This is a genomic window from Streptomyces sp. NPDC016459 (genome assembly GCF_040632845.1).
GTDB lineage: Bacteria > Actinomycetota > Actinomycetes > Streptomycetales > Streptomycetaceae > Streptomyces.
The window spans coordinates 1-441,508 of record NZ_JBEYCR010000006.1 but is presented as its reverse complement, the minus strand read 5'-3'; the positions used below and the strand labels follow the sequence as shown (position 1 = coordinate 441,508).

General features: G+C 72.8%; 376 protein-coding genes, 10 pseudogenes and 2 riboswitches. Of the genes and pseudogenes, 166 read left to right on the top strand and 220 right to left on the bottom strand.

Annotated features, from left to right (window positions below; genetic code table 11):
* Nucleotides 1-530, bottom strand: a pseudogene (locus ABZ567_RS18645) (sugar kinase); the annotation flags it as partial.
* 171 nt (nucleotides 531-701) lie between these two features.
* Here ABZ567_RS18645 and ABZ567_RS18640 point away from each other — a divergent pair.
* From ABZ567_RS18640 to ABZ567_RS18625, 4 genes are read left to right on the top strand one after another with little or no spacing between them, the layout of a single operon-like run.
* Nucleotides 702-2,006, top strand: a complete 1,305-nt coding sequence (locus ABZ567_RS18640) for an extracellular solute-binding protein (RefSeq protein WP_360790886.1) — start codon at nucleotides 702-704, stop codon at nucleotides 2,004-2,006.
* An 11-nt stretch (nucleotides 2,007-2,017) separates the two neighbouring features.
* Nucleotides 2,018-3,010 (top strand): sugar ABC transporter permease, encoded by a 993-nt coding sequence (locus ABZ567_RS18635; RefSeq protein WP_360790883.1) that lies wholly within the window; start codon nucleotides 2,018-2,020, stop codon nucleotides 3,008-3,010.
* 28 nt (nucleotides 3,011-3,038) lie between these two features.
* Nucleotides 3,039-3,878 carry a carbohydrate ABC transporter permease gene (locus ABZ567_RS18630; RefSeq protein ID WP_360790941.1) on the top strand — a complete coding sequence of 280 codons (840 nt, stop codon included), beginning with the start codon at nucleotides 3,039-3,041 and terminating at the stop codon, nucleotides 3,876-3,878.
* Nucleotides 3,879-3,934: 56 nt separating this feature from the next.
* On the top strand, nucleotides 3,935-5,332 hold the full coding sequence (locus tag ABZ567_RS18625; RefSeq protein WP_360790880.1) for a GH1 family beta-glucosidase: 1,398 nt from the start codon (nucleotides 3,935-3,937) through the stop codon (nucleotides 5,330-5,332).
* A 52-nt stretch (nucleotides 5,333-5,384) separates the two neighbouring features.
* On the opposite strand, the gene ABZ567_RS18620 is transcribed toward ABZ567_RS18625, so the two are convergent.
* On the bottom strand, nucleotides 5,385-6,410 hold the full coding sequence (locus tag ABZ567_RS18620) for a LacI family DNA-binding transcriptional regulator (RefSeq protein WP_360790877.1): 1,026 nt from the start codon (nucleotides 6,408-6,410) through the stop codon (nucleotides 5,385-5,387).
* Nucleotides 6,411-6,600: 190 nt separating this feature from the next.
* Between ABZ567_RS18620 and ABZ567_RS18615 the strand changes: the two genes are divergently transcribed.
* The 5 genes from ABZ567_RS18615 to ABZ567_RS18595 all read left to right on the top strand — a co-directional run bounded on the left by ABZ567_RS18615 (nucleotide 6,601) and on the right by ABZ567_RS18595 (nucleotide 14,146).
* Complete coding sequence (locus ABZ567_RS18615) at nucleotides 6,601-8,796, top strand: discoidin domain-containing protein (protein WP_360790874.1); 2,196 nt, start codon at nucleotides 6,601-6,603, stop codon at nucleotides 8,794-8,796.
* A 126-nt stretch (nucleotides 8,797-8,922) separates the two neighbouring features.
* Entirely contained in the window at nucleotides 8,923-11,103 is a 2,181-nt protein-coding gene (locus ABZ567_RS18610) for a discoidin domain-containing protein (RefSeq protein ID WP_360790871.1), read from the top strand.
* 27 nt (nucleotides 11,104-11,130) lie between these two features.
* Nucleotides 11,131-12,219, top strand: a complete 1,089-nt coding sequence (locus ABZ567_RS18605; RefSeq protein ID WP_360790868.1) for a DUF1996 domain-containing protein — start codon at nucleotides 11,131-11,133, stop codon at nucleotides 12,217-12,219.
* Between the two features lie 148 nt (nucleotides 12,220-12,367).
* On the top strand, nucleotides 12,368-13,744 hold the full coding sequence (locus ABZ567_RS18600) for a GH1 family beta-glucosidase (RefSeq protein ID WP_360790938.1): 1,377 nt from the start codon (nucleotides 12,368-12,370) through the stop codon (nucleotides 13,742-13,744).
* A 108-nt stretch (nucleotides 13,745-13,852) separates the two neighbouring features.
* Nucleotides 13,853-14,146 carry a YkvA family protein gene (locus ABZ567_RS18595; protein ID WP_360790865.1) on the top strand — a complete coding sequence of 98 codons (294 nt, stop codon included), beginning with the start codon at nucleotides 13,853-13,855 and terminating at the stop codon, nucleotides 14,144-14,146.
* A gap of 80 nt (nucleotides 14,147-14,226) precedes the next feature.
* On the opposite strand, the gene ABZ567_RS18590 is transcribed toward ABZ567_RS18595, so the two are convergent.
* The 3 genes from ABZ567_RS18590 to ABZ567_RS18580 all read right to left on the bottom strand — a co-directional run bounded on the left by ABZ567_RS18590 (nucleotide 14,227) and on the right by ABZ567_RS18580 (nucleotide 15,457).
* Complete coding sequence (locus tag ABZ567_RS18590; RefSeq protein ID WP_360790862.1) at nucleotides 14,227-14,601, bottom strand: PRC-barrel domain containing protein; 375 nt, start codon at nucleotides 14,599-14,601, stop codon at nucleotides 14,227-14,229.
* A gap of 92 nt (nucleotides 14,602-14,693) precedes the next feature.
* Complete coding sequence (locus ABZ567_RS18585) at nucleotides 14,694-15,248, bottom strand: Clp protease N-terminal domain-containing protein (protein ID WP_360790859.1); 555 nt, start codon at nucleotides 15,246-15,248, stop codon at nucleotides 14,694-14,696.
* Nucleotides 15,248-15,457, bottom strand: coding sequence for an HTH domain-containing protein (locus ABZ567_RS18580; RefSeq protein WP_093878538.1), 210 nt, complete (start codon nucleotides 15,455-15,457; stop codon nucleotides 15,248-15,250). The genes ABZ567_RS18585 and ABZ567_RS18580 overlap by 1 nt, the downstream gene beginning before the upstream one ends.
* 130 nt (nucleotides 15,458-15,587) lie before the next feature.
* On the opposite strand from ABZ567_RS18580, the gene ABZ567_RS18575 reads away from it, so the two are divergent.
* Nucleotides 15,588-16,637, top strand: a complete 1,050-nt coding sequence (locus ABZ567_RS18575) for a mechanosensitive ion channel domain-containing protein (protein ID WP_360790855.1) — start codon at nucleotides 15,588-15,590, stop codon at nucleotides 16,635-16,637.
* A 334-nt stretch (nucleotides 16,638-16,971) separates the two neighbouring features.
* Here ABZ567_RS18575 and ABZ567_RS18570 read toward each other — a convergent pair whose 3' ends face one another.
* Nucleotides 16,972-17,982, bottom strand: coding sequence for a LacI family DNA-binding transcriptional regulator (locus tag ABZ567_RS18570; protein ID WP_360790852.1), 1,011 nt, complete (start codon nucleotides 17,980-17,982; stop codon nucleotides 16,972-16,974).
* Between the two features lie 214 nt (nucleotides 17,983-18,196).
* On the opposite strand from ABZ567_RS18570, the gene ABZ567_RS18565 reads away from it, so the two are divergent.
* Together ABZ567_RS18565 and ABZ567_RS18560 are read left to right on the top strand one after the other, a co-directional pair.
* Nucleotides 18,197-20,149, top strand: coding sequence for a lectin (locus tag ABZ567_RS18565; RefSeq protein WP_360790849.1), 1,953 nt, complete (start codon nucleotides 18,197-18,199; stop codon nucleotides 20,147-20,149).
* A gap of 64 nt (nucleotides 20,150-20,213) precedes the next feature.
* Nucleotides 20,214-23,291 carry a glycoside hydrolase family 3 N-terminal domain-containing protein gene (locus tag ABZ567_RS18560; protein ID WP_360790846.1) on the top strand — a complete coding sequence of 1,026 codons (3,078 nt, stop codon included), beginning with the start codon at nucleotides 20,214-20,216 and terminating at the stop codon, nucleotides 23,289-23,291.
* Nucleotides 23,292-23,384: 93 nt separating this feature from the next.
* Here the strand turns inward: ABZ567_RS18560 and gap are convergent, their stop codons facing one another.
* Both gap and ABZ567_RS18550 read right to left on the bottom strand, forming a co-directional pair.
* Nucleotides 23,385-24,380, bottom strand: coding sequence for a type I glyceraldehyde-3-phosphate dehydrogenase (gene gap / locus ABZ567_RS18555; RefSeq protein ID WP_360790843.1), 996 nt, complete (start codon nucleotides 24,378-24,380; stop codon nucleotides 23,385-23,387).
* 108 nt (nucleotides 24,381-24,488) lie between these two features.
* Nucleotides 24,489-25,448 carry a helix-turn-helix domain-containing protein gene (locus tag ABZ567_RS18550; protein ID WP_360790840.1) on the bottom strand — a complete coding sequence of 320 codons (960 nt, stop codon included), beginning with the start codon at nucleotides 25,446-25,448 and terminating at the stop codon, nucleotides 24,489-24,491.
* A gap of 143 nt (nucleotides 25,449-25,591) precedes the next feature.
* Between ABZ567_RS18550 and tpx the strand changes: the two genes are divergently transcribed.
* Nucleotides 25,592-26,092, top strand: a complete 501-nt coding sequence (gene tpx, locus ABZ567_RS18545) for a thiol peroxidase (protein WP_360790837.1) — start codon at nucleotides 25,592-25,594, stop codon at nucleotides 26,090-26,092.
* A 260-nt stretch (nucleotides 26,093-26,352) separates the two neighbouring features.
* The gene (locus ABZ567_RS18540) at nucleotides 26,353-27,627 is read left to right on the top strand and encodes a serine hydrolase domain-containing protein (RefSeq protein ID WP_360790834.1); all 1,275 of its coding nucleotides are present in this window, start codon (nucleotides 26,353-26,355) and stop codon (nucleotides 27,625-27,627) included.
* Nucleotides 27,628-27,657: 30 nt separating this feature from the next.
* Here ABZ567_RS18540 and ABZ567_RS18535 read toward each other — a convergent pair whose 3' ends face one another.
* From ABZ567_RS18535 to ABZ567_RS18525, 3 genes are all read right to left on the bottom strand, one after another.
* Complete coding sequence (locus ABZ567_RS18535; protein WP_360790832.1) at nucleotides 27,658-28,191, bottom strand: GNAT family N-acetyltransferase; 534 nt, start codon at nucleotides 28,189-28,191, stop codon at nucleotides 27,658-27,660.
* 73 nt (nucleotides 28,192-28,264) lie between these two features.
* Complete coding sequence (locus ABZ567_RS18530; RefSeq protein ID WP_360790829.1) at nucleotides 28,265-29,266, bottom strand: threonine/serine dehydratase; 1,002 nt, start codon at nucleotides 29,264-29,266, stop codon at nucleotides 28,265-28,267.
* A gap of 85 nt (nucleotides 29,267-29,351) precedes the next feature.
* Complete coding sequence (locus tag ABZ567_RS18525) at nucleotides 29,352-30,143, bottom strand: alpha/beta hydrolase (RefSeq protein WP_360790826.1); 792 nt, start codon at nucleotides 30,141-30,143, stop codon at nucleotides 29,352-29,354.
* A gap of 152 nt (nucleotides 30,144-30,295) precedes the next feature.
* On the opposite strand from ABZ567_RS18525, the gene ABZ567_RS18520 reads away from it, so the two are divergent.
* Nucleotides 30,296-30,733, top strand: coding sequence for a nitroreductase family deazaflavin-dependent oxidoreductase (locus ABZ567_RS18520; RefSeq protein ID WP_360790823.1), 438 nt, complete (start codon nucleotides 30,296-30,298; stop codon nucleotides 30,731-30,733).
* Here the strand turns inward: ABZ567_RS18520 and ABZ567_RS18515 are convergent.
* Nucleotides 30,730-31,650 (bottom strand): DMT family transporter, encoded by a 921-nt coding sequence (locus ABZ567_RS18515; protein ID WP_360790821.1) that lies wholly within the window; start codon nucleotides 31,648-31,650, stop codon nucleotides 30,730-30,732. The two genes, ABZ567_RS18520 and ABZ567_RS18515, sit on opposite strands and share 4 nt — an antisense overlap.
* Before the next feature lie 71 nt (nucleotides 31,651-31,721).
* On the opposite strand from ABZ567_RS18515, the gene ABZ567_RS18510 reads away from it, so the two are divergent.
* Nucleotides 31,722-32,600 (top strand): LysR substrate-binding domain-containing protein, encoded by an 879-nt coding sequence (locus tag ABZ567_RS18510; protein WP_360790818.1) that lies wholly within the window; start codon nucleotides 31,722-31,724, stop codon nucleotides 32,598-32,600.
* A gap of 58 nt (nucleotides 32,601-32,658) precedes the next feature.
* Here the strand turns inward: ABZ567_RS18510 and ABZ567_RS18505 are convergent, their stop codons facing one another.
* The gene (locus ABZ567_RS18505) at nucleotides 32,659-33,291 is read right to left on the bottom strand and encodes a hypothetical protein (protein WP_360790815.1); all 633 of its coding nucleotides are present in this window, start codon (nucleotides 33,289-33,291) and stop codon (nucleotides 32,659-32,661) included.
* Between the two features lie 340 nt (nucleotides 33,292-33,631).
* Nucleotides 33,632-33,815: riboswitch (cyclic di-AMP (ydaO/yuaA leader) on the top strand.
* A gap of 4 nt (nucleotides 33,816-33,819) precedes the next feature.
* On the opposite strand from ABZ567_RS18505, the gene ABZ567_RS18500 reads away from it, so the two are divergent.
* Entirely contained in the window at nucleotides 33,820-34,701 is an 882-nt protein-coding gene (locus tag ABZ567_RS18500; RefSeq protein WP_360790813.1) for a transglycosylase SLT domain-containing protein, read from the top strand.
* On the opposite strand, the gene ABZ567_RS18495 is transcribed toward ABZ567_RS18500, so the two are convergent.
* The gene (locus ABZ567_RS18495; protein ID WP_360790810.1) at nucleotides 34,695-35,981 is read right to left on the bottom strand and encodes an alpha/beta family hydrolase; all 1,287 of its coding nucleotides are present in this window, start codon (nucleotides 35,979-35,981) and stop codon (nucleotides 34,695-34,697) included. The genes ABZ567_RS18500 and ABZ567_RS18495 overlap by 7 nt on opposite strands.
* A gap of 120 nt (nucleotides 35,982-36,101) precedes the next feature.
* Nucleotides 36,102-36,866, bottom strand: coding sequence for an alpha/beta hydrolase (locus ABZ567_RS18490; RefSeq protein ID WP_360790807.1), 765 nt, complete (start codon nucleotides 36,864-36,866; stop codon nucleotides 36,102-36,104).
* Nucleotides 36,867-36,987: 121 nt separating this feature from the next.
* Between ABZ567_RS18490 and ABZ567_RS18485 the strand changes: the two genes are divergently transcribed.
* Together ABZ567_RS18485 and ABZ567_RS18480 are read left to right on the top strand one after the other, a co-directional pair.
* Nucleotides 36,988-39,573 carry a SpoIIE family protein phosphatase gene (locus ABZ567_RS18485; RefSeq protein ID WP_360790804.1) on the top strand — a complete coding sequence of 862 codons (2,586 nt, stop codon included), beginning with the start codon at nucleotides 36,988-36,990 and terminating at the stop codon, nucleotides 39,571-39,573.
* A gap of 112 nt (nucleotides 39,574-39,685) precedes the next feature.
* Complete coding sequence (locus tag ABZ567_RS18480; RefSeq protein WP_360790801.1) at nucleotides 39,686-39,934, top strand: type B 50S ribosomal protein L31; 249 nt, start codon at nucleotides 39,686-39,688, stop codon at nucleotides 39,932-39,934.
* A gap of 139 nt (nucleotides 39,935-40,073) precedes the next feature.
* Here the strand turns inward: ABZ567_RS18480 and ABZ567_RS18475 are convergent, their stop codons facing one another.
* From ABZ567_RS18475 to ABZ567_RS18450, 6 genes and pseudogenes are all read right to left on the bottom strand, one after another.
* The gene (locus ABZ567_RS18475) at nucleotides 40,074-40,571 is read right to left on the bottom strand and encodes a peptidylprolyl isomerase (RefSeq protein WP_360790798.1); all 498 of its coding nucleotides are present in this window, start codon (nucleotides 40,569-40,571) and stop codon (nucleotides 40,074-40,076) included.
* Between the two features lie 122 nt (nucleotides 40,572-40,693).
* Entirely contained in the window at nucleotides 40,694-40,909 is a 216-nt protein-coding gene (locus tag ABZ567_RS18470) for a hypothetical protein (protein ID WP_360790795.1), read from the bottom strand.
* Nucleotides 40,910-40,916: 7 nt separating this feature from the next.
* Nucleotides 40,917-41,331, bottom strand: a pseudogene (locus ABZ567_RS18465) (DUF6629 family protein).
* Between the two features lie 110 nt (nucleotides 41,332-41,441).
* A complete protein-coding gene (locus ABZ567_RS18460) occupies nucleotides 41,442-41,936 on the bottom strand; it encodes an NUDIX domain-containing protein (RefSeq protein WP_360790792.1) in 495 nt (164 codons plus the stop codon).
* A 112-nt stretch (nucleotides 41,937-42,048) separates the two neighbouring features.
* Entirely contained in the window at nucleotides 42,049-42,729 is a 681-nt protein-coding gene (locus tag ABZ567_RS18455; protein WP_360790789.1) for a response regulator transcription factor, read from the bottom strand.
* On the bottom strand, nucleotides 42,726-43,970 hold the full coding sequence (locus ABZ567_RS18450; RefSeq protein WP_360790786.1) for a sensor histidine kinase: 1,245 nt from the start codon (nucleotides 43,968-43,970) through the stop codon (nucleotides 42,726-42,728). The genes ABZ567_RS18455 and ABZ567_RS18450 overlap by 4 nt, the downstream gene beginning before the upstream one ends.
* A 135-nt stretch (nucleotides 43,971-44,105) precedes the next feature.
* Here ABZ567_RS18450 and ABZ567_RS18445 point away from each other — a divergent pair, with 135 nt between their 5' ends.
* A complete protein-coding gene (locus tag ABZ567_RS18445) occupies nucleotides 44,106-45,014 on the top strand; it encodes an ATP-binding cassette domain-containing protein (RefSeq protein WP_360790784.1) in 909 nt (302 codons plus the stop codon).
* Nucleotides 45,011-45,838, top strand: coding sequence for an ABC transporter permease (locus ABZ567_RS18440; RefSeq protein ID WP_360790781.1), 828 nt, complete (start codon nucleotides 45,011-45,013; stop codon nucleotides 45,836-45,838). The genes ABZ567_RS18445 and ABZ567_RS18440 overlap by 4 nt, the downstream gene beginning before the upstream one ends.
* Before the next feature lie 2 nt (nucleotides 45,839-45,840).
* Here the strand turns inward: ABZ567_RS18440 and ABZ567_RS18435 are convergent, their stop codons facing one another.
* The 6 genes from ABZ567_RS18435 to ABZ567_RS18410 form a co-directional block, all read right to left on the bottom strand.
* Nucleotides 45,841-46,710, bottom strand: coding sequence for a YhjD/YihY/BrkB family envelope integrity protein (locus tag ABZ567_RS18435; RefSeq protein ID WP_360790778.1), 870 nt, complete (start codon nucleotides 46,708-46,710; stop codon nucleotides 45,841-45,843).
* 330 nt (nucleotides 46,711-47,040) lie between these two features.
* The gene (locus tag ABZ567_RS18430) at nucleotides 47,041-47,211 is read right to left on the bottom strand and encodes a hypothetical protein (RefSeq protein WP_360790776.1); all 171 of its coding nucleotides are present in this window, start codon (nucleotides 47,209-47,211) and stop codon (nucleotides 47,041-47,043) included.
* Nucleotides 47,212-47,407: 196 nt separating this feature from the next.
* Nucleotides 47,408-47,737 carry a hypothetical protein gene (locus ABZ567_RS18425; protein ID WP_360790773.1) on the bottom strand — a complete coding sequence of 110 codons (330 nt, stop codon included), beginning with the start codon at nucleotides 47,735-47,737 and terminating at the stop codon, nucleotides 47,408-47,410.
* A gap of 37 nt (nucleotides 47,738-47,774) precedes the next feature.
* Entirely contained in the window at nucleotides 47,775-47,936 is a 162-nt protein-coding gene (locus tag ABZ567_RS18420; protein WP_360790770.1) for a hypothetical protein, read from the bottom strand.
* A 260-nt stretch (nucleotides 47,937-48,196) separates the two neighbouring features.
* Nucleotides 48,197-48,562, bottom strand: coding sequence for a luciferase family protein (locus ABZ567_RS18415; protein ID WP_360790767.1), 366 nt, complete (start codon nucleotides 48,560-48,562; stop codon nucleotides 48,197-48,199).
* A gap of 137 nt (nucleotides 48,563-48,699) precedes the next feature.
* Nucleotides 48,700-50,052, bottom strand: a complete 1,353-nt coding sequence (locus ABZ567_RS18410; protein WP_360790765.1) for a GAF domain-containing SpoIIE family protein phosphatase — start codon at nucleotides 50,050-50,052, stop codon at nucleotides 48,700-48,702.
* Nucleotides 50,053-50,234: 182 nt separating this feature from the next.
* Between ABZ567_RS18410 and ABZ567_RS18405 the strand changes: the two genes are divergently transcribed.
* From ABZ567_RS18405 to ABZ567_RS18390, 4 genes are all read left to right on the top strand, one after another.
* On the top strand, nucleotides 50,235-51,104 hold the full coding sequence (locus tag ABZ567_RS18405) for a MoxR family ATPase (protein ID WP_360790762.1): 870 nt from the start codon (nucleotides 50,235-50,237) through the stop codon (nucleotides 51,102-51,104).
* On the top strand, nucleotides 51,104-52,486 hold the full coding sequence (locus ABZ567_RS18400) for a VWA domain-containing protein (RefSeq protein ID WP_360790935.1): 1,383 nt from the start codon (nucleotides 51,104-51,106) through the stop codon (nucleotides 52,484-52,486). The genes ABZ567_RS18405 and ABZ567_RS18400 overlap by 1 nt, the downstream gene beginning before the upstream one ends.
* A 274-nt stretch (nucleotides 52,487-52,760) precedes the next feature.
* Nucleotides 52,761-52,970: a DNA-binding protein gene (locus ABZ567_RS18395; protein WP_360790759.1), complete on the top strand. Its 210-nt coding sequence runs from the start codon at nucleotides 52,761-52,763 to the stop codon at nucleotides 52,968-52,970.
* 66 nt (nucleotides 52,971-53,036) lie between these two features.
* The gene (locus ABZ567_RS18390) at nucleotides 53,037-53,621 is read left to right on the top strand and encodes a nucleosidase (RefSeq protein ID WP_360790756.1); all 585 of its coding nucleotides are present in this window, start codon (nucleotides 53,037-53,039) and stop codon (nucleotides 53,619-53,621) included.
* A gap of 23 nt (nucleotides 53,622-53,644) precedes the next feature.
* Here the strand turns inward: ABZ567_RS18390 and ABZ567_RS18385 are convergent, their stop codons facing one another.
* The 5 genes from ABZ567_RS18385 to ABZ567_RS18365 all read right to left on the bottom strand — a co-directional run bounded on the left by ABZ567_RS18385 (nucleotide 53,645) and on the right by ABZ567_RS18365 (nucleotide 60,676).
* Nucleotides 53,645-54,868 carry an alpha/beta hydrolase gene (locus tag ABZ567_RS18385; protein ID WP_360790754.1) on the bottom strand — a complete coding sequence of 408 codons (1,224 nt, stop codon included), beginning with the start codon at nucleotides 54,866-54,868 and terminating at the stop codon, nucleotides 53,645-53,647.
* A gap of 268 nt (nucleotides 54,869-55,136) precedes the next feature.
* Complete coding sequence (locus ABZ567_RS18380) at nucleotides 55,137-57,086, bottom strand: CocE/NonD family hydrolase C-terminal non-catalytic domain-containing protein (RefSeq protein WP_360790751.1); 1,950 nt, start codon at nucleotides 57,084-57,086, stop codon at nucleotides 55,137-55,139.
* Between the two features lie 172 nt (nucleotides 57,087-57,258).
* Entirely contained in the window at nucleotides 57,259-58,368 is a 1,110-nt protein-coding gene (locus tag ABZ567_RS18375; RefSeq protein WP_360790748.1) for a PP2C family protein-serine/threonine phosphatase, read from the bottom strand.
* Between the two features lies 1 nt (nucleotide 58,369).
* Nucleotides 58,370-59,908, bottom strand: coding sequence for an MFS transporter (locus ABZ567_RS18370; RefSeq protein ID WP_360790746.1), 1,539 nt, complete (start codon nucleotides 59,906-59,908; stop codon nucleotides 58,370-58,372).
* 63 nt (nucleotides 59,909-59,971) lie between these two features.
* Nucleotides 59,972-60,676 (bottom strand): TetR/AcrR family transcriptional regulator, encoded by a 705-nt coding sequence (locus ABZ567_RS18365; protein ID WP_360790743.1) that lies wholly within the window; start codon nucleotides 60,674-60,676, stop codon nucleotides 59,972-59,974.
* 298 nt (nucleotides 60,677-60,974) lie between these two features.
* On the opposite strand from ABZ567_RS18365, the gene ABZ567_RS18360 reads away from it, so the two are divergent.
* The 5 genes from ABZ567_RS18360 (at nucleotide 60,975) to ABZ567_RS18340 (ending at nucleotide 66,470) form a co-directional block, all read left to right on the top strand.
* Nucleotides 60,975-61,559: a TMEM165/GDT1 family protein gene (locus ABZ567_RS18360; RefSeq protein ID WP_360790740.1), complete on the top strand. Its 585-nt coding sequence runs from the start codon at nucleotides 60,975-60,977 to the stop codon at nucleotides 61,557-61,559.
* Between the two features lie 131 nt (nucleotides 61,560-61,690).
* Nucleotides 61,691-62,308: a TetR/AcrR family transcriptional regulator gene (locus tag ABZ567_RS18355; RefSeq protein WP_360790737.1), complete on the top strand. Its 618-nt coding sequence runs from the start codon at nucleotides 61,691-61,693 to the stop codon at nucleotides 62,306-62,308.
* Nucleotides 62,292-63,938 (top strand): acyl-CoA dehydrogenase family protein, encoded by a 1,647-nt coding sequence (locus ABZ567_RS18350; protein ID WP_360790734.1) that lies wholly within the window; start codon nucleotides 62,292-62,294, stop codon nucleotides 63,936-63,938. The genes ABZ567_RS18355 and ABZ567_RS18350 overlap by 17 nt, the downstream gene beginning before the upstream one ends.
* Nucleotides 63,939-64,277: 339 nt before the next feature.
* Entirely contained in the window at nucleotides 64,278-64,598 is a 321-nt protein-coding gene (locus ABZ567_RS18345; RefSeq protein ID WP_360790732.1) for a cupin, read from the top strand.
* Between the two features lie 234 nt (nucleotides 64,599-64,832).
* Nucleotides 64,833-66,470, top strand: coding sequence for a PHB depolymerase family esterase (locus tag ABZ567_RS18340; RefSeq protein ID WP_360790729.1), 1,638 nt, complete (start codon nucleotides 64,833-64,835; stop codon nucleotides 66,468-66,470).
* Between the two features lie 37 nt (nucleotides 66,471-66,507).
* On the opposite strand, the gene ABZ567_RS18335 is transcribed toward ABZ567_RS18340, so the two are convergent.
* Entirely contained in the window at nucleotides 66,508-66,816 is a 309-nt protein-coding gene (locus ABZ567_RS18335) for a CU044_2847 family protein (protein WP_360790726.1), read from the bottom strand.
* Between the two features lie 131 nt (nucleotides 66,817-66,947).
* The gene (locus ABZ567_RS18330) at nucleotides 66,948-67,433 is read right to left on the bottom strand and encodes an SRPBCC family protein (RefSeq protein ID WP_360790724.1); all 486 of its coding nucleotides are present in this window, start codon (nucleotides 67,431-67,433) and stop codon (nucleotides 66,948-66,950) included.
* 147 nt (nucleotides 67,434-67,580) lie between these two features.
* Between ABZ567_RS18330 and ABZ567_RS18325 the strand changes: the two genes are divergently transcribed.
* Nucleotides 67,581-68,171 (top strand): PadR family transcriptional regulator, encoded by a 591-nt coding sequence (locus ABZ567_RS18325; RefSeq protein ID WP_360790721.1) that lies wholly within the window; start codon nucleotides 67,581-67,583, stop codon nucleotides 68,169-68,171.
* Between the two features lie 132 nt (nucleotides 68,172-68,303).
* A complete protein-coding gene (locus tag ABZ567_RS18320; protein ID WP_360790718.1) occupies nucleotides 68,304-68,753 on the top strand; it encodes a peroxiredoxin in 450 nt (149 codons plus the stop codon).
* Nucleotides 68,754-68,833: 80 nt separating this feature from the next.
* Here the strand turns inward: ABZ567_RS18320 and ABZ567_RS18315 are convergent, their stop codons facing one another.
* The 12 genes from ABZ567_RS18315 to ABZ567_RS18260 all read right to left on the bottom strand — a co-directional run bounded on the left by ABZ567_RS18315 (nucleotide 68,834) and on the right by ABZ567_RS18260 (nucleotide 80,857).
* The gene (locus tag ABZ567_RS18315) at nucleotides 68,834-69,208 is read right to left on the bottom strand and encodes a peptidase inhibitor family I36 protein (protein ID WP_360790715.1); all 375 of its coding nucleotides are present in this window, start codon (nucleotides 69,206-69,208) and stop codon (nucleotides 68,834-68,836) included.
* Nucleotides 69,205-69,924 carry a hypothetical protein gene (locus tag ABZ567_RS18310; protein WP_360790711.1) on the bottom strand — a complete coding sequence of 240 codons (720 nt, stop codon included), beginning with the start codon at nucleotides 69,922-69,924 and terminating at the stop codon, nucleotides 69,205-69,207. Before ABZ567_RS18310 ends, ABZ567_RS18315 begins: the two co-directional genes overlap by 4 nt.
* Before the next feature lie 397 nt (nucleotides 69,925-70,321).
* Entirely contained in the window at nucleotides 70,322-71,107 is a 786-nt protein-coding gene (locus ABZ567_RS18305; RefSeq protein WP_360790708.1) for a polysaccharide deacetylase family protein, read from the bottom strand.
* 193 nt (nucleotides 71,108-71,300) lie between these two features.
* On the bottom strand, nucleotides 71,301-71,753 hold the full coding sequence (locus ABZ567_RS18300; RefSeq protein WP_360790705.1) for a hypothetical protein: 453 nt from the start codon (nucleotides 71,751-71,753) through the stop codon (nucleotides 71,301-71,303).
* Nucleotides 71,754-71,792: 39 nt separating this feature from the next.
* Nucleotides 71,793-73,340 carry an ATP-dependent DNA ligase gene (locus tag ABZ567_RS18295; protein ID WP_360790703.1) on the bottom strand — a complete coding sequence of 516 codons (1,548 nt, stop codon included), beginning with the start codon at nucleotides 73,338-73,340 and terminating at the stop codon, nucleotides 71,793-71,795.
* Nucleotides 73,341-73,446: 106 nt separating this feature from the next.
* Complete coding sequence (locus ABZ567_RS18290; RefSeq protein ID WP_360790699.1) at nucleotides 73,447-74,655, bottom strand: DUF6397 family protein; 1,209 nt, start codon at nucleotides 74,653-74,655, stop codon at nucleotides 73,447-73,449.
* Nucleotides 74,656-74,827: 172 nt separating this feature from the next.
* The gene (locus tag ABZ567_RS18285) at nucleotides 74,828-75,241 is read right to left on the bottom strand and encodes a roadblock/LC7 domain-containing protein (protein ID WP_360790697.1); all 414 of its coding nucleotides are present in this window, start codon (nucleotides 75,239-75,241) and stop codon (nucleotides 74,828-74,830) included.
* A gap of 166 nt (nucleotides 75,242-75,407) precedes the next feature.
* Nucleotides 75,408-76,025: an ATP/GTP-binding protein gene (locus ABZ567_RS18280; protein WP_360790695.1), complete on the bottom strand. Its 618-nt coding sequence runs from the start codon at nucleotides 76,023-76,025 to the stop codon at nucleotides 75,408-75,410.
* A complete protein-coding gene (locus ABZ567_RS18275; protein WP_360790692.1) occupies nucleotides 76,006-76,422 on the bottom strand; it encodes a DUF742 domain-containing protein in 417 nt (138 codons plus the stop codon). Before ABZ567_RS18275 ends, ABZ567_RS18280 begins: the two co-directional genes overlap by 20 nt.
* A 14-nt stretch (nucleotides 76,423-76,436) precedes the next feature.
* Complete coding sequence (locus tag ABZ567_RS18270; RefSeq protein ID WP_360790689.1) at nucleotides 76,437-76,871, bottom strand: roadblock/LC7 domain-containing protein; 435 nt, start codon at nucleotides 76,869-76,871, stop codon at nucleotides 76,437-76,439.
* Nucleotides 76,868-79,954: a nitrate- and nitrite sensing domain-containing protein gene (locus tag ABZ567_RS18265; protein WP_360790686.1), complete on the bottom strand. Its 3,087-nt coding sequence runs from the start codon at nucleotides 79,952-79,954 to the stop codon at nucleotides 76,868-76,870. Before ABZ567_RS18265 ends, ABZ567_RS18270 begins: the two co-directional genes overlap by 4 nt.
* A 72-nt stretch (nucleotides 79,955-80,026) precedes the next feature.
* A complete protein-coding gene (locus tag ABZ567_RS18260) occupies nucleotides 80,027-80,857 on the bottom strand; it encodes an MHYT domain-containing protein (protein WP_360790683.1) in 831 nt (276 codons plus the stop codon).
* A gap of 151 nt (nucleotides 80,858-81,008) precedes the next feature.
* Between ABZ567_RS18260 and ABZ567_RS18255 the strand changes: the two genes are divergently transcribed.
* The 6 genes from ABZ567_RS18255 to ABZ567_RS18230 all read left to right on the top strand — a co-directional run bounded on the left by ABZ567_RS18255 (nucleotide 81,009) and on the right by ABZ567_RS18230 (nucleotide 89,665).
* Nucleotides 81,009-81,617, top strand: coding sequence for a methyltransferase domain-containing protein (locus tag ABZ567_RS18255; protein WP_360790681.1), 609 nt, complete (start codon nucleotides 81,009-81,011; stop codon nucleotides 81,615-81,617).
* 190 nt (nucleotides 81,618-81,807) lie between these two features.
* Entirely contained in the window at nucleotides 81,808-82,155 is a 348-nt protein-coding gene (locus ABZ567_RS18250; protein WP_360790678.1) for a hypothetical protein, read from the top strand.
* Between the two features lie 299 nt (nucleotides 82,156-82,454).
* Nucleotides 82,455-83,441 (top strand): hypothetical protein, encoded by a 987-nt coding sequence (locus ABZ567_RS18245; protein WP_360790676.1) that lies wholly within the window; start codon nucleotides 82,455-82,457, stop codon nucleotides 83,439-83,441.
* 138 nt (nucleotides 83,442-83,579) lie between these two features.
* The gene (locus tag ABZ567_RS18240; RefSeq protein WP_360790673.1) at nucleotides 83,580-85,412 is read left to right on the top strand and encodes an HSP90 family protein; all 1,833 of its coding nucleotides are present in this window, start codon (nucleotides 83,580-83,582) and stop codon (nucleotides 85,410-85,412) included.
* Between the two features lie 2 nt (nucleotides 85,413-85,414).
* Nucleotides 85,415-88,498, top strand: coding sequence for a hypothetical protein (locus ABZ567_RS18235; protein ID WP_360790671.1), 3,084 nt, complete (start codon nucleotides 85,415-85,417; stop codon nucleotides 88,496-88,498).
* Between the two features lie 150 nt (nucleotides 88,499-88,648).
* Nucleotides 88,649-89,665, top strand: a complete 1,017-nt coding sequence (locus tag ABZ567_RS18230) for a hypothetical protein (protein WP_360790669.1) — start codon at nucleotides 88,649-88,651, stop codon at nucleotides 89,663-89,665.
* A gap of 115 nt (nucleotides 89,666-89,780) precedes the next feature.
* Here ABZ567_RS18230 and ABZ567_RS18225 read toward each other — a convergent pair whose 3' ends face one another.
* Entirely contained in the window at nucleotides 89,781-90,890 is a 1,110-nt protein-coding gene (locus tag ABZ567_RS18225) for an acyl-CoA desaturase (RefSeq protein WP_360790666.1), read from the bottom strand.
* Nucleotides 90,891-91,466: 576 nt separating this feature from the next.
* On the opposite strand from ABZ567_RS18225, the gene ABZ567_RS18220 reads away from it, so the two are divergent.
* Nucleotides 91,467-94,379, top strand: a complete 2,913-nt coding sequence (locus tag ABZ567_RS18220) for a DEAD/DEAH box helicase (protein ID WP_360790932.1) — start codon at nucleotides 91,467-91,469, stop codon at nucleotides 94,377-94,379.
* Nucleotides 94,376-95,689 (top strand): SWF or SNF family helicase, encoded by a 1,314-nt coding sequence (locus tag ABZ567_RS18215; RefSeq protein WP_360790664.1) that lies wholly within the window; start codon nucleotides 94,376-94,378, stop codon nucleotides 95,687-95,689. Before ABZ567_RS18220 ends, ABZ567_RS18215 begins: the two co-directional genes overlap by 4 nt.
* Here the strand turns inward: ABZ567_RS18215 and ABZ567_RS18210 are convergent.
* The 3 genes from ABZ567_RS18210 to ABZ567_RS18200 form a co-directional block, all read right to left on the bottom strand.
* A complete protein-coding gene (locus ABZ567_RS18210; RefSeq protein ID WP_360790661.1) occupies nucleotides 95,670-96,710 on the bottom strand; it encodes a hypothetical protein in 1,041 nt (346 codons plus the stop codon). The genes ABZ567_RS18215 and ABZ567_RS18210 overlap by 20 nt on opposite strands.
* Before the next feature lie 136 nt (nucleotides 96,711-96,846).
* Nucleotides 96,847-97,701: a bifunctional 5,10-methylenetetrahydrofolate dehydrogenase/5,10-methenyltetrahydrofolate cyclohydrolase gene (locus tag ABZ567_RS18205; RefSeq protein ID WP_360790658.1), complete on the bottom strand. Its 855-nt coding sequence runs from the start codon at nucleotides 97,699-97,701 to the stop codon at nucleotides 96,847-96,849.
* Nucleotides 97,702-97,729: 28 nt separating this feature from the next.
* Nucleotides 97,730-97,835: riboswitch (ZMP/ZTP riboswitch) on the bottom strand.
* A gap of 302 nt (nucleotides 97,836-98,137) precedes the next feature.
* A complete protein-coding gene (locus tag ABZ567_RS18200; RefSeq protein ID WP_360790656.1) occupies nucleotides 98,138-99,229 on the bottom strand; it encodes a DMT family transporter in 1,092 nt (363 codons plus the stop codon).
* 153 nt (nucleotides 99,230-99,382) lie between these two features.
* On the opposite strand from ABZ567_RS18200, the gene ABZ567_RS18195 reads away from it, so the two are divergent.
* Nucleotides 99,383-99,835: an Lrp/AsnC family transcriptional regulator gene (locus ABZ567_RS18195; RefSeq protein ID WP_360790654.1), complete on the top strand. Its 453-nt coding sequence runs from the start codon at nucleotides 99,383-99,385 to the stop codon at nucleotides 99,833-99,835.
* A 25-nt stretch (nucleotides 99,836-99,860) separates the two neighbouring features.
* On the opposite strand, the gene ABZ567_RS18190 is transcribed toward ABZ567_RS18195, so the two are convergent.
* The 3 genes from ABZ567_RS18190 to ABZ567_RS18180 all read right to left on the bottom strand — a co-directional run bounded on the left by ABZ567_RS18190 (nucleotide 99,861) and on the right by ABZ567_RS18180 (nucleotide 102,179).
* Nucleotides 99,861-100,505: an alpha-ketoglutarate-dependent dioxygenase AlkB gene (locus ABZ567_RS18190; RefSeq protein ID WP_360790651.1), complete on the bottom strand. Its 645-nt coding sequence runs from the start codon at nucleotides 100,503-100,505 to the stop codon at nucleotides 99,861-99,863.
* Nucleotides 100,506-100,587: 82 nt separating this feature from the next.
* The gene (locus ABZ567_RS18185; RefSeq protein WP_360790649.1) at nucleotides 100,588-101,481 is read right to left on the bottom strand and encodes an SDR family oxidoreductase; all 894 of its coding nucleotides are present in this window, start codon (nucleotides 101,479-101,481) and stop codon (nucleotides 100,588-100,590) included.
* 71 nt (nucleotides 101,482-101,552) lie between these two features.
* Complete coding sequence (locus ABZ567_RS18180; RefSeq protein ID WP_360790646.1) at nucleotides 101,553-102,179, bottom strand: NAD(P)H-dependent oxidoreductase; 627 nt, start codon at nucleotides 102,177-102,179, stop codon at nucleotides 101,553-101,555.
* Nucleotides 102,180-102,420: 241 nt separating this feature from the next.
* On the opposite strand from ABZ567_RS18180, the gene ABZ567_RS18175 reads away from it, so the two are divergent.
* Together ABZ567_RS18175 and ABZ567_RS18170 are read left to right on the top strand one after the other, a co-directional pair.
* Nucleotides 102,421-103,464 carry an iron-containing redox enzyme family protein gene (locus tag ABZ567_RS18175; protein ID WP_360790643.1) on the top strand — a complete coding sequence of 348 codons (1,044 nt, stop codon included), beginning with the start codon at nucleotides 102,421-102,423 and terminating at the stop codon, nucleotides 103,462-103,464.
* A gap of 2 nt (nucleotides 103,465-103,466) precedes the next feature.
* Nucleotides 103,467-103,952 carry a flavin reductase family protein gene (locus ABZ567_RS18170; RefSeq protein WP_360790640.1) on the top strand — a complete coding sequence of 162 codons (486 nt, stop codon included), beginning with the start codon at nucleotides 103,467-103,469 and terminating at the stop codon, nucleotides 103,950-103,952.
* Nucleotides 103,953-103,963: 11 nt separating this feature from the next.
* Here the strand turns inward: ABZ567_RS18170 and ppk2 are convergent, their stop codons facing one another.
* Entirely contained in the window at nucleotides 103,964-104,971 is a 1,008-nt protein-coding gene (ppk2, locus tag ABZ567_RS18165; protein ID WP_360790929.1) for a polyphosphate kinase 2, read from the bottom strand.
* A gap of 188 nt (nucleotides 104,972-105,159) precedes the next feature.
* Between ppk2 and ABZ567_RS18160 the strand changes: the two genes are divergently transcribed.
* Nucleotides 105,160-105,597 (top strand): VOC family protein, encoded by a 438-nt coding sequence (locus tag ABZ567_RS18160; protein ID WP_360790638.1) that lies wholly within the window; start codon nucleotides 105,160-105,162, stop codon nucleotides 105,595-105,597.
* Nucleotides 105,598-105,682: 85 nt separating this feature from the next.
* Here the strand turns inward: ABZ567_RS18160 and ABZ567_RS18155 are convergent, their stop codons facing one another.
* Complete coding sequence (locus ABZ567_RS18155; protein WP_360790636.1) at nucleotides 105,683-105,868, bottom strand: CsbD family protein; 186 nt, start codon at nucleotides 105,866-105,868, stop codon at nucleotides 105,683-105,685.
* A 189-nt stretch (nucleotides 105,869-106,057) separates the two neighbouring features.
* Between ABZ567_RS18155 and ABZ567_RS18150 the strand changes: the two genes are divergently transcribed.
* A complete protein-coding gene (locus ABZ567_RS18150; RefSeq protein WP_360790633.1) occupies nucleotides 106,058-106,321 on the top strand; it encodes a DUF6479 family protein in 264 nt (87 codons plus the stop codon).
* A gap of 42 nt (nucleotides 106,322-106,363) precedes the next feature.
* Here ABZ567_RS18150 and ABZ567_RS18145 read toward each other — a convergent pair whose 3' ends face one another.
* The gene (locus ABZ567_RS18145; protein WP_360790630.1) at nucleotides 106,364-110,044 is read right to left on the bottom strand and encodes a DUF4132 domain-containing protein; all 3,681 of its coding nucleotides are present in this window, start codon (nucleotides 110,042-110,044) and stop codon (nucleotides 106,364-106,366) included.
* A gap of 230 nt (nucleotides 110,045-110,274) precedes the next feature.
* Between ABZ567_RS18145 and ABZ567_RS18140 the strand changes: the two are divergent.
* A pseudogene (locus tag ABZ567_RS18140) lies at nucleotides 110,275-110,373 on the top strand (LLM class F420-dependent oxidoreductase); the annotation flags it as partial.
* 47 nt (nucleotides 110,374-110,420) lie between these two features.
* On the opposite strand, the gene ABZ567_RS18135 reads toward ABZ567_RS18140, so the two are convergent.
* Nucleotides 110,421-111,614 carry an MFS transporter gene (locus tag ABZ567_RS18135; RefSeq protein WP_360790628.1) on the bottom strand — a complete coding sequence of 398 codons (1,194 nt, stop codon included), beginning with the start codon at nucleotides 111,612-111,614 and terminating at the stop codon, nucleotides 110,421-110,423.
* A gap of 268 nt (nucleotides 111,615-111,882) precedes the next feature.
* Between ABZ567_RS18135 and ABZ567_RS18130 the strand changes: the two genes are divergently transcribed.
* The 6 genes from ABZ567_RS18130 to ABZ567_RS18105 are packed head-to-tail and all read left to right on the top strand — an operon-like array spanning nucleotide 111,883 to nucleotide 117,393.
* The gene (locus ABZ567_RS18130) at nucleotides 111,883-113,580 is read left to right on the top strand and encodes an ATP-binding protein (RefSeq protein WP_360790625.1); all 1,698 of its coding nucleotides are present in this window, start codon (nucleotides 111,883-111,885) and stop codon (nucleotides 113,578-113,580) included.
* Nucleotides 113,577-113,978, top strand: coding sequence for a roadblock/LC7 domain-containing protein (locus ABZ567_RS18125; RefSeq protein ID WP_360790623.1), 402 nt, complete (start codon nucleotides 113,577-113,579; stop codon nucleotides 113,976-113,978). The genes ABZ567_RS18130 and ABZ567_RS18125 overlap by 4 nt, the downstream gene beginning before the upstream one ends.
* On the top strand, nucleotides 113,975-114,328 hold the full coding sequence (locus ABZ567_RS18120; protein ID WP_360790620.1) for a DUF742 domain-containing protein: 354 nt from the start codon (nucleotides 113,975-113,977) through the stop codon (nucleotides 114,326-114,328). Before ABZ567_RS18125 ends, ABZ567_RS18120 begins: the two co-directional genes overlap by 4 nt.
* On the top strand, nucleotides 114,309-114,926 hold the full coding sequence (locus ABZ567_RS18115; protein ID WP_360790618.1) for an ATP/GTP-binding protein: 618 nt from the start codon (nucleotides 114,309-114,311) through the stop codon (nucleotides 114,924-114,926). Before ABZ567_RS18120 ends, ABZ567_RS18115 begins: the two co-directional genes overlap by 20 nt.
* A complete protein-coding gene (locus ABZ567_RS18110) occupies nucleotides 114,923-116,152 on the top strand; it encodes a cytochrome P450 (RefSeq protein WP_360790615.1) in 1,230 nt (409 codons plus the stop codon). The genes ABZ567_RS18115 and ABZ567_RS18110 overlap by 4 nt, the downstream gene beginning before the upstream one ends.
* Nucleotides 116,149-117,393, top strand: a complete 1,245-nt coding sequence (locus tag ABZ567_RS18105; RefSeq protein ID WP_360790612.1) for a cytochrome P450 — start codon at nucleotides 116,149-116,151, stop codon at nucleotides 117,391-117,393. The genes ABZ567_RS18110 and ABZ567_RS18105 overlap by 4 nt, the downstream gene beginning before the upstream one ends.
* A gap of 74 nt (nucleotides 117,394-117,467) precedes the next feature.
* Here the strand turns inward: ABZ567_RS18105 and ABZ567_RS18100 are convergent, their stop codons facing one another.
* Nucleotides 117,468-118,196, bottom strand: coding sequence for a hypothetical protein (locus ABZ567_RS18100; protein ID WP_360790609.1), 729 nt, complete (start codon nucleotides 118,194-118,196; stop codon nucleotides 117,468-117,470).
* Between the two features lie 514 nt (nucleotides 118,197-118,710).
* On the opposite strand from ABZ567_RS18100, the gene ABZ567_RS18095 reads away from it, so the two are divergent.
* Complete coding sequence (locus tag ABZ567_RS18095; protein ID WP_360790606.1) at nucleotides 118,711-119,358, top strand: hypothetical protein; 648 nt, start codon at nucleotides 118,711-118,713, stop codon at nucleotides 119,356-119,358.
* A gap of 65 nt (nucleotides 119,359-119,423) precedes the next feature.
* The gene (locus tag ABZ567_RS18090; RefSeq protein ID WP_360790603.1) at nucleotides 119,424-119,690 is read left to right on the top strand and encodes a DUF4235 domain-containing protein; all 267 of its coding nucleotides are present in this window, start codon (nucleotides 119,424-119,426) and stop codon (nucleotides 119,688-119,690) included.
* 255 nt (nucleotides 119,691-119,945) lie between these two features.
* Here ABZ567_RS18090 and ABZ567_RS18085 read toward each other — a convergent pair whose 3' ends face one another.
* A complete protein-coding gene (locus ABZ567_RS18085; RefSeq protein ID WP_360790600.1) occupies nucleotides 119,946-121,043 on the bottom strand; it encodes a glutamate--cysteine ligase in 1,098 nt (365 codons plus the stop codon).
* 255 nt (nucleotides 121,044-121,298) lie between these two features.
* Here ABZ567_RS18085 and ABZ567_RS18080 point away from each other — a divergent pair, with 255 nt between their 5' ends.
* The 3 genes from ABZ567_RS18080 (at nucleotide 121,299) to ABZ567_RS18070 (ending at nucleotide 124,764) form a co-directional block, all read left to right on the top strand.
* Nucleotides 121,299-121,916 (top strand): TOPRIM nucleotidyl transferase/hydrolase domain-containing protein, encoded by a 618-nt coding sequence (locus tag ABZ567_RS18080; protein ID WP_360790597.1) that lies wholly within the window; start codon nucleotides 121,299-121,301, stop codon nucleotides 121,914-121,916.
* Nucleotides 121,917-122,057: 141 nt separating this feature from the next.
* On the top strand, nucleotides 122,058-123,218 hold the full coding sequence (locus tag ABZ567_RS18075; RefSeq protein WP_360790927.1) for a serine hydrolase domain-containing protein: 1,161 nt from the start codon (nucleotides 122,058-122,060) through the stop codon (nucleotides 123,216-123,218).
* A gap of 631 nt (nucleotides 123,219-123,849) precedes the next feature.
* On the top strand, nucleotides 123,850-124,764 hold the full coding sequence (locus ABZ567_RS18070) for a S1 family peptidase (RefSeq protein ID WP_360790594.1): 915 nt from the start codon (nucleotides 123,850-123,852) through the stop codon (nucleotides 124,762-124,764).
* A gap of 100 nt (nucleotides 124,765-124,864) precedes the next feature.
* Here ABZ567_RS18070 and ABZ567_RS18065 read toward each other — a convergent pair whose 3' ends face one another.
* Nucleotides 124,865-126,343 carry a glutamate--cysteine ligase gene (locus tag ABZ567_RS18065; RefSeq protein WP_360790591.1) on the bottom strand — a complete coding sequence of 493 codons (1,479 nt, stop codon included), beginning with the start codon at nucleotides 126,341-126,343 and terminating at the stop codon, nucleotides 124,865-124,867.
* 293 nt (nucleotides 126,344-126,636) lie between these two features.
* Between ABZ567_RS18065 and ABZ567_RS18060 the strand changes: the two genes are divergently transcribed.
* The 3 genes from ABZ567_RS18060 (at nucleotide 126,637) to katG (ending at nucleotide 132,720) form a co-directional block, all read left to right on the top strand.
* The gene (locus tag ABZ567_RS18060; protein ID WP_360790589.1) at nucleotides 126,637-128,706 is read left to right on the top strand and encodes a DUF4139 domain-containing protein; all 2,070 of its coding nucleotides are present in this window, start codon (nucleotides 126,637-126,639) and stop codon (nucleotides 128,704-128,706) included.
* 8 nt (nucleotides 128,707-128,714) lie between these two features.
* Nucleotides 128,715-130,277: a mucoidy inhibitor MuiA family protein gene (locus tag ABZ567_RS18055; protein ID WP_360790586.1), complete on the top strand. Its 1,563-nt coding sequence runs from the start codon at nucleotides 128,715-128,717 to the stop codon at nucleotides 130,275-130,277.
* 253 nt (nucleotides 130,278-130,530) lie between these two features.
* Nucleotides 130,531-132,720 carry a catalase/peroxidase HPI gene (katG, locus tag ABZ567_RS18050; RefSeq protein ID WP_360790583.1) on the top strand — a complete coding sequence of 730 codons (2,190 nt, stop codon included), beginning with the start codon at nucleotides 130,531-130,533 and terminating at the stop codon, nucleotides 132,718-132,720.
* 86 nt (nucleotides 132,721-132,806) lie between these two features.
* On the opposite strand, the gene ABZ567_RS18045 is transcribed toward katG, so the two are convergent.
* Nucleotides 132,807-133,235: an STAS domain-containing protein gene (locus ABZ567_RS18045; protein ID WP_360790580.1), complete on the bottom strand. Its 429-nt coding sequence runs from the start codon at nucleotides 133,233-133,235 to the stop codon at nucleotides 132,807-132,809.
* A 122-nt stretch (nucleotides 133,236-133,357) separates the two neighbouring features.
* On the bottom strand, nucleotides 133,358-133,693 hold the full coding sequence (locus tag ABZ567_RS18040; protein ID WP_360790578.1) for a DUF3040 domain-containing protein: 336 nt from the start codon (nucleotides 133,691-133,693) through the stop codon (nucleotides 133,358-133,360).
* Between the two features lie 441 nt (nucleotides 133,694-134,134).
* Here ABZ567_RS18040 and ABZ567_RS18035 point away from each other — a divergent pair, with 441 nt between their 5' ends.
* Nucleotides 134,135-134,839: a nucleotidyltransferase family protein gene (locus tag ABZ567_RS18035; RefSeq protein ID WP_360790575.1), complete on the top strand. Its 705-nt coding sequence runs from the start codon at nucleotides 134,135-134,137 to the stop codon at nucleotides 134,837-134,839.
* Nucleotides 134,840-134,888: 49 nt separating this feature from the next.
* Nucleotides 134,889-135,377 (top strand): hypothetical protein, encoded by a 489-nt coding sequence (locus tag ABZ567_RS18030; protein WP_360790572.1) that lies wholly within the window; start codon nucleotides 134,889-134,891, stop codon nucleotides 135,375-135,377.
* A gap of 88 nt (nucleotides 135,378-135,465) precedes the next feature.
* Here ABZ567_RS18030 and ABZ567_RS18025 read toward each other — a convergent pair whose 3' ends face one another.
* The 8 genes from ABZ567_RS18025 to ABZ567_RS17990 form a co-directional block, all read right to left on the bottom strand.
* Complete coding sequence (locus tag ABZ567_RS18025) at nucleotides 135,466-136,608, bottom strand: S1 family peptidase (RefSeq protein ID WP_360790570.1); 1,143 nt, start codon at nucleotides 136,606-136,608, stop codon at nucleotides 135,466-135,468.
* Between the two features lie 405 nt (nucleotides 136,609-137,013).
* Nucleotides 137,014-137,898: a geranyl diphosphate 2-C-methyltransferase gene (locus ABZ567_RS18020; RefSeq protein ID WP_360790567.1), complete on the bottom strand. Its 885-nt coding sequence runs from the start codon at nucleotides 137,896-137,898 to the stop codon at nucleotides 137,014-137,016.
* Between the two features lie 15 nt (nucleotides 137,899-137,913).
* Nucleotides 137,914-139,119, bottom strand: a complete 1,206-nt coding sequence (locus ABZ567_RS18015) for a family 2 encapsulin nanocompartment cargo protein terpene cyclase (protein ID WP_360790564.1) — start codon at nucleotides 139,117-139,119, stop codon at nucleotides 137,914-137,916.
* A gap of 102 nt (nucleotides 139,120-139,221) precedes the next feature.
* Nucleotides 139,222-140,634: a family 2B encapsulin nanocompartment shell protein gene (locus ABZ567_RS18010; protein ID WP_360790561.1), complete on the bottom strand. Its 1,413-nt coding sequence runs from the start codon at nucleotides 140,632-140,634 to the stop codon at nucleotides 139,222-139,224.
* Nucleotides 140,635-141,022: 388 nt separating this feature from the next.
* Nucleotides 141,023-141,529 carry a DUF1269 domain-containing protein gene (locus ABZ567_RS18005; protein ID WP_360790558.1) on the bottom strand — a complete coding sequence of 169 codons (507 nt, stop codon included), beginning with the start codon at nucleotides 141,527-141,529 and terminating at the stop codon, nucleotides 141,023-141,025.
* Nucleotides 141,530-141,561: 32 nt separating this feature from the next.
* Complete coding sequence (locus tag ABZ567_RS18000; protein WP_360790555.1) at nucleotides 141,562-142,203, bottom strand: hypothetical protein; 642 nt, start codon at nucleotides 142,201-142,203, stop codon at nucleotides 141,562-141,564.
* Between the two features lie 76 nt (nucleotides 142,204-142,279).
* A complete protein-coding gene (locus ABZ567_RS17995; protein ID WP_360790552.1) occupies nucleotides 142,280-143,374 on the bottom strand; it encodes a chemotaxis protein in 1,095 nt (364 codons plus the stop codon).
* Between the two features lie 194 nt (nucleotides 143,375-143,568).
* Nucleotides 143,569-144,057, bottom strand: a complete 489-nt coding sequence (locus tag ABZ567_RS17990) for a DUF1269 domain-containing protein (RefSeq protein ID WP_360790550.1) — start codon at nucleotides 144,055-144,057, stop codon at nucleotides 143,569-143,571.
* Between the two features lie 286 nt (nucleotides 144,058-144,343).
* Here ABZ567_RS17990 and ABZ567_RS17985 point away from each other — a divergent pair, with 286 nt between their 5' ends.
* From ABZ567_RS17985 to ABZ567_RS17970, 4 genes are all read left to right on the top strand, one after another.
* Nucleotides 144,344-148,471, top strand: coding sequence for a bifunctional nitrate reductase/sulfite reductase flavoprotein subunit alpha (locus tag ABZ567_RS17985; RefSeq protein ID WP_360790547.1), 4,128 nt, complete (start codon nucleotides 144,344-144,346; stop codon nucleotides 148,469-148,471).
* Between the two features lie 154 nt (nucleotides 148,472-148,625).
* Complete coding sequence (locus ABZ567_RS17980; RefSeq protein ID WP_360790544.1) at nucleotides 148,626-149,711, top strand: substrate-binding domain-containing protein; 1,086 nt, start codon at nucleotides 148,626-148,628, stop codon at nucleotides 149,709-149,711.
* 69 nt (nucleotides 149,712-149,780) lie between these two features.
* Nucleotides 149,781-150,560 (top strand): ATP-binding cassette domain-containing protein, encoded by a 780-nt coding sequence (locus ABZ567_RS17975; RefSeq protein WP_360790541.1) that lies wholly within the window; start codon nucleotides 149,781-149,783, stop codon nucleotides 150,558-150,560.
* Entirely contained in the window at nucleotides 150,557-151,876 is a 1,320-nt protein-coding gene (locus ABZ567_RS17970; RefSeq protein WP_360790538.1) for a sugar ABC transporter permease, read from the top strand. Before ABZ567_RS17975 ends, ABZ567_RS17970 begins: the two co-directional genes overlap by 4 nt.
* A 52-nt stretch (nucleotides 151,877-151,928) precedes the next feature.
* Here ABZ567_RS17970 and ABZ567_RS17965 read toward each other — a convergent pair whose 3' ends face one another.
* A complete protein-coding gene (locus tag ABZ567_RS17965; protein ID WP_360790535.1) occupies nucleotides 151,929-153,587 on the bottom strand; it encodes a BCCT family transporter in 1,659 nt (552 codons plus the stop codon).
* 668 nt (nucleotides 153,588-154,255) lie between these two features.
* Nucleotides 154,256-154,630: a VOC family protein gene (locus tag ABZ567_RS17960; RefSeq protein ID WP_360790532.1), complete on the bottom strand. Its 375-nt coding sequence runs from the start codon at nucleotides 154,628-154,630 to the stop codon at nucleotides 154,256-154,258.
* 419 nt (nucleotides 154,631-155,049) lie between these two features.
* Between ABZ567_RS17960 and ABZ567_RS17955 the strand changes: the two genes are divergently transcribed.
* The 4 genes from ABZ567_RS17955 to argB all read left to right on the top strand — a co-directional run bounded on the left by ABZ567_RS17955 (nucleotide 155,050) and on the right by argB (nucleotide 159,544).
* The gene (locus ABZ567_RS17955) at nucleotides 155,050-156,630 is read left to right on the top strand and encodes a pectate lyase (protein WP_360790530.1); all 1,581 of its coding nucleotides are present in this window, start codon (nucleotides 155,050-155,052) and stop codon (nucleotides 156,628-156,630) included.
* A 264-nt stretch (nucleotides 156,631-156,894) separates the two neighbouring features.
* Nucleotides 156,895-157,533 carry a beta-glucanase gene (locus ABZ567_RS17950; RefSeq protein ID WP_360790924.1) on the top strand — a complete coding sequence of 213 codons (639 nt, stop codon included), beginning with the start codon at nucleotides 156,895-156,897 and terminating at the stop codon, nucleotides 157,531-157,533.
* Between the two features lie 178 nt (nucleotides 157,534-157,711).
* Nucleotides 157,712-158,443, top strand: coding sequence for a hypothetical protein (locus tag ABZ567_RS17945; protein WP_360790527.1), 732 nt, complete (start codon nucleotides 157,712-157,714; stop codon nucleotides 158,441-158,443).
* Nucleotides 158,444-158,602: 159 nt separating this feature from the next.
* Nucleotides 158,603-159,544 carry an acetylglutamate kinase gene (gene argB, locus ABZ567_RS17940; protein WP_360790524.1) on the top strand — a complete coding sequence of 314 codons (942 nt, stop codon included), beginning with the start codon at nucleotides 158,603-158,605 and terminating at the stop codon, nucleotides 159,542-159,544.
* 172 nt (nucleotides 159,545-159,716) lie between these two features.
* Here the strand turns inward: argB and ABZ567_RS17935 are convergent, their stop codons facing one another.
* The 3 genes from ABZ567_RS17935 to ABZ567_RS17925 are packed head-to-tail and all read right to left on the bottom strand — an operon-like array spanning nucleotide 159,717 to nucleotide 162,810.
* Nucleotides 159,717-160,604 carry an ABC transporter ATP-binding protein gene (locus tag ABZ567_RS17935; RefSeq protein ID WP_360790521.1) on the bottom strand — a complete coding sequence of 296 codons (888 nt, stop codon included), beginning with the start codon at nucleotides 160,602-160,604 and terminating at the stop codon, nucleotides 159,717-159,719.
* Complete coding sequence (locus ABZ567_RS17930) at nucleotides 160,601-161,713, bottom strand: iron chelate uptake ABC transporter family permease subunit (protein ID WP_360790518.1); 1,113 nt, start codon at nucleotides 161,711-161,713, stop codon at nucleotides 160,601-160,603. Before ABZ567_RS17930 ends, ABZ567_RS17935 begins: the two co-directional genes overlap by 4 nt.
* Nucleotides 161,710-162,810, bottom strand: a complete 1,101-nt coding sequence (locus ABZ567_RS17925) for an iron chelate uptake ABC transporter family permease subunit (protein ID WP_360790515.1) — start codon at nucleotides 162,808-162,810, stop codon at nucleotides 161,710-161,712. The genes ABZ567_RS17930 and ABZ567_RS17925 overlap by 4 nt, the downstream gene beginning before the upstream one ends.
* Before the next feature lie 229 nt (nucleotides 162,811-163,039).
* Between ABZ567_RS17925 and ABZ567_RS17920 the strand changes: the two genes are divergently transcribed.
* The gene (locus tag ABZ567_RS17920) at nucleotides 163,040-164,737 is read left to right on the top strand and encodes an ABC transporter ATP-binding protein (protein ID WP_360790512.1); all 1,698 of its coding nucleotides are present in this window, start codon (nucleotides 163,040-163,042) and stop codon (nucleotides 164,735-164,737) included.
* A gap of 74 nt (nucleotides 164,738-164,811) precedes the next feature.
* Nucleotides 164,812-166,641: an ABC transporter ATP-binding protein gene (locus ABZ567_RS17915; protein WP_360790922.1), complete on the top strand. Its 1,830-nt coding sequence runs from the start codon at nucleotides 164,812-164,814 to the stop codon at nucleotides 166,639-166,641.
* Nucleotides 166,642-166,733: 92 nt separating this feature from the next.
* On the opposite strand, the gene ABZ567_RS17910 is transcribed toward ABZ567_RS17915, so the two are convergent.
* From ABZ567_RS17910 to ABZ567_RS17895, 4 genes are all read right to left on the bottom strand, one after another.
* Nucleotides 166,734-166,943: an MbtH family protein gene (locus tag ABZ567_RS17910; protein WP_360790509.1), complete on the bottom strand. Its 210-nt coding sequence runs from the start codon at nucleotides 166,941-166,943 to the stop codon at nucleotides 166,734-166,736.
* Nucleotides 166,940-181,567, bottom strand: coding sequence for an amino acid adenylation domain-containing protein (locus tag ABZ567_RS17905; RefSeq protein ID WP_360790507.1), 14,628 nt, complete (start codon nucleotides 181,565-181,567; stop codon nucleotides 166,940-166,942). The genes ABZ567_RS17910 and ABZ567_RS17905 overlap by 4 nt, the downstream gene beginning before the upstream one ends.
* 131 nt (nucleotides 181,568-181,698) lie before the next feature.
* Complete coding sequence (locus ABZ567_RS17900) at nucleotides 181,699-182,757, bottom strand: iron-siderophore ABC transporter substrate-binding protein (protein WP_360790504.1); 1,059 nt, start codon at nucleotides 182,755-182,757, stop codon at nucleotides 181,699-181,701.
* Between the two features lie 106 nt (nucleotides 182,758-182,863).
* Nucleotides 182,864-184,225: a lysine N(6)-hydroxylase/L-ornithine N(5)-oxygenase family protein gene (locus ABZ567_RS17895; protein ID WP_360790501.1), complete on the bottom strand. Its 1,362-nt coding sequence runs from the start codon at nucleotides 184,223-184,225 to the stop codon at nucleotides 182,864-182,866.
* 236 nt (nucleotides 184,226-184,461) lie between these two features.
* Here ABZ567_RS17895 and ABZ567_RS17890 point away from each other — a divergent pair, with 236 nt between their 5' ends.
* The 7 genes from ABZ567_RS17890 to ABZ567_RS17860 all read left to right on the top strand — a co-directional run bounded on the left by ABZ567_RS17890 (nucleotide 184,462) and on the right by ABZ567_RS17860 (nucleotide 194,580).
* Entirely contained in the window at nucleotides 184,462-185,409 is a 948-nt protein-coding gene (locus tag ABZ567_RS17890) for a methionyl-tRNA formyltransferase (RefSeq protein ID WP_360790498.1), read from the top strand.
* A gap of 26 nt (nucleotides 185,410-185,435) precedes the next feature.
* A complete protein-coding gene (locus tag ABZ567_RS17885; RefSeq protein WP_360790495.1) occupies nucleotides 185,436-186,098 on the top strand; it encodes a MarR family transcriptional regulator in 663 nt (220 codons plus the stop codon).
* A gap of 172 nt (nucleotides 186,099-186,270) precedes the next feature.
* Nucleotides 186,271-187,323 (top strand): iron-siderophore ABC transporter substrate-binding protein, encoded by a 1,053-nt coding sequence (locus ABZ567_RS17880; RefSeq protein WP_360790493.1) that lies wholly within the window; start codon nucleotides 186,271-186,273, stop codon nucleotides 187,321-187,323.
* Nucleotides 187,324-187,401: 78 nt separating this feature from the next.
* Nucleotides 187,402-188,370, top strand: a complete 969-nt coding sequence (locus tag ABZ567_RS17875) for an iron ABC transporter permease (RefSeq protein ID WP_360790920.1) — start codon at nucleotides 187,402-187,404, stop codon at nucleotides 188,368-188,370.
* Entirely contained in the window at nucleotides 188,367-189,461 is a 1,095-nt protein-coding gene (locus ABZ567_RS17870) for an iron chelate uptake ABC transporter family permease subunit (protein WP_360790490.1), read from the top strand. The genes ABZ567_RS17875 and ABZ567_RS17870 overlap by 4 nt, the downstream gene beginning before the upstream one ends.
* 107 nt (nucleotides 189,462-189,568) lie before the next feature.
* Entirely contained in the window at nucleotides 189,569-193,951 is a 4,383-nt protein-coding gene (locus ABZ567_RS17865) for an SNF2-related protein (protein ID WP_360790487.1), read from the top strand.
* A complete protein-coding gene (locus tag ABZ567_RS17860) occupies nucleotides 193,948-194,580 on the top strand; it encodes a hypothetical protein (protein ID WP_360790484.1) in 633 nt (210 codons plus the stop codon). Before ABZ567_RS17865 ends, ABZ567_RS17860 begins: the two co-directional genes overlap by 4 nt.
* 68 nt (nucleotides 194,581-194,648) lie before the next feature.
* Here the strand turns inward: ABZ567_RS17860 and ABZ567_RS17855 are convergent, their stop codons facing one another.
* The gene (locus ABZ567_RS17855) at nucleotides 194,649-199,667 is read right to left on the bottom strand and encodes a hypothetical protein (protein WP_360790481.1); all 5,019 of its coding nucleotides are present in this window, start codon (nucleotides 199,665-199,667) and stop codon (nucleotides 194,649-194,651) included.
* Nucleotides 199,668-199,926: 259 nt separating this feature from the next.
* Between ABZ567_RS17855 and ABZ567_RS17850 the strand changes: the two genes are divergently transcribed.
* Nucleotides 199,927-200,952 (top strand): LacI family DNA-binding transcriptional regulator, encoded by a 1,026-nt coding sequence (locus tag ABZ567_RS17850; protein WP_360790478.1) that lies wholly within the window; start codon nucleotides 199,927-199,929, stop codon nucleotides 200,950-200,952.
* Nucleotides 200,953-201,048: 96 nt separating this feature from the next.
* On the opposite strand, the gene ABZ567_RS17845 is transcribed toward ABZ567_RS17850, so the two are convergent.
* On the bottom strand, nucleotides 201,049-203,826 hold the full coding sequence (locus ABZ567_RS17845) for a glycosyl hydrolase (RefSeq protein ID WP_360790477.1): 2,778 nt from the start codon (nucleotides 203,824-203,826) through the stop codon (nucleotides 201,049-201,051).
* Between the two features lie 236 nt (nucleotides 203,827-204,062).
* On the opposite strand from ABZ567_RS17845, the gene ABZ567_RS17840 reads away from it, so the two are divergent.
* The 12 genes from ABZ567_RS17840 (at nucleotide 204,063) to ABZ567_RS17785 (ending at nucleotide 218,301) form a co-directional block, all read left to right on the top strand.
* The gene (locus ABZ567_RS17840) at nucleotides 204,063-205,376 is read left to right on the top strand and encodes an extracellular solute-binding protein (RefSeq protein ID WP_360790474.1); all 1,314 of its coding nucleotides are present in this window, start codon (nucleotides 204,063-204,065) and stop codon (nucleotides 205,374-205,376) included.
* A gap of 285 nt (nucleotides 205,377-205,661) precedes the next feature.
* Entirely contained in the window at nucleotides 205,662-206,573 is a 912-nt protein-coding gene (locus ABZ567_RS17835; protein WP_360790917.1) for a sugar ABC transporter permease, read from the top strand.
* Nucleotides 206,570-207,508, top strand: coding sequence for a carbohydrate ABC transporter permease (locus ABZ567_RS17830; RefSeq protein ID WP_360790471.1), 939 nt, complete (start codon nucleotides 206,570-206,572; stop codon nucleotides 207,506-207,508). The genes ABZ567_RS17835 and ABZ567_RS17830 overlap by 4 nt, the downstream gene beginning before the upstream one ends.
* 78 nt (nucleotides 207,509-207,586) lie before the next feature.
* Complete coding sequence (locus ABZ567_RS17825) at nucleotides 207,587-208,990, top strand: GH1 family beta-glucosidase (RefSeq protein ID WP_360790468.1); 1,404 nt, start codon at nucleotides 207,587-207,589, stop codon at nucleotides 208,988-208,990.
* Between the two features lie 178 nt (nucleotides 208,991-209,168).
* Nucleotides 209,169-209,834, top strand: a complete 666-nt coding sequence (locus ABZ567_RS17820) for a GPP34 family phosphoprotein (RefSeq protein ID WP_360790466.1) — start codon at nucleotides 209,169-209,171, stop codon at nucleotides 209,832-209,834.
* Nucleotides 209,835-210,288: 454 nt separating this feature from the next.
* On the top strand, nucleotides 210,289-211,056 hold the full coding sequence (locus ABZ567_RS17815) for a GntR family transcriptional regulator (RefSeq protein ID WP_360790463.1): 768 nt from the start codon (nucleotides 210,289-210,291) through the stop codon (nucleotides 211,054-211,056).
* 41 nt (nucleotides 211,057-211,097) lie between these two features.
* A complete protein-coding gene (locus tag ABZ567_RS17810; protein ID WP_073813985.1) occupies nucleotides 211,098-211,325 on the top strand; it encodes a 4Fe-4S dicluster domain-containing protein in 228 nt (75 codons plus the stop codon).
* A 14-nt stretch (nucleotides 211,326-211,339) separates the two neighbouring features.
* Entirely contained in the window at nucleotides 211,340-212,686 is a 1,347-nt protein-coding gene (locus ABZ567_RS17805; protein WP_360790460.1) for an ABC transporter substrate-binding protein, read from the top strand.
* On the top strand, nucleotides 212,683-213,555 hold the full coding sequence (locus ABZ567_RS17800; protein WP_360790458.1) for an ABC transporter permease: 873 nt from the start codon (nucleotides 212,683-212,685) through the stop codon (nucleotides 213,553-213,555). Before ABZ567_RS17805 ends, ABZ567_RS17800 begins: the two co-directional genes overlap by 4 nt.
* Nucleotides 213,556-213,851: 296 nt before the next feature.
* Nucleotides 213,852-214,544: an ABC transporter ATP-binding protein gene (locus ABZ567_RS17795; protein WP_360790914.1), complete on the top strand. Its 693-nt coding sequence runs from the start codon at nucleotides 213,852-213,854 to the stop codon at nucleotides 214,542-214,544.
* Nucleotides 214,545-214,604: 60 nt separating this feature from the next.
* Nucleotides 214,605-217,379 carry a fumarate reductase/succinate dehydrogenase flavoprotein subunit gene (locus tag ABZ567_RS17790; RefSeq protein ID WP_360790455.1) on the top strand — a complete coding sequence of 925 codons (2,775 nt, stop codon included), beginning with the start codon at nucleotides 214,605-214,607 and terminating at the stop codon, nucleotides 217,377-217,379.
* A 100-nt stretch (nucleotides 217,380-217,479) separates the two neighbouring features.
* Nucleotides 217,480-218,301 carry a VOC family protein gene (locus tag ABZ567_RS17785; RefSeq protein WP_360790453.1) on the top strand — a complete coding sequence of 274 codons (822 nt, stop codon included), beginning with the start codon at nucleotides 217,480-217,482 and terminating at the stop codon, nucleotides 218,299-218,301.
* A gap of 80 nt (nucleotides 218,302-218,381) precedes the next feature.
* On the opposite strand, the pseudogene ABZ567_RS17780 reads toward ABZ567_RS17785, so the two are convergent.
* Nucleotides 218,382-218,600 (bottom strand): annotated as a pseudogene (locus tag ABZ567_RS17780) (MFS transporter); the annotation flags it as partial.
* On the opposite strand from ABZ567_RS17780, the pseudogene ABZ567_RS17775 reads away from it, so the two are divergent.
* The 5 genes and pseudogenes from ABZ567_RS17775 to ABZ567_RS17755 form a co-directional block, all read left to right on the top strand.
* Nucleotides 218,589-218,759: pseudogene (locus ABZ567_RS17775) on the top strand (MarR family transcriptional regulator); the annotation flags it as partial. The pseudogenes ABZ567_RS17780 and ABZ567_RS17775 overlap by 12 nt on opposite strands.
* A gap of 180 nt (nucleotides 218,760-218,939) precedes the next feature.
* Nucleotides 218,940-221,960: a carbohydrate binding domain-containing protein gene (locus tag ABZ567_RS17770; RefSeq protein WP_360790451.1), complete on the top strand. Its 3,021-nt coding sequence runs from the start codon at nucleotides 218,940-218,942 to the stop codon at nucleotides 221,958-221,960.
* A 191-nt stretch (nucleotides 221,961-222,151) separates the two neighbouring features.
* Nucleotides 222,152-223,969: a S8 family serine peptidase gene (locus ABZ567_RS17765; protein ID WP_360790448.1), complete on the top strand. Its 1,818-nt coding sequence runs from the start codon at nucleotides 222,152-222,154 to the stop codon at nucleotides 223,967-223,969.
* A gap of 204 nt (nucleotides 223,970-224,173) precedes the next feature.
* Nucleotides 224,174-225,076 carry a diiron oxygenase gene (locus tag ABZ567_RS17760; RefSeq protein ID WP_360790445.1) on the top strand — a complete coding sequence of 301 codons (903 nt, stop codon included), beginning with the start codon at nucleotides 224,174-224,176 and terminating at the stop codon, nucleotides 225,074-225,076.
* Between the two features lie 33 nt (nucleotides 225,077-225,109).
* Complete coding sequence (locus ABZ567_RS17755) at nucleotides 225,110-226,768, top strand: FAD-dependent oxidoreductase (RefSeq protein WP_360790442.1); 1,659 nt, start codon at nucleotides 225,110-225,112, stop codon at nucleotides 226,766-226,768.
* A 59-nt stretch (nucleotides 226,769-226,827) separates the two neighbouring features.
* On the opposite strand, the gene ABZ567_RS17750 is transcribed toward ABZ567_RS17755, so the two are convergent.
* Together ABZ567_RS17750 and ABZ567_RS17745 are read right to left on the bottom strand one after the other, a co-directional pair.
* On the bottom strand, nucleotides 226,828-227,406 hold the full coding sequence (locus ABZ567_RS17750) for a Type-2Aa cytolytic delta-endotoxin (RefSeq protein WP_360790439.1): 579 nt from the start codon (nucleotides 227,404-227,406) through the stop codon (nucleotides 226,828-226,830).
* Nucleotides 227,407-227,606: 200 nt separating this feature from the next.
* Complete coding sequence (locus tag ABZ567_RS17745; RefSeq protein ID WP_360790436.1) at nucleotides 227,607-228,176, bottom strand: phosphatase PAP2 family protein; 570 nt, start codon at nucleotides 228,174-228,176, stop codon at nucleotides 227,607-227,609.
* 215 nt (nucleotides 228,177-228,391) lie between these two features.
* On the opposite strand from ABZ567_RS17745, the gene ABZ567_RS17740 reads away from it, so the two are divergent.
* Together ABZ567_RS17740 and ABZ567_RS17735 are read left to right on the top strand one after the other, a co-directional pair.
* Nucleotides 228,392-229,021, top strand: coding sequence for a hypothetical protein (locus tag ABZ567_RS17740; protein WP_360790434.1), 630 nt, complete (start codon nucleotides 228,392-228,394; stop codon nucleotides 229,019-229,021).
* A 149-nt stretch (nucleotides 229,022-229,170) separates the two neighbouring features.
* Nucleotides 229,171-229,455 (top strand): hypothetical protein, encoded by a 285-nt coding sequence (locus tag ABZ567_RS17735; protein ID WP_360790431.1) that lies wholly within the window; start codon nucleotides 229,171-229,173, stop codon nucleotides 229,453-229,455.
* A gap of 21 nt (nucleotides 229,456-229,476) precedes the next feature.
* Here ABZ567_RS17735 and ABZ567_RS17730 read toward each other — a convergent pair.
* Both ABZ567_RS17730 and ABZ567_RS17725 read right to left on the bottom strand, forming a co-directional pair.
* Nucleotides 229,477-229,662 (bottom strand): annotated as a pseudogene (locus ABZ567_RS17730) (hypothetical protein); the annotation flags it as partial.
* Nucleotides 229,663-229,734: 72 nt separating this feature from the next.
* Complete coding sequence (locus ABZ567_RS17725) at nucleotides 229,735-230,502, bottom strand: LysR family substrate-binding domain-containing protein (protein ID WP_360790912.1); 768 nt, start codon at nucleotides 230,500-230,502, stop codon at nucleotides 229,735-229,737.
* A 166-nt stretch (nucleotides 230,503-230,668) separates the two neighbouring features.
* Between ABZ567_RS17725 and ABZ567_RS17720 the strand changes: the two genes are divergently transcribed.
* From ABZ567_RS17720 to ABZ567_RS17705, 4 genes are all read left to right on the top strand, one after another.
* Nucleotides 230,669-231,067, top strand: coding sequence for a DUF5997 family protein (locus ABZ567_RS17720; protein WP_360790428.1), 399 nt, complete (start codon nucleotides 230,669-230,671; stop codon nucleotides 231,065-231,067).
* A 68-nt stretch (nucleotides 231,068-231,135) separates the two neighbouring features.
* A complete protein-coding gene (locus tag ABZ567_RS17715) occupies nucleotides 231,136-232,107 on the top strand; it encodes a universal stress protein (RefSeq protein WP_360790425.1) in 972 nt (323 codons plus the stop codon).
* Nucleotides 232,108-232,148: 41 nt separating this feature from the next.
* On the top strand, nucleotides 232,149-232,673 hold the full coding sequence (locus tag ABZ567_RS17710; RefSeq protein WP_360790422.1) for an NUDIX domain-containing protein: 525 nt from the start codon (nucleotides 232,149-232,151) through the stop codon (nucleotides 232,671-232,673).
* Nucleotides 232,674-232,725: 52 nt separating this feature from the next.
* Nucleotides 232,726-233,520: a VOC family protein gene (locus tag ABZ567_RS17705; protein WP_360790419.1), complete on the top strand. Its 795-nt coding sequence runs from the start codon at nucleotides 232,726-232,728 to the stop codon at nucleotides 233,518-233,520.
* Nucleotides 233,521-233,591: 71 nt separating this feature from the next.
* Here the strand turns inward: ABZ567_RS17705 and ABZ567_RS17700 are convergent, their stop codons facing one another.
* The 10 genes from ABZ567_RS17700 to ABZ567_RS17655 all read right to left on the bottom strand — a co-directional run bounded on the left by ABZ567_RS17700 (nucleotide 233,592) and on the right by ABZ567_RS17655 (nucleotide 243,003).
* Nucleotides 233,592-233,786: a hypothetical protein gene (locus ABZ567_RS17700; RefSeq protein ID WP_360790416.1), complete on the bottom strand. Its 195-nt coding sequence runs from the start codon at nucleotides 233,784-233,786 to the stop codon at nucleotides 233,592-233,594.
* A 119-nt stretch (nucleotides 233,787-233,905) separates the two neighbouring features.
* Entirely contained in the window at nucleotides 233,906-234,577 is a 672-nt protein-coding gene (locus tag ABZ567_RS17695) for an ATP-binding cassette domain-containing protein (RefSeq protein WP_360790413.1), read from the bottom strand.
* The gene (locus tag ABZ567_RS17690) at nucleotides 234,570-235,547 is read right to left on the bottom strand and encodes an ABC transporter ATP-binding protein (protein WP_360790909.1); all 978 of its coding nucleotides are present in this window, start codon (nucleotides 235,545-235,547) and stop codon (nucleotides 234,570-234,572) included. Before ABZ567_RS17690 ends, ABZ567_RS17695 begins: the two co-directional genes overlap by 8 nt.
* A 29-nt stretch (nucleotides 235,548-235,576) precedes the next feature.
* Nucleotides 235,577-236,413 (bottom strand): ABC transporter permease, encoded by an 837-nt coding sequence (locus ABZ567_RS17685; protein WP_360790410.1) that lies wholly within the window; start codon nucleotides 236,411-236,413, stop codon nucleotides 235,577-235,579.
* On the bottom strand, nucleotides 236,406-237,398 hold the full coding sequence (locus ABZ567_RS17680) for an ABC transporter permease (RefSeq protein ID WP_360790407.1): 993 nt from the start codon (nucleotides 237,396-237,398) through the stop codon (nucleotides 236,406-236,408). The genes ABZ567_RS17685 and ABZ567_RS17680 overlap by 8 nt, the downstream gene beginning before the upstream one ends.
* The gene (locus tag ABZ567_RS17675) at nucleotides 237,395-239,011 is read right to left on the bottom strand and encodes an ABC transporter substrate-binding protein (protein ID WP_360790404.1); all 1,617 of its coding nucleotides are present in this window, start codon (nucleotides 239,009-239,011) and stop codon (nucleotides 237,395-237,397) included. Before ABZ567_RS17675 ends, ABZ567_RS17680 begins: the two co-directional genes overlap by 4 nt.
* A gap of 87 nt (nucleotides 239,012-239,098) precedes the next feature.
* Nucleotides 239,099-240,205 (bottom strand): acyl-CoA dehydrogenase family protein, encoded by a 1,107-nt coding sequence (locus tag ABZ567_RS17670; RefSeq protein WP_360790401.1) that lies wholly within the window; start codon nucleotides 240,203-240,205, stop codon nucleotides 239,099-239,101.
* Nucleotides 240,202-241,383, bottom strand: coding sequence for an acyl-CoA dehydrogenase family protein (locus ABZ567_RS17665; RefSeq protein ID WP_360790398.1), 1,182 nt, complete (start codon nucleotides 241,381-241,383; stop codon nucleotides 240,202-240,204). Before ABZ567_RS17665 ends, ABZ567_RS17670 begins: the two co-directional genes overlap by 4 nt.
* Complete coding sequence (locus tag ABZ567_RS17660; protein ID WP_360790395.1) at nucleotides 241,380-242,348, bottom strand: NADPH:quinone oxidoreductase family protein; 969 nt, start codon at nucleotides 242,346-242,348, stop codon at nucleotides 241,380-241,382. Before ABZ567_RS17660 ends, ABZ567_RS17665 begins: the two co-directional genes overlap by 4 nt.
* A gap of 67 nt (nucleotides 242,349-242,415) precedes the next feature.
* The gene (locus tag ABZ567_RS17655; RefSeq protein ID WP_360790392.1) at nucleotides 242,416-243,003 is read right to left on the bottom strand and encodes an XRE family transcriptional regulator; all 588 of its coding nucleotides are present in this window, start codon (nucleotides 243,001-243,003) and stop codon (nucleotides 242,416-242,418) included.
* A gap of 67 nt (nucleotides 243,004-243,070) precedes the next feature.
* Between ABZ567_RS17655 and ABZ567_RS17650 the strand changes: the two genes are divergently transcribed.
* Nucleotides 243,071-244,036 (top strand): NAD(P)/FAD-dependent oxidoreductase, encoded by a 966-nt coding sequence (locus ABZ567_RS17650; protein ID WP_360790389.1) that lies wholly within the window; start codon nucleotides 243,071-243,073, stop codon nucleotides 244,034-244,036.
* A 184-nt stretch (nucleotides 244,037-244,220) separates the two neighbouring features.
* Complete coding sequence (locus tag ABZ567_RS17645; protein ID WP_360790386.1) at nucleotides 244,221-245,000, top strand: VOC family protein; 780 nt, start codon at nucleotides 244,221-244,223, stop codon at nucleotides 244,998-245,000.
* Nucleotides 245,001-245,015: 15 nt separating this feature from the next.
* Here ABZ567_RS17645 and ABZ567_RS17640 read toward each other — a convergent pair whose 3' ends face one another.
* From ABZ567_RS17640 to ABZ567_RS17570, 15 genes are all read right to left on the bottom strand, one after another.
* Nucleotides 245,016-245,768 carry a PIG-L deacetylase family protein gene (locus ABZ567_RS17640; protein WP_360790383.1) on the bottom strand — a complete coding sequence of 251 codons (753 nt, stop codon included), beginning with the start codon at nucleotides 245,766-245,768 and terminating at the stop codon, nucleotides 245,016-245,018.
* Nucleotides 245,765-246,280: a winged helix-turn-helix domain-containing protein gene (locus tag ABZ567_RS17635; protein ID WP_360790381.1), complete on the bottom strand. Its 516-nt coding sequence runs from the start codon at nucleotides 246,278-246,280 to the stop codon at nucleotides 245,765-245,767. The genes ABZ567_RS17640 and ABZ567_RS17635 overlap by 4 nt, the downstream gene beginning before the upstream one ends.
* A gap of 67 nt (nucleotides 246,281-246,347) precedes the next feature.
* A complete protein-coding gene (locus ABZ567_RS17630) occupies nucleotides 246,348-247,655 on the bottom strand; it encodes an alpha/beta fold hydrolase (protein ID WP_360790378.1) in 1,308 nt (435 codons plus the stop codon).
* Nucleotides 247,656-247,764: 109 nt separating this feature from the next.
* Complete coding sequence (locus ABZ567_RS17625) at nucleotides 247,765-249,225, bottom strand: cellulase family glycosylhydrolase (protein ID WP_360790375.1); 1,461 nt, start codon at nucleotides 249,223-249,225, stop codon at nucleotides 247,765-247,767.
* A gap of 135 nt (nucleotides 249,226-249,360) precedes the next feature.
* On the bottom strand, nucleotides 249,361-250,311 hold the full coding sequence (locus ABZ567_RS17620) for an ABC transporter substrate-binding protein (protein ID WP_360790372.1): 951 nt from the start codon (nucleotides 250,309-250,311) through the stop codon (nucleotides 249,361-249,363).
* Nucleotides 250,308-250,982, bottom strand: a complete 675-nt coding sequence (locus tag ABZ567_RS17615; RefSeq protein ID WP_360790371.1) for an ABC transporter permease — start codon at nucleotides 250,980-250,982, stop codon at nucleotides 250,308-250,310. Before ABZ567_RS17615 ends, ABZ567_RS17620 begins: the two co-directional genes overlap by 4 nt.
* Entirely contained in the window at nucleotides 250,979-251,659 is a 681-nt protein-coding gene (locus ABZ567_RS17610; RefSeq protein ID WP_360790368.1) for an ABC transporter permease, read from the bottom strand. The genes ABZ567_RS17615 and ABZ567_RS17610 overlap by 4 nt, the downstream gene beginning before the upstream one ends.
* A gap of 161 nt (nucleotides 251,660-251,820) precedes the next feature.
* On the bottom strand, nucleotides 251,821-252,210 hold the full coding sequence (locus ABZ567_RS17605) for a VOC family protein (RefSeq protein WP_360790365.1): 390 nt from the start codon (nucleotides 252,208-252,210) through the stop codon (nucleotides 251,821-251,823).
* Between the two features lie 109 nt (nucleotides 252,211-252,319).
* Nucleotides 252,320-253,150 (bottom strand): ammonia-dependent NAD(+) synthetase, encoded by an 831-nt coding sequence (gene nadE, locus ABZ567_RS17600; RefSeq protein ID WP_360790362.1) that lies wholly within the window; start codon nucleotides 253,148-253,150, stop codon nucleotides 252,320-252,322.
* A 280-nt stretch (nucleotides 253,151-253,430) separates the two neighbouring features.
* Nucleotides 253,431-255,665: an NB-ARC domain-containing protein gene (locus tag ABZ567_RS17595; protein WP_360790359.1), complete on the bottom strand. Its 2,235-nt coding sequence runs from the start codon at nucleotides 255,663-255,665 to the stop codon at nucleotides 253,431-253,433.
* A 51-nt stretch (nucleotides 255,666-255,716) separates the two neighbouring features.
* Nucleotides 255,717-257,321: a molybdopterin-dependent oxidoreductase gene (locus tag ABZ567_RS17590; protein WP_360790356.1), complete on the bottom strand. Its 1,605-nt coding sequence runs from the start codon at nucleotides 257,319-257,321 to the stop codon at nucleotides 255,717-255,719.
* A gap of 201 nt (nucleotides 257,322-257,522) precedes the next feature.
* On the bottom strand, nucleotides 257,523-258,446 hold the full coding sequence (locus ABZ567_RS17585; RefSeq protein WP_360790354.1) for an amino acid ABC transporter permease: 924 nt from the start codon (nucleotides 258,444-258,446) through the stop codon (nucleotides 257,523-257,525).
* Entirely contained in the window at nucleotides 258,443-259,108 is a 666-nt protein-coding gene (locus ABZ567_RS17580) for an amino acid ABC transporter permease (RefSeq protein ID WP_360790351.1), read from the bottom strand. Before ABZ567_RS17580 ends, ABZ567_RS17585 begins: the two co-directional genes overlap by 4 nt.
* A 10-nt stretch (nucleotides 259,109-259,118) precedes the next feature.
* Nucleotides 259,119-259,967: a glutamate ABC transporter substrate-binding protein gene (locus ABZ567_RS17575; RefSeq protein ID WP_360790348.1), complete on the bottom strand. Its 849-nt coding sequence runs from the start codon at nucleotides 259,965-259,967 to the stop codon at nucleotides 259,119-259,121.
* Between the two features lie 65 nt (nucleotides 259,968-260,032).
* Complete coding sequence (locus tag ABZ567_RS17570) at nucleotides 260,033-260,788, bottom strand: amino acid ABC transporter ATP-binding protein (RefSeq protein ID WP_360790346.1); 756 nt, start codon at nucleotides 260,786-260,788, stop codon at nucleotides 260,033-260,035.
* A gap of 150 nt (nucleotides 260,789-260,938) precedes the next feature.
* Here ABZ567_RS17570 and ABZ567_RS17565 point away from each other — a divergent pair, with 150 nt between their 5' ends.
* From ABZ567_RS17565 to ABZ567_RS17555, 3 genes are all read left to right on the top strand, one after another.
* On the top strand, nucleotides 260,939-261,397 hold the full coding sequence (locus ABZ567_RS17565) for a cyclic nucleotide-binding domain-containing protein (protein ID WP_360790343.1): 459 nt from the start codon (nucleotides 260,939-260,941) through the stop codon (nucleotides 261,395-261,397).
* Nucleotides 261,398-261,523: 126 nt separating this feature from the next.
* Nucleotides 261,524-262,864 carry a carboxyl transferase domain-containing protein gene (locus tag ABZ567_RS17560; protein WP_360790340.1) on the top strand — a complete coding sequence of 447 codons (1,341 nt, stop codon included), beginning with the start codon at nucleotides 261,524-261,526 and terminating at the stop codon, nucleotides 262,862-262,864.
* A gap of 109 nt (nucleotides 262,865-262,973) precedes the next feature.
* Nucleotides 262,974-264,629 (top strand): FAD-dependent monooxygenase, encoded by a 1,656-nt coding sequence (locus tag ABZ567_RS17555; RefSeq protein ID WP_360790337.1) that lies wholly within the window; start codon nucleotides 262,974-262,976, stop codon nucleotides 264,627-264,629.
* 74 nt (nucleotides 264,630-264,703) lie between these two features.
* Here the strand turns inward: ABZ567_RS17555 and ABZ567_RS17550 are convergent, their stop codons facing one another.
* The 4 genes from ABZ567_RS17550 to ABZ567_RS17535 all read right to left on the bottom strand — a co-directional run bounded on the left by ABZ567_RS17550 (nucleotide 264,704) and on the right by ABZ567_RS17535 (nucleotide 267,789).
* Entirely contained in the window at nucleotides 264,704-265,786 is a 1,083-nt protein-coding gene (locus ABZ567_RS17550; RefSeq protein WP_360790334.1) for an AI-2E family transporter, read from the bottom strand.
* Nucleotides 265,787-265,934: 148 nt separating this feature from the next.
* Nucleotides 265,935-266,651, bottom strand: coding sequence for a 4'-phosphopantetheinyl transferase superfamily protein (locus ABZ567_RS17545; protein WP_360790331.1), 717 nt, complete (start codon nucleotides 266,649-266,651; stop codon nucleotides 265,935-265,937).
* Nucleotides 266,648-266,881 carry an acyl carrier protein gene (locus ABZ567_RS17540; RefSeq protein WP_360790328.1) on the bottom strand — a complete coding sequence of 78 codons (234 nt, stop codon included), beginning with the start codon at nucleotides 266,879-266,881 and terminating at the stop codon, nucleotides 266,648-266,650. Before ABZ567_RS17540 ends, ABZ567_RS17545 begins: the two co-directional genes overlap by 4 nt.
* Nucleotides 266,882-266,931: 50 nt before the next feature.
* Nucleotides 266,932-267,789, bottom strand: a complete 858-nt coding sequence (locus tag ABZ567_RS17535; protein ID WP_360790325.1) for a hypothetical protein — start codon at nucleotides 267,787-267,789, stop codon at nucleotides 266,932-266,934.
* Between the two features lie 435 nt (nucleotides 267,790-268,224).
* Between ABZ567_RS17535 and ABZ567_RS17530 the strand changes: the two genes are divergently transcribed.
* The 4 genes from ABZ567_RS17530 (at nucleotide 268,225) to ABZ567_RS17515 (ending at nucleotide 274,386) form a co-directional block, all read left to right on the top strand.
* The gene (locus tag ABZ567_RS17530) at nucleotides 268,225-269,388 is read left to right on the top strand and encodes a phytanoyl-CoA dioxygenase family protein (RefSeq protein ID WP_360790322.1); all 1,164 of its coding nucleotides are present in this window, start codon (nucleotides 268,225-268,227) and stop codon (nucleotides 269,386-269,388) included.
* The gene (locus tag ABZ567_RS17525) at nucleotides 269,370-272,543 is read left to right on the top strand and encodes a DUF6271 family protein (protein ID WP_360790319.1); all 3,174 of its coding nucleotides are present in this window, start codon (nucleotides 269,370-269,372) and stop codon (nucleotides 272,541-272,543) included. Before ABZ567_RS17530 ends, ABZ567_RS17525 begins: the two co-directional genes overlap by 19 nt.
* Before the next feature lies 1 nt (nucleotide 272,544).
* Nucleotides 272,545-273,810 (top strand): MFS transporter, encoded by a 1,266-nt coding sequence (locus tag ABZ567_RS17520; protein WP_360790316.1) that lies wholly within the window; start codon nucleotides 272,545-272,547, stop codon nucleotides 273,808-273,810.
* Nucleotides 273,811-273,903: 93 nt separating this feature from the next.
* Nucleotides 273,904-274,386 (top strand): hypothetical protein, encoded by a 483-nt coding sequence (locus ABZ567_RS17515; protein WP_360790313.1) that lies wholly within the window; start codon nucleotides 273,904-273,906, stop codon nucleotides 274,384-274,386.
* A gap of 156 nt (nucleotides 274,387-274,542) precedes the next feature.
* Here the strand turns inward: ABZ567_RS17515 and ABZ567_RS17510 are convergent, their stop codons facing one another.
* Nucleotides 274,543-275,334, bottom strand: a complete 792-nt coding sequence (locus ABZ567_RS17510) for a VOC family protein (RefSeq protein ID WP_360790310.1) — start codon at nucleotides 275,332-275,334, stop codon at nucleotides 274,543-274,545.
* A gap of 65 nt (nucleotides 275,335-275,399) precedes the next feature.
* On the bottom strand, nucleotides 275,400-275,915 hold the full coding sequence (locus ABZ567_RS17505; protein ID WP_360790307.1) for a DUF5133 domain-containing protein: 516 nt from the start codon (nucleotides 275,913-275,915) through the stop codon (nucleotides 275,400-275,402).
* A gap of 373 nt (nucleotides 275,916-276,288) precedes the next feature.
* Between ABZ567_RS17505 and ABZ567_RS17500 the strand changes: the two genes are divergently transcribed.
* A complete protein-coding gene (locus ABZ567_RS17500; protein WP_360790304.1) occupies nucleotides 276,289-276,663 on the top strand; it encodes a hypothetical protein in 375 nt (124 codons plus the stop codon).
* Nucleotides 276,664-276,772: 109 nt separating this feature from the next.
* Here the strand turns inward: ABZ567_RS17500 and ABZ567_RS17495 are convergent, their stop codons facing one another.
* The 3 genes from ABZ567_RS17495 to sigJ form a co-directional block, all read right to left on the bottom strand.
* Nucleotides 276,773-276,934 carry a hypothetical protein gene (locus ABZ567_RS17495; protein WP_360790301.1) on the bottom strand — a complete coding sequence of 54 codons (162 nt, stop codon included), beginning with the start codon at nucleotides 276,932-276,934 and terminating at the stop codon, nucleotides 276,773-276,775.
* Between the two features lie 132 nt (nucleotides 276,935-277,066).
* Complete coding sequence (locus tag ABZ567_RS17490; protein WP_360790298.1) at nucleotides 277,067-277,297, bottom strand: hypothetical protein; 231 nt, start codon at nucleotides 277,295-277,297, stop codon at nucleotides 277,067-277,069.
* A gap of 229 nt (nucleotides 277,298-277,526) precedes the next feature.
* A complete protein-coding gene (gene sigJ, locus ABZ567_RS17485) occupies nucleotides 277,527-278,498 on the bottom strand; it encodes an RNA polymerase sigma factor SigJ (RefSeq protein WP_360790296.1) in 972 nt (323 codons plus the stop codon).
* Between the two features lie 189 nt (nucleotides 278,499-278,687).
* On the opposite strand from sigJ, the gene ABZ567_RS17480 reads away from it, so the two are divergent.
* The 4 genes from ABZ567_RS17480 to ABZ567_RS17465 all read left to right on the top strand — a co-directional run bounded on the left by ABZ567_RS17480 (nucleotide 278,688) and on the right by ABZ567_RS17465 (nucleotide 283,138).
* Complete coding sequence (locus ABZ567_RS17480; RefSeq protein ID WP_360790293.1) at nucleotides 278,688-279,113, top strand: hypothetical protein; 426 nt, start codon at nucleotides 278,688-278,690, stop codon at nucleotides 279,111-279,113.
* Between the two features lie 87 nt (nucleotides 279,114-279,200).
* Nucleotides 279,201-280,796 carry a hypothetical protein gene (locus ABZ567_RS17475; RefSeq protein ID WP_360790290.1) on the top strand — a complete coding sequence of 532 codons (1,596 nt, stop codon included), beginning with the start codon at nucleotides 279,201-279,203 and terminating at the stop codon, nucleotides 280,794-280,796.
* Between the two features lie 124 nt (nucleotides 280,797-280,920).
* On the top strand, nucleotides 280,921-281,340 hold the full coding sequence (locus ABZ567_RS17470; protein WP_360790287.1) for a VOC family protein: 420 nt from the start codon (nucleotides 280,921-280,923) through the stop codon (nucleotides 281,338-281,340).
* A 223-nt stretch (nucleotides 281,341-281,563) separates the two neighbouring features.
* Nucleotides 281,564-283,138, top strand: coding sequence for a CBM35 domain-containing protein (locus tag ABZ567_RS17465; RefSeq protein WP_360790284.1), 1,575 nt, complete (start codon nucleotides 281,564-281,566; stop codon nucleotides 283,136-283,138).
* A 60-nt stretch (nucleotides 283,139-283,198) separates the two neighbouring features.
* Here ABZ567_RS17465 and ABZ567_RS17460 read toward each other — a convergent pair whose 3' ends face one another.
* Nucleotides 283,199-283,681, bottom strand: coding sequence for an MSMEG_6728 family protein (locus tag ABZ567_RS17460; RefSeq protein ID WP_360790281.1), 483 nt, complete (start codon nucleotides 283,679-283,681; stop codon nucleotides 283,199-283,201).
* Between the two features lie 237 nt (nucleotides 283,682-283,918).
* Between ABZ567_RS17460 and ABZ567_RS17455 the strand changes: the two genes are divergently transcribed.
* The 3 genes from ABZ567_RS17455 to ABZ567_RS17445 all read left to right on the top strand — a co-directional run bounded on the left by ABZ567_RS17455 (nucleotide 283,919) and on the right by ABZ567_RS17445 (nucleotide 286,466).
* On the top strand, nucleotides 283,919-284,302 hold the full coding sequence (locus ABZ567_RS17455) for a hypothetical protein (protein ID WP_360790278.1): 384 nt from the start codon (nucleotides 283,919-283,921) through the stop codon (nucleotides 284,300-284,302).
* An 86-nt stretch (nucleotides 284,303-284,388) separates the two neighbouring features.
* On the top strand, nucleotides 284,389-284,970 hold the full coding sequence (locus ABZ567_RS17450) for a carbonic anhydrase (protein ID WP_360790276.1): 582 nt from the start codon (nucleotides 284,389-284,391) through the stop codon (nucleotides 284,968-284,970).
* Between the two features lie 11 nt (nucleotides 284,971-284,981).
* Nucleotides 284,982-286,466, top strand: a complete 1,485-nt coding sequence (locus ABZ567_RS17445; protein WP_360790273.1) for a SulP family inorganic anion transporter — start codon at nucleotides 284,982-284,984, stop codon at nucleotides 286,464-286,466.
* Nucleotides 286,467-286,572: 106 nt separating this feature from the next.
* Here ABZ567_RS17445 and ABZ567_RS17440 read toward each other — a convergent pair.
* Nucleotides 286,573-286,763, bottom strand: a pseudogene (locus tag ABZ567_RS17440) (hypothetical protein); the annotation flags it as partial.
* 61 nt (nucleotides 286,764-286,824) lie between these two features.
* Between ABZ567_RS17440 and ABZ567_RS17435 the strand changes: the two are divergent.
* Nucleotides 286,825-287,184, top strand: coding sequence for a phage holin family protein (locus ABZ567_RS17435; protein ID WP_360790270.1), 360 nt, complete (start codon nucleotides 286,825-286,827; stop codon nucleotides 287,182-287,184).
* A gap of 55 nt (nucleotides 287,185-287,239) precedes the next feature.
* Here ABZ567_RS17435 and ABZ567_RS17430 read toward each other — a convergent pair whose 3' ends face one another.
* Both ABZ567_RS17430 and ABZ567_RS17425 read right to left on the bottom strand, forming a co-directional pair.
* Nucleotides 287,240-287,866: a hypothetical protein gene (locus ABZ567_RS17430; protein ID WP_360790267.1), complete on the bottom strand. Its 627-nt coding sequence runs from the start codon at nucleotides 287,864-287,866 to the stop codon at nucleotides 287,240-287,242.
* Between the two features lie 140 nt (nucleotides 287,867-288,006).
* Nucleotides 288,007-288,378: an SsgA family sporulation/cell division regulator gene (locus ABZ567_RS17425; protein ID WP_360790264.1), complete on the bottom strand. Its 372-nt coding sequence runs from the start codon at nucleotides 288,376-288,378 to the stop codon at nucleotides 288,007-288,009.
* A 358-nt stretch (nucleotides 288,379-288,736) separates the two neighbouring features.
* On the opposite strand from ABZ567_RS17425, the gene ABZ567_RS17420 reads away from it, so the two are divergent.
* Entirely contained in the window at nucleotides 288,737-289,159 is a 423-nt protein-coding gene (locus ABZ567_RS17420) for an ATP-binding protein (protein WP_360790261.1), read from the top strand.
* Nucleotides 289,160-289,262: 103 nt separating this feature from the next.
* Here ABZ567_RS17420 and ABZ567_RS17415 read toward each other — a convergent pair whose 3' ends face one another.
* The 4 genes and pseudogenes from ABZ567_RS17415 to ABZ567_RS17400 all read right to left on the bottom strand — a co-directional run bounded on the left by ABZ567_RS17415 (nucleotide 289,263) and on the right by ABZ567_RS17400 (nucleotide 292,840).
* Nucleotides 289,263-289,409, bottom strand: a complete 147-nt coding sequence (locus ABZ567_RS17415) for a hypothetical protein (RefSeq protein WP_360790258.1) — start codon at nucleotides 289,407-289,409, stop codon at nucleotides 289,263-289,265.
* A gap of 38 nt (nucleotides 289,410-289,447) precedes the next feature.
* A complete protein-coding gene (locus ABZ567_RS17410; protein WP_360790255.1) occupies nucleotides 289,448-289,798 on the bottom strand; it encodes a PRC-barrel domain containing protein in 351 nt (116 codons plus the stop codon).
* Nucleotides 289,799-289,953: 155 nt separating this feature from the next.
* Nucleotides 289,954-290,451: pseudogene (locus ABZ567_RS17405) on the bottom strand (saccharopine dehydrogenase C-terminal domain-containing protein); the annotation flags it as partial.
* Nucleotides 290,452-290,599: 148 nt separating this feature from the next.
* Nucleotides 290,600-292,840, bottom strand: coding sequence for a glycoside hydrolase family 9 protein (locus tag ABZ567_RS17400; protein WP_360790252.1), 2,241 nt, complete (start codon nucleotides 292,838-292,840; stop codon nucleotides 290,600-290,602).
* 311 nt (nucleotides 292,841-293,151) lie between these two features.
* On the opposite strand from ABZ567_RS17400, the gene ABZ567_RS17395 reads away from it, so the two are divergent.
* Nucleotides 293,152-294,288: a cellulose binding domain-containing protein gene (locus ABZ567_RS17395; RefSeq protein WP_360790249.1), complete on the top strand. Its 1,137-nt coding sequence runs from the start codon at nucleotides 293,152-293,154 to the stop codon at nucleotides 294,286-294,288.
* A gap of 366 nt (nucleotides 294,289-294,654) precedes the next feature.
* On the opposite strand, the gene ABZ567_RS17390 is transcribed toward ABZ567_RS17395, so the two are convergent.
* From ABZ567_RS17390 to ABZ567_RS17360, 7 genes are all read right to left on the bottom strand, one after another.
* Nucleotides 294,655-295,200: a hypothetical protein gene (locus ABZ567_RS17390; RefSeq protein WP_360790246.1), complete on the bottom strand. Its 546-nt coding sequence runs from the start codon at nucleotides 295,198-295,200 to the stop codon at nucleotides 294,655-294,657.
* A 365-nt stretch (nucleotides 295,201-295,565) separates the two neighbouring features.
* The gene (locus tag ABZ567_RS17385) at nucleotides 295,566-296,174 is read right to left on the bottom strand and encodes a hypothetical protein (protein WP_360790243.1); all 609 of its coding nucleotides are present in this window, start codon (nucleotides 296,172-296,174) and stop codon (nucleotides 295,566-295,568) included.
* 213 nt (nucleotides 296,175-296,387) lie between these two features.
* Nucleotides 296,388-298,202 (bottom strand): ATP-binding SpoIIE family protein phosphatase, encoded by a 1,815-nt coding sequence (locus tag ABZ567_RS17380; protein WP_360790240.1) that lies wholly within the window; start codon nucleotides 298,200-298,202, stop codon nucleotides 296,388-296,390.
* Nucleotides 298,203-298,603: 401 nt separating this feature from the next.
* Nucleotides 298,604-301,078, bottom strand: coding sequence for a bifunctional serine/threonine-protein kinase/ABC transporter substrate-binding protein (locus ABZ567_RS17375; RefSeq protein WP_360790237.1), 2,475 nt, complete (start codon nucleotides 301,076-301,078; stop codon nucleotides 298,604-298,606).
* 184 nt (nucleotides 301,079-301,262) lie between these two features.
* Complete coding sequence (locus ABZ567_RS17370) at nucleotides 301,263-301,535, bottom strand: DUF3253 domain-containing protein (RefSeq protein ID WP_360790234.1); 273 nt, start codon at nucleotides 301,533-301,535, stop codon at nucleotides 301,263-301,265.
* Nucleotides 301,536-301,917: 382 nt separating this feature from the next.
* On the bottom strand, nucleotides 301,918-302,799 hold the full coding sequence (locus tag ABZ567_RS17365) for an SGNH/GDSL hydrolase family protein (protein WP_360790231.1): 882 nt from the start codon (nucleotides 302,797-302,799) through the stop codon (nucleotides 301,918-301,920).
* 603 nt (nucleotides 302,800-303,402) lie between these two features.
* Complete coding sequence (locus ABZ567_RS17360) at nucleotides 303,403-304,305, bottom strand: YihY/virulence factor BrkB family protein (RefSeq protein ID WP_360790228.1); 903 nt, start codon at nucleotides 304,303-304,305, stop codon at nucleotides 303,403-303,405.
* Between the two features lie 215 nt (nucleotides 304,306-304,520).
* Here ABZ567_RS17360 and ABZ567_RS17355 point away from each other — a divergent pair, with 215 nt between their 5' ends.
* Nucleotides 304,521-305,402 (top strand): MurR/RpiR family transcriptional regulator, encoded by an 882-nt coding sequence (locus tag ABZ567_RS17355; protein ID WP_360790225.1) that lies wholly within the window; start codon nucleotides 304,521-304,523, stop codon nucleotides 305,400-305,402.
* A gap of 68 nt (nucleotides 305,403-305,470) precedes the next feature.
* Here the strand turns inward: ABZ567_RS17355 and ABZ567_RS17350 are convergent, their stop codons facing one another.
* The 6 genes from ABZ567_RS17350 to ABZ567_RS17325 all read right to left on the bottom strand — a co-directional run bounded on the left by ABZ567_RS17350 (nucleotide 305,471) and on the right by ABZ567_RS17325 (nucleotide 311,840).
* The gene (locus ABZ567_RS17350; protein WP_360790222.1) at nucleotides 305,471-306,334 is read right to left on the bottom strand and encodes a MurR/RpiR family transcriptional regulator; all 864 of its coding nucleotides are present in this window, start codon (nucleotides 306,332-306,334) and stop codon (nucleotides 305,471-305,473) included.
* 89 nt (nucleotides 306,335-306,423) lie between these two features.
* The gene (locus tag ABZ567_RS17345) at nucleotides 306,424-307,713 is read right to left on the bottom strand and encodes a cyanophycinase (protein WP_360790219.1); all 1,290 of its coding nucleotides are present in this window, start codon (nucleotides 307,711-307,713) and stop codon (nucleotides 306,424-306,426) included.
* Between the two features lie 236 nt (nucleotides 307,714-307,949).
* Nucleotides 307,950-309,167, bottom strand: a complete 1,218-nt coding sequence (locus tag ABZ567_RS17340; RefSeq protein ID WP_360790216.1) for a M20 family metallopeptidase — start codon at nucleotides 309,165-309,167, stop codon at nucleotides 307,950-307,952.
* Nucleotides 309,164-309,916 (bottom strand): amino acid ABC transporter ATP-binding protein, encoded by a 753-nt coding sequence (locus ABZ567_RS17335; protein ID WP_360790906.1) that lies wholly within the window; start codon nucleotides 309,914-309,916, stop codon nucleotides 309,164-309,166. The genes ABZ567_RS17340 and ABZ567_RS17335 overlap by 4 nt, the downstream gene beginning before the upstream one ends.
* An 8-nt stretch (nucleotides 309,917-309,924) precedes the next feature.
* Nucleotides 309,925-310,893, bottom strand: a complete 969-nt coding sequence (locus ABZ567_RS17330; RefSeq protein ID WP_360790213.1) for an amino acid ABC transporter permease — start codon at nucleotides 310,891-310,893, stop codon at nucleotides 309,925-309,927.
* Between the two features lie 2 nt (nucleotides 310,894-310,895).
* Entirely contained in the window at nucleotides 310,896-311,840 is a 945-nt protein-coding gene (locus ABZ567_RS17325; RefSeq protein ID WP_360790211.1) for an ABC transporter substrate-binding protein, read from the bottom strand.
* 332 nt (nucleotides 311,841-312,172) lie between these two features.
* Between ABZ567_RS17325 and ABZ567_RS17320 the strand changes: the two genes are divergently transcribed.
* Nucleotides 312,173-313,603, top strand: a complete 1,431-nt coding sequence (locus tag ABZ567_RS17320; RefSeq protein WP_360790208.1) for a pre-peptidase C-terminal domain-containing protein — start codon at nucleotides 312,173-312,175, stop codon at nucleotides 313,601-313,603.
* A gap of 94 nt (nucleotides 313,604-313,697) precedes the next feature.
* Here the strand turns inward: ABZ567_RS17320 and ABZ567_RS17315 are convergent, their stop codons facing one another.
* Nucleotides 313,698-315,092 (bottom strand): aspartate ammonia-lyase, encoded by a 1,395-nt coding sequence (locus ABZ567_RS17315; RefSeq protein ID WP_360790205.1) that lies wholly within the window; start codon nucleotides 315,090-315,092, stop codon nucleotides 313,698-313,700.
* 405 nt (nucleotides 315,093-315,497) lie between these two features.
* Here ABZ567_RS17315 and ABZ567_RS17310 point away from each other — a divergent pair.
* Nucleotides 315,498-315,731: pseudogene (locus tag ABZ567_RS17310) on the top strand (GH36 C-terminal domain-containing protein); the annotation flags it as partial.
* Between the two features lie 5 nt (nucleotides 315,732-315,736).
* Here ABZ567_RS17310 and ABZ567_RS17305 read toward each other — a convergent pair.
* Nucleotides 315,737-316,702: a pirin family protein gene (locus tag ABZ567_RS17305; protein ID WP_360790202.1), complete on the bottom strand. Its 966-nt coding sequence runs from the start codon at nucleotides 316,700-316,702 to the stop codon at nucleotides 315,737-315,739.
* A gap of 156 nt (nucleotides 316,703-316,858) precedes the next feature.
* Between ABZ567_RS17305 and ABZ567_RS17300 the strand changes: the two genes are divergently transcribed.
* The 3 genes from ABZ567_RS17300 (at nucleotide 316,859) to ABZ567_RS17290 (ending at nucleotide 318,467) form a co-directional block, all read left to right on the top strand.
* Nucleotides 316,859-317,206, top strand: coding sequence for a tetratricopeptide repeat protein (locus ABZ567_RS17300; protein ID WP_360790199.1), 348 nt, complete (start codon nucleotides 316,859-316,861; stop codon nucleotides 317,204-317,206).
* A 51-nt stretch (nucleotides 317,207-317,257) separates the two neighbouring features.
* Complete coding sequence (locus ABZ567_RS17295; protein ID WP_360790196.1) at nucleotides 317,258-317,668, top strand: DUF6153 family protein; 411 nt, start codon at nucleotides 317,258-317,260, stop codon at nucleotides 317,666-317,668.
* A gap of 88 nt (nucleotides 317,669-317,756) precedes the next feature.
* The gene (locus ABZ567_RS17290) at nucleotides 317,757-318,467 is read left to right on the top strand and encodes a DUF305 domain-containing protein (protein WP_360790193.1); all 711 of its coding nucleotides are present in this window, start codon (nucleotides 317,757-317,759) and stop codon (nucleotides 318,465-318,467) included.
* A 150-nt stretch (nucleotides 318,468-318,617) separates the two neighbouring features.
* Here ABZ567_RS17290 and ABZ567_RS17285 read toward each other — a convergent pair whose 3' ends face one another.
* A complete protein-coding gene (locus ABZ567_RS17285) occupies nucleotides 318,618-320,369 on the bottom strand; it encodes an amidohydrolase (protein ID WP_360790190.1) in 1,752 nt (583 codons plus the stop codon).
* A gap of 107 nt (nucleotides 320,370-320,476) precedes the next feature.
* Nucleotides 320,477-321,874, bottom strand: a complete 1,398-nt coding sequence (locus ABZ567_RS17280) for a cytosine permease (RefSeq protein WP_360790187.1) — start codon at nucleotides 321,872-321,874, stop codon at nucleotides 320,477-320,479.
* A gap of 158 nt (nucleotides 321,875-322,032) precedes the next feature.
* Here ABZ567_RS17280 and ABZ567_RS17275 point away from each other — a divergent pair.
* Nucleotides 322,033-322,626: pseudogene (locus ABZ567_RS17275) on the top strand (TetR/AcrR family transcriptional regulator); the annotation flags it as partial.
* 220 nt (nucleotides 322,627-322,846) lie between these two features.
* Here ABZ567_RS17275 and ABZ567_RS17270 read toward each other — a convergent pair.
* Entirely contained in the window at nucleotides 322,847-324,289 is a 1,443-nt protein-coding gene (locus ABZ567_RS17270) for an NAD(P)/FAD-dependent oxidoreductase (protein ID WP_360790184.1), read from the bottom strand.
* Between the two features lie 453 nt (nucleotides 324,290-324,742).
* Between ABZ567_RS17270 and trxA the strand changes: the two genes are divergently transcribed.
* Nucleotides 324,743-325,108: a thioredoxin gene (gene trxA, locus ABZ567_RS17265; protein ID WP_360790181.1), complete on the top strand. Its 366-nt coding sequence runs from the start codon at nucleotides 324,743-324,745 to the stop codon at nucleotides 325,106-325,108.
* A gap of 205 nt (nucleotides 325,109-325,313) precedes the next feature.
* Here trxA and ABZ567_RS17260 read toward each other — a convergent pair whose 3' ends face one another.
* Entirely contained in the window at nucleotides 325,314-325,583 is a 270-nt protein-coding gene (locus ABZ567_RS17260) for a hypothetical protein (protein WP_360790178.1), read from the bottom strand.
* Between the two features lie 17 nt (nucleotides 325,584-325,600).
* Nucleotides 325,601-326,635, bottom strand: coding sequence for a LacI family DNA-binding transcriptional regulator (locus ABZ567_RS17255; protein WP_360790175.1), 1,035 nt, complete (start codon nucleotides 326,633-326,635; stop codon nucleotides 325,601-325,603).
* Nucleotides 326,636-326,789: 154 nt separating this feature from the next.
* On the opposite strand from ABZ567_RS17255, the gene ABZ567_RS17250 reads away from it, so the two are divergent.
* Complete coding sequence (locus ABZ567_RS17250) at nucleotides 326,790-328,133, top strand: MFS transporter (protein ID WP_360790172.1); 1,344 nt, start codon at nucleotides 326,790-326,792, stop codon at nucleotides 328,131-328,133.
* Nucleotides 328,134-328,400: 267 nt separating this feature from the next.
* Here ABZ567_RS17250 and ABZ567_RS17245 read toward each other — a convergent pair whose 3' ends face one another.
* Both ABZ567_RS17245 and ABZ567_RS17240 read right to left on the bottom strand, forming a co-directional pair.
* Nucleotides 328,401-328,571, bottom strand: a complete 171-nt coding sequence (locus ABZ567_RS17245; RefSeq protein WP_360790169.1) for a hypothetical protein — start codon at nucleotides 328,569-328,571, stop codon at nucleotides 328,401-328,403.
* Between the two features lie 77 nt (nucleotides 328,572-328,648).
* Nucleotides 328,649-329,479 (bottom strand): TIGR02452 family protein, encoded by an 831-nt coding sequence (locus ABZ567_RS17240; protein ID WP_360790166.1) that lies wholly within the window; start codon nucleotides 329,477-329,479, stop codon nucleotides 328,649-328,651.
* Between the two features lie 238 nt (nucleotides 329,480-329,717).
* On the opposite strand from ABZ567_RS17240, the gene egtA reads away from it, so the two are divergent.
* From egtA to egtD, 4 genes are read left to right on the top strand one after another with little or no spacing between them, the layout of a single operon-like run.
* Nucleotides 329,718-330,977 carry an ergothioneine biosynthesis glutamate--cysteine ligase EgtA gene (egtA, locus tag ABZ567_RS17235; protein ID WP_360790163.1) on the top strand — a complete coding sequence of 420 codons (1,260 nt, stop codon included), beginning with the start codon at nucleotides 329,718-329,720 and terminating at the stop codon, nucleotides 330,975-330,977.
* Nucleotides 330,974-332,299 carry an ergothioneine biosynthesis protein EgtB gene (egtB, locus tag ABZ567_RS17230; RefSeq protein WP_360790160.1) on the top strand — a complete coding sequence of 442 codons (1,326 nt, stop codon included), beginning with the start codon at nucleotides 330,974-330,976 and terminating at the stop codon, nucleotides 332,297-332,299. Before egtA ends, egtB begins: the two co-directional genes overlap by 4 nt.
* Nucleotides 332,299-333,051, top strand: a complete 753-nt coding sequence (gene egtC / locus ABZ567_RS17225) for an ergothioneine biosynthesis protein EgtC (protein ID WP_360790157.1) — start codon at nucleotides 332,299-332,301, stop codon at nucleotides 333,049-333,051. Before egtB ends, egtC begins: the two co-directional genes overlap by 1 nt.
* On the top strand, nucleotides 333,048-334,013 hold the full coding sequence (gene egtD, locus ABZ567_RS17220; RefSeq protein WP_360790154.1) for an L-histidine N(alpha)-methyltransferase: 966 nt from the start codon (nucleotides 333,048-333,050) through the stop codon (nucleotides 334,011-334,013). The genes egtC and egtD overlap by 4 nt, the downstream gene beginning before the upstream one ends.
* Here egtD and ABZ567_RS17215 read toward each other — a convergent pair.
* The 3 genes from ABZ567_RS17215 to ABZ567_RS17205 form a co-directional block, all read right to left on the bottom strand.
* Nucleotides 333,908-334,834, bottom strand: a complete 927-nt coding sequence (locus ABZ567_RS17215) for a lysophospholipid acyltransferase family protein (protein ID WP_360790152.1) — start codon at nucleotides 334,832-334,834, stop codon at nucleotides 333,908-333,910. The two genes, egtD and ABZ567_RS17215, sit on opposite strands and share 106 nt — an antisense overlap.
* On the bottom strand, nucleotides 334,831-335,679 hold the full coding sequence (locus tag ABZ567_RS17210) for a GNAT family N-acyltransferase (RefSeq protein WP_360790149.1): 849 nt from the start codon (nucleotides 335,677-335,679) through the stop codon (nucleotides 334,831-334,833). Before ABZ567_RS17210 ends, ABZ567_RS17215 begins: the two co-directional genes overlap by 4 nt.
* Before the next feature lie 137 nt (nucleotides 335,680-335,816).
* Nucleotides 335,817-337,067 (bottom strand): extracellular solute-binding protein, encoded by a 1,251-nt coding sequence (locus ABZ567_RS17205; protein ID WP_360790146.1) that lies wholly within the window; start codon nucleotides 337,065-337,067, stop codon nucleotides 335,817-335,819.
* Nucleotides 337,068-337,370: 303 nt separating this feature from the next.
* Here ABZ567_RS17205 and ABZ567_RS17200 point away from each other — a divergent pair, with 303 nt between their 5' ends.
* Nucleotides 337,371-337,586: a dodecin gene (locus ABZ567_RS17200; protein ID WP_360790143.1), complete on the top strand. Its 216-nt coding sequence runs from the start codon at nucleotides 337,371-337,373 to the stop codon at nucleotides 337,584-337,586.
* A 34-nt stretch (nucleotides 337,587-337,620) separates the two neighbouring features.
* On the opposite strand, the gene ABZ567_RS17195 is transcribed toward ABZ567_RS17200, so the two are convergent.
* The 4 genes from ABZ567_RS17195 to ABZ567_RS17180 form a co-directional block, all read right to left on the bottom strand.
* Nucleotides 337,621-338,109, bottom strand: a complete 489-nt coding sequence (locus ABZ567_RS17195) for a hypothetical protein (protein ID WP_360790140.1) — start codon at nucleotides 338,107-338,109, stop codon at nucleotides 337,621-337,623.
* A gap of 136 nt (nucleotides 338,110-338,245) precedes the next feature.
* Complete coding sequence (locus tag ABZ567_RS17190) at nucleotides 338,246-339,109, bottom strand: hypothetical protein (protein WP_360790137.1); 864 nt, start codon at nucleotides 339,107-339,109, stop codon at nucleotides 338,246-338,248.
* A 116-nt stretch (nucleotides 339,110-339,225) separates the two neighbouring features.
* Complete coding sequence (locus ABZ567_RS17185) at nucleotides 339,226-339,774, bottom strand: hypothetical protein (protein WP_360790134.1); 549 nt, start codon at nucleotides 339,772-339,774, stop codon at nucleotides 339,226-339,228.
* A gap of 126 nt (nucleotides 339,775-339,900) precedes the next feature.
* Nucleotides 339,901-340,701: an AraC family transcriptional regulator gene (locus tag ABZ567_RS17180; protein WP_360790904.1), complete on the bottom strand. Its 801-nt coding sequence runs from the start codon at nucleotides 340,699-340,701 to the stop codon at nucleotides 339,901-339,903.
* Between the two features lie 432 nt (nucleotides 340,702-341,133).
* Here ABZ567_RS17180 and ABZ567_RS17175 point away from each other — a divergent pair, with 432 nt between their 5' ends.
* Entirely contained in the window at nucleotides 341,134-343,494 is a 2,361-nt protein-coding gene (locus ABZ567_RS17175) for an excinuclease ABC subunit UvrA (RefSeq protein ID WP_360790131.1), read from the top strand.
* Nucleotides 343,495-343,575: 81 nt separating this feature from the next.
* Here ABZ567_RS17175 and ABZ567_RS17170 read toward each other — a convergent pair whose 3' ends face one another.
* The 5 genes from ABZ567_RS17170 to ABZ567_RS17150 form a co-directional block, all read right to left on the bottom strand.
* A complete protein-coding gene (locus ABZ567_RS17170; RefSeq protein ID WP_360790128.1) occupies nucleotides 343,576-344,403 on the bottom strand; it encodes a tyrosinase family protein in 828 nt (275 codons plus the stop codon).
* 24 nt (nucleotides 344,404-344,427) lie between these two features.
* Nucleotides 344,428-344,820 carry a tyrosinase cofactor gene (locus ABZ567_RS17165; protein ID WP_360790125.1) on the bottom strand — a complete coding sequence of 131 codons (393 nt, stop codon included), beginning with the start codon at nucleotides 344,818-344,820 and terminating at the stop codon, nucleotides 344,428-344,430.
* Between the two features lie 292 nt (nucleotides 344,821-345,112).
* Nucleotides 345,113-345,862, bottom strand: a complete 750-nt coding sequence (locus ABZ567_RS17160; RefSeq protein WP_360790122.1) for a succinate dehydrogenase/fumarate reductase iron-sulfur subunit — start codon at nucleotides 345,860-345,862, stop codon at nucleotides 345,113-345,115.
* A complete protein-coding gene (locus ABZ567_RS17155) occupies nucleotides 345,859-347,805 on the bottom strand; it encodes a fumarate reductase/succinate dehydrogenase flavoprotein subunit (protein ID WP_360790119.1) in 1,947 nt (648 codons plus the stop codon). Before ABZ567_RS17155 ends, ABZ567_RS17160 begins: the two co-directional genes overlap by 4 nt.
* A 2-nt stretch (nucleotides 347,806-347,807) precedes the next feature.
* The gene (locus ABZ567_RS17150; protein ID WP_360790116.1) at nucleotides 347,808-348,533 is read right to left on the bottom strand and encodes a succinate dehydrogenase; all 726 of its coding nucleotides are present in this window, start codon (nucleotides 348,531-348,533) and stop codon (nucleotides 347,808-347,810) included.
* A 96-nt stretch (nucleotides 348,534-348,629) separates the two neighbouring features.
* Here ABZ567_RS17150 and ABZ567_RS17145 point away from each other — a divergent pair, with 96 nt between their 5' ends.
* Nucleotides 348,630-349,532 carry a LysR substrate-binding domain-containing protein gene (locus tag ABZ567_RS17145; protein ID WP_360790113.1) on the top strand — a complete coding sequence of 301 codons (903 nt, stop codon included), beginning with the start codon at nucleotides 348,630-348,632 and terminating at the stop codon, nucleotides 349,530-349,532.
* 76 nt (nucleotides 349,533-349,608) lie between these two features.
* On the opposite strand, the gene ABZ567_RS17140 is transcribed toward ABZ567_RS17145, so the two are convergent.
* The 3 genes from ABZ567_RS17140 to ABZ567_RS17130 form a co-directional block, all read right to left on the bottom strand.
* A complete protein-coding gene (locus tag ABZ567_RS17140; RefSeq protein WP_360790110.1) occupies nucleotides 349,609-351,774 on the bottom strand; it encodes an EAL domain-containing protein in 2,166 nt (721 codons plus the stop codon).
* A complete protein-coding gene (locus ABZ567_RS17135; protein ID WP_360790107.1) occupies nucleotides 351,771-352,583 on the bottom strand; it encodes an SAM-dependent methyltransferase in 813 nt (270 codons plus the stop codon). Before ABZ567_RS17135 ends, ABZ567_RS17140 begins: the two co-directional genes overlap by 4 nt.
* Before the next feature lie 636 nt (nucleotides 352,584-353,219).
* Nucleotides 353,220-353,564 carry a hypothetical protein gene (locus tag ABZ567_RS17130; protein ID WP_360790104.1) on the bottom strand — a complete coding sequence of 115 codons (345 nt, stop codon included), beginning with the start codon at nucleotides 353,562-353,564 and terminating at the stop codon, nucleotides 353,220-353,222.
* Between the two features lie 181 nt (nucleotides 353,565-353,745).
* Between ABZ567_RS17130 and ABZ567_RS17125 the strand changes: the two genes are divergently transcribed.
* Together ABZ567_RS17125 and ABZ567_RS17120 are read left to right on the top strand one after the other, a co-directional pair.
* A complete protein-coding gene (locus tag ABZ567_RS17125; protein ID WP_360790102.1) occupies nucleotides 353,746-354,510 on the top strand; it encodes a hypothetical protein in 765 nt (254 codons plus the stop codon).
* A gap of 167 nt (nucleotides 354,511-354,677) precedes the next feature.
* Nucleotides 354,678-355,232: a hypothetical protein gene (locus ABZ567_RS17120; RefSeq protein ID WP_360790099.1), complete on the top strand. Its 555-nt coding sequence runs from the start codon at nucleotides 354,678-354,680 to the stop codon at nucleotides 355,230-355,232.
* Nucleotides 355,233-355,351: 119 nt separating this feature from the next.
* Here the strand turns inward: ABZ567_RS17120 and ABZ567_RS17115 are convergent, their stop codons facing one another.
* The gene (locus tag ABZ567_RS17115) at nucleotides 355,352-355,837 is read right to left on the bottom strand and encodes a hypothetical protein (RefSeq protein WP_360790096.1); all 486 of its coding nucleotides are present in this window, start codon (nucleotides 355,835-355,837) and stop codon (nucleotides 355,352-355,354) included.
* Between the two features lie 426 nt (nucleotides 355,838-356,263).
* Here ABZ567_RS17115 and ABZ567_RS17110 point away from each other — a divergent pair, with 426 nt between their 5' ends.
* Nucleotides 356,264-356,926 (top strand): class F sortase, encoded by a 663-nt coding sequence (locus tag ABZ567_RS17110; RefSeq protein ID WP_360790093.1) that lies wholly within the window; start codon nucleotides 356,264-356,266, stop codon nucleotides 356,924-356,926.
* Between the two features lie 63 nt (nucleotides 356,927-356,989).
* Here ABZ567_RS17110 and ABZ567_RS17105 read toward each other — a convergent pair whose 3' ends face one another.
* On the bottom strand, nucleotides 356,990-357,862 hold the full coding sequence (locus tag ABZ567_RS17105; RefSeq protein ID WP_360790092.1) for a polysaccharide deacetylase family protein: 873 nt from the start codon (nucleotides 357,860-357,862) through the stop codon (nucleotides 356,990-356,992).
* Between the two features lie 130 nt (nucleotides 357,863-357,992).
* Nucleotides 357,993-359,207, bottom strand: a complete 1,215-nt coding sequence (locus ABZ567_RS17100; RefSeq protein ID WP_360790089.1) for a CapA family protein — start codon at nucleotides 359,205-359,207, stop codon at nucleotides 357,993-357,995.
* 270 nt (nucleotides 359,208-359,477) lie between these two features.
* Between ABZ567_RS17100 and ABZ567_RS17095 the strand changes: the two genes are divergently transcribed.
* The 3 genes from ABZ567_RS17095 to ABZ567_RS17085 all read left to right on the top strand — a co-directional run bounded on the left by ABZ567_RS17095 (nucleotide 359,478) and on the right by ABZ567_RS17085 (nucleotide 361,197).
* Nucleotides 359,478-360,035 carry a sigma-70 family RNA polymerase sigma factor gene (locus ABZ567_RS17095; RefSeq protein ID WP_360790087.1) on the top strand — a complete coding sequence of 186 codons (558 nt, stop codon included), beginning with the start codon at nucleotides 359,478-359,480 and terminating at the stop codon, nucleotides 360,033-360,035.
* Nucleotides 360,036-360,039: 4 nt separating this feature from the next.
* The gene (locus ABZ567_RS17090; RefSeq protein ID WP_360790084.1) at nucleotides 360,040-360,453 is read left to right on the top strand and encodes a PaaI family thioesterase; all 414 of its coding nucleotides are present in this window, start codon (nucleotides 360,040-360,042) and stop codon (nucleotides 360,451-360,453) included.
* 240 nt (nucleotides 360,454-360,693) lie between these two features.
* The gene (locus ABZ567_RS17085; RefSeq protein WP_360790081.1) at nucleotides 360,694-361,197 is read left to right on the top strand and encodes a hypothetical protein; all 504 of its coding nucleotides are present in this window, start codon (nucleotides 360,694-360,696) and stop codon (nucleotides 361,195-361,197) included.
* Between the two features lie 32 nt (nucleotides 361,198-361,229).
* Here the strand turns inward: ABZ567_RS17085 and ABZ567_RS17080 are convergent, their stop codons facing one another.
* The 10 genes from ABZ567_RS17080 to ABZ567_RS17035 all read right to left on the bottom strand — a co-directional run bounded on the left by ABZ567_RS17080 (nucleotide 361,230) and on the right by ABZ567_RS17035 (nucleotide 372,843).
* Nucleotides 361,230-362,438, bottom strand: a complete 1,209-nt coding sequence (locus ABZ567_RS17080) for a histidine kinase (protein WP_360790079.1) — start codon at nucleotides 362,436-362,438, stop codon at nucleotides 361,230-361,232.
* A 67-nt stretch (nucleotides 362,439-362,505) separates the two neighbouring features.
* Nucleotides 362,506-364,260, bottom strand: coding sequence for a cation acetate symporter (locus tag ABZ567_RS17075; protein ID WP_360790076.1), 1,755 nt, complete (start codon nucleotides 364,258-364,260; stop codon nucleotides 362,506-362,508).
* A 36-nt stretch (nucleotides 364,261-364,296) separates the two neighbouring features.
* The gene (locus ABZ567_RS17070; protein ID WP_360790073.1) at nucleotides 364,297-364,710 is read right to left on the bottom strand and encodes a hypothetical protein; all 414 of its coding nucleotides are present in this window, start codon (nucleotides 364,708-364,710) and stop codon (nucleotides 364,297-364,299) included.
* A 109-nt stretch (nucleotides 364,711-364,819) separates the two neighbouring features.
* Nucleotides 364,820-365,581 (bottom strand): LytTR family DNA-binding domain-containing protein, encoded by a 762-nt coding sequence (locus ABZ567_RS17065; RefSeq protein ID WP_360790070.1) that lies wholly within the window; start codon nucleotides 365,579-365,581, stop codon nucleotides 364,820-364,822.
* A 76-nt stretch (nucleotides 365,582-365,657) separates the two neighbouring features.
* The gene (locus ABZ567_RS17060; protein ID WP_360790067.1) at nucleotides 365,658-366,530 is read right to left on the bottom strand and encodes a DNA-formamidopyrimidine glycosylase family protein; all 873 of its coding nucleotides are present in this window, start codon (nucleotides 366,528-366,530) and stop codon (nucleotides 365,658-365,660) included.
* A 75-nt stretch (nucleotides 366,531-366,605) separates the two neighbouring features.
* A complete protein-coding gene (locus tag ABZ567_RS17055) occupies nucleotides 366,606-367,997 on the bottom strand; it encodes a wax ester/triacylglycerol synthase family O-acyltransferase (protein ID WP_360790065.1) in 1,392 nt (463 codons plus the stop codon).
* Between the two features lie 99 nt (nucleotides 367,998-368,096).
* A complete protein-coding gene (locus ABZ567_RS17050) occupies nucleotides 368,097-370,076 on the bottom strand; it encodes a SpoIIE family protein phosphatase (protein ID WP_360790901.1) in 1,980 nt (659 codons plus the stop codon).
* A gap of 157 nt (nucleotides 370,077-370,233) precedes the next feature.
* A complete protein-coding gene (locus tag ABZ567_RS17045; protein ID WP_360790063.1) occupies nucleotides 370,234-371,550 on the bottom strand; it encodes a DUF6777 domain-containing protein in 1,317 nt (438 codons plus the stop codon).
* Nucleotides 371,551-371,714: 164 nt separating this feature from the next.
* Nucleotides 371,715-372,320, bottom strand: coding sequence for a hypothetical protein (locus ABZ567_RS17040; protein ID WP_360790061.1), 606 nt, complete (start codon nucleotides 372,318-372,320; stop codon nucleotides 371,715-371,717).
* A 184-nt stretch (nucleotides 372,321-372,504) separates the two neighbouring features.
* A complete protein-coding gene (locus tag ABZ567_RS17035) occupies nucleotides 372,505-372,843 on the bottom strand; it encodes a thioredoxin domain-containing protein (protein WP_360790058.1) in 339 nt (112 codons plus the stop codon).
* A 152-nt stretch (nucleotides 372,844-372,995) separates the two neighbouring features.
* On the opposite strand from ABZ567_RS17035, the gene ABZ567_RS17030 reads away from it, so the two are divergent.
* The gene (locus tag ABZ567_RS17030) at nucleotides 372,996-374,423 is read left to right on the top strand and encodes a lipase maturation factor family protein (protein ID WP_360790055.1); all 1,428 of its coding nucleotides are present in this window, start codon (nucleotides 372,996-372,998) and stop codon (nucleotides 374,421-374,423) included.
* Between the two features lie 56 nt (nucleotides 374,424-374,479).
* On the opposite strand, the gene ABZ567_RS17025 is transcribed toward ABZ567_RS17030, so the two are convergent.
* The 3 genes from ABZ567_RS17025 to ABZ567_RS17015 all read right to left on the bottom strand — a co-directional run bounded on the left by ABZ567_RS17025 (nucleotide 374,480) and on the right by ABZ567_RS17015 (nucleotide 377,207).
* Nucleotides 374,480-374,650, bottom strand: a complete 171-nt coding sequence (locus tag ABZ567_RS17025; protein WP_360790053.1) for a hypothetical protein — start codon at nucleotides 374,648-374,650, stop codon at nucleotides 374,480-374,482.
* Between the two features lie 280 nt (nucleotides 374,651-374,930).
* Nucleotides 374,931-376,415 carry an SDR family NAD(P)-dependent oxidoreductase gene (locus tag ABZ567_RS17020; RefSeq protein WP_360790050.1) on the bottom strand — a complete coding sequence of 495 codons (1,485 nt, stop codon included), beginning with the start codon at nucleotides 376,413-376,415 and terminating at the stop codon, nucleotides 374,931-374,933.
* A 78-nt stretch (nucleotides 376,416-376,493) separates the two neighbouring features.
* Complete coding sequence (locus ABZ567_RS17015; protein ID WP_360790047.1) at nucleotides 376,494-377,207, bottom strand: IucA/IucC family C-terminal-domain containing protein; 714 nt, start codon at nucleotides 377,205-377,207, stop codon at nucleotides 376,494-376,496.
* A gap of 298 nt (nucleotides 377,208-377,505) precedes the next feature.
* Here ABZ567_RS17015 and ABZ567_RS17010 point away from each other — a divergent pair, with 298 nt between their 5' ends.
* Nucleotides 377,506-378,468: a DMT family transporter gene (locus ABZ567_RS17010; protein ID WP_360790044.1), complete on the top strand. Its 963-nt coding sequence runs from the start codon at nucleotides 377,506-377,508 to the stop codon at nucleotides 378,466-378,468.
* Here the strand turns inward: ABZ567_RS17010 and ABZ567_RS17005 are convergent.
* Both ABZ567_RS17005 and panD read right to left on the bottom strand, forming a co-directional pair.
* A complete protein-coding gene (locus ABZ567_RS17005) occupies nucleotides 378,349-379,860 on the bottom strand; it encodes a transglycosylase family protein (protein WP_360790041.1) in 1,512 nt (503 codons plus the stop codon). The two genes, ABZ567_RS17010 and ABZ567_RS17005, sit on opposite strands and share 120 nt — an antisense overlap.
* A gap of 572 nt (nucleotides 379,861-380,432) precedes the next feature.
* The gene (gene panD, locus ABZ567_RS17000) at nucleotides 380,433-380,858 is read right to left on the bottom strand and encodes an aspartate 1-decarboxylase (protein WP_360790038.1); all 426 of its coding nucleotides are present in this window, start codon (nucleotides 380,856-380,858) and stop codon (nucleotides 380,433-380,435) included.
* Nucleotides 380,859-381,399: 541 nt separating this feature from the next.
* Between panD and ABZ567_RS16995 the strand changes: the two genes are divergently transcribed.
* Entirely contained in the window at nucleotides 381,400-381,852 is a 453-nt protein-coding gene (locus ABZ567_RS16995; protein WP_360790035.1) for a phospholipase, read from the top strand.
* Nucleotides 381,853-381,907: 55 nt separating this feature from the next.
* Here the strand turns inward: ABZ567_RS16995 and ABZ567_RS16990 are convergent, their stop codons facing one another.
* From ABZ567_RS16990 to ABZ567_RS16980, 3 genes are read right to left on the bottom strand one after another with little or no spacing between them, the layout of a single operon-like run.
* Nucleotides 381,908-382,165 (bottom strand): acyl carrier protein, encoded by a 258-nt coding sequence (locus ABZ567_RS16990; protein WP_360790898.1) that lies wholly within the window; start codon nucleotides 382,163-382,165, stop codon nucleotides 381,908-381,910.
* Nucleotides 382,166-382,210: 45 nt separating this feature from the next.
* Complete coding sequence (locus tag ABZ567_RS16985) at nucleotides 382,211-383,428, bottom strand: ketosynthase chain-length factor (protein WP_360790032.1); 1,218 nt, start codon at nucleotides 383,426-383,428, stop codon at nucleotides 382,211-382,213.
* A complete protein-coding gene (locus ABZ567_RS16980; protein WP_360790029.1) occupies nucleotides 383,425-384,717 on the bottom strand; it encodes a beta-ketoacyl-[acyl-carrier-protein] synthase family protein in 1,293 nt (430 codons plus the stop codon). The genes ABZ567_RS16985 and ABZ567_RS16980 overlap by 4 nt, the downstream gene beginning before the upstream one ends.
* 782 nt (nucleotides 384,718-385,499) lie before the next feature.
* On the opposite strand from ABZ567_RS16980, the gene ABZ567_RS16975 reads away from it, so the two are divergent.
* Together ABZ567_RS16975 and ABZ567_RS16970 are read left to right on the top strand one after the other, a co-directional pair.
* The gene (locus tag ABZ567_RS16975) at nucleotides 385,500-387,524 is read left to right on the top strand and encodes a BTAD domain-containing putative transcriptional regulator (RefSeq protein WP_360790026.1); all 2,025 of its coding nucleotides are present in this window, start codon (nucleotides 385,500-385,502) and stop codon (nucleotides 387,522-387,524) included.
* A 121-nt stretch (nucleotides 387,525-387,645) separates the two neighbouring features.
* Nucleotides 387,646-388,029: an antibiotic biosynthesis monooxygenase family protein gene (locus ABZ567_RS16970; protein ID WP_360790895.1), complete on the top strand. Its 384-nt coding sequence runs from the start codon at nucleotides 387,646-387,648 to the stop codon at nucleotides 388,027-388,029.
* Nucleotides 388,030-388,068: 39 nt separating this feature from the next.
* Here the strand turns inward: ABZ567_RS16970 and ABZ567_RS16965 are convergent, their stop codons facing one another.
* Complete coding sequence (locus ABZ567_RS16965; protein WP_360790023.1) at nucleotides 388,069-389,178, bottom strand: DegT/DnrJ/EryC1/StrS family aminotransferase; 1,110 nt, start codon at nucleotides 389,176-389,178, stop codon at nucleotides 388,069-388,071.
* Between the two features lie 129 nt (nucleotides 389,179-389,307).
* Here ABZ567_RS16965 and rfbA point away from each other — a divergent pair, with 129 nt between their 5' ends.
* On the top strand, nucleotides 389,308-390,189 hold the full coding sequence (gene rfbA, locus ABZ567_RS16960; protein WP_360790020.1) for a glucose-1-phosphate thymidylyltransferase RfbA: 882 nt from the start codon (nucleotides 389,308-389,310) through the stop codon (nucleotides 390,187-390,189).
* 15 nt (nucleotides 390,190-390,204) lie between these two features.
* Here the strand turns inward: rfbA and ABZ567_RS16955 are convergent, their stop codons facing one another.
* Together ABZ567_RS16955 and ABZ567_RS16950 are read right to left on the bottom strand one after the other, a co-directional pair.
* A complete protein-coding gene (locus ABZ567_RS16955; protein WP_360790018.1) occupies nucleotides 390,205-390,915 on the bottom strand; it encodes a class I SAM-dependent methyltransferase in 711 nt (236 codons plus the stop codon).
* A 47-nt stretch (nucleotides 390,916-390,962) separates the two neighbouring features.
* On the bottom strand, nucleotides 390,963-391,742 hold the full coding sequence (locus ABZ567_RS16950; RefSeq protein WP_360790016.1) for a cyclase family protein: 780 nt from the start codon (nucleotides 391,740-391,742) through the stop codon (nucleotides 390,963-390,965).
* 174 nt (nucleotides 391,743-391,916) lie between these two features.
* On the opposite strand from ABZ567_RS16950, the gene ABZ567_RS16945 reads away from it, so the two are divergent.
* Nucleotides 391,917-392,354: a nuclear transport factor 2 family protein gene (locus tag ABZ567_RS16945; protein ID WP_360790014.1), complete on the top strand. Its 438-nt coding sequence runs from the start codon at nucleotides 391,917-391,919 to the stop codon at nucleotides 392,352-392,354.
* 87 nt (nucleotides 392,355-392,441) lie between these two features.
* On the opposite strand, the gene ABZ567_RS16940 is transcribed toward ABZ567_RS16945, so the two are convergent.
* From ABZ567_RS16940 to ABZ567_RS16915, 6 genes are read right to left on the bottom strand one after another with little or no spacing between them, the layout of a single operon-like run.
* Nucleotides 392,442-393,707, bottom strand: a complete 1,266-nt coding sequence (locus ABZ567_RS16940; protein WP_360790011.1) for a class I SAM-dependent methyltransferase — start codon at nucleotides 393,705-393,707, stop codon at nucleotides 392,442-392,444.
* Nucleotides 393,704-395,191, bottom strand: a complete 1,488-nt coding sequence (locus tag ABZ567_RS16935) for an NDP-hexose 2,3-dehydratase family protein (RefSeq protein ID WP_360790008.1) — start codon at nucleotides 395,189-395,191, stop codon at nucleotides 393,704-393,706. Before ABZ567_RS16935 ends, ABZ567_RS16940 begins: the two co-directional genes overlap by 4 nt.
* Entirely contained in the window at nucleotides 395,188-396,102 is a 915-nt protein-coding gene (locus tag ABZ567_RS16930; RefSeq protein WP_360790892.1) for an NAD(P)-dependent oxidoreductase, read from the bottom strand. Before ABZ567_RS16930 ends, ABZ567_RS16935 begins: the two co-directional genes overlap by 4 nt.
* Before the next feature lie 26 nt (nucleotides 396,103-396,128).
* Entirely contained in the window at nucleotides 396,129-396,743 is a 615-nt protein-coding gene (locus ABZ567_RS16925; RefSeq protein ID WP_360790006.1) for a dTDP-4-dehydrorhamnose 3,5-epimerase family protein, read from the bottom strand.
* Between the two features lie 55 nt (nucleotides 396,744-396,798).
* Nucleotides 396,799-398,010, bottom strand: coding sequence for a class I SAM-dependent methyltransferase (locus tag ABZ567_RS16920; RefSeq protein ID WP_360790003.1), 1,212 nt, complete (start codon nucleotides 398,008-398,010; stop codon nucleotides 396,799-396,801).
* 34 nt (nucleotides 398,011-398,044) lie between these two features.
* The gene (locus ABZ567_RS16915; RefSeq protein ID WP_360790000.1) at nucleotides 398,045-399,391 is read right to left on the bottom strand and encodes a P450-derived glycosyltransferase activator; all 1,347 of its coding nucleotides are present in this window, start codon (nucleotides 399,389-399,391) and stop codon (nucleotides 398,045-398,047) included.
* A gap of 133 nt (nucleotides 399,392-399,524) precedes the next feature.
* On the opposite strand from ABZ567_RS16915, the gene ABZ567_RS16910 reads away from it, so the two are divergent.
* Both ABZ567_RS16910 and ABZ567_RS16905 read left to right on the top strand, forming a co-directional pair.
* Nucleotides 399,525-400,367 carry an NAD-dependent epimerase/dehydratase family protein gene (locus tag ABZ567_RS16910; protein ID WP_360789997.1) on the top strand — a complete coding sequence of 281 codons (843 nt, stop codon included), beginning with the start codon at nucleotides 399,525-399,527 and terminating at the stop codon, nucleotides 400,365-400,367.
* 17 nt (nucleotides 400,368-400,384) lie between these two features.
* Nucleotides 400,385-401,608, top strand: coding sequence for an acyl-CoA dehydrogenase family protein (locus ABZ567_RS16905; protein ID WP_360789995.1), 1,224 nt, complete (start codon nucleotides 400,385-400,387; stop codon nucleotides 401,606-401,608).
* Between the two features lie 125 nt (nucleotides 401,609-401,733).
* On the opposite strand, the gene ABZ567_RS16900 is transcribed toward ABZ567_RS16905, so the two are convergent.
* Together ABZ567_RS16900 and ABZ567_RS16895 are read right to left on the bottom strand one after the other, a co-directional pair.
* On the bottom strand, nucleotides 401,734-402,708 hold the full coding sequence (locus ABZ567_RS16900) for an aromatase/cyclase (protein ID WP_360789992.1): 975 nt from the start codon (nucleotides 402,706-402,708) through the stop codon (nucleotides 401,734-401,736).
* Between the two features lie 56 nt (nucleotides 402,709-402,764).
* Complete coding sequence (locus tag ABZ567_RS16895; protein WP_360789989.1) at nucleotides 402,765-404,384, bottom strand: FAD-binding protein; 1,620 nt, start codon at nucleotides 404,382-404,384, stop codon at nucleotides 402,765-402,767.
* 311 nt (nucleotides 404,385-404,695) lie between these two features.
* Between ABZ567_RS16895 and ABZ567_RS16890 the strand changes: the two genes are divergently transcribed.
* The 3 genes from ABZ567_RS16890 to ABZ567_RS16880 all read left to right on the top strand — a co-directional run bounded on the left by ABZ567_RS16890 (nucleotide 404,696) and on the right by ABZ567_RS16880 (nucleotide 407,218).
* Nucleotides 404,696-405,685: an ATP-binding cassette domain-containing protein gene (locus ABZ567_RS16890; protein WP_360789986.1), complete on the top strand. Its 990-nt coding sequence runs from the start codon at nucleotides 404,696-404,698 to the stop codon at nucleotides 405,683-405,685.
* 2 nt (nucleotides 405,686-405,687) lie between these two features.
* Nucleotides 405,688-406,455: an ABC transporter permease gene (locus ABZ567_RS16885; protein ID WP_360789983.1), complete on the top strand. Its 768-nt coding sequence runs from the start codon at nucleotides 405,688-405,690 to the stop codon at nucleotides 406,453-406,455.
* 76 nt (nucleotides 406,456-406,531) lie between these two features.
* The gene (locus tag ABZ567_RS16880) at nucleotides 406,532-407,218 is read left to right on the top strand and encodes a disulfide bond formation protein DsbA (RefSeq protein WP_360789979.1); all 687 of its coding nucleotides are present in this window, start codon (nucleotides 406,532-406,534) and stop codon (nucleotides 407,216-407,218) included.
* A 59-nt stretch (nucleotides 407,219-407,277) separates the two neighbouring features.
* Here ABZ567_RS16880 and ABZ567_RS16875 read toward each other — a convergent pair whose 3' ends face one another.
* The gene (locus tag ABZ567_RS16875; RefSeq protein ID WP_360789977.1) at nucleotides 407,278-408,063 is read right to left on the bottom strand and encodes an SDR family NAD(P)-dependent oxidoreductase; all 786 of its coding nucleotides are present in this window, start codon (nucleotides 408,061-408,063) and stop codon (nucleotides 407,278-407,280) included.
* A 185-nt stretch (nucleotides 408,064-408,248) separates the two neighbouring features.
* Between ABZ567_RS16875 and ABZ567_RS16870 the strand changes: the two genes are divergently transcribed.
* The 7 genes from ABZ567_RS16870 to ABZ567_RS16840 all read left to right on the top strand — a co-directional run bounded on the left by ABZ567_RS16870 (nucleotide 408,249) and on the right by ABZ567_RS16840 (nucleotide 415,737).
* On the top strand, nucleotides 408,249-409,067 hold the full coding sequence (locus ABZ567_RS16870; RefSeq protein ID WP_360789974.1) for an NAD(P)H-binding protein: 819 nt from the start codon (nucleotides 408,249-408,251) through the stop codon (nucleotides 409,065-409,067).
* Between the two features lie 102 nt (nucleotides 409,068-409,169).
* Nucleotides 409,170-410,354, top strand: coding sequence for a class I SAM-dependent methyltransferase (locus tag ABZ567_RS16865; protein WP_360789971.1), 1,185 nt, complete (start codon nucleotides 409,170-409,172; stop codon nucleotides 410,352-410,354).
* A gap of 38 nt (nucleotides 410,355-410,392) precedes the next feature.
* On the top strand, nucleotides 410,393-411,616 hold the full coding sequence (locus tag ABZ567_RS16860; protein ID WP_360789968.1) for a nucleotide disphospho-sugar-binding domain-containing protein: 1,224 nt from the start codon (nucleotides 410,393-410,395) through the stop codon (nucleotides 411,614-411,616).
* A gap of 149 nt (nucleotides 411,617-411,765) precedes the next feature.
* Nucleotides 411,766-412,497 carry an SDR family oxidoreductase gene (locus ABZ567_RS16855; protein ID WP_360790889.1) on the top strand — a complete coding sequence of 244 codons (732 nt, stop codon included), beginning with the start codon at nucleotides 411,766-411,768 and terminating at the stop codon, nucleotides 412,495-412,497.
* A 78-nt stretch (nucleotides 412,498-412,575) separates the two neighbouring features.
* Nucleotides 412,576-413,877: an activator-dependent family glycosyltransferase gene (locus tag ABZ567_RS16850; protein WP_360789964.1), complete on the top strand. Its 1,302-nt coding sequence runs from the start codon at nucleotides 412,576-412,578 to the stop codon at nucleotides 413,875-413,877.
* Between the two features lie 83 nt (nucleotides 413,878-413,960).
* Nucleotides 413,961-414,368 (top strand): MarR family transcriptional regulator, encoded by a 408-nt coding sequence (locus ABZ567_RS16845; protein ID WP_360789962.1) that lies wholly within the window; start codon nucleotides 413,961-413,963, stop codon nucleotides 414,366-414,368.
* A gap of 67 nt (nucleotides 414,369-414,435) precedes the next feature.
* Nucleotides 414,436-415,737 (top strand): activator-dependent family glycosyltransferase, encoded by a 1,302-nt coding sequence (locus ABZ567_RS16840; protein WP_360789959.1) that lies wholly within the window; start codon nucleotides 414,436-414,438, stop codon nucleotides 415,735-415,737.
* Here the strand turns inward: ABZ567_RS16840 and rfbD are convergent.
* Both rfbD and rfbB read right to left on the bottom strand, forming a co-directional pair.
* On the bottom strand, nucleotides 415,730-416,581 hold the full coding sequence (rfbD, locus tag ABZ567_RS16835) for a dTDP-4-dehydrorhamnose reductase (protein WP_360789957.1): 852 nt from the start codon (nucleotides 416,579-416,581) through the stop codon (nucleotides 415,730-415,732). The genes ABZ567_RS16840 and rfbD overlap by 8 nt on opposite strands.
* Nucleotides 416,578-417,573: a dTDP-glucose 4,6-dehydratase gene (gene rfbB / locus ABZ567_RS16830; protein ID WP_360789954.1), complete on the bottom strand. Its 996-nt coding sequence runs from the start codon at nucleotides 417,571-417,573 to the stop codon at nucleotides 416,578-416,580. The genes rfbD and rfbB overlap by 4 nt, the downstream gene beginning before the upstream one ends.
* Before the next feature lie 142 nt (nucleotides 417,574-417,715).
* Here rfbB and ABZ567_RS16825 point away from each other — a divergent pair, with 142 nt between their 5' ends.
* A complete protein-coding gene (locus tag ABZ567_RS16825) occupies nucleotides 417,716-418,045 on the top strand; it encodes a muconolactone Delta-isomerase family protein (RefSeq protein ID WP_360789951.1) in 330 nt (109 codons plus the stop codon).
* Here ABZ567_RS16825 and ABZ567_RS16820 read toward each other — a convergent pair.
* The 6 genes from ABZ567_RS16820 to ABZ567_RS16795 form a co-directional block, all read right to left on the bottom strand.
* On the bottom strand, nucleotides 418,035-419,003 hold the full coding sequence (locus tag ABZ567_RS16820) for an SRPBCC family protein (protein WP_360789948.1): 969 nt from the start codon (nucleotides 419,001-419,003) through the stop codon (nucleotides 418,035-418,037). The genes ABZ567_RS16825 and ABZ567_RS16820 overlap by 11 nt on opposite strands.
* Nucleotides 419,000-420,289 carry an activator-dependent family glycosyltransferase gene (locus ABZ567_RS16815; protein WP_360789946.1) on the bottom strand — a complete coding sequence of 430 codons (1,290 nt, stop codon included), beginning with the start codon at nucleotides 420,287-420,289 and terminating at the stop codon, nucleotides 419,000-419,002. The genes ABZ567_RS16820 and ABZ567_RS16815 overlap by 4 nt, the downstream gene beginning before the upstream one ends.
* Nucleotides 420,286-421,413 carry a hypothetical protein gene (locus ABZ567_RS16810; protein ID WP_360789943.1) on the bottom strand — a complete coding sequence of 376 codons (1,128 nt, stop codon included), beginning with the start codon at nucleotides 421,411-421,413 and terminating at the stop codon, nucleotides 420,286-420,288. Before ABZ567_RS16810 ends, ABZ567_RS16815 begins: the two co-directional genes overlap by 4 nt.
* Nucleotides 421,410-422,219 (bottom strand): phytanoyl-CoA dioxygenase family protein, encoded by an 810-nt coding sequence (locus tag ABZ567_RS16805; RefSeq protein ID WP_360789940.1) that lies wholly within the window; start codon nucleotides 422,217-422,219, stop codon nucleotides 421,410-421,412. The genes ABZ567_RS16810 and ABZ567_RS16805 overlap by 4 nt, the downstream gene beginning before the upstream one ends.
* Before the next feature lie 101 nt (nucleotides 422,220-422,320).
* The gene (locus tag ABZ567_RS16800) at nucleotides 422,321-423,475 is read right to left on the bottom strand and encodes a nucleotide disphospho-sugar-binding domain-containing protein (protein ID WP_360789937.1); all 1,155 of its coding nucleotides are present in this window, start codon (nucleotides 423,473-423,475) and stop codon (nucleotides 422,321-422,323) included.
* Between the two features lie 58 nt (nucleotides 423,476-423,533).
* Entirely contained in the window at nucleotides 423,534-424,247 is a 714-nt protein-coding gene (locus ABZ567_RS16795; RefSeq protein WP_360789934.1) for a class I SAM-dependent methyltransferase, read from the bottom strand.
* A gap of 175 nt (nucleotides 424,248-424,422) precedes the next feature.
* Between ABZ567_RS16795 and ABZ567_RS16790 the strand changes: the two genes are divergently transcribed.
* The gene (locus ABZ567_RS16790; RefSeq protein ID WP_360789931.1) at nucleotides 424,423-425,562 is read left to right on the top strand and encodes an aromatic ring-hydroxylating dioxygenase subunit alpha; all 1,140 of its coding nucleotides are present in this window, start codon (nucleotides 424,423-424,425) and stop codon (nucleotides 425,560-425,562) included.
* A 114-nt stretch (nucleotides 425,563-425,676) separates the two neighbouring features.
* On the opposite strand, the gene ABZ567_RS16785 is transcribed toward ABZ567_RS16790, so the two are convergent.
* The 14 genes from ABZ567_RS16785 to ABZ567_RS16720 all read right to left on the bottom strand — a co-directional run.
* Nucleotides 425,677-427,104, bottom strand: a complete 1,428-nt coding sequence (locus ABZ567_RS16785; protein WP_360789929.1) for a nucleotide pyrophosphatase/phosphodiesterase family protein — start codon at nucleotides 427,102-427,104, stop codon at nucleotides 425,677-425,679.
* Nucleotides 427,101-428,273, bottom strand: coding sequence for a metabolite traffic protein EboE (gene eboE, locus ABZ567_RS16780; RefSeq protein WP_360789926.1), 1,173 nt, complete (start codon nucleotides 428,271-428,273; stop codon nucleotides 427,101-427,103). Before eboE ends, ABZ567_RS16785 begins: the two co-directional genes overlap by 4 nt.
* Before the next feature lie 14 nt (nucleotides 428,274-428,287).
* Nucleotides 428,288-429,136: a TatD family hydrolase gene (locus ABZ567_RS16775; RefSeq protein WP_360789923.1), complete on the bottom strand. Its 849-nt coding sequence runs from the start codon at nucleotides 429,134-429,136 to the stop codon at nucleotides 428,288-428,290.
* Nucleotides 429,136-429,795 (bottom strand): EboA domain-containing protein, encoded by a 660-nt coding sequence (locus ABZ567_RS16770; RefSeq protein WP_360789919.1) that lies wholly within the window; start codon nucleotides 429,793-429,795, stop codon nucleotides 429,136-429,138. The genes ABZ567_RS16775 and ABZ567_RS16770 overlap by 1 nt, the downstream gene beginning before the upstream one ends.
* Nucleotides 429,792-430,679 carry a sugar phosphate isomerase/epimerase family protein gene (locus ABZ567_RS16765; RefSeq protein WP_360789916.1) on the bottom strand — a complete coding sequence of 296 codons (888 nt, stop codon included), beginning with the start codon at nucleotides 430,677-430,679 and terminating at the stop codon, nucleotides 429,792-429,794. The genes ABZ567_RS16770 and ABZ567_RS16765 overlap by 4 nt, the downstream gene beginning before the upstream one ends.
* On the bottom strand, nucleotides 430,676-432,142 hold the full coding sequence (locus ABZ567_RS16760) for a UbiA family prenyltransferase (RefSeq protein WP_360789913.1): 1,467 nt from the start codon (nucleotides 432,140-432,142) through the stop codon (nucleotides 430,676-430,678). Before ABZ567_RS16760 ends, ABZ567_RS16765 begins: the two co-directional genes overlap by 4 nt.
* Nucleotides 432,139-433,290: an inositol-3-phosphate synthase gene (locus ABZ567_RS16755; RefSeq protein ID WP_360789910.1), complete on the bottom strand. Its 1,152-nt coding sequence runs from the start codon at nucleotides 433,288-433,290 to the stop codon at nucleotides 432,139-432,141. The genes ABZ567_RS16760 and ABZ567_RS16755 overlap by 4 nt, the downstream gene beginning before the upstream one ends.
* A 136-nt stretch (nucleotides 433,291-433,426) precedes the next feature.
* Nucleotides 433,427-434,434, bottom strand: a complete 1,008-nt coding sequence (locus tag ABZ567_RS16750) for a sugar phosphate isomerase/epimerase family protein (RefSeq protein WP_360789907.1) — start codon at nucleotides 434,432-434,434, stop codon at nucleotides 433,427-433,429.
* Between the two features lie 12 nt (nucleotides 434,435-434,446).
* Nucleotides 434,447-435,703 (bottom strand): Gfo/Idh/MocA family oxidoreductase, encoded by a 1,257-nt coding sequence (locus tag ABZ567_RS16745; protein ID WP_360789905.1) that lies wholly within the window; start codon nucleotides 435,701-435,703, stop codon nucleotides 434,447-434,449.
* A 130-nt stretch (nucleotides 435,704-435,833) separates the two neighbouring features.
* On the bottom strand, nucleotides 435,834-436,886 hold the full coding sequence (locus ABZ567_RS16740) for a substrate-binding domain-containing protein (protein ID WP_360789902.1): 1,053 nt from the start codon (nucleotides 436,884-436,886) through the stop codon (nucleotides 435,834-435,836).
* A 142-nt stretch (nucleotides 436,887-437,028) separates the two neighbouring features.
* Entirely contained in the window at nucleotides 437,029-438,060 is a 1,032-nt protein-coding gene (locus ABZ567_RS16735) for an ABC transporter permease (RefSeq protein WP_360789900.1), read from the bottom strand.
* Nucleotides 438,057-439,583, bottom strand: a complete 1,527-nt coding sequence (locus tag ABZ567_RS16730; protein WP_360789897.1) for a sugar ABC transporter ATP-binding protein — start codon at nucleotides 439,581-439,583, stop codon at nucleotides 438,057-438,059. The genes ABZ567_RS16735 and ABZ567_RS16730 overlap by 4 nt, the downstream gene beginning before the upstream one ends.
* Before the next feature lie 303 nt (nucleotides 439,584-439,886).
* Nucleotides 439,887-441,068: an ROK family transcriptional regulator gene (locus ABZ567_RS16725; RefSeq protein ID WP_360789894.1), complete on the bottom strand. Its 1,182-nt coding sequence runs from the start codon at nucleotides 441,066-441,068 to the stop codon at nucleotides 439,887-439,889.
* Nucleotides 441,069-441,409: 341 nt separating this feature from the next.
* Nucleotides 441,410-441,508: RICIN domain-containing protein (locus ABZ567_RS16720; RefSeq protein ID WP_360787665.1), on the bottom strand; the 99-nt coding region annotated here is incomplete at its 5' end.

Here is a 441,508-nt window from a genome sequence, read left to right as displayed (position 1 = left end):
ATCGTCTGCCCGTGCACCACCGCACCCTCACCGGCATCACGGGCCACAATGCCCGGAACCCCCACCCCCACACCCAGCAGCCGGCCGGCCGGCACATCCGCGATACGCAGCACCTCCGCGATCCCCTCACGGACATGGTCGACGACGAGGTCCACGTCGTAGCGGGCCGTGCGGGGTCCCGAGCTGGCCAACGGGCGTTCGGCGCGTGCCAGTTCGGTGAGGGTGAGGTCGAAGAGCTCGATCCTCACCCGGGTCTCGCCGATGTCGACGCCGATCATGAAGCCACTGGTGGGGGTGATCCGTACGAGAGTGCGGGGGCGGCCGCCGGCGGAGTCGACGCTGCCGGCCTCCTCGACCAGACCGTCCGCGACGAGCTCGGCGACCACGTTGCTGACAGAACCCGAGCTGAGACCGGTCGCCGGGCCGAGCATGAGGCGGCTCATCGGCCCGTCGAAGTACAGCCTGCGCAGAACGGCGGTGCGGTTCTCGCGCCGCAGGTCACGCACCGTACGACCACTTCTCGCGTGCACTTGGGTCCCCGTCTCTGAAGTCGTTCGTTGCAACATACCGCCACGACAAGCCTTGACGCGACCTTCTCATGGGGTTTAACTCACATCCTAAATTAAGCCGATGTGACGGCGAGGCTTCCAGACGCTCACCGCACCGGCCCCCGTCGTCGTCCCCGAAAGGGCCCACGAGCCATGCGCAGAGTCAGAGCCGCAGTCACCGGTGCCGTCACCCTCTCCCTCGTCCTCACCGCCACCGCCTGCGGCGGCGGTGACGGGAGCGAGTCGTCGCCGAAGACCCTCACCTACTGGGCCACCAACCAGGGCTCCAGCCTCGAGGTCGACAAGAAGGTCCTGCAGCCCGAGCTCGACCGGTTCGAGAAGCAGACGGGGATCAAGGTCAAGCTGGAGGTGATCCCGTGGTCCGACCTGCTCAACCGGATCCTCGCGGCCACCACGTCAGGCCAGGGCCCCGACATCCTCAACATCGGCAACACCTGGAGCGCCTCCCTGCAGTCCACCGGCGCGCTGCTGCCGTGGGACGCGAAGAACTTCGAGGCGATCGGCGGCAAGGGCCGCTTCGTCGACTCCGCGCTCGGCTCCACCGGCGCACCGGGCAAGGACCCGGCCGCCGTGCCGCTCTACTCCATGTCGTACGCGCTCTACTACAACAAGAAGATGTTCAAGGACGCCGGCATAGCGAAGCCGCCGACCACCTGGGACGAGCTGATCGCCGCCGGCAAGAAGATCAGCAAGGACGGGAAGTGGGGCATCGGCGTCGAGGGCTCCAACCTCTCGAACAACATCCACCAGGTCTTCGTGCTCGGCAAGCAGCACGGCGCCGACTTCTTCACCGCCGACGGCAAGCCGGACTTCACCTCCGACGGAGCGGTCGCCGCCGTCAAGCAGTACGTCGACCTCATGGCCGCCCAGAAGATCGTCGCGCCCGGCAACGCCGAGTACGCCCAGAACCAGTCCCTCAGTGACTTCGCCAAGAACAAGACCGGCATGGTCCTGTGGCAGACCCCGTCGCAGACCTTCGAATCCCAGGGCATGACCCCCGAGGAGTGGGGCGTCGCCCCCGCCCCGGTCCCGTCCGGCAAGCCCGGCCCGGGCAAGCAGACCAACTCCATGGTCGCCGGCATCAACATGGCCGTCTTCAAGAACACCAAGAACCTCGACGGCGCGCTGAAGTTCGTGAAGTTCATGACCAGCGACGACGAGCAGATCCTCCTCAACAAGGCCTACGGCTCGGTCACGCCGGTCAAGTCCGCGCAGGACGACCCGGTGTTCGCCGACCCGTGGCTCGCCGTCATCCGGGACACCCTCGCCTCCAGCGCCGCGGCCCTGCCTCAGGTCCCCGAGGAGTCGCAGTTCGAGACGGTCGTCGGGACCGCCGTCAAGGAGCTGTTCGCCGACGCCGCAGCGGGCCGGGCGGTCACCACGGAGTCCGTGAAGGCCAAGCTCGAAAAGGCCCAGCAGCAGATGCCCAAGAAGTAGGCCGCCTCACCATGACCGAGACCGTCGTCACTCCCCCGAGTGAGCGGACGGTGCGCAAAGCCACACCCGGAGAGGCGCGTACCCCACGCCGCTCCGGGCGTCGCCGCATCGCACTGCCGTACCTCCTGCTCCTGCCCGCCCTGCTCCTCGAACTCCTCGTCCATCTCGTCCCGATGCTCATGGGCATCACCATGAGCTTCCGCGAGCTCACCCAGTTCTACATCCGCAACTGGTCCGAGGCGCCCTGGTCGGGGCTCGACAACTACACCGTCGCGATCGATTTCGACGCCCCCGTCGGCCAGGCACTGCTCAAGTCCTTCCTGACCACGTGCATGTTCACCGTGCTGTCCGTGGGGCTGTGCTGGCTCCTCGGTACGGCCGCCGCGATCTTCCTCCAGGAGAACTTCCGGGGCCGCGGCATCCTGCGGACCCTGTTCCTCGTCCCGTACGCGCTGCCCGTCTACGCTGCCGTCATCACGTGGGCGTTCATGTTCCAGCGGGACAACGGCCTGGTCAACCACGTCCTGCACGACCAGCTCGGCATCGGCGACAGCCCCGCCTTCTGGCTCATCGGGGACAACAGCTTCTGGGCCCTGCTCGTCGTCTCGGTGTGGAAGGGCTGGCCGTTCGCCTTCCTCACCGTCATGGCGGGGCTGCAGAACATCCCCCGGGACATGTACGAGGCGGCCGCCCTCGACGGGGCCGGCGTGTGGAAGCAGATCCGCCACGTCACCCTGCCCTCACTGCGATCGGTCAACCAGGTCCTCGTGCTCGTCCTCTTCCTGTGGACGTTCAACGACTTCAACACGCCGTTCGTGCTCTTCGGCAAGGCCGCCCCCGAAGCCGCCGACCTGATCTCTCTGCACATCTACCAGTCGTCCTTCCAGACGTGGAACTTCGGCACCGGCTCGGCCATGTCCGTGCTGCTCCTGCTCTTCCTCCTCGTCGTCACGGGCGTCTACCTCCTGCTCACCACCCGCGGAAGGAAGACATCCGATGTCTAGACACGCCCAGCCGGTCCCGCGCTCCCCGATGGCCGCGCCCCGGTCGTTCCTGTGGACCCGGCGGATCTTCCTCACCGTGCTCACCGCCTTCGTGGTGCTGCCGGTGTACGTGATGGTCTCCAGCTCGCTCAAACCGCTGGAGGACGTCTCGGGGAAGTTCGAGTGGATCCCGTCCGGGTTCACGCTGCGGCCGTACTTCGACATCTGGGAGACCGTGCCGCTGGCCGACTACTTCCTGAACTCGATCGTCGTCTCGGGCGCGGCCACGGTGCTGTCGGTGGTGGTCGCGATCTTCGCCGCGTACGCGGTCAGCCGCTACACCTTCCGCGGCAAGAAGGTCTTCACCGTCACCGTCCTGTCCACGCAGATGTTCCCGGGGATCCTGTTCCTGCTGCCGCTGTTCCTCATCTACGTCAACATCGGCAACGCCACCGGCATCGCCCTGTTCGGCTCCCGCGAAGGTCTGATCCTCACCTATCTGACCTTCTCGCTGCCGTTCTCCATCTGGATGCTGACCGGCTACTTCGACTCGATCCCGCGCGAACTCGACGAAGCGGCCAAGGTCGACGGCTGCGGACCGATCAAAGCACTGTTCCGCGTGATCATCCCGGCCGCGACGCCCGGCATCATCGCCGTCGCGATCTACGCCTTCATGACCGCCTGGGGCGAGGTGCTCTTCGCCTCCGTCATGACCAACGACGCCACCCGCACCCTCGCCGTCGGTCTCCAGGGGTACGCCACCCAGAACGACGTCTACTGGAACCAGGTGATGGCCGCCTCCCTCGTGGTGAGCGTTCCCGTCGTCGTCGGTTTCCTGCTCCTCCAGCGCTACCTCGTCGCCGGCCTCACCGCGGGTGCGGTCAAGTGACGTCCTTCCCCGCACCGACGACGCCCCTCTCCACACCGAACACGAAGAGGTTCCCCGTGCCCGAATCCCCCGACGCCGACGCCCTCACCTCGCTCGACCTGGAGGCCTTCCCTCCGGACTTCGCCTGGGGCACGGCGACCTCCGCCTATCAGATCGAGGGCGCCGTCACGGAAGACGGCAGGGCCCCCTCCATCTGGGACACCTTCTCCCGAGTGCCCGGCGCGATCGACAACGGCGACCACGGTGACGTCGCCTGCGACCACTACCACCGCTGGCCCGAGGACATCGCCCTGATGAAGGGCCTCGGCACGGACGCCTACCGGCTGTCCGTCGCCTGGCCCCGCGTGGTTCCCGGCGGCGACGGGCCCGTCAACGAAGCGGGGCTCGACTTCTACGACCGGCTCGTCGACGGCCTCCTCGACGCCGGCATCACCCCGTCCGTCACCCTCTACCACTGGGACCTGCCGCAGGCCCTCCAGGACCGGGTCCGCGACAGTCACGGAGGCTGGACCGAGCGGGCCACCGCCGAGCACCTCGCCGCGTACGCCTCCGTCGTCGCCGAGCGGCTCGGCGACCGGGTCACCCAGTGGGCCACCCTCAACGAGCCGCTCTGCTCGGGCTGGATCGGCCACCTGGAGGGCCGCATGGCCCCCGGCCTGACCGACATCACGGCCGCCGTCCGCGCCTCGTACCACCTGCTCCTCGGACACGGCCTCGCCACCCAGGCCATCCGCGCCGCCGCCCCCGGCGCCAAGGTCGGCCTGGTCACCAACCACTCCACCGTCGCGCCCGCCTCCACCCGGCCGGAGGACATCGCCGCCGCCGTCCGCATGGACGGTCACACCAACCGCTGGTGGCTCGACCCCGTGTACGGACGCGGCTTCCCCACCGACATGCGCGAGCTGTACGGAGTCGAACTCCCCGAACAACAGGGGGACATGGACCTCATCGCCGCCCCCCTCGACTGGCACGGCCTCAACTACTACTTCCCCGTCACCGTCGCCGACGATCCCGCGGGCCCCATCCCGTACGCCCGCGAGGTGCGCCTGCCCGAGGTGCCCCGCACCGGCATGGACTGGCAGATCGACGCGGGCGGCCTCGAAGCCCTGCTGCTGCGGCTCACCGAGGACTACGGCATACGGAAGCTGTACGTCACCGAGAACGGCTCGGCCTTCCCCGACACCGCCGGCCCCGACGGCGAGGTCCACGACCCGGAGCGCACCCGCTACCTGGAACAGCACCTCGCGGCCTGCGCCCGCGCCGTCCGCAAGGGCGCCCCGCTCGCCGGCTACTACGCCTGGTCCCTGCTCGACAACTTCGAGTGGGCCTACGGCTACGACAAGCGCTTCGGCCTCGTCCACGTCGACTACGCCACCCAGCGCAGGACCGTGAAGACGAGCGGTCGGCGGTACGCGGACATCGTCCGCGCCCACCGGGAGGCGACCGCCCGCTGACGCCCCTGACCCGTCGTGACCACCTGCCCCGTCGTGAGCGCCGTCCGGCGGGTCAGGTGGAGTCGCGTACGACGAGGAGCGGCTCGAAGACCTTCGAAGCACGGTGGGGGTCGGCAGGGCCGCCGTCGAGCTGCTCGATCAGGAGTTCCGCCATGGCCGCCGCCATGCGCTCCACCGGCTGGCGCACGGTGGTCAGTCGCGGCCGGGCCTTCCGTGCGGCCACGGAGTCGTCGAAGCCCACGACGGCCACGGCGGCGGGGACGGCGATCCCCTGTTCGCGCAGGTACTGGCAGGCTCCCCGGGCCATGAGGTCGTTCGCGGCGAACACCGCGTCGATGTCCGGGTGGTCCTGGAGCAGCCGGGCCATGGCGACCCTGCCGCTGTCGACCGTGAAGGTGCCCCGTTCGACGGGGACCGAGGTCACCCCGTGAGTGGCGAGGGTCTCCAGGAAGGCGGCCAGGCGTTCACCCGCCGTGGGGGCGGTGACCGGGGCGGCGATGGTGGCGGGGCGCCGTCGGCCGGTTGCCCACAGGTGCTCGGCCGCCAGGCGGGCGCCCGCGGCGTTGTCGAGGTCGACGAAGGCACACCGTTCGCCGTCGCCGGGGCGGCCGAACAGCACGGTGGGGAGACCCGCTGCCACCAGCATGGACGGCAGCGGGTCTTCGTCGTCGAGGGGCACCACCAGGGCGCCGTCGGCGCCTCCCCGTTGGAGGTAGTCGACGAGCTGGGTCCTTGCCTGCTCCGACTCGGCGACGAGCAGAACCGGTTGGATGGCCCGCTCGCGCAGGACCGGGAGGACGCCGTCCACCACCCGGCCGAAGAACGGGTCGGAGAACACCCGGGCGGCGAAGGCACTGCCGGTCGCCGAGAGCACCAGGGCGACGGTTCCGGTGCGCCGTGTGACCAGGGAACGGGCGGCCTGGTTCGGCGTGTAGCCGGTGCGGGCGATGGCGTCGCGGACGGTTCGCTGGATGTCGGGGGCCACGTTGCGCACGCCGTTGACGACGCGGGACACCGTCGCGCGCGATACCCCCGCCTCGCGTGCGACGTCTTCCAGTGTCGGTCCTCGATTCCCCACCTGCGCACCTTAACGGGGCCGTGTGTCCGGTGGGAGGACAGTCCACGGGCGGCCCGAAGTCGTTGACGTCGACACTTAATGAAAGTCAAAAGAAAAGTCGTGTCATACGCCTTGACCGTCAACTGGCCCCGCGTGCAAGGTTTCGGGAGAGCGCTCTCCCACATTTCCCCCATGTATCCAGAGGAGACCCATGTCTTCCGTCGGGTCCCCGCCGGTCTTCCGGCGACCCGCTTCAGCCGTCCGACGGGCCACCGTCGGCGCACTCGTCGCCTCGCTGGCCGGCAGCCTTCTCGCCCTTGCCCCCGCCACGACGGCACACGCCGCTCCCACCCTGCTCTCGCAGGGGAAGACGGCCACCGCCTCCTCCACCGAGGGCCCCGCCTTCGCCGCGAGCGCCGCGGTCGACGGCAACCTCACCGGCACCCGCTGGGCCAGCTCCTGGCAGGACGCCCAGTGGCTCCAGGTCGACCTCGGCAAGAGCGCCACGCTCAGCCACGCGGTCCTGACCTGGGAGGGCGCCTACGGCAAGAGCTACCAGATCCAGTCGTCCGAGAACGGCACCGACTGGCGTACCGTCACGTCCGTCTCGGCCGGCGACGGAGGCACCGACGACGTCACCCTCTCGGGGACCGGCCGCTACATCCGGATGAACGGCCTCACCCGGGCCACCGGATACGGCTTCTCCCTCTGGGAGTTCCAGGTCTACGGCAGCACCGACGGCGGCGGCCCGACCCTGCCCGGCGGTGGAGACCTCGGCCCCAACGTGCACGTCATCGACCCTGCCACCCCCGGCATCCAGGCCAAGCTGGACCAGGTCTTCCAGCAGCAGGAGTCGGCCCAGTTCGGTTCCGGCCGGCACGCCTTCCTCTTCAAGCCCGGTACGTACAACAACCTGAACGCGCAGATCGGCTTCTACACCCAGATCGCCGGCCTCGGCCTGCGCCCGGGTGACACCACCATCAACGGTGACGTGACGGTCGACGCGGGCTGGTTCAACGGCAACGCCACGCAGAACTTCTGGCGGGGTGCGGAGGGTCTGACCCTCAACCCGGTCAACGGCACCAACCGGTGGGCCGTCTCCCAGGCGTCCTCCTTCCGCCGCATGCACGTCAAGGGCGGCCTCAACCTGGCGCCCAACGGCTACGGCTGGGCCAGCGGCGGTTACATCGCCGACTCGAAGATCGACGGCCAGGTCGGCAACTACTCGCAGCAGCAGTGGTACACCCGGGACAGCTCCATCGGCGGCTGGTCCAACAGCGTGTGGAACCAGACCTTCTCGGGCGTCCAGGGCGCGCCGGCCAACGCGTTCCCCGAGCCCCGATACACGACGCTGGAGACCACGCCGATCTCCCGCGAGAAGCCGTACCTCTACCTCGACGGCTCTGAGTACAAGGTGTTCGCGCCCGCCAAGCGCGTCAACGCCCGTGGCACCAGCTGGGCGAACGGCACCCCGCAGGGCGAGTCCATCCCGCTGAGCCAGTTCTACGTGGTCAAGCCCGGCGCCACCGCCGCCACCATCAACCAGGCGCTGGCCCAGGGTCTGCACCTGCTGTTCACGCCCGGCGTCTACCACGTCGACCAGACCATCAACGTGAACCGCGCCAACACCGTCGTGCTGGGCCTCGGCCTCGCGACGATCATCCCCGACAACGGCGTCACCGCGATGAGGGTGGCCGACGTCGACGGGGTCCGGCTCGCCGGCTTCCTGATCGACGCCGGTCCGGTCAACTCCCCGACGCTGCTGGAGATCGGGCCGCAGGGCGCCGGCGCGGACCACGCCGCCAACCCCACCACCGTGCAGGACGTCTACATCCGCATCGGCGGCGCCCACGTCGGCAAGGCCACCACCAGCATGGTCGTGAACAGTGACGACGCGATCATCGACCACACCTGGGTGTGGCGCGCCGACCACGGCGAGGGCTGGGGCTGGGAGACCAACCGCGCCGACTACGGCGTCCGGGTCAACGGCGACGACGTGCTCGCCACCGGCCTGTTCGTCGAGCACTTCAACAAGTACGACGTCGAGTGGTACGGCGAGCGCGGCCGGACGATCTTCTACCAGAACGAGAAGGCGTACGACGCGCCCAACCAGGCCGCCATCCAGAACGGCACGACCAAGGGGTACGCCGCCTACCGGGTGGACGACTCGGTGAACACCCACGAGGCGTGGGGCCTGGGCAGCTACTGCAACTACAACGTGGACCCGACCATCGTCCAGGACCACGGCTTCAAGGCCCCCGTCAAGCCGGGGGTGAAGTTCCACAGCCTGCTGGTGGTGTCCCTCGGCGGCATGGGCCACTACAACCACGTCATCAACGACACCGGGGCCTCCACCATCCCCGCCGGCACCTCGACCGTGCCCTCCACCGTCGTCTCCTTCCCCTGACACCCCTCCCGGGACGCGCCGCCGGTCGGCGCGTCCCGGCCCTCCCACCCCTTCCGGGCGGCGCTCATGTCCCCGCCGCGCCGCCCGGAAGGCGATCCCCTCCCCCTTGTCCGTCCAGGAGCCGCCATGTCCGCGATCACCGACCCGACGACACGAGGGCGCGTCCGCAAGCGCGCCCGCACCACGGGTTCCCTCATCTCCCTGGGTGCCCTGCTCGCCACCTCCGCCACCCTGCTGACCTCGGCGCCCGCCACCGCGGCGGAGACCCTCCTCTCCCAGGGGAAGCCCGCCACCGCCTCGTCGAGCGAGGGCGCCGCCTGGACCGCGGCCGCCGCCGTCGACGGCGACCTCACCGGAACCCGCTGGTCGAGCCAGTGGAGCGACGCCCAGTGGCTCCAGGTCGACCTGGGGAGCAGCACGAACATCAGCCGCGTCGTACTGAACTGGGAGGGCGCGTACGGCAAGGCGTACGACATCCAGCTCTCCGACAACGGGACCGACTGGCGCACCGTCAAGTCCGTGACGGCCGGTGACGGAGGCACCGACGAACTCGCGGTCACCGGAACCGGTCGGTACGTGCGCCTCCAGGGCGTCACCCGGGGAACGGGCTACGGCTACTCGCTGTGGGAGTTCCGGGTGTACGGCGGCGGCACCAATCCTCCGCCGGGCGGCGCGGTCAGGGTGACCGGCTCGCAGGGCAACTGGCAGCTGACCGTCGGCGGGCAGCCGTACACGGTGAAGGGCCTCACCTGGGGCCCGGCGATGGCCGACGCCCCCCGCTACATGCCGGACCTGAGGTCCATGGGCGTCAACACGGTCCGGACCTGGGGGACGGACGCCTCCAGCGAGCCCCTGCTCGATGCGGCGGCCGCCAACGGCCTCAAGGTGATGAACGGTTTCTGGCTCCAGCCGGGCGGCGGACCGGGCTCGGGCGGCTGCGTCAACTACGTGACGGACACCGCGTACAAGAACACCATGCTCACCGAGTTCGCGAAGTGGGTCGAGACCTACAAGTCCCACCCGGCGACGCTGATGTGGAACGTGGGCAACGAGTCCGTCCTCGGTCTGCAGAACTGTTACGGCGGCACCGAGCTGGAGGCCCAGCGCAACGCGTACGCGACGTTCGTCAACGACGTCGCCAAGAAGATCCACTCGATCGACCCCGACCACCCCGTCACCTCGACGGACGCGTGGACCGGCGCCTGGCCCTACTACAAGCGCAACGCCCCGGACCTCGACCTGTACTCGATGAACTCCTACGGCGACATCTGCGGGGTGCGCCAGGACTGGGTCGAGGGCGGCTACAACAAGCCGTACCTCATCACCGAGGGCGGCCCCGCCGGCGAGTGGGAGGTGCCCGACGACGCCAACGGCATCCCCGACGAGCCCACCGACGTCCAGAAGGCCGACGGCTACACCAAGGCGTGGGACTGCGTCACCGGTCACCAGGGCGTCGCCCTCGGCGCCACCCTCTTCCACTACGGCCTCGAACACGACTTCGGCGGCATCTGGTTCAACCTCGTGCCCGACGGCCTGAAGCGCCTGTCGTACTACGCCGTCAAGAGGGCGTACAACGGCACCACCACCGGCGACAACACCCCGCCGGTCATCACCAACATGACCGTCACTCCGGCCTCCGCGGCCCCGGCCGGGCGGGAGTTCACCGTCCGCGCCGACATCCGCGACCCCGACGGAGACCAGGTCACGCCCAAGATCTACCTCAGCGGGAACTACGCCAACGGCGACAAGCGTCTCGTCGACGCGCAGTACCGCTCCCTGGGCAACAACACTTTCGCCGTCACCGCACCCGAGAAGCTCGGCGTGTGGAAGGTCTACATCCAGGCCGAGGACGGCCGCGGCAACGCGGGCATCGAGACGAAGTCCGTCAAGGTCGTCGCCCCGCCCGTCACCGGCACCAACCTCGCCCTGAACAGGCCCACCACCGCCTCCTCCGCCCAGGCCTCCTACGGCGACTGCCCCTGCCCCGCCTCCAACGCCACCGACGGCAACACCGGAACCCGCTGGGCCAGCGACTGGAGCGATCCGCAGTGGATCCAGGTCGACCTCGGCTCGGCCAAGCCCATCCGCACCCTCCAGCTCGTCTGGGACCCCGCCTACGCCAAGTCCTACGAGGTCCAGGTGTCCGACAACGGCACCACCTGGCGGACCGTCCACACCACCACCACCGGCAACGGCGACATCGACACCGTCGAGACCGCCACCACCGCCCGGTACGTCAAGCTCCAGCTCACCGCCCGCGGCACCGGCTGGGGCTACTCGCTCCACGAGCTCGGCGTCTACAGCTGACCCCCTGAGGAGAACGAGGAGATCACGATGACCACGAGGAGAATCCGCGGCCGGACCCTGTCCGCCTTACTGCTCGCCACCGCCATGGGCGTCTCCGCCCTGGCCGTCGACACCTACACCGCGGCCAGCGCCCGCGGCGAGAGCCGGACGTCGGCCTCCGCCCACGCCGGACACGTCATGGCCGCCTCCACCCAGGCCTCGGGCGACGACGCCGACGGGGACGGTTACATCCCGGCCGTACCCCAGGTCACCGGTGTGACACCGTCCACCGCCACCCCCCCGCCGGCCTACCACCACGAGTTCCAGGCCGGCTGCTCCGTCACCCACACCGCGCCGGACGACCCGATCGTCTACCCGGGCCAGTTCGGCAAGTCCCACGACCACACGTTCATGGGCAACACCTCCACCAACGCCGCCAGCACCACCGGTTCGCTCTACGGAGGCAACACCACCTGCAAGGCACCCGCGGACGCCTCCGCCTACTGGATGCCCACGCTGTACAAGGGCGACCAGAAGATCCTGCCCGTGGGCCCGCAGGTCATCTACTACAAGGCGGGCGTCACCGACTACCGGAGCGTGCGGCCCTTCCCCAAGGGACTGCGGTTCGTCGTCGGCAACCCCATGCAGAGCGCCCAGGAGTTCCGCAGCCACAAGGGCTTCGTCGAGGGCTGGGAATGCGGTGACAGCTTCTTCAACACCGACATCCCGGCGAGCTGTCCGAACCGGCCCGACGTCCAGCTCAACCTGCGCATGCAGGCCCCCAGCTGCTGGAACGGCCTGTACCTCGACACCCCCGACCACAAGAGCCACATGGCCTACCCGGTGGTCAAGCCCGGCACCAACGACAACATGTGCCCGGCCTCCCACCCGGTCGCCCTGCCGATGATCGAGTTCAAGATGGCGTGGCCGGTCAACGGCGACATGAGCCAGGTCCGCCTGGCCAGCGGCCGCGGCTACTCCTTCCACTACGACTTCTTCAACGCGTGGGAGGAGCGCACCCTCAAGGCCCTGGTCGACCACTGCATCGTCGGCGGCCTCCAGTGCGACACCCGCGGCTTCGACCTCTACCGGCCCGAACGCGGGACGGTCCTGAACGCCGACCACCGTCTGCCCTGACCCCTGGCCCCCGCACGGCCCGGACGCCCGCGACGGCGTCCGGGCCGTCCTCACGCCCGCGCGTCCCCGTCCGTTCGACCTCTCCCGGCCTCAGGAGTACCCCGTGACCTCCACCGTCCCGTCCGTCACAGCCGACCATGACGCGCTCATCGATCTGCTGCCCCCGCACTTCCGTTTCGGTGCCGCCACCTCCGCCTTCCAGATCGAGGGAGCCGCCGACGAGGACGGGCGCACCCCGTCCATCTGGGACACCTTCTGCCGCGTCCCGGGCGCCGTCGACAACGGTGACACCGGTGACATGGCGTGCGACCACTACCACCGCATGCCCGAGGACGTCGCCCTGCTCTCGTCCCTCGGCCTGGACACGTACCGCTTCTCCGTCTCCTGGCCCCGGGTCCAACCCCACGGACGCGGCCCGGCCAACCCGGCCGGCATCGGCTTCTACGACCGCCTCGTCGACGAGCTCCTCGCGCGCGGCGTCGACCCCTGGCTCACCCTCTACCACTGGGACCTGCCCCAGGAACTCCAGGACGCCGGCGGCTGGCCCGCCCGCGACACCGCCTACCGCTTCGCCGACTACGCGGACCTCGTCCACGAGCGGCTCGGTGACCGCGTCACCCACTGGACCACCCTCAACGAGCCGTTCTGCTCGGCCGTCCTCGGCCATGTCGAAGGCGTCCACGCCCCTGGGGGCCGCTCCCTCGCCGACGGGGTGAAGGCCGTGCACCATCTGCACCTGGCCCATGGCCTCGCGGTCCAGCGGCTGCGCTCCGCCGCCCGCCGCCCGCTCGACCTGGCCGTCACGCATCTCCTCGGCACCAGCCGGCCCGCCACCGACAGCGCGGCCGACCACGAGGCGGCCCGCCGGGCCGACGCCCTGGGCTTCCGCTTCTACCTCGACCCGATCCTGCGCGGACGGTACCCGGAGGACCTCGTCGCCGACCTCGCCGTGCACGGCATCGAGATCCCGGTCCAGGACGGCGACCTCGACGTCATCGGCAGCCCCATCGACACCCTGGGCGTCAACTACTACCGCTCCATGCGCACCTCGGGGGTCGACGAGCACGGCGCCGGCACCGATGCCCGAGGCGTCCCCGTCACCCGCAACCTGCCGCACGGCGGCCTCCCGGTCACCGGTCTCGGCTGGGAGGTGATGCCCCACGACCTCACCGCTCTGCTGCTGCGCGTCTCCCGTGACTACCCCGGCACCCCGATGGTGGTGACCGAGAACGGCGCCGCGTACGAGGACGTTCCCGACGCCCACGGCTTCGTCGAGGACACCGACCGGACCGCCTACCTCGCGGCCCATCTCGCCGCCGTGGCGCGCGCCAGGGCGGGGGGAGCCGACGTCCGCGGCTACTTCGCCTGGTCGCTCCTGGACAACTTCGAGTGGGCGTACGGCTATGACAAGCGCTTCGGTCTCGTGCGCGTCGACTACGCCACCCAGACCCGCACGCCCAAGCGCAGCGCCCTGTGGCTGCGCGACACCGCCCACCGCGTCCGCGGCACCGCGATCGGCGTCTGATCGCGGGTGCGCGTCGGCCCCACGGACGCCGCGTTCCGTAGGGTCGGCCTCGTCGAGGCCGGCCGCTCGGCGCGAGATGGCATACGGCAGGTGGGGTAGGAGAGGAACATGGACAGCACACTCTGGCTCGTGGTGGCCGCGGTCGTCGCCCTCGTGGCGGCGGGATACGCGGCGGTTCTGCTCGTACGTGTCTTCCGGGCGCGGAGGCTGCTGCTGGACGCCGGGGTGCCGTTGCGGTCCAAGGCCCTGTTCTGGGCGGCCGTGGTGTACACGGTGTCGCCGATCGACCTGATTCCGGACCCGGTGTACCTGGACGACATCGGCGTCCTGCTCGTGGCGCTGCGGGCCCTGCATTCGGCGGCGGCCAGGGGCGGCGCGGACCGCGACGAGCTGCCCGGCTGACGGCGGGAGTCGGGGGGCGACGGCACAGAGGCGGCTCCCGCACCTGGGTGCGGGAGCCGCCTCTGTGTGTCCGGCAGGGGTCAGACGGCGGCCGGGCCGCCCCCGAACGGGCCGCCCGTCCGGTAGTGCACGGCGATCTCCTCGCGGTACTGCTGGTCCGCGAGGTGCTTGTCGGAGTGGAACTCCGGCGCGTTCTTGATCTGCTCCTTGGTCAGGCCGATGTGCACCGCGTGGCCCTCCAGGTCGATGCGGGTCACCGTACTCGCGGGAAGCAGTACCTCCTTGCCGAAGATCCACACCCCCGTGTCGACGACCAGGTAGGCGTCACCGACCTCGTCGGAGTGCTTGTCGACCTTCCCGATGTGCCCGTCGGTGGCCTCCACGCTCCAGCCGGACAGGTCCGTGCCCACCAGGTGGCCGAACGCCTGCCCGTAACTCCACACGTTCTCCGCCATGTCGATCCCTCCTCCGTTATCGGACGTTCTCCCGAGCCGCGTCGCACGGGCTCAGGAGGACCGCCTGCCCCGGCAACCGGAACCCACACTTCTCAACGGGCCGTCGCGCCGGAGAGCGCCGTCTCGACGGAGGCGTAGGTCACACCGTGGTCGGCAAGGGCCTCCGCGACGACACCGCCGGTCGTGGTGAGCGCCAGGAGGAGGTGTTCGTCGCCGATCTCCCGGTCCTTGCGGGCCAGCGCCACGCGCAGCGACTTCTCCAGGACGGTCTTGGCCTCCGAGGAGAAGGAGCGGCGACCCGACCACCACCCGGCGTTCTTGCGGTCGCCCGCCAGGGCGCCCGCGCCGTGGGTCTCCTCCATCCGCGCCACGATCGCCCCGACATCGATGCCGAGTTCCGCAAGAGCGGTCGCGTCGGCCCGGGAGAGTCCCGCGCGGCGTCGGGCCTCGGCGAGTGCGGCCAGCAGGGACGGGCGGCGGTCCGGCGGGCAGAGCTGTCGCAGTGCGGCCGCGGCCGGGGTGTCCTCGCGGTCGAACAGGGCCAGGAGCAGGTGTTCCTCGGTGACGGCGGTCGCGCCGCCGCGCTCCGCGTGCTCGGCCGCGCCCTTCACCACGGCACGTGCGGCCTTCGTGAACCGTTCGAACATCACTGCCTCCCGTACTTCTTGTGGACGGCCTGTCGGCTGACGCCCAGTTCGGTCGCGATCTCCTGCCACGACCAGCCCTGGTTGCGCGCACCGCGCACCTGGACGGCTTCCAGTTGTTCCAGCAGTCGCCGCAGAGCTGAGACGGCCCGCAGTCCGACCCTGGGGTCGCGGTCGCCCGCTCGCGCGGCGAGATCGGTCGCATCGGTCATGCAGTCAACCTACGTTGACAGTCCGCCTCGCGTCAACCTTCGTTGACAAGCGACGTCGCCGGCCCACTTGTTTGCCAGGTGGCGCGGCGGTGAGGCGAACAGGAACTGTTCGCTCATCGACTGGGGAGCCATGGAAAGCGTTGTTCGACTGGCGATCGTCCTCGGCGGCTCGGCCCTGCTGGCCCTCGCCGCCGGCCGCGCGGCGGACCTCTTCGCGAGGTACGCGGACGCGCGCCGCCCTGACACCCCGCTCTGGGGGCTGCTGCGGCGCTGCCGTACGCCGCTCCACCTCGTACTCCTGACCACCGCGTTCCGGTGGTCCTACCGCGCGACGGAGTGGCGGCCGCTCCTGGAACACACCGCGATGGTGGACCAGATCCTGCTGCTGTGCCTGATCGGCGGCGGCGCCTGGCTGACCGTACGGTTCGCCTCCGCCGTCGTCGAGTCCACGTACGCCCGGTACGCCATGCGCGCGCGTGACGCCGCACGCCTGCGCCGCGTTCGTACCCAAGTGACGCTCATCACGCGGGTGGTGTCGGTCGCCATCGGGGTGGTCGCCGCCGCCTTCGCCCTCGTCACGTTCCCGACGTTCCGGGGGCTCGGCACCTCGCTGCTCGCCTCCGCCGGCATCATCGGCATCGTGGCCGGTGTGGCGGCGCAGTCCACGCTCGGCAATCTCTTCGCCGGTTTCCAGATCGCCTTCGGCGACATGGTCCGCATCGGTGACACGGTGGTCGTCGACGGGGAATGGGGCACCGTGGAGGAGGTCACGCTCACCTTCCTCACCGTCCGGACCTGGGACGAACGCCGGGTCACCCTGCCCGTCTCGTACTTCACCTCCCGCCCGTTCGAGAACTGGACGCGCGGCGGCAACGAGCTGACCGGCTCGGTCTTCGTCCATTGCGACCACTCCGCGCCCGTCGGGCTGATGCGCACCCACCTCCGGGAGTTCCTCGACACCTGCCCCACCTGGGACGGCCGGGGGTGGGACCTCGCCGTCACCGACACCTCCCCTACCGCCATCACCGTGCGCGCCATCGTGACGGCCAAGGACGCCGACGACCTGTGGACGACCCGCTGCGCCGTCCGGGAGGAACTCGTCGACTGGCTCACGCGGGAACACCCGGGGGCGCTCCCCCGCATCATCACCGCGCCTGCGGCGGACGTCTCGGGGCACTGACCGGTTCCCCGCCCACCACCCGCCCCGGACCGCATCCGTACGGTCGGACCGCCGCCCCCGCCGCACGTGACAGGCACCACCCGGTGAACCGGCCGCCGCGCGGGGGTGACGGGGGTCGGGCGGGGCCAAGGCGACGCCAGTGGGGCGTAAGCAGGGAAGCTGGACGTGACCGAGTGCGGCCGGTGCGTCGGCTGTGGATCAGTAGGACGAGAACGGGGTATGGCCAGGAAAACAGCGGAGGGCTGCTGACTAATACCGGCTGCGCATGGAGTTGTTGAGCGCGCCCGTCGATCCTTTGCACGGCCGGGTCCGCGTGCGCTCCGTCGGCGGCCGGTCAGGCGGCCGGCGGCGGCGCCGTCGAGCCGCGCACCACGAGTTCGGGTTCGAAGAGGAGCTCACCGGGGTCCGTCTGCGTGCCCTGGATCTGGGCGCAGAGCAGTTCGACGGCGGCCCGCCCCATCGCCTCGATGGGCTGGCGCACGGTGGAGAGCGGCGGCTCGGTGCAGTTCATGAAGGCGGAGTCGTCGAAGCCGACGACGGACACCTGCGACGGGACGGAGAGTCCGCGGCGTCGCGCGGCCCTTATCGCGCCGAGGGCGAGCGGGTCGCTGGCGCAGACGATCCCCGTGACGCCGCGCTCCAGAAGGCGGGTGGCCGCGGCCTGGCCGCCTTCGAGCGAGAAGATCGACCGTACGACGTACTCGTCCGGCAGCTTCCCGCCCGCCGCCTCGACCACGGCACGGGCCGATTCGAGCTTGCGGCGCGAGGGGACGTGGTCGCTGGGGCCGAGGACGAGCCCGATCCGCTCGTGCCCGAGGGAGGCGAGGTGGCGCCACGCCTGCTCGACGGCGACGGCGTCGTCGCAGGAGACGCAGGGGAAGTTGAGGCCCTTGATGGACGCGTTGATCAGGACCACCGGGATGTTGCGCTCGGCCAGCTGGTGGTAGTGCTCGTGCGGGGCGTCGGCCTGCGCGAACAGTCCACCGGCGAAGACGACGCCGGACACCTGCTGCTGGAGCAGGAGTTCCACGTAGTCCGCCTCGGAGACGCCACCCTTGGTCTGTGTGCACAGCACCGGGGTGAGGCCCTGCTGTGCGAGGGCGCCGCCGATCACCTCCGCGAACGCGGGGAAGATGGGGTTCTGCAGCTCGGGCAGGACCAGACCGACCAGGCGGGCGCGCTCTCCGCGCAGTTGCGTGGGCCGCTCGTAGCCGAGGACGTCAAGGGCGGTGAGCACGGACTGCCGTGTCGCGTCGGAGACACCGGGTTTGCCGTTGAGCACACGGCTGACCGTGGCCTCGCTGACTCCCACCTTCTTGGCCACCTGAGCAAGTCGTCGCGTCATGAGCGCAAGAGTATCGCAAACTCCGCAAGCGAGTTGCGTGCTCCTTCACTCTTTTCATGCCACGTACGCATCCCCTTCGAGGCAGGGGGCCCGCCTTCCGGTCCCGAAGGGTTGACGACCCCGGAGGCGCCCCATAACTTCAGGACTTGATAAAAGGCTTGCTGCTGCGATTCGTTCTGGCGCGAAACGGCGAAAGGCTTGTCAGGTGCATAACATGCTCAGGCGTGGGTTCCCGTTCCCCGGCCGAAGGGGATGCGAGCGCCGAGGAGAAACCACCCGTCACACCCGGCCCCGCCGTCCCCGGCCCCTCACCGCGCTCACGGTCGGCGCCCTCGTCGCCGGCAGCCTGGTCCTGACGGGGCCCGGCACCGCGCAGGCAGCCGGAGAGCGGGTCGACGTCTGGCTCACCACCACCTCGGACTCCGGCGGCCGTACCGTCACCCGCGGTCTCGCCCCGCAGACACCCCTCGCGTTCGGCCCGGCCGGCGGCAGCGCGAACCACACGATCACCGTCGACGAGAACACCACCTACCAGCAGTTCGAGGGCGGTGGCGCGTCGATCACCGACACGACCGCCCATCTGCTGCGCGGAGGGGCAGTCAGCGCCGCCACCCGCGACGAGGTGATGCGCAGGCTCTTCTCCCCCACCGAGGGCATCGGCCTGTCCTTCGTCCGCAACCCCATCGGCGCCTCGGACCTCTCCCGGCCCGGGAACGTCTCCCTCGACGACACCTGCTGCGACCTGAACGACTTCGGGGCCAACGGCTACGACACGAACGTCCGTCTGCTGACCGCCCAGGCCAAGCAGCTCAACCCGGCGCTCAGGGTCAAAGGCGTGCCGTGGAGCGCCCCCGGATGGATGAAGGACAACGGCCGGATGGACCAGATGGGCTGGCTCAAGGCGGAGTACTACCCGCTCTACGCCCAGTACCTGGTCAGGTACGTGCAGAGCTACCAGGCCGCCGGGGTGAAGGTCGACTACGTCTCCGTGCAGAACGAGCCGAACTGCTGCCAGGCCGGCAACCCCACCGCCATGAACTACCCGGGCATGAGCTGGAACCCGGCCGGGCTCGTCGAGTTCACCAAGAACCACGTCTACCCGGCCTTCCGGGCCGCCGGCCTCACCACCAAGGTCGTCGTCCACGACTGGAACTACGGCGACTACGCCGGCTTCGGCGCCGGGATCCTCGGCGACGCGGGAGTACGCGACGACCCCCTGTTCGGCGGCATCGCCTGGCACGGCTACTTCGGCGACCCGGCCGTGGGCACCCAGGTCCACCAGCAGTACCCGGCCGTCAAGCAGTTCAGCACCGAGCACTCGGGCGGCACCTGGATCGGGAACCAGCACAACGAGGACCTGACCGACATCGTCGGCTACGCCCGGAACTGGAGCGGCAGCCTGGTCAAGTGGAGCCTCGCGCTGAACCAGGACATGGGGCCGCACAACGGCGGCTGCGGCACCTGCACCGGGCTCATCACCGTCCAGGAGGGCGGCGCCCGCGCCGGACAGGTCGACTACACGGTCGAGTACTACACGACGGGTCACCTGACCAAGTTCGTCAGGCCCGGGGCGTACCGCATCGCCTCCACCGCCGACAGCACGGTCCAGAACGTGGCCTGGCGCAACCCCGACGGCTCCAAGGCCCTGATCGCCCACAACGGCGGCACCTCCGCCCGGTCCGTCCGGGTCGACTGGGGTGCCCAGTCCTTCACGTACACCCTGCCCGCCCGCACCACCGCGACCTTCACCTGGGCGGGAACGCCCGGCGGCGGGACCGGAGCGGGGCCGCTGACCGGACTGGCCGGGAAGTGCCTCGATGTCGCCGGCGGCGCCACCGCCGACGGCACCCCCGTCCAGCTGTACGGCTGCAACGGCACCGCGGCACAGCGCTGGACGCTCGCCGCCGACGGCAGCGTACGGGCGCTCGGCAAGTGCCTCGACGTCACCGGCGGTTCGACGGCCGACGGCGCCCAGGTCCAGTTGTACAACTGCAACGGCACCGCCGCGCAACGCTGGACCTACAACGCCTCCACGCACGACGTGGTCAACACGGGTGCGAACAAGTGCCTGGACATCACCGGCAACTCCTCCGCCGACGGGACCCGGGCGCAGATCTGGACCTGCACCGGCGGGGCCAACCAGAAGTGGACGCACAACCCGGCCTGATCGCCCGCCCTCGACGCCCCTCTCCGCCCCCACCCCCAGGCCTCCGCCTGTCCAAGGAGCCCGCATGCCATCCGCACGTCCCCGGAGGACGGTGAGCGCGGCCGTGGTCGCCGCGACCGCCGTACTCACCGGTCTGCTCTCCGGCGCCCTGCCGAGTGCCGCCGCCCAGGAGCCCGCGCCGCGAGCCGTCGACCGGTTCGAGGGTGAGGTCCCGTTCGCTCCGCCACCCGCGGAAGGCCTCTTCACCTGGGGCAACGCCGCCGAGTCGCACCCCAAGCTCGAACTGAGGGAGCGCGCCGACGCGCCCGAGGGCGACAAGGTCCTCGAAGGCCGCTACGACATCAGCGGCTGGGGCGGCTTCACCCATGACTTCGCCTTCGACAGGCCGGCCCACGACTGGACCGCGTACAAGGGCATCCGGTTGTGGTGGTACGGCCAGAACACCGCGCCGCTCCCCCCGGGTTCGGGCAGGCGGATCGCCCTGGAGATCAAGGACGGCGGAGCGAACGGCGAGGCCTCGGAGCTGTGGACGACATCGTTCACCGACGACTGGGAGGGCTGGCACCTCGTCGAGATCCCGTTCTCCGAGTTCACCTACCGGACCGACTACCAGCCCGTCGGCGGTATCGACCAGGTCCTCGGGCTCGACCGGATGTGGGGGTACGCCGTCACGCTGCCGACCGGCGGGCCGGGGGCGTTCGCCCTCGACGGCGTCGAGCTGTACGGCACGGCGGAGCCGGCCCTCACCACCAAGGTGGTCACGAAGTCCGTCGTGCACCCCGTCGACGAGGGCGGCAGCGCCCGGGTCGACGTCTCGGTGGCCACCACCGGCTCCGGGCCGGTCGGTGAGCCCGTCACCGTCACGTACGAGACCGAGGGCGGCGGCAGCGCCGAGCCGGGGAAGGACTACCGGCCCGTCACGGGCAGCGTCGTGTTCCCGGCCGGGACGCCCTCCGGTACGACCCGGTCGATCACCGTGCCCACGCTCGAGGACGGCGCCGCCGAGTCCGCCGAGACCGTTCCGCTGCGGCTGACCGTCGAGGGCGCGAAGGCGCCCGCGGAGACCCCGCTGGTCGTGGTCAACGCCCATGGTCTGCCGTACCTGGACACGAGGCTGCCGGTACGGAAGCGGGTCGCGGACCTGCTGTCCCGGATGTCCCTCGCGGAGAAGGCCGGTCAGATGACCCAGGCCGAGCGCAACGCGCTGCGCGCACCGGGCGACATCGCGGGGTACGCGCTGGGGTCCCTGCTCTCCGGCGGCGGCTCGGTCCCGACCCCCAACACGCCCAAGGCCTGGGCCGCGATGGTCGACGCGTACCAGCTGCGCGCGCGGGCCACCCGGTTCCAGATCCCCCTGATCTACGGCGTGGACGCGGTGCACGGGCACAACAACGTCATCGGGGCGACGATCATGCCGCACAACATCGGCATCGGCGCGGGCCGCGATCCTCAGTCCGCTGCGAGGACCGGCGCCGTCACCGCGAAGGAGGTGCGGGCCACCGGAGTGCCCTGGGACTTCGCCCCCTGTGTGTGCGTGACCCGCGACGAGCGCTGGGGCCGCTCCTACGAGGCCTTCGGCGAGGACCCGGCGCTGGTGACCGCCATGGAGACGGTCATCAACGGCATGCAGGGCGCCCGTAACGGCAAGGACCTCGACCGGAACGACAAGGTCCTCACCAGCGCCAAGCACTTCGTCGGCGACGGCGGCACCACCTTCGGCTCCTCGACCACCGGCTCGTACACGATCGACCAGGGCGTCACCGAGGTCACGCGGGCGGAGCTCGAAGCGGTGCATCTCGCCCCGTTCGCCGAGGCGGTGAAGCGCGGCACCGGCACGGTCATGCCCTCGTACTCCTCCCTGGACGTCCTCGGTGACGACCAGGGGCCCGTGAAGATGCACGCGAACGCCGAGATGATCAACGGGGTGCTCAAGGACCGCATGGGCTTCGAGGGCTTCGTCATCAGTGACTGGCAGGCCATCGACCAGATCCCCGGCGACTACCCCAGCGACGTGCGGACCTCGGTCAACGCCGGGCTCGACATGATCATGGTGCCGACGAACTACCAGGAGTTCACGAGGACCCTCACCGCCGAGGTCGAGGCCGACCGGATCTCCCCCGCGCGGATCGACGACGCCGTGGCGCGCATCCTCACCCAGAAGTTCCGACTCGGCCTGTTCGAGAAGCCGTACGCGGACACGACGCATCTGCCTTCGATCGGATCGCCCGAGCACCGCGCGGTGGCGCGGGAGGCCGTGGCGAAGTCGCAGGTGCTCCTGAAGAACGAGGGCGCCGTCCTGCCGCTGAAGCGGTCCCAGAAGGTGTACGTGGCCGGATCGAACGCCGACGACCTCGGCAACCAGGCCGGCGGCTGGACCATCAGCTGGCAGGGGTCCTCCGGTCGCACGACCACCGGCACCACCATCCTCGAAGGGATGCGCGAGGCCGCGCCGGACGCCGACATCGCCTGGTCGAAGGACGCCTCCGCGCCGACCGGGGGATACGACGTCGGTGTGGTGGTGGTCGGCGAGACCCCGTACGCGGAGGGGTTCGGCGACGTCGGCAACGGCAACGACCTCGAACTCACCCCCGCCGACAAGGCAGCCGTCGACAAGGTCTGCGCGGCGATGCCGTGCGCGGTCCTCGTCGTGTCCGGACGGCCGCAGCTGATCGGCGACCGGCTGCCGGCCGTCGACGCCCTCGTCGCCTCCTGGCTGCCCGGCACGGAGGGCGACGGTGTCGCCGACGTCCTCTACGGCAGGCGGCCGTTCACCGGACAGCTTCCGGTGACCTGGCCGAGGTCGGAGGCGCAGCTGCCGCTCAACGTGGGTGACGGCCGATACGACCCGCAGTACCCGTACGGCTGGGGGCTGACGACGCTCACCCCGACTCCGTCCGGAGGGGAACCCGCCCTGCGCGCGGTCGGGGTCGCCGCCAAGGCGCTGCAGAAGGCGGGACGGGGCACCTCGCCCGAGGGCCGCAAGCTCGTCGCGGTGGCGCGGCTGATCGTGCAGAAGAAGATCGGCCAGGACCTCTCCGAGGCCGTGGCGAAGCCGTTCGCCGAGGCGGACCACCTCCTGCTCACGGGCGACCTGACGGGCGCGGTCGGCAAGCTGACGGAGGCATACCGGGCAGCCGGCTGACGGACGCCGGACCAGGCCCCGGGGCGGCCGCGCATGCGACCGCCCCCACCGAATCCGTGGTTCGGTGGGGGCGGTCGGGGAGGCTGTGCCGGTTCAGCCGGCCAGCAGCTGGAGCGAGTCGATCACGCGGTTCGAGAAGCCCCACTCGTTGTCGTACCAGGCGACGACCTTGATGTGGCGGCCCTCGACGCGGGTGAGTTCCGAGTCGAAGATCGACGAGGCCGGGTTGCCCGTGATGTCGGAGGAGACGAGCGCGTCCTCCGAGTACTCCAGGACCCCGGCGAGCGGGCCCTCGGCCGCCGTGCGGTACGCCGCGAGGACGTCCTCGCGGGTCACGTCGCGGGCGACGGTGGTGTTGAGCTCGACGATCGAGCCGACCGGGACCGGTACGCGGATCGAGTCGCCCGACAGCTTGCCGTCGAGGTTCGGCAGCACGTGGCCGATCGCCTTGGCGGCACCCGTCGAGGTCGGCACGATGTTGACGCCGGCGGCGCGGGCGCGACGCGGGTCGCGGTGCGGGCCGTCCTGCAGGTTCTGCTCCTGCGTGTAGGCGTGGACCGTCGTCATGAAGCCGTGCTCGATGCCGGCCAGGTCGTCGAGGACCTTGGCGAGGGGCGCGAGCGCGTTCGTCGTGCACGAGGCGTTCGAGACGATCGTGTGCAGGTCCGGGTCGTACGCGTCGGTGTTGACGCCGTACGCGAGGGTGACGTCGGCACCGTCGGCGGGCGCGCTGACGAGCACGCGCTTGGCACCGGCGTCGATGTGGGCACGGGCGGCCTTGGCCGACGTGAAGCGGCCGGTCGCCTCCAGGACGATCTCGACGCCGAGCTCGGCCCACGGAAGCTGCGCCGGCTCGCGCTCGGCGAGGACCTTGATGCGGCGGCCGTCGACGACGAGGGTGTCGCCCTCGACGCTCACCGGGCGGCCGAGGCGACCGGAGGTCGAGTCGAAGGCGAGCAGCCGGGCGAGGGCCTTCGGCTCCGTCAGGTCGTTGACGGCCACGACCTCGAGGTCGGTGTCGCGCTCCAGGAGAGCGCGCAGCACGTTGCGTCCGATGCGGCCGAAGCCATTGATGGCGATGCGAGTCATGAGGTGTGTCCCTTCTGCGTCGCCCTCAGGTTCGCTCGTGGGATCCCGTCTCGACAGAGGCGGGATCGCCACGGTCCGCAAGGATCGCGCCACCGGGTGGGCGGAGCGCTATTCGCCCTTGGTGAAGGTCCGCCGGTACTCGCTGGGTGTGGTGCCGAGAATGCGCTGGAAGTGCAGGCGCAGGTTCGCGCCGGTGCCGAGCCCGGCATCGGCGGCGATCTGCTCGACGCTCCGCTCCGAACGTTCGAGAAGTTCGCGGGCGAGGTCGACGCGGGCCCGCATCACCCACTGCATGGGGGTGTATCCGGTGTCCTCGACGAAGCGCCGGGAGAACGTGCGCGGCGACACGGCCGCGTGCTGGGCCAGCGTGTCGAGGGTGAGGGGCTCACCGAGCCGGTGCAGCGCCCACTCGCGGGTGGCGGCGAACCGCTCGCCGAGCGGCTCGGGCAGGCTGCGCGGCACGTACTGGGCCTGGCCGCCGCTGCGGTACGGGGCGGCGACGAGGCGGCGGGCGGCGTGGTTCGCGGCGGCCACGCCGAGGTCACCGCGCAGGATGTGCAGGCACAGGTCGATGCCCGAGGCGGCGCCGGCCGAGGTGAGCACGCTGCCCTCGTCGACGAAGAGGACGTTCTCGTCGACCCGGACGAGGGGGCGTTTCGCCGCGAGGGCCTGGGTGTAGTGCCAGTGGGTGGTGGCGCGCTTGCCGTCGAGCAGACCTGTCGCGGCCAGCGCGAAGGCGCCGGTGGAGATCGCCGCGAGGCGCGCGCCCCGGTCGTGGGCCGCGATCAGGGCGTCCACGACGGCCCGCGGCGGGTCCTCGCGGTCGGGGAAGCGGTAGCCGGGGACGAAGACGATGTCGGCCCAGGCGAGGGCGTCGAGGCCGTGCGCGACGGCGTACGAGAGTCCGTCGCCGCCGGTGACCGGTCCGGGCTCCGCGCCGCACACCCGTACCTCGTACGGCATGCTCGCGCGGGTCGTGAAGACCTGCGCGGGGATGCCGACGTCGAGCGGCTTCGCCCCTTCGAGCACGAGGACGGCGACGCGGTGGAGGCGGGGGGCGGGTGGCACGGGGTCGAGCGTACGCGGCGGGGCCGATCACCTCGTCGCGGTCGACTCGTCATCTCCGTTACGAAGGGCTCGCGTCGGGTGGGCGGTCCGCACGCCGTACGATTCCCCCCGTTGTCATCTACACCGCCCGAAGGAGATTTCCCATGGCTCAGGTCACGCTGAAGGGCAACCCGGTACAGGTCAACGGCAGCCTGCCCGCCCCGGGCAGCCAGGCTCCTGACTTCGCACTCGTCGCCGAGGGCCTCGCGGACAAGTCGCTGAAGGACTACGCGGGTCTGCGCAAGGTCCTCAACATCTTCCCGAGCGTCGACACCCCGACGTGCGCGTCCTCCGTCCGGGCGTTCAACGAGAAGGCCGCCGAGGTGGAGAACACGGTGGTGCTCTGCATCTCCGCCGACCTGCCCTTCGCCCAGGCACGCTTCTGCGGTGCGGAGGGTCTGGAGAACGTGAAGAACCTCTCGACGCTCCGCGGCCGTGAGTTCCACACCAACTACGGCGTGGAGATCGCGGACGGCCCTCTGGCCGGGCTCACCGCCCGCGCCGTCGTCGTCCTCGACGAGAACGACAAGGTGCTGCACGCCGAGCTCGTGAACGAGATCTCCCACGAGCCCACCTACGACGCCGCTCTCGCCGTCCTGAAGTAGGCGACGGGCCCCCGCCGGGCTCCGTCGCGACCCCACGAGGAGCCCCTCCGCCGCCCGGTGGAGGGGCTCCTCGCGCGCGGGCCGCAGGAGTCGGAAGCGCGGGCTCCGTAACCCGCGCCCCGTGTCAGGAACCGATTCCGGACGTTGGCACTCATGATCCATGGGTACCGGGGGCCAGGCCCGGCCGGTTCTCCCCTGCCCCGCGGCGCACCACAGCCGTGTGCCGTGCCGAACGATCCGGAAGAAGCCGAGGAATCACCGTGCCCCTGTCGTCACACCGACGCCTGGCCGTGAGCGCCACCCTGATCGCCGCGCTCGCCGCGAGCGTCGCCCCCGCCACCAGCGCGTTCGCCGCCCCCAGCGCCCCCGTCTCCCCCACCGCCGCCGAGACTCCCGCCGTTCCCGGGCCCGACATGGCCGGCGTCGTCGCCGCCCTCGACGCGGCGATGGACAACGGTGCCCCGGGGGCGATGGCCCGGTTCACCGGGCCCGACGGGGTCCGCAGCCGGACCGTCGGCGTCCAGGACCGCGTCTCGGGCGCGCCGATGGACATCCAGGCGCGCTTCCGCATCGGCAGCGTCAGCAAGACGTTCTCCACGGTCGTGCTGCTGCAGCTGGTGGAGGAGGGGAGGCTGGAGCTCGACGCGCCGGTCAACAGCTATCTGCCGGGTCTGCTGCCCGACGACCGCATCACGGTCCGTCATCTGCTGACGCACCGCAGCGGGCTGGCCGACTACACGAACGCGATGTTCGCCCGGACCGTGCCGGGCTTCGAAGCCGTGCGGAACCGGGTGTTCAGCTACCAGGAACTCGTCGACCTCTCCCTGAGCGAGCCGCGGACCACCGAGCCGGGCGTGTCCTACAAGTACTCGAACGCCAACTTCGTGGTGGTCGGCATGCTCATCGAGAAGGCCACGGGACGGCCCGTGGCCGACGCGTACGAGCGCCGCATCTTCAAGCCGCTGAAACTGCGCAAGACGTCGTACGTCCACCCCGACACCAGGATCAAGGGCACGCACGTACGCGGTTATCTGCACCCCGACGAGGTCGGCGGCGCGCTCGTGGACTCCACGGAGCAGACCGTCTCCTGGGCGCAGTCCGCCGGGGCCGTGATCTCCAGCCCCGCCGATCTGAACACGTTCACCAGCGCCCTGATGCGGGGCCGGCTGCTGTCCCCGGCGATGATGGAGGCGATGACGACGGTCACGCCGACCGACGCCACCCACACCCGTTTCTACGGGCTCGGTCTGCGGCGCTACGACCTGTCGTGCGGTGCGCAGGTGTACGGGCACACGGGCACGGTTCAGGGCTTCTACACGTACGCGTTCTCGACCCGCGACGGGCGCCGCAGCCTGTCCGCCGTGGCGAACACCTCGAACCACGGTGCCGCGAACACGGCTCTCGGTGGCACGCTGGAGGCCGCGTTCTGCGGCAAGAAGCCCGCGGCCGCGGCGTCCTCGCGCGTCGCCGCCTCTCCCTCGGCCGGTGACCTGACGGCGCTGCCCGCGGAGCGGGACCTGCCCGAGCGGCACTGAGCGCACCCCTGACGGGGGCGCGCAGGGGGCTCAGGCCTCGTATTCGGTGAGGTCGATCGCGTAGACGCGCAGGGGGACGTCGAAGGCCGGGTGGTTCGTCTCGCGCTCGGCCGTCATGCCGAGCTTGCCGATGACGTTCTCGGAGGCCTGGTTGCTGATGTGCGTGATGGCGACGACCCGGTCGAGCCCGCGGTCCTGGAGGGCGAACTCCAGGACCGCGTGGGCGGCCTCGGAGGCGTACCCCTGACCCCAGAACGGCCTGCCGAGGCGCCAGCCGATCTCCACGTCCGGCATGACCTCCGGCAGGAACTCGGGCAGGGATAGGCCGGCGAAGCCGATGAGTTCGCCCGACGCGATGAGCTCGACGGCGAAGAGTCCGAATCCCTCCTCGTCCCACTCCTCCTCGTACCGCTCGATGTCCTCGGCGGTCTGCTCCAGGTCGCGGACCGAACCGTCGCCGATCCAGCGCATGACCTCGGGGTCGGCGTTGATCTCGGCCAGCGGGACGAGGTCGTCGTCGCTCCAGCGTCGGAGGATGAGACGGGGGGTACGAATTTCGGTCATGACCCCATCCTGACGCACGGCGCGAGCCCACCGCGCCACCGGCCCCCACAGGGCACCGGACTGCTCCCGACGCCTATGCGGTGGGGTGCGTGAGGTCCGTGGGGTCGGTGTTCGCCCCGCAGAGGACGACGCAGATCTTCTCCCCCGGTGCGGGACGGTAGCCGTGGTCCGTGGGGCCCGGGCGGTCCGGGGCCGTGAGGGCGGCCAGGGCGGTGGCGGCGGCGTGCTCCACGGCGAGACGGCGGTCGTCCCACAGCTTCCGGCGGACGCGGACGATCTCCGTGTCGGGCACGAGGACGGTGCGGACACCGTCGTGTCGGGCGGTCTCCAGGGCGGTGGCGGAGACACGGCGGGCGCCGAGCGAGTCGGCCGCCACGGAGTCGACCGTCACGTCGACGGGGCGCCCGGCCCGGAGCGCGGCGTCGAGCGCACGGCACTGCTCGGGTTCGACGGCGATGGTCCGGATGCCGTGGTGCCGGGCGGCGGTGGCGACGCCGGCGAAGAGGCCGCCGCCGCCGACCGAGACGACGACGGTGTCGAGATCGGGGATCCGCTCGTGGATCTCGTCGAGCAGGGTGCCGGCCCCGGCGGCGATCAGGGGATGGTCGTAGGCGTGCGAGGCGAGGGCGCCGGTCTCGGCCGCGAACGCCTCGCAGGCGGTGAGCGCTTCGGCGTACTCCGTGCCGACGAGCCGCACGTCGGCGCCCAGGCCGATGAGCTTGTCGGCCTTCACCCGGGGGGCGGTGGTCGGCAGGAAGACCGTGGCGGGGACGCCCTGGCGGAGGGCGGCCCAGGCGCAGGCGAGGCCCGCGTTGCCGCCGGAGGCGATGGTGACGCCGGCGGCGGGGAGCGTGCCCTCCTCCCGGTGCGAGAGGAGGAAGTTCTGCGCGCCACGGGCCTTGAAGGAGCCGGTGTGCTGCATGAGTTCCAGGGCGAGGTGGAGCGTGTACGGCTCTGCACCGGAGGCGGGGCCGGGGCCTTGTCCGGGCTCGGGCCGGGTGATCGTGACGGGGCGGACGTGGCCCGCGATCCGGTCGGCGGCGGTCGTGATGTCGGCGTACGTGAGGCTGGGCACCTGAAGCTCCTGGAGGGGGTGGCGGGGCGCGGGGAAGGGCGGCCGGCACCCGTGGTCCCACGGGCACGGTCGGCCTCCGGCCCCGTCAGCCGCCGTCCTGGCCGGGTGACGGCGCCGGGGTGTCCGACAGCGCGCGGGCGAGCGCCGTGGCGAATCCCTCCGCGTTGTCCAGCATCAGGTTGTGACCGGCGCCGGGGACCTCGATCACCGGGACACCGAATCCCGCCGCCTTCTCCGCGTCGGGGTCGGGCCGGCTGAACTCGCCCACCAGGAAGGTCCGGGGCAACGGGAGAGCGGCGAGGAGGTCACCCGGCGCGGGCACGCTGCCCTCGACGAGGGCGGTCGCGCTGCGGTGGACGGCGCGCGGGTCGGCGAGGCGCAGCCGGGCGGCGTAGTCGGCGCGGCGGGCCACGGCCAGCATCCGGGCGAACCCCGACGCCACGAACGTGTCCTCGTCCAGGGCGGCCACCGGGGAGCTGAACGCGCCGCCGCCCGCGTACAGGTTGGGCTCGGCCACCACGAGCCGGGCCACGAGGTCCGGGCGCGCGGCTGCCAGATGGATCGTCACGGCGCCGCCCATGGAGTGCCCGACCAGGTCCACGCCCGTGAGTCCGAGGTGGTCCAGGACGGCGGCCAGCGCCGCGGCCTGGGACTCCATGCGGTAGTCGAAGTCGGTGGGCCGGTCGCTCAGCCCGTGGCCGAGGAGATCCACGAGCAGCGCCCGGCCGCCGCCGAGGGCGGGGTGCGTGGCGATGTGGGCGAAGTCCGACGCTCCCGTGCACCCGAGGCCGTGGACGAACACGCGCACGGGCCCGTCTCCGGGGAGGTCGATCCACCGGATGTACGCCTCGTGATCCGTGAGGAACAACTCCCGCATGCCGATTGCTCTCCCTGTGTCGCCACTCGTTTCTGTCAGGGGCCACCCTAGGAGTCGGCACTGACAACCGGGGTCCCGCCCCCTGGCGACACGTCCGATAACGTCTCAGGGGACGCGGCAGTCGGCCGGTGCCCCCGCCCGGAAGGATCTCCATGCCCCTAGAAGGCGACTACGAGCCCAGCCCCTCGACGTGGGTGCGTGAACAGGTCGAGCTGTACGAATCGTCCGGCGGCACCCAGGGCACGACCATGCGTGGCCTGCCCGTCGTCCTGGTCACGACCGTCGGAGCGAAGAGCGGCAAGCTGCGCAAGACCCCGCTCATGCGGGTCGAGCACGAGGGCGCGTACGCGCTCGTGGCCTCGAACGGCGGGGCGGTGAAGCACCCTGTCTGGTACCACAACCTCGTCGCCTCGCCGCTCGTGGAACTCCGCGACGGCACGCGCGCGTGGGATATGAAGGCCCGTCTGGTCACGGGCGAGGAACACCGGGCCTGGTGGGAGCGGGCCGTCGCCGCGTTCCCCGACTACGCGGACTACCAGCGCAAGACCGAGCGGGAGATCCCCGTCTTCGTCGTCGAGCGGACCGACTAGGAGCGAGCGGGCAAGGGCGGCCCGGAGGCGTCCGCCGCTCGGGGCTTCCGGGCCGGTCCTGTCCCCGCCCTCGTCAGGGCCACCCCCACCAGGACGACCGCCATGCCCGCCACCACCCGTGCCGTCAGCGGCTCGCCGAGGACCAGCGCGCCGAGGGTCACGGAGACCACCGGCAGCAGGTAGCCGACCGTGGCGGCGGCGGTCGGGCCCTCGTCGGCGATCATCCGGTAGTTCAGGTGGAACGTGAGGCCGGTGGCGAAGATCCCGAGGACGACGACGGCGAGGATCCCCGCCCAGGTCACCGTCGCCGACCCGCCGACCGCGAGGGCGGGCGTGCTCAGGCCGGTCGCCGTGAGGAGTTGCGCGGCGGACAGCGCCAGAGGCGCGGTGCGCCGACCGGTGAGGTGGCGGGCCATGTACGCGAAGGCCACGGCGTAGCTGGCGGAGGCGCCGAGGAGCGCGAGGGCGCCCCAGCTCATCAAGCCGGAGCCGTGGCTCCAGGGCGCGAAGATCAGCAGGACGCCGGCGAAGCCGAGCACGAGGCCGGCCGACCGGGCGGCGCGCAGGGGGCCCTCGGTGCGCAGGGCAAGGCCGATGACGAGTGACCAGAGTGGAGTGGTGGCGTTGAGGACGCCCGCGACCCCGCTGTCCACGGTCTGCTCGCCGATCGAGAAGAGCAGGAACGGCAGCGCGTTGCAGAAGAAGGCGGCGACGACGAGCCGCCCCCAGGTGGCCCGGTCCCGGGGCAGCCGCTGTCCCGCCCCGTAGGCGAGCGCGAGGAGCACCGCCGCGCCGAGCAGGCAGCGGACGAAGGTGATCCATCCCGGGGTGAGGCCCTCGTTGAGGGAGATCTTGATCCAGAGGAAGCCCGAGCCCCAGAGCAGGGCCAGCACGCCCATGCGTATCGCCGATGTCATGTCCTCACGGTCCTTCACCCCATCCAACAGGACAAGCGATGGTTCGTGTATCCAGCGTTAAGCTGTGCTACATGCTGGATGTGAGACGTCTGCAGGTGCTCCGGGCCGTGGTGAGCAGTGGTTCCGTCACCGCCGCCGCCGCGCACCTGGGTTACACGCCCTCCGCCGTGAGTCAGCAGATCGGTGTCCTGGAGAAGGAGGCCGGTATCGCGCTGCTCGAACGGTTCGGCCGGGGCGTGCGGCCGACCGCCGCCGGGCGGCTGCTCACCGAGCACGCCGCCGTCATCGCCCGTCAGGTCGCGGAGGCCGAGACCGCGCTCGCCGATCTGCGGGCGGGCCGTACCGGCCACATCTCGGTCCGCTACTTCGCGACGGCCGGCGCGGATCTCGTCGCGCCCGCCCTGGCCCGTTTCCGCGTCGAACACCCGCGCGTACGCGTCGAGTTGAGGATCGCCGACGGCGCTCCCGACGAGGACGCGGACCTCACCCTGGTCGTACGTCCCCGGAGCGGTGGCCCCGGCACGCCGGGCGACGGGCTCCGGCTCGTCCATCTGCTCGACGACCCCTACCGGGCCGTGCTGCCCAAGGGCCACCCGCTCGCCGTCCGCCGCACCGCCGTGGACCTGGCCGAGCTGGCCGCCGAACCCTGGGTCGGCAGCGAGCGCCCCGGCCCGTGCCTCGACGCGGTCATGGACGCATGCGCGGCGGCCGGGTTCACCCCGGCCATCGCGGTGGAGTGCGAGGAGTACGCCACCGCGCAGGGCTTCGTCGCGGCCGGTCTCGGTGTCAGCCTGATCCCCCTGATGGGCCTGGGCAGCCGCCACCCGAACGTGGTCGTCCGCAAGGTCCGGGGTCCGGAGCCGGTCCGCGCGATCCACGCGGCGGTGCGGGAGTCCTCGCTCAGCCTGCCCGCCGTACAGGGGCTCCTCACGGCGCTCCGGCAGGTGTGAGCGGACGGGACGGGGCGGCGATCCCGCGGTCGCCCCTCGGCCGTACGGCGGGTAGCGGTCAGCGGCCGGCGTGCGCGGCGCGGTGGATCGCGGCGTCGAGGAGGGCGAGGGCGTCGGCGGCGGTACGGCCGGGTGCCCGGTTCCAGGGCCCGATCAGCTCCCGCCATCCCCGTGACCGCAGTTCGGCCATGATCCAGGCGGCTGCCTCGTTCATCGTGGTCTCACCGCCGTAGCCGAGGCGGTGCGCTGCGAGCAGGGCGCCGCAGACGCATCGGGCTCCTCGCGCGTCCCGCAGTCTGTACGGGGCGTTCTGCCAGCCCCATTCCGTCAGGACGAGGCGCGCGTAGCCGAGGTGGACCGAGGGGCGCAGTTCGGGCTGGCCGATTCGGCGCCAGGCGTGCAGCCGGTCGGGCAGCAGGGCGCCGATCCGGCCGGGGAGCCGGCGTTCGACGGGGAGGGGCGGCGGCAGTGCGTCGAGCGCGTCGGCGACGAGGCGGTCCACCGGCAGGGTGAGCAGAGCCCGCCATCTCTCGGGGTCCGGCGCGGTGCCGGGCGTGGGCACGGATGGGTCCGCGGGCGACGGGGAGGCGGTCCAGTCCGTGACGATCCGCTGCCAGGTGGCGCTCTCGTAGAGGGCGGCGGCCTCGCGGTCGAGGGTGTCGGGGTCGATCAGGGCGGCGGAGGGGGACATCCGTGCGGCTCCTCGGTCGGGGGCACCATCCTTCACGACGAATGTCGGCTTTGCGTGTTATGCCCTTGAGCGCCCCTTCGATCGACACCCCCTTTCCGGAGAATTTCCCCATAAGCAGAATTAAGGAGCATATTCGGACAATAGATCCCTGGTGACGCGACTCACTTCCCCGGGCACTCCCCCGCCTCGCGAGCCGACGCGAGGCGGGCCCCGCAAGGGAGTTCGGCGGTCCGGAAGAACGGGTGATCTTGAATTCGGTGAATTCCGTGATCCTTTCACCGGGAACGCACCACCACTCCCCTTGTCCTTTTCAGCATTACTGGCCTACGGTCACCTCCATTCGAGCGGATCGCCGAATCCTGCCACCGCTCGAAATACCTCACTTTCACCCGACGGCAGGAGCGGGGGACCCACGAATACGCCGACCCGGATTCCGGATCGGCTCGGGGTGAAGCCGCGTGCGCGCGGCCGGACATCTCCAGTCCGAACCCGACAGCTCACCCCGCAGGCGCCGGAGAGGAAACCCCCATGCCTGCACACGGTAAGCACCGCCGCCCCCGACGCCACGCTGTTTCGCGTGGACTCGCCCTGGTCGGAACGGGTGGGGCCGCCCTGGCTCTCCCGCTGATCACCCCCGCCACATCCGGCGCCGCGCCCGTCTCCGGAGCCCCGGACCTGGCCGCCCGCCCCGCCGCCGCCCTCGTCGCTCACGCCGCCGCACCGGCCGCGGCCAAGGCTCCCGGCGCCCCCGCCGCAGCCCGCACCTATACGGTCGTCAGCGGTGACTCGCTTTCCCTGATCGCCCAGAAGAAGGGAATTCAGGGCGGCTGGAAGACTCTTTATAAGATCAACCGGAGCGCGGTGGGTGACAATCCGTCACTTATCCGTCCGGGCCTTGAACTGACGCTCGGTCGGGATTCCGCGAAGACCACCGCCGCGCAGAAGAAGACCGGTTCGACCGATCGGGCGAGCCGCTCCGAGCGCCGCGCGGCCGCCCCGGCCGTCGCGAAGGCCACGGGCGCCTCCGCGGCGCAGGCCGCTCCCGCCGCCGCTCCCGTCAAGGCCGCCCCGGCCGCCGCCGTCCAGTACACGAACAACCTCGACGGCTGGATCCGGGAGTCGCTGGACATCATGGCCCAGCGCGGCATCCCCGGTTCCTACGACGGAATCCTGCGCAACATCATGCGCGAGTCGTCCGGCAACCCCCGGGCGATCAACAACTGGGACTCCAACGCCGTGGCCGGAACCCCCTCGAAGGGCCTCCTCCAGGTGATCCAGCCGACCTTCGACGCCTACCACGTACCGGGCACGTCGACGGACCTCTACGACCCGGTCGCCAACATCACCGCCGCCTGCAACTACGCGGCCGACCGTTACGGCTCCATCGACAACGTCAACGGACCCTACTGATCCCGGAAGTGCCGGGTGAACCAGGCGGCGGCGAGCTCCGCCACCTCCTCCAGGGCACCCGGCTCCTCGAACAGATGAGTGGCCCCGGCCACGACGGCCAGCCGGTTCTCGCACCGCAGCCGGGCCCCGGCCCGTCGGTTGAGGTCGAGGACGAGCGCGTCCCCGCCTCCCACGATGAGCAGCGTCGGAGCCCTGACCTGGGCCAGGTGATCGGCCGCGAGGTCGGGGCGGCCACCGCGTGAGACGACGGCGGCCACGGAGGACGCGGGAGCGGCCGCCGCCCACAGGGCGGCGGCCGCTCCCGTGCTCGCCCCGAAGTAGCCGAGCGGGAGGCCGCCGCTGCCGGGCCGAGCGGTGAGCCACTCCGTGGCGTCGGCAAGCCGGCCCGCGAGCAGCGGGGTGTCGAAGACACGGGCCCGGTCGCCCGCCTCCGCCTCGGTGAGGAGGTCGAAGAGGAGCGTTCCGAGACCCGCCCGGTTGAGCGCCGCCGCGACCGCGCGGTTACGGGGGCTGCGCCGGCCGCTGCCGCTCCCGTGGGCGAACAGGACGATGCCGGCGGCCTCCTCGGGCACCGCGAGCCGTCCGGTGAGCGTGGCTCCGGTGACCGGGACGCGTACGTCCGTCTCGTGGACCACCGGGCCGCGCGTGGCCCGGTTCCGGTCCAGGCAGGCGATGACCTCGGCGTCGGGGGTCTGCGTGAAGTCCCGGTAGAACTGTCCGATCGCGTAGAACAGCTCCGGAGTGTGGACGCTGAGGGTCTCGTCGGCCTCACCGCCGAGCCGGGCCGTCCAGCCCGGCGGGGCGACCGGGACCGCGAGGACGATCCGGGCGGCGCCCCTGGCGCGTACCACCCGGCAGGCCGCCAGGGCCGTGGCGCCGGTCGCGAGACCGTCGTCGACGACGAGGACCGTCCGCCCTTCGAGCGGCACGGAGGGCCTGCTGCCCCGGTAGCGCGTGGCCCGCCGGTCGAGCTCGGCGAGCTCGCGCCGCTCCACGGCCGCGAGATCGCGCGCGTCCGCGCCGGTCTCGCGCATCACCCGCTCGTTGACCACCCGGACACCACCCTCGCCGAGCGCGCCCATCGCGAGTTCCGGCTGGCGGGGCAGTCCCAGCTTCCGTACGAGACAGATGTCGAGCGGCGCGTCGAGGGCGTCGGCGACCTCGGCGGCCACCGGCACACCACCGCGCGGGAGACCGAGCACCACGACGTCCAGGCCCTTGAGATGGCCGAGTCGGGTGGCGAGCTGCCGGCCCGCGTCGATCCGGTCGCTGAAGTACATGGCCGCCGCCTTTCCGCCTGCGCGGCTCCGGCCCGGGACGAGCGGAATGCCCGTCCCCCTGCCCGTGTCTCCAGGGTAGACGCGTCGGCGACGGCGGCCGGGTCGGCGGCGAGGGGCCCGTCAGGCGGCGAGGAAGGCCTCGATGGCCTCGGCGAGGGCCTGCGGGGTCTCCTCGGGCGCGTAGTGGCCGGCGTCCTTGAGGACTTCGAGGCGCGCGTTCGGGTACCAGCGCAGCCAGGTGGCCTCCATCGCCTCGCTGCCGAGCGCGGGGTCGTGGGCGCCGACGACGAGCAGGACGGGGGTGGGGTTGTCGCGGACGCGCTCGTGGAAGTCGGTGCGGGACCAGGAGTCCAGGTAGGCGCGGAAGGCGGTCGCGGAGGACCGTCCGACGGAGCGTTCGACGAGGGTGCTCAGCCAGGCGTCGTCGTAGCGGCCGCCGGTGGTGGTGTCGATGATCGCACGCCGGTTCGCCGGGTCCTCGGCGGCTCCGGCGAACAGCTCCCAGGTCTCGCCGTCCAGGGGGAACCCGGCAGCCGACACCGGCGAGATGCCCACGATCGAGCGGACGCGGTCGGGGGCGTCGAGCAGCATCAGCTGTGCCGCCTTGCCACCCATCGAGTGACCGATGACGGAGAAGGAGTCCCAGCCGAGGTCGTCGGCGACCGCGAGGGCGTCGGCGGCGACCTCCTCCATCGTGTAGGCGCCGGCGCGGTCGAGCGCCTCGCCGTAGCCGCGGCAGTCGACGAACGCGTAGGAGTGGGCGGCGTCCTGGAGGTGGGCGCGGAGCGGGGCGAAGCTGGTGCGGTCGCCGAACCAGTTGTGCAGCACGAGGGCGCGCCGAGGGCCGTCGCCCTGTACGTCGTACGGAAGAACGCGGTCCGTCATCGTGCCCCCTGAGCGCGAGATGGTGGGTGGCGCGCCGCGCGACTGCGGGCACGGTCGACTACTGAGTGTGACGGGACGGGCGCGCGCGGTCAAGGGTGCAGGGAGGAAGGCCTGGCTCGGGATGCAGGGCGTTTCCGGTCGGGGGCATGCTGACTGTGTGACTTCGCACGGCACGTCCGGCCCCGGCCCGGTCGGCGCAACCGGGCGTCCGTCCGGGACAGCAGCCCCGGACGGGCCTGCTTCGGGCGCGCTGACCTGGGCGCTCGCGGAGGCCGCGCTCCGGACCGTCGAGGAGGTCGGCGGCTACGCGGGCGGGGTGTACCTGCGTTCCGGAACGACGGGGCTGCTGAAGCTCGCGGTCCTGGTGGGACTGCCGGGGCCCTTGTTCCGTCCGTGGTGGCGGATGCACGAGAACCGCCCGTTTCCGGTGGCCGAGGTGCATCGCTCGGGCCAGTCCGTCCACCTCGCCGACGTCGAGGAGGCGATGCGGAGGTTCCCCCAGCTGGTGGCGAGCCTTCCGTTCCCCTTCGCCTCGCTGTACGCCCCGGTCGTCGCGGGCCGTGAGCGGTTCGGGGTCCTCATGGCACTGCGGGCGCCGACCCCCGGGGTCGCGGTGGACGCCCGGGACCGGGGCCGGATGACGCGGGGCGCGCTCGGCCTCGGTGAGGCGCTGGCCGATCTGGTCCGCGGGGGGACGGTGGTCGAGTGGCCCGGCGACCCGGTGTGCGTGCAGCTGTCCACGACGGGCGCGCCGCCGGTCCGCTTCGGTTCCTTCGACTGGGACGTGCGCTCGGGCACGGTCACGATGGACGCCGGGCTGCTGGAGATCCTGGGCACGGAGGTGACCTCGCCGTGCTCGATCGAGGCGTTGACGTCCCTCCTGGATCCGGAGGACGGGTACGCGCTGTGGGCGGCGGCGCGGCAGGCGACGGGGCCGGACGGGCGGCCGGTGGTGCGCAGGATCCGGCTGAAGGGCCCGGACGGCGGGTTGCACCTGTTGGAGGTCTCCACGCGGGCGCGTGCCGGCCCGCCGGGGGCGGTGGGCGCGGAGGAGGACCCGTACGGCGAGACCACGCGGCTGGTGTGCACCCTCGTCGACCTCGGCACCGGGCTGGTCGGCTCGGACGCCACGGACCGGCTGCCCGGGGCCATCCTGGCGATCGACCGGCTGGGACGCGTCACCTACGTCAACGAGCGCACCGAGCGGCTGCTCGGGCGCTCCCGCGGGGCTCTGGCGGGACGGCCGCTGTGGGAGGCGCTGCCCTGGTTCGGCCTGCCGTTCCACGAGGAGCAGTTGCGCGCCGCGTTCGTCTCCGGGCAGGCGGCGCGCTTCGTGGCCCGGCCCGAGCCGGGCCGATGGCTGTCGGTCTCGCTGCATCCGGGGCGGGACGGGGTGACGATGGTCCTGGTCCCGGAGGAGGACCCGACGAGGCTCACGCCGGGCACCGGCGGCGGGAGCGGGAAGGACGACACGTTCTCCCTGTCCCCCGAACGGGTGACGGCCCCCTATCGGCCGGTCGCGCTGGCGATCGCGCTCTCCGAGGCCGTGACGGCACGCCAGGTGTCGGCGGTGGTGACGGAGGAGCTGCTTCCGGCGTTCGGCGGGCGCCAGTTGGCCATCTATCTGCTGAGCGACCGGCGGTTGTACCTGGCGTGGGAGACGGGTTTCCCGCCGGGGTTCCTGGAATCCTTCGACGGCGTGGCCCTGGACGCCCGGTTGCCGGGCGTGGAGACGCTGACCACGGGCAGGCCGTTGTTCTTCGAGTCGATGGAGCAGCTGGGCCGCAGGTACCCGGGACTTCCGCTGGACGCGCAGTCGGGTGCGCGGGCGTTCCTGCCGTTGATCGCCTCGGGCCGCCCGGTGGGCTCCTGCATCCTGGGGTTCGACCGGCCTCGCGGCTTCAGTCCGGAGGAGCGGACCGTGCTCACGGCGCTCGCGGGCCTCATCGCCCAGGCCCTGGAGCGGGCGCAGCGGTACGACTCGGAGTCGGCGGTCGCGCGGGGGCTCCAGGACGCACTGCTCCCGCACCGGCTGCCGGTGCGGGAGGGGGTGGACACGGTGGGCCGGTACCTTCCGGGCACCCAGGGCATGGACGTCGGCGGCGACTGGTACGACGTGATCGAGGCGGGGCAGGGGTGCCTGGCCCTGGTCATCGGAGACGTCCAGGGGCACGGTGTGGCGGCGGCGGCCACGATGGGTCAGCTGCGCAGCGCGGTGCGGGCGTTCGCACTGGGCGGTCATCGGCCCGAGGACGTGATGCGCGGGACGAACCGGCTGCTGATCGATCTGGACCCGGGGCAGTTCGCGAGCTGCTGCTACATGCTCCTCGACCCGGACACGGGTGAGGTGCGGGCGGTCCGGGCCGGGCATCCGCAGCCGTTGCTGCTGCGTCCGGACGGGACGACGGAGCTGCTGGAGCTCGCGGGCGGGGTGGTGCTGGGGGTCGACGACCGCGCGTCGTATCCGGTGACGCGGCTGCGGCTGGCTCCTGGTGAGGTGCTCGCGCTCTTCACGGACGGTCTGGTGGAGCTGCCGGGCCGGGACATCGACGAGGGGATCGAGCGGGTGCGCCGGGCTCTCGCCGCGGCCGCTTCGCTACCGCTCGCGGAGACGGCCGATCGGGTGATCCGGGAGGCCCGCCAGGCCACGGCCCGCCTCGACGACATCGCGGTGCTGCTCGCGGCGCGGTGGCCCGAGCACGGCTGAGGATCACCCGGTCGGGCCCGTGGCGTTGGTCGGCGGCCGGGCGCGCGGGGAGGCTGGGGGTGCCCCGGCCGACCAGGCCGGGCGATGCGGGGCGTCAGCCCGAGGAGGACACGTGCAGCAGGACAAGCAGCCCGAGTACGGCCCGGTGGTCTTCCGCGACCGCTCGGCCGGGTACGCCTTTCTGACCCGGTCCACCGCGACCAGCGACCGGACCATCGAATGGGACGACGGCGCCACGTACCCGGTGATCGACGTGGAGATCTCCTCCGAGAGCCACCCGTTCTTCACGGGCACGGCGCGGACGGTGGACTCCGAGGGACGGATCGCGAAGTTCGAGCGGCGCTTCGGCGAGACGGGCTGAGGCCACGGCTCGGGCCGCTGTCCGCACCGCGGCCCACGAGCAGGGGCGGGGTGCGCGTCCCTACGGACGACGCTCCCCGCCCCGGCCGGGGTGGTCGAGCGAGAGCGCCCGGCGCCCTCGACTCGGCTCGGAAAGGCGATCAGGCCTTCACGATGCCGGACTCGGCGACCTTGATGGTGGCGCTGGTGGCGCCGGAGCGGGAGCCGAGGCCCTCGATCTTCTTGACGAGGTCCTGGCCCTCGACGACCTCGCCGAAGACGACGTGCTTGCCGTCGAGCCAGTCGGTGACGATCGTGGTGATGAAGAACTGCGAGCCGTTGCTGTTCGGGCCGGCGTTGGCCATCGAGAGCAGGAACGGGCGGTCGTGCTTCAGCTTGAAGTTCTCGTCGGCGAACTTCTCGCCGTAGATGCTCTTGCCACCGGTGCCGTTGCCGCGGGTGAAGTCGCCGCCCTGCAGCATGAACTGCGGGATCACGCGGTGGAACGGGGAACCGGCGTAGCCGAAGCCGTGGACGCCGGTGCAGAGCTCGCGGAAGTTCTGGGCCGTCTTCGGGACGACGTCGTCGAACAGCTGGAAGGTGATCCGACCGGCGGGCTCGTCGTTGATGGTGATGTCGAAGTAAACGTTGTCGCTCATGGGGACATCCTGTCATTACTCGCGCACGGCGCGCGCACGGGCTGCCGCCTCCCGGGTCATGGCGTGCCGGTGCCCCGCGGCCCGTGGGGCGCGGGGCACCGGTCGCCGCGTGACGCGGAAGGTCAGAGCAGCCCGCCGGCGCGGGGAACGGGGAGGGCGCCTTCGGCACTCTGGACGGTGTCCTGGAGGACGGTCTCGACGGCCTGGTCCTCCTGGAGGAGGCCGCTGGCACCGCCGAGGGGGCTCTCGGCCGCGCTGGCCTGCGGCGGCGGGGTGACGAGAGCGGTGACGACGCCTGCGGCGAGGGAGGCGATGGCGAGCATGCTGCGCTTCTTCATGACCTGGTCAACTACTGAGCGGCCCAGGGGTTACGGCCGGCCGGCGCCGGATCCAGACCAGGAGCAGCAGGGAGGCCACGGCGGCGAGGGCGCACCAGGTGGAGAGGAACTCGGTGCTCCACAGCAGGGCGCAGACGGCCGCGCCGACGCCGGTGACAAGCCCGAGAAGGCGGAGCACTCGGTCGCGGGCGAGAAGCAGGGCGCCGCGGGGGGAGGGCGATCACGGCCCGGGCGAGAGTGGCGGTTCCCGCCCCGCCGTCGGCGCGCCAGACGGCGGCCTCCACGATCTGGTGGGCCCCGAGGAGCAGGGGCAGGGCGGCGAGCGGCAGGTCCCCCGGGCGGCGTACGGCGGCGAGGCAGGCCACGCCGACGGCGCCGATCCCGAGGCCCGCCCAGAGGTCGGCCGTCGCACTCCAGCACATACCGCCCTTCTATCCCAGATCGGGGACATGTGTGCGGTTGTCATTGATGTCCGGTATGTCCGGGGCGGGACCGACCCGGGGACGGTCCCGCCCCTCGTACCCCGGGTCCGTCAGGGGCCGGTGTCCAGGTACACCGGTACGCCGGTCCTGCGGGCCCTGTCGATCCCGGCGAGGCGCCTGAACTCCCCCGGGTCCATCTCGCGCTCCCACTCGTCCAGGGTGCGCAGGCTGTACTCGCTGTGCTCCTCGGGGTCGAGGACGACGGCGGCGATCTGCTCGTCCGTCAGCTCCCCGCCGTCGAAGATGAAGCCGATGTGGTTGGCGGGCCACTCCTCGCCCCGGTCGGTGACGAAGTGCGTGCCGAGGAGCCGCGGCCCGCCGGTGAAGGTGATGCCGGTCTCCTCGTGGCACTCGCGGACCGCCGTCTCCCAGGGGGTCTCCCCCGGGTCCATGTTGCCGCCGGGCCACTGCCACATCTCGGTGCGGTAGGTGGCGCGGAGCTGGAAGGGGCGGCCTGCCGTGTCGGTGAAGTAGAGGCAGGCGTACGCCGTCGCTCTCGGCAGGGTCGCCACGTACTCGACGGGCGGCAGCCAGATGTTCGCCATGGGCGGCTCTCTCTCGACGGACCGATGGTTCGCCTTCATCCAAGCGGGCTCCGCGCGGCCACCCGGCCGCTCACGAGTCGATCACCGGATCGTGTGACCGCGACGGCCCCGGTCAGGCCGTGGAGACCAGCCCCGCCTCGTACGCGATGATCACCAGCTGCACCCGGTCGCGGGCGTCCAGCTTGGCGAGCAGCCGGGTGACGTAGGTCTTGGCGGTGGCGACGCTGATGTGGAGTGCGGCGGCTATCTCCGTGTTGGAGAGGCCCCGGCCGACCAGGGTGAGGACCTCGCGCTCGCGGTCCGTGATCCCCTCGGCCCGGCGCCTGGGCGCGGCGGGGGCCGGCTTCGGGCGGTCGGTGAACTCCTTGATGAGGCGCCGGGTGACGCTGGGGGCGATGAGGGCGTCGCCGGAGGCGACGACCCGGACGGCGGCCAGGATGTCGTCCAGGGCCATGTCCTTCACCAGGAATCCGGACGCGCCCGCGTGCAGCGCCCCGTACACGTGGTCGTCGTCGTCGAAGGTGGTGAGCACGACGACCCGCGCGCCGGTGGACCCGGCGGTGATGAGGCGGGTCGCCTCGATGCCGTCCGTCCCCGGCATGCGCAGGTCCATGACGACGACGTCGGCGCCGGTCTCCTGGACGAGGCGGACGGCCTCGGCTCCGTTCGCCGCCTCGCCCGCGACGACGAGGTCCGGGGTGTCGGTGATGACCATGCGGAGCGCGGCGCGCACCAGGGGCTGGTCGTCGGCGAGGACGACCCGGACGGGCCGCTCGGCGGTGGTCTCGCTCATCGGGCGGTGGCTCCTGTGGGAAGGGGGAGGGGGAGGCGGGCGGTGACGCGGAAGCCGCCGCCGGGGCGGGCTTCCGCGGCGAAGTCCCCGTGCAGGAGGGCGACACGCTCCCGCATGCCGGCGAGGCCGTACCCCGACCCGTCTCCGGCTCGTGCCGGGTCCCGGCCGGGCGCGGGGCCGCGGTCCTCGACGGTGACGACGAGGGCCTCGGGGTCGCGCTGGTCGACGGTGACCGTGCAGGAGTCGGCGCCGGAGTGGCGTACGACGTTGGTGACGGACTCCTGGACGACGCGGAACGCGGACAGGTCGATGTCCGGCGGCAGGGTGCGGGACGCTCCGACGCGCTGGACGGCGACGCGGACGCCCGCGGCCTCGGTGCTCTCCGCGAGCCGGTCGAGTGCGGCGAGGCCGGGCAGCTCGGGGAGGCCGGTACCGGTGGGACGCGGTCCGGGGTCGTCGGGGTCGTCGGTGCGCAGCGCGCCGAGCATCCGGCGGAGCCCGGCGAGGGTCTCCCGGCTCGCCGTCTCGATCTCGGTGAGCGCCTGGCGGACCTGTTCCGGCTGTGTCTCCATGACGCGCCGGGCCGCTCCGGCCTGGAGGGCGACGATGCCGATGCTGTGGGCCACCGTGTCGTGCATCTCGCGGGCGATGCGCAGCCGTTCGGCGGTGACGGCCTGCTCGGCGGCCTGGGCGCGGGACCGCTCCGCGTACATCCGGGTCTGTCGCTCGGAGCGGCCGAGGAGCCAGGCGACGGCGGCGATGAGGCCGACGGCCAGGGCGCTGGTGGTGCCGACGCTCCAGCCCGCGAGCAGCCGGACCGTCAGATAGCCGCCGAGGACGCCGAGGGCGGACAGCAGTGCCCGGGAGGCCTCGCGGGGTGGCCTCGCGGCGGCGATGACGTAGAGGGCGACGTCGACGGCGAGGTACTGCGCGAAGGGGATGGCGGTGATGCCGAGTGGTGTGCACGCGACGACCGCCGCCGCCAGGAGGAACCACAGGGCGGCGGTCGGACGGCGGGTCAGGAGCACGCTGCCGCGCAGGGCGAGGGCGGTGGCGAAGGCCAGCATGGTGAGGCCGTCCCAGCGGAGGAAGACCACGCCGGCCATGACGTCCGCCTCCTCCTGGCCGGGCAGCCGGACGCGCAGGAGGGCGGTGAAGAGGAGGCCCGCGAGCCAGGCGAGCGCGGCCCAGCCGCCCGGGGTGACCCTCTTGAGGAACGGCGCTGACGGGGTGGCGGACATGGGCGCGATCGTAGGCGCCGACACTCGCCCGGCGCATCGGACCAGGGGTGTACGACCCAGGGTGACCGTGGGCGCCGCCGATTGTCCGCGCTGGTCCGATGCCCGGGACGGGAGCCGGGCGGCACGGTGGTGCACATGATCGAAGTCAGTGAACTCACCAAGCGCTACGGCGCCACGACGGCCGTCGACTCGCTCTGTTTCACGGTCCGGTCGGGGCTCGTGACCGGTTTCCTCGGGCCGAACGGGGCGGGCAAGAGCACCACGCTGCGGATGATCCTGGGGTTGCACAGTCCGACGAGCGGGTCGGTCACGGTCGGCGGGCGGCCGTTCCGGGACCGGCCGCGCGGCCTGCGGCACGTGGGCGCGCTCCTCGACGCCGGCGATGTACAGGGCGGACGGACCGCTCGGGCGCATCTCGCGGTCCTGGCCCGCGGCAACCGCATCCCGCTCGCGCGGGTGGACGAGGTCCTCGATGAGGTCGGCCTCGCGGGGGTGGCCCGGCGCCGGGTCGGCGGGTTCTCGCTGGGGATGCGGCAGCGGCTCGGGATCGCGGGCGCGCTGCTCGGTGACCCGCCCGTGCTGCTGTTCGACGAGCCGCTCAACGGTCTCGACCCGGAGGGCGTGAAGTGGGTGCGGGGTCTGTTCCGGCGCCTCGCGTCCGAGGGCCGCACGGTGTTCGTCTCCAGCCATCTGATGAGCGAGATGGAGCACACGGCCGACGAACTCGTCGTCGTCGGCCGGGGCTCGCTCATCGCGGCGGAGAGCCTGACGGCCTTCGCGGCGCGTGGGGGCCGGCTGAGCGTGACCGTCGGCACGCCCGACCCTGCGGCCATCACGGCGGTGCTGCTCACGGAGGGCGCGGAGGTCACGGAGGAGTCCGGTCTGCTGACGGTGACCGGACTCCCGGCCGCCCGGATCGGTGCGCTCGCCCTGGAGCACCGGGTGCCGCTGGAGCAACTGACCCCTCGTACCGCCTCGCTGGAAGAGGCGTTCATGGAACTGACCGCGGACAGTGTCGAATACCTGGCAGGAGACGCCCGATGACCACACTCACCCCGGTGGAGCCCCGCGCCCGGTTCCTGGACCTGATCGCGTCGGAGTGGCTGAAGCTGTGGTCGCTGCGGTCGACCGGCTGGTCGCTGCTGCTCGGCACCCTGGCAGTGGTCTGCCTCAACCTCGGCACCGCATGGGACCACTACCGCTACTGGTTCCAGTACGACGCGGAGGGCCGGGCCGGGTTCGTACGGAACGGGATGGCGCTGGGGGACGCGTTCACGGGGAACGCGTCGATGGTCCTGATCCTCTGCACCGCCGCGACGGGGGCGGTGGCGGTGGTCGGCGAATACGGCAGCGGCCTCGTCCGCACCACGTTCGCGGCGGTGCCGGCGCGGGGCTCGCTGATGGCGGCGAAGCTGCTGGTCGTGGCGGGCGTGCAGAGCGGGTTCGGGGCGCTCGCCGCCGGGCTTTCGTTCTGGTCGACGCAGGCGGTGCTCGCGGAGCGCGGCGTCGGGCTGCCGATCACGCACCCCGGGGCGCTGCGGCTCGTCGTGGCGTCCGCGCTGCTCGCGCCGGTCTGCGCGCTCGCCGGCGCGGCGCTCGGCACGCTGCTGCGACGCAGCGCGGTGTCGGTCGTCGGCTCGGTGGTACTGCTTCTGCTGCTGCCGTCGGTCCTCGGTGACCGGCGCCACCTCACCGCGGTCCTGGCCCACGCGACGCCGCTCCACGCGTGGGAGCGCCTGGTGGCCGCGGGGCCGGCCGCGGTGGAGCCGTACCCCTGGACGGCCGGCGGCGCCTGGCTGGTGTACGCGCTGTGGGTGCTGGGCGCGATGGTGGTCGCGGTGGTGGCGGTGCGGCATCGCGACCAGTGACGTCAGGTGCCGTCGGGCCGCTTCCCGGCGAGGCGGCGCCCCAGGAGGTGCTCGTGGACGAGGCGTCCGGTGAGGGCGCCTCCGTACACCACGAAGCCGACACCGACGAGCCAGGACTGGAGGACGAGGACGGTGCCGAACTGGCCGTACGTCACGGCGTTGGAGGCGATGAGCGGGGAGAAGACGAGCTGGGAGAAGATCCGCAGCCCGAGGAGACCGAGCGCCGTGAGGGCGGCACCGGGGGCGAGGGCGCGCCAGCGGATGCGGCCGCAGAGCAGGAAGCGCTGCGACCACCAGAAGAAGACGAAGGTGCCGAGGAGGTCGGCGACGGCGGTGAGCACGGTGGTCACGGCCGAGGAGTCGGCGGGGGCCGCGCCGGCGACGAAGAGAAGGAGGGCGGCGACGAGGACGGCGAGCCAGACGACGTGCCGCCACATCGTGTGCCAGCGGGCGGTGGGGAGGTCCCAGACCCTCTCGTACCCGGTCTGTACGGCGGATCCGAAGGTGACGCCGAAGGCGGCCAGGGCGGCGAGGCCGAAGGCGGTGGTGCGTTGCAGGGCCTGTCCCGGCTGGCCGAAGAGCTGCTCGACCTCCTCCTGGGAGACCTCGGAGACGCCGAGGCCCTGGACGAGCCAGCGGGCGAAACCCTGGCCGCTCGCGAGGTCCGCGGCGGCGACGACGATGAGGAGGGGGACGAGGGTGAGCAGACTGAGCGCCGCGAAGCCCATGGCGCGGTGCATGAGTTCCATGGCGCGGCCGCGGTTCCACGCGAGCCCGAGGGACGAGCCGACGAGGCGGGCGTGGAGCCGCCGGAACCAGTGGCCGTGTTCGGTCGGGGCCCCGTCGTGCGGCGGACCGGGTGTGGAGGGCATGCCTCGTGAGGTACCCGGCCGGAGGGTGGGACCTCTCAGGGGTACGGCCGAACGGGTGCGGGGCGCCCTGGGGGCGATGGGGACGCGAGGGTCTCAGGGGCGGAGCGGCGCACGGGCCGGGTGCGGGCCCCGGCGGGCGGAGAGTGGTGATGGGCGGTCGCGCACGGTGTACGGGTGGATGTCTCCACGGGGGTGCGATGGCGGGACCGGTACGGACGCCGGGCCCGGGACTGGTACGGTCCCGGGCCCGGGTGTTCCCTCCCCGTCAGGAACGAGGCGAACGAAGGCGTGGAGCCTTGTGGGCAGCCACGCGCCTGGCGAGAAGTGACTTCACGCCTCGCGGGCGGAGCCGTCCCGCAGGTGGTCGACTTCTGCCTGCGGCTGTCGTACGTGGTGGTGCAGGGCCTGGATGGCCACCAGCAGGACGCCGGTGGCGTCGACGCCGGGGATGCTGCGGCCGTCGGCGCTGAAGCCGAAGGCCGCCTGCCAGTCCTGGGCCATCGGACCGAGGTGTGAGACTGATCTTGCTGGTCCGGCAGTAGGTGGTCTGCCCGTGGTCGCCTTCTGGCAGACGCTGGTCGGTGGCATCCAGCCGTCCGGTCTCGACGTACTTGTTGGCCGCCTGACCGCCGCGGCAGTAGGCGAGAGCCCGGCTGTTGGCCGGCCATGTCGTTGACGCCCTTCTGCTCGGCGAGGTTCACCCCCAGGCTCGCCGCCCCCCGATCTCGCGGGCGAACCGGTACAGGGCTACTGCGCTGTCCGACGTCGGATCGGCGACGACGCAGATGAGGCCGAACTCGATGCCCTCCCGGCGCAGCATGCCCACCCCGCGCAGTGCCTTGTCCGTGCTGGCCCGCCCGCCGCGGTCGATACGCGCCGCGTTGGCCTGGTCGGGACCGTCGATGCTCACGCCCACCTGCATGCGGGCCTCGGTGAACAACGCGCACCAATCGGCGTCGATCAGTGTCGCGTTGGTCTGCACCGCCTGGGTGACCGGATGCCCACCGCCCGGGTCGAACCGCTCCATCAACGCCCGCAGGTGCGCCTGCCCGGCTGCCAGCGGCTCACCGCCGTGCCACACCCACCGTCACAGGATGCCGCCGGCTCCACTCGCGTACGGCGACGGCGACCGCGTCGGCGACCTCCACCGGCATCAGCTTCGCCACCGCGCGATCGGGCAGGTAGCAGTAGGTGCAGTCCACGTTGCACCAGGTGATGGGCTGCATCAGGGGCACCGGAGCCGTCCGCGCCCACCGGACCGGATCCACGGCACCGGCAGTCCGCGGGATGCTCCCCGCCTCGCCCACGAAGGCATGGCCGACGCTGTGGCCCAGTGCTGCGCGACCCGCACGCGTAGGACACCCGTTCACCGCACTCACTCACTCCATCGAGTGGCAAGCCGAATCAGGGTCGGCAGAGGCGTGGGGGTGGAGCGGTGTACCGGTGGCCGTCGCCGTGATTCGCAGTCGAACCTCCGCACCACGCTTCAGCGGTCCCCCGGGACTGGGAGGGTGCGGGTGCAGCCGTCCGGGGTGACGTCGGGGATGCCGTTGGCCTGGAGGGCGGCGCTCACCAGGGTGGCGAGCAGGTCGATGTCCGAGCCCATGTCCAGACGGACGGTCACCCATCCCGAGCCGGCACGAAGACGGACCGCGCTCGACCCGAGGAGGGCCGGGCGCAGCTTCGCGATCATGGCGCGGGTCAGATGGACGTCCGCCTCGTGTTCACCGTGGAAGTGCACGATCTCCTGTGTCGCGGTGCCCAGTCCGACCTCGGCGCCGCAGTGGGCGCTGCCGGGGGTCAGCGAGGGCCAGCTCATCAGACGTTCACTGGCATGCCTGGCCGTGTTCATACGGAGGAGCGTGCCGGGCCCGGGGGCCGCGCACAAGCGTCCTGCCGGAAGAATCCCGTCCAGGTGGGAAACATGCCACGGGCAGGAGCCGGATGACCGTGCGTCACCGCGCTCCGTGGGAAGGATGTGACTCCGGGTCACTGTGGTGCACGCGCGCGGACGCGCGCCGCGAGGACGGCCACGTCGTCCTCCGCGCCGTGCGCGTCGAGGCGGCGGAGCACCTCGTCGACGACCTGGCGGGGGCCGGAGTCCGCGGGGAGCCGCAGGGCCGCGAGACGGGCCAGCGACACGTCGATGTCCTCGCCGCGCCGTTCGACGAGTCCGTCGGTGAAGACCAGCAGGGTCTCGGCGGGGGTGAGCGGGCGGGTGGTGGGTTCGTAGCCGCCGACGCCGGTGCCCAGGGGCGGGCCGACCGGAAGCTCGACGAACTCCGCCGAGCCGTCCGCGGCGAAGACGACGGGCGGCAGGTGCCCGGCGCTGGCGAAGGTGGCGGTGCCGCGGGCCGGATCGACCCGGACGAGGAGGCAGGTGGCGGGGCGGCGGGCGTCGTCCTCGGCGACCACGGAGTCGAGGTGGCGGAGCACCCGGTGCGGGGGCAGGTCCGTCGCGGCGACCTCGCGGAGCGCGGTGCGGTAGGCGTTCATGTCGACGGCAGCGTCCAGGCCGTGGCCCATGACGTCGCCGACGACGAGGAGGCTGCGGCCGAAGTGGAGCCTCACGGTCTCGAACCAGTCCCCGCCCACGAGGGCGCGGGGCCCCGCGGGCAGGTAGCCCCCGGCGACCTCCAGGTTGGGGTGCGGCCGTCCCGGTTCGGCGACCAGGGCGCGCTGGAGGTGGAGCGCGGTGTCCTCGGTGGCCGCGAGGAGCCGGGCATGACGGAGGTGCCGGGCCGTCAGCCGGGCGATGTGGCGGAGCAGGGCGACCTCGTCGCCGGAGAAGGACCCGCCACCGGTCCGGGTGAGGGTGACCGCTCCGAAGGGCTCCTCGTCGTGAACGGCGAGGGGGACGGAGAGCCGGTGGGAGGGGGCGGCGTGGCCGATCGGGTCGGCGCCGGACCAGACGTCGGTGGCGTGGCCGACGCGGGCGTCGGGGGCGGGGTGGGTCAGGGCGGTGGCGGCTTGGTCGGTAGGGGTGGCGCCGGGCAGGGCGTCGGTGGCGTGGCCGGTCGGGGCGGGGGCGGCGGTGGGGGCGGGGGCGGCGGCGTCGATGCTGTTGGCGCCGGACCGGGTGGCGTCTGCAGCGCCGTCGGCGGGGGCCGGGGGTGCCGACGCCACCCCACCGCCGGGGGGCGGGGCCGCGTGGGCCGCGCGTCTGGGTGGGGCGCCCCGTCCCCCCGTCAGGTCGACCGTCGTCGTCGCGTGCAGATGGCGGGCGGCGAAGGCCGCGAGTTCGCGACAGGTGATCGTCTCGTCGAGCGTCCTGCCGATCTCACCGGTCGCCCGCTCCATGGCCCACACCCTGGCCACGAGGCCCTCGTCACGCTCCGCCACGACACCTCCACCGCCGCGGGTCCCGGGCGGCGTACCCGGTCACTCCTCCATTGCACCAGCGGGTGGCATCCCGCGCGCGGTACGGACCTCGTGCGGGACGGTTGTGCGGCCGAGCCCGATCTGATCAAGTACTGCAGCAGAGGCTACTGGTCAGTAGACATCACGTTCCCGGGGGGACTGCCATGACGACCGGATTCTTCAGCTCCGTCGACGACGTCGCGGAACGGCTCGCCGCGACCGGCTACCTGGCGTCGCCCGCCGTCGCCACCACCGTCTTCCTCGCCGACCGGCTCGGCAAGCCGCTCCTCGTCGAGGGCCCGGCCGGCGTCGGCAAGACGGAGCTCGCCAAGGCCGTGACCGAGGTGACGGGCGCCCGGCTGGTCCGGTTGCAGTGCTACGAGGGCGTCGACGAGTCCCGCGCGCTGTACGAGTGGAACCACGCCAAGCAGCTGCTGCGGATCACGGCCGGCCGGGGCGAGTCGTGGGACGAGACACGGACGGACATCTTCGGCGAGGAGTTCCTGCTCTCCCGGCCGCTGCTCACCGCGATCCGTTCCGAGGAGCCCACCGTGCTCCTGATCGACGAGACCGACAAGGCGGACGTGGAGGTGGAGGGCCTCCTCCTGGAGGTGCTCAGCGACTTCCAGATCACCGTGCCCGAACTCGGCACGATCACGGCGAGCCGCCGGCCGTTCACCGTCCTCACCTCGAACGCGAGCCGCGAACTGTCCGAGGCGCTGCGCCGGCGGTGCCTCTTCCTGCACGTCGGCTTCCCCGAGGAGGAGCTGGAGCGCCGGATCGTCAGGCTCAAGGTCCCCGGCCTCGACTCCGCGCTCGCCGCGTCCGTGGTGCGGGTCGTGGGGGCGCTACGGGCGATGGACCTGCGCAAGGCGCCGTCCGTCTCGGAGACGATCGACTGGGCCCGCACCCTGCTCGCGCTGGGCGCGGACCGGTTGGACGAGCGGATCGTACGGGAGACCCTGGGCGTCCTCCTCAAGCACCAGGAGGACATCGTGAAGGCCGCGGCCAAGCTCGATCTGGACACGGTGTGATCCCGGAGCCGGAGGCGGCGGGGGCGGTCGCACGGCTCACCAGCCTGGTGGGGGCATTGCGCGACCACGGGTTCGGCATCGGGACGGGCGAGACCGTGGACGCGGGACGGGCCCTGGAGGTGGTGGGGTTCACGGACCGCGAGCGGGTACGGGAGGCGCTGGCGGCGACCCTGCTGCACGGGGAGGGGCAGCGCCCGGTGTTCGACCGGGTCTTCGACCTGCACTTCCCGCTCGGCCACACCGGGGCGGCGGAGGAGTACGACGGCACCCCGGCAGGTCTCGCCGCGCTGCGCGAGCGGCTCACGGAGGCCCTCAGCGCCGGTGACGACGCCGCTCTCGACCGGCTCGCCGCCGAGGCGGTGGGCGGTTTCGGCGGCTACGGCTCCGCCCCGGGGTCGGACGGCTGGTCCTCGTACCAGACGCTCTCCCGGCTCCGCCCGGAGACGTTGCTCGCCCGGGTGCGGGAGCGGCTCAGGACGGCCCCCGGCGGGGCGGATCCCGACTTCACCGACCGGCTGCTCGACGACGAGATCCGGCGGCGGATCGAGGCCTTCCGTGAGGGGGTGCGGACCGAGGCCCGGCGCCGGGTCGCCGAGCGGCAGGGCCGGGACCCGGTGGCACGCCGTGCGGTCGTGGGGACGGCCGACACCGTGGACTTCCTCCTCGCCGGACGGGCACAGCTGGACGAGCTGCGGCGTACGGTACGGCCGCTGGCGCGGAAGCTGGCCACCCGGCTCGCGGCCCGGCGGCGGCGGGCGGCGCGTGGGGAGATCGATCTGCGGCGGACGCTGCGCCGGTCGCTGTCGACCGGGGGCGTGCCGGTGCGCCCGGTGTACCGACGGCGCAGGCCCCGGCGGCCCGAGCTGGTCCTGCTGTGCGACGTCTCGGGATCGGTGGCAGGTTTCGCGCAGTTCACGATGCTCCTGGTGCAGGCCCTGCACGACCAGTTCAGCAAAGTCCGGGTCTTCGCCTTCGTCAACCGGGTGGACGAGGTCACGGGGCTCATCGCCCGGGGCCCGTCGGACCCGGCGGGCCTCGGCGAGCGGATCCTCGCGGAGGCGGAGCTGACCGGCTGGCACGGGCAGAGCGACTACGGGACGGCGCTCGGCGAGTTCGCCGAGCGGTACGCGGACGTCGTCGGCCCGCGCACGGTGGTCTTCGTCCTCGGGGACGCCCGCACCAACGGCTCCGACCCGAACCTGGCGGCGCTGAAGCGGATCGCGGAGCGGGCGCGGCGGGTCCACTGGCTCAACCCCGAGCAGCCCGCGCTGTGGGGCACGGGCGACTCGGCGGCCCCGGCCTACGCCGACCTCGTCGAGATGCGCCCGTGCCGGAACGCCCGCCAGCTGGGAGCGCTGATCGGACGTCTGCTGCCGGTCTGAGGACGGGGCGGCGGGGGGCGGACCGCGCGCGCGTACGGCCCGGGTACGTACACGGCCCGGGTACGTACACGGTGCGGGCCCGTACGGCGCGGGCGCAGGCGGCGAACAAGCGTGGCGCTTGGGGGCGGCGGACGTACGCGACGCTGGCGTACGCGACACAGGCGCACGCGACACAGGCGCACGACGCGGGTGTGCGCGGCGTGGGCCTCCCGGACTCCGTCCAGCCTTCGCTCCCCGACAGGGAACGCACCGCCTGGCGTGGCACGATCGGTCCATGGCCATCGCATCCGACCGTCCCGAGACGGACTTCCCCCGCGCCGTCGGCGCCCCCGCGACCCGCGCGCTCGCCGGGGCCGGATACACCCGCCTCGACCAGCTCGCGGGGGTGCCCGCCGCCGAGCTCGCCGCACTGCACGGCGTCGGGCCGAAGGCGTTGCGCGTGCTCGGGGAGGCGCTCGCGGAGCGCGGTCTGTCGCTGGGGTGAGCGCCCGTCGCACCTGACATGGGCATCGGTTGTACGGCAGGCCGGTGCTCGAACTAGCGTGGCCCCATGGAACTCCTGGGAGTGATCACCGCCGACCGTCCGCTGCTCGTCCTCGCCGTCAAGGAGGAGGCGCAGTTCCTGGACACGGAACTGCCCGTGCTCCTGACCGGCATGGGCAAGGTGAACGCGGCGACCGCACTCGCGACCGTCCTCGGCCGAGGCCCGCGTCCGTCCGGGATCGTGAACCTGGGCACGGCCGGGGCGCTGCGTTCCGGCTGGTCCGGGACGCATGTCGTCGGGACCGTGGTGCAGCACGACCTCGACGGCGAGCTGCTCGCCACGCTGACCGGCGAGACGTACGGGGCGCCGCTGTCGCTGCCCGACGGCGGCGAGGTGGTCCTGGCCACCGGCGACGCGTTCATCTCGGACGACGCCGCTCGCGCCCGGCTCGCGGAGCGGGCGCCGCTGGTCGACATGGAGGGGTACGCGCTCGCGGCCGCGGCGGAGCTCACCGGGGTGCCGCTGCGCATCGTCAAGCACGTCAGCGACGAGGCCGGTGCCGGTGCCGCGCGCACCTGGCGGGAATCGGTCGCCGAGTGCGCGCGGGCGCTTGCGGACTGGGCGGAGGCGAACACCCCGTACCGCTCCTGAGGGCGTTCGGCCCGTGGGGCGGGTCAGCGGTGCTGGAAGTGGACCTCCGGGTTCGCCGGCGACGGGCCGTCGAGGAGGGGGCGCGGGAGCCCGCGCAGGTGGCGGTCGAAGAAGGCGGCCACGTACGTCCGGGTGACGGTGACGGCGCGGTCGGTGGGCAGTTCGGGCTGCGGCAGGCCGAAGTGACGCGAGATCACGGGGCCGTCCGAGAAGGTGAAGTGGTCGGAGCCGGCCACCGTGATCCACCGCTTCCAGCCGTCGAGCGCGGACCACGTCCGGTCCCAGGTGGCGTCGGTGCCTCCGGGCCGATGCGTGTCGTCGTGCGTACCGAGCATCAGGAACGGGCGGCCCCGCAGGCCCTCCGCGGGCAGGTCCTCCCAGAAGGCCCCGTCCATGTTGACACCGGCGTCGACACGCGGATCGGCCACCATCGCCGTTGCCGCGCTCGCTCCGCCGATGGAGTGACCTGCCATGCCGATCCTGCGGGCGTCGATCACGTCGTCGGCGTACCTCCAGACGGGCCGGGGCCCGGTCAGCCGGTCCAGGACGTACCGCATGTCGGCGGCGCGGGTCGAGGTGACCACGCTGCCGTGGACGCCGCCCTCGTCCAGGGCGGTGCAGGCGACGCAGGTGAGGGTGCGGCCGTCGGGGAGGCTGATCCCGTAGGACTCGTGGGCGTGGTCGACGGAGGCGACGACGAAGCCACGGGAGGCGAGGTCCTCGGCGAGATGCGTGAGCGTCCAGCGGGAGACGCCGAATCCCGGCGAGAGGAGCACCAGGGGACGACGGCCCGGCGCGGGGCGCGCGTCGGTCCTGCTGTGGGTGCGGGTCCGGGCGAGCACGTCGCCGGAGACGCCCGAACCCAGCTGTGCGGCGAGCAGCCGCGCCTCCTCCCGGGTGGCGTAGGCGGCGGGACGGCCGCCGCCCCCGGCGCGGGCGGCCGGATAGTGGAGCGTGACCATGAGCGCGCGTCCGTCGGCAGTGGGGACCCACGGGTCGGTACGGGACCGGTCGACGAGCGACACGACGGTGCTGCCGATGGAGTACGGCCCGGTGGGCGCGGGGAGCACGGCCCGGGTGACGGCCGGCGTCGCGAAGGACGCGGCGGACGGGGCCGGGCCCCGGGTCGACGGGGCGTCGGGGGCCGACGCGACGGCCGTGGCGGGGGCCGCCGTGGCGAGGGCGCCGGGTAACGCGAGGGAACAGGCGAGGAGAGCGGCCGCTGCCGCCCTGGTGAATCGGGTCATGGGGGCACGCTAGGCACTGCGAACCCCACGGCGCGTCCTGCTGGGGGCTCATGTCCCGTCAGACCTGGGGCGGACACGGGGCGGTGGAGGGCCTGGTTCAAGGGGGCGGCGCGGGGTGGTGGGCGGAGGCCGGGTGCCGGCCCCCGGACAGTGGGGCGCACCCGGAGCGGCGCGCCATCAGGGGGTCTGCCCGGGAAACGTCACGGTCGAGGGAGGGTGCGCGCGCTCGGCCCGCGTGCGCACCCGTCCGCCGGACGGCTGCCGGAGGTCAGCCGAGCGGCAGTTCGAGGAAGGACGGCTCGCCGTCCGGGGAGCTGATCACGGTCTGCGTCCAGGTGACGGAGGCGTCGCCGTACAGCGGGTCCTTGCTGTCGACGACCAGCATCAGCCGGTGTCCGGACGGGATGTCGTACGCGGCCGCCTGGAGCTTCCACGTGACGGTGGTGTCCTGGTCGGGTGTCAGGCCGTACACGTTGAGCGGCTCGTGGGTGATGATCCGGGCCGTGTCGTCCTCGGCGACGTCCAGGAGGTGGGCGTAGAGGCTCGCGGAGGTGGCGGTGGAGCGGACCGTGAGGCGCAGCCGGGGAATGCCCCGGACGCGGCGGCCGGCCGTCCCCTCCCCGTCGGGCGAGGCGAGCGGGTCGGTCGTCCACGCGACCGCGTGCCGACGGTCGATCTTGCGGGTGTCGTAGATCTTGGGGTTGCCCGCCCACTCGGCCTGGCCGGTCTTCATGAGGGCGTCCATGGCGGTGGCCTCGGTGTCGACACCCGCGAGGAACGCGCGTCGCCAGCCGGTCTCCTCCGCCTCGGGCACTCCTTCGGCGACGGGGAGGAGGCGGCCGTCGGAGCCGCCCGCGCCGTCGCCGGTGAGGCCGAACACCTCGGTGGCGCGGGTGACCTCGCTCCAGTCGGGGCTGGTCTCCCGGCGGGCGGGCGTGACGATCCGGTTCTCGCCGGTCGGTTCGCCGGTCCCGGGGTCCGTGACCGGTTCCGTCTCGTAGGTGAACATCACCTGGTTGCAGATCCGCGGCCAGTCCTCGACCCCGTTGCGTTCGCCCTTGAGGTGGTGGTCGAGCCAGGCGTACGCCTCCTCCATGGGGAGGTTGACCTCGCCGGGTGTCGCGGGCGGGCCGATCAGCGCGGGGCCCTCGGGTGCGGCGTGGTCACCGATCCAGAGGTTGAGCCGCTTGGGCACGTCGAGGCCGTTGAAGGTCGTCAGGGTCTGGTTGACCGCGAAGAGGCTCTCGTGCCAGGTGTTGGAGAAGAAGGTGGGCGTGCCGTTGTCGTTGGTCAGGTCGAGATACGACTCGGGGGCGCGCAGCCGGCCCCATTCGACGACGGTGTCCAGGTTCCGGTCGGCCTGGAAGTCGGCGAGGATCCGCTGGTTCTCCTCGTCGAACTTGGACTCCACCGAGCCGCCCGTGAGGGCGAGGAGGGCCTTCACGGCCGCGAGGTGGCGGGTGTCGTGATCGTAGAGGCTGGTGGCGAGGTTGCCCCAGGTGCTGAGGGCGACGACGGCGGCGACCCGGTCGTCGTGGGCGGCGACGAGCTGGCTGATGCCGGAGCCGTAGGACTCGCCCATGAACCCGATGGCGTTCGGGGCGAAGTGGTCGACGGCGAAGTCGATAACGGCGGAGCCGTCGGCCCAGTCGTGGGGGCCTGCGATGTCGATGCAGCCGGTGGAGGTGGACGGCAGGCCGGGGATGCCGAGGCCGCGGGGGGTGTAGGCGAGGACGTGGTAGCCCTTGTGGGCGAGGACGAGGTACGACCAGAGGAACAGCGGCCAGCCGAAGGGGGTCCAGCCGGCCGGGACGACGACGAGCGGGTGCGGGCCGGGGCCGAGTTGCCGGAGGCTGAAGGCGGACAGCCGCACGCCCTCCGTGGACCCCTCGATGCGGTGGTAAGCGGGCAGGGCCCGGCCGCGCACCTCCCGGACGAACGCGGCGATTTCGGCGGGGAGCAGTGCCTCGGCGGGGCCGGTGGCGCTGGAGGCGCCGGTGATGTCGGTGCTGTCGGTGCTCTCGGTCGCTTCGCTCAGGAGGGCGTTGGCGAGGGTCTGGCCGAGCCGGACGGCGCCGGGGTCCACCGTCGCTTCGGCGGCCCAGAGGCCGCGAGCCGCGATCCGGCCGGCCTCGGCGGTGGTCAGGCCCGCCGTCACGTCGGGGAAGCCGGGAAAGCGTTCGGGCGAGCCGGGGGTGGTGGAGTTCTCCTGGGGCACGTGCACCCGTTCCTCTCGACTGGACTGGTGACTGTCCGCGATGCGGACGGTCACCAGCCTCACGCATGCGAGGTGGAGGGAACAGAGCGTGCGAAGAGCGCCCGAGGCACGCAACCCGTCAGGAACGACACAATCCGCCCCGAAGTCGATGTTTGGTGACGACGGGGACGGGTCAGCGAGCCTCGGGCGGACAGACCACGAGCAGGGCGGCGACATCGTCGTCGAGGCCCCCGGCCCCGTAGTCGATGAGGTCCTTGTGCAGGAGTTCCGGCAGTGCCCCGGCAGGTTCCGTCGCCCACCGGCGCATTCGCGGTTCGACCGGGTAGAAGGTGCCGGCCCGGTCGCGGGTCTCGCTGACGCCGTCGGTGTAGAGGAGCAGCCGGTCCCCCGGGCCGAAGGGGACCTCCTCGATCCGGTGCCGGGAGTCGGCGAGACCCGCGAGGTTGACGGGCAGTGAGGGATCGGGGAAGTCCACGGGCCGCACGTCGGTCCCGTGCTGGAGCAGCGGGGCGGGGTGGCCGCAGCTGAGGAGCCGCGCGGTGTCCTCGCCGTCGGGGAGTTCGACGAGGACGACGGTGGCGAAGCGTTCGGCGGCGTCGGAGTCGGGGTCCCAGGCTCCGTAGCGGGCGAGGCCCTCGTCGAGCCGGTCGGCGAGGACGGCCAGGTCGGGGGCGTCGTTGACGGCGGCGCGGAAGGCGCCGAGCAGGACGGAAGCGGTCTCGACGGCTCCGAGGCCCTTGCCCTGGACGTCACCGAGCATGATCCGCACCGCGCCGGGGACCCGTACGGCCTCGTAGAAGTCGCCGCCGATCCGGGCCTTCGCGGCGGCCGCCACGTACAGCAGGTACAGGTCGAAGCGGCCGAGGCGGGCAGGGAGCGGACGCAGCACGACCCGCTGTACCAACTCCGCGACGGCGGTGACTTCCCGCAGGTCCTGTTCGTAGCGGGCCCGGACCCGGCTGACCCAGGCCGCGGCGGCGGTGACGGCCGCCAGCACGATCTCGCTCGCGACGAGTTCCGGGACGAGCGGTTCCCCCCGGGTGAGACCGAGCAGCATGCGGGCGCCCATGGCGAGCAGCCCGATCCCGATCGTCCCGCGCACGCTCCAGGTGACGGCGGCGAGCGCGGGCGCGGCGACGAGGAGGCGGTCGAACCGCTCCCGGTCGGGGGTGATCAGGTCGGCGAGGAGAGTCAGGGCCAGGACCAGTAACGGCAGCGCGCGACCGAGGTTGAACTGGGTGCGGGCCGCTGTGCCGGGACCGCCCCGGTGGCCGTCGGGCATCTCATGATCGTACGCAGGATCGGCACCCGCGCCGGGGGGACGTGGGCCCCCGGCGTGTCCTCCCCCGGCCCGCGTCGGCGCCGGGCAGGGCGAGTGCGGCGGGGACGGCGAGAGCGGCGATCACGACGAGGGCGGGGACGGCGGCGCCTGCGGCCGGGACGAATCCGCCGAGCGGGACCCGGGCGATCAGAAGGGTCGCGACGGCGACGCCGAGAGCGGGTCCGACGTTCATCGCGGTCTGCTGGAGGCCGCCGGCGACTCCGGCATGGTCCTCGGGTGCTCGGTGCACGACGACCGATGTCGCCGTGACGAGCACGGTGACGAACCCGGCGCCGAGCAGGGCGGCCGACGTGCCCGTGGACACCGCACCCGCCGTCGCGTCGAGCCGGGAGAGGGACAGCACCCCGAGGGTGAGCAGGACGGCACCCGCCGTCGCCGTACGCCGGGGGCCGAACCGGCGCTGGAGCGGCGAACAGAGCGGCGCGCCGAGCACCATGAGCACGGCGAGCGGCAGGACGCGCAGTGCGCAGTCGAGGGGGTCGAGGCCCTGGACGTCCTGGAGGAAGTACGTCGCCACGAAGAGCGAGCCGAAGAGGGCGGCCGAGGCCGCGAGGAGGACGGCGAGGCCGGCGACGACGGGCGCGCTCCGGAGCAGCTCCGGCGGCAGGAGGGGGCGCGCGGCTCGGCGCTCGTGCCGGGCGAGAGCGACCGCGGCGGCGACGGCCCCGGCACAGGCGAGCGCACCGGCTGTCGCACCTCCGGGGCGGGCCGCTTCGACGAGGCCGTGGACGACCAGCCCGAGCGCGGCGGCGAGCAGCAGCGCCCCGAGCGGGTCGAGCGCGGAAAGCCGGCCGGGGGCGGGCCGGGGGGTGGGAGCCCTTTCCTCCGCATCACGCTCACCCGGACCGTCACCCGGACGTTCAACCTGACGCTCGACCTGACGTTCATGGTCCCGTTCGCCCGTGCCGAGGGCGAGCAGTCCGATCGCGAGGGTCGGGGGTACGCCGAGGAGGAAGACCGAGCGCCAGCCGTACGCGGAGACCAGCGCACCACCGACGAGCGGTCCGGCCGCGGCGGCGAGCCCGATGGCGGCCGTGCGCAGGGCGATCGGGGTCCCGAGCCGCTCCGGAGGAAACGCCGTCCGGAGCATGCCGAGGGTGGCGGGCTGGAGGAGCGCCCCCCACACCCCCTGGAGCACGCGGAGCACGATCACCGCTCCGATGCCGGGGGCCAGTGCGATGCCGGTGGAGACGGCGGCGAAGCCGATCGCGCCGACCGCGAAGACCCGACGGTGGCCGTAGCGGTCACCGAGCCGGCCCGCGACGACCAGGAGGCTCGCCACCGCGATCAGGTAGCCGGTGCTCGTCCACTGCACCTGGTCCAGGCCGGCGCCCAGATCGCGCTGGAGGGCGGGCTGGGCGACGGTGAGGACGGTGCCGTCGAGGGCGACCACGGCCGCGCCGACGACGCTGCACGCGAGGACGGGCCCTCGGCGGGCGGTCGACGGGGAGGCCTTCGCGGGACCACGGCGGGCGATCACGCCGGGCTTCACAAGATCGCGGCGGGGGGGGTCGCGCCGGGCTCACGAGCTCACGGCGGGCGGTCATCGGCCGGGCTCCTCGGGGCCGAGGTGGGCGTCGAGGGCGGCGGTGAGAAGCGGGGCCGGGTCGCCGCCGCCGGTCGCGAGCCGGAGGCTGCCCCAGTGCCAGAGCTGGGCGATGCCGTGGAGGTTGGCCCAGAGCGCGGCCGCGACGACGACGGGGTCTGCGTCAGGGTGGACACGGGCGACGAGCCCGGTGAGATGGGCGAAGAGCGGCAGGCTCGTCTCCCGCAGACCCAGTCGGCCGCTCTCCAGGAGGTCATGCCGGAACATCAGCTCGTACATGCCGCGCCGGGTCTCGGCGTAGTCGAGGTACACGCGGGCGAGGAGCACGATCCGTTCGCGCGGTGCGGCGGACGCCCGGTCCTCGGCGGCGATGCGGGCGGCCAGTTCGGCGAAGCCCCGGCGGGCGATGGCCGAGAGGAGGTCGAGATGGGTGGGGAAGTGGCGTCGGGGCGCTCCGTGGGAGACACCGGCGCGGCGGGCGATCTCGCGTAGCGAGAGAGCCTGTGCGCCTTCGGCGTTGACGAGCTCTACGCCGACCGTGACGAGCCGGGCTCGCAGCCCTCCGCCGTGACGGTCACCTTCACAGTCACGGTCGGCGTCCCGCTCGCCGCAGTCGGCGTCCTGACCGCCATCACGATCGGCGTCACGGCGGGCGTCCTGGCTGCCGTCACGGCAGTCGCGGTCCTCTGTCCCCTTGCTCATAGACACTGTCTACCAGGATCGAGTAGACACTGTCTACTCACTCGCACACCCCTGTCGGTTACACTGAGGGACAGCGAAGGGGAGTAGCCCTGCGAACCGGTCGTCGACACACTGGAACCCCCGGGTTCCCGGTGACCGGGTCCACGTTCGACGTGGACGGGCGAGACCTTCGGCCAGGCATCAACCGCGTCCGCGCTTCCGTGGGCGCGGTCCGTCATGCCGGGCCGAGTGGTCCTCCCGTCGCCCACCAGGCGCCGTGTGCGGGTCCACGGGCCCGGACCGAGCAGAGAGCCCCGGTATGCACCTCGACCCCTTGGCGATCCTCACTGCCTTCGGGCTGATCTTCCTCGCCGAGCTTCCCGACAAGACGATGTTCGCGTCCCTCGCCATGGGCACGCGCATGCGTCCGCTGTACGTGTGGATCGGCACCTCCACGGCCTTCCTCGCCCATGTCGCCATCGCCGTGGGAGCGGGCAGCCTGCTCGGGCTGCTTCCCGGCTGGTCCGTGAAGCTGGTCTCGGCCCTGCTGTTCGGTTTCGGCGCGTTCATGCTGCTGCGCGGCGGGGGCGACGACGAGGAGGACGACACGGGCGGGCGGACGGTGACCGGCTTCTGGCCCGTTTTCTCGACCGCCTTCATGGCCGTCTTCATCAGCGAGTGGGGTGACCTCACCCAGATCACGACCGCCAATCTGGCCGCCACCAACGGCACCTGGTCGACGGCGATCGGATCCCTCGCGGCCCTGATGAGCGTCTCCGCGCTCGCCCTGGTCGCGGGCCGGTTCATCGCCAAGCGCGTACCGCTCAAGACCGTGCAGCGCATCGGTGGTGTCTGCATGGCAGGCCTCGCCATCTGGTCACTGACCGAGGTCTTCACCGGCTGACGCCGACCGACCGACCCCGCTCCCCGTGCCCGCCCCCGCCCACCCCGGCGGGGGCGTGCGCCGTTCCGGGGTTGTCAGCGATGTCGAAGGGTCCCCTTGATGAAGCAATGAATCATTGCTTCACTTCTTCCATGCCCTACCGCCGTACCCCCGCCATTCAGGCCCGGCTCGACGCCCAGCGTGCCGCCGTCGTCGACGCGGCCCGCGAACTGCTCGCCGAGCAGGGTTACGCGGGCTGCACGGTGGCCGCCGTCGCCGCCCGCGCCGGAATCGCCACGGGCAGCGTGTACCGCCACTTCCCCAGCAAGGCCGAGCTCTCCGTGGAGCTGTTCCGGACCGTGGTGAGCCGGGAGGTCGCTGCCGTCTCCGAGGCGGCCGGACACCCCGGCCACCGTTCGGCCGCCGAGCGCGTGGTCGCCGTCATCGAGACCTTCGCCCTGCGCGCCCTGAAGTCGCCGCGCCTGGCGTACGCGCTGCTCGCCGAGCCGGTGGACCCGGCCGTGGACGCCGAGCGGCTCGTCTTCCGGCGCGCGTTCCGGGACGTGTTCGCCGCGCGCGTAGAGGAAGGCGTGCGCTCCGGCGAGCTGCCGCCGCAGGACCCCGCCCTGACCGCGTCGGCGCTCGTCGGGGCCGGTGCGGAAGCGCTCGTCGGCCCGCTGGCGGAGGGGTCCGTCGGACCCGGCACCGTACCCGCACTCGTCACCTTCACCCTCCGAGCACTGGGAGTTCCCGATGCCGACCACACATGAGGTCACCAACCAGGTACCGCCCCTGACCGGCTACGACGTATCCGCCCACCCCGCGCTCCTGGAGTCGCTGCGCCGGGAGGGCGCGGGATGGGCCGAGGCCGAGGTCCGCGAGCTGGGGGTGCTGGCGGGCGGCGAACAGGCCCAGGAGTGGGGGCGGCTCGCCGAGCGCCACTCCCCCGTCCTGCACACCCACGACCGGTACGGGCACCGGATCGACGAGGTCGAGTTCCACCCGTACTGGCACGAGCTGATGGGCGTGGCCGTACGGCACGGGCTGCACGGCGCTCCCTGGCGCGACGAGCGGCCCGGCGCGCACGTGGCCCGCGCGGCGAAGGTGTTCGTGTGGGGGCAGGCCGACGCGGGCCACCTGTGCCCGGTCTCCATGACGTACGCGGCGGTGCCGGCGCTGCGGGTCCAGCCGGAGCTGGCCGAGGTGTACGAGCCGTTGCTGACGTCCCCGTCGTACGACTTCGGGCTGCGGGTGCCGACGGAGAAGCGCGGGATCATCGCCGGGATGTCGATGACGGAGAAGCAGGGCGGGTCGGACGTCCGGGCCAACACGACCCGGGCCGTCCCGACGGGCGAGCCCGGCCTGTACGCGCTGACCGGCCACAAGTGGTTCACGTCGGCGCCGATGTCGGACGTCTTCCTCACTCTGGCGCAGGCGCCCGGTGGACTGTCCTGCTTCCTGGTGCCCCGGGTGCTGCCGGACGGCAACCGCAACGCGATCCGCCTCCAGCGCCTCAAGGACAAGCTGGGCAACCGGTCCAACGCCTCGTCCGAGATCGAGTACGAGGGTGCCATCGGCCGGCTCGTGGGCGAGGAGGGGCGCGGGGTGCCCACCATCATCCGGATGGTCAACATGACGCGGCTCGACTGCGCCGTCAGCTCGGCGTCCGGGATGCGTCTGGGGCTCGTGCAGGCCGTGCACCACGCCACGCGCCGGGAGGCGTTCGGGGCGCGGCTCGTCGACCAGCCGCTGATGCGGAACGTCCTGGCCGACCTGGCGGTGGAGGCGGAGGCGGCCACGGTCGCGGCGCTGCGCCTCGCCGGGGCGGTGGACCGGGCGGCGCGCGGCGACGCGGAGGAGGAGCAGATGCGGCGGCTCGGCCTCGCGGTCACCAAGTACTGGGTGTGCAAGCGGGCGCCCGCACACGCGGCGGAGGCCCTCGAATGCCTGGGCGGCAACGGCTACGTGGAGGACTCGGGCCTTCCGAGGCTCTACCGCGAGGCGCCACTGCCGTCGATCTGGGAGGGTTCGGGGAACGTCGCCGCCCTTGACGTGCTACGGGCGATGGCCCGTCAGCCCCGGGCGGTGGAGGCGTACTTCGCCGAGGTCGACCGGGGCGCGGGCGCCGACCGACGCCTGGACGCGGCGGTCGCGGCCCTGCGCAAGGACCTGACGGGGCTCGGCGACCCGGACGCGGTGGCGTACGGGGCCCGGCGGCTCGTCGAGCGGCTGGCCCTGGTGCTCCAGGGCTCGCTGCTCGTACGCCACGGGCATCCGGCGGTGGCGGACGCGTTCTGTGCCTCCCGGCTCGACGGCGACAGGGGCCTCGCCTTCGGCACACTGCCGGCGGGCGTGGACACGGCGGCGATCATCGCGCGAAGCGGTCCGGACGCGGACTAGGGTCTCTCGTTCGGACCGGAGACCGGGTCACGCCAGGCGCCTCGGGGCGCCCGGTCGCACCTCGTACGCGCAGTTCCTCGGCGGGCCGCCGGGTCTCCTCGCGGCCCACCGCGCGCTGCGGGTCACGGCGCTGCCAGAGGTCTGCGTCTGGTCCTCGCGGGGTCCTGGCTCTACGCGGCACACCGTTGGTCGGCCGCCCCGCTCGCCGCCGGGGCGTTCATCGCCGTCGGGGCTCGCGGGGTGGTGCGCTCGGCCCGGTCGGCGGACCCGGGTTGCGTACCGGACGTCACAGGAGAGGGTGGGGGGTATCCGCCCGCGACGCACCCCGCAGGGAGAGTCATGAAGCTGGACCTCACCGCCCTCGCCGACGAACATCTCTCCGCGGCCCGCACCGCGCCGCACGGGCGCAGCGCGCATCTGCTCATGCATGACGGGGTGCTTCGGCAGACCGTCATCGCCCTGACCTCGGGCACGTCCCTCGACGAGCACAACGCGCCGCCGGCCGCGAGCCTCCAGGTGCTGCGGGGCCGGGTCAACCTGACGGCGGCCGGGTGGGCGGAGGAGCTGACGGCGGGCGAGCTGCGGATGATCCCCAAGGAGCGGCACGGACTCACCGCCCTGGAGGACGCGGTGGTCCTCCTGACGGCGGTGAACGACTGACGGGGTGATCGATCCACGGGGCGACGGAGCAACGCCGGCGAACGGCTGACGGTCCACGGCTGACGGTCCACCTCGGCGAACGGCAGTCCCGTGCGCCCGGCCTCGGCTGCCAGGTGATGGGCCGCCATACCCCGTGGGCCGGATTGTGGCGTCCTCGCCCATGGAGTACGGCTCCGGACCAGCCGTAGCCTCCCGGCCGACCCTCCATCAGGAACGAGCCAGCCGGGAGATCACATGCGCTCATCCCGTCCCAACGGACCCAACCATCCCATCCGTCCCGACCGCCTCCGTCGGCCACGCCGGCTCGCGGCCCTGCTGCTGTGTGCCGCCGCCGTCGTGATCCCCACCGCGGTCCCCGCCGGGGCCGCCGCTCCCCCGCCCGTGTCCGGCACGCTCACGGCGTACGACATCGGTTCCGTCTTCAGTGCCGGCGTGTCGTCCGGCGGCTACATGGCCACTCAGCTGCACGTGGCGTACTCGGGTACGTTCGAGGGCTCGGCGGTGTTCGCATCGGGGCCGTACGACTGCGCCCGCGGGCAGCTCGCCACGGCGCTCAACGCCTGTATGGACACGACACAGAACCTTCAGCTCGCTGCCCTGGAGCAGGCCACCCGTGACCGCTCGGCCCAGGGCCAGGTCGACCCGGTGGGGAATCTGGCCGGTGACCCGGTGTACGTCTTCAGCGGCTCGGGCGACTCCACGGTCAAACGGCCCGTGGTGGACGCGCTCGCCGACTACTACGGTCGTTTCGGCGCCCGGGTGCGCTACGACCGCTCGACGGCGGCGGGGCACGCCTGGATCACTCCGATCGGGCCCAACTCCTGCACGGTGACGCAGAGTCCGTATCTCAACAACTGCGGGATCGATGCGGAGGGGACGCTCCTGGGGCACCTCCTCGGCTCGGTCGCCGCGCCCGGGTCGGGCACGGGCGGCTCACTGATCCGCTTCGACCAGAACACGTATGCGCCGGGCGGTTCGGCGGCCGGGATCTCCATGGGCGGGGAGGGTTTCGCGTACGTGCCGACGTCCTGCGCCGAGGGGGCGCGCTGCCGGCTGCTCGTGGCGCTGCACGGCTGCAAGCAGGGGTACGCGTACCAGGGGTTCGGCACCCGGTTCGTCGAGGGCGCGTACCTCAACGAGTACGCCGACACCAACGACATGATCGTGCTGTATCCGCAGGCGGCGCCCACCGCGACCCTGGAGAACCCGAACGGCTGCTGGAACTGGTGGGGCTACCTCGGTGACACGGCCTACGCGCGGCACGGCGGGAAGCAGATCGAGGCGGTCATGGGCATGGTGCGGGCCCTGCGCGGCACGGGGACGCCGCCGCCCGCGTCAGGTCGGGCCGTCCTGTCCAGCACGGACGCCGAGGACGGATACGTCAAGGCGGCGGCGGACGGCTCGGGGGCGGCGGTCGGCACCCTGGAGGACGTGTCCGGTCTCGCGCTCGGCCGGGGCACGGACGGCAGGGTGAACCGGTCGCTCGTCTCCTTCGACACCTCGCGGATCCCGGCCGGCAAGGAAGTTACCCGGGCGTGGCTGACCGTCACACGGTCCGGAGGCTCCGGTGATCCCTGGGCCTCTCCCGCGGGCAACCGGCTCCAGGTCGACCTGCGCACGGGCTGCTTCGGGGGATGCGCGGTGGAACCGGCGGACTGGTCCGCGGCGGCCTCGGTGGCGGATGCGGCCCGCATCGGGGCGTTCACCTCCGGGAGCGCGGTGTCGACGGATCTGTCGGCGGTGGCGCTCGCGGCGCTGAACCGGGGCGGGGTCACACAGTTCCGGCTCGGGTTCGCGTCGGCGCCGGCCGGGACGGCGTACCTGTTCGTGAACCGGGACACGCCGGTGACCCTGACGGTCGAGTACCGGTAGACCGGGCGCGAGGAGAGGCTGCGGCCGGCGGACTCGCTCAGCGGGACGGCCGCTCCCATTCGAGGGTGACGCGCAGACTCGCGTTCGCGCTTCCCTGCACGACCAGTGCGGTGAGTCTGCCGGCGTCGAGACCGAGCTGGCAGCCGAACTCGACGGTCGCGCGGTCCGGCGCCGCCCGGTGGAGGGCGTCCCCGATCTGCCCGGCGAAGGAGGAGAGGGCCTCGGTGACCGCGGAGAGGTCGGGCAGGCGGCCGCCGAGCCCTTCGAGTTCCGAGTCGGGGCCGAGGCGCCGTGCCTCCACGAAGAGGGTCGCGTCGCCGACGTCGACCTGCGTGATGTCCGTCATCGAAGCTCCCGGCGGTCGGTGGGGGTGGTCGGTCCGTCAGAGACGACCGGGGCGGAGGACGGTCGGCGGCGGCGCGGCTTCCGCCGACGGGACGACGGCTCCCGTACGAGGGTTCCAGATGTCCCTCGCCGTCAGCGGGGCGGTTCCGGAAGCTCCTCGCCCGTTTCCAGGAGGGACTTGAGACTGGAGATGAGCGCGGGCCAGCCCTCGCCGATCAGGTCCTTCATCAGGCCGTCGGCCTCCAGTTCACCGTGGGTGACCGTGAGCTTGACGGTGTCGCCTGAGGGTTCGATCGCGAACGTCACCTGGGACCGGCGCTCCCGGGCGAGACGCTCGTACACGTCCTGTCCGAGGCGCACCGCCTCCGCCCAGGCCGGGGTGAAGGTGTGCCAGGTGTACGAGAGGAGGCGGCCGGGCTCGGCCGCGAGGACGACCTGCTGGGGGTCGGCCGTGCTGCGGCCGCCCTCGTGCCAGACCATGGGCGCGCCGGGGGTCCATTCCGTCTCGAAGGCCACGCCCCAGTACCGACGGGTGAGGTCCGGGTCCGTGAGCGCCTTCCAGAGCTCTTCGGGAGTGGTCCGCATGTAGCTGGTGTAGACGAACGTGCCGCTGTCCATCGCGCTGCCCCTCGGGTCTGCCGTCCCCTCCGTCCAGCCTAGGCAGGGGCCCGGTGGACGTGCCAGCGAAGAGCCCCCGTACGGCAGGGGCCCAGTGCGTTGAATAGGTGCGGAAGAAACTATTCGCCCTGCTGCTAGCGTGGCCGGATGTCGCTCAAGCACGCCGTCCTCGCGGCCCTCCTGGAGGGCGAGGCATCCGGGTACGACCTGGCCAAGATCTTCGACGTGTCCGTGGCCAACTTCTGGGCCGCCACCCCGCAGCAGCTCTATCGCGAGCTGGACCGGCTCGCGGAGGCGGGACTGATCACGGCCCGTGTGGTGGAGCAGGAGCGGCGCCCCAACAAGCGGATGTTCAGCCTGACGGAACCGGGGCTGCGGGATCTGACCGCGTACACGGCGACGCCGCCGCGCCCCAGTGCCGTCCGTGACGAGCTGATGGTCCAGGTGCAGGCCTGCGACGAGGGGGACACGACGGCTGTCCGGGGGTTCGTGGCCCAGCGGATGGAGGCCTCGCGGGCGAAGCTGGCGCGCTACGACCGGCTGCGGGAGTGGATGCTCGCCGGCCGGGACGAGGAGCGGTACCTGGGAGAGGCCGAGCGGATCGGCCCGTACCTCACCCTGATGCGCGGCAGGTTCTTCGAGGAGGAGAACCTGCGCTGGGGCGAGCAGGTCCTGGCCGTGCTCGACCGGCGCGCGGCCGCGCGGAACGGCCGGCCGGAGGGGGCGCGCCAGGGGTGACGCGCCATCGGTCAGGGGCCCGGGCCGCGGGTGGTCCCGGGGTGACGGCGGAGCTACTCTGCGGTAACGTCACCGGCCGCGAGCACCGGAGGCGCCGGCGGCTCACTGGGACGGATCGGGGACGGGCCTGATATGAACGTCGGTGACCTCGTCGAGGACTTCAGCCTTCCGGACGAGACGGGCGCCCCGCGCTCCCTGACCGGACTCCTGGCCGAAGGGCCGGTCGTCCTCTTCTTCTACCCGGCGGCGATGACCCCGGGCTGCACCGCCGAGGCCTGTCACTTCCGTGACCTGGCGGCCGAGTTCCGGGCCGTCGGGGCGCTGCCCGTGGGGATAAGTTCCGACGGGGTGGAGCGGCAGCAGGAGTTCGCCGAGCGGCACTCCCTCGGATACCCCCTGCTGTCCGATTCGGACGGCGCCGTGCGGGAACGGTTCGGTGTGAAGCGCGGGTTCTCGCTCGCGCCGACGAAGCGGGTCACGTTCGTGATCGGCCAGGACCGCAGGGTGCGTGAGGTCGTGCGCAGCGAGCTACGGATGAGCGCACACGCGGACCGCGCCCTCGCCGCCCTGCGCGACTCCTGACGGCGAGGGACCGGCCTGGCCGTGCGTGCGCGACGCCCGGCCGAGCCGTCCCCGTGGCCGGTGGGGCGGGGTGGGGTGGGTCAGCAGCCCGTCGACCAGATGTGGGAGTCACCGCGGTCATTGGCCGCGCCGCTGTAGCCGACCTCCTGTCCCGGGGCGAGACAGATGGTCACGCTTCCGCCCTGCCAGGCGCTCTCGTAGACCTTGACGTGGTCCTTGATGCCGGGTCCTGAGATGCCGTGGTTGGCCCAGGAGGAGTCGGTGTCGGAGATCCAGCTCTCCCACCATCCGTCGTCTCCGCTCCAGTTGGCGCGCTGGCCGCCGAAGTTGGCGTCCTGCCAGACGCAGAACTCGCCGCTGGGGCATTCGGCGGCGCCCGCGGAGGTGGCAAGGGCGAGGCCGGCGGCAGCGGCGAACAGCGCCGCGGCGGCGGTGGTGACGAGAAGTCGCTTCACGAGAGGGTGGGGCCTTTCTGCGGGTGGGTCGGCGCGGGCAGATCGGCTGCCCGTCGCAGCGCGCGGTCGCGCAACTGCTTGTACGTGGTGAGCTCGTCGCGGCGCAGGCTGCGCACCGTGGCCAGCTCGGCGGGCTCCAGCCGCGCACGGACCTCGTCGAGTCCGCTTTGGCGGGCACAGCGGGTGGCGACGGCCGGATCGGGGCGCTCGGGGCGGGGCCGGTCGGGCGGGGTCACGCACCGGGTCCAGCGGGCGAGCGCCGCACGGTGGTCGGGGTCGGCGCTCATCCTGGCCTGGGCTTCGACGCGGAGGTTGTCGACGATGACCTGGGCCCGGAACCAGCGGCGCTGGTCGCCGTAGAGCCGGTGGCGGGCGGTGGCGAGGCAGCCGTCCTGGTGGGCGGTGACCGTGGCGCCCGTGGCGAGGGTGACAGAGAGTTCCGGGGGGCCGGCGCCGAAGAGCGCCGCCCGGAAGGTCCGGTCCGCGTCGGGGGCTCGGGGCCGGGAGGAGGTGAGGGACAGCCCCTGGTCCTGCAGGCAGTCGGCGACGAGTCGCTGCTCGGCGGCCTTGAGGAGCGCGTTCTGGGCTGCCGTACCGGAAGGGATTCCGGGGGGATCCGCGGGCGCTTCGGCGCCGACGGTCGCGCAGGCGGAGAGCAGAAGCGCGGCCGACGCTGTCAGCAGCACACGGCGGGCGCGCGAGGTGGTCCCGAGCACGGTGGTTCCCCCTTGGATCGTCCCTGGTCGGAGGGGCCGGCGAGGGGTCGTCTCGGCGGCTCGGGACGATCACTTCCCGGCGGTGGGGCCACCATGCCGGGCCTCACTCGAACGGGTCGAACGCGCCGGGGTGCGCGCCCCTCGGGCGCCGTCGACGTGCCGTGCGGGAGAGGCGGGAACGGCAAAGCCGGGCGGGAAACGGCAAAGCCCCGGTTGGACGGGGGATTCCAACCGGGGCCTCTGGCCGTGACACGAAGGGCGGTCACCTCCAGGGGGGGGACCTTGGGGACCGGGCCCCTTCGCCGTCACATACGTATGAACGATAAACCTTTCCCCCACGTTCCGAGCATTCCCAAGTGGGACATGTGAGGCATCTCACCCACTATCGGGTGTCTTGTCAGTCCTTCTCGGGACGGTAGACGGCGCCCGGCTCGGCCCTGCCGGGGGCGAGGAGCTCCGGCACCGTCACGAAGGTGAAGCCTCGCCGCTTCAGCTCGTCGATGATCGACGGGACGGCCGGGACCGTGCCGTCGTATATGTCGTGGAGCAGGATGATTCCGTCGCCGTGCGCCTGTTCGAGGACGCGTCGGCGTATGAGCGCCGAGTCGGTGGTGGAGTAGTCCTTGGCGGTGATGCTCCAGAGGACCTGGGCCAGCCCGAGTTCCTTGCTGACGTCGGACACCGTGCCGTCGGTACGGCCCTGCGGCGGGCGCATGAGGGTGGGCTTGCGGCCGGTGATCTTCTCGACGGCGTCCTGGGTGCGGGACAGCTCGTCGCGCACCCCCGCCTCGTCGAGGTCGGTCAGGATGCGATGGGTCCAGGTGTGGTTGGCGACCTCATGGCCCTCGTCGGCGATGCGCTTGACCACCTCGGGGTAGCGGTCGACGTGCTTGCGGCCGAGGAGGAAGAAGGTCGCGGGGACCTGCTTCTCCTTGAGGATGTCGAGGAGCCGGGGGGTGTCCTTGCCCGGTCCGGCGTCGAAGGTCAGCGCGATGCACTTGACCGCGGCGCAGTCGACGCGGCGGGTCGTGGAACCGGCCTTGCCGTCGCCTCCACCGCCCTCCCGAGCGTCCTGCGGGGTGACGGTGTCGACTCCGCAGCCCGCGAGCGTCAGCATCAGCGACGCGGCGGCGAGCAGGACGGTGGCCGTCCCCCGACGTCGGCCCGGCCTGGATCGGAACATGGTGGAACCCGCTTTCCCCTCGGTGTCTTCGATACGGCCGGATACCGCCTGGTCAGGGCGTGACTCACGGCCGACCGAAGCACTCTACACACGGTGTATACCGGGGAAGTCGGCGGGGCCCTTCGAGGCAGCGGGCACAGACGAACCCCGGACGGCGCCCGTCCGCTCCGTCCGGGGAGTTCGCGCCTGCCGCTCAGCGGGAGGCGAGCAGCAGTCGGGCCTCGGTCTCCTGGTCACCGGACACGGACTGCAGGGACTGGATGTCGAAACCGGCGGCGAGCACCTTCTCGACCTCGTCGACGGCGTGGTAGCCACCGGTGAGCGTGACCCCGACCAGGGAGGTCAGCGGGGTGGGACGCACCTCCTGATGCCGTCCCTTGGCCGTGTCGAACGTGGCCGTCCAGACAGTGGGGCTGGGTCCCGTGGCCGCCTGCGGACCGGGCGCCGTCATGTCCTCGAGCTCGAAGACGCCGTCGAGGACGCCGAAGACGGTCTGGGCGTCCTCCCGGCCGCAGTCGTTCAGCTGCACGGTGACGTCGGTGTCGATGTGCAAGTCGTACACGTCGCTCATCTCCTCGCCGCCCGCCGGGCGCTCGCGGCACCCGCGCTCGTCGTACCGGCGCTCGTCGTGCCACGACTCCAGCATCCCTCTCGGGACGGAGTCGCGCGAGGTCCGACCGGCCTCTCAGTGCCGGCCGACGACCTCCTCGACCGTGTCGGCCTCCGAGGCCGGCTTGTCGGGCCGGTGGCGCACGACGCGGGCGAAGCGGAGGGTGACCCCGGCCGGGTAGCGGGTCGAGGTCTGGAGTCCGTCGTAGGCGATCTCCACCACGAGTTCGGGCCGCACCCGCACGGTGAACCCGTCGTCCTCCACGGTGAGCGCACCGAGCCGTTCGGTCTGCCAGCGAAGCATCTCGTCGGTGAGCCCCTTGAAGGTCTTGCCGAGCATGACGAAGCCACCGTCGGCCGCGCGGGCGCCGAGATGGAGGTTGGAGAGGAGCCCGGTCCTGCGTCCGTGGCCGCGCTCGGCGGCGAGGACGACGAGGTCGAGAGTGTGGACGGGCTTCACCTTGAGCCAGGTGCGGCCCCTGCGGCCGGCCACGTACTGCGCGTCCAACGCCTTGACCAGAGCGCCCTCGTGCCCTCGCGCCAGTGTGTCGGCGAAGAACCGCTCGGCCTCCGCCACCTGCGCGGGGTCGGCCGGGTCGGTGACGAGCACACGGCGGACCCGCTGCGACTCGGGGAGCAGCCCGGCGAGGACCTGGTGCCGCTCGCGGCCCGAGCGGTCGATCAGCCCCGTGCCGTCGACCGCGAGAACGTCGAAGAAGACCGGTGTGAGGGGCAGGAGGGCCTGTGCACCGGCCACGTCGGTGCGGGACCCGACCCGGGCCGCGATGGACTGGAAGGACACGGGGCGTCCGGTGCCGGGGTCGAGGGCGATCACCTCGCCGTCGAGGATGAACCCGTCCGCGGGCACGGCGCGGGCGGCCGCGACCACTTCGGGGAGGCGGTCGGTGATGTCGTCGAGCGAACGGGTGTGGACCCGGACCTCGTCCCCGCGCCGATGGACCTGGATCCGGATGCCGTCGAGCTTCTCCTCCACGACACAGGCCCCGAGGGCGGCGATCGCCTCCGTCACGGATGCGGCGGTGTGCGCCAGCATGGGCTGCACGGGGTTGCCGACCCGCAGGGTGAACCGGTCGAGGGCGGCGGCCCCCTCTGCCAGCACCGCCTGGGCGACCGGGGGCAGTGCGCCTTCGAGCATCACGGCGCGCCGCAGTTCGACGGCGGGCACCGCGGCCGCCAGGGCGACGCCCTCCAGGGCGATGGCGTCGAGGGCCCCCTGGCGCACCTCCCCCGTCAGCAGCCTCAGCAGGAGCTGTTGTTCGTCGTGGGTGGCGGCAGCGAACAGGGCGTGCACGAGCCGGGTCCGCTCCGCTCGTGCGCCGGCTCCGGAGACCGCCGCCAGCTCCGTCATCACCTCGTCGACCTGTCCGAGCGTGAGGCCCGGCCTCTCGACGGGCGGAACGGCGGGAGGCACCACGCCCTTGAGGACGCTCCACCCGACGCCGATCCGCCCCTGGGGGAGCCGGCCGGACAGATACGCGATGACGAGAGGACTCTCCTCCGGGGCCGCCTCCGCGAACAGCTCGGCCAGCAGGCCGATCTTGCGCGAACGTGCGGAGGCGGCGGTGACCTCCCGGGACACCTCGGCGACACGGGCGAGCAGCATGGCCCCATCCTCCCCCACGACTTCCGGCCCGCGCACGCCGACACCACCGCGCCACCGCGCCACTGGTCGCAGCCGATCGGGACGACCGTCCTCATATCCGTAGGCGTCAAGGCCAGGACACCGGGCGCCTCCTTCGCCCGGCCCGCCCGGCGTCCGGCCTCCTGCGGCGGAGGCGGTCGAGAAGCCTGGTCCGGGCCGGACGGCCCGGCGGCCGGTCCGCCGTCACCGCACGCGGGAGCGGAACCGAGGACGGGATCGGGGGCGGGAGCTGCGTCGGTGCCGGTGTCGCCGACGGTGCCGGAGGTGCCGATACTCGCGTCGGTGTGGGTGCCGGAGGAGACGCCGGTGGCGATGTCGGAGGAGGTGTCGAAGCCCGCGTCGATGCCGGTGCCGGAGGAGGTGCCGAGACCCGCGTCGGTGCCGTTGCCGGAGGAGGTGTCGGTGTCCGCGTCGATGCCGGTGGCGGGACCGGTTCCTGCGGTACGAGGGCCCAGCGGGCGGCTCCCACCCCTGACACCCCGCCCCGCACGAAGGCGCCGGCCTCGCCGGGATACGGGGCCGATCGTTCGCCCCGCGCCTCGTCCAACGCCATCGCCAGGCTCATCCGCTGCCAGAGGATCTCGTCCGGGTCGTCGGCACGGACGAGCCGCTCGGCGATCTCACGTGCCGCCGTCGCCGCCGGCATCCCCGGCGGCGGGGGCGGGCGCAGCCGGTCGAGGTGGGCACGCTCGTAGGGGTCGTCGACGACCTCGGCCACCTGGACCGGGTCCAGCATCGAGGCGATGGCCGCTGCCCTCGCCCAGGGATCGTCCGTCGTGCGGAGCAGCACGGAGAGCCGCCGCGCCCGCCAGTTCCTGGGCCGCAGGTCCTCGTGCGCGGCGAGGCGTTCACGAAGGTCGGGGGGAAGCCGTCCCGTGAGCAGCGCCGGGCAGGCGAGGCCGAACTCGGCGACCTCCTCCGCGACGTACGTCCACACCACGGCCCGGTACCGGTTCAGCGAGAACCGCACCGGACTGACGTGCCCCGTCCTGGCCAGTCTGCCGAACCGGTCCGGGGTGATCTCCAGGAGTGCGGCGGCCTCCCGCGTACCGACCGCGCGCACCCGATCCCGCAGGCCGGTCGGAAAGTCCGGCGCTGCCCTGAGCCGGTCGAGTTCGGCCCGCTCGATCCGCGGCCGGCCTCCGCCGCTCTCTGCGGTCGGCACGGTCCTCACGAGACCCAGCTGGACCGCGAGCCGGAACTCGTCGCGCCCCAGCCCCAGTTCCTGTGCGGCCCGCGCCGGTGTCACCGTGCGCGCCCTTTCGTCCACCGTCATCCCGTCGCCCTCCCCCGTACGTCCGTCCCTGTCTTCTCGGGCCGCGGATCCTTCCGCGCCCCACAGGAAAGTAACGCAGAGTGACGCCCCTCGCACGGCCTGTGGATAACCCCTTGTGGAAAACAGGCCGGGAGAAACGCGGCGACCCAGGGCTCAGGGGTCGCTCAGGGTGTCAGAGCACGCCGCCGCCCGGTAGGCCCGGCTGCCGGGCCGCCACGCCGAGGTGTTCGCCGACGCGGTTGACCAGGAGGGTCATCTCGTACGCCACCTGGCCGACATCCGCTTCCGCCGCGCTCAGGACGCACAAGCAGCTGCCCTCCCCCGCCGCCGTCACGAAGAGCAGCGCCTCGTCGAACTCCACCATCGTCTGCCGCGCCCGGCCCGCCCGGAAGTGCCGGCCCGACCCCCGGGCCAGGCTGTGCAGGCCGGACGAGACGGCTGCCAGGTGCTCGGCGTCCTCACGGGCGAGTCCGCTGCTCACGCCCGTGACCAGTCCGTCGTTCGACAGCACCAGCGCGTGCCGTATGGATCCGACCCGCTGGGTCAGGTCGTCGAGCAGCCAGTCAAGTTCCTTGTCCAGCGCCATCAGTGGTCCTCCCCCTAGGTGGTGCGTCCCCGTCGGCCGGTCTTCCGTGGTCCTGCGGTCCCGTGCCGGCGGGGTCCGCCGTGTCGCCGTATCCCCGCAAGCCTTACGCACTGTCGTGAACAGGGCAAGCACTCCACCATGCCCGCACGTGCCGCCCGACCTCGCCTCAGCCGACGGTGTCGAGCAGCCGGGCGGTGTGCATCCGCCCGGCGTACTCGACGAGACGGATGAGCACCTCCTTCCCGGAGTCGCGGTCGCGCGCGTCGCACAGCACGACGGGCGTGCCGCGGTCCAGGTCGAGGGCGCGGCAGACGTCCGCCGCGCCGTACGTACGCGCGCCCGTGAAGCAGTTGACGGCGACCACGAAGGGGATCTTGCGATGCTCGAAGTAGTCGACCGCGGGGAAGCAGTCCTCCAGGCGTCGCGTGTCGGCGAGGACGACCGCTCCCAGGGCCCCCTGGGAGAGCTCGTCCCACAGGAACCAGAACCGGTCCTGGCCCGGCGTCCCGAAGAGGTAGAGGGAGAGCCCGGAGCGGATCGTGATACGGCCGAAGTCCATGGCGACGGTCGTGGTGGTCTTCTGGTCGATTCCGCCGGTGTCGTCGACGGACTCCCCGGCGCGGCTGAGCCGTTCCTCGGTGCGCAGGGGCCGGATCTCGCTGACCGCGCCGACGAGGGTGGTCTTGCCGACGCCGAAGCCGCCGGCGATCAGGATCTTCAGGGCGAGGGCGGTGGTGTCCGCCCCATCGTCCGTGTCGGTGCTCTCAGAGCGCTCGTAGGCCATCGATTACTTCCCTCAGGATTCTTTCGTCGGGGAGCTGCGCGGGCGGTACGGGGCGGCTGACGCGTACGAAGCCCGATTCGAGGAGGTCACCGAGGAGGACCCGGACGACGCCGACGGGCAGGTCGGCATCGGCGGAGAGTTCGGCCACCGACTGGGTCTCGGCCCGGCACAGGGCGAGCAGGGACCGGTGCTCGGGGCCGAGGAGCGACTCCTCGGCCGGTCCGGGCGGTTCGTCGTCGACGACGACGAGGGCGATGAGGTCGAACCGCACGTTGCTCGGTCCCGGCTTGGTGCGTCCGCCGGTCATCGCGTAGGGGCGTACGAGCGGTCCGGCGTCGGCGTCGTACCACTGACTGCCCGGCGCGGGCGGGCCGCCGCCGGTGCTGTCCTCGTTCATGGTCGTACTCCGGGTCAGCCGACGACGGGCGGGGTCACCGCGAGCCGCGGCGGGGTGTGGAGATGCTCCCCGACGCGTTTGACGAGGCGGGCCATCTCGTAGGCGATGAGGCCGATGTCGGCGCTCGCGGAGCTGAGGACGGTGAGGCAGGAGCCGTCGCCGGCGGCCGCGACGAAGAGGAAGCCGTCGTCCATCTCGACCATGGTCTGCCGGACGCCACCGGTGTGGAACTGGCGTCCGGCGCCCTTCGCGAGGCTGTGGAAGCCGGAGGCGATGGCCGCCAGGTGCTCGGCGTCCTCACGGCTGAGTCCGCTGGAGGCGCCCACGGCGAGTCCGTCGTTGGAGAGCACCACGGTGTGGCGGACCTCCCGGACCCGCATGACGAGGTCGTCGAGGAGCCAGTCGAGCTCGCCGGACCGGTGGGGGGAGATCCTCTCGTGGTCGATCATGCGTGGTCTCCTTCGGTACGGGGGTCGTCGGGGGGTGTCGTGCCATGGCGGAGGTCGTGGCCGGTTGCATTGCCGAACTCCGCGTGGGGGTCCGTACGCGGCCGGGTGGCGGGGCCCGCGATGGGGTCGCCGTCGACGCCGGTGCCGAGCGGGCGCCTGCCGGGGGCGGCGCCGCCGCCGCGCTGCCAGCCGTCCCGGTAGGCCGTCATCCGGTCCCGTACCCGCTCCGGGGTGCGGGTGTCCGCGTCGGGCGCGGACGGTACGAAGGCCGGTGCGGGGGCGGGTGCCTCGCGCAGCTGCGGGACGAGGCTCGCCTGCCGTACGCGACGGGGAAGTTCGGCCTCGGGTTCGCCCTGCCCGGGAGGCGGGCCGGACGGCTGTTCCCGTGTCGGCCGCGGTCCGGAGCCGCGGCGGCGCAGCTCCGTGACCCCGGCGGGCGGATGCCCGGACTCCGGCGGCGCGGCGAGTGCGGGGACGGCGGTCGGGCGTGGGAACGGCTGCGGTCCCGGTCGTGCGGACGGCGGGGCCTGGGGCGCGTCCGGAGGACGGGGGCCGCCCGTCTCCGGGGGCGGGTTCACGGGCCGGGGGCCGGCGGGCGGTCGCGGGGCGGTCCGGCCGGGTCCCGGGACGGGCTCTCGGTCGGCGGCGCTCGCGGTCGGAGAGTGGGCGGGCATGGGCGGGTCGGCCTGTCCCGGGGTGCGGGTGGCCTGGGCGCGGGCCATCGGGGGGCGGCCGAAGCGGCGCGCCTCGGCGCGGTGCTCCTCCTCGCGCTCGCGTGCGGCACGCGACTCGTCCGTACGCCGGTCGGCGCCGGGCAGGTCGGCGCCGCCGTGTTCGGGGGCGCCGCGCGTCCCCGCGACGGTGGTCCCGCCGTCGTCGGTGTGCGGGGCTGCCCCGTCGGCGGGCGTACGGGCGTCGCGCGCGTGCGGGTGTCCGAGAGGGGCCGGGCCGGGCGCCGGGGTGCCCCGGCCGGGTGGCAGCGCGCCCTGGAGCAGGTCCGTCGGGAGGAGCACGACGGCGGTCGTGCCACCGTACGGGGAGGTCCGTAGCTGGACCTTGATGTCATGGCGGGAGGAGAGCCGGCTGACCACGAAGAGGCCGAGCCGGTCGCTGTCGAAGAGGTCGAGGGCCTCGGACTGGGCGATGCGGGCGTTGGCCCCGGCGAGGGTCTCCTTTCCCATGCCGAGTCCCCGGTCCTCGATCTCCAGGGCGTATCCGTTGCCGACGGGTTCACCGCTGACGCGCACCTTGGTGTGGGGCGGGGAGAACTGGGCCGCGTTCTCTATGAGTTCGGCCAGGAGATGGGTGAGGTCGGCGACGGCGCCGCCGACGACGGCCGTCTCGGGGAGCCGGCGCACCTCCACGCGCGCGTAGTCCTCGATTTCGGAGACGGCGGCGCGGACGACGTTGGTGAGGGGGACGGGCATGCGCCAGGCACGGCCCGGTGCGGCGCCCGAGAGGATGATGAGGCTCTCGGCGTGGCGCCGCATCCGGGTGGTGAGGTGGTCGAGCCGGAAGAGGTCGCCGAGTTCGTTGGGGTCGTCGGCCCGTCGCTCCATGCTGTCCAGGAGGTTGAGCTGGCGGTGGACGAGGACCTGGCTGCGCCGGGCGAGGTTGACGAAGACCCCGGAGATGCCGCTGGCGAGTTCGGCGCGTTCGACCGCGGCGGAGAGGGCCGCGCGGTGGACGGTCGTGAGGGCTTCGCCGACCTGGCCGATCTCGTCCTGGGAGACGGGTCCCGGTGGTGTCTCCGCCCGGATGTCGAGCTCCTCTCCGGCGCGCAGTCGGCGCATGGCGGCGGGGAGTTTGCCGCGTGCGATGCCGAGGGCGGTGTTGCGGAGGCTGACGAGTTCGACGACGAGCCCGCGACCGATCCGCACCGAGATGACCAGCGAGGCGGCGACGGCCGCGAGGCCGAGGACGACCGCCGCGCCGCCCGCGCTGAGGGCACCGCCCGCGAAGGGGTCGGCCCGGTCGGCCGCCACGGCCCGCGCGTCGGTCTCGATCGCCGTGAGTGCGCTCCGTACGGCGGCGAGGGTGTCGTCCCAGTCGGCGGATGTGACCGTCTGGGCGGCCTCACGGCCGGGGGTCGCGGTCCGGATCCGGTCCTCCGCCCGGGTGAGCCGGGTGTGGTCCTCGCTCGCGGTGAGCCGGGTCCACGCGGCGCGTGCGGAGGCGAACAGGTCGGCGGTGGCCGAGGCGGTGAGGGTGCGTCGGGTCTCGACGGCGCCGGAGAAGGCGCGGAGCCGGTCCTCCGTGAAGCGGCCGCCGAGGTGGGCGGAGGCGAGGAGGGCGTCCTCGCGGGACAGCATCTCCCCGGCCCGGCCGAATTCCAGGAGTACGCGCGCGTCGGACCCCTGCTGGGTGTCCTGGATGCCGGTGAGGGCGCCGCCGACCGCGAAGGCGGCGGAGACGGCTGCCGTGTACTCCTCGTACACCTGGTCCCAGTCGGCCCGCCCGTCGGTGGCGGCGGTACGGAGCCGGGCGAGGCCCTCGACCTTGCCGACGAACGTGCCCACCCGCTCGCCGACGTCGCCGGGCAGGTCCCCGGTGTCGCCGACGGTGTGCGTGTCGTCCAGGCGGAGCCGGTCGACGACCTCGTCCGTGCGGCGTATCCGGTCCTTGAGTTCGGCGGCCCTGCCGGCGCCGGGGGCGGCGACCTGCCGTACGGCGGCGCGCCGTTCGGCCTGGAGGGCGGTGAGGGCGGCCGTCACGGGTTCACGGATCTCCGCGTCGACGCGTTGGAGCTGGCGGAGCCGGGCGACGTCCTGGGCGGTGGTGACGGTGGCGAATCCCCACAGCGCGAGGAGCGAGACGACCGGGACCATGAGCAGCGAGACGATCTTGGCGCGGACGGTGCGGGGCCGTAGGCCGCGACGCTCGGGGCGGAGCCGGCGCGGGGCGGGGGCGGGAGAGGTCGGGGGTACCTCGGCGGCGATCGCGTGTCCGGCGGCGGCGAAGGTCTGGGGAGCGGACTCCCGCGGCTCGTCGGCGGGCGGCCCGGCGTGCGCGCGCCGCCCGCGCGCGGCCCCCGTCGGCGGCGCCGTCGCCTCGGCGTCCTTGGTCTTGCGGGGAGTTCGCATGGCCTCCTCGTTCCGGCTGGGCTGTCTGGTGCGGTGGGTCCCTGGGGAGGGATGGGGCAGGAGGGGCGGCGGTCAGTGGGGCGTGCGGGCAGGCTGTGCCGTGCGGAAGCCGGGCGGGGCGACGTCGACGGCATGCTCGTCGGGCTCGGTGAAGCGCCCCGCGGAGGCGTACGCGGCCCGCTCCTCGGCCGTCGGGGAGAGGGCGACGAAGGCGGAGGTGATGAAGAGGTACGAACCGAGGCCGACCGCGAGCGGGAAGATGAACTGCATGACCGTGGCGCCCGGCAGGGTCGCGGCGGAGGGGACCACGTCCACCCGGACGGCGAGCATGCCTGTGTAGTGCATGCTGCTGACGGCCGCGCCCATCACGAGCGACGCGATGGCCACGGCGGCGGGCGAGTGGATGTGGAGGGCCGCCCACAGGGCCGCTGTCGCGGCGACGACGGCGATGAGGACCGAGAGCCCGACGAGTACGGGGTCGTACCGGACTTCGCCGTGGAGCCGGAGGGCGGCCATGCCCATGTAGTGCATGCTCGCCACGCCGACGCCTGTGGTCAGCCCGCCGATCAGGAGCGATCGGACCCTGTCACGGCCGTATCCGACGACGAACACGCCGACGCCGACGACGGCCATGGCGATGACGAGGCTGAGGATGGTGAGCGGAACGTCGTAGCGGATGTCGGTGCCGGTCACGCCGAAGCCGAGCATCGCCACGAAGTGCATCGTCCAGATGCCGGTGCCGAGGGCGGAGGCGGCGGTGAGCAGCCAGTTCCGTCGCGAGCGACCGGTCGCGTCGAGCGCTCGTACCGTGCAGCGCAGCCCGAGGGCGGCGCCGACGCAGGCCATCGCGTACGACAGTGCAGGTGTCAGCCAGCCGAAGGTGGCGTGGTCCAGGTGTCCCATGGCTCAGGGACGCTAGTGCGCATGGGGGGGCGCACCAGGGGCGCATTTCGAAAGCTGATGGAATATGACAGAGAGATGGTCCCGAACGATCGCGCCGGGCTCGAACGTGCACACAGAACGTCCACCCCGTCGGGTACGGAATCATGAGCGCATGAGCGATGACCCCACACACGTCCGAGAGTTCTTCGGCGCCCGTGCCGCCGACTGGGACCGCCGGTTCCCCGACGACGGCCCCGCGTACGCGGCGGCGGTGGCCGAGATCGGCCTGCGTCCGGGCGACGCCGTCCTCGACGCGGGCTGCGGCACCGGGCGGGCCCTCCCGCCGCTCCGCGCCGCCGTCGGCCCCTCCGGCACCGTACTCGGCGCCGACCTCACTCCCGAGATGCTCGAAGAGGCCGTCCGGTCAGGGCGGGACGGAAAGGGGGGTACCGCGACGCTGCTACTCGCGGACGTCGGCCGCCTGCCGGTACGCGACGGCGCGCTCGACGCCGTCTTCGGGGCCGGGCTCATCTCCCATCTCGCGGAACCGGCCGCCGACCTGCGGGAACTCGCCCGTGTCGTACGGCCAGGCGGCCGGCTCGCACTCTTCCACCCGATCGGCCGGGCCGCCCTCGCCGCCCGCCACGGCCGCCGGATCACGCCGGACGACCTGCGCGCCGAACCCCGGCTGCGCGCCGTGCTCGCGGAAGCCGGCTGGCGACTCGTCAGCTACGTCGACGAGGACACGCGCTATCTGGCCATGGCCGTGCGCGAGAGCTGAGACCTGGGGGCCGCACGAGGCCGTGCGGAGGACGAGCGGACCGAGTGCAGGTGGGCGCCCGGTCCGCGGTCCGGGGCCGATCACACCCGTGCGGCTTGGTGACTTCCACCGTCAACGCACCCTTCTGTCGCGGCACTTCACTCTCTACGGTGGATGTACCGGGCAGTGTGCCCGGGAAAGGCGGTGCGGCGTGGCACGGATACAGGAAAGACTGCGCAGGCTCCTCCCCTCCGCCCGGAGGGCGTCCGAGACGACCGCACCGTCGCCCCCACGCCCCCAGCACGGGCACAACCTCTTCGAGGCGGCGGCGGACTACGTGGCCGCGTGCGCCGAGGACGACGCGGCCAGGGCGGAGGAGGCCGCGGGACGGGTCTCCCCCGGGATGCTGACGTTCGGCGTCAACGAACTGGCATGCCGGGCCCTCCTCACCCTGGCCCGGGAGCGGAACGAGTCGCCGAACTCCGTGGCGCGGTCGCTGCTCGGTCTCCGGAGCGAGCGGGCGAGTCGGCCGGGGGCATCGGGGGGTGACGCCCCTTGAGAGCCGGCGTCACCGGCTTGGGTTCCGGCTCTGGCTCCCGCTTCGGCTTGGGCTCTGGCTCCCACTTGGGGTCTGGCTCCCGCTTCGGCTTGGGTTCTGGCTTCCTCTGGGGCCCTGGCTTCGGCTTCGGCTTCGGCTTCGCTCCAGCCAGTCGCCATCGGCCTTTCACCGGCCGCTGAGAGACATCCCGTCACAGGTCACGTCGTGTGAAGCCGCCGTGAAAACCCGGTGGAAGCGGTGTCAGTGCCCCCGCTTATGCTGCACCGGACTCATACACGGGGCCTGGGGAGGGCGCGGCGATGTTCGGCAAGTTGTTCGGCAGGGGTGCGGACGCATCGGCGGCGGATCCGCACGCCCTTCGCGTCACCCGCAGGCACAGGAACGGTACGTACACCCTGCGCGCACTCGGGGACACGCGGGTGCTCGCGCTGGTGGAGGCGGCCGACGCGGGTGACTGGGAAGCGGTGAAGGCGGCGCTCACCCCCTTCGACCTCGGCCGTGACCACCAGGTCCTGGGCGAGCTCGCCGATCTGGACGGCGTGCAGGACTGGATCGGCCGGGCCGTCGCCGAGGACAAGGAGCACCGTGCGACCGCCCTGCTGATATCCGGCGCGCGCCACATCACGTGGGGCTGGGAGGCACGCACCGCGGCGCGTGCCGTGGACGTCACGCAGGAGCAGTGGCGGATCTTCCACGAGCGGCTCGACCTCGCCGAGGAACAGTTGCTGGAGGCCGCCGAGTTGCGGCCGGAGTGGATCACTCCGTGGCGTCGCCTGCTCACCTCCGGCCGCGGCATGTCCCTGGGCGCCGCGGTCAACGAGACCCGGCGCGACGCCGCCCTGCGCCGCGACCCGCTGGACCTGGAGACCCACCTCGAGTGGCTGTCGCAGTTGCAACCCCGTTGGGGCGGCGAACCCGGTCAGGCCATGGCGTTCGCCCGTGACGCGCTCGCCCGCGCCCCGCGGGGGCACCGGCTCGGCTGTGTGATCGCCATGGCACACATCGAGGACTGGGTCGAGTCGGATCAGGCGGACTGTCTCGTGGACCCGGCGATCCAGGCCGAGCTGCGGGACGCGGCCGATCACAGCATCCTCCACCCCGGGCACCTGCGACTCCCGGGCTGGCAGCACGACTTCAACATGTTCGCCATGGCCCTGTCACTGGCGGGTGAGCGGCATACGGTCCGTCGGGTCTTCCAGGCGCTCGACGGCGCCTACACCACGTGGCCGTGGACCTACTTCGCGGAGCCCGAGAAGGAGTTCGCCCGCCGCCAGCGCCGCTCCTGAGCGCGACGCCGACCGCGCACCCGCCCGCCCCCCGGACCGACCCGGACGCGCGGACCCGACTCCGCACCCGCCGGACCCGTCCGCGCCCACCCCCGTACCCGCCCGCGCCCCGCCGCCCCTCCCACCCCGGACTGCCCGATGACTCTGCCCGACTCCTCCGCCGACCGCACCTTCCAGGTGGATCTGCGCGGCCTCGTCGACCTCCTCTCCCACCACCTCTACTCCAGCCCCCGCGTCTACCTGCGCGAACTCCTGCAGAACGCGGTGGACGCGCTGACCGCCCGGCACGGCCTCGAACCGGGCGCCCCCGCCGACGCCTTCGGCATCCGTCTGTACGCGGACGGCTCGGTGGTACGCGTAGAGGACGACGGCGTCGGTCTCACCGAGGCCGATGTGCACACCTTCCTCGCCACCATCGGCCGCAGCAGCAAGCGCGCTGATCGGATCGCCGAGCAACGCGGCGACTTCATCGGTCAGTTCGGCATCGGTCTGCTCTCCTGCTTCCTGGTCGCGGACGAGATCCACGTCCTGAGCCGCTCCGCCCGCACCCCCGACGCGCCCGCAGTGGAGTGGCGGGGGCGAGGCGACGGCAGCTACACCGTCCGTACCCTGCCCGCTTCCACCCGCCCCCGGCCCGGCACCACCGTCACGCTGACGCCGCGCGCCGACGCGGGCGAGTGGACCCGGCCGGCGCGGGTGCGCGCGCTGGCCAAGCACTTCGGTTCGCTGCTGCGGCACCCGGTCACCTTCGACGACGGCACGGGCGGCCCGGGCGCGCCCGTCAACCCCGAGCAGGCGCCCTGGACCCGTACGTACCCCACGCCGGGGTCCCGCGCGCGGGCGCTCGCCGCGTACGGCGAGGAGGTCTTCGGGTTCACACCGCTGGACACCATCGAGCTGGACCTGCCGGCCGTAGGCCTGAAGGGCATCGCGTGCGTGCTGCCGGAGGCGGTGCCGGCCGGGCGCCGCCACGGTCACCGCGTGCACGTCAAGGGCATGCTGCTGTCCGAGCAGGCCGAGGAGATCCTGCCCGAGTGGGCGTTCTTCGTCCGCTGCGTCGTCGACGCCGAGAGCCTGCGTCCGACGGCGTCCCGCGAGTCCCTGTACGAGGACGACACCCTCGCCGCCGTCCGCGACGCCCTCGCCGAGAGGCTGCGCGCATGGATCGCCAGGGCCGCCGCGAGCGACCCCGACCTGCTCGCCCGCTTCCTCCAGACCCACCACCTGGCCGTGAAGTCGCTCGCGGTGCACGACGACGAGATCCTGCGGATGCTGCTGCCCTGGCTGCCGTTCGAGACCACCGACGGGCACACCACCCTGGACGAGTTCGCGCGCACCCACCGCACGGTGCTCGTGACGTCGAGCGTGGAAGAGTTCCGGCAGGTCGCGGCGATCGCCTCGGCCGCCGGGCTCGGCGTCGTCAACGGCGGCTACACCTACGACCGCGAGCTGGTCCACCGGCTGCCCGAGATCCGCCACGAGGTCAGCGTCGCCGACCTCGACCCGGCGACCCTCACCGCCCATCTGGACCCCGTCGACCGGGAGACGGAACTGGCCGCGGCGGCCTACCTCGCCCGTGCGCGCGACGCCCTCGCCGTCTTCGACTGCGACGTCGCGCTGCGGACCTTCCAGCCCGCCTCCGCCCCCGCCCTCCTCATCGACAGCCGCGAGGCCCGGCACGAGCGCACCCGCTCCCAGCTCGCCCGCGAGCAGGAGGGCGGCCTGTGGGGCGACATCCTCGGCGCCCTGCGCCAGGAGGCCCCGCGGGCCCAGCTGATCCTCAATCAGCTCAACCCGCTGGTCCGTACCGCTGTCGCCATCGACGAGCCCGAGCTGGCCCGTACCAGCGCCGAAGCCCTCTACGGGCAGGCCGCGCTGCTGTCCCGGCGCCCGCTCAGGCCCTCCGAGTCGAGCCTCATCAACCGTTCCTTCCTCGACCTTCTCGCCCACGCCCTCCGCAAGGACAGCTGACGATGCCGACCGCACCCCAGACCACCGACGAGCTGTACCAGGCGCTCCAGGAGAACCACCAGCGGCCCTACGGTCGTACCCGCACCGTCACCGCCGAGGAACTGGTCGAGGCCGCCGAGCAGTTCGGAGAGCCCGTACCGCTCGCGCGGGCGCTGTTCGAGCTCCAGGAGGCGTACACCTACGGCTCCGAGCCCCGGAAGTCCCCCGTCGTCTTCGCCCGGCTGCTCACCCTCTTCGACGAGCAGCCCGACGTCTTCGACGAGCGGCTGCGCCACCAGCTGTTCTGGCGGTTCAAGTGGGTGGCCAACGCTCTGCGCGCGCTGCCCGAGATTCCGCTGACCAGCCTGCGCCAGTGGCTCACCGAGATGCGCGAGCGGTACGAGAAGGCCGGCCTCGGCCTCCAGCCCTACTACGGACAGGAGTACCAGCTCGCCGCCCACCGGGGTGAGGACTCGACCGCCGCCTACGAACTGTGGGCGGGCCGCGCCCGCACCCGGCTGAGCGACTGCGAGGCCTGCGAGACCTGCGAGCGCGCCCTCCACCACCTCGCGGCGGGCGACGACGAGCGGGCGCTGCGCGCCTGGGAGCCCGTGCTGGCCGGCAAGGAGTCCTGCCAGGAGGAGCCGGCCCGCTCCGTCTCGTACGCGCTGCTGCCCCTGCTGCGTGCGGGAAGCACCGACCAGGCGCGCGAGCTGCACCTCGCCGGCTACCGTGCCTGCCGCCGCAACCCCTCGATGTCCGGAGAGGTGGGCCGGCACCTGGAGTTCTGCGCGCTCACCGGTAACGAGGCCCGTGGCCTGGAGCTGCTGGCGGAGAACCGGAACCTGTTCGACGAGGTGGACTCCCCGCTGGACCAGCTCGACTTCCTCACCGGCGTCGAAGTGCTCCTGCGGCGGGTCGAGCTCCTCGGCCACGGCGAACTGCCCGCCGCCGGCTACGCGGGCCGCACCTGGACGGTGGCCGGCCTGCGCGCCGAGGTGGGGAACCGCGCCGACGACCTCGCCGCCCGCTTCGACGCGCGGAACGGAACCACGGCCCACGCCGACCGTCGCCACGTCCGCCTCGACCGTGCCCCGCTCCTGGACGCCCTGGAACTGACGCTGCGCAGCCGCGGTCTCGACGACGTGGCCCCGGCCGTCCCGGTCGCCGCGCCCGCAGCGCGCACGGCCGCCGCCGAGCCCGAGACGCTGTCCGAACTCATCCTCCGGGCCAGGGCCCTGGACGCGCAGGGGCATCCGGACGCGCAGGCCTGCTGGGCGCGCCTGCGCGTCCTCGCCGGCGCCCGCGACTACGTCCACCCCGACGACCCGGCCGTCGGCCCGCTCGTACGGCTGCGCGCCGATCTGCTGGCCGACGAGGCGATGCGGTTGGGCGACGACGAGCGCGATGTCGCCGTCGGCCTGTACGAGGAGGCCGCGGGCCTGTACGAGGACGCCGAGGAGCCTGGGGACGCGGTGGTCGAGCGCGCCGCCGCCCTGCTGACCGCCGCCGAGATCGCGGCGGAGGACGCCGGCGGACCCGAGGCGAAGGCCGGCGCGGAAGGCGCCGCCGGCGCCGGGGCGGAGACGGGTGGCGACGGACCCGAGGCGAAGGCCGGTGCGGAAGGCGGCCACGGACGCGAGGAGGAGGGCGGCGCCGAAGACGCGCACGATCCCGCGGCGGAGACCCACGGACCCGCGGTGAAGGCCGGCGCGTTCACCAGCGCCTACGAGGCCATCGTCCGTCTGCACGAGGAGACGGCCGGGCTCGCCCCGCACCAGGAGGCTCGACTGCTGCGCATCCGGGCCTCCGCGCTCGGCCTGCGCCTCCAGACGTCGGGGAGCGAGGAGCACGTCGCTCCGGTCTTCGCCGAGGCGGACCTGCTCCACGCTTTCGCCACCCGGTACGACCTCGTCGGGCAGGTGTCGAACGCCCTGCTGGTGCGGGCCAGCGCCCACGCCATGTCCGGCGACCTGACCGGCGCGGTCACCGAGATCGACGCCCTGCTCGACCGGCTCAGGACGCACGGCCCCGCCTGGCACCTGCCCCGCACGCTCGGGCTGCGCGGTCGGCTCCAGCTCGGCCTGCGGGACGCCGAGGCCGCGTACGCGGACCTGTCCGAGGGGGTACGCCTGGCCGCCGACTGGCCGGTCGACGCGGTCGACACCCCCCGCCTCCACGGCGACCTTGCCGAGGCCTGCATGCACCTGGGCCGCCCGGACGAAGCGCTGCGTCATCTGACGCGCTCCGCCGAGCTGGGGCTGCGGCGCGGCAACCGGGTGGACGCGTTCTGCGCCTACAGCAACGCGGCCCAGCTCAGCCTGGACCTGGGCCGGGTCGAGGACTGCATCGCGCTGCTCGACTCCCTCCTGGCCGAACCGGACGTGGTCGCGGGTGAGCTGGACGACCGGCTCGTCGCCCAGCTGCGTCTGACCCGCGCCCGCGCGCTGCACGCCGGGGAGGACCTCAAGGCCGCCACGGCGGAGTTCGTCGCCCTCGCGGCCGAGTCGGCCGGGTGGGACGACGACCCGGGTAGCCACGCCATGATCGCCGCCGAGACGGCCACGCTCCTCGGCGAGTCCGGTGACTTCGGCCGGGCCCGCGGGGCCGTGGACCAGGCACTCGCCGCCCACGCCCGGGCTCCGCGCTACGAGCAGCTCAGCAACTGCCTGCGCGAACTGGCCCGCCTCCAGTGCCAGCAGCAGGGCGCCGACGGTCTGACGGGCGCCCTCGTCTTCCTCGCCGACGCCGGCAAGGTCGCCGACGAGGCCCGCGCCGCCGCGTACGAGGCCCGTGGCCGCTCCCTGGACACCGCCCTCGCCTACGAACACGGGCGGGTGAACGCCCTCGCGGGCGAACACGAGGACTCCCTCGCCGCCCTGGAGAAGGGCCTCGCCCTGCTCGGCGAGCCGGGCCCCGAGGACGACCGCGCCGGTGAGTGGGCCGAGTGCGTCCGGCTCGCGGGTGTCGTGGAGGGCATCTATCTGGAACGTCTCGCCCCCGCCCTGTCCCGCATCGACGCGGCGATCTCCCACCTGACGGCCCTGGGCCACACCGAGGTGACCGAGCCGCTGACCGCGCTGGCGGCCAGGCTGCGCGACGAGTGACGACGCCCCCTCGGCGCCTGCGTCGCCGTGCACGCTCCCCCGCCGGCGGCAGGGCAGGGTGCACGGCGACGCAGGTCACGGCGCCGGACTATGGACATGTCTCCCTCCTCACTGGTTAAGGTGCGCCGACAACCGGATGGGGAGGCAAGCGTGGCTGGGACGGACCCGAGCGCGGACGCCGAGGCCGTCGGCGACGCCGACGCGCTGTTCGTGCTCACAGCGGCACTGCTCACACCGGCGCGGTTCCCGAGCGTGCTCGGTGACGACTATCCGGCGGCCTGCGCGGCGCTCGGCCTCGAACCGTACGCCGAGGGGTACGGGCTCGTGTTCGGCCAGGACGGGCTCGGGGCGCGCTGGACGGTCGTCGTCGACGACGTGTCGCTCGTCGCGGTGGCCATCTCCTCCTGGGACTGCGGCATGGCCTACGACCTGTCGCCCGCCGAGCACACGGTGGTGGCGGGGCTGCCGGGTTGGCCGCTCGCCGTGGTGACCCGGGCGCCGGGAGTGGCGGCGCCGCACGATCCCGAGCCGGAGGAGGGCGATCCCGCTCCGCTCGTGCCGCCGTCCGGCGACGAGTGGGGTCCGGCCCAGCGCCGCCTCGGTGCCGACGAGGTGGCCCTCCAGTGGGCGACGTGGCGGGCCCAGGTGAGCGACGTTCCAGCGCCCGGGGAACAACCGACGGGCCCGGTCGGCGCCGCGGAGCCCGTCACCGGCACCGGCACCAGCACCAGCACGGATCCCGCCCTCGACACCTACGCGCGCGTGGCTCCCGACACCGGCGAGAGCGTGGCTCCCGGCGTGAGTGCGGGCACGGCTCCCGGCACCGGCGGGAGCGTGGATCGCGGCCAGGCCGAGGGTGCGTCCTTGGCGCCGGGGAGCGGGGCGGTCCGTGACCCGTACGACGGCGTCCGGAGGGCGCTCGACGACCTCCGGCGCTACCTCGTGGAGCCGCCGCCGGTCGGTCGGGTGCGGTCCGTGGCCGGTGCGGAAGGAGGCGTGCGTACGCTGCGCGCGGACGGCCCAGGATGGTCGCTCGTGGCCCGGGCGGACGACATGGCCTTCGTCCTGCTCGACGAGCTGCCGGGCGAGGTGCTGCCGGTGGCGCGGGGCGCGCGGCTGCCCGCGCTCCTCGAAGGGCTCGACGCGATGGCCGTACGCCCGTCCTGACCGCCTGAACCGTCTGTCCGACCTCCCGGGCCCCCGACCCCAGGCCCTTCCGAGCGGGCGGTGCGGACCCCCGGGCCGGGTCAGGTCCTGGGCGACCGGCACCCCGGGCATCACTTCACGCGTGGTCGTTCCGGCCCTGCTCGGCCCACTCGGAGCGCAGCGGCGTGCCCACCTCGTGCAGGTGGCCGAGGGCCTGTCGGTACGAGTCGACGAAGCCGGTCTCGGTGTACGGCACGCCCAGGGCGGCGCAGTGGGACCGGACGGCGGCCTGGGCGAGGCGCAGATGGGGTCGCGGCATGCTGGGGAAGAGGTGGTGCTCGACCTGGTAGTTGAGCCCGCCGAGGAACCAGTCGGTCAGCGCGCCGCCCCGGATGTTGCGCGAGGTGAGCACCTGGCGCCGCAGATGGCCCCAGCTGTCGCCGTCGACGTGCTCGTCCGGCCGCTCCATGCCCTTGTGGTTCGGGGCGAACGCCATGCCCAGGTGTACGCCGAACACCATCTGATGGACGAGGGCGAACACCAGGGCCTGCGCGGGGGTGAGGAAGGCGAGCAGCAGGGCCGTGTAGCCGGCGAAGTGGGCGAGGAGCAGCGCGCCTTCGACCAGCCGTTCGCGCCGGGTGCGGCAGGGACCGTCCTTGGCCAGCAGGGCCTGGACCCCGTACACCTTGAGCGCGATGCCTTCCAGGGTGGTCAGCGGGAAGAACAGCCAGGCCTGGTGACGGGTGAGGAATCCGCGCAGACCCGTGCGGCCCGCCGTCTGGTGCTCGGCGAAGACGAGGATGTCGGCCGCGACGTCGGGGTCCTTGTCGAGGTGGTTGGGGTGGGCGTGGTGGCGGTTGTGCTTGTCGTTCCACCACTCCCGGCTCATGCCGAGGAGGAGGTTGGCGTGGACGAGCTGGATGATCCGGCTGATCCTCCGGTTCGCGGTGATCTGGGCGTGGCCGGCGTCGTGGCCGACGAAGGCGGCCCGTGCGGAGAGCAGTGCGAGCGGTACGGCGAGCGGAAGCGCCCACCAGGAGGGGCCCGTCAGGGCGAGACCGGCCACCACGGCGGCGATGCCGAGGAGGTTGACGGCTATGCCGCGGGCGTACCAGCCGGGGCGGTGTTCGAGGAGGCCCTGCTCCCTCACCATCCGCAGGAGCGGGGTGAACTCACTGCCGCCCCTGGCTCGGGCGGGCGCCGCGGCGGGGGCGGCGGCCGGGGGCAGGACGGTGGCCTGGGCCATGGAGGGCTCCGGTTTCTGTCGGTCGGGCTCCGGTGACGGTTCGGTCGGTGAGCGCCTACCCCGAACGTACGGGTACGTGATCGTCCGGAGCGATGGCGTCACCACCCGGTCCGGGTGGGGGGTCGTCCGGGGGCCGGGGGTGGGGAGAACCCCACTCCCCCAGCTTGTGGTGTGGATCACTCGACGAGGGTGCGCGTCGGATCCGTCGAGCGAGGTATCCTCGGCCGCTCAGTCTTCAGGTAGTCAAATTTGAGGAATGCGTTGTCGCTGTCGCCCGGACCCGATGATTCCGCCCGCGAAACCCCCCGTGAAACCACACGGGACCCCCTCCTCGGACTCGCCCACCACTCCGCCGTCTTCCTCCCCGCCGATCCGCCGCGCGCGGGCCGGATCGCCTTCTGGTCCCCGGACGGTGAGAGACTCCCGGACGTACGGGACGGCGTGGGCGGCTCGGACACGGCGGTCACGCCGGGCGGCTCCGGTGCGGCCGGCGGGTCGAGTACGGCGGGCACCCCAGGCGCCTCGGGGCCGGCGGACGCACCAGGCTCGGCGGGGCTCGTCACGGACCTCGCCCCGGTGGAGCTCACGGTCGTGGACGGCGCCACCCTCCGCCCCCTGACCGTCCCCGCCCTCACCCTCCCCGTACGGGACGCCCTGCCGCTGCTCGCCCGCGCGCGGTTCTCCGCCACCGCGTCCCCCGCGACCGCCTTCTGGGGTGCCGCCTCGCTGCTCGCCCTCGGCTTCGTCGCTCGCGGGCTGCTCCTGCCCGGTCTCACCTCCGACGACATCGACGCCTGGCGCGCCGGTCCGCTCGGCCCCGAGGACTTGGCGGAACTGCGGACGCTCGCGGCGTCGATGCCACCCGCGGCCCACGCCGTACCGCTCTCCGCGGACGAGCCGCCGCAGCTGCCGGAACCCGAGGCGCTGCTCCGGGCCTTCGCCGACGCCGTCGCGGACACCCTGCCCCGTACCCCCGCCGCTCGACTCGCCGCCGACGGACCCGCGTTCGCGGCCGACGAACCGCAGCGGATTCCCGGACAGCGGACGTGGGTGGCCGACGTGGCGGCGGTGCACGACGCGGGCGTCCGGCTGTCGCTCCGGCTCGAACTCCCCGGCTTCACCGCCCAGGCCGAGGAGGCGCCGGCGTTCCGCGCGGTCCTGCAACTGCACGCCGTCGCCGACCCGACGCTGGTCGCGGACGCGGCGGAGGTCTGGGCGGGTTCCGGCCGGGACGGGGCCGCCTTCGGCCCACGGGTCCGGATGGACGTCCTGCTCGCGCTCCGGCGCGCCGCTCGTGCGTGGGCCCCGCTGGCGCCCCTTCTGACGGCGGCGGTTCCCGACACCGTCGAACTCGCCGACGAGGAGGTCGCGGAGCTGCTCGGCGCGGCGGGCCGGGACCTCGCCGCGGCCGGTGTCCAGGTCCACTGGCCGCGCGAACTCACCGACCGGCTGACCGCCGGCGCGGTGATCGGCCCGGTCGGCGCGGACACCCACGGGGAGCCCGGCTCGGTCGGCGTGTCCCGGTCCGCCGGACAGCCCGACGGCACCGGGTCCGCCGAGGAGCCCCGGGCCGTCGGGTCCACCGGGGTCCCCGGCGACCCCCGGTCCACCGCGGGCGCTCAGGGCACTCGGTCCGCCGGAGCGCCCGCCGGTGCCCCGTCCCCCGGAGGCGCCCTGGCCGGCGAGGAGTTCACCGGGTCCCCGTCCTCGTCAGGGCTGCCCTCCTTCCTCTCCGCGGACGCCCTGCTCGGTTTCCACTGGCGCTTCGCCGTCGGTGATCAGGAGTTGACCAGGGCCGAGCTCGACCGGCTCGCCGAGGCCGGGCGGCCCCTCGTGCGCCTGAGGGACCGCTGGGTGCTCGTCGACCCGGCCGAAGTGCGCCGGGCGCGTGCCCAGCAGGACCGCAAGGTCACGCCGGTGGACGCCCTTTCGGCCGTCCTCACCGGCACCACCGAGATCGAGGGACAGCTCGTCGAGGTGGCGGCGACCGGCTGGCTCGAACGCCTGCGGCAGCGGCTCGCCGAACCCGAGGGCAGCCGCCCCGAGGTGTCCCAGCCGCCCGCGCTCGCCGCGAACCTCCGCGACTACCAGCTGCGCGGCCTCGACTGGCTGCACCGGATGACCTCCCTCGGTCTCGGTGGCTGTCTCGCCGACGACATGGGACTCGGCAAGACGATCACGGTGATCGCGCTGCATCTGCACCGTCAGTCCGACCCGGCAGCCGCAGGGCCCACCCTCGTCGTCTGCCCGACCTCCCTCATGGGCAACTGGCAACGGGAGATCGAGAAGTTCGCGCCCGGCACGCCGGTGCGCCGCTTCCACGGCGCGACCCGCGACCTGGAGGACCTCACCGACGGCGGCTTCGTCCTCACCACCTACGGCACCATGCGGCTCGACGCGGCCCGGCTCGCCGCGCGGAGCTGGGGGCTCGTCGTCGCGGACGAGGCGCAGCACGTCAAGAACCCGTACTCGGCGACGGCCAGGCAGCTGCGGACCATCGGCGCACGCGCGCGCGTGGCGCTGTCCGGCACCCCCGTGGAGAACAACCTCTCCGAGCTGTGGGCGATCCTCGACTGGACGACGCCGGGGCTCCTCGGCAGCCTGGGCGCGTTCAGGACCAGGTTCGCCGCCGCCGTGGAGGGCGGCAGGGACCCGGCCGCCGCCGCGCGACTCGCCGCGCTCGTCCGGCCGTTCCTGCTGCGCCGCCGCAAGTCGGACCCAGGTATCGCGCCCGAGCTGCCACCGAAGACGGAGACGGACCGGGCCGTGTCCCTGACACCGGAACAGGCCGGCCTCTACGAGGCGGTGGTGCGGGAGACCCTGGCGGCGATCTCCGAGGCCGACGGCATGGCGCGGCGCGGCCTGGTCGTGAAACTGCTGACGGGACTCAAGCAGATCTGCAACCACCCGGCGCAGTACCTCAAGGAGGAACGGCCGAGGATCGAGGGCCGCTCGGGCAAGCTGGAGCTGCTCGACGAGCTGCTCGACACGATCCTCGCCGAGGGCGCGTGCACCCTCGTCTTCACCCAGTACGTGGGGATGGCCAGGCTCCTGGAGACGCACCTCGCCGCGCGGGGCGTGCGGACGCAGTTCCTGCACGGCGGGACACCGGTCGCCGAACGCGAGGCGATGGTCGCCCGTTTCCAGGACGGGGAGGTCCCGGTCTTCCTCCTCTCCCTGAAGGCCGCCGGTACGGGGCTCAACCTCACCCGCGCGGAACACGTCGTGCACTACGACCGCTGGTGGAACCCCGCCGTGGAGGCCCAGGCCACCGACCGCGCGTACCGGATCGGGCAGGACCGGCCGGTGCAGGTCCACCGGCTGATCGCCGAGGGGACGATCGAGGACCGGATCGCGACCATGCTCGACCGCAAGCGGGAACTGGCGGACAGCGTCCTGGGAACGGGCGGGGACACGCCGCCGGAGCTGACCGAACTGACCGACGCCGAACTGGCGGAGCTGGTGCGACTGCGAGGGGACGGACGATGAGCGGGTACGGACACGGGGACGAGGAGCGTACGTTCGCGGCGCTGCCGCCCGCTCCGGGCGGGGCTTTCACCCGGACCTGGTGGGGCCGTGCGTGGCTCAAGGCCCTGGAGGACACCGCGCTCGACGGCGCGCAGCTCAAGGCGGGACGCCGGCACGCGCGCGCGGGAGCGGTGGGCGCCGTGTCGGTACGGCCGGGCCGGATCACGGCGGTGGTCAAGGACCGCGACGGGACGCCGTACCGCGGTGACGTCCTGGTGCGGGAGTTCTCGGAGGAGGAGTGGGAACGGCTCCTCGACCTCGCCGTGGACAGCGCGGGTCACATCGCGGCACTCCTCGAACGGGAGATGCCGCCGCACCTGGTGGAGGACGCGGCGGCGGCCGGGCTCGACCTGCTGCCGGGGATCGGCGACCTGGATGCGGAGTGCGGCTGCGACGCCTGGGACCACTGTCCGCACACATCGGCGCTCTGTTACCAGGTGGCACGTCTCATCGACGAGGATCCCTTCGTCCTGCTGCTCATGCGAGGGCGCGGGGAGCGCACGCTCATCGACCAGTTGCAGACGCGCAGTGCTTCGCGCGCCGCGCGTGGCGGCCCGGACACGGACGACACGCCGGATGAAGGGACCCCCTCGGGCGCTGGTGGGATGCCCGGCGTGTCGGCAGAGGAGGCGTACGCGGCGGAGTTCCTGCTGCCGCCACTGCCCGCTCCTCCCGTCGCGTCCGACGCACCCGGCCGGCCGGCGTCCCTGGACACGGAGACGGAGCCGGAACCCGGGATCGACCCGGCGGCACTGGAGTTCCTCGCTTCGGACGCGGCGGCCCGCGCGCACCGGATGCTCGTCGACGCCCTCGGGCCGACGCCGCTCGAACCCCGCCTGACGGTCGGTCAGGATGCCGTGCGGCTGGCGACGGCCTCCCCCGCGCCGTGGATCGCGGCGCGGCTCGCCGCGGGTTCGGGCCGGACGCGGGCGGAGCTGGACCTGGCCACGCGCGCGTGGCGGTTCGGAGGCGCGGCCGCCCTCGCCGTACTGGAGGAGGAGTGGACGCCGGACGCCGAGGCGCTCACCCGGGCCGGGGCCCGGCTCCAGGAGGCCTGGGAGGACGACGAACGGCCGGTGCTGCGGCGGTCGGGCGGCGCGCGGTGGACGGCGGTGGGCGCGGAGGCACAGCTACGACTCGGCGAGGACGGGCGCTGGTGGCCGTACCTCAAGTCCGGTGCCCGCTGGGCACCCGCGGGTCCGCCGGACCGTGATCCGGCGACGGCTCTCGCCACGGCCTTCGCCGCCGGTGCTACCGGAGCGGTCGGCTGAGCTTGCCGCCGGTGGCGGAGGGAGCGACCAGGCTGCAGGCGACGGTGGTCGAGCCGAGAAGGTAGCTGGTCCGGTACGGGTACTGGACGAAGGTGGTCCAACGCGTGCCGAGCGGCTGCAACGCGGCCTTGCGGCGCAGGGGTTCGCGGCACAGCACGGCGGCCGCCTCGCGGACCGCCGTGTCGGTGGCAAGGACTCCGGTCAGTCGGAGCCGGGAGACGAGTTCGGCGTGGTGCGGCGTGTCGCAGGAACGCCGGAGGGCGGTGCCCGGCGCGTCGCGGTCGATGTCGAAGCAGTCGCCGACCCGCAGCGCCTCGAAGGAGACGGGCCGGGCCGGTGTGCCGTCGTGCGTGACGGTGGCGGTCGGCCGAGATGGGGGTGCGATGCTTCCGGCACGGGAGGGGGTCGGGGACACGCCCGTCACGCTGCCGTCGGCGCGGGAGGAGGGGTCGGCGGGCGCGCTACGGGTCGGTGCGCCGTCGCCGGTCGCGTCGGCCGTCACGGTGGCGTCCGGCGGTGTGATGTCCGCGCGGGCGTCGGGTGCGCCGCCTTCAGGGGTACCGCTGTCTCCGCCGCGCGTGTCGCTCGCCTCGCCGTCGGTCGCGAAGGTGGCGTCCCCGGCGTCGGAGGCCCGGGGCGAGGGCACGCCGACCTGCTCACCGCCCGGTCGGCCGTCGTTGGCGAGGTCCTGCTCGGTCCCGCCCCGAACGACCACGAACGCGCCCGCCACCAGCGCGGCCACGAGCAGCGGGACGACCGGCACGCCGAACCACTGCGCGCGCCCCGCGGGCGGCACCGGCTTGGCCGCGCCCAGCCGGCCGAGGCGTGGCGACCACCCGGTCTCGGAACCGGAGCGCGCGGCGAGGACGTCGGAGCCGACCGGCGCGGCGGAGGCCGCGCGTTCGGCAGACGCCGCGGAGACCATGGGCTCGGCTGACGCCTCGGACGCCGTCGGTTCGGTCGAGCCGGGTGCGTCCGGTCGGCGGTGCGGCGGCGGGGTGGCGGGGGACGGGTGGGGCACGGGGTCCAGGTTCGCCCGTCGGCGGGCCCGCGGCCACCCTTTTTCGGGGGATGACCGCCGACCGTACAGAACCGTGACAATCCCCGGCCGCGCTCCGGCCCGCCACCGCCCCTGCCGTCGCCCCGCCATGACTCCCCTACAGGCCGAGCTGACGCTCCGCGCCCTCGACCGTCTGGGCGAGGAGCACGGCGATGGTCATGGGGCCGACGCCGCCGGGGACCGGGGTGATGAGGGAGGCGCGTTCGGCGGCCGACGCGAAGTCGACGTCACCGACGTTGCCCGGGTTGTAGCCGGCGTCGACGACGACGGCACCGGGCTTGATGTCGGCGCCCTTGATGAAGTTCGGCTTGCCGACGGCGGCCACGAGGACGTCGGCCTCGCGGACGACGGAGGCGAGGTCCTCGGTGCGGGAGTGGCAGTAGGTGACGGTGGCGTCGCGGCCGAGGAGAAGCAGACCGGCCGGCTTGCCGAGGATGGCGCTGCGGCCGACGACGACGGCGCGCTTGCCGCGGAGTTCGACGTCGTACGCGTCGAGGAGACGCATGATTCCGCCGGGCGTGCAGGAGACGAAGCCGGGCAGTCCGAAGCCCATGGCGGCGAAGGAGGCCATGGTGACGCCGTCGACGTCCTTGGCGGGCGCGATGGCCTCGAAGGCGGCGCGCTCGTCGATGTGGGGGCCGACCGGGTGCTGGAGCAGGATGCCGTGGACCTCGGGGTCCTCGGAGAGGGCGGTGATCGCGGCGACGAGTTCCCCGGTCGTCGTGGCGGCGGGCAGCTCGACGTGCCGGGAGCGGATGCCGGCCTTGGCGCAACGGTTCTGCTTCATCTTCACGTACGTCACGGAGGCCGGGTCCGCGCCGACCAGGACGGTCGCGAGACACGGCGTGACACCGGTGCGGCGGGTGATCTCGGCGGCGCGGGCGGCGGTCTCCTCGACCGTACGGCGGGCGAGGGCCGTGCCGTCCATGAGGGCGGCGGTGCTGGTGGACATGGCGACTCCTGGGCTTCGTCTCCGACGGGTTGTTCGCCCAGGCGCACGGCATCCGGACGGGCCCGCCGAGGGGCGCTCCCGCCGGGCCGCTCCCCGGTGGTGGTCCACCTCAAGCGCCAGTCACGGCCCGGGACCACTGTACGTGAGGGGGCGGGGATCCCTTCCTGACGGGTGCGGATCGACAAGCCGTGGGGGCTCGTTCGGCTGCCGCGGGGCTCGGACCCCGGCCGTGCCGCCACCTCGCCCTCTTCCCGTACGACGACCACAAGCCCGTCGAACACCGCACCGCCGTCGCCGACCACCTCACCGAACGCGGACAGGCCCTCGACGCCCCCGTCGCGCGGCAGCGGCGCCGCCGTCTGGACCGTATGGCCCCTGGAAGCCCTGACCGCACCCGGCGTGGCTCGAGCGGCCCGCACCCGGCGCGGCTGAGCGACTACCGACTCCCGTCGTTCCCTCCCCGTGACGTCGTTACGGCCGCCCCGGGCGCGTCCGGCTCGGGCCCCGCCTCCGCCACGGCCCGGGGCGTCACCGTCCCGCCCGCGCTCGCGGTCCCGCCCGGCGGCGCACTCGCGATCGCGTCGGGTTTCGTCGGGACTCCCCCGCGCCGCCATACGCGCCCCCTGCCGACACGCACGCGCGTGGCTCCTCCGCGCTCGATCATCCCGAGGGCCACCCCGGCGACGATGATCACACCGCCCGTCATCTGGGCGAGCCGGATCGACTCGCCGTTGATCACGACGGCGCCGACGACACCGAAGACCGGTACGAGGTTGAGGATGTTGACCGCGACGCTCGACGCCATCCTGCGCAGGCCGTAGTTGTAGAGCAGGAAGCCTCCGACCGAACACCCCACGGCCAGGTACACCAGCAGGGCCGAGGCGGTCGCGTCCGGCACGCGCCACTCGTCGGCCTCCAACAGGGAGGCCAGGAGGAAACCGGCCGCGCCGGCCACGGTCTGGTGGTAGGTGACGGTAACGGCGTCCTGACCGGCGCTCGCACGCTTGCCGAGCACGTTGTATCCGGCCCAGGCCAGCCCGCCGACCAGCAGCAGGACATCGCCCACCCAGCGCGAACTCCCCCCGACGTCGGCGCCGTTGCGCACGACGAGGAAGGCGCCGAGGGTGGCGAGGAGCACGCCCGCCACCCTCGGCAGCGGCATCCGGGTGCGGAGGACGACCCCTTCGAGCAGCATCGTCATCAGCGGGTACGTGGCCACGATCAGCGAAGCGTCGGACGCCGTGGACAGGTCGACGCCGACGTTCTCCAGAACGAAGTAGACGGTGATGCCGAGGAACCCGCTCAGGTAGAGCTGCCGCCGCCTCGGGTCCGGCCGGGCCGTGCGGCGGCGGCCCAGCCGCACCATCACGCCCAGGAGCAGCGCCGCGAGGGTGAACCTGATGGCGCCGATGCCGAGCGGGCCGACGTCGTCGAGGACCCGTTTGGTCACCGCGTACGAACTGCTCCAGAACAGCGCGGCCGCGATGACCGCGCACACCGCCCCCACCGTGGGTCCTCGTTCACGCATCAGGCCACCTCTCTCCCCTGCACGACGAGCAGCACCGTTCGACCACACGGTGACCGAACGAACAGCCGCTGCTTAGGCTGGAAGCTAGCAACATCATCGAGGTTGCTGCGCAGAGTCCGAATTACCTTCGAAATCCCATGGAGCGAGGCAAGCGTGGACGAACTTGATTCGGCGTTGGTGCGGATGCTTCAGGAGGACGGTCGGCGCACCAATCGGGACATGGCCCAGGAACTGGGGATCGCACCGTCGACCTGTCTGGAGCGGATCCGCTCGCTGCGCAGGAGCGGTGTGCTGACGGGGTTCCACGCGGAGGCGGACCTCGCGGCGATCGGCCGCGGGCTGCAGGCCGTGATCGCCGTGCGGGTCCGGCCGCCCACGCGTGCGGCGATCGAGGCGTTCCAGGCCTTCCTGGAGGGGATGCCCGAGGTCGTCTCGATCTTCGTCCTCACGGGCAACGACGACTTCCTCGTGCACGTCGCCGTCCGGGACACCGACCATCTGCACGCGGTCGTCCTGGACAAGATGACGAAACGCCCTGAACTCGCCGACGTACGCACGTCGGTGGTCTACGGGCACATGCGGAAGAAGGTCATCGGTCCGATGTGACACCGGGTCGAGGGGCCTCGCCCGTTCAGGCGACGCCCTGCGGTCGGAACTGCACGCTGATCCGCGGCCCGACCGCGCGGCTCGTCTTCGGGATCGCGTGGTCCCAGGTGCGCTGGCAGGAACCGCCCATCACCACGAGGTCACCGTGGCCGAGGGGGAGCCGGAGCGCGGCGGGCCCACCGCCGCGCGGGCGGAGAGCGAGGTCGCGCGGATCACCGAGGGAGAGGATGGCGACCATCGTGTTCCGCGTGGAGGAGCGACCGGTCCGGTCACCGTGCCAGGCGACGCTGTCGCGCCCGTCGCGGTAGAGGCAGAGGCCGGCGGTGACGAAGGGTTCGCCGAGCTCGGACGCGTAATGGGCGTCGAGGGCGGATCGGCCATCGTGGAGGGCGGGGTGCGGCAGGGGCTCACCCTCTCGGTAGTACGCGAGCAGACGCGGTACGGCGACCACGTCGTCGTACATCTTCCGCTCCTCGGCCCGCCACGGCACCCGTTCGACGAGCTCGTCGAACAGGGCGTCGGCGCCGTGGAACCACCCGGGCAGATGGTCGATCCAGGCCCCGTGCGCGAGGGTGGTCCGCCAGATCCCGTCGAACGGGCCGGGGCGGGGGTCGTCGCCCTGATCGAACAGGGAGCCCTGGAGGCCGGGGATCGGCCGTGGTGCGGTCATGGTCCCAGGATAGCCGCATAACCGAACATCTGATCGAATCATTGCGGGCGCCCGAGGCCCCTTCACAGCGGCCTGCCCGGCCTCACGGCAGAGGCGTGCCGCCGGTCGCGTTGACGATCTCCCCGGTGATGTAGCTCGCCCCGGGCGAGGCGAGGAAGACGTACGCGGGAGCCATCTCCGCCGGCTGGGCGGCCCGGCCCAGGGGCGACTGGCGGCCGAAGTCCTTCGTGTCCGGCATCGTCGCCGGAATCAGCGGGGTCCACACCGGGCCGGGCGCGACCGCGTTCACACGGATGCCGCGCTCGGCCAGCATCTGCGCCAGACCGTGCGTGAAGGAGATGATCGCCGACTTCGTCATCGCGTAGTCGAGGAGGTGCGGGCTGGGCTGGTAGCCCTGCACGGAGGTGGTGTTGATGATGGAGCCCCCACGCGGGATGTGCGGCAGGGCCCTGCGGGAGAGCCAGAACATCCCGTAGAGGTTGGTCTTCATCACCCGGTCGAACTGCTCCGTGGTGATGGCCTCGATCCCGTCCGGTTGCGCCATCTGGTAGGCGGCGTTGTTGACGAGGACGTCGATGCGCCCGTGCTCGTCCACCGCACGGTCGATCAGAGCCGCGCACTGGCTCTCGTCCCGGATGTCGCACACGACGGGGAGAGCCTTGCGCCCCGCCTCCTGGACCAGACGCGCGGTCTCCGCGGCCTCCTGCTCCTCCTCCGGCAGGTAGGTGAAGACGATGTCCGCGCCTTCCCGTGCGAAGGCCAGGCAGACGGCCCTGCCGATCCCGGAGTCGCCGCCGGTGACCACCGCCACCCGGTCGACGAGCACCTCGTGACCGCGGTACGAGTCCTCACCGTGGTCCGGACGGGGTCGCATCGCCTCGGTCGAGCCGGGGTGGTCCTGCTCCTGGTCCGGGAAGGGGGGCCGGGGGTGGCCCGTCCCGGGGTCGGGGACGGGTGCTTGTTCCTCAGGGGACATCGGGATCTCCGTGCTGTGGGGGCGCTGGGCGTGCGGTCTGGTGGCGCTGTGCTCTCGGGGCGTTCAGCGCCTCAGGACGATGCCGGGTACGGCACCGACTTGAGGCGGCGGGCGAGGTGGGCGGTGTTGGCGGCCAGGGTCGCGGTCGTGGCCGCGGTCTTCTCCGGCGTCTTCTCGAGGTCCTGGTAGTCCGTCCCCTGCATGGCTTCACCGACCCAGTAGGTGACGGCGTTCGGCGCGAGGGAGAACCCGACGTCGTTGAGCCCCTGGAAGAGGTCGGCGCTCACCTTGTGCGCCCCGTCCTCGTTGCCCACGACACAGACCGCGGCCACCTTCCCGTAGGTCAGCATCCGGCCTTCCTCGTCGGTCTCGGAGATCTCGGCGTCCAGCCGTTCCATGACCCGCTGGGCGATGCTCGACGGGTGCCCGAGCCAGATCGGGGTCGACAGGACGAGAATGTCGCAGCCGAGGATCGTGTCGCGGATCTCGGGCCACGCGTCCCCGTCGCCCATGTCGGTCTTCACCCCGGGGCGCACGTCGTGGTCGGCGAGCCGGATGATCTTGCCGCTCACGCCGTGCTCGCTCAGGGCGGCCATGGTCTGCTCGGCCAGCAGCTGCGAGCTGGAGGCGGCCGGGGACGGGGAAAGAGTGCAGACCAGGGCGACGGCGCGCAGGGGTGTGGTGTCGTTGGCGTCCATGGCCACCCCCTACCCCCGACCCGAGGTCGTATCTCACCTTTCCGCGCAGTGCGGCCCGGATGGCGAGGGAGGAGTGGGCCAGGCGGCGGTCTCCTGGTCGCGCCCGGGGCGCGGTGGCCGAATAGTGCCCTGCAGAGCGGGTAGGCGGCCTGGTGCCCGTCGCCGAGACACGCGGGTGCACGGTTACCGCTCGCCCACGGACGGGCCGCCCGCCACCGCCACCCGAGGACAGGAGCCTTCGATGACCTCGCTCAGCACGAGCACCCCGGACGCAGCCACCGCAGGCCCCCGCCTGGTCGCGGGGCGCGGTGACCTCTCGGGCGCCGTGGAGAGGGCCCTGCGGACGGGTCGGCCGCCGGCGTACACCGAGGGAAGCATCCGGCGGGCGGACCCCTGGGGCGAGGACCTGCAGCTCGCGCTGTACCTGCTGTACGAGCTCCACTACCGTGGCTTCGAGGCTGTCGACGACTCCCGCGAGTGGGATCCGGACCTGCTGCGCCTGCGACGGGAGCTGGAGGACCTCTTCCTCCAGGCGCTGCGCACCGCGCTCCCCGACGTGCCCCGGTCCGTCGACGAGGCCTTCGCACCGCTGCTCGTCGAACCGGTCGATCCGGCCGACAGCGTCAGCCGCCACCTGGAGACCGAGGGAGAGCTCTGGCAGCTGCGCGAGTACGCGGCACTGCGCTCCCTCTACCACCTCAAGGAGGCGGACCCGCACGTCTGGGTCATCCCCCGGCTGACCGGGCGGGCCAAGGCGGCGATGGTGGCCATCGAGTACGACGAGTTCGGCGCCGGACACGCGGACCGCATCCACGCCCGGCTCTTCGCGGACCTCATGACCGACCTCGGCCTGGACACGTCCTACGGCCACTACCTGGACCATGCCGACGCGACGCTCCTCGCGACCGTCAACCTGATGTCACTCTTCGGTCTGCACCGTGCCCTGCGCGGAGCGCTGGTCGGCCACTTCGCCTGTGTCGAGGTCACCTCGTCGCCAGGCTCCCGCAGGCTCGCCAAGGCGATGCGCCGGTGTGGCGCCGGGCAGGCCGCGGAGCGGTTCTACACCGAACACATCGAAGCCGACGCCGTCCACGAGCAGATCGTGCGGCGCGAGGTGATCGGCGGACTCCTCGTCGACGAACCCGCGCTCGAACCGGACATCGCCTTCGGCTGCGCCGCGACCGTGCTGCTCGACGACAGGCTCGACGCCCACATCCGCGAAGCCTGGGCTGCGGGCCGCTCCGCGCTCCGCAGCCCTCTGCCGGACGCGGACCCGAGGGCCTGACCATGGCCGGACTCGACGCCTTCGCCGAGGTGCTCGACTACCCGATGTACGTCGTGACGACGAGGGCCGGGGACGAACGGGCGGGCTGCCTGGTGGGATTCGCCTCGCAGTGCTCGATCGACCCGCCCCTCTTCATGGTGTGGCTCTCCCGGGCCAACCGCACCTACCGCGTCGCACACCGAGCCTCCCACCTGGCGGTTCACACCCTGCGGCCCGAGCAGCGGACGACGGCGGAGCTGTTCGGGGGACGGACCGGCGACGACATCGACAAGTTCGACCGGGTGGAGTGGGGGCCGGGGGAGGGTGGCGTGCCCGTCCTCTCCGACTGCTGCTCCTGGTTCGTGGGCCGGGTGCTGGAACGCGTCGACGGCGGGGACCACATCGGTTTCCTGCTCGCTCCCGTCGCGGAGAGCCCGTCCGGCCCCGTGCGGCCCCCGCTGCTCCGGTTCGGTGACGTCGTGGACCTCTCCCCCGGGCACCCGGCCTGAGAACACCGTGGTCAGCGCCCCGGATGGTCTCCCGGGTGCTCTCCCGGGTGCTCCCCGGGGCCGTCCCGCAGGGGGGCCAGCGGGGTGGGCGACAGGTCGGTCGTCTCCTCACCCGGTTCGAGCAGGGTGTCCGCCGCTCCGACGATGAGGGGATCGGGCGTGCCGACCGCCTCCGGGTCCTTGCACGCGTAGTCGATACGGGCCAGGAGGCTGCGCATGGCCTCGAGGCGCCCGCGCCGCTTGTCGTTGCTCTTGACCACGGTCCACGGCGCGTGCTCGGTGTCCGTCTCCCGGAACATGGCGACCTTGGCCGTGGTGTAGTCGTCCCAGCGGTCCAGCGAGGCGAGGTCGGTGGGAGAGAGCTTCCACTGCCGTACGGGGTCGACCTGACGGATGGCGAAACGGGTGCGCTGCTCCGAGCGGGAGACGGAGAACCAGAACTTCACCAGATGGATGCCGTCCTCGACCAGCATGCGTTCGAAGAGCGGGCACTGGTGGAGGAACAGCTCGTACTCCTCGTCGGTGCAGAAGCCCATCACCCGCTCGACGCCCGCGCGGTTGTACCAGGAGCGGTCGAAGAACACGATCTCGCCGGGGCCCGGCAGAGGGGCCACATAGCGCTGGAAGAACCACTGCCCGGCTTCTCGCTCGGTCGGCTTGTCGAGGGCGACGATCCGGGCGCCGCGCGGATTGAGCCGCTCGGTGAACCGCTGGATGGTTCCGCCCTTGCCGGCGGCGTCCCGCCCCTCGCACAGCACCACGATCCGGGCACCGGTGTCCTTCGCCCAACGCTGCAGCTTGAGCATCTCGATCTGCAGGATCCGCTTCTGCCGCTCGTACTCGGCACGGCGGACCTTGCGGACGTACGGATAGTTCTCCTGCCAGGTGCGGATGGGGTCGCCGGTGGCGCTGAGCAGGACGGGCTGCTCGGGCCGGCTGACGTCCACGCTGAGCCCTTCGAGCAGGTCCTGCTCACGGGCCTCGTCCCGGTCCTCGTCCTTGCCGTCAGCACTGTTCATGTCGGCCATGCGTCGCCCCGCTCCACTCGCCCGTTCGGTCCGACATCCTCGTACCCACAGACAGCCCGGTACCCACGGACATCCTCACACTCACTGACATCCTCATCCCCGTGGGCATCCTCATGCCCGCCGGTCCCGGCGTCAGCGGCGGCGGGCTTGGCCCCGGGGGCTCGGGGCAGACGGGACACATGACTGTGCCCAAGGCTCTCGTCCTCGTCCTCGACTCCACCGACCCGGAACCCCTGGCGGAGTTCTACGCGGCGCTCCTCGGCGCCACCGTGGAGCCCCACCCGGGGGATCCCGACCTGCTGCTCGTCTCCGGTGATTCCGGGGCGGTGCTCGGCATCCGGCGTGACCACGGGCAGGCGCCGCCCAGCTGGCCCCGCCCCGAGGACGCCCAACAGGCCCACCTGGAGATCCTCGTGGCCCCCGACGCCCTCGACGAGGCGGAACGCGAGGCGGTCTCGCTCGGCGCGCGGCCCGTCGCGGCGGTGCGCGACGGCACCCGGACCGACCGGCGAACGGACCTGCGCCGCTACACGGACCCGGCCGGTCACTCCTTCGTCCTGGCCACGACGCCTCCGGTGGACGCCGACCAGGGTCTTCCCCGCGCCCGGCAGGCCTGAGCGCGGGCGACAGAGCGGCGCCCCCGCCTCCCCGTGGGGAGACCGGGGCGGCCGGCTCGGTCGTCGTGACACGCGGCGGACCTGCCTACTTGTCGCGGTCCAGGGAGTCGCGGACGCCTTCGGCGCGCTCGCGGGCCGTGTCGGCGGCGTCGCGGGCCTTGCCCTTCATCTGGTCCGTCTTGCCCTCCGACTCCATGCGCTTGTTGCCCATGGCCTTCCCCGCGGCCTCCTTGATCTTGCCCTTCGCCTTCTCCGTGCCCTTGCCTGCCATGACGTTTTGCCCCTTTCCTGTGGATGGGTTCCAGGTGCCACGCTAGGCAGACTCCGTGGAATGCGCCCGTCGACCCGTCACTCCTCAGGGGGCGTTTGAGGTGGCCGGTAGGGGACAGACGCCGACCGCGTCACCGCATCCGTCGGCCGAGTCGCCGGGTGCGCGTTCCGATCCGCGAGAAAGGCGATCATGATCACATCCACCTTGGCAGCCGCGCCCGTCCTCATGCCCGGACCCGCTCTCGCGTCGGCAGGATCCAACGGCTTGTGGTTCGCCGTGGCCATCGGCGCGGTGGTCGTCATTCTGCTTCTCGCCGCGTTCTGGTGGGGCAGTCGCCGGGCCGCGCGTCGGCGCCGCCCTGTGGGTGACCCGACCGCAGCGAGCGGCCGGTCGGGCCGCGACTCGTGGACCACGCCCGACGACGACCCGAACCTCGGCGACTCCAGCCGCTGACGCCGGTCGGGTGCGGAGCCGGCAGGGCAGGGAGGCGGCGGATCACACCGTGAGCGCCCGGGCTCGGAGGCGAGCGCACTCCACGGTCGACCAGAGGACTCCGGTGAGGCCGTCCACGAGCCGGTCGTCGGTGACCTCGGGGAGGAACTTCCTTACGACCTCGCTGAGTTCGTCCCGCACCCGGACCGTGGTGTCGTGCACTCCCCTGGCGCCGTTCCGGCTCCCCGCCAGGAAGTCGAGGGCCGAGTACGTCTCCTGGTCCACGGCCGTGAGCATGTGCTGGGCCGTGGCGGTGTCCATGGTCCGCAGCCGTGCGGAGCCCGCCGCGTCACGCGGGCGCAGCGCATGCCACCAGCCCGGAGCAGGGATGAACGGCGAACCGGCGGCCCACCTCGCCCTGCGGAAGCCGGACACGCCGTGCCCCGTCAGCGGCCAGGCCGCCACGACGGAGCCGTCAGGGCCACGCAGTTCACCGTATTCCCGAGGGGCGCCGGTGTTGCCGGTGACACCGATGACCCGATGGACCGTACGGGGTACGTCGTCGCCCGGGAGGAGCACCGGCTCGCGCTCGGCCGGCTCCGCCGGGGAGCGCAAGCGCCGCCTGCCGTCGTAGGGCACCGTCTCGAAGGCGCCGTCCCGCCACAACAGGCCCGTCGGCCAGGGCTTGCGGTAGTCGTACGCCGCGTCCTCCCACTGGGTGATGAGTCCTTCCGGCCCCATGGCGACGGCCCGGCCGCCTCCCGCCAGCAGGAGGGCGTCACCGCCGTCGCGGATCTCCGCCCACTCGCCCCGCTGCCAGGCGGCCCCTTCCCCGGGCAGCCCCAGTTCGTCGGGCAGGCCGGCGCGCAGGGTGCGTGCCAGGGACACGGCCGGGTCGACGGCGAGGATGCGCTCGGCCTCGTCCTCGAAGTGGCGTCGGACGGCCGGCGCCGCGAACGGCTCCAGGTCCCGTAGTGCCGTGTGCAGCGGCAGCACTCCGCCCTCCGCGACCCGTCCGCCGTGCTCGCCGAGGAGCCCGGCCACGAACTCGCGCAGGGCCGGCCGGGTGGCGAGCGTCTTGAGCCGTCCCGTGTCCCCCGTCAGCCGGATGGACGGCGAGGGCCCTGTCTCCAGGGTGGCCGTCGGGTCGGACAGCTCCGCGAGCAGCCGGGGCGCGAAACGGTCGTCCCTCGTGACGTACGGCAGATCGTCGCCCTTGGCCCGACCGAGCCAGGCGAGGAAACCGAGCGGTTCGGTCCCGTCGGTGTCGACCGGAACGCCCGCCGCGAGCAAGGTGTCGAGCAGCCCCAGGTCGACGCACCGGTCCCGCGCCGACGCCTGGGAGTCCGGCATCCGCAGCGACGGGAGCGCGCGATGGGTGACACTTTCGGCCCGCAGCCGTGCGGCCGCCCCGGCGAGCAGCTCGTGGAGCCCTTCGACCGGCGCCCGCAGCCCTCGATAGCGCTGTGCGAAGCGGTCCAGCCAGGCTCGGACGCCTTCCACGTCGAGGGTGGGTTCGGAGTCGACGACGGGCACGGCGGGAGAAGCGAGTTCGGCCTCGACGACGGCCTCCGCGGCGTCCGGTGCGGCGCCGGTGCCGACGGGCTCCCCGCCCACCGCCACGAGGCCCGCACGCACAGCCTCGTCGGCCGACCCGGGCGTCCCGGCCTCGCCCGCCGCACCGGTGAGCAGCGCGTCGGTTCCCGTCGCCCGCAGCAGACTCACCCAGCCGGCCGCGGCGTCGGTGAGCGCGGCACGGCCGCTGCCGGTGGGTGCGGCCGTCAGTTCGAGCAGGGTCTTGCGCGTGACCCTGCCCTCGGCGAGGAGTGCCAGCAGGACGGGGGTCCATCCGTCCCAGAGGTCCGTCGTGGCGTCGTTCATGCCGCCGTGGGCGAGGAGACCGGCGAGCAGCTGCCGGTGCTCCTCGTCCACGGGGGCGGAGCCCTGCGTGAAGCCGAGGAGGGCGCCCGCGAATTCGGGCCGGGAGGGCAGTGCGGCCCGGTGCCAGGCCAGCACGAGCCGTCGGTAGTGGGCGGCGGCGGCCGACGGGGCGGACGAGCGGGCGACCAGGGCGTCGTGGTGGGCGGCGAGGGCACGCCTGGAGACGGCTCCCACCGCCGCGCCGGCGACGAACGATTCGATCACTCCGTCCTCGTCGACGGCGAGGCCACTGTTGTTCTCGACCTCGCGGGCCCGCGCGAACAGCGGTTGTGCCATGCCGGGGCTGCCCGCGTCGGCGACGATCCGGGCGCCCTCATCCAGGACGGCCGTCATCAGTCGCGGCGCCTGCTGCTCCAGCGGGGCGACGGCCGTCTCGAGCGCCTTGGCCGCGCGCCCCGGCTTGGTGGCCGCGGTGGTGGCGCAGGTGCGGAGCAGTCCCAGCAGCCCGATCGCCCGGTTGACGGCGGAGGGTTCGGCGCGGGAGACGCGGGCGAGGAAGCCCAGCGGGGTGGGTCGGACCCGACCGACGACCTCGCGTCCCGGCCCGCCGTCGGGGACGGGTGTGAGGCCGAGGGCGCGGGCCACGGTGTCCTCGGCGTCGGCGGCGCCGCCGGGCACCAGCCGTACGAGGCAGGCCCCTTCGTCCAGCGCGGCCCAGTCGTACCGGCAGACGGTGAGGACGTCCTCGTCGTGGGCGCCCGGAGTCGCGCCGGGGGCGACGGCGCCCGCGTCGAGCAGTGCCTTCTCCTCCCAGACCTCCGGCGCTCCCCCGGTGGCGCCCGGTTCGTCGCCCCCACCGGTGCTCCCGGCGCAGCGGGTCAGGAACCGCTGGTAGGCGGCGGACGCGTCGGGGCGGTCTTCCTGGCGGTAGCCGCCGTCCCGCGCGTCGTAGAGGTGGGCGGCGGCCCGCATCCCCTCGGACCAGGCGACGAGCGGGATGTCGTCGTACGCCCCGGGCCCTTCGCGGCGCCGGTCTCGGTGGCCCCAGTGGACGTCGTTCATGAGCGTGCCCGACAGGGGGCCCTGCCAGCGCAGGTCGATGCGCATGGGGTGCCGCGCGGGGCCGGCGTGCAGGTCGAAGTAGGCGGTCTCCCCGCGGATGCGGCCACCGAGGCGGGACACGGCCCGCTCGAAGCGTGCCCCGCTGTCGAACTCGGCGCCGTCGAACGCGTCGACGCCGTGCCACGAGTGCCGCCTCGCGGGCGCCGCCCGGGGCCGCCACCACACGGTCCTGTGCAGCTGCTCCACTCCCTGCTCGCCGCCGTACGCGTCGAGGAGGCGACGCCAGAGCTCCAGGCGTCCACGTCCGTCCGGGTCGAGCAGTACGGGGTGGGGGACGGTCACCAGGGGTGCGGTGATGGTCAGTTCGCCTTCGGGTCGGACGACCCGCAGCCCGTCGGGCGTCCCGCGTCCGGCGTCGACGAGCAGTCCGGCGCGGGTCACGTCGGCCGAGCCGTCGGCCTCGTAGGGCGCGATGACCAGGTGGCGCAGTGCGCGCCGCCAGTAGGGGTCGGGCCATACGGCGCGCAGCAGGCGGGCCGGGACGGGCAGGGAGCGTGTCATCCAGCGCTCGGCCTCGGCGGCCGCCCGCGCGGTGTGGTCGGCCAGCCAGTCGGCGAGGGCAAGCAGCAGCTCCGCCCGCTCGTGCTTGCGCGCCTGCGGGGGAACCTTCTTGAGGACCTTGCCCGAGGCGTTGCGGCAGAGGAGCGTCGGGCGTGGCTCCGCGTACGCGTCGAGTGCCAGCTCGTAGGACGGCCGTCCCGAGCCGTCCTGCTCGGTGCCGTCGACCGCGACCCAGTCCATCCTGTCCCCCGTTGCCCTGCGCGTCGTTCTGTCGAGCGTCGTTCTGTGCGCATCGTTCTTCTGAGCTTCCGACGGCACGTCATACCGTCGTGATCACTCTAGGCGGGGCCACTGACAGGGCTCCTCGTCCTCGTGCCACGGCGGGATCGTCGCGGTGAAGCCGCCACCTGCTCGTCACCTACGGATCGGAGTGCCGTCCGCGTCCACGCCGGTCGTCGCCGGCGTGGGCCTCCATACAGGCGCAGACGGTCCAAGCCGCGACCGGGGACCGCCACCACCTGGGGGTCGCCTTCGGTACGCGGCGTCTGACCGAGTACGGCTTCGGCATTCTGGCGGCGCACACGCTGACGCCCGGTCGCCGTCCGGCCACCGGCCGTCAGCGTGTGCGCACGTCGTCCGGGCGGCGGAGCAGGTAGACGGCGGCGGAGGCGACCAGCGTCAGCATGCAGGCGATGAAGACGAGCCCCGCGCCTTCCAGGCCGAGCGGATCGGCGAGGAGTCCGACGCCGATGACCGGGATCGAGATGCCGGTGTACGCGACCACGAACAGGGTCGAGATCACCGCCGCGCGCCGGTCACCGGGCGCGGCCGCCGCGACGGAGGAGAGTGCCGCGCGGAAGGCGAGGCCCTGTCCGGCGCCGCCGACGACGGCGGCGAGGACGATGAGGACCAGGAGGTCGGTGTACAGCGCCGAGGCGAGGAGGACGAGGCCGGCGAAGAGCACGGCGCAGCCGAGGGAGAGGGAACGTGTCACTCCGACGCGGTCGACGGCCAGTTGTCCGGCGGTGGAGGCGAAGAAGGCCAGGGCGACGACCAGACCGCTCACGGCGTGGTTGTCCACGTGCAGGTAGCGGGCGAGGAACGCGGGGCTGACCGAGGTGAACACCCCGAACAGCGCGAACCCCACGAAGCAGGCGATGGCGGCCGGCACGAACGCCGCTCTCACCCGGGGCGGCAGGGCGGGCCGCTGCGGCCGCACGGCCGTCAGGGGCCGTCGCCGCCCCACGGTCTCGGGGAGGCGCAGCAGGACGACGGCGGACACGGCGACCAGGGCGAGGTGCACGGCGAAGGGGAGCAGCAGGGGTTCGGGGGCGTACTCCGCGAGCAGGCCGGCGAGCAGGGGGCCGCACCCCAGGCCGCCCATGTTGGCGGCCGTGGCCACGAACGTCGCCCGGGTCCTGCCGCCGGCCGGGGCCAGCTCCATCACGTAGGCGGTGGCGGCCCCGGTGAACAGGCCGGCCGACAGACCCGAGAGGAGGCGGCCGGCGTACAGCCAGGCCAGTCCGTCGGCGCACAGGAAGCAGACGGCGCTCGCCGCCGCGAAGCCGAGGCCGCACAGCAGTGCGGGCCGCCTGCCGACGGTGTCCGAGGCGTTGCCCGCGAGCAGCAGGACTCCGATGACCCCGAAGGCGTAGACGGCGTACACGACGGTCACGGTCAGTTCGGAGAACCCGAACTTCTCCTGGTAGAGGGGGTAGAGCGGTGTCGGCAGCGTGGTGCCGGCCATGCACACGACGAACACCGCGCCCGCGAGCAGACACCGGAGCCAGCCCGGACGGTCATCTTCCATGCCGCCGACCGTAATCCCGCCGGTCGCCGATCCGGCGTCACGAACTGCGGCAACGGGACGGTGTCACCCCGCCTGCAGGGACGGGTGGGTCCGGAACTGAGCACGGGTCAGAGAACACATGATTTGCGACTTTTCTTGCATGAGACTGGAAGATTCCTTCATCGTGTGCATACCAATCCGCTCAAGAGCGTTCCGAACTGATCAAGAACGCCTCTATAGTTCCGACGTTCATCCTTCCTCCCCGTGCCTGCTCCCGAGAGTCTGGTCGATGTCGGCATCACCCACCCCGTTCCGCCCCGCCCTGATCGCCGCGCTCCTGACAGCCGCCGCCAGTGGCGCACTCGCCGCGGCGGCGACGACCGCGGCGCCGGCCGGGGTACGCCCCGCGCTCGGCTGGTTCACCGTCTGCGGCGTCCTGCTGCTGTCCGCGGCGGCCTTTGCCGTCACCTGGTACACGCGCACCGCGCGGGCACTCGCCCGGCGGGCCGAGGTCCTCTCCGCCGAACTCGCTTCCCGCGACGCCTACGTCAGCCGGTTCAGGGCCACCGCCGAGCGGGAGGCAGCCGAGCTGAAGGAGCGTCACGAGGCGGAGATCGCCGGCCACGCGGCACGGGCCGAGGAGCTCGTCCGGGCCCACCGGGCCGAGACGGCCAGGCTGTCCGAGGCGCGGACCGCCGACCTCGAACGACTGGAAGGACGCCTGCGCCGGGCCGAGTCCGCCCGGTCCGCCGCCATGGCCGCCGCGGCCAACGCGGCCGGCCGCATGCAGGCCCTCGCCACGAGCATGATGGCCGACCTGCGGGAGATGGAGCACCGGCACGCCGACGAGGACGTCCTCACCGACCTCCTCCACCTCGACCACCGCACCGCCCAGGCCGGACGCCTCGCCGACTCCGTCGCGGTGCTCACCGGGGCCCGCTCCGGTCGACGCTGGGCGCGCCCGATCGTCATGGAATCGATCCTGCGCGGCGCCATGGGCCGGATCGGCGGCTACCAGCGGTTGCGATTGCACTCCGGCAGTGACGCGGCGGTCGCCGGGCACGCCGCCGAGGGCGTCATGCACGCGCTGGCCGAACTCCTCGACAACGCGGCGAACTTCTCCCCGCCGAGCGCCGAGGTGCACGTCTACGTGGAGGAGGTGCCGGCGGGCATCGTCATCACCGTCGAGGACAGCGGTCTGGCCATGAGCGACGTGCAGCTCAGGCGCGCCGAGGCCGCCGTCGGTTCGGCGGCCCAGGATCTCGCCGGGCTCTCCGGAACCCGCCTCGGCCTCCACGTGGTGGGCCGGCTGGCGCGCAAGCACGGTCTGACCGTGTCCTTCCGCCCGTCCGCGCGCGGAGGGACCGGCGCCGTCCTGATGCTGCCTCAGGGGCTGATCAGCCACGCCGCCACGGAACCGGCCGGTACGGCCGGCGAACAGCGGCTGCCCGTGGCGGGGCGCGGCGTCACCTCACCCGCCCCCGACAGGACGTCCGCCGCCCGGCCCGACGGCACCTCGGCCGCTCGGACCGTCGCACCGCCCGCGCTCGCCGCGGCCGCTCGGACCGTCCCCTGGCCGCCCGAGCCGGAGACCGTGCACGAGACGGCCGACGGCGACGCGTCGGAGCCGGAGGCCGACGGGATAGTCCTGCCGCGCCGGCGCCGCGGCGAGACCCTGGCCTCACAGCTCAAGAACGCGGAGGCGCCCGCGACCGGCCGCCCGGCGGCACGCCGCACCGGCGCCGCGTCCGGCACCCCGCCCCGCTTCGGCAGCTTCCAGCGGGCCGTACGCGCGGCCGCCACCCAGCCGGAGGACGGACCCGGGACGCCCGGGACCCGCACCGACGCAGCCGCATCCGACCCCGCCGGCTCCCCCGTGGGCCGGGCGGCCGACATCCCCGTACCGTCCGACCCTCAGGAGCCGACGGGCGCACCGCACCCGTCGCCGTCCTCGAACCCCCCGTATTCGGAAGGCAGTCCCCGATGACCGGCACCACCACCGACGAGAAGCTCAGCTGGCTCCTGGAAGGCCTGCTGGAACGCACCCCGGCCACCCGGCACGCGCTGGTGCTCTCCCGTGACGGCCTCAAGCTCTGCCGTACCGCCGGGCTCTCCGTGGACCAGGCCGACCAGCTCGCCGCCATCGCCGCGGGCATCCAGAGCCTGTCGCACGGCGCCTCCGTCGAGTTCGGCGACGGCAGCGGCGGGGTCCGCTCCGCGATGGCCGAGTTCTACGGCGGCATCCTGTTCATCGTGGAGGCCGGGGACGGCGCCCACCTCGCGCTGGTCGCCGACGAGGACGCCGACGCCGGTCTCGTCGGGCACAACATGTCGGAACTGGTCGAGCAGCTGGGCGAGCACCTCGTCGCCAGGCCGCGGGGATGAGCCGGGTCAGGCCGGGTCGGGACGACTCCCCCGACCGCCTCTACACCGTGACCGGCGGTCGCAGCCGTGCCGGATCCGACGCCTTCGACCTGGTGACGCTCGTGGTCGCCGAGAGCGACCCCGTGTCCGGCATGCAGTCGGAGCACGCCGCGATCCTGCGCATGTGCCGCTTCCCCACGGCCGTGGTGGAAGTGGCGTCCGGACTCGGCCTGCCCGTGTCGATCACGCGGATCCTCCTGGCCGACCTGCACGCGACCGGCCGGATCAGCGCACGCCATCCCCGCCCCACGTACCGCCTTCCCGATCACGACATCCTGGAGCAGGTGCTCGTTGGACTCCGTAGCCTCTGAACAGCGCCAGACCCTGCACAGCACCGCCGACAACGGTCTGAAGATCGTCGTCGTCGGCGGATTCGGAGTCGGCAAGACCACCCTGGTCCGTTCGGTCAGCGAGATCCGTCCGCTGAACACCGAGGAGACGATGACTCAGGCGGGCGAGCACATCGACGACACCGTCGGCGTCGCCGCGAAGACGGCCACCACCGTCGCCTTCGACTTCGGCCGGATCTCGCTCGACGCCCGCAACGTCCTCTACCTGTTCGGCGCCCCCGGTCAGGAGCGGTTCTGGTTCCTGTGGGACCGGCTCTTCTCGGGGACGCTCGGTGCCGTCGTACTCGTCGACACCCGGCGGCTCGCCGACTCCTGGTACGCCGTCGACCGACTCGAACACCACGGCACCCCGTTCGTCGTCGCCTGCAACGACTTCGGCGGACCCGCCCACACCCCCGCCCAGATCCGCGAGGCCCTCGACCTCGCCGACGAGGTCCCCCTGGTCTTCTGCGACGCCCGGTCGCGCGAGTCCAGCAAGCAGGTCCTCATCTCGCTCGTCGAGCACCTGCAGACCCTCGTCCCCTTGGACCCGCAGCCGATACCGGAGCCCACCCCGTGACCCACCCCGAGCCCCAGCCCGTCCCGCTGAGCGGCCCCCGGTTCCAGACCGACCCCGTGGAGCTGTACCGGCGGATACGGCGCGAGCACGGCGCCGTCGCCCCGGTCGTCCTCGACGGAGACGTGCCCGCCTGGCTGGTCCTCGGCTACCGCGAACTGCACCAGGTCACCGGCGACCCGGTGCTCTTCTCGCGCGACTCCGAGCTGTGGAACCAGTGGGACGCCATCCCGGCCGACTGGCCGCTGCTGCCGATGATCGGGCGGAAGCAGCCGTCCATCCTCTACACCGTCGGCGAACGGCACCGCGAGCGGGCCGGAGTCATCTCCGACGCGCTGGAGGCCGTCGACCCGTTCGTCCTCAGGGAACGGGCCGAGCGCTTCGCGGACGAACTCATCGACGCACTCTGCGGCAAGGGCGCCTGCGACATCATCGCCGAGTACGCGATGCTGCTGCCGGTACGGGTCCTCGCCAGCGTCTACGGCTTCCCCGACGAACAGGGGCCGGGCCTGGTCACCGCCCTGAACGACATGATCAACGGCCAGGAGGGCGCGCTCGAGGGCCAGCGCCACCTGGCCGAGTCGATGTCCGCGCTGCTCGCGGCCAAGGCGGCGACCCCCGGCGACGACGTCGCCTCGCGGATGATCGCCAACACCGCGGGCTTCACGGTCGAGGAGGTCGCCCAGGACCTCATGGTGATGCTGGCCGCCGGCCACCAGCCCACAGCCGACTGGATCGGCAACTCACTGCGCCTGATGCTCACCGACGACCGGTTCGCGGCCTCCCTCTCCGGTGGCCGGCACAGCGTCGGCGAGGCGATGAACGAGGTCCTGTGGGAGGACACCCCCACCCAGAACGTCGCCGGGCGGTGGGCCTCGCGCGACACCCGGCTCGGCGGCCGCCGGATCAGCCGCGGCGACCTGCTCCTGCTCGGCCTCGCCGCCGCCAACTCCGACCCGCACGTTCGGGCCGACTCCGGTGCCTTCACCGGGGGCAACAACGCCCACCTCTCGTTCGGACACGGTGAGCACCGCTGCCCCTTCCCGGCCCAGGAGGTCGCCGAGACCATCGCCCGGACGGGGATCGAGGTGCTGCTCGACCGGCTGCCGGACGTGGACCTCGCGGTGGCGGAGGACGCCCTCACCCGCCGCCCGTCGCCCTGGCTGCGGGGCCTCACCGCGCTCCCCGTGACCTACACCCCGACCCCCGCCCTTGGAGCCTCCGTATGAGCTGCCCGTACGACCACACCGCCGCCCCCGGCACCGACGTGATCACCCTCGACCCCTTCGTGGGCGACCTCGACGGCGAGAGCGCCCGGTTGCGGGAGGCCGGTCCGCTGGCCCGTGTCGTCCTGCCAGGCGGCGTGCCCTGCTGGGCCGTCACCCGGCACGCCGAGGCGCGAAAGCTCCTCACCGACGCCCGCCTGGTCAAGGACATCGACGTGTGGGGGGCCTGGCAGCGGGGCGAGATACCTCTCGACTGGCCGCTGATCGGCCTCGCCAACCCCGGGAAGTCCATGCTGACCGTGGACGGCGACGAGCACCGGCGGCTGCGCACCCTGGTCGCGCAGGCACTCACCGCGCGCCGCGTGGAGCGGCTCCGCGCGGGCATCGAGGCCCTCACCGCGGGCATGCTGGACCGGCTCGCCGAGCGCCCGGCCGGTGAGGTCGTGGACCTGAAGGCGGAGTTCGCGTACCCCCTGCCGATGAACGTGGTCAGCGAGCTGATGGGGGTCGACGCGGCCGCCCACCCCCGGATGAAGACGCTGTTCGACAAGTTCTTCTCGACGCAGACTCCGCCCGAGGAGGTGCCGCAGATGATGGCGGACCTGGGCGCCCTCTTCGCCGGGATCGTGGCGGGCAAGAAGGAGAACCCGGGCGACGACCTCACCAGCGCGCTGATCGAGGCGTCGGAGGACGGCGACCGGCTCAGCACGGAGGAGATCACTAACACCCTCCAGCTGATGGTGGCGGCCGGGCACGAGACGACCATCAGCCTGATCGTGAACGCCGTCGTCGCCCTGGAGACCCACCCCGAGCAGCGCGCCCTCGTACTCAAGGGCGAGGTGCCGTGGGAGAACGTCATCGAGGAGACGCTGCGCTGGTCCACGCCCACCTCGCACGTGCTGATCCGCTTCGCGGCCGAGGACATCGAGGTCGGTGACCGGGTGCTGCCGAAGGGCGAGGCCCTGATCGTGTCGTTCGGCGCGATCGGCCGGGACGAGGAGCAGTACGGTCCGACGGCGGGCGACTTCGACGTGACCCGGACCCCCAACCGCCACATCTCCTTCGGCCACGGACCGCACGTGTGCCCGGGCGCGGCCCTCTCCCGCCTGGAGGCCTCGGTGGCCCTCCCGGCCCTGTACGCGCGTTTCCCCGAACTCCGCCTCGCCGTACCGCGCGAGGAGCTCCGGAACAAGCCGGTCGTCACGCAGAACGACCTGTTCGACCTCCCGGTCTTCCTGGCCTGACCGGCCTCACGCCCCGGTCTCCCCCGACGGGAGGCCGTGGCGTACCTCTGCGCAGCACGGCGCCGACCGCCCGGTCAGCCGACCGGGTCGGTCGCTGTGACCCGGTGGGCCTCGAGACCGGGCACGGCGAGCAGGTCGGCGATGAGCTCCTCGGAGCCGCCGACGTACGTGCTCACCAGGTCGACGTCGCCGCCGACACACCAGGCGCGGTCCTGCGGCCACCACAGGTCGGGGAGTTCGGCGAACTCGTCCAGGCCCTTGGAGGACACGGCGTCGGCCAGCGGTCCCGACAGCAGGATCTCGTCCCGTTCCGGAGTCGGGAAGGTGGGAACGCCCTGCCACTCCCAGCGGCCGTACCCGTGCCACAGTCCGTACCAGCACCGCTCCGCCGTCCCCGTGTGCCGTTCCAGGACGGGGATCAGGGCCTCGGCGACCCCGGCGGGAGTGGGGCCTTCGTCCGGCTGGTCGTCCCAGACGCCGGGCAGTCCGTACTCGGCGTCGTTCCGGTGGAACCGCTCGACGCCGATCACCTCGTGCCAGTCCGTCAGCGCCTTCACCCGCCGCCCGTAGGCGGCGGCGACGGCGTCCCAGCGGACCGGGCGTTCGTCGAGAGCCGCTGGATGCAGCACCCGCGCGTACGCGGGGAACCCGGGTGCCGCGACTCCGGCCACGGTGCCGAAGTCCCCGAAGCCGGGGCGGCGTTCGCTCAGCCAGCGGGCCGGTCCGAGGTCCGTCCTCTCGACGCGCAGACGTCCGTACAGGTCAGGGCCGGGTTCTCGGTCCGACCGGATCCATGTGTCCATCCGGCCAGTCTCCCTCCTCCGGCCGCGGTGGTCGTCTCCGGTTTCCGTCCCACCGCACGTGCCGCGCGACACCCGGGCGATGCACCTGCTGCCGGAGGAGGAGTTCCGGCACCGGCTCGGCGTGCTGGGCAGGCTCCCGGCTGGTCGCCCTGGGCGGCACCGACGACCCCGCCGCCCCGCCGGCCGAGGTCGAACGATGACGCGATCTCGGTACCGATGTCACGGTCCGGATCCTCCCCGGCGGCCACTTCTTCCCCTTCGAGTCGACCGACCAGGTCCCCCCTCGTGCCGGCTGTCTGCGGGTCCCGCTGATCCTTGCCCCATCCGTACGGTCGCGGACCTGGCGGCGACGGTCGACGGGCTCGGGAGCGGGGGGACGACGAAGCCTGATGACCGGCGGGCGGGGGTGGCGGACGTGTTACGCCCCCGCCCCCGTGGCGGGTCCCGGGCGTCGTAGGGTTGCCGCGATCACCGTCGGGACGAGGTCCCGGCACGAGGACACACGGGGGACGCCATGACCATGCACCGGCCCGGACTGCCGGAGGACCTCCCGCCGGGCGAGACGCTGTGGGCCCGCTGGGCACTGCTCGCCGCCGTCGCCGCGACCACCGAGGAGGAGCAGCGCACGAGCGGTTACCGCACCGGCCGTTGGATCGACGCCGAGGGACTGCACTACGACGACTCCGGCTGCACCTGGTGGACCATGTCCCGGATGGGCGAGGGCCGGTACGTGCTGTACGGGGAGGACGAGTCGAGCGGCGTCAAGTGGCACGAACCGCCGATCGACATGCTGGCGGGCGGCCCGGACTGGCTCCCGTACGACGAGCTGCGCGACCGGCTCAAGGGGTACGAGCTGGGGTGCGTCTACTGGTACGAGAACGGGGTGTGGGCCCGCGCGCCGTACCCGGACGGTCTGCGGGACGACGGCCTGGACTGCGGCATGGGCGGCTTCGTGGAGCGGGACCGGGTCCTGGGCGAGCTGTCGGACCACCTCGACGACACGGTCGGCGGGCCGGACGCGGACCGTCTCCTCGCCGACGCGGAGGCGCTGCGGCTGGAGCCGGGACCGTTCCTGGAACGGTTGCGCCCGACCGGCCCCGACGGGGACCCGACGGATCCACCGGCGGTCGCCAGGGCCCTCGTGCTCGCGCGCCTCGGCTGAGGGAAGGCATGCGGGTCCCTCGCCGGGGTAGCCGGGGCATGAGTCCGAGGGAAGGTGGAAGTGTCATGCGACGATCACGTCTCGTGTTCAAGCCGGTCTCGTTCGCCCTGAGTACCGGGGGCGGCTTGCTCGCGGCCGCCGCGTTCAAGAAGACCTGGCAGATCCTGGGGCACGAGGACGACGCGCCGAACGCCACCGACGAGGGGCGGCGCTGGCGCGAGATCCTGGTCGCCGCGGCGATCCAGGGCGCGATCTTCGCCGTGGTGAAGGCGGCCGTGGACCGCGGCGGGGCCACGGCGGTGCGCCGCGTCACGGGCGTCTGGCCGGCCTGACCGGCCCGTGGGACGCCGGGGTCGCGGCCGCCGCGTGCGGGACCCCGGCGCCACGCCCGTTTCCGCCGCCCGGTGAAGGGCCTGCCCCGCCGGCCCATGAAGAGCACGTGCCCAACCGGCCCGTACGGAGCCTGTGCCCCACCAGCCCGTGCGGAACTCCTGCCGCACCGACCCACGGAGTTCCGGCTCCGCCCATGCGAAGGCCCCCGCCTCTCCGGCGGGGGCCTTCGCGCGGGACCTCGGCCCCGAGCGACCTCACGTGCCGGCGGTGGTGATGTCGGCGCAGGCCCGTACGACACCCGCGAGGTCCAGGCCCTCGTCGCGCAGGGCGCGCTGGCGGTCCGCGCCGCTGCCGCCGCTCAGGTGCGCGGCGATCCCCTCGCGCGCCGCGTCGAGGTCCCCGGTATCCCGCAGGGCCTCCTCGGTGTACTGGAGGAGGGCCTCGAAGACCTCTTCGGGGCCGGCCTCCCGCATGGTCAGCGGGTGGAGGAGGGGGCCCCGGAGTCCGGACCGGGCGGCGCGCCATGAGGCCAGCCGCAGCAGACCGGCGGAGATACGGGGAGCGGGCTCGCCGTTGCGCCAGGCGCGGGCGGCGGTCTCCACGAGGGCGCGGGCGAGGGTGGCGACGAGAACGGTCGTGCCGGGTTCCAGACAGACGTCGGCGACCCTGATCTCCACGGTCGGGAAGTTCTTGGAGAGCCGGGCGTCGAAGTAGATCATGCCGGCGTCACGCAGGACGCCGGTCGCCAGCATGTCCGACACCTGCTCGTGGTACCGCTCCGCACTGCCGAACAGTTCGTACGGACCGGCGGACGGCCACCGGTTCCACACCCTGCTGCGGTAGCTGCTGTATCCGCTGTCCTCTCCCTGCCAGAACGGGGAGTTGGCGCTGAGCGCGTTCAGGAGGTAGAGCCAGGGACGGATCCGGTCGAGGACGGCGACTCCCTCCTCGTCGGAGTCCACGGCGACGTGGACATGGCAGCCACACGTCAGCTGCTCCTTGGTGGTGAGAGCGAACTGCTCGGCCATCCACCGGTATCGGACACCGAGATGGCGGGAGGGCTCCACGGGGAGGGGGGAGGTCGCGAGGGCGGCGACGACCGCACCGGACTGCCTGGCGTACCGCAGCGCCTCCCCGCGCAGGCGGACGATCTCGTCCCGAAGTTCGTCCATGTCCTTCATGGGCCGGGTGGAGAACTCCAGCTGCTCCTGGTGCAGCTCCTTCTCGAAACTCTCCCCCGCCTCGTCCCCGGTCCGGGCCACTGACGCGAGTACCGCCGACGAGACGGCGAAGGGCTCGCCCGTCTTCGCGTTGACGAGCATCAGCTCCTCCTCGACACCTACTGTGCGCATGAACGCTCCTGTACGAAAAAACGGGGACGTCCCGCCCCGCCGGCCACCCCGGGTGGGGCCGTCAGCGGTTGCGAGACCGGGATGTCACGCGTATGCCCACTTCGGCGAGGGCGAAGCGTCCTGAGAGAAGAGGGCTCGGACCGGCCTCCCCGGACCGGGCCGAGTGGGTGCCGCGGCCCGCTCGCGCTTCCCGTGCTGTGGGGTGCCGACGGATATTCCCTGGTCCGGCGGGCGACGGCCGGGCAGACTCGCCCCATGGCGGACATGGGGGCGTTTCGGGACGCGGTGGATCAGTGGGCGGCGGACGGGTCCGGCGAGCCCGCGCGTGATCTGGCGGTGCGGCTGGGGTTGCGGACGGCGGTGCTGGTCGAGGGGCCGAGTGATCTGGCGGCCGTCGAGGCGCTGGCCGCGCGGCGGAGCCGGGACCTCGCGGCCGAGGGGGCGACAGTGGTGTCGATGGGCGGGGCGATGAGCGTGGGGCGCTATGCCGACCTGCTCGGGGCGTCCGGACTCGGCCTGCGCCTGACCGGACTGTGCGACGAGCGCGAGCAGCGCTACTACGACCGTGCCCTGCGGCGGGCCGGGGCGCTGTCCGGGGGATTCCTCGTGTGCGCGGCGGACCTGGAGGACGAGCTGATCCGCTCGCTGGGGACGACGAGGGTCGAGGAGATCATCGAGGCGGAGGGCGACCTGCGCGCCTGGCAGACCTTCCTGCACCAGCCCGCGCAGCACGGCCGGCCCCGGCACCGGCAGCTGCGTCGTTTCCTCGGCACGAAGAAGGGCCGCAAGATCCGTTACGGCCGGCTCCTGGTGGAGTCCCTCACCCCTTCGCAGGTGCCGGCGCCGCTCGACGCGCTCTTCGCGCGTCTGTGACGGATGCCCGAGGGGTCGGCCCCGTACTCCCTTCCCTCCGATCCGACCAGTCGGTATGTTGCTCGCGACCGACGAGCAACCCCGGAGGACGACATGCCCGAATCCGAGCCGGCCCGCATCCCCGCCCCCGTATCCCCGCCCGTGGCCGAGAACGCGGTCGAGGGGCACTGTGACCCTCGCTTCAGCTCCGTACGGGAGGCCTTCGAGGCCAACTTCCGCACCCGGGAGGAGCTCGGCGCCGCCGTGACCGTCCAGATCCACGGCGAGACCGTGGTCGACCTGTGGGGAGGCTGGGCGGACTCCGCCCGTACGCGCCGCTGGGAACGCGACACCGTGGTCAACGTCTGGTCCACGACCAAGGGCGTGACCGCCCTCTGCGCCCACATCCTCGCCGATCGCGGGCTGCTCGACCTGGACGCGCCGGTCGCCTCGTACTGGCCGGAGTTCGCGGCCGCGGGCAAGGAGAAGCTGCCCGTACGCCATCTCCTCTCCCACCGCGCGGGCCTCGCGGGCCTGCGTGAGCCGCTCTCGCTCGCCGAGTTCTACGACTGGGAGGTGACGACCGCCCGGCTCGCGGCGACGGAACCGTGGTGGGAGCCCGGCACCCGCTCCGGCTATCACGCCATGACGTACGGGTTCCTTGTGGGCGAGGTGGTCAGGCGTGTCACGGGACGGCTGCCCAGTACCTTCCTCCGGGACGAGATCACCGGGCCCCTCGGCATCGACTTCACCATCGGCCTCCCGGAGCGGGAAGCGGCCCGGGCGGCCGAGCTCGTACACCCCCGCGCCTCGTCCGCGGGGGAGCAGGCCGCGGTCTTCCTGCAGCTGGAGCCCGCCGCGCGGGCCGCACTGGCCAACCCGCTCGTGGGCGCCACCCAGGCCAACAGCCCCGAGTGGCGCGCCGCCGAGGTCCCGGCGGCCAACGGGCACGGAACGGCCCGCGCGGTCGCCCAGCTGTACGGAATCTTCGCCGGGCGCGGCCGGTACGGCGAGCACCGGATCCTGTCCGAGGCGGCGGTCGAACGGGCCCGCCAGGGGCAGGGGGCGGGCCGGGACCTGGTCCTGGGCGCGGGTTTCGCCCACGACACGGAGTGCGCCCTCGGCCTCTGGCTCAGCGGCCCCAACGCTTCCTACGGTCCCAATCCGCGAGCTTTCGGCCATGACGGCTTCGGGGGCTCCTGCGGCCTCGCGGACCCGGAGGCGGGTGTCTCCCTGGGCTACGTGATGAACCGCATGGGACCCCGGATCGCGGACGACCCCCGCAAGATGGCCCTCGTCGAGGCCGTCTACGCGGCCCTCTGAGCCCGGCCGCGACGGGATCCGGACACTCCTTCGCCCGGACGGAGGGAACGATCGCGACATTCGCGGGCGTCCTCACATGCCCCACGGGCCCCGGTGGACAGCCCTTCGTCCGCCCGGCCGGACCCCCCGTCCACCCTCCGGCCCGAGCGGAGGCGACGGCCGGAACTGTGCACCCGCTACGTCCGCCACTCCCCGACGGACGAGCGGGTGACCCGGTCCGCCGGGTCCGGCCACATCCACCGCGCCGGACCCGACGGGGACCCCGACCGGGGCCTGATCTGGCCAAACGGTACGACTTCCTCCGTTTCACCGATGCCGATGTGACGTCAACCCTGTGACAGAAAACGCTTACTGACATGTCGTCAGCAAATTTCGGCAAGCGTTTGCGCCGCGCCACTCCCCCGCCACGCCCCTGACCGCCGAACCCGACGCCTCTGCCCGCACCGGGAGCGCCGGTCGTTCGAACGCGCGTAGATCGGCCGAAAGGCGTTCTTGCCGCCAGGGCCGTCTGCTTCGAGGATTCCCCGTGTCGAGATTGACAGGTTCATGGCGGACAACGCCGCGGGCCGCCCTCTCGGCACCAAGGGGTCGCCCACCCAGCGATTCCCCCCATCCCCCACCGGAGGATCCAGTGAACCTCAAGCGTCTGTCCCCCCTCGGCGCCGCCAAGGGCGCACGGCTGATCGCCGTGGCCTCCGCGCTGCTCGCCGCCTCGGCGCTTGCCGTCCCCAGCTCGTCCGCGGCCACGGCCGGGGACGGCCGGGCCACCGCCACCCAGCTCGCCGCCGCCGACCAGGCCGTACGGGGAGCCGACGTCCCCGGCACCGCGTGGTACACCGACCAGGCGTCCGGGAAGATCGTCGTCACCGCCGACTCGACCGTCTCCGCCGCCGAGATCGCCAAGATCAAGCAGGCGGCGGGCGACCGCGCCTCCTCCCTGGAGATCAAGCGGACGCCCGGCACGTTCACCAAGCTCATCGCGGGCGGCCAGGCCATCTACGCGGGCGGCGGGCGCTGCTCGCTGGGCTTCAACGTCCGCAGCGGCTCGACCTACTACGCCCTGACGGCAGGTCACTGCACCAACATCGGCAGCACCTGGTACACCAACTCCTCCAACACCACCGTGCTGGGCACCCGCGCCGGTTCCAGCTTCCCGAACAACGACTACGGCCTCATCCGCCACTCCAACGCCTCGGCGGCGGACGGCCGGGTCTACCTGTACAACGGGAGCTACCGCGACATCACCGGCGCGGCCAACGCCTCGGTGGGCCAGTCGGTGCAGCGCAGCGGCAGCACCACCGGTCTGCGCGGCGGGACCGTCACCGGTCTCAACGCGACCGTCAACTACGGCGGCGGCGACGTCGTCTACGGCATGATCCAGACCAACGTCTGCGCCGAGCCGGGCGACAGCGGCGGCGCGCTCTTCTCCGGCACCACCGCCCTCGGCCTCACCTCCGGCGGCAGCGGCAACTGCTCCAGCGGCGGCACCACGTTCTTCCAGCCGGTGACGGAGGCGCTCAGCGCGTACGGCGTGAGCGTCTTCTAGCCCGGACAGCAACTGCGGAAGCACGAAGCTCCATCGACAGGCCGGCGGTCCCCTCGGGGTCCGCCGGCCCTGTCGTTCGCCCGGACAGGGGCGCGCGGAGTCACTCGACCGGCCAGGTGTGCGCCGGCACGTTCAGATGCATGTACTCGATGTACTGCCGGGTCATCCGCCGCAAGGCCTGGTGCCGGTCCACATGGACGATGTCGTGCAGATGGTGGAACATCTCGGACTGCCACACCGCGCCGTTGCGCCCGCTCACACACCGCTGCTCGATGATCCCCAGCAGCGGCTCGCGCCGGGCCGCGTCCATGCCCAGCCGTTCGAGGCCGCGGTCCGCCAGCGGCAGCAGGCGCCGCAGCACCAGCTCGGTGACCGGCACCTCGCCCATACCGGGCCAGTACAGCTGCGCGTCGATGCCGTACCGCGCCGCGGTGTGCAGGTTCTCCTCCGCCGCCGCGAACGACATCCGAGACCACACGGGCCGGTCCTCGTCGACCAGGGCGCGGACGAGGCCGTAGTAGAAGGCCCCGTTCGCCATCACGTCGGCCACGGTGGGGCCCGCGGGCAGCACCCTGTTCTCCACGCGCAGATGCGGTACGCCGTCGACGACGGCGTAGACGGGGCGGTTCCAGCGGTAGACCGTCCCGTTGTGGAGGGTGAGCTCGGCGAGGCCGGGGGTTCCGCCTCGGTCGAGAGTCTCTTCAGGGTCCTCGTCGTCGCACAGGGGAAGGAGCGCCGGGAAGTACCGTGCGTTCTCCTCGAAGAGGTCGAAGACGGAGGTGATCCACCGCTCCCCGAACCAGACGCGCGGCCGCACGCCCTGCACCTTGATCTCGTCCGGCCGGGTGTCGGTGGCCTGTTCGAACAGCGGAATGCGCGTCTCCCGCCACAGCTCCTTGGCGAACAGGAAGGGCGAATTCGCGGCCAGGGCCACCTGCACCCCCGCGACGGCCTGTGCCGCGTTCCAGTGGTCGGCGAACTCGTCGGGCGCGACCTGCAGATGGAACTGGGTGCTGGTGCAGGCCGCCTCCGGCGTGATGGTCTCCGCATAGGTCCGCAGTCGCTCCACCCCGTCCACCGCGATCAGCAGGTCCTCGCCCCGCGCGGCGAAGACCTGCTCGTTCAGCAGGCGGTAGCGCGGGTTCTCGGAGAGGGACTCCGGCCCCACGTCCGCCAGTTCGAGCGTCGGCAGAATCCCGATCATGACGAGGTGCGCGCCGATCGCCGCGGCCTTCGCCTCGGCGTGGTTGAGGGCCTCGCGGATCTCCCGCTCCCAGGAGTCGGGGCCGCCGGCCGTGAGCCGCCGCGGCGCGATGTTGATCTCCAGATTGAACCGTCCCAGCTCGGTCGCCCAGGACGGATCCGCGATCGCCGCCAACACGTCCGTGCTGCGCATGGCGGGCTCGGCGTCGGCGTCCACGAGGTTCAGTTCGATCTCCAGACCGACCTGGGGGCGCTCGAAGTCGAACCGCGACTCCCGCAGCATCCGCGCGAACACGTCGAGGCAGGAGTGCACCTTGTTCCGGAAGCGGCGGCGGTCGTCGCGAGTGCACTCCGCCGCCGGGACGTCACGTCCCATCGGTCCCTCCCGAGTCTCGTCGGCACGGACCCCCGGCTCTCAGCGTCCCACTCCGAGGACGCCCCAACCACCGAAGCCGGTGGCGCCGGGCCCGTACCTCCCCCCGTACACGGCGATGACCTGCGGGTTCACCCGCTCGGTGGGTCGGCCCCCGTTCCCGCCCCGGCCCGTCCTCCGGCTCCCGCCGACACGGGGGCCGCTCCGGCGTAGGCTTCGCCCAGCACGAACACGACGGGGGTGGGCGTATGACGGCCGAGACGGCACCGAGGTGGGGATCGACCCTCGATTCGGTCATGGTGTACGCGCAGGGCGCGCTCTGCCACCGGCTGGCCCGGGGCAGCGTGCCACCGGACGGCCGGGTACGGGTCACGGGGCTGCCCCGCTCGCTGGATCCCGGCTCGCTGCGCGCCCGGGTCCTGGGCTCGCCCGGGGTGCGGGTCACCGAGGCCCGGGTGGAGGTCCAGGCACTCACCCACGACGAAGCCGCGCCCGACGGGCTGCGGCGCGAGGTCGAGCGGCTTCGTGAGGCGTACGCGGCGGCAGCGGGGCGCCGGGACCGGCAGCTCGGTCTGATCGCGGAGGTCCGAGGGCTGCGTCCGGTCCCGCCGGGCCGCAAGCGCGAGGATCCGCACCGCCGCACCCCGGTCGACGCGTGGCTGGAGCTCGCCGACTTCGTCGACGAGCGGCTGACCGGACTGCACGCGCGTCTCGCCGAGCTCGAACAGGCGCTGCTCGACGCGGAGCACGAGCTCGACATCGCCGCCGACAGATATGAGCGCGCCTCCACGGACGCCTCGTCGGCGCACGTGGACACCACGGTCTCCGCGCTGCTGACCCTCGCGGGCCCCGCCGACGCGGAGGTGGAACTCGACCTCGAGTACGGGGTGCCGGGCGCCGTCTGGGTCCCGGCCTACCGTCTCACCCACCGTCAGGGCGACGACACCGGGCGACTGGTGCTGCGTGCCTCGGTCGCCCAGCGCACCGGCGAGGACTGGACCGGAGTGCGGGTCGCCCTGGCCACCGCCGACCTGCGCCGCCGCACCGACCTGCCGAGGCTCCGCTCGGTCCGGATCGGACGACGTCAGTCCGCCCCCGCGCCCTCCGGCTGGCGCGAGCCCCCTGCGGGGCTCTCCGACCTCTTCTCCGGGTACGCCGCCGCCGGCCCCCGCCCCGAGTCGGGCGCCGCGGCCAGGGCTGTCGGGGGCGCCGCCGGCGCGCCCGTCGCCGGGGGCGTACCGGAGAGCGCCCGGTACGACGAGGTGTCGCCCCCGCCGTCGGTGGGATACGGCGGGCCCGTTCCACCGCCCCCGCCGTCGGTGGGCTACGGCGGGCCGCCCCCGCCGGCACCTCAGGCCTTCGGCGCCCCGCCGCCCGCGCCGGGCGGAGCGTACGGCTCCGGTCCCACGCGACCGGCCGGCCGTCCCCGTGCCGGTGCCCCGGCCTTCGGAGGGGCGCCTGCCCCCGCCCTGGCCCCCGCGGCTCCGGGGGCTCCCGGCGCTGCCGCACCGCCACCGCCGCCGGCGGCCGGACCGCCCCGGCCGAGCGGCGCCGAACTGGACTACGCCGCCCTGGTCCTCAGCGGCCCCGACGAGCCGGGCGGTCGCCGTGGCCGGCTGTTCCCCGCGTCGCCCTTCGACGCCGTGACGGCCGAGTACCGTCGCCGCGCCGAGGCGGTGGCCGCGCTGCCGCTGCCCGGACACGCCGTGCGGCCCCGGGAGTCGGCGGGCTCGTTCGACCACCGCTTCGACGCCGCCGCCCGTGCCGACGTCCCCTCGGACGGGACCTGGCACACCGTCACCGTCGCCGAGATCCCGGTCGGGCTGCGCACCGAGTACCTGTGCGTGCCGTCCGTGGAGCCGACGGTGTACGCGACGCTCGTGCTCTCCAACGCCACCGACCAGGCGCTGCTCGCCGGGCCGGTGGAGGTCACCGTCGACGACGACTTCCTGCTGACCGCCGCGCTGCCCACGCTCGCCCCCGGCGGCGTCCGCCGGGTGGGGCTCGGGCCCGCCGAGGGTGTGCGGGTCACCCGCCGCACGAACCTGCGCGAGTCGACCTCGGGGCTGCGGAACAACATCACCGTGCTCGACCACCACGTCCATGTCGAGCTGGCCAACCGGCTCGCGCGACCCGTCACCGTCGAGGTACGGGAGCGTGTGCCCGTCGCCTCCGAACCGGACGTCCGCATCGAGGAGCGGGCGGGCTGGACGGCGCCCGCGGAGGGCGGGCCCGAGCATCACGCCCCCGGCACCCGCCTCTGGCGCGTGGACCTTCCCGCAGGTGGCACCACCGCCCTCGACGGCGGTTACGAGATCCGCATCCCGGCCGGCAAAGCCCTGGTCGGCGGCAACCGCAGGAGCTGAGACGCCCCATGTCCACGGTCTCGAAGACGATCGCCGTCCCCGTCACCGCCGTCACCCTCCTGGAGGACCGGGCCCACGTCGAGCGCGCCCTCGCACTCGACCTGGAGGCCGGGGTGCAGCGGCTGCGCCTCGGCCCGGTCAGCGCGCTGGCCGTCGACCGTACCCTCCACGCGGAGCTGCTCTCCGCCGACCCGGCCACCGTGCTCGACGTCCGCGTCGTCCGGGACTGGACGCCCCGTGGCCCCCGGCCGCCGGCCGACGACGAGTCCGCGCTGCGCCACCGAGCCCACGCCGTGGAGGAGGAGCGGCTCGACCTCGAGCGGCGGCGCGAGCGGCTGCAGGCGCGCCTGGACCTCCTCGGCCGCCTCGCCTCCGATGTGCTGCGGGAGATCGGCGAGGGCGCCGGCTCCGGGGAGAGCGAGAGCCCTCGCTGGGCCCGCGAACTGGACCGGGTGGACGCCGAGCGCGACACCTGCGGCGAGCGGCTGCGTGCCGTGGACGCCCGGCTGTCCGCGCTCGCCGCCGAACTCCGTGAGGTCCGGCAGGCCGTGGACATGACGGAGGAGGAGCCCGCCGAGCTGGTCGCCCACATCGAGCTGACCGTGGACGCCCCGGTCGCCGGGCCGGTCGAACTGCGTCTGAGCCATCTCACGCCGTGCGCGCTGTGGCGGCCCGCCTACCGGGCCGTGCTAGACGGAGACGCGCTGACGCTGGAGACCGAGGCGGTGGTCTGGCAGCACACCGGCGAGGACTGGTCCGACGCCCGGCTGACGCTGTCGACGGCCCGTTCGGCGCTCGCGACCGATCCACCCCGTCTGACGGAGGACCGGCTGACGCTCAAGGACCGCACGGCCGCGGAGCGCCGCACGGTCGACGTCGAGCTGCGCGAGGAGGAGATCGGGGACCTGGGGCCGGCTCCGGTGGTCGGCCTGCCGGGGGTCGACGACGGAGGCGAGGCGCGAGTGCTGCACTCCCCCGCGCCGGTGTCGGTGCCCTCGGACGGCCGCGCACACCGGGTGCCGCTGTCCGCCTTCACCACGGCCGCGCGCCGCGAGTACGCCTGCTCGCCCGAGCTGTCGCCGCTGGTCACCGAGGTGGTGCGGTTCGACAACCTGTCCGGGCACGTGCTGCTCGCGGGGCCCGTGGACCTCGTCCGCGGCAGTGGCTTCAGCGGTCGCGGCGCGCTGGAGTTCACCACCCCGGGGGCCCCGGTCGAGCTGGCGTTCGGCAGCCGCGACGATCACCGGGTGGTGCGCGAGACCGAGGAGTCGCGCGACACCGCCGGAATCACCCAGCGGACGGTGGTGACCCGCACGGTCCGGCTGCACCTGTCGCGGTTCTCCGCGCCCGGGGAGCGCGGTGAGCGGGTGGTCGTCCTCCGGGAGCGCGTCCCGGTGTCCGAGGTCTCGGCCGTGGAGGTGCGCCTGCGCAAAGAGGCGTGCTCGCCCGCGCCCGACACGGTCGATGCCGAGGGCGTCGCCCGCTGGGACGTCGCCCTTCCGCCGGGCGGCCGCCGGACGGTAACCCTGGTCTACGAGCTGTCGGCGAGCGCCAAGGTCGCCGGGCTCTGAGCCCGCGGTCCCCGCTCCGGGTGAGGGGCGGGGACCGGCCAAGCGGTCGAGCGCTCGCGGAGTGTGCCGGTTCTTCCCCGGCCTCCGGAATTCGGCCGTCTGTTACGGGGTGGTGCCCTGCGTGTTCTCTCCGCGGGGCGGTGTGCGGTGCGCGACCATACGAACGCCACGTCGCAGTCTTGACCCGACGAAGCGGACGACGTCAAGCAGGCGGCCGGCAGACGGAAACACCGCGACAGGAAGAAGGACGGACGTGTCCGGCAGCGAAAGCGAGAACCCGGCAATCCCCTCCCCGGCCCCCGCGCCGACCCGCCCCAGGACGAACCGTGACTGGTGGCCGAACCAGCTGGACCTCCAGGTACTCCATCAGAATTCGTCCCAGTCCGATCCCATGGACGAGGACTTCGACTACGCGAGGGAATTCGCGACTCTGGACGTCGACGCGCTGAAGCGGGACGTGTTCGAGGTGATGACGGCCTCGCAGGACTGGTGGCCCGCCGACTACGGTCACTACGGGCCGCTCTTCATCCGGATGAGCTGGCACGCGGCGGGGACGTACCGCATCGAGGACGGCCGGGGCGGTGGCGGTGACGGCGCCCAGCGTTTCGCTCCGCTGAACAGCTGGCCGGACAACGCGAGCCTCGACAAGGCCCGCCGACTGCTCTGGCCGGTCAAGCAGAAATACGGCCGGAAGATCTCCTGGGCCGATCTGCTGGTCTTCGCCGGTAACTGCGCCATGGAATCCATGGGGTTCAAGACGTTCGGTTTCGGATTCGGCCGGGAGGACATCTGGGAGCCCGAGGAGGTCTTCTGGGGGCCGGAGGACTCCTGGCTGGGAGATGAGCGGTACAGCGGTGACCGGGAACTCACCGGTCCTTTCGGCTCCGTGCAGATGGGGCTGATCTACGTCAATCCGGAAGGTCCCAACGGCAATCCGGATCCGATCGCGGCCGCCCGGGACATTCGCGAGACGTTCGGGCGCATGGCGATGAACGACGAGGAGACGGCCGCTCTGATCATCGGCGGCCACACGTTCGGCAAGTGCCACGGAGCGGTCGATCCGGATTGCATCGGTCCGGAGCCGGAGGCGGCCCCCATCGAGCAGCAGGGCATCGGCTGGCGGAACACGTGCGGCAGCGGTGTCGGCGGCGACTCGCTCACCAGCGGCCTCGAGGGCGCGTGGACCTCCGAGCCGACGAAGTGGGACAACGGCTACCTGGACAACCTGTTCCGCTACGACTGGGAGCTGACGAGGAGCCCGGCGGGCGCGAAGCAGTGGACGCCCACCGATCCCTCGGCCCGGAACACGGTGCCCGACGCCCATGATCCGGCGAAGCGGCACGCGCCCATGATGCTGACGACGGACCTCGCGCTGAAGCTGGATCCGGTCTACGGTCCGATCGCCAAGGGTTTCCACGAGAACCCCGACCGGCTGGCGGAGGCCTTCGCCAAGGCCTGGTACAAGCTGCTGCACCGCGACATGGGGCCCGTCTCGCGGTATCTCGGTCCGTGGGTCCCCGAGCCGCAGCTGTGGCAGGATCCGGTGCCCGCGGTCGATCACACGCTCGTCACGGACGCGGACGTCGCCGACCTCAAGGGCAGGATCCTCACGTCGGTACCGACGCTCTCCCACCTGGTCACCACGGCGTGGGCGTCGGCGGCGAGCTTCCGCGGCACCGACAAGCGCGGCGGTGCCAACGGGGCACGGATCCGGCTCGCGCCGCAGCGGGACTGGGAGGTGAACGACCTCCCCGAGGTGGCCGGAACGGTACAGGCACTCGATCAGATCCGGCAGGAGTTCGACGCCTCCCGGTCCGACGGCGTGCGGGTGTCGCTCGCCGACCTGATCGTGCTCGGCGGCTGCGCGGCCGTCGAGCAGGCCGCGCGGAACGCCGGGTACGGCATCACCGTCCCCTTCTCCCCGGGGCGTATGGACGCCTCGCAGGAGCAGACCGACACGGAGACGTTCGCCGTGCTCGAACCGAAGGCGGACGGGTTCCGCAACTACCTCCCGGCGGGAGAGAAGCTGTCACCGGAGACCCTGCTGCTCGACCGGGCCAACCTGCTCACCCTGACCGCTCCCGAGATGACGGTGCTGATCGGCGGCATGCGGGCCATGGACGCCGGGTTCCGGGGAGTCCGGCACGGGGTGTTCACCGACCGGCCCGGCGCGTTGACCACCGACTTCTTCGTGAACCTGCTGGACATGGGCACGGAGTGGAAGGCGTCGACCGAGACCGAGAACGTCTTCGAGGGCCGGGACCGTTCGACGGGTGAGATCCGGTGGACCGCCACCGCCGTCGACCTCGTCTTCGGCTCGCACTCTCAGCTCCGGGCGATCGCGGAGGTCTACGCGTCCCAGGACGCGGGCGAGAAGTTCGTACGGGACTTCGTGGCGGCGTGGAACAAGGTGATGAACCTCGACCGGTTCGACCTGTCCTGATCCCGGCGCCCGCCTGGGCCGAGGAGCGGGTCCGGGACTACGGGGGTGCCTGCGGGCGCTCCCGTACCGGCGCCCCGCCCTCCCCCTCAGGACGGCATGTCCGCCAGTGCCTCGTCCGTGTCCCCGTACACGCGGAAGACGGTCCGCGCTCCCGTGATCTCTAGCATGCGGGCCACGGGAGCGCGCAGGGCCGCGAGGTCCAGACGCCCGCCGCCGCGCTGCATCCTCAGCCGGGCCTTGAGCAGCAGGTTGAGCCCGGTCGAATCGCAGAACCGCAGTCCTGAGCAGTCGACGACGATGCGGCCGGGACCGGTGCACTCCTCCAGGGCGTCGCGCAGGGGCGCGGCCGTCTCGTAGTCGAGTTCCCCGCGGACGGCGAGTACCACCGTCCCGGAGGGGCCGCGGGGCCGGACGAGGACGGCGACGGGTTCCACCCGCTCGTCGTGGGCGGCGCTGTGGGGCTTTCCGACGCGTTCCGGTCCGACCTCTGTCTCCGCACGGTTGTCACCCTGCATGGGATCTCCGGCCTCCTTCCCGTCGCTGGTGTCACCTCGGTGCCGCGGGTCTCTCCGCCGGAGGCGGCGGCTGCGCGGCTACCCGGTCCGGGTGCCTCGTACTCACCGAAGCGGAGTACGCCTCACCTCTCCGGTGCTCGGGGGGTCGACGTCCTCCGCTTGGACCAACGGACCACCAGACGCATCAGGGTGACGAGGGTCAGGACCCAGGCGGCGGCGAAGGCCCAGATCAGGAGGGGGGCCTCGGTGGCGACGGCCAGGACCAGCAGGGTCAGCGGCAGGGCGCCGAGGGCCCCCAGGGCGAGGACCGTCGGTCGTCCGCGCTCGGTGCCGGCCGCTTGCGGGGGCCCGCGGCGCTTGGTGTGCAGTCTGCGGGCGAGCGGCCGGTCCTGTTCCAGTTGCTGCTCGATCTCCGCAAAGATGCGTCGCTCCCGTTCAGAGAGCCGGGCCTCGTCCATCACGGGCACCTCCCGCCGTACGACCGGCGTCCTGATCTGCCGCTGCCCAGACGGGCGCGGCTCAATCGCGTGTCCTGGGATCCGCCGCAGCACGTCCGTCTCCGCCTGCCGGGGCCGCGCGGCAGGCTGGGAGACCCGGTTCAGGTCGCCGCTGTTCCGGACGGCCACCGCGAGGCGACGCCCCGGGGCTCTTCGCGCATGGGTGGGGAGGGGCGCGCGTGAGAGCGGTTCGCCGAGGGGTCACGGTCGCCACCGTGCTCGAACGTCCGGGTGAGCGAGGAGTGTTCGGCCATCCGGCGACGCGGGGCGCCGTCGAGCGGGCTGCGCTCGACCTCCCGGAGGAGCAGGACCGTGCCCGGACGCGTTCTCCCCGGCGTTCGGGGTAGCCGCATGTTCTGGCCCCGCGACGAGCAGCGGCGGCACCTGTGAGGAGGAAGCTCCATGAACCTTGCCGAAGGCCGCACCGCGGACTCCCGCGTGTCCCCGGGTGATCCGATTCCCGCGCGGATCGCGGGCGTCGCGGCACGCGCCACGGGCGCGCCGCCGGAACAGGACCTTCCGCTGGACCACACGCAGGCCATCCTTGAGGTCACCAAGGAGATCGCCGGCGTCCTCAAGGCGTCGGACTGCCCGTTCGCCCTGGTCGGGAGCGTCGCGGCCTACGCCTACGGGATCCCGGTGCGGTTGCAGCACGACACGGACTTCGCCGTGCGGCGCGAGGACGCCGACACCGTCACGGGCCTGCTGCGCGAGCACGGCATCGAGATCGTCGACCCGCCGGAGGACTGGCTGGTCAAGGCCCGCAGGGGCGGCGAGCACATCGACCTGATCTTCTCCCTCGCGGGCCGCCCCGTGACGACCGAGCTGCTCGAACGGGCGTGGACGCTTCCCGTGGACTCGGTGCACATGCCGGTCATCGACCCGACCGACCTCATGGTGGGGCGGCTGGCCGCCCTGTCCGAGCACCACTGCGACTACGGCAAGCTCCTACCGGTCGCGCGGGGCGTGCGCGAGCGGGTCGACTGGGACCGCGTACGCGAGGAGACCGGGGACAGGCCGATGGCGGCCGCCTTCCTGTACCTCCTTGAGCTCCTCGACGTGATCCGGCCGAGCGACGCCGCAGAGGGGAGCGGGCCGGGCGAGTGAGCCCGCGGTCTGCGGGCAGTCGCCCACCGCGTGGAAAGGAGGAGCCGTCATGCTTCTCATCGGCCTTCTGCTGCTCGTCGCCGCCGGCGTCTTCACCGGGCTGCTCATCGCGGACTACACCTCCGGGGGTCCGGAGTACGAGGCCACGGTCCTCGACCGGACCGTCGGTACGGTCGACACCCTGGGCGCCTTCCTCGCCGGCATCGGTGTCACCCTCGTCTTCTGCCTCGCCCTGGCCATGATCTTCGCCGGCATGGCGCGGCGCCGGCGTGCGCGCGCCCGCGAGTCGCGTGCGGAGTACCGCCGGTCGGAGGCGCCGCCGCGCGAGGACCGGGGTGCGGACGACCAGGACACGGACTACCGCCGGTCGGATGCGTCGCCGCGCGACGACCGTGGTACGTATGACCCCGACACCGACTACCGCAGGACGGAGGCACCGCCGCGCGAGGACCGCGGGGAGCCGTCGACCCAGGCCCATGGCACCCGTCCGGGGCTGTGGGAGCGGATGACCGGCAAGGAGGACGAGGGGCCTCGGTGACGTCCACGCGGCCCTCGGGCCCGCGCCCCGGCCGGCGGTCGCAGGTTCTCGACCACCGACCGGGGCAAGCGGGGGTACCGCGTGAGGGTCAGGCCGTGTGGAGCGTCAGGCCGTAGCGGCCGAGGATCTCGTTGACGGGCTGGAACCAGGTCTCGCCGCCGGTGGAGCAGTTGCCCCAGCCTCCGGAGGTGACGCCCTGGGCCTGGTCCCCGCTGATGAACGCACCGCCGGAGTCACCGCCCTCGGCGCACACGCTGGTCTTCGTCATCTGGTGCACCGCCCCCTGGCTGTAGTTGACCGTCTGGTTCTTGGCCAGGACGGTGCCGCAGTGCCAGCGGGTCGTGGAGCCGGAACGGCACACGGACGCCCCCACGGGCGCCTCGGCCGAGCCGCGGACGAGCCGGTCCGGGACCGTCCCCCAGCCGAGCACCACCGGGACCGTCCACCAGCCGCTGTGGATGCTCACGTACGCGTAGTCGTCGCCGGGGAACGAGGAGCCCTGGAACGTACCCATCGCGGAGCCGTCCCAGCCGCGGACCGCGGCCCCGGCCCGGCCGCAGTGCCCGGCGGTGACGAAGCCGCCGTGCACGGAGAACCCGATGGAGCAGCGGACGTTGCCGGTGTAGTAGGGGTCGCCGCCGACGGTTCCGGCGGCGTACGTACGGGGTGCGGCCGCCGTCTCGGCGACGGTGACGGGGCCGGTGGCGCGGGCCCCCTCGACGAAGGCGCGCACGGCGGGCAGGTCCCGGTCGGCGCGGACGACGGTGACGACGACGCTGTTGGACCGCGGGTCGACGTGCCAGCCGGCGACCCCGGCCGGGGCGGCGCGGGTGTCGAGCCGGGCTTTGACGCGGTCGAGTGCGCCGGCGCTGTGCCGGACGAGCCGGGTGTCGGCGCCGAGCGCCCGGACCTCCGCCTCCTCGCCACGGTCGGTGAGGCCGACGACGAGCCGTCCGCTGCGTACGTCGAACCAGGCGCCGCCGAACGATTCACCCGCCGCCCGTCGCGCTTCGGCCTCCACGCGCGCGGCGTCCCGTTCGGCCTGCAGCCGTTCGGCGGCCTGGTGGTCCGTGAGCCCGAGGTCCCGGCGCATCGCGTCGAGGAGACCGGCCGAGGCGGTGGGCGTGGCGCCGGGGGATTCCGCGCTCGCGGGGACGGTGTGGGCGGCGCCGAGTCCGACGGCGAGCATGAGGGCGGCGACGGTGGCGCGCAGGGTGGATGTACGTCTCACAGGAGCCTCCTGGTGGGGGAAAGAGGACGTTGAGAGCGCTCTCAGGCGGGTACGGCGAGTACGTTAGCGGCCCACACTTGTCAGGTCCATACCATGGACAGATCCCGGGACGGGCGATCCCCTATCGGCACCGACGCGGCGGGCGACCTCGTCCGCGCCTTCCACCGCGGGCGACGCGGGCCTGACGTCTCCACGGACCTGCACGACCGGGACGCCGAGAACCCCCCGTCACGAGCCCTGCGCCTACGGCGCGGACATCGTCTGCCACCGCCACCATCGACCGCGCCGAACTCCTCAGTCAGGTCGTCGAGCTGACGGATCGTCCGGTGACGGGCGGTGCCGGGGCAATCGCGAGGGCCGGGTCCGTCGACTGACGGACCCGGCCCGTGACGCGGTCAGACGCGGTCAGACGCGGTCGGCCGCGATCAGGACGTACTGGAAGGAGCCGTCCTTGTAGGAGTTGATGAACGCCTCCTCGATGCCGGTGACGAGGGACGAGGTGGCCCGCAGCTCCCAGTACGGCAGGGTGTCGGGCGTCAGGTCGATGACGGCCTGCGGTACGAGACGGTTGTCGGCCATCGCGCGCAGGTACTCGCGGCGGGAGTGGATGTTGCACTCGAAGTGCGCGTTGATCTGGGAGACCCACTTCGAGGGCTGGCCGTACCGCGGGTTCCAGCAGCCGGTGATGGTCACGTAACGGCCGCCGACCGCGAGGACGCGGGAGTGCTCGGCGAAGAGGTCGTGCAGGTCGACGTACATGCTCGACTCGTTGTTCCACGAGCCGGCGGCCTGCCCCGTCCCGAGGGGCATGTCGAGCATGTTGCAGACCCGGGCGCGCACGTGGTCCGCGATGCCGAGTTCCTTGGCGCGCCGGTTGCCGAAGTCGGCCTGCTTGGCGGAGAGGGTGACGCCCTCGACCTTGCAGCCGAAGCGCTGGTGGGCCATGACCATCGAACCGCCGCGGCCGCAGCCGGCGTCCACGAGCGTGTCGTCACGCCCGATGGAGCCGAGGTGGTCGAGGAGCACCTCCGCCTGCGCGGACTCGAGCCGGTGCAGCTCGGCGATCAGCTTCTTCTCGTACTCACTGTCCTCGACGTCCCCGAGGGCCGCGTGGTCGACGTCGCCGATGCCGTAGTGGTGGTGGTAGAGGCCGTCGACATCACCCAGGCGCAGGTTCACGGGCCTGGCCTCGGCGTTCCAGTAGCGGGCGATGTCACCCTGGTACGGCGTCGCCGGCGAGGGGACGAACGCGGAGGTGCCGCTGACGGTGGTGCACTCGGTGCTGGTCATGGAGAAATCCCTTCCTTACCAGAAATCGGGCAGGCTGTAGCGATAGGTGTTCGTCTGGTGCCAGTAGTGGTTGCCGTCGACCCATACGGCCACTCCGCGAAGGAAGCGCAGCACGCTCGGGACGGGGCAGGCGGCGGCGAGATCGGCGGCCGCGGCTTCGAAGCCGCGCATGAGGTCGTTGTGGACCTCGACGGCCTTCAGATACCCCTCCTTGTCGGAGAGGCCCTCCCGTTCGGCGATCACCACGGGCAGGTTCAGGTGTCTGCCGGGACTGGCGAGCTCCTTCGTGTACGAGTACAGGTCGTTCACGATGGTGGTGGCGTTCCCGGCGAGCGCCAGGACGCGCTGCATGGCGGGCTGGGCGTGCAGGTCCGCGGGCAGTTCGTAGCCGCCGACGGTGTCCGTGATGGTGGGGCAGGGGCGGAAGTTGTTGAACTGGCGCATCGCCAGGTACTCCCACACCTCCGGCACGTGGTCCGTCTCCGCCCAGGCCGCCTCCGCGAGGTACCCCAGGTGGAGCCGGGCCATGTCGTGCCGGAACCGGTCGGCCTGGGAGGCGGTGGCCTGGCCGACGAAGTACTCCATGGCGGAGCGGTAGGCGCGCCGCGGGGCGTCCGCGTGGAGCGAGTCCGCCCACCCCTGTCGGTACTCCGTCGTCGTGTGCAGCGGGTCGAGGGCGGTGTGGGCGAGGAGGAGGCGACCGCCGAGGCCGACGGGTGAGCCGCCGTGGTCCTCGCAGTAGCAGTCGTCGAGGGCGTTCTCGGCGACCATGAGGCGGGTGGCGAGCATCAGGTGCTCGACGGTCGGGGCGTCCGGGTGGCAGGCGACCATGTAGCGCCCGACGGAGAACCCGTCGAACTCGCCCTCCCAGTCCTCGGGGAAGAGCTGGACCTCGTCCTGGGCCCAGGCCTTGATCCGCCGGCTGACCTCGTCCACGCGCACCGGGTCCGGTTCCGCTACGGGGTGGAAGTAGAGGCCCGGGAGGGGACGGCCCTCCGCCGGTGCCGCGGGGGCCGCGGGCTCCGGCGCCGCCGCGCGCGGGGCGAGCGACAGACCCGTCGTGCCGAGCCCGGTGGGGCCGTGCGGGATCCATGCCGGGCCGGGCCTGGGCGGGGCGGCGGTCCCGGTGGGCGCGGCCGCCCGGCCGAGGACGTGCGCCCCGAAGTGGGCGGCGGCGGTGGGCAGGCTCGACTGCAGAGGGGAAGACCCGGGTTCGGGCATCCGCGACTCCTTGGTGAGGGGGTGAACTGTCCGGTCCCCGGGCACGGTCCGCCGCGGCCGGGGGGCCGGGCCGTGGCGAAGCGTGGGTGGGGTGAGCGCGTCCTAGTCGCGCCTCCGGGCGATCTGGACGTTCTCCAGGACGCCGAGCGCGTTGGGCACGAGGATGGCGGCGGAGTAGTACGTGGTGACGAGGTACGACATGATCGCCTGCTCGCTGATGCCCATGAAGCGCACCGAGAGGCCCGGCTCGTACTCCTCCGGCAGTCCGGTCTGACGCAGGCCGACGACACCCTGGTTGTCCTCGCCGAGCCGCATGGCGAGGATCGAGCTGGTGTTCTCCTTGCTGATGGGGATCTTGTCGCAGGGCAGGATGGGGACCCCGCGCCAGCCCAGGACCCGGTGCCCGTCGAGTTCGACGGTGTCCGGGTAGAGCCCCTGGGCGTTCCACTCGCGGCCGATCGCGGCGATGGTCCTCGGATGGGCGAGGAAGAGCCTGGTGCCGCGACGGCGGCAGAGGAGCTCGTCGAGGTCGTCCGGGGTGGGCGGGCCGGAGTGGGTCTGGATCCGCTGCTTGAAGTCGGCGTTGTGGAGCAGGCCGAACTCCCGGTTGTTGATCAGCTCGTGCTCCTGGCGCTCGCGCAGCGCCTCGATGGTGAGCCTGAGCTGTTCCTCGGTCTGGTTCATCGGCCCGTTGTAGAGGTCGGCGACCCTCGTGTGGACCCGCAGCACGGTCTGCGCGACGGAGAGTTCGTACTCGCGCGGGTTGAGCTCGTAGTCGACGAAGGCGCCCGGCAGTTCGACCTCGCCGGTGTGACCGGCCGACATGGCGATCTCGGCCTCGCCGTGACGGTTCTGCCGCTGGAGGGGCAGCGAGCTGAACTCCGCGATGTGGGCCCGGAGGGCCGGTGCGGAGGACAGGACGGAGGCGAACTCGGCGCGGGAGAGGGTGAGGAGCGTGCCGGAGGTCTCGGCGGTGGCGGTGCAGTCCCAGCGGGCGTCGGCGTCCAGCAGGGCGTTCTCACCGAAGTGGTCGCCGTCGGCGAGGACGGCCACGGCCACCTCGTCACCGTACCTGCCGACGGAGGTCTGGTTGATCCGGCCGTGGGCGATCAGGTGGATCCGCTCGGCGGGGGCGCCGCGCACGACCAGTACCTCGCCGGCGTCGAAGTCGCGCTGCTCGCACCGGCGGGCGAGCACGCTCAGCACCTCCTCGTCCTCGAAGCCGCGCAGCAGGGCGAGTTCGCCGAGTTCGCGGGGGATCACCCGGACGTGGGCACCGTCCTGGACGAACTCGATGCGACCGTCGCCGACCGTGTAGCTCAGCCGACGGTTGACCCGGTAGGCGCCGCCCTTGGTCTCCACCCAGGGGAGCATCCGCAGCAGCCAACGGGAGCTGATCTCCTGCATCTGCGGGGCGGACTTGGTCGTGGTGGCGAGGTTCCGGGCGGCTGCGGTGCTGAGGCTGGACCGCTGGGACGGGTCGCGCTGTGCGTCCGGGCTGATGTCGACGGTCATGGGGGCGGGCTCTCCTTCGGAGGGGGGCGACGGCCAGCGCAGGCGCACGTCGACCGGGAAGAGGAGAAGGGGGAGGAAGAGGAAGGGCGGGGGTGAGCCTCCGGGAACCCGTCCAGATCCGGGGGAACAGTAACGGCCGGTGATCCCGGCACGCCCGGTCGGCCGGAGGGCATTACCTCGAAACGGCGATCTTGCTCCGCGCGAGGTTTAACCGGGCGAACGACCGTTTTCGGACGGGTCGGCCGAGAGCCCGTGGTGTGCGCGGCGGAAGCGTCGAACGTCCGCGACGCGGTCACGTTCTGACGACGCCGTCCCGTGCGACGACACGGAGGACCGGCCGCCCCCTGGGGTGGCCGGTCCTCCGTGTCTGCTCCGCCGGTGGGCCGGGTCAGTCGTCGCTCGCGTCCGGTCCGCCGAGCTGTGCGGCGAGTTCCCGTTCGCTCTGCTCCGGCAGCGAGGTCTTGAGGACGGTTCCGCCGAACTCCTCCATGGCGGCTGCGAAGGCGTCCTCGGTGATCCTCGACGCCATGATCACGACGGCGGCCGAGCCCGGTTCGAGCAGCGACCGGACCTTCTCGCGGAACGCGTTGTCGACGCCCATCTGGTTCAGCTTGCCGATGATCCCTCCGACGGCGGCGCCCACGACGCCGATCCCCGGGGTGAGGATCAGCATGCCGAGGACCATGCCCCACAGGGCGCCGGCGGTGGCCGAGAGGGCTGTCCTGCCCTCTCTCCTGGCCGGGGTGTCCACATGGGTCTCGCCGTCCGCGTCCACGGAGACGACCGCGAGGCCCTTCAGCTCGACGACATCGCTGTCCTCGAGCTCCTGGACCGCTGCGAAGGCCCGGTTCGCGACGGCGCGATCGTCGTAACCGAGGACGATCAGTTCGGACATGGGGCTCTCCTCCTGTGTCGGTACCGCTTCTGTCAGTACCGCTGTGCCTTGACGAGCTTCGGGGTCAGGACCGGCTCGGCGGGCTGCCGACTGATGACCACCGGCTGCTCGCGACCGCCGGGTTCGAGGTCCTCGACGCCGACGAACTGCGTCTCGACGACCTTGCCCGAGGGGTCGAGGAAGTCGACCTGGACTGCGTAGGAGGCTTCCGCGTCCGTCTTGTTGGTGATGTTCAGGACGACGGCGAGACGACCACCGGTCTCGGACCGCGGCTTGCCCGTCATGCCGACGTCGCCCAGGGCGTTGCCCCGGCCCTGCACGTCTTCCAGGGCGTCCTGGGCCTCCTGGCGCGAACGCTCGATCTCGGTCCCGATGGACGCCTTGCGCGACGCCTCACGCTCGGACGCCGAGGCCGCCGCGGAGGAGGCGGACGCGCGCGCCGACTCGACCGCCTCCGCCGCCTCGGAGGCTCCGGCGGACGGCGCCTCGCCCGAGAACCCGGCCGTGTCGGGGGCCGAGGGGCGTTCGCTGAACGTGGGACTGCCGGTGTCGTCGTTCCCGGTGTCGCAGGCGACCAGGCCGGTCGCGCCGAGGCCGGCGACGACGACGGCGACGGCCGCGCTCGCCGCGCGGGCGCGCACCGACCGGTCCGCCCGCGCCGTTGAGGGGTTCACAGGATGCGTCCTCTTCTCTGGTGTGATCGTGGTCTGGTCGTGGGTCGGGGGTCGCGGGTCGCGGTCGTGCCGGTGGTCAGTAGCGGAGGACGCCGGCGATGCGGTCCATGTCGAGCAGGGTGTCGTCGCGGACGAACTGGACCTCGGCCCCGGTGTCGAGGGCCCGCTCGACGATCTCGTCGACCATGTCGTCCCGGGCCCCCGCCTCGGAGGGCTCGGCGGGCTCCAGATGGCCGCCGTCGTCCCGTACGACGGTCCGGTAATGGTCCTCGACGGCGAGCAGCCGGACCCGGCCCTCCTTCACGGCCTGCCACACCTCGTCGATCCCGCCGGCGAACTCCCGCCGTCCCCGGGCGGCGTCGAGTTCGGCGACGACCGTGGCCGACGCGGCGGCCTCGCGGGCCGCGCGGGCGGGCTCGACGGCCTCCCGCACCGCCGTCGCGGGCCCCCGCGCCAGACCGCCGTGCTGGACGGGCGCGGTGCCCGGCTGGAGCGGCCCGGTCTCCTCGAAGAGCGCGAGGGCGGCGGGGTCACCGAGCACGTACAGCGGGCGCGGGCGGGAGGCGAGGACCGCGCGCAACGCCTGGTGCGCCTCGCGGAGGAACTGCCGGGTGGCCTCGTCGCGGAAGGTGCTGGGCACGTCACCGACCCGCTGCTCACGTTCCACGTCCTGGACGTCGAGATCGCGGGAGAACGGGAAGCCGTCTCCGGTGTGCTGGGTGACCCGCGCGGGGTCGCCGCTCCACAGCGAGACCCGGTCGGCCGCCACCGCGACCGTCCAGGAGGGCTGTTCGGCGGCCCGGGCCGCGACGAGGTTCCGGGTGAGGAAGGTGTCGGCGAGGACGACGCGCTCCGGGACCGTCCGGGCCACCGTCCACACATGGTGCTCCCCCGGCGCGACGAAGATCACCAGTCCGTCCTCGGCGTGCGCGAGGTCGATCTCGGCCACCGCCCGCCGCAGCTGGTCCAGGACGTCGGCACGCCGCTCCCGGGTCACCGCCGGATCGTCGTGGATGGCCTTCTCCGCCGCGGCCACGAGGTTGCGGAGGCGCACGGGGTCCTGGGCGTTCTCCGGTTCGCGGCGGTGGGTCGGCATCGCGAGGGACACGGCGGGGTACGGGCGGGGCTGTCGCAGCTTCGCGAGCAGGTCGCTGCTGAGCGCGGGGTCCATGGGGAAGCCTTCCTGGCGAATCCGGCGGTTCTGCGGGGCCGGCCGGGCGGATACGGCGGGGCGGATGCGGTCATGGGGGCGCGGGGGTGAGGGCGTGAGTTCTGTACGGGGCGCGGGGGTGAGGCGCGGGCTCTCCGGACGGGGCGTGCGGGTGAGGCGCGGGCCCTCCGGACGGAGCGTGCGGGCGGGGGCGGCTACTGCGGGCCGGCGAGCTGGTCGGTCAGTTCCTTCTCGTCCTGGTCGCTGAGCGAGGTCTTGAGGACGGTGCCGCCGTGCGGCTGCATGGCCACCGTGAACTTGTCGTCGGTGACCTTCGACGCCATGATCACGAGGGCGGCCGCACCGGGTGTGAGGAGGTCCCCGACCTGCCGGCGGAACCGGTCGTCGACTCCGGACTTGCTGAGCTTTCCGACGAGGCCGCCGAGGGCCGCTCCGGTGAGGAGTCCGACCCCGGGCAGCAGGAAGAGAATGCCGAAGATCGCTCCCCACAGGGCACCGGACGCGGCGGAGACCCCGACGAGTCGGCTGGTGGTGTCGACGTGGGTCCTGCCGTCGGCGTCCACGGAGACCACCGCGAGACCGTTCAGGTGGACCACGTAGTCCCGTTGCAGTTCCTGCACCGTGGCGAACGCCCGCTCGGCCACCTCCGGGTCGTCGTATCCGATGACGATGAGCTCGGACATTCCCGCCTCCTGTCGCGGCGCCAGTGCGCCGGACGTCCGCGTCGCCCTGCTGTGGAGAGGCCGGAGCGACCTCTCCAGGGGCCACAAGACGTCATTTTGTCCCGACATGTACCACATCGCGACTCGTGTCCCACCGGGGTGGGTGACACCCGCGCTTCCGGGGCTCACACGGCGCCCCGGCGCACTGTGTGACCGGTGTTACGGACCATGATCGACCCGGTTGACACGGGTGTAACGGGCATTGCGTACGGTCGGGGCTCGAACGGTTCCAGAGAGAGGCGCCCCGGTGACCCCACAGGACTCGGCGGACCCCCGGGGCGGTACGGCCGAACAGGTGCGGACCGTCTGCTCGTACTGCGGTGTCGGGTGCGGCCTGCTCCTCGACATCGGCCGGGGTCCCGACGGGCGCCGTACCGTCCTCAGGGCGACGGGCGACAAGGACCACCCGGCCAACCGGGGGCGGCTCTGCACCAAGGGCGCCACCACCGCCGACCTGCTGGCCGCCCCGGGCCGTCTGACCACCGCGCTCGTACGCGAGGAGCGGGGCGCCGCCCCCGTGCCCGCGGACACCGACCGCACCGTGATCGAGACGGCACGCCGGCTGCGCGCGATCGTCGACGAGCACGGTCCCGACGCGGTCGCGCTCTACGTCTCGGGTCAGATGAGCCTGGAGGCCCAGTACCTCGCCAACAAGCTGGCCAAGGGCTTCATCGGCACCAACCAGATCGAGTCCAACTCACGGCTCTGCATGGCGAGCGCCGGTACCGGCTACAAGCTGTCCCTCGGCGCCGACGGCCCGCCCGGTTCCTACGACGACCTCGACAAGGCCGATGTCTTCCTCGTCATCGGCTCCAACATGGCCGACTGCCACCCCATCCTGTTCCTCCGCATGATGGAGCGGGTCAAGGCGGGGGCGAAGCTGATCGTCGTCGATCCCCGGCGCACCGCCACCGCCGACAAGGCCGACCTCTTCCTGCGGATCAGGCCGGGCACGGACCTCGCGCTCCTCAACGGCCTGCTCCACCTGCTGCACGAGAACGGGCACACCGACCCCGCGTTCGTCGCCGCGCACACCGAGGGCTGGGAGGCGATGCCGGCGTTCCTCGCCGACTACCCGCCGGCCGTGGTCGCCCGTATCACCGGCATACCCGAGGACGACATCCGTACCGCCGCCGAGTGGATCGGCACGGCGGGCGAATGGACCAGCTGCTGGACCATGGGCCTCAACCAGTCCACCCACGGCACCTGGAACACCAACGCCCTGGTCAACCTGCACCTGGCGACCGGCGCGATCTGCCGCCCCGGGTCGGGTCCCTTCTCCCTGACCGGCCAGCCCAACGCCATGGGCGGGCGCGAGATGGGCTACATGGGCCCCGGCCTGCCGGGACAGCGCTCGGTCCTGGTCGACGAGGACCGGGCGTTCACCGAAGAACTCTGGGACCTGCCGCCCGACACGATCCGTGCGGACGGCTCGGGGCGGGGCACCGTCGACCTCTTCCGGCGCATGGCCGACGGGGAGATCAAGGCGTGCTGGATCATCTGCACCAACCCGGTCGCCTCCGTCGGCAACCGCACCACCGTCGTCGAAGGCCTGCGGACGGCCGAGCTGGTCATCACCCAGGACGCGTTCGCGGAGACCGAGACCAACGCGTACGCGGACGTCGTCCTGCCCGCCGCCCTCTGGACCGAGACCGAGGGCGTCCTCATCAACAGCGAGCGCGGTCTCACCCTCACCCGGCCGGCCGTCGACCCGCCGGGCGAGGCCCTCGCCGACTGGCGGATCATCGCCCGCGTCGCCTGCGAGATGGGGTACGAGAAGGCGTTCTCGTACGACAGCGCCGAGGAGATCTTCGAGGAGATCGGACGGGCCGGGAACCCGAAGACCGGGTACGACCTGAGCGGGGTCTCGTACGAGCGGCTGCGCGCCACCCCCGTCCAGTGGCCGGCCGCACCCGGGGGGCCCGCGCGGAACCCGATCCGTTACGTGACCGGGGACGGCGCAGGACCGGTCTTCCCGACGCCGAGCGGCCGGGCTGTCTTCCACGCCCGGCCGCACATCGACCCGGCCGAGATGCCCGACGACGCGTATCCGTTCGTCCTGAACACCGGCCGTCTCCAGCACCAGTGGCACACCCTCACCAAGACCGGGAAGGTCGCCAGGCTCAACCGGCTCAACCCGGCGCCGTTCGTCGAGCTGCATCCCGAGGACGCCCTGCGGCTCGGCATCGCGGAGGGCGACCCCGTGGAGATCGCCTCGCGGCGCGGCAGGGCCGTACTCCCGGCGGCGGTCACCGACCGGGTCGGTCCGGGCACCTGCTTCGCCCCCTTCCACTGGAACGACCTCTTCGGCGAGGACCTGTGCGTCAACGCCGTCACCCAGGACGCCGTCGACCCCCTCTCCTTCCAGCCCGAGCTGAAGGTGTGCGCGGTGTCGCTGACGAAGGCGGCGGCTCCGGCGGCCCTGGTCCCGGCGGTCGCTTCGGACCCCGCGGTGTCGGCTCCGGTCGGGGTCCCGGTCGGGGCCGGGCAGACCCTGATCCCGAGCGGTGGCCTGCCGGCCGGGCCGGCGGGCGCCTTCGGCCTCGAGCCGAGCCCGCCGCCCGCCCTGACCGCAGAGGAGCGGCAGTACCTCGTCGGCTTCCTGGCCGGGCTGGAGACGGGCGCGCCCGGGGTGCCCGTGCTGCCGGCCGGTGCTCCCTTCCGTGAGGATCACGCCCGCTGGGTGAACGGGGTCCTGGCGGGGCTCTACTCCCGTACTCCGCAGGCACCGGCCGCAGGCGGTGAGGACACGGCGGGCCGTGAGGTGGTCGTGCTGTGGGCCTCCCAGACCGGGAACGCCGAGGGCTTCGCCGCCGCCACCACCGAGCGGCTGGTGTCGGCGGGCCATCGGGCGGCGCTCGCGGGCATGGACGAGACCGACCTCGGCGCCCTGCCGCCGACCGCCGATCTCCTCCTGATCACCAGCACGTTCGGGGACGGGGACGCTCCGGACAACGGCGCCGGATTCTGGGACGCGCTCGCGGCGCCCGACACCCCGCGCCTGGACGGGCGCCGCTATGCCGTGCTCGCGTTCGGGGACTCCTCGTACGGCGACTTCTGCGGGCACGGGCGGCGCCTCGACCGGCGGCTCGACGAGCTCGGGGGCGTACGCCTCGCGCCCCGTACCGACTGCGAACCCGACTACGAGCCGTCCGCCCTCGCGTGGCTCGACCAGGTCCTCGCGGGACTGTCCGAGGCGACGCCGGATCCTCAGGCCGTGGCGGCCGCCCCCGCTCCCGCCCCGGCACGTCGGTCCGGGCCGGCGACCACGAACGCCCGGCTCGTCGGGAACCGGCTGCTCAGCCTGCCGGGGGCCGGCAAGGAGGTCCGCAGGTTCACCTTCGACACGAGCGAGGCCGGAACGCCGCTCGGCTACGAGAGCGGCGACGCCCTCGGCGTGCAGCCCGTGAACTGCCCGGCCCTCGTGGCCGAATGGCTCGCCGCCACCGGTCTCGACGCCGACGTCCCCGTGGAGCTTCCCGGCGCGGGCCGCGTGGCCTTCGGCGAGGCACTGCACCGCCATCTCGACATCACCGGCGTCTCCCCCGACCTCCTCGGCTTCGTCACCGAACGGACCGGCGACCGGGACCTGAAGAGGCTGCTGCGGCCCGACAACAAGGACGGGCTGGCCCAGTGGACCTGGGGCCGGCAGGCCGTGGACGTCCTGGCCGAGCACGCGGTCCGCGCCACCGCGCAGGAGTGGGCCGACGTCCTCGGCCGCCTCAGGCCCCGGCTGTACTCGATCTCCTCCAGTCCGCTCACCGACCCCCACCGGGTGTCGCTGACCGTCTCCGTCGTCCGTTACGAGAGCCGTCACGGCCGTCCCCGCAAGGGTGTCTGCTCGCCGTTCCTCGCCGACGCCGAACCCGGCGCGGAGGTCCCGGTCTTCGTCCAGCGCACTCCGCGTTTCCGGCCCCCGGCCGACCCCGCGACCCCGATGGTGATGGTGGGTCCCGGTACAGGCGTGGCGCCCTTCCTCGGCTTCCTCGACGAGCGCCGGGCGCTCGGCCACGGGGCTCCGAACTGGCTCTTCTTCGGCGAGCAGCACCGCGCCACCGACTTCTACTACGAGGAGGAACTCACGGCCCTCCTCGCCGACGGCACCCTGGACCGGCTCGACACCGCCTTCTCCCGCGACCAGCGCGCCAAGGTCTACGTGCAGGACCGGATGCGGGAGCACGGACCGCAGCTGTGGTCCTGGCTCCAGTCCGGCGCGCACTTCTACGTGTGCGGTGACGCCGCCCGGATGGCGAAGGACGTCGACCGCGCCCTTCGTGACATCGCCGTCACTCATGGCGGTCTCGACGAGGAGTCGGCGGGCGTGTACGTCAAGCAGCTGGCCGCCGACAAGCGGTACGTCCGGGACGTGTACTGACTCGGGCGCCCCGGGCGCCCCGGGCGCCCGCACGGAGCGGGTCACCCGCTTGCCGGTCACCGGGTTGACGCTAATGTCGATATATGGCCACATGCACACCTTCGTCCCCCCGCTCCCGCGGCGGCGGTACGGGGGCGTACGGAAGGAGCCTGCCATGACCCGTACATTGCGTGGCGCGATAGCCCTGGCCGGAGCGACTGCCCTCTGCGCGGGGGCGGTCGCGACCAGCGGGGCGTCCCAGCCGGAGTCCGCGGCCCAGGGCGAGGTGAAGATCGGCCTGCTGCTGCCGGAGAGCAAGACCACGCGGTACGAGAAGTTCGACCGGCCATACATCGAGGCCAAGATCAAGGAACTGGCCCCTGACGCCCAGATCGACTACTACAACGCCGCCGAGAACGCCACCACCCAGCAGCAGCAGGTGAACACGGCACTCGCCAAGGGCGACAAGGTCCTCATCCTGGACGCGGTGGACGCGAAGTCGATCCAGTCCTCCGTGCAGAAGGCCCGTGACGCGGGCGTCAAGGTCATCGCCTACGACCGCCTCGCCCAGGGCCCGGTCGACGCCTACGTCTCGTACGACAACCGCAAGGTGGGCGAACTCCAGGGCAAGGCGCTCCTCGACGCGCTCGGCGACAAGGCCGGGAGCGGCGAGATCGTGATGCACAACGGCTCGCCGACCGACCCGAACGCGGCGGAGTTCAAGGCCGGGGCGCACTCGGTCCTGGACGGCAAGGTGAAGATCGGCAAGGAGTACGACACGCCGAACTGGGACCCGAACAACGCCAACCAGCAGATGTCCGGTGCGATCAGCGCCCTGGGCAAGGACAAGATCGTCGGTGTCTACTCGGCCAACGACGGACTGGCCGCCGGCATCGCCACCGCCCTGAAGGCGGCGGGCATGAACGTGCCGCTGACCGGCCAGGACGCGCAGCTCGACGCGATCCAGCGGATCCTGCTCGGCACCCAGACGATCACGGTCGAGAAGCCGTACAAGCCGGAGGCCGACATCGCGGCCACCATGGCGGTCAACCTCGCCGAGGGCAAGCCGCTCCCGGCCGATCTGACGCCCACCACCGTCACCAGCGGCAGCGGTCAGAAGGTCCCGGCCAACCTGCTGACACCGGTGGTGGTCGACAAGACCAACATCAAGGACACCGTCGTGAAGGACGGCCTGTACACGGTCCAGGAGATCTGCACCCCGACGTACGCCGCGGCCTGCAAGGAGGCCGGTCTCCAGTAGCCGCGTGGCTTTCCATCCCGGTGGGGCGGAGCGACCCGTGCGAGCGGGCGAGCGGAGGAGGCGGTTCCGTTGCCGGAGTCACCCGTGCTCACACTGCGAGGGGTCTCGAAACGGTTCGGCGCGGTGCAGGCGCTGAAGGACTTCGACCTGGACGTGCACCCCGGTGAGGTGGTCGCGCTCGTCGGCGACAACGGCGCCGGCAAGTCCACCGCCGTCAAGGCGATCGCCGGGGTGAACCCGCCCGACGAGGGCGTCATCACCTGGGAGGGCCGCCCGGTCTCCATCGGCCGGCCGCACGACGCCCAGAACCTGGGGATCGCCACGGTCTACCAGGACCTGGCCCTGTGCGACAACCTGGACGTGGTCGCCAATCTGTTCCTGGGCCGGGAGCTGCGCCGCTTCGGCGTCCTCGACGAGGTCCGCATGGACCAGCGTGCGCGCGAGCTGCTCGACACCCTGTCGATCCGCATCCCGAGCGTACGCATCCCCGTCGCGTCCCTGTCCGGTGGTCAGCGTCAGACGGTGGCGATCGCGCGCTCGCTGATCGGCGCGCCGAAGGTCGTCATCCTGGACGAGCCCACCGCCGCCCTGGGTGTGGAGCAGACCGCCGAGGTCCTCGACCTGGTGGAGCGGCTGCGTGAGCAGGGCCTCGGGACCATCCTGATCAGCCACAACATGGTGGACGTGATGGCGGTCGCCGACCGGATCGCCGTGATGCGCCTCGGCCGGAACAACGGCTTCTTCGACAAGCGCTCCACGTCCACCGAGGAGATCATCTCCGCGATCACGGGGGCCACCGACAGCGCCGTCACCCGCCGCCGGGCCCGTAAGCAGGAGGAGGAGCGATGAGCCGCGACCGAGGCCGCGCGGACCCTACGGGCGGAAGTCCCGGCGCGGGCGGAAGTCCCGGCGCGGGCGACACCCAGGAACCGGCGCCCGGCTCCGTGCCGGCCGTCGACACGCGCCTCCTCGTCCGCGAAGAGGGCCTCAAGGGGTACGTGGGCGAGTTCCGGCGCAAGGTGCGCAGTGGTGAGCTGGGCTCCCTTCCGGTCGTGCTCGCCGTGATCATCATCTGGACGGTCTTCGGCAGCCTGAACAGCACGTTCCTCTCGGCCCAGAACCTCTCGGACCTCAGTCAGCAGATCGTCGGCACCGGCATGATCGCCGTCGGCATCGTCTTCGTCCTGCTGCTCGGCGAGATCGACCTCTCGGTCGGCTCGGTCAGCGGTCTGTGTGCCGCGATCTTCGCCGTGCTCAACGTCCTGAACGGCATGAACCAGTGGCTGGCGCTTCTGATCGCCGTGGCGGGCGGAGCGGTCGTCGGTCTCCTCCAGGGGTTCTTCTTCGCGAAGGTCGGCGTACCGGCCTTCGTGGTCACACTCGCGGGCAACCTCGCCTGGAACGGGCTGATGCTCCAGGTGCTCGGCACCAGCGGCACGGTCAACATCCCGAGCGAGAGCATCGTCTCCCGGCTGTACTCGACGGTCTACCACAGCCCGGCCGCCGCGTACGTGACGGCCGCCGTCGGGGTCGGGCTGTTCCTGGCGGCCTCGCTCCTCGACGCCAGGCGCCGCCGGGCGGCCCGGGTGCCGTTCCGTCCGGTCGCCGAGATCGCGCTGCGCACGGCCGTCATCGCCGCGCTCGCCTTCACCACCGCGTACATCCTCAACCGCTACCAGGGCCTGCCCCTGGCCCTGCTGATCTTCCTGATCGTGCTGGTGCTCCTGGACTTCGTGCTGCGGCGCACCACCTACGGCCGGCGGATCTTCGCGGTGGGCGGCAACATCGAGGGGGCGCGCCGGGCCGGTATCAGTGTGCCGTTCGTGCGGATGTCCGTCTTCTCGATCGCCGGGACCATGGCCGCGATCGGCGGGATCTTCCTCGCCGGCCAGATCCAGTCCGCGAGCCAGACCTCCGGCGGCGGCAACCTCCTGATGAACGTGATCGCCGCCGCCGTCATCGGCGGCACGAGCCTCTTCGGCGGCCGCGGCTCGGTCTGGTCCGCCCTGCTCGGCGCGCTGGTGATCGGCTCCATCCAGTCCGGTATGAACATCATGGGCGTCAGCAACGCCGTCCAGTTCATGATCACGGGCTCGGTCCTGCTGGCGGCCGTGGTCGTCGACTCCCTGTCCCGCCGAAGCCAGAAGGCGGCGGGCCGGGCGTGATCGGGGCGGGGTCCCCGGGTCAGGCCTGATCCAAACGAAAGGCCCTAACTAGCTAGTCGGACGTGTCCGTGGTGCCGGGGCCGATGCGTAGTTCGAAGTCGCCGTCGTACTGCTCGTGTCCCGCGATCACGGCGAGTTCGACGACTTCGAGGCCCACCTCCCCCCGGACGATGAGCGGGTCCTCGCGCAGGTCCCGCATCAGGGCCACGCACATGCCGATCATGACGAGGACGAACGGCGCCGCCACGAGGATCGTCAGGTTCTGCAAGCCTGCCAGTGCGTCGCCCTGGCCGTCGCCGATGAGGAGCATGATGGCCGCGACCGCTCCGGTCACCACGCCCCAGAACACGACGACGAGGCGGGTCGGCTCGAAGGCGCCGCGCTGGGAGAGCGTGCCCATGACGATCGAGGCGGCGTCCGCACCCGAGACGAAGAAGATCCCCACGAGGATCATGACGAGGAGACTCATCGCGCCGGCGATCGGGAACTCCTGAAGCACGCCGAAGAGTTGCCCCTCCGGGGTGGTCTCCCCCGCGAGTTCGCCCTGCTCGCTGAGCTTCATCGCCGTGCCGCCGAAGACCGCGAACCACACCAGGCTGACGGTGCTGGGCACCAGGATGACCCCGCCGACGAACTGGCGGATGGTCCGGCCCCGGCTGATCCGCGCGATGAACATGCCGACGAACGGCGTCCAGGAGATCCACCAGGCCCAGTAGAAGACCGTCCAGCTGCCGAGCCAGTCGTGGATGTTCGCGCCGCTGGTCGCCTCGGTGCGGCCGGCCAGCTGCGGGAGGTCGCCCACGTAGGCGGCGAGCGAGGTGGGCAGCAGGTCGAGCACGATGATGGTGGGGCCGGCCACGAACACGAACAGGGCGAGCACGGCGGCCAGCACCATGTTGGTGTTGGAGAGCCACTGGATGCCCTTCTCCACACCGGACACGGCGGACAGGACGAAGGCCGCGGTGAGCACCGCGATGATGGCGACGAGCAGCCCGGTGCCGGTCTTCTCCATCCAGCCCAGTTCCTGGAAGCCGCTGCCGATCTGGAGCGCGCCCAGGCCCAGCGAGGCCGCGGAGCCGAACAGGGTGGCGAAGATGGCCAGGATGTCGATGAACCGGCCGGGCCCACCGTACGCCCGCCGCTCGCCCATCAGGGGGACGAAGACGGCGCTGATCGTCTGACGGCGGCGCCGCCGGAACGTGGAGTACGCGATGGCGAGTCCCACGACCGCGTAGATCGCCCACGGGTGGAGCGTCCAGTGGAAGAGCGTGGTGGCCATCGCGGTCTGCATCCGCTCGGCCGAGTCGGCGGGCTGGGTGCCGGGCGGCGGGGTGCCGTAGTGGGCGAGCGGCTCGCTCACGCCGTAGAACATGAGGCCGATACCCATACCCGCGCTGAACATCATGGCGATCCACGACACCGTGCGGAACTCCGGGCCCTCCCCCTCCTGGCCCAGCGTGATCCGCCCGTAGCGGCTGATGGCCAGCCAGAGCGCGAAGACGACGAAACCGGACGCGGCCAGCATGAACGCCCAGCCGCCGTTGGTGATCAGCCCTTCCAGGAGGGAGCTCGACGTGCTCTGCAGACTGTCCGTGGCCGTGGCGCCCCAGACGACGAAGGCCACCGTGAGGACGGCGCTGACCCCGAACACGATCCAGTCGGTACGGGCGCGATGGTGGTGGTCGGGGCGGTGGGGCAGATTGGCCCTCACCGAAAGGCGGCTTCTTCCGCCCCGCTCACCGTCGGCTCTGCGGCCGTCGGGCCTCTTCTCCTCCTGCAAGGGATGACACCTTTCACGGCTCTACGACGGTTCGGAACTACGCGATCCAGACATGACATGGCAGATATGCAGATGTCCTGCTAAGGCAGTACCACAGACGAGGCCCGACTCCGGGGACCAACAGGCCCTCACGGCCTCCCCGGTGACCGTTCGGGGGCCGACGCACCCTCGGCCGCGGGGCACCTCGAACGCGGGGCGGAAGAGGACGGAAGAAGTCGGCACAGGTGGCGGACAGACACGGGACCGGCTCGACGACCGGGGCCGACGATCCCCGGAAGCCCGGCGTGGGCGGGTCGGACACGGGGGCGGCGGGCTCGACGGCGGTTTCGGATACGACTTCGGGCTCGGGCTCGGGTTCACTTCCGGGCTCGGGTTCGCTTTCGGGCTCGGGTTCGCTTTCGGGCTCGGGTTCATTTTTGGGCGCGGCTCCACTCTCGGGCACGGCCTCGACTTCGCCCCCGGACCCGATCGACCGGGGCATGGCGGTGCGCGGCGGCGTCGTGGCCCGTGACGGGGAGTCTGTCGGCCGAGTGCCTGCCGAGCCGGCGGCCGGTCGGGCACCCGTGAGGGGCGCCCGACCGGGTCTCCGCGTACGGGGCCTACAGATACGGCCGCGTGATCAGCTCGAAGGCGTGACCGGCGGGGTCCTTGAAGTAGACGCCCCGGCCGCCGTGTTCGGTGTTGGTCTCCCCGGGACGCTGCATCTGCGGGTCGGCCCAGTGCTCGATCCCCTGGTCGCGGAGCCGCCCGTACGCGCGGTCGAACAGCTCGTCGTCGACGAGGAACGCGTAGTGCTGCATCTGGATCTCGAACGGGGGCTCGGCGAACTGGATGAGCACGCCGTCGGCGAGCTGGACGTTGAGGAAGGGGCCCCAGGACGGCGCTTCGGGGAGTTCCAGCAACTCCCGGAAGAACGTCGCCGATTCGTGGCGGTCCTTGGCGGCGATGATGGTGTGGTTGAACGTGACTGCCATGTGGATGACCTCGCTGGTGATTCGACACGGAAACGGACTCGTCGTGCTTGCGCACCGAGGAGGCCCACGCGCCGAACCGAGGGGGTGCTTGTGGCGCACCCTCCGAGCGGTCAGTCGTCCACCGGATGGCCCGTCTGTGTGTGGCGTCGAGTCGCCGGTCCGGTGTTCACGTCGAGCGACGCTACTTGATCAAGACCGGGGTTGGCAAGGAGTCGGGGACTCCCCGCTCCCGCCTTCCGAGGCTTGGGCTCCGACGCTGCGCGAAGCCTTGCCACGCCTCAGGGGGCACCCTATTGTCCCGGGCAGAAAGCGCTTTCCATGTGTTCACGGACGGCTCCCCCAAGGCTGCCGTGAACGGTTCGCCCCGGGCCGAACGGCGTCCCACCCCCAAACGTTCACAGACCAGAAGGACGGCGAGCATGAGACGACCAGTCGCATTTCGACTTCACGCGGCAGCGGCAGCGATGGCCTTGGCGGCCGCCACCGGCGTGGTGCTGTCGATGCCTCAGGCTGCGGCCGCGACCGGCGGCGCCACCGGTTACGCGACGCAGAACGGCGGAACCACCGGCGGCGCCGGCGGGCAGACGGTGCGGGCCACCACCGGCACCCAGATCCACGCGGCCCTGTGCGGCCGGGCCAGCAGCGACACCCCGATCACCATCCAGGTCGAGGGAACCGTCAACCACGCCAACACCGCCAAGGTGTCGGGCACCAGCTGCAGCACGGCGGCCGGTGTCATCGAGCTCAAGCAGATCAGCAACGTCACCATCGTCGGGGTCGGTGCGGGTGCCGTCTTCGACCAACTCGGCATCCACATACGCGAGTCCCGCAACATCATTATCCAGAACGTGACCGTCAGGAACGTGAAGAAGTCCGGCTCACCCATCTCCAACGGTGGTGACGCCATCGGCATGGAGAGCAACGTCCGCAACGTCTGGGTCGATCACGTCACCCTGGAGGCGTCGGGCGGTGAGTCCGAGGGCTACGACGGCCTCTTCGACATGAAGGACAACACCCAGTACGTGACCCTGTCGTACAGCGTCCTGCGCAACTCCGGTCGCGGCGGCCTCGTCGGATCCAGCGAGACGGAACTCTCCAACGGTTTCATCACGTACCACCACAACCTGTACGAGAACATCGACTCGCGCGCGCCCCTGCTCCGCGGCGGCATCGGCCACATGTACAACAACCACTACCTGCGGATCAACGAGTCCGGCATCAACTCCCGGGCCGGCGCCCGCGCCAAGGTGGACAACAACTACTTCGAGGACTCCAAGGACGTCCTCGGCACCTTCTACACGGACGCGGCCGGATACTGGCAGGTCGGCGGCAACGTCTTCGACAACGTGACCTGGTCCGCCCGCGGCACCGACAACAACCCGGCCGGGCCGAACCCGCAGTCGAACACCACCGTCGCCATCCCGTACGCCTTCACCCTCGACCCCGCCACCTGCGTGCCGGACGTCGTCGGCAGGACGGCGGGCGCCGGCAAGGGGCTTCAGGTGTCGAACGGCACCTGCTCGCCGCAGACACCCACGCCCACCCCGACGGCGACGTCCACGACCCCCACGCCCACGCCGACCGCCACCACTCCGGTTCCCACCACGCCCACCCCCGGGCCGACCCAGCCGGGCGGAACCAACCTCAGCATCGGGGCCGGCTCCGACGGTTCGAGCAAGGCGGACGGTACGAGCTACGGCAACGTGCGGGACGCCAACCTGAGTACGTACTGGTCGCCGGCCGGCGCGACCGGCTCCGTGTCGATCAAGTGGGGCTCCGCCACCAGCGTCTCCTCCCTCGCCATCCGTGAGGCGGCGGGCGCGACGGGCGCCATCGGGTCCTGGCGGGTCCTGAACGGCGACACCGGCGCCGTTCTCAAGTCCGGCAGTGGCGCGGGCGTCATCACCATCCCCCGGACCGCCCTGACGAAGCTCACCTTCGAGATCGTCAGCTCGACCGGGACCCCCCGGATCGCCGAGTTCGAGACGTACGCCGGCTAGCCGCCGCGCGTCCTCGGTCCGGGTCCGGAGTTGTCCGGGCCCGGACCGGTCACTCCTGGGCCATGGGGGGGCGACACCTACGTGACGACTTGTCGCCAACGGCACGGCGCGCCGCGTACGGGCCGTTCCCGATGGGCAGCATCCTCCGCATGCCGGGCCATACCCCCGCGAAAGGAGCGTGCCGTGCTGTCCGACTTCTTCGACCGGCTGTTGAGGCGTGGTGGCGCCGGTCCGGGCGGGCCCGCCCGAGCACCGGGGACCCTCGTGCTCGACGCGGACTTCTCCTCCGCCGAGCAGTGGGTCGCGGGCCGGTCCTGGGCCTATCCCGGCGGCGGGCCGACCAACCCGGGCGACAACAAGCTCGACCACCTCGTGGAGGACCCCTCGTACAGCAGGACGGGGGTCTTCCGGGCGACCCGGCGGTCCGACGGCAACTGGGACGCGGGACTGCTCACGACCGAGGGCAGCTCCGAGGGCTTCCTGGTGCGGGCCGGTGACATCCTGGAGGCGCGGGTGCGACTGCCGGTGGAGACCGGTGCCTGGCCGGCGATCTGGACCTGGCTCGACGGCGGGCAGGAGATCGACGTCTTCGAGTACCACCCCGACAACCCGGACCTGCTGGAGCTGTCGAACCGGATCCGGGGCCGCCACCACTACTACCGGGACCCGGCCGTCCAGCCGGGGGCCTGGGTGGACCTCCGGGTCGAGCTGGGTGCGCGCAACGTGGTGTGGTGGGTCAACGGCGCGCGGGTGTTCGACGACCGGCGCGGGGTGGGGCGCTCCTGGCGGGCCCATCTGATCGTGAACCTGTCGGTGTGCGCGGGGCGGTACCACCCGGCGCCGGACGCCGGCACGTCGGAGATGTCGTACGAGGTGGCGGAGCTGCGCGTGTACCGGGGCTGATCCCTCCCCGACGCGGGTCGGCGGCACTCGTCCTCCTTCGGGAACGCGTCGGCGGCCTTGCCTTCGATCAGGAACACGAGGGGGAGGCGGACTCTCGGGGAACAGGCGTTGCGTAGGCTCCGACGGAGCGTTCCGCGCGCCCGCACCGGGCCGTCCGTACGACGAGGAGGACTCCCCCATGAACACCGCCGACGAGGGACGGCAGCAGCTCGACGTGGCCAGTGTGCTCAACGCGAAGAGCACACTGCTCCAGCTTCTCGCCCGCGCGGGGGTCTACACAGGCGATGCCGAGGAGCTGATCGGGCTCGTCGAGGCCGGTGCTCTCGCCCTCGCGCACTCCGAGCTCGGCGGCGACCGGTGGAGCGCGCCGGAGGAGAAGGGCGAGCTGTACGCGTCCGGCTGGGCCGACGGAGTCCGGGCGGTGACCGACGAGCTCGGGGCCGTCGCCGAGCAGGCCCTCGTCCGTGCCGTCACCTCCGGCCCCACGGCCTCGTCCGCCGACGAGCGCTCCCCCGTCGAGCGGGCGGAGATGGAGCGGGCGAAGGTGGCGGTCACACCGCTGTACCTGTCGTTCGCCGAGGTCTCCGACCTCGATCCCGAGGTGACGGAGCAGGTGCTCGGCGCCGTCCTCCGCACGATGAGCCCCCGGCAGCGGGCGGGGTATCCGGGGCGGCTGACGGAGTTCGCCTCGGCGCATCACGGACACCTGGAGCGGCTGTACGCGGAGTTCGGGCCCGGCAGCCCGATCGCGATCCACGGCCGCTACTCCCTCGTGCACTCCCCCACCAGCGTCGCCGTGCTGGAGCGTCTCGCCGCGACGCCGTCGGCCCTGCACGAGGAGTGGGACGCGGCCGAGCTTCCGCCCGCGTGGCTCGACGGTCTGACGACGGCGTGGGGCTCTCCGGGCTGATCGCTCCTGAGCGCAACTCGCGTGCAGCCATGGGAAATCGCGCGTTGTTCACCCCAAGGAGGCGCGTCGGCAGTGCAGTTCCACCCCCAAGATGCTTAGGTTAGGCTAAGTTAACTTCGTGTGCGCCCACTTGGGGTGCGCTGCGGAGGGGGAACGGTGATGAGGACGCTCGACGGACAGCGCGCTGCCGGTGCCGTGGAAGCGGGGAACGTCGCGACGGTCGCGGAACAGTCCTCGCGGGACGTCCCGTGGTCGGAGGAGGCGCGGGGCCGTACCGTCGTCGTCAAGTGCGGCGGCAGCACCCTGGTGGACGCCGCGCTCCGGCGCTCGTTCGCGCAGGACGTCGTCGAACTGTGGCAGGCGGGACTGCACCCGGTCGTGGTGCACGGGGGCGGCCCCCAGATCAGCGCGATGCTCGGTCGGCTCGCCCTCGAGGTCCGGTTCGAGGCGGGGCTGCGGGTGACCACGCCGGAGGCCATGGACGTGGTCCGCATGGTGTTGACCGGGCAGGTACAGCGGGAACTCGTCGGCGCCATCAACGCCCATGGGCCGTTCGCCGTCGGCATGTCCGGCGAGGACGCGCACACGCTGACCGCCGTGCGCCGCCCGGCCTGGGTGGACGGCCGGCCCGTCGACATCGGTCTCGTCGGCGACATCGTGACCGTGGCCCCGGACACGGTGCGGAACCTCGTCGCGGGGGGCCGTATCCCGGTCGTCTCCCCCGTCGCGCGAGGCACGGACGGGCAGGTCTACAACGTGAACGCCGACCTCGCGGCCTCGGCCATCGCCGTCGCCCTCGGCGCCGACCGGCTCGTGATGCTCACGGACGTTCCCGGGCTCTACGCGGACTGGCCGCGAAGCACCGAGGTGATACCCCGTCTGCACGCCGGCGAACTGGCCGCCCTGCTCCCCGGCCTCGCGGGCGGGATGCTGCCCAAGATGGAGGGCTGTCTGCGGGCCGTCCGGTCGGGAGTCGGCCGGGTCCACGTCCTCGACGGGCGTACGCCCCACGCCGTCCTCCGAGGCGTCCTCACCGAGGAGAACCCCGGCACCACGGTGCTGCCCGACGAGGCGCCGGAGGACGAGGAGTCCCGCGCGTGACCCCCTCCCGGGTGGCCGGCCCGCGCTCCCTCCCCGCCCGATCCGCAAGGTCGTGGGCGACGGGTGGAGCGGGTCCCCGCAGGGCGTCCCGCCGCAGCGGCCCCCATGGCGAGAAGGCGCGCGTTCGTCGGCCTCGTACGGAGCGCGGGCCGTCCGTTCCCGGGCGCCGTCGTCAGGGCGTCCTGGCCATCACCGTGCGGGCGGGGTCCTCCGCGTGGGGGTCCATCGCCGGGTCGAGGTCGGTCGGCGCGTAGCGCCTGGGAGCCGCCGGGACCATCAGCGGGGTCCCCGTCTCCGGGTCGTCGATGATGCGGCAGGGCAGGCCGAACACGTCCTCGACCAGTTCGGCGGTCATGACGGTCGACGGGTCGCCCTCGGCCGCGATCACTCCGCCGGGGCGCATCACGATCAGGTGCGTGGCGTAGCGGCAGGCCTGGTTGAGGTCGTGCAGGACCGCCACGATCGTGTGGCCCCGGCGGGCGTGGAGTTCGGCGCACAGGTCGAGGACCTCGACCTGGTGCGCGATGTCGAGGAACGTGGTCGGCTCGTCGAGCAGCAGGATCGAGGTCTGCTGGGCGAGGACCATGGACAGCCAGACGCGCTGACGCTGGCCTCCGGACAGGTCGTCGACGGGCCGGTCGGCGAGTTCGAGGACGCCGGTCTGCCGCATCGCCTCGACCACGGCCGTCTCGTCGTCGGCCGACCACTGCTTCAGCAGGCCCTGGTGCGGATAGCGGCCGCGGGCGACGAGGTCGCCGACGGTGATGCCGCCGGGGGCGGTCGAGGACTGCGGGAGCAGACCGAGCCGACGGGCGACCTCGCGTGAGCGGTACGAGGCGATGGCCGCGCCGTCCAGGTAGACCTGCCCTGCCTTCGGCTTGAGCATCCGGGCGAGGGCGGTCAGCAGGGTGGACTTGCCGCAGGCGTTCGGTCCGATGATGACCGTGAAGGAGCGGTCGGGGATCTCGACGGCGAGGTCGGTCGCCACGGTCCGCTGGTCGTAGCAGAGGGTCAGGTTCTCGGCACGCAGGCGGGAGGCGGGACCGTTCGTTGCTGTCATGCGCGGCTCTTTCGCGACTCGGAGACCAGTAGCCAGATGAGGTAGAGCCCGCCGACGCAGCCGGTGGCCGTGCCGACCGGGAGGAGCGCGGGGGCGAAGAGGCGCTGCACGGCGAGGTCGCTCACGGCGAGCATGACCGCGCCCATGAGGGCGGAGGGCAGCAGGGCGGCCCCGGACGAACGGACGAGTCCGCGGGCCACCTGGGGTGCGGCCAGGGCGATGAACCAGATGGGGCCGGTGACGGCGGTCGCGAACGCGGCCAGGGCGACGCTGATCACGAGCAGGACGGTTCGGGTGCGCGTGACGTCGACACCGAGGGCCATGGCGGTGGTGTCGCCCATCTCGACCATGGAGAGGCGGCGGGAGAGGAGGAAGGCGAGGGGCAGCAGTACCGCGACGGCCAGGCCGATGGCGTGGGCGTGCGTCCAGAGCCGGTTGCCCAGGCTGCCGATCATCCAGGCCTGTGCCTCCAGGGCCTCCTGGAAGGTGGCGCGGGTGATCAGGTACGAGTTGACGGCGAGGAGCAGGGCGCTGACGCCGATGCCGATGACGACGAGCCGGAAGCCCTGGATGCCCCGGCCGAGCATGAGGAGGTGGACGGCGAGGGCCGTGGCGAGGCCGCCGATCAGCGCGCCGAGCGCGATCTGCGCCATGCTGCCGTGCACCACGACGATGACGAACAGGGCGCCGACCGCGGAGCCGTTGGTGAAACCGATGATGTCGGGGCTGCCCAGCGGGTTGCCCGTGATGCTCTGCAGGATGGCGCCGCTCACGGCGAGGGCGGCGCCGACGCAGAGGGCGGTGACGAGGCGCGGCATGCGCAGGGTGTTGACGACGAAGTCGGCGGCCCCCGATCCGTCTCCGGTCAGTGCCCGCACGACCTCCCCGGCGGTCAGGTCGAAGTCGCCGGTGGTCAGGGTGACACCCGCGACGGCGACGAGCACGACGAGGAGGGCCGCGGTGACGGCGACGGTACGGCCCCGGACGAGCACGGAGACCCCGCCGGCCCGGCTGCGGACGACCCGGCCGCTGACGACACGGGGCCGGCCGACGGCGGGCGCGGGCGCCGCTTCGGGCGTGGAGGCCTTCGCCTTCCGTACGGCAGTCACAGCATGACCAGCTTTCGGCGACGGCACAGGGCGATGAACAGGGGGGCGCCGATGAACGCGGTGACGATGCCGACCTGCACCTCGCCGGGCGCGCCGAGGACCCGGCCGATGATGTCGGAGCCGATGAGGAGGACGGGGGCGATCAGCATCGAGTACGCGAAGACCCAACGCTGGTCGGGGCCGACGACGAACCGGGCGATGTGCGGTACGGCGAGGCCCACGAAGCCGATCGGTCCTGCGGCGGCGGTCGCGGCCCCGCACAGGAGCATCACGGCGACCGCGCCGAGGACGCGGGTCCGGCCGACGTTGACGCCGAGGGCCCGGCCCAACTGGTCGCCCATGGCCAGGGCGTTGAGCGACGGGGCGAGGACGAGGGCGATGACGAGGCCCACGCCGATGAACGGCAGGGACATCAGGACGATGTCCTGGTAGCGGCCCGCGAGGGAGCCGACGGTCCAGAAGCGGAACTGGTCGAAGGCCCTCGGATCGAGCAGCAGGACCGCCCAGTTGAAGGCGTACAGCACGGCGGTCACGGCGGCGCCCGCGACGACGAGCCGTTCGGGGGAGGCGAGCTTCCGGCCGGAGGAGCCGAGGAGGAAGACGCCGACGGACGCGGCGGCGGCGCCCGCCAGGGCGAACCAGACGTATCCGAGCGGGGCCGCGACACCGAAGAAGGCGATGGCCACCACCACGCCGGCGGAGGCGCCCAGGTTGACGCCGAGCATGCCGGGGTCGGCGAGCGGGTTGCGCGTCAGGGCCTGCATCAGGGCACCGGCGAGGCCGAGGGCCATGCCGACGAGGAGGCCGAGGATTGTCCGGGGGATGCGGTAGTCGTGGATGATCACCGAGGTCTCCGAGCCGTCCGGGTTCCACAGGACGTGCCAGGTGGCGGTGAAGGGGATGCCCCGACTGCCCACCCAGACGCTGAGGAGTCCCACCAGGACGAGGGCGGCGACGCCGATGACCAGTCCTAAGCCCCGGAGCGCCGCACCGGCGCGGCCCGTGCGCGACGGCGCGGCCGGATCGGGGGCCTTGGCCGCGGGGTGTTCCTCGGCCGGTTGCCCCGACACCACCCGGGATTCGACGGACAACGACAACTCCCCCTGGCGGCGGTTCAGATGTACGACGAGAATCCCGCGGCGCGCGGGCCGACGACTCCCGACTTAGGTGAGCCTAACCGAACCGTATTCCGTGGTCAACGTGCCGGACGGGACCCGGTCGACACCCCCGGGAAGACGCCGGCCGGTCCCCGACGGACCGCACCCCCCGGCCCGCCGGTCAGAGTAGGCTTACCTAACCATTCGCTCACCTCCGTGAAGGAGTCACATGCCAACGGGCGGACCGACGGGGGGACTTGTCCTCCGCCAAGTGATCAGAGGACAACGCCGCCGGGTGATCGCGGCATCTCTGCTCGGCATGACCCACCAGGGCTGTGAGGCCCTGGTGCCGGTGGTCATCGGCGCCACCATCGACACGGCGGTGGCGACCGGGTCCTCCGACGCGCTCCTGCGGCTGCTGCTGGTCCTCGCCGTGCTCTTCCTGGTCCTGTCGACCTGCTACCGCACCAGCGCCCGGATCACCGAGGGCAGCGGTGAACTCGCCGCGCACCGGCTCCGGCTCGACCTCGCCGCACGGGTGCTCCACCCCCGGGGCGGCGCCGACGCGAACCGGCTCCCCGGCGCGCTGACCAGCATCGCCACCAACGACGCCCGGCGCGTGGGCTCGGTGGCCACCGTCATCTCGTACGGCGTGTCCGCCGTCGCCGCCCTCGTGATCAGCGCCGTCGCCCTCCTCAGGATCTCCGTCCCGCTCGGCCTGCTCGTCCTGCTCGGCATCCCGCCGCTCCTCTGGCTCGGGCACCGCATCAGCCGGCCGCTCGAACGGCGCAGCGAGACCGAGCAGGAGCGCGCCGCCCACGCCTCGGGCGTCGCCGCCGACCTCGTCGCGGGGCTGCGGGTCCTCAAGGGCATGGGCGCGGAGTCGGCGGCCGTCGCCCGCTACCGCACCACGAGCCAGGACTCACTGTCCGCCGCGCTGCGGGCGGCCCGCAGCCGGGCCGGCCACGAGGGCGCGATCCTCGCGCTGACCGGCGTCTTCATCGCCGTGATCGCCGTGGTCGGCGCGTACCTCGCGATGGACGGCACCATCAGCGTCGGCGACCTGGTGGCCGCCGTGGGCCTCGCGCAGTTCCTCCTCGGCCCGTTCCAGCTGCTCACCTACGTCAACGCCGAGCTCGCCCAGGGCCGGGCGTCGGCCCGGCGGATCGCCGAGGTGCTCGCCTCGCCCGTGGGCGTCGAGGACGGCCACGACGTGCCCGACGGCCCCACCGCCGGACACCTCGCCCTGCGCGGGGTGACCCTCGGCGCGCTCAAGGGCGTGGACCTCGAACTCCCGGCCGGCAGTCTGACCGGGGTCGTCGCCCGTGACCCGGCCGCCGCCCACGACCTCCTCGTCCTTCTGGCCCGGGAGGCGGACCCCGCCGAGGGAGCGGTGGAACTCGACGGCACTCCCCTGACCTCGCTCGACCCCGACGCCCTGCGCCGGGTGGTCCTGGTCGCCCACCACGACGCGGACCTGTTCGAGAGCACCCTCCTCGACAACGTCCGGGCCGGGGCCGACGACGGCTCTCCGGCGGTCGAGCGTGCCCTCAGGGCCTCGGCCGCCGACGATGTCGCCCGGCTCCTCCCCGACGGCGGGGACACCCTCCTCGCCGAACGCGGACGGTCCCTCTCGGGCGGCCAGCGCCAGCGTGTGGCGCTCGCGCGGGCGCTCGCCGCCGACCGGCCCGTACTCGTCCTGCACGATCCGACGACCGCCGTGGACACCGTGACCGAGTCACGGATCGCCGCCCGGCTGCGCGAGGTCCGCCGGGACCGCACCACGGTCCTGGTCACCACGAGCCCCGCGCTCCTAGCCGTCACCGACCGGGTGATCGTCCTGGAGGACGGCGCCGTACGGGCCGCCGGCCACCACACCGAACTCCTCGCCGCCGACGCGACGTACCGAGCGGCGGTGCTGGCATGACACCCGCCGAAGAGACGAAGGCCGCAAGCCCCGCCCAGGCCGCCGAAGAACGTACGAGAGGGACAGAAGAGACCATGGGCGGAAGCCACCCGGACCGTGTGCTCCTGCCGACCGCCACCGGCGCCGAATCCCTCGCGGCGCTCCGCGCCATGCTGCGCGGCCACCGGCTCCTCGCCGCGGGCGCGATCACCGTCCTGGTCGTCGGAACGGCCGTCGGGCTCCTGACCGCTCCCCTGCTCGGCCACATCGTCGACCTCGTGGTGGACCGGAAGGGCGCCCCCGCCCTGACGCTTCCGCTGGTGCTTCTCGTCGTCGTCGCGCTCGCGCGGGGCGCGGCCGCCGCCGTCGGCAGCACCCTCGTGGCCCGGCTCGGCGAGACCGTTCTCGCGTCCCTGCGCGAGCAGTTCATCGAGCGGGCGCTCAGGCTGCCGCTCGACCGCGTCGAGGCGGCCGGCTCGGGCGACCTGGTCTCCCGGGTCACCAGCGACGTGTCGATGATCGGGAAGTCGGTGCGGCAGGCCCTGCCCGAGTTCAGCCGCTCCGCCCTGACAATCCTGCTGACGTTCGTCGGACTCGCCGTCCTCGACTGGCGGTTCCTGCTCGCGGCGCTGCTCGCGGCGCCGGTCCAGGCGCTGTCGGTGCGCTGGTACCTGCGCCGCGCCGCCCCCGTGTACGGGGAGCACCGGATCGCGACCGGCGCGTTGCAGCACCAGCTGCTCGACAGCGTCGGCGGGGTCCGTACCGTACGCGCGTTCCGGCTGAACGGCACCCACGCGGAGCTGCTGGAACGGCGGTCCGAAGCGGCGCGCGACCTGGGACTGCGGGGCATCCACATCGTCACCGGGTTCTTCTCGCGGCTCAACCTCGCCGAGTTCATCGGGCTCGCCGCGATGCTCGCCACCGGGTTCGTCCTGGTCGACCGCGGCTCGGTCAGCATCGGTACGGCGACGGCCGCCGCGCTGTACTTCCACAGCCTCTTCAACCCGATCAACGCGACCCTGTTCCTCCTGGACGACGCCCAGTCGGCGGGGGCGAGCTTCGCCCGGCTGGTCGGGGTGTCGGACCTCCCCGCGGAGCGGACGCCCAGCGGGCACCACACCCTCGCGGACGGCTCGGTCGAGGTGTCCGCGCTCAGCCACGCGTACGGCTCGGGGGCGCCCGTGCTGCACGAGGTCGACCTGCGGGTGCGCAGCGGGGAGCGGGTGGCCCTGGTGGGGGCGAGCGGGGCCGGCAAGACCACCCTGGCCAAGCTCGTGGCGGGTGTCCACACGCCCACCGGGGGCTCCATCAGGCTCGGTGGGGTCGACGCCGGGGAGCTGGGACCGGCCGGGGTCCGCCGCGCGGTGGCGCTCATCAGCCAGGAGGTACACGTCTTCGCCGGCTCCCTCGCGGACGACCTGCGCCTCGCCCGGCCGGACGCCGACGACGAGGCGCTGCACGCGGCGCTCGACCGGGTCGGAGCCCTGGAGTGGGCACGGGCGCTGCCCGAGGGACTCGACACGGTCGTCGGCGAGGGCGGCCACCGGCTGACGGTGACCCAGGCACAGCACCTCGCGCTCGCGCGGCTCGTCCTCGCGGACCCGCCCATCGCGATCCTGGACGAGGCCACCGCCGACGCGGGGAGCGCCGGCGCGCGGATCCTGGAGGAGGCGGCCGCGCGCGCCCTCGAAGGCCGTACGGGACTGCTCGTCGCGCACCGGCTGCCGCAGGCGGCGGCCGCCGACCGGGTGGTCGTCCTCGACCGGGGCCGTGTGGTGGAGACCGGCACCCACGAGGAGCTGGTGGCGGCGGGCGGCCGGTACGCCGACCTGTGGGCCGCCTGGTCCGACAGCCGCCGGGACCCCGGGGAGAAGGTGCCCCGCCCCGCCCCGGACGCGGACGTCCCGGTCTCGCCGGCCCGCTGAGGGAACTCCCCCGCGTGCGGGAAGGGGGCGGCACGACGTCGGTCGTGCCGCCCCCTTCCGTCGTCTCGTGGACGGTGGGTGGGCCGGGCAGGTCAGTCCTGCAGGGCGATGAGGCTCGCCGGACGCAGGTCGGTCCAGTGGGCCTCCACGTACGCGAGGCAGCCCTCGCGGGTGTCCTCGCCGAACACGGTCCGCCACCCGGCGGGGATCTCGGCGAAGGAGGGCCACAGCGAGTGCTGGTTCTCGTCGTTGACCAGAACCACGAAGCGGCCCTGCGGGTCCTCGAACGGGTTGGTGCTCATGCGTTCTCACTCCTCTTGTGTGTCGTGCCGAACAGCTGGGACAGGGGCCGTCCGGAGTCGGTCGTCACGGTACGCAGCAGGGTCTGCAGTTCCTCGGCGAGCTCATGGGCCTTCGCCGGGCCGAGCCGGTCCGTCGCGTGGACCAGCGCGCAGTGCACGGGTCCCTCACCACGGGGTTCGTGGAAGCCGAGGGTCAGTTCGGCCCGTGTCGAACCGGTGGGTACGGCGTGGAGCGCGCCCATGCCGCCCTCCAGTCGGTCCAGGTCCGCCTGCTCGTGGTGGATCACCATGACCTGCGGGCCCTCGGGTGGCAACCCGGCCGCCAGGAGCACCTCGTCGAAGGGCACGTCCTGCCGGTCGAGGGCGCTGAGGGTGGTCTCCCGTACCCGGGTCAGAAGCTCCGCGAAGGTCGGATCGCCGGCGGTGTCGGTACGCAGCAGGACCGTGTTGAGGAAGCAGCCGACGAGCTCGGTGAGCTGGTCGTCGTCGCGGCCGGCGACCATCGTCCCGATGGGCAGGTCGGTGCCCGCACCGTGGGCGGTGAGCAGCGCCGCGAGGGCGGCGTGCAGCACCATGAACATGCTGGTGCCGGTGGTCCGCGCCAGCCGGTCGACATCCGCGTGCAGCCGCTCGTCGAGGACGAACTCGACGACCCCGGCGGCGCGGCGGCCGCCCTGGGCGGCGGCGGTGGACCCTGACTCGGTCGGCAGGGCCAGCTCGCGCGGCGCGTCCTTCAGGGCGCTTCGCCAGTAGGCGAGTTGACGGCCGCCCCGGCTCACGGGATCGGTGAGGTCGCCGAGGACCTCCCGCGCCCAGCGGGCGTAGTCGGTGTACGTGACGGGGAGCGGTCGCCAGTCGGGCGCCCGGCCGTCCGCGCGAGCGCCGTACGCCGTGGTGAGGTCGCGGAACAGCGGGACCACCGACCACTCGTCCACCGCCAGGTAGTGCAGGGTGAGCAGGACCGCCTGGGCGCCGTCGGGGCCGGTGAGCAGCCGGGCCCTGAGCGGGGCCTCCGCCTCCACGTCCGGTGCGTGGGCGGCGAGTTCGGTGAGGCGGACGTCCAGGTCCGCGCAGTCCTCCACGGCCAGGGCCGGGGCCTCGACGGGCCTGCGGACCAGGTTTCCGTCATGTACGGCGAAGGCGGTGCGGAGCGGTTCGTGACGGGTGGTCACGTCGTCGAGGGCGGCGGCGAGCGCGTCCGCGTCGAGGCCGCCGGGCGAGCGCAGGACCAGGGCGTGGTCGAAGCCGGGGCCGCGCCGGTAGGCCTGCCACTGTCGGCGCTGGACGGGGGCCGTGGGCAGGTCGGCGCCGTCGGCGGCCGGGCCGTCGGCGGGACGCAGCGCCGGGCGTGCGGCGGTGGCTGTATCCAGCTTGCCGGCGATGCCGGCGACGGTCAGGGCGTCGAAGACGTCGCGGATGCTCAGTTCGACGCCGAACTCGGCGCGGATGCGACCGAGGAGCCGCATGGAGGCCATGGAGTGGCCGCCGAGGGCGAAGAAGCTGTCGTGCGCGCCGACGCCGTCCAGCTTCAGGATCTCGCAGAACAGGGCGGCGATCCGCGCCTGCGTCTCCGTCGCGGGACGGGCGTCGCCGGTCATGGCGGACCAGTCGGGCGCGGGAAGCGCCTTGTGGTCGAGCTTGCCGTTCGGGGTGAGCGGCAGGGGGCCGTCGAGCGGGACGACGAGGGCGGGGACCATGTACTCGGGGAGCAGCGCGGCGACGTGGGCGCGCAGTTCCTGCGGGTCGAGCCCAGGATGCGCACCGACACCGGCACCGGCACCGGCACCGGCACCGGCACCCGGGCCCGTGCCCGGCTCGGGGACCGCGTAGCCGACGAGGCGGACGATGTCGCCGTCCCGGTCCGGCAGGACGGCGGCCTGGGCGACCGAAGGATGCCCCGCGAGGGCCGCCTCGATCTCGCCCAGTTCGATGCGGAAGCCGCGGATCTTCACCTGGGTGTCGACCCGCCCGAGGAAGTCGAGGTTCCCGTCGGCGCGCCATCGGGCGCGGTCTCCGGTGCGGTACATGCGGCTGCCGGGGGTGCCGTACGGGTCGGCGACGAACCGTTCCGCGCTGAGCCCGGCCTGCCCGAGGTAGCCGCGGGCGAGACCGCGCCCGGCCACGTACAGCTCGCCGACGACGCCGGGCGGGACGGGACGCAGGTGTTCGTCGAGGACGTAGCAGCGGGTGTTGGGGTCGGGGCGGCCGATCGGCACCCGGCCGGTGGCGCGGCCGCCGTGTTCGCGGGCCGGCCAGAGGGTGGAGTTGACGGTCGCCTCGGTGAGTCCGTACGCGCAGATCAGGTTCGCCGTGGCGCCGAAGCGTTCGAAGAGGTCCGGCGGCACGGTCTCGGTGCCGACGAGGACGGTCGACCCCTCGGGCAGCCGGCAGTCGGCGGGCAGCGCCGACACCAGGGACGGTGGCAGGATCATGTGGGTGATCCGCTGGTCGGCCAGGAAGTCGGTGAGGGCGGGTCCCGCGACGCGGGCCTCGTCGGTGATGAGGACGAGCCGTCCACCGTGGCAGAGGGCCATGGCGAGTTCGAAGACGAAGACGTCGAAGCCGATGGACGCGAACTGGAGGACATGGCTGTCGTGTTCCAGGCCCATCCGGTCGACGGCCGTGGCGACGAGGCTGGCGATGCCCTCGTGCGGGACGACGACGCCCTTGGGGCGGCCGGTCGAGCCGGAGGTGTAGATGACGTACGCGGCCTGGTCGAGCCCCGCGGGGCCGCCGGGCGGGGGCGTCCCCCGCAGGGTGTCGAGTGCGGCGGCGGTGTCGGGGGCGTCGAGGAGCAGCACCGGGACACCGGGCACGTCCGGGATCTTGCCGGCGACGGGCTCGGTCCCGACGACGACGGCCGCGCCGGAGTTCTCGATCATGTAGCTGAGGCGGTCGCCCGGGTGGACGAGGTCGAGCGGCAGGAACGCGGCGCCCAGCTTCAGGGCGGCGAGGACCGTGGCGACCATGTCCACCGAGCGCGGCACGGCCACGCCCACGACGCTCTCGGCGCCGACGCCGTGGGCGGCGAGCAGCCGGGCGAGGCGGTCGGCGCGGTCGTCGAGCTGCGCGTACGTCACCGAGCGGGAGCGTTCGACGACGGCGACGGCGTCGGGGCGCTCGGCGGCCCGGCGGGCGAAGAGCGCCGGCAGGGTCTGCTCGTCGACGTCACGGGGCGGCCCGTTGAAGCCTTCGAGGACGAGACGGTGCTCGTCGTCGGTGAGGATGCCCGCCCGGGACAGCGGCTGGTCGGGGGCGGCGACGAGGGCTTCGACGAGCCTGCGGAGGCGGTCGCCGACGCGCTCGGCGGTCTCCTGGTCGAAGAGTTCGGTGGAGAACTCGAGGCGGCAGCCGAGCGAGTCGCCGGATCCGTCGGCCGTGGTGTGCTCGGTGAAGCTGAACACGAGGTCGAACTTGGCGGTGCCGATCCGGTGCGGCAGGAAGTCGGCCCGGAGTCCGGGCAGTCGCAGGGTGTCGTCCGTACGGGCGTGGTGGCCGACCATCACCTGGAACAGCGGGTTCCGGGAGAGGGAGCGGGTCGGGTTGAGCTTCTCCACGACCGCCTCGAACGGCACGTCGGCGTGGGAGAAGGCGGCGAGGTCGGTCTCGCGGACCCGGGCCAGGAGTTCGGTGAAGCTCGGGTCGCCGCCGAGGTCGGTGCGGAGCACCAGGGTGTTGACGAAGAAGCCGACGAGGTCGTCGAGTGCCTCGTCGCCGCGTCCGGCGATGGGCGCGCCGAGGGGGATGTCGGTGCCCGCGCCGAGCCGGTGGAGGAGCGCCGCCACGGCCGCGTGCACCACCATGAACATGCTGGCGCCGGTGTCCCGCGCGAGCCGCCTGAGGCCCTCGTGGACCGGAGGGTCGAAGGCGATGTCGATCTCGGCGCCGGTGAACGCCGGGCGGGCGGGCCGCGGCCGGTCGGTGGGCAGGTCGAGTTCCTCGGGGGCGCCGGCCAGGGCCGTCCGCCAGTGCTCCAGCTGCCGGGCGGCGAGGCTGTCCGGGTCGGCGGGGTCGCCGAGGAGGCGCTGCTGCCAGAGGGCGTAGTCGGCGTACTGGACGGGCAGCGGCTCCCATGCGGGTGCGGCGCCGCCGAGGCGGGCCGTGTAGGCGGTGGTGAGGTCGCGCAGGAAGGGGCGGTCGGACCACTCGTCGGTGGTGATGTGGTGCAGCAGCAGCACGACGACGTGCTCGTCGGGCGCCGTCTCCACGACCGTGGCGCGGATCGGCAGTTCGGCGGCGAGGTCGAAGGGCCGCCGGACGGCGGCGTCCACGATGCCGGGCGCCTCGTCCTCGGTGGCGCGCAGGTGCTCCACGACGGGGGCGGCCGAGCCGGCGGGCAGGATCCGCTGGTAGGCCTGCCCGTCGCGCTCGGTGAACAGCGTGCGCAGTGCCTCGTGGCGGGCGGTCACGTCGGCGAGGGCGGCCCGCCAGGCCTCCCGGTCGAAGGGGCCGCGCAGTCGCACGACCAGGGGGAAGTTGTACGCGGCCGAGGTGCACTCGATCTGCTGGATGACCCAGAGGCGCTGCTGGGCGTGGGAGAGCGGCAGTTCGTCGGGGCGCTCGACCCGGACGAGCGCCGGGCGGGCCGCGCCGCGCGAGGCGGTCGCGCGCTCCATGAGTTCGGCGACGGTGGGCGCCTCGAACAGGTCGCGGATCGCCAGCTCGGCCTGGAGCGCGGTCCGGGCGCGGCTGACGAGCCGGGTGGCGAGGAGCGAGTGTCCGCCGAGGTCGAAGAAGTCGCTGTCGATGCCGACACTGCCCTCGGCCAGGCCCAGTACCTCGGCGAAGAGCCCGCAGAGGGTCTCCTCCTCCGGGGTGCGGGGGGCGCGCCCGGTGCCCGTGCCGGTGGGGTCGGGGGCGGGCAGGGCCTTGACGTCCAGCTTGCCGTTGACGGTCAGCGGCAGGGTCGGGACGGTGACCAGGGCGGACGGGACCATGTAGTCGGGGAGTCCGGCCTTGAGGTGCTCGCGCAGGCGCTGGACGAGGTCGGCGTCCGGCTCTCCGCCGGAGGTGCCGGCCTCCGGTACGACGTAGCCGATCAGACGCTTGGTACCCGAGGTCTCGTGGACGACGACGGCGGCGTGGGCGACCTCGGGGTGCGCGGACAGGGCGGTGGAGATCTCGCCGAGTTCGATGCGGTACCCGCGGATCTTGACCTGGTCGTCGGTGCGGCCGAGGAAGTCGAGCAGGCCGTCGGGGCGCTGTCGTACGAGGTCGCCGGTGCGGTACATGCGTTCGCCGGGCTCGCCGTACGGGTCGGCCACGAAGCGTTCGGCGGTGAGCGCCGCCCGGTCGTGGTAGCCGCGGGCGAGACCGGTTCCGGCGATGTACAGCTCGCCGGGGCAGCCCGGGGGGACGGGCCTCAGCATGGCGTCGAGGACGTGGGCGCGGGTGTTGCGGATGGGCCTGCCGACGGTGGGCGTGGCGCTCTCGGTGGTGGAGCCGCCGAGGGTGTTGATCGTGTACTCGGTCGGGCCGTACAGGTTGTAGCCGTACGTGCCCTCGGTGTCGCGCAGTCGGGTCCAGAGCGTGTCGGACACGGCCTCGCCGCCGAGCAGGACCAGGGCGGGGCGGTGCTTCCCCGCGGACTCGTCCCGGTCGAGGAGGCCCTGCTCGATGAGCAGTTGGGCGTAGGTCGGCGTCACGTTGACCACGTCGACGCGGTGGGCGTCGCAGTAGGCGACGAGGGCCTCGGCGTCGCGGCGGAGTTCCTCGTCGCAGACGTGGACCTCGTGGCCCTCGACGAGCCAGAGCAGTTCCTCCCACGACATGTCGAAGGCGAAGGAGACGGTGTGCGCGATGCGGAGGCGTCGTCCGCCGGCGGAGGCGATGGCCGGGTCGAAGATCTCCTTCTGGTGGTTGAGCTGCATGTTCGTCAGTCCCCGGTAGGGGGTGACGACACCCTTGGGGCGGCCGGTGGAGCCGGAGGTGTAGATGACGTACGCCGGGAACTCCAGACGGTCCGGCACTCCGTGGGCGAACGCGGGCCGTTCGGCGTCGGTGATCCCGTCGCCGGACAGCGCGGCCAGTTCCCGGGTCACGGCCGGGTCGTCCAGGAGGAGTTCGGGGGCGACGGGGCCGTCCTCGCGGCGCAGTGCGGGGGCGACGGCGGTGGTGGACACGAGGCAGAGCGGTCCCGTGTCCTCGGCCATGAGCCGCAGCCGGTCGGCGGGGTGGTCGAGGTCGAGCGGCAGGTACGCGGCGCCGGTGCGCAGGACGGCGAACAGCGCGGCGACCATGTCGATGGACCGGGGCAGCGCGAGCGCCACGACCTTCTCGGGGCCGGCGCCCCGGGCGAGAAGCAGCCGGGCGAGCCGGTTGACGTGCGCGTCGAGTTGGGCGTACGTGAGGGCGCGGTCGCCGAAGACGAGGGCGACGGCGTCGGGGGTACGGGCGACCTGGGCGGTGAGCATGTCGGCGACGGTCTCGTCCGGCACCGGCTCGCGGGTGGCCTCCCGGCCGGTGGTGAGGGCGGCGCGCTCACCGGGGAGGAGCAGGTCGACGCCGACGGTCCGTACCGTCCCGGCGGCCGGTCCGGCGAGGGCCTCACCGAGGCGGTCCAGGATCGTGGTGAACCGGGTGAGGAGGGTGGTGGCGGCCTCGGCGTCGAAGAGGTCGGGCCTGGCCGCCAGGGTGATCCGGAGCCGGGTGCCGGGCGTGACGATGAGGGTGAGCGGGAAGTGGGTGCCGTCCACGTTGGACACGCCGGTGATGCCGTGCCGCTCGCGCAGGGCTGCGGCCCGGTCCTCGCCGTCGGCCGAGCGGAGCACGAACAGGGTGTCGAAGAGCCTGCGGTGTCCGGACTCCTGCTGGAGGGTGCCGAGGCCCACGTACTCGTACGGCATGACGGCGGCGCGCTCGGACTGCATCCGGCGCAGCAGGTCGAGCAGGGGCTCGTCGGGAGCGAGGGCGACCCGGGCGGGAATCGTGTTCAGGAACATGCCGATGATGCCGGCGACTTTCGGGACGTCCGCGGGGCGGCCCGCCACCGCCGTGCCGAAGGCGACGTCGCCGCGGCCGGTCGTCGCGGAGAGCACCAGGGCCCAGGCCGCGTTGAGGACGGTGTTCACCGTGAGGCCGTGCCGGCGGGCGGCGGCCCGCAGCCGGTCGCCGGCCTCCCGGGTGAGGTGGGCGTCGAAGTCCACCGGGATGACCGGGCCGGTGTCGCGCCCGGTCGGGGCGAGCAGCGTCGGCTCGTCGAAGCCCGCGAGCGCCCGGCGCCAGGCGTCGAGGGCGGCGGTGGTGTCCTGCGCGTCCAGCCAGGCGAGGTGGTCGCGGTACGAGCCGGGCAGCGGCAGGCCCGTGGGGTCGCCGGTCCGCTCGTACAGGGTGAAGAGTTCCTCCAGGAACAGCCAGGCGGACCAGCCGTCCCAGAGGATGAGGTGGTGGGTGACGACGAGCCGGTCCCGGCCGTCACCGAGCCGGATGAGGAGCAGGCGGCAGAGCGGCGCCGCGGTCAGGTCGAAGCGCTGCCTGCGGTCGGCGGCGAGCAGCTCCTCGGTGCGGGTCCGCTGTTCGTCGGCCGGGAGCGCGGAGAGGTCGGCCTCCACGAGCGGGATCTCGGCGCCGTCCACGATGAACTGGACGGGGCGGGGCAGGCCGTCGCTGGTGAAGCCGGCGCGCAGGCCGGTGTTGCGGTCGAGGAGGGTCCGGCAGGCGGCCCGCAGCCGGTCGGTGTCGATCCGGTGGTCGAGGTCCAGGGTCTCCTGGGACTGGTAGACGTCGAGTGCGTCACCGGCGTCGTAGGTGGCGTGGAAGTACATGCCCTCCTGGAGCGGGGAGAGCGGCCAGATGTCCGCGACGGGGAGGCCGGCGGCGGCGTGGACCCGCGTGGTCTCCTCGAGGGTGAGTTCCGGCGAGAGTTCCGGGGAGAGTTCCGGCCCGACCGGAAGAGCAGGTTCCGGGGTCGGGGGCGCGGCGGCGGTCAGCTGGTCGAGCAGGGCCTGCAGGGCGGGATCGACGGCGGCGCCGGACTGCTGCTGGAGCGCCAGGACGGCCTGCAGGGCGGCGGCGGCCTGCCCGGCGTCGGAGGCGGAGACGGTCACGCCGTCTGCGTGCACGGGTACCTCGGGTGTCTCGGACGAGTCGGGGGTCGGGGGTGCGTCGGCGTCCCCGTGGGCGGTCGCCGCGGCGGCGAGGGCGGCGGGGGTACGGCACTCGAAGACGTCACGGGGGCTGAGCGTCAGCCCCTTCTCACGCGCGCGCGTGGCGACGGTGATCGAGCTGAGGCTGTCGCCGCCAAGCACGAAGAAGTCGTCGTCGACGCCCGTCCCCGGCACACCGAGGACGTCGTCGAAGATCGCGCACAGGGCACGCTCGCGCGCGTCGCGGGGTGCGCGTCCGCCCGTCCGGGGCGCGGCCTCGGGGGCGGGCAGGGCCTTCTGGTCGAGCTTGCCGCTGGGGGTCAGCGGCAGTTCGGCGAGGACGACGACGGCACTCGGCACCATCGCGGCGGGCAGCGCTTCGGTGAGCGCGCCGTGCAAGGCCTCGGTGGTGGGGGCGGCGCCGGGAGCGGGGACGGCGTAGCCGACGAGGGCACCTTCGCGGACGACGACGACGGCGCGGCTCACACCGGGCAACGCGGCGAGGACTGTCTCGATCTCGCCCGGTTCGACGCGGTTGCCGCGGATCTTGACCTGCCGGTCGGTGCGGCCGAGGTACTCGACGGCGCCGTCCGCGCGGCGGCGCACCAGGTCGCCGGTGCGGTACATCCTCTCCCCCGGCGCGCCGAACGGATCGGCCACGAACCGCTCGGCGGTCAGTCCCGGCCGGTCGTGGTAGGCGCGGGCCAGCTGGACCCCGGCGAGGTACAGCTCGCCCGGCACCCCGTCCGGTACGGGACGCAGGAACGGGTCCAGGACGTGCAGCCGGGTGTTCCACACGGGCCGGCCGATCGGAACGGCCGGCTCGCCACCGCCCTCGTACGGGAAGGACGTGACGTCGACGGCGGCCTCGGTGGGTCCGTACAGGTTGTGCAGCGGTACGGGGGCGCTGCGGGAGCGGGAGGTCAGCTCCCACCAGCGCCGGGCGTCGGCCCCGGTGAGCGCCTCGCCGCTGCAGAAGACCCTGCGGAGGCTCGCCGCCCAGTCGGGCCGGGGGCCGGGGGCGGTCTCCATGACCTGGACGAAGGCGGCCAGCATCGACGGGACGAAGTGGGTCGTGGTGATGCGCCGGTCGGCCATCAGACGGGCCAGGTAGGCCGGGTCGCGGTGGCCGTCGGGGCGGGCGAGGACGACGGTCGCGCCCTCGGTCAGCGCCCAGAAGAACTCCCACACCGACACGTCGAAGCTGGACGGGGTCTTCTGGAGCACCCGGTCGTCGGCGGTCAGCCCGTACGCGCTCTGCATCCAGGCGAGCCGGTTGACGACGGCCCGGTGGGTGACGGCGACGCCCTTGGGACGACCGGTGGAGCCCGAGGTGTAGATCAGGTACGCGGGGTGGTCGGGGCCCGCGGCCCGTACGGGGGTGCCGGCAACAGAGGTGTCGTACTTGTGCGCGTGCTCCTGCGCGTACTCCTCCGAGTGCTCCTGGGCTTGCTCCCGCGCGTGCGCTTCCGCGTGCTCCTCCGCGCTGACGACGAGAGGCTCCAGGTCGGGTGCGTCGGGGAGGCGGCCGGCGGCCTCGGTGGTCGTGACGACGAGCCGCGCGCCGGAGTCGGCGAGCATGAACGCCACCCGGTCGGCGGGGTAGTCGAGGTCGACGGGCAGGTAGGCGGCGCCCGCCTTGAGGACGCCGAGCAGCGCGACCATCAGCTCGGCCGAGCGCGGGACGGCGACGGCGACGTACTGTTCCGGGCCGGCGCCGCGTGCCCTGAGGCGTCGGGCCAGGGCCTCGGCGCGGCGGTCGAGTTCGGCGTAGCTGAGGGTGGTGTCCTCGAAGACGACGGCGGGGGCGTGCGGGGTGCGGGCCGCCCACGCGGCGAAGAGCGAGGCGAGGGTCGCCTCCGGCACGGGGTGCGCGGTGGCGTTGAGCGCGGTGAGGTGCTCGTGTTCGCGGGCGGACAGCAGGTCGGTGCGGGCGACGGTGCGGTCGGGCTCGGCGACCAGGGTCCGCAGCAGGGCCGTGAACCGGTTGGCGAGGACGGCCACCGTCACCTGGTCCAGGCGGGCCGCGTCGTGCTTGAACCGGAGCAGGAGACCCGTGTCGGCGGGCTCGACGACGAGCGCGAGCGGGTAGTGCACGGCGTCGAGGACCTCGGCGCCGGTGACGAGGGGCTCGCCGGCGCCCTGACCGGCCGCGCGCTCCCCGGTGGGGTAGTTCTCGAAGACCACGAGGGTGTCGAAGAGGTCGCCGCCGCCCGCGAGCCGCTGGATCTCGGCGAGTCCGATGTGCTGGTGGTCGAGAAGGGCGGCGTGCTCGTCCTGTACGCGGTGGAGGAGTGCGGTGAGCGTCTCCTCGGGGCGGAGGGTCACCCGGGCGGGGACGGTGTTGATGAACAGGCCCACGGCGGAGTCGAGTCCCGGGACCTCGGTCGTCCGCCCGGACACGGTGGTGCCGAAGACGACGTCCTGACCGCCGGTGAGACCGCCGAGCAGCAGACCCCACAGACCGTGGAAGACGCTGCTGAGGGTCAGACCGTGGGTCCTGGCGTACGCGGTCAGTGCGTCGGTGAGGTCGTGGGGCAGTCGTGTGTCGACATGCTCGGGTCGGACGGAGGCCTGCGGTTCGCCGGCCGGGGTGGGGGGTGCGGCGAGCCGGGTGGAGAGCGCGGGGAGGCGGGTGGGCGCCGCGAGACCGTCGAGCGCCCGGCGCCAGGCCTCCCTGGCGGTGTCCCGGTCCCGGCCCGCGAGCCAGGAGAGGTACGGCTCCGGGGCCGTCGGCACGGGCAGTTCGACGCCCCGGTAGGCGGCGGTCAGTTCCCGCAGCAGGACGGAGACGGACCAGCCGTCGGCGACGATGTGGTGCAGGGTGAGCAGGAGCCGGTGACGCTGTCCGTCCTCGATGAGGGTGGCGCGCAGGAGGGGCGGCCGGTCGAGGTCGAACGTTTCGGCACGGTCGGCGCGGAGGATGTCGTCCAGGCCTGTCGCGGCGGTGTCGGCCTCCCGCCACGGAAGGTCGACGCGGTCGGCGAGGCGCTGGACGACGGCGCCGCCGGGCAGCTGGCGGAACGACGAGCGCAGCAGCGGGTGCCGGTCCAGCAGCAGTTGGAGGGCGGCGCGGAGCCGGTCCGGTGCGACGGGGTCGGCCAGGTCGAGGAGTTCCTGCACGAGGTAGAGGTCCGCGGACCGGTCGTCGTACTCCGCGTGGAAGAAGAAACCCTCCTGGAGCGGGGAGACCGGCAGCGCGTCCTCGTCGAGGTGCACCTCCCGCGGTGCCGGGGTGGCGACGGACTCACCTGCGCTCCTGGCGAGGGCCGCCACGGTCCGGCCCCGGAACACGTCACGCGGGGTGATCACGAGCCCGGCCTCGCGGGCCCGGTTGACGAGCTGGATGGCGACGATGCTGTCACCGCCCAGCTCGAAGAAGCTGTCGTGGACGCCCACCGACGGCAGGCCGAGGACGTCGACGAACAGTGCGGCGAGAGCGGTCTCGGCGGGTGTGCTCGGGGTGCCGGTGCCGGTGCCGGTCATCGACGTCCAGCCGGGCTCGGGCAGCGCCTTGGCGTCGAGCTTGCCGTTGGGGGTCAGCGGCAGGGGGCCGTCGAGGACGACGACCGCCGAGGGCACCATGTGGTCGGGCAGCGCGTCCGTCACGCGCGAGCGTGCGGCGGCCACCACCGCGTCGGGGGAGGCTTTCGCCTCGGTTCCGGTCTGGGCCTCCGCCTCGGTCTCCGTCCCGCTCCGGGCCTCCGCCTCAGCCGCCGTCCCGGTCTCCGGGACCAGGTAGGCGACGAGTCGCTTGACGCCCCGGTGGTCCTCGCGGGCGAGGACGGCGGCCTGGGCGATGCCCGGGCAGGCCATGAAGGCGCTCTCGATCTCGCCCGGCTCGACCCGGTGCCCACGGATCTTGATCTGGCCGTCGGCGCGCCCGAGGAACTCCAGGTTGCCGTCGGCGGCCCAGCGGACCCGGTCGCCGGTGCGGTACATCCGGGTGCCGGGGGCGCCGTACGGGTCGGCGACGAACCGTTCCGAGGTCAGCGCCTCGCGGCCCAGGTAACCGCGCGCGAGGCCGCGCCCGGCGACGTACAGCTCGCCCTCCGTCCCCACGGGGACGGGCCGGAGCGCCGTGTCGAGCACGTAGACGCGGGTGTTGGGGTCGGGTCGGCCGATGGGCGCGGGGCCGGGCCGGTCGGGGTCGGCGATCCAGAGCGTGGAATTCACGGTGGCCTCCGTGAGGCCGTAGGCGACGACGACCCGGAGCCGTCCGTCCCAGCGGGCGATCAGTTCGCTCGGGACGGCCTCGGTGCCGACGACGAGTACCGCGCCGTAAGGGAGTTCGCACTCCTGGGGCAGCGCCGAGACGAGCGACGGCGGCAGGATCATGTGGGTGGCGCGGTGGCGGGCGATGTACTCGGTGAGCGCGGGACCCGCGACGCGGCGTTCGGCGGGGACGACGATGATCCGTCCGCCGACGCAGAGCGACATGACCAGGTCCCACACCGTCACGTCGAAGCCGACGGAGGCGAACTGCACGACCCGGCTCTCGGCGGTGATGCCGATCCGGTCGGTGGCGGTGGCGATGAGGCTGCCGACGCCGTCGTGCGGGACGACGACGCCCTTGGGGCGGCCGGTCGAGCCGGAGGTGTAGATGACGTACGCGGTCTGGTCGAGGGCGACCGGCGGCAGCGGCTCGGGGTCGGCCGGGGCGGCGAGGGCGTCCACGGTGGCCGGGGCGTCGAGCGGCAGCAGGGTGACGCCGGCGGTCTCCGGGAGCCCGTCGGCGAGTTCGCGCACGGTGACGACGGTGCGCGCCCCGGCGTCGGCAAGCATGTAGGCGATGCGGTCCTGGGGGTGGTCCGCGTCCAGGGGCAGGTAGGCGGCGCCGGCCTTCATCACGGCGAGCAGGGCGACGACGAGTTCCGGTGAGCGGGGCAGGGCCACGCCCACCACGTCCTCGGCTCCGACACCCCGGGCGCGGAGCAGGCGGGCGAGCCGGTCGGCGGCGTCGTCGAGCGCGGCGTACGTGAGTTCCCGGTCCTCGCAGACGAGCGCGACGGCGTCGGGGGTGCGGCGGACCTGCCGTTCGAAGGCGGCGGGCCAGGACAGCTCCGGTGCCTCGCGCGGATCGGTGCCGAACTGGTCGAGCAGCAGGGACCGTTCTGCCTCTGAGGTGAGCTCGATGCGGCCCACGGGGCGGTCGAGGTCCTCGGTGAAGGTGTGCAGCAGGGTGAGGAAGCGGCGCTCGTGGTCCGCGAGCGCGGTCGCGTCGCAGACGTCGGCGTCCACGTCGAGGTGGAGGGTGACGCCCTGGCCACCGGGGCCCTCGGCGAAGCTGAACGCCAGGTCGCTGACGGGTCCGAGCCACTCGGGGCGCAGTTCGGCCTCGTGGTCGTCGAAGCGCAGGTCGCCGGTGCGGGGCAGGATGTTGACGGTGGGGCCGACGAGTTCCGGTACGCCGTCGGGCAGGCCGAGATCCCTGGCGAGTTCCTCGGCGCGGTAGCGGCCGTGCGCGACGGCGTCCGCGACGGCGTCGCGGACCTGCGCGACGAGGGCGGCGCCGGTGGTACCGGGGCGGACGGTGAGGCGCAGCGGGACGATGTTGGACACCATGCCGGGGATGTGCGCGGAGGCCTCGTCGTCGCGGGCGGCGACCGGCAGTCCGAGGACGAGGTCCTGTTCGCCGCGGGCGCGGTGCAGATGGGCGGCGACGGCGGCGACCAGGACGCGGGAGGGGCGTACGCCCGCGCGTCCGGCGGCGGCGTCCAGCCGCTGGACGGTTTCCGGGGTCAGCTCGGTGGTGCGCCTGAGTCGGCGGGTCATGGGGGACGCGGCGCGCTCGACGAGCCGTACGGGCTCGGTGCGGCCGGCCATGCGCTCCAGCCACCAGGCGCGGTCGGCGACGTGCCGCTCGGAGGCGCGGTACGCGCGGTCGGCGGCGACGAGGCGGCCGAGGGAGGCGTGGGCCCGGACCGGGGAACCCGTGGCCGCATACAGCTCACCGGCCGTGCCGGACCCTTGCGCCACGGGCGGCGCACCGCCCGTACCGGACCCCTGCCCCACGGGCGGCGCACCGGCCGTACGGGGTCCTCCCGCCGTGTAGAGCTCGCCCGCGCGCCGGGTGATCAGGGCGGCGCCCCTGCCGTCCATCACGATGTGGTGGTAGCGCTGGCACCACAGGACCCGGTCGTCGGCGAGCCGCAGCAGGGCGTAGGCGAAGAGCGGGTCGTGGGCCAGGTCGACGGGCCGGTCTCGGTCGGCGGCGATCCACGCTGCGGCGGCCTCGTCGGGGTCCGCGGTGGCGCGCAGGTCGACGACGGGGAGGTCGATCGGGACGGTACGCGGGGTCTGGCGCGGCCCGTCGTCTCCGGGGGTGACACGTACATGGAGGCACTCGGCCTCCTCCAGGGCGCGGCGGACGCCGGTGGTGAGACGGTCGAGGTCGACGGCGCCGCGGAGGTGGAGCGCGAACACGATGTTGTAGGCGGAGCTGTCCGGTTCGATCTGCTGGGCCAGCCAGATGCCGGATTGCCCGCCGGTGACGGGGAGGCCGGAGGTGGGCTTCCGGTCCGACTCGACGTCAAGCATCGTACGAAGTGGCCTTTCCCTGGGGATGCGTGGCGGAGGCGACCCAGGAGACGGCGACGGCGTGGCGAGGTTCCGCCACGCCGTCGGTCGGGTCAGCTCCTGGCTGGTGGCGCGTCAGCTGGTGGGCGGCGTCACTTGACGGCTGCCAGCAGCGGCTCGATCTCCTCGATGGCGTACGGGATCGACAGAACGGTGTTGAAGGAGAACGCGGCGCCGATGTCCGGGTCCTGGTACGGCACGAACAGGTCGCGCTTGTCCTGGTTGACCTTCAGCTTCTTGTAGAGCGGCTCGGCCTTGATGCGGTCGTTGGCCTCGGTGCTGGAGGTCACCCAGACGAGCCGGTCGACGTCGAGGACGTCGAGCTTCTCGGCGCTGAGTTCGGCGACGTTCCAGCCCGGCTTGGCCAGGGTGTCGATCTCCGGCTTGAGCTTGAAGCCGAGCTCGGAGAAGAAGATCGCCTTGGGGTCCGTCTTTGTGAACGCCGAGTACTTGCCGGCCTCGAAGCTGTCGGCGACGGCGAGGGTCTTGGTGGCGAACTCGGGGTGCTTGTCGCGGACGGCCTTGAAGCGGGCGTCGATGTCGGTGATCAGCTTGCCGGCCTCGGCGTCCTTGCCGAGCGCCTTGCCGATCTGGCGGGTCATCAGTTGCCACGGAGCGCCATAGTCGGGGTGCTCCTTGGGCTGGGCGACGACCTTGGTGAACGTGGAGAGGGTGTCGTACTGCTCCTTCTTCATCCCCGAGTACTGGGCGATGACGAGGTCGGGCTTGAGGGCCGCGATCTTCTCGATGTTGTACTCGTCGCGCTCGCCGACGATCTGGGGCCGGGTGGAGCCCCACTTGTCCTTGGTCCAGGGCCACTTGCCGTACGGCGTCTCCTTGAACCAGTCGACCGCGCCGGCGGGCTTGACGCCGAGCGCCAGCACCGCGTCCTGGTCGGAGAGGCCGAGGGTGACGATCGTCTTCGGTTCCTTGTCGATCGTCGTGGAGCCGTACTTGTGCTCGACCGTGACGGGGAACGCGGCGGGCTTGCCGCCCCCGTCGGCCGGTGCCGAGGTGGTTGCGGACGGCGACGCGGACTTCTCGGTCCCGCCGCCGCAGGCGGCGAGGGCGAGTGCCGCCACGGCGAGGACGGCCACACGGGGGGCGGATCTGACGAACCGCGACAGAGCGGGACGTGCACCAGCGGACACGGACGTTCCTTTCGGGGATTCACAGTGCGTGCCACGCCCGCCGGGCGCGAAAGTGCCGCCCGGCGGACAGTGGCGTTGTTGCGCGGGGAGTGAAGCGCGGGTGGGGTTAGCGCGCCGTGCCGACGCCGTCGGCCATCGGGCGCACCTCTTCGGCGGCGACGGCGGGGACGGCCGGGCCCCGGTCGAGGACCGAGGCGAGGATCTCGCCGACCCTGATCGCGGTGTTGGAGAGCAGGGACGACGTGATGCCGTGGGTGTGCTCCGTGCCGCCCTGGAGGTAGATGCCGCACCGCAGTTCGGGGTCGGTGGCGAGCCGGTAGTCCCGTTCGACGCGGACCCGGCCGTGCTCGTCGCGGTGGCAGCGGTCGGCGACCGGACCGAGCAGGCCGAGGGGTTCGGCGGGGTCGTAACCGGTGGCGTAGACGACGACGTCGGCGTCGAGCACGGTCTCCTCGCCGGTGACGAGCGAGGTGACGAAGGCGCGGACCTTGTCCGGGCCGTCCTCGACGCCGGTGAGCCGGGAGATGTTGAGGAAGCGCAGCCGCTCGGTGCCGAGGACCTTCTCCTGGTACGCCTGGCGGTACAGGTCGTCGATGAGGTCGATGTCCACCACGGAGTAGTTGGTGTTGCCGTGATAGTCCATCAGCTTGCGCTTGACGGCGTCGGGAGCGGTGAAGTACTCGTCGACGGCGTCCGGGTCGAAGATCCGGTTGGCGAATGCACTGTCGTCGGCGGGGCTGTAGCCGTAGCGGGAGAAGACGGCGCAGATCTCGGCCTCGGGGAAACGCCGGTGCAGATAGGCCACGTTCTCGGCGGCGCTCTGTCCGGCGCCGACGACGACGAGCCGCTCGGGAGCCGTTCCCTCCAGGCCCTCCACCTTGGCGAGGAGGTCGGAGTTGTGCCAGACGCGGTCGCTGCGCTCGACGCCCTCCGGCATGCGCGGGCGAAGTCCCGTACCGAGGACGAGGTTACGGGCGCGGTGGACGACCACGTCGGAGCCGGAGCGGGCGGTCACGTCGAGGTACTCGACGACGCCGTCGCGCTCGACCGGTTCGACGGAGACGATCTCGTGGCCGTAGGAGACCATGTCGTCGACCTTGGACGCGGCCCATTCGAAGTAGTCGTGGAACTCCACGCGCAGCGGGAACAGGTTCTTGTGGTTGACGAAGTCGATCAGCCGGTTCTTGCTCTGGAGGTAGCAGAGGAAGCTGTACTCGCTGGTCGGGTTGCGCAGTGTCACCAGGTCCTTGAGGAAGGACACCTGCATGGTCGCGTCGTCGATCAGCATGCCGCGGTGCCAGCCGAATCGGGGCTGGCGCTCGAAGAAGTGGGCGGTGACCGCCTCCTCCCTTCCGACGCGTGCGTTGTGCTCGCTGAGCGCTATCGCCATCGCCACATTGGACGGCCCGAAGCCGATGCCTATGAGGTCGTGGACCAGAGGTGCGTCACCAGGCGGAACCTGCGACATGTCACTCCCATCGTGCGGGAAAGAGGCTGAGGGGGACGGGCGTCGGGCGTGCCGGGCCGGCGGCACGCCGAGCGAACTTAGGTAAAGCTAACCTGATCTGACGATGCTGTCGATGGGTCAAAGCGGACATCGCGAAGTTGGATCTTTTCAATGACCGTATAAATCAAGCCAGTTGCGCCCTTAGGTAAGCCTTGCTTTACTTCTGACGGTCAATCGCCTTTCCGAGGAGGAACCCGATGCGGGTCGTCATGTTCGGCTATCAGACCTGGGGCCATCGCACCCTCCAAGCGCTCCTGGACTCCGAACACGACGTGGTGCTCGTCGTGACGCACCCCAAGAGCGAGCACGCCTACGAGAAGATCTGGAGCGACTCCGTCGCGGACCTCGCCACGGAGCACGGCGTCCCGGTCGTCATCCGCAACAGGCCCGACGACGAGGAGCTGTTCGCGCGGCTCAAGGAGGCCGACCCGGACATCATCGTCGCGAACAACTGGCGTACCTGGATCCCGCCGCACATCTACGCCCTGCCGCGCCACGGGACCCTGAACATCCACGACTCGCTGCTGCCCAAGTACGCCGGGTTCTCCCCGCTGATCTGGGCCCTCGTCAACGGCGAGCCGGAAGTCGGCGTCACGGCCCACATGATGGACGAGGTGCTCGACGCCGGCGACATCGTCCAGCAGCGCGCGGTTCCCGTCGGACCGAAGGACACGGCGACCGACCTCTTCCACAAGACCGTCGACCTCATCGCCCCGGTCACGATCGCCGCGCTGGACCAGATCGCCGCGGGTCAGGCGGAGTTCACCCCGCAGGACCGGTCACAGGCCAGCTTCTTCCACAAGCGGGCCGAGGAGGACATCCGTATCGACTGGAACTGGCCGGCCGAGGTCCTGGAGCGGCTGGTCCGCGCCCAGTCCGCGCCCTACCCCAGCGCCTTCACCTTCCACCGGGGCAAGCGCCTCGAAGTCCTCTCCGCCGTGGTCTCCGAGGGCCGTTACGGCGGCACCCCCGGTCGGATCTTCTACCGCGAGGGCGACGGGGTCGTGATCGTCGCCGGGGCCGACGCGCGCACGGGCCGCAACCACGGCCTGGCCGTCACCCGCGTCCGGACGGAGGACGGCCGCGAACTGCCCGCGACCGAGTACTTCACCTCCATGGGCGGCTACCTGACCGACCGTCCCTGACGACCGGGGTGAGCGAGGAGCAGCCGATGGACCGGCCGGTCGTCTCCGGTGTCGCGCACGACCTCTCGGGGGCGACGTTCGCCGTCGTCGGCATCTCCGGCGTGCCGACGGACCGGGCGAAGGTCTTCCGGTCCCTCGCCAACACCGAGCCGACGCTCGGCCCGCCCCCGGGGGCGGGCCCGGCCGCCCCCGCCCTCCCACCGCCCCCACGGACCACGACGTCACCCAGCGTCCTGGAACTGAACGCGTACCTGATGTACGCGGTCGGGCGGGCCGCTCGCCGGAGACTGGCGGAGCGCCTGGAAGCGCGGGGGTTACGCCTGTGGCACCTCACCGTGATGACGCTGCTCGCCGATATCGGTCCGCAGATGAAGACGGTCCTCGCCACCCGGCTCGCCATGAACGCCAGCGACCTGGGGAAGGTCGTCGACGATCTGGCCCGGGTCGGACAGGTGGACTGCGACCGGGACCCCCAGGACCGGCGCCGGGTGGTCGTACGACTCACTCCGGAGGGCGAGGCGTCCCTCCGGAGCCTCACCGCGGACATCGCGTCCACGGACGACGAGATCCTGGCGCCCCTCGACACCGGGGAGCGCGAGCAACTGGCCGGTCTGCTGCGCCGCGTCCACGCGCATCTGGAACCGGCGCCGGCCGACCCGGCCCGCGCGCGCCCCGGATCGGCGACCTGATCAGGGCGGACGGCCCGCGGTCGCCCGCCCTGCGGTCCCCCCGGGACCCCCTGGCACGCATCCTCGAACCGGAATAGGTTAGGCTCACCTAACAAGAGCCGCGATGGCCGATCCCCCCAGGGGCCGGCCCTTCGGGGCTCCGCACATCCCTGCCCGGAGACAAGGATCCACCATGCCTTCTGTGTTCACCCCCCTTCACCGTCGCGTCCTCGCGGCGGGCGCCGCCGCGGTCTCGCTCGGCCTCATGGTGACCGGGTGCGGCTCGGACGAGAAGAAAGACGCCGCGGCAGGGTCGGCGGACAAGGCCGCGGCGGGCGCCTTCCCCGTCACCATCAAGAGCGCCCTCGGCGAGGCCGTCATCAAGGACAAGCCGAAGCGCGTGGTGACCCTCGGTCAGGGCTCCGCGGAGACCGCCATCGCCCTCGGCAACGTCCCGGTCGGCATCGAGAGCTACCCCTGGGGCAGCGACAAGACCGGTTACCTCCCCTGGATCCACGACGCCGTGAAGAAGTCCGGCGCCACGCTGCCCAAGCAGTTCAACGGTGGTGAGGAGCTCGACATCGAGGCCATCACCGAGCTGGAGCCCGACGTCATCCTGGCGCCGTGGTCCGGCATCACGCAGAAGCAGTACGACATCCTGAAGGACATCGCGCCGACCGTCGCCTACCCCGACAAGGCGTGGAGCACGAACTGGGACCAGCAGATCGAGATCGTCGCCAAGGCACTCGGTCAGCCGGAGAAGGCCGCGGAGCTGACGTCGAAGATCGACAAGCAGCTGGCCGACGCCGCCGCCACCCGCCCGAACTACAAGAACGTCACGTTCTCGTACATCTACAACACCGGCCCCGGCACCCTCGGCATCTTCAAGCCCGAGGAGCAGCGCGTGTCCATGGTGTCCAAGCTGGGCCTCAAGGTCGACCCGGTCGTGAACACCTTCAAGGAGACCGACGGCACCGACTCCGCCCTCATCGGCCTGGAGAACGCCAACAAGCTGTCCAAGAGCGACATCGCCTTCACCTTCTACATGGACGACAAGTCCCGCAAGGAGGTCGAGGCCCAGCCGCTGTACGCGGCGATCCCCGCCGTGAAGAAGGGCGCCCTCGTCTACAGCCACGACACGCCGTTCGTCACCGCCTCGTCGATGATCAACCCGCTGACGGTGCCGTACAGCATCGAGCGCTACCTCCCCATGATCGACAAGGCCGTCGCCAAGGCCGGGAAGTAACGACGGATCCACGTGACCACTCTCTCCCGGATCGGCCAGGGCCCCGCCGTCGTACGGCGGGGCCTTGCCCGGCATGTCATGGCCGTCGCCCTGTGCCTGGTCCTGCTCGCCCTGGCGCTCCTCGCCAGCGTGATGTTCGGCAGCATGCCGACGTCCGCGGGTGACGTCCTGCGGGTGATCACCGGTGACATCGACGGCTACACCCGTACCGTCGTCGAGAGCCGCTACCCGCGTACCGCTCTCGGCGTCCTCGCGGGACTCTGCCTCGGTGTCGCCGGCACCCTGATGCAGGGCATCACCCGCAATCCGCTCGCCGAGCCGGGACTTCTCGGCATCAACGCGGGCGCGTCCGCGAGCATCGTCGCCGCGACCGCGTTCCTCGGCGCCGCAGGACAACGGGAGACCATCTGGTGGGCGCTCCTCGGCGCCCTCGTGACCGGCGTCGTCGTCCATGTCGTCGGCACGGCGGGCGGTGGCGGCGGACCCGTCCGCCTGGTCCTCGCCGGCGCGGTGCTCTCCGCCGTCCTCGCCGCCTTCATCCAGGCCGTCGCCCTGTCCAACCCGCGGGTCTTCGACACCTACCGCTACTGGGTGGTGGGCGCGCTCGGGGGGCGCGGGTTCGACGCCTTCTGGGCGGTCCTGCCGTTCGCCACGGCGGGCCTGCTCCTCGCCCTGCTGCTCGCGCCGGGCCTCAACGCCATGGCGATGGGCGACGACAAGGCCGCTTCCCTCGGCATCAGTCCGGCCCGCGTCAAGGGGGCCGGACTCCTCGCCGCGACCCTGCTCGCCGCCGCCGCGACCGCCGCCGTCGGGCCCATCGCCTTCGTCGGCCTGGCCGTCCCGCACGTGGTGCGGGTCCTCGTCGGCGCCGACTTCCGGGCCCAGATCCTGCTCACCTGCCTCGCGGGACCCACGCTGCTGCTCTTCGCCGACGTCATCGGCCGGATCCTGCTGCGCCCGCAGGAGCTGATGGTCGGGGTGGTCACCGCCTTCGTCGGTGCCCCCGTCCTGCTCTTCGCCGTCCGACGTATGAGGGGAGCGGCATGACGACCGCCGACCGGACCGCCGTCCAGGACCGCCTCGGGACGCCGAAGCGGGGGGTACGGCCCCCCGGCCGCGGTGTACTGCGGATCGGTCCCTGGGTCGCCGTCCCCGTGCGCCGCTCCTCCGTGATCGCGGCCGTCGTGACGCTGCTGCTGCTCTGCGGGGCGGCCGTCGCCACCCTGTCGATGGGCAGGCTCGGCATCGACCTGCCCAACCTGCCGTCGGCTCTCGCCGGCGAGGCCACCGGCAAGAACGCCTTCGTCCTCAACAGGCTGCGCGGCCCCCGGCTCACGGTGGCCATCGCCACCGGCGCGGCCTTCGGCCTGTCCGGGGCCCTGTTCCAGTCCGTCACCCGCAATCCGCTGGGCAGTCCCGACGTCATCGGGCTCGGCGCCGGCGCCGGGGCGGGAGCCGCGGCCGCGGCCCTGTTCCTGCCCGACGTCATGCCGGTGGCCCTCGGGGCACTGCTCGGCGCGGTCGTCGCGATGGCGGTCGTGTTCGTCGCCACCGGCACCGGTTTCCGCAGCCCGGGACGGCTCGTGGTGGCCGGAATCGGCGTGGCCGCGATGGCGACGGCGCTGACCCAGTACGTGGTGTACGCCGTGGAGCGCGACAAGGCCAGCGCGCTCACCGCCTACATCAACGGCAGCCTCTCCGCCCGCTCCTGGGACGACGCGGCGACCATCTGGACGGTCCTGCTCGTCAGCCTGCCGTTCGCGGCGCTCCTGGCGCGGCCCCTGAGCGTCGGCGAGATGGGCGACGACCTCTCCACCGGCTTGGGCGCCCGCCCCGGCCGGACCGCGACCCTGGCGGTCGTGCTGTCGATCGTCCTCTCGGCGGGGGCGGTCAGCGTGGCAGGGCCCATCGCGTTCGTCTCCCTGACCGCGCCGCAGATCGCCAAGCGCGTCACCCGCAGCGGCGGCCCGCACCTGGTCATGTCCACCCTGCTCGGAGCACTGCTCCTCGTCCTCGCCGACCTCACGTCGCAGCAGCTGCCGCTCTTCGACGACCTGCCGGTCGGTCTCTACACCATGGCCGTCGGAGGGGCGTACCTCGGGTATCTGCTGCTCCGCGAGTGGAAGCGCCCCGTCTGACCGGGCAACCGGGGCCCGTCGAAAGCCCGTTGGACCGTCGAGGACCACCCGGCTCCGTATACTGAACGCGCACGTTCCATCACGTTCCGCGTACGGAGGGTCCCCTGGTGGGTGGTCGTCCCCAGCTCGCCGACGACGTCCGGCAGTCCGGCGCTCCCACGGGGGCCGGTGTGCGGCCCCCCTGGCACGAACGGGCCAGGAGCGCCGTCCTCAAGAGCCGCTTCGACGCGGAGGTCGTGGCCGAGGCCGAGAGCCTGGCACGGGCGGGGAGGCTGACGCGACCGGATCTGCGGATGCTCCTCCTCGTCACGGACGACCACCCGGCGTGGCTGCCGGCCCGTCGCCTCGCGGTCGCGGGCCTCGACGGCACGCCGGAGGTCCCGCAGCAGGTGCTCACGGCGCACGCGCAGATCGAGTCCTGGCCACCCCTGGCGTACGACGAGTCGGCGGAGCACCTGGAGAACGGGCGCGTGCTGCATACGGCGGCGGTACGGATCGGGCCGGCCGGCGCGCAGGTGACCGGCCCCCCGCGGAGCGCCCCGACGGCGGCGCTGGCCCGCCGGTCCGCCGCCCACGCGCTGCTGCGCCGGCTCGCCGGGGTCGAGGGGCCGACGGAGGAGACCGGGGGCGGCCGGCTCCCCGTGCCGGGCATGGGCGCGGAGGCCTTCGAGTCGCTGCTGCACGCTCGGGTCGCCGCGGGGGAACCCGGCGAGGAGCTGGCGGCCGAGGTCGTCCGCCGCGCGGCAGCGGCCCGGCTGCGGCACCGGGACGTGCAGCTCCTGCTGTTCGGCGCGCGAGGACCCGCCTGGCGGGAACTGCGCCTGTGCGCCCTGCGGGTCGCGGCCCGCATGCAGTCCGCGGCGGCCACGCTGCTGCGCCGGCACGCGGAGGAACGGGGGGCGGAGGCCCGGCACACGGTCGTCCCGTCCGACGGAGGCTTCTCCTGCCGCTGGAGCTGGGACGGCGGCGACGGCACACGCCCGCCGGCCGACGGTTGTACGGTCGACGGCACACGCCCGCCGGCCGACGGCCCTACGGTCGAGGGTGGCGAGCGCACGGCACGTGACCGTCGCCAGGCCGTGCACCTCGGCGCGGTCGCCCTTCTGGCCGCACTCACGGGTCTGCCCGAGCCCGAGGAGGAGCGGGTCCCGGACGACGACGGGGAGCGTCCGACGGCGCGGATCCAGCCCGTGCCGACAGGTCAGGACCCGGTGAAGTACCTGAACAAGTACACCCAGTTGGAGCTGATCTCCAAGCCGGAGTCCACGTTCGCGGCCGCCCCCAGGACCGTCGCGTGCACCTACTCCTGCACGTTGGTGCGGACGGGCTCGGAGGTACGGGTCACCGCCCGCGCGAAGTCGAAGGCGGACGCCCGCCGCGCGGCGGCCTCGGCGCTGATGGCGGAGCTGGTCGCCGTCGACACCGCGCGCACTCCCCCGGCGACCCCGTCGCAGGTGCCGCGGCCGCGGCCCGTGGCCGTGCCTCCGCCCCAGTCCCCGGACCCGGCGCGCGAACCGGCGTCCGTACCCCCGCCGCGATCCGCCTACTCCGGGGAGCCCGCTGCCGCCGAACCGGTGGTCGGCGACGGCGGTGAAGGCGACCGCCGCCCCGCTCCCGTCTCGCGGGTCCCGGTCGCCGATGTCGTCCGGGAGGCCCTCGCGGCCGGATGCGCCGTCACGTTCCTCCCCGACGCGGGCGACGGCGAGGCGGCCGGGCTGCTGCTCCACCGGGCCGACGGGGCGCCGATGCCGGGCGCCGACCTGCCGGCGCCGCTGTCCGTGACGCGCCGCCCGCTGCTCCTCGCCCCGGTGTCCGCGCCCGTGCCGGTCGTGGGGTGGCGGGTCCCGCTGGACCGGGCCGTTCCCGTACTGCTGCGGCGCGACCGGGCCGCCCGGTGGCATCCGACGGCGACGGGGTGGCAAGAGGCGGCCCGCCTCGGGCTGCGGGCCGTCGCCGCGGGGCACGTCCGTCCGGCGCTCTCCCCGGCCGGGGTGGACAAGTGGCGGATGGGGCCGCTGCCGGTCGCCACCGTCGGAGCCCTGGAGGAACTGCCCCTGCGTGCGGCTCCCCACCCCGTCGTGGCGACGGCGCCGGATGCCCGGGACACCGTACCGGCGTTCCTCGACGCCCTCGCCGACACCATGCTCCGGCCCCCGGCCGCGGTCCTCTTCGGTAGCGGCCCGTTCCTCGCCCCGGCCGGCCGCCCGCTCCCCGAGGACGAGGCGGAGCGGGTCCGGCCGTGGCTGGACATGGTCGAGGACCGGCTCGACCCCGGTCCGCCACCCGGGCTCGTCGTCGAGTTCGCCGCACCGTCCGAGGACGACGCCGTCGCCGGTCGCCTGACCGGCCGTCTCCTCGTGGCCGTCGACCCGTCGCGACCGGACCAGGAGGTGCCGGCGGCTTCCCTCGGAGCCGGCCGGAGCGCCGTGGCGGGTGCGGAGCCGTACCACCTGCGTGAGCGGGTACGGAGGCGTCTGGAGCGTTCCGTCCGCCGCTGCGCGGTCCTGTCCGGACTGCTCGCCACGCCCGAACGCCTGGTGGCGGACGCGGCGGGGATCGGGCGGCTCCTGGAGGCCGAGACGGACCTGGCCGCCGAGGGTCTGGTGCTGCGCTGGCCACCCGGACTGCGCGACCTGCTGTCCACCCACACGGTCGTCGGCGCGGAGAGCGGCACCGGGACGGCGGGCGCCGCCCCGACCGGCACCCGCGAAGCCGCCGGCGGAGCCCCCCGGTTCAGTCTTCGGGCGCTGCTCGACTTCCGTTGGCAGCTGGCGCTCGGCGGGGACGCGCTGAGCGAGGCCGAGATGGACGAGCTCGCCGAGGCGGCCCGCCCCCTGGTCCGGGTGCGGGGCCGGTGGGTGCTGCTCGATCCCCTCACGGTCGCGCGCGTCCGCCGCCGGGAGATCGGCCGGCTCGCCGGAATCGACGCGCTCACCGCCGCCCTCACCGGCACCGTGGACGTCGACGGCCGCACGGTGCCGTGCCGGGCGGGCGGGGACCTCGCCGGTGTCGTCGACGTGCTGCGCCGGGGGGAGCACGCGCCCCCGGTCCCCCCGCCCGCCGGCCTCGAAGCCGTACTCCGTGGCTACCAGGAACGGGCGCTGTCCTGGCTCTCGCACACCGGTGGGACCGGATTCGGCGCGGTCCTCGCCGACGACATGGGCCTCGGCAAGACCCTCACCGCCATCGCGTACACCCTGCACCGGTACGAGAGCGGGCATCGCGGCGCGGTCCTCGTGGTGTGCCCGTCGTCGCTGGTCACCAACTGGGAGCGGGAGTACCGCCGGTTCGCGCCGCGACTCGACGTCACCGTCTACCACGGCAGTCGCCGCAGCCTCGAAGCCGCGGGGGCCCGGACCGTCGTCCTCACCACGTACGGTGTCCTGCGCCGTGACACCGAACTGGCCTCCCGCGACTGGGACCTGGTGATCGCCGACGAGGCCCAGCACGCCAAGAACCACACCTCCTCCACCGCCCGCCGTCTGCACGCGCTGACCTCGACCACGCGTCTCGCGCTGACCGGGACCCCCGTGGAGAACAATCTCTCCGAACTGTGGACCCTGCTCGACTGGGTCAACCCGGGCCTCTTCGGCCCCCTCAAAGCCTTCCGGTCCCGGTACGCGGCCGCCGCCGAGCGCGACCCGGACGGTCCGGCGGCGCGCGCCCTCGCGCGGTTGATCGCCCCGTTCCTGCTGCGCCGCAGGAAGACCGACCCCGGGGTCGCCCCCGAACTCCCCGCCAAGGTCGAGACCCGGCGGATCGTCGAACTCACCGCCGAGCAGGTCGCCCTGTACGAGGCCGTCGTCCGCGAGACGATGGAACAGCTCGCCCATTCCCCGTCCCTCGCACGGTCCGGCCTCGTGTTCAAGCTGATCACCGCGCTGAAACAGATCACCAACCACCCCGCCCACTACTGGGGCGAGGACCACCCCGGCCGGTCGCGCGCGGCGGAGTTCACGGCCCGGTCGGCCAAGCTGGAGGCGCTCGACGAACTCGTGGGGACGATCACCGGGCGCGGCGAGGCGGCGCTCGTCTTCACGAGTTACGTCACCATGGGACGGCTGCTCGCCGAGCACCTCACCCACCTGGGCCATCGCCCGCTGTTCCTCCACGGTGGCCTGGACACCCGGCAGCGGCAGGAGCTCGTCGACGCCTTCCAGGCGGGCCGCTCACCGCTGTTCGTGCTCTCGGTCAAGGCGGGTGGCACCGGCCTCACCCTGACCAGGGCCAGCCATGTCGTCCACTTCGACCGCAGCTGGAACGCGGCGGTCGAGGACCAGGCCTCCGACCGTGCGCACCGGATCGGGCAGCGGCGGACCGTCACCGTGCACCGGCTCATCACCCGCGGCACGATCGAGGACCGGATCGATCAACTGCTCACGCACAAGCGGGCCTTGCAGGACACGGTCCTCGGCGCCGGGGACACCGGCCTCGCTCGGCTCAGCGACCGCGAACTCGCCGACCTCGTCAGCCTGGGAGGCCCGGAATGACCCCCCCGACGGCCGAGCCGCTCCCCCACGGTGACACCCCCGGCATCGGTTCCGTACTGGACGGCCTCACCGATCCGCCCCCGTCACCGCTGCCCGACCTGGACGCCCTGCGGGCGCTCGTGGCCGACGCCGCCCACCGCGCGGCCGCGCTGCTGGACACCCGTGGAGGCGCCGACGTCCTCGCGGAGGCGTTCGAGGACGTCGACGACGTCACCGCCGACCTCGCCCGGTTCGTCGCCCGTAGCGGAGACACCCATCTGGAGTCCGCCGCCGAGCGACTCGGCGTATCACCGGGGCGGATGAAGCTCCTGGCCCTGGCGCACCGGTACGGAGGGCGGCCCGCCGTCGCCACGTTCCTCATGCCCCAGCCGGCGGAGCCCGACGTTCTCGGCGCGGCGGAGCACGCCGTCCAACCGCTCCGCCCCTCCCCCACAGCCCCGGTGGAACGGCACCACAACCACCTCACCGACGCGCCCGCCCGGGTCCAGCTGCGGTACGGCCCCGACGGCCTCTGGCACCCGTACGTCGAGCGCTACGACACCTGGCAGCCGGCCGCGGCGCCGCACCCCGACCCCGCCGTGGCGTACCGCGCGGCCCGTACGGCTCTGCGGGCGCCGACCCTGAGGTAGGGCCGGGTGACACCGCCCCCCGCCCCTCGGGGCCCGGTGTCACCGACCGCGCTTCTCGGGGCCCGGTGTCACCGGCCGCGCTCCCACGCCTCGGCGAACATCTCGTGGAGGGGCGCCGGCGGCAGCACCCGTTCGAACGGCGCCTCGATGTGCTGCGCCCACAACGGGCGCACCAGGTGGCTCGCCAGCTTCACGGTCTCCAGCGGCAGGTGCGGGGCCTTCAGCTCGGTCCACGCGCCGGGCAGGAACAGGGACCGGCCGGCCCGCGCGCGCTTGGCCTCGATCACCGCGCCGGTGGTGAGGAGTTCCGACCGGACCTCCGCGTGCCGCTTGGTCGTCCAGCCGTTCCACCGGCGCACGTTCCGGTCGGTGGGCGCCGCGAGCGTCGCCAGCTGGAGGTACAGCGCGGCCGCGTCCGTGCCCACGCCCAGCTCCCGCGCCGCACGCGCGACGAGCTCCGGGCAGGAGTGACGCGGATCCGCCTCGTACGCGCCGTCCGGCACGGCTCCCGAGGCGGCCCGGTGCCTCATCCGGTCGAGGCCGCCGCCGGGAAGGAGCGGCGCGATCCTGTCGAGCTCCTCCGCGAGGTCGGTGACCTCACGGACCCGCCGCCACGCCTCGGGATCGGCGACCTCGGCGGGCCGTAGGAACGCGGCGCCGCCGGGGGCGCACACCACCAGCGGTCCGGAGTCGTACGCGGTGACGGACAGCGGCTCGTCCTCGTCCTTGCGGCGGTCCGTCGCCACGGGCACCGTCGCGGGCCCGAACCGCTCCGCGATCGGCACGGTGGTGTCCTGGATGTGTCCGTCCAGGTCCAGGATCAGTTCCGGACGGGCCAGTTCGGCCCGCAGCCGGTCGTACAGGTCGCTCGCCCCGGCCATCGCGGGATCGCCGACGGGCCGGTCGGTCCACGCCCACACCAGCGCGCTCGCGATCCGTCCCAGCGGGAGGCCCACGGGGGCGCGACGACGCGCGTCGGTGCCGGCCGGCGGCACGGCCCTGACGTCCACCGCCGTGCCGTACGTCCGCGCCGCGAGCTCCCAGCCGGCGGCCGGCACCCTGGTGTCCTCGGCGGCCCCGTAGCCGCCTGCCAGGCGCCGGGCCCAGACCTCGGAGAGTCCCAGGCCGGCCTCCAGCGCGTCGGCCGCCTCGTCGTCCACGGCGGCCCGCACCCCGATCAGCTCCCGCCACACCCCGGCCATCCGCTCCACGGCGGCCTCGACCCCGCCGGGCCGCCACAGCCCGGTCGGGTCGTCGGGCAGGGCCGCGGCCAGGACGGCCCTGCGGCCCGCGGCCCCGAGGCGGGCGCGCACCTCCTCGTAGGACTCGACCGTCGACGCGGTCGCCTTGTACGGCGCCTTGCGGGCGAGGGCACGGTCCTCCTCCCTGCCGGGCCTGCCGACCAGACCGGCGACCACGAGTCGGGCCACCGCCCGGCGTACACCCGTCAGTTCGGCGAAGCGCACGGCCGCCGACTCCGGGAGGGGAACCGGTCCATGGGCGTCGACCGCCGCGAGCAGGGCGCGCAGCCGGGCGGCGTCGTCCCGCTCCACGCGCACGAGCCGGGCCTCGGGGGCCGCAGCCGGGACGGGATCGGCCTCCGTCTCCCGCGCGGCGGGCGCGACGAACCAGCAGGCCGGCCCGCCGTCCCACACCCCTGCGGAGGCGACGGCCGTCCCGCCCTCCCGCAGGGCGTCCAGGGCTTCGGCGTCGGACGTGCCGCCCACCCACCAGCGGCTGCCCTCGCGGGCGAACGGCTGGTCGGCCCAGGTGTCAAGGAGCGCGAGCAGGGCGGCCCGCTCAGGGTCGGGGGTCGGTGCCACCGCCGCCCGCCAGGCGACGGCGTCGATCGCGCCGAGCAGCTGCGACCAGTCGTGCGGCGGCGCGGGCGGTGAGAGGCGGCGCACCTCCTCCGCGATCGTCCCGGTGAGACAGGCGCCGTCGGCGGCCAAGGCGCTCAGCGTCGCCGGCAGGGCCACGTCCCGGGTCCGCCGCCAGGTGTCGCGCCCGCCCGCGGCGACCAGCCCGAACAGGGCGGGCATCAGCTCGGTGTCCGGGGCGGTCCGGCGCGGCGGGGCGGGCGGTGCCTCGGCGAGCAGGGTGACCCGTCGGTGCAGGGCGCGCCGCCGCTCCTCCACCCGGGCCGCTCGGTCGGCCACCGCCACGACGGCCTCGCGGAGGAACGGGTCGGTGATCCCGGGCAGCTCCCGCGCGACGGCCGCGCGCAACGCCTCCTGATCGCGGCCGAGGGCGGCGGCCAGGAGCACCTCGGCGGTCGGAAGTCCCACGGACCGCAGCGCCCGGGAACCGGCCTCGTCACGGGTCCGCAGCAGGTACCAGAAGGCCGGGGGCAGTGCCACGCCGTGGGACACGGTCACCCGCCGGTTCGGCCGGCCCGGGCGGTGCCGGGGCGACCGGTGCCCGTCCAGCTCCCACAGCAGGCTCCCGTCGGCGGTGTACGCGCGGACGCCCGTGCGGGTCTCCGCCTCGGCGAGGACCACGTCCTCCGCGGCGCCCTCCGGCGGCGCCCACAGCCCCCAGGGCTCCTGGCCCTGCCGGTCGATGTCGAAGCGGGCCGTACGCCCGTCGATGCTCTCGACCAGGAAGTGGTCGGGCGCGTTGTCCCGGTACCGGGTGCGGTACAGGATCCGCGTCCCGACCAGGCCGTCCCGGCAGCCCAGCGGGGAGTCGTCAAGGCTCTCGGGCAGCGGCGCCAGTTGCAGGGCCTCGCGGGCGAGGGACATGCCGGTCTCCGACGGCTCCGCCGCCGGATCGGGGTCGGGGGCGCGGCCGGGGAAGTCCGGCAGCGGCGTGGCTCCCCGGCGCTCGCCGGTGACGGGGTCCACGACCTCCCACGGCCTCCGTCCGTAGACGGCGTTGGTCCAGATCCGGGAGCCGTCACCGAGCTGCAGCTCGTCCCCGTCGATCCCCTCCGTGTCGCCGGGGCGCGTCACCCGGCGGCCTCCGTGCCGTCCGCCGCCGTCTGCGGTCTCGAACTGGAAGCCGTAGGCCCCGTCCAGACTGCCGCCGAAGGGCACGAGGCCGCCCAGCTCGGTCGGGGTGAACGGCTCTTCGGGGCGGTCGGCCCAGGCGGCCCTGTCGCAGTAGTACGGGCTCTGCGTAGTGCTCCAGCTCACCAGGAAGGAGCCGCCCACGTAGTGGACGGCGAACATGGTCGCGTCCTCGGGCACCGTGAACCGGCAGGAACCGCGCACCCCGTCGGGGTCGACCGCGACGGCCCGGTCGCGCCCGAACACCGTCAGCACCGGCCAGGTACAGGTCACGCCCTCCACACCGGGCAGTCCGGCCCCACCGGGCAGTCCGGCCCCACCGGGCACCCCGGCGCCCCCAGGCCCCCCGGCCCCGGGCACACCGTCCACACCCGCCACACTGGGCACCTCGGCCCCGGGTACCCCGTCCACACCTGCCGCACCGGCGGCACCGTCCACCCCGGCCGCACCGGCGCCTGCCGGCGCTTCCGGCGCGGCGGAAGGCGTCGGCCCCGCTGACTCCGAGCCGTCCGCTCGTGCACCGTCACCGCCCGCGTCGGCGGCCCCCGCACCACCCGCGTCCGCCCCTCCCCGACCCGCGTCCGGCGTGTCCCCCGCGTCCGCCGCGAACTCCGCGTACACCGACTCCAGGGCCGGCCACTCCAGTTCCTCCGGCAGTCCGGCCGTGAGCGAGCGACGCAGCGCGCCGGCGGCGGAGGCGTCCGCGAGTGCGTCCACGACTCCGTCGAGCGCCGTCACCGTCGGCCGGTCAAGGAGGGTCTCCAGCTCGGCCACGGCCTCCTCGGCCCCCGCCATGCCGCCGCCCCCGACGGTGTCGACGAGCTTGCCGACCCGGTTGGCCACCTCGTGCGCGATGCCCTCGTTGCCCGGGAGCAGCGTCACCGCGCTGCCGGGCTTGCGCCCGCGCGCCCTGAACCCGTCGGGCATCAGACGGGCGTGCACCGTTCCTTCGAGGCGGGCGCCGAAGACCGGGTCGGCCGCGAGTGCGGCGAGGTCCCGCCGGGAGCGCTCGCCCCAGAAACGCATCCGCGTCTCCGGACCGGGGTCGGCGACCGTGACCCCGGCCGCGAGACAGGCGTCGAGGACGTCCGCGTCGAACCCCTGGTAGTAGTGGCGGGTGGTGTGCACGGTCACGGGCTGACCCGCCGCCCGCAGGCGCGGCCCGAGCCGGCCCACCAGGTCGAGGAACTCCGGGGGCAGCGGCTGCCGGCCGACTCCTCCGCCGGACTGCTTCGCGTACTGGTACATGTGGACGAAGTGCCCGACCCAGTGGTGCAGTCCGCCCTCCGGTACCACCCGCCCGGTCTCCATCGCCTCCGTCGCCCCGCAGCCGATCAGCATGCGCAGCCACGCCCCGCCGTCGGTGACACCCTCCGGGAAGACCTCGACGAGCCCGGCCGTGACCTCGTCCGTCGGCGGATGGGCCGTCAGGACCGGCTCGGCGGCGATGAGGAGCGCGTCCGGCACGGACTTCTTCCGGGCCACCGAGACGATCGCGCCGACGACCCGCGCGACCTCGTCCTCGCCGTGCCCCGCGGCCGTGGCGGAGGCCCGCACGCGGCGCACGAGGTCCGCCGGCAGGTCCGCCTTCGAGCCCGCCCACGCGGTCAGGAACGCCCCCAGGGCCGCGTGCGCCTCCGCGGGCTCCAGGGTCTCGGCGAGGAACTTCTGGTGGGCACCGAACTCCTTGGCCGGCATGGCCCCGCCCTTGGCGAACAGCAGCCCGTTGGCCCGGCGGTAGGCGGGGTCGACCGGGAGCCCGTGCTCGGCCTCCGCCGTCCGCGCCGCCACGTACGCCCGGCCGCCCGGCCTGCTCCCGTAACCGATCAACCGGTGGCCCACGGTGTCCCAGAACCACGGCAGGTGCGCCGAGGGCAGCCGCCGTGCCCGCCGCGCCATGGCGTCGACGAACGCGCCGGGCTTGGACCAGGAGCGGTTGAGCTCGGACGTCATGTCCTGGATCAGGTCCCGCGCCGTCGCGGCCGCGTCCGGGTCGTGGGCGGCGACCCAGTCGGCGTACGTCGTCGAGGTGTGCGTACCGTCGGCGGGCAACAGGGATTCGAGCGAGACGATCATGCTCCGGATCGTCGCACGCGCCACTGACACCGTGTCCCGGGAGGTCGCGCTCGACCCCTCGGCCCCGGACTGTTGGGAGCGCTCTCAGAAGGGCGGGGGCTGCGGATATCCTGATCCACACGGACCGCCACGGAACCGACCGGATCCGACAGCCCGACAGCCCGACTCGACGGCCCGACGACCACAGACCGCAGACCGCAGACCGCAGACCGCAGACCGCAGACCGCAGACCGTGCCACACAGCCGAGGAGCGCCCGCCTTGCCCGAGCAGACCACGGGGCCCCGCCCCACGCTGGAAGCCGTCGCCGCTCGCGCCGGCGTGTCCCGCGCCACGGCCTCCCGGGTCGTGAACGGGGGTGCGGGCGTGCGGCCTCCGCTGGTCGAGAAGGTGCGCAGGGCCGTCGACGAGCTCGGCTACGTGCCCAACCACGCCGCTCGCACGCTGGTGACCAGGCGCAACGGCGCCGTGGCGGTGATCATCGCCGAGCCCGAGTTCCGGATCTTCTCCGATCCGTTCTTCGAGCAGCAGGTGCGGGGCATCAGCCGGGAGCTGGCGGCCCATGACACCCAGCTGGTGCTGCTGTGGCTGGAGGGGCCGGGGGACCATGAGCGGATCGCCCGCTACCTCGGCGGCGGGCACGTCGACGGCGCACTGGCCTTCTCGGTGCACAACGACGACGCGTTGCCCGCCGTGATCGACCGGACCCGTATCCCGGTGGTCTTCGGCGGGCGGCCGGATCCCGGCACCCATCCGTCGGTACCCTTCGTCGACTGTGACAACCGCGGCGGTGCGCGCGAGGCGGTACGGCACCTGGTGGGGCTCGGACGGCGGAACATCGCCCACATCTCCGGGCCGCACGACCAGACGTCCGCGCTCGACCGGCTGCACGGCTATCGGGACGTCCTGATCGACGCCGATCCCGCCCTGCTCTGCCGGGGCGACTTCACCGAGGAGAGCGGCGCCCGCGCCATGGCGGAACTGCTCGACCGGAGGCCGGACGTCGACGGGGTGTTCGTCGCCAACGACCTGATGGCCTCGGGTGCGTTGCTGACGCTGCGGGAGCGTGGGGTGCGGGTGCCGGAGGACGTGGCGGTCGTCGGCTTCGACGACATGGACTCGGTGGTCCGCAGGACCGCCCCCGCCCTGACCACCGTGCACCAGGACATCGAGGGCATGGGCCGGCTCATGGTGAAGCTCCTGATGCGGCTGCTCGACGGGACCGGGTCCGCGATCCCGGAGTCCGTGATCACACCGACGTCCCTGGTCCGCCGCGACTCGGCCTGACACCGTCGCGGAGAGCCCGCCCGGAGCGCGTGGGACGGCGGGCCCGGGTGTGACACCCGGGCCCGCCGCCGATTCCGCCGGTTCCTCGCAGCAGGGTCAGTCGTACGGGATGACGACCACGGACCGGTCCGTGCCCGTCTGGAGCCGCGCGTCCCCGTTCCCGATGGCGCTCCAGACCTCGAGGCGGACCGTCCCACCGTTCAGGTTGCCGAGCGTCCCGGTGGCGGACTTGAGACCGCGCCCCTGGGCGTACTCCTCCCAGCCCGTGACCGGGTCGGTGGCGAAGTAGTGGTACGTCTCCGTCCGTTCGAAGGTGCCGTCACCGGTGAGGTCGTAGCTGATCCGGGCCTGCTGCCCGAGTCCGACGGACGTCCCGGCGTCGACCTGGAGGCGGAAGGCGGTGGAACCGCCCGCCTTGAGCGTGCCGTTGACGCCCTTGGCCACGTAGACGAGCGGCCGGTTCGGCGTCCCGTCGTGGTTGCCGCCCTGCGCCGAGGCGACGGTGTCGCTGCCCGCGGTGGCGCCGGTGGCCGTGGTGAGCGTCCCGCCGGTGCGGAGCTGGAAGGTGTTGCCGGTGCCCGGCCCCGGATCGGGGTCGGGTCCGGGGCCACCCGTCCCGGTGCCGGTGGCGGTGGAACGCGCGGGCACGGAGAGGGACTTGCCGTCGGAGAAGGTGACGGTGCGGGCGGTGGAGCCGTGGTTGTGGGCCACGTACGTGCGGGTGGTGCCCTTGGCGAAGACGGCCGAGGTGGGAATGGATCCGGTGACCGTCGCGTCGGGCGCGCCGAGGGTGTCGAGCCCGGTGAGCCAGTGGTAGGTGTGGGCCTTCGACTCGCCCGCCTCCGGGGTGTAACCGGCGTGGCCGGCGTCCCATTTGGCCTTGGCGGCGGCGGGGTCGGCGAAGGACTGGAACTCCCAGAGGATGTCGCGCCATTCGACGGCGGGCCCGCCGTTCTCGCGTTCCATCTCGGCGATGTTGCGCCGGATCGCGTCCTTGTGGCCGCCGAGGTGGAGTGAACCGCCGGTCACAGGAAGGACGTTGATGCCGTGGATCTCCTCGGGGTTGGCGGTCCACCAGGTGGAGTAGGCGGCGCCGCTTCCCCACACCATGCCGGCGGTGTCGTGCGTGAAGGAGCCGGGGAAGACCTGCTGGTCGGCGTCGAACCAGTACTGGGCGATGGCCTCGCCCTCGGTGGTCAGCAGGTAGGTACCGAGGTCGCGGAGCTGGGTGTTGCCGGTGGCCGAGCCCCAGAGGACGAGGGCGGCACTGAGGTTGGTCGACTCGGAGGACGACTCCTGGTTGTTTCCGGCGGCGAAGCCCTGGTGGCCGCTGGCCCAGCTGTGTCCGGCGTAGACGTCGAAGCCCCGGAGGAAGGGGTAGGCGCTGTCGGTGCGGCTGGGGTTGGCGGTGTCGCGGATCAGGATCTTGACCATGGAGCCCCAGGCGGAGTCGGCCGCCCAGGCCGCGTCGTACTGGGCGACGATCGCGGCGGCGTACACGTAGTAGCCGTAGTGGAAGTGGTGGTCGTTGAGCTCGGTGTCGCTGCCGTAGGAGGCGGGATAGCCGGTGAGGGTCTTCCAGGCCGCGTCGTAGGAGAACTCGTTCGCCCCTCCGGCTGTGAACCAGTCCTGGAGGCGGCCCTTGATCTGGCCGAGGAGCTTGTCGCGGAGCGCCGTCTCACCGATCTGGTCGGCGAGCGGCACCAGCTGGGCGAGCTTGCCGAGCGCCTTGCCGGTCCAGTAGGTGTCGGCGGCCCCGGAGAAGGGGTCGGCGGAGTTCGCGACCTCGTTCAGGTAGCCGCGCAGGCGGGCGGTGTCGACGCCGGTGCCGCCCGGCAGTCCGGGCAGGGTCGCGGCGGCCTTCTGGGTGGTGGTGAAGGTGGCCGACTCCCGTACCTTCATGGTGCCGCGGGGCGAGACGTACGTGTACGGGGTGAGCGGGTCGGTGGTGTGCAGCCACTGGTGCCGGTAGAGCGCCTGGAGGGCGCCGCGCTCGGTTCCCTCCTTCGCCTCGGTGGTCAGCGTGTAGGCGGCCCGTACGGTGCCCGCGTCGTAGCTCCAGCTCACGGTGGAGCCGGTGACGAAGCTGTAGGCGTACTTGCGGTAGGTGGCGAGGGCGTCGGTGGAGGGCAGGACGGCGACGGAGAAGTAGTCCTTGCCGCCGAGGCCGGCGGTGATCGTGGAGCCGGAGACGTTCCAGTCGGTGCCGCCGGGCGCGAAGAGGGCGTAGTGGTGGCCCGCGACGGTGATGCCGAGGACGTTGCCCTGGTCGGCGAAGACGGCGGGTGCGGCGGCGGTGGTGATCCTGGCGTCGCCACCGGTGCCCTTGGCGTACACGAAGGGCATGCCGTGGCCGATGGTGGTCCGCAGCGTGCGGGCACCGTCGGACCAGTAGGGGGTCACGGTCCAGTCGGACCAGGCGTCGGCCTTGGTGTCGGGCGAGTTGAGGCCGGTGAGGCCGAGGGTGAGGTCGCGCTTGTGGGCGAACTCGTACTGACGGCCCTCGCCGACGACGGCGGGGGTGGTCGGGTAGCCGATCTCGAGGCCGCCGGCGACGGCCTGGTAGGTGAGCGGATGCCCGTACATCGGGGTGGAGTACGGGTTGTCCCCGTACCGCTGGTAGGCCAGGGACGACCACCAGTCGTTGGTGGGGACCGGTTTGCCCTGGGCGGCGGGGGTGACCTTGGGGGTGACCGGCGCGCCGGTGTTGGTGGTGGGGCCGGAGGTTCCGGCGGGGCGGGTGTCGGAGTAGCTTCCTGCGCCCGTGGGGACGGGGGCGGCGGCCGCGGGGGCGGCGGCGGGGCCGAGTCCCAGGGCGGCGAGGGCGGAGACCAGGACCAGCGCTGCGGCCGGCTTTCTGCGGGGGGCTGGCATGAACGGCACCTCATGTCGTCAGGATGTCGTCAGAGAGCGCTCTCAGATCGCCGGAAACGTAGAACCGTCGAAACACGTGTGTCAAGAGGTTGAACACAGAGAGGAGTTGGCGTCTCTTCTCGTCCGTTACGCCTTCGAGCCTTGACGGATGGACCCCTCCCCAGGCACGCTCCCCCCGCACGCTTGAGAGCGCTCTCAGCGCCTCTCGCTCGTTCCGGAGCCAAGGGAGGCTTCCCATGCCCATCGCCCGAGCCGCCAGCACCACGAGGAGAGCCGTCGTACGCCTGGGGGCCGTCGCGCTCACCGGCGCCCTGCTCGCCGCCTGCGGAGGGACGTCGGACGGCACGTCGGCCGACGGCGCGGGGGGCGAGGTGACCCTCACCGTCGACCTCTTCGGCTCCTTCGGGTACGAGGAGGCCGGTCTGTACGCCGAGTACGAGAAGCTCCACCCGGGTGTCACCATCAAGCAGACGGACACCGAAGACGAGGCCGACTACTGGAAGTCCCTCCAGACCCGGCTCGCCGGCGGGGGCGGCCTCGCGGACGTCCAGGCCATCGAGGTCGGTCGGATCGCCTCCGTCACCCAGCAGCAGGCGGACCGCTTCGAGGACCTGCGGAAGTACGGCGCGGAGGCGCTCAAGGAGCAGTTCGCCCCGGCCAAGTGGGCCGCCGCGACCGGCAAGGGCGGCGAGATCCTCGGGCTCGGCACGGACATCGGCCCCGAGGCCATGTGCTACCGCACCGACCTCTTCGCCAAGGCCGGACTCCCCACCGACCGCGAGGAACTCGCCGGGAAGTGGGCCACCTGGGACGGGTACCTGGCGCTCGGCAAGCAGTACAAGGCGAAGGCACCCGGCAAGAGCGCCTGGCTCGACAGCGTCGGCAGCCTCTACTCGATCATGATCGGGCAGGAGAAGGAGCGGTACTACGACGCGTCCGGGAAGCTGATCTGGGAGGACAACCCCGCCCTGCGCTCCGCCTGGGACCACTCCGTCAAGGCGGCCCAGGACGGGCTGAGCGCCAAGCTCGACCAGTGGTCCCCGCAGTGGAACCAGGCGTTCTCGGCCGGCTCCTTCGCCACCATCCCGTGCCCCGCCTGGATGCTCGGCTACATCAAGGGCCAGACCGGTGAGGCCGGCAGGGGCAAGTGGGACGTCGCCAAGCTTCCCGGCGGCGCCGGCAACTGGGGCGGCTCCTACCTGTCGGTGCCGAAGGCCGCGAAGCACAAGAAGGAGGCGTACGAGCTGGTGAAGTGGCTGACCGCGCCCGAACAGCAGACCAGGCTCTTCGAGAAGCAGGGCAACTTCCCCTCCGCGACCGGCTCGATCGCGAAGGTCGCCGGTGCGAAGGACCCGTTCTTCTCGAACGCCCCGATCGGGCAGATCTTCGGCGAGGCGGCGAAGGCGGCCCCGGTGCAGGTGCTCGGCGTGCACGACCAGAACATCGCGCAGCAGATCACGAACGCGCTCAGCGAGGTCGAGCGGAAGGGGCTCTCGCCGGACAAGGCCTGGTCGAACGCGAAGAAGGGCGTCGAGAACACGATCGGCTGACCGCCGGGGCCGCGCGCCCTTCCGGGGCCGCGCGCCCTTCCGGGGAACGCGGCCTTCCGGGGAGCGCGGACCTGAGGGCCGACGGGCGAGGCGGGGCCTCCCCGGGGCCCCACCACGCCCCGCACGTCCGGCTCCCCCCTCCCCCGCACCGCGCGCCCGGCTCCCCCGCACCGCGCGCCCGGCTCCCCCGCGCCGCGCCACCTCCCCCGTACCCCTCCGAAGGGCCGCACCGTGACCCTCACCGCATCCGAGACCCCGGCGCCGCCGAGGCCGGTCCCGCCGCCCGTGCGGCGGGGATCGGTCCGGCGGGCCTGGCGGACGTTCTCGCCGTACGCCTACCTCGCCCCGTTCTTCACCCTGTTCGCCGCCTTCGGCCTCTTCCCGCTGATCTACACGGCCTTCGTCTCGCTCTACCGGGTGGAGCTCCAGACGCCCGGCACGATGGAGTGGCGCGGCCTCGGCAACTACACCGCGCTCCTCGGCGACGAGTACTTCTGGACCGCGCTGCGCAACACCTTCACCATCGGTGTGCTCTCCACCGTGCCGCAGCTGGTGATGGCCCTCGGACTCGCGCACCTGCTGAACTACCGGATGCGCGGCCGCACCTTCCTGCGGACCGCGGTCCTCCTGCCGTACGCGACCTCGGTGGCCGCCGCCACCCTGGTCTTCGCCCAGCTCTTCGGGCGGGACTTCGGCCTGATCAATTACGCGCTCGGCCTGGTCGGCGTCGACCCCGTCGACTGGCAGAACGGCACGGTCGCCTCGCAGATCGCCGTGTCCACGGTCGTGATCTGGCGCTGGACGGGCTACAACGCGCTGATCTACCTGGCAGGCATGCAGTCCATCCCGAACGAGCTGTACGAGGCCGCCGCGATGGACGGGGCCTCGCGGTGGCGGCAGTTCTTCCACGTCACCCTGCCGGGGCTGCGGCCCACGATCCTGTTCACCGTCATCGTCTCGACGATCGGCGCGACCCAGCTGTTCGGGGAGCCGCTGCTGCTCGAAGGCTCGATCTCGGGCGGCATCTCGCACCAGTACCAGACGCTCGGCCTGTACATGTACGAGCAGGGCTGGGGCTTCTTCCATCTGGGCCGGGCCGCCGCCATCGCCTGGGTGATGTTCCTGCTCATCGTGGTGCTCGTCGGGGTCAACGCCCTGATCGCGCGCCGCCGTTCCCGCAAGGAGGCCGGCCGATGACCGCGCCGATCGCCCCGGCACCGGCCCCCGCGCCGCAGGGCCCCTCCGACCCGCCGACCCGTCCCCCGGCCCCCGTACGCGCGCGCGTGCCCCGACGTGGGGCCTCCCGGGCGGGCCGCACCCTGCACGCCGGTCCGCTCGCGTACGCGATCCTGATCGTCGCCGTGCTCTTCTCGGCCTTCCCGTTCTACTGGACGATCGTCGCCGCGAGCCGTTCCAACGCCGACCTGGCGAAGGTCCCGCCGTCCCTGCTTCCCGGGCCGAACCTGATCCGCAACTTCGAGGCGGTCCTGGAGGAGGCCGACATCGGCAAGGCCCTCCTCAACTCCTTCATCGTCTCCGGCTCGATCACCCTCGGCACCGTCCTGTGCTGCACGCTCGCCGGGTTCGCCTTCGCCAAACTCCGCTTCCGGGGCCGTGGGGCACTCCTCGCGATCACCGTGGGCACCATGATGATCCCGCCGCAGCTGGGCGTGATCCCGCTGTTCATGCTGATCGCCGAGCTCGGCTGGGTGAACCAGCTGCAGGCGGTGATCCTGCCCGGCCTGGTGTCCGCCTTCGGCGTGTTCTTCATGCGCCAGTACCTGATGCAGGCACTGCCGGACGAACTGATCGAGGCCGCCCGGGTCGACGGCGCCTCCACGGCCCGGATCTTCTGGTCGATCGTGGTGCCGATCGCGCGGCCGGGCATGGCCGTGCTCGGTCTGCTCACCTTCATGGCCGCGTGGAACGACTTCTTCTGGCCGGTCGTCGCCCTCACCTCCTCCGAGCCCACCGTCCAGGTCGCCCTGCGTCAGCTCGGCGGCGGATACGTCCACGACCAGTCCGTGATCATGGCGGGCACGCTGCTCGGCACCCTGCCGGTGCTACTGGTCTTCGGCCTGCTCGGCCGGCAGATCGTCGGCGGGATCATGCAGGGCGCCGTGAAGGGCTGACCGGCGCGCCGCCCACCGCGTCCCCGACGAGCCGCCCACCGTATGTCCAAAGACGTCTCACCCCAGGGAGCCCACCCCATGACCGCGCTCGACGCCCGCACCGACACCACGACCGCCCTCCGCTTCCCCGAGACCTTCCGCTGGGGCACCGCCACGGCCGCCTACCAGATCGAGGGGGCCGCGGCGGAGGACGGCCGCACCCCATCCATCTGGGACACCTTCAGCCGTACGCCCGGCAAGGTGCGCAACGGCGACACCGGTGACATCGCCGCCGACCACTACCACCGGGTCGACGAGGACGTCGCGCTGATGCGGCGGCTCGGCGTGACCGACTACCGCTTCTCGGTCGCCTGGCCCCGGGTCCAGCCCACCGGGCGCGGCCCCGCCGTGCGCAAGGGCCTGGACTTCTACCGGCGCCTCACCGACCGGCTCCTGGAGGCCGGCATCCGGCCCGTGGCCACGCTCTACCACTGGGACCTGCCGCAGGAGCTGGAGGACGCGGGCGGCTGGCCGCACCGGGAGACCGCGTACCGGTTCGCGGAGTACGCGGGCGTCATGGCGGACGCGTTGGGCGACCGGGTGGCGACCTGGACCACGCTCAACGAACCCTGGTGCGCGGCCTTCCTCGGCTATGGCAACGGGGTGCACGCGCCGGGCCGCACCAGCGACCTCGCCGCGCTGCGCGCGGCCCACCACCTCAACCTGGCGCACGGACTCGCGGCCCGTGCGCTGCGCGGGGCGCTGCCGGGCTCTTCGGAGGTGTCCCTGACCCTCAACCTCCATGCCGTACGGGCCCTTTCGGACGCTCCCGGGGACGTGGACGCGGCCCGTCGCATCGACGCCGTCGCCAACCGCGTCTTCCTCGACCCCGTCTTCCACGGACGGCTGCCGGAGGACCTGGTCCGCGACACGGCGTCGGTCACGGACTGGTCCTTCGTACGGGACGGCGACCTGGCGACGGCGGCGGCGCCGCTCGACTCCCTCGGCATCAACTACTACTCCCCGGCCGTCGTCGCGGCGGGCACCTCCGAGTCGCCGTCGCCGTGGGCGGGCGCGGAACGGCACGTCCGGTTCGAGCCGGCACCCGGTCCGCGCACCGCCATGGACTGGCCGGTGGACCCCACCGGGCTGCACGAGCTGCTGATCCGGCTGCGGGACGAGCTGCCGGGCGTACCGCTGGTGATCACGGAGAACGGCGCCGCGTACGACGACTACGCCGACCCCTCGGGCCGGGTCAAGGACCCGGAGCGGGTGGCGTACCTCCACGCCCATCTGGCGGCGGTGCACCGTGCCCTCGCGGACGGCGCGGACGTGCGGGGGTACTTCCTGTGGTCGCTCCTGGACAACTTCGAGTGGGCGTACGGCTACAGCAAGCGGTTCGGCATCGTCCACGTGGACTTCGCGACGCAGCGCCGGACGCTGAAGGACAGCGCCCGCTGGTACGCGGAGGTCATCGCGCGGGGAGGCCTCGCGGAGGCCTGAACAGGTCCGCACGACCTGCCGGGTTCGCGGGCGACGGCGCAGGTCGCGAAGGGGGGCGGCCCTGTGACGGGAACCACCGGCGGGTTGCGGTCGTCCTCACGTGCGAAGGGTGCCGGGGCGGGATGGATGACCGTCCGGGTGCCGGGGACGAGCAGGTGTGGAAGGCAAGGGGTATCGGGTGGCGGTCACGCTCGCGGAGGAGATCATGCTGCTGTCCCTGGACGACGAGTCCGGGGCGGCGAAGGAACGGCAGTCCGCCGCGTGGGCCGTGGCCGGCGGCATCCTGCTCGATCTCGTACTGGCCGGGCGCGTCTCGGTGGACGACGGGCGCCTGCGCGTGACGGACGCGGCGCCCACCGGCGTCCCCCTCCTCGACGAGCGGCTGCGCCAGCTCACCGTCTACTGCGGGAAGAAGAGCAGGGCCCCGAAGGTCACGGAGTGGCTGACGAAGGACCACGGCAAGGCGGTGAGGGCCACGGTCGAGAGCCTGCGCGAGCGAGGCCTGGTGCGGGAGGAGCAGCACCGGGTGCTGGGCCTGTTCCCCGTCACCCGCTACCCGGAGGCGGACGGATCCGTCGAGCGCGAACTCAGGGCCAGACTGGGAGCGGTGGTCCTCGAAGGCCCCACGCATCACGCCCGGACCACGGGTCTCCTCGCTCTGATCCACGGTGCCAAGCTGCACCGCCTCGCCTTCCCCGACGTGCCTCGTAAGGAGATCGCGCCACGACTGGAGGAGCTGACCGCCGGAGAGTGGGCGGCGGAGGGGGTGCGCCGGGCGATCCGTGACATGCAGGCCGCCATGGTCGCGGTCACGGCCGCCACGATGGTCACGGTCACCGGCTGACCGCCACACGGGCCGCGACCCGGAGGCCGACGACGGTCGGAGCTTCTCTCCCGAGCAGCGGGTCGACCTCCCCAGGGCTCTCGCCGCCTACACGGCCGGTCCCGCCCCTGTAACGGCCGCGACGACACCGGCAGCCTGCGTGCCGGCAACCTGGTAGCCCTGGCCGGCCTGGCCGTCCGGGCCGACTTGGCGTCCGGGTCGTCCGGGCCGTCCCGGACCGCGACATCCTGACGGCGCCGCCGGAGGAGATCGCGGAGGCCGGGCTCGACGGCGGCGCCATGCTGCTGACACTTCCGCATGGTGGGCGGCGGGTGTCCACCTGCTGGGCGGCGCGGTGGCGCATCTCGCCTCTGCCGCCACATCGCTGCAGGCCAGAGCGGTGAGTGCGGGTCTGCCAGGTGGCGCAATACTGCCGCAACACCATCGGGGGCGGGCCGCCGCTACGTTCCTTGCCATGCCCGCCGAACCCGCCCCCGCCGCCCGTCCCGCCGCCGCCGCCCGCCGTCGGCGGCTGCGTGCGGACCGGGCGCGGCAGCTCGCCGACCTGCTGCGCCACCAGATCCTGGCGGGTGCCTTCCCGGGCGGGGTGCTGCCGCTGGAGGACGTGATCGCGGCCGACCACAGGGCGAGCCGGAACACCGTCCGGCAGGCTCTGGACCTGTTGCGGGGCGAGCGGTTCGTCGAGCGGCAGCCGGGGGTCGGCACGGTGGTGGTGTGCGAGAAGTATCCGCACGCCCTCGACCGCCTCCAGGGGCTCGCCGAGACCCTGCGCGAGCACGGGCGGGTCACCAACGAGGTCAGGACCGTGGGTCCGGTCTCCGCCCCCGGCCCGGTGGCCCACCGGCTCGGACTCCCGGCGCACACGGACGTGCTGTGCGTGGAACGGCTGCGGCGGCTCGACGGGCTGCCGCTCTCCCTCGACCTGTCGTACCTCCCGATGGACATCGGGGGTGAACTCCTCGGCTGCGACCTGGAGAACACCGATGTGTTCCGCCTCCTCGAAGAGCTGACCGGTGGCCCGCTCGGACACGCGGAGATCACCCTGGAGGCCGTCAACGCCGATGCGCACTCCGCCGCCGTCCTCCAGGCGCCCCGCGGGGCCGCCGTCCTGATGCTGGAGCGGTTGACCTGTCTGCCCGACGGGCGCCCGGTGGACCTGGAGTTCATCCGGTTCCGCGGCGACCGCATCACCATGAGCGGCGTCCTGCGCCGCTCCCCCTGAAGCCTCGATCCACCCTCTTCCCCACCTTCCTGGAGACAGCCGTGCCCCTGGTCCCCCAGCGCACCGACGTGCCCGTGACCATCGACGAGTCGAAGTGCATCGACGGATGCACGCTCTGCGTCGACATGTGCCCGCTGGACTCCCTCGCGATCCGGCAGGAGGACGGCAAGGCGTACATGCACGTGGACGAGTGCTGGTACTGCGGTCCGTGCGCCGCCCGCTGCCCCACCGGCGCGGTCACCGTCAACATGCCCTACCTGCTCCGGTGAAAGGCCGAACTCCCATGTCCCGAGCGCGACTTCCGCTGCTCCTCCCGCTGGCCCTGATACTGCCGCTCGCCACCGCGTGCGGTGACGGGTCCGGCGCCGGGGGGCCGTCGGACGGGAAGACGGTCACGGTGACCGTCGGCTACCAGTCGAAGACCATCAACACCGTCACCGCCGGAACCCTGCTGCGTTCCCTCGGCTACTTCGAGGAGGAGCTCGCGGCCCGGGGCCGGAAGGACGGCGTCACGTACCGGGTCGCCTGGCAGGACTACGCGACCGGGGCACCGATCACGGCGCAGATGACGGCGGGGAAGATCGACATCGGATCGATGGGCGACTTCCCGCTGCTGATCAACGCGGCGCGGGGCAAGCAGCTCAAGGAGCCCACCCGGCTCGTCGCGGTGACCGGTTACAACCTGCGCGGCGGTCTCAACACCGTGGTCACCGCGCCCGGTTCGCCACTGCGGTCACTGGCTGACCTCAAGGGCCGCAAGGTGTCGACCAGTGTCGGCTCGGCCGCCGACGGCACGCTCGTACGGGCGCTGCGGCGCGCCGGAATCGACCCCGCCAAGGAGGTCCGCAAGCTCAACCAGCAGCCCAGCGTCGGGGCCTCGGCCCTGGCGGCGGGCAGTGTCGACGCCCTGTCCCAGTTCGTCGCCTGGCCCGGTCTCCTCGCCTACCAGGGCAGGGCCACAGCCCTGTACGACGGGGCCGAGCTGAATCTGGCCACCTTCCACGGGGTCACGGTCCGGGAGGAGTTCGCCGAGCGGCGGCCCGCCGTCCTCGACGCCTTCCTGCGCGCCCAGCGCCGGGCCACGGACCATCTGCGGACCCGGCCGGTCGCCGCGGCGGAGACGGTGGCCGAGGAGACCGGACTGCCCGCCGAGGTGGTCCACCTCTACAACGGCGCGCAGGGCATCGCGACCTTCGATCCGGCGCTCCGCCCGGAGCTGATCGCCGCGCTCAAGGAGGACGTACCGGTCCTGAAGGAGGCCGGTCTGGTGAAGGACGTGGACGTGGACGCCTTCGTCGACGCGGCGCCGCTGCGGCGGGCGGTGCCGGACCTGGCGTACCCGAAGGCGACCGCCGCGAAGCCCGAACTGTGGCTGAGGGGGCACACCTCGACCCGTACCTTCGACAGCCCCGCGCAGCTGCTCAAGGCCGTCAGGGGCGCCTCGGTGCGGGCCGCCTACGTGCCGGACGCGGTGACCGGGACGCCGTGGTTCGCGGACCGGGCCGTGTGGGTCGCGGACGGCTCGCGGTGGCTCGCCTTCATGACCCGGTCCGGGGCGGAACGGTACGTCGCCGGGCACGTCGGCTCCCGGACCGTGGCGTACGCGGACGCCGTGCGGCTCGCCTCATGAGTGCCGCCCGCCGCCTGGTCCGGGGGGCGTCCCCGCTCGCGGCCCTCGGCCTCTGGCAGCTGCTGACCTCGTTCGACGTGAACCTGTGGCTGCGGTTCGAGCAGTTCCCGACGGTCGTCGAGGTCGCCTCCGCCCTCGCCGACCGGGTCGGCACCGAGGCGTACTGGCAGGACCTCGGTCACAGCCTGCGGCGGATCGCGGTCGGCTTCCTCCTCGCCGCCGTCCTCGGTGTGGCGGCCGGGACGGCCGTCGCCCGGTCCCGGTGGGCCTCCGACCTCCTGGACCCGCTGGTGGAGGTGGCGCGCCCGATCCCCGCCATCGCCCTGGTGCCGGTCGCGATCCTGCTGCTGCCCACCAACGAGCAGGGCATCGTCTTCATCACCTGCGCGGCGGCCCTCTTCCCGGTGCTCGTGTCGACCCGGCACGCCGTGCGCGCCCTGGACCCGGTGTGGGAGGAGGCCGTCCTCACCCTCGGCGGGGGCCGGGTGCGCGTCCTGTTCTCAGTGGTGCTGCCGGGCGCCCTGCCGGGCATCTTCGGCGGCCTCTCCGTGGGCATCGGCGTCGCGTGGATCTGTGTGATCTCGGCGGAGATGATCTCCGGCGAGTACGGGGTGGGCTACCGCACCTGGCAGGACTACACGGTCGTCGACTACCCGGGGGTCTTCGTCGGCATGGCCACCATCGGCGTCCTGGGCCGGCTCACCTCCACCGCCGTCGAGTCGCTCGGCCGCCGGGTCACCGCGTGGCTGCCGAGCCCGGTCGAGCGGGGCGCGCCCGGACCCACACGCGCGGTGAGCCGCCCCACGACTCCCCCTCCGGCCCCCTCCCCCGCCCCCGTACCCCTGCCAGAGAAGGAGCCGGTGCCATGAGGACCGTGAACCGATCCACCGTGGCCGGAGGCGCGGCAGGAGACCCAGCCGCCGTGGCCGCGGACCCGTCCGGCGGGGTCTCGGGCCCGTCCACCGTCATCGCGGACCCATCCACCGTGGCCGCGGACCCGTCCGGCGGGGTCGCGGGCCCGTCCACCGTCATCGCGGACCCGTCCACCGTGGCCGCGGACCCGTCCGGCGGCGCCGCAGGACCGTCCGCCCTGTCCGGGGATCCGGCAGTCGACGGGGCCGCCGGGCCCGCCGTTCCCGTCGGCGCGGATCTGGCCCTGCACGGTGTGCGGCTGGGCCACCGTGACGGGGTCGCCGTGCCAGGACCCGTCGGGCTGCGGATCGCGCCCGGCGAGCTGCTGACCGTCGTCGGGCCCTCCGGCTGCGGCAAGACCACCCTGCTGCGCACCCTCGCCGGGCTGCTGCCCCCGCTGCAGGGGCAGGTCACCCAGGACGGGGTGCCGGTGAGGGGTCCCGGCGCAGACCGGGCCGTGGTCTTCCAGCACGACGCCCTGCTCCCCTGGCGGTCGGTCCTTGCCAACGTGGAACTGCCGCTGGCGATCCGCCGGGTCCCCCGGGCGGAGCGGCGCCGCTCCGCCCGGGAGTGGCTGGACCGGGTCGGTCTCGGCGGACACGCTCACAAGCTGCCGCACCAGCTGTCCGGCGGGCAGCGGCAGCGGGTGCAGCTGGCCCGGGCCCTCGCCGGGCGGCCGCGCGCGGTCCTGATGGACGAGCCGTTCGGCGCGCTCGACGCCCACACCCGGGCCGGGATGCAGGACCTCCTCGTGGAGATCCTGCGCGGCACCGGCGCGACCGTCGTCTTCGTCACGCACGACGTGGACGAGGCGCTCCATCTCGGCGACAGGATCGTCCTGTTCGCGTCCGGTGAGGTCCTGGACGTACCGCACCCGCGCGTACGGGAGGCCCGGGACGCGCCGGCCACGACCGCGCTGCGCCGCCGCGTCCTCGACTCCCTCTGACTCCCTCCGGGGAGTCCGCCGCCGGACACCCCGAAGCCGAACGCTCCGAAAGGTTCCCCCGTGGACACCCTCCTGACCGTGCCCGATCCCGCCGACGCGACCGAACTCTCCTGCGACGTGCTCGTCATCGGCGGCGGCACCGCCGGCACCATGGCCGCGCTGACCGCCGCCGAACGCGGGGCGAGCGTCCTGCTCCTGGAGAAGGCGCACGTCAGGCACTCCGGCGCGCTGGCCATGGGCATGGACGGCGTCAACAACGCGGTCGTGCCGGGCCGCGCCGAACCCGACGACTACGTCGCCGAGATCACCCGCGCCAACGACGGCCTGGTGGACCAGTCGACGGTCCGGCAGACGGCGACCCGCGGCTTCGGCATGGTCCAGCGCCTGGAGTCGTACGGAGTGAAGTTCGAGAAGGACGAGCACGGGGAGTACGCGGTCCGCCAGGTCCACCGGTCCGGTTCGTACGTGCTCCCCATGCCCGAGGGCAAGGACGTGAAGAAGGTCCTGTACCGGCAGTTGCGCCGGCGGGAGATGCGGGAGCGGATCCGGATCGAGAACCGGGTCATGCCGGTCCGGATCCTCACCCGTCCGGAGGACGGCCGGGCGGTCGGCGCGGCCGGCTTCCACACCCGTACCGGCGCCTTCGTCGTCGTCAGGGCGGGCGCGGTGATCCTGGCCACCGGTCCCTGCGGGCGCCTGGGCCTGCCCGCCTCCGGCTACCTGTACGGGACGTACGAGAACCCGACGAACGCGGGCGACGGCTACGCGATGGCCTACCACGCGGGGGCGGCGCTCACCGGCATCGAGTGCTTCCAGATCAACCCGCTGATCAAGGACTACAACGGCCCGGCCTGCGCGTACGTCGCCAATCCGTTCGGCGGCTACCAGGTGAACCGGCACGGCGAGCGGTTCGTGGAGTCGGACTACTGGTCGGGGCAGATGATGGCCGAGTTCGCGGCCGAGCTCGCTTCGGACCGGGCCCCGGTCTATCTCAAGCTGAGCCACCTCCCCGAGGAGACCGTCGGCGCCGTCGAGTCGATCCTGCACACGACGGAGCGGCCGACCAGGGGCACCTTCCACGAGGGCCGGGGGCACGACTACCGGACCCATGACATCGAGATGCACATCTCCGAGATCGGCCTGTGCGGCGGGCATTCCGCCTCGGGGGTACGCGTGGACTCCCACGCGCGGACGACGGTGCCCCGGCTGTACGCGGCCGGCGACCTGGCCTCCGTACCGCACAACTACATGATCGGCGCGTTCGTCTTCGGTGACCTCGCGGGTGAGGACGCGTCCCAGTACCGCGCGTACGAAGGGGAGTTGGACGCCGAGCAGATCCGGTCGGCCCATGAACTCGTCTACCGGCCGCTGCGGCACCCCGAGGGCCCGCCGCAGCAGCAGGTCGAGTACAAGCTGCGGCGGTTCGTTAACGACTACGTCGCACCGCCGAAGACGGGCGCGAAGCTCTCCCTGGCCGTCGAGGCCTTCACCCGGATGTCGGAGGAGATCGCCGGGATGGGGGCGCGCACGGCGCACGAGCTGATGCGGTGCGCGGAGGTGTCGTTCATCCGGGACTGCGCCGAGATGGCGGCGCGGGCCTCGCTCGCCCGGACGGAGTCGCGCTGGGGCCTCTACCACGAGCGGCTCGACCACCCGGAGCGGGACGACACGGGCTGGCTGCACCACCTCGATCTGCGCAAGTCGCCCTCCGGGGCGATGGAGTTCACGGCGCGGCCGGTCGAGCCGTACGTGGTGCCGGTGCCGGAGTTCGCACCGCGGGACGGGCCGGAGCGGCACCTCGGGGAGGTGACGCTGGTGCCGGTCGCCACGGCCGGTCCCCGGGAGTGGGCACCCGCGGCGCGTCCGGGTACGGATCGGGCGGGTCCGGTCGACTCCCCGGCGGTCGCGGCGCCGCACCCCCGGCTGCTGCGGCTGCTCTCGCTCGTCGAGGAGTCCCCCGGCCTGGACGCGCTCGCCCCCTATCTGGACGACGCCGATCCGTCGGTACGGGCCGCCGCCGCCACGGCCGTCGGCGAGATCGCGCCCGCCGGCGCGGGCCCGGTGCTCGCCGAGCGGCTGCGGGACGAGGCGCCCCGGGTCAGGGCCGCCGCCTCGGCCGCGCTGCGCGAGCTGGTGGAGGTGCTGCCCGCCGAGCCGGTGCTCGGGAAGGGGCTGCGGGAGGCGCTCGCCGTGCCGGACGCGACCGTACGGTCCGCCGCCCTCGACGTCCTGCGGGCGCTGCGGCTCGGGGACGCCTCCGTGTACGCGGGGGCGCTCGGGGACGAGGTCGTGGAGGTACGGGTCCAGGCGGTGCGGGCCCTGGTCTCGGTGGACGCGGTCGCGGAGCTGTCGGCGGCCGCGTCCGATCCGGCCCGGGAGGTACGGGTCGCGGTGGCGCGCGGTCTGGCGGCCGTGCGGAACCGGGCACCGGGACCGCTCGGTCCGCTGCTCGACGACCCCGACCCGCTGGTGCGCGGCGCGGCCCTCGGGGCCCTGGCCGGCACGGGCTGCCCGCCCGGGTACGCGGCGAGGGCCGGGGCGGCGCTGCGCGATCCCGCCTGGCAGGTCAGGTCGGGCGCCGCGACCGCGCTCCGGGCCGCCTCCGCGGCGGTGGCGGTCCCCGCCCTCGCCGGGGCGCTCGCCGACCCGAACCCGGACGTGCGCAAGGCGGCCGTCCTCTCGCTCCTCGACCATCGCGCCGACCCCTCGGCGCGCACCGCGCTCGCGGGGGCGGCCGACGACGCCGACGCGGACGTCCGCGCCTACGCGGCGCGCGCCGCGCGGGGGCTCGTGGGTGTGTCCTCGCAGGTCCGTACGGTGCCCCCGGGCGGGTGATCTTCGGCGGCACCTGGGTGAACGCACGCATGCGCGGCGGTGGAACGGGGAAGGGGCGCACGGCGCACGCAGCGCGCAGGACGACGAGGAGGTGGTGCCGGTGTCGGGGCCGACGACCGGAGAGGAGGTGGGAGCACCGTGCTGGCTGAGTCTCAACGCACACGATCTGGACGCGGCGGAGCGCTTCTACGGGGCCGTGCTGGGCTGGACGTTCCGGCGGGGGCACGGGGAGCGGGAGTACGCGGTCGGTGAGCTGGGCGAGGTGCCTGTGGCCGGGATCGCGGCCGTCGCCGCCGAGCTCTCCGTACCGGTGTCCTGGACGGCGTTCTTCGCCGTGGACGACGCCGACACGGCCGTGGCGCGGATCCGGGAGCGCGGCGGCACCGTCGGCGTGGGTCCGGTCGCCTACCCGCCCGAGGGGCGTGCGGCGCTGGCGACCGACCGGGAGGGAGCGGCGTTCGGCGTGTGGCAGGGGCGGACGGAGTCCCACTGGCACATCGGCGAGCACTCGGCGCCCGCCTGGCTGGAGCTGCACACGCGGGACGCCTTCGACGCGGCCGTCTTCTACGGCGAGGTGCTCCGCTGGGCGGACGAGGGGCCGGGGCGCTTCGAGGTGTCGTACGAGCAGGACAAGGTGGTGCTGCGGCGCGACGGCGAGGCCCTCGCCCGGCTGAACAGCGGTCCGGTCGAGTCGGGATCGCCCCGGCCGCAGCTGCGGCCGCGCTGGCTGGTGCGGTTCCGGGTGCCGGACCCCGAGGCGGCGACGGCCGCGGTCCTCGCCCACGGCGGGACCGTGGTGCCGGGTGACGACTGGGGCGGGGTGCTCGGTCCCGAGGAGGCCGAGGCGCGCCGTGTGGTGGTGGTGCGGGACCCGGACGGGGCGCTCTTCACGCTGGAGGCGGCCGAGGACGTCAAGGTCTGAGCGTGGGCCGGTGCGGGCCCGGGTGCGTCTCCCCGGGCCCGCACCGGCCGACGCTCGGACGGTGTCCGACCGGTCTCCGGTCAGGCCGCCGCCCCGGAGGGGGTGCGCGGCACGGCGTCCGGTTCCCCGTCCGCCCGGTCGTCCGAGGGCGTGGCCGGGGCCCTGGTGGGGATGAGGACGGCGGCGAGCAGGCCGACCCCGCAGCCGATGAGCATGGCGACGCGGAAGCCGTTCTCGGACGGCAGGGCGCGGCCGCCCGGGGTCGTGGTCATCCGGGCGAGGACGACACCGAGGAGGGCGAGCGGCGCCTCGACGCCGACCGCGACGCGAACGTCGCGGGTCTCGACCGGGTCATGGAGCACTGGTCACCGCAGGACGTGGCCCGCTTCGCGGCCTACCTCGAACGCGTCAACCGGGACATCGAGCGCCTGGAGGGGCGCCCCTGGCCGCGCCCCTGAGGTGCCCCGCCCCCTCCGCATTCGCATCGTCAGAACTCTTTACGCGCCGGGCGGGCGGCGATACGTTCCCGCCCACGCAAGAGGTTTCAGCAAGTTTCCGACAGCGTTTCCAGAGGGCTTCGACTCCCGTCCGGGGCAGAGCTCTGCCCCGGGGACGCGCGGTCCTGCCTGGAGATGCCGATGACCACCGCCCACGGGCCGATACGTCCGCGAGGACTGACATCCACTCAGAGACGGCTGGCCCTGCGGCCGTTGTCCGCCCTGGCGGTCGCCGCCGGGCTCCTCGGCCTGGTGGCCGCGCCGCCCGGCGAGACCTCCCCCCGCACCGCCCCGGCCGCGGCCGCCGCCGAGAACACCGCCACGGTCTTCTACTGGACCAAGACGAAGAACTGGGTCTCCTACCGACTGCATTACGCCCCTGACGGCGGTTCCTGGACCACGGTCCCGGGCGTCGCCATGGAGGCCGCCTGTACGGACTGGGTCAAGAAGACCGTCGCCCTGGGCGCGGCCACCGGCCTCCAGGCCACCTTCACCGACGGCAGCGGCACCTGGGACAACAACGGCGGCAGGAACTACGCCCTGGGCACCGGCTCCCTCACCGTCAGGGACGGGGTCGTCGCCCACTCCGACCCCTGCGCGGGCACCACCCCCACGCCCGCCCCCTCCGCCAGGGCGACGGTGTACTACTCCACCGAGGCGCTCGGCTGGTCGACCGTCAACGTCCACTACCAGCCCGCGGGCGGCGCCTGGACGGCCGTGCCCGGCGCGGGCATGCGGGCCGCCTGCGCCGGCTGGTGGAAGCGCGAGATCGACCTCGGGACGGCCGCCTCCCTCAAGGCCGCCTTCAACAACGGCAACGGCGTCTGGGACAACAACGGGGGCGCCGACTACACCCTCGGGGCGGGCACGAGCACCGTACGGAACAACGTGGTGACGGCGAACGCGACCGATCCGTGCGCCGCCGCGACCCCCGACACCCAGGCGCCGACCGCGCCCGGCCGGCCGACCGCCGCCGCCGACGGCGTCTCGGTGCTGCTCACCTGGGCTCCCGCCACCGACGACAGGGGCGTGACGAAGTACCAGATCACCCGGGTCGGCGGCACTGGCGGCACGGTCGTGACCGACGTCGGTTCGACCGTGTTCTCCGACACGGGCCTCGCCGAACGGACCGCGTACACCTACACGGTGAAGGCCGTGGACGCCGCGGGCAACGTCTCCGCCGCCTCGGCGCCCGCGACCGCCACCACCGGGGACAGGCCGGCGAACCCGGGCACCGGCAGGCCCCTCGGCACCGACCCGCGCAAGGACCCGATCTACTTCGTCCTCACCGCACGCTTCAACGACGGGGAGCCGTCGAACAACCGGGGCGGCAGCCAGCACGTCACGTCGGGCAACGCGGCCCACGACGACCCCATGTTCCGGGGCGACTTCAAGGGCCTCATCCAGAAGCTCGACTACGTCAAGGGCCTCGGGTTCTCGGCGATCTGGGTCACACCCGTGGTCCTCAACCGGTCCGACTACGACCACCACGGCTACCACGGCTGGGACTTCTACAAGGTCGACCCCCGTCTGGAGTCGGCCGGCGCCTCCTACCAGGACCTGATCGACGCGGCCCACGCCAAGGGCATGAAGATCTACCAGGACGTCGTCTACAACCACTCCTCCCGCTGGGGCGCCAAAGGCCTGTTCACGCCCACCGTGTACGGCGTCCGGGACAGCCAGTGGAGCTGGTACTACGACGAGAGGCAGCCCGGCTTCGAGTACGACGGCCTGACGGTCGACGCGAAGTCCGGGAAGTCGTACTACAACGGTGACCTGTGGTCGACGGCCGAACCCACCGGCAACACCTGCCTCAACTGGGGCAAGCCGACGGGAGGCAGGAGCGCCGAGGGTTACACCGTCTACAACTGCCAGTGGCCGAGCCCGACGTCCGGGATGTTCCCCAGGTCGCTCTTCCACCAGTGCTGGATCGGCAACTGGGAGGGTGAGGACTCCCGTTCCTGCTGGCTGCACGAGGACCTGGCCGACTTCGACACCGAGAAGCCGGCCGTGCAGAACTACCTGATCGGCGCCTACAACAAGTACATCGACATGGGCGTCGACGGCTTCCGCGTCGACACGGCCGTACACATCCCGCGGACCACCTGGAACCGCCGCTTCCTCCCCGCGATCCAGGAACGGGTGACGCAGCGGCACGGCGCCGAGGCCGCGAGGAACTTCTTCGTCTTCGGCGAGGTCGCCGCCTTCGTCAACGACAAGTGGAACCGCGGCTCGGTGAACCACTCGGCGCAGTTCTTCACCTGGAAGGAGCGCAGGGAGTACGACGCCGACGACACCAAGGCCGCCCTGGAGATGTACGACTACGAGCAGCAGCAGGGGACTGGCAGCCAGCCCACCTCCACCAACGCCTTCCTGGACGGCAACAGCTACCACACGCCCGACCGCAGCCGCTTCTCCGGCATGAACGTCATCGACATGCGCATGCACATGAACTTCGGCGGCGCGTCCAACGCCTTCCACAACGGCAAGGACTCGGACGACAGTTACCACGACGCCACGTACAACGTCGTCTACGTCGACAGCCACGACTACGGCCCCAACAAGTCGAGCGAGCGGTACACGGGCGGCACCGAAGCCTGGGCCGAGAACATGTCCCTGATGTGGACCTTCCGCGGCATCCCGACGCTGTACTACGGCTCCGAGATCGAGTTCCAGAAGGGGAGGAGGATCGACTGCGGGCCGTCCTGCCCGCTCGCCACGACCGGTCGCGCGTACTTCGGCGAGCACGTCGCCGGCTCGGTCACGGCCTCCGACTTCTCCCAGGTCTCCTCGGCGTCCGGAACCGTCGCCGTCACTCTCCAGCAGCCCCTGGTGAAGCACGTCCAGCGGCTCAACCAGATCCGCCGCGCGATCCCCGCGCTCCAGACGGGCCAGTACTCCACCGAGGGCGTCTCGGGCGGCATGGCGTTCAAGCGCCGCTACACCAGCGGCTCGACGGACAGCTTCGCCCTCGTCACGATCTCGGGCGGCGCCACCTACACGGGCATCCCGAACGGCACGTACACCGACGCCGTCACCGGCGACGTGCGGACCGTGACCACCGGCACCCTCTCGGTCGCCGCCCCCGGCAAGGGCAACCTGCGGGCGTACGTCCTGAACGGCCCCGGCAAGATCGGCGCCGCTGGTCCGTACCTGAAGTAGCCGGATGAAAAGGGGCGGGGAGGACGAAACCCTGCCCCTTCCGGCACCCTTCGGTCAACAGTGCGTAACGCGAACAGGCTTCTCGGGCAGAAGTCTTCCCTCCGCCGCACGAGTCTGGGATCTTGCGTCCACCCCACACATCACAGGGCCCGGCCGGCGCCACCCGCGCCACCGGGTCATCGGAGGACGCATTGTTTTCCCTCATATCCAGCCGGTTGAGAGCGTCGGCCATCGCCGTCGCCGCCCTCGGTACGACCGTGGCGCTCGCCGCCCCCGCCGGATTCGCCCAGGCAGCACCGTCGGACACCGCGCCCGTCGCGGCCCGTTCGGCGGGGGCGACGACGGCCACCACCTCCGCGGCGGCACCGGCGGCCTGGGCCGCGGGCACCCGCGCGTACCTGGTGATCACGGCGCCCGGAGGCACGTCGGCCGTCAGCGGCGCCGTCGCGAGCAGCGGCGGTTCGGTCTTCGCGACCTATGACGCGATCGGCGTGATCGTGGCGCACTCGGCGTCCGCGTCGTTCGCCTCGGCGATGCGCGCGGTCGGCGGCGTCCAGCAGGTCGGGGCGACCCGTACGTCCGACGTCCCCGCCGACGCGTACAACCCGGCGCTCCCCGCGAACCCGTCGCAGTCGACGACCACGCTGACGGAGTCGAACCGCTGGGACATGACCCAGATCAAGGCCGACCAGGCCTGGGCGGTCACCACCGGTTCGGCGTCGGTGAAGGTCGGCGTCCTCGACACCGGCGTGGACGACCGGCACCAGGACATCGCGCCCAACTTCAACGCCGCCGACTCGGCCTCCTGCGCCTACGGCAAGGCGGACACGCGCGCGGGTGCCTGGCGGGACGTCGGCACCCACGGCACGCACGTCGCGGGCACGATCGCCGCCGCCAAGAACGGCAAGGGCGTCATCGGCGTCGCGCCGGCCGTGAAGATCTCCTCCGTCCGCATCGCGGAGCCGACCAGCAGCCTGTTCTTCGCGGAGAACACGATCTGCGGCTTCATGTGGGCCGGTGACCACGGTTTCAAGGTCACCAACAACAGCTACTACACGGACCCGTGGCAGTTCAACTGCCCGGACAACGTGGACCAGGCCGCCATCATCGAGGGTGTCCGCCGGGCCCAGGAGTACGCCGAGGGCAGGGGTTCGCTCCAGGTGGCCGCCGCGGGCAACTCCAACTACGACCTGGCGAACAAGACGACCGACTCCGAGAGCCCCAACGACTCGACCCCGGTCACCCGCACGATCACCAACGCCTGCATCGACATCCCGACGGAGCTTCCCGGCGTCGTGACGGTGGCCGCACAGGGCAACGGCGGCGCCAAGGCCTCGTACTCGAACTTCGGCAACGGCGTGATCGACATCGCCGCCCCCGGCGGCGACGGCGCCTCCGGTGTCTACTCGACGCTCCCCGGCGGCAAGTACGGCAACATGAACGGCACGTCGATGGCCTCCCCGCACGTGGCCGGCGTCGCGGCGCTGATCGCGAGCGTCAACCCGGCGTTCACCCCGGCGCAGATCCGCGACCAACTGGGCGTCCAGGCCACGGACCGCGCGTGCCCCTCGGACACCCGCTGCAAGGGCACCACCACCAAGAACGGCTTCTTCGGTGAGGGCGCGGTCGACGCCCTGAAGGCCGTCGGCGGCACGACCCCGCCGCCCGGCGCGTACTTCGAGAACCTGACCGACGTGGCCATCGCCGACAACGCCACGGCCGAGAGCCCCATCACGGTCAGCGGCGTGACGGGCAACGCCCCCGCCACGCTCAAGGTGGGCGTGGACATCAAGCACACCTACATCGGTGACCTGAAGGTCGATCTGGTGGCACCGGACGGCTCCGTGTACACGGTGCACAACCGGACCGGCAGCGGCACGGACAACATCGTCCAGACGTTCACGGTCAACGCCTCCGCGGAGGTGGCGAACGGTGTCTGGAAGCTCCGCGTGAACGACAACGCGAGCCAGGACACGGGCACGATCGCCGCCTGGAACCTGACTTTCTGACACGCAAGTCCCGCCTTCACGCGACCCTTTGACGGGGCCGGAGCCGACTGGGCTCGGGCCCCGTTCGCGTACGCCGGGAGAAAAAAGTCCGTACTGGGGGGTAGGCCTGCCCGCACCCCTTGCTATACGTTCCGTCTAACAAGCTTGCTAGACACGACGTCTAACAAGCTGCCGAGCCGATCGCGCGACCCGAGGAGCCGCACCATGGCAAGCAGCACCGTTCGCCCGGACCATCACGACGAGGACGTCGCGGGGCGGTTGCTCCGGTCGGCCGCCAAACTGTCCTACGACCCCGCCGTCGAGGTCGACTGGGACACCCCCCTCGACAAGGACTTCCACGGCCAGAGCCCCGAGTGGAACTCCCTCTACGGCACCGCGTACTGGAACGAGATGACCGAGGAGCAGCGCAAGGAGCTGACCCGGCAGGAGTCCGCCTCGGTCGCCAGCACCGGCATCTGGTTCGAGATGATCCTCCAGCAGATGGTGCTCCGCGACATCTACCGCATGGACCACACCGACCCCCGGTTCCAGTGGGCCCTGACCGAGATCGCCGACGAGTGCCGGCACTCCATCATGTTCGCCCGGGGCTCGCAGAAGCTCGGCGCGCCCCCGTACCGGCCCAGGCGGGCCGTCATGGAGCTCGGGCGCTTCATGAAGACCGTCGGCTTCGGCGAGGCCGCGTACGCCGGCATCCTCGTCGCCGAGGAGGTCCTCGACGTCATGCAGCGCGACTGGATGCGCGACGAGCGGGTCGTCCCCTTCGTCCGCACCATCAACAACATCCATGTCGTCGAGGAATCCCGGCACATGAAGTTCGCCCGGGACGAGACGCGCCGCCACCTCGCACGCGCGAGCAGGCCTCGCCGTCACTTCCAGGCCCTCGTGGTCGCCGTCGCCGCGTACTACATCATCACCAGCCTGGTGAACCCCGAGGTGTACGTGCGGGCCGGCCTCGACCCCGAGCGCGCCCGCCGTGAGGCCGCCGCCAACGAGCACTACAAGGCGCAGCTGCGCGCCAGTTGCTCCGGACTCATGGAGTTCCTCTCCGACGTCGGGATGCTGACCAGGCCCGCGCTCTTCTTCTACCAGCGCGCCCACCTCGTCTGACCCCTCCGAGCCGAGCAGAGCAGAGCCGACGACATGACCTACGCGATCACCCAGACCTGCTGCAACGACGCCACCTGCGTCGCCGTCTGCCCGGTCAACTGCATCCATCCGGCGCCCGGGGAGGCTGACTTCGGGACGACGGAGATGCTGTACATCGACCCCGAGACCTGCATCGACTGCGGCGCCTGCGCCGACGCCTGCCCCGTCGACGCGATCTTCCCGGCGGACCGTCTCAGCGCACGGCTGCGGGAGTACGAGGCGATCAACGCGGAGTACTACGCGGACCGTACGCCCGCGCCCGCCACGGCCTCGCCCACCTTCCACGCCTGGGGCGCCCCCTCGTTCCACCGCTCGTTGCCCTCCGACTTCGCGCCGCTGCGGATCGCGGTCGTAGGCACGGGACCCGCGGGCATGTACGCCGCCGAGGACCTGCTCCTGCACACCGACGCCGAGGTGACGCTGATCGACCGGCTGCCGGTGGCGGGCGGGCTCGTCCGGTACGGGGTGGCGCCGGACCATCCGGCGACCAAGGGCGCGGGCGAGACGCTCGCCCGCTTCCACGCCCACCCCCGGGTCCGGATGCGGCTCGGCGTGGAGATCGGCAAGGACGTCACCGCCGAGGAGGTCGCCGCGCACCACGACGCGGTGATCTACGCGGTGGGCGCGCCCTCCGACCGGCGGCTCGGCATCCCGGGCGAGGACCTGCCCGGCAGCGTCTCGGCGACCTCCGTCGTCTCCTGGTACAACGCGCATCCCGAGACGGGCGCGGACGCCGTCCGGCTCGCCGCCGAGCGGGTCGTCGTCGTCGGCAACGGCAACGTGGCCCTCGACGTCGCCCGCGTGCTCGTCACGGACCCGGCCGACCTCGCCGGTACGGACATCGCCGACCACGCCCTCGCGGCCCTGCGCGCCCACCGGGTCCGCGAGGTGGTGCTGCTCGGCCGCCGGGGCCCCGAGCACGCGGCGTACATCACGTCCGAACTGCTCGCCCTGAAGCACCTGCCAGGGGTGGACCTGGTCGTCGATGACCACGACCCGCGCGTCGGCGCGGCCGTCGACGCGGCCGGCTCGAGGGAGAAGGCCGCGCTGCTGCGGGGCGTGGCCCGGGAGACGGTGGACTGGACGCGGGCGCCCGCGCCCGACCGGCGCCGGATCGTGCTCCGCTTCCACTCCGCCCCGGTCGAGGCGCTCGGCACCGACGGCGTCCGGGCGGTGCGGGTGACCGAGGACGGATCGCCGTCGGGTACGGAGATCGGGGCGGGGCTCCTCGTCCGGGCGATCGGCTACCGCGGTGTCCCGCTGGCGGGGCTGCCCTTCGACGAGGCGACCGGCACGGTGCCGCACGAGGCCGGGCGGGTGACGGGGCTGCCCGGCGGGTACGTCGTCGGCTGGATCAAGCGCGGGCCTTCCGGGGGCATCGGCGCCAACCGGGCCTGTGCGGAGGAGACGGTGGGGACCCTGCTCGCGGACGCGGTCGCCGGGGCGCTGCCGACGCCGAAGGGCACGGAGCGGGAGTTCCGCAGGCTGGCGCGGAGCCGCAGTCGTCACCTGGTCGACGCGCGCGGTCTCGCGGCCATCGACCGGACCGAACGGGCCAGGGGCCAGGCCTCGGGTCGTCCCCGGGTCAAGCTGGCCACGGTGCCTGAGCTCGTCGCGGCGGCGCGGGGCGGACGTCGGCGGCGGAAGGTCTAGGGTTCCCGGCCCGGGACGGCGGGCCGGCGGGGTGGGGCGGGGTACGGCGCCGTGGGACGTCAGACAGCGAGACCCAGGGCCTGGCGGACCACGATCGCGTTCAGCCTGACCGCGAACGGCACGGTGTCCGTCAGCTCCAGGGCGAGTGCCTGCGCCTTCGGCAGTTCGATCGTCACGTCGACGCAGAAGGCCAAGGCGTACATGTGCTCCCCGGTCTCCTCGTCCTGGAGGGCGAAGAACAGGTCCCGGTAGAAGCGGGTCCGCTCCCCCGACTCCTCGTAGAAGGAGAGACCGGGCAGGCCCTCCTGCGCGGCGAGACCGGTGAAGGCCCGGACGAGCTCCCGCTCGACGGTGGCCCAGAACCCGGCCTCCGCGCACTCCGCCGGGAGCGCCTGCCGGACGGCCTCCTTGAGGGAGAGCACCATGACGAGGACGGGGGCGTACTCCTGGAGCCCCCAGCCCCGCACCATCCGCACCACGGTGCTGTCCGGGACGGCCGCCGCGGCCTCCCGTATCGCCTCGAAGTCGAAGTTGACGGTCGCGGGCGCGATCGCCTCCTGGAACACCCGGTCGATGGACCGGGCCTGCGCGAGATGGTCCGGTCCCACCTCGACGACGGTCCTGAAACTGGCGGCCAAAGCTCCTCCTGTGTGATCTCGATGATCAGGAGGGGTCAGTATGCCGAGCGCCCGCCGACCGCGGCGGTCGGCGTCCGCCGTACGGACGGGAGCCGCTCTCGGCGAGCTCAGATCGCGAGCGAGCAGGCAGCCGTGTGCCAACGATGCAGAATCCGAGGTCACAAGATCGCGTTACGAGCTCCTCCCCCGCAAGGAACCGGTCACCCTCCTGCGCTTCGTGGCCATCCCCCATGGCGGACCAGGAGGCGGGGCGTCGCCCGTACGAGGGCCGCCGCGGCCAGGCCGATGGCGGCGCCGACTGCGACGTCGGAGGGGTAGTGCGCACCGCTGTGGACCCGCTCGATCGCCACCAGCGTCATCGGTACGGCGCACGCGGCACCGGCGCACGGCCAGGAGGGCGCGACGGCCGCCGTGAACGCGACGCCGGCGGCTGTGTGCCCGGAGGGGAAGGAGGAGCTGTCGGGCCGGTCCTCGACATCGTCGTGCGGAATCCACTCCTTCGGCGGCCGACGCCGCTCCACGAGCTGTTTCGCGACTCCGTTGGAGAGGAGTTCCGCCACCGCCATGGCGGTGATCCCGGCGGCCGCGGCTTTGCGGCCCCTCCATCCGCCGCCGGCCGCCATGGTCACGGCGGCGGCCCACCACAGCTTCGTGTGCTGGGCCGCCTCCTCCACCGGTGGCAGCAGCCGGCGGGCCCAGTCGGAGTCCCAGGAGGCCATCCGCCGGGTCAGCCGATGATCGCCATCGCGTAGCGCCGTCAGGATTCCCATGCCACGACTCCTGCCCGACCGCAGCCGTTCCACGCCCTGCTCACTCCATGTGGCGGCGGTCTTTCATCGCTCCACTTTGTTGTGTAGTCGGACCGGGCCTGCGGAGGGTGGGATTCGTCCAAGTGCGCGCCTCGTGTGGCAGAGGCCGCCGATCACCCTGAGCCTGAGTTCGGTGCCCTGCGCCCGCAGGGACGCGTGTGTCTGGAAGGACTCAGATGTCTGAACGCAACACGGTCATGCGCAGTCTGCATGACATCGGCTTGGCAGCTTGGTTCGGTGGCTCACTCATGGGGGCCGTCGGGTTGAACGGAGGGGCGCGCAACGCCGTGCAGGAGCCGGTTCTCGCCTCGCGGGTCGTCAGCGCCGGCTGGGCCGCCTGGACGCCGGTCAACGCGGCCGCGATCGGCGCCCACCTGGTGGGCGGCGCGGGCCTGCTGGGCGCAAACAGCGCCCGTGTGGCCTACCAGAGCGGCGTCGGCGCCTCCACCATCGCCAAGACGGTTCTCACCGGCGCCGCGCTCGCGGCCACTGCCTACAGCCGCGTCCTGGGCAAGAAGATCGAGCTCGCCTCCTCCCCGGACTCGGAGGACCAGGAGGCGGCCGCCGGCCACCCCGTGGAACTGGAGCAGGCGCAGCGCCACCTCGCGATCCTGCAGTGGGCCCTGCCGGCGCTGACCGCCGGAGTGCTGGTGCTCAACGCCTTGCACGGAGAGCAGCAGCGCCCTGAGCAGCAGAAGGCGGGGATGCTGCGCCGGGCCGCCTCGCCCCTGGCCGCGTTCGGCGGAACCGGTATGGCCGCCGTACGCCGGGCCTGCCACCACGGCCCGATGACGGGCCGCTGCTGAGTTCTCCGGCCAGGCCCGGGGAACCGTCGGCCTGACCCTCCGGCCCGTCCTGCGCCGCTGCCCGCCGGCTGCGGGCTGCGGGCTGCGAGCCGGCCAGTGACGCCCGGTCGCTGTCCGCACCTCCCAACATTCACGCAAGGAGAGACACCATGGCCAGAGCAACCACGACCAAGGTGACGCAGCCCGTCACGGACGACAGCATCAAGGTGCGCCAACTCAGCCACTACCAGTTCAGCTGGGTTGCGGGAGAACCCGCTGCCCGGGGCACCCTCACCCTGCAACTCGTACTCGACGAAGGCGCCTGGGAAGAGGTGCTGACCGTCGACACCGACGACGCCGACGTCCTGCAGGACCTCCTGCGCAGCACACCGACCGTGCACTACGACGTCGGCCGGCGCACTCTGATGTTCGGGGTCACCACCGTCGGCACCTGAACAGGCAACACCCGAACCCGGCCGCAGTTCCTCCCACTGCGTGGACTCGGCGACGCCGGGCAGCCCGTTGGCGGCGCGGTCCTCGAGGACCGCGGCTAACTGGTCGGCGCTCTCGCGGATCCAGGCCGCGGACGCGCGTACGGCGTCGGCGGCCGCCGGGTCCAGGTGCTGCCGGGCGGTGTCGCCGGTGGCCGGCCGCTCGCTCATCTCCGGGGGCCGGTCAGCCGCAACCGGCCCGCCATGCCTCAGCGGCCGGGACCATGATCGGCCGGCCAGGCGCTAGGAGCGCTTGCGGGGCTTTCCGCCGGTGCGGCCCCGGCCGGAGCCTCCGGCGCCTCCGGATTTGCGGGCCGCGGGCTTGCCCGTCGTACGGGAGCCGGAGCCCGGCTTCCCCGCCCTGACCGGCTTGGCGGGCTTGGCGGGCTTCCGCTCCTTCTGGTCCCTCGGCTGCTTCTGGCCCTTCTCGGCCTCGGCGCGGCGGCCCCGGGTGCTGTTCACCGTGCGGCCGCGCACGATGCCGATGAACTCCTCCACCAGGTCGGGGGCCTCGTCGGCGGCCGGCCAGGACAGCGCCACCCGCGACTGGGCGACCCCGGTCAGGGTCCGGTAGGTGAGGTCCTTGCGGTGGTGCAGCCGGGCGAGCGACTGGGGTACGGCGAGCACGCCGACGCCCGCCGCGACCAGCTCGACCGCGTCGGCCGTCGTCGCGGGGCGCTCCTCCGCCCGGCGACCCGGCGGCTGCTCCCAGCCGAGGGTGTCGTCGAGCGGGTGCAGGACCAGCTCGTCGGCGAGGTCGTCGGCCGAGACCTCCTCCGCCGCCGCGAACAGATGGTCCTTGGGGACGACGACGACCGTCGTCTCCGTGTAGAGCGGGATCGCGCTGAGGTCGTCGCCGTCGACGGGCAGCCGGACCAGGCCCGCGTCCGCCGCGCCCTCCCGGAGCGCGCCGAAGGCCTCGGCGGGCGTCACGGCGAGAAGGGTCAGGGGCACGTCGGTCAGACGCTCGTTCCAGACCCGCACCCACTTCGAGGGCGTCACTCCGGGCACGTACGCGAGCCGGAACGCGGGAGCGCCGGAGGGGGTGTCGGTGGGGGGGACCGCGGGGGAAACCGCCGAGGAGTCCGAGGGGGAAGCGTCCGAGCCTGTCACTCCGCCAGGTTACCGGTAGCTGCCGTGGTCGGAACTCGCCCGCACGCTCGATACCCTTGGCACCATGACGTCGCACCAGAACACCCAGACGATGAAGCCCGCCACCGCGGCGAAGAAGCTGGGTGTGTACCTCGAGGCCACCCCCGCAGAGTTCCAGGAGGGTGTCGTCTCGCGCACCGAGCTGAACGAGCTCCAGGCGAACCCGCCCGCCTGGCTCCAGGAGCTCCGGAAGAACGGCCCGCACCCCCGCCCGGTGGTCGCGCAGCGGCTCGGCATCTCCATCGCCGGTCTCGCGCGCGGCGGCATCACCGACCCGCTCACGACCGAGCAGATCGACGCGCTGCGGCAGGAGTCGCCCGAGTGGCTGCAGAAGGAGCGGGCCACCCAGGCGGAGGTCCGCAAGGAGACCGTCCGCATCAAGGAGCGCGACGCGGAGCGGGCCCGCCGCGACCAGGACGCCTGATCGCCCACCCGCCCCGCGCCACGCCCTGACGGGTGTGGCGCGGCGCCGGGCGCGGGAGTCATTCCCGCATGAGTCCTTCCCCTACGAGTGCTTCCCACGCGGGTGACCTGAGCACCGCGTCCGAGCCACCGGTCGTCGTCGGCGTGGACGGTTCCGAGCACAGTCTCCGGGCCCTGGAGTGGGCCCTGAGCGCCGCGGCCGAGCTGGGGGCGCCGCTGGTCGTGGCGCATGTGCGTTCCGACGCCCTCCAGCTCGGGGCGGCCCGCATCGCCTCCCTCGGGCCGTCGCCCGAGCTGCCCGACACCGTCGTGACCGCCGTGCGGACCGCGGTCGAGGAGCGCGGGCATGTCCTTCCCGTGCGGTACGCGTCGCTCGACGGTTCCGTGACCGACGCCCTGACGACGGCGGCGCGGGACGCGCGGCTCCTGGTGACCGGTTCCCGGGGGCGCGGCGGCTTCGCGAGTCTGCTGCTCGGTTCGACCAGCAGGACGCTGGCGGCGACGGCGCCCTGTCCGCTCGTCGTCGTCCCGCACGAGGCCCGTGTGGCCGGCCTTGAGGACGGGGCGGAGGCGGGGCGGGTGCTGCTGGGCCTGCACACGGAGGAGACTCCGGACGGGGTGGTGGCCTTCGCCTTCGAAGCCGCCCATCACCGGGGCGTACCGCTTGAGGCGGTGACGGTCTTCCGGCTGCCTCCCCAGCCGGGCTCCCTGGTCGTCGCGCCGTCCCCCGCGCTCCAGGTCCCTCCGCCGCTGCCGTTCACGAACGACATGGAGGAGCAGCTCGTACGGGAGGCGAGGCGGGAGCAGGAGGAGCGGCTGCGGCCCTTCGCCGAGCGCCGGCCCGAGGTCGCTCTCGTCCCGGTGGCGGTGCCGGGGGACGCGGCGGGCCTGCTGGTGGAGGGTTCGCGGGACGCCGGTCTGCTGGTCGTGGGCCGGCACCACCGGCACCACTTCGGGTCGCTGCTCGTCGGTTCCGTCGCCCACGCGGTCCTGCACCACGCGCACTGTCCGGTGGCGGTGGTCCCCCCGGCGGCCCCGTGACGCTGTGGCGGTGCGGGGAACGCTGCTGGTAGAAGAGGATCATGAACTCCGCAGACCGGGCCGCCGCCGCCCCGCGCAATGTCGAGCCGCCTCGCGCCCAGGCCTCTCTCGGGGCAGGGGTGGTGGTGACCGACGAGGCCGGCCGGGTGCTCCTGGGGCTGCACCGCTCCGGGGTGTGGGAGCTGCCGGGCGGCATGGTCGAGCCCGGTGAGTCCGTCGAGGACGCGGCGGTCCGCGAGCTGACCGAGGAGACGACGCTCGTCGCGGCCGCCGCCGACGTGCGGGTGATCGGGCTGATCCTGGACTCGCTCACCTCCACACGGCTGACCCGGATGACCGCCGCCACCGTGCTGCGCGCCTTCCGTGGCGTCCCCGCCGTGGCCGAGCCGGACAAGATCGAGCGCTGGGAGTGGACGGACCCGGCGCGTCTGCCGGAGGCGCTGTTCCTGCCGTCCGCCCAGGTGCTGCGGATGTGGCGCCCCGACCTTCCGCTGCCCGACGGGCCGTACCACCGCTACGCCATGAGCCGGCTGCCCGTGTCACCGAGCGGGCCGGGACGAGCGTGACTAGCGTGGCTCGGAGGAACACGTCATCGACTGGGAAGTGAGAGTCACCGTCATGGCCGCACGACCTGAAGGCACGCCGGTCTGGACCGACGCGATGTTCACCGACGTCGAGGGTGCGAAGACGTTCTACGGCGACGTGCTCGGCTGGACCTTCGGCGAGTCCTCATCGGAATTCGGCAACTACACGCAGGCCTACAAGAACGGCAAGGCGGTCGCGGCCGTGGTCCCGCCGATGCCGGGGCAGGACGGGGAGCCGCAGTCGGCCTGGTGTCTGTACTTCGCCTCGCCCGACGTCTCCGCGACGGCGGAGAGGATCCGGGGCGCGGGTGGCACCGTCCTGATGGAGCCGATGCAGGTCGACGACTTCGGCTCGATGTGCCTCGCGCGGGAGCCGTCGGGTGCCGTGTTCGGCATCTGGCAGGGGGGTACGCACGAGGGCTTCGAGCTGGAGGGCGAGAGCGGCTCGTACGTGTGGTCCGAGGTCTTCACCCGGGAGCCGGGGAAGGCGGACGACTTCTTCTCCACCGTGTTCGGCTACCGCTCCAGGACGATGCAGGACGGCGACGCGGACTACCGGGTCTTCGACCTCGGCGCCGATCCGCTGCTCGGGCGGATGGTGATGACGGAGGAGTTCCCGCCGGAGGTCCCCTCGTACATCCAGGTCTACTTCGCCGTGGACAACTGCGACAAGGCCGTCGAGGCGGCCGGACGCCTCGGCGGGCGGAAGGTGTTCGGGCCGATGGACAGCCCCTTCGGCCGTTACGCGGCGATCCTGGACCCGCAGGGTGCCACGTTCGCCGTGATCGACGTCAGGACCACCGTCGGTGAGATGCCCGAGATGGTCTGACCGGTACGGGAAGCCGCCCCGGGACGCGGTCCCGGGGCGGCTTTTCTCGTGCCTGCGCGGGCGCCGGACGCTCAGGGTCTGAGGCCGGAGACGACGTCGGCGGTCGCGGCGACTCCGTTGTGGATGGTGGGCGCCATGCTGGTGCCGGCGAGGAAGAAGCCGAGCAGTACGCAGACGACGGCGTGCGAGAGCTTGAGCCCGCCGCTCCGCAGGAAGATCACGGCCAGGATCAGCAGCAGCACCAGGACAGAAATGGAAACGGCCATCGCTCTCACGTCCTTCTTGCGCCGCACCGGAATTGCGGCGTTCGGCGGACAGTGTGGCGGAATGTACGGTCCGTCCGGGCGTATGGCGGGGCGCCCATACGGGTGAGGTTGGGCCGGACTCAGTCGCGGGCGGTCCCGGGCAGGCAGTCCTTCCACTCCACCGTACGGTCGCACCAGCGGGTCAGGAGGACGCGGTCGTGGCCGACGGCGAGGAGACCGGCGCCGGTGTCGGCGCGGTACGTCTCGACGGCGGCGACCAGGGCGGCCGTGGTGGAGGCGTCGAGCATCGCGGTCATCTCGTCGCAGATCAGCCAGCGCGGGCGCAGGGTCAACGCGCGGGCGAGGCAAGCGCGTTGGAGCTGGCCGTCACTGACCTCGTGGGGGCGGCGGGTGAGCAGGTCGCCGGTGAGTCCGACGGCCGGGGCGAGTTCGGCGACCCGGTCGGCGGCCTCGGCGCGGCGGCCGGTGGCGCGCAGCGGTTCGGCGATCAGGTCGGCGAGGGTGAGGCGCGGGTCGGCGGCGGTGCGGGGCTGCTGGAAGACGACGCCGACGGCGGTGCGCAGTGCGCGCGGGGCCCGGTGGCGCCAGGCCCGGACCTCAATCCCGTCGAGGACGAGGCGGCCCGTCTCGGGGCGGTGGAGGAGGGCGGCGACACGGGCGAGGGTGGACTTGCCGCAGCCGCTGGGGCCGAGCAGGCCGACGGACTCGCCGGGGGCGACGGTGAGCGAGGCGCCCCGGAAGACGGGGGTGCGGCGGTCGTATCCGGCGGTGACGTCGTCGAGTTCAAGCACGGGGGTGCTCCGGGTGGTGGCAGGCCACGCCGGCGGTGACGGCGGGCGGGGTGGCGCAGAGTTCGGTGGCGCGGGGACAGCGCGGGGCGAAGGCGCAGCCCTCGGGCAGCGCGGAGAGTTCCGGGGGCATGCCGGGGATCGGGGTGAACGCCCGGTCGGGGAGGGCGTCGAGGAGCCCGCGGGCGTAGGGGTGGCGGGGTCCTGTGGGGCCGAAGAAGCGGGGGGCCGGGGTGATCTCCACGATGCGGCCCGCGTACATGACGGCGACGCGGTCGGCGATGCGTTCGGCGGCGGCGAGGTCGTGGGTGATGAGGAGCAGGCCGCGGCCGTCGTCGGCGTGGCGCCGCAGTTCGTCCACGGTGCGGTCGACGAGGTCGCGGTCGAGGCCGGTGGTGGGTTCGTCGGCGAGCAGCAGGGGGGCGTCGCCGATGAGGGCGAGGGCGGTGGCGGCGCGCTGGGCGAGGCCGCCGGAGAGTTCGTGGGGGTAGCGGTCGAGGTGCCCGGCGGGGAAGGCGGCCCGTTCGGCGGCGTCCTCCGCGGCCTTCCGCCGGGCACGGCGGGAGGTGCCGGTGAGGGCACGCACGGTCTCCTCCAGCTGGGACCGTACGGTACGGACGGGGGTGAGGTGGGCGGCGGGGCTCTGCGGTACGAGGCCGACGCGGCGGCCCCGTACGGTCCGGGCGAGGGTCTTCTCGTCGGCGGCGAGCAGGTCGGTGCCGTCCAGCCACGCCGTACCGGAGGTCTCGGCGTTGCCGGGAAGGAGCCCGAGGAGGGCGGAGGCGAGGACGGACTTGCCGCAGCCGCTCTCGCCGACGAGGGCGAGGCACTCCCCGGCGGCGAGGTCGAAGTCGGCGCCGGTCACGGCGGCGACGGACCGGCCGCCGCTCAGCCGGAAGCGGACGGTGAGGTCGCGGACGCTGAGGACGGCGTCCCCGGCCCGTTCGGCGGTGACGGCGTCGAGGGCGCGCAGGACCCTGCCCTGCGGCGCGAGGGGGGCGTTCACAGCATCAGCTCCGATCGGCGGCGCGGATTCAGCCGGTCCCGCCACACGCCCGCGAGGCCCGCGATGGCGAGGGTCGGGACGATGAGGAGGAGGCCGGGGAAGAGGGTGGGCCACCAGTCCCCCGCGAGCAGCGAGGAGCGCGCGTTCTGCACGAGGTTGCCGAGGCTGGCCTGGTGGCTGGGCAGGCCGAGGCCGAGGAAGGACAGCGCGGACTCGTGCCACATGGCGTGCGGGACCATCAGGACGGCGGCGAGCCCGGCCTGCGGCAGGACGGCGGGCAGCAGATGACGGACGGTGACGCGCCGGCGCGAGGCGCCTCCGGAGACGGCGGCGTCGACGTAGGGGCGGGTACGCAGGGAGAGGACCTCGGAGCGCACGATGCGGGCGGTGGACAGCCAGTGGGTGACGGCGACGGAGGCGATGACGGGCCAGACGCCGGGCCGGAAGAGCGCCACGACGAAGATGCCGAGCAGCAGGTGCGGTACGGAGGAGAAGGCGTCGACGAGCCGCATGAGGCAGCGGTCGGCCCAGCCGCCGAGCGCTCCGGCGGCCGCTCCGACGGCGGTGCCGACGACGGTGGCGACGAGCGCGGCGACGAGTCCGACGAGGAGGGAGATCCGCAGGCCGTAGACGCAGCGCAGGAGGAGGTCACGGCCGAGGTCGTCGGTGCCGAAGGGGTGGTCGGGGGACGGCGGGAGGAGCTTGCGCGAGAGGTCGACGGCCTGTTCGTCGAGCTGGACGAGCGGCGGCACGAGCAGCACGGCGAGGAGGACGACGCCGACGATCAGGGCGGAGCTCCAGAGTCGCAGGCGGTGGGTGCGCGGGTCAGCCATCGAAGCCCACCCTCGGGTCGGCGAGTCCGTACAGCAGGTCGGAGAGCAGGTTGCCGAGGAGGACGGCCGCGGTCGCGAGCACGGTGAGCGCGGCGAGCAGCGGGAAGTCCACGGAGGTGGCGGCCGTGACGGTGGCGGCGGCGATGCCGGGCCAGCTGAAGACGGTCTCCACGAGCAGGGCGCCGGTGATGAGCTCGGGGACGCGGGATCCGACGAGGGTGAGCATGGGCAGCATTCCGGAGCGGAGGGCGTGGCCGGTGAGCACGGTGCGTTCGCTCAGGCCGCGGGCGCGGGCGCCGCGCACGGGGTCCTCGTCGAGGGCGTCGCCGACGCCCTGGCGGACGTACAGGAAGAACCAGGGCAGCTGGGAGACGCCGAGGACGAGCGCGGGCAGGACGAGGTGGTGGGCGACCTGGTCGAGGGTGACGGTGTCGCTCGCGGTGTCGGTGAGGCCGCCGGCCGGCAGGACGCCCAGCTCCAGGGCGAAGAACCAGATGGCGAGAAGGCCGAGCCAGAAGGCGGGGGCGGCTTCCAGGGTGTACGCGACGGAGCTGACGGCCCGGTCGAGGAGGCCGCCGCGGCGGCGGCCCGCGAGGACGCCGAGGAGGGTGCCGAGGGCGATGGCGACGAGGAAGGCGGTGACGGCGAGGAGGACGGACCAGCCGAGGCGTTCCCCGATGACCTCGGCGACGGGCCGGCGCATGACGGAGGAGTCGCCGAGGTCTCCTCCGAGGGCGGAGGTGAGCCATTCCCACCAGCGGGTGAGGAGGGGGCGGTCGGCGCCGAGGTTGGCGCGGAGCTGGTCGAGGTTCTCCTGCGAGGCGGTGAGGCCCGCGGTGCCCGCGTAGGCCTTGACGGGGTCGAAGGGGGAGGCTTCGGCGACGGCGAACACCGCGAAGGTGACGCCGAGGAGGACGGGGACGGCGGCGAGGAGCCGCCGTCCCGTCATCCGGGCCATGGCCCCCCAGGGGAGGCGGCGCTTCACTTCCGCACCGCTCCGGCCTGCTTGGGCTTCCAGCTCTGGACGTTCCACCAGGGGCCGGAGGCGAGGCCGTGGTCGTGCGGCTCGACCTGGGTGCTCGGCCCGTCCCAGGCGTCGGCGACGACGTAGAGGTGGTCGATGTGGGTGAGGAAGGTGTAGCCGGGGTTCTTCACCAGTTCCCGCTGGACGGTGTCGTACGCGGCGCGGCGCTGGGCGGGGTCGTTCGTGCGGCGGCCGGCCTCCAGGGCGCGGTCGACGGTCTTGTTGTCGTACCAGGCCATGTTGTTGAAGCCGTCGCCGCCGAGGGAGGACTTGAGGAGCAGGTACTGGTCGAAGTCGGGGTCGCCGGGCGAACCGCCGCCCGCGAGGACGGCGTCGGTCTTCATCCGGGGCTCGATGACCTCCCAGGTGCCGGCCTGGGCCGTGATGTCGATGCCGGCCTTCTTGGCGTCGGAGACATAGGCGAGGGCGTGGTCCTGGCGGAGCTTGTCGCCGGAGAGGTACCAGAGCGGGAAGGCGGCGCGGACGCCGTTCCTGACGCGGATGCCGTCGGGGCCGGGCTTCCAGCCGGCCTCGTCGAGGATCTTCCGCGCGCCGGCGAGGTCGTGGCGGCGTTCGGTGCCCTTGGTGAACCAGGGGCTGTCGGTGGGCACCGGTCCGTAGGCGGGCTTTCCGGCCCCTTCGAGGATCTTGTCGACCATGGCCCGGCGGTCGACGGCGATGTCGAGGGCGCGGCGGACGGCGGTGTCGCCGGTCACCCGGTGGTGGGTGGGGAGGGTGACCGTGCGGTAGTCGTAGGTCGTGGCCGCCCAGGTCTTCTTCGCCTTGTCGCTCTTGAAGCCGGCGGCGAGGTTGGGCGGCAGGACCGCGCCGTCGAGGTCGCCGGCGCGCAGCCGGGTGGCGCGGACGTCGTCGTCCTTGATGATCGCCATGGTGAACTTCTTCACCTGCGGCGCGCCGTTCCAGTAGGTCGGGTTGGCCGCGAAGCTGAGCTTCTCGCCCTTGGACCAGCCGGTGAGGACGTACGGGCCGGTGCCTATCGGCCTGGTGGTGAAGGCGCCGGTGTTGACGTCCTGCTTCGCGGCGACGTGCTCGGGGGCGATGGCGTGGACGGTGCGCTCGGCGAAGGGGGCGTACGGGTACTTGAGCCGGAAGACGACGGTGTCGTCGCCGACCGCCTCGACGCTCTTGAGGGCGTCGAGCTCGGTGCGGGAGGCGTTGTTCGTCTTCGGGTCGAGGATCGTCCGGTAGGTGAAGACGACGTCCTTCGCGGTGAAGGGGGCACCGTCGCTGAAGGTGACTCCTTCGCGGAGGGTGTACGTGTAGGTGAGGCCGCCGTCGCCGATGCGGGGCAGCGCGGCGGCGAGCGCCGGCTTCAGCCTCATGTCGGCGTCGAAGGCGAGGAGCCCGTCGAAGATCTTGGAGTTGCCGTCCTTGCCGTATCCGAGGAGGGGGCTGAGGGTCTCGGGCTCGTAGGCGATGCCGACGACCGCGGAATCCTTGGGTCCGCCGGAGCCCCCGGCAGGGGAGCCGGGGTTCGTGCAGGCCGCCGCGGTGAGGGCCAGGGCCCCCGCGAGTGTCGCGGCGGCCGTGCCGCGGAGGGATCGGGCGGTCATCGTGTCCACACCTCTTTGAAGATCAACTGTTATTGCGAACGGCTTGCAATTAAACAGCATGTAAAGGGGTGTGGACACGGGGGCCCCTTACAAAGGCGGCGCCAGGCCGACCAGAGCGGCGATCGCGTCCTGATGCCGGCCGGCCGACCCCAGGGCGATCTGGTCGGACTTCGCCCGCTTGAGCACCAGATGCGCGGGGTGCTCCCAGGTCATCCCGATTCCGCCGTGCAGTTGGACGCACTCCTCGGCGGCCCGGACGGCCACCTTCGAGCAGTACGCCTGGGCGACGGCCACGATCAGCGGGGCGTCCTCACTGCCGGTGGCGAGGGCGTCCGCGGCAGCTCTCGCCGCCGCCCTGGCGCCGACCAGGTCCAGCCAAAGCTGGGCCATGCGGTGCTTCAGGGCCTGGAAGGAGCCGACCGGCCGGTTGAACTGGTGGCGCTCACGGGTGTGGCGGACGGTCTCCTCCAGGCACCACTCGGCAAGGCCGAGTTGCTCGGAGGCGAGGAGGCCCGCCCCGGCGAGGAGCCCGCGCCGGGCCGCGGCGCGGCCCGCTTCGGGACCCGCGAGCCGGGTGCCGCTCCCGGCCGGGGTGGTCACCCGGGCCAACGGCCGGGTGAGGTCCAGCGGGGTCTGCGGCTCGACCGAGGCCTGCGCGGCGGGGACGGCGTACAGCCCGTCGGCGCGGGGAACGAGGAACACGTCGGCCGCGGCGGCGTCGGCGACCCCGGCCGTGGCGGCTGCGACCGGCGGCTCGGTGTCCGGTGCGGTGGAGAGCGGTACGGCGAGGACCGCGACCGTGCGGCCGCTCGCCAGGTCCGCGAGCAGTTCGGCCGCCGCCTCGCTCTCCCCGGCGAGGGCGAGCAGGGTCTCGGTGGCCACCACCGCGCTCGTGAGGTACGGCAGTGGGGTCACCGCGCGGCCGAGCTCCTCCAGGACCACGGCGGCCTCGCGGTGACTGGCGCCCTGGCCGCCGAGCTTCTCGGGGACGAGCAGGCCGGCGGCGCCGATGTCGGCGGCGAGGGACTTCCACAGGCCGGGGACGTACGGGCTGTCCGTCTCGATCCGGCCGAGGAGGGTCTGGTGGCCGGCCCGGTCGGCGAGCAGGGCGCGCACGGCGGCCCGCAGGTCGTCCTCGGTCTCGGAGTAGAGGAGGTCGAGCGGCTGTTCCGTCGGTTCCGTCACGTCGGTCATCGGGCGAGGTCCTTCCAGGCGACGTCCTTGTCGTTACGGGGCTCGGGCGGCAGGCCCAGGACCCGCTCGGCGACGATGTTGAGCAGCACCTCGCTGGTGCCGCCCTCGATCGAGTTGCCCTTGGACCGCAGATAGCGGTAGCCGGCGTCGCGGCCGGTGAAGTCCACGAGTTCGGGGCGGCGCATCTCCCACTCGCCGTACAACAGACCCTCGTCGCCGAGGAGTTCGACCTCCAGACCGCTGATGGCCTGGTTGAGGCGGGCGAAGGCCAGCTTCATCGCACTGCCCTCGGGGCCGGGCCGGCCCGCGACGAGCTGCTGCCGGAGCCGCTCCCCCGCGAGCCTGGCCACCTCGGCGTCGACCCAGTGGTCGAGGAGGCGCCGGTGCAGGTCGTGGGTGCGCAGCTCCGGCCGCTCGCGCCAGGTCGTGGCGATCTTCCCGATCATTCCGCCCTCGCGGGGGATACGGGCTCCGCCGATGGAGACCCGCTCGTTCATGAGGGTGGTCTGGGCGACCCGCCAGCCGTCGCCGACCTCGCCGAGGCGGTGGGCGTCGGGGATGCGGACCCCGGTGAGGAAGACCTCGTTGAACTCGGCCTCGCCGGTGATCTGGCGCAGCGGCCTGACCTCCACGCCGGGATCCGTCATGTCGCAGACGAAGTAGGTGATGCCCCGGTGCTTGGGCGCGTCCGGGTCCGTGCGGGCGATGAGGATGGCCCAGCGGGCGGTGTGGGCGCTGGACGTCCACACCTTCTGCCCGTCGACCACCCAGTCGTCGCCGTCCCGGACGGCCCGGGTGGCGAGGGCGGCGAGGTCGGAGCCAGCGCCGGGCTCGCTGAAGAGCTGGCACCACACCTCCTCCCCGACCCAGAGCGGGCGCAGGAAGCGCTGCCTGACCTCGTCGGAGCCGTGGGCGAGGACGGTGGGGGCGGCCATGCCGAGGCCGATGCCGATCTTGCGCGGGTCGTTGTCGGGGGCGCCCGCGGCGGCGAGTTCGGCGTCGACGACGGCCTGGAGCGGGCGGGGCGCGTCGAGTCCGCCGAGGCCGACCGGGTAGTGCACCCAGGCGAGTCCGGCGTCGAAGCGGGCGCGCAGGAACTCGGTGCGGTCGGTGGTGGCGGGCGGGTGCTCCTGGAGGAGCTTCCGTGTGAGGGCGCGGAGTTCATCGGCTCGGGTCATGCGCGGGCTCCTTCCGGGAGGACCACGAGGCGGCCCGTGGTGGTGCCGTCGGCGACGCGCTGGACGGCGTCGGCCGCGCCGGCGAAGGGGACGCGTTCGCCGATGAGCGGCTTGATCAGGCCCTTGGCCGCGTAGGACGTGAGGGTCTCGTGACAGCGCCCGATCGCGGCGGGGTCCTTCACCGCGTACAGACCCCAGTGGAGACCGAGGACCGAGTAGTTCTTCACCAGGGCGTGGTTGAGGGCGGGGGCGGGGACGGTGCCGCTCGCGAAGCCGACGACGACGATGCGCCCCTCGAAGGCGACGCACTTCGCGGACTGCTGGTAGGCGTCGCCGCCCACCGGGTCGTAGATCACGTCGGCGCCACGGCCGCCGGTGGCGGCCTTGACGGCGGCGACGACGTCCTCGGAACGCCGGTCGACGACCACGTCGCAGCCGAGCGCGCGGGCGACGGCGGCCTTCTCGGGTCCGCCGGCGACCCCGATGACGGTGGCGCCGGCCGCCTTGCCGAGCTGGACGGCCGCGCTGCCGACGCCTCCGGCGGCGGCGTGGACCAGGAGGGTCTCGCCCTCCCTGAGACCGGCCCGGCGGTGGAGGCCGAACCAGCCGGTCTGGTAGCCGATGTGGAGCGCGGCGGCCTCGGCGTCGTCGAGCGACTCGGGGGCCGGGAGCAGTCCGGCGGCGTCGGCGAGCACGTAGTCGGCGAAGCCGCCGTGCGGGAGGGCGGCGGTGGTGAGGACCCTGCGGCCGTCCTCGGTCTCGGCGCAGACCTCCACGCCGGGGGTGAAGGGCAGCGGGGGCCGCACCTGGTAGTGGCCGCGGCAGAGCAGCGCGTCGGGGAAGTTGACGTTCGCGGCGCGGACCTTGAGCAGGACCTGGCCGTCGCCGGGCGTGGGCGGTGTCACCTCCTCGCGGCGCATCACCGCGCCCGGTTCCCCGTTCTCGTACACACGCCATGCCTGCATCCGGAAGCCTCCTCCGTACCGAGCGGTCGGTGCATACTAAGCGGTCGCTTGCACTCGGGGGAACGGGTCAGCCGGACTTCTTCGGACGGGCCCGTACGTGCATCCGCTCCCCCTGCGGGCCGAAGAGGCTGAGGAACTCCACCGGCCCGTCCTCCGTCGGCCCGAACCAGTGCGGGACGCGGGTGTCGAACTCGGCCGCCTCGCCGGCCGTGAGGACGACGTCGTGCTCGCCGAGGACCAGCCGGAGCCTGCCCGAGAGCACGTACAGCCACTCGTAGCCCTCGTGGACGCGCGGCTCCGGCGACTCCGTCGGCTTCTCCTGGATCACCTTGTAGGCCTGGAGGCCGCCGGGCTGCCGGGTCAGCGGGAACATCGTGCGGCCGTGGCGCACGATCGGCTTGGAGCGGACCCGGGGGTCGCCTGTCGCGGGGGCGCCGACCAGTTCGTCGAGGGGGACCTGATGGGCGCGGGCGAGCGGCAGGAGGAGTTCGAGGCTGGGCCTGCGCTGCCCGGACTCCAGACGGGACAGGGTGCTCACGGAGATGCCGGTGGCGGCGGAGAGCTCGGCCAAGGTCACCCCGCGGTCACGGCGGACGCGGCGGAGGCGGGGGCCGACGTCGTTCAGGACTTCGTCGATGCGGTCGTCTTCGGTCATGCGTCCAGTGTTGCAGAAACGGCAAGTCTGTTTGCCGTAACCCTCAGGTCCGAGCGACTCTCGTCCCATGAACGCACACCTGGACAACAGCACCGACGGGTACGAGGCCGTGGTGGTCGGCGGGGGCGCGGCCGGGCTCAGCGCCGCCCTGATCCTCGGCCGCTCCCTGCGGCGGACCCTGGTCGTCGACGCGGGCGAACCGCGCAACGCCCCCGCCGCGCACATGCAGGGCGTCCTGTCCCGGGACGGCATGAGCCCGACGGACTACCTGGCGGCCGGGTGGGCCGAGATCGCCCGGTACGGGGTCGAGTGGCGGGCCGGTGAGGTGACGGGCGCGGCGCCGGACGGACGGGGCGGCTTCACCCTCACCCTGGCGGACGGGGACGCCGTCGGCGCCCGGCGGCTCGTCGTCACCACCGGCCTCGTCGACGAACTGCCCGCGATCGACGGGCTCGCCGAGCGGTGGGGGCGGGACGTGCTGCACTGCCCGTTCTGCCACGGCTGGGAGGTCCGCGACGAGCCCTTCGGGGTGATGGCCCACCCGGCGATGCCCGCGCACCAGGCGCTCATGGTCGCCCACTGGTCGAAGGACGTGACGCTCTTCCTCCACACCGCGGGTGAGCTGTCGGAGCACGACGCGGCCCTCCTCGACGCGGCCGGCGTCCGCGTAGAGCGGGGTGAGGTGGCGGGGCTCGTGGTGGAGGACGACCGGCTGACGGGGGTGCGGCTCGCCGACGGGCGGACGGTGGCCCGCTCGGTCCTCTTCGCCGGGGCTGCGCGGCTCGCGGCCCGCGACGGGGTGCTGCGGCGGCTCGGCGCGGAGCTGCGCGCCACGCCGTTCGGGGAGTTCGCGGTGGTGGACGAGACGGGCCGCACGAGCGTGCCCGGCGTGTGGGCGGCGGGGAACGTGACGGGGCCGACGGAGCAGGTGGTCAACGCGGTGAGCCGCGGCTACCGGGCCGGCGCCGCCCTCCACGGCGAGCTGGTCTTCGCGGACCTGGAGGCGAAGGTGGCCGGTCGGCCGGTCGGATGAACCCCGACGGCTGGGGCTGCGCCGTACGGGCCGAGGGGCGAGGATCGGTCAGGGTGGCCGAAAGCCGGAGGGGTCGTCAGGCACGGCTCCGACGGCTCGTACGGCTCCCCCGGGACGACCGGCCCCGGTCGGCGGGTGCGGCGCGCGGCCCCGGCCGCGGACGACGGAAGGACAGGACACCTCCATGCTCGGTACGCGGTTCACCAAGGGCTCCCCCAACTGGCTCGACCTCGGCAGCCCCGACACGGAGGTGGCGGCGGCGTTCTACGGCGCCGTCCTCGGCTGGGAGTTCCGCTCGGCGGGACCCGACGCCGGGGGCTACGGCTTCTTCCAGCAGGAGGGCCGCACGGTCGCCGCGCTGGGCCCGCTCACCGAGGAGGGCGCGCACAGCGCCTGGACGGTGTACTTCCAGACCCCGGACGCGGACGCCACCCAGCGGGCCGCGGAGGCGGCGGGCGGCACCGTGCGCCTCGCGGCCTTCGACGTCATGGACGCGGGGCGGATGGCCGCCCTCACCGACCCCGCCGGCGCCCAGTTCGCGATCTGGCAGCCCGGCGGTGTGCAGGGCCTCGAGCGGACCTCGTCGACCAACACCCTGGTCTGGGCGGAACTGCACGTCCCCGACCCGGAGACCGTCCTCGGCTTCTACCGCACCCTGTTCGGCTGGCGGTGGACGGAGATGGAGGCGCCCGGCATGACGTACCGGGTCGTCTCCACCGCCGACGGAGACCAGCAGGACGCCTCCTTCGGCGGCGCCGCCGAACTCCAGGACGCCAGCGGGAACCCGCGCTGGATCCCGTACTTCGCGGTCGAGGACCCCGACGCGACCACCACCTCCACCCAGGCCGACGGCGGATCGGTCCTCATGCCCCCGGCCGACATCCCGGACGTCGGCCGCATCGCCTGGCTGGCCGACCCCTTCGGAGCCAACTTCGCGGTACTCAAGCCGGCACCGGTGGGCTGACGGGGCCGTACCGCGTCAGCGGGCGAAGAGTTCGAACGTCACCGCCGGGCGGGCGCCGAAGCGGGCCGAGGCCCGGGCGGTCGTCGTGGTGAGGAAGTCGCGGACGTACGTCTCCGGGGTCTCGTCCGTCAGGGCCTCGATGTAGGCGCGGTGGCAGAGGAGGGAGCGGATCGCGCGGTCGAGGCCGGGGGTCGCGTCGACCGCGTGGGTGGGGGTGCTGGAGGCCGCGACCGCGACCCAGCGGACGCCGGTCCAGGGCTCCAGGTCCTGGTCGGCGAGTTCGGGGAAGATCCAGCGGTTGCCGGCGTCGGCCGCCGCGTCGAGGGTGGCGCGGCCGACGGCCAGGTGGTCGGGGGTGTTCCAGGGCGCGCCGGGGCCGCCGCCCCAGGTGTCGCGGTGGTTGAGGGTGACGACGAGTTCCGGGCGGTGGCGGCGGATCGCGGCGGTGATGTCGCGGCGCAGTCCGAGCCCGTACTCGATCACTCCGTCGCGGTGGTCGAGGAACTCGACCGTGTCCACGCCGACGACCGCCGCGCTCTCCCGCTGCTCCCGCTCGCGCAGCGGCCCGCAGACGTCGGGCGCGAGGGTGTCGATTCCGGCCTCGCCCCGGGTGGCGAGGACGTACACGACCTCCTTGCCGGCGTCCGTCCAGGCGGCGACGGCGGCCGCGCAGCCGTACTCCAGGTCGTCGGGGTGGGCGACGACGGCGAGGGCGCGCTGCCAGTCGTCGGGCATCTCCGCGAGGTCCACGGCATCGGTTTCGATCATGGACGCAGGATACGGGTCGCCTCCACGACCGTCGGGCGGGCGCGGTCCGTACCGCGTACGCCGCCGCAGGAGGCCCTGACCAGAGCCGGGGGCGCGGTTGGACCTGGTGCAGCGGGGCCGGCCTCGCCCTCGGCCGGGCGCCGGGTGACTCCGGCGTCCCGCAGCCCGGCGAGGGCCAGATCGGCGCGGTCGGGGTCCCAGCGAGCCATCACGTCCCGCTCGTACGCCGGTGCCCCGGACAGCCCGAGGTCGGTGACGGCACGGGCGAAACCGGACTCGACGGGCGCGGCGGTGGGCGCGTCGGTGCGCGCGACGAGGCCGGGGGCGACGAGGTCCTCGTAGGCGCGGCGGACGGTCGTCACCGACAGGCCGGTCTCGGTGGCGAGGGCGCGCTCGGTGGGCAGTCTGCTGCCGGGCGGCCAGGTGCCGTCGAGGATGCCGCGCCGCGGTTCGGCCATGAGGGCCCGGAACTTCAGCTCCCGGCCGGACGCCGGTGCCTCACGTCCCGTCACCCGTTCCCCTCGCGCCGGCAGCGCGCCTCGGTGCGTCGAGGGCGCGCCGCATCCTACGCGGGAGGGGTCAGATCTCGCCCCGGCTGAGGGCGAGCAGCCGGTCGAGGACGCGCGGCCCGCCCGCCCGCACCCCGTCGTGCTCGAACTCGTCGGTGACCCAGGTCCGCAGGCCTCGTACCGTGCGCGCGGTTTCGAGGGAGTGGGCGGTGTCCACGTACATGTCGTCGTGGTAGACGGCGGCGGCGACGGGGACCCGGTTGGCGGCCAGGCGCTCGGGGTCGTAGAGCGGGGTCCAGTCGGTGCGGGCGGCGAGCAGTTCGGCGGTCTCGCGGAGCGGGCGCAGGGCGGGGTCGGTGGTGAAGTGCCAGGGGTGGACGGTCTCGCCGGTGAAGAGGAACGGTTCGCCCTCGGCGAGCGCGGCACGGGCGTCGAACTCGGGGTGCTCGGCGCGGACGCGTTCGGCGGCCCAGTCGGTGGGGTCCTGCCCCTGGGCGTAGATGGCCTCGTGGAGCACGGCGTACAGCGGGTGGCCGGCGTACGACAGGTGGCCCTGGACCTGTTCCAGGAAGGCGTCGGCGAGGGCGGGTCCGCCGGGGGTGGGGACGAACGCTCCTTCCAGGAGCAGGTGGAGCTGGTGGGTTCCGTCGCCCGAGCCGAGGAGGATGCCGAGGGACTGGAAGGCCTCGGGGGTGAGGACGCCTCCGCCGGGGAGGGTGACCTCGTGGTCGAGGAGGTGGGCGGCGACGGCGCGGGCCCGTTCGGCGTCCTGCGGGTAGCGGGCGAAGTGGGCTTCGTTCTTGCGCCGGATACGGGGGAAGGCGGCGCGGTAGACCTCGTCGGCGGTGGCGTACAGGGAGGGCAGGCCGCCGGTGACGAGAACCCGTTCCAGGCCCTCGGGGGCGGTGGACAGGTAGTGGGTGGCGCAGAACCCGCCGAAGCTCTGGCCGAGGACGGTCCAGGGGGCGCCGCCGGTGAGCCGTCGTCGGATGATCTCGCAGTCCCTGACGATGGAGTCGGCGCGGAAGTGGGTGAGGTACTCGGCCTGCTCGGCGGGGGTGCCCCGCAGCGGCAGGGTCTGGCGGTTGGCCGGGGTGGAGCGGCCGGTGCCCCGCTGGTCGAGGAGGAGGACGCGGAACTCCTCGACGGCCCGGCCGAGCCAGGCCTGCGGGCCGATGAAGCGGCGGGCGCCGAAGCCGGGCCCGCCCTCCAGGTAGACCAGCCAGGGGAGCCGCTCCCGGCTCGTGCCGGCGTTCCCGCTCGCGACGACCTCTCGGCCGAAGACCTCGATGCGCTCGCCGTCGGGACGGGAGTGGTCGAGGGGGACGGGGAAGCGGTGGTCGGTGAGGACGAGTCCCGGCTGCCGGTAGGTGGTCACGCTGTTCCTGCTCCTGTTCGGTACGCCCCCGCGAGGACAGTGGATCACACGGCGGGGGCGTACCGGGGGCGGGGAGCCTCGGCGGCTCCGGAGTGTCAGCGGGCCGGGGTCAGGAGGTGGGGAAGTCGTCCGCCGTCCTGACGCGGTCGCGGATCCAGACGCCGGCGGGCTTCAGGGAGCCGGTGCCCGCCCAGGGTCCGCCGGCGGCGCAGGTGCCCTCCTTGAAGACGGCGCCGCTGCGGTGGTCGTCGGAGTAGTTCCAGTTGACCCAGCTGATCTTCTTGGCGGCCATGAGGTCGAGGTACCTCTGGGTCATGGCGAAGTCGTTCGTGCCCTCGCCGGCGTAGTTCTGGGTGCCGAACTCGGTGACGAAGACGGGCAGCTTGTCGGCGGCGCGGGAGAGGGTGGCCAGGTACTCGTCCCGGTGCGAGGAGGCGTAGAAGTGGAAGGTGTACATGATGTTCGTGGCGTTCACCGGGTTGGACACGACCTCGGACTCGTTCGCCCCCTCGGAGACGCCGAACGAGGACCAGGCGCGCGTGCCGACGAGGACGGGGGTCTCGGCGTCCTTGGCGCGGATGACCGGGATGAGCTCCTCGGCGTAGCTCTTGATCCGGGACCAGGCGACGCCGCTGGGCTCGTTGGCGATCTCGTAGAGCAGGTTGGTCTTGGCGTTGTGGCGCTGGGCGATCTCGGTGAAGAAGGTCTTGGCGCGGGCGAGGTTGTGGTGGGGGTCGCCCGGGTCGAGCATGTGCCAGTCGACGATCACGTACATCCCGCGTGCGGTGGCCTGCTCGATGAGGGAGTGGGCGAGGTCGGTGTACTTGCGGGGGTCGGTCTCGTAGCCGTCCTCCTGGACGTAGGTGGAGACGCGCAGGACGTCGGCGTTCCAGTCCTTCGCGAGGGCGTCGAGCGACCCGCTGGTCAGGCACTGGCCGTACCACTGGGTGCCGTGGCTGGACATGCCGCGCAGCTGGATCGGCTTGCCGTGGCGGTTGCAGAGCTTGGTGCCGCAGACCTTGAGCCGGCCGTTGACCGCGGCCGGGGTAGTGGCGGTGGGCGGCGGGGTGGTGGCCTGGTCGACGGTGAGGTGGTCGACGTTGGGGCCGCCGTTGGCGGTGGTGGCGGTGGCGCGGACGGTGTTGGCGCCTGCCTTGAGGGTAGTGCTGACGGTGGTGGTGGCCCAGCTGGACCAGGCGCCGGTGCCGGCGAAGGACGTGCCGGATGCGGCGACGGTGCCGTTGACGGCGATGTCCATGGGGCGGTCGGTGGTGGTGCCGTTGGCGTAGCGCAGGGTGAGGGTCGCGGGGCCCGCCTGGGCCGCGTCGACGTTCCACTGGACGTGACTGCCGATGGCGTTGTCGTAGTTGACGAATCCGCCGCCGGTGTACCCGGCGTGGTTGGACTCGACGAGGCCCCGGGAGACGGTGGCCGTCTCGGCCTCGTGGGTGACGGGGGCGGCGCTCGCGGTGGGCGGGGCCGTGGCGAGGCCGAGGAGCAGAGCGGCGAGGGCGGTTCCGGCGACGCCGAGGCGTCGGAGGCGGGGTCGTACGGATCGTGCCGAAGTCATGGGGGTCTCCACGGAACGATGAACGCGAACTGGAAGGAAACTTTCCTAACGGATGAATAGCAGGGCCGCCGACCGCCCTGCAAGGGCCATGACAAGAGACGCTGTTCAGCGGGCTGACGAGACGTCCGGGTGCGCTCAGCGCGCGACCAGGCCCCGGTCCACGAGGTAGTTCCGTGCGACGTCCTCCGGGAGGCGACGCCAGCTGTCCACCTGTTCGTTGAGGTGGGCCAGGTCGGCCGTGGTCAGGACCGTGTTGAGGCGGGCAAGGGCCCGCGTGACGCTCTCGTTCCCGGCCCGGGCGCGGTTCACGACGGGGACGATGTGATCGGCGTTCTGCAGGTGCTTGTCGTCGGCGAGCAGGACGAGCCCGAAGTCGTCGAGCGTGGCATCGGTGGTCGTGGTGAGCACCAACTGGTCCTGGCCGTTCTGGACGGCCTGCTTGGCCGGGGTGGTGCCGACGCCCTTGGGGTCCACGGCGGTCACGTCGATGCCGTAGACCTCCTCAAGACCGGGTGCGCAGTACGGCCGTCTGACGCATTCGTCCCCGGCCGCGAGCCGGACGGGGAGACCGGTGGCACCGAGGTCGCTGAGGGTCTTCAGCCGGTGCTCGGCGGCGAACGCGGCGGTCACCGCGAAGGCGTTCTGGTCGACGGCACGGCCCGCGTCCAGGACGGTGAGCCCGCGCGGCCCCGCCAGCGCGCGGAGCGCGGTCATGGTCGCGCCCAGGTCGGGCGAGCCGACGGTCGGCGCGTCCGCCCCGTTGACCTTGGCGTTCAGCCAGTCCGCGAAGGTAGCCGCGTACTCCGGTACGACATCGATCTGACCCTGCTCCAGGGCGGGTTCGTACAGCTCGCGGTTGGTGACGGAGAGGATCTTCGTCCGGTATCCGGCCTCCTGGAGCAGCAGGGCGTACATCTGGGCGAGCAGGTCGCTCTCGGTGAACCCGGCCGAGCCGACGGTCAGCCGCCGGCTGTCGCCCGGCGGGACCGTCACCGCGTCCCGGTCCTCCAGGGACGGACCCGCGGCACAGCCGGTGGCGCCCACGAGGAGGCAGACGGCCGCCAGGAGGCCCCGCGGCCGTCTCACGCGCCCCTCCCCCGCGCCCCGTCGGGCACCAGACGCCGGACGGCCTCGAAGACGCCCTCCACGAGGAGCGCGAGCCCCGCGACGAGGCAGGCGCCGGCGACGACCTGCGGGGTGGAGGCGAGGTTGAACCCGGCGGTGATGATCCGGCCGAGCCCGCCCCCGCCGGCGAGGGCGGCCACGGTGGCGGTGGCGACGAGCTGGACGGAGGCGATCCGTACGCCGGTGAGGACCAGGGGCAGCGCGAGCGGCAGTTCGACCCGGGCCAGGGTCTGACCACCCGTCATGCCCATGCCCCGGGCGGCCCGTACGACATCGGCGTCGACGCCCCGGATCCCCACGTACGCGTTGGTCAGCAGCGGGGGCACGGCGAACAGGACGAGGGCGATGATCGTCGGCCAGTCGCCGTACGAGCCGATCGGGCTGAGGAGCAGCAGCACGAGGACCGCGAAGGTGGGGACGGCCCGGCCGGCGTTGGAGACGTTCACCGCGAGCGCGCCGCCCTTGCCGAGATGCCCGAGGACGAGGGCCACCGGCAGGGCGATCGCGCAGCTGATGACCAGCGAGACGACGGTGAGGAGGAGGTGCTCGCCGAGACGGTGCCAGACGCCGTTCTCGCCGGACCAGTGCGCGGCAGTGGTCAACCAGGACCAGGTGGCGGAGAGGGTGGTCATGCCGCCCGCCCCCGGGTCCAGGGGGTGAGCAGGCGCTGGGCGCCGATGAGGAGCAGGTCGGCGGCGACGGCGATGAGGACGCAGAGCACGGAGGCGGTGAGGACCTGGGCCTTGAAGTAGGTGTTCATCCCCGCGTAGATCAGGTTGCCGAGGCCGCCGTGGCCGACGATCGCGCCGATGGTGACGAGGGAGACGGCGGAGACGGCGGCGATCCTCAGGCCGGCCATGGCGGCGGGCAGGGCGAGCGGCAGCTCGACGGCGAGGAGGAGCCGGACCGGCCCGTACCCGAGGCCGCGCGCCGCCTGCCGGGTCTCCTCGGGGACCGCGCGGAGCCCGGCGAGGATGTTCCGGACGAGGAGGGTGAGGGAGTACAGGACGAGGCCGGCCACGACCAGGGCGGCGGACAGGCCGTACACGGGCAGGAGCAACGAGAACATCGCGAGCGCCGGAATCGTGTACAGGAGCGTGGTGACCCCGAGGACCGGGCCCGCAGCCCAGCGCCAGCGGCGGGCGCCGGCCGCGAGGGGCAGGGCGATGAGCAGGCCGAGGGCGACGGAGACGCCGGTCAGCTGGACGTGCTGGACGACGGCGTCGGTGAGGATCTCGCTCCGGGTGGACAGGTAGGCGCCGCAGATCCACTCGTTGCGGGCGAGGCAGTCGTCGGGCGGCGCGATCACCCTCCCATTCGAGGCGGTACGGGGCTGCCGCGCACCTGGGCCGGTCCGTTCGGGTCGGCGGGCCGTGACGCGGTCGGCTGTGACGCGGTCAGCTGTGACCAGCCGGCCGTGACGTGGTCAGCAGTATGAGGTCTGCCGTGGTCCGGTCAGCCGTGATGCGGTCAGTTGTGGTCCTGGAGCACCGAGAGGACGTTGCCCGCCGGGTCCGTGAACCAGGCGATGGCCGGTCCGCCCTCGACCCTCATGACGCCCTTGTCGTCGGTCTCGAAGTCCGGATAGCGCTCCAGGGTCACTCCGCGACCGGTCAGCTCGTCGACGGCCCCGTCGATGTCGTCGACCTCGAAGTTGAGGATCGTGAAGGTGGCGGGGGTGTGGTCGTCCTTGGGGTAGACGAAGATCCGGGTCCCCCCGGCCAGGGTGAGGAAGAGCATCCGCATGTCCCCCTCCCCCTCCTCCTCCACCGTCAGGCCGAGGGTCTTGCCGTAGAAGCGCCGGGCGGCGTCGAGGTCGTCGACCGAGAAGCCGCTGAATGCGGAGGTTTCGCCGAACATGACGTGCTCCCTTCCGGGGGCCTGATCCGAGGCACCCCTTCCAGGATCCGCCGACCGGCCGGACTCCGCCGCCCGTCGGGCGGCGGAGTCCGTGCCCGTCGCGGTGCGCTCAGGGCGCGATCGGCAGCTGACGCTTGTGCTCGGTGAGCTCGTAGCGGCGCACGATCGAGGCGAAGGCGGCGGCCGCGACCGGCTTGCCCTCCAGGAAGTCGTCGATGTCGTCGTACGTGACGCCGAGCGCGTCCTCGTCGGGCTTGCCCGGGTCCAGGGTCTCCAGGTCGGCCGTGGGGACCTTCCACACCAGCTCGCCCGGGGCGCCGAGCTCGGCGGCGACCGCGCGGACGCGGCGCTTGGTGAGGCCGGTGAGCGGGACGACGTCGGCGGCGCCGTCGCCGAACTTGGTGAAGAAGCCGGAGACGGCCTCCGCGGCGTGGTCGGTGCCGACGACGAGACCGTCCTGGGCTCCGGCGACCGCGTACTGGGCGATCATCCGCTGGCGTGCCTTGATGTTGCCCTGCACGAAGTCCTGGTGGCGGGCGTCGCGGAAGGCCACCCCGCCGGCGACGCAGGCCTCGAGGGCCGCGTCGCTCGCCGCCTTGACGTCCACGGTGAGGACCTGGTCGGCCCGGATGAAGCCCAGGGCGGTCTGCGCGTCCTTCTCGTCGGCCTGGACGCCGTACGGCAGGCGCATCGCGTAGAAGGTGGCGTCGTGACCGGCGGCGCGGGCCCGCTCCACGGCGAGCTGGCAGAGCCGGCCGGCGGTCGTGGAGTCGACGCCTCCGCTGATGCCGAGCACGAGGCACCGCAGACCGGTGGAGGTGAGTCGCTCGGCGAGGAACGCCACCCGGCGCTCGATCTCCGCCTTCGGGTCGAAGGTCTCGGAGACCTGGAGGTCCCGGGCGATCTGCTGCTGGAGGGCGGTGGACGCCGGGTCGGTCACGGGGGTCTCCTCGTCAGGTTCGGTCGGCGGCGGCTCGGCGGTGTGCGGTGCTCCGCCCGTGGGTGCCGGGGCCGCGCGCCGTCGGGTCTACGGGGTCGACTCTACGCACCGGGGCCCGGCGCCGTCGTCCTGGCCTGCTGGTCCCGGCGGGGGGCCTCCGTTCCCGGACACGCCGCCTCGTGGCGGGGCGGTTCCACGCGCGCGCGAGCGGGACCTCGCCGGCGCCCGGTGCCGCACCCCGGCCCCCGGCCGTCGGTCCCCGCGCCGCCCTGGACGGCCCTCAGGCCTGCCGGGGCCCGCGGAGCGCCCGGTCGAGGCCGTCCTGCGGAGGACCGGTGAGGGCGCGCACGAAGATCTCCTCGTACGCGGGCTCGCCGATGGTGGCGCGGACGGTGTCCGTGTACTTCTCCCGCAGCGCCCGCAGGCCCGGCAGTCCGCGCCGGGGCTGGCCCGTGGCACGCCAGTAGGCCTCCCCGGTGCCGGACACGTCGGCGGCCCGCTCGCCGTCGCCGGCCGCCGCGAGGGCGGTGGCGAGCACGTCGAGACCGAGGGCCACGCCGAGGCTCGCCCCGAGGCGGCGGGTGCCTTCCAGCATGGCGCGGGCGTGGCCCGCCGCGGTGGCCGGGGCGCCCTCCAGGAGGCCGGTGAGGGCCAGCTGGTACTCCAGGGCGGTCCGGGTCCAGTGCTCGTCGAGTCCCTCGCACAGGGCGCGCAGGGCGAGGGCCCGCTCCCGGGCCTCGGCGAGCCGGCCGAGGCCGGTGAGGGCGAAGACCCGCACCAGGTGGCAGCGGAGCCGGGCGGCGGAGTCGCCGGGGCCGCCCCGGGCGGCGGCGAGGACGTGGCCCACGATGACGTACGCGGCCATCGGCCGGCCGGTGGTCAGGGCGAGGAGCCCGGCGAGGGCGGCGGCGTCGAGCGTCAGTTCACCGGGTCGCCCCGGGCCGCCGGTCCCCGAGCGGTCACCGTCCCCGTCCACCCACCGCGCGGGGCCGCCGCTCCCCGACCGGTCACCGTCCTCGTACCCCCACCGCCCCGTACCGCCGCTCCCCGGCCGCTCGCCGTCCTCGTCGTCCGACCGCACGGCGTCCCGTGCGCGCCCGGGCTCCCGTTCCGTGCTCTCGGTGTGTTCCGCGTACCGGGCCTCGCGGGCGCAGCGTTCGCTGACGTCCTGGGCGGGGCCGAACTCGCCCTGGAGGACGAGGGTGACGCCGAGTGCCCACAGGGCGCGGGCCCGGACGCGGCCGCGGGCCTCGCTGAGGAGGAGGGCCTGTTCGAGGCCGTCGCGGGCTTCGCGCAGGCGGCCCCGGCAGGACCATGCGAAGGCGACGGAGCCGACGAGGTCGAGGGCGGCGTCGGGGTCGGTGCGCAGCAGCCGGTCCAGGGCGGTGCGCAGGTCGGTGTGGTGGGCGTCGACGGTCCGGTACCAGCGCAGCTGGCGGGCGCCGTGCCAATCGCTCTCCGCCCGGCGGGCCAGACCGCGGAAGTGGGCGGCGTGCCGGGCGGCGACGGCCCCGGTCTCCCCGGTGCGGTCCAGCCAGGTCGCCCCGTACGCGCGGATCGTGTCCAGCATCCGGTGTCGCCCGCCTGCGTCCGGGGGGCGTACGACGCAGGCGCGGACGAGCCCGGCGAGCGCGTCCGGCAGGGTCGCCCGGTTCAGCGGGCCGCCGGCGCACACGGCGGTCGCCGACGCGAGGTCGAAGGGGCCCCGGAAGACGGAGAGGCGGGCCCAGAGGAGCCGTTCGAGCGGTGCGCTCAGTTCGTGGCTCCAGCCGATGGCGGAGCGCAGGGTCTGGTGGCGGCTCGGCCACACCCGCTCGGGGTGCACGAGCAGGTCGAAGCGGGCGCCGGGCGGGGCGTCGAAGCGGGTGCCGAGCTGGTCGCGTACGGCTTCGGCGCCCTGGAGGCGGATCTGCGCGGCGGCCAGTTCCAGGGCGAGCGGGATGCCTTCGAGGCGTACGCAGATCTCACCGGCGGGGCCGGCCGCGGGGAAGTCCTCCCCGGTGGCGCGCCGGAGCAGTTCAAGGGCGTCCCGTCCGGAGGGGGGCAGCGGGTCGAGGTCGACGACCCGCTCCCCCGCGACGCCGAGGGGGAGCCGGCTCGTGGCCATGACGGTGAGCCCGGGGGCGGCGGCGAGGAGTTCGGTGACGAGCCGGGCGCACGGTTCGGCCAGGTGCTCGCAGGAGTCGAGGACGAGCAGCAGCCGGTCGTCGGCGAGGCGGCGGCAGAGGCCGGTGGTCGCCATGCCGGGGGTGTGGTCCGACAGGTCGACGGAGTCGGCGACGAGTGCCACGAGCAGCCGGTCGCCGTCGAGCGGCGTGAGGTCGGTCCACCAGACCCCGTCGGGGTAGTGGTCGGCAGCGCGGTGCGCGGCGCGCAGCGCGAGCCGGGTCTTCCCGACTCCCCCGACGCCGGTCACGGTGACGAGGCGGTGATCCGCCAACGCGGCGGAGATCCGCTCCAGTTCCGTGCGGCGTCCCACGAAACCGGGGTTCTCGTCCGGAAGATGTCCACGCACGGGAGCAGTCTCTCTCATGACGGCCGCGAACGGGCCTCCAGGACGGCTTCGTTACGCACCTTCGACCGTCACGACCACCGAGTGCCACCCCTGCGCGCCGTCGGGCATCGTGGTGGTGCGCCGTTCGGGCTGGGTGGCGCCGGTGCCGTCGGTGGCGCGGACGGTGAGGGTGTGGCGGCCGGGGGTGGCCGTCCAGGGGTACGTCCACTGGCGCCAGGTGTCGCGGCTGTCCTCGGCGGCGAGCCGGGCGTCCTGCCAGGGGCCTTCGTCGATCCGTACCTCGACGCGCCGGATGCCCCGGTGCTGGGCCCAGGCGACGCCCGCGACCATGACGGTACCGGTGGCGGGGCGGCCGAAGGGGCGGGGGGTGTCGATGCGGGACTGGGTCTTCACGGGGGCCTGGGCGGCCCAGCCGCGCGGGACCCAGTAGGCGTCGTAGGCGTCGAAGGTGGTGAGCTCGATGGACTCGATCCACTTGCAGGCGGAGACGTATCCGTAGAGGCCGGGGACGATCATGCGGACGGGGAAGCCGTGGGTGAAAGGCAGGGGCTCGCCGTTCATGCCGAAGGCGAGGAGGGCGTCACGGCCGTCCATGATCTCCTCGACGGGGGTGCCGATGGTCATGCCGTCGACGGAGCGGGCGACGAGCTGGTCTGCGGCGCCGCCCTCGGAGGGCGGGCGGACGCCGGCCTCGCGGAGCAGTTCGGCGAGGGGGATGCCGAGCCAGCGGGCGTTGCCGACGTAGGGGCCGCCGACCTCGTTGGAGACGCAGGCGAGGGTGATGTCCCGCTCGACGGTCCTGCGGGCCATGAGCTCCCGCAGGGTGAGGGTGAGTTCCCCGCGTACGCCGGTGCCGTGGAGGCGCAGCCGCCAGCGGTCGGCGTCGACCTTGGGGACGACGAGCGCGGTGTCGACGCGGTAGAAGTCGCGGTTCGGGGTGACGAAGGGGCTGATGCCGGGGACGCGGAGCTGCGCTCCGGCGGGGACGGGCGGGGCCGGGGAGGCGGGGCGGGGCAGTCGCACGGCCGCGCGGGAGGCGACGGCGTTCTCCTCCACCGGGGAGGTGACCGTCCTGCCGAGGGCGGCGGCGCCGGTCGCGGCGAGTCCGGTGGAGGCGGCGACGATCAGGAAGCGCCGCCGGTCGGGGCGGGTCGCTCCGGCCTTCGGGGGTGTCGTGGTGAGCAGGCCGGTCAGGGCGTACAGCAGGACCGCGCCGACGGCGGCGCCGATGAGGGAGGGCACGGCGTCGAGGGCGGAGTCGGAGTCGGGGCGGGTGACGGCGGCGAGGGCCCCGAGGACGCCGAAGGCGGCGACGGCGAGGGCGCCGAGCCGTCGGTGGCGGAGCGCGAGCAGCCCGATGCCGAGGGCGAGGAGGGCCAGGAGGAGCAGGATGCCGAGCTGGAGGACGGTCTTGTCGCTTTCGCCGAAGGTGCGGATCGCCCAGTCCTTGAGGGCTGCCGGGGTCCGGTCGACGACGGCGTCGCCGATGGCGAGGACGGGGCCCGCTTCGGGTCGTACCCGGGAGGCGACGAGGTCCGCGACGGCGAGCGAGACGTACGCGGCGAGGAGGCCGCCCAGCGCGGCGAGGAGCCGGTCGGTACGGGTGGGCTCGCGGTCCGTGTCCCGTGGGGCCCCGGTGGTCCTGGTGGCTTTCATGGTGGGTACTTCGGCACCCGGTGGTCGCCGGATGGGTGTCTTCACCCGGGTGGCGTAGCTTCGGCGGGTGCGGGTGCGGCGCGGTCGCAGGACGCCAGGGCGGCGCGGCGTCAGCGGGTGCGGGGCGGTCGGATGACGCCCAAGGCAGCGCGGCGTCAGCGGGTGCGGCAACGGTCGCAGGACGCCCAGGGCAGCGCGGCGTCAGCGGGTGCGGGGCGGGGTGTCGTGGCCGTCCAGGTGCTCGCCCGGGGTGGCGAGTTCCTCGACGGCGCCGGCTCCGACGACCGCGCCGGTGGACTTCTTGCCGCGCCGCAGCCGTCCTTCGAGCCAGGAGGCGAAGGTGGTGAGGGCGAAGTTGAGGATGATGAAGATGACGGCGACGACCGTGAAGCAGGCGATGGTGTTGGCGCCGTAGTTGGCGCTCAGCGGGCGGACGGAGGCGAGGAGTTCGGAGAAGCCGAGCATCGCGCCGCCGAGCGCGGTGTCCTTGACGATGACGACGAGCTGGCTGACGAGCGCCGGCAGCATGGCGGTGACGGACTGCGGGAGGAGCACGTACGCCATGGTCTGGCCCTTGCGCATGCCGATGGCCTTCGCCGCGTCGGTCTGGCCGGTGGGGAGCGCGAGGATGCCGGCCCGGACGACCTCGGCGAGGACGGACGCGTTGTAGAGGACGAGGCCGGTGACGACGGCGTACAGCGGGCGGGTCTCGGGGCTGATGGCGGCGAACTCGGAGTAGGCCGCGTTGGCGAACAGCATGAGGATCAGGACGGGGATGGCCCGGAAGAACTCGACGACGGTGCCGGCGGCGCCCCGGAGGGCACGGTGGTCGGAGAGGCGTGAGATGCCGAGGAACGCGCCCAGGGGCAGGGCGATCACCATGGCGAGGGCGGCGGCGATCACGGTGTTCTTGAGGGCGGGCAGGACGTAGGTCTCCCAGACGCGCGCGTCCGTGAAGAAGGGGGCCCACTTGGCCCATTCGAGCTGGTTCTTGTCGGCGAGGCTCACCGTGACCCACCACACGACTGCGGCGAGGGCGGTGAGGAACAGCAGGGTGTAGAGGAGGTTGCGCCGCCGGGCGCGGGGGCCGGGGACGTCGTAGAGGACGGTCGGTCTGGTCTTCACCGTCTCACCGCCGCCTTCTTGGCGACCCAGCCGAGGAAGAGCCCGGTGGGCAGGGTGAGGCAGATGAAGCCGACGGCGAAGATCGCGGAGATGAGGATGAGTTGGGCTTCGTTCTCGATCATCTCGCGCATCAGCAGGGCGGCTTCGGCGACGCCGATGGCGGCCGCGACGGTGGTGTTCTTGGTGAGGGCGATGAGGACGTTGGCCAGCGGGCCGACGACGGAGCGGAAGGCCTGCGGGAGCACGATGATCCGCAGGACCTGGGGGAAGCTCAGCCCGATGGCGCGGGCGGCCTCGACCTGCCCGAGGGGGACGGTGTTGATGCCGGAGCGGATGGCCTCGCAGACGAAGGCGCTGGTGTAGGCGATGAAGCCGAGGACGGCGAGCCGGAAGTTGATGGTGGTGAAGCGGTCGGCGCCCATGCTGACCCCGAGGGTCTGGAAGAGGCCGAGTGAGGTGAAGACGATGATGACGGTGAGGGGGATGTTGCGGACGATGTTGACGTAGACGGTGCCGAAGCCCCGCATCAGGGGGACGGGGCTGACCCGCATGGCGGCCAGCAGCGTCCCCCAGATCAGGGAGCCGATCGCGGAGTACACGGTGAGCTGCACCGTCACCCAGAAGGCTCCGAGCAGGTCGTACCCGTGCAGGAAGTCGAACACGGCGACCCACTCACTTCACGACGACGCCGATCTTCGGTGCGGGTTCGCTCTGGTAGCCGGCGGGGCCGAAGTTCTTCTTCACCGCCGCGTCCCAGGAGCCGTCGGCGACCATCTTCTCCAGGGCCGTGTTGATCTTGCCCTTGAGCTCGCTGCCCTTCTGGACGCCGATGCCGTAGTTCTCGTTGCTCATCTTGAAGCCGCCGAGCTTGAACTTGTCCTTGAACTGGCTCTGCGAGGCGTATCCGGCAAGGATCGAGTCGTCCGTGGTGACGGCGTCGATGACACCGTTCTCGAGTCCGGTCAGGCACTCGGAGTATCCGCCGTACTCCTGGAGCTGGGCGTCGGGGGCGATCTCGTCCTTCACGTTCTGCGCGGAGGTCGAGCCGGTGACCGAGCAGAGCTTCTTGTTGTTGAGGTCGGACGGCTGCTTGATGGAGTCGTCGTCGGCGCGGACCAGGACGTCCTGGTGGGCCAGGAGGTAGGGACCGGCGAAGTCGACCTTCTCGGCGCGCTCGTCGTTGATCGAGTACGAGGCGGCGATGAAGTCCACGTCACCGCGCTGGAGCAGCGTCTCCCGGTCCGCGCTCTTGGCCTCCTTCCACACGATGTCGGACGGGTCGTGGCCGAGTTCCTTGGCGATGTACGTGGCCACGTCGACGTCGAAGCCGGTGTAGGTGCCGTCGGGGGTCTTGAGGCCGACGCCGGGCTGGTCGAACTTGATGCCGACGGTGATCTCGTCGCCGCCGTGGTCGCGCGGCACGGCGCCGGCCGCTCCGCTCGCGAGTCCTGCGGAGGTGACGGAGAGGACGACGGCGGCGGCGACGGCCACGGCGGCCCTGCCGGTCCTGAGCGGGTTCATGATCATGAGGATCACCCCTGGGGGCTGCTGGTCGGGCGACGGCCGTGGTCCACGGCCGGCTGCGGCTAGTGGTGGAGGATCTTGGACAGGAAGTCCTTGGCGCGGTCGCTGCGCGGGTTGCCGAAGAACTCGTCCGGGGTCGCCTCCTCGACGATCCGGCCTTCGGCCATGAAGACGACCCGGTTGGCGGCGGAGCGGGCGAAGCCCATCTCGTGGGTGACGACCACCATCGTCATGCCGTCCCTGGCGAGTTGCTGCATGACCTCCAGGACCTCGTTGATCATCTCGGGGTCCAGCGCGGACGTCGGCTCGTCGAAGAGCATCACCTTCGGATCCATGGCGAGGGCGCGGGCGATCGCCACGCGCTGCTGCTGGCCTCCGGAGAGCTGCGCCGGGTACTTGTCCGCCTGCGAGGCGACGCCGACCCGGTCGAGCAGGGCGCGGGCGCGCTGCTCGGCCGCCTTGCGGTCCTTCTTGCGGACCTTGATCTGGCCCAGGGTGACGTTGTCGAGGACCGTCTTGTGCGCGAACAGGTTGAAGGACTGGAAGACCATGCCGACGTCGGCGCGCAGGGCCGCCAGTTCACGGCCCTCGGCGGGCAGGGGGCGTCCGTCGACGACGATCTCGCCCCTGTCGATGGTCTCCAGGCGGTTGATCGCCCGGCACAGCGTCGACTTCCCCCCGCCCGACGGCCCGATGACGACGACGACCTCACCGCGGTGGACCGTCAGGTCGATGGACTGGAGGACGTGCAGCGTGCCGAAGTGCTTGTCGACGGCGCGCAGCACGATGAGCGCGTCGCCGCTGTCCGGGACGGGCATGGCACCCTCCTGGCTCGCGCCCCCGCTTGCCGCTGGCTTCTCACGTTCATGCTCCGCCCTCCGTCCGCACCCCGCACGCCGGAGGGGGCGCGCACCGGGGCGGCCGGGCGGACACTGGGGAGAGGAGCCAGTGCGCGAGGAGGGTCCGCCATGAGAAGTGCCGCACCCAAGGTCAGCACGTTGCCGACGGAGCACCGGGAGCGCCTGATGGCCTTCGCCGAGGACGTGTACTTCGACTCCGGTCACCGACTGTTCGAGGAGCAGCAGCACGCCGACCGGTTCTGGATCGTGAAGACGGGCGCGGTGACGCTCGACGCGAAGGTGCCCGGCCGTGGATCGCCGGTGATCGAGACCCTGCGTCACGGGGAGCTGGTCGGCCTGTCGTGGCTGTTCCCGCCGTATCTGTGCCAGTCGGGGGCCGAGGCTATGACGCCGGTACGGGCGTACGAGTTCAACGCCCCGGCCGTCCGTTCGATGTGCCGCTCGGACACGGAGTTCGGCGCCTCGGTCATGTTCTGGGTGGGCGCCATCCTGGCCCACCGCCTCCAGGTGACCCGGGTCCGCCTCCTCGACCTGTACGCCCCGCACGGGAGCGGCATCCTGGCCTGAGGCTCACGGGGCCGGCCGACTGCCTTCTCTCCGGGAGCGGGACGGTACGGTGGGAGCGGTCGGCGGGGCGGGCCCGCCCGTCGCCGGCCTCCTCCCCCGCTCCGGCGACGAGCTGCGAGGCCAGGCATGAGCGAACCGACTTCGGCACGCGAGGCGATCGCCCTCGTCTGTGGCGACGACTTCTCCGAACTTCCTTTCACCGAGGGCCCTCTGGCGGCTGACGGGCCGCTCGGCTGGCCCGGCTACTCGGCCGCCCACGCCCGCGCCTCCGCCCGTACCGGCGAGACCGAGTCGGTGGTCTGCGGTACGGGTGTGGTGGGCGGGGTGCCGGTGGTCCTCATCTCGTTCGAGTTCGGGTTCCTCGGCGGTTCCCTCGGCGAGCGGACGGGGGCGCGTGCCGCCGCCGCCCACGCGCTGGCCCGTGCTCGACGGCTGCCCGTGGTCGTCCTGCCGGCCACCGGCGGCAGCCGGATGCACGAGGGCATGCGCGCCCTGCTCCAGCTCCAGTTCCTGGCGGGCGAGTCCGCTCTCACCCGGGCCGCGGGGCTGCCGCAGCTCGCCGTCCTGCGGGATCCGACGACGGGCGGCGGCTGGGCCACGCTCGGCGCCGGGTCGGACGTCGTCCTCGCCCTGCCGGGGGCGCAGGTCGCCTTCGCGGGTTCCCGTGTCCGCCCGCCTGACGCGGACCCCGCCGCGTACACCGCGGAGGCGCAGCTCGCGCACGGCCACATCGACGCGATCGTGCCTCCCTCCGCGCTGCGCGACACCCTCGGCCGCTGGCTCTCCCTGCTCACCCGCCCCGCCGAGGGCCCGGTCCCGCCGCCGCCCGCACTCGGCGATCCGGGTGCGCCGCCCTCCGCGAGCGGCCGGGAGGCGGTGGCGCGCGCACGGCACCCCGGGCGGCCACGGGCCGGGGCGTACCTCGACGCGGGGTTCACCGTGCGTGAGGAGATCTCGGGCGACCGCTGCGGCGGGGTCGACCCGGGTGTGCGGTGCGGATTCGGACGGCTCCCCGACGGCCGTACCGTCGCCTACGCCGCCCAGTGCGGTACGGCCACCAGGCCGGCCGGCTTCCGTACGGCCGCCCGGCTGGTACGGCTCGCGGACCGGCTCGGCATCCCCGTCCTCACGCTGATCGACACGCCGGGGGCGGCCAACGACCCGGCGGCGGAGCGCGCGGGTGCGGGTCCCGCCATCGCCGACCTGTTCGCCGCCGTCGCCTCCGCGCGCGTCCCCCTCACGTCCCTCCTCATCGGCGAGGGCGGTTCGGGTGGCGCGCTCGCCCTCGCCGCGCCCGGCAACCTCTGGGCCACACCCGACAGTTACTTCTCCGTGATCGCCCCGGAGGCGGCCGCGTCCATCCTGAAGCGCCCACCGGAGGACTCGGGCCCGACGGCCGACCATCTGCGCCTGCGCCCGCAGGACCTCGTCGCCCTCGGGGTCATCCGGGGCGTCGTCCCGGCGTAGACCCGGCGCGCGGGCGCGGTGACGGGGGCACGGCTGGCCGAACGGGTGGGCGCGGGTGACCATGGAGGGCGGGACCCGACCGGGAGGCCGGCAACGCTGGGAGGCACCCGTGGCGCACACCGGCACCACCACCGACGTACTGATCGTGGGCGCGGGACCGGTCGGTCTGAGCGCCGCCGGGGAACTCCGTCGCCACGGGGTGCGCTGCCGGCTCGTCGAGCGACTGCCGGCCCGGTTGCCGTACGCCAAGGCGGTCGGGATCCAGCCGCGCACCCTGGAGCTGTGGGACCGGATGGGCCTGGTCCGCGCGGTGCTCGAGGCCGCGGTCCCGATGCGGGGTCAACTGACCTATGTCAACGGCCGGGAGGCGGCACGGATCGACCTCGAGCTGCCTCCCGAGGTGCCGTACGGATTCGCCGCGCTGCCGCAGTACGAGACCGAGCGCCTCCTGGAGGAGTACCTCGCCGGTCTGGGGGCGGTCATCGAACGCGGCACGGAACTGATCTCGTTCGAGCAGGACGCGGACGGTGTCACCGCGCGCCTCCGCACCGCGACGGGGGCCGACGAGGAGCTGCGGGTCCGCTACCTGATCGGCTGCGACGGCGCGCACAGCGTCGTACGCAAGACGCTGGGCCTGTCGTACGGGGGCGGTGCGCTCCCGGCGGCGTACATGCTGGGCGATGTCGTGGCCGAGAGCGACTGGGACCTGCCCGCCGGGTACGCCCTCCGCTCCGAGCACCGCGCCGCCGACGGTTCGACCGATGACGTGCTGGTCTGCATCCCGCTGCCGGGGGCGGGGCGCTACCGCATGTCGATGAGGGTGCCGCCCGGCCTGGCGGATCCTGCCGATGCGCAGCCGGAGTCCGGTCGCGTCGCCCACGGCCTCCAGGGCGGGGACGGCCCGAACCTGGCCCATCTCCAGGCCGTCGTCGACCGGCTCGCTCCGCGTCCCACCCGGCTCTCCGGCCTGCGCTGGTCCTCGGTCTTCCGCATCAGCCACCGCATCGTCGACCGCTACGGCGTGGGGCGGGTCTTCGTCGCGGGCGACGCCGCCCACATCCATCCGCCCACCGGCGCGCAGGGCATGAACACGGGCGTCCAGGACGCCGTCAACCTGGGCTGGAAACTCGCCCTCGTGGTGCGCGGCGAGGCCGGTCCCGCTCTGCTCGCCAGTTACGACGCCGAGCGCCGTCCGGTGGGCGAAGAGGTCGTCGGCCGTACCGTCCGGCATTCCACCCGGGGCTTCGAGAACGACCCCGACGACCGGCGGACCGTGATCCTCCGGGAGGCGCAACTCCTCGTCGGCTACCGGGACGGTCCGCTCTCGGGCACGCCGTACGGCCCGGTCGACGCGCCGCAACCGGGTGACCGCGCCCCGGACTGCGCCGGGCTCACCACGTCCATCGCCGCCTTTCCCCTGCGTCTGCTCGACGTCCTGCGCGGGCGCCTCGGGCACGTCGTCCTGCTGTACGGGGCGGAGGTCGCCGCCCTGGCGGGGGCTGCGGCGGAGGCGAGGGAGGCCGGCGGCGACGCCCTCACCGTCCTCGCCGTGCTGCCCCGGGAGGTCTCGGGGCCCGCGCAGGCGCCTCTCGACTCCCTCGGGGTGCCGGCGTATCCGGATGCCGCCGGGGAGTTCGCACAGCTCTACCGCCCCGAGGGCGACACCGGCTTCCTCGTACGCCCTGACGGGCAGCTCGCCGCCCGGTTCCCGCTCGGCGGCACCACGGCCGCCCTGTCCGCCTACCTCAGGACGCTGACCGCCTGAGCCGCTCCGTGACCCGTGAGCCCATGCCCCATCGCCGGTCGCCGGTCGCCGGTCGCCGGAGGCGCCTGGCCGTCTCACCCCTCCGGTGGCAGGGCCTCCGCCGTCGTCTCGCGGGCCTTCCGTAGCGCGGTGTGGACCGACCAGACCACCGAGACCAGCGGCACCGCGACCACCGCGCCCACGACGCCCGCGGCGATCGAGCCGGCGATGACCGAGATCGCCACCACCAGGGGATGCAGCCGGACGGCCCAGCTCATCACGAGCGGGTGCAGGAGGTGCCCTTCGATCTGGCCGATCACGACGATCAGGGCGACCACGATCCCCGCCACCAGTGGGCCCTGCGACGCCAGGGCCACGACGGCGGCGACGGCGAGGGCGATCGGTGAACCGATCAGGGGAATGAACGCGGCCAGGAATTCGAGCAGGGCCAGGGGCACCGCGAGCGGGACGCCGAGGAGCCACAGCGCGACGCCGACGAGCACCGCGTTCACCGCCGCGACCAGCACGATCCCGTGGGTGTAACCGGTGAAGGTGCGCCAGGCCGCCCGCCCGCCGACCGCCACCCGGTCACGGGCCGAGGGGGGCAGCTGTGCCTGGAACCACACCCACTGCCGGTCCCCCGAGTGGATGAAGAACACCGCGCAGAACAGCGCGAGGGCCAGGGTCGTCAGGACCGCCACCAGATGGCCCGCTCCGCTCAGCGCCTCACTGACCAGGGTCGAACGGTGGCTGGAGACGAACGCGCCGACCTTGTCCTGGAGGCCGGTCAGTGCGCCCGGGTCCACCCGGAACGGCGGGCGTTCCAGCCAGTCCTCGATCCTGACGATGCCGTCCCGGAACTCCCGTACCAGGGTCGTCCGCTCGCCCGCGACCGCCTCGCCGACCAGCGCGAGCGCGCCGAGGACCAGCGCGATGCTCCCGAGCAGGGTGAGGGCGACCGCCGGCGGGCGTGGCAGGCCCCGGGCCACCACGTCGGCGACGGGGCGCAGCAGCGCGGTGATCACCAGGCCGAGGAACACGGCCACCCCGACCTCGTGGAAGCGGCCGAGGACCGCGAACAGGCTGTAGACGAGCGCGCCGACGACGAGCAGCCGCCACGCGTAGGCGGCGGCCGTACGAAGGAAGGGGGTCACCGTCGGTGGTGTGCCTGGCTGCATGGCGGACGACGTACCACCGCAGGACCCCTCCCCCACGCCCGCGGCCCCACATTCGCCCGACACGCCCGCGGGATTCGCCCGACCGGGGCTGACGGGCGGCCGCCCCCGGGTCCGGGCCACGGCCGGGTTCCCCGGCGAACGCCCGCCGTCAGGACCTCGTACGGGGTGCCGACGACGGCGGTATCGACGACGCGGGTGCCGACGAGGCCGGTGCCGACAGCGCCGGTGCCGACAAGGCCGGGAGAGGCGAGATCGCGGTGGGCTCCGTGGCGGCCACCGCTGCCACGGCCGCCCGCTCGTGGTCCGTCCATTCGAGGAGCGTCAGGTCGTTCCGGCCGGCCTTCAGGCGGGCCTCGGCCCGGACCCACAGCCGGAGCAGCTCCGGGCCGGGGTCCGGCCGGGCCGTGGCCTCGCGGAGGTCGGCTGCGGGCAGCAGGCGGCGGAGGACCCGCAGGGGGCCGGGTCGGCGGGTGGAGGGCTCCACGTCGATGCCGATCGCACCCGGACCGACGGCCGCCGCGACCACGCCGTCGGCGTGGCTCAGGCTGATGCCCACGCCGGGGTGACCGCGCAGGTACGGGCGTCCGTGCCCGTGCCGCCCGCAGGTGGGGCACAGCTGGTCCGGGGCCGACTCGTCCCACGCCAGGCCGGTGAAGCGGGCCACGCACAGCCGGGCCAGGAGCCGGGCCGCCGTCACGTCGTCGCGGCGGGCGGGCAGTCGTACGCCCGCGAGCCGGCGCCGTTCCCAGGGTGCGAGCAGGCCCTCGTGCAGCTCCGGGTGGTCGAGGACCTCCCGGGTGGTCGCCACCACGGCCAGGCCCCTGCGGTCGTCGCCGTCCCGGCCGGCCGCCGGGCGGAGGCTCACCCGACGGCGTCGCTCAGGAAGCGCCGACGGACGCGCGAGAGCGTACGGAAGTCGTCGATGGTGACGTCCTGGAGGTCGATGGTGGCGCCGGACATGTCCTCCAGGAGGTCGATGAACTCGAGGAAGTCCATGGAGTCGATGAGACGGGCCTCGATGAGGTCCTCGTCGGCGTCGATCGGGCCGTCGAGGCCGGGGTTCTTCTCGTGCAGCCACGCGGCGATGCGTTCCATGGGGCGGGGTCGCTCCTTACTGGTGTTGCGGGATACGGGTGGGCCGCGTCTCAGAGGCGGGCGTCGCGGAGGCGGACCAGGGCCTGGTCGGGGGTGCCGTGGGCGAGGATCATCGCGTGGATCCATCGCTCCAGGCCGAAGGCGACGCAGGCGCTGTACGCCGGTCCTTCCGAGCCGGCGCGGATGTCCAACCGCTCGCCGAAGAAGTTGCGGTGGCGGTTCACGGAGGCGATGGCGGTTCCGTCGGGGGCGCAGAACTCGTGCTTGACGGGGTCGAGAGCCATCAGCCGGGCCCGGGAACCGCCCTTGTCGTAGAACGGGTCGTCGGCCACGGCCCTGTTCAGTTCGAGGCCGAGACGTGCGGCCGCCTCCAGGACGAACTCCGCTCCCCGGTCGAGGTGTTCGAGGGCGCCCTGCCGGGTGCCGAGGTACAGGACCTCGCGCATGTGGAAGCCCCAGAGCCGGCGCAGCCCGTCGTAGTGGGTCTCGTTGCGGAAGCAGCGGCCGGCGGCGGAGAGGCGGAGGCCGTCCTCGCCGACGTCCCGGCCCTCCAGGGAGAGCAGGAGTCCGTAGCAGGTGGCGGACGGCAGGAGGTGGCCGGTCGGCCGGAGCGGCAGCTCTCCCGGTGTCCCGCCGGCCGCGAGCCCGTCGAGTACGTCGGGGGTGAAGCGCCCGGCGGAGACGCCGAGATGGGGGAAGTTGCGGAAGAAGTCGAGTCGCGCCAGGCCCTCCACGGACAGCAGCGGGGGGCCGACGACCTCGGGCGCGGACAGCCGTGCGGCCAGTCCGGTGAGCAGCTCGTCCAGGCCGCGCAGGAGCGCGGTGTGGACCGGGTCGAGGGTGATCAGGCCCGCACCGGGACTCCGCAGACCGCCGTCAGGCAGAGCTGTGGTGCTGGATGTGCTCATGGATACCGCTCCCTGTGTGCTGGGCGTGGCGAACAGTCGAGGGTGTCGGGTCGGATGGGGGCGGCACGCATGCCGACCGATACGCCATCAGGGACCGGACTGCGCAGGGGGACACTAGGCCAGCCCCGCGGATATTGTCTAGACCAAAGCTACCCGCCCGGCAGGCCCTGTCCAGCGGCGACCAGAGGGATCCGGCCAATCAACTCCGCATATTGAGATGGCACTTGACAGCCACTATGGTCTAAACCAATTCTGCTGAACGGCGTGGCCCCCGCACACTCCGCGCCATGTCGCAGCCGTCCGTCCACACCGTCCGTCGATGCCGTCGGCCACCGGCCCCACGCCGGGGGTCGCCCCGTGCTGTCCACCGGTCGGGCCGCCTCCCCGACTCCCGCTTCGGAAGGACCCCATGGACTCCCGCCCTGGAGGGACCACATGACGACCCCCGCTCCCGACCGTTCCCGGCCCCGTCCCCGGCTCCACCGCGCCGTCTCGGACCGGCCGTACTTCAGCGCGGACGGCGAGTCCTACCTCGCACAGACCACCCTGCGGGAACTGACGAAGACACGGCCGCTGCGGGTGCTCTCCGAGGAGGACTTCGCCCACTGGCAGACGTACGGCTACGTGATCGTCCGCGAGGCGGTCCCGGCGGAGGCCGCGCGACGCCTGCTCGACTTCACCTGGGACTTCCAGGGCCTGGACCCCGACCGGCCGGACAGCTGGTACGAGGACCGGCCGTTCCGTTCCGAGCTGGACCGGCAGCTGCACGTGTACGGCTTCGTGGAGGCGTACCACCACCAGCTCCTCTGGGACAACCGGCAGGCCCAGCGGGTCTACGACGCCTTCGTGGACGTGTGGGACTGCGAGGAGCTGTGGGTCACCCAGGACCGGCTCAACCTCAACCCGCCCAACATCAGGAACCGGGACCGCGCCCTGATCGAGCCCACGGACCGGGGCTTCGACATCGAGCTGCACTGGGACATCGACACGACGCTCGGCGTCCCGCCGCAGCGGGTGCAGGGCATCATCGCGCTCAACGACACCCGGCCCGAGTCGGGCGGCTTCCAGTGCTGCCCCGAGCTGTTCCGGCGCTTCGAGGAGTGGAAGGTCGGCGCACCGGCGGACCGGGACCCCCTGCGTCCCGCCGTGGACCGGACGGAGTACCCCGTCCTGCGGCCCGACCTGCACCCCGGCGACCTGCTGATCTGGAACGGCCTCCTCGCGCACGGCGTGGCGCGCAACACGTCCCGGGACCAGGTGCGGGCCGTCCAGTACCTGTCGATGATGCCCGCCCTGGAGGAGCACGAGCGGCTGAGGCGGTCCCGCGTCGACGCGTGGCGGCACCTGCGGACCCCGCGCTGGAACCGGACCCTGGTCGGCGACCCCGTACGCCACGAGTCCGAGCGGTACCCCACCGCCACCCTGAACGCACTCGGGAGCCGCCTGCTCGGACTCACCTCGTGGAGCGACACGAGCGGGACCGACGGCACGGACAGCGCGGGCGGCGCGGGCGGGTCCCGGGCTCGTACCGCCACGGGCACCGCTGCCCCCACCGTCCCCGGTCAGAGCGGGGAGCCGGCGTGCGCCGTGTCTGTCTGACCCTGCCCACGGACCGGGCCTGCGCCGCGACCCTGAGCGCCGTGGCCGAGGAAGCGGCCTACGGCGCCCGTCACTTCGGCGTCGAGGTGCGTCTGCTCGTCCTGGACTCCTCGGACGCCCCCGTGCTCGCCGAGCACCGGAAGGTGGTGGCGTCGCTGCCCCCGATGCCCGGTGTGGTCGTGCACCACCTCGACGAGGACGAGCAGCGGACCTTCCTGCTGGAGGTGATCGCCAGGTCCGGCGTCCCCGGGCCGGACCGGATGCTGGACCTGATGCTGCCGACCCGGGTCTCCTACGGGGCCTGCACCAACCGCGCCTTCCTCATCGCGGAGGCGCTCGGCTGCACGTCGGTGCACCGCAGGGATTCGGACAGCCGGTACCAGTACCTGGACGGCGAGCCGGTCTTCCCCCTCCACCACGAACTCACGGCGCTCGGGCGGCGCGCCGCCGACGTGGCCGGTCTGGTGTCCCGGAGCAGGCTCGATCCGGCGTACGCGGACCGCCAAGTGGCCATGGTCGGCGGCTCCTTCGTCGGCGAGATGTCGGTGGACGTGGCCGAGATCCGGGGGCTCGACCCGGCCGTCTACGAGGACGTCGTGGGCCTGTCGATCCCCGCCGGCTATCCGGAGGTCTGGCGCAGGAACCTGATCGACGAGTCCTTCCGGGGCGCCGGAACCGCCGCGTTCACCGTCGACCGCACCACACTCACGAGCGTCAGCCCGACCCGCGTGGACATGTGCAACGTCGCCTTCGACCGCGAGGTCTACGGCCGCGTCCCGCTGCCGCCCGCCACCGACACCATCGGCAGCGACTACTTCCTCATCCACCTGGTCCACGACGCGGGCCTGCCGGGGGTCCTCCACAACAGACACATCGTCAATTTCCATACCTCTGAACGCCGCTCGGACGACGGCTTCCTCTCCTACCAAGTGCGGTTCGCCAAGTTCCTGCTCTCCTCCCCACACCTCGGCGACGTGTACGCCCGGACGAAGGAGGCGGGCGACGGCCTGCTCGACGCCGACGGCCGTGTCCGGCCCGCCGCCGTCGCCGGGTTCGCGAGGGACAGCACCCGGGTGGACCGGTCGGAGAACGTCGAACGGCTCGACGTCCTCGACCGCTCGTACCGCACCCTGGGCGGCCGCTACGCCACGGCGGCGGACCTGCTCGCCGCCCGCCGCGACCGCCTGCTCGACGAGGCCCGGCAGGACATGGAGGACTTCGCGTTCCTGACCGAGGCCTGGGAGTCGCTGGCCCGGGCGAGCCGCACGTCCTCGTATCCGAGGCACCCGAACCACCCGAAGAACTCGAAGAACCCGAACCACCCCAAGCACGAGGGACGCCCGATGCGTTCGGAAACCGCCCACGCCCGCACCCTCACGGTCCGGTACGCGGGCGGTACGGAGCGCCGGGGCCCCGTCGCGATGGGGCAGGCGAACATGATCCGCTGCATGCTGCGGGACGAGCCCGCCCACATCAACATCCACGATGTGTGGCCGGTTCCCGTAGGGACACCGACGGAGTCGGCGATCGACGCCCTGCGCGAGCTCGTCGTACGGCACGAGGCCCTGCGGACGACGTTCCCGGGCGCGGCAGGCAACGCACCCCGCGAGCAAGTGGTCCATGGGGAGGGCGAGTTCACCGTGGCCGTCCTCGATCACGAGGAACTTCCCCGTGAAGCGGCAGCATACGCCGAGTCGTTGGCCCGCGACGCCCGGGGCGAGCGGTTCCGGCTCGACCGGGACTTCCCCCTCCGGATCTCCCTCGTCGCCCGGTCCGGCGCGCCCGTGTTCGTGGCCCTCGCGGCGAGCCACGCCGTGACCGACGTCAGCGCCCTCGCCGTACTGAAGGAGGAATGGCTGACCCTGCTCGCCGGGGACGCGCTCCCTCCCCTGACCTCCCTGACCCCGCTCGAACTGGCCACGGAGGAGGCGTCCCCCGCCGGGCTCCGGAAGTCGGAGGCGTCGCTGAGGCATTGGGAGCGGATCATCCGCACCGGGCCGCAGGCCATGTTCGCGGAGCCGGGCGCCGAAGGCACCGAGGTGCGCGTGCCGCAGCTCACCCTCCGGTCCCGGCGGGGCGCGCGCGCCCTGGCGCTCGTGGCGGAACGCACCGGCGGGCTGCCGTCCACCGTGCTGCTGACCGCCTGGTGCGCGCTCGTCGCCCACCGTACGGATCAGGCCACCTGCGTCGCCGCGGTCCCCACCTCCAACCGCTACCACCCCCGGCTCGCCCGCTCGGTGAACACCGTGTCCCAGGACGCCCTGCTCTCGCTCGACGTCCGGGTACCGACCTTCGACGCACTGCTGCGCAAGGCCTGGGGAGCGGCGCTCAACGCCTACCGGCACAGCCAGTTCGACGCGGTCGCCCTGTGGGAGATGATCGGGCGGGTCACCCACGAGCGGGGCAGCGGGTTCGCACGGGACGTGGTCTTCAACGACGTCAGCACGCTCCCCGCCACGGTCGCCTCGGTGACCTCCGCGGCCGTCGGCGGGACGGCGGACGGACCGGGCGCGGCGGCGCCGGAGCTGGAGCTGGAATGGGGCCAGGAGCAGGTCCTGCCGACCCGGGTCCTGACCTTCGTCCATGCGATCGAACCGGTCGTCCACCTCGGGATGTGGGCCGATCCCGCCCTGTTCGGGCCGGAGGAGGCGGAGGGCTTCCTGAAGGGCCTCATACGACTCCTGGAGGCGGCCGCCACGGGGGACGTACCGCTCGCTTCCCTGACCGAGGTGACGGGAGTGCGGCCGGTCGAGCGCGGCCCCGGGTGGTGCCTGGTGGACGGCTCCTGGACGTCGCCGCACCTCGTGGCGGAGACGCTCGCCAAGGCTCTGGGCGGGCTTCCCGTCCACGTCACCGTGGAGGACGACCCGGGCACGGACCCGGAGGGGGCGGCCCCCGGGCAGAGCGCGGACCCTGCGGAGCCGTCCCCCGGACCGACGCCGGCACTGACCGCGTACATCGCCGTCGGCGGCACCCCGCTGACTCCGGCGGACGCGCACACCGCGCTGATGGACGTCCTTCCTGGCCGTCCCGGCGTACTGGCTCCGCGCCGGTACGTGATCGTGCAGGACCCGCCGGTGGAGGCGGACCGGAGCAGCGACTGGCTCCGGCAGCGGATTCTCGTGGAAGGGACCGGCCGGGAACGGCGGATGTGACATGACGACGAACGAGGTGACCGCGCGACGGGAGAAGGGCACTCCTCCCAGCCCCTGGCGGTCGAGTCGCTTCCGGCTGTTCTTCACCGCCCGCAGCACGTCGCTCCTTGCCGACGGCATGCTGATGGTGTCGCTGACGACCGCCGTGCTCGGGGCGGGCTACGGCGCGGCCGGCGTCGGGTACGCGCTGGCCGCGTGGATGACGCCGATCGTGCTGCTCGTCCTGTTCGGCGGGGTCCTCGCCGATCGCTTCACACCGCAGGTGATGATGGTCGGCGCCGACGTGGTGCGGATGGCGGCGATGCTCGCGCTCGCGGTGCTGCTCGTCGCCACGGACGTCCGGCTGTGGCAGATCATGGCGTTGCTGGCGCTCAGCGGCGCGGCCACCGCGATGTTCCAGCCGGGCCTTGCGAGCCTGGTCCCCCAGGTCGCCGAGGACATCCAGCGGGCGAACGCGCTCCTGCGCGTCTCCGAGGCGATCTGCACCCTCCTCGGCCCCGGCCTGGCCGGCCTCCTCGTGGCCTACTGGGACGTGGCGGGCTCCTTCGTGGTCATCGCGGCGGCGTACGCGCTCAGCGCGCTCGGCCTGGCGCCGCTGCGCAGACTGGGCACCGCGAGGGACGAGAGCGACGAACCGATGTGGCACCGGCTGGCCACGGGGTGGCACGAGTTCCGGTCCCGTGGCTGGCTGTGGGGGGTCATCGCCGTATGGGCGGTGTACGGCCTCTTCGTCTTCGGCCCGGCCCTCCCGCTGGGCGCGGCGCTGCTCACCGAACAGCACGGGGCCAGCGGATACGGCTGGATCGCGTCGGCCGACGGCGCCGGCACGGTCGTCGGCGGCCTGCTCGGCATGCGGGTCCGGCCTCGACGCCCGCTGGTCGCCGGCGCCTGCGCGATGTTCTTCTTCACGCTCAACCCCCTCGCCCCTGCGCTGGGTTGGTCCTTCACCGCCACCGTGCTCACCGGGGTCGTGGCGGGCTGCGGGTTCGCCTTCTGGGGGGTCATGTGGGCGACGAGCGTGCAGTCCCACATCCCGCTGGCCGTCCTCAGCCGTGTCTCGGCGTACGACGTGGCCGGTTCCATCATGGTCATCCCGCTGGGCCGGGCCTTGGCCGGCCCGGCGGCCGACTCCTTCGGCGCGGACCGCGTGCTGCTGTTCTCGTCGGTCGTGGGCGTCGTGTGCATGGGCGTGATGCTCTGCGTTCCCGCCATCCGCGCCCTGGGCCGGAGTCCCGAGGAGCCGACGGGCCGGCCGGTGGCGACGTAGCGGCGCGGTGGTGCGCCGGGCATGTTTCGCGACCACCTGGGCAGTGGCACGGCGGAGAGGTGCGGGGGAAGACCTGCAAGGCGGTGACCGGTCGTGATCGACACGGACTTCGAGTTGTTGGACATCTCCTTGTACACGGAGGAGCCGGATCGTCGTGTGGTGCCCCTGCGGGGTCTGGACGCGCCGGACACACCCGAGATCCCGGAGGGGGCGGTGGTCAGCGTAGGACTCACCTTCCGCCTCGGCCGCGAGATCGTGGGGCTGGCGTTCGAGGACAGCCGTGTCCACGAGGGGCTCGTGCTGGCGACGGTGCGCACGGTGCTGGGCGGCTTCCGGGCGGGTGGTCCGTACGAGGTCAGGCTGCAGCCGGAGCGGCTCTCGGTGGGACGGGTGCATCGCGGGGTCTACGAGCTGACCGGCCGCTTCACGGACGGCGACGGACGTGAACTGGCGGTGGCCCACCACCGGATCCGCGTGGTCCCCCAGCCGGCGGCGTACAAGCGACGTGCAGTGACGGCGGCCCCCGGCCCCGCCCAGCGGCTCTCCGGAGCACCCGGCGGGAGCCTGGCGTGGTGAGGCGGGCGCGGGCCTGGGCCGGGCGGGCGGAACGGGCTGTGCGCCCTTGCACGGAGTGACGTGCGACCTCTTCGGACCGGCCTCGTACACCGTCCCTACACCGTCCGTAGCCTTCCGTCCGTCCGTCACTCCGCTGTCGGCGCGTCGCCGACGGTGTCATCCCGTGGTGGGCGCGTGGTCGAGGGTGAAGAGTCCGCCGTCGGGGTCGCGGAGCGTGATCTGGCGCTTGTCCCCCCACTCCTGGCCGGTGACCGTGCTGCCACCGTTCTCCAGGGCCAGGGAGACCGCCGCGTCCAGGTCGGACACTTTGAAATGGACGAGCCAGCGCGGTCGGAGCTGCGGTTTCGGCGCGGCTCGCTCGATCGGGCCGCTGTTGAGCCGGGCCACGGGGCGCCCCCGCCGCCGCAGCACGACCTGGTCCTCCTCGTACGAGGTGTCGCAGGAGCCGTCGCCGTCGTTGTCGCCCCAGCCCAGCACCTCGCCGTAGAAGAGCGCGGCGTCGAACGCGTCGGCCGTGTGGAGTTCGAGCCAGGCCGGTGAGCGCTCGGCACCGACGCTCCACTCGGCCAGTACCTCGCCGTCCCAGACCCCGAACACGGCGCCCTCCCGGTCGGCCACCAGCGCCGCTCTGCCGCCGGCCGGGAACGACACGGGACCCACCCCGACCGTGCCCCCTCGCTCGCGTACCCGCCCGACCGCCTCGTCGGCCTGGTCGACGGCGAAATACGGAGTCCAGGCCACCGGCACGGCGAACTCCCCGGCGACCGCCCCGATCCCGGCCACCGGTACACCGTCGATCTCCGCCACCGAATAGGCCCTGCCGAAGCGGCCCTCCCGGAAGGACCAGCCGAGCACCGCACCGTAGAAGCGCTCCGCCGCCTCCCGGCCGCGGGCCGCGAGACTGAGCCAGCAGGGGGCGCCGATCACATCCGCCGCTACCAGAACCACCGGACTCCTCCGATCTCGATTCTCCGAGTTCTCATCTCGTCTCCGCCGCTGTCCCGTCCGCCGTGCTACAGCGCCCGGGGGCCGAGGTGGCGTTCCGCGGCGAGGACGGCGTCGTGGGTGGTCGGCCTGCCCATCAGGACGCACAGCGTGTAGGCGGCGTCGTCCATGGCCCGGGCGGCCGCCGGGTCGCCCGGTTCCGCCGCGAGCCGGGCCCGGCAGCCGCGCAGACGGGTCAGGACCTCCTCGGTCCGCTGCCGGTTCGGCGCGAGCCCCACCGACGCGGGTGCCGACGCCTTGGAGGTGCGGGCCGCCTCGACCGCACGGCGCAGGGCCCGCTCGATCCGTGCGGGCAGGGGCGTGCCCTCGGTCCCCGCGACCACGGCGACCGCCAGATCGTGGACGTTGATCCGGGCGAGGTCGGCCGCGGCCGCCAGGATCCGCTTCGCGTCGCGTGTCGTGCACGGGGTGGCGGCCATCAGCACGCCCACCGCTCGCGCGGCGGCGGTCGGCGTGGTCGACGGCTGCAGGACGGGCTCGACGGTCATCGGGGGGTCCTGAGGCAGGTTCGCGGGCATCGCCATGGGGATTCCCTTCCTTCCAAGGCCGCCGGGCGGCAATGGTTGCGCGTAGGGAAGGTGTTCCCACCCTACTGGCGCCGGTACGCGGCACTCAGGGACCGTGCCTGCGTTCTCGGGCGCCGGACCGGGTCCGTATCGACGGCCGACGGGCTCCCCGCCGTCACCTGCGCGGCGAGCCGCCCTGCCACTGCCCCGATCCGGCCACCCGCACACTCCCGTCCGGCACCGGCCTGCGCGGGACGCGGTGGAAGCGGTCGGCCTCCGGCAGTAGCGTGACGAGCAGGAACGGCTGCTCGTCGGCGGCAGGGCCGGACCGGCGGGACCCACCGCCCCGTCCGGTCGTCGGCGGGACGCGGCGTGAGGAGGTGCATCGGCCATGGCGCGTCTGGCGGTCACGGCGGAGGAGCTGATCGTCCGGCTGTCGTGGTGGGAGAAGCTGGTCGCGCGCCGGGGCGACGTCCACCTGCCGCTCCGGGCTGTGGAGAAGGTGGAGGCCGACTCCTCCTGGTGGCGTGCGCTGCGCGGGTCGCCGGGTCGGGGCGCGTGGATCCCCGATGTGCTCTCCCTCGGCGTGAGGGACGTGTCCGACGTGAAGGACTTCGTCGCCCTCCGCCCCCGGCAGGGAGGAGTGGTCAGCGTCGACCTTCGGCCGGATGCCGCTCCGTTCGCCCGGGTCGCCGTGTCCGACCGGATCCCCGACGGAACGGCGGCCACCGTACGCACCGCCCTCATCCACCTGCGGGACGGCTGACAGGCGGCACCTGTCGGCACCTGCCGGTACGACGGGACAGCCAGGACGGCAGGAGGCGCACCCGCCAGCAGTCGTCGGGTGCGCCTCCACAAGCGAACTGTGGACGTGATCAGCCTTCGCTGTAGGTCGTCCGCGTCTCGCGCTCTGCCGCCTGGTGCTCGGGGGCGCGGGCCGGGCGCGCCGCGTCGGCACCGCCGACGCGCTTGTTGCTCTTCGGTGCCGTCTTGGCCTGACGGCCGGCCCGGTCCTTCGGCGAAGTCTTCTTGGCCACAGCTGCTCACTCCTCGTGAGTCGGGGGGTTGGACATCACCACCGTGGCACCTCCGACTACGACGCGCATGTCGATCAGTCACAGAGAGTGATGCCGGGGTGGGTGTTCCGAACCACCCCCCGGCGGCTCCGATCAGGGACTCGTGTGCCCGAGTCCTTGGTGGAGGGAGGAGACCCAGTACCCGAGGAACCCTTTCTGGAACGGGCCGCGCAGGATCGAGCTGATGGTGACCTGTCCGATCACGGTCTCCCCGGCGACCACCACGCCGGGCCACACGAGTCCTCGGCCGTGGGAGGCACGGAGGGAGGCGATGACCGAGGCCTGCCCGTCGGGCGTGTAGAACTCCTCGGGCCTCGCGGGCAACCAGCGCGCATACGCCTGCCGGTCCCGGGACAGCAGATCGGCGAGCGCGGGGCCGTCGGAGGGTTCGATCAGGCGAATCGGCGTGGGACTCCCAGGTGTTCTGCCGTCTTGTCGGCCGCGGTGGTCGGTCGGTGCGGAGGAGTCTCGGAGGGGCGGTCGATGGTACGCCGCCGTCGGCCCGGCCACTTCGCCGAGGTCAGCCTCCGGCCATGGCGCGGGTGACGTCACGTCAGTTCGGTCCGTACTCGGTCCACGGACGCAGCTTCTCCGGGTTGCGGACCGCCCAGATGCGAGCGACGCGGCCGTCGGTGAGACCGAACGCCGCGACGGTCACGGTGACACCCGCGTGCTGGGCGACGAGGCCGGGGCGGCCGTTGACCGTCCGCTCCAGGAGCGTCAGGCCGGGGGCCTTGTCGGCGATGTGGATCAGGTACCGGGCGATGCGCTCACCGCCGTCGACCGGACGGAGGACGGTGCCGACGAGGCCGCCGCCGTCGGCGGTCATCGTGGCCTCCGGATCGAGGAGCCCGACCAGGGCCTCGATGTCCTTCGCCTCCCAGGCCTCCTTGAAGCGCCGCACCAGAGCGGCCTGTCCGGCAGCGGGAACCGCGGGAACGGGCGTGCCCACCGAGCGGCCCACCGGCGTCACCGGAGCCTGCGCGGTGCTGATGCGCCGACGGGCCGAGGTCGCCAGCTGCCGGCAGGCCGCCGGCGTCCGGCCGACCATCTCCGCGACCTCCGCGAACGGGTACCGGAAGACGTCGTGCAGGACGAACGCCACGCGCTCGGCCGGCGTCATCGACTCCAGTACGACGAGGAAGGCCATGTTCACCGACTCGTCCAAGGTGATCCGGTCGGCGGGATCGGCCGACTCGGCCCCACCCCCGCCCGACGGCCCGCCGACCCACTCCCTCCGGTCGGGCAGCGGCTCGGGTATCCACGCGCCGACGTACCGCTCGCGCCGGACCCGTGCCGAGCCGAGCAGGTCCAGACAGACCCGGGTGGCCACCGTCGTCAGCCAGGCGCCGGGCGCTTCGACGGCGTCCTGCCGTGGGCGCGACATCGCGTACCAGCGGGCGTACGTCTCCTGCACGGCGTCCTCGGCCTCGACCAGCGAACCGAGCATCCGGTAGGCGAGGTTGGTCAGATGGCGCCGCTCGCCGACGACCTCGGTCAGGCCCGGCTCGGACGGGGTACTCATGGTCGCGACGCTCCCTGCGCTCATCCTGTCCACCGGCGTTCATCCCGCCCGCCACCTGCGTTCTCTCGTCCGCAGGCGCGACGCACGCCCCGCCCGGTCGGCGCCCGCCTCACATTTCGCGGGCCCACGTCGTCGGACTACCGAGACACTACCGATCCACCGCCGCGAGGCAGAAGAGGGGACCGCGTCATGGCCACAGAGACGACGGCGACACCGGGCAGACTCACGTTCCTTCGGGTCACGGTCGCCCTGCAGACCGTGGCGCTGGCCTTCCAGGCGGTCACCGCCGGAATGCTGCTGTCCTCAACGCTCGGTGCGGCGCTGCACGACGTCGGATCGCGCGTGATGTACGGCGCGTCGATGCTGTACGCGCTCGCGGCGGTCCTGGCCTGGCGGCCGGGCGGCGGGTCGCCCCGGCCCGCCCTGTACGCGTCGGGCTTCCTCGTACTCGCTTCGATACAGGTGGTGTTGGGCATCGCGCACATGCCGTCGCTCCATGTCCCCCTGGGAGTAATGATGTTCACCCTGAGCGTCCTGGCGCTGGTCGTCACCGGGCGGCCGACGGACGAAAAGGGGCCGAAGCGGACCGGCCGCTCCCGGCTGGGCACGCATTAGGCGTCCGACCAGGTTTGCGTTTCGTACTGACGTTCTGGAACCCTCCGTTCGACTTGTCTGACACATGAGCAACGGAGACCACCTCACATGCCCCCAAGGCGCACACACCGCGCTTGGCTCACGGCAGCCGCCGCGGCCTCGCTCGCGTTCACCGGCATCGCGGCGCCGGCCCACGCGGAAGACGTCCCACCGGGCGCGCCCGAGGCCTGGGTCCAGGAGCCCCGTACGGCCGAGAGCTCCACCTCGCCGCTCACGGCCAGCGGCTGGACGGCGCCCGGCGGGCCCGCCTCGCCGGGCGACTTCACCATGACGCCCGGCGCGTTGAACGCCGAGACCACCCAGCGGGTCGCCCGCCTGGACGCGGTGCTTCCGCCGTCCGGGGTCCAGGATCTGCTGGCCGAGGCGAACCGTACCGTCGAGCCGTGGTGCGCCCGCGACTCGTTCGGCACCGCCCCGAACCCCGACATCAAGTACTGCCTGCAGAGCGACGACTCCGTGTCGCGCGAGTGGATCCCCCAGGGCATCACGGGCGTATCCGACGCGAAGGACAACGAGACCTGGGGCGAGGCCAAGGACATCCAACTGTTCGCCTCGTACGACGGTTGGGACCCGGGCCGGGAGACCGACCCGAACCCCGCGACCGGCGACTGCACCACCGCCGAGCTGGAGGCGAACGACGCCTGCAACCAGAAGGGCGTCCGCGTCACCTTCGTGCAGAAGCGGACCAATCCGGTCACCGGCGGCATCGAGTACAAGTACCGGCACGTGCTGCTGGCCTGGACGTACGTGAACTCGGCCGACCACGTCTCCTTCGACGGACTGCACGCCGCCGAGTACCCGATCCAGAAGGGCGTCCACGCCGGCGGGATCGTCTGGTACGGCAACTACCTCTACGTCGCGGACACCCGCAACGGCCTGCGCGTGTTCGACATGCGCTACATCATGGACCTGGACCCGGACGGCGACGCCGGCACGCACGACGTGATGGGGACCGACACCGACGGCGTGAAGACCACCTCCAACGTCGAGGTCAAGACGAAGGTCGGCCGGCACAACAACGTCTGGTACAGCTTCGGCTACCGCTATGTGATGCCGCAGGTCGCCGCGTGGAAGTTCAAGGCGACGCAGAGCAACCCCAAGGGTTCGTACGCCTGCGTCTCCACCGGCGCCCCCAAGGCGTCCCACATCTCGCTGGACCGCAGCACCACCCCCGACCGCCTGCTCATGGGCGAGTACTGCCGGCCGGAGAGCGGCTATCCGTCGACCGGCCGCATCGCGTCGTTCCCGATCGCGGCCCTCGAGGGGCGCTCCGCCGACGTGACCGCCGAGGGCTGGGCCAACTACCTGCCCCTGGCCAACGGTGGCGCCCAGGGCGCGGCGGCGCACGGCGGCACGCTGTACGTGAACGAGTCGAAGGGCACGGACGAGCCGGGCAACCTCTGGCGTTACACGTGGAGCAACGGCCAGCTGGTCCAGTCCGGGCAGGCCGTCAAGACCGCGCGGGGCCCCGAGGACCTCTACATCGAGCGCGGTACGGGCCGGCTGTGGTCCCTCTCCGAGCACCGGCCCGGAGTGGCCGCGGACTGCACGGCGAACCGGGACACCGCCGATCCCGTGGGCACGGACTACTGCCAGCGCGTGCTCTACGGGCACAAGCTGAGCTGGCTCGACGGCCAGCCGTAGCCGAGGAGGGGCGCCCGCCCCCGGCCGGTCGACGCGTGACGGCCGGCCGGGGAGTCGCCCCGATCGCGGGCGGCGTCTCGCCTAATCTACCCAGAACCGACATTTCGTCACGATGGGAAGCCTCATGCCCTCTCGCCTCAACCCGTACATCAGCTTCGACGGAGACGCCCGGCAGGCCATGGAGTTCTACAAGGACGTCTTCGGCGGCACCCTGGCGCTGAACACCTACGGCGAGGCCGGCGGCATGGAGGCCGGACACCCCTCCGCCGACAAGATCATGCACGCCATGCTCGAGACCGACAGCGGCTTCACGCTCATGGCCGGGGACGTCCCGCCCGGGATGGAACACCGCCCCGGGACCGACATCTCCGTGAGCCTGAGCGGGGACGACGCCACCGAGCTGCGCGGCTACTGGGACAGGCTCTCCGCCGGGGGCACGGTCTCCGTGCCGCTGGAGAAGCAGATGTGGGGCGATGTCTTCGGCATGTGCACGGACCGCTTCGGCATCGCCTGGATGGTCAACATCAGCGAGCAGGGGTCCTGATCCGACGACCCCTCCACGAAGTCGCCCCTCGGCCCCGGACCGTGCGCCACGGTCCGGGGCCGAGTGCCGCCCACCCGCCCCAACCCACTGCGGTGTTCAGGAATCTGAACAACAGCCAGCTACCTAACCATTGACGTGTCCACGAGGACAGCTCTAGCGTCCCGGGAAAGCGCTTTCTCGTCCAGTCCCCGGAACGCCCCTCCCCCCTCCTGGAGACCCTCAGATGCATCTGCGATCCGTCACAGCCTGCGTCAGCCTGCTGGCGGGCACGCTCGCCGCCCTGTCCCTCAACCCGGCCCACGCCGCCTCCTCCCTGTACGAGGCCGAGGCCTCCCCCGCCGTCTGCAACGGCACCGTCGACTCCGACTGGCCCGGCTACTCCGGCAGCGGCTTCTGCAACGGCACCAACGCCACCGGCGCCTACTCGCAGTTCACGGTGAACGCCCCCGCCGCCGGAACCGCGACGCTCGCCGTCCGGTTCGCCAACGGCACCACCACCCCACGGCCTACCGGCCTGGTCGTCAACGGAACCACCGTGCAGACGCCGACCTTCGAGGGCACGGGCACCTGGTCCGCCTGGACCACGAAGACCCTGACCGTGACGCTCAACGCGGGCAGCAACACCATCCGGCTCAACCCCACCACCTCCACCGGACTGCCCAACGTCGACTCGCTGAACGTCACGACTGCCGACGGGCCGCCGCCGCCGACAGGCAGCGCCCTGTACGTCGCCCCGAACGGCACGGACGGCGCGGCCGGAACGCAGGCCGATCCCACGACGCTCACCTCGGCGATCAGCCGCGTCGGCGCCGGCGGGACCATCTACCTCCGCGGCGGCACCTACCGCCACTCCACGACGGTCACCGTCCCGCCCGGCAACAACGGCACGTCGAGCGCGCGCAAGAAGCTCGCCGCCTACCCCGGCGAGACCCCGGTGCTGAACTTCTCGGCCATGACCGAGGACCCGGCCAACCGCGGTCTGGCCCTCAACGGCTCGTACTGGCACATCAACGGCATCGTCGTGGAGCGGGCCGGCGACAACGGGATCTTCGTCGGCGGCAGCAACAACGTCATCGAGCGCACCGTGACGCGCTTCAACCGCGACACCGGGCTCCAGCTCTCCCGCATCGCCTCCACCACGCCCCGCGAGCAGTGGCCGTCGAACAACCTCGTCCTGAGCGCGGAGTCGCACGACAACGCCGACTCCGACGGAGAGGACGCCGACGGCTTCGCCGCGAAGCTCACCGTCGGCGGCGGGAACGTCTTCCGCTACGCCGTGGCCCACCACAACATCGACGACGGCTGGGACCTGTACACCAAGACCGACACCGGCCCCATCGGGACCGTGACGATCGAGGACTCCCTCGCGTACGACAACGGCACCCTCAGCGACGGGTCCCAGGCCGGGGCCGGCGACCGCAACGGCTTCAAGCTCGGCGGCGAGGACATCGGCGTCGACCACGTGGTCCGGCGCACGATCGCCTTCCACAACGGCAAGCACGGGTTCACGTACAACAGCAACCCGGGCCGGATGACGATCTCCCAGAACATCAGCATCGACAACGCCCAGCGCAACTTCTCGTTCGACGCGGGTACTTCGGTGTTCCGGAGCAACACCTCCTGCCGGTCCGGCAGCGGGACGAACGACCGGACCATCGGTGACGTCGACACCTCGAACCAGTTCTGGTCCGGCTCCAACGGCTCCCGCTGCGCCGCCTACGCCGGGGCCCTGAGCTGGTCCTTCGCATCGGACGGCCGTCTCGTCACGGCCTTCGGTGGCCGTACGGTCACCTGGTGAGCCTCCGACACTGAACCACGGCGTCGGCCTCGGTGTCCCCACCGAGGCCGACGCCGCGCTTCACCCCCGGCCCGCTTCCGGGTCGCGGTCGGACGCGGGCCAGACATAGGGCAGGTCGTCCGGCACCTCGGGAAACCGGTCCCGGTAGAACTCCGGATCCTTCCGCACCAGGGCCGACTGGTGGCTGCGGTGGAAGGCCGGGTCGCCGATCCAGGGCGGGAGGTCACCGCCCGCGACGAGCTGCCGCTGGGACCGCACGACCACATCCGGCCGCAGCGCCCGGAAATCGGCGACCAGGGTCACCGCGCACGTGTCGGAGCGCCCCTCGCTGGTCCAGACCCGGCACATGTCCAACCCGTACCGTACGAGCGCCTCCTCGTAGCCGGTCCACATCCGGACCGCCGGGTGCCTGCGCCACCCGTATCCGGGGACGGTCAGCCCGCGGAACACCTGCAACGCCTCGACCCGCTGCTTGCCGAGCCGCCGGGGGTCCAGGACCAGGGCCGATTCCGCGAAGTCCGGATAGGGAAGAAAGGTCTGCATACGTCCTCCTTACCCAGGGGGACGCCTTGCCGCGCCCATACACGGTCGACGCCCGTCGCTCAAGAGCCGGTCCGCGTCAACAGAACGAGGATTTTCGGGCTCACTTTCGCCCGTAACGCTTGGTTAACCCTGCAAACAGCTTTGCCGAGTTATGGTCGTTCTTGACTGGCCGTTGACCAGCCGTTGGTTTTTCTTAGACTTTGCAAACTGCCTGGAGGGAGGCATATGCAGCGAGCAATGACGGTCTCGACCGCCTTCGTGATCCTCGCCCCGGTCCTGGTCGCCCTTCAGCTCCTCACCTCCCTCCCGTCCTTCACATCTGCACATACACCCCGTCACGCCGTGGCCAAGGCTGCCTTCGACGCGCCGCCTTCCGGGACCGCCTCGTACGACGAGACGGCCACATGCCACGACCCCGGACCGCCCGGGGACCCGACCGGTCCCCTGCGCACCCGCGACCGGCAGCGGACCGCCGACAACCCGCCGGCGCCCGACCGCCCGATACCGCCCCACCGCGCCTCGGCCGCGCCCCGACCGGGCGCGCCCGCCTCCGCGGACCCCCCACCGGCCGGATCGTCGGTGGCCCGCTCCCTCACCGCACTCCAGGTGTTCCGCTGCTGATCGGCAGAGCAGCCCCCCACCGCTCCACACACCTGCCCCGCACAGCCGACGCGTCCCCACGACGCGCCAGGAGGAGTCACCACGCCATGCAACCCCTCATCGACAACGCCCGGACGTTCGGACAGCGCCCGGAGGAGTTCGCCCGGCTGGCCGAAGGCCAGTCCCCCGAGGTCCTGTTCATCACCTGCGCCGACTCCCGGGTCGTCCCCGCGCTGATCACCGGCGCCCAGCCCGGCCAGCTGTTCGAGCTGCGTACGGCGGGCAACATCGTCCCGCCGTACGGCTCCGGCACCCCCACCGGGGAGGCCGCCACCATCGAGTACGCCGTCGAGGTCCTCGGCGTCCAGCACATCGTCGTCTGCGGCCACTCGCACTGCGGGGCCGTGGGTGCGGTGGTGCGCGGTGACGACCTGGACGCCGTCCCCGCGGTGCGCGACTGGCTCGCGCACGCGGCGGAGGAGCCCGCATGCGCGGACCCCGCCGACCCGACGGTCGCCGAGGCCGTGCAGCACCACGTCCTGACCCAGCTGCTGCGGTTGCGCTCGTACCCCTGCGTCGACAAGCGGCTCGCGTCGGGGGGGCTCACCCTGCACGGCTGGTACTACGAGGTGCACACCGGAGCCGTACGCGAACACCGCGCGGACACCGACGCCTTCGAAGCGCTGTGAGGGCGGCCGCAATGACCACCAGGTTTCCCTACTTACGGCACGACTTCACCGCCTCGCTCGTCGTGTTCCTCGTCGCGCTCCCCCTGTGCGTGGGCGTCGCCGTCGCCTCCGGGGTCCCCGCCGAGCTCGGGCTCGTCACCGGCATCGTGGGCGGCATCGTCACCGGTCTCATACGGGGCAGCAGCCTGCAGGTGTCCGGACCGGCGGCCGGTCTGACCGTGCTGGTCTTCGAGGCCGTCAGCGAGTTCGGGCTCCGCGTGCTCGGTGTGATCGTGCTGGCGGCGGGACTGCTCCAGCTCGTCATGGGCGCCCTGAAGCTGGGGCGTTGGTTCCGGGCGATCTCCGTGGCCGTCGTCGAGGGCATGCTGGCCGGTATCGGACTGGTGATCATCGCCGGTCAGTTGTACGCGGCGGCCGGTTTGAAGGCTCCCGCCTCCGGCATCGACAAGGTCCTGGGGCTGCCCGGTGCCGCCGCCGACGCGCTGGGCAGCACCGTCGCGCTGACCTCGCTCGCGATCGGCGCGGGCACCATAGCCGTGATGGTGGGGTGGAAGACGCTGCCGAAGAAGGCCCGGACCGTGCCCGGGGCACTGGCCGCGGTCGTCCTCGCGACGGTGGTCACCCAGATGTTCGGCCTGCCGGTGGCCAGCGTCGAGGTGAACGGGCTGCTCGGCTCCGTCCAGCTGCCGGGCGCCGACGCCCTCGGCGCGCTGGGCGACCCCGCCGTCCTCGGCACGATCATCGCCTTCACCCTGATCGCCTCCGCCGAGAGCCTGTTCAGCGCTGCCGCGGTGGACCGGCTGCACGACGGTCCGCGCACCCAGTACGACAAGGAACTCATGGCGCAGGGCGCGGGCAACGCGGTCTGCGGTGTGCTCGGCGCCCTTCCGATGACCGCCGTCATCGTCCGCAGCTCGGCCAACGTGGCGGCGGGCGCCAGGACCAAGGCGTCCCGGGTCCTGCACGGCGTGTGGCTGCTGCTGTTCGCGGCGCTGCTGCCCTGGGCGCTTGCGCTGATCCCGCTGCCCGCGCTCGCCGGCATCCTGGTCCACGCGGGCTGGAAGCTGATCCCCTTCCGCGGGGTCGTGTCGCTGTGGCGGAAGCACCGGGGCGAGGCACTGATCCTGGTGGTCACCGCCGTGGCGATCGTCACGGTGAACATGTTCGAGGGCGTGCTGATCGGACTTGCCCTGTCCGTGGTGAAGACCGCCTGGGAGACGTCGCACGTCAGGCTGGAGGTCATAGACAAGGGCGCGGGACCGATCCAGGCGTACCTGTCGGGCAACGCGACCTTCCTGCGGCTGCCGAAGATACTCGACAGTCTGGAGGCGCTGCCTCAGGACCGGCCGGTCGTGGTCGACCTGTCCGGCCTGCACCACCTCGACCACGCCTGCCGCATCGCCCTGGAGACCTGGGCCGAACGGCACAGCGTCGCCGGCACGGAACCCGTGAAGGTCATGGAGCCGGTGAAGGCCACGGCCGGCGAGCCTGCCTGACAGCCGGCGCCGACCACCGCAGGAACGTCACACCCCGTCCGCCGGAGGCACGGCCGGAGGCCCGACCCGGGCGCCTCCGGCCGATGGGGCCGGAGCCCGTGTCGCCTCAGGTCAGGGAGACGACACGGGCCCAGGCGGGCGGAGTGCCGGGGACGTGGTCGGGGTTCTCCTCGTCCACCGCACGGGCCGGACGAGGGAAGAGACCGACGACGACGTTCTCCTTCGCGGCACCGCGACACCGGCCGCCGCGTCGCAGGCGATCACCAGGTCGCGCCACCCGCCCACCGCCCGTGAGAGCCCGCGCCGCGCCCGGAAAGGCGACTCGCGTACACGGCCGCGTCAGGGGTACCGGGAACTCATGCAGGCATTGTCACGCGAAGTGATCCAGATCGTCCGCGAGGACATCGACCAGGTGAGGGTGGAGTTGGCGGCGGCCGCGTCCGAGGGGCGCAGGGGCACGGCGGCTCTGGGAGCGGGCGGGGTGCTAGGAGTGCTCGCCGTCCTGGCCGCGCACGAAGCGGCGGTGCGGGCGATGGAGCGGGTGTGGCCGACGGAGCGGGCGGCCGGTGCGCTGGCGGCCGCGTACGGCCTCGGGGCCGTGACGTTCGCCGGATACGGGTACGAGAGACTGCGCCGCGCCCGGGCCGCATCGAGGGAGGCGCTCGCGGGTTCGCTGGACGCGGTGAAGGAGGTGGCCGACGAGCTGGCGAACGACTGAGGCCGTCGCAGGCGGGAGAACGGCCGTCCGCCTGCGCCCCACATCTGTCACGCGGTCACGCGGACGCCTGTCGCTCGGGCCGGGCGTGTGCGAGGAGGAACTCGGTCGCGCCCGCGATGGCCTCGGCATAGGTGGTGTGGACGGCTTCGGACTCACCGGTCCGCTCGTCCGCGCCGGTGGCGCTGTACCACCAGGCGTCGGCGTCCGGGTCGTGGTGGACCACGGCGGCGCCACCCGCGTAACGGAGCGGGATGGGCTCGCCGGCGGTCTTCCTGACCACCGCGTGGGGCCACTTGAGGCGGGCGGACTGCCGCTTGATGCCGCCCCATGCCGCGCCCAGCTGCGCATAGTTCGCACCGCTGCGACCAGCGACGGTGGCGGCGCTCTCCGCCAGCCGGTCGACGGACTGCTTGGCCTCGTACAGCGCCCGCAGGAGCGCCAGTTGCACGTCGGGCGAGGCCATCAGCGCCGGATCGAAGGGCTTGTCGGCCGCGCGGTAGGCCTGCGCGCGGGTCGAGATGCGCTCGGCGAGTGCGCGGACCGCGTCGAGGACCCTGTCGTCCATGGTGAACGTGTCGTCCGTGGTGGGCTCGTTCCAGGCGGGCTCCGTCAGGGTCATGACGGTGGCCCAGAAGTCCACGTCGTTCTTGTCGGGAGTCGGGATCCCTACCGAATCATTCATGCGACAAGCCTACCTGTCGAGTGAGACTCTCGACAGGCATAACTGTCAGCAAAGAGTTCGCCGGTGGCTTCACCGAGGGCAGGGGCACGCGCATGACGTCGGCACCGGGCGGCCCCGAGCGCGCCCGGTGCGGGGGTCGGTCAGCTGCTGAGCGTGTCGAACAGCGGCTGCCAGTCGATGTGCCGGGCCTCGGTTCCCGGCGGGACGACCAGGAAGGTCCGGCGTACGAAGGCGGCGAGCTGATCGCGGTCGCCCCGCAGGGTGGCGCACTGCCCGGGAGACCCCAGCCGGATAAGGAGCCCGTCCCCCACGGCGGGCCACAGATGGAGTTCGCCCACCCCGACGGGCGCGTACGAACCGGCGAGGACCATCTCCCTGTCGAGGTGCCAGATGACGGGTTCCGCCTCCAGGAGGTGCAGGGCGAGGCACATCGTGTGGGGAGCCCGGGAGGTGTAGGTGAGGGTGGCTTCGATCTCCACGGGACGGTCGGCGGTGAGCAGCTCCATCGTCATGCTGTGCGTGAGGGACTGCGCAGGAGGCAGCGGCGCTGAGCGGGGCTGGGGCACTGGTCACTCCGGCTTCGGGCGTCGAGAGAGGTCGTCGTTGCGCTCCTCACCCCGTTATCGCCTCTCATGCGTCACGGACGTGTGGTTCCTGGAACGGCGGTGTCGAGATTTCGCGATGATCGTCAACACCCCGTTGACCCTCAGGGCTTTCATCGCACTATCGGGGCCGGTCGCCCCGGCACCGGCGCTACGTTCCTCTCGTCGGCCCTCCTGACCGTACGACCGCATAGCCGCGCCCGGAGGTTCCGTCCCGCGTTCGCCGGGCAGACGAGACGCACATGGTGGTCGGCTGAAGGAGAGGCACATGACGCAGGACCCGTCCATGAAAGCTGTCGGGTGGGCGCGTTCGCTGCCGATCAGCAGCGGCGTGAAAACGGCCAGGGACTGGACGCGTGAGCACCTGGTGTCACTCGGCTGGTCACGAACGGCGCCGGACCTATTGGACTCGGTCGTGCTGGCCGTGTCCGAGTTGGTCACCAACGCCCATCTCCACGCGCACAGCGCTGCCCAGCTCATCCTCACCTGGGACGAGAAGTGCCTGCACGTCACCGTGCACGACAACTCGACGCAGCTCCCCAAGCAGCGCCAAGCGGACGACGGAGCACTCGGGGGACGCGGACTGCTCCTGCTGGACGCCCTCGCCGACGACTGGCAGACGCGCCGCTGCCCCAGGGGCAAGGACGTCACCGCGTGCTTCCAGCCGCCGGCGCCCCACCGGTCCGCGTAGGCCGCAGACACCCCACCGGTCCGCGAACCGGTGGGGTTCGGTACGCGCACACGCCTGTGGGCCCGGCGTCGGCCGGGCCCACAGGGGTGTCGGGGTCCGCCGGTCAGCGGCGGCCGCGCAGTCTGCCGAGCAGGCCACGTGCCTGGGACCGCTTCCGGGGGTCGGCGGCGGCGCGGCGCACCGACGCGATGGCCCTCCGTCCCTGAGGGCTACGGCTGAAGCGCTTGATACGGGTCAAGAGTGCGGACATGAAACCCTCCTGTGAGCGAACGACGCCTGCTGCGGCGTCTAATGGAAGAACGCCAGGTAGTAGTCCACGAACCTCAGCTTCTGAGGACCGGACGTGTCGGCCTCCTCGGGCACGAATTCCGGCGCGTTCTGGATCTGCTCCTTGGTGCAGCCGACGAAGACGGTCTCCGCCGACCTGTCCACGGTGGTGACGACACCCGCCGGGATCACGACGTGCCTGCCGAGGATCCACGGCCCGGTGTCCACGACCAGGTGACAGCGGCCGACGTCGGCGGAGTGCTTGTCCACCTTGCCGATGCCTCCGTCCGTCGCCTCGACCTTGTAACCCGTCAGATCCATTTCGGCCGCTTGGATCGCGGCCTCCGAGAAGGTCCAGATGTCAGAGTGCATGTCTCCTCCTTCTCCCTTGGAGCGCGTCCGGGGCCCATGGTCCGAGCTGTCCTTCGTGTTGCCCGACACGACCGGTTCACACCGCTGAACTCCACTTTTCCCAGGACTGCTCGGCGAGGGGAGGCCGACGCCGGTCCATGGCCGTCCGCGTGGCCTCAGCCCTCCTCGCGCAGGCCCCACGGCGAGCCGTACTCGGTGAGCAGGTCGAGGAAGGGACGGGGCGGCAGGGCTTCCGGGCCGAGGACGCCGCTCGCGGACCAGGCCCCGCCCGCGACGAGTTCGAGAGCGATCACGGGGTTGACGGCGGTCTGCCACACCACCGCCTGCGATCCGTATGCGCGCATCGACCACTCGTTGTCGACGACGTGGTACAGGTACACCTCGCGCGGCGAACCGTCCTTGGTGCCCTTGACCCAGGTGCCCGCACAGGTCTTGCCGGTCATGCGGTCACCCAGCGTGGCCGGGTCGGGCAGGCAGGCGGCGACGACGTCGCGCGGGGAGACCGCCACGGGCCCGTGCTCCGAGGGGACGGTCACCTTCGTGGTGGCGTCCAGACCGAGCTCGTGGAGGGTCTTCAGCCTGGCGATGAAATCGTCGCCGAGGCCGTACTTGAACGTCACCCGGCGGGCGTCGACCCAGCGCGGGATGAGCAAGGCTCCTGGCCGGTCGGATGACGCACAGCGCCTACCCGGTCGTCCTCGACACGCTCCTGAACAGCGCCGCGGAACAGCTCACCTGGGCGCGCGCCCGACGGAATCCGTAGGGCGCGCGCTTATGCCAACGCCGAGCGCGGCTCGGAGGTCAGTCCTGGTCGGCCACGAAGGAGGCCATCCAGGTCAGGGCGGAGTTCCAGTTGATCGTGAGCTCGTTCGTCGACCAGGACTGGATGTCGTCGATGTAGCAGAACTGGCCGGTGCATCCCTGGAGCCTGCTCTGCGCGAACGGATCCTGGATGCTCGAGTTGGGGCCGCCGGACAGTGAGCCCGCGGGCGGTGGAGGCAGCTCGGGGTCGAGCTGGCGGGCGTACCAGCGGCTGTGCTGGTTCTGCGCGCTGACCTCCCCGTAGCCGGTGACGTACGAGATGTTCAGGGCGTTGCGGCCCAGGACGTAGTCCATGCTCTCGACGGCCCCGTCGCGGTACTTCGAGCCGCCGGTGATGTCGTAGGCGGTGGCCAGGACGACGGCGTTGTTCAGGATCTGGTGGGTGGAGCCCCAGTCGTACCTGTGGCCTTCCGGGGCGTACGGCATGCCGTAGGCGTGGCCCTTCAGCGTGGCGAGGTAGCGGTCTGCCCCCTCACGTACGGACTGGCGTACCTTGTCGCGGCCTGGCAGCCGGTTCGGCACGGTGGCCAGGTCGAGGCGGGCGGGGACGGCCGTGCGCGCCCAGTCGAAGCTGATCGGCCCGAAGAGGTCGGCGCCGTGGACCGGGGAGTTCAGGATGTGGTCCTGGAACTCCTTCCCGCCCGTGGTCAGGTACAGCTCGGTGGCCGCCCAGTAGAACTCGTCGGTGACGTCACGGTCGGCGTAGGTGCCGCCGCCGATGCCGTCGCTCTCGGAGGCGAGGACGTCGGGGTGGGCGAGGGCCGCTGCCCAGGCCTTGCGGGCCGCCGCGAGCGCGGTGGCGGCGAACCGGGGGTCGTATGGCTTGTACAGCCGGGCCGCCTGGGCGGCGGTCGCCGCCAGGTTCAGGGTGGCCGCCGTGGTCGGTGGGTGCAGTTCCCGCTTCTGCGGGTCGTCGGAGGGCATCAGGGGCAGGCCGGTCCACCGCTCGTCGTGGATCTTGTGGTGGGCCATGCCGGCGAGCGGCTCGCCGTCCGGCACCTGCATCTTGAGCAGGAAGTCCAGTTCCCACCGGGTCTCGTCGAGGATGTCCGGGACGTTGTTGCCGCTCTCGGGGATGTTCAGCGTGCCGTCGTCCAGCTTCTCGGCCTGCCCCGTGCGGGCGTGCCGCGCGCGCTCGTAGGTGCTGAGCAGCTGCCAGACGGAGATGCCGCCGTTGACGACGTACTTGCCGTGGTCGCCGGCGTCGTACCAGCCGCCGGTGACGTCGAGCGTGTAGTCGCAGACGCCGGGCTGGCAGGGCACGTTCCCGTCCCCCTGGTTGGGGGCGATGTCGACGTGACCGGCCTCGCGGCCGTAGCCGGGTCGCAGGTCGTCGCGGATCGCGATCCCGCTGCGCTGGGTGTAGTAGAACTTCGCGGCGTCCAGGCGCAGCTTCTCGTAGGCGGCGGTGCCGATGTCGAAGGGCCGGCTGGTCTCACCGTCGGCGACCAGGGTGAGGCCCTCCCCCGCGCCGCGGTGGTCGCTGAAGCGGATGGTGTGCACGTTCTGCCCGGAGGAGGGATCCACGCCGCGCGGCACGGTCCAGCCACGCGCGACGACGGCACCGGAGGCGTCCTTCAGCTGCCACGGCAGCCGCACGGTCGCGTCCGTGACGAGGGTGGCGTTCTTCGGGCCGCGGGGCAGGTAGGCGACCTGGTTGACCCTGACCCGGGGGCCGGTGTCGGGCTCGTACCGCTCCGGTGGCACGCCGCCCAGCAGGGACACGTCGTCGAGGCAGAACCGCCAGGGGTCCTCGCCCCCGCCGAGCTGGAAGGCGACCTGGCCCTGGGCGGTGTCGACGGGCGAGGCGAACGTGTAGGTGTACGTGTTGCCGGAGACGCTCAGCTGGGGAGTGACCTCGTGGTACGTGTCGTACGGGGGCACCTGCAGGCCCACGACAGCGCGGACGGAGTTGCCTTCGGGGGCGCCCGTCGCGGTGAAGCGGAACCGGTACGACTCGCCCTTCACGAGCGTGACGTCGTTCTGGCCGACGGCGGCGTCCCAGCGGTTCGCCGTGCCGCCCGGCACGTCGGCGCAGAGTCTGCCGTCGGCCGGCACGGTCGTGACGTTGTTCGTCCACCACGGGTCGGCGCCGGAGTCGAAGGTGCCGTTCCTGATCTGTTCGACCTCGTCCGCGCCCGCCGGACCGGCGGGCACCGCGGTGAGGCCCGCCGTCAACAGGGCCGTCAGGGACAGCAGGGCGGTTCTGCGAATGTTCACGTGTGGGCTCCTCGAAGAGGGCGGAGCGATGAAGAGTGGGAGCGCTCCCAAAAGGCAGGGGCCATATTCCCGGTCGAACCGAAGGGACGTCAACGACCCGGACGGAACCTCGTCGGCGGCGTGGACGCGAGTCCGGACGCGCGGGCCCGAGCGGCGGCCCATGACGCGGGAACGCACCGGTCCCGACGGGTTGTCAGGGCCGCCGCGGACTCCTACAGTGCCCTGCAATACGCGTGGGAGCGCTCCCAGTATGCGTCGGGGCCGCTCCGTCACCCCCTGCCCCTCGATCGCCCCCTGCCAGAGAGGTCCCCATGCGAGCGTCCCCGCACCGCCCCAGAACCGCGCGCGGCCTGTTCGGCGCCCTGCTCATCGCCCTCGCCACCGTCGCGGCTCTCCTGACCGCCGCATCGACGGCCCGGGCCGACACGCTGATCTGCGAACAGTACGGTTCCACCACGATCCAGGGCCGCTACGTGGTGCAGAACAACCGCTGGGGCACGGGTGCCACCCAGTGCGTCACCGCCACCGACACCGGGTTCCGGGTGACCAGGGCCGACGGCGCCGTGCCCACCAACGGCGCACCGAAGTCGTACCCCTCGGTCTTCAACGGCTGCCACTACACCAACTGTTCGCCGGGGACCAACCTCCCCGCGCAGCTCAGCGGCATCGCCGGCGCCCCCAGCAGCATCTCGTACGGCTATGTCGGCGACGCCGTGTACAACGCGTCGTACGACATCTGGCTCGACCCCACGCCCAGGACCGACGGGGTCAGCAGGACCGAGATCATGATCTGGTTCAACAAGGTCGGTCCGATCCAGCCGATCGGTTCGCCGGTCGGCAGCGCCACCGTGGGCGGGCGCGGCTGGCAGGTGTGGACGGGCAGCAACGGCTCCAACGACGTCATCTCCTTCGTCGCTCCGTCGGCCATCGCCGGCTGGAGCTTCGACGTCATGGACTTCGTCCGGGAGACCGTCTCCCGCGGCATGGCTCAGAACTCCTGGTACCTGACCAGTGTCCAGGCCGGTTTCGAGCCGTGGCAGAACGGCACCGGGCTCACGGTGAACTCGTTCTCCTCGGCCGTGAACCTCGGTGACCCCGGCCCCGGCGAACCGGGACCCGGCGAACCCGGCCCGTCAACGGCCTGCAAGGTGACGTACGCGACCAATGTCTGGACCGGCGGCTTCACCGCCGATGTCACCGTCACCAACACCGGGACCGCCCCGGTGGGGCCATGGGCTCTGTCCTTCGTGCTGCCCTCCGGGCAGCGCGTCACCCAGGCGTGGAACGCGGCCCTCTCCGCGACATCCGGGAGCGTGACGGCGACCGGCCTCGCGCACAACGCCCGGATCGCGGCCGGAGCAAGCCAGTCGTTCGGCTTCCAGGGCACCTACAGCGGCGCGTTCGCCGCGCCGTCCGGGTTCAGCCTCAACGGGGCCGCCTGTACGTGAACCGTTCGCTCTTGATCCACGCTCCGTACCGGGGCGTCACCGCAAGAGGAGCACACCGACCGCAGAACTCCGGCAGGAGAAGACCACTCGCACACACAGGAGACACCATGACCGGACGGAAGAAACGACTCACCAGCCTGGTCGCGGTACCTTCGGATTCACCGTCACATCGACCGGCAACGATCTTCCGATCGGCTCGATCGCCTGCGTCAACCCCCAGCGGCTGACCCGGTACGGGGGCCGGACTCGGGGCCAGCTGTCCGGGTCCCGACGGCGGGCCCGGGGTCCGTTGTCCGGGGCCCGGCACGGCAGAAGCCCCCCGGGGGTCCAGGGGGCTTTCCGTCTCGCGGGGAGGGTGGGGCCGGGTCACGCCCGGAGCAGCCGTTCCGTCACTTCGCGGTAGGTCCGCAGGGTGAGCCGGAGCTGCTCGGTGTCGGGGTCCGGGTCGCCCTTGCGCCCCTTCCCCTGCCAGCCCGCCAGCAACTCGGCGCGGCGGTCCCTCAGCGAGGCGATGAGCTGGTGCTCCGCCTCGGCGAGGACCTCGGCCGCCTCGGCGACCGAGTCGTGGGGCGAGTCGACGAATCCCGCGAGCGCGTGGTGCAGGCGCTGTCCGAGGCGGTCGCGCTCACCGTCGCCGAGCAGATGCCCGACCTGGCCGTCGGCCTCGGCGGGTCCCTGTCCCGTGACGGAGGCGGAGTGGCCGCCGACCCCGCTGACCCCGCTGACGTCGTGCTCGCCACGCTCACCGCGCCCCGGGCCGTGGCCGTCGCCCGCCTGGTCCGTCGTGATCTGACCGCCCGGCACCGGCGGCCGGCCCGTCGTGTCCCGTCCGCTCGGCGCGACCGACTCGTCCGTGGTACTCCGTCCGCTCGGCGGGGCCGACTCGTCCGTCGTGCTCCGTCCGCGCGGCACGGCGGGGGTCGCGACGGGAGCGTTCGTACGGCTCCCAGCGCTCCGGCCCGTGGCACCGGGGTCCTCGGACGGAACGGCGGACTGCGGCGCCTGCGACAGCATCACCGGAGGCGCGGGGGGCGGTCCGCCGGGGGACACGGCGGGCGCCGGTCCACCGAGGGGCGGAACGGGCGCCGATCCGCCGTGCGGCGGGGTGGGCGGGACAGGGGCCGCTCCGCCGTGCGGCGGGGTGGGCGGCGGTCCTGCGGGACCGCCTGCCACGGCCGGGGCGCCGGGGACGCCCGGGGGGCTCTGCGGCGCGGATGCGTGCCGCGCGTCTCCCTCGGTCACGCCCGCTGCCGGCCGGGCCCGGTTCTCGTGTGCCATCACGCGCCACTTCCCTTCGGCTTGAGGAGATGCCCGGACACCGGGCGGGTTCGTGCGGCATGGGTACCGGCCGAAGGGGTCAGGTCCTCGAACAGGGCGCGTGCGTGCACCAGCGCCTCCCGCAGCTCCTCGGTGGAGGCGGTCGTGGAGTGCAGCGCACGTCGTATCGTGCGCAGCCCCTCCACATGGTGCGGGTGGTGCACCGACAGGGCGGCGAGCTGTTCCCCGCTCTGATCGGATTCCGGGAAGCCCCGGGTCGCGGCGATCCGCGTGAGGAGTTCGTCGGCATCGGCGACCGCCTGCCGCGGCGCGTCGACGAAGCGCTCCTGGAGCATGGTCCACTGGGCGACGTAGTGCTCCCGGACCGCCGGTTCCAGCGGCAGCAGGTGGATGTGGCCGTGCCGCTCGACCCGCTCCCGCAGGTCGTGGTGGGCGGCCTCGCTGTCGCCGCCGTGCCGTTCGAGGGTGCGGTCGTACTCGGGGCCGAAACGCCGCTTCAGGGCCCGCGCACCGCTGCCCGTGCCCGCGCGGGCCCGGAACAGGAGACCGGCCACCAGTAGCGCGGCGACCAGCACCGCGACGATGAGAACTACGGTCAGGGTCGACATGGTTGCCTTCCTGGAGGGAACTTCCTGGCTGGCTGTTCGTCACTGTTTACTGGGCACCCGTTCATTCGCCTTGCCGCTTGTCGGGCCGCCAAACCGAACCGGGCAGGACTCAGCGGAGCGGCGGGGCCGAAGGACCGTCGCCCTGCAGGGCAGCGGAGTCCGGGCAGCGGGCAGGTCGTCGCAGTCCACGGGCCCGTTCCGGGCCGAGCGTCCTCAGGAGGGGAGGTTCTGTTCCGCCCAGACCACCTTGCCGGTGACGGTGCGGCAGGAGCCCCACCGGCGGCACAGCATGTTGATGAGCTGGAGGCCCCGGCCGCCCTCGTCGCTGAGGTCCGCGTGCTGGATCTGCGGCAGGTCGGGGCCCGTGTCCGAGACCTCCACGACGAGGCGCTCGCCGCGCAGCAGCCGGAGCCGGCCGGGGCCGTTGCCGTACCGCAGGGCATTGCCGACGAGTTCCGATACGACGAGCTCGCACACATCGGCGAGTTCCGTCAGCTCCCACACGGCGAGCTGGTCCGTGACGAGTCTCCGCGCGACGGACGCGGCACGCCCCTCCTGCGGCAACTGCCACTCCCGCAGATCGGCGGGCTCGTTCGCGGCGCCAGGGGTGCCCGACGCGTTCGACGCGTTCGACGCGTCCGAGGCGTTCGACGCGCTGGTCGCGCTGGTCGCCACGAGGAGCACGGCCTCGTCGAAGCGGGCGTCGGCGGCAGGGGCGCAGGCGATCAGGCCGCCGCCTTCGAGAGCCTCGCGTGGCAGGTCGCGCGCAGCCGTCCGAAGGCGGTCCAGCTGGTGGTCCAGGTCCGCGTGCCGGGACTTGACGAGGCCGTCCGTGAACATGACCAGGTTTCCGCCCGCCGGGACCTTGAGACGGATCGGGTCGTACGGAATCACCCCCGCCCCGAGCGGGGCACCGACGGGTACGTCCGCGAACTCCGCGGCGCCCTGTCCGTCGAGGAGCAGTGGTGGCAGGTGCCCGGCGCTGGCCAGGGTGTACGTGGAGTCGGCCGGGTCGAACACGGCGCAGAGGAAGGTGGCGACCTGCTCGTCCTCCAGGTCACGTGTGGCGAGGTCGAGCCGGGCCAGGACGCGCTCCGGAGCCATGTCCAGGGTCATCAGGGTGCGGGCCACCGTCCGCAGGCGGCCCATGGTGGCGGCGGCGGGCAGCCCGTGCCCCATGACGTCGCCCACCATGAGGGCCGTACGTCCGCCGGGCAGGGCCATGACGTCGTACCAGTCGCCGCCCACTCCGTGGTGGGCCGAGGAGGGCGCGTACTCGGCCTGCACACGCAGTCCGGGCGTCACCGGGGTCACGCGCGGCAGCAGGGTGCGCTGGAGGGAGACGACGTGCTCGCGCTCGCGCCCGTAGAGCCGGGCGTTGTCGATGTAGACGGCGGCCTGCGAGGCCAGCTGCGCCGCCAGTGCGAGGTCAGTGGAGGAGAACGGGGGTGTCCCGGGGCCGCGGACGAAGTCCGCGCTGCCGAGCAGGAGCCCGCGGGCGATCAGTGGCACCGCGAGATAGCTGTGCACTCCGGCGGCCCGCATCTTCGCGGCGGCGCTCGCGGTGGGCGCGACCTTGATGAAGTCGTCGTCCCTCATCCGGCTCACCAGCACCGGTTTGCCCTGCCGCAGACAGTATCGGTGGAGCAGCGTCTCGTGTGCCTCTTCGGGGCGCGAGAAGGTCTCGCCCACCGGAGTGGGCTCCAGGGAGGACAGCTCGTCGACGGCGCACAACGCGGTGGCCCGCATGAGCGGGACGCCCGTACCCGTCCAGCGTGAGCCCTCGTCGCCGCGCAGGACACTGTCCAGGATGTCGACGGCGGCGCCGTCGGCGAAGCTGGGCACGGTGAACTCGGCCAGTTCCTGGGCCGTACGCTCCAGGTCGAGGGTGGTGCCGATCCTGGAGCCGGCGGAGTTCAGCCAGGCGAGCCGGCCACGGGTGGTGACCCGGTCGAAGCGGGCCTCGTCGCCGATCGGTCCGAGCCGTCCGCGAGCACCGGCCGCGCGGCGCACCGCGGCACCGTTCACGGCCGAGACGCGGCCGGCCCGCCGCCGTCTCCCCTTGCCGCCGTTCACTCTTCCGACCTCCCGACAGGAACTCGACCGATGGTGTGCCCAGCATGCACCTCTTCTCGGCCGATTGGGCCGCTGCCGACGAGCCGGGAGGTCAGGAAATCAACCAGTGCGGCACACGGGGCGCCCGGACCGGGGCCCTCGGCCTGGCCCGCAGACCTCGGAACGGGAACGTCCGGCCGTCGCCCCGGGGCGCCTGAGGCCTTGGCCCGGCGCCGTGGGAGTGCCGTTCTCCTGGTCGAGCGGCGTGCGGCTCACCTACCTCCAGGATACGGTCGGGGCCGAAGCGCCGGCCCCTCCCAGGCGTGTGGCCGTGTCGCTCGACCGCTGGAGAGCGAGGTCGCTCCGGGCGGGTGTCAGGGGGTGGTGGGGCCCTTCGTCACGGGCGTCCAGGAGCCGGCTTTCACCGCGTACACCGTGAGCCTTCGGTTGACGGTGTCGCCGTGCTTGTCGAAGGCGACGCGGCCGGTGACACCGTCGAAGGCCGACGCGGCGACGGCCTGTGGCAGCTTCGCCCGGGCGTCGGCGGGGAGGGTGCCGCCGTTGGCCGTCACGACGGCCTTCACGGCCTCGATGAGGCTCCAGGTCGCGTCGTAGGCGTACGGGCCGTACCAGCCGGCCGGCTCCGGGTAGCCCGCGTCCTCGTACCGGGTGAGGAAGTCCTGGCCCGCCTTCGATTCCTCGGCGGGCAGGCCGATGTGGGTCGCGAGGTCGCCCTCGGCCTGCGGGTTCGCCGTGAGGTACTGCTGGTCGAAGATGCCGTCGCCGCCCATCAGGGGGACGTTCACCCCCGCCTGCTTGAGCTGCTGTGAGAGCGGCGCGGCGGTGTCGTAGTAGCCGCCGAAGTAGACGGCGTCGGCGCCCGAGGACCGCACCCTGGCGGCGAGACCGGCGAAGGCGCGTTCGGCGGGATCGACCTGCTCGGTGCCGACGACGGTCCCGCCGAGGCCGGTGAACTCGGTCGTGAGACCGGAGGCGAGAGCGGTGCCGTGGGCACCGGCGTCGTCGATCACGTAGAGCTTGGTCTTCTTCGCCTCGTACAGGTGTCGAGCGGCGAACGGCCCCTGGTCGACGTCCGTGCCGATCGTGCGGAAGTACGTGGAGTGGGGGCGTGACGTGGTGCCCCCGGTCCAGTCGGGGCCCAGGGTCAGGGCCGGGTCGGTGTTGCCCGGTGACACGTTGACGACGCCCGCCCGCGCGAGGGGTGGCACCAGGGTGCCGGCGACTACGGAGTTGAGCGGGCCGACGACGCCGAGCACCTTCTTGTCGGACACGAACCGGGCGGCGTTGGTCGCGCCCTTGGCGGGGTCGGCGCCGTCGTCCAGGGCCTTGATCTCGAACGTCACGCCGGGGACGTGCCGGGCCTCGTTGGCGGTCCTGGCCGCCAGGTCGGCGGAGTTCTTGACCCCGACGCCCATCGAGGACAGCCCGCCGCTCAGCGGTGCGTCCACCCCGATCACGACGGTGACGGAGGCGGCGCCCGCGCCGCTGCCGGCCGTCCCTCCGCGGGGCGCGTCATCGTCACGGGTGAGGGTCCAGGTCAGTACGGAGCCCGTGGTGAGCACGGCCAGGGCCGTGCCCAGGACGGCGGAGCGCCGGGTGAGGCCTGGCCGCCGGGCGGACGCCCGCTCGCCGGACTCCGAGCGCTGCGAAAGCTGCCAATCGGCCGTCACACCGAGCGTGGCCGGGTCCCCGGGTGGTGGTACGGGCACGGGCGGGGCGGTCGGCCGGTCCGGCACGGGGAGGCGGGGGGTGCGGGCGGCCGATTCGGAGTCCAGGACGGTGGGGGTCGGCGGTGAGGGCGTCGATGAGGGCGCCTGCGGCGGCAGGGTGGGAGCGGAGGCATGCTCGGCGGCCGCGTCCGGGACTGGAGTCGGAGCGGATTCCGCAGCGGGTGCGGGTGCGGGGGTCACCCTCGGATCGGGCGTGGGGGTGGGAGGGGGCGCGGGCACAGGCTCGGGCTCGGGCGTCGACTCATGCCCGGCGGAGGCCTCGGACCGGGGTGGGGAGGACCGCAGCACCGCCGCGAGCATCTCCGCCGCTTCCGTGGCACCCACGCGCTGCACCGGGTCCTTGGTGAGGAGCGCGTCGAGGGCGGGGATCAGCGGGCCGGCGTGGACCGGTGGCCGGTGCGGGCTGGTGAACACGGCCACGGCGAGGGCGTGGAGCCCGGTCGCGTCGAACGGCGGGTGCCCCTCGACGGCGTGATACAGGGTGGCGCCGAGCGCCCACAGGTCGTTGGCCGGGGTCGGGCGCTTGCCCTCCAGTTGCTCCGGCGGCATGTACTGGGGGGTGCCGATGACGATCCCGCTGTGACTCAGCTTGGTCGTGGTGTCCGCGAGATGGGCGATGCCGAAGTCGGTGAGGACGACACGGTCCTTGGTCAGCAGGACGTTGTCCGGCTTGATGTCACGGTGGACGATCCCCGCCCCGTGTGCCTCGGCCAGCGCGTCGAGCATGGCGGCGCCGATCTCGGCGACCCGTCGTACGGGGAGCCGGCCCTGTTCACGGATGGCGGCGGCCAGGGACTGGCCGCGGATCAACTCCATGACGATCACAGGGGCGCCACGGTGCTCCACCACGTCATGAACGGTGATGACTCCGGGGTGGCTGAGAGTGACCGCCGCGCGGGCCTCCCTGGTGAAGCGCGTGAGCAGCGCGGCGCGGTCGGCGTCGTCAAGGCCCGGCGGGAAGAGGATCTCCTTGACGGCGACCTCGCGTCCGAAGAGCTGCTGGTCCAGGCCACGCCAGACCCGGCCCATACCGCCCTGGCCGATGCGTTCGACGAGCTGGTACCGGCCGGCGATGAGTTCGGGATTCTGCTCGGTCACGCGCACACTCTAAGTCCTGCTGCGCCGATCAGGTGACGGAAAGACGGCTTGATCACGCCTACGGTGACGGGAAGGCGAAGCGATCCGACGGGAGGGGACGCGGCGCCGGCATTCCGCAGGGCGATCCGGTCACACGTCATGGCGGACGGACCTCCCACCACGGCGCCCCACCGTGCTGTCCGTGTCAGCCCGCGCGGCGGATACGGATGGGACCTTTGAAGTCCGTCGGTTCGACGGGGCGGCCGCCCTGGGTGATCTCCACCTCGCCGGACGTGACCAGGCGCCGGGCCGCGCTTCGGGCGGGCTCCATGAGCGCCCGCCAGCCGTCGTCGTCCCCCTTGTACACGGCTCGCGCGGCGTCGGAGGGACAGATCGACGCGGTCGGACCCCGCTTCTCCAGCAGCTCGAGGATGGCACGCTCCAAGCGCCGCTCCGTCTGCCGTCCGGTTCCCGTCACTGCTCCAGTGTCGCACCGGCGCCGAGACGAGCCTGTTCAGGCCGTCGCGGCGAGCGCCGCGCCCGCCAGGACGTCGTGCGGATGCTGCACCCCGACCGGCACCCACGACAGCGCGGCCGCCCCGGCCACCGCCAAGACCAAGGCCGCGAGCCGAGTCCGTAGCACAACCACCTGGTCGACGAGGAGTTCGTTGGCAGGGCGGTCGCCGCCTGCTTCTCCTGGGGTTACGAGGACCGCATCCTCCGGGCGGCCGGGCATCCGCGTACATGCGTGTACTGGCCGTGCTGCCGAAGGCCGGGTCTGCCTGGTCGGACCGGAGAGCGCCCTGTGCGGCGTCGGCCCGCGGCCGGGGGGCGGCGGGCCGACGGAGGTCGTTCGCGGGTCAGCCGGTGGCGGCGAGTACGGCGTCGGCCATGGCCCGTTCACCCGCCGCGTTGGGGTGGAAGGGCGCCGCGGCGTTGGTGATGAGCGGCTCCATCCAGCGGGTTCCGGCGGGCTTGCAGATGTCGTGGCCGATGGACTTGGTGTAGGTGTCCACGTAGACGGCCCCGTGCGCGGCGGCCTGGGTGGCGATCATGGTGTTGAGACGCTTGTGGGTGTCCCGCAGCCAGGGAGCGTCGCCCTTGGCGATGGTCGCGACCCAGGGACAGTTGGTGCCGTTGTCGGGAAGGATCGCCGGGTAGCCGGTGACCAGGATCCTGGCCTGCGGGGCACGCTGACGAATGCCGTCGAGGGTGGCGGCGATCTTGGGAGCGGTGGCGTTGATGGTGGTGGCGAGCTGGTCGGTGCCGGTCCAGGTGTAGCTGGTCTTGCAGGGCGATCCGCCGAGGTTGAACGCCCCGAGCGTCACGCAGCGGACGATGATGTTGGCGAAGCCGACGTCGTTGCCGCCGATGGTGAGGGTGACGAGGTCCGTGTCGACGCTCAGCGCGTCGAGCTGGGGCGGCGCGGACGCGTTCTGCGCGGAGGTCATGTGGACCGTGGTGGCCCCTCCGCAGGTGACGTCCTTGTGAGCGGAGGGGGAGAGCGCGGCGTTCACCAGGGCGGGGTAATTGCGGTCGGAGCGCATGCAGTCGGCATCGACCTGGTTCGGTACCCCGGCGCCCGACGCGAAGGAATCGCCCAGGGCGACGTAACGGTCGGACGCGGTGCCGGCGGCAGCGGCGGGACCGGCGCCGAGACCGGCGGCGGTGGCCAGGGCAGCGGTGACAGCGGTGAGGGCGGCAGCGGTGCGGGCGCGACGGCTCGATGGAACTGATCGCATGGCGGTGTGCCTCTCGTGACAGGGTGAGGGGGCGGGCGCCGACTGGCCGCCGGGGAGGGCCAGTCGGCGCACCGGACCGACGCAGGGCGGACCCGTTCGCCTGCTGCCGGAGGTGCGAGGGCTGCGCGCAGTGTTACCGGTCGGTTGTACTCGCTCGTAATATGTGGCCGATGTGACGAGGCGTCAAGATGTTGCGCATGAAAATGTGCCTCGCGTCGAGTGGGGAGCAAGGGACCACGGCGGAGCCCCCGTTGTGCCATGTTTCGCCGTCGCGCGAAGTCACAGCCTCGATCGGCGAACCGTACGCGGTCTACGTGTCGTGCCGGTCCATGGACGCGGCCCGGGCATTCCTGTGGGACGTCCTTCCCGGTGTCGGTGTCGCCGGTATGGCACCTGTACGAAGTCGGGCGGGCGGCCTCCGGCGCGGCCTCGCCGCAGACGGGGGCCTATTTCGGCAGCCTGAAGAACTGACGCATGGCTCTCCGGCGGGCTTGCCTGTCGGGGGCGATGCCCGGTACGCCACTCTCCGGCGGACGCCCGTTCTCAGTCCCCGGGCCGCGGCCCCCGGCCGCCCCGCCCGGGGCGCCGGAATCGAACACCTCCTCAGGCGCCCACCGGCGCCGCGACGGGTGACTTCCCGGCCTGTGCGAGCACCGCGTTGAACTGCGCGCCGGCGAGCAGGGCCAGGTTGCTGAACCACAGCCACACGAGGAAGACGACGACCCCCGCCAGCGAGCCGTAGAGGCGGCTGTAGGTCCCGAACTGCGTGTAGAGGGTGAAGAGCGCCGAAGCACCGAGCCACAGGAACGCCGCGAGGGCGCCGCCCGGGAAGCCCCGGCGAGCACCGCGGGCCTCGGTGGGTCCGGTCCGGTAGAGGATGAGGATCAGTGCCGTGACGACCACCAGGAGCACCGGCCACCGCAGGACGGTCATGGCGTCCGTGCCCGAGTAGCCGGCGGCCGTCGCGAGTCGGCGGGCCACGGGGCCGGTCGCGACGAGGCTCGCGGCGCCCGCTACGAGCAGGGCCAGCAGCACGCCGGCCGTGAGGACGAGGACGTGCACCGCGCGGAGGGGCGGCCGCGTGTCGGGCAGCCGGTGCATCGTGTGCAGGGCGCGGCGGAAGACCGCCAGATAGCTGGAGGCCGACCACAGTGCGCTCACGATGCCGCTGACGAGCAGGACCCACAGGGAGGACGGCTCCGAGGTGAGGCCGTCCAGAGCCTCACGGAGCACTTGGGCCGACTGGGGAGGGGCGTAGGACGTGAGGTCGAGGATGAGGCGCTCACGGGTGCTGGCCCCCGCCAGTCCCACCAGGGAGACCGAGACGAGGAGGGCGGGCACGAGCGCCAGCACCGCGTAGTAGGTGAGAGCTGCCGCGTAGTCGGCGATGTTGTCGCCCCAGAGGCGCACGGCGGTGCCGCGCAGGGAGGAACGCGCCCGTACCAGCAGGTCGACGACGCGGTTCCCCGGAGTGCTCCGGGGGGCGCGGAGAGTGTTCGATGTCACGGGGCTCTCCTGCCCGGCGTCACCGCTCTCATCCTCGGTCCGTGGCGCAGGGCGTTCCGGGCTCTGCGACACGCACGTAACAGGCGATACATTTGGCGGACGGAGAAGCGTCGTCTGTACGCCCGGATTTTTTGACACAGCCGGGATGTGCGCCACGTCATCGCGGAGGACAGGGGCGGACGGCGGCGATATGTCCACCGCAGGGGAGGAACGTCATGAGTCTCACGCTGGCCGATGAGATCCGCAGCCGGCTGGGAGATCTCAGCCCGGCCGAACGCAAGGTCGCGCGGGTGTTGCTGGCCGGGTATCCGGCGGCGGTCTTCGAGACCGTGGCCACGATCGCGGAGCGTGCCTCGGTCTCCGCTCCCACGGTGCTGCGCTGCGCCTCCCGCCTGGGGTACAAGGGTTTCCCCGATCTGCAGGCCGCCCTGCGGTCCGAACTCGACGCGCGTACCGCCTCCCCCATCACCTTGTACGAGAGCTCCGGGTCGTCCCAGCGACGCGCCGTGCCGGAGCATCCGGACGAGGCGGCCGACCCCCGGCTCGGAGAGCGCCTGGCGCTCCTGCAGCAGGCCGTGTCCCAGACCTTCAAGGAGGTCGCCCCGCAGGAGTTCAGCGACGCGGTGCGTCTTCTGAGCGATCCGCGGCGCCGGGTCCATGTGGCAGGGGGCAGGTTCACGCATCTGCTGGCCCAGTACCTGGGCCTGCACCTCACGCAGTTTCGCGACCACGTGGATGTTCTGCCCGACAGGGACGTGGAACGGACTTCCTTCCTCACTCAGCTCACCCGTCGCGACGTCACCGTGCTCTTCGACTACCGGCGTTACGAGGCCGACAAGACGGTCATCGCCGAGTTGGCGCGCGAACGCGGCGGGAAGGTCATCGTGTTCACCGACCCGTGGCTCTCCCCGGCCGCGGCTCATGCCGACGTCGTTCTCATCACCCAGGTGACGTCCGATTCTCCGTACGACAGTCTCACGCCGGCGCTCGCTCTCATCGAGTCGTTGGTCGCCGCCGTGCTCGACCAGGTCGGAACCGAGGGGCACGAGAGGATGAAGCGGGCTGAGAGCGTGGCCCGCCGCACCGGCCTCCTCTGACCGGCGAGGCGCCGCTCGGGTACGCCTTGGCTGCCGGTGCCGGGCGGGTGAGGGCCCGTGGCCGGAGGTCACACGAGGCCCACGCGGCGGGCGGTCTCCTCGCTCTGTTTCATGTGCCGGTGGGCGTCGTCGCCGAGAGTCGCGACGACACACGCGACCACGGTCTCGACGACGGCGAGGGTGGGGACGAGGCTGTCGTACGGCGAGGGCGTGTCGACGCGGCTGGGGAGCACGACCTCCGCGTGAGCGCTGGTCGGTGACAGCCACGCGTCGGTGAAGACGATCACCTTGCCGCCGCGTTCCTGGGCGAGTCGCGCCATGGCCTGCTTGTCGTTCTCGTAGCGCCGGTAGTCGAAGACGACCAGGACGTCCCGTCGGCCGAAGGCGTCGAGTACCGCTGTGCGCTCGACGTCCCGGTCCGGCAGGAAGCGAACGCCGTCCCGGAGCTGCATCAGGTGCAGCCCGAGGTACTGGGCCAGGACGTGAGTGAACCGACCGCCTGTGAGGACGATGCGGCGCTTGCGGTCGGCCAGGAGCGAGATGGCGGTCTGAAGGTCGTGGGGCGCCAGCTCGGTGAGCGTCTGCGCCACGGCGTCGCCGAAGAGTTTCGCGCTGTGGGCCAGCAGGCCGCCCGGGGACTGCGGGAAGGCCGCTTCGTCCGCTGCTTCGTAGAGGTGGATCGGGGAGGCGTTGCGTACGTCGAGTTCGTCGCGCAGCGCGGCCTGGAAGTCCGGGTACCCGTTGTAGCCCAGGCGGCCCACGAAGCGCAGGACGGTGGGGGCGCTCACTCCCGCGCGTTCGGCGATGGTGGCGACGGTCTCGAAGCCCGCAGCGGGATAGGCGGCGAGCAGGACACGGGCGACTTTGCGTTCCGCCGGGGTGAGCGTGCCGAGTCTGTGCCGGATGTCGTCGGCGAGGAGCCCGGTCGTCATGGGGGTCCCTCCGTGTGGGTTCAGTCCTCGAGACCGGGCGGCGAGGCCGGGGCAGGGCCGGTACGTGGAGGCCGGCCCTGCCGGTGTGGTCATCGTGGCGCGATGCCGATCTGCAGGTCCACGAGCGTCCGCGGGGTGGCACCGTCGTCGGTCCAGGCGCTGAAGCCGCTGGTCTTGGTGAAGGTGACGGTGAAGCGGGGGTCGGTTTCGAAGGTGGTGGCGGTCGCGGTGTTCTGGGTCCGGGTCGATGCGAGGGCGCGCGCGGTGGTGCGGAACGAGTAGGGCGTGCCCTCGGGGTTGGACGCGGAGGAGAAGACGTCGTTGTTGACGGGGACGGGGGTCGTGCCGACGGGGCGCAGGCGCCGCTTGTCCGAGGCGGGGTAGGTCGTCCAGGTGTGCGGGACGTACCGGTCCGACTGGGTGAGGTAGGTGTAGCGGGCCTTGCGCATGCTCCAGCCGGCGGCTCCCGTGCGGGTGCGGGCGTCGCGCAGGTCCAGCACGGCGACGCCGTTGGGGCCGACGACCGTCATCCGCTCGCGTCGGCCGCCGGGGTCGTCGACGACCAGGGCGGTGTTCTCTTCGAGCGTGTAGACGCGGTCGTGTCCGGTGTCGGCGGCCAGGCGGTACGCGCGGCCCTCCCGTCCGTACGCTCCGGTGTGGGTGTCGATGAGGCCGGAGGTCAGGAAACCGAAGCCGCCCTGCGGGATGTACCCGAGCCGGGTGGGGTCCTCGAAGTAGCCGGGGGCGCTGCCGTCCCGCAGGCCCTCGTAGGATTCGCCGCCGCTGACCATGTCGGGGCCGGAGACGATCTGGGCGCCGGCGGAGGAACCGGAGATCACCGCTCCTTGCGCGAGCTTGGCTCGGATGGCGGCGAGGACCTTGGAGTCGGTGCGCGCGTCGCCGCGGAGGAGAGTCGTGAGGTAACGGTACTGGTCTCCCCCGCCGAAGAAGAAGCCGGTCATGGAATCGACCTGGGCGACGACGGCGTCCGAGTCGGCGTCGGCCACGTGGTCGATGTCGAGCGGGATCCACTCGGCGTCGGCCGCGCCGTGCCTCGTGAAGAGGTCGGCGTAGTAGGCCCCGTTGCACGCGGAGTTGCTGCACCGCTCCGGGTCGCCCGCGTTCGGGTCCTGGCTCTCGGGAACGGAGGCCGCGGTGATGACCCCGATACGGGCCGAGGGGCCGCCGGCACGCCTGATGATCTCGCCGTAGACCGCTGTGTTGTTCTCCTTCAGCGCTCCGCCGATCAGGACGAGCGAGCCCGCCTGGCGGCCGGGGCGTTCGGGTCCGGCCTGGGCGACGGGGGCCGAGGTGAGGAGAGTGAGGACGACGCCGCACGTGAGAACGGTACGGCGGGCGGGACCTGAGGATGCGCGCAAGAGTGCCTCCGTGGATCGGATGACGGACGGACCGGGCCCCCGCCCCGTGCCGGTGCCGGGGCAGGTTCTGCGTCGCGGGCAGGTCCTGCGTCGCGGGCAGGTCCTGCGTCGCGGGCAGGTTCCGCGCAAGGCAGGGGGGCAGCGGGCTGGCGGGGCGCGGGTTCCGTGGGGGGTGGGTGACGAGGCACGGGCGAGGCGTTCGGGAAGCCCTCGGGGTTCGCCCGGCCGGACGTGGTTCAGGGGTTTCGGGCGTCGCCGAGCGAGGCGACGAGCGCGGCGAGTACGGCGACGCGTTGGGGGACGCTGGAGATGTCGAGCCACTCCTGGGGGGTGTGGTCGGCGCCGCCGATGGGTCCCAGGCCGTCCAGGATCGGGACGCCTGCTCCGGCGATGAGGTTGGCGTCGCCGACTCCGCCCGTGGCGGTGGCTCCGAGTTCCACACCGACGGCGTGTGCCACCTGCCGGGCCTTGTCGAACATACGGCGTGAGGCGGGGGTGTCCTCCATCGGCGGGCAGAGATCGAGTTGCTCGACGAGGACGCTGGTGCCGGGTACCACGGGGTGGTCTGCGGCTTCCTGGATGGCACGCTTCGCACGCTGCACATCGGCCGTGGTCGCTGCCCGCACTTCGATGCGGAGTTCTGCTTCCGGGCAGACGATGTTGGCGCGGGTGCCGGCGCGGACCACCCCCACGTTGACGGTGACGTCGTCCCAGTGGCCGTTGAGGGCCTGGAGGGTGACGATCAGGTGCGCGGCGGCGAGGGCGGCGTTGGCACCGCGCTCGGGTTCGATGCCGGCGTGGGCCGCCTTGCCGGTGATGGTGAGACGGAAGTCGGCGACGCCCTTGCGGGCGATGACGAGGTCGCCGTTCTCCCGAGCGCATTCGAGGCCCAGGCCGTAGTGCATGCCCTGGGCGGTGGCCTCGATGAGGTCGCGGCTGGCCGGTGAGCCGATCTCCTCGTCGGGGGTGGCGAGGAACACGAGCTCGTCGTAGGCGTCGGTGCCGTGCTCGCCGAAAATCTCCAGCGCGGTGAGCCCCGCGAGCAGGCCTCCCTTGTCGTCGCTCACCCCAGGGCCGGAGGCGAGGGAGCCGTTCACCCCGAAGGGGCGCGCGGCGGCGGTGCCGTCCTCGAAGACGGTGTCCATGTGCCCGGCGAGGATGATCCTGCGGCCGCCTTCGCACTCCCGGAGCGCACCTCGCTTGCGGCCGATCAGGGCGTCGCCGGCCCGGGCCCCGTCGGGTGCGGGCGGGAAGCCGACGCGTTCGACATCGAAGCCGAGGCGGTGCAGTCGGCGTTCGACCCAGTCGGCGACCTTGTTGACGCCGGCGGCGTTGTAGGACCCGGAGTCGATGGAGACGAGTTCCTCGAGGTCGTGCAGGTACTGGGCCCGGTGGGCGCGGGCCGGGCCGAGGAGGTCCGGGGCCGACATCCGCCGGCGGACGGGGGCGCTCACAGGACCTTGGACAGGAAGGCGCGGGTGCGGTCCTGTTCGGGGTCGACGAGTACCCGGCGGGGGTCGCCGGATTCGACGACGACTCCTTCGTCCATGAAGACGGCGGTGTCGCCGACCTCGCGGGCGAAGCCGATCTCGTGGGTGACGACGACCATGGTCATGCCGTCGGCGGCGAGCTGCCGCATGACGTCCAGGACATCGCCGACGAGTTCGGGGTCCAGCGCGGAGGTCGGTTCGTCGAAGAGCATCAGTTTGGGCTTCATGGCGAGCGCGCGGGCGATGGCGACGCGCTGCTGCTGCCCGCCGGAGAGCTGAGCGGGGTAGTGGCGGGCCCTGTCGCCGAGGCCGACCTGTTCGAGCAGGCTGTGGGCCTCCTCCCGGGCCGTGTTCCTGGCGACGGCTCCGACCTTGACGGGGGCTTCCATGACGTTCTCGACGGCCGTCATGTGCGGGAACAGGTTGAACCGCTGGAAGACCATGCCGATGTCCCTTCGGCGTTCCGCGACTTCACGTTCGCGCAGCTCGTGGAGCTTGTTGCCGTGCTGACGGTAACCGACGAGTTCGCCGTCGACGGTGAGCTTGCCGCCGTCGATCTTCTCCAGGTGGTTGATGCAGCGCAGGAAGGTCGACTTGCCGGAACCGGACGGTCCCAGGAGGCAGCAGACCTGGCCACGTTCCACGGTGAGGTCGATGCCCTTGAGCACCTCGAGCCTGCCGAAGTGCTTGCGCACGCCTTCGGCGCGCACCATGGGAGTGCTCATCGGCTCTCCTCCCTGTTCTTGCCGTTCTTGCCGTTCCGCCCCATGGCTCCGCCGAGCATGCGCCGGAGTGGGGAGGCGTAACCCGCCATGGTGGTGCCGCGGCCGTAGCGCCGCTCCAGCCATGCCTGGGGAACACCGAGCAGGGTCACGAGGGCGAGGTACCAGAGGCTGGCTACCACCAGCATCGGGATGACCTGGTAGTTCTGGGCGTAGACGTCCTGGATGTTGGACATCAGGTCATGGGCGGAGATGACCGAGACCAGGGCGGTCATCTTGAGCATGTTGATGGTCTCGTTGCCCATCGGGGGGATGATCACGCGCATGGCCTGGGGAAGGACGATCCTCCGCATGGTGAGCGCGGGACGCATGCCGAGCGAGTGCGCGGCTTCGGCCTGGCCGGGATCGACGGACTGGATGCCGGCGCGCACGATCTCCGAGGCGTACGCGGCCTCGTTGAGGCCCAGGGCGAGCAGGGCCGCGATGGCGGGGGTCAGCAGCGCGTTCGTCTCGGCCTGGAGGAACGTGATGTCGGTGAACGGGACGCCGATCTTCACGTACTTGTAGAGGGCGGCCGCGTATCCCCAGAAGATGATCTGCACGAGCAGCGGGGTGCCGCGGAAGACCCAGACGAACGCGGTGGCCAGGCCGTACAGGACGGGGCTCGAGGACAACCGCATGACGGCTATCAGGGTGCCCAGGCCCAGGCCCAGGAGCATGGCGGCGGCGGTCAGCCAGAGTGTGGTGGCCAGCCCGTCGAAGATGAGGTCCGCGAAGAGGTAGGTGCCGACGACGTCCCAGTGGAGGTTGTCGTTCTTGGCGAGGGAGCCGATCAGCCCGACGAGGGCCAGCAGCGAGGCGACCGCGGCGATCCAGCGTCCGTAGTCACGGACGGGGACGACTTCGAGGTCCTGGACGTGCGGCTCGCCCGTGAAGGTGGTTTCGGCGGGTGTCTTGGTGTCGAACATCTCTAGTCCACCGCCGCGTTCTTGGTGGCCTTGGGGACGGCGATCGACGCGACGCCGTACTGGTTGTAGATCGCCGCGACGGTGCCGTCGTCGATGAGGGCCTGCAGGGCCTTGAGGATCGCGTCCGTCAGCTCGGGCAGCTCCTTGCTGACCGCGATGCCGTTGGGCGATGCGTTGTAGCCGCCGGGCGCCGCCGGATCGTCGACCAGGTCGAAGGCCTTGCCGTCGCCCGCGGTCTTGGCGACCCAGCCGGCGGCGGGCTTGGTGAGGACCTGGGCGACGACCTTCCCCGAGCGCAGGGCGAGTTGGGCGTCGGAGTCCTTGGGGAAGGTCTGGATGTAGATCTTCCCCTTGCCCGCCTTGGCGCAGGCCGCCTGGTGGGACTTGAGCAGCTCGAGCTGGTTGGTCGCGGTCTGCACCGCGACCTTCTGCCCGCAAAGGGTGTCCAGGGTGGTGATCGTGGACGGGTTGCCCTCGGCGACGAGGATGCCGGAGCCGGACTGCGAGTAGTCGACGAAGTCCACGACCTTCTGACGGTCCTTGTTGTCGGTGATGGCCGACATGGCGACGTCGAACTTGCCTGCCTGGATGGCCGGGACGATGCCGTCGAACTTCTGCGGGGTGAAGGCGAAGGCCACGCCGAGCTTGCCGCCGAGCGCCTGGCCCAGGTCGTAGTCCAGACCGGTCAGCTCGCTCCCGCCCTCCTTCGCGAACATCTCGAAGGGCGGGTAGGGAACGTCGGTGGCCACCCTGACCTTGCCCGCCTTCCTGATCTCCTCGGGCAGTGCGTCGTACAGGGCCTGGTCCTTCTTGACCTCCACACCGGCGACGGAGACCGGGCCCGCCGCTGCGGGCGCAGTCTCGGCACCCCCGCAGGCGGAGAGGGAGAGAAGCGCTGTGGCCGTTACGGCGGCGGCCGCTGCGCGGTGGGCTGGACGCGTGGTCATCGGGGTGATCCTCTCGAGGATTCTTCGCCGGCGGGTTCTGGCCGCCGGCCACAGCAGGGAAATTACAGATCATTCATTCGACTGGCTAGATGTATCTCACGTTACGTTCACGTAACGTGGCGCTTCGGGTGAGCAGTGCGGCGGTTAATACCGTTTTGACCCGACATTCTGGCGTCCCATCAGGACGAGTAGGGGCTCCGTGGACTTACATCTTCCCGTTCCGACGATTGGCTTGTATGTTCCGCTACCAACCCGATGAGCCCGCGCGGACAACCGTCGTCCCGGCGGCGTCCGTCCGCGGTGCTCTCCGCATCCCTCTTCCTGGAGCACAGATGACGTCACGTCTCTCACGCAGGTCCGCACCGCTCGCTGTCGCCCTGCTCGCGGTGACCGCGGCCATGACGATCCAGCAGCCCGCTCACGCGGCTGCGGACAGGATCCGGCTGGGCAGCGCGGCCGATGCGAGTCGCACCTCGTGGAACGGTCCCGCGTTCACGATGAACGGCGCCGGCGCCGTCGTGCCGGCCTCGATGACCCGGGCCATCGACGCCATCCGCGGGGGCACCGGCAGCATCGACGTCGTCGTTCTCTCCGGGTCGGCCCCCACGTCGGGCAGCAAGACCCCCGAGTGCGACGCCGTCATGGGCCTGACCGGCGTGAACTCGTGTACGACGTGGACGCTCACCACGGCAGGCGACGGGAACAACGCCCAGATGAACACCGATGTCCGCAACGCCGAATTCGTCTACTTCGCCGGCGGCGACCAGTGCAGGTACGCGGCGTGGAAGGGAAGCGCGCTCGAGGCGTCGGTCGAGTCCGTGGTGGCCAAGGGCGGCGGCTCCGGCGGGGGGAGCGCGGGCCACCACATCAACAGCCCGGTCGTCTACGACGCCTGCAACGGCAGCGTCACCAGCGCAGAGGCACTCGCCAACCCCTACGACCGCTACATCAGCTTCACCACCGGCATGTTCCAGTGGGCGAACTACGGCGGAGTCGTCAACGACTCCCACTTCGTGACCCGCGACCGCATGGGCCGCACCATGGCCTTCCTCGCCCGCGCGGTGAAGGACGGCCTCACGCCCGGAGGCGCCGCCTGGGGCGTCGGCGTCGAGGAGGGCGGCGGGTCACTGTTCATCGACCGCGACGGCATGGCCACCCAGTACGGCAAGGACGCCTACGTGATCCTCGCCGACCACCAGCCCGAGCAGGCCGTCGACAGGAAGCCGCTGACCTACTCGGGCTTCAAGATCTGGCGCCTGACGCCGGGCTCGACGTTCGACTTCAAGAACCGGCCCACCTGCGGGTACTACCTGCGCAGCGTCACCAACGGGGTGCCCGACGCCAACCTCTACAACGGCACTCCGGTGACCGACTGCGGAGGCCAGAGCGGCGGCACCGCGCTCGCCGAGAGCGAGCCGAACGACACCCGCGACACGGCCGACGACGCCACCGCCCTGCCCTCCCCCGGCACCCTGACCGGGAACATGAGATCCACGAGCGACCGCGACTACTTCAAGGTCGCCCTGCCCGCCGGCCGGACCCTCACCGTGAACTGCGCCGTCCCCGCCGCGTACGACGCCGACGTCTACCTTCTGGACTCGGCAGGCAGCACCCTTGAACGCTCCGTCAACGACGGCGCCGGCACCGACGAGAACCTCACCTTCACCAGAACCGCCTCCGGGACCGGCACGTACTACGTCGACGTGGAGGCCTACAGCGGCAGCGGAACCGCCTCGTACAACTGCACTCTGACCAGGAGCTGACGACGTCGCCGGGTCTGCGACCGACGCCGGTGCGGAGACCCGGCCGCCCGCTCGCGAGCCCGGCCCGGCGGTGCCAGGCCGGGCCCTCGGTGACCTACTGCGGATGGGTGAGCCTCCAGGGGTCGAGTCGATCGTCCAGCTCCTCCTCGGTGAGCAGTCCGCTCCGGGCGGCCAGTGCGCGCACGGACAGTCCCGTGTCCATGCACTGGCGCGCCAGTTCGGTCGCCCGCTGATAGCCGATGACCGGATTGAGCGCCGTGGCGAGACCGGCCGACCCCTCCACCGACTCGCGAAGCCGGTCCTCGTTCGCCTCGATCCCGCGCACGCACCGCTCGGCCAGGACGCGGCAGGCCGCCTCCAGACGGTTCATCGAGTTCAGGAGGTGATGAACCATCAGGGGCTCGAAGGCGTTCAGCTGGAGCTGCCCCGCCTGGGCCGCCGCGGACACCGAGGCGTCGGCTCCGACGACGTCGAAGCACACCTGGTTGACCGCCTCGGGGACGACGGGATTCACCTTGCCCGGCATGATGCTCGACCCTGCCTGCAGCGCGGGCAGGCGGAGTTCCCCCAGGCCTGCCCTCGGTCCGGAGCACAACAGTCGGAGGTCGTTGCAGATCTTCGACAGGCGCAGGGCGAACTGCTTCAGGGAACTGGAGAGCTGGAGGAATCCCCCCACTCCCTGGGTGCTCTCGACGGGCTGGCGGGCCGAGCGGACAGGGGCTGACGTGATCGTCGCCAGATGCGCCACGGCGAGTCGCGCGAATCCGGCGTCGGCGTTCAGACCGGTACCGACGGCGGTTCCCCCGAGGTTGACTTCGAGCAACGCGGATGAGGCGCGCGTGACGAGCGACGCGTCATCGCGCACCGTCAGGGCGAACGCGTCGAACTCCTGCCCGAGAGTGATCGGTACGGCGTCCTGGAGTTGCGTCCTGCCGAGCTTCACGACCTTGGCGAACGCGCCTCCGCGTTCGGTGAAGGCGTTCGCAAGGACGCTCATCGCGTCCAACAGGCGCCCTGCGGCGGCGTACATCGCGAGCTTGGCCGCTGTCGGGTACACGTCGTTGGTGCTCTGCGAGCGGTTGACGTCGTCATGGGGATGCAGATGGACGTAGGCGCCGCGCGCGTGGCCGAGCAGCTCCAGCGCCCGGTTCGCGATCACCTCGTTGACGTTCATGTTCGATGAGGTGCCCGCACCGCCCTGGAACACATCCACCACGAACTGGTCGTGCAGACGTCCTTCTCGGACCTCTCTGCACGCCGCGACGATCGCCTCGACCCGCTCTCGCGGCAGGGTGCCGAGGTCGCCGTGGGCGAGAGCGGCGGCCTCCTTCACCTCGGCGAGGGCGATCACGAGTTCCGGGTGGGCGGACAGCGCTGTGCCGGTGAGCGGGAAGTTCTCGACCGCCCTAAGCGTATGGATGCCGTAGTAGACGTGCGCCGGGACGCTCCTGTCGCCCATCAGATCGTGTTCCTCGCGTACGGAATCCACACTCGCCCCTTTGCACAGGCCCTCACGGGAGGACGCCACAGCAGCACCCGTGCCAGTATCAGACATTACACATATCCTGAGCAATACCCATACTGGACGTCACGTTACAGACTTTCGTCGGCGGTGACCTGTCAGACTCCGGCGCCACCGGGTCCCGCGGTCGGCTGCCCGCCGAGTGCCTCTACCCGCTCGGGCAGACCGACGGGACCGAACCCCGAGGACACCGCCCGGGGGCCGCGGACACCAGTGGCGGGTTGGTGACCTCGATGAGCGTGGCGGGCGGTCCGTAGGCGACGCGGACGCGGACGGGATGGTCCAGCACGGCCGGCTCCACCGCCTGCTGTCCCCCGGCGACGGTCCCATGACAGCGGTGCAGTTCGTGGACGACGGGCCGACCGGTCGGTCGTCCTGGTCTGGCGCCCGAGCACCCGATTCGGGCCGACCGGGACGGCTCTCCGTCTGCGCGGGCTGGACACCGAAGCCCGGTACCGGGACGAGGACACCGGTGCGGAGTGGCCCGGAGCGGCCCTGCGGGGCCTTCGGGCTTCCGCTCCCCGACCTGCCGCAGGGCGACCACGCCAGCGCCGTGGTCCGGTTGCGCCGTGCCGGACGGGCGGGGCACCGCGAACGGGGCAGTGAGCCGGTCAGCGCACCCGTCCCCGCGCTTTCAGGTGCGCCGCCGGAACCTCAGGGGCGTCCAGGCGGTCGCCGTCGTAGCCCTTGACCTCGCCGAAGCGGTCGCTGGTCATCCACTCCTCGCGGGCCTTGCGGATCTCCTCGTCCGTGCGGCCCACGAAGTTCCACCACATGACGATCTCCTCCTCGAACGGTTCTCCGCCGAGGAGCATCAGACCGGCGTCCGAGGTCGCGCGCAGGGGGAGTTCGGTGCGGCCGCAGCCGAGGTAGAGCATCGAGCCGGGAAGGACCGGGACGCCGTCGACGTGCGCCTCGCCGGACATCGCCAGAACCGCGTACTCGAAGTCGGGGTTCAGGGGAAGGCTCGTCTCCGCGCCGGCCGTGAGGGCGAGGTCGGCGCCGACGAGCGGGGTGTACGTGGTGCCGGGTGAGGCGGCGCCGTCGAGTTCGCCGAGAATCACCGTGGCCGTGAGGCCCGGGGCGGTGACCTGCGGAAGGTCGGCGTGGTGCTGGAAGTGCGGCTCCACATGACGGTGGGCGTCGGGGAGGGCGACCCACAACTGGGCGCCGTGCAGGAGGCGGGCGTGCTGCTTGGGGCTCTCCTCCGAGTGGGAGATGGCCCGCCCCGAGGTCATCAGGCCCAGTTCCCGCGGCCGGATGGTCTGGAGGCTTCCCGTGGAGTCGCGGTGCAGGACCTCGCCGTCGTGGAGCCAGCTGACGGTCTGGAGGCCCATGTGCGGGTGCGGCGGGACCTGCATTCCCGGTTCGTCGGCGATGTCGTCGGGGCCGTAGTGGTCGACGAAGGCCCAGGCCCCGACCATCCGCCGGCCCAGGTTGGGGAGCAGCCGGCGGACCTCGGTCGACTCGCCGAGCCGCACGTGCCGGGGGCTGAGGAGTTCCCGTACCGGCTCGGCGGCGACGAAGCCGCGGCCGCCGCACACGGTCAGCGTGGCCTGACGATCAAGATTGCTCATGTCGCTCAACCTATGTCCTGTCCGGGTTTTCGGGGGGCCTGGCAGCTCCCGGGGAGACGGCGCCGATCATAGTGGAATGTTCAACCATCCCGCCGTGTTGACCGGATCGACCACCTCACAGGGTGGCAGATCCAGAGCGCCGGAAGGTGAGCGCAAGTGAGCGACACGTACGACGAGTTCGGAACGGCCGGCGAGCGGTGGGACCGTGCGCGGTTCTTCTTCGATGCGAAGCAGTACGGAACCGCCGTCCGCATCCTGCGCGGCCTCGTCGCCGAGCACCCGGAGCAGACGGCCCAGCGGCTCCTCCTCGCCCGTGCCTACTACCACTCCGCCCAGCTCTCCCGGGCCGAGACCGAGCTGCGGGCCGTCCTGGACCGCGACCCCGTCGAGCACTATGCCCGGCTGATGCTCGGCCGCACCCTCGAACGCCTGGGACGCGCGGACGAGGCCGCTCCGCATTTGCGGATGGCCGCTGCCATGGCCGGCGAGACGCCGCCGTCCTGACGCGGTCCTGATACCCCCGCGCGGTATATTCCCGGCCAGGAGGTCCTGGCTGTGCGTACCCATCGAGCAGCATCCGGCAGACGAGCGGAAGGCGCCCTCGCGCACCTTCTGCTCGTCGTCGTGCTCGCGCTCGGCGTGTTCCTCATGCACTCCCTCGGCCACCCCGAGGGTTCCGGCGGGCACGGTGAGACGACCGTCGCCACCGCTGCCGCCGCCCACCACGGTTCCCACGGCGGCGACAGTTCCGACGCCGGGCACGAACCGGGCAGTGGCACGGACATGACCACCCTGTGCGTGGCCGTCCTGGCCGGCTGGCTGCTCGCGGGGCTCGTCCGGGCCGCCCTCGGGCGCCGTCCCCACTGGCTCGCCGTCCACCTGCCCCGGCTCACGCCCGCCCTGGGGCCGCACGGCCCACCGCCCCGCCCGCCCGACCTCGCCCAGCTGTCCGTACTGCGGATCTAGGCCGTACCACCGGCGCCTCGCACTGCGCGAGGGCCTCCTTCGGCCTGCCCTTTCTCCGTCCGTACGAACACCACGAGGTTTCACGCACATGCATGCCTTCACCCGTCGCACCGCCCGTGTGCACGCGCTCGTCGTCGCCGCCGCCGCCGGACTTCTGCTCTCCGCCTGCGGCACGGACGGCGGTACGAGCGGTTCCGGCGGTACGAGCGGTTCCGGCGCTACGAGCGGTTCCGGCGGTACGAGCGGTTCCGGGGCTTCGGGCGGTTCGGACCACAGCGGTCCGTCCGCATCCGCCTCCCCCACCGCCACCGTCACCGCCGTCGGCCCCGCTCCCGGCGCCTTCAACGCCGCGGACGTCATGTTCGCGCAGATGATGATCCCCCACCACGAGCAGGCCCTGGAGATGGCGAAGCTCGCCGACGGCCGGGCCGAGGACCCGCAGGTCAAGGAGTTGGTCACCGCGATCGAACAGGCCCAGGACCCGGAGATCCAGAAGATGAAGGCCTGGCTGAAGGGCTGGGGCCGGCCCGAGTCCACCGGTCACGTAACCGACGGCGGCCACGGCATGGCCGGGATGGTGTCCGACCAGGACATGAAGGATCTGGCCGCCGCCAGGGGCAGGGACTTCGACCGCGCCTTCGCCCGGCTGATGACCGCCCATCACGACGGCGCCGTCGCCATGGCGAAGGACGAACTGAGGAACGGCCGCAACGCCACGGCCAAGTCACTCGCCGACGACGTCGTCCGGACCCAGTCCGCCGAGGTCACCGCCCTGCGGACGATCCTCGAACGGCTCTAGTCCCCCGCGATTCCTCCGCGTAGGCGGGCACGCCCTCGACGCGGCCCGCCCGCGCGTGCACCGGCCGTCGGCGGCCCGGCCCCTCGCGGCCGGGCCGCCCCACGACCGCGCCGCACCCGCGACCGGGCCGCCTCGCCCCCCGCTCCCCTCTCAGCGCTCCACAACGACCTCCCCGCCCACCAGAACCGTTTCCGCCACCGTGCCCGGGATCTCGTCCGGATCGATGCGGAGGATGTCCCGGGACAGGACGACGAAGTCCGCCAGTTTGCCGACCGTCAGCGAACCCCGTTCCTCTTCGAGGAAGTTGGCGTACGCCGAGCCCATCGTGTAGCCCTCGACGGCCGCGGCGACGTCGATCGTCTCGCCCGCCGTCCACGCCTCCCCGCCGCCGGGCGGGCGGCGCGTCACTGCGGCGTGGATCCCGACCATGGGGTCCATCTCGGCGACGTTCCAGTCGCTGGACAGGGCGAGGACGGCGCCGGCCGCGCGCAGGCTGCGCAGGGGCCAGGCCTTGTGCCAGCGGTCCGGGCCGACGTTCTCGGCCCAGTCCTGGCCGGGGCCCGCGATGTCCGGGGCGGCGTGCCGGGGCTGCATGCACGCGACGACCCCGAGGCCGGAGAAGCGCGGGGTGTCGGCCGGGTCCAGGCACTCGACGTGCACGATCTGGTGGCGCGCGTCGCGCGGCCCGTTGACGGCGCGGGCCCGCTCGACGGCGTCCAGGACGGTACGGATGCCCCGGTCGCCGGTCGCGTGGACGAAGCACTGGAAGCCCCGCGCGTCGAGGCGGGTGAGCAGGTCGGCGAACTCCTCGGGCGGGTAGAAGGTGTCGCCGCGGTGGTGGGAGCAGCCCGCGTACGGTTCCAGGAGAGCGGCGGTACGCGGTTCCACGACGTCGTCGATGTACAGCTTCAGCGGACCGACCCGCAGCCGGTCGTCGGCGTACGCGTCGGCCGCCGCCTCGAACGCCTCCAGGTCCGCGTCGGTCGTGCCGCGCGGGTGGAAGAGCGCGGCGACGATCCGGGAGCGCAGCCGGCCTTCGGCGCGGGCGCGGTCGAAGAGGGCCAGGTCGTCGAGGGAGTTCTGGGGTTCGACGACGGTGGTGATGCCGAAGCCGATGGCGTCGTCGAGGCTCTTGGCCAGCCGGCCGTACTGCCGGTCCGGCGACGCCCAGGGGACGCCCAGTTCACGCAGGGCGCGGTGGCCCTCCCGGGAGAGCCCCTTGACGGCGAAGTCCTTGACGAATCCCGTCGGTTCGCCGGTGGCCGGGTCGGTGACCGCCCGCCCGAAGGCGAGGTCGGTGTGGTCGCGGTCGACACCGAGGCGCTTGAGGGCGGCGGTGTTGAGCCAGGCGGTGTGGACGTCGTAGCTGAGGACGACGGCGGGGGTGTCGCCGGTGGCGGGGTCGAGGTCGGCGGCGGTCGGCATGCGCCCACCGGGGACGGCGGAGTAGTCGAAGGCCTCGGCCTCGATCCACTCGGCGTCCGGGTGCGCGGTGTGCCAGGCACGGATCCGGGCGTGGATCTCGTCGAGGCTTCGGGCGCCCGCGAGCTGGACGCAGGCGTCGTCGGAACCGAGCCGGACGTGGTTGTGGGCGTCGACGAAGCCGGGAAGGACGAGCCGTCCGCCGGCGTCGAGGACCCGGGTGCCGGGACCGGTCCAGGCCCCGGCACCTGCGTCGGAGCCGATCCAGACGATTCGCCCGGCGCGGACGGCGAGCGCCTGCGCCTCGGGGAGCGCGGGATCGACGGTGTGGATGCGACCTCCGACGAGGACGAGCTCGGCGGGGCCGGGAGCGGGGGCTTGGGCGGGGGCGGGATTCGGGGTGGAGGCGGGGATCGGCGCGGGGGCGGGGATCGGCGCGGGGGCGGGGGTCGTGGCGGGCGCGGGGGTCGTGCTGTTCATGCGGGGTGACTCCGTGACTGACGTATACGAGGGTGTCGGCGAGGGCGGGCGGGTGGCGGTGACCCCGGCGGGGGTGTCGGTGGACGGTGGTGGTGCCGGCAGGAGGCTCAGGGCCCCGCCCGACCGACCCGTCCCCGCGCGAGGAGCACGTACACCAGGGCCGAGACCACCGCGCCGAGCAGGGTCAGGTCCGCGCCGCCCAGCGGGGCGACGAGGGGGCCCGTCCACAGTTCGGAGTCGCAGGTGAGTGCCGAGAAGAGGAGGCCGGAGAGGAGTGCCGTCACGCCCGCGGGGTGCCAGCCGGAGCGGTACCAGTAGGCCCCGCCTGCGGTGGCGTGCAGCGCGGCGGAGTCGTACGTACAGCGGCGGAGCACCATGTCGGCGAGGAAGACCCCGCCCCAGGGGGCGAAGACGATGATCAGGAGGGAGAGGAAGGAGAGGAGCGAGGTGGTGAAGTCGGTGAGGAAGAGGGCGCCGAGGGAGCCGGCGGCGGTCACGGCGGCGCTGATGACGATGGCGCGGGCCCGGCTCCAGGGTATTCCGAGCACCTGGAGGTTCAGGCTCGACGAGTAGAGCGTGATGATCGAGTTGGTGACGGAGCCGCCGAGGACCAGGGCGAGGAAGAGCGGCTGGAACCAGCCCGGGAGCAGACTCTCGGTGCCAGCGACGGCGTCGGTCATGTCGGTCTGCGTCGCGGCTGCCACCCCCGCGATGCCGAGGGCGACGGAGGAGAGGAACCCGCCGAGGGCTCCGCTCCAGGTCACGGCCTTGAGGGAGGTGGTACGCGGGAGATAGCGGGTGTAGTCGGCGGGCATCGGGAGGTAGGAGAAGGGGCCCGCGAGCATGACGACGAAGGCGAGGCTCCAGCCGGAGGCGCCGGGTGCGGCGGCGGGGGCGGAGGTGTCGGCGCCGGGCAGCACGAGGACGAGCAGGGCGGCGAAGCCGGCGGCGAGGACGTAGGCCATCCAGCGTTCGGCGAACTGGACGGTCGCGTGGCCCCAGAGGGCGACGGCGAAGGTCAGCGCGAGGGTGACGGCGAGAGCGAGTGCGCGGGAGGCGTGGCCGCCGTTCCAGCCGAGGTCGTCGAAGAACGCTTCGAGGGCCAGGGTGCCCACCACGGTGTTGACGATGGTGTAGCCGATGCTGACGATCCAGTTCAGCAGTCCGGCGGGCCAGTTGCCGCGGGGGCCGAAGGCGGCGCGGGAGATGACGAGGGTGGCGGTGCCGGTGCGCACACCGCTGAGTCCGGCCGCGCCGATGGCGAGGAAGGAGAGGCCGCTGAGGACGACGACGGCGGTGGCCTGCCAGAAGGAGAGCCCGAAGGCGACGGCGAGGGCACCGTTGATGACGTAGGTGAAGGTGAGGTTCGAGCCGAACCAGAGCCAGAAGACGTCCTTGGCGCCTCCGTGCCGTTCGGCGTCGGGTATGGGGTCGATCCCGTGCTCCTCGACCTGGAACACCTCGTCCCGGCCCGTGATCACTGGCGCCGTCTCATGTCCGAGCACACCGCACTCCTGTCTTGAATGCCGTTCTAAATTCTTGAATGACATTCAAGATGTGCGAGGGGTTCAGGCCACGTCAAGACCCTCGGAGGTTGCGGTTAGGGTCGATCCCGTACGACGGGGCAAGGCGGCGGCCAGACGGCAGGACGGGGACAGCGACGGTGGCAGGGGCGGCACGACGGCGGGACGGGCACGTCACCCAGGAACGGATGCTGGAGGAGGCCATGGCGGCGATCGCCGAGGACGGCCTCGCCTCCCTCACCATGTCGGCGCTCGCGGAGCGGCTCGGCACGAGCGGCGGCCACATCCTGTACTACTTCGGCAGCAAGGACCTGCTGCTGCTCGCCGCGCTGCGGTGGAGCGAGGCGGCGCTCGCCGAGGAGCGCCGGGCGTTGCTCGCCCGGCGGACCACGGCGGAGCGCAAGCTCGACCACTTCCTCCGGCTCTACCTGCCGCGCGGCCCGCGAGATCCGCGCTGGACGCTCTGGATCGAGCTCTGGGCCCGCACCCCCGGCAACAGCGCGCTGCGCGAGGCCCAGGAGGAGCTCGACCGGGGGTGGCAGGAGGATCTGGAGGCGCTGCTCGCGACGGGCGTCGCGCGGCGGCGGTTCGCCCCGCTCGACCCGGGCGCCCGCGCCTCCGAACTCCTGGCCCTGCTCGACGGGTTGAGCACCCGGGCGGTCCTGGGCCAGGAGTCGGGCCGTGACCCGAGGCCGGCCCTCGACGTGGCGCGCTCGGCCGCCCGGGCACTCGTCCCTGCGTACACGTCCGGCGGCGACGGCGCCTCCGGTGCCGCCACCACGTCCGGCGCCGGCAGCGCGTCCGGCGCAGACATCAAGGCGGGCGCCGACAGCGCGTCGGGCACCGACACCACGCCCGGTGCCGACACCGCGCCCAGTGCCGGCAGCGCGTCCGGTGCCGACACCACATCCGATGTCGGCACCACCCCAGACGGGAAGCCCAACTGACCGATCCTCAGCCTCGGTACGCCTCAAGGAGCCGCAGCCACGCCTCGCTCAGCGTCGGGTACGACGGGACGGCGTGCCACAGGCGGGCGATCGGGACCTCGCCGACGACCGCGACCGTGGCCGAGTGGACCAGCTCGCCGATGCCGGGGCCGACGAAGGAGGCGCCGAGGACGACCTCCCGGTCGAGGTCGACGACCATCCGGGCGTGCCCGCGGTAGCCCTCTGCGTAGAGCCCGGCTCCGGCGACCTGCCCCATGTCCAGGTCCACGGCCCGGACCCGGTGGCCCGCCTGCTCGGCCTCGGCGAGGCTGAGGCCGACGGCAGCCGCCTCGGGGTCGCTGAACACCACCTGCGGTACGGCGGCGTGGTCGGCCGTGGCGGCGTGCGCGCCCCACTTCCCTCCGTCCAGCTGCTCGTCGCCGCGCGCACGGGCGGCGATCGCGGCCCCGGCGATCCGGGCCTGGTACTTGCCCTGATGGGTAAGGAGCGCCCGGTGGTTGACGTCCCCGACGGCGTAGAGCCAGTCGCTGCCGGTGACCTTGAGGCTGTCGTCGACGTCGAGCCAGGAACCCGGCTCCAGGCCGACCGACTCCAGGCCGATGTCCTCGGTGCGCGGGGCGCGGCCGGTGGCGAACAGGACCTCGTCGGCCTCCACGTGGTCGCCGCCCTCCAGGACCACGGTGACCGGCCCCGTGCTCCCGTCGCGTACCACCGCGCTGACCTCGACGCCGGTACGGATGTCCGCGCCGCGCGTGGTGAGGGCCTCCGCCACGTGCTCGCCGACGAAGGGTTCCATTCGGGGCAGCAGGCCCCCGCCCCGTACGAGCATGGTGACCTCGGCGCCGAGGGCCTGCCAGGCGGTGGCCATCTCCACGCCCACCACTCCCCCGCCGACGACGACCAGCCGCTCGGGCACCCGGTCGGCGCTGGTCGCCTCCCGGCTGGTCCAGGGCCTGGCCCCGGGCAGGCCGGGCAGCTCGGGGAGGACGGCGCGGCTGCCGGTGCAGACGGCGACGGCGTGCCGGGCGGCGAGGACATGACGCTCCCCCTCGGGCCCCGTGACCTCCACCCGGCGGGGGCCGAGGAGGCGGCCGTGGCCCCGGAAGGCCCGTACGCCGATGGAATCCAGCCAGTCCACCTGGCCGTCGTCCTTCCAGTGGCCGACGACCTCGTCCCGGTGGGCCAGGACTTCGAGCACGTCCAGCGGACCGTGGACCGACTCCCGCAGTCCGGCGACCTGACGGGCGTCGGATCGGGCGATGGCGGGGCGGAGCAGCGCCTTGCTGGGCATGCAGGCCCAGTACGAGCACTCGCCGCCGATCAGCTCGCTCTCGACGATCGCGGCGCTGAGGCCCGCGGCCCGTACCCGGTCGACGACGTTCTCCCCCACCGGACCCGCGCCGAGGACCACTACGTCGTACTCGTGCTCTTCTTCCACCGTTCGCGTCATGGGTCCCAGTCTGGCGCAGCGGGCCGGAACAGCGCCGCGTGACGGGCCCGGCGTTCACGCTGTCCGGGTACCGCGCCAGGCGGTGCCGCGATGGCCGCCGTCGCGATCCCCGCGCCGCCGCACACGCTCTGGGCCGTGGCAGCGGGAGTGGCGGTGGCGTCGGCGATCCTCGCCGTCCGCTCAGCCGGGCTGAGCGTGACCCGTGACGGCGCCGGCCCTTGCGCCAGATGGAGGCGCCGGGCCGGAGAAGCGGTGCCGTCGGTGGCAGTGGCGGCGGGAAGTGCCGCGGGGACCGTCGCGACACGCGCCCCTGCGCCGTTTCCCCTGGTGGCTGGTAACGACGCCGTCTTTGTCCGTTCGGGGGATTAGGCTCGCCACGGGGGTTCCGCGCTCCCGCGCCGTCTCGGAACCGGCCAAGATGGCATCGTCTATGCGGGTCGGAGGCAGGAAAGCATGAGCACCGTAGAGCTCACCAAGGACAACTTCGACGAGATCGTGAGCGGCAACGAGTTCGTCCTGATCGACTTCTGGGCTTCCTGGTGCGGTCCCTGCCGTCAGTTCGGCCCCGTCTTCGAAGCGGCGTCGGAACGCCACCAGGACCTGGTCTTCGCCAAGGTCGACACCGAGGCGCAGCAGGAGCTGGCCGCCGCCTTCGAGATCCGCTCGATCCCGACGCTGATGATCGTGCGCGACAACGTGGCCGTGTTCGCGCAGCCGGGCGCGCTGCCGGAGGCGGCCCTCGAGGACGTCATCGGTCAGGCGCGCCAGTTGGACATGAACGAGGTCCGCAAGTCCATCGAGGACGCCAAGGGGAAGTGACCCCGCGGCGAGGCAGGCACCGGGCCGGGTACGGGAGAGCTTCCCGCACTCGCCCCGGTGCTCAGTGCCAGGTCGACGACCCGGGTCCGGCCCCGGCCCCGGACCCGGTCCGGTAGACCAGGGGCACCACAAGCCAGTCGCGCCCCACGGGCCGGCCACGCCCTGCGGGTCACTCGCGCCCGCGGGCCCTTCGCACCCCCGCAGGTCAGCCGCGCGCCGGAGGGCGGACGAGCGCCGTCAGGCCGTAGTCGAGTTCGCGTCCGTCGACGAGCAGCGCCTCGACCGTGCGCGTCTCGGGGTCGATGTCGGCCATGACCCCGTGTCCTTCATAGATCGGATAACCCGACTCACCACGCTGTCCGGTCGCCTCGACCACGGCCGAGCGGACGGCGCTGTCGGTCACGGAGGCGTCGCCCCGGTCCTCGACGTGCGAGGGCACCAGCAGGATCTCGAAACGCTTCGGAACTGTGCTCATGATCCGACGCTAGACGTTCAGCTGGACTCCCGCCGTACGACCCGCGAGGCCAGCAGGTCACGGCTGAGCGGCGGGGCCTCCGGTTCGCGTACGGCCCGGTCGACCAGTTCGGCGAGTTCGCGGCCGAGCACCATGTCGATGCGTACGGTGCTGAGCCGCGGCCGGAGGAGGCGGCCGAGGAGCAGGTCGTCGGCGCCGATGACGGCGGTCTCCCCGGGCACGTCGACGCCCTCGTCCTGGAGCGCCCGCATCAGGAGCATCGCGTACTCGTCGTTGTAGGCGAAGACGGCGTCGAGGCCCAGTTCGCGCCAGCGCCCGGCGAGCGCCCGCGCCGACTCCTCCTCGTACCGCAGCGGCAGGGGCAGGACGGAGGCGTCCGTGCCCGCGACGGCGCGCCGGGCGCCTTCGAGGCGGGGGCCGGAGAACATCGCGAGTCCCGGCTCCTCGGGCATGACGACGCCGATCGCTCGACGACCGGTCTCCATCAGGTGGGCGGCGGCCACCGCGCCCACGCGTCCCTGGTCCATGACGACGGCGTGAGTGCCCTCGACGCCCCCGGTGCCGAGGGTGAACACAGCGCGCGCCCCGGACCGCTTGAGGATCTCGACGCCCTGTCCGGTGAGCTGGATCTCGCCGAGCGAGACCACGGCCACCGGCCGGAGTTCGGCCCAGGCGCGGGCGGCCTCCTCGGCCTCGAGACCGACGCTGCCGTACTGGACGACCGTGTAGTCGAGGCGCCGCAGCGCCCACTGGAACTCGTCGAAGAACCGGCTGTACAGCGGCCCGACCGGGACGTGGGAGGTCGGCAGCAGCACCATGCGGCTGTGGCCGGCGCGCAGGCTGCGGGCGGCCGCGTGCGGTACGTAACCCAGCTCCTCCGCCGCCTCGCGCACCCGGCGGCGGGTGGGCTCGCTGATGCGGACGGCCGAGGTGTTGTTCAGGACGTACGAGACGGTGGCCCGGGAGACGCCCGCGAGACGGGCGACATCGGCGCTGGTCGGGGCCGCGCGCCCGGTGGGGCTTCCGGAGGAGTGTTCGGTTGGCTGGCTCATCGCTCCGGCATCTTCGCAGAACGCTCCGGCACGGGGTCTGGCGGATGGCCGGAATCTGGTGCTACACAGTGCTCACACGCGTCATTGACACGTGTAACTCTCTCGTACGATCCGCTTCTCGCCCCTCGTCGGGCGATCTCCCCAGGAGGGCACCGTGGCCCTTTCCTCCCCCGGCACCGGCTCGTCCGGCACCGACTCCCCCGGCAGCGACGCGACCCCCGCCGACGCCCCTGGCCCCGCCCCTACCGGTTCCGGCACCGTCGCGGTCGGTTCGCCCGCGACGGACTCCGGCTCCGCCTCGGCGGCCCGGCCCACGCGCGGCCTGCTCCCTCTGCTCCTCGCCGGGAACACCGCCATGTACGCCCTGTACGTCGGCGTCCCCGGCATGCTCCTCGCGCTCCAGATCGAGGACATCGACCCCGCCGACAAGGTCGCCAACTTCGGCCTCGTCTCCGGTGTGTCCGCGATCTTCGCCACCGTCTTCAACCCCGTCGCGGGCGCGCTGTCCGACCGCTCGGGCCGCCGCAACCCGTGGATCCTCGCCGGCGGGCTCCTCGCTCTCCCGGTGATGCTGCTCCTGGGCAGCGTGGACACGATCCTGCTGGTCACCATCGCCTGGTGTCTGGGGCAGGCCGTCATGAACGTCTACCAGGCCGCCCTGACCTCGGTGGTGCCCGACCGGGTGCCCCTGGCCGCCCGGGGCAAGGCCTCGGCGGCCGTCGGCCTCGGGCTCCCCGTCGGCTCGACGATCGGCGCCCTCGTCGGCGCCGCCTTCTCCGAGGACTACCGCACCGGCTACCTCGCCCTCGGCGCGGTCGTCGCGGCCACCGCCGTGCTCTTCACGACCTGCGCGCGCGAGCAGCGCATACCGGCCAGGGCCCCGCTGCCGGTGAAGGCGCAGATCGCTGCCTTCGGCAGCGCCCTCAAGGACCACGACTTCCGCTGGGCCTTCATCGGCCGTGCCCTCCTCGTCCTCGGATACTTCGCGGTGGCCGGATTCCAGCTGTACGTCCTCAAGGACCACATCGACCTGCCCGCCGGGCTCAGCGCCGAGGAGGCCGTGGCGGTCCTCATGCCGCTCAACGCGGTCGCCATGGTGGTCTCCACCGTGCTCGGCGGCTGGCTCTCGGACCGGTACGACCGCCGCAAGCTCTTCGTGGGCGCCTCCGCCGCGCTCGCCGCGGTGGCCCTGCTCGTCCCGGCCGTCTCGACGAGCTGGACGGCGATGCTCGTCTTCTCCGTCGTCAACGGACTCGGCTTCGGCTGTTACATGGCCGTCGACACCGCCCTGGTGACCATGGTGCTGCCGAAGGCCGAGGACGCGGCCCGTGACATGGGCGTCCTCAACATCGCCAACGCGGGCCCGCAGATCGTCGCCCCCTTCGCGGCCTCGCTCGTCGTCTCGCTCAGCGGCGGTTACGGGGCGCTGTTCCTGACAGCGGCCGTCCTGTCGGTACTCGGCGCGCTCGCCGTACGCCCCATCCGCAGCGTGCGATGACCCTTCCTCGTCCGTCCGGCAATGCGTCGCGGCCGCGGAGGACAGCGCGATCCAGGCGCGTGCGGGGCGTTCGCGGAGAAGCCAGGAGGCCGTCGGGGTCGGCGACGAGGGGTGACCGGACGAGGCCCGGTACGAAGGGAGGGGCCCGCACGCCGTCGGCGGCGCGCGGGCCCCCGCGGATATCCGTCGGGTGGCCTTCCGCGCCGGGACCTCTCGTTCGGCGCGTGCCGGGCCGGCGGGGTCCCGCGTGATCGGAAACGAACGTCCCTAGTTGTGGCCGAACTTGGGTTCCTTGCGGTGGGACGCGTGCTCGACGAGGGGCATCGACGTCCCTCGCGTGGGGGTCTCCGCCGACTTCTCCTTCGCGGCCGCGTCGGTACGGTGCTCATGGCCGCCGGTACGGGCTCCCCGGTTCGTCCGGGTCTGTTTCTTGCCCACGATCCTGCCTCCCGTGACGGGTCTCGGACTGAGGTTCGTATCCCCTCAGCGTGGCACGCGGGCAGGGGGGCCGCATGTCAGAGCGGGCGGCCCAGGACGCGGGCGAAGGCGGCGAGCGTCGGCGCGCCCGACGCCCGGTCCAGGACGGCGAAGACGACCTCCTCGAAGTGCCCGGCGAATCGGCCGTCCCCGGTGAGCAGCGCCCGGAAGGCGCCCGCGACCTGCTCCGGGTCGTTCTGGAAGACGCCGCAGCCCCAGGCGCCGAGCACGAGCCGCCGGTATCCCCCCGCGGCCGCCGTCTCCAGGACGCGCTCGGCCCGGGACGCGAGGGCGGCGGTCAGCCGGTGCGCGAGCTCGGGGGTGCGGCGGCGGACGACACCCGCGTTGGGGGCGGGGGAGGTGAGGAAGCCGACGGTGAAGGGTTCGGCGAGGAGGGCGCCCCGGTCGTCCCGGAAGACCGGCACGCGGGGCGAGTGGATGACCCGGTCGGTGTAGAAGGCGTCCCGTTCCTCGCGGTGGTGGGCGTAGTAGTCGGGGGCGCGCAGCAGTGTGGTGTGGAGGGCGGAGGCGCGGCAGAGCGCCTCCTCCTGGGCCTGGGCGCCGTTGAGGTAGCCGCCGCCGGGGTTGCGGGCGGAGGCGAAGTTCAGGACGGCGACGGGGCGGGTGGGGTCGGTTCCGGTCAGCCTGCGGGCGGCCGCCAGGCTGCTCTCGCCGGTGACGTCGACGGTGGGGGTGCGGTCGGTGTCGGGGATGACGGCGACGGGTTCGGGGCCGTGGAGGCGGGTTCCGGCCAGGGCGGCGGTCAGGTCGTCGGTGAGAGAGACGGTTCGGCCGTCGGGGGCCCGGTAGCGACCCGCGGCGACGATCCCCTCGGTCTCCCGCGCCATCGCGCGCAGTCGTGCACTCATGCCCCTGAGCCTGATCGTTTCGCCCCGTTCGGCACAACGGGTTTTCCCGGAACCGACAAGTGCTTCCGGTGGCCCGGGTCATTCCCGGCGTGCCGGGGGTGGCGGCTGGTTTCGGACGGGCGGGGGCGCGGGGGGCGCGCCCGGCCGGTCCGGGGCGCTCTTGCACGCCGCTCGGTGGTGGTTTTAGGTGGAGTCAGCGACTCTCCGGGATCAGTCCCGACGACCAGGAGGTGTACGGATGTCGTCCAGCGGCATACCGCGTGGCGGGCCCCCTCTCACCGAGCGGGAGGCGGAGGACCTGCTGCGATGTATCTGCTTCAAGACGGGCCCGCCCCGCACCGTGGGTGTGGAGCTGGAATGGCTCGTGCACGAGCTGCGTGACCCGCGGCTTCCCGTACGGCCGCCGAGGCTCGCGGCGGCGCTCGACACCGTGCGTTCCCTGCCGCTGGTGTCGTCGCTCACCTTCGAACCCGGCGGGCAGCTGGAGCTCAGCTCGCGCCCGGCGGGATCGCTCATGGAATGTCTCGACTCCCTCGCCGCGGATCTGCGGGCGGTGCGGTCGGCGCTCGGACCGCTCGGTCTGACCCTCAACGGGTACGGGGTGGACCCGTGGCACGCGCCGCGCGAGCGGGTGCTCCACGACCCGCGGTACGACGCCATGGAGACGGTGCTCGACCGGACGGGTCCGGCCGGGCGGGCCATGATGCGCGAGTCGGCCTCGGTGCAGATCTGTCTGGACGCCGGTGTCGAGGAGCCGGGTCCGCTCGGCTACCACCGCAGATGGCAGCTCGCGCACCTCGTGGGCGCGGTCCTGGTGGCCGCCTTCGCCAACTCCCCCCTGCACGGCGGCCGTCGCACCGGTTGGCGCTCGACGCGACAGGCGCTGTGGACGGACCTCGATCCCCTGCGGGCACTGGCGCCCTCGCCGGACGGGGAGCCGCGCGCGGAGTGGGCCGCGCACGTCCTGGACACCCCGGTGATGTGCGTACGGGCCGACGAGGCGCCGTGGGCGGTGCCGGAGGGACTGACCTTCCGTGACTGGCTGCGCACCGGGCTGCCGCGGCCGGCCGACGAGGACGACCTGCGCTACCACATGACGACCCTGTTCCCGCCGGTGCGGCCACGCGGTCATCTGGAGCTGCGGATGATCGACGCGCAGCCGGGCCGGGACGGCTGGATGGTGCCGGTGGCCGTGACGACGGCGGTCTTCGACGACCCCGAGGCGGCGGAGAGCGTGTACCGGGCGGTGAAGCCGCTCGCGGAGCGGGCCGGTGCCGACCCCGCTCCGCGCAATCCGCTCTGGCTTGCGGCGGCCCGCGACGGGCTCGCCGATCCCGAGCTGCACGCCGCCGCCCGCGCGGTGTTCTCCGCCGCTCTGGAGGCGCTGCCCCGGATCGGTGCGAGCGAGGAGCTGCGGGGGGCGGTCGCGGCCTTCAACGAGCGGTACGTGATCCCCGGGAGCTGCCCGGCCGACGACTTCGAGGTGGTGGCGTCATGACGGTCACAGGGACGGGGCTCGATCCGGAGGCCCTGCGGCGGCGGGCGCTGGACGCCCTGACGGTGGCACGGGCCCGTACGGCACTGCTGACCTCCTGCGTCGAGGAGGATGAACTCACCGCGCAGCACTCCCCGTTGATGTCTCCGCTGGTCTGGGACCTGGCGCACATCGGGAACCAGGAGGAGCAGTGGTTGTGGCGGGCGGTGGCGGGGCGGGAGGCGCTGCGACCGGAGATCGACTCGCTGTACGACGCCTTCGAGCATCCGCGGGCCACCCGTCCGTCGCTGCCGCTGCTCTCACCGGGCGAGGCCCGCGCCTACGCGGCGGACGTCCGGCTCCGTGTCCTCGACGTCCTTGAGCACTCCCCGTTCGAGGGGCGGCCGCTGCTCGACGCGGCGTTCGCCTTCGGCATGGTGGCTCAGCACGAACAGCAGCACGACGAGACGATGCTGATCACCCATCAGCTGCGCAGGGGGCCGGTCGCGCTGACCGCTCCCCCGCCGCCGCCCCGGACGTCCGGCCCGCTTCCCTCCGAAGTCCTCGTCCCCGGCGGCCCGTTCACCATGGGTACGTCGGACGAGCCGTGGGCCCTGGACAACGAGCGTCCGGCGCATCCCCGGACCGTGGCCCCCTTCCACATCGACACCACACCGGTCACCGTCGGCGCCTATCTGGCGTTCATGGCCGACGGGGGGTACACGGACCGGCGCTGGTGGCGGGACGCGGGCTGGGCGCAGATCAGGGAGCACGGCATCGTGGCGCCGCTGTTCTGGCGGCGGGACGGCGGACAGTGGCTGCGCCGCCGGTTCGGGGTGACGGAGCCGGTGCCCGAGGACGAGCCCGTCCTGCACGTGAGCTGGTACGAGGCGGACGCCTACGCGCGCTGGGCGGGGCGGCGGCTGCCGACCGAGGCCGAATGGGAGAAGGCCGCCCGGTGGGATCCGGCCTCCGGCCGTTCGCGACGCCACCCGTGGGGGGACGCCGACCCGGGCCCCGAGCACGCCAACCTCGGGCAGCGGCACCTGCGCCCCGCGGCGGCGGGCAGCTACCCGGAGGGCGCCTCGCCGCTCGGCGTGCGGCAGCTGATCGGTGACGTGTGGGAGTGGACGGCGAGCGACTTCCTGCCGTACCCGGGCTTCACGGCCTTCCCGTACAAGGAGTACTCGGAGGTGTTCTTCGGGCCTGAGCACAAGGTGCTGCGCGGCGGGTCGTTCGCCGTGGACGCGGTCGCGTGCCGGGGCACCTTCCGCAACTGGGACCTGCCGGTGCGGCGCCAGATCTTCGCCGGCTTCCGTACGGCGCGCAGCGCGGAGCTCGACTGATGTGCCGTCATGTCGCCTATCTGGGCGAGCCGGTGGCGCTCGGGGAGCTGCTCGTCCGGCCGGAGCACGCCCTGCTGCGCCAGTCCTGGGAGCCGCGTACCCAGAGCAGCGGCGTGGTGAACGCCGACGGCTTCGGGGTGGGCTGGTACGCCGAGGGGGATCCGGTGCCTGCCCGGTACCGGCGGGTGGGTCCCATCTGGGGCGACCTGTCCTTCGCGGACCTCGCCCGGGTGGTGCGCTCCGGGGCGCTGCTCGGGGCGGTCAGGGGGGCCACTCTCCCGGGCGCCGACGGAGAGGCGGCGGCGGCGCCGTTCGCCGCCGGGCCCTGGCTGTTCAGCCACAACGGGGCCGTGGAGAACTGGCCGGACTCCCTCGCGGCCCTCGCCGGGGCGCTGCCGACCGGGGACCTGCTGCGGGTCGAGGCGCGCACCGACTCGGCGCTGCTCTGGGCGCTCGTGCTGCACCGGCTGCGCGCCGGTGACGCGCCGGGCCCGGCCCTGGCGGACACCGTGCGGGAAGCCGCCGCGGCCGCCCCGGGATCCCGGCTGAACCTTCTGGTCACCGATGGTGTCCGGATCGCCGCGACCACCTGGGGGAACGGCCTCTGGTACCTGAAGGGCCCCGACCGGGTGGTCGTGGCCTCCGAACCCTACGACGACGATCCGCGGTGGCGGGAGGTCCCCGAGCACACGCTCGTGACCGCCACCCGCGCCGACGTCACCCTCACCCCGCTCAAGGAGCCGTCCGCGTGAGCCCGTTCCAGCTGACCCGTACCCTCGCCCCCGACGCCACCGGCGCCGATCTGCGCGCCGATGTCCTCCAGGGCCTGACCCGCTCCGCCAAGGAGCTGCCGCCGAAGTGGTTCTACGACGCCAGGGGCAGCGAGCTCTTCGAGGAGATCACCCGGCTGCCGGAGTACTACCCGACCCGGGCGGAGCGGGAGATCCTCGAGGCGAGGGCGCCGGAGATCGCCGCCGCGACCGGGGCCAGGACCCTGGTGGAGCTGGGATCCGGTTCCTCCGAGAAGACACGGTTCCTGATCGACGCGCTGCTGCCCGGCCTCGAGGGATATGTGCCCGTGGACGTGAGCGAGTCGGCGCTGACCGGGGCCGCCGAGTCGCTGCTCGCCGAGCGGCCGGGGCTGCTGGTGCACGCGCTGGTCGCGGACTTCACCCGCGGGCTCGCGCTGCCCGGGTCGCCGGGGCCGCGTCTCGTGGCCTTCCTCGGCGGCACCCTCGGCAATCTGCTGCCCGACGAGCGGCGGACCTTCCTGGGGTCGGTGCGGGCGATGCTCACACCGGGCGACGCGCTGCTGCTCGGCACGGACCTGGTGAAGGACGAGGCGACGCTCGTGGCCGCCTATGACGACTCGGCCGGGGTGACGGCCGCCTTCAACAAGAACGTGCTGACGGTGATCGACCGTGAGCTGGGGGCGGACTTCGACCCGGACGCGTTCGACCACGTGGCGGTGTGGGACGGCGAGCGGGAGTGGATCGAGATGCGGCTGCGGGCCCGCCGCGCACTCACCGTGAAGATCCCCGAACTGGACCTCGTGGTGCCCTTCGCGGCGGGCGAGGAGATGCGGACGGAGGTGTCGGCGAAGTTCCGTCAGGCGGGTGTACGGGCCGAACTGGCGGAGGCGGGCCTGGACCTGGAGCGCTGGTGGACCGACAGCGAGGGCAGGTTCGCCCTGTCGTTGGCGACGGCCCGCTGAGGGACGGCGCGCTGAGCGACGGCGCGCTCGGCCGCTGCCGCGAGCGTGCGGCGGTCCGGGTGCCCGAGCCCCGGGAGGGGCTCGGGCACCCGGACGACGGCGGTGAGACGGCGGGTGGTCACGACCCGCCACAGGGAGGCGGCCAGCGGGTCGTCCCCGACGTACGCGGCGGCGTCGGTGGGCCCGTAGTCGATCCGTACCGGCTGCACGGCGCAGCCGGCGTCCAGGGCGGCCTGGAACGCGGCCGGCCGGAAACGCCCGACGGCCCGCCCGCACCAGGTGGAGCCCTCGGGGAAGACGATCACCCGGCCGCCCCCGGTGAGCGCCACGGTCATGTCGCGGACGGTGCCGGGCAGGGCCCTGAGGCCGTCCCGGTCGATGAAGAGGGTGCCGCCGAGCGCGGCGAGCGTGCCGAGGACGGGCCAGCGGCGCACCTCCGTCTTGGCGACCATCCGGCCGGGGAGGACGGCCGCGATCAGTGGGATGTCGAGCCAGGAGACGTGGTTGGCGACGACGAGGAGCGGACCGGTCTCGGCGGGCGCTCCCTCGTACCGGACCCGTACCCCGAAGGCGCGGACCACCGCACGCAGCCAGATCCGGACCAGGGCGAGCCGCGTGGCGGTCGGGAGCACGGCGGTGGCGGGGGCGACCAGGACGCCGAGGAGGACGGTCAGAAGGCCGGCGGTCAGCCGGACCGAGGCCCGGACGGCCCCGGCGGTGCCCGCCCCGGCCCGGTGGAAGGTCTCCGGGTGGGCGGCGCAGCGGCCCGGGGTGCAGGGCGCCGTGGGGAGCCACGGCGAGAGGGCCGTGGTCCCGTTCACCGTGCCGGGGCGAGCGAGAGGAAGTGCTTGAGGTAGCGCGGGTGGGTCCGGCGCAGGGAGAGCAGGACGTAGAGGTCGGCGACGCCGAAGGCGGGGTCGTGCGCGGGGGCGCCGCACACCCACGCGCCGAGCCGGAGGTAGCCGCGCAGCAGCGGGGGGAGCTCGGTGCGGCCCTCGGGGCGGGTGATGCCGTCGGGGCTCCAGAGCTTGTGCGGGGTGACCCAGTACTCCTCGGGCGCGAGGTGCTTGGCCTTGACGGTGTCCCAGGTGGCGGCGGCGAGGGTGCCGCCGTCGGCGAGCGGGAGGGAGCAGCAGCCGGCGAGCCAGTTGTGGCCGGTGCGGGTCATGTAGCGGGCGAGCCCGGCCCAGATGAGGGCGATGACGGCGCCGTTGCGGTGGGCGGGGTGGACGCAGGAGCGGCCGACCTCCACCAGGTCGTGCCGGACGGGAGCGAGCCGCGTGAGGTCGAACTCGCTCTCGGAGTAGAGGCGTCCGGCGACGGCGGCCCGGTCGGGCGGCAGGATGCGGTACGTGCCGACGACCTCGCCGGTGCTCTCCTCCCGTACGAGGAGATGGTCGCAGTACGCGTCGAAGGCGTCGCTGTCGAGGCCGGGTTCGGGTCCGTCGAGCCGGGCGCCGAGTTCCCCGGCGAAGACCAGGTGGCGCAGCCGCTGGGCGGCGCGCACGTCCTCCTGGCGGGTGGCGATCTCGACGACGTACCGGGGGGTGGGTTCCTCGGCGACCGCCGGGGCCTGGGGCGCGGGCTGCACGCCGGGCGGCTGCGGCTGCGCGGGGACCGCGCGGAGCTGGGTGGGGACGGCGAGCGTGGGGGTCGGTGCGGACATGTCGGGCTCCTCCGGCGTACGGAAGGGGAAGGGGCGGGCCGGGCCGCCTGAGCGGTGACCCGGCTCCTTACTTCTTCCGTGACCGGCTGGATTCGACGTGACCGTCCGGGGGATCGTGGGTGTGGACCCGCTGAATGCTATTCGGCGAGGGTGTCCGTGATCGCGGCCGAGGCCCGCGTCGCCGCCCGCAACGGGTCCTCGCCCTGGAGGACCGCCGTCATGTACGGCTTGATGGGGTTGTCGGCCTCGACGTTCGCCCACTGCGGGGAGTTGGGGGTGGCCCGGCCGCGTGCGGCGCCCTCGGCCATGGCGGCCGTGGCCTCCTGGCCCGCGACGACGGAGGCGAGCCCCTTCTTGTTGGGCACGTAGCCCATCGCCCGGGCGAGTTCCGTCTGCCACTTCTCGCCGGCCAGTGCCTTGACGACATCGATGGCGTCGGTCCGGTCGGGCGCGTTCTCCGGGATGATGAGGTCGGAGCCGCCGGTGAAGACGGCGCAGGGCTGACCGGCCTTCTTGCCCGGTATCGGGAAGTAGCCGAGCTTGCCGTCGAGCGCGGGGTTGGCCTTGAGGATCGCGGCGACGGCGCTGGGCGTGGCGATGAGCTGGGCCACGTCGCCCCGGGCGAAGACCTCGGCCTGCGGCGGGTTCTGCTCGTCGGCGTTCTTGGGGCCGTCACCGAGGGACTGGAGCTCCTTGTAGAAGGTCATGCCGCGCTGGGCCGCGGGGCTGCCGAGGGCCCCGGCCCACTCGCCGCCCTTGTCGACGGCGAGTTCGCCGCCCTCCTCCCAGATGAATCCGGACAGGGTGTACCAGTCCTGGCCGGCGAGGTAGATGCCCTGGGCGCGGCCGCGGTCGAGCTTCTCGGTGTCGGCGAGCCAGGCGGCGCGGTCGGTCGGCGGCGCGCCGATCCCGGCTTCCCGGAAGAGGCTCTTGTTGTAGATGACGATGCGGTTCGCCGCGTACCAGGGGATCCCGTACTGCGATCCGCCGATCCTGCCGGGCTCGGCGAGGCCGGGCAGCCAGTCCTCGCTGCCGAGGTCGCGGACGGACTCCAGGGTGAGGTCGAACAGCTTGTCGGTGTCGGCGTACTGGGCGACCTGGGTGTTGCCCACCTCGATGACGTCGGGGCCGCCCCCGCCCTGGATGGCCTCGGTGACCTTCTTCCCGATGCCGGTCCACTCCTGGATGGTGACCTGGAGTTCGACGCCGTCGTGCTCCTTCTCGTACGCCTCGGTGAAGCGGGTGAGGAAGTCCTCGCTGACGCTGTCCCGCATGAGCCAGATGTCGACGGTCCTCGTCCGGCCGCCGCCGCCCGGCAGCATCCCGCAGCCGGCGAGAGCGAGTGCGGTGGCGACTGCCAGTGGGCAGGCGAGAGAGCGGTTCTTCACGGGGGTCACCTTCTGCGTTCAGCACAGGGTCGTGCGGCATGGGGGGCTGACCCGACATGGGGGGACCGAACGGGGTGTTCGCGCGGGTATGTGGCCTGGATTCTGGTCTGGACCAACGGGATGGTCAAGTCCTTGACGATCCCGTTCCGCCCCCGTCGCCCCCTTCTGTTCCCGTACCGCCGGTAAACACCGCTCGGTCACCACGCGCCGACGGACCTGCCGACCACCCGGCCCCCGCCGTGTCGCGCGGTGACGCGGCCTGGGGCACGGTGGAGGGAACGCACCGAGAGGAGCCCGGCCCCCATGTCGAACCACACGTACCGCGTCACCGAGATCGTCGGCACGTCCACCGAGGGCGTGGACGAAGCCATCCGCAACGGCATCAACCGCGCCTCCCAGACGCTGAGGGGCCTAGACTGGTTCGAGGTGACACAGGTCCGCGGCCACATCGTCGACGGCTCGATCGAGCACTACCAGGTCGGACTGAAGGTGGGATTCCGCCTGGATGACGAGGCGTGAGGGGCCGCGAGGCCTGAGGGCGGGCCCCCGGCGCTCAGGTGCGGCCCTCCTTCTCCTGGGCGTCCCTCAGCTCCTGCGAGGGGGTCGCCCACAGGGCGCGTACGACACGGAACCCGGCCGCCTCGGCCGCGTCGCAGACCAGCTGGTCGTCGTCGACGAGCATCCTGATCGGGCGATCGGCCCCGAGCCGGCGCAGGATCTCCACCTTGGTCACCCGGGCCGGCCGGAAGTCGCGGTGACGGCGCATGTGCAGCGGCCCTTCCGGCAGTCCGTGCGCGGCCAGCCAGTCCAGCGTGTCCCGACGACAGCGCTCCGGACGCCCGGTCAGGTAGACGATGTCGCACTCCTCCGCAGCCTCGTGGCACAACGTGATGCCCTCGTCGAGGGGCGGATCGCCGGGAGCCGCCGCGAAGAACGCGTCCCAGTCCTTGGGGCGCCGCTCCAGGAAGTGCTGACGGTGGGCTGTCGCGGCGAGCGTGTTGTCGAGATCGAAGACGGCCAGGGGCCGGTTGTCGGCTGTCACGGGCTCAGCCTAGAAGCCCGCGGACGCGGTGGGCCGCACCCGCCCGGGAGCCCTCCGCCGGCTCGAACCCCCGCCCAGGGGTCCGGATGTCCGCGGGCTGTCGCAGGTTCTGGGGTGCGGTGGGGTCGCCGGCGGGTCACTCGCCCGCGACACGCACCTCCTTGCGGAGGGCCGCAGTGATCTCGGCGGCTTCGTCCATGGAGTATGCCGCGGTGGGATTGCTGAGAGTCACCACACCGATGGTGCTGTAGTCGGCCCAGACACACCTGACGCCTACCTGGGTGTGTCCGGGCAGGGTGGGGGTCTTCGGCTCGGCCTTCTGGCACTTCATCACGGCGCCGTTCAGCCCGCCGGGTGACATTTCCCGGGCATCGCCGATGAGCGTGGTGTCCGGCCGCTTCCTCATCGCGGCGAACACGGCGTCAAGAGTTCTTTGGGGATCCTTGACTTCGCCGTGGACACCGAGGAACACGAGGCCGTCCGCCTTCGGCACCTCATGCAGTTCGGCAGAGGTCGAGTACACGTTGACGACCGATGTGGAGTCCGCTGATATGCCGGTCCCGGCCAGGTACTTCGCCTTGGACTCGTTGAGGGGCCGCGGCTCGTCGGCCTTCTTGACCACGCTCTTGTACGTGCCGCCCAGTACCTCGACCGGGGCTGTCAGCCGATGGGGCCCGTCATCCTTCAGCGTCGCGCCCCCGCCACCGCCTGCTGTGAAATACCAGGCTCCGCCCCCTACGACGGCGAGTGCCATCACAGCGCCCACGATGAGCCCGACCCTCTTGCCGCTACCTTCACCCTCCGGAGGCGTCGGCACCTGGCCGTGAAGGACCCACCCGTCATGGTGCGCGGACTGCTGCGGGTCGGAGCCGCCCGGCCGGCCTTGTCGCGGACCGCCGTACCCATGCCGGGGCACGCTCTGCGGAGCCTGTGGCTGCTGACCGTAGGGGCCCGGCTGCTGCGGCTGGGCGCCGTACGGACCGGGCTGGTCGTAGCTCATCGGGTCTTCCCCTTCAGGTGCTCATGTGGTCGAACATGCTGGTGGCGCAGGACTACGGAGAGTCGGGCAGCGGTCGGCGGGCCCCGTCACCCGTGCCCCGTGCCCCGTGCCCCGTGTCAGGACGCCACCCGCTCTCCCGTCGGCTCGGACACCACTACCTGGACGCGGGACGGGGCGTACTTGCGTGCCTTGGTGAGCATCTTGGCGAGGTCGAACTTGTGCCGCTGCACGGCCACGTGCAGCGGCGCCGGCATCGCCGGATGTGTCGGCCGGACCCCCGTACCGGCCGGCACCGTCGCCCCCTGGCGCAGCCGCACACCGATCAGCACGTGCTCACCGCCCTCGGGCGTCGCCACGACGAACTGAGTGACGTCGTTCCAGGGCAGCAGCACGTCGGCGACCCGTACGCCGGCCGCGTCGAACTGGAACAGGATGCGACGTGAGTCGAACCAGGACGAGATGAACGGGATCGCCGCGACGATCACCACACCGCCCTTCATGTCGAGTGCCCACCCGAGCAGGAGAGCGAGGGCCACCACGCCCAGGATCGAGCCCCACAGACCGGCAAGGTCCTGGGGCGAGAACGGGCGTGTCACCTTGAACCGCTCCCACCGGCCGCCACGGCGTGTGGCCTGGTTGCCCGACCTCGGATTCGGTACCGACATGCGTGACCCCTTGATGTGTGTGCGGAACGACTGCGTGCTCTCCAGGGACCTTAGAGACGGCACGGACGGCATGACTTGGACAAATTTGACCTCGCTGCTCGGGGCCGGCCGCGCGGACCTCGCCGCTCACAGTTCGTGGGCGCCCTCCACCCGGCGTGCGGTCGCCATTTCAGCGGGCGTGACGTCGGCCAGGGCGCGGAACTCGCGGTTGAGGTGGGCCTGGTCGTAGAAGCCACAGGCGGCGGCCAGTTCGCTGAGGTCCGTCCACCTGTGGGACAGCAGCTCCACCGACCGGTGGAAGCGCAGCACCCTGGCGGACGTCTTCGGCGTCAAACCGACCTGCTGAGTGAAGCGCCGGATCAAGTGGCCGTGGCTCCAGCCGACTTCGGTGGCGATTCGGGCGACAGGGATCGTTCCCGCCGACCGCGTGAGCAGCCGCCAGGCATGCGCCACCTCGGGCGAGGGATCGGGGCCGCGGTCCAGCCGGGTCAGCAGCGCGGCGTCCAGCAGGTCGAACCGCCGAGCCCAGTCACGGGTGGCCGACATCCGCTCCACCAGCTCATCCGCCCCGGGACCGAGGACGTCCCGCAGCTCGATCACCGTGTTCGTCAACTCCCGCATGGGCACCGCGAAGAGTCGGTACGCACCGAGCGGAGTCAGTTCGAGTCGGATCGCCTCCTGGCCACCCGGGTGATCGCACACCCGCGGCCCGTCTTCGAGCCCCGCGACCAGCGACCCGACCACGCGCACGGCGGGACCCGCCTCCCTCAGCCGGAACACCTGGGCGAACGGCTCCCCGAGATTGATCACTACGACGGCTCGTCCCCTGGGGACGAGCCGAACCCGGTACGAAGTCGCCGCCGCCACCCGGTAACCGTCGTAACTGTGCACGTACGGCCGCAGCCCCGGCGGCCAGGGCCGGGTCACCCGCAACCGATCGCTGAACCGAGTCGTCACGGCTCCCGGACCGGCCGCGCCTTCGTAACCAGCTCCCGTCACACCGTGCCCCTTTCCTCCGCGGGACCACCCCTCGTCGCAGGCGTCCCCTCACTGCCGGGGCGGGTATGATGACACGCTTGCCCGAGCGACGAGTCCCGGGGACATCGCGGCTCCCGCACGGGATCGATCTGCGGCCGGGCCCGAGGAGCCGGTTCTGCATCAGGTCTCGCCGGTGACCGCCGCGTAGGTGACCGCCGCGTAGGTGACCGCCGCCGGGATCCCGGGGTGTCGGCCCCATGCCGTGGGCCTGACGTCAGGCCGCCCGGCGTCAGGCCCCCCCACGCCATGGACCTCCGGTTCCTCAGGCGCCACCCCGGCCCCCGATCAGGGCAAACGGGTCCCAGTGGCTAAAATCGCCCCATGCAGGAGACCCTCCACGATCCGTACGTCCGTGTCCGCGGCGCCCGTGAGCACAACCTCGCCGGGGTGGACGTCGACATCCCCCGTGACGCGCTCGTCGTCTTCACCGGGGTCTCCGGCTCCGGCAAGTCCTCCCTCGCCTTCGGCACGATCTACGCGGAGGCCCAGCGGCGCTACTTCGAGTCGGTGGCCCCGTACGCGCGGCGGCTGATCCACCAGGTCGGGGCGCCCTCGGTGGGCGAGATCACCGGGCTTCCTCCCGCGGTCTCCCTCGAACAGCGCAGGTCCTCGCCGAACGCCCGCTCCTCCGTCGGCACCGTGACCACGCTCTCCAACTCGCTGCGCATGCTGTTCTCGCGGGCGGGCCGCTACCCGGAGGGCGCCGAGCGGCTCGACTCCGACTCCTTCTCCCCCAACACGGCGGCGGGCGCCTGCCCTTCGTGCCAGGGCCTCGGCCGGGTCCACGACACCAGCGAGGAACTCCTCGTACCCGATCCGGAACTGTCGATCCGTCAGGGCGCCATCGCCGCCTGGCCCGGCGCCTGGCAGGGCAAGAACCTGCGGGACGTCCTCGACACCCTCGGGTACGACGTCGACCGGCCGTGGCGCGCACTCGACGCGAAGGACCGGGAGTGGATCCTCTTCACGGACGAGCAGCCGGTCGTCACCGTCCACCCGGTACGGGACGCCGACCGCATCCAGCGGCCGTACCAGGGAACGTACATGAGCGCACGGCGTTACGTCCTGCGGACCTTCTCCGACTCGAAGAGCCCGACCCTGCGGACCAAGGCGGAGCGTTTCCTCACCAGCTCCCCCTGCCCGGTCTGCGGCGGCGGCCGGCTGCGGCCCGAGGCGCTGGCGGTGACCTTCGCCGGCCGGACCATCGCCGACCTCGCCTCCCTGCCGCTGACGGCCCTGTCCGGGCTCCTCTCGAAGACGGCCGCGGAGGATACGGCGACGGCGCGCGTCCTCACGGAGGACCTCGTCGCCCGGATCGCGACGGTCACCGAACTCGGCCTGGGATATCTCAGTCTGGACCGCGCCACCCCCACCCTGTCCAACGGCGAGCTCCAGCGTCTGCGTCTCGCCACCCAGCTGCGCTCGGGGCTCTTCGGCGTCGTGTACGTCCTCGACGAGCCGTCCGCCGGGCTGCACCCGGCCGACACCGAAGCCCTGCTCGTCGTCCTCGACCGGCTCAAGGCCGCCGGGAACTCCGTCTTCGTCGTCGAGCACCACCTCGATGTCATCCGGCACGCCGACTGGCTGGTGGACGTCGGCCCGCACGCCGGGGTCCACGGCGGGCAGGTGCTCCACAGCGGCCCACCGGAAGGTCTCGCGGACGTCGAGTCGTCCGCGACCCGGCGCTTCCTCTTCGACCGAGCGCCCGCGCCCGCCCGTCAGGTGCGGGAGCCGGCCGGATGGCTGCGGACGGGACCGGTCACCCGGCACAACCTGCGGGCGGTCGACGCGGCCTTCCCCGTCGGCGTCCTGACCGCCGTCACGGGCGTCTCCGGCTCGGGAAAGTCGACGCTCGTCGGCGCGCTGACCGAAGAACTCCACGGGGTGGAACGGCTGGTGACGGTCGATCAGCGGCCGATCGGCCGGACCCCGCGCTCCAACCTCGCCACCTACACAGGTCTGTTCGACGTCGTGCGGAAGCTGTTCACGGAGACCGAGGAGGCACGGGCGCGCGGCTACAAGGCGGGCCGCTTCTCCTTCAACGTGGCCGGCGGCCGCTGCGAGACCTGCCAGGGCGAGGGGTTCGTCTCGGTCGAGCTGCTCTTCCTGCCGAGTACGTACGCTCCGTGCCCCGACTGCCACGGCGCCCGCTACAACCCCGAGACCCTTCAGGTGCGGCTGCGGGGGCTCACCATCGCCGAGGTCCTCGATCTGACCGTCGAGTCCGCCGCGGCCTTCTTCGACGACGTCCCCGCCGCCGCGCGGAGTCTGCGCACCCTGCTCGAGGTGGGCCTCGGATATCTGCGGCTCGGGCAGCCGGCGACCGAGCTGTCCGGCGGTGAGGCGCAGCGCATCAAGCTCGCCGCGGAGCTCCAGCGGCCGCACCGCTCCGCCACGCTGTACGTGCTGGACGAGCCGACGACCGGTCTGCACCCGGCGGACGTCGAGGTCCTGATGCGCCAGCTCCACGGCCTCGTCGACGCCGGCCACTCGGTGGTCGTCGTCGAGCACGACATGGACGTCGTCGCCACCGCCGACTGGGTCGTGGACCTGGGGCCGGACGGCGGCGACGAGGGCGGCCGCATCGTGGCGGCGGGGCCCCCGGACCGGGTGGCACGGGCGGCGGACAGCCGCACCGCGCCGTATCTGGCCCGATCCCTGGGAATCGCCGGGCGGCCCTGAGGCCGCCCGGCCGATCGGCCCGGAGTGTCGCTCAGGCCGCCGTGTCGGCCAGGCCGGGGTGACGGGCGGCCGGAGTGTCGGTCAGGCCGCCGTGTCGAACGTGTAGTGCGGCGTGTGGTCCAGCATGTCCGCCGGGGTCACGTCGTTCCACGGGCGCATGGTGTCGCCGAGGTCGACGACGTTCGCGGTGCCCGCGGCCGGGAGGTACGTCGACCGGGGGTGGCGGGCCTGCCAGTCGGCCCACAGTTTGTCGATGAAGGCGTGGTGCAGCCAGAACACGGGGTCGTTGGGGGAGACTCCGGTGCCCATCTGGCCGCCGACCCAGACGTGGACGCGGTTGTGGAGGTTGACCCCGCGCCATCCCTCCAGGTGGTTGCGGAAGCCGTCAGAGGAGCTGTTCCAGGGGGCGGTGTCGTAGGTCTCCATGGCGAGGACGGAGTCGACCTCCGCGCGGGTGGGGAGCTGGCGGCCGCCCGCACCGAGGTCGCGCCGGAGGTAGTCGCGCCCGTCGACGCGGACGGTGATCGTCCATCGGTTGCCGCCGCGGGCGAACGGGCCGTCCGTGACCTGGCCGTCGCGGAGGCGCCCGGTGCCGCCGAGGAAGTCGGGCGCCCAGAGCGAGGAGCGGGAGGTGCGGTCGGCCGTCCAGTCCCAGTAGGGGAGGTTGACCGTCGGGTCGACGGACTGGAGCGCCTGTTCGAACTCTATGAGGAAGCGCCGGTGCCACGGCAGGAAGGACGGCGAGCGGTGGCCGACGCGGTCGCCGCTGTCGGTGTCACTCATGATGAAGGCGTTGTGGGTGGTGACGAAGGTGTCGTACCGGCCGGAGCGCTTGAGCTCCAGGAGGGCGTTGACGAAGCGTCGCTTCTCGTCGGCGGTGAGCGTGGCCTGGTTCTTGCGTACGGTCATGACGGTGTGCCGTTCCTGGATCGGTCAGCTGAGGGTGAGGGGTACGAGCGGGGCGCCCTGGAGCTCGCGGACGGCCGCGCGGGCCAGCGCTCGGGGCGTGGCGACGGGCTCGTAGTGGTTGATGACGCTGATCCAGGTGCCGTCGGCGTTCCGCATGACGTGCAGTTCCTGACCGTCGATCGTGACGGAGTAGCCGTCTCCGTGGTGTCCCCCGTGGTGACCGCCCCCGTGCGAGGGCCCGCCCTTGATGCGGCGCCCCTGGTAGACCTCGTCGAAGGTGGCGGGAGCCGGGCCGGCCGCCGGTGCGGCGGCCCGGGGAGCGGCGGCGACGGCGGAGCCGGCCAGGGCGAGGCCGGCGGCGGCGCCCGCGGCGCCTGCCGCGACGCCCAGGGCTCGGCGGCGGGTGATGCTGGACATGAAACCCCCATGTGGTCGGTACGACCGGGGGTTTGGTCATATGCCCCCGGCTTGCCCCATCAGTACCGGGGGGTGTCGGCGCGGCGGAAGTCTTCTGGGGGCGGTTGGCTGTGAAGTGGACAACCTGCCAGGGAATGTACAGAGTCGAACCAAGTTGATCTTCCTGTCGTTCGCGTCAGGGGCACCCCGGGGCGAAGATCTTGCGGAGAATGTGATCTTCTCGTGAACGATCTTTCGCTCCGGGGTGCGAGGTGTGGCGGAGCCCACGCCGCCAAAGTGTCCGGATCCGGTCTCAGCCCCGACCGGCCTTGCGCTGTGCCCGCAGCCACTCCCTGTTCATGGACGCGATCGACGGCAGCGGGATCCCCTTCGGGCAGGCCGTCGCGCACTCCCCCGTCAGGGTGCAGCCGCCGAAGCCCTCCGCGTCCATCTGAGCCACCATGTCCAGGACCCGGGTCTCGCGCTCGGGGGAACCCTGCGGCAGCACGTTCAGGTGGTTGATCTTGGCCGAGGTGAAGAGCATCGCCGAGCCGTTGGGGCAGGCCGCCACGCACGCGCCGCAGCCGATGCACTCCGCGTGCTCGAAGGCGGAGTCCGCGTCCGCCTTGGGGACGGCGGTGGCATGGGCCTCGGGGGCCGCACCGGTGGGCGCCGTGATGTAGCCGCCGGCCTGGATGACACGGTCGAAGGCGGAGCGGTCGACGACGAGGTCCTTGACGACGGGGAAGGCGGAGGCCCGCCAGGGCTCGATGTCGATGGTGTCGCCGTCCCGGAAGGACCGCATGTGGAGCTGGCAGGTGGTCGTGCGCTCGGGCCCGTGCGCGTCGCCGTTGATGACGAGGCTGCACGCGCCGCAGATGCCCTCGCGGCAGTCGTGGTCGAAGGCCACGGGGTCCTCGCCGCGCAGGATGAGTTCCTCGTTGAGGGTGTCGAGCATCTCCAGGAACGACATGTCGGCGGAGATGCCGTCCACGTCGTACGTGGACATGGCGCCGGGTGCGTCGGCGTCGCGCTGGCGCCAGACGCGCAGGGTGAGCTTCATGCGTAGCTCCGCTGGGTGGGGTGGACGTACTCGAAGGTGAGGTCCTCCTTGTGGAGGACGGGCGCGTCGCCGGTCCCGCGGAACTCCCAGGCCGCGGCGTACGCGAACTCGTCGTCTCGGCGGGCGGCTTCGCCGTCCGGGGTCTGGGACTCCTCGCGGAAGTGGCCGCCGCAGGACTCGGCCCGGTGGAGCGCGTCGAGGCACATGAGCTCGGCGAGTTCCAGATAGTCGACGACGCGGTTGGCCTTCTCCAGGGACTGGTTGAACTCCGCGCCCGATCCGGGGACCTTGATGCGGCGCCAGAACTCCTCGCGGATCTCGGGGATCCGGGCGAGGGCGGTGCGCAGCCCCGCCTCCGTACGGGCCATCCCGCAGTGCTCCCACATGAGTTCACCCAGTTCGCGGTGGAAGGAGTCGGGGGTGCGGTCGCCGTCCACGGAGAGGAGGAGACGGAGCCGGTCCTCCGTCTCGGCGAGCACCTTCCGCACCGCCGGGTGGTCGTCGGTGACGGGTTCCGTGTGGGGATGGCGGGCGAGGTAGTCGTTGATGGTGGCGGGCAGGACGAAGTACCCGTCGGCCAGGCCCTGCATGAGGGCGGAGGCGCCGAGCCGGTTGGCCCCGTGGTCGGAGAAGTTGGCCTCGCCGATGGCGAAGAGGCCGGGGACGGTGGTCTGGAGGTCGTAGTCGACCCAGAGTCCGCCCATCGTGTAGTGCACGGCGGGGTAGATCCGCATCGGTACCTCGTACGGGTTCTCCGCGGTGATCCGCTCGTACATGTCGAAGAGGTTGCCGTACTTCTCCTCGACCGCCGCCCGGCCCATCCGCCGGATCGCGTCGGCGAAGTCGAGGTAGACGCCCTGGCCGCCGGGGCCGACGCCGCGGCCCTCGTCGCAGACGTTCTTCGCGGCGCGGGAGGCGATGTCGCGGGGGACGAGGTTGCCGAAGGAGGGGTAGATCCGCTCCAGGTAGTAGTCGCGCTCGTCCTCGGGGATGTCGGCGGCCGGGCGGGTGTCACCCTTGGCCTTGGGGACCCAGATGCGCCCGTCGTTGCGGAGGGACTCGCTCATCAGGGTCAGCTTCGACTGGTGGTCGCCGGTGCGCGGGATGCAGGTGGGGTGGATCTGGGTGAAGCAGGGGTTGGCGAAGTACGCGCCGCGCCGGTGGGCCCGCCAGACGGCGGTGGCGTTGGAGTTCATCGCGTTCGTCGACAGGTAGAAGACGTTGCCGTAGCCGCCGCTGGCGAGGACCACCGCGTCCGCGTAGTGGGTGGAGATCTCGCCCGTGATCAGGTCGCGGGCGACGATGCCGCGGGCCCGCCCGTCGACGACGACCAGGTCGAGCATCTCCGTACGGGCGTGCATCTCGACGTTTCCGGCGGCGATCTGCCGGGACAGCGCCTGGTAGGCACCGAGCAGGAGCTGCTGGCCGGTCTGGCCCCGGGCGTAGAAGGTGCGGGACACCTGGACGCCGCCGAAGGACCGGGTGTCGAGGAGGCCGCCGTACTCGCGGGCGAAGGGGACGCCCTGGGCGACGCACTGGTCGATGATCTCGACGGAGATCTGCGCCAGGCGGTGGACGTTGGACTCGCGGGCGCGGAAGTCGCCGCCCTTGACGGTGTCGTAGAAGAGACGGTGGACGGAGTCGCCGTCGTTGCGGTAGTTCTTGGCCGCGTTGATGCCGCCCTGGGCCGCGATGGAGTGCGCGCGACGCGGGGAGTCCTGGAAGCAGAACTGGACGACGTGGTAGCCCTGTTCGGCCAGGGTGGCGCCGGCGGAGCCGCCGGCGAGGCCGGTGCCGACGACGATGATCCGGTGCTTGCGGCGGTTGGCGGGGTTGACCAGCCGGGCCTGGAAGCGGCGGGTGTCCCAGCGCTCGGCGACGGGTCCGGCGGGGGCCTTGGTGTCGGCGAGCGGCTCACCGACGGTGTGGTCGAGATAGCTCATGGTCAGCTCACCACTCCGGTCATGACGGCGACGGGGACGGAGACGAAGCCCGCGGTCAGGGCGAGCGCGAGGCAGTCGGCGAGGCCCCTGAGGAGGCGTTCGCGGCGGGCGCTGCCGACGCCGAGCGTCTGGGCGGCGCTCCAGAAGCCGTGGCGGACGTGGAGCCCGACGGCGAGCATGGCGACGATGTAGATGACGTTGCCGTACCAGGTGGAGAAGGTGTCGACGACGTTCTGGTAGGGCCTGCCCTCCTCGAAGCCCCCGGGGTGGACGGTGCCGGTGGTCAGGTCGAGGACGTGCCAGACGATGAAGAGGGCGAGGATGATCCCGCCCCAGCGCATGGTGCGGGTGGCGTAGGAGGCACGCCTGCGGCGGTGGACGTACGCGGTCGGGCGGGCCTTCAGGTCGCGGCGGCTGAGCTGGTACGCGCAGACGGCATGGGCCACGACGGCGGTGAGGAGCACGATCCGGACGAGCCAGAGGGCCCACTCGTGGTGCAGCACGGGAGCGCCCATGACCCGCAGCCAGTGGCCGTAGGCGTTGAACTCCTCGGGGCCGAAGAAGACCTTCAGGTTGCCGGCGACGTGCGCGACGAGGTAGCCGAGCATGAGCAGCCCGCTGACTGCCATGACCGTCTTCTTGCCGAGGGTCGATGACAGGAATCCGCGTGACGGTGTGGGGGACGGCGGGCGGCGCGTCGTCCGGTCCCTCGTGGGTGCCAGAGCCATACCCCCGACGGTAGGGCCGAAGGACCCGAGAGGTCCAAGACATGGTCCGGCTGATCTCGATAGGTGGAGCCTATTCATCTGCCCTACCCTGGGGTCATGCAGTTCCAGCAGCTCCTCTACTTCGTCGCCGTGGCCGAGACCCGTCACTTCACCCGGGCGGCGGAGCGCGTCCACGTCTCGCAGCCCTCCCTCTCCCAGCAGATCAAGGCCCTGGAACAGGAGTTGGGCGCCGAACTCTTCAGCCGCGCCCGGGGCAACATCACGCTCACCGACGCGGGCGAGTCGCTGCTGCCCCTCGCACGGCGGATCCTGGCCGACACCGAGACGGCGCGGATCGAGGTGCAGGAGCTGGCCCGGCTCAAGCGGGGACGGGTCCGGCTCGGCGCGACCCCGAGCCTGTGCACCGGGCTCCTTCCGGACGTGCTGCGGGCCTTCCACGACCTCCATCCGGGCATCCAGCTCCTGATCCAGGAGGGCGGCTCGCACGATCTCGTACGGGAGCTGGCGCGCGGGGCCCTCGACCTGGCGCTCGTGGTGCTGCCGCTGCCGACCCCGTCACCGGCCCTGACCACGGTCGAGCTGCTCCGGGAGGACCTGGTGGTGGTCTCGTCGGCCTCGGCCCCGGCGCCGCGCCGTCCGGTGCGGATCGCCGATCTCAGGGACCAGCCGCTCGTCATGTTCCGACACGGCTACGACCTGCGGGAACTGACCGTCGGGGCCTGCCGGGCGGAGGGGTTCGAGCCGACGTTCACGGTCGAGGGCGGCGAGCTGGACGCGGTCCTCGGTTTCGTACGGGCCGGCCTCGGGCTCGCGGTCGTCCCCGCGATGGTGGCGGCGCGCGCCGGCCGCGACCTGCGGGTGACGGCCCTCGCCCGGCCGGGCCTGCGCCGGACGATCGCCCTGGCCCACCGCAGCGACGTCGCTCCCCCGAGGGCGGCGCGGGAACTCCAGCGGATGCTGCTCGCCTCGCGCCGTGGCCGGGGCGGGATGCCGGACTAGGGCCGGGCAGGGGCCGGGTGCCCCCGGCTTCCCCGCCGCGGCGGGGAGGCCGGTGTCGTTCCTCCGGGGTACGGCCTCAGACCGCGTCCGCCAGGAGCAGCGAGTGGATGCGGTCCGGGGCGCCGGGGCGGGCGTAGTACCAGCCCTGGGCCGTGTCGCAGCCGAGGTCGCGGAGCTGTCGGGCCTGCGCCCCGGTCTCCACGCCCTCCACGGTCACGGCGAGTTCCAGGCTGTGCGCCAGGGAGACGATCCCCTCGACGATCTTGATGTCGACCGGGTCCACCGGGTGCTGCTGCATGCCCCGGGTGAAGGAGCGGTCCAGCTTGAGGACGCTCACCGGCAGTCGGCGCAGGTTGGCCAGGTTCGAGTAGCCGGTGCCGAAGTCGTCGAGGGCGATGTCCACGCCCATCTCCGCGAGCTGCCGCAGCGGCTTGAGCAGGTCCTCGTCGGCGCCGATGAGCGCCGATTCGGTCACTTCGAGGCAGAGGGCGCCCGGATCGAGCCCCGACCGTTCCAGGACGTCGACGGTGTCGGCGACCAGGCGCGGGTGGTGCAGCTGGGTCGGGGAGAGGTTGACGTTGATCCGCAGCGGGCCGCCGTCGGCGTGCCGGGTCTGCCAGAAGCGGGCCTGCCGGACGGCCTCCTGGAGCACCCAGCGGCCGAGCGGCACGATGAGGCCGGTGTCCTCGGCGAGCGGGATGAAGCGGTCGGGACCGAGCACCCCGTGCTGCGGGTGGCACCACCGTACGAGCGCTTCGGCACCGTGCACGCTGCCGTCGCCGAGGTGGACGAGCGGCTGGTACTCGATGAAGAACTCGCCGCGCTCCAGGGCGGTCGGCAGGGCGGTGGTGAGGCCGTGCCGGGTGATGGCGCGGGCGTCCGCTTCCGGGTCGGCGCGTTCGAAGCGGTTGCCGCCGGCCGACTTGGCCCGGTACATGGTGATGTCAGCGCTCCGCAGCACCTCGGCGGGGGTGCGCTCGCCGGCCGGGCCCTCGACGACGCCGAGGCTGCCGCGGACGGTCAGCTCCCGGCCGTCGATGCGGAGGGGGGTGGAGAGGGCCGTGAGGATGCGGTCGGCGAGTTCGGTGGTGTCCCGTTCGCCGACGGCGCCGGTGGTGAGGGCGACGAACTCGTCCCCGCCGAGCCGGGCCACCATCTCGCCGGCGCCGGTGACGCAGCTCTGGAGCCGGTCGGCGACCTCGACGAGGAGCCGGTCGCCGGTGGAGTGGCCGAGGCTGTCGTTGATGACCTTGAAGCCGTCGAGGTCCAGGTAGCAGAGGCCGAACCGGCCGTTCTCGCCGGGCGCCAGGGCCTTCTCCAGGCGCTCGAAGAACAGGGTCCTGTTGGGCAACCCCGTGAGCGCGTCGTGGGTGGCCTCGTACCGCAGGCGCAGGTGGAGCAGGCGCCGTTCGGTGGTGTCCTCCATGAGGGCCAGCTGGTACTGGGGGTTGCCCTCGGCGTCCCGGAGGAGGGAGACGGTGAGGTTGGTCCACAGAACCGTTCCGTCACCTCGGTAGTACGGCTTCTCGACCCGGTAGTGCTCCCGGTCGCCGCGGACCAGCTCCTCGTACAGCTTCCAGACGTGCGGGCCGTCCTCGGGGTGGACCCACTCGCTGACGTTCCGGCTGCGGACCTGGCCCTCCATCCCGCCGAACATGCGGGTGAGGGTCTCGTTGACCTCCAGGACGTTGCCGTCGAGGTCGGCGATGCCGATCCCTATGGCCGCTCCGTCGAAGACCGCGCGGAAGCGGCTCTCGGTGGCGTGGAGGGCGATCTCGGCGGCGCTGCGGGCGGTGAGCGCGGAGCGGGCGATGGCCTCCTGCTCGGCGCGGGTCCGCTCGCGCAGGGCTCCCGCGTAGCCGGTGGCCATGGCGTGCTGGAGGCGGGAGCAGCGGGCCCGCAGTTCCTCGGCCGGGAGGTCGGAGTCGGCACCGCAGTAGAGCACCAGGTACGAGTCGACGACGCCGAGGCTGCGGCCGAGGGCATCCGGGTCGGTGCAGTGAGCCGCGACGAGGGCGGCGCCGGCGCCCTGGGCCGGGACCGTGTCGAAGGGCCGGGCGTGCAGCGCGTCGCACAGGGTGCGGGCCAGCGGCAGCAGGTGCCCCTCGAACTCGGCGCGGGTCAGGGAGGTGGCGGTCACCGGGAAGATCGCGCGGCTCCAGATGGTGACGAACCGCCTGAGTCTGTCCTCCGGGCCGTCGGCTTCGGCGACGGCGCCTGACGGCTGCGACGGGACCTTCACGCCTTGCGCCCCACCCCTGCGAATCCGGAGAAGGCGTAGGGGTCCTCCTCCTCGACCGGGCTGTTCGGTCGCCAGTGGGGCATCGGGACGAGGCCGGGCTCGATCAGGTCGGTGCCCTCGAAGAAGCGTGTGATCTCGTCGCGCGACCGCATCACCAGGGGGTTGCGGATGTTCCGGTAGACCCCGACGGTGCCGCCGGCCTGTTCCTCGGAGAGCGGGATGCCCTCGAACGAGGCGTGGGTGAGGACGACGAGGCTGCCGGGCGCGAGGGCGCCGAGCAGTTCGGTGACGGCCTCGTACGGCCGGTCCTCGTCCTCGAGGAAGTGGAGGACGGCGACGAGGAGCAGCGCCACCGGCCGGTCCAGGTCGAGGAGTCGGGTCACCTCGGGGCTGTACAGGATGTCGGCCGGCTTGCGCAGGTCGGCGGCGACGACCGCGGCGCTCTCGTCGTCCCCCAGGACGGCGCGGCTGTGGGCCACGGCGACCGGGTCGTGGTCGACGTAGACGACGCGGGCGGTGGGGTCGGCCGCCCGTGCGACCTCGTGGACGTTGCCGAAGGTGGGTATGCCGGATCCGATGTCGAGGAACTGGGTGACGTCGTTGTCAACGGCGTGGCGGACGGCACGCCGCATGAAGGCGCGGTTCGCCTGCATGATCTTGGGCAGGCCAGGCATGAACTCCATGGCCTTGCGCGCCGCTTCCCGGTCCACTTCGAAATTGTGCGAGCCGCCCAGATAGAAGTCGTACATACGGGACACGCTCGGCACCGAAATGTCGATACCCGGCGGAGCCCAGGCGGGACGCTCCATCAATGTCTCCAACAAGTCGCCATGGGGGATGCGGCCATGTGTTCGCGGCCGGTGTTCGAGGTGAGGCTACTGATCGACCGCCAGGAGAGCGAGTGGAAACGGAAATTCGCGATCCGTTCTTGGTCACACGCCATTGACACGTGCTCGCGGAGCGAAGAGTTCGCGCCTTCATACCGTGCATATTCACGTGCATCCGCGTGTGCGTCAGCCCTCCGAGCGGCGGTGATCCCTTCGGCCGGGCGCCCAGGCCCCGCCCGTACCTCGGCCGTTGTCACCGCCGGGGCCGACCGCCGGTGCAGGATGCCCCGTTCATCATCCCCCGCGGCAGGGCGACAACCGGACAGATATCACTCCGGGGTCCGGAACACGCGAAGTCGGCCGACTTTCCGAATCCCGCCGCGCACCTGAACGCGGGCGTCGCGTCACGTCCGACTGCGGATCGGCGAAACGTCACGGGTGTCTCCGAAGATCCCCACCATCCGGCGAATCCCGGCGCGTTCCTCCCCCGCGCGCCATGTCTGTGATCAAGCTCGACGGCGTGCCTCTGTACGGATCACTCCTCGCGCGGCCGCTGGCGGCCCTGGCACTCGTGTGGTTGCTCGCCACACCCGTGCCCGCCGCCGCCGATTCCTGCGCCTACGCCACCACCGGCCCCGGTGGGTCGAACACCTCGGTGGCCGTCGTCGGGCCGGGTGCCTGTTCGCCCCGGCCCACCCCGCCGGCACCGCCGCCACCGGCGCCCTCACCGCGGCCCACCACGCCCGCGCCCCGGCCGACGCCCGAGCCCCCGCCCCCGCCGGCCCCGGTGCCACCCCCTCCTCCCGTACGGACGACGACGCCGGCACCGTCTCCCCCGGCCACCGCCCCGGCGCCGCGCCCCGAGCCGGCGTCCCCCGTCCCGCCCGCGACACGGGAGCCGGAGCGCGTACCGGTGTCCGCCTCACCGCCCGCGCCCGCGCCCGCGCCCTCGTCCCCGCCCACCGCGCGGCCCCGGCCACCGGCCGCGGGACCGGTCGCGCTCCCCCACTACCGCCGCACGTCACGGCCCCAGCCGAAGGGCAGCACGTCCGTCGTCACCATGACGCTGGTGATCATCGCCCCCGCGGTCCTCGCGACCGCCATCCTGCGCCCCCGCTCCCGCTGATCCCCGCCGGAGGAATCCATGTCTGAATGGCTTGTTCTCACCCTTGCGATGGCCGCCGCGTGCACCGTCGTGCTCACGATCGTCGTCATCAACCACCGTCGGCTCCCCGAGGACGACGATCCCAGCGAGACCCCCGACGTCATCGAGTACATGACGATGATGATCGGCGTGATCTACGCGATCGTCCTCGGCCTGGCCATCGCGGGCGTCTGGGAGGCACGGGGGGCCGCCCAGGAGACGGTGCGGCAGGAGGCGCAGGCGATGCACGAGATCTCCGCCCGCGTACAGGTGTATCCGGAGGACGTCCGGGCCCGCATCCGGGCCGATGTCGACGCGTACGTCAGCTACGTGGTCAACGACGAGTGGGCGTACATGGCGGAGGAGGGCGCGCTGAGCGAGGAGGGCACCGCGCTCCTGGAGCGGGTCCGGCGGAGCGTCACCGACTACCAGCCGGCCACCGACTTCGAGGGGCAGGCCTACCAGCCCCTGGTCGACCAGGTGGCGGTGGCCGACGACGCCCGGGGGGCCCGGGGGCAGAGCGCCGGGGCGACCATGCCGGGGGTGGTGTGGTTCGGCCTGATCATCGGAGCCCTGGTCACGGTCGGCCTGATCTTCACGCTGCAGATCCGCAGGACCGGCCGGGAGGTGCTGCTCGCCGGGCTCTTCAGTGTGCTGATCGCCTTCCTGCTGTTCCTCATCTGGGACTTCGACGCGCCGTTCGGCCGGGGCATCTCGGCCACGGCCTCGCCGTTCACCGATCTGTTCCCGCAGGTCACACGCTGAGGCCCGGGGTCCCAGTGGGCCGCACGGGGGACATACGTGCCCCATTCGCACGTCTGGGATCGCGCTTGTGATAGTGCGCTCCTAGCGTTTCGGACATCGAGGTGCACGCAAGGTCTTCGGCGGAAACCCCCTTCCGCGGCTGCCCCTCGGGACCCGGAGGATTCACCATGCGCGCGATACGTGCTGCGTCCACTGCCTTGCTGGGGGCGGCCGCCCTCGCCCTGGCCGTCCCCACCGCCGTCGCCGCCGACGGCGCCCCCGCGAGCGACCCACGGGCCGTGCGGGCCAAGGCGCCGGGCGACTTCGTCGTGTCGCCCTCGCTCGTCGCCCCGGGCGGCCGGGTGACGCTGAGCGCGCCCGGCTGCGCCAGCACGGCGACGGCCTCGGCCGGCATCTTCGACACCGTGACCATCGCGCCGAACGCGGCCGCGACCGCGGTGGTGGACTGGGACGCCCGACGCGGCGCCGTCTACACGGTGGCGTTCAACTGCACCGGCGGACTGCGGGACACCGTCGATCTGACGATCAGCGGTATCCCCACCGCCACTCCGACGATCGCCTCCACCGTGCTCACTCCCCCTCGCGGGGTGCAGGGCGGCGTGGGCGGCTCGGTGGGCGGGCTCGACCCCGTCGAGGTGGCCGCGGGTGCGGCGCTCGTCCTGGCCGCGACCGCCGGTGGCGTCTACGTGTTCCGCCGCCGCGCCGCCGCCCGTCGCCACTGAGCGGGTGCCGTGGGCCGGACCGGAGCGGCGACCGGCGTCCCCGGACGCCCGTCGCCCCCGGGTCCCAGCCGGGACTCGGGGGCGACGGGCGTGGCGGGCCGACCGGGAGGTTCGGCCGGTCAGACCCCCGCCCCGGTCATACGGCGGCGGCGGGCGATGAACAGTCCGCCACCGAGCGCGGCGGCGGCGACCAGGCTGCCGCCGACGGCCATCTCGGTGGAGCTTGGCGCCAGCGAACCGCCGATGCCGCCCGCGGCACCGCGGCCCGCGAGGACGCGGAACGGGTGCGTGACCACGCGGGAGTTGTCGCTGCACTTGACAGCGAGGTTGTAGCTGCCGGGAGTGGCGTTGTTGTGGACGCGGGCGATGGCGCTGGACAGCCCGTTGGAGTTCACCGACAGGTTGGTCGTGGGGAAGGCGTTGGACGTGACGGTGCCACCGTGGCCGCAGCCCTTGGCGGTGATCGTGATCGTCGACCCCGCGTGGACGTCGTAGGGGTTGACCTGGACATTGCTCGGCCCGTTGGTGGCGACGGCGAGGGGGGCCCCGAGCCCGACCGCAGCGATTGCGGTGGCGGTCACCGCCAGAGTGCGTGCAGCACGCATGGTTGAACCTCCAGTGGAAGACGCCCCAAAGCGGTGCTCCGGGAGTTTCGACGAGTACGCCTTCCATGACGAACCATCACAAGTCATGGCGAACCGTGCACTTCGGCACTGGTCCACCCCGGTGAGGCGACACGCCCGGAATCGGGCCCCTGAAGGCGATAGAACCGCAGGTCAGAGCCGACCAGGATGCTTATCTGACGAGTACTCGGATGGGTCAGCCCCGTGTCACCCGACTGTCGTCCGCCGCCGCACCGACGACCACCTGCGGCACGGTCCGCGACGCCCGCTTCCGGCGGCGCCGCGCGCAACCGGGTTCCGGCCGCTCCGGCAACCCGTCCGGCGGCGCCGCCCACCCGTTCGCACCGTCCGGGGCGACGGCCCGGCCGACCGCCCTTACCGTTTCGACGACGCCACGAAGGGAGAACCATGCCCCCGAAGGACTTCCGCGTCCCCCAACGCAGGAGACGCCAACCCTGGGGCGTCCTGGCCCTCGCCATGCTGTCCGGGATCGCGATGATGCGCAACGGAGTGGACGTCGCGCTCGGGCCCCCGCAGCCCGCCGCCGCGGCGCGTCCGGTGGCGCGCCCCGTCGTCCCGCCGCCGCCCGGGGCGAGCCAGGGTGTGGAGCCGCTGACCTTCGCGCCGGCCTCCCGGATCAGGATCCCCGCGATCCGGGTGGCGGCTCCGATCATGGACGTGGGCCTGGAGCCGAACGGCTGGGTCGCGGCCCCCCCGCCCGAGGACGCGAACCTCGCCGGCTGGTACCAGAACGGCATCTCCCCCGGCCAGCGGGGCACCGCGGTGGTCGTCGGCCACGTGGACAACGCGCAGGGGCCCGCGGTCTTCTACGGCCTGGGCTCGCTGGAGAAGGGGCAGCACATCGAGGTCGAGCGGTACGACGGCCGGGTGGCGGTCTTCGAGATCTACGGCGTCGAGGTGTACTCGAAGGACGACTTCCCGGGCGTGCAGGTCTACTCCGACACCGGCGAGCCCGAACTGCGGGTCATCACCTGCGGCGGCGGGTACACACGCGCGCGTGGCTACGACGGGAACGTCGTGGTGTACGCCCGCATGGTCGGCTCCCGCTAGCCGGAACACACGGGAAGGGCCCCGGCACCCTGTGGTGCCGGGGCCCTTCCCGTGTCGTGCGGGTCAGCGCCGGGGCACGGTGATGTGGTAGCCGGCGTCGAGCAGTTCGGGCAGATAGCGGCGGAGCGCGGCCACGCTCTGGGCCCGGTCGCCGCCGGCGTCGTGGGAGAGCACGACCGCGCCGGGGGCGGCGCCGTCGAGGACCCGGCGGACGATGGTGTCGGTGCCGGGTTCCTTCCAGTCCAGGGTGTCGACGGTCCAGGCGAGCGGCTCCATGCCGAGTTCGGCGCCGATCTCGAAGGAGTGCCGGTTCCATGCCCCGTAGGGCGCTCGGTACCAGAGCGGGGCCGTGCCGAGGGTCCGCTCGACGACCTCGCTCGTGGAGCCGAGCTCGTCACGGATGCGGGAGGGCCGCAGCTTGGGGATGAGGGGGTGGGACCAGGAGTGGTTGCCGATGACGTGTCCGTCGTCGGCCATCTCCCGCAGCAGGTCCTGGTTCTCGACGGCCATCTCGCCGCAGACGAAGAACATCGCCCGGCAGTCGTACCGGCGCAGGGTCTTGAGGATGCCGGGGGTGTAACGGGGGTCGGGTCCGTCGTCGAAGCTCAGCACCATCGAGCGGCCGGCGCCGGACATGCTGAGGAAGGGACGCTGCCGCACCGGCGGCACCGCGCGCCGGAGGGACGGGGGCGCGTACGCGGTCATCGGCTGGAGCCGGTACGCGCTGGGGCGCAGCCGGGCGGCCTGGAGCTGCGGGCCCGCGGCGGGGCCCGCTCCGGTGCCTCCTCGGCCCGCCCGCCCCCCGGGCGGGGCCGGGGGCGCGCCACGGGTGGTGCTCGCGGGCGCGGCGAGCCGGTCCACCGCGAGGACCCCGACGGTGGCGGTGGCCCCGAGGGCGGCGGCGAGCCGCAGCACCGCACGACGCCCGTTGGTCATCTGATCCTTTTTCATGACCAATGGTTCATACGGATGAGGGTTCGCGTGGCTGATCGACACCGGCCGCCCGTCCGAAAACACCCGATGAGCCGATAGCCCCGACGGGTGGCCGAACGAGGGCCGGGGGGGGCTACTCGCCCATCACCAGGCCGTCCTGCGCGGCGCCGCGGCTCAGCACCACCTGCCGGATCGTGTCGCGGATGCCGGTGCGGTGCGGGTCGGAGGCGTCGGCGGCGCCGAGGTTGACCACCCGGCCGCGCCCGGTGTCGAACCACTGCGGGACGAACTCGGCCCTGCTCACCTCCCAGCGCCCGCCGGTGGCCCGGGGCGGGGTGAAGGTGAAGCGGCCGATGCTGCCCTGGTTGCCCCGGGGGTCGTAGGCACCCTGGTGGTTGATCATGTCCCCGGCGATCTGGTCGCCCATCCCGTAGACGACCCAGGTGCCGTTGACCTTCTCGTACGCCTGCGGGACGTGGGCGTGGGTGCCGATGATCAGGTCGATGTCGGGGCGGCCGCCGGACTGCGAGGCGGTGAGGGCGCGGCCGAGCGAGAGCTGCCGCTCGTCGGGTTCGGTCTGCCACTCGGTGCCCCAGTGGACGCTCACCACGACGACGTCGGCGCCGGCCGCACGGGCGGCGCGGGCGTCCGCGATCACCTTCCGCTCGTCCAGCAGGTTGACGGCCCAGGGCTGTCCCTCGGGCAGGGGGTAACCGTTGGTGTCGTAGGTGTAGGCGAGCTGGGCGACGGTGGCGCCGCCCGCCTTCAGCAGGGTGGGCCGGGCCGCCTCCTCGGCGGTACGGGCCGATCCGGCGTGCCGGACGCCCGCTTTGTCGAGGGCGTCGAGGGTGCGGCCGAGGCCCGCCGCGCCGTCGTCGAGGGTGTGGTTGGAGGCGGTGGAGCAGGAGTCGTACCCGGTGGCCCTGAGCGCGGCGGCGACCTCGGGCGGCGACTTGAAGGCGGGGTAGCCGGTGTAGGGCCCGCCCTCCTTCCCGTACACGGTCTCCATGTGGCAGAGGGCCAGATCCGCCGTGGAGACGACGGACTTCGCCCCGGAGAGCATGGGTGCGAAGTCGTAGCCGTCGCCGCCGGCGTCCTGGGCGGCGCGGCGGATGATCGAGGCGTGCGGGAGGACGTCACCGGAGGCGACGAGGGTGAATCCGGCGGGTGCGGAGGCGCCGCCGGGTGCGGCGGACGGGAGGGCGGGCCGCACGTTCCCCGGCCGTCCCGCCGTCGTGTCGGGAGTGGGGGCGCCGCCGGTCGGGCCGCTCCCCCCGGTGCAGCCGGTCGCCGCCGCGAGGAGGGCGGCGGCGAGCGCCACCCCCGCGGGCCTGGTGCGTGAGGTCATGACGGCACTCCACCCAATTCGTGTGATGAACATCTGTTCTGACGAATTGATCTCGCAGGAAAGCCTCAGTCAAGGGTCAAGGCCGCATCAGGGCAGGAACCCCGCTGAAACGGACGCAACAGCTCCGGTCGACCGCCGTCCGACCGTTCGCCGTACCATTCGCCGCTCGGTGCGACCGTTCGTCGCACACCGGTGTCCGTTCCCTGTCCCTCGCTGCCCGGATGCGTTCGTATACGCCCCTGACGACGAGCCGCGGGAGAGGCGGGCAGCATGACGACGGCGACCACCGACGAACGGACCCTTGAGGAGTTGCAGCGAGACCACGGGCCCGCGCTGCTCTCCTTCCTGCTCGGCCTCACCTACGGGGACCGCCAGCGCGCCGAGGACCTCGCCCAGGAGACCCTGGTACGTGCCTGGCTCCACCCGGAGGCCTTCGACGGCCCCTACGAGTCGATGCGCCCCTGGCTCTTCACCGTGGCCCGCCGCCTCGCCATCGACGCCCGGCGCTCACGCCTCGCCCGGCCCGCCGAGATCGGCGACGGCGTCCTCGCGGTGACGCCCGACCCCGCCGACGCCACCGCGTCGGCCGAGGCCGCGCTGGACGTACGGGCGGCCGTCCGCGGCCTCAGCCCCGAGCACCGCGCCGTGCTCGTCCGGATCTACTTCCACGGACTCAGCGTCAACGAGGCGGCCGTCGACCTCGGCATCCCCGCCGGGACCGTCAAGTCCCGCTCGCACTACGCGCTGCGGCAGCTCGGCCGTTCCCTGCCCGACTACGAGCCGCGCCGCAGGGCCGTTGCCCGCTCCCGCGCCGGGGCCCCACAATGACGCCGTGACGCTGACACTCGCCGCCGCCGAACAGGTCCTCGCCGACAACTTCGCCCCCTGGGTGCTCGATCTGGGGCTCTCGGTGGTCTCCGTCGACGCCGACGGGGCCGTCCTCCGGCTTCCGTGGTCCGACCGGCTCGCCCGGGAAGGCGGCGGCCTCTGCGGCCAGGCCATGATGGCCGCGGCCGACACGGCGACGGTGATCGCGGTCACCGCCGTCCGGGGCGGCTTCGTGCCGATGACCACCGTCCAGCAGTCCATCAGCTTCCAGCGGGCGGTCGTCGGCTCCGACGTCCTGGTGCACGCCCGGCTCACCAAGGCGGGCAAGCGGATGGCCTTCGCCGACATCACCGTGACCGCCGAGGGCACGGAGGAGATCGCGGCCCACGCGACCGCGGTGTACGCGCTCCTCGGCTGAACCGCCCGGCACCCGGACACCGGCCGCCACCCACGACTCCCCCGCCCCCGCGGCACCTCTTCCGCCCCGTACGCCTCCGGTGACACCAGGAATCCCACCGCCACCGATCCGGCCGGAAAACGTATCCGAAAGCTCGGGGGCGAGTTGAGCAAAGCGGGACCCGCGGGCGCCCTTCACGGAGGAAGCTCTCCCCGGGCCCCGCACATCCGGGTCCCCCATGTCCGGGAGAAGGTGGGAGCGTTGCTGCCCGAGAGCACGAACGGCGCCGGTGGCACGAGTGGCGGCGGCCTCGCCGTCCCGATGGCCTGGCTGTGTGCCGAGTACCTGGCCGACGAGGTGCTGCGGGCCGCCGCCCTCGTGGCACCCGGCTCACTGGAGTACCGCGCGGGCCTCCAGGCGCTCGCCCTCACCGTCCACCTCTCGGAGGAGCCGGACGGGCCGGAGGGCGCGTGGGGTGCCGGCCGGACCGACGCATGGCTGCGCCACACCGCGTACGACCGGCCCTGGCCGCCCTGGGTCGAGGAACAGCTCGCCGCGCGCCGCACCGGCGGCGGCGACGGCCCCGACCTGGCGCTCGCGGAGTCCGCCTGGCGTCGCCTCCGGGACACCTGGGTGCGCGCCGCCGACCTCGACGGCGGAACGGCCGACGCCCTGGAGTGCCCGGTCGACGAGGACGAGCAGATCTGGCTGCCGGCCTGGAAGCTGGGCCTGCCACTGGCCCACCTCTCGCTGCACCTGCGCTGACAGGAGTGGTCGGGGCGGCCGCCGGGGCGCCGTCAGGATGCCGAACGATGCACTCCCGGGCGGTACTTGGGGATGCGCACCGTCACCTTCATCCCCGCCCCGACGCCGGTCTCGATGACGAGCCCGTACTCCGCCCCGTACACCTGGCGCAGCCGCTCGTCCACGTTCGAGAGGCCGATGCCGGAGCCTGCCGGGTGCTCGCCGCGCAGGACCGCGCGCAGCAGCTCCGGGTCCATGCCGACGCCGTCGTCCTCGACGGTCACCACCGCCTCCGCGCCCGCGTCCCGGGCGGCGATGGTGACCCGGCAGCCCCGCTCCCGCTCCTGGAGGCCGTGCTTCACGGCGTTCTCCACGAGCGGCTGGAGACAGAGGAACGGCAGGGTCACCGGCAGTACCTCGGGGGCGATCTGCAGGGTCACCTTGAGCCGGTTCCCGAAGCGCGCCCCGGCGAGGGCCAAGTACTGCTCGATGGAACGCAGTTCGTCGGCCAGCTGGGCGAACTCGCCGTGCCTGCGGAAGGAGTAGCGGGTGAAGTCGGCGAACTCCAGGAGGAGTTCCCTGGCCTGCTCCGGGTCCGTGCGGACGAACGAGGCGATGGCAGCGAGCGAGTTGAAGATGAAGTGCGGGGAGATCTGGGCGCGCAGCGCGCGGATCTCGGCCTCCACGATCCTGGTCCGTGAGCGGTCCAGCTCGGCCAGCTCCAGCTGGACGGAGGCCCAGCGGGCCACCTCGGTCGCGGCCCGCACCAGGACGGCCGACTCCCGCGAGCCGTAGGCCACGAGCGCCCCGAGCACCCCGTCCTCGCCGGTGAGCGGGGCGATCACCGCCCAGCGCAGCGGGCAGGCCGGGTCGGCGCAGCCGGTGTGCGCGGACCTGCTGCGGCCCGTCTCCAGGGTGTCGGCGGCCTGTGCCGGGACGTGCGCGCGGTGGTGGTCCTCGCCCGGCCCGTCCCAGGCGAGGACGGCCCCCCGGTCGGTGAGGCAGAGGGCCTCCGTGCCGAGCAGCGAGCGGAGTGTGCCGGCCGCCCTGCGGGCGGTCTCCTCGGTGAGTCCCGCGCGCAGCGGCGGAGCGGCGAGCGAGGCGGTGTGCAGGGTGTGGAAGGTGGCCCGCTCGACGGGCGTGCCGAGATCGGGGTCGGCGGCGGGGCCGCCGCGCCGGGCGGTGACGCGCCCCAGGACGAAACCCACGGCGAGCAGCACGGCCCCGGCGGCGGCCACGGCGAGGAGGACGAAACCGCTCACCGGCGGGCCTCCTCGGCGGGAACGGGACAGCTCGTCGGCGGGACTCCCGAGCGAGGAGGGGACGGCGTCATCGGCGGGCCTCCTGGGCGGGGACGGTGGTGAACTCCTCTGGCAGGTGGAGCCGCGCGAGGAGCGCCGGGGTGCCGGGCGGGACCCGGCCGGGGGTCGCGAGCGAGACCAGGACCATGGTCAGGAAGCCGAGGGGCACCGACCAGACGGCCGGCCAGGCCATCAGGGTGTGCGGCCAGCCCTCGGGGGCGAGTCCGGCGCGGGTCGCCATCACGGCCGCGAGGGCACAGCCGCCGCCGAGCAGCAGTCCGGCCATGGCGCCGGGCGGGGTGAGCCGCCGCCACCAGATGCCGAGGACGAGCAGGGGGCAGAAGGAGGAGGCGGAGACGGCGAAGGCGAGGCCGACGGCGTCGGCGACCGGCACCTTCGACGCGACCACCCCGACGGCCAGCGGGACGGCGGTGGCGAGCAGGGTGCCGAGGCGGAAGTGCCGGACGCCCCGGGACGGCAGCACGTCCTGGGTGAGGACCCCGGCCACGGACATGGTGAGTCCGGAGGCGGTGGAGAGGAAGGCCGCGAACGCGCCGCCCGCCAGGAGCGCCCCGAGGAGGTCGCCGAGGGGACCGCCGAGGATCCGGTCGGGCAGGACGAGCACGGCGGCGTCGGCGGAGCCGGTGAGGGCGAGCTCGGGAGCGTAGATCCGGCCGAGGGCGCCGTACAGCGGCGGCAGCAGGTAGAAGGCGCCCACGAGACCGAGGACGACCAGGGTGGTGCGGCGCGCGGCCCGGCCGTGCGGGCTGGTGTAGAAGCGGACAGCGACGTGCGGAAGCCCCATGGTGCCCAGAAAGGTCGCGAGGATCAGTCCGTACGTGGCGTACAGCTGGTGCCCGTCGCGTCCGCCGGCCAGCGGCTGGGACCAGCCGAGCGGGTCGGTTCCGCCGCCTTCGGCCGGGGAGGCCCCCGTGTCGCTTCGCTCCGGCAGCGGCACGCCGGGCTCGAAGGCGAGCGTGGTGCCGGCGAGGACGTGGTGGGTGCCGGGGGCGAGGGTCACGGTCCGCTGCTCGTACGGGACGGAGTCGACGCGACCGGTGACGGTGAGGGTGAGCGGGGCGTCGAGGTCGATGCGTACCGTGTCGGCGACCTCGACGACGGTGTGGTCCCGGAGGACGGCGGGGGCGTCGAAGCGGGCCCTGGGTGCCCCGTCGCCGTACCAGGCGGCGAGCAGGAAGAGGACGGGCACGAGCAGCGCGGTGAGTTTCAGCCAGTACTGGAAGGCCTGGACGAAGGTGATGCTGCGCATCCCGCCCGCGGCGACCGTCCCCGTGACGACGAGCGCGACGAGCAGTCCGCCGACCCAGTCGGGGGCGCCGGTGAGGATCTCCAGGGTGAGTCCGGCGCCCTGGAGCTGCGGCAGCAGGTAGAGCCAGCCGACGCCGACGACGAAGAGGCTGGCGAGCCTGCGGACCTGCGGTGATTCGAGGCGGGCCTCGGCGAAGTCGGAAAGGGTGTACGCCCCGGAGCGGCGGAGGGGGGCGGCGACGAGGACCAGCAGCACGAGGTATCCGGCGGTGTAGCCGACGGGGTACCAGAGCATGGCGGGGCCCTGGACGAGCACGAGGCCCGCGATGCCGAGGAAGGAGGCGGCGGAGAGGTACTCGCCGCTGATCGCGGCGGCGTTGAGGCCGGGCCCTACCGTCCGCGAGGCGACGTAGAAGTCGGAGGTGGTGCGGGAGATCCGCAGGCCGAGCGCCCCGATGAGGACGGTGGCGAGGACGACGGCGGCGACGGCCGCCACGGCGTAGGTCTGGTTCACGCGGGCACCGCGCGGGACGTGCTCATCCGGGGTGCTTCACCGTTCGACGAGGCGGGTGAAGTCGCGCTCGTTGCGTTCGGCGCGGCGCACGTACCAGTGGGCGATCCCCCAGACGACGGGGTACACCCCGACGCCGAGTGCGACCCAGACGAAGGCCTCGGGCGCGGGCAGCGCGAGCAGCAGCGGCAGCGGGCCGACGAGCAGGGCGAGGGCCCCGAGCGCGGTGAGGGCCGCGCGTAGCTGGCTGCGCATCAGGGAGCGGACGTAGGTGTGGCCGAGGGTGGTCTGCTCGTCGATCTCGGAGCGGGCCGGGGGGTGGACGGGCCGCCGCCGGGCCGGGCCGGGCGGGGCCCCGGCGCCGTGGGCGGAGGCGTAGGTGACGGTCTCGCGGCGCGGCCTGCGTCGGGGGTCGCCGGGCTGGTGCTCGGACGTCGGGGTCCCTTCCGGCATCGGGTCCCCTCCGGCCTCTCTCGACGACGTGCGGCTGCTGGTCCGGGCGGTGGGCCCGGGACGTGGAGTGTACGCAGCACTCCCCCGCCCGCGACAGACGTACGGAGGTTCAGCCTCCGGCCCGCCTCATCAGCAGGTCCCGCAGGTCGCGGGCGTGCCGGCGGCTGACCGCGAGGTGGGTGTCGCCGACCCGCACGGAGGTGGCGCCGCCGTCGAGCCGGAGCTCGTCGATCCGGGCGAGGGCCACGAGATGGCTGCGGTGGATGCGGACGAAGCCCCGGGCCGCCCACCGTTCCTCGAGGGTGGAGAGGGGGATACGGACGAGGTGGCTGCCGTGGTCGGTGTGGAGGCGGGCGTAGTCGCCGTGCGCCTCCACATAGGCGATGTCGTCGACGGAGACGAAACGGGTGACCCCGCCCAGCTCCACGGGGACCTGCTCGGGTGCGGCGGGCACGACCGGCGGGGCGGACGGGACGGTGGCGTGCACCAGGTCGTGGACCCTGCGGACGGCCTCGGCGAGCCGCTCGCGGCGGACGGGCTTGAGGACGTAGTCGACGGCCTTCAGGTCGAACGCCTGGAGCGCGAAGCCCTCGTGGGCGGTGACGAAGACGACGAGGGGCGGCCTGGCGAAGCCGGCGAGCAGCCGGGCCACGTCGAGCCCGGTGAGGCCTGGCATGTGGATGTCGAGGAAGACGACGTCGACGGCCTCGTCGCCGTCGGGTCCCGTCTCCAGGGCGCGCCCGATCCTGCGGAGTGCCGCGGTGGCGTCGCCCGCTCCTTCGGCGCTCCGGACGCGGGGGTCGGCGCGCAGCAGGTAGAGCAGCTCCCCGAGGGCGGGTTCCTCGTCGTCGACGGCCAGTACGCGCAGCATGCGGCGGAGTGTAACGGCCGACCGGCACACCTCCTCACGGCCGAGCCCCACGCCTGCCCGCGGCCGGCCGGCGCGTCTACTTCAGGAGCTTCGACAGGCGGCGGTCCGCCAGTGGCTTGCCGCCGGTCTGGCAGGTGGGGCAGTACTGGAGGGAGGAATCGCTGAAGGAGACCTCGCGGATGGTGTCCCCGCACACCGGGCAGGGCTCGCCCGTACGGCCGTGGACGCGCAGCCCGCTCTTCTTCTCGGCCTTGAGCCTGCCCGCGGCGAGGCCGTGGGAGCGCTCGACGGCCTCGTGGAGCGTCGTGCGCAGCGCCGTGTACAGGGCGGCCGTCTCCTCCGGGCCGAGGTTCTGGACGGGTTTGAAGGGGGACATCCTCGCGGCGTGGAGGATCTCGTCGCTGTAGGCGTTGCCGATGCCCGCGATGAGGCTCTGGTCGCGCAGGGCGCCCTTGATCTGGCGCCGCTCGCCGGCGAGCAGCGCGGCGAACTCCTCCGGGCCGAAGTCGTCGGCGAGCGGGTCGGGGCCGAGCCGTGCGACGCCCGGTACCTCCTGCGGGTCGTGGACCAGGTGGACGGCGAGGCGTTTGGTCGTGCCGGCTTCGGTGAGGTCGAAGCCGTCGCCGCCGGTGAGTGCGGTCCGCAGGGCAAGGGGGCCCTTGCCGGGCTTGGGCGGCCCGGAGGGCAGCGGGTCCTGCCAGCGGAGCCAGCCGGCGCGGGCCAGGTGGAACAGGAGGTGGAGCTCGCCGGCGGGGCCCGTGGTGGTGAGGTCGAGGAACTTCCCGTGCCGTCCGACCGCGGTGACCCCGGCGCCGTCGAGGGCTCCGAGGGGCGGGTCGTAGGTCTTGAGGACGCTGATCGCGACGGGCAGCACGCGGGCGATCTCCTTGCCCACCAGGTGCGTGTCGAGGAACGCGCGCAGCGCTTCCACCTCGGGGAGTTCGGGCATGGTTCCACCCTGCCGCACGGGCGCCGGGGCCGCGCGCCGGCTGCCTCGGCCGGTGTGTCGGCCGGTGTGTCGGCGTCAGACGGCGTCCGGCGGGTCCAGGAGGTCGAGTTCGGCGGTGAGCGCGGCGGCCAGCGCGTGGAGGTCGGGGACGGCCTCGCCGTCGGCCACGAGGCCGATGTGGACCTGTCCGCCGTACGGGGACATGGCGACGGCGAGGGACTGGCCGCGGGCGAGCGGGGCCATGGGGAAGAGGGCGCGCAGCGGGGCGCCGCCGAGCGAGAGTGCCGAGCGGGGCAGCGGCACCTGGGTGACCAGGAGGTCGAAGAGGAGCCCGGCGGCGCCGGAGGCGAGAGGGGCGCCGAAGCGGTGGGCGAGCGGGTGCAGCTGGTCGGCGAGGAGGGCGACGGCGCCGGCGCCCCTGAAGGGTCCGGCGGCCTTGTTGCGGTTCATGGCGTGCCGGACGGCGGCCAGTCGGGCGCCGGGGTCGGCCTCGGTGACGGGCAGGTCGAGGAGGTAGCCGGAGAGGCTGTTGCCGGGTCCGGGCGGGGCTCCGGGGCGGCGGCGGGAGACGGGGACGAGGGCCCGGGGGTCGGTTGCGGGGAGGGGCAGGCCGCGCCCGTCGAACCAGCGGCGCAGGGCGCCGGCGACGACGGCGAGGAGGACGTCGTTGGCGGTGCCGCCCGTGTCGCGGCGGATCCGGTGGACGCGGTCGAGGGGGAGGGTCACGGTGGCGACGCGGCGGGTTCCGCTGGACTCTGCGGTGAACGCGGTCGCGGGCCGACCGTCGAGCCGTCCGGCGCGTGCGAAGGAGGACCCGACGACGGAGGCGCCTACCTCGACGGCCCTGCCGAGGTCGCCGAGCCGGTCCCTGGCCATGCCGAGGAGCTGCCCGGGGCCGGGCAGCCAGGAGCGCGGCGGCACGGGGCGGGGGCGGCGCGCCGGTCGGCGGGCGGCGGCGATCTCGTCGAAGATCCCGGCTCCGATGGCGACGGCCCGCATGCCGTCGGCGAGGGCGTGGTGCAGTTTGACGAGGACGGCGAAGGAGCCGTCGGGGGCGCCGCTGAGCAGGTACATCTCCCAGGGCGGCAGACCGCGGGCGACGGGCCGCTCCATGAGTTCGGCGGCGAGCCGGGCGGTCTCGGCGGGGAAGTCGGCGCCGGGCAGGGTGATCTCGTGGACGTGGCGGTGAACGTCGAAGTCCGGGTCGGCGCTCCAGGCGGCGCCGCCGACGGGAAGGAGGACGTCGCGGACGCGCATGCGGAGCCGTGGGACGGCGGCGGCCCGGCTGGCGAGCAGGTCCAGGACGTCCAGGGGGTCCCGTCCGGGGCCGGCGTCCGACGGCAGGGGGCGGCCCGGTTCCGAGGGCACGGGGCCGAAGTGGGCGAGGGCCCCGAGGTGCAGGGGGTGGGCGGTGGATTCCAGATGCCAGAAGGCCAGGTCTAGCGGTGCCAGTAGCTCGCTGCTCACGGGTGTCCTCATGTCCTGCGCGGAGAGGCGGGAGAGCGAAGTCAATCGCGTACCGACAGTTACGGTCAAGTACGATCAGTTCACGCTCGGTTAACAGGGTCAGTCCTCCAGGATGAACTCGCACCACACGCACTTGCCGCCGCCCCGCGACTCCACGCCCCAGACGTCGGAGAGCTGGTCGACCAGGAAGAGACCGCGCCCTGACACGCCCGCCTCCCCCGCCTCACGGCGCCGGGGCAGCGCGCTCGACCGGTCCTCCACCTCCACCCGCAGCCTCCTCCCGGGTCCGCCGAGGGTCCGCACGGTCACGATCGCCCCGCCGTCGGTGTGCATCAGCGCGTTGGTCATCAGCTCGTCGGCGACCAGCTCGATCTCGTCCGCCCGCTCCCCCGCCCCCCAGGCCCGTACCGCTGCCCTGACCATGTGCCGGGCCGAGCTCAGCGCCTCCGGGTCGTTCTGGGCCACGTGCTGCCGGAACCGGCCGGCCCCCTGCGCGGCTGCCGCGCCGTGGCGGCGCAGCAGCAGGATCGCGACGTCGTCCTCGCCGCCGCGGTCGGCGACCACGTCGCACAGGTGGTCGGCGAGCTCCTGGAGGTCGGCGGGGCCGCGCCGGACGAGGGAGGAGAGCCACTGGAGGCCCTCGTCGAGGTCGGAGCCGGGCTTCTCGACCAGGCCGTCGGTGTAGAGCATCAGGGTCTGTCCGGGGTCCAGATCCACGGTGGTCACCGGATAGTCGAGCCGCCCGAACTCCGCCGAGAGGCCCAGCGGCAGCCCGCCCTCCACCGGCAGCCTGCGGCTGCTGCCGTCGATCTCCCTGAGCAGCGGGTCGACATGGCCCGCGCGGACCACCTGGACGACCCCGGTGCCGAGGTCGACCTCCGCGTAGGTGCAGGTCGCGAAGCGCTCGGTGTCGAGTTCGTGCAGGAAGACGGAGGCGCGGGCCATCACCGTCGCCGGGGTGTGCCCCTCGGCGGCGTACGCGCGCAGCACGATCCGCAGCTGGCCCATCACGGCCGCCGCGTGGGTGTCGTGCCCCTGGACGTCTCCGATGACGGCGCCGACCCGCCCGCCGGGCAGCGGGATGATGTCGTACCAGTCGCCGCCGATGTCCCGGCCGAGGCGGGCCGAGCGGTAGCGGACCGCCGTCTGGGCCCCGGGCACCTCGGGGATCCGGCGCGGCAGCATCGCCTGCTGGAGGCCCTCGGCGAGGTCGTGCTCCTGCTCGTAGAGCATGGCCCGCTGGAGGCTCTGGGCGATGCTGCTGCCGAGGGCGACGAGCAGGGTCCGCTCGTCCTCGCTGAAGCCCGTCTTGTCGCTGTAGAGCAGCCCGAGCGCGCCGATGGGCCGGGCCTGGGCGATGAGCGGCAGGTAGGCGGCGGCGGTGATCCCGAGCCCGCTGATGTGCGGCCAGAGGACGGGGAAGGAGCGGGCGAAGTCGCCGGCCGAGTCGATGAACCGGGGGCGCAGGGTGCGGATCACCTCGCTCATCGGGTAGGGCTCGTCCACCCGGGTGAAGCGGGTGCCCGGCACGAAGGCGCCTTCGGGTCCTTCCGCGACGAGGTGGATGCGCCCGGCGTCGAGGAGGCCCATGACGAGACTCGCGGCGCCGAAGTGTTCGAGCGCGTGCGAGTCGTTGAGCAGGTCGATGACGTCTTGCACGGTCCGCGCGTAGGCGAGGGCGGCGGTGGTGCCCTCGACGACCCCGGCACGCCGGCGCCGCCCCTCGTCGAGGCCGAGCCGGGCGGCGGACTCGGTGAGTTCGTGGGTGGCGTCGCGGACGACGCCGACGATGCGTACGGGGCGGCCGGTGTCGTCGCGGTGGACGAGCCCCTGGGTGTGGGTCCACTGGTGGACGCCGTCGCGGCGGCGGATGCGGAAGTACGCGCCGTACTGCTCGCTGCCGTCCTTGAGCGCTTGGGCGACCAGGGTGTCGAGCCGTCGGCCCTCGTCGGGCAGGACCCGTGAGCCGAGGGTCTCGGGGCGGCCGTCGTAGTCGGCGCGGTCCATGTCGAAGACGTCGAGGGCGGCCTCGTCCATGATCATCGTACCGGCGACGAGGTCCCAGTCGAAGGCGCCCATCCGGAAGGCGGAACCGTACGCGGCGAGGAGCCGCGCCCCGACGGTCCGTCCCTCCTCCGCACGGCGGAGCCGCTCGACCGCCTCCCCGCCCCCGCTGACCGGGTTCATGGGGCCACGCTAGGGGGTGTCCTGTCCGCGCGCACGGCGAAGATCCGATTCACCCTTCGAAGGTCTCCGGCTGGTCGGGGACCGGTCCGGCCGGGAAGAGTTCCTCGGACGGCAGCTCGCCGTCCGGCACGGCGGACGGCTCGCCCGGCGGCTCGACGTCCGGATCGGGGGACGGTTCCGCGTCGGGGTCGGGGTAGGGCTGCGTGTCGGGGTCGGTGTACGGATCCGGATACGGCTGCGTGTCGGGATCGGTGTACGGATCCGGGTACGGCTGCGTGTCGGGATCGGTGTACGGATCGGGATAGGGCTCCGCGTCGGGGTCGGGGTCCGCGGGGCTCGGGGCGGTGTCCGTACCGCCGCTTCCCGAGGCGTCAGGGCTCGCGGGGCTCTCGGGGGCCGGGGGGACGGGCGCCTGGGAAGGGGTCTCCGGGGAGGCCGTGTCCGGGGAGGGCCGACGCTCGGGGGCGCTGGGGTCCGGCGTGGGCGGCTCGGGCGTGGGCGGCTCGGGCGTGCCGGAGCCGGTCAGTCGGCACTCGTCGGGGTCGCAGGCCGGTGCCACGGCGGGCTTGCGGTCCTCGTCCCCGTCGCTGCCGGTGCGCCGTTCGATCCAGGTGCGGTCGACCGCGTTGACGATGACCAGGCTGGTGACGACGGTGGTCGTCGGCCGCACGACGATCACATGGTCGGGGTCGAAGCCGTCCCAGGGATCGCCCCGGTGGACGCCCTCCGGGGTCGCGGTCGGGGTGCGGAGCGGGTTGCCGCAGGCGCAGCGGACGCGCGGTGCTCCGTACTGGTCGACGAGCACCGCGGTGCCGGTCTGCAGGACGGCCTGGAAGGCGTCGACCCGCCCCTTGCGGTAGCCGTGGTTGGTGACCCGGGTGTCCGCGCGGAGGACGACCGGGGTGAGGCCGCGCAGCCATTCGCCGACGTTGGTCTCGGGGATGCCGGCGGCCTCGGCGAAGGCACGGGTCCTGTCCTGGTCGGCGGCGAGGTAGGAGACCTGCCGTTCGACGTCGCAACTGCCCTCCGCGCGCGTGCCGCCGTAGAGGCCGGGGGTGGAGCCGGTGACCTCGCGGGCCCGCTCGGCCTCGGGGTCCGGCTGCTTCGGCGGGGAGGACGGCCGCGCGGTGGTCCGGGCGGTGGAGGCGGTGAAGGGGTCGGGGCCCGGCGCGGCGAGCGGCTGCAGGAAGACGTCGTGGGCGCCGGCCGCGGCGGGTGCGGCGCCCCCGCGCGCCCCTTCCCAGGCGGAGGAACAGCCGGCGAGCAGCACGGAGGCGACGAGCGCCGCGAGGGCGGGGGGCGCGGCGCGGGGGGTCGTGCGGGGAGCTGTGGGGGTCCGCCGCGTCCGGCAGGGGGCTGAGCGCACCTGTTTCTCCCGCTTTCTCTCCCCCGGGCCACGGCGCCCGGTTCCGGCCAGTCCTCCATGTCTTTCGCAGTGCGCGGGCCGCCGCAAGCGGAGGGCGGCCGACCGGGTCTGTGCGGAGTCCGACGCCCCATCGAGAACGGAGTCCGACACGACACCTCAAGACCTCAGGGACGGAGTCCGACGTGTGCGAGGGCGATGGCGCTGAGGTCGCTGATGGCTTGCCGGTCGCCCTGGCGCCAGGCGTCGGCCCATCCGCCCGGCGGGGCCGGCCGTGCGGCGAGTGCGCCGGGAGGACCGGTGAGGGCGCGCAGGGCGAGCAGGTCGGCGCCTCCTGGAGCCTCGGCGAGGCGGCGCAGGGTGCTGCTGCGCCGCATCCAGAGCAGGCGCGGCGGAAGCCAGAGCAGCAGGACGAGGAGTACCGGAACGACGATGAGGGCCGCCGTGACCACGTCGGCGACCTGGCTGACGGTCTCCTGGAGCGACACTCCGGCGTCGGCGATGCCGGAGCCGGCGTCGGCCGCGGACTGGAGGGGTTTCTTCAGGACGCCGCCGATGATCGGCACGTCCGATGCCGCGTCTCCCGCGTTGCCGAGTTCCTCGGCGAGGCTGTCGCCGGAACGTTCCACCTTGCGCCCCGGTTCGGCGAGCAACATGATCGTCTCGTGGACGAGGAGGGCCGCCCACACCGCGGTGGCGATCAGGGCCAGGGCGATCAGGTCCACGAGCACCTGACGGTTCCGACGTGCGGGGGTCTGGGCGTAGAGGCGCAACGAAGGGCTCCCGTTCGAGTCATGGCGTCGAGGAGGTCCGGCCACCCCGGCCGCGACTCGGCCGACCGGTCGTCGGATTCAACCCTTCCACCGCGCCTCGCGGGCAAACGTCGACGGCGGGCCAGGATCCGACCCGACCGGAGGCCAGAGGGCGAAGGCCGCCGTGGAGAAGGGGAGCGGAGTCTCAGAGGTGCCCGTCCAGGAACTCCCGTACCTCGCCGGTGGTCATCAGCCCCGTGCCGTGCGCCACCGCCTCTCCCCCCTTCAGCAGGACGTAGGACGGGGCTCCGGTGACGCCGTACCGCTCGGTCGCCGCCGGACAGCGCGTGATGTCGGTGCGTACGGCCGTCAGCCGGCCCGTGTACTCGTCGGCGATGCCTCCCACGACGAGGTCCATCGTCCGGCAGGGCTCGATCGCCTTGGGCCATGTCCCGGTGAAGTACGCGAGGACCGGGACTCCGCTCATCCCGAGGATGAAATCGAACTCCGCGTCCTCACGGGGCTGGTGCACCCGCTTCGCCATGGAAGCTCCTGACCTCGTGTTCCGTCGTTTCCTCCCCATCATCCCCCGGGCGGTGCGCAGGACCGGTCGGCGGCCCCCGGTCCTTCGCCCCGGGGCGCGTACACCCGTCCGGCGCCTCGTCGGGACGGCGTCCCGGGCCGATACTGGAAGCGATGGAGTGGTTCACCGCACCCGACCACTGGCTGAGTCGGATCGTCTTCCAGCGGGGCCTGGCCGGGCTGTACTGCGTCGCGTTCCTCTCGGCTGCCCTGCAGTTCCGGGCGTTGATCGGGGAGCGCGGCATGCTCCCCGTACCGGAGTACGTCCGCGGGACCCGGGCCCGGCACACCCCTTCGCTCTTCCACTGGCGCTACTCCGACCGCCTCTTCGCCGCCGCCGCCTGGACCGGCGCCGCGGTCGCCCTGGCACTCGTCGCGGGCGCCGGGGACGCGGTGCCGCTGCCGGTGTCGATGCTGCTGTGGCTGCTGCTCTGGGGGCTGTACCTGTCCATCGTGAACGTAGGGCAGACCTGGTATTCCTTCGGCTGGGAGTCGCTGCTCCTGGAGACCGGGTTCCTCGCGGTCTTCCTCGGCAACGCCGACACGGGGCCGCCCGTCCTGGTCCTGTTCCTGCTGCGCTGGCTGCTCTTCCGGGTGGAGTTCGGCGCCGGCCTCATCAAGATCCGCGGCGACCGCTGCTGGCGCGACCTGACGTGCCTCTACCACCACCACGAGACCCAGCCCATGCCCGGCCCGCTGAGCTGGTTCTTCCACCACCTCCCGCGCCCCCTGCACCGGGTCGAGGCGGCGGCCAACCACGTCGTCCAGCTGCTCGTGCCGTTCCTGCTGTTCACCCCGCAACCGGTCGCCACCGTCGCGGCCGGTCTGATGATCGCGACACAGCTGTGGCTGGTGCTGTCCGGCAACTTCGCCTGGCTGAACTGGATCACCATCGTGATCGCCCTCTCCGCCGTGGACGCCTCCCCGCTCACCGGCGACCGCCCGCGGCCGGATCCGCCGCTCTGGTACGTGGTGCTGGTCGTGGCGGTGACCGTCCTCGTCCTGGTACGGAGCTACCGCCCGGTGCGCAACCTGCTCTCCAGGCACCAGGCGATGAACCGCTCGTACGACCCGTTCCACCTGGTCAACACGTACGGAGCCTTCGGCACCGTCGGCCGGGTCCGGGACGAGATCGTCGTCGAGGGCACCGCCGAACCCGTACCGCACGCGGGCACCGTGTGGCGGGAGTACGGCTTCAAGGGCAAGCCCGGAGACCCGCGCAGGCTGCCCCGGCAGTTCGCCCCGTACCACCTGCGGCTCGACTGGCTGATGTGGTTCGCGGCACTCAGCCCCGGGTACGCGCGCGCGTGGTTCGGTCCGTTCGTGGAGCGGCTGCTCGACGGCGACCGGGACACCCTGCGCCTGCTCGCCCACAACCCCTTCCCCGGGGCGCCACCGACGTACGTCCGCGCCCGCCTGTACCGCTACCGCTACACGACCTGGCGGGAGCTCCGCGAGACGGGGGCGTGGTGGCACCGGACGCTTGTACGGGAGTACCTGCCGCCGACCCGGCTGCGGGGCCGGACGGGCGGACCACTCTGAACGCGCCGGTGCCCCCGGCCTCGAGAAGGCCGGGGCACCGGGAGTGAAGCAGGGAATCAGTCGATACCGGGCAGGATGTGGGGCTCGGCGAGGTCGTCCTCGTAGCCCGCGAGCCGGATCGGGGCCGCGTGGGCCCACACTTCGAGGCTCCCCAGCTCGCCGTTCTTGCGCGGCCGGTCATAACGTTCGGCCGGTCGCGGTTCCTGCTTCGTCAGTTCGGGTGTCACCGCGCACTCCTCTGTGTCGCGTACCTGTGGGACAAGTGCCGGTCGGTCGCGGTGGCGCCGTTCGTCGGGCGGGACCGCGGCCTTGGTGGCAGGCCAGTCCCTGGTCGAATCGTGAGGAGGGTGTGTCTCCTCGGTGGCCGACCGTGAACATCAGAGTAACCAAATGAGCGCGCCCGCGCTCTACCGGGCTCAGAAGTGTGACGCAATCGGGTGAACCGAAGCAGAAAGAGCGCCCCACCGGCCGGTGGGGCGCTCTTGTCAGGACGGCGGCGGCCGCTGCCTACCAGTTGCCGCGGTCGTAGTCCTTGAGGAAGCAGCCGTAGAGGTCCTCGCCCTCCTCGCCGCGCACGATCGGGTCGTACACCCGGGCCGCGCCGTCGACGAGGTCGAGCGGGGCGTGGAAGCCGGCCTCGGCGAGCCGCAGCTTGTCGAAGTGCGGGCGCTCGTCGGTGATCCAACCGGTGTCCACAGAGGTCATGAGGATGCCGTCGGTCTCGAACATCTCCTGACCGCTGGTCCGCGTCACCATGTTCATCGCGGCCTTCGCCGCGTTGGTGTTCGGGTGACCCGCGCCCTTGTAGCCGCGGCCGAAGACGCCTTCCATCGCGGAGACGTTCACGACGTAGGAACGGCCGCTGGCCGCCTTCTTCGCGGCCTCGGCCATCACCGGACGCAACTTGCTGATCAGGATGAACGGCGCCGTGTAGTTGCACAGCTGGGTCTCGAGCAGCTCCACCGGGGAAATCTGCTCGATGCTCTGCACCCAGGTGTTGGTGTCCACGACGTCCGGCACGAGGCCGCCCGCGTCGATGGCGGTGCCGTCGAGGTGCCGGGCGATGCTGGCGTTGCCCGCGACGAGGGCGAGGTCCGCGACCTGCTGTGCCTCCAGACCGCTCACGCCGACGGGCAGCGCGGCGGCGGCACCGAGCTCACCGACCGCGCCGGAGTTGAACGCGCCGATCACGTGGTGGGCGGGCAGTTCACCGGCCGGCAGCGGGGCGCTCTCGCCTTCGACCAGGGCGGCGTACGCGGACGGCAGCCGGCGCACGGTCTGCGTCGCGTTGTTGATCAGGATGTCCAGCGGCCCCGCCTCGGCCATCTGGTCGGCGAGGGCCACGGCCTGGGCGGGGTCGCGCAGGTCGATGCCGACGACCTCCAGGCGGTGCATCCAGTCCGCGGAGTCCTCCATCGCCTTGAAGCGACGGATGGCGTCCTTGGGAAAGCGGGTGGTGACGGTGGTGTGGGCGCCGTCGCGCAGCAGCCGCAGCGCGATGTACATGCCGATCTTGGCCCGGCCGCCGGTGAGCAGGGCGCGCTTGCCGGTGAGGTCGGCGCGGGCCTCGCGCTTGGCCCGGTTCAAGGCCGCGCACTTCTGGCAGAGCTGGTGGTAGAAGTAGTCGACCTCGACGAACCGCGTCTTGCACACGTAGCAGGAGCGGGGGCGCTGGAGTATCCCCGCGATCCTGCCCTCCTCGGTGACGGAGGACGGCAGGATGCCCTCGGTCTCGTCGTCGATGCGCTGCGCGGAGCCCGTCGCGGTCGCCTCGGTGACCGCCTTGTCGTTGGCGGTCTTGGCGGCCCGGCGCTCCTGGCGGCGGCGCTGCTTCACGGTCCGGTAGATCCCGGCGGTGGCGCGCCGGACGCGGATCGCGTCCGGGTGGTCGACGTCGATCTTGTCGAGCTCGTCGAGGACGCTGAGGCAGACGGCCAGGCGCTCGGGGTCGACGCCCGGCCCGTAGTCCTGGTTTTCTTCGGTCACCGTCATGGCCTTCGGGTTCCTCGTTCGCTCGTACGTCGCCGTTCGTGGGCGGGTCGCCGTTCGTGGGCTTTCGAAAGGGCAACTTTACGGAGCGGATGGCCGCGCATCCAAACCCGTTCGGGGGGCGTGGTCGAAGACACAGTCGCCGCACAGTCCGGCGCCGGGGCAGCGGTAGTAGAGGCAGCAGCTGGCACGGCGCAGCCGGGGGCCGCGGACCGTGCCGGCGAGGTCGGGGTGGTCGAGGAGCCCGGAGGCCAGCGCCGCGGCCCGTTCGGCGACGTCCGGGCGGCCGCGGGCGTGCGCCCAGCGGGTCAGCTCGCGCAGCGCCCCGGCGAGGGCGGAGCCCGCGTTGCCCCAGAGCAGCCGCGGGGAGATGCGGCCGTCGCGGCGCAGTGCCGCGTGCAGCGGTGTCAGGTGGGTCTCCAGGACGGCCGCCCGGAGCTCGTCCGCGGTGGCGGGACGGGTCGCGGAGCCGTCCCACCACAGGTCGTCGGGGGAGGTCAGCGCCCCGTCCCAGTACAACTCGGCGGGGGCGAGGTCGGGGAAGCAGCCGTGGAGCGCGGCCGGCCCGAGGGTGATCGACCACAGCCTGGCCGCCAGCCCAAGATGGGCGACGGAGGCCCCGACGCGCCGCTCGGGGGCCCCGAGCCGGGCGGCGACCCGGTCCACGCGCGCGTGGAGGGGGCCGTCCTCCCCCGCGTACAGCAGGGCGAGCGGGCGGTGCGCGCCGCCGCTCTCCGGCGCGGAGGTCCGCAGGGCGAAGAAACCGCCCACCGACCCGCTCTCGACGAGATCCATCCGTGGTCCCCCCTGGTGCTTGGTTCAGGTCCCTGGTGCGGGTCCCTGGTTCTGATCCGAGAGTCGGTCCCGTCGGTCCCGTCGGTCCCGTCGGTTCCGCCGGAACGGTTTCCGCTCACCGTAGCCGCCGCCCGCAGCGGCCCGGCAGGGCTCGAAAAGGACGCATTGCACCCGTTCCGACCTGCGGTGGTGTACGTCTCCGGGCGTACGCGGCGGCCGCGTACTGCGTCGGCGGTATCCCCGAAGACGTCCCCTGGTACGACGACGCGATCGGCCGGGGAGGAGGATCGTGGAAGGTATGAGTCCCCTCCTGCTGTCCGTCCTCCTGGCCCTGGTCTCGGCGCTCGCCTACGCGGCCGCAGCGATCGTGCAGGAGCGGGTCGCGGCCGCCGCCGGGCCGCGTTACGCGCCGCTGCGCAGCCCGGCCTGGTGGGGGTCCGTCCTGCTCAACGGCGTCGGCGCGGCCCTGCACGTCGCGGCCCTCGCGTACGGCCCGCTCAGCGTCGTGCAGCCGCTTGGCGCCCTCACGATCGTGTTCGCGCTGCCCATGGCCGCCCTCTTCGTCGGCCGCAGGGTGGGCCGGCGGGCCTGGCGCGGCGCCCTGATGGCGACGGTGGGCCTTGCGGGGCTGCTGAGCCTGACGAGCGGTGCCGAGGCGCGGTCCCTGGGCGACGGGGACCGCTGGCTGCTCACCGCCTGCACCTTCGGGATGGTGGGCGTCCTGTTCACGGCCGCGCACCTGGTCGGCGGGGCCGTGCTGCGCAGTGTGGTCCTCGCCGCGGCGGCGGGTGTCTCCTTCGGTATCGCCTCGGTCTTCACGAAGGCGGTGGCCGAGGTGTGGTCGCCCGGCGAGCCGCTCGCCGAGTGGACCGGTCTGCTCGTGCTGTCGGCCCTCGCGGTGACCGGCCTGCTCCTCTCCCAGGCCTCGTACCGGGGCGCGGGGCTCGCCGCTCCGCTGGCGACCGTCACGGTGGTCAACCCGGTGGTCGCCGCCGCCGTGGGCCTGACCCTGTTCGGCGAGGGCTTCCGCTACGGCACGGCGGGCACCGTCGCCGCGCTGATCTGCGGCGCGGTCGCCGCGGGCGGCCTGGTCCAGCTCACGCTGGACCGGATGACGGTGCCCGCCGGGTCGTCGACGGGGTCAGAGGGTGACGCCGCGGGCCCTGAGGTAGGCCAGGGGGTCGATGTCGGACCCGTACCCGGGACCCGTGCGCACCTCGAAGTGGAGGTGCGGTCCCGAGCTGTTGCCGGTCGATCCTGAGCGCCCGATGCGCTGACCGGCGTGGACCCGCTGGCCTTCGCGGACGGTGAGCGCGGAGAGGTGGGCGTACTGGCTGTAGCGGCCGTCGTCGTGACGGAGCACGATCTGGTAGCCGTACGCGCCGCCCCACCCGGAGGAGACGATCCGTCCGGCGGCCACGGCCTTCACTGAGGTTCCGGTGGGCACGGGGAAGTCGACGCCGGTGTGGTAGCCGCTGGACCAGGAGGAGCCGCGGGTGCCGTAGCGGGTGCCGACGCCGGCGGCGATGGGGGCGGAGTAGCGGTCCTCCTCCACCACGGGCGGCCGTGGCTTGGAGGGCCGGGGGGCGGGCTTGGTGGGCTTCGCCTGGGGCCTGGGGGTGGGCTTCGACTCGGGCCTGGTGGTCGGCTTCGCCTGGGGCCTGATGGTCGGCTTCGACTCGGGTCTTGTGGTGGGTCTCGCGACGGGCTTGGTGCCCGGCCTCGTCGTCGGTCCCGACTCGGGTCTGGTGGTGGGTCTCGTCCCGGGGTTCGCCGCGGGCTTCGTCGCCGGGTGCGCGGCGGGCCGGGTACGGGGCAGCGGGGCCTGCGTCGCGGGCTTGGCCGGTGACGGGGTGGCCGAAGGGGGCTGCGGGGCGGTGGACTTCCTCGGGGGCATGGCCTTCGGCGGAGTCGTCGCCGGTCCGGCCGCCTTCGCCCCTGCCGTCCCCTCCGCCTTCCTCGGCGCGGCGATGCGGAGCGTCAGACGCTGGCCGGGGTGGATGAGGTCGGGATCGTCGCCTACGACAGGCCGGTTCGCCGCGTACAGACGCTGCCAGCCGCCCTGGACCCGCTCCTCGCCGGCGATCTTCGACAGGGAGTCGCCGGGTGTGACGGTGTACATCTCGCGCACGGTCGGCACGGCCGTCGGGCCGACGTTCCTGGTGGGCTGCTCGGGTAAGGCGCGTTGCCCCGGCAGGGAGGCGGTCCTCGGCGCGTTCCCGCCGCTGGACGCCTTCGCCGCCGTGGCGCCGGGGGTGATGTCCGGCGCGTCCCCGCCACGGGCGAGGCCCGCGCGGGGCGCGCAGGACGGCCAGGCGCCGGGCCCCTGGCCCTTCAGGACGCGCTCGGCGATGGCGATCTGCTGGTCCTTGGAGGCGAGGTCGGCGCGCGGCGCGTAGTGCGTGCCGCCGTACCGCTCCCAGGTGGACTGGCTGAACTGGAGGCCGCCGAAGTAGCCGTTCCCCGTGTTGATACGCCAATTGGAGCTGGACTCGCAGGCCGCGACCTTCTCCCAGACATCGAGCGAGGCGGCCTGGACCGCGCCCGCGCCGATGAGCGGCAGCGCCATTCCGGCGCCTCCCGCGGTGACGGTGAGCGAGGCACGGTTGATCCGGCTCGGCTGGTGGCGGCGGTGACGTCCGCGTACGGCCATGGGCCCCCCTAGAACACAGCAGCAGCCGCCCAAGTTAGGGGTGGCGCACACTCCGTGACAAGGGATACGCGAAAGCTCGGGCTTCTTCCGTCACCTTCCTGTTGACGGCGGCCACCCGCCGGCGGGTCCCGGCTGGGGCTGGGGCTCCGGTACGGGTCCGCCGGGCTGGGGTGCCGGATTCGGCGGCACCGGGAACGGGTTCGGCGGGGGCACGGGTGGCGGAACCGGCGGGGGCACGGGCGGCGGGACGGGAGAAGGGGGCGGGCCGGGATAGGGGGGATGGGTCATGACGGGCCTCTCTGTCGACGGGTTCGTCCGTCTCCAGGGTGGCCCGGCGGACCCCGAGGCGCCCGCCGGATCCCGTCCTTCGGGTCAGTTCCCGGTCGTGTTCACCGCAGGTCCTGGGCCTCGTCGGGGTGACGCTCGGCCCACCTGCGGCGGCGTAGCCGCAGAGCGGCATGACGGGCACGCCTCCGCCGGCGGCGATCGCGTGGAACCCGCGTACGAACGCTCCCGCGACCCCAAGGCTCCCGCTCACCGGCACGGGCGCCCCGAGCCCGGCGCGGGGGCGCCTACGCCGGCGCGGGGACCGCGTGCGGGGCGCGTGCCGTGTCGCTCCCGGGGACGGGGGCGGACGTGTCGGATCCGAGCTCGACGATGCGGTTGTCGGCGTCGACGTGCACGACGCGCGGGACGAACGTCCGGGCCTCCGCGTCGTCGACCTGCGCGTAACTGATGAGGATCACGAGGTCGCCGGGATGCACCAGGTGCGCGGCGGCGCCGTTGATCCCGATGACACCGGAACCGCGCTCGCCCTCGATGACATAGGTCTCCAGGCGGGCCCCGTTGTCGATGTCGACGATGTGGACCAGCTCGCCGGGGAGGAGGTCGGCCGCCTCCATCAGGTCCGCGTCGACGGTGACGGAACCGACGTAGTGCAGGTCCGCCTGGGTCACGGTCGCCCGGTGGATCTTGGACTTGAACATGGTACGTATCATCGAGGCACTCCTGGACTTAGGCTCCCTGCCTGCGTTTTCGCAGGTCAAGGGCTGTTTCCTCACCCTATAACGAGTCGCATGTCCGGGCGGCGCTCCCTGGGTCCTCCAGGACTCACGCCGGCCACTTGTCGACTTCACTGACGCGTCATCAGAAAAAGCCGGGGGGCTTCTCCCGCCCCCTGGCCCCATTCCGACGACCCCACCAGCGTACGCAGCACGCCCTCAAGAACCCTCGTGATCAGCGTCACCCCGACCGGCCGGCAGCGGTCCCGGGGCCCGCGAGCCCGGCATGATCCACGCGGGAGGTCCTGGCCCGCCGGTCACCTGGGGCCAGGCTCAAGGAGCCCTCCCACCCAGGGGACCGCAGCCGCACCGCCGACGGCCGATCGCCGCTCGATCCGTCCCCACCGCCGGCCGGCCCCGCCGAGGACTTCACGGAAAGGCCGAGCGCCGAGGTCTATGCAAACGCTGTTGCCCCGTCAATCATATTGGCATGTACCTGCAGCCCGGTAGGCGGGCGTCAGTCTCCTGGAGGCGTGGGATGCACCAACGACTTTCCGTCGGCCTGGCCGCCTCGGCCCTCGCCCTGCTCACCACCGTCGCCACCGTCGATGTCGCCACGGCCGCCCCGGCCGACAAGCCTCAGGTGCTGTCCAGTTGGACGCAGACCAGCGCGTCGAGCTACAACCTCTGGGCCGCCGCCCGAGCCAACCAGGGCGCCTGGTCCGCCTACGCCTTCGACTGGTCCACCGACTACTGCTCCACCTCGCCGGACAACCCCCTCGGCTTCCCGTTCTCGATGTCGTGCGCCCGACACGACTTCGGCTACCGGAACCACAAGGCCGCCGGAACCTTCAGCGCCAACAAGGCCCGCCTGGACAGCGCCCTGTACGAGGACCTCAAGCGCGTGTGCCTCAACTACAGCGGTGCCACTAAGACGACGTGCAACAGCACGGCGTGGACCTACTACCAGGCGGTCAAGGCCTTCGGCTGATCGACCCGCGAGGCCCCGGAGCGGGCGGGCGTGCGGGCCGGCGGGGGCGCCCGGCTCAGGCGTCGCCGGCCACGACGCGGTTGACCAGGGTGGTGAGTTCGGCCGGGGTCGCGGCACCGGCGAACTCCTCCTCGTCGATGGTCACCCCGAACTCCCGCTCCAGCCTGCTCAGCGTCTCCAGCATGGCCAGGGAGTCGTAGCCGAGCGCGGCGAACTCCACCTCCTCGGGGCGCCGGTCGGTCTCGACCGCGCCGCCCTCCCCGGCGCACTCGCGCATGATCTCCATCAGCCTGTCGGTCGTCAGCCGGTCCATGATCGTCACGTCTCCTGTCGGGAGTGGGGTACGGGTGGGGTCAGGTCAGCGCGGGGCCGTGACGACGAGGGCCGAGTTGAACCCTCCCTGTCCCCGGGCGAGGATCAACGCCGTCGTGAGCGGGGCTCGACGCGGACTCGTCACGAGGTCGAGGGTGTGGTCCGGCAGCGGTAGCGGGACGTGGACGGTCGGGGGGATGACGCCCTCGCGCAGTGCCAGGAGCGCCGTGGCCACGTCGACGGCGGGGCCTCCGGCGCCCAGTCGGCCGGTCATGGTCTTGGGCGCGGTGACCGGGACCCCGTGGGGGCCGAAGAGGGTGCGCAGAGCGGCGGCCTCGACGGCGTCCTCTTCGGGGGTGCCCGCCGCGTCCGCGAAGACCACGTCGATCTCCTCGGGCCCGAGCTCCGCGTCGTCGAGGGCGGCCCGGACGGCCCGTGCGAGGTTCGGGGAGCGTCCCGAGCGGGGCGGGGGGTCGAAGGCGGTCGCGTAGCCCGCCATGCGCCCGTACCGGTGGCGTGCGCCGCGTGCCCGCGCGGACTCCTCTCCCTCCAGGACGAACAGGGCGCCGCCCTCCCCGGGCACGTAGCCGGCGGCCTCGGCCGCGAACGGCCGGTAGGCGAGGGCGGGATCGGTCTCCCGGCTCATCCTGCGGGTGGTGAGCTGGGACACCCAGCCCCACGGACAGGGAGATCCGTCCACGGCTCCGGCGAGCACCATCGGCTGTCCCCGGCGGAGTTGCCTGCGGGCCTGCCCGAGGGCGTCGAGGCCGCCCGCCTGCTCGGTGACCAAGGCTCCGGCGGGGCCGCGCAGCCCGTGCCGGATGGAGACCTGGCCGGTGTTGACGGCGTAGAACCAGGCGAAGGACTGGTAGGCGCTGACGTATTCGGGTCCCCGGTCCCACAGGTTCTGCAACTCCCTGTGGCCGAACTCGAAGCCACCCGCCGAGGCGGCCGTGACGACGCCCACCCCGTACTCCGGGAGGAGCGCGGGGTCGAACCCGGCGTCCGCGAGGGCCCAGTCGGAGGCCACCAGGGCCATCCGGGTCATGTGGTCGGTCTGGGGCAGGAGCCGGCTGGGCAGGTGCTCCTCCGGGACGAAGTCCGCGACCTCGCCGGCGAGCCGGCTGGGGTAGCCCTCGGCGTCGAACCGGGTGACGGGGCCGATCGCCGAGGCGCCCTCCAGGGAGTTCTTCCAGTGCGCGTCGTGGCCCAGGCCGGTGGGGGCCAGCAGCCCCATCCCGGTGATCACCGTGTCCGTGTTCACGCCGCCGCCCGGCCCTGCGCACCGGGTCCGGACAGGACCATGGCGCTCTGGAAGCCCCCGAATCCGCTGCCGACCGTGAGGACGTTGTCGACGGGGAGGGAACGCGCCTCCAGGGGCACGTAGTCCAGGTCGCACTCGGGATCCGGCTCGCGCAGATTGGCGGTGGGCGGGACCGTGTCGTGGCGGATGGCGAGGACGCAGGCGGCGATCTCCAGGGAGCCGATGGCGCCCAGGGAGTGCCCGATCATCGACTTGATGCTGCTGACGGGGGTGCGGTACGCGTGCTCCCCGAGGCTCGCCTTGAAGGCGGCGGTCTCGTGGCGGTCGTTCTGCCTGGTGCCCGAGCCGTGCGCGTTGACGTAGTCGATCGCGGACGGCTCCGTGCGGGCGGCCGCCAGCGCCACCCTGATCGCCTCCGCCATCTCCCGCCCGTCGGGCCGCAGACCGGTCATGTGGAAGGCGTTGCAGCGGGAGGCGAATCCGGTGATCTCGGCGTACACCTCGGCGCCCCGGCGGCGGGCGTGCTCCCGCTCCTCCAGGACGAAGACGGCGGCCCCCTCGCCGAGCACGAAGCCACGGCGGGTGCGGTCGAAGGGACGGGATGCCTCGGACGGCCGGTCGTTGTCCGGGCTCGTGGCCCTGATCGCGTCGAAACAGGCCACGGTGATGGGCGAGATGGGCGCCTCGGTGGCCCCTGCCACCATCACGTCGGCCGCGCCCTCCGCGATCAGGTCGGCGGCCCGGCCCACCGCGTCGAGGCCCGAGGTGCACCCTGTCGACACCAGGGAGACCGGCCCTTCCGCTTCGATGCGGTCGTGGGCGACCTCGGCGGCTATGGAGCTGGGCACGAAGTAGTCGAAGAGGTGCGGGACCGCGTAGGCGTGGTCGACGAGCCATCGGCTGCCGCTGTCGCTGACGACGGCGTACTCGTTCTCCAGACTCGTGGTGCAGCCGACGGCGCTGCCGATGACCACCCCGATCCGGGAACCGTCCAGGGCCTCGCGGTCGATGCCGCTGTCGTCGATCCCCTCCCGTGCGGCGACCACCGCGAATTGCGTGGCCCGGTCCATCCGGCGAATCTGCCGGGGCGTGAGGCCCTCCGCCGCGGCATCGAAGTCGCATTCCGCGGCCATTCGGGAGCGATAGGGCGCGGGGTCGAAAGAGGTGATGATGCGGGTGGCGGTGCGGCCCGCGGTCAGAAGGTCCCAGAACGGCTTCACGCCGATTGCGCCGGGAGCCACGATTCCGATTCCCGTGATGACCACGCGCCGATTCGTCGGTGTATTCATCCGCATCCCCCTTCACCGGTTCCCGTGGCTCTGTCCATGACGGTGCGGCGCTTTGTGTCACCGACGTCGGAAGTTTCCATGGGACGAGCGTGCGCGGAATGGCTCGTAGTCGGCTCAATGGCGATTGGAGGGGCGCGCAGATGCTTGACAGGGGCAGCGGAAGGGTGTCGGACGGGCGGGGCCTGGAGCACCGCGGCGCGGTCCCTCCGTTTGAGTCCCGCTGGAGGAACGCTGGAGTCGGGACGCCGGGCGCGGTGCCGGGCGTGCTCGGACCGGCACGGTCCGTCCGGTCCGAGCCACGCGGTCGAGGTGCGCCGGGTGGCGGCGGAGGGCGACGTGGAGGGCGGTGGACCCCGCCGTACGTGGCGGGAAGAGGTGCCCTCGCGCATGGACCCCTGGCATGGGCCGGAAACCGCAGCCCGCCAGTTGACGCCTATCGAATACGAGCCACGCGGGTGGCCGTGACGGGATCGAATCTTCGCCAGTCCTCGATGGACGCGACTTTAAGGGAACTTTTCCCGGACCATGATCCAGGATCCGGCAAATTAGACATTCCGCCCGCTCCTCGGTGATTCCTCGGTGATTCCTCGGCGCTTCTTGGGCCCCCGACTCGTCATTGACCAGTCGATTTCCAGGACCTAACGTGAAGTCGGGGTGGACGACAGCGGCGAGGGGCACGCACGGCGCCGACAGGCCGTGCGCGGCTCCAGCGAAACGGAGGAAACATCTTGGAGTTCCGACTTTTGGGTCCCGTCGAAATCCTCTGGGGTGGCCGGAACATCATGCCGACCGCGCCCAAGCCGCGTCAGGTCATATCCCTGCTCATGCTGCGGCACAACACCGTGGTCCAGGCGTCCGAGCTGATCGACGAGTTATGGCCCGAGCTACCGCCCCCGAGCGCGGTGACCACCCTCCAGACGTACATCTACAAGTTCCGCAAGCTCCTCCTGAAGCAGGGGCTCGGGAACCTGCTCCAGACCCAGCCGGGTGGCTACACCCTCACCATTCCGTCGTCAAGCCTCGACGTGAGCCTGTTCGAAAGCCGGGCGGAGAAAGGCCAGGAACTTCTCCAGCAGGGCGATTCCGAGGCGGCTGTGGCCTGCTTCGAGGAGGCCCTGGCCATGTGGCGCGGCCCCGCGCTCGCCGACGTCGAGACCGGGGGGCGGCTCTTCTCCTACACGACCCGGCTGGAGGAGCTGCGCTTCCGCATCCTCGAACTGCGCATCGAGGCAGACCTGGAGAACGGCCGTCACCGCGAACTCATCAGCGAACTCAAGGCGTTGGTGCTGGCCCACCCGCTGCACGAACACCTCCACGGGCTCCTGATGGTGGCCCTGCACCGGTCCGGCCGGCGGCACGAGGCACTGGAGGTCTACCAGAGCCTGCGACAGAAGATGATCGATGAGCTCGGCCTCGAACCCGGCAAGGAACTGGCCCGTCTTCAGCACACCCTGCTGTCCGACTCGCCCGCCGAACCCCAGGAGCCGCCGCGACGGCCGACGCCCCGGTCCGCCGCGCCGACGGTCCCCGCCGCTCCGACGATGACGGCCCTCGTGCCCGCGGACGCCCCGGTGGGAGGAGCACCGACGCCCCTCGCTCCCCCACCGTCCGGCCTCCCGCTCCCGCCCGCGTCCTGTGCCCCGGCCCTTCCACCGCCGCCCGCACCGCGCCTTCCCCCGGCCGCCACCGGTGCGGGCGTCGCCCAGGTCCCTCTCCAGCCGTCCCCGCCGGCCGTCGTGCGGGAGTCGATCGGATCGCCGGCCCAGCTCCCGGCCGGACTCGCGGGGTTCGTCGGCCGCGGCGACGTCCTCAGGGAGCTGGAGGCCGCGCTGTGCGGGCCCGGTGAGCCCGCCGCCGACGGTACGGCGGCCCACATAGGGGTCGTGACCGGTCCCCCGGGCATCGGCAAGAGCGCGGTGGCCGTCCACCTGGCGCACACGCTCCGCCCGCACTTCCCCGACGGTCAGCTCTACGCGGACCTGCGCGGCTCCTCCGCCGAGCCGCGCGACCCCTCCGAGGTGCTCCGCGGCTTCCTGCGGGCCCTGGAGGTCCCTCCCGCCCGCATCCCGGAGGGCGTGGAGGAGTGCGGGGCGCTGTTCCGGTCCCGTACGGCCGGGTGCCGGGTGCTGGTGTTCCTGGACGACGTGGCGTCCTCGGCTCAGATCCGGCACCTGCTGCCCGCCGACCCGCGCTGTGCGCTGCTCGTCACCGGCCGTCGGCGGATGACCGCCCTGGTGGAGGCCGAACGCGTCGAGCTGGGCGCGCCCTCCCCCGAGGAGGCCCTGGAGATCCTCGCCGTCCTGGCCGGCCGGCAGCGGGTGGCCCGGGAACCGGAGGCCGCGCACAGGATCGTCGAACTGCTCGGTCGGCACCCCTTGGCGCTGCGCTGCGTGGGCGGCCGGCTCGCGGCCGGGCCGGGGCTCTCGCTGTCGACGCTCGCCGACCGGCTGGAGGCCACGCCGCGGATCCTCGACGTCGCCCGGCTCGGGGAGCTGGACGTGCGCTCGCGGTTCGCCGCCAGCTACGCGGGCCTCGGCCACCAGGAGCAGGGGGTCTTCCGGCTGCTCGGCATGTTGGGCGAGACCCCCTTCACCGCTTCGCAGGCGGCCGAGCTGCTGGGCCGGCCGGTGCGGGAGCTGGAGTCCGTGCTGGAGGTCCTCGCCGACAACCACCTGCTGGCCACGGACCGTTGTGCCGACGGCATCGGCCGCTACGTCTTCGACCGGCTGACCCGGGCGTTCGCCAGGGAGTGCCTGGAGGAGACGCTCGCCGCGCCGACCGCGGCCGAGGAGGTGGGGGTCGGGTGAGGCGGGTGCCGCGCCGGCGGTCAGCCGGTGTCGAGACGTTCTCCACGGGCCGCTGCCAGGCTCCCCGGCACGCGTCCGCGGCTGTCGGACGGACACGACGAGCAGAGGGGTGGCCTTGCCCATGCCGAGCGGGGAGCAGCAGGAGTTCGACGTCGTCGGCGGAGCCGGCCCGGCCCGCCGGGAGGAGCCCGGCCCCGAGGTGACCTTCGTCAACAGGTTCACCGTCCACGGGGCGCCCGAGGAGTTCGAGGAGGTCTTCGCCCGGACGTCCGCGTTCATGGCACGGCAGCCCGGTTTCGTCCGCCACAGCCTGCTGCGGGAGGTGGACGACCCGGCCGGCTATGTGAACCTCGCCGTGTGGACGGACCGGGTCTCGTTCCGCCGGGCGGTGGGAGATCCGGGGTTCGCTCCCCACGCCGCCGCCCTGCGGGCGCTGAGCCGGAGCGAGAACGGGCTGTTCACCGCCTGCCTGTCAGTGGCGGCGGCCGGGGCGCAGGAGGCCTGAGCTGCCCGCCGGGCACGGCGGGCGGCCGGTCAGGACGGGTCAGGACAGGGTCTTGAGGACCTCGCGGAGGGCCTCGACGACCTTGTCCTGCTCTTCCGGGGCCAGTGAGGGGTACATGGGCAGCGAGAAGATCTCGCGGGCCAGCCGCTCGGTGACGGGCAGGGAGCCTTCCCGGTAACCGAGGTGCGCGAAGCCGGTCATCGTGTGGATCGGCCAGGGGTAGCTGATGTTCAGCTCGATGTCCCGCTCCCGGAGCGCCTCGATGATCGCGTCCCGGCGCGGGTGGCGCACCACGTACACGTAGTGGACGTGGTCGTTGCCCGGGGCGGTCTCCGGGAGGACGAGACCGGTGTCGCCGAGCCCCTCGGCGTACCTTCGGGCGATCTCCCTGCGGGCCGTCACGTAGGTGTCGAGCCGGCGGAGCTTGCGGCGCAGGATCTCGGCCTGCACCTCGTCGAGGCGGCTGTTGTGGGCGGGCAGGCCGGTGACGTAGTACCGCTCCTCCATGCCGTAGTAGCGCAGCCGGCGCAGCCTGCGGTCCACCTCGTCGTCGGAGGTGAGGACCGCGCCGCCGTCACCGTAGGCGCCGAGGACCTTGGTCGGGTAGAAGGAGAACGCGGCGGCCGTGCCCATGGTCCCGGCCGCGCGGTCGTGGTGGCGGGCTCCGTGGGCCTGGGCGCAGTCCTCCAGTACGGCCAGGCCGTGGCGGGCGGCGAGCTCCTCCAGGGGGGCCATGTCGACGCACTGGCCGTAGAGGTGGACCGGGAGCAGACAGCGGGTGCGGGGGGTGATGGCGGCCTCGACCTGCGAGACGTCCATGAGGTAGTCCTCGCGCACGTCGACGAAGACCGGGGTCGCACCGGTGCCGACGACGGCGACGACGGTCGGGGCGGCGGTGTTGGAGACGGTGATCACCTCGTCCCCGGCTCCCACTCCGAGTGCTTCCAGGCCGAGTTTCACGGCGTTGGTGCCGTTGTCCACCCCGACGCAGTGCCGGGCCCCGTGCCGGGCGGCGAACTCCTCCTCGAACGACCGGACGCTCTCGGCGAGGACCAGCCGCCCGGAGCCGAAGACACTGTCCACCGCGTCGAGGATCTCCTCACGCTCTGCGGCGTACTCGTCCAGATATCCCCATACACGAATGGTCACAGGCATTCTCCATTTCCGCTCGGATGGACCTGTATTTCAGCGGACCGCCCTCGCATCCGGCTCGATTGCACCTTGACGCGTAATTCCCGTCCTTGTGGCTCCTGATATCACCTGGATAGCATCGCGGCCATGAAAGGAATCATTCTGGCCGGAGGCACGGGAAGTCGTTTGCATCCCATCACGCTGGCCGTTTCCAAGCAGCTCTTACCGGTCGGCGACAAGCCGATGATCTACTATCCGCTCTCGGTGCTGATGCTGGCGGACATCAGGGACATCCTCATCATCACCACCCCCCATGACCTCCCGCAGTTCCGGCGCCTGCTCGGTGACGGCAGCCAGCTGGGGCTCCGCATCGACTACGCGGAGCAGCCCAAACCGAACGGGATCGCGGAGGCGTTCGTCATCGGCGCCGAACACATCGGGGACGATTCCGTGGCACTGGTGCTGGGTGACAACATATTCCACGGACATTCCTTCTCCGAGGTGCTCCGGAAGGAGAAGGAGAATCTGGACGGATGCCTGCTCTTCGGCTACGAGGTACACGATCCCGAGCGGTACGGGGTCGGCGAGACCGATGGGGACGGAATACTGGTATCCATCGAGGAGAAGCCGGACCGGCCCCGCTCGAACCGCGCGATCACCGGCCTCTACTTCTACGACAACGACGTGGTCGCGCGGGCCGCAGCCCTGCGCCCCTCCCCACGCGGCGAGCTGGAGATCACCGATCTGAACCGCATGTACATGGAGCGCGGGCGGGCCCGGCTGCGGGAGCTCGGCCGGGGCTTCGCCTGGCTGGACACCGGAACTCCCGAGTCGCTCCTCCAGGCGGCCCAGTACGTGCGGACGCTGGAGGAGCGGCAGGGGGTGCGGATCGCCTGCGTCGAGGAGGTGGCGCTCCGGCGGGGGTTCATCGGTCCCGAGCAGTGCCACCGGCTGGGGGCCCGGCTGGGGAACTCGGATTACGGCCGCTACGTGATGGCCATCGCCGGCGAGTACCCCTCCTCCGTCTGAGGGCGCCCGGGCGTCTCAGGGACGGCGTGCGACGAAGAGTCCCCGCGCCGTCCACTCCGGCCGGACGTACTCCGCCGGGCACCCGGCGTCGGCGAAGGCGGACAGGTACTCGTCCAGGGTGAACAGGGTGAGGAGGTCGACCTCGGTGAACTCCCTGATGCCGTCGGCCTCCCCCACCACGAACCGGACCTCCATCCGCGTGGTCCGGCCCTCACGGGTGGAGTGCGAGATCCGGGCGACCGTCCGGTGCTCGTCACTCGCCAGGTCGCCGGCCACGTAGCCGTCGAGGAACCGTTCGGGGAACCACCAGGGTTCGACGACGAGCACCCCTCCGGGCCTCAGGTGCCGGGCCATGGCGGCGACCGCCGCCCGCATGTCCGGCACCGTCCGCAGGTAGCCGATGGCGGTGAAGAGGCACACCACGGCGTCGAAGGTCCGCCCGAGGTCGAAGGCGCGCATGTCGCCCCGGTGCAGCGGCACCGCGGGGAGCCGGACGGCCGCGCGCTCCAGCATGGCCGAGGAGAGTTCGAGCCCCTCGGTGTGGGCGAAGAGACCGTCGAACGCCTCCAGATGGGCGCCGGTGCCGCACGCCACGTCCAGCAGGGAGTCCGCGGCGGGCAGCTGGTTCCTGATCAGGCGGGTGACGTCGGCGGCCTCGGCCGACCAGTCCTTGCCGCGGGCGCGGTAGACCAGCTCGTAGACGTCCGCCAGGTCGTGGCCGAACATCGGCCTCCTTCGGGTAGGGGGGCGGAGGGAACCGGGTGCGGGCGGGCTCATTCCTCGACGAGGGCGACCGCGCGGGTCCAGCCGGCCCCGGCCCCGGCGATCTTCACCGGCAGGCAGGAGACCTGGAAACCGTACGGTCCGGGGAGCGCCTCCAGGTTGGCCAGCCGCTCGATCTGGCAGTACTCGCGGTCCCTGCCGATCATGTGCGCGGGCCACAGCACATCGCGGTCCCCGGTGGCCCGGTAGCGGGCGATGATGTCGCCGAAGGGGGCGTCCAGACTGAACGCGTCCGTGCCGATGACCCGGACGCCCAGGTCCAGGAGCAGGTGGACGGCGGGGCCGTCGAGACCGGCGAAGTCGGTGAAGTACCTCGTGGTCCCCCGATGACGCTGGGCCCCCGTGTGCAGCAGGACGATGTCCATCGGGCTCGGGGTGCGGCCGATGCGGGCGAACTCCTTCTCCAGCCGGTCCGCGCCGATGACACCGGAGGGCGCGTCGGTGAGGTCCAGCACCATGCCGGGGCGCAGGAACCAGTCCAGCGGCAGCTGGTCGACGTGCCGGGGCACGCCGTCGCCGTAGCCCGCCCTCGACCCGTAGTGGGAGGGCGCGTCCACGTGGGTGCCGGTGTGGGTGGTGAGCGTGAGGCGGTCGAGGGAGAGGAACTCGCCGTCGGGCAGCTCGTCCGGGTCGAAGGAGACGCCGAAGTGGGTGTGCATCTCCTCGCTCATGTGCAGGGCGCCCTCGCGGGGGGTGAGGACGTGGTGCTCCACGGGATCGGGTTCCCAGAGCGCCGCGTCCACCGCCGAGGACAGGTCGATGAGCCTCACGGCGCACCTCCAGGGGTCGGGGCCGGGTTCAGGGTCGGCATCCTCCCGGCCGGGGCCGGAGCGACGGTCGAGCCGGGCTGGAGTCCGGGGCCCGCCGGGCACGAGTCCGGTTCCAAGGGGGCGCGCGAGCATCGACGGCAGCGGCCCGCGACCGGCGGGCGAGGAGGGAGATCCGTGAGGGAGACCGTCAGCCCGGCGTACGCGTCGCTGTACGCCGGCATCCAGCGGTTCCACGCCCGGCAGATGCGGCTGCTGGACTCGGGCGACGCCGAGGGGTGGGCCGCCACTTTCACCGAGGACGGCCTGTTCGCACCGCCGTCGCTGCCCGAGCCGGTCCGGGGGCGGGCCGCCCTGGCGGCCGGGGTCCGTTCGGCGCACGCGGAGCTCGCCGCCGCCGGCGAGGTGCGCCGGCACCTGCTGACCACGGCCTCGGTGGAGGAGCCCGACCCGGACGGCTCGGTGCGGGTCCACTCGTACGTGCAGGTGGTGGCGACCCGGCGGGACGAGGCGCCGCGCCTGCTCCTGATGTGCGTGTGCGAGGACGTCCTGGTCGTGGAGGACGGCGAGTGGCGGGTGCGCGAACGGTACGTGAGCCGCGACGACCGGCCCTGAGCGGCAGGCGCCGCCCGGGAGGTGAACGAGCCCGGTGGGACGTCGTGGTGACGTCCCACCGGGCTCACGCGTGCCGCGTGCTTCCCGTCAGCGGAGGCTGTCGGCCGAGACGAGCGCGGGCTTGGGGAAGGGCAGGATGAACCGGCCCCCGGCCCGCAGGAAGTCCGCCTCCTTGCGGAGGATCTCGTCCGCGTAGTTCCACGCCAGCATCAGGTAGACGTCGGGCGGGTCGCTGCGGGCGTGGTCGGGGCTGCGCACCGGGATGTGCGTGCCGGGAAGCACCTTGCCCTGTTTGAGCGAGGTGGTGTCGGTGCAGTAGGCCACCTCGTCGGACCCGAGGCCGCAGACGTTGAGGATCGTGGTGCCCTTGGCCGAGGCCCCGTAGCCCGCGATCCGCTTCCCCTCCGCGCGCAGGCGGCGGACCAGGGCGGGGAGCTCCTCGCAGACGTTCCGGACGCCCCGGGCGAACTCCCGGTAGGCGGCGTCGGAGCCGAGCCCGGCCCGTTCCTCCGCCGCGATCAGCGCGCCGACCTCGTCGGTGACGGAACGCCCGGCCTCGGGCCTGCCCACGAGAACCAGGAGGGAGCCGCCGTGGACCGGAAGCCGCTCCACGTCGAAGAGGCTCAGTCCGTGACGGGTGAAGAGGGTGTCCAGGGTGCGCAGGAGGAAGTACGACAGGTGCTCGTGGTAGATGGTGTCGAAGGCGTACTTCTCCAGCAGGTCCACCCCGTAGGGGACTTCGACCGCGAACACCCCGTCGGGGGCGAGCAGCGCGCGCACCCCGGCGAGCACTCCGGCGAGGTCGTCGATGTGGGCGAAGACGTGGCGGCCGAGGATGAGGCGCGCGGGACCGTGGGACCGGCGCACGGCCCGGGCGGTGGTCTCGGTGAAGAACTCGGGCAGGGTGGGGATGCCGCGCTCGTGGGCGACGGCCGCCAGGTTGCGGGCGGGGTCCACGCCGAGCACGCGGGACCCGTCCCGGGCGAAGACCGCCAGCTGCTGGCCGGTGTTGCTGCCCAGTTCCACGACCAGGTCGCCGGCGGCGAGCCCGGTGCGCTCCCGGCAGGTGGTCGCGACGAACTCCATGTGACGGGTGATGGTCTCCGAGTCGGAGGTGACGTAGCTGTACGTCCGGTACATCACCTCGGGGTCGACGACGTGGGTGACGCTCATCAGCCGGCAGGAGCGGCAGGAGACCACGCCGAGCGGGTAGGAGGCCTCGTCCTCGTAGGAGGCGGCCGGCTCCAGGAACGCGTTGGCCAGCGGCACCTCGCCGAGGGCGACCACGTCCTGCCAGTCCGAGCCGCCGCACACCCGGCAGCTGGTGACGGGCCGTACGTTCTGGGCGTTCATGCCCGGTCCTTCCTCTCCGTGGCCGGCGCCGGTGCGTCCGGCATCAGCAGGCTCTGCAGGCAGGCCACCAGGCTGCGGGCCTGGATGTTCAGGTAGTGGCTGTGCCGCAGCAGCTCGACGAGCTGGTGGACGGTCATCCACCGGTGGTCGGGATCGTCGGGCGGGACGTCGAGGTCGGTGTCGACGATCAGATAGCGGTTGCGCGCGTGGTGGAAGCGTCCGCCCTCCTCCGAGAGGACGGAGTGGAAGCGGACCCGTGCGGGGTCCGCTCCCTCCACCGCGTCGAGGTAGCGCGGGCGCGCGCTCCTCGGCAGGTGCTCGTAGGAGGCGGGGGTGCACTGGACCGTGGGCGCCAGTTCCACCACGTCCATGTAACCCGCCTCGACCCGGGCGTTCATCAGGACGTGCAGGACCCCGTCGAAGGTCCGGGTGAGGAAGGCGACGACACCGGTGCCGTGCGGTTCGATCATCGGCTGGGACCAGTGGGCGACCTCCCGGCCGCCTGCCTCCACGCGGACGCCGATGACGTCGAAGAAGGCGCCGGAGGCGTGCGAGATGCGTTCCGGGGTGCGGTGCCAGCCGGGGAGCCCGGCCAGCGGGACGCGACGGGCGTGGACCTCGGTGCGGGTGCGGGCCTCGGTGATCCAGCTGAGGATGGCGCCCACCGGGTGCCGGGCCCCGGCGGAGGGGTCGCAGGAGCGGAAGAGGGCCTCCCGGAAGGGGTCGGCGGGCGGACCGAGCTCCCGGGCGAGCTCGGCGTGGGCGAAGGGCAGGCAGGACAGGACCGTGCGGGCGTCCATGTTGACCACGTCGTCCTCGGCGAGGAGCCGGTGGAGCTGGCCGAGGGTGAGCCAGTGGAAGCCCTCGTGGACCTCCACCTCCCCGTCGGCCTCGACGACCATGTTCCGGTTCCGTTTGTGATGGAAGGCGGAGCCCTGTTCCGACTGCCGCACGTCGACGAGCGGGCTCCGGGCTCCGGGCTTGCGGAACCAGTCGAGGTAGGGCACGGGGCGGCCGCCGTGGAGTCCGGTGTAGTTGCTGCGGGTCGCCTGGACGGTCGGGGAGATCTGCACGCCGTTGGCGTTGCCGGGTTCGACCTTGGCCTGCATCAGGCAGTGCAGGATGCCGTCGAACTCCTTGACCAGGATGCCCAGGACCCCGACCTCGGGCTGGTTGATGATGGGCTGGCTCCACGCCGGGACCGGTCCGGCGGGCATCCGCACGTCCAGGCCCTCCACCGTGAAGAAGCCCCCGGTGTGGTGACGCAGGTTGCCGGTGCCCGGCTCGGTCTCCCAGCCGGCGAGCGCGTCGAGCGGGACCCGTTCCACCCGGGTGAAGGTGCGCGCGGTCGCCTCGGCGTACCAGTCGTGGAACGCCGCGTGCGGGGCGCGCCCGCCGTCGCGGGCGCGCGCGGAGGCGGCGACGCGCAACGGGGTGGCGGCGTCGCGCGGGCGGTTCGCCGTGCGCGTGATGGCTGCGGTCATGGCTGCTCCACTGGGGGGTCCGCGCGGGACGCGTCCCACATGTCCTTGATCGATTCGGGCAGGTCCACGGCCGGGCGCCATCCCAGCGACCGGGCCGCGCGGCCGATGTCGACGCGGGTCCAGTCGCCGCCCCGGGAGTCGACGGGCGCGGTGCGGAGGCGGACCGTGCCCGGTGGGCGTCCGGCCGCGGCGACGAGCAGGTCGAGCACGTGGGCCACCGGTACGGCTTCGCCGCGACCCACGTTGATCACCTGTCCGGCGACGGGGGCGGTCACTGCCGCGAGAACGGCGGCGGCCAGGTCCCGCACGTCCAGGAAGTCCCGGCGGGCGTCGGCGACGATCAGTTCGGCCGGTCGTTCGGGGGTGGCGGCGTGGAGTCGCCGGACGGCGGCGCCGAGGAAACCGACCTCGGCCCCCGGCCCGCAGAGGTTGACGACACGCAGCACCACACCGTCCACGAGGCCCGCGCGGGTGGCGCGGAGCACGGCCTCGGCTCCGGCGAGTTTGCTGCGCCCGTAGACGGAGGCGGGGTGGGGCGGGCGGGTCTCCTCGGCGGCGGTGCCGGCGGGCAGCGGGCCGTACTCGTGGACGGAGCCGATCTGCACCAGGCGGATCCTGCCCGGCAGCCGGGCCAGCGCGGCGAGCAGGTTCTCCACGAGGCGGACGTGGACGCGTTCGTTCTCCGTCTCGCCGGTGACCCAGCCGCCGGTCGCGTTGACCACGGTGTCCACGCGGGCCGCGGCCAGCAGGCCGGCGAGTTCACCGGGGTCGGCGGCGGCCGCGTCCAGGGCGAGGAAGCGGTGGTCGTCCGCGTACGGGGGCCGGTGGCGGGCCGCTTCGAGGACGGCGGAGCCCGCCGCGGTGAACGCTGCGGTCACCGCACGGCCCACGCAGCCCGTCGCACCGAACACGGCGACGGCGGGCTGCCGCCCGGCGGTCACCGGGCCCGGCCGCCGCACAGCGCCCGTTCGACCTCCAGGCACGTGCGGTAGTCCGGGAGGGTGCCGGACTTCTCCGCCGTCTCCAGGGTGGGGGCGGCCAGGTCCCTTTCCGACATGACCGGTTCGATGTTCGCAGGCAGGGACAGTTCGAGCACCGGGTCGAAGACGGAGAGGGCCAGCTCGTTCCGGGGCGCGTACTCCCCGGAGAGCATGTACGACATCACCGTCCGGTCCTCCAGTGCCACGAAGGCGTGCGCGACGCCGACGGGGAAGTAGACGGCCCGGAAGTCCTCCTGGTCGAGCAGGACGGTCTCGGACCGGCCGTAGGTGGGCGAGCCGACCCGGACGTCGATGACGATGTCCAGCGCCCGGCCGCGCGCGCAGTAGACGTACTTGGCGATGCCGGGGGGCGTCAGGGTGTAGTGGGCGCCCCGGATCGTCCCGCGCCGGGAGACGCTGTGGTTGGTCTGGGCCACGGGGAACAGCGGGTGTCCCAGGGCCTGTCGGGCGGCGGTCTCCTGGAACGGAGAGACGAAGAGCCCCCGTTCGTCGGCGAAGACCTTCGGCTGGAACTCGAACGCGCCGTCCACGGCGAGCTGTCGCGACTGCATGACACCGTCCTCGGTTGCTTGGGGTGGTGCCGGCCTGGCCGGCGGTGGTCCGCGGTCAGAGGACGCGGACTTCGGGGACGTACACGATCCAGCGCCCGCCGGACTCTCGGAACAGCCGTTCCTTCGCCATGATCTCCTCGGCGTGGTTCCAGGCGAACAGGACCGCGTAGTCCGGGTAGGGGTGGGTGAGCGCCTCGGTGGGACGGACCGGGATGTGCGAACCCGGCATGAGCTTCCCGTGCTTGGCCGGGGTCACGTCGCACACCCACTCGATCGACTCGGGGCCGATGCCGCAGAAGTTGGTCACGGTGGCGCTCTTGGCCGTGGCGCCGTAGCCGACGACCCGCTTGCCCTCGGCCCGCAGCTCCCGCAGCAGGGTCGTCAGTTCGGTGCGGACGCGTTCGATCCCGGTGGCGAAGGCGTCGAAGACCTCGGGGGTGCCGATCCCCCTGCGGTCCTCCTCGGCGGTCAGCTCGGCCACGGCCGGGCTCGGCGCGGCCCGGCCCGCCCGCTTCACGGTGTAGCGGACCTCGCCGCCGTGCACCGGCAGCCGTTCGACGTCGACGACCTCGAAGCCGAAGCGGGCGGCGGCGGCGCTCACCGAGCGCACGGTGAAGAAGTAGAAGTGTTCGTCGTAGATCTGGTCGAAGGAGGTCCGCTCCAGGATGTCGCCCAGGTAGGGGTCCTCGAAGACGAAGGCGCCGTCCGGTGCCAGCAGGGTGTCGAGGCCCCGGAAGACCGAGTCGAGATAGGGGATGTGGCAGATGGTGTTGGCCGAGTAGACCAGGTCGGCCGGTCCGTCGGCGACCGCGATGTCCGCCGCCGTCGACTCCTCGAAGAACTCGTTGAGGACCCGGACCCCCTGCTGCCGGGCGAGTTCGGCGACGCCCCCGGAGGGCTCGACGCCCAGGTGCCGGATGCCCTCCTTGGCCAGGGCCCGCAGCATCACCCCGTCGTTGCAGCCGATCTCCACCACGAAGGGGTCGGGGCCGCGCAGGTGTTCGCGGGAGAGCCGTCCCGCGGTCCGTTCGAAGTGGCGTCGCATGTGGACGGAGCCGGACGAGTGGTAGGGATACGCCTCGTGGAACATGCGGTCCCGGGCGACCTCTTCCAGGAGCTGGGTCATGCCGCAGGACTCGCAGCTGCCCACGGCGAGCGGGTAGAAGTACTCGTCGTCGACGCGGCCGGGGTCCACGAACGCGTCGGAGAGTGGCTGGAGTCCGAAGTCGAAGAACGGACGGACGGATCCTCCGCAGACACGGCACATGGGGCCTTCCTCGGGTTCATAGGGTCCGGGCGGACTACCGCCGGACGTTTCCTTGGCGGGCGACGGGAAAGCGGAACACGCCGCCCGTGATCGGGGAACGGAGGCGGCGCAGCACCTCGCCGGTCCTGGTCAGGTCGGGCAGTTCCTCTGCCAGGGCCCGGAGGGCGGCCTCGGCGGCCAGGCGCGCCGCCGGGCCGACGAGGCCGTCGGCGCGGCCGTCCTCGGGGAAGGGGTGCCGGTCGTGGGCGGGGCGGTGGACGTCGAACCGCTCCGGGTCGCGGTGGCGGCGGGGGTCGCGGTGGGCCGCCTCGGTGAGCAGGACGACCTCCTCGTCCGCCGCCACCCGGGTCCCCGCGAGTTCCAGGTCCTCGCGCGCGTACAGCCGGTGCAGGCGGACGGGGGGCGCGTGACGCAGCGTCTCCGCGACGGCGGCCCGTGCGAGACCGGGGTCCTCGCACAGGGCCCGCCACTGCCCGGGGTGGTCCAGGAGGAGTGCGACGGCGTTGCCGGTCAGGTTGGCGGCGGCGTCGATGCCGACCAGGGCCAGGAGGGCGCACACCGTCAGGACGTCCTCGGGCGACGGCCGCCCGTCGGGGGCAGGGGCCGCCGAGAGGCGGCGGGGAAGACCGGCCCGGGCGCCGGTGTCCGCGTCCGCCGTACGGCCCGCGTCGCGGGGGCCGGCGGCGCCGGACCCGTCCGGCGTCCGCGCGAGCAGCGCCCTGAGTTCCGGGAGCGCGGTGCCGTACCGGCGGGCCGCGTCCAGGCGCGGGGGGCAGAGCGTGGCGTCGAGGACACCGGTGAGTTCCCCGCAGAGCTCCGCGAAACGGACTGCCCGGTGCTCCGGTACGCCGAGCAGGACGCGGCCGGCGTCCACCGTGGCGGGCCGGATCAGGTCGTCCATCAGGTCGAACCGCTCCCCCACCGCCGACGCGCGGTGCCGGTAGGCCCGGACGGCCGCCGCGGGCCGGCCGCGCAGCGCGGGTTCGCCGAGGACGGGCGCGGCCCATCCCCGCAGCCGTTCGTACTCCTCCCGGTCGAGCGCCGCCGGAAGCCCGGCCAGCGGCAGCGCCTCCCGCAGGGACGGGACGTCCCACGGGGCGGGTTCCTCGGCCGGCTCCCCGGGCGGGGGGCCGGTGTCGGGGGGCCGGGGGGTGAGGCGCCGGTCGGCCAGCGCGGCCGTGACCACCTCGTGGTCGGCCGTCACCCACGCCCCGGCGCTGCTCCAGTACAGGGGGCCCCGCTCACGGACGCGCCGGCCCAGTTCGGCCCGGTCGTCTCCGGCCGCACGCAGCATCAGCGCGTACGGGTCGCCTTTCGTGCCCAGGATCCACTGGACGCCGCGCAGGGTCAGCAGGACGCGTCCCAACGCACTGTCGGTCATGCTCGCCACCATGGGCAGGGACGCTAGGCAGAGCTCCTCGACCCCTTCTCGACTTCCCTTGGCTCCGGCCGGACCGGCCCGTCGAGCCGGACACGAGGGGAGCGTGGCACCGGCCCCCTAGGGTGACGCGGTCATGGACATCATCGGCAAGGGTTTCATCGCCCGGCATCTGTGGCCGCTGCGCGGGGCGCACCCCGGGGTGACGGTGCTGGCGGCGGGCGTCCCGCGCCAGCACCTGCCGGACTCCGAGCACGAGCGGGAGGCGGAGCTCGTACGGGAGACGGTCGCGCGCTGCCGGAGCCGAGGCGAACTGCTGGTCTTCTTCTCGACGGCCAGCATGTACGGCGGTCCCGGCTGCCGGGGCCGGGAGGACGACCCGATCGTTCCGACCACGCGCTACGGCCGGCACAAGTTCGACCTCGAGACCACGATCCGGGAGTCCGGCGTGGCGCACCTCGTGCTGCGCCTCTCCTACGTACTGGGCCCGCACGGGCCCGATTTCCGGCTGGTGCCCGCCCTGGTGTCGCAGGTGCGCGCGGGACGGGTCCGGGTGCATCCGGGGGCCCGGCGCGATCTGCTGCACGTGGCGGACTTCGTCGGGCTCGTCGACCGGCTGCTCGCCTCCGGGGCGCGCGACGAGACGGTGAACGTGGCCTCGGGGGACTGCGTGGACGTCCTCGCGGTCGTCGCCCACCTCAAGCACCGACTGGGACTCGATGCCGTGGAGGAGGTGGTGGGCGGGGGCGAGAGCGCCTTCTCGCACTGTCCGTCGGTGGAGAAGCTGCGGGCCCTGGTGCCCGAGCCGGCGGGTTCGGTGTTCGGGCCGGGTTACCACCGGCTCGCCCTGGACCGCTATCTCCGCGAGACGGGCGCATGGCCGGCCGTGGACCACGCGACAGCGGCGTTCCAACGGTCGTCGAACCGCGCCGGACATCATCGGACCTCCCCGTCGCAGCGGGCGGCCGGGGACGAGTGAAGGAAGCGGGGAACGCGATGACGACGTACGACAGGGGCCGGGCGGTCACGGCGGACCTGCGCGACCCGAGGACCTCCTCGGGCCGCGCGCTGCTCACGCCGCTGACCGCGCACCTTCCCCTGATACGGGACGGGGCCCGGCAGGGGGACCGGGACGGTGCCTTCCCGGTCGAGGTGTTCGAGCAGCTCCGCACGAGCGGGGTGCTCGGGGCCACCGTGCCGGAGGAGCTCGGCGGGCTGGGCGTCTCCTCGCTGTACGACGTCTGCCTGGCCCTGGCGGCTGTGGCCGAGGCGGACGCGTCGACCGCGCTCGCCCTGCACATGCAGCTCAGCCGGGGCCTGACGCTCACTCATGAGTGGCGGTACGGGGACGAGGAGGCCCGGACGCTGGCCGAGCGGCTGCTCCGGGGCATGGGCTCGGGCGAGGCGGTGGTGTGCACCACGGTGAAGGACGCGGGCGGGGGCCGGGTGGTCACCCGGCTGCACCCGGCGCCGGACGGCGGCTGGGTGCTGTCGGGCCGCAAGACGCTGGCGAGCATGGCACCGATCGCCACCGACTTCGTGGTCTCGGCGCGGGTGGAGGTGGCGGGGGTGACGCGGTCGGCGGCCGCCGTGCTGCCCCGGGAGACCCCGGGGCTGACCGTCCTGGACGACTGGGACGGGCTCGGCATGCGGGCCTCCGGCAGCGTGGACATCCTCCTGGAAGACTGCCCGGTCCGTCTGGAGGACGTGTTCCTGCGGGGTCCGATCGGGGAGCGCGACGACGCGGCCCTCGCCGGTCAGACCGTCAGTTCGATCACCATGCTGGGGATCTACGTGGGGGTGGCCCAGGCCGCCCGGGACCACGTGGTGGCGGAGCTGACCCGGCGCGGAAGCGCACCGGCGGCGGGGGTGCGCACGCTCCTCGCCGAGATCGAGGCGCGGCTGCACGCGCTCCGTACGACGGTGGCGGGCACGCTGTCGACGGCGGACCACCTGGCGTACGAGTTCGACGGCGATCCGCTGGAGCGCGGCCGGCGCATGATGTTCGACTTCCAGCGGGCCAAGTTGACGGTCAACCGGCTGGCGCCGGAGATCGTCGCGGACTGCGTGACGGTGATCGGCGGCGCCTCCTACGCGGGGTCCCATCCGCTGGCGCGTCTCTCCCGGGATGTCAGGGCGGGCTCGTTCATGCACCCGTTCACCTACCCCGACGCGGTGGACTGGCTCTCCGAGGCGGCCCTGGGCGGCCCGAAGAACTGAGCCGCCGCGCCGGGGGGCCACGGGGAAGGGGAGGGACGGGGTGACCCGTCCCTCCCCTTCCACCGGGGGCGGGCGGTCCCTGCGCCCCCGCCGGGCTCTCCCGGCCTTCCCGGTCCTCCTCGGGCTCAGGCGCCCGGAGCGCCGTCCCTGGCATGAGCGGCCGCGTGCTCCATCGTGGTGGTGCTGTTGCGGCCGAGGACGTCGCGGACGAAGACGCGGGCGTCGGCGACGGTGGCGTCCGGCCCCAGGACCGACGTGACGGCCTTCTCGTCGAGGACCACGGTGTGGACGGAGGTGATCCGGGCCCCGTCCGCGTCCTCCTCGAACAGCCACCGTCCGGTGTGCGCCGTCATCAGCGCGGGGGTGTGCAACTGCTTGTAGACGATCCGCTCGTCCGGGAAGCAGATCCGGACGGAGCGCGTGGTGTGCGTGGACCCGTCCGGCGCCCGGGTCTCCATCTCCAGCGTCTGGATCCCGGGGACGTCCTCCTCCAGGAGGGCGCGGGCCACGTGGGGCAGCCGCTCGGGCCAGAGGTCCGCCCGGTCGACGAAGGTGTAGGCGGCCTCGATGCCGGCGGGGACCTCGACCGTGTCCTCGAAGGTCAGGGTCAGGTCCTCGGCGTCCCCGGTCCGTTCGGCCGCTGTGCGCAAGGCGTCCAGTTCGGCGCCGCTGTTGCGGTCGACGGCCCGCTCGATCCACGCCACGTTGCCGGGGTCGTCGCCGACTGCCTGGAAGTCGTGCAGCAGGCGGATTCGGGTGCGGACGTCGTCGACCGGTTCGACGATCCACTCTCCGCCCATGGCCGCGACAGGCGGCTGGGAGACCTCCTGACGGAAGGAGACGCGGAGGCGGTCGTGGTCCAGTTCCCGGCGCGAGGTCCAGGTCTTGACCTCGCCGTTGGCGGTGGCCCAGATCCGGATGCGCTCCTCCGCCGCGCTCCCGTCGGCGGGTTCGGTGTGCTCGACGCGCTCCACGTGCACGGTGGGCGGGAACGTCTCCGGCCATCGGCCGACGTCGGCGATCAGGTCGAAGACGCGGCGCGCAGGGGCGGCCACCGTGATCGTGTGCTCGGTGCGGTGGGTGGTCGGGGGGTGTGGCATGGTCCTCCTCCAGCTCGGCTCCGGGTCGGCGGCGCCAGCTTCCGCGCCGGCTCTGGTCAGGGACTCGACGACGGCTCGGCGCCGGGCGGGCGGACGGAGAGGGCGTGGTGGAACAGGTCCAGCGGGTCCCAGCGTTCCTTGACCCGGCGGAGCCTTTCGTACCGGTCGCGGTGGTAGAGGGTGCTCCAGGGCACACCCGAGGTGTTCAGCCGGGGATCGGCGAGGTCGGTGTCCGGATAGTTGACGTACGCCCCGCTGTTGGCGTCGTTCGGCACCGGGACGCCGCCGGTGTCGGCGTGGAGTTCCCGGTAGAGGTCCCGGACCCAGGCGAGTTGGCGCCCGGTCTGTTCCTCCTCGCCCCAGAGGGCCTCGTGCACGGCGCTGAAGAGGCAGTCCCGGTGAGGCATGGAGGTGGCCTCCGGGGGCACGTCGTTGATCCGTCCGCCGAGGAAGGTGAGGTAGACGGCGGCGGTGGCGAACTCCTGTCCGCCGCGGCTCAGATGGTCGTGGAGGACGCCGATCTGACGGTCGTCCCAGGGCTTGCGCAGCAGGGTGGACTTGGACTTGAACCGGGCTCCGCCGGGCCACTGGACGCCGCCGAGGACGGACTTCAGCCAGGGGGTCGTGGTCGACGACGAGGTGTGCGGCGCCCCGGCGGCGCCGGTCAGTCCGGCGGCGAAGGCGTCCAGGAGCTCCCCCGCGCGGGGGTGGGCCGCGTCGAGGGCGGCGTCCACCGTGATCAGTCCGTTCGCCCGGTGGCCGAGGGTGAGCCCGCTCGACAGCTCCCCGTACGGCGAGTCGGAGCCGACGTGCCGGTGGTGCCAGTCCCCGTGGGCCCGCAGAAGCCGGGTGAAGGCCGCGCGGTCCAGGTCCTGCCACCGCCAGCCGAGGGACATCGAGCGTGTGGCGCCGGGCGGCCTGGGCAGCAGGTCGGCCGGGCCACCGGCGGCACCGGGCGTCCGGAACAGGTAGCGGGTGACGACGCCGAAGTTGCCTCCGCCCCCGCCGGTGTGGGCCCACCACAGGTCGCGCTCGGCGCCGGTGGAGTCACGGGTGGCCGTCACGAGGCGGGCCCTGCCCGCCGGATCCGTGACGACCACCTCGACGCCGTGGAGATGGTCGACGACCAGACCGTACCGGCGTGAGAGCGCGCCGTACCCGCCGCCGGCGACGTGGCCCCCGACGCCGACGGCCGGACAGCCGCCGCCGGGCAGGGTGACGCCCCATCCGAGGTAGAGGGTGCGGTAGACCCGTCCGAGCGTGGCACCCGCTTCGACGGCGAAGACCCGTCGCCGCGGATCGTAGGAGACCTCCGTCATCTCGGAGACGTCGATCAGGACCCGGACGGCCGGGTCGTCGACGAAGTTCTCGAAGCAGTGGCCGCCGCTGCGGACCGCGACCCGCCTGCGGCCCCGGGCCGCCTCCTCCACCGCCCGGACGACCTGCTCCGCCGAGCCGACCAGGTGCACGACGTCCGGGGAGCCGGTGAAGCGGCCGTTGTACCCGCGGGTGGTGAGTTCGGCGTACCGGGGGTCGTCCGGTTCCAGCACCACCGGCCCCAGGGTCCGCGGACTCCTCGCCCCGGGGGTGGAGGCGGCGGCGGGGCCGCCGAGGAGAGTGGCGCCCCCGGAGAGCGCCGAGAGTTCCAGCAGCCGTCTGCGTGTGAGTCGTGCCAAGGGGAGCACCGCCCTTCCCGTCCGGCCGTGGCCGATCGCCTCGTCGGCTGCCAGCCTGCTCGTCCTCCGTGGCGGGACGGTGGAGTCGTGCTGGTACGGCGGCGCCGGACGGGTCCGGAACGGACGCTTCGAAAGGCGCGTCGAGACAGTCAGGGAAGCTGACAAAGACGTTATTAACGCTTCTAAGCTCGAAGAAGTCAAGAGCTCAGAGCCTCTGACTTCCCCTCCCCTGCCCCGGAACCGAGCCGGCCGGTCCGGGCACGGGCCGGGTCCACCCTGAGCCGCCCCATGAACCCCGTACGGGAGAACCCATGATCCGCACCCGCGGGCTCACCCGCAGTTTCCGCGCCAAAGGAGAGACCGTCGAAGCCGTGCGCGGCCTCGACCTCGACATCGAAGCCGGCTCCGTGGTCGCCTTCCTCGGCCCCAACGGCGCCGGGAAGACCACCAGTCTGCGGATGCTGACCACCCTGCTCCCGCCGACCTCGGGCACTGCCGTCGTCGCCGGCCACGACGTGCTGACCGACCCGTCGGGCGTCCGCCACCGCATCGGCTACCTCGGCCAGGGCAACAGCGCCGGCAGCAACTTCCGGGTCGTCGACGAACTGATCACCCAGGGCCGCGCCTACGGCCTGACCCGCGCGGAGTCCCACACCCGGGCGGAGCGCCTGCTGGGCGCGCTCGAACTGGAGGGCCTGGCCAAGCGGACGGTGGGCACTCTGTCGGGTGGCCAGCGCCGCCGCCTGGACATCGCCATGGCCCTGGTCCACGAGCCGGAACTGCTCTTCCTCGACGAACCCACCACGGGGCTCGACCCGCACAGCCGCGCCAACATCTGGGAGCACGTGCTGCGGCTGCACAAGGAGCTCGGCACCACGATCGTCTTCACCACCCACTACCTGGAGGAGGCGGACCTGTGGGCCCGGCGGGTGATGGTGGTCGACCACGGCCGGGTGATCGCCGACGACTCCCCCGAGAAGCTCAAGGCCGATCTGGCCGGCGACCGCATCACCCTGGGGGCCGCCGACCGCGCCGACGCCGAGCGGGCCGCCGAACTCACCCGCACCCTGCCCACCGTGCACGAGGTCACCGTCGACGGCACGGAGGTGCGGGTGCGCACTCCCCACGGAGACGCCCGGCTCCCGGTCCTGCTGCGGAACCTGGAGGACGTCGGAGTGCGGGTGCTCACCGCCCGGCTCACCCGCCCCACCCTCGACGACGTCTTCCTCGGCCTGACCGGCCGCACCCTGCGGGAGAGCGCCGACGCCACCGCCCCGACCACCACGCACGACGGAGCCTGACCATGAAGGTGCTCAACGACACCCGTACCGCCTTCGCCCGCGAGCTGGGGCCCGAGCTGCGCCAGCCGGCCGGCCTCCTCTTCACGATGCTGCTGCCCTTCCTCTTCCTCGCCCTCTTCGCGCCCCTGCTCCCGGGCATGGCTTCCCCGGGCGGGGAGACAGGCTCCCCCTGGCAGTGGTTCGTGCCGGGGATGCTCGTCCTGCTGGCCCTCTCCGCCACAGCGGGGGCGGGCGCCTCCCTGCTCAACGAGATGTCCTCGGGGACCTTCGAGCGCATGCTCGTGACCCCGCTGAACCGGGCCGCGATGCTCGTCGGACGGGCGCTGAAGGAGGTCGTGATCCTGCTGACGCAGGCCCTGCTGATCCTCGCCCTGCTGCTGCCGACCGACTTCCGGCTCCACCCGCTCGGCGCCCTGGCGGGCCTGGCGCTGCTGACCGTCTTCGGGATCGGGATCAGCGCCCTCTCCTTCACCCTCGCGCTCCACTCCCGCAAGCAGCAGACCCTGTTCTACGGCGTGCAGCAGATGATCTTCTTTCCGCTGCTCCTGCTCTCCGGGGTCCTGCTCCCCATCACCGAGGCGTCGGCCCCCACCTGGCTCTACGTCCTGAGCCGGATCAACCCCGCGACCTACGTGGTCGAGGCCGAACGCGCCCTTTTCGACGGCCGCTTGGCCGAGACGGGCGTCCTGTACGGGATCCTCGCGGCGACGGCCATCGCGGTGCTGGGGGTCGTCGCGGGCATCCGCGGCATGCGCAACGCCTCGGTGTGACACCCGGTGTGACGCGCCGTCCGGCCGCCCCCACCCCTCGCACGTCCGAGCCCGTACGCGAAGGAGCACCGCACCCGTGACAGCCGAAGCCTCCCTTGGCACCCCGCCTCCCCGCGCCCGCACCGTGGACGTCTGGTTCGACCCCGCTTGCGCCTACACCTGGCTGACCAGCCGCTGGCTGCGGGAGGCGGCCCGGGTCCGTCCGCTGGAACTGCGCTGGCACCTGATGAGCCTGTCCCTCCTCAACGAGGGCCGGGACGACGACCCCGAGGGCGACCCGGAGGGGTATCTGATGGTGCCGGTGCGGATCGGCACCGCCGTCCGGCACCACCACGGGCAGGAGGCCCTGGCCCGCTTCCACGCCTCGCTGTGGGCCGATCTCGGCGCCCCCGGGGAGCAGGGCAGCCGGAAGTGGATCAACGATCCGGCCCTGGCCCTGGCCCACGCGGGCCTGCCGGAGGAGCTTGCGGCGGCCGGGACCTCCACCGCCTACGACGGGGAGCTGCGGGCCTCGCACGCGAAGGCCGTGGGGCTGCTCGGCCCCCGGCCCGGGACGCCGGTGGTCGCCGTCGGGGAGCCGGGCGAACCGCACCGCCCCTCCCCGGCCTTCTTCGGGCCGGTCATCTCCCGCGTACCGAAGGGGGAGGCGGCGGGGCTGCTGTGGGACGGGACGCTGCTGGTGGCCGGCACCCCCGGGTTCCACGCCCTCAAGGGGAGGCCCGCCGACCCGGATCCGGACGTGACCGAGGCGGATCCGGCGTGACCGGGCCGGCGCCGACCGGCCGTCGGGCGGGGCGTGCGGACGCCCGCGGGTCCCCGGGGTCAGTAGTTGCCGAGGCCTCCGCAGACGTTGAGGGCCTGGGCGGTGACGGGGGCGGCCGTGTCGGTGATCAGGTAGCCGACCAGGCCCGCCACCTCCTCGGGGGTGGTGTACCGGCCCAGGGGGATCTTCGCCTGGAACCGTTCGAGCACGGCCTCGGTGGAGATGTCCCATGCCGCCGCGTACCCCGCGCGGACCCGCTCCGCCATCGGCGTCTCGACATACCCCGGGCAGACGGCGTTGACCGTGATGCCGGTCCTGGCCAGTTCCAGGCCCAGGGCCTTGGTGAAGCCGACTACGGCGTGCTTGGAGGCCGAGTAGGGCGCACCGAGCACCACACCCTGCTTCCCGCCCGTGGAGGCGATGTTGACGACCCGTCCCCGGCCCCGGTCCAGCATGCCGCCGGTGGTCAGCACGGCCCTGGTGACCCGGAACACGCTGTGGAGGTTGGTGTCCACGACGTCGAGCCACAGCTCGTCCGTCAGTCCGGCCGTGGGGCCGCCCCCACTGCGTCCCGCGTTGTTGACGAGGACGTCGATCGGACCGTACCGGTCGACGGCGGCGCGGACGAAGGCGTCCACCTGCCCGGTGGAGCGCACGTCGCAGGTCTGCCCGTCGGCGTCCACACCCTCCTCGCGCAGGAGTTCGACGGTGGCGGCGACGGAGTCGGCGTCCCGCGCGCAGAGGAAGACCCGCAGGCCGTCCCTGCCGAGCGAGCGGGCCACGGCGAGACCGATCCCGCTGGTCGCCCCGGTGACGACGGCGACCCGTCCTTCGGTGCCGGTCATGGTTCCTCCCGGATCGTGGCATCGGATGTGCGTTAGCGGCCCGAGGGTGGCAACGGACGCTCGACAGGCGGTCGACCGGCCGCGTTCACCGCGGTTCGAGCCGTTCGAGAGGACGGCCGGGAAACGTCGGCGGGTCCGGGACCGGGCCTGCCGCACACACGATGAGAGACGAAGGAGAAGGAACCATGACCGTTCTGGTGACGGGTGCCACGGGGAACGTGGGCCGGCATGTGGTGGCGGGGCTGCTGAAGGCGGGTGAGCCGGTCCGTGCGATGACCCGCTCGCCCGGGCGTGCCTCGCTGCCGGAAGGGGTGGAGACGGTCCGGGGCGACCTCGCCGATCCGGCGAGCCTCGACGCGGCCCTCTCCGGTGTCGACCGGGCGTACCTCTTCCCGCTGCCGGGAACCGCCGAGGAGTTCACCGCGCGGGCCGTCAAGGCGGGGGTGCGACGGATCGTCGTGCTGTCCTCCGTGGCGGCCGAGTACGCCGACGGGGACTACAGCGGCGACCACCACACGGCGGTGGAACGGGCGGTGGAGGCGTCCGGTGTCGAGTGGACCCATGTCAGGCCGGGTGAGTTCATGGCCAACCTGCTGGACTGGTGGGCCCCCTCGATCCGGGCCGAGGGCGTGGTCCGCGCTCCCTTCGGCGCGACCCGCAGCACCCCTGTGCACGAGGCCGACATCGCCGACGTGGCGGTGACGGCGCTGCTGGAGGACGGGCACGCCGGGAAGGCGTACTCCTTCGCCGGCCCGGAGTCCCTGGCCAAGGCCGAGCAGGTGCGTGTGCTGAGCGAGGTCCTCGGCCGCGAGATCCGCTTCGAGGAACTGACGGTGGAAGCGGCCCGCGCGCTGTGGCTGGGCCAGGGGATGTCCGCCGAGGCGGTCGACTGGCTGCTCCAGGACCCGGTGGACGTGCCGGTGGGCCCCACCGCCGAGCGGGTCACCGGCCGGCCGGCCCGCACCTTCGCCCAGTGGGTTGCCGATCACCGGACGGACTTCTGACGGGCCGCGTCCCGAGGGCGTTCAGCGGCGGTTGAGCGGGGCTCCAGCCGGCCCGCCGACGGTGGTCGGGACCTTCTTCGCGGACCGATGGGAAACGCCCTCATGGTGGATGTCGCACAGAACGCCCTGATCCGACGGCTGGTCCGGGCCGGAGCCGGCTCCGACGACGAGATCGACGCCCTGCTGAAGGAGGTCGGTCTCGCGGACGTGGCGGGCGTCCTCGTCGGGGAGGTGCTGTTCCGCTGCCCCGATCCGGTCAACACCGCGCCCGTCGACGTGGCGCTGGACGTCACCCACGGCGGCGAGCGGCACTCCGCCGTCCTGCGCATGGTGCGCGACGAACCGATCCGCGTGGTCGGGGACGACTCCGCGCGCGTGCGCTCCCGGGTCACGTTCACGGCGGCGGGGCTGGTCCGCCGGCTCCACGGGCCGGCGGACTCCCCGCGCACGGGGGACTTCCACAACTCCTTCGTGCCGACGCCCGGGGAGCCGGGGCAGGTGCGGGAGCTGCTCGCCGAGATGAACACGGTGCTGCGGGCGGCGGCCCAGGCCACCGCGACCCTGATGGCCGGCTGCACGGGGCGCGCCCCCGACCTGGGCGAGCTCTCCATCCGGTACGGCTCCGACAAGTGGGCCAGCTTCCACTGGTACACGGCCCACTACGAGCGCCACTTCGCCCCTTACCGGGACCGGCCGGTGCGGGTCCTGGAGATCGGCATCGGCGGCTTCGACGACGACCTCGGCGGCGGCTCGCTGAAGATGTGGAAGCGCTACTTCCCCCGGGGCACGGTCTTCGGGCTGGACATCTACGACAAGACGGCGCTGACCGAGCCCCGGCTGACGGCGTTGGTCGGCGACCAGAACGACCCGGAGTTCCTGACCGGGCTGGCCCGCGAGCACGGGCCGTTCGACATCGTCATCGACGACGGCAGCCATGTGAACGAGCACGTACGCACCTCGTTCCGGGCCCTCTTCCCGTACGTGCGGCCCGGTGGCCTCTACGTGATCGAGGACCTCCAGACCGCGTACTTCACCGACTTCGGCGGCAGCGCGGGCGGGGTCGCGGGCCCCGACACGTCGCTCGGTCTCGTCAAGGAGCTGATCGACGACCTGCACCACCGGGAGCACCGCGAGCCCGCCGTCGTCCGCCCCACCCCGACGCAGAGCACCGTCACGGCGGTGCACGCCTACCACAACATCGTCTTCGTGGAGAAGGGGACGAACGGGGAGGACACGCTACCCACGTGGATGGACGCGGACGTGTGGACCGCGCTGGGCGCCAAATGAGCAGCCGGGGAGAACGAGGAGGAAGGAGGGGAGCGGCCATGCGCGTTCTGTTCACCGTGTCCACGTGGCCCACCCAGTACGCGGCCATGGTGCCGCTGGGATGGGCGCTCCAGGCAGCCGGCCACGAGGTCAGGGTGCTGTGCGCCGCCTCGCAGGCGGCCGCGGTGGGCCGGGCCGGCCTGGTACCCGTGCCGGTCCTCGGGGGGATGGAGGAGGTCCTGCGGCTGCGCCTGCAGTACCACGCGGAGGCGGTGGCCGGGATCTGGCCGTACCCGTGGCTCCCTCCCCACCCGCTGACGGGCGAACGGCTCGACCGCCTCGACGCTTTCGACACCCGCCGCTTCGAGCGGGAGGTCGCGCCCGAGCTGGACGCGTCGACGGCCCGGAGCTTCGACGCGGCCGTGGACTATGCCCGGGACTGGCGGCCGGACCTCGTCCTGTACGACCCGGGCAGCCTGGAGGGGCTGCTGGCCGCCAAGGTCCTGGGCGTTCCGGCGGCGCTCTGCCTCTGGGGTCCGGCGAGCCCGCACGACCCCGATCACATGCGGATCGTTCCCACCGACCGCAGCGGATCGTTCGCCCGGTACGGCCTGGGGCCGTTCGACCTGGCGATGATCGAGCGGGTCGTGGACCCCAACCCGCCGTCCCTGAAGGTGCCGATCGGTTCGGGGCGGCTACCGGTGCGCTACGTCCCGTACAACGGCGCCGGGTCCGCCCCGGCATGGACCGCGCGGCCACCGGAGGGCCGCAGGGTCTGCGTCACCTGGTCCACGGCCCTGTCCACCGTCTCCGGCCCCGACTCCTATCTGCTCCCCCGGATCGTCTCCGCCCTAAACGGACTGGACTGTGAGGTCGTGCTCACCGCGACCGCGCGGGACGTAGCCGCACTCGGCCCGGTGCCGCCCTCCGTCCGTGTGACGGAGAACCTGCCGCTGGCCGCCCTGCTGCCGGGCTCCGCCGCCGTCGTCCACCACGGGGGCAGCGGCAGCACGCTGACGTCCCTGTGGGCGGGGGTCCCGCAGTTCATCGCGACGTTCGCGTCGGAACAGCAGGTCACCGGGGAGCGGGTGGCCGCCACCGGGGCCGCGCTCCACGTCCCCGGGCATCTCGCGGACGAGGCGGCGATCCGGGCCGGCGTGGAGCGGCTGATCGAGGACGGCGCCCATCGGGCCGCGGCCGGGCGGCTCCGCGAGGAGGTCACGGAGGCGCCGACGCCGGCCGCGCTCGCCACCACGCTGGAGGCCCTGGTGACCGGCGCCTGAGGAGCGGGATCCCGGCAGCGGATCCGAGTGCGCGAAGGTCGAGGCGCATACGAGGTCCGCTGCCGATCCTGCGGGGCATGACCACCCGAAACGAAGGAACCGAAGGAACAGGCCATGAGGCCCGGCCGGGGGACGGGGCCGGGCGCGGGATCGTCGTCACCGGCGGCGGCACCGGCATCGGCCGCGCCACGGCTCGCGCGTTCGCCGCGCGCGGGGACCGGGTGCTCGTCGTCGGACGCACCGCGGCCGCGCTCGACGCGACCGCCGAGGGGCACCCCGGCATCCGGGGCCTCGTCGCCGACGTCACGGAGCAGGACGCCCCCGAGCGGATCGTCGACACGGCCCTGGACGTCCTCGGCCGGATCGACGTCCTGGTCAACAACGCGGCCGCGATGGGGTACCGCCCGCTGGCCGCGCTGGACCGGACCGAGGCCGAACGGCAGCTCCACACCAATCTCCTGGCCCCGGTCCTGCTCACCCGGGCCGCCCTTGAACCCCTGGCGGCACGGTCCGGCACGGTGGTGAACATCGGCTCGGCCGGCGCCCTCGGCCTGAGGTCCTGGCCCGACAACGGCCTGTACGGGGCGGCCAAGGCCGGGCTCGACTTCCTCACCCGCACCTGGGCCGTCGAACTGGCCCCGCGCGGCATCCGGGTGGTCGGCGTCGCCCCCGGGGTGACCGACGTCGGTGCCGGCCCGGGGCCGGACGGCGGCGACCCCGCGTACGGGGACTTCCTGAAGGGGATCGCTGCCCGGACGCCGAGCGGCCGGGTCGGCCGCCCCGAGGAGATGGCCTGGTGGATCGTGCAGCTCACCCGTCCGGAGGCCGCCTACGCCAACGGGACGGTGGTTCCGGTGGACGGCGGGCTCTCCCTGACGTGACCCCGGCCCTCCCACCGTCCCGCCCGGCGGCCCCGTCCGCACGCCGACCCGGTCCGTCCGTCCGAAAGGGGAGCGCCGATGCGCGTCCTGTTCCAGCCCTTCGCCGCCGCCACCCACGTGGCCGCCCAGGTCCCGCTCGCCTGGGCGCTGCGCGCGGCCGGTCACGAGGTGCGGGTCGCCACCCAGCCGGACGTGGTCGAGGACATCACCGGGGCCGGCCTGACGGCGGTACCGGTCGGTGAGTCCCTGCACGTCGCCGCCAAGATGAACCCCACCGAGGCGGACCTGCCGGAGGAACTGCGCGACGGCGCCTGGCTGCGGGTCCTCGACCCGGGCGAGGTCCGCCCGGAGCGGCTGACGCCCGAGCACCTGCACGGGGTGTTCGCCGCCTGGACGCCGCTGGTCCACCGGAACACGGTGCCGGACCGGATGATCGACGACCTCGTCGCCTTCGCCCGGGACTGGCGGCCGGACCTGGTCGTCTGGGACACCATGACCTACGCGGGCCCGGTCGTCGCCCGTGCCGTCGGTGCCGCGCACGCCCGGCTGATGTTCGGGCTCGACCTGGTCGGCCTGCTGCGCGAGCGGTACCGGGCCGTCCTCGACCGGCTGCCGCCGCAGCTGCGGGACGACCCGCTGGAGGAGTGGTTGGGTCACGTCCTGGAACGCCATGGTTTGGAGGGCCCCGGCCGGGGCTTCGACGAGGAGCTCGTGGTCGGCCAGTGGACCCTGGACCCGGTGCCCACCTCCCTCGCCCTGCCGGTCTCCCTTCCGCGGGTTCCGGTGCGTTACGTGCCGTACAACGGCCGGGCGGGCGCGCCCCTCCGGCTGGACGAGCCCGCCGGGCGACGGCGGATCTGCCTCACCCTCGGCGTCTCCTTCCGGGAGGTGGTCGGCGAGGACCAGGCGTCGGTCGGCGAGCTGCTGGAGGCCGTGGCCGACCTGGACGTCGAGGTGGTGGCCACGCTCGACGCCGGACAGCTCGACGCCCTCGGGCCGCTGCCGCCGAACGTCCGGGCGTTCGACTTCGTCCCGCTGGACGAACTGCTGCCGAGCTGCGCGGCGGTCATCCACCACGGCGGGGCGGGTACCTTCCTGACCGCCCTGGCCCACGGGGTCCCGCAGGTCGTCGTCCCGTCCCGGATGTGGTGCAACACCCCGCGCGCGGAGCGGGCCGGGGCGGCCGGGGTGGCGCTGACGTGTCCGCCCGAGCGGCTCACGGCCGCCCGGCTGCGCACGATGGTGACCCGCGTACTCGACGACCCGTCCTTCGCGCGTGCGGCGGCCCGGGTGCGTACCGAGATGCTCGGGACGCCGACGCCGGCCGGGATCGTACCGGTCCTCGAACGGCTGACGGCCGCCCGTCGGACGGGCGCATGACATACGGTCGGAACCGGAAGATCGCTGTCTCCGAGGATTGGGGCGACGTCACCTTGAGGACGCACATTCCGTATCTCCTGGCCGTGGCGAGCACCGTCGCGACGCGCCGGGTGGACGAGCGGCTGGCCGCGTACGACCTGACGGTGCGCCAGTACGGACTGCTCGCCCAGCTCTCGCTCGAACCCGAACTGACCATGGCGGAGCTGGCCCGTCAGCTGGGCATCGCCCGCCAGTCGGTGCACCAGCTGGTCAACGAACTCGTCGAGGCCGGCCACGTACGCCGCCGCCCGGGTGCCGACGACCGCTCGCGCCGGCTGGAGATCACCGACACCGCGCACTACCTGCTGACCCGCATCGACGAGCCGCTGCAGCGGGTGGAGGCGGAACTGCTCGGCGATCTCGCCCCGTACGAGGCCGAGAACCTGCGCAGCCTCCTCCAGCGCGTCCTGGCCCACGCCACCGACGACGAGGCGTGGCTGCCCGCCCGCTGACGACCGCCCCCGGGCGCACCAACGGGGGTCGAGGCGGTGTCGAGGTCCGCTCCCTAGCCTCGCCGCCATGCGTGTGCTCTTCGTCACCCTGGCCGCCCCACCCCACTTCTTCGCCCAGGTGCCGCTGGCCTGGGCCCTGCGCGCCGCCGGACACGACGTGCGCGTCGCCAGTCAGCCCGATCTCATGGACACCGTGACCGCCGCCGGGCTGCCCGCGGTCCCGGTGGGACCCCGGCTCGCCCAGAACGAGTCCGTGGAGAAGCTGCGGCAGCGGCGGGAGAAGGCCGCCGAGCGCCTGGCGGAGCCGCCGGACGCCCAGGAACTGATGCGGATGGCGGAGGACCGGCCCGAACGGCTGACCCCCGACTTCCTGGACGGCCTGTTCACGGTGATGACCTCGGCCATCTTCCAGAACTTCTCGGCCGAGGAGACCGTGGACGACCTGGTGGCACTGGCCCGGCGGTGGCGCCCCGATCTCGTCGTCTGGGACACCCTGATGATGGGCGGGGCGGTCGCCGCCCGCGCCTCCGGGGCGGCCCACGCCCGGCTCCTCTACGGACTCGACCTGGTGGGCGCGGCGCGGGAACGGCACCTGGCCGCGTCGGCCGGCCGGCCCCGGGAACTGCGGGAGGACCCGCTGGCCGAATGGCTCGGCTGGACGGCGGCCCGGTACGGCGTCGGATTCACGGAGGACCTGGTGACCGGCCAGTGGACCCTCGATCCCGCTCCGGCCTCGCTGCGGCCCCCCACCGCCCTGCCGTGGGTGCCCTTCCGTCACGTTCCGTACAACGGGCGGTCCGTGGTGCCGGAGTGGTTGCGCGAACGGCCGGCCCGGCGCCGGGTCTGCCTCACCCTGGGGCTCTCGTTCCGCGAGGTGATGGGCGGTGAGCAGACCTCCGTACCGGCTCTGCTGGAGTCGCTGGGCGAGCTGGACGCCGAGGTGGTGGCGACCCTCGACTCCGGGCAGTTGGCCGAGGTCGGCCAGGTCCCGGCCAATGTGCGGGTGGTGGACTTCGTACCGCTGGACGCCCTGCTGCCCACCTGCTCGGCGATCGTGCACCAGGGCGGCTTCGGCACCGCGCAGAACGCGCTGGTGCACGGCGTGCCCCAGATCGTCGTCCCCAACGACCTGTGGGACATCCACCCGCGGGCGGCGCTGATCGAACGGTCGGGGGCCGGACTGCGCCCGTCCGGGTCCGGTCCGCTGCGCCCGGCGGAGCTGCGCGGCCTGGTGACGCGGGTGCTGGAGGAGCCCTCGTACGCGCGGAACGCGGCCCGGCTGCGGAACGAGATCCAGGCCGCCCCCTCGCCCGCCGAGCTGGTTCCGGTCCTCGAAGCGCTGACCGCGCGTCACCGCCGTCTCAGCTGAGCCGGCCCAGCGCCTCGGCCAGGGCCGCGCGCCACGACCGGGGCGCCGGGATGCCCGCCTCACGCCAGCGGTCGTGGCCGAGCACCGTGTACCGGGGCCGGGGGGCGCGCCCGCCGAAGACGGCGGCGGACACCGGCCTCACCCGCCGGGGATCGGCGCCGAGCAGCCGGAACACCTCGCGTGCCAGCTCGTACCAGCTGGCCCGACCCGCGTTGGTGGCGTGGAAGACGCCGTTCGCCCCGGGGACGCCTCCGAGGGCGATCAGGGAGCGTGCCACGTCGGCCGCCCAGGTCGGCTGCCCCACCAGATCGGCCACCACGTCCACGGGGTCGCCGCCCCGCGCCCGCTGGGACATGGTGCGGACGAAGTTGGGCCCGTGCTCACCGTGGAGCCAGGCGGTGCGGACCACGGCTCCCAGGTCCGGCAGGAGCGCGAGGACCGCTCGTTCGCCCGCCCGTTTGCTGCGTCCGTAGACGTTGAGGGGGGCCGTGGGGTGGTCCTCGGGGTACGGGGAGCCGGCATCGCCGGGGAAGACGTAGTCGGTGGAGAGGTGCAGCAGCCGGGCCCCGTGGCGCGCGCACAGGCCGGCGAGGTGCCGGGGGCCTTCGGCGTTGACGCGGAAGGCCCGGTCCGGCTCCGTTTCTGCCGCCTCCACGGCCGTGTAGGCGGCGCAGTTGACCACGAGGCCGGGGCGGTGCCGGGCGAAGGCCGCGGCGAGCGCGTCGGGATCGGTGACGTCCAGGGCCCGCCGATCCAGGCCGACCGCGTCCGCGCCCTCGGCCGCCAGGGCCGCCGTCACCTCACGGCCGAGGAGTCCGCCCGCCCCGGTGACCAGCCACCTCATCCCGGGGCCCGGACCGCTGTGTCCAGCGGCTCGCGCAGACGGCGCTTGAGCGGTTCCCACCAGTCGCGGTGCCGCCGGTACCAGTCGACGGTGGCCGGGAGGCCGTCGGCGAAGGCGTGCCGGGGACGGTAGCCGAGCTCGGCGCGGGCCTTGCCGTCGTCGAGGGCGTAGCGCCGGTCGTGGCCCTTGCGATCGGGCACCCGCCGGATCCGGCTGGAGTCGGCCCCGCAGGCGTCGAGGAGCAGTTCGGTCAGTTCCCGGTTGGTGAGGCGGGTGCCGCCGCCGAGGTGGTAGACCTCGCCGGCCCGTCCCCGGGTGCGGACCAGGTCGATGCCGGCGCAGTGGTCCTCGACGTGCACCCACTCGCGTACGTGGGTGCCCTCGCCGTAGAGCGGTACGCGCTCCCCGTCCAGCAGGTTGGTGACGAAGAGCGGGATCAGCTTCTCGGGGAACTGGCGCGGCCCGTAGTTGTTGGAACAGCGGGTGATCCGCACGTCGAGCCCGTGGGTGCGGTGCTGGGCCAGGGCGAGCAGGTCGGAGGCGGCCTTGGAGGCCGCGTAGGGGGAGTTGGGGCTCAGCGGGCAGTCCTCGGTCCAGGCGCCCTCGGCGATGGACCCGTAGACCTCGTCGGTCGAGACGTGGACGAAGGGGCCGACGCCGTGGCGCACGGCCGCGTCGAGGAGCGTCTGGGTGCCCAGCACGTTGGTGCGGACGAAGGGCTCCGCTCCGGCGATGGAGCGGTCCACGTGCGATTCGGCGGCGAAGTGCACCACCTGGTCGGCGCCGGCCGTCAGCCGGTCGACCAGGACGGGGTCGCAGATGTCCCCGTGCACGAACCGCAGTCGGGGGTGGGAGACGTCGAGGTTGTCGAGGTTGCTCGCGTAGGTCAGGCGGTCCAGCACGGTGACGTGGACGGCCGGATCATCGGACAGCAGGGAACGGACGTAGGCCGAGCCGATGAAACCGGCCGCTCCGGTAAGCAGGAGATTCACGCGGGTCATGGTGCCCGCCGCGGGTCGAGCATCCGACGACGGTCCATGGTCGCGGCCCTCCTCCGGCTCCATCCGTCGTCGACCCGTCGGTGACCGGCGCGGCCGAGACTCGGGCGTCGAGATCCCGAACGCCGGAGGAACCATGGCCCTGTTCGCTGTCCTCGCCACCCAGTCCCCCACCGGAATCCCCGCCGACGAGTTCCGGCGGCGGCTGCCCGAGGGCTTCGCGTACGTCAAGGAACTGGTCGGCAGGGGAGTCATCCGGCACAACTGGATCCGGGTCGGCGCCTCTGGCGGCCTGCTGATCTACGAGGTGGACTCCCACGAGGAGCTGAACACCCTGCTGTACGGGAACCCGCTCAGCCCGCACCTCCGCTTCGAGGTGATCCCGCTGGCGGAGGTGGGCGGCTTCGACCCGACGGCCTTCGAGAAGCGGGGCGGCGCGGCAGGGGACGGCACCGTCACCCGGTGACGAGGGCGCGGGCGAGGCTCCGGTAGAAGGCGGTGACCCCGGGTTCCTTCGGGGAGAGGTGGCCGCGCTCCGCGAAGCGGGAGCCCGCCACCCGCTGGACGGCCTCCATGCCGAGACGGTCCTCCCGGTTGACCACCGCGGCGCTCTCCTCGTTCTGCTCGCGGAACGCGTCGCGGTCCTGGCCCTCCAGGGCGGAGGGGTGCGTGAGCACCCCGCCGCGGACCTCGACGCGGTCGATGGCCAGCGGGATCATGGCGGTCCAGACGACGGAGTCGCCGAAGGCCGCCAGACTGCTGCACGGGAAGACGGCGCAGTTGTACATGGTGGCGCGCTGCGCGGCGGAGAGCGGCAGCGCCGTGGCCGCGAGGGGTTCGCGGAACGGGCTGAGGAGCCGGGTCACCCAGGACGAGTCGGTGCGCACCTCCATGGCCCCGCCCGGCGGGGTGATGAGCGCCACGGTGGTGGGGTGGAGTCCCATGGCGTGGTAGTTCTCGTGGGCGTTCTGGACCGCGATCTTCCAGTTGCACCGCCACTCCTCGGTCCAGGTGGCGATCGGTGTCATCTCCGGCAGCCGGTAGGCGTCGAGTTCCCGGCCGATCCGCCGCAGGTGCGGCGCCAGCGGCTCGGCGTCCGGGTCGGGATTGACGAAGACGAAGCCCCGCCACTCCTCCACGGCCGGCGCAGGCCGGCGCGCGCCCGGGACGGACCGCGCCCGCAGTGTCCCGTCCTCGCCCCGGAGGACGGTGACGGGCCGGCCGGCGGGGGAGACGGTGAAGCACCCTCCGGGTTCGGACGGTGCGCCGGTGTGGCCCGCCAGCAGCCAGGACCGTCCGAAGACCAGCTCCCGCTCCGCCGCCCACAGCTCGGGGGAGGTGAAGGCCGCCGGGGACAGGCTCACCTCGGGTGCGTCCGCTTCCAGATACCCGGCCAGCTCCGCCACGATCTCGGTGAGCGTCATGCCTCTCGCCGTTCCTTTCCGTACCGGGCCGTGAGCCGCTCGATCTCGGCGACGGCCTCGTTGGGTGTCGGCATCTCCTCGATCTCCCGCCGCAGACGCTGCGCGTTCGCCGCGAACGACGGGTCCGTCAGCACGCGCGCGACGTTCTCCCGGAAGCGGTCCGCGGTGAACTCCCGCAGCGGGAGGGACAGGACGTTGCCCTGCTTCTCGTAGGCGGCGCCCATGGACTCGGTGACCCACTCCCAGCCGGTGAGCAGGACCTGGGGAACGCCGTGGAACTCGGCCGTGGCTTTGGTCTGGTAGCCACCGTGGTGCACCACCGCCGCGCAGGTCGGCAGCAGGTCGTGCATCGGCACCCGGTCCACCACCCGCACGGCGTCCGGCAGCGGCGGCAGATGGGCGCGCTGCCGGGCGGAGAGCGCGGCGACCACCTCCACGTCCAGCTCGCCGAGCGCGCCCAGCATGCCGATGAGGACCGTGTCGAGGTCCCAGAGGCCGTAGCTGCTGTCGATGCTGACCCCCAGGGTCAGGCAGACCCGGGGGCGCAGCGGTGGCTCGCGGAGCCAGCGGGGCACGACCGCCGGCCCGTTGTAGGGGATGTAGCGGGCCGGGACCGTCGGGATGCCCAGGTCCTCGCGGAGGCTCGCCGGCCGGGTGTCGACGGTCCACTGGCCGGTGAGCACGGACTCGTGGAACCGGGTCCCGGCACCGAGGCGTTCCAGCGTCCAGTCCAGCCACTCCGCCGTGGGGTCCTCGCGGTGCTCGGGCTCCTGCTCCGCGGCCAGGCGCAGGAAGGTCCGCCGGGTCCCCAGTTGCATGGCCAGCTCGGGCCCGGAGACCAGACGGGCGTGGGCCGCGCCCACGGTGAGCGCCGCGACCGGGCCCGCCAGGCAGAGCGTCTCCCAGATGACGAGGTCGGGGCGCCAGTGCCGGGCGAGGGCCACCAGTTCGTCGATCATGGTGTCGGAGTTCAGGCGGGAGTTGAGGGCGGGCACGATGACGCTCTCGTAGCCGAGCTGCTCCTCCCAGGTCTCCACCCGGTCCGGCTCCCGGTCCTGGTCGGCGGTGCCGAAGTGGGCGATGGCCTCCTGGTGGAACTCGCCCAGCGCCTCGTACCACGGGGGGCTCTCGATCGGGACGGCCGTGATCCCGGACCGGGTGACGGTCTCCACCACGCCGGGGACGCAGGCGGCCCGCACCTCGTGGCCGGCGGTGCGCAGCGCCCACGCCAGCGGGGCGAGCAGCTGGAAGTGGCTGCCCTCCAGCGAGGTGAACAGAACCTTCATCGGACTTCTCCTCTTCTTGCCCCGAGGCCGGTCGGCGGGGACGCGGACGTCCTCGGGGGAGCCTTCGGGGCGGTCGTACCGGCCGCCCCGCCGTCGGCCGTCGGGGTGGTCGTGGCCCTGACCCGGACGCGGGCCGGACCCCGGGTCAGCGGAGCCCTGGGGCGGCGCACCACGGGGGCCGTGAGCTGCACCCGGGCGTACCGGTCCGCCAGCCCCGCGAGGGCGGTCTCGGCCAGGGCGCGGTGGAACGGGGCCAGGGCGCGGTGGCCGGGAGCCGTCACCGCTCCCGGACCGCCGTCGTGCAGGACCGCGAGCCGCTCGCCCTCGGCGATCCGGGCCCCGGCCACCTCCAGGTCGGCACGGGCCACCAGGGGCGCGATCCACCCGGGCGGCTCCGCGCGCAGCGCCTCCTCGGCCGTCCGCCGGGCTTCGCGGGCCGACGGCGGGAGCCGCGACCGCAGCACGGTCCGGGTGACGAGGTCGGCACCGGTGCGGGCGGCGACGGCGACCGTCGCCGGGCCCGGTGCGCCGGTGGGAGCGCAGGTGAGGAGGGACCGCAGCTCGTCGAGGCCGCTGCGCAGGCGCCTGGTGACGGCGAGCCGCTGCGGGCACACCACGGCGTCCTGGGCGGGGCCGCAGGCGGCGAGGGCCTCGGCGAACCGGTCGAGGTCCCTCCCGGGGATCGCGCACACCTCGGCGAGGGCGCCCGCCGCCAGCGGCTCGGCCACGTCGGCGACCAGGTCGAACTCGGGTCCCGCCGCATCGAGCAGCCGCGCGCAGAGGGAGTCGAGGCCGGTCGGCACCCGCACGTCCGTCACGGCGGCCTCCCCCGGCAGGACCGCCACGTGCCCGATGCCCGGGTGAGCGAGCAGCGCGGCCGCCGTGGCCGGGTCGGCGGTGACCCAGGCTCCGGTGCGGGAGCGCCACAGCGGCCCGGCCGCCAGGACCCGTTCGCGCAGCGGCCACGGGTCCTCGTCGATGTCGCAGAGCAGAGCGGCGTACGGGTCACCCTTGAGCCGGTGCAGCCACAGCGTGCCGTGCTCGCGCTGCAACCGCTCCCCCAGTTCCGCGAGCTCCTCCTGCTCCGCCGGATCCCCCGGCTCCGCGTACTCCCCCGTGGTCACGAGATGGCGCCGGGATCGGCGGTGATCAGGGGGAACCGGTCCCCGTCGACGGGCGCGCCGGGCGCGAGGTGGGCCACCGGATGGTCCTGGACGCCCGGACGGTACGTGGCGTCGGAGTCCATGTAGACGGAGGCGAAGGCGAGCCGGCGCTCCCGGTCGGTGTTGACCCCGGCCATGTGCACGGTGCGGAAGTCGTGGAAGACCACGTCCCCGGCGCGCATGGGGACCGCCACCCTGGGGTTGAACGGGAACTCGGGCCAGATCTCCTCCATCGGCCGGTAGTCCTGGAACCCGGCCAGATGGACCTGGCGGTGTTCGAGGGGGCGCCGGTGCGATCCGGGAACGTAGATCAGGCATCCCCGGTCGGCGGGCACGTCCGCCAGGGGGATCCACGCCGTCAGCGCCCGGGTCAGTCCGGCGAGCGGGAGCCCCGGCTCGTCGTCGTGGACCACGGTGGGCAGGTGTACGTCGGGGTCCTTCTTGAGCACGTCGGTGCCGTAGAGCCGCAGCGGCCCGCCGGCGAGGTGTTCGGCGGCCCGGGTGACGGCGGGATGCAGGGCCAGCCGGCGCAGTGCGGGGTGCTTGCGCCAGGCCGCCTCGACGTAGTGGACCTGGGTCTCGTCCTCGGAGGCGCCCCAGATCGCCGGGCCCTCGTCGGCGAGGAGCTCCTCGGCGGCGGCCCGGAACCCGGCGACCTCCTCGGCGGACAGCACCGCCCGGAGGTGGACGAATCCCTGGTCGTGGAAGCGGCGGAGGGCCTCCTGGGTCGGCAGGCCGCTCTCCGTCAGATCGGGGGTTGTCAGCACGTGATCGCCTTTCCTCGTCGGGTGGGAGGGCGGGAGGGACCGCGGGAGGGCGGGAGGGACCGCAGGAGGGCGCGGGAGGGGGGAAGGGCGCGGGAAGGCGTTCATCCGAGGGACTCGACGAGCCCGCCCACCGTCTCGGCCGGCGTGGGCATCGCGAGCATCTCGTCCCGGACCTGGTGGGCGTTGTCGCGGAGGCGCTCGTCCTTGAGGAGCGCCCGGCACTCGGCGGCGCCGAGCGTCCCGGGCTCCGCCACGATCCCGATGCCCCGCGCGGGCAGCAGGTCCGCGCCCGTCTGCTGGTACGAGCCCCGCGGGATGACGCACTGCGGGAGCCCGGCGGCGGCGGCCGTCAGCATGGTCCCGCTGCCGCCGTGGTGGATGACCGCGGTGCAGGTGTCGAGGAGCAGGTCGAGCGGGGCCCAGTCGACCAGCCGGACGTTGGGCGGCACGTCGGCCAGCAGGGCCGGGTCGCCACCGCCCAGGGTGAGCACGAATTCGGCGTCCACGCCCCGGGCCGCTTCCATGAGCGGGCCCAGGATCGCGATGCCGCCCCACTGGGCCTCGATGGTGCCGAGGGTGACGGCGATGCGTGGCAGCCGGGGCTTCTCCGCGAGCCAGTCGGGCAGCACGGTCCCCCCGTTGAACGGCAGGTGGCGCACCGGGCGGGCCTCGGGGGTCCGGCGGTCCTCGGGGAGGAGGGCGGTGAGGCTCGGCGGGAGCGTGGTGAGCGGGAGGGTGGCCGGAGGCTCGCCGGTGACGCCGTGCCGGTCCCAGTGGGGTTCCATGCCGGCACGGAGCAGGGTGCGCAGCCGGGCGCCGCTGTCGTACGAACCCAGCCGGGGCTCGACGAGGGGCACGCCGAGCGCGGCGGCCAGAAGGCGGCCGGCTCCCTGGAGGGGCGGGGCGACCACCAGGTCGGGGGACCACTCCCGGGCCGCCGCCAGGGCGCCGTCCGCCATCACCCCGGAGACCCGGGCGAAGAGCGTGGCCAGTTCGGCGTCCTCGGGGTCCTCGGCGAACATGGGGTGGTCCGACGGGCCGTCGGCCCCGGCCGCGGTTCCCCGGGGCACGTAGACGGGCAGGTAGTCCAGGCCCGGGGTGACGTCCACGACGTCGAACCCCGCCTCGGCGACGCCCAGGCTGAGCCCGCCGGTGGCGTACCGGACCCGGTGGCCGGCCGCGCGGAACGCCTGGGCGAGGGGGACGGTCGGGAAGAGGTGGCCGAGGCCGGGAGAGGTCACGAACAGGACGCGCATGCTGCCCCCAGGCAGGAATCGAGGGATGCGTTTCGTCGGGGTCCCACGAGACCGGGGCTCACGGGGCGGTCCCGAGAAAGAGACCCCGGCCGGAGTGCGGACCGGGGACGTACTCGACGGTGAGGCCGGCGGCCCGGAAGGCCGTCTCGTAGGCCGTGCGGGTGAAGAGGGAGATGCGGTGCGTCTCGGTGAAGTGCCGGGCGCCCGTGCGGGCGTCGGCCACCACGTAGTGCACGTCCATCCGGCACGCCTCCCCCTCACGCGCGGAGTGCGAGACCCGGGCCACGGTCCGCCCCGCCACGGTGGCCACGTCCGCCGAGACGTGCCCGTCGAGGTACGTCTCGGGGAACCACCAGGGGTCCACGGCCACCACTCCGCCCGGCGTCAGGTGCCGGGCGAAGGCGGCCAGGACGGCGTGGAGTTCGGCCTCATCGGTCGCGTAGCCGAGGGACCCGAACATGCAGGTGACCACGTCGAACCGGGTGTCCAGATCGAAGGCCCGCATGTCACCGACGTGCACGGGGACGTCCGGCAGCGCACGGCGCGCCGCGCGGACCATGGGCTCGGACAGTTCGAGGCCCGTCACCGCGTCGAAGAGCCCCGCGAAGTGGCGCAGGTGCGCTCCGGTGCCGCAGGCCACGTCGAGGAGGGAGCGGGCGTCGGGCCGCAGACGACGGACGTGCCGGGTCAGCTCGCGCGCCTCGGCCCCGTAGTCCTTGCCGCGGCTCTCGTGGATGAGGTCGTGGATCTCGGTGAGTTCAGCGCCGTACATGCACGGATCGTCGGAAGGAGGGCTGGAGGAATCACCCAGGACGGGTGGAGGCGCCGGCGGCGGCGCGTCGACCGGGCGGCGACCGATTCACCAGGACGCGCGGTCACCTTCGACCGGACGGGACGGGACCCGGGACAGCACCCGGGTCGAGAACCGGAACGAGCGGAGGGCCGACGTGGACGTCGGGGAGATCGTGGCGGAGTTGGAGCGCTATCTGGGGCCGGACGCCGAGGAGTTGAGCCTGCCCCCGGCGGCGTTCACCTCGCCCGAGCTGTGGAAGGTGGAGCAGGAGCGGGTGTTCGGCCGTTCCTGGGTGCTGGTGGCGCACGTCGACGAACTGGCGGAGACCGGGGCCTACGTGGCCCTCTCGGTCGCGGGCGAGCCGGTGGTGGTGGTCCGGGGCGAGGACGGGACGCTCCGGGGGATGTCGCCGGTGTGCCGGCACCGGCTGATGCCGGTGGTGGAGGAGGGTTCGGGCCGCACGGACGTGTTCACCTGCCCGTACCACCTGTGGCGGTACGGGCTCGACGGCCGGCTCGTGGGCGCCACCCACATGAAGCGGAATCCGGCGTTCGATCCCGCGGCGTGTCAGCTGCCCCGTTTCGCGGTGGAGGACTGGCACGGGTTCGTCTTCGTCAACCTCGACGCCACCGCCGAGCCCCTGGGTCCCCACCTGCGGCGGATCGGCGAGGACCTGGCCAACTACCGCCTGCCGGAGCTGACCCAGGTCGCGGGCTGGACGGAGGAGTGGCACTGCAACTGGAAGGTCGCCGTCGAGAACGCGCACGAGAACTACCACGTCATGGGCTTCCACCCGGAGACGCTGCAACCGACCACGCCCGGCGGCGCGGAGACGACGGTCCGGTCGGACTCACCCTGGGCCGACAGCATGCGGGTCCGGTACTCGGCCCCGCTCGAGCCCGTCGTCCTGGACCTCACGGAGGAGGAACGGGCCCATCTGTACGGCTTCTTCGTCTTCCCCTCGGGCAGCCTCGCCGCCTCGGGCGACATGGTGATCTGGCTCAGCCTCATCCCCTCGGCCCTCGACCGCACCACGGTCCGGGGCGGGGTCCTGATGCCGGCCGCCATGGTCGAGGGGCAGGACCGGGAGGCCGTGCGGAAGGAGGCCGAAGCCTACGCCTCCGTGATCAACGGCGAGGACCGCCGGGGCCTGGAGGCGGTCCAGCGGGGCGCCGGATCCCGCTTCGCCGGACGGGGCCATCTTTCCCCCAAGGAACCCGGCGTCCTCCTCTTCTACCGCTCCCTGGCCCGTGCCCTGCTCAGCGAGGACGTCGACTGGCCCGGCGCCCGCTGAGGCTCCGTACTCCCCCGCGGGTACCCGTGAGCACCGTCACCCCGACGGACCGGCAGCGGTGCCACGCCGCTCCTGTCCGTGACCGCCTCCGCCCGGGTGGCTAGGAGCTCCTCGTCAGGGCGCGGCGGGCGTCGGGGCGGTCAGGCGCAGGAGCAGGGACTTCACCTCGGTGGCCGCCACGCGGCCGCTCACCGCCCCCGGTGTCGAGCACAGGACGAGCGGGCCCTCCTCGTCGTTCGCCGGGAGGCGGCCGTGGCTGCCGCGGACGGGCGAGGGGTCCAGGGGGACCACGGCGAGGCGGTAGCGCATGCCGAGCTTCTTGCGTGCCACGGCGGCGGCGGCCCTGAGGCGGACGGTCGGGGACTCGGGGTCCATGAAGAGTTCGGCGGGGTCGTAGCCCGGTTTGCGGTGGATCTCGACGAGCTGGGCGAAGTCGGGGGCGCGGGCGTCGTCCAGCCAGTAGTAGTACGTGAACCAGGCGTCCGGTTCGGCGAGGGCGACGAGCTCGCCCGAGCGGGGGTGGTCGAGGCCGTACGTCTTCTTCCCCTCCTCGTCGAGGAGTCGTTCGACGCCGTCCAGGTCGGTGAGGACCTCGCGGACGGCCGTGATGTCCTCGGGCCTGCGCACGTACACGTGGGCGAGCTGGTGGTCGGCCACGGCGAAGGCGCGGGAGGCACCCGGGTCGAGGTACTCCATGCCGTCCTGGGTGTGGACTTCCAGGAGCCCCGCGCGGCGCAGGGCGCGGTTGATGTCGACGGGGCGGCTCACCCGGGTGATGCCGTACTCGGACAGGACCACGACGGTCCGTCCTTCGCGCCGTGCGTCGTCGAGGAGCGGGCCGACGACGGTGTCGAGCGCCGCGGCGGCCCGGTGCGCGCGCGGGTCGTCGGGGCCGAAGCGCTGGAGGTCGTAGTCGAGGTGGGGCAGGTAGCACAGGGCGAGGTCGGGTCGGCGGGTGCGCATGATGTGCCGGGTGGCGTCGGCGATCCAGCGGCTGGAGACCAGGTCGGCTCCCGGCCCCCAGAAGTGGAAGAGGGGGAAGGTGCCGAACTTCTCGGTGAGTTCGGCGTGCAGGGCGGGCGGGCGGGTGTAACAGTCGGGCTCCTTGCGGCCGTCGGCGTAGTAGACGGGACGCGGTGTGACGGTGATGTCGGTGTCGGCGCCCATCGCGTACCACCAGCAGATGTTGGCGACGGTGTAGTCGGGCCAGGTCCGGCGGGCGGCGTCCCAGAGCCGGTCACCGGCGACGAGGGCGTTGTGCTGGCGCCAGAGCAGGACTTCGCCGAGTTCGCGGAAGTACCAGCCGTTGGCCACGATGCCGTGCTCGGACGGGAGGGCGCCGGTGAGGAAGGTGGACTGGGCGGTGCAGGTGACGGCGGGCAGGACCGTGGTCAGCGGTGCCCGGGAGCCGGTGGCGGCGAGTTCTCTCAGGTTCGGCATGTGGTCGAGGAGCCGGGGAGTGAGGCCGACGACGTCCAGGACGAGGAGCGGGACGGGGCGCCGCCCGGCGGACGCCTCGGAGGCGCCGTGCGTGTCGGTCATGGCAGTTCCTTCAGTCCGAGGTCGGTCAGGAGGTCGCGGGCCAGGGTGAGTTCGGCGGCGACGCCGTCGCAGAGCTGGGCGCGCGTGACCGGGCGCAGCTCGGGAGGCAGTGCCTGCCAGGTGTACGTCTCGACTTCCAGGTGACGGGTACGGGGGACGGGGCCGCCGACGAGCAGGCCGAGGGTCTCCACGAGCACGGGGAGCGTGGAGGTCAGCGGAGCGGCGGGCGTGGCGTGCAGGGGGACGTGGAAGTGGGAGCGCCAGGGGCTCGCGTCGGGCAGGGCCCCTCCGGCGAGGGCGTCGTCGAGGTCGTCGGTGCCGCGGAGGCCGTCGGGGGTGACGGTGCGGGTCTGGTGGAGGAAGCGGGGCTCGGCGAAGGCGGCCAGTGCCTCGCGTACGGCGGGGAGGTGCGGGTGCTCGGCGTGGAGGGCGGCGGAGAGCTGGGCCTTGGGGATGGTGACGCCCGCCGCCTGCAGTGCGGTCAGTGCGGTGGCCGGGTCCTCGAAGGAGGTGGCGAGGTGGCAGGTGTCGACGCAGACGCCGACGCGATGCGGTGCGTCGACGGCGGTGAGGGGGCCGATGGCGTCGGCGGTGGTCTCGACGACGCAGCCGGGTTCGGGTTCGAGCGCCACCCGGATGGACTTGCCCGTCAACTCGTGCAGCGCGTCGAGTCGTTCGGCCAGCGTGGTGAGGGCACCGCGGGCAGCCTCGGCCCGCGCCGCGTCGAAGGGCGTGCGCCAGGCGAGCGGAAGGGTGGAGATCGTGCCCTCGGTGACGTCGTCGGGCAGGAGCGCGGTGAGGAGGCGGGCCAGGTGGGTGGTGTGGGCGAGGCGGTCGGGATGGGCCCAGTCCGGTGTGTAGACCCGGTGTTTGACCTCGTCGCGGCCGAACCCCTCGTACGGGAAGCCGTTGAGCGTGACGACCTCGAGTCCCCGGCGGTCCAGTTCGGCCCTCAGCCCGCGTAGGGCCGCCGGGTCGTCGATCAGGGCGCGGGCGGCGGCCCTGGCGAGCCACAGGCCGATGCCGAGACGGTCGCGGCCGAGGCGTCTGCGGACCGGTTCGCAGTGGTCGCGCAGTTGGGCGAGGACTCCGTCGAGCGTCTCGGCGGGGTGGACGTTGGTGCAGTAGGAGAGGTGGACGACGGAGCCGTCGGCGTGGCGGAAGCGCACCGGTGACCCTCCCCTCATTCCCCGCCGCGGAGCACGGAGTTGCCCTCGTAGGGTCCGTGCGGGAGCGGTACGTCGAGGGCCAGACGGCCGCTGAGCCCGTAGAAGGCCACGGGGTTGCGCCACAGGACCCGGTCGACGTCGTCCTCGTCGAACCCGGCGGCGAGCATCGCGTCACCGACCCGGCGGGTCTTGAGCGGGTCGCTCCTCCCCCAGTCCGCCGCCGAGTTGACGAGGACCTTCTCCGGGCCGTAGGTCCTCAGGAGCGCGACCATCCGGTCCTCGTCCATCTTGGTGTCCGGGTAGACGGAGAAGCCGAGCCAGCATCCGCTCTCCTTGGCCTCCTCGACCGTCGTCTCGTTGAGGTGGTCGAGGAGGACGTGCTCGGAGGGCAGCACGGATTCCCGGACGACGTCGATGGTGCGGCGCAGACCGGCGAGCTTGTCCCGGTGCGGGGTGTGGACGAGCGCCGGCAGGTCGTGGTCGGCGGCGAGCTGGAGCTGCGCGGCCAGGGCGGTGTCCTCGGCGGGGGTCATCGAGTCGTAGCCGATCTCGCCGACGGCGACGACGGAGTCCTTGACGAGGTAGCGGGGCAGGGCGTCGAGGACGGGGGTGCAGCGGGGGTCGTTCGCCTCCTTGGGGTTGAGCGCCAGGGTGCAGTGGTGGGCGATGCCGTACTGGGCGGCCCGGTACGGCTCCCAGCCGAGGAGGGCGTCGAAGTAGTCGAAGAAGCTGGCCGGTGAGGTGCGCGGCTGGCCGAGCCAGAAGGCGGGTTCGACGAGGGCGCGGACGCCCGCGGCGTACATGGCCTCGTAGTCGTCGGTGGTGCGGGAGGTCATGTGGATGTGGGGGTCGAAGATGCGCATCAGCACTCCTCGGGGGGCTGGGGGCGGTCCTGGCCGGTCAGGGCGAGGACGGTGTGCAGGTCGTGGGGGACGCCGCGGCCGGCGGCGGTGCGCTCGGCGGCGTGGTCGGCGAGCATGCGGGCCAGTGTCGTGTCGCCGCGGGCGCGCTGCCGCAGTTCCGCGACCGCGTCGACGGGGACGTGGGTGAAGAGGCATTTGAGGACGGCGTGCCGCCAGGCGTGCCGGTCGAGGTGGGCGGCCGCGTAGGGGCCGACGGCCGCGGCGACGAGCCGGGCGTCGTGGGTGCGCAGGGCGTCCTCGACGAGGGGCAGGGCTTCGGGGCCGGGGACGAGGTACGGCAGGGCGCGCAGGACGGCCCGGCGTTCGGCGGCGCTGCCCTGGTGGTAGAGGCGGGCCAGGGTCTCCGGACCGGGGTGGGCCTCGGCGAGGAGGAGGATGCGGGCGGTGTCGGCGTGCTCGGGCCCGCACCGGCGTCCGGCGGCGGCGAACCGCAGTTCCCAGGCGGGGAGGGTGTGCGGCGAGGTGTCCGGGGGTGTGCTGTCGGCCCGCGCCGCCTCGGCGAGGGCGCCGTCAAGCCAGGCGCGGGCGGCCACGCGGAGCTCGGTGTCGAGGGCGGTGCGCAGGGCGGGGAGCGGGGCCGGGTGGGGGGTGCCGGTCACTGGTTCGGCGCTCCTTTCGTCTCCATGGCTCGGAGGAACGACAGGGAGGTACGGGCGAATTCTGGGCCCGCGTGGGAGTGGCGGGGCAGTTCGACGACGGTGAGTCCGCGGTAGCCGGTGGAGGCGAGGGCGTCGAGGACCGGGGGGAAGTCGATCTCGCCCTCGCCGAACGGAAGGTGCTCGTGGACCCCTCGGCGCATGTCCTCGATCTGGACGTGGCGCAGCCAGGGTGCGGCGTCCCGGACGCAGGTGGCCGGCGGCGCGGGTTCCAGGCACTGGCAGTGGCCGATGTCGAGCGTGAGGCCGAGGGACGCGGGTTCTCCGGTGAGGGCGCGCAGGTGGTGGAAGTCGTCGAGTGTGGCGAGGAGGTGGCCGGGTTCGGGTTCGATCGCGAGGGGGACACCGGCGGCCTCGGCGACCTCGACGACCGGTGCGAGGGAGGCCGCGAGGCGGGCCCAGGCGGTGTCCCGGTCGGTGCCGGGCGGTGTCGTGCCGCTGAAGCAGTGCACGGCGTGGGCGCCGAGGTCGGTGGCGGTGCGCACGGCGGTGAGGAGCAGCCGGACGCGGGCGGCGCGGGCGTCCGGGTCGGGGTCGAGGAGGGAGGGCCCGTGCTTGCGACGGGGGTCGAGGACGTAGCGGGCGCCGGTCTCGACGGTGGCGGTGAGGCCGAGGGCGCCCAGCCGGTGCGCGACGCGCGCGGTACGGGCGGCCAGGCCGGGGGCGAGGGGGTCGAGATGCATGTGGTCGAGGGTGAGGCCGACGCCGTCGTAGCCGAGGTCGGCGAGGAGGGCGAGGACGTCGTCGAGCCGGAGGTCGGTCAGTCCGTTGGTCCCGTACCCGTAGCGGAGGCCGGGGGCGTCGGCGTCCGGGCGCGGCCCGGTCATGTGGGGCTGATCCTTCGCGCGAGGCGGCGGGCCGCGGGGGCGAGGCCGAGGAGGGCCAGTCCGGCGACCGGTGCCCCGGAGCGGGCTGCGAGCGCGGCCTGGAGGGGGATCATCGCCCGGATGCCGCCGCCGACGGCGCGCTGGGTGAGGTGCGGGGACGGGTTCAAGGCGGCGTCCAGGAGCGGACGGGCTGCGGTACGGAGATAGGCGGCGGCGAGGAGGAGGGTGATCCGGTCCGCCATGGCGCGGCCGAGGAGGTCGTGCGCCGCGGCGGGCGGTGGGGTCGGAGCGCCGGTACGGAGGCGGGGGCCGGTCCGGGACCTGGCCCCGGGCCGGGTGCCGGTGGGGGGCCACCTGCGGGAGCCGGATCGGGTGCTTGCGGTAGGCCGTGTGCGGGCATCGGTTCGGGTCGGCCCGGTTTCGGCGGTGAGGAGGCTGAGGAGCGCCGTCGTGGCGAGGGCTCCCAGCGGGACGGCGGTGGAGCCTCCGTGGGCTTCGTGCCGGGAGACCGCGGTGACGGCGTAGGTGTGTGCGGCGAGTGTCGCCGCGGCGGGTGCGGCGGCTCGCAGCGCGGTGGTCGCGGTACGGCTCGCGGGCGCGGTCGCCGTCGCGGTCGCGGCCAAGCTGGTCCCGGTACGGCTTCCGGCCACGACCGCGGCCAAGCTGGTCCCGGTACGGCTTCCGGCCACGACCGCGCCGATCCCGGTACGGCGATCCGCCGAGCTGATCCTCGTACGGCGATCGGCCGCGGTCCCGCTCGTCCCCGCACTGCTCCCGGCCGCCGTCGCGCTCGTCACGGTACGGCGATCGGCCGCGCGGATCCCGGTACGGCTCCCGGCCGCCGTCGCGCTGATCCCGGTACGGCGATCGGCCGCGCGGATCCGGGTACGGCTCCCGGACGCCGTCGCGCTCGTCACGGTACGCCTCCCGGGCGCGCCCGGCGTCATGGGAGGGGATTCCCGCACTCCCCCCGCGGGCACCGCCGCCAGCGCGCCCAGCAGGAGGTCCAGGCCGCGCGCGGTGGCCATGGCCGCCGGGCCTGCGGCCGTGTGCTTGAGGCGGAGATCGTACGCCCACACCGTCGCGGCCAGTGCCGAGGCGACCGCGAGGGCGGGCCGTCCGGCGCGGGACGCGAGGGCGAGGCCGGTGACGGTCAGGGCGCCCGCCGCACCGAGCGCGGCGCCCGGGGCGACGCGGCCGGAGGGCAGGGGCCGGTGCGGTCGTTCGACGGCGTCCACGTCCCGGTCCGCCCAGTCGTTGAGCGCCATCCCCGCCTCGTACAGACAGAGGGAGGCGCCGATGGCCCAGGCGGTTCCCCGGCCGGGCCGGACCCCGGCGGCCGCCGCCCCCGCGAGGGCGTCGCCCGGCACGCTGAGCAGCGCCGACACGCGCAGCAGCTCGCCCCACGCCCGTAGTGTCCCGACGGCGCCGGGCAGGCGGCGCGAGAACGGGGAGCCGGTCATCCGGCCGTCCCCCTCAGGCGGTCCGCGAAGGCGAGCAGCGCGGCGAACTGCTCGGCCAGGCCGGCGGGGCCGCCGTCCGGGTCCTTGAAGTAGAAACCGAGTTCGGGGCGGGGCCCGGTGATGCCGGCCTCGTGGGCTCGGGCGACGAGCCGTGCCAGGTCCAGGACCAGGGGGGCGGCGAGAGCCGAGTCGCAGCCCTGCCAGATGGTCTGGAGGATCATGCGGGAACCGAGGAAGCCGTCGAAGGCGATGTGGTCCCAGGCGGTCTTCCACTCGCCGAGGGCCGGGACGTCGTCGATGTGGACGGTGCCCTCGACGTCGGCGCCGAGCGTGTCGCCGATGACCCGCGCCTTGCCGGCGTTCTTGGCGGCCGCGGCGGCCGGGTCGGCGAGCGTCGCCCCGTCCCCGCCGCCCAGCAGGTTGGTGCCGGACCAGGCGCGCACGGTCAGGGTCCGCTGGACGAACATCGGGGCGAGGACGGACCGCAGCAGGGACTGGCCCGTCTTCCCGTCGCGGCCCGCGTGGGGGACGGCGCTCGTCGCCGCGGCGTCGGCGAGGGTGGGGCCGCTCAGCCCGGTGGAGGGGGTGAAGTTGACGTAGGGGCAGCCGGCGCGCAGGGCGGCGGCCGCGTAGAGCGAGCTGGGCGGCAGGCGCTCGGCCCCCGGTACGGGCAGCGGCTCGGTGGAGGCGACGTGGACGACGACGACCCGCGCCAGGGCGTGGCGGGTACGGAAGTCGACGAGGTCACCGGTGAAGCCCGCGATCAGCTCCTCGTCGGTGCGGCGGTCCCCGGGGAGCGGTCCGCCCGGCCGTATCTCCTGCTCTGCCGCGGCCAGTTCGGCGTGGACCGCCCGGGTGAGGCCGGCGGGGAGCACGCCGGCCGCGGTGAGGTCCTCGGCGCGTTTGGGCAGCGGGCAGTCCGCCGTGTCGTGGCCGCCGAAGACGAGGGCCTCCAGGGGAGGCAGTCCGGCGTCCGTGAACGGCGGGGTCTCCGTGACCATGCCGGTCGGCGGGTGGAGTCCGGCGGTGACGGCCGCGCACCCGGCGACGGCCGTGGTCGCGACCGAGCCGCGAGCCCCGACGAACCAGACCCCGGTGCGTTCCCGCCGGTCGTCGACCGGCGTTCGCCTCGCGTTCCCTTGCTGCACGGGCTGCCTCCCTGACCTGTCGGTTGGTGCGCTGGTGAAGACGGCGGGCGGGGGGTACGGCGCCCCCTCGCCCGCCGCCGCTCATGGGTGACCCCTCTGCGCGGGGGTGCGCCGCGGATTCGGCGTACGGAGGGAGCTACGTATCCCGTCCGGAGAACGCGGCGTCGAACGAGGCGCTCGGTGGGTCGAAGTCGAACCGCTTGAGATGGGCGAGCGCCTGGGGAGCCCCCGTCAGCCGGTCCATACCGGCGTCCTCCCACTCGACCGAGATGGGGCCGCCGTAGCCGATGGAGCGGAGCATGCGGAAGACGTCCTCCCAGGGGACCTCTCCGCGGCCGGCCGAGACGAAGTCCCAGCCGCGCCGCGGGTCGCCCCAGGGCAGGTGGGAGCCGAGCCGGCCGTTGCGGCCGTCGAGGCGGGTGCGGGACTCCTTGCAGTCGACGTGGTAGATGCGGTCCCGGAAGTCGTAGAGGAAGCCGACCGGGTCGATGTCCTGCCAGACGAAGTGGCTCGGGTCGAAGTTGAGGCCGAAGGCGGGCCGGTTGTCGACGGCCTCCAGGGCCCGCTTCGTCGTCCAGTAGTCGTAGGCGATCTCGCTGGGGTGGACCTCGTGGGCGAAGCGGACGCCCTCCGCGTCGAAGACGTCGAGGACGGGGTTCCAGCGCTCGGCGAAGTCCTCGTAACCCCGGTCGATCATGTGCTCGGGGACGGGCGGGAACATGGCCACGAGGTGCCAGATGGAGGAGCCGGTGAAGCCGACGACGGTGTCGACGCCGAAGGCGGCGGCGGCCCGGGCGGTGTCCTCGAGTTCGGCGGCGGCCCGTCGGCGCACCCCTTCCGGCTCGCCGTCCCCCCAGATCCGGGCGGGCAGGATGCCTCGGTGACGCTCGTCGATGGGGTCGTCGCAGACGGCCTGGCCGACCAGGTGGTTGGAGACGCTCCAGCACCGGAGACCGTACTTGTCCAGGAGCGCGCGCCGGCCGTCCAGGTAGCCCGGTTCGGACAGGGCCCGGTCGACCTCGAAATGGTCTCCCCAGCAGGCGAGTTCGAGCCCGTCGTAGCCGAAGTCGCGCGCCAGCGAGCACACCTCCTCCAGGGGCAGGTCGGCCCACTGGCCGGTGAACAGGGTGAACGGACGGGGCATGGGATCTCCTCCTCAGACCTTGGCCTCGGTGCGCGTGACCTGGGTGGACGGGCCGGGCGGGGGCCCGCCGGCGGGGTCGGGCACGGGCGTGTAGACGGCGTTCCGCGCGGCGCTCTCCTCCACCGCGGCGAGCACGCGCTGGACCTGGAGACCGTCGGCGAACGACGGCAGGGGGTCCGTGCCCGTGGCGATGGCCATGACCAGGTCGCGCGCCTGGTGGGCGAAGGTGTGCTCGTAGCCGAGGACGTGGCCGGGCGGCCACCACGCCTCCAGGTACGGGTGGTCGGCTTCGGTGACGAGGATCCTGCGGAACCCGGCGGTGGCGGCCGGTTCCCGGTGGTCGTGGAAGAGCAGCTCGTTGAGGCGTTCCAGGTCGAAGGCGAGGGAGCCGAGTTCGCCGCTGACCTCCAGGCGCAGCGCGTTCTTGCGGCCGGGCGCCATGCGGCTCGCCTCGAACGTCGCGAGCGCCCCGGACGCGAGTCTGCCGGTGAACACGGCCGCGTCGTCGACGGTGACGGGACCCCGCTCGGGGCCGCCGGCCGCGCTCAGCCCCGTCGACACGCCCGCGAGCAGGGGGCGTTCCCTCACGAAGGTCTCCAGTTGCGCCGAGACCCCGACCAGCGGCTCCCCCGCCAGGAACTGTGCGAGGTCGACGATGTGCGCTCCGAGGTCCCCGAGGGCGCCCGAGCCCGCGTGCTGCCGCTCCAGCCTCCAGGTCAGCGGGAAGTCGGGGTCGACGAGCCAGTCCTGGAGATAGGTCAGGCGTACGTGACGCAGGGCGCCGATCCGTCCCTCCGCTATGAGGCGGCGGGCGAGGGTCATCGCGGGGACGCGACGGTAGTTGAAGCCGACCATCGCCACCTGGCCGCGACTGCGGGCCTGTTCGGCCGCGGCGGTCATCGCCTCGGCTTCGGCGACGGAGTTGGCGAGCGGCTTCTCGCACAGCACGTGTTTGCCCGCGTCCAGTGCCGCGATGGCGATCTCGGCGTGGCTGTCGCCCGGGGTGCAGATGTCGACGAGCTGGACGTCGTCGCGGGTCACGAGGGCGTACCAGTCGGTCTCGGCCGCCGCCCAGCCGTGCCGGTCGGCCGCCGCGTGCACGGCCGCGCGGTCCCGGCCGGCCACGGCGGCGAGTACGGGGCGCAGCGGCAGGTCGAAGACGCGGCCTGCGGTCCGCCACCCCTGTGAGTGGGCGGCGCCCATGAACGCGTATCCGATCAGGCCGACACCGAGTGTCGGCTGCGTGGTCTCGCTGTGCCTCTGTTTCATGGCTCTCCTCTCGCGGTACCGGCCGCGGCGGCCGGTGGAGATGTCGGCTCCGTGGTGCTCGGGAGCCGGGCCCGGGCGGATACGGGGCGGCGTCGGGCCGCCGGCGTCCGCCCGGGCGGACGTGTCCCCGTCAGTTGAAGCCGGTGGGCTGGTAGTCGTCGACGTTGTCCTTGGTCACGACGGCCGAGTACAGGGTCACGGAAGAGGGGATCTCCAGCTCCGCCATGCCGCCGATCCCCTTGCCCTGTCCGAGCGCGCGGGCGAGGTCGATGGCGGAGGCGGCCATGGTCGGCGGGTAGAGAACGGTGGCCTTCAGGACGCTGTCGTCGGCCTTGATGGCGTCCATGGCGGACCTGGCGCCGGCGCCGCCCACCATCAGGAAGTCCTTGCGGCCGGCCTGGGCGACGGCACGCAGGGCACCGACACCCTGGTCGTCGTCGTGGTTCCACAGCGCGTCGAACCGGGACTGCGCCTGCAGCAGTTGGGCCATTTTGGCCTGGCCGGACTCGACGGTGAACTCGGCGGCCTGGCGGGCGACCTTGGTGATGTTGGGATAGTTCTTCAGGGCGTCGTCGAAGCCCTGCGTACGCTGCTTGGTGAGTTCGAGGTTGTCCAGCCCGGCGAGTTCGACGACCTTGGCGTTCGGCTTGCCCTTGAGTTTCTCGCCGATGTAGCGGCCGGCGTTGAGGCCCATGCCGTAGTTGTCGCCGCCGATCCAGCAGCGGTACGCCTGCGGGGAGCCGAAGACGCGGTCGAGGTTGACGACGGGGATGCCGGCCGCCATCGCCTGCAGGCCGATCTGGGTGAGGGCCTTGCCGTCGGCGGGCAGGATCACCAGGACGTCGACCTTCTTGTTGATGAGGGTCTGGATCTGGCCGATCTGGGCGGCGGTGTCGTTGGAGCCCTCGGTGATCTCCAGGGTGACGTCGGCGTACTTCTTGGCGCGGTCCTTGGCGTTCTGGTTGATGGCGTTGAGCCAGCCGTGGTCGGCCTGCGGTCCGGCGAAGCCGATGGTGACGGCCCTGCCGGGCTTCTCGTCGGCCACGGGTGCGTTGCCGGCGGCGCTGGGGGCGGCCTGGTTCTTCGGTTCGTTGCTGGTGCAGGCCGTCAGGAGCGCTCCGGCGGAGACGGCGGCGGTGCCGAAGAGCAGTCCTCTGCGGCTGGGGATGTGGGCATCGGGCATGGTGGAGCCACCTCTTCAACTGGGCGGTCGGACGAGGGATGTGCCGGGACCGGGCGTGGGTGTCGACGCACGGGTCCGGGGGAACGGGGGCGGGGGGGGTACGTAGGGGGCCGGGAGGCTCGGCGGTTCGCGAAGCGCGGTGTCAGCCGTCGCGCAGGGTGCGGCGCTGGACGAGGACGGCGGCCACGATGATGGCGCCCTTGGCTATCTGCTGGACCGCGCTCTCCAGGTTGTTCAGGGCGAAGATGTTGGTGATCGTCGTGAAGATGAGGACGCCGAGCACCGAGCCCACGATCGTCCCGCGTCCGCCGCTGAGCAGCGTGCCGCCGATGATGGCCGCAGCGATGGCGTCGAGTTCGTAGAGGTTGCCGTTGGTGTTCTGTCCGGAGCCCGCCAGCACGATCAGCATGAACGCCGCGATGCCGCAGCACAGGCCCGAAAGGAGGTAGAGGTAGAGGCGCTGACGGCGTACGTCGATGCCGGCCAGACGGGCGGCCTCCGCGTTGCCGCCGACGGCGACCGCCCTGCGCCCGAACGTCGTGCGGTTGAACAGGAGCCAGCCCACGACGATGACGGCCGCGAAGACGAGGACGAGCGGCGGTACGCCGAGGATGTAGGCGTCCTTGACACCGAGGTCGAGCACCGAGTCGACGGTCACGAGCTGCGTCTTGCCGTCGGTGAGCTGCAGCGCGAGTCCCCGGGCGGAGGCGAACATGGCCAGGGTGGCGATGAAGGGGACCATGCCGCCGTAGGCGACGAGCAGCCCGTTCACGAGTCCGCAGCCGACACCGACGATCACCGCGGTGAAGAGGATGCCGGTGAACCCGTACTCCTGCGTCGCCACCGTGGTGGCCCAGACGGAGGCGAGGGCCACGATCGCGCCCACCGACAGGTCGATGCCGCCGCTGGTGATGACGAACGTCATGCCCACGGTCACCACGCCGATGACGGACGCCTGGGTCAGGACGAGTTGCAGGTTGCTCGTGGCGAGGAACTCGGCGGGCTTGGTGACTCCACCGACCACCACCAGGACGGCCAGGACGCCGAGCAGGGACAGACTGCGCACGTCCGGGCGGAGACCCGACGGCCGGAACGCCGGGGTCTTCCCGTGCGGCGCGGCGGGGGCGGGTGCGACGGGCGCGTCCTGCCCCGCCGGAGTGGCTGAGTGCGTCATGCCGTCGGACTTCCTTCCATCACGAGATCGAGTACGCGGTGCTCGTCCAGCTCCCGGGCGTCACAGGCGTGCACGACGCTGCCTTCGCGCACCACCAGGACGCGGTCGGCGAGGCCGAGGACCTCGGGAACCTCGCTGGAGACGAGCAGGACGGCGAGACCTTCGTCGGCCAGCCGTCGGACGACGGCGTACAGCTCGGCGCGGGCGCCTATGTCCACCCCCCGGGTCGGCTCGTCGAGCAGCAGCACCTTGCAGCCGTGCAGGAGCCAGCGGGCGAGCACCGCCTTCTGCTGGTTGCCGCCCGACAGGGTCCGGACGGGGGTGTCGGGGTTGTCGGGCCGCAGGGAGAGCTCACGGGTCACCCGCCGGGCGGCCGCCCGCTCCTTCTGCCGGTCGAGCCAGCCGCCGCGCGCGTACCTGGCGAGCGTGGAGACCGTGACGTTGCGGGTGACGGACTCCATCAGCAGCAGTGCCTGCGCCTTGCGTTCCTCCGGGGCGAGGCCGATGCCGGCGCGGACGGCGGCGGGGACGCTGCCGGGCCGCAGGGGGATCCCGTCGACGAGAACCCGCCCGGCGGTCGGCCGGCGTGCCCCGTAGACCGTCTCCAGGATCTCACTGCGTCCCGAGCCGACCAGGCCGGCGAGGCCGACGATCTCCCCCGGCCGCAGTTCCAGGTCGACGGGGGCGAACTCGCCCTCGCGCGCGAGCCCTTCGACCCGCAGGACGGGCGCGGTCGCGGCCGGGTCGAACGTCCGGTGGGGGCGCTCCGGGAAGACGTACTCGACGGTGCGGCCGGTCATCAGCCGGACGACCTCGTCCGTGGAGGTGGACTTCGCGGCGAGACCGCCGGCGACGGTCCTGCCGTCCTTGATGACGGTGACGCGGTCGCCGATCCGGCGGATCTCCTCAAGGCGGTGGGAGATGTAGACGACGGCGACACCTTCGGCGGTCAGGTCACCGACCGTGCGGAAGAGGTTGTCGACCTCCTCCGGGTCGAGGGCCGCGGACGGCTCGTCCATGACGATCAGCCGGACCTCGTGGGAGAGCGCGCGTGCCATGGACACGATCTGGCGCTGGGCGGCGGAGAGTTGGCCGACGGGACGCGCCGGGTCGATCTCGTCGTGCCCGAGGCGGCGGAGGAGCCGGGCGGTCGCCTCACGGGCGGCCCGTGCCCGGACGACGAAGCCTACGGAGGTGGGCTCGTGGCCGAGGAAGACGTTCTCGGCCACGGACAGCCCCTCCACCAGGTCGAGTTCCTGGTAGAGGGTGGCGATCCCGAGACGCATCGCGGCGATCGGGGAGGCCGGCGCGACCTCTTCGCCGCGCCACGTGATCCGCCCGCCGTCCGGGCGGTGGGCGCCGGCGAGGACCTTGATGAGGGTGGATTTCCCGGCGCCGTTCTGACCGAGGACGCAGTGGACCTCACCGGCCCGGACCTCCAGGTCCACGCCGTCCAGGGCGCGGACGCCGGGGAACGACTTGGTGATGCCGGACATGGTGAGCAGGGGTGGTTCGTGTGCCATGGCGATTCCTCGGCGGGTGCGGCCGTGAGCGGGCAGGGCTGACGAAGCGTCGGACGGTGCGTGGAGGACGGAGCGGAGCGCCTCGCGGCTCGGGGGGGGTGCGGTGGTACGACGGACTCGCCGCCGCCGATCGGGGCGTTGCAGGTGGTACGGCTGCGCGTGGTGCTGGAGCGGGTGGGACGGCGTTGCGTCTGGAGCCGGTGCGCTGCTGGTGCTGCGGCGGCGCGGGTGGTGCGGGTAGTACCTGTCGTACGGGTGTCGCGGCCCGACAGGGCGTGCGGGGTCGGTGCCGGCCTGCGTGGATCAGGCGGGTGAGAACACGTGGTCGCTGATGAGGCGGCCGGCGCCGATCACGCCGGCGGTCGCGCCGAGCTCGCCCAGGACGATGGGGAGGTTCCTGGTCGCCAGTGGCAGGGAGCGCCGGTACACCTGGGTGCGCACGCTGGCCAGCAGCCTGTGCCCGAGGCCCGTCACCCCGCCGCCGATGACGACCATGCCGGGGTTGAAGCAGCTGACGAGTCCGGCGATGACCTGGCCGACCCGGTCACCACCCGCGCGGATGAGGTCCAGGGCGACCGGGTCACCCGCGGCGGCCGCGGCGGCGACGTCCTCCGCGGTCAGCCTGCCGAGGGTCTCCAGTCGGGCGGCGAGCTCGGCCGATGTGCCCCCGCGCGCCGCGTCCTCGGCGTCACGGGCGAGCGCTGAGCCGCCGAAGTGGGCTTCCAGGCATCCCCTGTTGCCGCATCCGCAGGCCCGGCCCTCCGGGTCGACCTGGATGTGCCCGATGTCGCCGGCACTGCCCGTCGCGCCACGGTGGACCTCCCCGCCGACGACGACGCCGCAGCCGATGCCGGTGCCGATCTTGACGTACAGGAAGTCGTCCACGAACCGGGCGACTCCGGCGTGCTGCTCCCCTATGGCCATCAGGTTCGCGTCGTTGTCGACCATCACGGGGCAACCCAGGTCCTGGCTGAGCGCCTCGCGGACGGGAAAGCCGTCCCAGCCTGGCATGATCGGCGGTGCCACGAGGACGCCCTCGGGAAAGCGGACGGGACCCGGGACGCCGATGCCGGCGCCGTCCAGGCCGTCGGCCAGCCCCGGTGACCTGAGCTTGCCGACCATCGACAGCACCTGCTCGAAGACCGCGACGGGGCCTTCGCGCACGTCCATGGAGTGGTTGAGGTGGCCCAGGACCTCCAGTTCGGCGTTGGTGACGGCGACGTCGATCGAGGTCGCGCCGATGTCGACGCCGAGGAAGCGCAGGCCGGGGGCGAGCCGCAGGTTGTGCGAGCGGCGCCCGCCGCGGGAGGCGGCGAGACCGTCCGCGATGACGAGGCCCGTCTCCAGGAGCCGGTCCACCTCGACCGCGAGCTTGGAGCGGGAGAGGTCGACCAGGTCGCCGAGCTGGGCACGCGAGTGGGGGCCGCCGTCGCGCAGCAACCGGAGCAGCCGCGCCTGGTGTGCGTTACCGGGTCGAGCCGTCATGCGTCGCACGTTCCCCTCCTCCCCTGCTGTCCGGCTCCGGCCGCGGGTGGTCGGCACGGTCCGGCTGACGGGCCGCGACGTCGTCCCCTGTAGGCGGGAACTTTCTCCGTGGTCCGTCTGCTTTCGAGGGGAACGTAGCAGCGGATTCCCTGACGGGGAAGAACTTGCGCACGGATGTGGGGGTACTTTTTCCGTAGTCGGGAAAAAGGTGGTCGGCCGGTGCGGGGACGGCCCTCGCGCTGCCCCCTGAGGCGCTGCCCGGCCGAGGCTCGACCGGGCAGCACGTATTCACGTCACGGCCGTCTCAGGTCACGGCCGTCTCACGTCACGGCCGTCTCAGGTCACGGCAGGGTCCATTTCTGGTTGGGGCCGGTGTGGCAGGTCCACAGGTGGACGGCGGTCCCGTCGTTCCAGGTGCCGCCCGAGGCGTCCAGGCACTT

Bases quoted from the DNA above. Each gene is read 5' to 3' on its own strand.
- ABZ567_RS17970 (WP_360790538.1), top strand. From the start codon at position 150,557: ATGAGCCGCGACCGAGGCCGCGCGGACCCTACGGGCGGAAGTCCCGGC.
- ABZ567_RS17170 (WP_360790128.1), bottom strand. From the start codon at position 344,403: ATGACCGTACGCAAGAACCAGGCCACGCTCACCGCCGACGAGAAGCGA.
- ABZ567_RS17420 (WP_360790261.1), top strand. From the start codon at position 288,737: ATGACGCAGGACCCGTCCATGAAAGCTGTCGGGTGGGCGCGTTCGCTG.
- ABZ567_RS18565 (WP_360790849.1), top strand. From the start codon at position 18,197: ATGCTCAGGCGTGGGTTCCCGTTCCCCGGCCGAAGGGGATGCGAGCGC.
- ABZ567_RS18060 (WP_360790589.1), top strand. From the start codon at position 126,637: ATGGTGTACGCGCAGGGCGCGCTCTGCCACCGGCTGGCCCGGGGCAGC.
- ABZ567_RS17955 (WP_360790530.1), top strand. From the start codon at position 155,050: ATGAGACGACCAGTCGCATTTCGACTTCACGCGGCAGCGGCAGCGATG.
- ABZ567_RS17190 (WP_360790137.1), bottom strand. From the start codon at position 339,109: ATGAGCTACGACCAGCCCGGTCCGTACGGCGCCCAGCCGCAGCAGCCG.
- ABZ567_RS16875 (WP_360789977.1), bottom strand. From the start codon at position 408,063: ATGACCGGCACCGAAGGACGGGTCGCCGTCGTCACCGGGGCGACCAGC.
- ABZ567_RS17935 (WP_360790521.1), bottom strand. From the start codon at position 160,604: ATGACAGCAACGAACGGTCCCGCCTCCCGCCTGCGTGCCGAGAACCTG.
- ABZ567_RS17715 (WP_360790425.1), top strand. From the start codon at position 231,136: ATGAGTCCTTCCCCTACGAGTGCTTCCCACGCGGGTGACCTGAGCACC.
- ABZ567_RS17770 (WP_360790451.1), top strand. From the start codon at position 218,940: ATGACCACCGCCCACGGGCCGATACGTCCGCGAGGACTGACATCCACT.
- ABZ567_RS18090 (WP_360790603.1), top strand. From the start codon at position 119,424: ATGCGACGATCACGTCTCGTGTTCAAGCCGGTCTCGTTCGCCCTGAGT.
- ABZ567_RS17100 (WP_360790089.1), bottom strand. From the start codon at position 359,207: ATGACCTCACGCACCAGGCCCGCGGGGGTGGCGCTCGCCGCCGCCCTC.
- ABZ567_RS18105 (WP_360790612.1), top strand. From the start codon at position 116,149: ATGAGCTGCCCGTACGACCACACCGCCGCCCCCGGCACCGACGTGATC.
- ABZ567_RS16955 (WP_360790018.1), bottom strand. From the start codon at position 390,915: ATGTTCGGCCACGACCTGGCGGACGTCTACGAGCTGGTCTACCGCGCC.
- ABZ567_RS17435 (WP_360790270.1), top strand. From the start codon at position 286,825: ATGCAGGCATTGTCACGCGAAGTGATCCAGATCGTCCGCGAGGACATC.
- ABZ567_RS17890 (WP_360790498.1), top strand. From the start codon at position 184,462: ATGCGGGTCGTCATGTTCGGCTATCAGACCTGGGGCCATCGCACCCTC.
- ABZ567_RS17530 (WP_360790322.1), top strand. From the start codon at position 268,225: ATGACGACCCCCGCTCCCGACCGTTCCCGGCCCCGTCCCCGGCTCCAC.
- ABZ567_RS17175 (WP_360790131.1), top strand. From the start codon at position 341,134: ATGCAGGAGACCCTCCACGATCCGTACGTCCGTGTCCGCGGCGCCCGT.
- ABZ567_RS16850 (WP_360789964.1), top strand. From the start codon at position 412,576: ATGCGCGTCCTGTTCCAGCCCTTCGCCGCCGCCACCCACGTGGCCGCC.
- ABZ567_RS17135 (WP_360790107.1), bottom strand. From the start codon at position 352,583: ATGGAGCGTCCCGCCTGGGCTCCGCCGGGTATCGACATTTCGGTGCCG.
- ABZ567_RS17165 (WP_360790125.1), bottom strand. From the start codon at position 344,820: ATGTCCAGCATCACCCGCCGCCGAGCCCTGGGCGTCGCGGCAGGCGCC.
- ABZ567_RS16970 (WP_360790895.1), top strand. From the start codon at position 387,646: ATGCCGAGCGGGGAGCAGCAGGAGTTCGACGTCGTCGGCGGAGCCGGC.
- ABZ567_RS16940 (WP_360790011.1), bottom strand. From the start codon at position 393,707: ATGAACGCCCAGAACGTACGGCCCGTCACCAGCTGCCGGGTGTGCGGC.
- ABZ567_RS18415 (WP_360790767.1), bottom strand. From the start codon at position 48,562: ATGAACACGGCCAGGCATGCCAGTGAACGTCTGATGAGCTGGCCCTCG.
- ABZ567_RS17475 (WP_360790290.1), top strand. From the start codon at position 279,201: ATGCCCCCAAGGCGCACACACCGCGCTTGGCTCACGGCAGCCGCCGCG.
- ABZ567_RS16765 (WP_360789916.1), bottom strand. From the start codon at position 430,679: ATGACCGGGCCGCGCCCGGACGCCGACGCCCCCGGCCTCCGCTACGGG.
- ABZ567_RS16825 (WP_360789951.1), top strand. From the start codon at position 417,716: ATGGCCCTGTTCGCTGTCCTCGCCACCCAGTCCCCCACCGGAATCCCC.
- ABZ567_RS18215 (WP_360790664.1), top strand. From the start codon at position 94,376: ATGAGCGGGTACGGACACGGGGACGAGGAGCGTACGTTCGCGGCGCTG.
- ABZ567_RS17365 (WP_360790231.1), bottom strand. From the start codon at position 302,799: ATGCGATCAGTTCCATCGAGCCGTCGCGCCCGCACCGCTGCCGCCCTC.
- ABZ567_RS18045 (WP_360790580.1), bottom strand. From the start codon at position 133,235: ATGCAGGGTGACAACCGTGCGGAGACAGAGGTCGGACCGGAACGCGTC.
- ABZ567_RS16990 (WP_360790898.1), bottom strand. From the start codon at position 382,165: ATGGACCGGCTGACGACCGACAGGCTGATGGAGATCATGCGCGAGTGC.
- ABZ567_RS16775 (WP_360789923.1), bottom strand. From the start codon at position 429,136: ATGCGCATCTTCGACCCCCACATCCACATGACCTCCCGCACCACCGAC.
- ABZ567_RS18005 (WP_360790558.1), bottom strand. From the start codon at position 141,529: ATGTCCGAACTGATCGTCCTCGGTTACGACGATCGCGCCGTCGCGAAC.
- ABZ567_RS17350 (WP_360790222.1), bottom strand. From the start codon at position 306,334: ATGACGACCGGGCTCCTCGCCGACGACATCCGGCACAGACTCGGCACG.
- ABZ567_RS17325 (WP_360790211.1), bottom strand. From the start codon at position 311,840: ATGACCACGCGTCCAGCCCACCGCGCAGCGGCCGCCGCCGTAACGGCC.
- ABZ567_RS18290 (WP_360790699.1), bottom strand. From the start codon at position 74,655: ATGACGGTGGACGAAAGGGCGCGCACGGTGACACCGGCGCGGGCCGCA.
- ABZ567_RS17150 (WP_360790116.1), bottom strand. From the start codon at position 348,533: ATGGCTCTGGCACCCACGAGGGACCGGACGACGCGCCGCCCGCCGTCC.
- ABZ567_RS17410 (WP_360790255.1), bottom strand. From the start codon at position 289,798: ATGCACTCTGACATCTGGACCTTCTCGGAGGCCGCGATCCAAGCGGCC.
- ABZ567_RS16915 (WP_360790000.1), bottom strand. From the start codon at position 399,391: ATGACCGACAGTGCGTTGGGACGCGTCCTGCTGACCCTGCGCGGCGTC.
- ABZ567_RS18365 (WP_360790743.1), bottom strand. From the start codon at position 60,676: ATGAGCAAGGGGACAGAGGACCGCGACTGCCGTGACGGCAGCCAGGAC.
- ABZ567_RS17845 (WP_360790477.1), bottom strand. From the start codon at position 203,826: ATGCCAGCCCCCCGCAGAAAGCCGGCCGCAGCGCTGGTCCTGGTCTCC.
- ABZ567_RS17095 (WP_360790087.1), top strand. From the start codon at position 359,478: ATGACGACGGCGACCACCGACGAACGGACCCTTGAGGAGTTGCAGCGA.
- ABZ567_RS17430 (WP_360790267.1), bottom strand. From the start codon at position 287,866: ATGAATGATTCGGTAGGGATCCCGACTCCCGACAAGAACGACGTGGAC.
- ABZ567_RS18395 (WP_360790759.1), top strand. From the start codon at position 52,761: ATGGCCATCGCATCCGACCGTCCCGAGACGGACTTCCCCCGCGCCGTC.
- ABZ567_RS18490 (WP_360790807.1), bottom strand. From the start codon at position 36,866: ATGACGGACCGCGTTCTTCCGTACGACGTACAGGGCGACGGCCCTCGG.
- ABZ567_RS17840 (WP_360790474.1), top strand. From the start codon at position 204,063: ATGCCCATCGCCCGAGCCGCCAGCACCACGAGGAGAGCCGTCGTACGC.
- ABZ567_RS17335 (WP_360790906.1), bottom strand. From the start codon at position 309,916: ATGGTGCGCGCCGAAGGCGTGCGCAAGCACTTCGGCAGGCTCGAGGTG.
- ABZ567_RS18385 (WP_360790754.1), bottom strand. From the start codon at position 54,868: ATGACCCGATTCACCAGGGCGGCAGCGGCCGCTCTCCTCGCCTGTTCC.
- ABZ567_RS17460 (WP_360790281.1), bottom strand. From the start codon at position 283,681: ATGCAGACCTTTCTTCCCTATCCGGACTTCGCGGAATCGGCCCTGGTC.
- ABZ567_RS17115 (WP_360790096.1), bottom strand. From the start codon at position 355,837: ATGCGTGCTGCACGCACTCTGGCGGTGACCGCCACCGCAATCGCTGCG.
- ABZ567_RS18590 (WP_360790862.1), bottom strand. From the start codon at position 14,601: ATGGCGGAGAACGTGTGGAGTTACGGGCAGGCGTTCGGCCACCTGGTG.
- ABZ567_RS17895 (WP_360790501.1), bottom strand. From the start codon at position 184,225: ATGTCGCAGGTTCCGCCTGGTGACGCACCTCTGGTCCACGACCTCATA.
- ABZ567_RS18635 (WP_360790883.1), top strand. From the start codon at position 2,018: ATGACCGAGACCGTCGTCACTCCCCCGAGTGAGCGGACGGTGCGCAAA.
- ABZ567_RS18265 (WP_360790686.1), bottom strand. From the start codon at position 79,954: ATGCGAACTCCCCGCAAGACCAAGGACGCCGAGGCGACGGCGCCGCCG.
- ABZ567_RS18455 (WP_360790789.1), bottom strand. From the start codon at position 42,729: ATGAGCGAGACCACCGCCGAGCGGCCCGTCCGGGTCGTCCTCGCCGAC.
- ABZ567_RS17270 (WP_360790184.1), bottom strand. From the start codon at position 324,289: ATGACGCGAACGGTGGAAGAAGAGCACGAGTACGACGTAGTGGTCCTC.
- ABZ567_RS16815 (WP_360789946.1), bottom strand. From the start codon at position 420,289: ATGAAGGTTCTGTTCACCTCGCTGGAGGGCAGCCACTTCCAGCTGCTC.
- ABZ567_RS17260 (WP_360790178.1), bottom strand. From the start codon at position 325,583: ATGAGCACAGTTCCGAAGCGTTTCGAGATCCTGCTGGTGCCCTCGCAC.
- ABZ567_RS18320 (WP_360790718.1), top strand. From the start codon at position 68,304: ATGAACGTCGGTGACCTCGTCGAGGACTTCAGCCTTCCGGACGAGACG.
- ABZ567_RS17320 (WP_360790208.1), top strand. From the start codon at position 312,173: ATGACGTCACGTCTCTCACGCAGGTCCGCACCGCTCGCTGTCGCCCTG.
- ABZ567_RS18610 (WP_360790871.1), top strand. From the start codon at position 8,923: ATGTCCGCGATCACCGACCCGACGACACGAGGGCGCGTCCGCAAGCGC.
- ABZ567_RS18440 (WP_360790781.1), top strand. From the start codon at position 45,011: ATGACCACACTCACCCCGGTGGAGCCCCGCGCCCGGTTCCTGGACCTG.
- ABZ567_RS17330 (WP_360790213.1), bottom strand. From the start codon at position 310,893: ATGTTCGACACCAAGACACCCGCCGAAACCACCTTCACGGGCGAGCCG.
- ABZ567_RS17110 (WP_360790093.1), top strand. From the start codon at position 356,264: ATGCCCCCGAAGGACTTCCGCGTCCCCCAACGCAGGAGACGCCAACCC.
- ABZ567_RS17590 (WP_360790356.1), bottom strand. From the start codon at position 257,321: ATGAAAGCCACCAGGACCACCGGGGCCCCACGGGACACGGACCGCGAG.
- ABZ567_RS18015 (WP_360790564.1), bottom strand. From the start codon at position 139,119: ATGCCCGAACCCGGGTCTTCCCCTCTGCAGTCGAGCCTGCCCACCGCC.
- ABZ567_RS16730 (WP_360789897.1), bottom strand. From the start codon at position 439,583: ATGGCACACGAACCACCCCTGCTCACCATGTCCGGCATCACCAAGTCG.
- ABZ567_RS17980 (WP_360790544.1), top strand. From the start codon at position 148,626: ATGACCCGTACATTGCGTGGCGCGATAGCCCTGGCCGGAGCGACTGCC.
- ABZ567_RS17560 (WP_360790340.1), top strand. From the start codon at position 261,524: ATGAGCGAACCGACTTCGGCACGCGAGGCGATCGCCCTCGTCTGTGGC.
- ABZ567_RS18085 (WP_360790600.1), bottom strand. From the start codon at position 121,043: ATGCGCACAGTAGGTGTCGAGGAGGAGCTGATGCTCGTCAACGCGAAG.
- ABZ567_RS17015 (WP_360790047.1), bottom strand. From the start codon at position 377,207: ATGGATCTCGTCGAGAGCGGGTCGGTGGGCGGTTTCTTCGCCCTGCGG.
- ABZ567_RS18295 (WP_360790703.1), bottom strand. From the start codon at position 73,340: ATGCTGCTCGCCCGTGTCGCCGAGGTGTCCCGGGAGGTCACCGCCGCC.
- ABZ567_RS17155 (WP_360790119.1), bottom strand. From the start codon at position 347,805: ATGAGCTATCTCGACCACACCGTCGGTGAGCCGCTCGCCGACACCAAG.
- ABZ567_RS18340 (WP_360790729.1), top strand. From the start codon at position 64,833: ATGCGCTCATCCCGTCCCAACGGACCCAACCATCCCATCCGTCCCGAC.
- ABZ567_RS16860 (WP_360789968.1), top strand. From the start codon at position 410,393: ATGCGCGTTCTGTTCACCGTGTCCACGTGGCCCACCCAGTACGCGGCC.
- ABZ567_RS17705 (WP_360790419.1), top strand. From the start codon at position 232,726: ATGGCCGCACGACCTGAAGGCACGCCGGTCTGGACCGACGCGATGTTC.
- ABZ567_RS18500 (WP_360790813.1), top strand. From the start codon at position 33,820: ATGCCTGCACACGGTAAGCACCGCCGCCCCCGACGCCACGCTGTTTCG.
- ABZ567_RS17615 (WP_360790371.1), bottom strand. From the start codon at position 250,982: ATGACCACCCTCTCCGCCACCTGGTCCTGGTTGACCACTGCCGCGCAC.
- ABZ567_RS18575 (WP_360790855.1), top strand. From the start codon at position 15,588: ATGGAAAGCGTTGTTCGACTGGCGATCGTCCTCGGCGGCTCGGCCCTG.
- ABZ567_RS18245 (WP_360790676.1), top strand. From the start codon at position 82,455: ATGTTCGGCAAGTTGTTCGGCAGGGGTGCGGACGCATCGGCGGCGGAT.
- ABZ567_RS18145 (WP_360790630.1), bottom strand. From the start codon at position 110,044: ATGGACTGGGTCGCGGTCGACGGCACCGAGCAGGACGGCTCGGGACGG.
- ABZ567_RS18120 (WP_360790620.1), top strand. From the start codon at position 113,975: ATGAGCCGGGTCAGGCCGGGTCGGGACGACTCCCCCGACCGCCTCTAC.
- ABZ567_RS18515 (WP_360790821.1), bottom strand. From the start codon at position 31,650: ATGACATCGGCGATACGCATGGGCGTGCTGGCCCTGCTCTGGGGCTCG.
- ABZ567_RS16740 (WP_360789902.1), bottom strand. From the start codon at position 436,886: ATGCCCGATGCCCACATCCCCAGCCGCAGAGGACTGCTCTTCGGCACC.
- ABZ567_RS16760 (WP_360789913.1), bottom strand. From the start codon at position 432,142: ATGACCGGCTCCCCGTTCTCGCGCCGCCTGCCCGGCGCCGTCGGGACA.
- ABZ567_RS17445 (WP_360790273.1), top strand. From the start codon at position 284,982: ATGACCACCAGGTTTCCCTACTTACGGCACGACTTCACCGCCTCGCTC.
- ABZ567_RS18305 (WP_360790708.1), bottom strand. From the start codon at position 71,107: ATGTTCCGATCCAGGCCGGGCCGACGTCGGGGGACGGCCACCGTCCTG.
- ABZ567_RS18225 (WP_360790666.1), bottom strand. From the start codon at position 90,890: ATGGCCCAGGCCACCGTCCTGCCCCCGGCCGCCGCCCCCGCCGCGGCG.
- ABZ567_RS18080 (WP_360790597.1), top strand. From the start codon at position 121,299: ATGGCGGACATGGGGGCGTTTCGGGACGCGGTGGATCAGTGGGCGGCG.
- ABZ567_RS17200 (WP_360790143.1), top strand. From the start codon at position 337,371: ATGTCGAACCACACGTACCGCGTCACCGAGATCGTCGGCACGTCCACC.
- ABZ567_RS18020 (WP_360790567.1), bottom strand. From the start codon at position 137,898: ATGACCAGCACCGAGTGCACCACCGTCAGCGGCACCTCCGCGTTCGTC.
- ABZ567_RS17520 (WP_360790316.1), top strand. From the start codon at position 272,545: ATGACGACGAACGAGGTGACCGCGCGACGGGAGAAGGGCACTCCTCCC.
- ABZ567_RS17685 (WP_360790410.1), bottom strand. From the start codon at position 236,413: ATGGCTGACCCGCGCACCCACCGCCTGCGACTCTGGAGCTCCGCCCTG.
- ABZ567_RS17145 (WP_360790113.1), top strand. From the start codon at position 348,630: ATGCAGTTCCAGCAGCTCCTCTACTTCGTCGCCGTGGCCGAGACCCGT.
- ABZ567_RS17915 (WP_360790922.1), top strand. From the start codon at position 164,812: ATGGGCGGAAGCCACCCGGACCGTGTGCTCCTGCCGACCGCCACCGGC.
- ABZ567_RS17305 (WP_360790202.1), bottom strand. From the start codon at position 316,702: ATGAGCAATCTTGATCGTCAGGCCACGCTGACCGTGTGCGGCGGCCGC.
- ABZ567_RS18190 (WP_360790651.1), bottom strand. From the start codon at position 100,505: ATGACCGCACCACGGCCGATCCCCGGCCTCCAGGGCTCCCTGTTCGAT.
- ABZ567_RS17640 (WP_360790383.1), bottom strand. From the start codon at position 245,768: ATGATCGAAACCGATGCCGTGGACCTCGCGGAGATGCCCGACGACTGG.
- ABZ567_RS17185 (WP_360790134.1), bottom strand. From the start codon at position 339,774: ATGTCGGTACCGAATCCGAGGTCGGGCAACCAGGCCACACGCCGTGGC.
- ABZ567_RS17745 (WP_360790436.1), bottom strand. From the start codon at position 228,176: ATGGGAATCCTGACGGCGCTACGCGATGGCGATCATCGGCTGACCCGG.
- ABZ567_RS17450 (WP_360790276.1), top strand. From the start codon at position 284,389: ATGCAACCCCTCATCGACAACGCCCGGACGTTCGGACAGCGCCCGGAG.
- ABZ567_RS18335 (WP_360790726.1), bottom strand. From the start codon at position 66,816: ATGACGGACATCACGCAGGTCGACGTCGGCGACGCGACCCTCTTCGTG.
- ABZ567_RS18595 (WP_360790865.1), top strand. From the start codon at position 13,853: ATGGACAGCACACTCTGGCTCGTGGTGGCCGCGGTCGTCGCCCTCGTG.
- ABZ567_RS18200 (WP_360790656.1), bottom strand. From the start codon at position 99,229: ATGCGTGAACGAGGACCCACGGTGGGGGCGGTGTGCGCGGTCATCGCG.
- ABZ567_RS17550 (WP_360790334.1), bottom strand. From the start codon at position 265,786: ATGCAGCCAGGCACACCACCGACGGTGACCCCCTTCCTTCGTACGGCC.
- ABZ567_RS17455 (WP_360790278.1), top strand. From the start codon at position 283,919: ATGACGGTCTCGACCGCCTTCGTGATCCTCGCCCCGGTCCTGGTCGCC.
- ABZ567_RS17030 (WP_360790055.1), top strand. From the start codon at position 372,996: ATGGAGTGGTTCACCGCACCCGACCACTGGCTGAGTCGGATCGTCTTC.
- ABZ567_RS16935 (WP_360790008.1), bottom strand. From the start codon at position 395,191: ATGACCGCAGCCATCACGCGCACGGCGAACCGCCCGCGCGACGCCGCC.
- ABZ567_RS18150 (WP_360790633.1), top strand. From the start codon at position 106,058: ATGATCACATCCACCTTGGCAGCCGCGCCCGTCCTCATGCCCGGACCC.
- ABZ567_RS18325 (WP_360790721.1), top strand. From the start codon at position 67,581: ATGTCGCTCAAGCACGCCGTCCTCGCGGCCCTCCTGGAGGGCGAGGCA.
- ABZ567_RS17255 (WP_360790175.1), bottom strand. From the start codon at position 326,635: ATGAGCCAGCCAACCGAACACTCCTCCGGAAGCCCCACCGGGCGCGCG.
- ABZ567_RS16910 (WP_360789997.1), top strand. From the start codon at position 399,525: ATGGACATCATCGGCAAGGGTTTCATCGCCCGGCATCTGTGGCCGCTG.
- ABZ567_RS17575 (WP_360790348.1), bottom strand. From the start codon at position 259,967: ATGAACCCGCTCAGGACCGGCAGGGCCGCCGTGGCCGTCGCCGCCGCC.
- ABZ567_RS18435 (WP_360790778.1), bottom strand. From the start codon at position 46,710: ATGCCCTCCACACCCGGTCCGCCGCACGACGGGGCCCCGACCGAACAC.
- ABZ567_RS17650 (WP_360790389.1), top strand. From the start codon at position 243,071: ATGAACGCACACCTGGACAACAGCACCGACGGGTACGAGGCCGTGGTG.
- ABZ567_RS17755 (WP_360790442.1), top strand. From the start codon at position 225,110: ATGACCTACGCGATCACCCAGACCTGCTGCAACGACGCCACCTGCGTC.
- sigJ (WP_360790296.1), bottom strand. From the start codon at position 278,498: ATGAGTACCCCGTCCGAGCCGGGCCTGACCGAGGTCGTCGGCGAGCGG.
- ABZ567_RS18525 (WP_360790826.1), bottom strand. From the start codon at position 30,143: ATGCGGGAGTTGTTCCTCACGGATCACGAGGCGTACATCCGGTGGATC.
- ABZ567_RS18170 (WP_360790640.1), top strand. From the start codon at position 103,467: ATGGCCGGACTCGACGCCTTCGCCGAGGTGCTCGACTACCCGATGTAC.
- egtC (WP_360790157.1), top strand. From the start codon at position 332,299: ATGTGCCGTCATGTCGCCTATCTGGGCGAGCCGGTGGCGCTCGGGGAG.
- ABZ567_RS17105 (WP_360790092.1), bottom strand. From the start codon at position 357,862: ATGACCAACGGGCGTCGTGCGGTGCTGCGGCTCGCCGCCGCCCTCGGG.
- ABZ567_RS17425 (WP_360790264.1), bottom strand. From the start codon at position 288,378: ATGACGATGGAGCTGCTCACCGCCGACCGTCCCGTGGAGATCGAAGCC.
- ABZ567_RS18615 (WP_360790874.1), top strand. From the start codon at position 6,601: ATGTCTTCCGTCGGGTCCCCGCCGGTCTTCCGGCGACCCGCTTCAGCC.
- ABZ567_RS18475 (WP_360790798.1), bottom strand. From the start codon at position 40,571: ATGAGCGACAACGTTTACTTCGACATCACCATCAACGACGAGCCCGCC.
- ABZ567_RS17570 (WP_360790346.1), bottom strand. From the start codon at position 260,788: ATGCCCGTCCCGGACAGCGGCGACGCGCTCATCGTGCTGCGCGCCGTC.
- ABZ567_RS17540 (WP_360790328.1), bottom strand. From the start codon at position 266,881: ATGGAACGCATCGCCGCGTGGCTGCACGAGAAGAACCCCGGCCTCGAC.
- ABZ567_RS16820 (WP_360789948.1), bottom strand. From the start codon at position 419,003: ATGACGCTCACCGAGATCGTGGCGGAGCTGGCCGGGTATCTGGAAGCG.
- ABZ567_RS17675 (WP_360790404.1), bottom strand. From the start codon at position 239,011: ATGACCGCCCGATCCCTCCGCGGCACGGCCGCCGCGACACTCGCGGGG.
- rfbD (WP_360789957.1), bottom strand. From the start codon at position 416,581: ATGAGGTGGCTGGTCACCGGGGCGGGCGGACTCCTCGGCCGTGAGGTG.
- ABZ567_RS16840 (WP_360789959.1), top strand. From the start codon at position 414,436: ATGCGTGTGCTCTTCGTCACCCTGGCCGCCCCACCCCACTTCTTCGCC.
- ABZ567_RS16750 (WP_360789907.1), bottom strand. From the start codon at position 434,434: ATGCCCCGTCCGTTCACCCTGTTCACCGGCCAGTGGGCCGACCTGCCC.
- ABZ567_RS18640 (WP_360790886.1), top strand. From the start codon at position 702: ATGCGCAGAGTCAGAGCCGCAGTCACCGGTGCCGTCACCCTCTCCCTC.
- ABZ567_RS17210 (WP_360790149.1), bottom strand. From the start codon at position 335,679: ATGTCCGCACCGACCCCCACGCTCGCCGTCCCCACCCAGCTCCGCGCG.
- ABZ567_RS18430 (WP_360790776.1), bottom strand. From the start codon at position 47,211: ATGGCCCAGGACTGGCAGGCGGCCTTCGGCTTCAGCGCCGACGGCCGC.
- ABZ567_RS18095 (WP_360790606.1), top strand. From the start codon at position 118,711: ATGACCATGCACCGGCCCGGACTGCCGGAGGACCTCCCGCCGGGCGAG.
- ABZ567_RS18270 (WP_360790689.1), bottom strand. From the start codon at position 76,871: ATGATCGACCACGAGAGGATCTCCCCCCACCGGTCCGGCGAGCTCGAC.
- ABZ567_RS17825 (WP_360790468.1), top strand. From the start codon at position 207,587: ATGACCGCGCTCGACGCCCGCACCGACACCACGACCGCCCTCCGCTTC.
- ABZ567_RS16905 (WP_360789995.1), top strand. From the start codon at position 400,385: ATGACGACGTACGACAGGGGCCGGGCGGTCACGGCGGACCTGCGCGAC.
- ABZ567_RS18055 (WP_360790586.1), top strand. From the start codon at position 128,715: ATGTCCACGGTCTCGAAGACGATCGCCGTCCCCGTCACCGCCGTCACC.
- ABZ567_RS18285 (WP_360790697.1), bottom strand. From the start codon at position 75,241: ATGGCGCTGGACAAGGAACTTGACTGGCTGCTCGACGACCTGACCCAG.
- ABZ567_RS17875 (WP_360790920.1), top strand. From the start codon at position 187,402: ATGGCCGTCGCCCTGTGCCTGGTCCTGCTCGCCCTGGCGCTCCTCGCC.
- ABZ567_RS18535 (WP_360790832.1), bottom strand. From the start codon at position 28,191: ATGACCGAAATTCGTACCCCCCGTCTCATCCTCCGACGCTGGAGCGAC.
- ABZ567_RS17415 (WP_360790258.1), bottom strand. From the start codon at position 289,409: ATGTCCGCACTCTTGACCCGTATCAAGCGCTTCAGCCGTAGCCCTCAG.
- ABZ567_RS17995 (WP_360790552.1), bottom strand. From the start codon at position 143,374: ATGGACCCCGCGCTCAGCAGCGACCTGCTCGCGAAGCTGCGACAGCCC.
- ABZ567_RS18585 (WP_360790859.1), bottom strand. From the start codon at position 15,248: ATGTTCGAACGGTTCACGAAGGCCGCACGTGCCGTGGTGAAGGGCGCG.
- ABZ567_RS17710 (WP_360790422.1), top strand. From the start codon at position 232,149: ATGAACTCCGCAGACCGGGCCGCCGCCGCCCCGCGCAATGTCGAGCCG.
- ABZ567_RS17880 (WP_360790493.1), top strand. From the start codon at position 186,271: ATGCCTTCTGTGTTCACCCCCCTTCACCGTCGCGTCCTCGCGGCGGGC.
- ABZ567_RS16745 (WP_360789905.1), bottom strand. From the start codon at position 435,703: ATGAAACAGAGGCACAGCGAGACCACGCAGCCGACACTCGGTGTCGGC.
- ABZ567_RS18470 (WP_360790795.1), bottom strand. From the start codon at position 40,909: ATGAAGAAGCGCAGCATGCTCGCCATCGCCTCCCTCGCCGCAGGCGTC.
- gap (WP_360790843.1), bottom strand. From the start codon at position 24,380: ATGACTCGCATCGCCATCAATGGCTTCGGCCGCATCGGACGCAACGTG.
- ABZ567_RS17805 (WP_360790460.1), top strand. From the start codon at position 211,340: ATGTCCCGAGCGCGACTTCCGCTGCTCCTCCCGCTGGCCCTGATACTG.
- ABZ567_RS18035 (WP_360790575.1), top strand. From the start codon at position 134,135: ATGAACCTTGCCGAAGGCCGCACCGCGGACTCCCGCGTGTCCCCGGGT.
- ABZ567_RS16865 (WP_360789971.1), top strand. From the start codon at position 409,170: ATGGTGGATGTCGCACAGAACGCCCTGATCCGACGGCTGGTCCGGGCC.
- ABZ567_RS17565 (WP_360790343.1), top strand. From the start codon at position 260,939: ATGAGAAGTGCCGCACCCAAGGTCAGCACGTTGCCGACGGAGCACCGG.
- ABZ567_RS17740 (WP_360790434.1), top strand. From the start codon at position 228,392: ATGTCTGAACGCAACACGGTCATGCGCAGTCTGCATGACATCGGCTTG.
- ABZ567_RS18135 (WP_360790628.1), bottom strand. From the start codon at position 111,614: ATGGAAGATGACCGTCCGGGCTGGCTCCGGTGTCTGCTCGCGGGCGCG.
- ABZ567_RS18485 (WP_360790804.1), top strand. From the start codon at position 36,988: ATGCAGGGCGTTTCCGGTCGGGGGCATGCTGACTGTGTGACTTCGCAC.
- ABZ567_RS16980 (WP_360790029.1), bottom strand. From the start codon at position 384,717: ATGAATACACCGACGAATCGGCGCGTGGTCATCACGGGAATCGGAATC.
- ABZ567_RS17645 (WP_360790386.1), top strand. From the start codon at position 244,221: ATGCTCGGTACGCGGTTCACCAAGGGCTCCCCCAACTGGCTCGACCTC.
- ABZ567_RS17020 (WP_360790050.1), bottom strand. From the start codon at position 376,415: ATGACGGTGACCGAAGAAAACCAGGACTACGGGCCGGGCGTCGACCCC.
- ABZ567_RS18040 (WP_360790578.1), bottom strand. From the start codon at position 133,693: ATGGACGAGGCCCGGCTCTCTGAACGGGAGCGACGCATCTTTGCGGAG.
- ABZ567_RS18495 (WP_360790810.1), bottom strand. From the start codon at position 35,981: ATGTACTTCAGCGACCGGATCGACGCGGGCCGGCAGCTCGCCACCCGA.
- ABZ567_RS17465 (WP_360790284.1), top strand. From the start codon at position 281,564: ATGCATCTGCGATCCGTCACAGCCTGCGTCAGCCTGCTGGCGGGCACG.
- ABZ567_RS18450 (WP_360790786.1), bottom strand. From the start codon at position 43,970: ATGTCCGCCACCCCGTCAGCGCCGTTCCTCAAGAGGGTCACCCCGGGC.
- ABZ567_RS17480 (WP_360790293.1), top strand. From the start codon at position 278,688: ATGGCCACAGAGACGACGGCGACACCGGGCAGACTCACGTTCCTTCGG.
- ppk2 (WP_360790929.1), bottom strand. From the start codon at position 104,971: ATGAACAGTGCTGACGGCAAGGACGAGGACCGGGACGAGGCCCGTGAG.
- ABZ567_RS18445 (WP_360790784.1), top strand. From the start codon at position 44,106: ATGATCGAAGTCAGTGAACTCACCAAGCGCTACGGCGCCACGACGGCC.
- ABZ567_RS17910 (WP_360790509.1), bottom strand. From the start codon at position 166,943: ATGAGCACCAACCCGTTCGAGGACCCGCAGGGCCGCTTCGTGGTTCTG.
- ABZ567_RS16885 (WP_360789983.1), top strand. From the start codon at position 405,688: ATGAAGGTGCTCAACGACACCCGTACCGCCTTCGCCCGCGAGCTGGGG.
- ABZ567_RS18205 (WP_360790658.1), bottom strand. From the start codon at position 97,701: ATGTCCACCAGCACCGCCGCCCTCATGGACGGCACGGCCCTCGCCCGC.
- ABZ567_RS18010 (WP_360790561.1), bottom strand. From the start codon at position 140,634: ATGACCGTCGACATCAGCCCGGACGCACAGCGCGACCCGTCCCAGCGG.
- ABZ567_RS18160 (WP_360790638.1), top strand. From the start codon at position 105,160: ATGACTGTGCCCAAGGCTCTCGTCCTCGTCCTCGACTCCACCGACCCG.
- egtA (WP_360790163.1), top strand. From the start codon at position 329,718: ATGTCGTCCAGCGGCATACCGCGTGGCGGGCCCCCTCTCACCGAGCGG.
- ABZ567_RS17960 (WP_360790532.1), bottom strand. From the start codon at position 154,630: ATGGCAGTCACGTTCAACCACACCATCATCGCCGCCAAGGACCGCCAC.
- ABZ567_RS17800 (WP_360790458.1), top strand. From the start codon at position 212,683: ATGAGTGCCGCCCGCCGCCTGGTCCGGGGGGCGTCCCCGCTCGCGGCC.
- ABZ567_RS16975 (WP_360790026.1), top strand. From the start codon at position 385,500: ATGCCGACCGCGCCCAAGCCGCGTCAGGTCATATCCCTGCTCATGCTG.
- ABZ567_RS16920 (WP_360790003.1), bottom strand. From the start codon at position 398,010: ATGTGCCGTGTCTGCGGAGGATCCGTCCGTCCGTTCTTCGACTTCGGA.
- ABZ567_RS18330 (WP_360790724.1), bottom strand. From the start codon at position 67,433: ATGGACAGCGGCACGTTCGTCTACACCAGCTACATGCGGACCACTCCC.
- ABZ567_RS18030 (WP_360790572.1), top strand. From the start codon at position 134,889: ATGCTTCTCATCGGCCTTCTGCTGCTCGTCGCCGCCGGCGTCTTCACC.
- ABZ567_RS17720 (WP_360790428.1), top strand. From the start codon at position 230,669: ATGACGTCGCACCAGAACACCCAGACGATGAAGCCCGCCACCGCGGCG.
- ABZ567_RS17945 (WP_360790527.1), top strand. From the start codon at position 157,712: ATGAACACCGCCGACGAGGGACGGCAGCAGCTCGACGTGGCCAGTGTG.
- ABZ567_RS17010 (WP_360790044.1), top strand. From the start codon at position 377,506: ATGAGTCCCCTCCTGCTGTCCGTCCTCCTGGCCCTGGTCTCGGCGCTC.
- ABZ567_RS17830 (WP_360790471.1), top strand. From the start codon at position 206,570: ATGACCGCGCCGATCGCCCCGGCACCGGCCCCCGCGCCGCAGGGCCCC.
- ABZ567_RS17735 (WP_360790431.1), top strand. From the start codon at position 229,171: ATGGCCAGAGCAACCACGACCAAGGTGACGCAGCCCGTCACGGACGAC.
- ABZ567_RS16735 (WP_360789900.1), bottom strand. From the start codon at position 438,060: ATGACGCACTCAGCCACTCCGGCGGGGCAGGACGCGCCCGTCGCACCC.
- ABZ567_RS16870 (WP_360789974.1), top strand. From the start codon at position 408,249: ATGACCGTTCTGGTGACGGGTGCCACGGGGAACGTGGGCCGGCATGTG.
- ABZ567_RS16890 (WP_360789986.1), top strand. From the start codon at position 404,696: ATGATCCGCACCCGCGGGCTCACCCGCAGTTTCCGCGCCAAAGGAGAG.
- ABZ567_RS18420 (WP_360790770.1), bottom strand. From the start codon at position 47,936: ATGCAGCCCATCACCTGGTGCAACGTGGACTGCACCTACTGCTACCTG.
- ABZ567_RS17070 (WP_360790073.1), bottom strand. From the start codon at position 364,710: ATGCCGGAAGGGACCCCGACGTCCGAGCACCAGCCCGGCGACCCCCGA.
- ABZ567_RS18360 (WP_360790740.1), top strand. From the start codon at position 60,975: ATGCACCTCGACCCCTTGGCGATCCTCACTGCCTTCGGGCTGATCTTC.
- ABZ567_RS18510 (WP_360790818.1), top strand. From the start codon at position 31,722: ATGCTGGATGTGAGACGTCTGCAGGTGCTCCGGGCCGTGGTGAGCAGT.
- ABZ567_RS18570 (WP_360790852.1), bottom strand. From the start codon at position 17,982: ATGACGCGACGACTTGCTCAGGTGGCCAAGAAGGTGGGAGTCAGCGAG.
- ABZ567_RS18580 (WP_093878538.1), bottom strand. From the start codon at position 15,457: ATGACCGATGCGACCGATCTCGCCGCGCGAGCGGGCGACCGCGACCCC.
- ABZ567_RS17760 (WP_360790445.1), top strand. From the start codon at position 224,174: ATGGCAAGCAGCACCGTTCGCCCGGACCATCACGACGAGGACGTCGCG.
- ABZ567_RS17860 (WP_360790484.1), top strand. From the start codon at position 193,948: ATGACCCCCCCGACGGCCGAGCCGCTCCCCCACGGTGACACCCCCGGC.
- ABZ567_RS17905 (WP_360790507.1), bottom strand. From the start codon at position 181,567: ATGCTTGACGTCGAGTCGGACCGGAAGCCCACCTCCGGCCTCCCCGTC.
- ABZ567_RS17355 (WP_360790225.1), top strand. From the start codon at position 304,521: ATGAGTCTCACGCTGGCCGATGAGATCCGCAGCCGGCTGGGAGATCTC.
- ABZ567_RS17050 (WP_360790901.1), bottom strand. From the start codon at position 370,076: ATGGGCGCCTTCGACTGGGACCTCGTCGCCGGTACGATGATCATGGAC.
- ABZ567_RS17990 (WP_360790550.1), bottom strand. From the start codon at position 144,057: ATGTCCGAGCTCATCGTCATCGGATACGACGACCCGGAGGTGGCCGAG.
- ABZ567_RS18130 (WP_360790625.1), top strand. From the start codon at position 111,883: ATGTCGGCATCACCCACCCCGTTCCGCCCCGCCCTGATCGCCGCGCTC.
- ABZ567_RS17470 (WP_360790287.1), top strand. From the start codon at position 280,921: ATGCCCTCTCGCCTCAACCCGTACATCAGCTTCGACGGAGACGCCCGG.
- ABZ567_RS18255 (WP_360790681.1), top strand. From the start codon at position 81,009: ATGAGCGATGACCCCACACACGTCCGAGAGTTCTTCGGCGCCCGTGCC.
- ABZ567_RS17065 (WP_360790070.1), bottom strand. From the start codon at position 365,581: ATGCTGCGCGTACTGGCCGTCGACGACGAGGAACCCGCCCTCGGGGAG.
- ABZ567_RS18520 (WP_360790823.1), top strand. From the start codon at position 30,296: ATGCCCCTAGAAGGCGACTACGAGCCCAGCCCCTCGACGTGGGTGCGT.
- panD (WP_360790038.1), bottom strand. From the start codon at position 380,858: ATGATACGTACCATGTTCAAGTCCAAGATCCACCGGGCGACCGTGACC.
- ABZ567_RS17125 (WP_360790102.1), top strand. From the start codon at position 353,746: ATGTCTGAATGGCTTGTTCTCACCCTTGCGATGGCCGCCGCGTGCACC.
- ABZ567_RS17665 (WP_360790398.1), bottom strand. From the start codon at position 241,383: ATGACCCGAGCCGATGAACTCCGCGCCCTCACACGGAAGCTCCTCCAG.
- ABZ567_RS17385 (WP_360790243.1), bottom strand. From the start codon at position 296,174: ATGTCGACCCTGACCGTAGTTCTCATCGTCGCGGTGCTGGTCGCCGCG.
- ABZ567_RS16800 (WP_360789937.1), bottom strand. From the start codon at position 423,475: ATGCGCGTCCTGTTCGTGACCTCTCCCGGCCTCGGCCACCTCTTCCCG.
- ABZ567_RS18260 (WP_360790683.1), bottom strand. From the start codon at position 80,857: ATGGGACACCTGGACCACGCCACCTTCGGCTGGCTGACACCTGCACTG.
- ABZ567_RS18065 (WP_360790591.1), bottom strand. From the start codon at position 126,343: ATGGGACGTGACGTCCCGGCGGCGGAGTGCACTCGCGACGACCGCCGC.
- ABZ567_RS18505 (WP_360790815.1), bottom strand. From the start codon at position 33,291: ATGTCCCCCTCCGCCGCCCTGATCGACCCCGACACCCTCGACCGCGAG.
- tpx (WP_360790837.1), top strand. From the start codon at position 25,592: ATGGCTCAGGTCACGCTGAAGGGCAACCCGGTACAGGTCAACGGCAGC.
- ABZ567_RS16785 (WP_360789929.1), bottom strand. From the start codon at position 427,104: ATGACCGACACGCACGGCGCCTCCGAGGCGTCCGCCGGGCGGCGCCCC.
- ABZ567_RS17120 (WP_360790099.1), top strand. From the start codon at position 354,678: ATGCGCGCGATACGTGCTGCGTCCACTGCCTTGCTGGGGGCGGCCGCC.
- ABZ567_RS18560 (WP_360790846.1), top strand. From the start codon at position 20,214: ATGCCATCCGCACGTCCCCGGAGGACGGTGAGCGCGGCCGTGGTCGCC.
- ABZ567_RS17160 (WP_360790122.1), bottom strand. From the start codon at position 345,862: ATGAAGCTCACCCTGCGCGTCTGGCGCCAGCGCGACGCCGACGCACCC.
- ABZ567_RS18235 (WP_360790671.1), top strand. From the start codon at position 85,415: ATGCCGACCGCACCCCAGACCACCGACGAGCTGTACCAGGCGCTCCAG.
- ABZ567_RS17060 (WP_360790067.1), bottom strand. From the start codon at position 366,530: ATGCCCGAACTCCCCGAGGTGGAAGCGCTGCGCGCGTTCCTCGACACG.
- ABZ567_RS17920 (WP_360790512.1), top strand. From the start codon at position 163,040: ATGCCAACGGGCGGACCGACGGGGGGACTTGTCCTCCGCCAAGTGATC.
- ABZ567_RS17240 (WP_360790166.1), bottom strand. From the start codon at position 329,479: ATGAGTGCACGACTGCGCGCGATGGCGCGGGAGACCGAGGGGATCGTC.
- ABZ567_RS17870 (WP_360790490.1), top strand. From the start codon at position 188,367: ATGACGACCGCCGACCGGACCGCCGTCCAGGACCGCCTCGGGACGCCG.
- ABZ567_RS18375 (WP_360790748.1), bottom strand. From the start codon at position 58,368: ATGCCCGACGGCCACCGGGGCGGTCCCGGCACAGCGGCCCGCACCCAG.
- ABZ567_RS18155 (WP_360790636.1), bottom strand. From the start codon at position 105,868: ATGGCAGGCAAGGGCACGGAGAAGGCGAAGGGCAAGATCAAGGAGGCC.
- ABZ567_RS17395 (WP_360790249.1), top strand. From the start codon at position 293,152: ATGCGAGCGTCCCCGCACCGCCCCAGAACCGCGCGCGGCCTGTTCGGC.
- ABZ567_RS17035 (WP_360790058.1), bottom strand. From the start codon at position 372,843: ATGGCGAAGCGGGTGCACCAGCCCCGTGAGGACGCGGAGTTCGATTTC.
- ABZ567_RS17500 (WP_360790304.1), top strand. From the start codon at position 276,289: ATGGCGCGTCTGGCGGTCACGGCGGAGGAGCTGATCGTCCGGCTGTCG.
- argB (WP_360790524.1), top strand. From the start codon at position 158,603: ATGAGGACGCTCGACGGACAGCGCGCTGCCGGTGCCGTGGAAGCGGGG.
- ABZ567_RS18125 (WP_360790623.1), top strand. From the start codon at position 113,577: ATGACCGGCACCACCACCGACGAGAAGCTCAGCTGGCTCCTGGAAGGC.
- trxA (WP_360790181.1), top strand. From the start codon at position 324,743: ATGAGCACCGTAGAGCTCACCAAGGACAACTTCGACGAGATCGTGAGC.
- egtB (WP_360790160.1), top strand. From the start codon at position 330,974: ATGACGGTCACAGGGACGGGGCTCGATCCGGAGGCCCTGCGGCGGCGG.
- ABZ567_RS17660 (WP_360790395.1), bottom strand. From the start codon at position 242,348: ATGCAGGCATGGCGTGTGTACGAGAACGGGGAACCGGGCGCGGTGATG.
- ABZ567_RS18175 (WP_360790643.1), top strand. From the start codon at position 102,421: ATGACCTCGCTCAGCACGAGCACCCCGGACGCAGCCACCGCAGGCCCC.
- ABZ567_RS17285 (WP_360790190.1), bottom strand. From the start codon at position 320,369: ATGAACAGCACGACCCCCGCGCCCGCCACGACCCCCGCCCCCGCGCCG.
- ABZ567_RS18425 (WP_360790773.1), bottom strand. From the start codon at position 47,737: ATGGAGCGGTTCGACCCGGGCGGTGGGCATCCGGTCACCCAGGCGGTG.
- ABZ567_RS17505 (WP_360790307.1), bottom strand. From the start codon at position 275,915: ATGGCGATGCCCGCGAACCTGCCTCAGGACCCCCCGATGACCGTCGAG.
- ABZ567_RS17535 (WP_360790325.1), bottom strand. From the start codon at position 267,789: ATGAGCACATCCAGCACCACAGCTCTGCCTGACGGCGGTCTGCGGAGT.
- rfbA (WP_360790020.1), top strand. From the start codon at position 389,308: ATGAAAGGAATCATTCTGGCCGGAGGCACGGGAAGTCGTTTGCATCCC.
- ABZ567_RS17670 (WP_360790401.1), bottom strand. From the start codon at position 240,205: ATGACCGACGTGACGGAACCGACGGAACAGCCGCTCGACCTCCTCTAC.
- ABZ567_RS18180 (WP_360790646.1), bottom strand. From the start codon at position 102,179: ATGGACGCCAACGACACCACACCCCTGCGCGCCGTCGCCCTGGTCTGC.
- ABZ567_RS18100 (WP_360790609.1), bottom strand. From the start codon at position 118,196: ATGGACACATGGATCCGGTCGGACCGAGAACCCGGCCCTGACCTGTAC.
- ABZ567_RS18355 (WP_360790737.1), top strand. From the start codon at position 61,691: ATGCCCTACCGCCGTACCCCCGCCATTCAGGCCCGGCTCGACGCCCAG.
- ABZ567_RS17655 (WP_360790392.1), bottom strand. From the start codon at position 243,003: ATGACCGAAGACGACCGCATCGACGAAGTCCTGAACGACGTCGGCCCC.
- ABZ567_RS18345 (WP_360790732.1), top strand. From the start codon at position 64,278: ATGAAGCTGGACCTCACCGCCCTCGCCGACGAACATCTCTCCGCGGCC.
- ABZ567_RS18605 (WP_360790868.1), top strand. From the start codon at position 11,131: ATGACCACGAGGAGAATCCGCGGCCGGACCCTGTCCGCCTTACTGCTC.
- ABZ567_RS16725 (WP_360789894.1), bottom strand. From the start codon at position 441,068: ATGACGGCTCGACCCGGTAACGCACACCAGGCGCGGCTGCTCCGGTTG.
- ABZ567_RS18280 (WP_360790695.1), bottom strand. From the start codon at position 76,025: ATGGCCTACGAGCGCTCTGAGAGCACCGACACGGACGATGGGGCGGAC.
- ABZ567_RS16795 (WP_360789934.1), bottom strand. From the start codon at position 424,247: ATGTACGGCGCTGAACTCACCGAGATCCACGACCTCATCCACGAGAGC.
- ABZ567_RS17605 (WP_360790365.1), bottom strand. From the start codon at position 252,210: ATGTTCGGCGAAACCTCCGCATTCAGCGGCTTCTCGGTCGACGACCTC.
- ABZ567_RS17005 (WP_360790041.1), bottom strand. From the start codon at position 379,860: ATGGCCGTACGCGGACGTCACCGCCGCCACCAGCCGAGCCGGATCAAC.
- ABZ567_RS17885 (WP_360790495.1), top strand. From the start codon at position 185,436: ATGGACCGGCCGGTCGTCTCCGGTGTCGCGCACGACCTCTCGGGGGCG.
- ABZ567_RS17855 (WP_360790481.1), bottom strand. From the start codon at position 199,667: ATGATCGTCTCGCTCGAATCCCTGTTGCCCGCCGACGGTACGCACACC.
- ABZ567_RS17290 (WP_360790193.1), top strand. From the start codon at position 317,757: ATGCATGCCTTCACCCGTCGCACCGCCCGTGTGCACGCGCTCGTCGTC.
- ABZ567_RS18185 (WP_360790649.1), bottom strand. From the start codon at position 101,481: ATGTCCCCTGAGGAACAAGCACCCGTCCCCGACCCCGGGACGGGCCAC.
- ABZ567_RS16900 (WP_360789992.1), bottom strand. From the start codon at position 402,708: ATGCCACACCCCCCGACCACCCACCGCACCGAGCACACGATCACGGTG.
- ABZ567_RS18630 (WP_360790941.1), top strand. From the start codon at position 3,039: ATGGCCGCGCCCCGGTCGTTCCTGTGGACCCGGCGGATCTTCCTCACC.
- ABZ567_RS16995 (WP_360790035.1), top strand. From the start codon at position 381,400: ATGCACCAACGACTTTCCGTCGGCCTGGCCGCCTCGGCCCTCGCCCTG.
- ABZ567_RS18275 (WP_360790692.1), bottom strand. From the start codon at position 76,422: ATGAACGAGGACAGCACCGGCGGCGGCCCGCCCGCGCCGGGCAGTCAG.
- ABZ567_RS18300 (WP_360790705.1), bottom strand. From the start codon at position 71,753: ATGCTGGAGTCGTGGCACGACGAGCGCCGGTACGACGAGCGCGGGTGC.
- ABZ567_RS17815 (WP_360790463.1), top strand. From the start codon at position 210,289: ATGCCCGCCGAACCCGCCCCCGCCGCCCGTCCCGCCGCCGCCGCCCGC.
- ABZ567_RS17625 (WP_360790375.1), bottom strand. From the start codon at position 249,225: ATGACTTCGGCACGATCCGTACGACCCCGCCTCCGACGCCTCGGCGTC.
- ABZ567_RS17700 (WP_360790416.1), bottom strand. From the start codon at position 233,786: ATGGCCGTTTCCATTTCTGTCCTGGTGCTGCTGCTGATCCTGGCCGTG.
- ABZ567_RS18390 (WP_360790756.1), top strand. From the start codon at position 53,037: ATGGAACTCCTGGGAGTGATCACCGCCGACCGTCCGCTGCTCGTCCTC.
- ABZ567_RS18405 (WP_360790762.1), top strand. From the start codon at position 50,235: ATGACGACCGGATTCTTCAGCTCCGTCGACGACGTCGCGGAACGGCTC.
- ABZ567_RS18460 (WP_360790792.1), bottom strand. From the start codon at position 41,936: ATGGCGAACATCTGGCTGCCGCCCGTCGAGTACGTGGCGACCCTGCCG.
- ABZ567_RS16925 (WP_360790006.1), bottom strand. From the start codon at position 396,743: ATGCAGTCGCGACAGCTCGCCGTGGACGGCGCGTTCGAGTTCCAGCCG.
- ABZ567_RS18350 (WP_360790734.1), top strand. From the start codon at position 62,292: ATGCCGACCACACATGAGGTCACCAACCAGGTACCGCCCCTGACCGGC.
- ABZ567_RS18240 (WP_360790673.1), top strand. From the start codon at position 83,580: ATGACTCTGCCCGACTCCTCCGCCGACCGCACCTTCCAGGTGGATCTG.